Below are 461,373 nucleotides of genomic sequence, written 5' to 3'. Positions count from 1 at the left end.
TTCTGCCCGGATACGGCTCACAGCGTCCCAACGACTGGGGTCTGGGATTCGAGATCCGGTCGGGCAAGAGCCCGCACTGGACGGGCACGGGCAACTCGCCGCAGACGTTCGGCCACTTCGGACAGTCCGGCACGTTCCTCTGGGTCGATCCGGCCGCGGGACTGGCGTGCGTCGCGTTGACGGACCGGGACTTCGGCGACTGGGCCAAGCCCGTGTGGACCGGGCTGAGCGACGGTATTCTCTCGGAACGCGAGAGGTGATGACACACCGATTGCTCGAATCACTGGCGCAACACAGGCATCACAGGGCACACTGGTCAACCGAGCGTGCTGCACACACCGACTGAGGCCGTTGGGGAAGACGTCCCTCGTCGAAGCAGGAGGCTCGAGTGCGCGCATTGAATCAGTTCGCGGACGTGACGGCTGGTGTTGTCTACATCCACTCGTCGCCAGCTGCGTTGTGCCCCCATATCGAATGGGCGCTGACCGCGACCCTCGACTGCCGAGCGAACCTGAAATGGACCTCGCAGCCGGCCTCCAACGGCGTCCTGCGCGCGACCACCAACTGGGTGGGGCCCGTCGGCACCGCCTCGCGGCTGGTCAATGCGCTCCGCGCCTGGCCGATGCTGCGCTTCGAGGTCACCGAGGACGCCAGCGAGGGCGTGGACGGCGAACGGTTCAGCCACGTGCCCGGCATGGGTCTGTGGCACGGATCCACCAGCGCGAACGGCGATGTCGTCGTGGGGGAGATGCGTCTGCGGGCACTGATGGAGGCGGGTGGTGACATCGCCGCCGAACTGGACTACGCCCTCGGAACCGCTTGGGACGAGGCGCTCGAGCCGTTCCGCAGCGGCGGAGAAGGTGCCGAGGTCACCTGGCTGCGCCGGGACGTCGGCTGACACCTGCTCACGGACGCGAAAAGGCCCCCACCGTCGACGGTGGGGGCCTTCTCTCGATCAGCGCTCAGATCACAGCGGGATGTTCTTGTGGTCGCCGCGGGTGGAGGGGGCGGCGGCGAGGGCTGCGGTGACGACACTGCGCGTCTTGGCCGGGTCGATCTCCTCGTCCACCACACCGATCGCGACGGCGCGGTCGACGCCGCCGGCGATGCTCTCGTGCTCGACGGCCAGGCGCTCGTGCAGGGCCTCCCGCTCTTCTTCGGGTGCTGCGGCGAGGGCCCGCTTGTGCAGGATGCCCACGGCCGCCTTGGCGCCCATGACTGCGACCTCGGCGTCGGGCCACGCGTAGACGGCGGTGGCGCCGAGAGCGCGGGAGTTCATGGCGATGTAGGCGCCGCCGTAGATCTTGCGGGTCACGACCGTCACCCGGGGCACGGTCGCCTCGGCGAACGCGTGGAGCAGCTTGGCTCCGCGGCGCACGACGCCTTCCCATTCCATGCTCACCCCGGGGAGGTATCCGGGGACGTCCACGACCACGACCAGTGGGATGCCGAACGCGTTGCACAGCCGGACGAAGCGAGCCGACTTCTCGGCGCTCTCAGAGTTCAGGCACCCACCCAGGCGGAGCGGGTTGTTGGCGATGACGCCGACGGTGCGGCCGCCGAGGCGTCCGAGGCCGGTGACGATGCTGCGGGCGTAATTGCCCTGCAGTTCCTCGAAACTCGACTCACCCTCGACGTTGTCGAGAAGTTCGTGAACGATCGGGCGGACGTCGTAGGCGCGCTTCGCCGACTCCGGCATGAGCGCGCGGAGATCGGTATCGCCGTGCGCGGCCGCGGCCTGATCGAACTCGCCCTGCTCGCAGAACATGGACACCAGGCGGCGCGCCCGGTGCAGAGCGTCACCCTCGTCGTGGGCGGCGATGTGCGCCACACCCGACTTCTTCGTGTGCGTGTCGGGGCCGCCGAGCGACATCATGTCGACCTGCTCGCCGGTGACGCTGCGGACCACGTCGGGTCCGGTGACGAACACGCGGGCCTCGGGCGCCATGATGACGACGTCGGTCAACGCGGGACCGTATGCCGCACCACCGGCCGCGAAGCCGAGGACGACGGAAATCTGGGGGACGCGGCCGGACGCGCGGACCATGGCCTCGAAGACCAGTCCGACGGCGTGCAGGGCCTCGACGCCCTCGGCGAGACGCGCGCCACCCGAGTGCCAGAGCCCGACGATGGGGGCATCTTCCTCGAGGGCGGTATCGATCGCCGTCACGATGTGCTTGCAGCCCTCGACGCCCATGGCACCGCCCATGACGGTGGCATCGGAGCAATAGGCGATGGTGCGGACACCGTCGATGTTGCCGGACGCGGCCAGCACGCCGGATTTGTCACGCGGATGGAGCGGGACGACCGTCCCGGCGTCGAACAGCTTCTCCAGGCGCGCAAGGGGATCGCGCGGATCGATCGATGCATCGGACTTCGTCGCGGGTGCCAGGATTGTCATCGCGTCCTCCTCTGTAGCGGCCCTCGTGGGCTGTCGATGGGTGGAGACCCCTTCAGCGAAGGGGTCTCCACCCGCGATCTAGCAGGACCGGCTGTCAGGCCCGGCCGAAGGCGAGCGCGACGTTGTGCCCACCGAAACCAAACGAGTTGTTGATCGCGAAATCGATCTCGCCGTAACGGGCTTCGCCCTTGACGACATCCAGGTCGATCTCTGGATCCTGATTCTCGAGATTCAGCGTGGGCGGAATGACTCCGTCACGCAGACTCAGGACCGTGAGCACCGCCTCGAGCGCACCGACGGCGCCGATCGAGTGCCCCAACGCGGACTTCGGTGCGTACACCGCAGCATGGTTGCCGACGGCAGCCTTGATGGCGTTCGCCTCGGCGGTGTCACCGATCGGCGTGGCCGTGGCGTGCGCGTTGATGTGCTGGATGTCCTTCTTCGTCAATCCAGCAGTCTCGATCGCCCTCGTCATGGCCCGCGCAGCGCCCGAACCCGAGGGGTCGGGAGCGACGATGTGGAACCCGTCGGAGGTGATCCCCGCGCCCAACAGGCGGGCGTGGATGGTGGCACCGCGCGCCTTGGCGTGCTCCTCGGTTTCGAGGACCATCATCGCTCCGGCCTCACCGAACACGAAGCCGTCGCGATCCTTGTCGAACGGCCGTGAAGCCGCCTTCGGATCGTCGTTGCGGGTGCTCAGTGCGCGCATCATCGCGAAACTCGCGATCGGCACGGCGTCGAGATAACCCTCCACACCACCGGCGACGATGATGTCGGCGTCGCCCATCACCAGCATGCGGTACGCATGGGCGATGGCCTCGGAACCCGAGGAGCAGGCCGACACGGGAGTGATCACTCCGGCGCGGGCCCCCAGCTCGAGTCCGACGGTGGCCGACGGACCGTTGGGCATCACCATCTGGACGGCAAACGGCGACACCTTGCGGTAGCCACCGGCCTTCATCTTGTCGACGGCGTCGATCAGAGCCTCGCCGCCGCCGAGCCCGGTGCCGATCACGACGCCGAGGCGATCCTTGTCGACCTCGGGGCTGCCGGCGTTCTCCCAGACCTGACGGCCCAGGACGAGTGCCAGCCGCTCGACGAAGCTCATCCGCCGGATCTCGACCCGGGACAGCGACTCGTCGGGCGACACCTTCAGCTTGCCGCCGATCGTCACCGGAAGTTCGTTCTCCGTGACGAAGGCTTCCTGGATGGTGTCGATGCCGCTCTCGCCGGCCAACAGGCCCTTCCACGTGGCATCCACGTCACCAGCGATCGACGTCGTAGCCGCGAGGCTGGTGACGACGATGTTGGGGAACTGTCTCCCGTTGGTCGAGGCGGAAGTCACGGCTGAGCTCACTCCTCGTCGTTCTTGGCAGCTTCGAGCTTGGCCTTGACGGCCTCCGCGTCGGCGCCACCTTCTGCTTCGAGCTTCTGGATGTAGGACACGGCGTCACCGACGGTGCGCAGTCCGGCGAGATCCTCGTCGGGGATCTTCACGCCGTACTTGTCCTCGGTCTGGACGGCGATCTCAACCATGGAGAGGGAGTCGATGTCGAGGTCGTCGACGAAAGACTTTTCGATGGTCACCTCGGACGGCTCAATACCGGTGACCTCCTCGATGATCTCCGCGAGTCCGGCGATGATGTCTTCCTGGGTGGCGGCCACTGAGTGGCTCCCTTCTGATTCGATGTAGATGTATCTGGAGTTGTGCAGGCACGTCCCCATCGGCCGCGCCTGCGGGCCCTGCACGCACCGAGGTGCGCGCAGCAAACTAGCCGAGTTCTGTCAGTTCGGCTAGCGCGGAGATATCCCCCGGGGTCTTGAGTGCCAGTGTCGGCGTGCCGCGCATTTCACGCTTGGCGATACCGACCAGGGTTCCAGCTGGTGGAAGTTCCGCGATCGCCGAGACCTGAGCGGTCCGCAGGCTCGCGGTACACAGGTCCCAACGCACAGGTCGGGTTACCTGCGCGGCCAGCTTAGTCAGTGCGTCGGCGCCGGATGCGACCGGTGCGCCGTCGGCGTTGGAGAGCAGAGTGCGGGTGGGTTCACCCGGTGTGATCTTGGACGCAGCCTCGGTGACGGCCTCCTGGGCGGGAGCCATGAACCGGGTGTGGAACGCGCCCGCGACGGGCAGTGCGCGCACCCGCGCCTTCTCCGGCGGAGCGGAGGCGAGTTCCTCGAGCGCCGACAGCAGGCCAGCCGCGACGATCTGGCCCGCGGCGTTGCGGTTGGCCGGTTCGAGGCCCAGTTCGTCGAGTCGGGCGAGCACCTCGGCCTCGTCGCCCCCGAGGACCGCGGACATGCCGGTCGGTTCGAGTGCGCAGGCCTTGGCCATCTCCGCACCGCGGACCGCGGCGAGCGCGACGGCGTCGTCGGCGGAGAGGACCCCGGCGACAACGGCCGCGGCGAGTTCACCGACGGAGTGCCCGGCCGCGATGGTGTCTGCGGGAACCAGGCCACGCGCGTCGAGTTCCTCGAACGCGAGGATCGCGGCGGCCACGACGAGGGGCTGGGTCACCGACGTGTCGGTGATCTCCTCCGCCGTTGCGGTGGTACCGAGACGAACGAGGTCGAGGCCGGCAGCCTTCGACCACAGTGCGACACGGTCATGAGAACCCGGCAGCTCCAACCAAGGGATGAGCATGCCGGGAGTCTGAGAGCCCTGACCCGGGGCGAGCAACGAAATCACTCTTCAAGAGAACACCGTCAACCGCGTGCCGCGAGATGTCGTTGCGAATGAACCTTCGTCGGCGGATTTGTTGGGTTCCCACAAAATTGCACGTGGGCTCCGCGCATCGAATCTGGACAGGCGTTCGTTACAGCCCTGCTTCTCCGAATGGGAAGGGTGTGACTGGTGTTAAACGTGATATGGGTTCGTTATGGGAATGTGTCAATCGGCCTACTGTGGCAGCCACTCTGAGCACATACGCATCCCGCGGATTCGTCGGATCGCGCCCCGTGACTTCGGCGATTCTCTTCAGTCGATACCGCACAGTATTTGGATGAACAAACAGCTGCCGGGCGCAAGTCTCAACCGCACCTCCACAGTCGAGATACGCGTCCAAAGTGTCGGTGAGAACACCTCCGGCGGCCGCCAGCGGAGCGACCAGATGGTCGTTGAGGGCGGTGACTGCGGCGTTGTCTCCGAGCAGTGCCCGCTCGGGTAACAACTCGGCCGCATGGACGGGCCGGGGGGCGCCCCGCCACCCGGCGACCGCCTGCATCGCGGCGAGCGCCTCGACGGCGCTGAAGTGGGCCGCGCCGAGCGTCGGCGTGGTCGGTCCGATGATCACCGGCTCGTCCGAGAACTTGCCGAGCAGGTCGGTCATGAAACTCGAGTGCCCCGACCCCTCCTGCAGTTCGCCGCTGACGACCATCACCAGGCGCGAACCCTGCACCACGGCGAGCGCGGCGCGGCCGTGCCGCTGCGCGATGGTGTGGACGGTGCCGACGACGGAGACCCGTTCGTCCTCGGGGGGCGTGCCGACGATGACCGTGGCGGGAGCGGTGGCGTCCCAGTTGAGGGTCGCCGCCCGCGACAACATGTCGGATCCGGTGTCGCCGCGGACCACCGCGTCGACCACGAGGGCCTCGAGCCGGGTGTCCCAGGCGCCGCGCGACTCGGCGGCACTGGCGTACACGGAGGCGGCGGCGAAACCCAGTTCGCGGCCGTAGCGCAGCACGGCCTCGGTGAGCGCGATCAGCTGCTGGTCGTTACGGGCGAGCGCCGGCAGCCACTGCTCGAAGAACTCCATCGCCACCCGCACCATGTCCACCGTCTGGCTGAGGGTGAGCCTGCGTGCCAGATCCTGCGGAATCACCTGGAACGCGTCCAGGCTGAACCGGATGTCACTGTCCGGGTTCTTCAGCCACTCGAGGAAGTTGACCACCGCGGTCTGGACCAGCAACTGCACGTTGGAACGCTGAGCGGCGTCGAGGTCGTCGAAGAACGGCAGTTGATCCTGCATCGTCGTGACGGCCTCGGTCGAGAGGCGCCCGGAGAACTGTTTGACGCGACGCAACAGTGCGTCGGGCAACGGGTCCCGGGTTTGTCGTCTGCGGGAGACCAGCGGACTCTGCTCGACCATGAACAAGAACCTACGCCCACCGCCGCCCGTGTTGTCCGACGGACACACGGGCGGCGGTGGGTGAGGATGTCGGCGTTATGCGCTTCCGGTGTCCGTGTAGGAGACGGCGGCGGCGCGGACGTCGTCGATGCGGTACTTCGTGGCGGCGTCGACGGCCTTGGAGCGGTCGAGGGTGCCTTCGCCGGCGAGGGCGGACAGGACGGCGACGACGATGGATTCGGCGTCGACGTTGAAGTACCGGCGGGCGGCGGGGCGGGTGTCGGAGAATCCGAATCCGTCGGTGCCGAGGGTGGTGTACGAGCCGGGCACCCACTGCCGGATCTGGTCGGCGACGGCGCGCATCCAGTCGGAGGCGGCGACGAACGGGCCGGCCGCATCCGAGAGGGCCTGGGTGACGTAGGGCAGCGGGGCGTCGGTGCCGGGGTCGCGCAGGGCCTGGCGTTCGGATTCGATGCCGTCGCGGCGCAGTTCACCCCAGGAGGTGACCGACCACACGTCGGCGGCCACACCCCACTCGTCGGCGAGCATCTGCTGCGCCCGCAGCCCGTCGGGCATGGTGACCCCGGAGACCAGGATCTGCGCCTTCGGACCCGATGCCTCGGACTTTTTGAACAGGTACATGCCCTTGAGCAGGCCCTGAACGTTCAGGTTCTCGGGTTCGGCGGGTTGGGTGTAGGGCTCGTTGTAGAGGGTGATGTAGTAGAAGATGTCCTCGCCACCGAACCCGTCGACGCCGTCGGTGCCGCCGTACATCCGGCGCAGCCCGTCCTTGACGATGTGCGCGAGTTCGTAGGAGAACGACGGATCGTAGGCCACGGCCGCCGGGTTGGTGGAGGCCAGCAGCAGCGAATGCCCGTCGGCGTGCTGCAACCCTTCCCCGGTGAGGGTGGTCCGGCCGGCGGTGGCGCCGAGGACGAAGCCGCGGGCCATCTGATCGGCGGCGGCCCACAGGCCGTCGCCGGTGCGCTGGAACCCGAACATCGAGTAGAAGATGTACAGCGGGATCATCGGCTCCCCGTGCGTGGCATAGGAGGTGCCGACCGCGGTGAACGAGGCCGTCGAGCCGGCCTCGTTGATGCCCTCGTGCAGGATCTGCCCGATCTCGGACTCCTTGTACGCCAGCATCAGCTCCGCATCGACCGCCGTGTACAGCTGCCCGTTGCGGTTGTAGATCTTCAAGGACGGGAACCAGGAGTCCATCCCGAAGGTGCGGGCCTCGTCCGGGATGATCGGCACGATCCGCTTCCCGATCTCCTTGTCCCGCAGCAACTCCTTCATGATCCGCACCAACGCCATGGTGGTCGCGACCTGCTGCTTGCCGGAGCCCTTGCGGACCACGTCGTAGGTCGAGTCCGCCGGCTGCGGCAACGGCTGCGGGGAGGTGCGCCGCTCGGGCAGGAACCCACCCAACGCCTTACGCCGGTCGAGCATGTACCGGATCTCCGGGGCGTCGGGGCCGGGGTGGTAGTACGGCGGCATCTTCGGGTCCCGCTCCAACTCTGCGTCGGAGATCGGGATCCGCTGCAGATCCCGGAAATTCTTCAGATCGTCGAGGGTCAGCTTCTTCATCTGGTGGGTGGCGTTGCGGCCCTCGAAGTGCTTGCCGAGGGTGTAGCCCTTGATGGTGTGCGCCAGGATGACCGTGGGCTGGCCCTTGTGCGCCATCGCCGCCGCGTACGCCGCATAGATCTTGCGGTAATCATGCCCGCCGCGTTTGAGGTTCCAGATGTCCCGATCGGACAGGTTCGCGACCAGTTCCTTGGTCCGCGGGTCGCGGCCGAAGAAGTGCTCCCGCACATACCCGCCGTCGTTGGCCTTGTACGTCTGGTAGTCGCCGTCCGGGGTGACGTTCATCAGGTTGACCAGGGCGCCGTCCCGGTCCGCGTGCAGCAACGCGTCCCACTCCCGGCCCCAGACCACCTTGATCACGTTCCAGCCGGCGCCGCGGAAGAACGACTCCAACTCCTGGATGATCTTGCCGTTGCCGCGGACCGGGCCGTCGAGGCGCTGCAGGTTGCAGTTCACCACAAACGTCAGGTTGTCCAGGCCTTCGGTGGCGGCGACGTGCGCGAGGCCGCGGGATTCGGGTTCGTCCATCTCCCCGTCCCCCAAAAACGCCCACACGTGTTGGTCGGCGGTGTCCTTGATGCCGCGGTCGTGCAGGTAGTGGTTGAACCGCGCTTGGTAGATCGCGTTCATCGGGCCCAGGCCCATCGACACGGTCGGGAATTCCCAGAAATCCGGGAGCAGCCGCGGGTGCGGGTACGACGGCAACCCGCCACCGGAATCGGTGTGCGAGTGTTCCTGCCGGAACCCGTCCATCCGCTCCGCCGGGATCCGCCCCTCCAAAAACGCGCGGGCATAGATGCCGGGGGAGGCGTGGCCCTGGATGAAGATCTGATCCCCACCCCCGGGATGGTCCTTGCCGCGGAAGAAGTGGTTGAACCCCACCTCGTACAGGGCGGCCGAGGAGGCGTACGTGGAGATGTGGCCGCCGACCCCGACGCCGGGGCGCTGCGCGCGGGTCACCATCACCGCCGCGTTCCACCGGATGAACGCCCGATACCGGCGCTCGACCTCCTCATCACCCGGGAACCACGGCTCGTTCTCCGTCGGGATGGTGTTCACATAATCGGTCGACGTCAACGCCGGCAGAGCGACGTGCTTCTCCCCGGCCCGCTCGAGCATCCGCAACATCAGATACCGGGCACGAGTCGGACCCGAACGGTCCAACAAACCATCGAACGACTCCAACCACTCCGTCGTCTCATCCGGATCGATATCCGGCAGATACGACGCAACACCCTCACGGATGACGCGCACGCGTCCGTCGGAACCCGGGGTCGCACTGGGGTTGGAAGGTTGGGCCGCTCCGGCGCCGGGTGTGGCGGAATCCGGTTGAGACGCGGGTCCCTGGATCAGGTCTGACAACGTTGCTCCTCATTGTGGTGGGACGCGCGGTGTGGCGTCCTCTCCATGTGATCGCGGCCTTGTTAGGCCCGATCCATCTCCTTTATGAATATGGCGCGACCCTCATCTTTCCCCATTGCGGCGCGGTCGGCACACTGTGCTCGGGTTACTCTTCGGTAGCGTTTGCGCAGATCCGGGGGCGAATGTTGAATTTATCGATGTCGTCGAAAACATGGGGGAGACGAATGCGCACGTCGTCGCGCCGCTGGGGGCTGCTGAGTGCTGCCGCGGCGGCGATCGTCGGTGCCGGCGTCATCGCCGGATGTGGCGGCGCGATCGAGGGGACCGCGCAGCAGAACGATTCCCAGGCCGCCGAGTACGCAGCCGAAGCGACGTCCTCCTCGGTGGCCGCGTCGTCCTCGCAGAAGGCCGCGGACGAGCGGGAGGCGCTCGTGGAGCAGTGCACGATGTTCGTGACCCGGGCCGGCGAGACGATCGACACCTACAACACGTTCATCGACGCCGCCAACGCCGAGGCCGCGGACACCGGCGCGAAAGCGAGCGCCGCGGCGGCGGCACTCCGGTCGGCAGCGGACGGCGCGAACGCCGCGACGCCCGCACTTCCCCCCGACCTGACCGGACTCCTCACCGATTACGCCGACAACTATCGTGAACTCGCGGCCGCCGTCGACAGCGGGCAGCGGGGAGACATTCTGAACACTCTCGCGAGCCGTGGAGACGAGCTCAGCGACTCGATTCGGGCAGCCTGCCCCACATCGTGACTCCCGCACCGTAGGCTCGGACGATGACCGCGCATCACTACATTCTCAGAAAAATTCGCGTGGTCGGCTTGCGCGAAAGCGTCCGAGCATGTTCGCTTTCACCTAATTGATCTTCATCCGGCAGGTGTTCGGGTACCCGAGCACCGTCAACAAAAGGAGGACCCCACCGTGGTCGCCGCGGCGGACGCCCAAAACTACGCTCAGAAACTCGGGATCACTGCCGACATGGCGGTACAGGAACTGGGCTGGGACGAGGACACCGACGACGACCTGCGTGCCGCGGTCGAGGACACCATCGGTGGAGAACTGCTGGACGAGGATTCCGACGAGGTCATCGACGTCGTGCTGCTGTGGTGGCGCGACGAAGACGGAGACCTCGTCGACGCCCTCATGGATGCCATCGGGCCCCTGGCCGACGACGGATTCGTGTGGGTCCTCACCCCCAAGACCGGCCAGCCCGGTCACGTGGAGCCCAGCGAGATCGCCGAGTCCGCACCCACAGCGGGTCTCACCCAGACGTCGGCGGCAAATCTCGGAGACTGGTCGGGAAGCCGTCTGGTTCAGCCGAAGTCGCGTCCCGCGAACAAGCGCTGAGCAGTCTCACCTTTCCCGTTCACTTCACCGAAGGAATCACGTCATGCCGCTCGAGGTGGGCACCACCGCCCCCGATTTCACCCTCAAGGACCAGAACAACCAGGAAGTGACGCTTTCCGACTACCGCGGAAAGAAGAACGTCCTGCTCGTGTTCTACCCCCTCGCGTTCACCGGAACGTGTCAGGGTGAGCTCTGCAAGGTCCGCGACGAACTGCCGAAGTTCGAGAACGACGAGACGGCGATCCTCGCCCTCTCCGTCGGTGCGTCGCCGACCCACAAGATCTGGTCCGCAGAGCAGGGATACACCTTCCCGCTGCTCGCCGACTTCTGGCCGCACGGCGCGGTCGCGCAGCAGTACGGCGTCTTCAACGACAAGCTGGGCTTCGCGAACCGCGGCACCTTCGTCATCGACAAGGAAGGCGTCATCCGGTTCGCCGAGATGAACGGGCCCGGAGAGGCCCGTGACCAGGGAGCTTGGGAGAAAGCGCTCGCCACGCTAGAGTCCTGATGCGCATCCGGCGAGGTTCTCGCCGGATGTTCGGGCGTGTAGCTCAGTGGTAGAGCTCTGGTTTTACACACCAGCGGTCGGGGGTTCGAAACCCTCCGCGCCCACCGTCAGGCAGAGCCCCGATGTGCGTTCGCGCGCACGTCGGGGCTTTCTCGTCTCACTCCTCGGTGAGTTCCGCGAGCTGCTCGGCGGCGGTGATGTTTCCGCTGTCGGCGAGTCGGCGGAGTTCGTCGAGGTCGCCGAGTTCGGTGGCCACTTCGATGAGCTGGTCGGCCGCGTCGGAACTCCCGTTCTCGGCGAGGCGCCGCAGCTCGTCCATGTCGCCGCGCTCGCCGGCGAGTTCGATCAGGATGTCGACCGCCGTCGGGTCACCGTTCTCGGCGCGCTCGCGGAGGGTGGACAGATCGGGTTCGGTCACGTCGTACATCCTCTTCTCGACCCGTGGTGCTGGGACGGATTTCAGGTGCCGTCCCGCGAGGCCGCCGATCCGCGGCGATCGAGTTCGGCCTCGAGTTCGGCGATCCGGCTGGTGACGGTACGCACCGTTCCGCAGCCGTAATCGTTCGCGATCGACTCGCCGAGCAGTGCTCGGTGCTCGCCGAGAAGCGCGAGCAGTTCGTCGTCGCCGAGCTTCGACACGTCGCTGGACACCCTTCGATAGTCCCAGCCGGAGTCGGCGATTCCAATGCCTGACAGAAATTCTCACCGGACGCGCGGAACCCCGCCGGGCCACGTGGGTGTGTTGAGTCAGCACCGAAGATGTGAGCAGGGCGGGGCCGTGCGCCGCCCCTGAATGGGGGGAACGAGGCGGCATTTACCATGGTAGGCGCACGAAAGGGCGCTTGGCGAGATCCTCAGCAGAGTTTCAGGAATCAGACATTCCGACCGGACCGTTTACCCCTCCGGTCGGGCAGCCTCTACCGGGTGCGCGTGCCCGGACCCACCGTGTCGTAGGCCTCCGCGAGGAGCGCGGCCAGTGTGTCGTCGAGTTGATCGCCGGACGTGATCGTCAACCTGTGTGTGATCACCGTCTTCGTGGTGGGAAACGCCTCCCGCAGTTGCGGATGATGGACGCGCCGGCGCAGGTCGAGTGCGATCTCGAGCCGCGACGAATAGATGAACGCGGCAGCGAAGACGCGGGCACGAGCCCACGCGATCTCGGTCCGGTGGACGCGCTCGTCCACCTCGCCGCACGCCAGAACGAGGTCACGGAACTGCAGTAGGCGCTCGGTGGCGTCCGGGTCCTTGCCTGCCAGGTACTCGTCGATCGCGGCACTCATGGGACGCTCCTTTACATCGCCTGCAACGTTAGTTGATACAAATAGCGGCGTGCATCGAACCTCCCGTCCCGCCACGGCGCGCGCCGCAGGCCTGCTTCTCGGTTTCGCCGCCGACCGCGCGTTCGCCGACCCCGCCCGATGGCACCCCGTGGCCGGATTCGGCCGCACCGCAATGGCATTGGAGAAGGTGACGTACCGTGACTCCCGGTCGGCCGGAATCCTGCACGTTGCCGTCCTGGTCGGTGGAGCGGCCGGTCTGGGGGTCGTCGCGGACCGGGTGGCCCGGCGCGGGGGATGGGCGGGCGAGGCGGCCTGGACGGCCGCCGCGACGTGGGCGGTGCTCGGCGGAACGTCCCTCGGGCGGACCGGGGCGAGCATGGCGGCGCACCTCGAAGCGGATGACCTCGCCGCCGCCCGCGCCCTGCTGCCCTCGCTGTGCGGTCGCGACCCCAGCGTGCTCGGCGTCGACGGGCTCACCCGGGCGACGCTGGAGTCGGTGGCTGAGAACACCTCCGATTCCGCGGTCGGCGCCGTCCTGTGGGGCGCGGTGGCCGGCGTCCCTGGACTGTTCGTCTACCGGGCGTCCAACACCCTGGACGCGATGGTCGGTTACCGCTCGCCGAAGTACCGCAACTTCGGATGGGCCGCGGCACGGTGGGACGACGTCCTCAACCTGCTTCCCGCCCGCCTCACGGGTGCGCTGTCCGTCGGGGCCGCGCCGACGGTCGGTGGGTCGCCGAAGGAGGCATGGGCGGCGTGGCGGCGCGACGCGTCCCGGCACCCCAGCCCCAACGCCGGCGTCGCAGAGGCCTGCGCCGCGGGCGCGCTCGGGATCTCGCTGGGCGGGCGCACCGAATACGCGCACGGCGTCGAGATGCGACCCGTGCTCGGATCCGGTCCGTCACCCCGGCCCGTCGATCTCGACCGTGCGGTGCGGCTGTCGACCGCGGTCCAGGCGGGTGCGGTGCTGGTGTCAGCGGCCCTTGCCGTAGCGGTCGGCCAGCTTCGCCTCCGCCGCCGTCCTCGGCGCTGATTCCACCGGCTTATTGCGGGTGAACGGCTTCTTCCGCGCCACGGGAGCGGGAGCGGGGGCGGCGTCGTCGGAGGCTTGCGCGGACTTCTCCTTGCGGCGCTCCCGCCACTCCGCGCGGATGAAGTACGCCAGGCCGAGCGGGGCCATGATGCCGAACGCCAGCCACTGCAATCCGTACGACAGGTACGGGCCGGCGTCGAGCTGCGGGAGCGGAATGGTGCCCAGACCACCGGGCTGATCGGGTTCGAGTTGTATGTACGCGTCGACGAGGCCGGTGCCGATGAAACCGCCGATCTGGCCCGCGTCGATGTAGTACACCTGCCGGAGCCCGTTCTCGTCGATCGGTTCCTTGCCTGCGATGGTGCCCTCGGACTTGCGGACGCGACCGTCGAGGGTCACCGGCCCGGACGGCGGCGGATCCACCGGCGGCGCCTCGGTTCCCTGGATCGGGCGCACGTAGCCGCGGTTGACCAGGATCGTGCGACCGTCGGTCAGTTGCAGCGGGGTCACGACCTCGTACGCGGGCTGCGATTCGATGGACCGCAACCGGACCAGCAGATCACTGTTCTGCACGTACGACCCGGTCGCGGTGACGCGGCGCCACTCGTCGTCCGGATTCGCCGCGGCTCCGGACAGCAGGGTCTCCAGCGGGACGGGTTCGGCGTCGACCGAGTCGGCGATCAGCTGGTTCCGGTGCTCCGTGGACGTGTTCTTGCCGAGCTGCCACGGCGCGAGAACGTAGAAACACATGAAGGCGAATCCGGCGACCACCAAGGCCAACACCAACCAGCCGGGTCGCAACAGAAATCTCAGCCTTCGCACGCCTCCACGGTAGCCGCTCGCAGGTCGGGACCCTGATCGTGGGTTACCGGCTGCGCACCCAGTCGAGCAGCCCGGGCACCGCGGCCTCGATCTGGAGGCGGACCCGTTCGAAGTCCTCGAGGTCCCCGTAGAACGGGTCGGGGACGGACGACGTGTCTGCGTCCGGGTCGAAACTGCGCAGCAGCCGGCGGCGCTCGTCGGGCACACCCATGTGGGCAAGCTCACGGTCGTGGTTGGCCGCGAGAGCGACCACCAGATCGGCACCGAGGTGGAACGGCCCGACCTCCGCGGCCGTGTGGCCCGTCGGATAGCCGTTCAGTTTCAGGGTCTCGTTGGTGCGGATGTCGGCCTCACGGCCCACGTGCCAGCCGTGGGTCCCGGCGCTGCTCACCATCACCCGGTGATCGAGGGCCTCCCGCCGGAGGTGCTCGGCGAAGATCTTCTCGGCCATCGGGGAGCGGCAGATGTTGCCGGTGCACACGAACGTCACGTGCAGCGGGGTGTCAGGCCGCGTCATCGAGCAGCTTCCCGAGCTCGGCGACGGTCTGCGCCGTCGTGTGCGCACGCTCGGCCTCGGCGGGGAACCCGTAACCCCACTCGACGAACACCGCGGGGATGCCCCAGTGCGCGGCGCCGAGGACGTCGTGGTCGCGGTCGCCGATCATCAGGACGTCGGCGGTCTCGCCCTCGGTGGCGATGACCCCCAGGTTTCGCAGCGAGTGGGCGATCACATCCGACTTGGCGCGGCGACTGCCGTCGTCGCTGGCCCCGCCGATGAACTCGAAGTAGTGCGCGAGTTCGAAGTGTTCGAGGATGCGGATCGCGAACCGTTCGGACTTCGACGTCGCCACGGCGAGTCGTCTACCGCTGTCACGGGCGGCGACGAGCACCTTCTCGATGCCGTCGAAAACGGCGTTCTCCGCCCACCCCACACGGTCGTAGCGTTCGAAGTAGGCCGCGATCGCCTGCTGCACGAGGTCTTCGCCCAGCCCCATCGACCGGAACGTGTCGATCATCGGCGGGCCGATGACGGCGTCGATCATCTCGTCGGTCGGTTCCGGCTGACCGATCGTCGCGAGCGCATGGCGGAAGCCGGCGTGGATGCCGGGCGCGGAGTCGGTCAGCGTGCCGTCGAGGTCGAACAGCACGATCGGGGCCGACAGGGCAGAGGGGGAGGTGGAGAGAGACGTCACCGGACCATTGTCCCTTAGGCTCGACAATCGTGGACATTCGTGCCGGTAGCCGGGAGAGCCTGCGTCACCACGGAGACGTGGATGCAGGGCCCGGACTCCTCGATTTCGCAGTCAACGTGCAGGGCGACGGACCACCGGACTGGCTGCGCCACCGCCTCGCCGACGCGCTGGCGCACCTGGGCACGTACCCCACGGTCGCGGCCGATCGCGCGGCCCGGACCGCGGTGGCGTCCCGGCACGGCCGGACACCCGAGGAGGTGCTGCTGCTCGCCGGCGGCGCCGAGGGGTTCTCCCTGCTGCCACGGCTCGGAGTCCGGGAGGCGGCCCTGATCCACCCGTCGTTCACCGAACCGGAGTGGGCGCTGCGGGAGGCGCAGGTTCCCGTCACACACGTCCTGCTCGACGACCCGTACGTCCTGGACTCCGCGACGGTCCCGGAATCGGCGGATCTGGTGGTGATCGGCAACCCGACCAACCCGACGTCGGTGCTGCACCCCGCCGAGGCGATCCTGCGGCTGCGCCGCCCGGGCCGGATCGTCGTCGTGGACGAGGCGTTCATGGACGCGGTCCCGGACGAGGACGAGTCGCTGGCCGGTCGCTCGCTGCCCGACGTGCTGGTGCTCCGCAGTCTCACCAAGACGTGGGCGCTGGCGGGTCTGCGCTGCGGGTACGCGCTCGGGGCCCTCGGGATCCTCGAACGACTGCAGGTGGGACGGGCGCACTGGCCGGTGGGCAGCCTGCAGGTGGAGGCGATCGCCGCGTGCAGCGAACCGCACGCCGTCGCCGCCGCCCGCGACCACGCCGTCGTGCTGGGTGAGTGGCGCGACGACATGATCCGGCGGCTGACCGGGATCGGCGTCGCGGTGCACCGGCCCGCCGCCGCGCCGTTCCTGCTGCTCCGCCTGCCGGACGGCGAACTGATGCGCAAGCACCTGCGGGAACGGGGCATCGCCGTACGCCGCTGCGACACGTTCCCCGGACTCGGTCCGGACTTCCTCCGCATCGCGGTGCGCCCCGCGGAGCAGACCACCGTGCTGATCGACGCGATGAAGGAGATCCTGTGAACCCGGTGCGTCTCGCCGACGTGATCGCAACCCTGGACGCGGCCTACCCGCCCGCACTCGCCGAATCGTGGGACTCCGTCGGACTCGTGTGCGGCGACCCGGGCGACACGGTGGCGACGGTGACGGTCGCGGTCGATCCGACCGCCGCGGTCGTCGACGAGGCCATCGCCGCCGGCGCCGACCTGCTCCTCGTCCACCATCCGCTGCTGCTCCGCGGAGTCGACACCGTCGGCGCCCACACTCCCAAGGGTGCGCTCGTCCACAAGCTGATCAAGGCCGGGTGCGCCCTGTTCACCGCGCACACCAACGCCGATTCCGCGGACCCCGGCGTCTCCGACGCACTGGCGGCGGCGCTCGGGCTCACCGTCACCGGGCCGATCGAGCCGCACCCCACCGAGAACCTCGACAAATGGGTGGTCCTCGTCCCCACCGGCGACGCCGACACGGTGCGCCGCGCGCTGTTCGACGCCGGCGCCGGACAGATCGGCAACTACCGCGACTGCAGCTGGTCCGTCACCGGGCACGGCCAGTTCCTGCCGACCGACGGCGCGAAGCCCACACTCGGCGCGGTCGGGGCGCTCGAACGGGTCGAGGAGAGCCGGGTCGAGGTGATCGCCCCCCGCGGCATCCGGCAGAAGGTGCTCACCGCGATGCGCGCCGCCCACCCGTACGAAGAGGTCGCGTTCGACGTGTTCGAGACGGCGACGTTCCCCGGTCCCCACGGACTCGGACGCGTCGGCGAGCTACCCGAAGCGCTGACGCTGCGCGAGTTCACCGACCGGGTGGCGGACGCGCTGCCCGCCACCACGTGGGGTGTGCGGGCCGCGGGCGACCCCGAAGCGGTGATCCGCACCGTCGCCGTGTGCGGTGGGTCGGGCGACTCGTTCCTCGACGCCGTCGCCCGCCTCGGTGTGGACGCGTACGTCACAGCCGACCTGCGACACCACCCGGCCGACGAGCACCTGCGCGCCGGAGGCCCGGCCCTGATCGACGTCGCGCACTGGGCGAGCGAGCAACCGTGGTGCGAACAGGCGAAGGGCGTGCTCGACACCGCGTTCGCGCACACACCGGAGTGGCAGGTGCGGGTGTCGGCGGTGCGCACCGATCCGTGGTCGGTCAGCGCGCCGTCGCCGTAGCGCCGTCCGGCCGAAACCCGTGATGCGCCGGGGTACGGTTGACACCCAGCAATCGGCCGCAGAAGAACCCTTCACAGAAGACAGCAGGAGTTACCACGCGTGAACGTCGAACCACAGGTGCAGTCCAAGCTTCTCGACCTCGCCGGCGTCGATGCGGAGCTGTCGAGGATCGCCCACCGACGCACCGCGCTCCCGGAGCGTCAGGAAGTCGAGCGGCTCGAGGCGGAGCGTGTCACCCGGAAGGACGCGGCCGTGGCCGTGGAGATCATCCTCGACGATCTCGATCGCGACATCCGCAAGCTCGAAGGCGAGGTCGACGCCGTCCGCCAGCGTGAGGACCGCGACCGCAAGCTGCTCGAGAGCGGCACGGTCGGATCGAAGCAGCTCACCGAACTCGAACACGAACTCGGCAGCCTCGTCCGCAGGCAGGGACTGCTCGAGGACGAACTGCTCGAGGTGATGGAGCGACGCGAGGCGTCGCAGTCCGACCACGACCACGCCGGTGCACAGCTGTCGCAGATCGAGGAAGACCTCATCGACGCGTCCCGCCGCCGCGACGACGCCGTCGCCGACCTGGACGCCGCGGAGCAGCGCTGCACCCGGGACCGGGCGGCGCTCGCCGAACAGTTCCCCGCCGACCTGATCACCGTCTACGAGAAGCAGCGCAGCCAGAACGGCGTCGGCGCGGCACTGCTGCAGGCCCGCCGCTGCGGTGCGTGCCGCATCGAACTGGACCGCGGCGAAATCTCTCGCATCACCGGCACCGCACCCGACGTCGTCGTGCGCTGCTCCGAGTGCGGCGCGATCCTGGTGCGCACCAAGGAGTCGGGTCTGTGAGTGTCGGTCGGGTCGTCGTCGAGGCCGACGGCGGGTCGCGCGGCAATCCCGGGCCCGCGGGCTACGGCACCGTGGTGTTCGCCGCCGCCGACGGCGCGGTTCTGGCCGAGCGCAAGGAAAGCCTCGGGACCGTCACGAACAACGTCGCCGAATACCGGGGCCTGATCGCCGGGCTCGAGGCCGCCGCCGAAGTCGGTGCGTCCGGGGTGGATGTGCGGATGGACTCCAAACTGGTGGTCGAGCAGATGTCGGGACGCTGGAAGGTCAAGCACCCGGACATGATTCCGCTGCAGCGCCGGGCGTCGGAACTCGCCCGGCAGTTCAACTCTGTGACGTACACCTGGATCCCACGGGCCGAGAACGCGCACGCCGACCGCCTCGCCAACGAGGCCATGGACGGTGCCGCCGGCCTGTCCGGAGCCGAACCGGAACCGGCCGCCGTTCAGTCGGACAAGTCCACCCCCGCGGCGCCGGGCTGGATGGACACGACGGGCGCCCCGACCCGGATGCTGCTGCTCCGGCACGGGCAGACCGTGCTGTCCGTCGACCGGCGGTACTCGGGCCGCGGGAACCCGGCTCTCACCGAGATCGGGCTGGCCCAGGCGAACGGCGCGGCCTCGCGTTTCGCGGGCAACGACGGCATCGCGGCCGTGGTGTCGTCACCGCTGAGGCGCGCGCAGCAGACCGCCGCGGCGGCTGCGAAGGCGCTCGGGCTCCCGGTCACCGTGCACGAGGGCCTCACCGAAACCGACTTCGGCGAGTGGGAGGGCCTCACGTTCAGGGAGGCCGCCGATCGCGACCCCGAACTGCACCGCAAGTGGTTGTCGGACACGTCGGTGCGACCGCCGGCGGGGGAGAGCTTCGACGAGGTCCGCGAGCGGATCGTAAAGGTCCGCGACGACCTCACCGCCAGCTACGCCGGCTCCACTATCCTCGTCGTCACGCACGTGACCCCCATCAAGACCCTGCTGCAACTGGCGCTCGACGCGGGACCCTCGCTGCTGTACCGGCTGCACCTGGATCTGGCGTCGCTGAGCATCGCCGAGTTCTACCCGGACGGCGGCTCGTCCGTTCGGCTGGTCAACGACACCTCCCACCTGTGAGTACTTGTTAACCGCCCGCGGTTGAGAAGTACTCACAGGCCCAGAGGGCAACGACCGCCGCGAGCAAGGTGAGCGGCGTGGTGACCAGCGCGAGAATCGTGAAGGTCCACAGATCCGCGGGCGATCCGGCTCGCGCGGCCACCCGCCGCCACAGCATGATCGCGAGCGACCCCACGTAGGTGAGGTTGGGGCCGAGGTTCACCCCGAGCAGCATCGCCAGGACGAGGGCCGTCGGGGGGTGAGGTCCGAGCGCCGCCAGCAGGAGCAGCGTGGCGGGCAGGTTGTTCACCAGATTCGCGGCGACCGCCGCGACGACGGCCATCGCCAGCAGCGCCGCGAACGAGGTGTCGGTCGGCAGCCGCGCAGCGATCCAGTCGCCGATCGGACCGTTCGCGACGCCGGCGACGACGACGCCGAGCACCAGCACGAACGCGCAGAACCACACGTCGACCGCGTACAGGATGCGGCCGAAATCGGTCCGGCCGTCGCGGAGCGCGACGACGCCCAGCACGATCGCCCCCGCCGCCGCCACCCACGCCGGCGCGACCCCTGCGAAGCCGGACACCGCGAAACCCAGGAGTGTTGCGGCGATGATCGTCAGCGCGACGGTCGGTGCGGGTGGATCGCGGGCCGGTTCCGGTTCGGCGTCGGGGGGAACCAGGTGGCGGCGGAAGAAGATCCGGAACAGGATCAGTTCGACGAAAATCGCCACCGCCCAGGGCAGCGCCATGACGACGGTGAAATGCAGGAAGGTCAGCCCGGTCGCCGAGAACGCGATGAGGTTGGTGAGATTGGAGACCGGTAGCAAGGTCGACGCCGTGTTCGACAGGTGAGCGCTGGCGTACGAATGCGGCCGCGGATCCATCCGCAGCGAGCGGGCCGTCGCGATCACGGCGGGCGTCAGCAGCACGACCGTCGCGTCGAGGCTCAGCACCGCGGTCGTGAGTGCCGCGGCTCCGAACACGAGCGTCAGCAACCTCTTCGGATCTCCGCGTGCCCCGCGCCGCAGCCGGGCCGCGATCCAGGTGAACACACCCATCGCGTCGGCGAGGTGCGCGAGAACGAGGATCGCGGCGAGGAACCCGACGGTCGGGGCCATTTCGGTCACTTCGTCCCGGGCCTGCGACGGTGTCACCAGCCCGGTCGCGAGGACGACGACGGCGGCCGGTGCGGCCGCGACGATCTCGGGAAGCTTGCGGGGACGCACGACCGCGAAGACGAGGACCGCGGCGACGAGCGCCACCGCGAGAACGGTCACCGGCGACTCACTTCAGGAGCTTGACGAGGGTGCGCAGGTTCCGGGTGGTGGTGGAGGCCTTCAGCTTGGCGGAGCCGGTGCTCTTGCCGAACGTGCTCTTCAATGTCATGCCCCGCTCGACCTCCCAGTACAGGACACCGGCACCGGCCTGGATTCGTTCGACCTCCGGGTCGAGGTCGTCCCGGATCCGCAGCAGCGAGTCCAGGACCTCGGGGTCGGGGGTGACCAGCACGTACGGGTGCCAGCCTTCTCGCTCCGGGTCGAACGGGTAGTCGTCGACGATCTTCCGGATGGTGTCGAGGTCGAGGACGAAAACCCAGGCTTCGTAATGGAAGTCGGCGCGCAGCGCGGATTCGATCTCACTCTTCAGGGCGGGGACGTCGTCACGGTCGGCATCGAAGAGCACGTTGCCCGACGCGAGGACGGTCTTCACGTTCTCGAATCCCAGCTCGGCGAAGGTGCTGCGGAGGTCGGCCATCTTGATGTTGATGCCGCCCACGTTGATACCGCGCAGGAGGGCGGCGTATCGGGTCATGCTCAGACCATAGTGCGGCGGCACGACACGTTCGCACGAACTGTAGGCTGATCGGGCGGACGAGTTGGCCGGGCGGCCGCGGCACGGGGAACCGGCACATCAGTGCGCAGGCCCCGGGTCGAGGAAAGTCCGGACTCCACAGAGCAGGGCGGTTGTTAACGGCAACCCGAGGTGACTCGCGGGACAGTGCCACAGAAAACAGACCGCCGGCGCCGCATCCTCCGGGGTGCGGTGCCGGTCAGGGTGAAACGGTGCGGTAAGAGCGCACCAGCACCCCGGGTGACCGGGGTGGCTAGGTAAACCCCGCCCGGAGCAAGGTTGAAGGCCGCATCGGATCCTCCGGGACCCGGTGCGGCTGCGCAGGTGTTCGAGGGCTGCTCGCCCGAGCCTGCGGGTGAACCGCTCGAGGTACCCGGCGACGGTGTGCCCAGATGGATGGTCGCCACCCGGCGCTTCGGCGCTCGGGGACAGGATCCGGCTTACACGCCAACTCGTCCGCCTCATTACTGCTGCGGGATCCGTCGGCATGTGGCTGGAGACCAGGTCACGGCCCTGACTGGCGAGTAACAAACAGACCGGTTAGTGTTTTTCCCGCATCGGCCCGACTGACCCGAATCGGGGTCGATGCCGGGGCCCGTCGTCCACGTCCGTGGGCGATGGGGCCCCTCGCCGACCATGTCGGGAACGGTAGATGTTACTCGTAATAGCGGTAACATCTGCCCATGGACTTGCCTCACGACATCGCCGGCTCCGGCCCCACCCTGGTACTCGTGCACGGAATCGTGCATCGCAGGCAGGCCTGGAACGTCCTGCTCGACCAGCTGACACCGTACCGCCGGGTGGTCACCGTCGACCTTCCCGGCCACGGCGAATCGTCCGCGCTCGAAGACGGCGCGGACACGATGGACCAACTGGTCGAGGAACTGAGCGGGTTCGTCCGCTCCGTGACGCCCGCCGGGGAACGGCCGCACATTGCCGGGAACTCGCTCGGCGGCTGGCTCTCGCTCGCTCTCGCCGCCCGCGGCGAGGTCGCGTCGGCCACCGCCCTGTCACCGGCCGGTTTCTTCGTCAATCACGCCGATCAGGCCCGCACCATGTACACGTTCCGGGCTCTGCGCGGAGTCACCCGGGCGCTGGGCCCGAACCTTCCGAAGGCGTTGCGATACCGAGCCGTCCGCTATCCCTCACTCGCCGCCTTCTTCGCGCGGCCCAGTCGGGTGCGCTACGAGGACGCCGTGGTAGACGCGCAGTCGCTGGCCACGAATGCCCTGGTCGACAAGGGGATGACGGCCTCGTTCGACCTCCCGCCGGTCGTCGACGCGACAGTTCCTGTCACCGTGGCGTGGGGGCGGCGAGACCTGGTTCTGCCCGTGTATCAGGCGCGCCGGGTGCGCAGAGTGTTCCCGCAGGCGCGGATCCTGATCCTGCCCGGCATCGGGCACGTCCCGATGACCGACGACCCGAACCTGATCAGCACGATCCTGCTCGGCGGCAGCGCGGCGAGTTCCAGCGACTCCCCGCGCTGACCTCGCCCCTAACGCGCCTCGGCGACGACCACGGCGCCGAAGCTGAAGAGAACGGTCCCGGTGATCCGGTCGAGGACCTTCCGCACCGACGGCTTCTCCAGCGTGGTGCGCGCGCGGGTCAGCAGGATGCTGTACGCGCCGAGCCAGACGATCCCGAGCAGTCCGTGCACCAGCACCAGCAGGGCCAGGCTCGGGGCGGTCGGCCAGCCGGGCGGAACGAGCTGGGGGAGCAGGCCGGTGTAGAACACCGCGATCTTGGGGTTGAGGAGGTTGGTGAGGAACCCGGCCCGCCAACTCGACCCCGAAGACGGAACCGGCGCGGGCGCGGTGCGGGCGGGGCGGGGCCGCGTCCGGCTGCGCCAGAGGGTGGAGAGCCCCAGGTACACGAGGTACATTCCGCCGACGATCTTCACGACGGTGTACGCCTCCGCGGAGGCGGCGAGCACGGCTCCGAGCCCGACGACGGTCAGAGCGCCCCACACCATCAACCCGGCGACCACGCCGAACGTGGCTCGCAACGCGGCGCTGCGCCCGCCGGACAGTCCGGCGCGGGTCACCACCGCCATGTCCGGACCCGGAATGACGGTCAGAAGCCCGAGCACCGCGAACGCAGTCACCACCACACCGATCATCGGACCAGTATTTCGGGCGTCGTCAGCGCAGCGAAATCCAGACCTGCGACTTACCGAGCACGGTGTGCCCGTCGAATGTGACCGTCAGGTCGATCCTCGCGCTGCCCGCGGATTCGTCGACCTCCGCGGCCTTCGCGACGACCTCGACCACCGCACCCTGGGCCGGGTCGACGATCACCGGCTTGGTGAAGCGAGCGCGGTACCCGGTGACCAGTGCGGGGTCGCCGAGCCAGTCGACGACGCACTGCGTCGCCAGTCCCAGCGTGAGCATGCCGTGCGCCAGCACACCGGGCAGGCCCACCGCGTCGGCGACGTCGTCCCGGTAGTGAATGGAGTTGAAGTCGCCGGACGCCCCGGCGTAGCGGACCAGCGATTCCCGGGTCACGTGATATCGGGCCTTGGCGACGGTGTCGCCGAGCAGAATTCGTCGCGGAGACGTCATTCCTCCCCCCTGACGAACAGCGTCGACGTCATCGTGCTCACGTGATCGCCTGTGGCGTCGTGGATCTCGATGTCGGCGACGAGCAGGGTGTGCGGGCCGCGCGAGGTCACGTGCGTGACGGTAAGCACGGCGGAGAGTTCGTCGCCCGCGACGACGGGGCGGTGGGACGTGGCGTGCTCGGTGCTGTGCACCAGATTGACCGGCTCGATCCCCGTCGTCGGATCGGCGACCAGTTGCGCGAGTGCCCGCTCCTGCACGATGACGGGAAACGTGGGCGGGGCAACGAGATCGGCGTGACCGGCGGCGCGGGCACTGTCGACGTCGAACGACGTCGGGTTGGTGGCGAAGACGGCGCGGGCGAATTCCCTGATCTTCTCGCGGCCGACGAGGTAGGGCTCGGTCGGCGGGTAGACACGACCCTCGATCTCCGGATTCACTCCCATCACGTCAGCCTAGAGACGTGGGGTCCGCTGGGCAGGGCGAAGTGTCACGAATGGGTTGCGGGGTGCCTGCCCCCGATGCGACGAAACCCCCGCCGGGATGTGTCCGGCGGGGGTTTCGGGGTATCGACTGATCGACAACCGTCAGACGGGATCGACCATCAGCAGTTGGGCCCAGTAGGAGGCGCCTTCGGCACCGAGGTAGGGAAGTAGCTGATCAAAAATGATCGTCGACATGCTCGCTCCATTCTCTGTTCGGGCACTGCGCACGGGAAGAACGAGCCATCGGCACCGCACTGACCGGCGCCGGGGACCGTATCACCGGACAGGACTCCGAGGGTAACAGTCTGAGCGTGATCCACAACCCCACACGTCCCACCGGTGCCACACTGAGGGCATGACTGACGAAGATCACCTCTGGTACTACAACGTCGAGGACGGCACCGTCACGCAGGGGAAGGCGGCGTCGTCGATGTCGCGGATGGGCCCGTATCCCGACCGGGCGTCGGCGGAGAAGGCGCTGCAGATCGCCGCGGAGCGGAACAAGGCGGCGGACCGGGCCGACGAGGAGTGGAACAACTAGCGACACGGAGAGGGTGTGCGGGAGGTGCCGATGAGTCGTTTCGTCACGCGCGGAATCGATTTCGGCACCGTGCGCACAGAGTTTCATCTGCCGGACGGGTATCCGCCCGCCGCGGTCGCGCAGGCGCGGACGGCGTCCGACCGGTACGCAGCCGAACGGCAGGACCGCACCGATCTGGCGTTCGTCACCATCGATCCGCCCGATTCGATGGACCTCGACCAGGCGTTGCACCTGGAGCGGGCAGCCGGCGGGTTCGTCCTGCACTACGCGATCGCGGACGTCGGCGCCGTCGTGGAGCCCGGTGGGGTGCTCGACGTGGAGACCCGCAAACGCGGGCAGACGTTCTACCTCCCCGACGGCAAGGTGCCGCTGCACCCCAAGGAACTCTCGGAGGGATCCGCAAGCCTTCTTCCGGGCGAGAACCGCCCGGCGGTGTTGTGGCGGATCGAACTCGACGAGTCGGCCGAACCGCTGTCCTGCACCGTGTCCCGTGCCACGGTGCGGTCCGTGGCCCGACTCGACTACGCCGGTGTGCAGGCCGACGCGGAAGCGGGACGACTGCATCCGTCCATTGCGTCGTTGCCCGAGTTCGGCCGGCTCCGCACGGCCGCGGCGGTGGCGCGCGGCGCGATCGAACTCCGGCTCCCCGAGCAGGAAGTGGTGCCGGACGGCGACACCTGGCGCGTCGACCTCGCGCCCCGAACCGAGGCCGACGACTGGAACGCCGAGGTCTCGCTGCTGACCGGAATGTGCGCGGCCGCCATGATGCTCGACGCGAAGGTCGGGTTGCTCCGCACGCTGCCGTCTGCCGGTCCGGACGCGGTCGGGGCGCTGCGGCGCACGGCGGCGGCGCTGGGAATCGATTGGCCCGAGAGCGTCGGCGTCGGTGCACTCCTGGCGCGGCTGGACCCGAATTCGGCGTCGACGCTGGTGCTGATGACCGAGGCGCCGTCGCTGCTGCGGGGCGCCGACTACGCCGCGTTCGACGGCGCCCTGCCGGAACTGACCGCACACGCCGCCATCGGCGCCCCCTACGCGCACGTGACCGCGCCGCTGCGCCGGCTCTCGGACCGCTACTCCACGGAGGTGTGCCTGGCCGTGTCCGCCGGAACCCCGGTGCCGTCCTGGGCCCGGGACGCCCTGGGATCGATGCCCGAGATCATGGGCGGCTCGGATACCCTCGCGAGCAAGATCGACCGGGCCTGCATCGACCTCACCGAGGCGACCGTGCTCGCCGATCGGGTGGGGGAGACGTTCGACGCGACCGTGCTGCGGTCACGGAACGGTAAACGCACCGCGGACGTGTTCGTTCCGTCGGTGTCCGTGATGGCCAAATGCGTGGGCGACCCCGCCGAGGGCGAGCAGGTGAAGATCAGGCTCGTCTCCGCCGACGTCGCGAAGCGGACCGTCGAATTCGGTTATCCCGCTTAATGCGTCAGGCGCGGAAGCGGTCCGTGGCCTCGATCAGGTGGTGGACGATGCCCGGTTCCATCGCGGAGTGTCCCGCGTCGTCGACGACCTCGAGCCGGGAACCCGGCCACGCCCGGTGCAACGCCCACGCGCTGGCCGCGGGGCACACCACGTCGTACCGGCCCTGCACGATCACGCCCGGAAGGCCGTCCAGCGCGGCCGCATCCCGCAGCAGCTGGCCCTCGTCCAGGAATCCGCGGTGGTGGAAGTAGTGGTTCTCGATGCGGGCGAAGGCGAGCGCGAACCTCGGCTGGGACGTCTCCACCACCCGTTCCGGTTTGGGGAGCAGCGAACTCGTCGCGCCCTCCCACGTGGACCACGCGACCGCGGCCCGCGTCGCGACGTCCGCGTCGTCGGAGTGCAGGAGCCGGTGATACGCCTCGACGAGATCCCCGCCCCGCTCCGACTCCGGCACCGGCGCCAGGAACTTTTCCCACAATTCGGGGAACAGGCGTCCGGCACCGCCGTTGTAGTACCAGTCGATCTCGCTGCGGCGCAGCAGGAAAATGCCGCGCAGCACCAGTTCGGTGACCCGGTGGGGGTGCTTCTGGGCATAGGCGAGTGCCAGGGTGGAGCCCCACGACCCGCCGAAGACCTGCCACCGGTCGATGCCGAGATGCTCGCGCAGCATCTCGATGTCGGCGAGAAGTCGGTCGGTGGTGTTGACCGACAGATCGGCCCCGTCGGCGACGTGCGGTGTGGAACGCCCGCACCCGCGCTGGTCGAGCAGCACGATCCGGTACACCTGCGGGTCGAAGAACTGGCGTTGCGCGGGGTCGGTGCCGCCGCCTGGGCCGCCGTGGAGGAACACGACCGGCTTCCCGTCGGGGTTGCCACTCTGCTCCCAGTACATCTGCTGACCGTCGCCGACGTCGAGGTGCCCGAACTGGTACGGCTCGAGCGGCGGGTACAGGGTGCGCAATGCGGTCATGCCGGCCTCAGAACCCGATCAGGCCGGACGCCAGATCGGGGATCTCCAGCGCGGTGATCGCCTGCTGCCGGATGTCGGGGCAGGCCGCCGTCGTGATGACGTCGATCCGGGACCGGTCCTGCAGGAAGTCGAGCGCATTGAGGTTGTTCTGCGCGATCCACGTGCCGACCAGGCCGTTCAACCCGGTCTTCCCGATAGTCGGGGTGTAGGTGCGCCAGCTCTGCAGCTGACCCTCGAGGTCGGTGCAGAGCTGGGCGGCCTGAGCCTCGGTCACCGCGCCGGGCACCAGGGCGGTGCCGGGAACCGTGGTGGCCGGCGGCGGGGGCGCGGTGGTGCCGGGCGCGGGGGCGGGGCCCTGTCCGGCGCACCCCGCGACCAGTGCCGCAGCCGCCACCGTCCCGGCCGCAGCTGCGACCAGGCGGTGACGACGTCCGAGACCGTGCACGCGTCGCTGTCCCATGAACATCCCCCTCGAGTGTGTGCCGGCCCGGTGAGTCGAGGACGACCTAGAAGCTGTGCTCTTCCGCCGGAAACGTTCCGGTGCGCACTTCGGCCGCGTAGGCGGCGGCCGCGGTGCGCAACTCGTCACCGACGTTACCGAAGCGCTTGACGAACTTCGCCGTCTTGCCGCTGGTGTAACCGGCCATGTCCTGCCACACGAGGACCTGGGCGTCGCACTCGGCGCCCGCTCCGATGCCCACTGTGGGGATGGTGAGCTTGCGCGTGACCTGGCCCGCGATCTCGGCGGGCACCATCTCCATGACGACGGAGAACGCGCCGGCCTCCTGCACGGCGATCGCGTCGGCGACCAGTTGCTCGGAGGCGTCGCCGCGGCCCTGGACGCGGAAACCGCCGAGCGAGTTGACGCTCTGCGGGGTGAACCCCACGTGGGCCATGACGGGGATGCCCGCCGCGGTGATCGCGGCGATCTGCGGTGCGACGCGCTCGCCGCCCTCGAGCTTGACCGCGTGGGCCAGCCCCTCCTTCATGAACCGGGTCGCGGACGCGAGGGCCTGCTCCGGGGAGCTTTCGTAGCTGCCGAACGGCAGGTCCGCGACAACGAGCGCGTGCGGAGCGCCGCGGACGACGCCGCGCACGAGGGGGAGGAGTTCGTCGATCGTGACGGGAACGGTGGTCTCGTACCCGTAGACGACGTTGGCGGCCGAGTCGCCGACCAGGAGGACCGGAATTCCGGCCTCTTCGAAGATGCGGGCGCTGGAGTAGTCGTAGGCGGTGAGCATCGACCAGCGTTCGCCCTCGGCCTTCATGGCCTGCAGGTGGTGGATCCGGGTCTTGCGCTTGGGAACGTCGTGCGATGGTGCTGATCCGTAGAGCCGATCTTCTGACGTGCTCGCGGACGACTTGCTATCGGACATCGTTGTCCCTTTCTGGCCTCGAGGCCCTTGACGGGTCCCCGGGTGCGGGTGATGACGCCTACAGTCTGCCACCGGCGGGCGGGCGAGCGAAGGGCTCGCGCGGGTGCAATGGGTCACACCCGCGGACCCGCCGCTGACCTGCGGGAAGGCCCTCGGGCGCGGAACCCCTGGCACGATCGTCCTATGTCGAAGAGTGCTCGGGTACCGGCCGCGTTCGCGGGGTGCGTCGCCGTCGTCCTTGTCGTCGCAGGCTGTGCCGGGGGCGGGCAGGGTACCGGTGAGGCCGTCGCCGAACCGTCGGCGGCCGACGCCGCCCCGGCCGGACCGATCCCCGCCGGGCTCGAGGAGTACTACACGCAGCAGGTGCAGTGGGGCTCGTGCGACGGGTTCAGCACGGACGGGTCCCCGCTCGGGGACACGGTCGACTGCGCCGAGGTGACGGTTCCGAACGACTACGCGAATCCCGCAGGTGCGACCGCGCAGATCGCCGTCTCCCGCTCGAAGGCGACCGGGGACAAGATCGGATCGCTGCTCGTGAACCCGGGCGGCCCCGGGGCGTCGGGTATCGGGCTGGCGTCCGTGGCGGACGGCACCGCCATCGCCGAGCGGTTCGACGTCATCGGTTTCGATCCGCGCGGCGTCGGCGCGTCCACCCCGCAGGTGACCTGTCTGACTCCGGAGGAAGTGGACGCGAGACGCAAGGACGACGACGTCGACATGAGTCCCGCGGGGATCGCGCGGACCGAAGCCGAGAATCGCGAGTACGCGGACAAGTGCGCGCAGCGAACCGGTGTCGACGTCCTCGGGCACGTCGGAACGAACGACGTGGTGCGCGACATGGACGTCATCCGGGCGGTGCTCGGCGACGAGAAGCTGAACTACCTCGGCTACTCCTACGGCACCCGGCTCGGCTCGACGTACGCGGAGACGTTCCCGGGCAATGTGCGCGCGATGGTCCTCGACGGCGCCCTCGACCCCGAGCAGGATCCGACGGAGGAAGTGATCCTGCAGGCCGCCGGGTTCCAGTCCGCGTTCGACGCGTTCGCCGCCGAATGCATGCAGCAGCCGGACTGCCCGCTCGGCACCGACCCGGCGCAGGCGAACGCCAGGTTCCGGGCGCTCGTCGACCCGCTGATCGGCAAGCCCGCCGCGACCACCGACCCGCGCGGACTCAGCTACACCGACGCGATCACCGGCGTCCAGCAGGCGCTGTATTCGCCGAACCTCTGGGGACCGCTCCGCGGCGGGCTGGAGAGCCTGCGGACGGGGACCGGTGATTCGCTGCTGATGCTGGCGGACCTGTACGAGGGGCGCGCCGACGACGGTACGTATTCCAACCTCAACGACGCGTTCAATTCCATCCGCTGCATGGACGATCCGCCCGTCACCGACCGTGCGGTCGTGGGGGAGGCGGACGTGCGGTACCGGCAGGCGGCGCCGTTCCTCGACGACGGTCGCGGTACCGGCAACGCGCCGCTGGACGTCTGCGCGTTCTGGCCCGCGCCGAACACGGGCGCGCCGCACACCGTGTCCGCGCCGGGGATCCCGCCGGTCGTCGTCGTGTCGACGACCGAGGACCCGGCGACGCCGTACCAGGCGGGTGTGGATCTGGCGAAGCAGATGAACGGCTCGCTCGTCTCGTACCGGGGCACCCAGCACACCGTCGTCCTCGACGGCGAGGCGTGCGTCGACGACGCCGTCACCGACTATCTCGTCGACCTCACGGTGCCGCCCGCCGACCTGATGTGCTGACCCGCGCGTGTGACGGGATCGGCCGAGGTGCCCGCACGCTGGCCCGATACGAATTCCGGAACAGTCGAATCAACGAAGTAACACAGATTTAACGAACTTTGCTTACTCTCGCGGACATGGATCGCCAAAAGGAATTCGTGCTTCGCACCCTCGAAGAGCGCGACATTCGGTTCGTCCGATTGTGGTTCACGGACGTTCTCGGATACCTGAAATCGGTGGCGATCGCCCCCGCGGAACTGGAAGGTGCCTTCGAGGAAGGGATCGGCTTCGACGGATCCGCGATCGAGGGCTTCTCCCGGGTGTCCGAGGCGGACACGGTCGCGAAGCCGGACGCCTCCACCTTCCAGGTGCTGCCGTGGAGTTCGAGCAAGGGACATCAGCACTCCGCCCGCATGTTCTGCGACATCGCGATGCCCGACGGCTCGCCGTCCTGGGCGGATTCGCGGCACGTGCTGCGCCGTCAGCTGAACAAGGCCAGCGATCTGGGTTTCAGCTGCTACGTGCATCCCGAGATCGAGTTCTTCCTGCTCGAGAACGGGCCGATCGACGGCACCCCGCCGAAGCCCGCCGACTCCGGCGGCTACTTCGACCAGGCGGTGCACGACTCCGCGCCCAACTTCCGCCGGCACGCGATCGACGCGCTCGAGTCGATGGGCATCTCCGTCGAGTTCAGCCACCACGAGGCGGCTCCCGGCCAGCAGGAGATCGACCTGCGGTACGCGGACGCCCTGTCGATGGCCGACAACGTGATGACGTTCCGGTACGTCGTCAAGGAGGTCGCGATCGCCGAGGGTGTGCGCGCCACGTTCATGCCCAAGCCGTTCAGCGATCAGGCCGGCTCGGCGATGCACACCCACATGAGCCTGTTCGAGGGCGACACCAACGCCTTCCACAACCCGGATGATCCGATGCAGCTGTCGGAGACCGGCAAGGCGTTCATCGCCGGCATCCTCGAGCATGCCAACGAGATCAGCGCCGTCACCAACCAGTGGGTGAACTCCTACAAGCGCCTGATCCACGGCGGCGAGGCCCCGACCGCGGCGTCCTGGGGTCCGTCGAACCGGTCGGCGCTGGTCCGCGTCCCGATGTACACGCCGAACAAGGCGTCGTCGCGCCGCGTCGAGATCCGCAGCCCCGATTCGGCCTGCAACCCGTACCTGACGTTCGCGGTGCTTCTCGCCGCGGGACTGCGCGGAATCGAGAAGGGCTACGAACTTCCTCCCGAGGCGGAGGACGACGTGTGGGCGCTGACGTCGGCCGAGCGCCGCGCCATGGGCTACCGCGAGCTCCCCGGCAACCTCGACGGCGCACTGCGCGAGATGGAGAAGTCGGAGTTGGTGGCCGAGGCCCTCGGTGAGCACGTGTTCGACTTCTTCCTGCGCAACAAGCGGCGTGAGTGGGAGGAGTACCGGAGCCACGTGACGCCGTTCGAACTCAAGACGTATCTGGGGTTGTGAGCAAGAGCATGGTGAAGCCTCCGGCAGCGCGTTCTGCCGTTCCCGGTCCGGGTCGTCTGGGTCTCGTCGAGCCGACCGCTCCGTCCGAACTCCGCGAGCTGGGCTGGGTCGGTGAGGACAGCATCGAACTGCTGTGGTCGCTGTCGCGGGCCGCGAACGCCGACCTCGCCCTCCGCACCCTGGTGCGCCTGAAGGAAGGGCTCGGCGAGAGCTGGGCCGAACTCGACGCCGCGCTGCGTACCGACAAAGGCCTGCGCGGCCGGTTGTTCGGGCTGTTCGGTGCGTCCAGCGCATTCGGCGACCACCTGGTCGCGGATCCCGCGTCCTGGAAGATCCTCGCCGGCGACGTCCGCCTGCCGTCGAAGGACGAGGCGACCGCCACGATGATGGCGGCGGTCGGCGCCGAACCCGAAGAGGGTGCCCACCCGGACGCCCGCCTGTACCGGGCGAAGGTCACCGGGCCCGAAGCCATCGCCGCCCTGCGCAAGACGTATCGCGACGAACTGATGCTGCTCGCCGCCGTCGATCTCGCGGCGACCGTCGAGAACGAACCGGTACTGCCGTACCAGACCGTGGGACATCAGCTGTCCGATCTGGCGGATGCCGCACTGGACGCCGCCCTCGCGGTGGCCGTCGCTGCCGTGTGCCCGGACGCCCCGTGCCCCGTGCGGCTGGCTGTCATCGCCATGGGCAAATGCGGTGCGCGCGAACTCAATTACGTCAGCGACGTCGACGTGGTCTTCGTCGCCGAACCCGCCGACGCGATCGCCAGCCGCATCGCGGGCGAGATGATGCGCATCGGGTCCTCGGCCTTCTTCGACGTGGACGCCGCGCTGCGGCCGGAGGGCAAGCGCGGGGAACTCGTCCGCACCCTCGAATCCCACGTCGCGTACTACAAGCGCTGGGCCAAGACCTGGGAGTTCCAGGCCCTGCTCAAGGCCCGCCCGATGATCGGCGACGCCGCGCTCGGACAGCAGTACTCCGATGCCCTCAACCCGATGGTCTGGACCGCCTCCGAGCGCGAGGACTTCGTTCCCGAGGTGCAGGCGATGCGCCGCCGGGTGGAGGAGATGGTTCCGCCGGAACTGCGCGAGCGGGAACTGAAACTGGGTCGCGGCAGTCTGCGCGACGTCGAGTTCGCCGTCCAGCTCCTGCAACTCGTGCACGGCCGTGCCGACGAGGCGCTGCACGTCCAGAGCACCATCGACGCTCTCACCGCACTTGCCGCCCGCGGCTACGTGGGCCGCGACGACGCCGCGAATCTGGCGGCGTCCTACGAGTTCCTGCGATTGCTCGAGCACCGGCTGCAGTTGCAGAAGCTGCGCCGCACGCACACCCTGCCGCCCGCCGACGACGAGGAAGCGCTGCGCTGGCTGGCCCGTGCCGCGCACATGCGGCCCGACGGCAGCAAGGACGCGCTCGGCGTCCTCAACGCAGAGATCAAGCGCAACGCGCACCGGGTGCGGCGCCTGCACGCGAAACTGTTCTACCGGCCGCTGCTCGAATCGGTGGCGCGCATCGACAAGGAAGCGCTGCGGCTGAGCCCGGACGCGGCCATCCGCCAGCTCGCGGCGCTGGGCTACACCGCCCCCGAGAACGCGCTCGGCCACCTCACCGCACTCACCAGCGGTGCGTCCCGCAAGGGCCGCATCCAGGCGCTGCTGTTGCCGACCCTGCTCGAATCGCTCGCCGACACACCGGATCCCGATGCGGGCCTGCTCGCGTACCGGCGACTGTCGGACGCGATGACCGATCAGACCTGGTTCCTCCGGCTGCTGCGCGACGAGGCCTTGGTCGCCGAGCGGCTGATGACGGTGCTCGGGTCGTCGGCGTACGTCCCCGATCTGCTGATCAAGGCACCGGACGTGGTGCGGCTGTTCGCCGATTCACCGGCCGGGCCGCGGCTGCTGGAGTCGAAGCCGGAGGACGTCGCCCGCGGCATCCTGACGGCGTCCGCACGGCACGAGGACCCGGCCCGCGCGATCGCGGCCGCGCGCTCCCTGCGCCGCTACGAGCTGGCCCGCATCGCGTCCGCGGACATCCTCGGCATGCTCGACGTGCCGGGCGTGTGCAAGGCGCTGTCGTCCGTGTGGGCGGCCGTGCTCAACGCCGCCCTCGCCGCCGTGATCAAGGCGAGCGAGAAGGAACTCGGCACGCCCGCTCCCGCGACGTTCACGGTGATCGGGATGGGCCGGCTCGGCGGCGGCGAACTCGGCTACGGTTCGGACGCGGACGTCCTGTTCGTGTGCGAGCCGCGCGAAGGGATCGACGAGACCGTTGCCGTCAAGTGGGCCAACAGCATCGGCGACAAGGTGCGGACCCTGCTCGGCGCGCCGAGCACCGACCCGCCGCTCGAGGTGGACACCGGCCTGCGGCCGGAGGGTCGCAGCGGCCCGATGGTGCGCACGCTGGCGTCCTACGAGGCTTACTACGCGCAGTGGGCGCAGGCCTGGGAGATCCAGGCGCTGCTCCGCGCCCACCACGTGGCCGGCGACGCCGACCTGGGTCTGCGCTTCCTGCACATGATCGACAAGACCCGCTACCCGGAGGGCGGGGTGTCGGATCAGGCGGTCCGCGAGATCCGGCGCATCAAGGCGCGCGTCGACTCCGAGCGGCTGCCGCGCGGCGCCGACCCCGCGACCCACACCAAGCTCGGGCGCGGCGGTCTCGCCGACATCGAATGGACCGTCCAGCTGATCCAGCTCCGGCACGCCCACGAGATCGAGTCGCTGCACAACACGTCGACACTCGAGACGCTCGATGCGATCGGTGCCGCCGAATTGCTCAGCGAGTCCGACGTCGAACTGCTACGCGACGCGTGGATCACGGCGACGAAGGCACGCAACTGCCTCGTCCTCGTCCGCGGCAAGGCCACCGATCAGCTGCCCGGGTCGGGACGCGTCCTGTCCGCGGTCGCGCAGATCGCCGGCTGGGGTGGCGGCGACGCCGGCGAGTTCCTCGATCACTACCTGCGGGTGACCCGGCGGGCCAAGGCTGTGGTGGAGAGAGTCTTCGGGGAGTGATCGCCGCCTGGGGGGTGCGGGCACTGATCGCCCTCGGGTGGCTCGCAGTACTCGTCGGAGTGTTCGGTGTAGTGCTGCGATTCCTCGACGTCCAGAACCAGCGTCTGCTCGTGCTGGCGTCCGCGGCGCCCTACCTCATGGCGGCTGCCGCGGTCGGGGTGCTGCTGCTGGGAATCACCCGGCACTGGATCGGGTTCGGCGTCGCACTGACCGTGGCCGCGGTGGCCACCCTGTCGCAGGGTCCGTTGTACGTGGCGAATTCGGCGTCGGCGTCCGGGCCGGAACTGACGGTGATGCAGGCCAACATCTGGCTCGGCAACGCGGACGCCGACTCCCTCGTCCGGCAGATCCGGGATCGCGACGTCGACGTGCTCACCGTCAACGAGCTGACCCCGGAGGCCGTCGACAGGCTGGGGGCCGCGGGGCTCGACGCGACCCTGCCGTTCTCGTTCCTCATGCCCGGCGGCGGCGGTGAGGGAACCGGCATCTGGAGCCGGTACCCGCTGGCCGACAAGGTCCACCACTCGGAGTTCGTGCTGTCCGCGCTGTCGGCCCGGGTGGAACTCCCGGACGGTGCGAGCACCGCACTCTACGCGTTCCACCCGGTCCCGCCGTGGCCGTCGGATCCGTCGCTGTGGTCGCGCGAAATGGACCGCATCGCAGCGATTCTCGATACGATTCCCGCCGACTCGGGACCGGTGATCGTCAGTGGCGACTTCAACTCCACCCGCGACCACGTGAAGTACCGCAACCTCGTGACCGGACGCTACCGTGATGCCGCCGACCAGGTCGGCGCCGGAATTCAGAACACGTATCCCGCCGACCGGCAGCCGTTTCCGCCGATGATCGCGATCGATCACATCGTCACGAGCGACGCGCAGGCGCAGTCCGTGGAATCGGTGGTGCTGACGGGCTCGGATCACCGTGGCCTCGTCGCGAGGATCACCCTCGGCGGCTGACCGTCACGGGAGCGTGACGAATCCCTTCTGCACCAGCCAGTCCCGGGCCACATCGGCCGGTTCCTCGCCCTCCACGTCGACCCGCCGGTTCAGTTCGGTGATCTCCTCGTTGGTCAGGGCCGCGGAGATCGGGGCCATCACCTCCGCCACCTGCGGGTGCGCCTCGGCGAAATCCTTGCGCATCGTGATCGCCGGGTTGTACTTCGGGAAGAACTGGCGATCGTCTTCCAGCAGCACCAGATCGAGCGCGATGATGCGGCCGTCCGTCGTGAACACCTCACCGAACTTGCACTGGGTTCCGTCCGCGGTGGCCTGATAGATGATGCCGGTCTGCAGGATCTGGCGGTTCGCGCGGGCCGGATCGAAGCCGTACTTGGCGGCCATGCCCGGGAACCCGTCCTGGCGGACGTTGAACTCGGTCTCCACGCACGTCGTCGCTGCGGCGGGGTCGCGGTTGACCAGGTCCGCGTACTCCGACAGCGTGGTGATCCCGGTCTCCTCGGCGGTCTGCCTGCTCATCGCGAGCGCGTACGTGTTGTTCATCGGGGCGGGATCCACCCACACCATGCCGTTGCGTTCGAGGTCCTCGTCGCGGACGGCCTCGAACTGCGCGGTCGGGTCGGGGATCGGAATCTCGTTGCCGAGGTAGTTGATCCACCCGGTCCCGGTGTACTCGTAGGTGACGTCGATCTGACCGTCCAGCTGGGCGTCGCGCGTGCTGTTGGACCCCTGGATGTTGGTGAGGTCGCGCACGTCGGCGCCCGCGGCGCTGAGCGCGAATTCGATGATGTATCCGAGGGTGACCTGCTCGGTGAAGTCCTTGGACCCGACGGTGATCGCGACGCCCTCGAGTTCGGGCACGGGCTGGATGCTGCCCGGTTCCACCGACAGCGGCAGGGCGCCTCCGGATTCGAGGCCGCAGGACACTGCGAGTACCCCGCAGAACGTCACTGCCGTCGCGGCGATCGCCTTCCGCAGGAGGTTCATCAGCGCAGCCCCTTCGGGCCGAGGAACTCCTCGGCCAGCGCGCCGCACCAGTCGACGAGCAGCGCCAGCGCGACCGCGAGGACGGCTCCCACGACCAGAGTCACGTTGTCGCGCAGCTTGTATCCGGTGTCGATGAGGATACCGAGACCGCCGGCGCTGACGAGGAAACTGAGCGTCGCGGTGCCCACCGCGAGGACCAGCGACGTGCGCAGCCCCGCGAGGATGTATGGGACGGCGAGCGGGAACTCGACCTTGCGCAGGACGAGACCGGCCGTCATGCCCTGCCCCCGACCGGCGTCGATGACCGCGGGATTGACCTCCTGCAGACCGAGGATCGTGTTCCGCAGCACGGGTAGGAGCGAGTAGAACGCGATGGGCAGCACCCCGATCCAGAAGCCGGTGGTCCCCGTCGCGAGGAACAGCAGCACGAGCAGACCGATGGCCGGCGCGGCCTGCCCGATGTTCGCGATTCCGACGAAGACCGGTGCCAGCTTGGTGAACCCGGGCCGCGTCAGCAGGATCCCGAGCGGGACTGCGACGATGACGACGATCACCACGACGACCACGGTGATCAGCACGTGCTGCCACGTGAGGGTCGCGATGTTCGCGGCGTTGAGACTGCCCTTCTGTGTGGCGGTGAGGTCTCGGCTGAACGCCCAGCCGAGCACACCCACCACCAGGAACAGGACGAGGATCGGCTGGACCAGCAGGCGGGCCCGCTCCGAACGCCGGGCGGCCTGGGCGGTGGGCTTCGTGGTGACGGCGGCCGTCATGACGGTGTCCCGCCCTCGCTCGCCCCGTTCTGCTCCGGCTCGCCGACCTCGTCGTCGTGGGCATGTTCCTCACGCATCGCGGACAGGTGCGCCACCAGGGTGTCGATCGTGATGAGTCCGCGGTACTCGCCCCTCCGTCCCGTGACGATCGTCGAGGCGCTGCTCTCCGCCAGCAGTGCCTCGAGGGCGTCCTGCAGCGTCGACTGGGTGGACATCACCTCGTCGATGGGGTCGCCGATGTCGTGCAGCGACGTGGCGGTGGCCAGATGGTGGAGCGACACCCAGCGGATCGGGCGATCCCGCGCGTCCAGGAGGATGCCCCACTTGATCTTGCGGGGTGAGATCGCCGCCCGCAGTTCGTCCACCGAGCCGTCCTCGTACGCGGTCGGGCAGTCGAGGAGTTCGACCTCCGCCACCCGGGTGAGGGTCAGCTGCTTCAATGACGCGTCGGCGCCGATGAACCCGGCCACCATGTCGTTGGCGGGATGGGCGAGGATCGCCTCCGGTGTGTCGTACTGCATGATGTGCGACTGGTTGCCGAGCACCGCGATCCGGTCTCCCAGCTTGACCGCCTCGTTGAAATCGTGCGTTACGAACACGATGGTCTTGCCGAGATCGGACTGCAGCCGCATCAACTCGTCCTGCAGCAGCCCGCGCGTGATCGGGTCGACCGCGCCGAACGGCTCGTCCATCAGCAGCACCGGGGGATCGGCGGCCAGTGCCCGCGCCACCCCCACCCGCTGCTGCTGACCGCCCGACAACTGGCGGGGGTAGCGCTCGCGGTAGAGGCCCGGCTCGAGTCCGACGAGGTCGAGCATCTCGTCGGTGCGGTCGGCGATCTTCTTCTTGTCCCAGCCGATGAGCCCGGGGACGGTGCCGACGTTCTTGGCGATGGTCAGGTGCGGGAACAGCCCGGCCTGCTGAATCGAGTAGCCGATGCCGCGCCGCAGCTTGTCGGGGTCGATGGACAGGGCGTCCTTGCCGCCGATCGTGATCTTCCCCGAAGTCGGTTCGATGAGCCGGTTGATCATCCGCATCGTGGTGGTCTTCCCGCAGCCGGACGGGCCGACGAGGACGACGATCTCGCCGGCGGGGATGCGCATCGACACGTTGTCGACCGCCGCCTTTTCCTGGCCGGGATAACTCTTGACCACGTCTTCGAGGACGATGTCCACGCCCGAGACCGTGCTGCCGTTGGTGTGAGGTGTATCGAGATCAGTCACGGATCCCCCTGGAGGTGGTGAGTCGGCCGACGACGGCGAGGATGCCGTCGAGTACGAGGGCGAGGATCACGATGAGCACGGTCCCCGTGAGGGCCTGCGGTATCGCTGTCGGGCTGCCGACGCGGGACAGTCCCGAGAAGATGAGGTTGCCGAGCCCGGGACCCTTGGCGTAGGCGGCGATCGCGAGGATGCCCATCAGCATCTGCGTGCTCACCCGCATGCCCGTCAGGATCGACGGCCACGCGAGGGGGAGTTCGATTCTGCTCAGCACCGTCGTGCGGCTCATCCCCACGCCGCGGGCGGCGTCGGTGACGGCGGGGTCGACGGACGCGAGTCCGAGGATGGTGTTCCGGATGATCGGCAGCAGCGCGTACAGCACCAGGGCGGTCACGGTGGGCGCCACACCGAGTCCCAGGATCGGGATGAGCAGGCCGAGCAGGGCGAACGACGGGATGGTGAGGATCGTGCCGGCCAGGGCGGTCGCGATCGCGGACCCGGCGGGGCTCCGGTACACCAGGATCCCGATCGCCACCGCGACGATCGTGGCGATGACCACCGACTGCACGACGGCACTGACGTGCAGGAGCGAGTCGGTGAGAAGCTGCTGTTTCCTGGCGGAGACGAAGTCCCACAGTTGCTGCATGTCCAACCGCGCACACCTTTCTCCAGATGTGAAAACAGACCTCGGTCCTTCACAGTGCTATGTACCCGGACATCACGCAGGTGAATCGGGAAACTGGCGTCAGGTCGTGGGGATCATGAACAGCAGGGTGCACACGCCGATCGAGATCGCGAACAGCACGACCATGACGGCGTAGCCCAGATTCCGCCGCCGGGCCGGGATCGCCGGGTCCATCCACCACCCGAACGCCTTGAACGCCGCGGGAACCGCCCACCACCCGAGGACCTGGGTGGTGACCAGGTTCCCGATGAACAGGGCGACGGCGATCGGCACACCGTGCGCCTCGATGAACGGTGCGCTGAAGAAATGACCCCAGATCACGACCAGCGGGTACAGCACCAGCAGCGCCAGGAGGTTGCTGCGGGCGACGGGCACCGGGGGCGGTTCGTCGCCGCCGGTACCGCGGAACCAGAAGTCGAAACCGTAGCTCGCTTTGCGGATCCGGAGATTCCTGTTGAACTTCTCACCCTCCTCCAGGAGGGCGGCCCGCTCCGGTGAATCCATCCACGACCCCAGGTTGTCCTCGGTGTCGAAGCTGAGCACGATCGTCCAGTCCTCGGTGATTCCCTGCACCGGCCGTTCGACCTTGTGCCCCCGGAACCCCCGGAACCCTGCCTCGGCGGCGGAGATCTTCCGCTGCCAGTCCATGAACGCCGACTCGTCCGAGGGGTCGACGTGACAGGAGATGACCACCGACGTCGCCGACTGCTCCCGGGTCTGCTCGCCGGTGAGCAGGTGGACGTCCTCGTTGCCGATGAAGGCGTGCTTGATCTCCGCCACCAGTTCCGTTCGCAGATCGCTGTCGAGCCACGCCCGGGCGTCGTCGAGGGTGGTGAACCGCAGCACGTCCACCCAGTCGTCCTGCACGGGTGGCGACGGCGGCACGATGTCCTGATCGATGAAACCCGGAACCGTCGCGAGCGCGTCCGCCGCGCGTTTCTGCCATTGCGAGTACTCGGTGTAGCGGGCGTCGTCGATCCGGCGCTGGAAGATCACCGACACCGGGGATGCGGCTGGGCTGTGCGGACTCGGGTGCGGCACGCGAGATCACCTCCGGTCGGTTCGTGGTGCGGGCGCCTCGGCGGGGGAACTGTCGGACCGCCGCGCGGATGTGGTGAGCAGGAGCAGAATTCCGGCGCCGGCGCCGAGAGCGAGGTAGAGCCAGCCGAGCGGTGCCTGGCTGTTCTCCGGCAGCACGCCCGCGACGGCCATCGCCGCGCTGACTACGAGGTAGCAGGCGGCGGTGACGACGCCGCCGATCAGCCCGAGATTGCGAGTGAACAGCCCGAGAGCCAGCCCGTACATCTGCGGGCAGAGCACGCCGCACCCGGCGAGTGCGAGGCAGGCGCCGATCGTGATGGCCGGTGCGGTGACGACGGACATCCCGGCCGTGACGGCCAGTATCAGCGCGCCGAGCACGAACACCCACCAGGCCCCGAAAGCGAGCCGCCGGGTGCCGACCCGAACCGCGAGTGCGCTGCAGGCGAGTTCGCCGAGGAGGTTGGCGCCGCCCACGACGAGCGCGATCGCGCCGTACGCGGCGGGGGAGAAGCCGAGGATCTCCTGGTACAGGAACGGTGCGACGACACCGAACACCATCTGGGCGGACGCCATCAGTCCGAACACGAGCACGAAGCCCACGAAGATGCGGTGGCGCAGTGCGACCCGCAACACCCGCGCCGCGGCGGTCGCGTCGACCGGTGAACGCGATTCCTCGGGAAGCGTCTCCGGCAGTCCCGCGACGACGAGGGGAACGGCGAGCGCCGCCAGAAGCGCGATCAGCCCGAACACCAGACGCCACGAGATGAACTGCACGAGCACACCGCCCACGGCGGGCGCGAGCACCGGGGCCAGCCCCCACGCCGCCCCGAGGAGACCGGACACGGACGTGAGCCGGGCGCCGCGGTAGCAGTCGGCGGCGATCGCATACGCGAGGACGAGGCACGCACACCCACCGATGCCCTGCACGAATCGCAGCCCGAGCAGGACCGTGATGTTCTGCACGAGTGCGCATCCCACACTGGTGACGACGAGGATCGCGAGGCAGGTCAGCAGAGTTCGTTTGCGGCCCACCGCATCCGCGATCAGGCCGACCGGGATGAACGCCAGACTCATGCCCAGCATGTACGCCGTCACCGTGTTCTGCACGACGGCCGCGGACGAGTCCAGATCGAGCACCATCTGCGGCAGCGCCGGCGTGTAGATGTCGAGCGGAATCTGGCTGAGCGGAATCACCAGCAGCAGGATGACCACGACACGGCGCGGCACCGGGACGCCGGTCGGCGTCGTGGGCACTGACATCCCGCACCACCTGCTTCTCGACCCATGGGGATGGAGAACGGAGCAAGTTTCCCGACAGTCTTCACGTGAACGTCCCGCAACGGTCCGTGCGGTCGGTTCCCTGGATCATACGACTGCGGACTGCCGGGGCGTGCGGGTTCGGGGTGCGCCCGCACACGTGGAACCCGCGACGCAGACGAGCCCACCCATGTCGCCGGCTGCAACAGCCGGCGCCACGGATGGGCTCGTCAGGACGTACCGGCCCGCGTGTCGGCGGGCGCCTTACGACTTACACGTCGTAGTACAGCTGGAACTCGTAGGGGTGCGGACGCAGATTGACCGGGGCGATCTCCTGCTCACGCTTGAGCGAGATCCACGTCTCGATCAGGTCGGACGTGAACACGCCACCCTCGGTGAGGTAGTCGTGATCGGCCTCGAGGCGGTCGATGACGGCCGACAGGCTGGTGGGAGCCTGCGGGATGTTGCGGGCCTCCTCCGGCGGGAGCTCGTAGAGGTCCTTGTCGACGGGAGCCTGCGGCTCGATCTTGTTCTTGATGCCGTCCAGGCCGGCCATCATCTGCGCCGCGAAGTTCAGGTAGGGGTTACCCGAGGAGTCGGGGGCGCGGAACTCGAGGCGCTTGGCCTTCGGGTTGTTGCCGGTGATCGGGATCCGCACGGCCGCGGAGCGGTTGCGCTGGCTGTACACGAGGTTGATGGGGGCTTCGTAGCCCGGCACCAGGCGGTGGTACGAGTTGATCGTCGGGTTGGTGAACGCCAGCAGCGACGGTGCGTGGTGCAGGATGCCGCCGATGTAGTGACGCGCCATGTCGGACAGACCCGCGTAGCCGGCCTCGTCGTGGAACAGCGGCTTGCCGTCCTTCCACAGCGACTGGTGGACGTGCATGCCCGACCCGTTGTCGCCGAACAGCGGCTTCGGCATGAAGGTGGCCGACTTGCCGTGCTGCCACGCCGTGTTCTTCACGATGTACTTGAACAGCTGCAGGTCGTCAGCCGCAGCGAGCAGCGTGTTGAACTTGTAGTTGATCTCCTGCTGGCCGCCGGTGCCCACCTCGTGGTGGCCGCGCTCGAGCTCGAAGCCCGCGTTCTGCAGGTTGGTGGAGATCTCGTCGCGCAGGTCGACGTAGTGGTCGTACGGAGCGACGGGGAAGTATCCACCCTTGGGGCGGACCTTGTAGCCCAGGTTGGGGCTGCCGTCGGCGTTCACGTCGTTGCCGGTGTTCCAGGAACCCGAGATGGAGTCGAGCTCGTAGAACGCGCCGTTGATGCCGGAGTCGTAGCGGACCGAGTCGAAGATGTAGAACTCGGCCTCGGCGCCGAAGAAGGCGGTGTCGGCGATGCCGGTCGACTTCAGGTATTCCTCGGCCTTGCGCGCGACGTTACGCGGGTCGCGGCTGTAGGACTCACGCGTGAACGGGTCGTGCACGAAGAAGTTGATGTTCAGCGTCTTGGCGGCGCGGAAGGGGTCGATCTGGGCGGTGGCGACGTCGGGGAGGAGCATCATGTCGGATTCGTGGATCGACTGGAAGCCGCGGACGGACGAACCGTCGAACGCGAGGCCGTCCTCGAACACGTCCTGGTTGAACGCGGACGCGGGGATCGAGAAGTGCTGCTGCACGCCGGGCAGGTCACTGAACCGGATGTCGACGTACTCGACGTTCTCGTCCTTGATGAACTTGATGACCTCTTCGGCCGTGGTGAACGCCACGCTTGTGCTCCTTAAGTCGCTTCAGCCAAGTGGATATTGGCGAAATTCGTCGAGCCAGACGGTATGGACTTGGTGTTGCCCGCCGGTCAACCTTTTGTTTCGCCCGTGTTACACGTCGAATCTTCCTGGGCTTTTGCACCGGCTGTGACTGCGCACACAGCCCAAAGCTCCGGTGTGAGGTCCTCGGAGAGACGACGCCTATCCTGGACAGCATGGCACGTATCACCGGTTCTTGGCTCTCCGGACCTTCGGCTGCACTGCCGGACGGCGCCGACGAGACGACGCAGTCCTTCCGGGGCGAGCGCCTCGGGTTGCAGGCGGAGGGCCCCGGTTCGCTCGCGAGCACGGGACGCCGTCTCGCCGCGCTGATGATCGACTGGGTGTCGTCGGCGGGAGTCGCGGCCCTGATCATCGGCGACAACTTCTTCGAGGGCCCGTTCTCCACGATCACACTGCTGGTGTGGTTCGTCGTCGGTGTCGCCACGGTCACGCTGTTCTCCTTCACGCCGGGGCAGCTGTTCCTCGGTATGCAGGTGGCGCGGGTGGACGGCCCCGCCCGCGTCGGCCTCGTGCGGGCCCTGGTGCGTCAGGCGCTGCTCGTGTTCGTCGTGCCCGGCACCATCACGGACATCGACGGTCGCGGCATGCAGGACCGCGCCACCGGCACCGCGCTGATTCGCACGCGCTGACCCTCGAACGTCTTCCGCCCGATGTCGCATTCGACATCGGGCGGAGTAGGTGTGACGCGGACCAGGTGGAAGGCGACCGGCTTCTAGCGGCGACGGATGGTGCGCTGCACGCCGCGCATCTTCGCGCCGCCGGGCATCGGACCCTTGGGCAGTGCGGCGCCGCCACCGCGGCTGCTGAGCGCGGCGAGCCGCGACTCGATGGCGTCCATCCTCTTGGTGTCGATGTTCTTGGGGAGCTTGTTCAGGTGCTTCTGGAGCTGCGACAGCGGAACCTGGCCCTCGTCGTTGCCGATGACGATGTCGTAGATCGGGGTGTCGCCGACGAGGCGCGCCGTCTTCTTCTTCTCCTGGGCGAGGAGCGACTTCACGCGCTGCGGTGATCCCTCCGCGACCAGGATGACGCCAGGGCGTCCGATCACGCGGTGAACGGCGTCGAGCTGGGTGGTGCCCGCGACCGCGCTCGTCACGCGCCAGGAGCCCTGCATGTTGTCGAGCGCCCATGCGGCCGCACCGGCCTGCCCCTCGGCCTTGCCGTACACCGTCTTCTGCACACGCCGGCCGAAGATGATGAACGCACCGAGCACGCCGAGCAGGAGACCGATCGGGAGGAGGAACCACTGCAGGCCCCAGATCAGGCCGACGAGGAAGAACACCACCGCGAGTCCGACGAGTGTGCCGAGCATGAGCGGCAACAGCAGCTTGTCTTCCTTGCGCTGCATCTGGAACGCCTGCCAGAGCTGGGTCCTGCGTTCCTTCGACGCCTGCCTGCGGGCTGCCTTGGCGGCCGCCTTTGCTTCTTTACTGGGTTTGCCCGCTTTACCGGATTTACTGCCGTTCGCCATGCTCTTCAGGATACGTCCCTGGCCGTGCGCGGTGATGACCCGTCCGGTGTCGATCACCGCGCACGCGCCGCGGTCAGCGGGCGAGGCGCGCCATGAGGGAACTCGCCTCCTGCGAGGCGTCACCGCTTTCGGTGAGATGCGCCTGTCCAGCAGGCAATTCGCGGCCGTGGTGGGCCATCGCCTGCGCGTAGAGGCGGCCGGCGCGGTACGACGAGCGCACGAGCGGTCCGGCCATGACGCCGGCGAAGCCGATCTCCTCGGCGGCCTTGGAGTGCTCGACGAACTCCTCGGGCTTGACCCACCGTTCGACGGGGTGGTGCCGGGGCGAGGGGCGCAGGTACTGGGTGATGGTGAGGATGTCGCAGCCGGCGGCGTGCAGGTCGAGCATCGCCTGGTGGACCTCTTCGGGGGTCTCGCCCATGCCGAGGATCAGGTTCGACTTGGTGACCAGCCCGAAGTCGCGGGCGGCGGTGATCACGCCGAGGGAGCGCTCGTACCGGAACGCGGGGCGGATCCGCTTGAAGATGCGGGGCACGGTCTCGAGGTTGTGGGCGAGGACCTCGGGGCGGGAGTCGAACACCTCGGCGAGCAGGTCCGGCTTGCCGTTGAAGTCCGGAATGAGGTTCTCGACGCCGGTGCCGGGGTTGAGGTGGTGGATCTGGCGGACGGTCTCGGCGTAGAGCCAGGCGCCGCCGTCGGGGAGGTCGTCGCGGGCGACGCCGGTGATGGTGGAGTACCGCAGTCCCATCGCCTGCACGGATTCGGCGACGCGGCGGGGCTCGTCGCGGTCGAGATCGGTGGGTTTGCCGGTGTCGATCTGGCAGAAGTCGCAGCGGCGGGTGCACTGCTCACCGCCGATGAGGAAGGTTGCCTCGCGGTCTTCCCAGCATTCGTAGATGTTGGGGCAGCCGGCTTCTTCGCAGACGGTGTGCAAACCCTCGCGTTTGACGAGGCCCTTGAGCTCGGAGTATTCCGGGCCCATCTTCGCTCTCGTCTTGATCCAGTTCGGTTTGCGTTCGATCGGAGTCTCCGCGTTTCGGATCTCGAGGCGGAGCAATTTGCGTCCTTCTGGGGCCACAGTCACGCGAACGATGCTACGCCCGGCCCGACGCGCACGGCGGGCCGGGGAGCGGTCGTCAACCGTACTGAACAGTAGTGAAGGTGGGGGCGGCGGCCGTCTTCTCGGCCGTGGCGGAATCGAACGTGACCCGTTCGATGTCGTGGTCGGTCACGGGGAGAGCGCCGTCGAGCGCAGCCACGACAGCCGCGGTGACGGCCGGCGTGACCTCCTCGACCGTGACGTCGCGGCCCAGTTCCCGCGACAGCGACGTCACCCCGGCGTCACGGATGCCGCACGGGATGATCGCGTCGAATCCCGTCAGGACGGAGTTGCAGTTGAGCGAGAAGCCGTGCAGGGCGACACCGCGCTGCACCCGCACCCCGATCGCCGCGACCTTCCGCTCGGGCAGCCACTGCCCGTTGTCGAGGGACGCGGGCAACCACACTCCGGAGCGGCCGTCCACCCGGCCGCAGTCGATGCCGAGGTCGGTGCACACGGAGATCAGCGCCTGCTCGAGCCTGCGGACGTACCGCACGACGTCGACCGGTTCGGCGAGCTTGACGATCGGGTACCCCACCAGCTGTCCCGGGCCGTGCCAGGTGATCTTCCCGCCGCGGTCGACGTCGATGACGGGGGTGCCGTCGGTGGGACGATCCTCCGGTTCGGTGCGCCGTCCCGCGGTGTAGACGGCGGGGTGTTCGAGCAGGAGCAGCGTGTCGGCGCCCAGGTTCTCGGCGCGTTCGGCCGCCAGCTCGCGCTGTCGGTCCCAGGCGTCGACGTACCCGATCGTGCCGAGGTGTTCGACGGAGATCGGGGAGGGGCTGAAACGGGCGGATTGTGTCGCGCTGCTCATGCGCTAGAGGTTACGCCGGGGCGGCGGCCCAACCGCCACGAGCCGGGTTCACTGCACGAGGGCGGCGTCGAGCGCTTCCCCGATGGTGTTGTGCCGGAACCGGAATCCCGCGTTCTCGAGCACCGTCGGGATCGCGCGCTGTCCGGCCAGGATGCCTTCCTGCGCGAACTCGCCCACCAGCGCGCTGAGCGCGAAACCGGGCACGATCCACGGGGCGGGGCGGTGCATCGTCCGCGCGACCGCGCCGTTGAACTGCGCGTTGGTGACCGGCGCCGGGCCGGTGACGTTCACGGGACCGGCCACGTCGTCGCGGGAGAGCACGAACTTGATCGCATCGACCTCGTCCTCCAACGAGATCCACGACAGGTACTGACGGCCGTTCCCGAGCCGGCCGCCGAGCCCGAACGAGTACAGCGTCTTCAGCCGGCCGAGCAGGCCGCCGTGCGGAGACAGGACGATGCCGCTGCGCAGCCGCACCGTCCGGACCTTCGAGTCCCCGGCGGGGGCTGTCGCCGCCTCCCAGTCGCGGCAGGTGTCCGCGAGGAAACCCGTCCCGGACGGCGAGGTCTCGTCGACGACACGGTCGCCGGTGTCGCCGTAGTAGCCGACCGCGCTCGCATTCACGAGCACGGGCACCCCGGCCTCGGCGACGGCCTCGGCCAGGACGTCGGTGGCGGCGATCCGGCTGTCCCGGATCAGTTGCTTGTACGCCCCGGTCCAGCGTTTGTCGCCGATCCCGACACCGCACAGGTTCACGACGGCGTCGGCGTCCGACAGGATCCCCGTGTCGAGCCGGTCCTTCTGCGGATCCCAGCGGGACTCGTCGGGACCCGCGGACGATCGACGGACGAGACGCACGACGTCGTGGCCGTCGCCGCGGAGAGACGAGACGAGAGCGGTGCCGATCAGCCCGGAGGATCCGGCGATGACCACGCGCATGTGCAACAGCCTCCTTCACAGCGCAGGGGCACCATCCCGGGTGGAAATGGTGCCCCTGCGAAACTACGTTCGGCTCGAAGTCCGGTGACGGATCTACAGACCCAGGTCGGCCTCGAACGCTCCCTGCTCCAGACGCTGCTTGATCGTGGTCAGGAAGCGGCCGGCGTCGGCACCGTCGACGAGACGGTGATCGTAGGTGAGCGGCAGGTAGCACATCGAGCGGACGCCGATGCTCTCACTGCCGGACTCGTCGGTCACGACCACGGGACGCTTGACGATCGCACCGGTTCCGAGCATCGCGGCCTGCGGCGGCACGAGGATCGGGGTGTCGAACAGGGCGCCCTGGCTGCCGATGTTCGTGATCGTGAACGTGCCCCCGGACAGCTCGTCCGGCTTGAGCCCACCGGAGCGGGCGCGCTTGGCGATGTCCGCGATCGCGCGGGCCAGGCCGGCCAGCGACAGGTCGCCGGCGTTGTGGACGACCGGAGACAGCAGACCCTGCTCGGTGTCGACCGCGAAGCCCAGGTGCTCGGCGTCGTAGTAGGTGATCTGCTTGTTCGCCTCGTCGTAGCTGGCGTTGATGTTCGGGTGCGACTTCAGCGCCTCGACGACGGCCTTCGCGAAGAACGGGAGGAACGTCAGCTTGACGCCCTCGCGCTCGAGGAAGGTGTTCTTGGCCTGCGCACGCAGAGCCGCGATCCGGGTGACGTCGACCTCGAAGGTCTGGGTGAGCTGCGCCGTGGTCTGCAGCGACTCCCGGGTCTTCGTGGCCGTGATCTGGCGAATCCGGTTGGCCTTCTGCGTGGTTCCGCGCAGGTGCGCCAGCTCGGGGCGGACCCCGGCGGAGGCGGCGGCGGGAGCAGCGGCGGCGGCCGGTGCGGCAGCGGGCGCTGCAGCGGCGGCCGGGGCCTTCTTGGCCTCGGCGGCAGCGAGAACGTCCTGCTTACGGATGCGGCCACCGACTCCGGTGCCCGTCACCGAGGACAGGTCGACGCCGTTGTCCGCGGCGAGCTTGCGCACCAGCGGGGTGACGTACGGGGTGCTGTCTCCGGACGTTGCTGCGGGAGCGGGTGCCGCGGCGGCGGGAGCAGGCGCGGATGCTGCCGGTGCGGCGGCCGGAGCCGGTGCGCTCTTGGCGGGCTCGGGCTTCGCCGGCTCCGGGGACTGAGCGGGCTTCGCGGGCTCGGGGGTGGGCTCGGGCTTCGGCTCCGGCTTGGCGGCGGGCGCACCCGAACCGATGACGGCGAGCCGGCCGCCGACGGAGACGGTGTCGTCCTCTTCCGCGCTGATCTCGAGGAGCGTGCCTGCGACGGGCGACGGGATCTCCGTGTCGACCTTGTCGGTGGACACCTCGACGAGCGGCTCGTCCACGGCGACCTCGTCGCCGACGGCCTTGAGCCAGCGGGTGACGGTGCCCTCGGTGACGGACTCGCCCAGTTCGGGCATGTTCACCGGGGTGCCCTCGGCGGAACCGCCGCCGGACGCTGCGGGTGCGGCCTCTGCGGCCGGTGCCTCCGCGGCGGGAGCCGGCTCAGCGGCGGGCTCCTCGGCGGCGGGTGCGGGTGCGGAGTCGGAAGCGGGAGCCTCACCGGCGTCGCCGATCACGGCAAGCTCGCCACCGATTTCGACGGTGTCGTCTTCCTGAGCAACGATCTTGCTGAGAACGCCGGCCACGGGAGACGGGATTTCCGTGTCCACCTTGTCCGTGGAGACTTCGAGCAAGGGTTCGTCAACTTCGACCGTGTCTCCTTCCTGCTTGAGCCACCGCGTGACAGTTCCCTCGGTGACACTCTCACCAAGCGCTGGCATCTGGACGGAGAAGGCCATGTCTTTTGACTCCTCGACAGTTGTGTTCGGGTTGTTGAATTTTGTCGACTTGTGGTCGTGAACCATTGTGCTCGAGATGCACGTGTCTTGCGTCTACTTGCAGGTAATTCCGATTCGTCGTCACCCACTCGCTGTGTCGGCGCTCCACATCTTTCCATTGATCCGACGGGCGCGTCCGTCGAGGGGGACCCGTCGGGGACTCCGGTGTGTCGCGACGTAATCGCTACTGGCCGGTAGTTTTCGTGTGCGGCGGAAACCGGACGTTCGCTGGCAAACTTGGAGGACAGCGCGGGCGCCGTCCCGCGCACGCACTCGAGGAGGCTCGACGTGGGGTTGTTCGACCGATTCTCGCGGCCTCGGTCCAGCCGATCTCAGGCGTCACCCGAGGATGCCGCCCATCTCGCGAACTGGTCTCGCACCCACCTCGGTGTGGAGGCGTACGTGGAGCCTCGGACGACAGTGACCGAAGTCACCGTCGTGCTCGTCGCGGCGGACGGCGAATGGACCCGGCGCCGGGTGGGCGGTGAACGCGGCGCCCGCAAACTCGGGGAGGATCTGCGCATCCCGGTCTACGACGTCCGAAAGACCGGCTACCCGCAGCGGATGCGCGACCACGACGCACGGCGCCGCATCGAGCGCAAGCGCGAGCGCGAACGCGACCTGTAGGCCCTTCGGGCCCGTGCGCCTTTCTGGTAGCGGGAACAACCAGAAAGGCGCACGGGCGCGGAGCGCCTAGCCGTGGGCGGCGATGTCTTCGATCACCGAGATCATGGTCCGCACGGGCACGCCGGTGCCGCCGCGTCCGGTGTAGCCCCACGGTCCCGACGAGTTGTAGGCCGGTCCGGCGACGTCGATGTGCGCCCACTGGACGCCGTCGGCGACGAACTCCTTCAGGTACAGGGCCGCCGCGAGCATGCCGCCCCAGCGGTGATTCGTGACGTTGGCGAGGTCGGCGATCTTCGAGTCGAGGTCCGAGCGCAGTTCGGCGGGCATCGGCATGGCCCATGCGTTCTCGCCGATCTCCTGGGAGATGGCGGCGACGCGGTCGCGGAACGCGTCGGTGCCCATGACACCGGGGGTCCGGTTGCCCAGTGCCACCATCTGCGCGCCCGTGAGCGTCGCCGTGTCGATCAGGTAGTCGGGGTCGTCCTCGCAGGCGCGGACGATGGCGTCGGCGAGAACGAGGCGGCCCTCCGCGTCGGTGTTGATGACCTCGACAGTGGTTCCGCCGTACTGGGTGAGTACGTCGCCGGGGCGCTGCGCGGTGGACGACGGCATGTTCTCGGCCATCGGGACGGTGGCGGTGACGTCGACGGGCAGTCCGAGTTTGGCGGCGAGGACGACGGTGGCGACAACGGCTGCGGCGCCGCCCATGTCGGACGTCATGTTCTCCATGCCCGCGGCGGGCTTGATGGAGATGCCGCCGGTGTCGAACGTGATGCCCTTGCCGACGAGCGCGACCTTGGGGGCGTTCCGCTTCTTGGCGGAATAGCTGAGGCGGACCAGTCGCGGCAGCCGGGACGAGCCCTTGCCCACGCCGAGGATGCCGCCGTACCCGTTCTTTTCGAGTGCCTTCTCGTCCAGGACCTCGACCTTCAGTCCGGAGTCGGTGCCGAGTTCCTTTGCACGGTCGGCGAATTCGGCGGGGAAGAGGTGGCTCGGGGGAGTGTTGACGAATTCGCGTGCGGTGGCGACGGCTTCGGCGATCGCCGCGGAGCGCGCGAGGGTGTCCTTCGACTCCTTCGCCCGCGGGGACGACACCAGCAGCTCCACCCGGGCGACGGGCTGCGCGTCGGGCCCGGGGGCGGACTTCGCGGACTTGAACTCGGTGAACCGGTACGCGCCGAGTGCGAAACCTTCTGCTGCGGCACCGAGATCGAGCACGGACAGAGTGGTTGCGGCGGTCCCGACGCCGCTGAGCGTCCGTGCTGCGGCGCCCGCGGACTTGCGGATCTGCTCGGCGTCGAGCTTCTCGGCCGAACCGAGTCCGACCGCCAGCACGCTGTCGACCGGAAGCGTGTCGGGTGCCGGGATGCGGGTGGTTTCCTCGGCCTTCCCCGACGCGCCGACCGCGACCAGCGTGTCGAGCAGGCCGGTCAGTACCGCTTCGTCGACGATGCCGTCGCCGAGCGCGATCTCGGGGCCGTCCGAGCTCGACGTCAGTCCGATCACCAACACGTCCACGCGCTTGCCGACGGTGCCGGCCAGCGCGAGTTGTGGTCCGAGGGGTCGGGCTGTGCGAGTGCTCACGGTGTCTCTCCTGCAGCAGTTCGGGGGCGGGTGGTGTCGGGTGGCCGACGTCCGTCCCGATGGTAGTGCTCCGCCGCCGTCGTCTACGCGGTGCGCCCGATGGTCCGATAGGTTGAGGCGCATGACCGAGGAGCAGTTGTCGCAGGGCCCCGTCCACGCCGTCCACGTCGAACTCGGGGCCACGTTCGCTCCGTTCGGTGGCTGGGAGATGCCCGTGTCGTACGCCGGCACCGTGGTCGAGCACACCGCGGTCCGCGAATCGGTCGGAGTGTTCGACGTCAGCCACCTCGGCAAAGCTCTCGTGCGGGGCACCGGCGCCGCCGCCTTCGTGAACTCGGCGCTCACCAACGACCTCGGCAAGATCGGTCCCGGCAAGGCGCAGTACACGCTGTGCTGCACGCCGTCCGGTGGGGTGATCGACGATCTGATCGCGTATTACGTGAGTCCCGACGAGGTGTTCCTCGTCCCCAACGCGGCCAACACCGCGGACGTGGTCGCGGCGCTGACCGCCGCGGCCCCCGACGGGGTCACGGTGGAGGACCAGCACCGGGACTTCGGCGTGATCGCCGTGCAGGGGCCGAAGTCGGTGGACGTGCTCACCGCGCTCGGCCTGCCCACCGACATCGAGTACATGGCCTTCGCGGACGCCACCTGGGACGGCGTTCCCGTCCGTGTCTGCCGCAGCGGATACACCGGCGAGATCGGGTTCGAGTTGCTGCCACGCTGGGAGGACAGCGAGAAGCTGTTCCGGGCGGCGGTCGAGCAGGTTCGCGCCCGCGGCGGCCAGGTCGCCGGTCTCGGCGCCCGGGACACGTTGCGCACCGAGATGGGGTACCCGCTGCACGGGCACGAGCTGTCGCTGGAGATCTCCCCGCTCGAGGCGCGATGCGGCTGGGCGATCGGCTGGACGAAGCCGAAGTTCTGGGGCAGGGAGACCCTCGCCGACGAGAAGGCGTCCGGCCCGGCCCGCAAACTGTGGGGCATCAAGGCGCTGGATCGCGGGGTTCTGCGGGCCGGACAGACCGTGCTCCGCGACGGCGAGCCGATCGGCGAGACCACGTCGGGCACGTTCTCGCCCACGCTCAAGGTCGGGATCGCGCTGGCGCTGCTCGATTCCGGGTCCGGGGTGTCGGCCGGTGACGAGATCTCCGTGGACGTCCGGGGGCGCTCGTTGCGCGCCGAGGTGGTGTCTCCGCCGTTCGTGGAGATCAACACCAAGTAGGCACCTGCCGGGGACGACCTGTCGGCGGCGGGGCGGCGGAAGGCGTTCGATAAGATCACGGGCATGACAGGTGTCACCGAGTTCGTTCGCGTCCCGCATCCCGCCCCCACCTCCGACGAGGCACGGCGAGAGATACTGGCGGCGCCCGGATTCGGCCGGTACTTCACGGACCACATGGCGTCGATCACCTACTCCACGGAGCTCGGCTGGCACGACGCCAAGGTGGAGCCGTACGGGCCGCTCCAGCTCGACCCCGCCGCGATGGTCCTGCACTACGGACAGGCCATTTTCGAGGGCCTGAAGGCGTACCGGCAGCCCGACGGCGGCATCTCGACGTTCCGGATCGAAGCGAACGCCGAGCGCCTCGCGACGTCGGCTCGCCGTCTCGCGATGCCGGAGCTGCCGGAGGAGTTGTTCGTCAAGTCGATCACCGAACTGCTCGAGCTGGATCACGAGTGGGTGCCCGCGGCCGGCGGTGAGGACGCGCTGTACCTGCGTCCGTTCATGTTCTCCACCGAGGCCGGTCTCGGCGTGCGCCCGGCGGACGAGTACCGCTACCTGCTGATCGCCTCGCCCGCGGGCGCGTACTTCCCGCGGGGAGTGAAGCCGGTCAGCGTGTGGCTGTCGACGGAGTACGTCCGGGCCGCACCCGGCGGCACCGGTGCCGCCAAGTTCGCCGGCAACTACGCGGCCTCGCTCCTCGCGCAGGCGCAGGCCGCCGACGAGGGTTGCGACCAGGTGGTGTGGCTCGACGCGATCGAGCGGTCGTACGTCGAGGAGATGGGCGGCATGAACCTCTTCTTCGTGTTCGGCTCCGGATCCGACGCCCGCCTCGTGACGCCGTCCCTGTCCGGTTCGCTGCTGCCGGGGATCACCCGCAATTCGCTGCTGACTCTCGCGATCGACGCCGGTTTCGCGGTGGAGGAGCGGCGGATCAGCACCGACGAATGGCGCACCAAGACGAAGTCCGGCGAGATCACCGAGGTGTTCGCGTGCGGTACGGCGGCGGTCATCACGCCCGTCGGCCGGGTCAAGTCCGCCGAAGGCGAATTCACGATCGCCGACGGCGAGCCCGGCGAGGTCACCATGGCGCTGCGCGACACGTTGACCGGAATTCAGCGGGGAACGTTCGCCGACACCCACGGCTGGATGACCAAACTGCGCTGAGCCGGGTACGGCGGTCGCTCAGAAAGCGAGACCGATCGCCGAGACGGTGACGGTGATCTCGAGCGCGGCTCCGAGCACGTCACCGTTCATGCCGGCGAATCGCCGGACGCAGTGGGCGACCAGCAGTGCGGTGAGCGTCAGTGCGGCGGTCACGACGACCGGTCCCTGCCACCACGGCGACGTGCACCATGCCGCTGCCGCGAGGAGCGGAACGGTCCAGGCGAGTCCGGACCACGGTGATTGGGTTTCGGCGACCAGCGCGCCGAACCCTTCCGTGGAGGACGCCGGGATTCCGCGGCGGCAGGCGAACACGACCGCGACCCGCCCCGCTGCCATGGCGACGGCCACGCACGCGAACTGTCCTGCGGCGGCGAGAGATCCGAACGCCAGCCCCTGCGCGCCCAGGCAGATCACGAGGGCGCACACCCCGAACGGGCCCGCGCCGCCGCTGTGCATCACCGCCCGCGCCCGCTCCGGCGGCCCGTAACAGCCGAGCCCGTCGACCGTGTCGGACAGGCCGTCGACGTGCATACCGCGGGTGGCGAGGGCATGCGCCCCGACCGCGACCAGGCCGGCGAGGGCGGGGTCGAGACCCGCGGAGACGAGCCCCCACAGAAGGCCCGCGGCCAGGGCACCCAGCGCGATACCGGTCACGGGCGCCGCCCGGATCGCGCGGCGGCCCGCCGCACGGTCGACGGAATCCGGTCCGCGCAGGGGGAGAACCGTCAGCCAGGAGAAGGCGAGCAGCACGCCCGTCACGGTCAGCCCGCGGTATCGGCGGCGGAGTCGGTCCCGCTGTCGTCGCCGACTTCGGCGTCGCGGGTGCTGACCCCGGCCTCCGCGAACGTCGCCATCTCCGCGAGCGTCGCGACGGCGCCCTGCAGGATCGGCAGCGCGGTGACGGCGCCGGACCCCTCGCCCAGGCGCATGTCGAGTTCGAGGAGGGGGTCGAGGTGCAAATGCTTCAGCGCGATCGTGTGCGCCGGTTCGGTGGAACGGTGGCCGGCCAGCCACCACGCGCGGGCGCCGGGCGCCAATTCCTCCGCAACCATCGCGGCCGCGGTCACGACGACGCCGTCGAGGATCACCGGGGTCTTGCGGGCGGAGGCCTGCGCGAGGAACCCGGCCATCGCGGCGAGGTCGGCGCCCGACACCGTGCGCAGGAGTGCCACCGTGTCCCGGACCACCGGCCGGGCGCGGCGCATCGCGTCGCGGATCGCCGCCGTCTTCCGGATCCAGCCGGCGTCGTCGACGCCGGTGCCCCGGCCCACTGCCGCAACCGGTTCGGTGTCCGTCAGCGCCGCGATGAGAACGGTGGCCGGTGTGGTGTTGCCGATTCCCATGTCACCGGCGATCAACAGGTCTGCGCCGGAATCGATTTCGGAGTCGGCGATCGATCGCCCGGCTTCGATGGCCTGCAGGGTCTCATCGTGCGTGAGCGCGTCCTCGCGGTCGATCGCCCCCGAAGAGCGCCGAATCTTGAACGCGGACACCGTCGGATCCGTATCGCCGTCCACCGACAGGTCGACGACGCGCACGCTCGCGCCCGCCCGGTTCGCGAGAGCGTTGACGGCCGCCCCACCGCCGACGAAGTTGGCGACCATCTGGGCCGTCACCTCGGGCGGATACGCCGAGACACCGGTGCGCGCGACTCCGTGGTCGCCGGCGAACACCACCACGCGTGCCCGCGCGAACGGGGCCGGCGGGCAGACGCCCTGGCAGGCTGCGGCCCAGCAGGCGAGCGTCTCCAGGCGCCCGAGCGATCCTGCCGGTTTGGTGAGCTGAAGCTGCCGGGCCTCGGCCTGCGCGCGCACCCCTTCGTCGGGTGGGGTGACGGGTTCGAACCGACCGGGGTCGGTGCTCACGGACTCGCTGGTCACGCTTGGCCTCTCGCTCGAGTGGAATCGGCCCCGCACGACGGACGTGCGGGATCGTCTTTCAGGGTCATGGTCAGGCCGGCCACGACGAGGACCACGCGATCGCAGACCTGCGCGAGTCGCGCGTTGAGGGTGCCGATCTCGTCGCGGAACAGACGACCCGACCGGGTCTCGGGGATGACGCCGAGGCCCACCTCGGGAGTCACCAGCACGAGTGCCCCGCGGTAGTCGCGGACGGCTCCGACGAGGTCGTCCGTGCGGGGACCGATGGTGCCCCGCGGCGAATCCCAGGCCGCGGCGCCGTCGAGTTCGACGGTGAGCCAGGTGCCGAGATCGTCGACGAGGGTGGCCGCCGCGTCGGTGGCGGACCGCAGGCGATCGGCGAGGTCGCGGCGGTGCGCGGTTTCCACGGTGACCCAGCTGTCCGGGCGCCGATCGCGGTGCTCGGCGACGCGGTGCTCCCAGTCGTGGTCGTCGGGGTCGCGCTGACTGGTGGCGACGTACCGTACCCGGCCTGCCCCGGCCAGCGACTGGGTCAGTTCCTCGGCGTGCGCGGATTTACCGGACCGTGCACCACCGAGGACCAGCGTTCGCGTGGGCTGGTTCGGGCTACCCGGGAGGTCCGGGGAATCGGCGGTGGGCACGGAGGGGAACGCTACCAAGTCGCCAACGTGGCGGTATTTTGACGAAGAACGTCAATTCCGCCACTGTTGGCGGGAAGTGAATGGGCGGAAAATTTCAGCCATGACCGAATTCCTCGTCCTCGTTGCACTTCTCCTCGTGCTGCAAGCGGCCGTGACATACGCCGGTCGGCACCTGGGTCCACTCCACCCGCGACTGCGGAACGGCTACCGCGACAACTTCTTCCGGCCCGCCGATCCCCTGGCGGACCTGTCACGCGACCGTGACGCCGAACTCGGGCGGCTGCTCGCCGAGACGCACCGCGCGCCCCACAACTGACCGTCAGATGGCGTCGCCGGGCCGCACCCGCGGCTTGGGGGCCCGCAGCTTGCGGATCTGCGACGCCCGCACGAACGCGTACCAGCCGAGCTTGAAACCGCCGTCGGGGGTGTCCGGGAAGCGTTCCCGCACCTGATTGTTGATCTTGCGGCCGAGCCAGACGCCCTCGATGGCCATGAACATCATCATGATGAGCATGGCGAGTGTCACGATGGCCTGCAGGGCCGGGCTGACGAACATCGCCATGATGAGAACCAGTGCCAGCGGCATGAACAGGCCGACCAGGTTGCGCCGGGCGTCGACGATGTCCCGGACGTACGCGCGGACGGGGCCCTTGTCGCGGGGGAGCAGGTACTTGTCCTCGCCGGCGAGCATGCGGGCGCGTCGCTCGGCGGCGGTGGCGCGTCGCTCCGCCGCGGCAACCTTGCGCTCTTCCTTGCTGCCCCGGGTGGCCTTCTTGCGGGCCCGGGCCTCTTTTGCCGTCAGGGGCGCGGGCGCCACCGGTCCGCGACGCTTCGACTCGGCGTCGCGTCGCTTGGGGGTCGGGCGGCCCTTGCCCGTCTGCTCGGCGGACTCCGCCTCCGGGGCCGTGGACGACTCGGCGACCTCGACGTCCCGCTTGTCAGAATTGTCCGAATCACCGCGGCGTAGCAATTTCACTCTTCCAGACTATGGGAAGACGCCACCGAGTGGAAAACCGCCCTCACATCGAAATGCCGGGTCGCGGCCGTCGCCATACACTTCGCCGATGCGAGTGTTGATCGCACCGGACTCGTTCGGTGAAACGCTGACCGCGGTCGAAGCGGCCGCCGCCATCGCGGCGGGATGGTCGGCGGTGCGCCCCGACGACCATCTGGTCGAGGCCCCGCAGTCCGACGGCGGCCCCGGCTTCGTGGACGTGGTCGCGGCTGCGGGCGGCACGATCCGGACCACCGTGGTCGAAGGGCCCCTCGGGGTCGACGTCTCCGCTCGCTGGCTCCTCGACGGCACCGACGCCTACCTCGAATCCGCCCAGGCCTGCGGACTCGGACTGCTCGGTGGGCCGCCGACGCCCCGCACCGCCCGCGACGCGCACAGCCGAGGCGTCGGGCAGCTCATGATGGCGGCCCTCGACGCAGGAGCCCACAGAATCGTCGTCGGTCTCGGCGGCAGCAGCTGCACCGACGGCGGCCGCGGCCTCGTCGAATCCCTCGCGCAGGGATTCGGCAGCGCCGACGCCGCGGTCGCCCGGCTGCGCGCGGTGGAACTGGTGGCCGCGACCGACGTCGAACACCCGTTGCTCGGCGAGCACGGCGCTGCCCACGTGTTCGGACCCCAGAAGGGTGCCGACGCCGGCACCGTCGCCTTCCTCGAGGACCGGAACTCCGCGTGGGCCGGGCAACTGCACCGGGTGACCGCCCGGGACGTCGCGGCGGAGGCCGGCGCCGGCGCCGCAGGTGGCATCGGCGCCGCGCTGCTCGCGCTCGGCGGTACCCGCGAATCCGGTGCCCACGTGGTCGCCCAGCGCACCCGGCAGGACCGGCAACTCGCCTCCGCGCAGCTCGTGATCACCGGGGAAGGCCGCCTCGACCAGCAGTCGTTGCGCGGGAAACTCGTGATCGCGCTCGCCGCCGCGGCCCGCAGGCGGGCCATCGCGACCCTCGTCCTCGCCGGACAGGTGCTCCTCGACGCGGCCGATCTGGACCGTGCGGGCATCGACGCCGCGCTGTCCCTGGTGGACCACGCCGGATCGGTCGAACTCGCGATGTCGGACGCATACGCGCAGCTGAGAGACCTCGCCGCCGCCGCGGCCCGCGGATGGGACGGCGCGGCAGCACGGCAGTAACCCGAAACCCCGACGTCGGATACCATGGACGTGGATCGATCTGCGGACGCTGCCGCAGGGAATGGAACCCGGGAATAAGTCGGGCGCGGAGTACCGTTGAAGCGTTCACGGGTTTGTTACGAACTACAGGGAGAGCCCATGACTGTGCAGAACGAGACCGCCGTCCACGGCGTCAAGATGACCGAAGCCGCGTCCGCCAAGGCGAAGGCGCTGCTCGATCAGGAAGGTCGTGACGACCTCGCACTGCGTATCGCCGTGCAACCCGGCGGCTGCGCAGGGCTGCGGTACCAGCTGTTCTTCGACGACCGCAACCTGGACGGCGACCTGATCGTGGACTTCGGTGGCGTCGCCCTCGCAGTGGACCGGATGAGCGCGCCGTACGTCGAGGGTGCCTCGATCGACTTCGTCGACACCATCGAGAAGCAGGGTTTCACCATCGACAACCCCAACGCGACCGGTTCGTGCGCCTGCGGCGACTCCTTCAACTGAGTCCCGGGTCGAAGTACAACTGAATCGACAAGTCTGACGCGGCGCCGACCGGCTGCCGCGTCAGACTTTTTTCGTGCCCGATCTCGCCGTCCCGGGTCCTCGTGCTGCCGACCGAACATGGTGGTACGCCGGGGTACGGTGAGAAATCCCGACCGAACTCATCGAAAGGCATCCGCCCGTGACAATTGCGGTAACCGGTTCCATCGCCACCGACCATCTGATGCGGTTTCCGGGCCGGTTCGCCGAGCAACTGCTCGCCGATCAGCTCAGCCACGTGTCGTTGAGCTTCCTGGTCGACGACCTCGTAGTCCGGCGCGGGGGAGTGGGCGGCAACATCGCCTACGCCATGGGCGTCCTCGGTGGTTCCCCGCTGCTGGTCGGGGCTGTCGGAGCCGACTTCGCGGACTACCGCCAGTGGCTCGAGGGCAACGGTGTCGACTGCACCGCCGTCCGGATCTCGACCACCGCGCACACCGCGCGTTTCGTGTGCACCACCGACGAGGACATGGCGCAGATCGCCTCGTTCTATCCCGGGGCGATGAGTGAGGCCCGGGAGATCCAGCTGTCCGGCATCGCACCGGGCACCGACACGCTCGAGCTGGTGCTGATCGGCGCCAACGACCCCGAGGCGATGATCCGCCACACCGAGGAATGCCGCCGGCAGGGCATCCCGTTCGCCGCCGACCCGTCCCAGCAGCTCGCCCGGCTGAACGGCGAGAAGGCGGCGGAACTGATTCGCGACGCGAAATACCTGTTCACGAACGAGTACGAGTGGGGACTGCTGCAGCAGAAGACCGGACTGTCCGAGGAGGAGATCCGCGCTCAGGTCGGTGTCCGCGTCACGACGCTCGGCTCCAAGGGCGTCGAGATCGTCGACGCCGAGGGCAACTGCACCCGGGTCGCCGTCGTCCCCGAGAAGGCCAAGGTCGACCCCACCGGCGTCGGTGACGGATTCCGCGCCGGGTTCCTCCTCGCGCACAGCGCAGGCCTGAGCTTCGAGCGCTCTGCACAGCTGGGGTCGCTGGTGGCGGTGCTGGTCCTGGAGACCACCGGAACCCAGGAATGGACGTTCGACCGTGACGAGGCTGTAAAGCGTCTCGCGGATGCCTACGGCTCCGCCGCCGCGGACGAGATCGCCGCGATTCTGCCGTAAGGCGGCTCCGCCGCCCGTGCGTGGTTGAGGAGTCCCTGGACTCGTCAACCACGCACGGGCGCGAAGCGCCTACAGCGAGACCGGGTACGCCGGCTCGGCGATCTCCGGAACGATGCGGTTCTCCACGAAGATGCCGTGCCAGACCATGAAGATCAGCACGGTCCACAGACGACGGCTGTGGTCGGACACGCCGTCCCGGTGGTCGTTCAGCATCTTCGAGATCGCGGCCTTGTCGAGCAGATGATCGGTGCCCGAGGCTGCGATCTGTTCGTGCGCCCAGTCGAACAGTTCGGTGCCGCGCAACCAGTGCCGCAACGGCACCGGGAAGCCCAGCTTCGCCCGATGCAGCACGTGCCCGGGGACGATGCCCTCCAGCGCCTGACGCAACGCGTACTTGGTGGTGCTCTTCGTGATCTTCTGGTCCAGCGGAACCTGCGACGCCACCTTGAAGACCTCGGGATCGAGGAACGGCACCCGCAGCTCGAGCGAATTGGCCATCGTCATCTTGTCTGCCTTGACCAGGATGTCGCCGCGCAACCACGTGAACAGGTCCAGGTGCTGCATCCGGGCAACCGGATCCCAGCCCTGCGACTGGGCGTAGATCGGGTCCGTGACGTCACGGTGCGTCCACTCGGGCCGGAAGTCGCGCAGGACGGCCCGCAACTGCGCGTCGTTGAAGCTGCGCGCGTTGCCGTAGTACCGCTCTTCCAGGGTCAGTGAACCGCGATTGAGCAGGCTCTTGCCGCGGGTGCCCTCGGGGATGCGTTCGGACAGCTTCCCGGCGGCCCTCCGCAGGCCCTTGGGCAGGTATTCGAACGGCTTCAGCGAAATCGGCTCGCGGTAGATGGTGTAGCCGCCGAACAGTTCGTCGGCGCCCTCACCGGACAGCACGACCTTGACGTGCTTGCGCGCCTCCTTCGCCACGAACCACAGCGGAACGAGTGCGGGGTCGGCGACCGGGTCGTCGAGGTACCACACGATCTCGGGGATGGCGGCGGCGAACTCGGCGGGGCTCACCACCTTCACCACGTGCTTTGCGCCGATCGCCTCGGCGGATTCGGCCGCGACGTCGACCTCGGAGTAGCCCTCGCGCTCGAAACCCGTGGTGAATGTGATCAGGTTCGGGTTGTGCCGCATCGCGAGCGCCGCGATGGCCGTCGAGTCGATGCCACCGGACAGGAACGAGCCGACCGTCACATCGGCGCGCATGTGCTTGGCGACCGAATCCTCGAGCGCCTCCGCGATCTCGCGGTACCGGGCCTGCTCGGTGCCCGCGGCGAACGGACGCACCGGGAACGAGGGTGCGAAATAGCGGGTGATCACGGGTTCCTCGCCCGGGCGCACCCGCGCGAAGCATCCGGACTCGAGCCGGCGGATCTGCTTGTGGAGAGATTCCGGCTCCGGCACGTACTGGAGGACGGTGTAGTGCTCGACTGCACGAGGGTCGAGTTCCGTGCCGATGCCGATCAGGCTCGCCAGTTCCAGCAGGCTCTTCTTCTCGCTGCCGAACGCGGTGCCGCCGGCGCCCGTCGCCAGGAACAGCGGTTTGATGCCGAACGGATCGCGGGCGATGAACAACTCCCGCGTCTCGGTGTCCCAGATCGCGAACGCGAACATGCCGCGCAGGCGGCGGACGGCGTCCTCACCCCAGTAGTGGAACGCGGCGACGATGGCCTCGCTGTCGCCCTCGGTGACGAATTGCGCACCGAACTGCTCGGCGAGTTCGGCCCGCACCTCGAGGTAGTTGTAGATCTCGCCGTTGAACGTGAGCGCGTAGCGTTCCGGGTTCTCCGACGGCCCCCACCGCAGCGGCTGGTGGGAGTGTTCGATGTCGATGATCGACAGCCGATTGAACCCGAAGACCAGGTGGTCGTCGTGCCAGGTCCCGTGCTCGTCCGGCCCACGGTGCCGCAGGCAGTGCATTGCCTGGTCGACCTGTGAGACGGCGTTGTCGCTGGTTTCTCCAGAGGTCAGTAGCCCGAGCAGTCCGCACACAGCGTCCGGTACCTCAATTCAGAATCTTGGAAGGCTCCACGAGGTGGAGGGGTCAGGGATCTCTGTCGGAAAGTATGCCGCAGATTGCCGACGCGTCCGGTTCGGGCCGTCACCGACAGCGCCGCGGCCCGAACACCGGTACCGCCGCGGCAACGACAGCGACACAACGCCCCACCCGAGGATGGAGAGCCGCCACCTTTGGTCTACGCTGCGTAGTAATTGGGCCTTCTCATCGAGTGTGCCCTAGTGGAATTTGCGGCGATCAGGAAGGCGTGAACGTGGCGCAAGGTCGGATCCTTCGGCGGGCAGGGTTGGCAGTATCTTTGGGCATTGCTGCCTTGCTGCTGTCGGGTTGTTCAATCGACAACGAGGTGCTTCGTTTCGGGTGGCCTTCGGGCGTAACCCCGCAGGCGCACCGCATGCGTGAACTGTGGACCTGGTCGGTCATCGCCGCCCTCGTCATGGGTGTGCTGGTGTGGGGACTCACCTTCTGGGCGGTGATCTTCCACCGCAAGAAGAAGGACTCACCGGAGTTCCCGCGTCAGACGGCCTACAACGTGCCGCTCGAGCTGGCGTACACCGCGGTTCCGTTCGTCATCATCGCCGTGCTCTTCTACTTCACGGTGGTCGTGCAGAACCATGTCCTCGAGAAGGAGGACAACCCCAACGTGGTGGTGGATGTCACTGCGTACCAGTGGAACTGGAAGTTCGGCTACCGCTCCATCGACCTCGGCGAGGGCGGCGGCAAGTACGACGGCGTCGACCAGGAGGCGCAGGCCGCGGTCGAGTCGGCACCGGCGTCCGAGGCGGAGGCCGAGGGTGAGCACGCCCAGCCCGGTCCGATTCACGGCAAGACCCCCCAGGACCTGTCCTACCTGCACTACGACAAGATCGAGACGATCGGTTCGAGCAACGAGATCCCGATCCTCGTCCTGCCGACCGGCAAGCGGATCCAGTTCGAACTGGCCTCGGCCGACGTCATTCACGCGTTCTGGGTTCCGGAGTTCCTGTTCAAGCGCGACGTGAACCCGAACCCCAAGGAGAACCACTCCGACAACGTCTTCCAGATCAGCGAGATCGAGAAGGAAGGTGCCTTCGTCGGGCGCTGCGCCGAGATGTGCGGCACGTTCCACGCGATGATGAACTTCGAGGTTCGCGCCGTGAGCCCGGACAAGTTCGCGCAGTACATCGAGTTGCGCAAGCCGGCGAGCGAGGGCGGGCGCGATCTGACCACGGCGGAGGCTCTGCAGGCCATCGGCGAGTCCCCTGTCGCCACGTCGACGTCTCCCTTCACCACCGACCGCGGCTACAAGCAGGCGAGCGGTGTCGAAGGTAACTGAACCTGCTGCTGATACCTCACTGACCAAGGACAAGTGCTGATATGAAGATCGAAGCCAAGCTCTTCGAGATCCTGACGGTATTCTTCATTCTCGTCGCGATCGTCTACGGCGTCTTCACCGCCGTTTCACGAACCGGTATCGAGTGGGCGGGTCTGACAGGCATCTGCCTGTCGGCGGGACTGACGCTGATCATCGGAACCTACTTCCGGTTCGTCGCCCGGCGCCTCGACACCCGTCCCGAGGACTACGAGGACGCGGAGATCGCGGACGGCGCAGGCGACCTGGGCTTCTTCAGCCCCGGTAGCTACTGGCCGATCCTCCTCGCCGCCGCGGCCGCGTTCGTCGCAGTCTCGATGGCGTTCTTCCAGCCGTGGATGATCGTGGTCGCCGTGGTGGCCGTGCTCGCCGCTGCTGCGGGTCTCGTCTTCGAGTACTACGTCGGGCCCGAGAAGCACTAGTCCACACATCGTGTGACGGCGGAGGCGCCGAATCCCTCTGGGGTTCGGCGCCTCCGCCTTTCGTCGTCGGCTTTTGCGGTTCTGAACGGCCACCGCGGCCAGGAGGTCGGGGACCCGTCCGGATGCGACTCGCACCGCATCGGGGAACACCTGCAACCCGTGCGCGACCAGGGCGCCCATGCTGACGCCGGTGCCGAACCTCGGCGGTGGTGAAGCGTGTATCGCCGCTGGCGCTCCGTGTTCGGCGATGGCCACGGCGAACATGTCGACGGCTCGATGGGTGTTCTCGGTGTACTCGATTGTCCAGGCCACCGGAGCTTCTCCGCTGGAGTATCCAGTCGTGGGTCTTGCGGGAGTTGCGGGTGAGTCGGGAGGGAGTACGTCGAGCGGGGCAGCCCGACCAGCCCACACGCGGCGTGGAGCCCGATCCCGGTGGCGGTGAGTTCGTCGACGAACCCGATCAGCACAGTTTGTTGCGTTCGAGCCAGTTCGCGTACTCGGTGGCACTCAGCAGCGCCGGCGGGATCTCGGGTTCGTCGTCGGTCGTCGCGCTCGTGGTAATCCCTTCCAGGAGCTCGTAGGCTCTCCCCAGAATTTCCTGCACGGCCCCGCTCTGGGCGACCTTGTGTTTGAGTGCCGCGTTCTCCTTGCGTAGGCGTGCCAGTTCGTCGCGGTCGGCGTTCTCCATTCGGCGCAGCGACTTCTCTTCTCGGGTTACTGATGTCAGTCCAGTGAATTCTCCCTCGTCACGACTGTGCAACCAACGCTTGACGGTGAGGTTGTGCTCGCGCAGCAGCCTGGTCTTGGCAACCGCGGCCGGTCGCGGCATCCCACTCGTGGATGAACTCGAGCCGAAAGGCGATCGGGAATTGCCTCCCGCCGGTCGGGGTGCGTCCGATCTCGACGTCGACCATTGTCGCTCGTTTCCCCGCGTCCTTGCCCACGATGTGTCGCACGACCATCCTGGCAATGAACGGCGGAGCAGCATGACGGTGCGGGCGCCATTCCCGTGACGTCGACGGTGCCCGGTGAGCCGCCGCCCGCCCGCTGGTGGCCCGCCACCGGCGAACCTGCAGGGCGGTCGTGCTCGTGTCCCGTACACAGCCGCGGGGGAGGGGAGCGCGCACGGTCCGGATAAGCGAGCAGAGCCCCGAACCGGAAGTGGTTCGGGGCTCTGCTCGGTTGCGGAGGTGAGGCTAGTGGGCCTCGCCGTTGCCGGACGATCCGTTGCCGGACGCCGACGAACCGTTGCCGTGGGCACGGTCCTGGTACTCCCGCAGCATCGTGAGCTGCTCGTGCTCGCCGTGGTGCAGGGCGTGCTCGAGGGCCAGGCTCTCCTCGACCGGGTCGGCCGTGACGAGGCTGCCGGAACCGGGCTTGCCGGCGGAACCGAGCTTGTTCATCTTCTTCGGGACGGTCGCACCCTGGTACTCGAGCGGGATCGGGTGACCGTGGTCGTCGACCGGGCCGAGCGGCTGGTGGATCTCGATGTACTGACCGTTCGGCATCCGCTTGATGATGCCGGTCTCGATGCCGTGCTCGAGGACCTCACGGTCACTGCGCTGGAGGCCCAGGCAGAACCGGTAGGCGACGAAGAAGGCGATCGGAGGCAGCAGCACCATGCCGATACGGCCGATCCACGTCATCGCGTTCAGGGAGATGCTCAGGTGGTACGCGATGATGTCGTTGATGCAGGAGATCGTCAGGACGGCGTAGAACGCGATCGCCATCGCACCGATCGCGGTACGCACCGGAACGTCGCGGGGACGCTGCAGCAGGTTGTGGTGAGCATCGTCCTTGGTCAGACGCTTCTCGATCCACGGGTAGGCGATCAGGACGGTGAACACCAGACCCATGATCAACGCGACGGCGAACACCGACGGGATGGTGTAGCGGTCGAACAGGTAGATATCCCATGCCGGCCACAGACGGGCCAGGCCGTCCGTCCACATCATGTAGATGTCGGGCTGCGAACCTGCCGACACCTGCGCCGGGTTGTAGGGGCCGATGGTCCACACCGGGTTGATCTGCAGCACGCCACCCATGACGGCGAGAACACCGAACGTGATCGCGAAGAACGCACCCGACTTGACGGCGAACACCGGGAGGATGCGGACGCCGACGACGTTGGTCTCCGTGCGGCCGGGGCCGGGGAACTGCGTGTGCTTCTGGTACCAGACGAGTGCGAGGTGACCGGCGATCAGGGCGAGGATGATGCCCGGGAACAGCAGGACGTGCGCGACGTACAGGCGGGGGATGATCAGGTCGCCGGGGAAGTCGCCGCCGAAGATCAGCCAGTGCATCCAGGTGCCCGCGATCGGGATGCTCAGCGTGATGCCGGAGAACGCGGCGCGCAGGCCGGTGCCGGACAGCAGGTCGTCGGGGATCGTGTAGCCGAAGAATCCCTCGAACATCGCGAGGATCAGCAGCAGGCAGCCGATGACCCAGTTGGCCTCACGCGGACGCCGGAAGGCGCCGGTGAAGAAGATGCGCAGCAGGTGCACGACGATCGACGCCGCGAACATCAGCGCAGCCCAGTGGTGGATCTGACGGACGAACAGGCCGCCGCGGACCTCGAACGAAATGTTCAGCGTGGTCTCGTACGCGCGGGACATCGTGACGCCGCGCAGCGGCTCGTACGCACCGTTGTAGACGACGTGCGCCATCGACGGATCGAAGAACAGGGTCAGGTAGACACCGGAGATCAGCAGAATGACGAAGCTGTACAGCGCGATCTCGCCGAGCAGGAACGACCAGTGGGTGGGGAAGACCTTGTTGATCTGCCGCCGCATTCCCGCTGCGAGGTGGTAGCGCGAGTCCATCGCTTCGGCCTGGCCTGCGGCCATCGCGCTCAGTTTGGACGGTTTGTTGTCGGTCACGGTCGACGCTCCCAAAATGCCGGGCCGAGAGCTTCGATGTAGTCACCCGTTGTGACTAGGAAACCCTCTTCGTTCACTGTAATAGGCAACTGCGGAAGTGCACGAGCGGCCGGACCGAAAATCGGCTTTCCGTAGGTCAGTGCATCGAACTGCGACTGGTGGCACGGGCAGAGGATTCGGTTGGTCTGCTGCTCGTACAGGGAGGTGGGGCAGCCGAGGTGGGTGCAGATCTTCGAGAAGGCGAAGTAGTCGCCGTAGTTGAAGCTCTCCTGGCCCTTGCGCTTGGTGACGTTCGCCGCGTCCTCCGTGCGGAGGCGGATGAGCATGGTCGCGTTACGGATGCCGCGCAGCCCCTCGAGCAGCGCGTCGTGGTCGCCGCGATCGGACTCGCGGAACGGGAACACCGTTTCCATGGCGCCGGCGTCGAGGTCTTCCGGGCGGACGAGGACGACGTCCTCGGGGCGGCCGGTGTCGCGGCGCAGGTAGATGGTCTCGCCCTCGTAGCGGGGGGTCCATCCCGACACCCACAGCGGGGAGTCGTCGCGCTTGGCCCACGGGTTCTTGATCAGACCACCGAGGGGCATGACGGACATGATGCCGAGGGCACCGCCGCCGAAGATCAGGGTGCGCTTGAGCAGCTTGCGCCGTCCCAGCGTCGACGTGTCGAACGAGTCGCCGAGTTCCGCGACGATCGTCTTGCGGTCGACCTCGGACGATCCACCGTCGTGGCGGTCCTGGATGGAGACCTCTTCGGGGATGAACTTCTTGGTGAACTGCACCGCGCCGACACCGAGGCCGAGGATGGCCAGACCCATGGTGAGGCCGATCAGCGGCGTGTACAGGCTGTAGGCCGAGTAGTGCTCCTCGCCGGCGCCCGCGTACTCCCAGGGCCAGAAGAGGTAGATCGCGATGAATGCGATCGCGGAGATGCCGGAGAGTGCGAACCAGAACGCGACCGACCGCTCGGCGCGCTTCTCGGCCTTCGTGCCCGGAACCGCCCAGCGGTTGCGGCGGAACGCGACATCGACGTGGTCGAGGTTGGTTCCGAGCTCGACCAGTTCGTCGCGGCTCAGGTTCTCGAGTTCTGCATCCGTGTACTTCTTTGGCGTGGCGCCGCCCGGCTGGCCAGCGTCGCTCATGACCTTGCTCCGATCCACAGTGCTGCACCGACGACAGCGATGATTCCGATGACCCACATGGCCAAGCCCTCGGAGGCGGGACCGATGCCGCCCAGTCCGTAGCCACCGGGCTGCTTCGTCTCGCCCGACGACTTGATGTAGGCGATGATGTCCTTCTTCTCCTCGAGGGTCAGCTGACGGTCCGAGAACTTGGGCATGTTCTGCGGACCGGTGACCATCGCGGTGTAGATCTGCTGCTCGCTGGCCGGGTCGAGGACCGGTGCGTACTTGCCGGACGACAGCGCACCGCCGCGCCCGGTGAAGTTGTGGCAGGACGCGCAGTTGAGGCGGAACAGCTCGCTGCCGCGTCCGATGTCGCCGCCGCGCAGCGAAGACTGGGCGATTTCGCCGTTCTCGTCACGAATGACGGTGGGGCCGCCGCCGTTGGCCTGGACGTACGCGCCGATGGCGTCCGTCTGCTCGGCGTCGAACTTGACGGGCTTGCGCTCGACCTGGGCCTCGTTGCGCGATGCCGGCATGCGTCCCGACGACACCTGGAAGTACACGGCGGCCTCACCGACACCGATCAGGCTGGGGCCGCGGTCCTGCACACCCTGCAGGTTCGCGCCGTGGCACGTGATGCACGACGTGTCGTACAGCTGCTGGCCTTCGCGGATCAGTGCTGCCTGATCATCGGTGGCGGTGGCCACCTGCGGGGTCGGCGTCAACGCGGACGCGAGGAAACCGGCGCTGACCAGTCCCATCATCAGGACCAGGGCGCCCGTGACGCGCCTGCGGAGCTTCCGCTGGCGGCGTGCCTTGGTGGCAGACGCCGTGGTGTCGGATGCGGGAGGGGGGGATGAACTCATCTGTATCCCTTTGGTATGTCGGGACGGACTGGACGTCAGGGGGCTGCCTGGGGCGTTCAGCTGATCAACGGATGAAATAGATCGTGGCAAACAGGCCGATCCACACGATGTCGACGAAGTGCCAGTAGTACGAGACGACGATCGCGGCGGTGGCCTGGGCGGGCGTGAACTTGCTGACCTTGGTGCGGGCGATCAGGAACACGAACGCGATGAGGCCGCCGATCACGTGCATTCCGTGGAAGCCGGTGGTCATGTAGAACACCGAGCCGTACACGCTGCTGGAGATCGAGGTGCCGTGCTCGACGAGGTGGATGTACTCGTAGGCCTGGCCGAGGACGAAGAACGTGCCCATCGCCAAGGTCAGGAGGTACCACCGGCGGAGGCCGAAGACGTCGCCGCGTTCGGCCGCGAAGACACCCATCTGGCAGGTGAACGACGAGGCGATCAGCACCAGCGTCACCGGCACGGCGAGGAACAGATTCAGCTCGGTCGGCTCCGGCGGCCAGTTCCCGTTCGCCTGCGCTCGCGCCACGAAATACATGGCGAAGAGCCCTGCGAAGAACATGAGCTCACTTGACAACCACACGATGGTGCCAACGCTGACCATGTTAGGTCGGTTCAGCGAGTGCACGCGTTGGGTGATTGCTGATCCTGAAGTCCCTACTGCGCTCGTCACAGACAGAAGTATGACGCTTCGTCGTAAGAGACGACTACCCGGGTCCACCCTCGGCGCGCCGGGGCGCCCCGCTTGTCCGATTCTCCCTGCTGACAGCCTGGTCGCGGACCGTGAAAGGGTGGAGTCATGCGCTCTGGAGACAACAGTACGGGGTGGCTGCGGCGACTGTTCGGCAGTCGGAAGCAGACCCCTCTCGATCAGGATCGGCCCGACCTCGTGGTCGTCGCCTCGAGCTTCGACGACGTGGAGGCGTGCTCGACCGCGCTCGACCGCGCCGCCGCCGAGGATCCGCGGTGGGACGCCGACGCGGAAGCGGTACTGCGGCACCACTTGCGGCTGCCGGCGTCCTCGGTGGCCGATGCGGTGTCCATCGCCGCCCAGGACGGCTACCGTCCGCGGGATCCGGACGGGCCTGCGTCCCCGGCCGAGGCCGGTGCGACGGTCGAACTGGTGCTGCAGCGCGTTCAGGTGCTCGACGCGCTGCACTGTTCCCAGGAACGGTCGAGGATGGCCGGGCTGGCCCAGCGGCTCGGCGGCTCGGTCGAGGGATGGGACGCGACGCAACCGGCGCGCGAGTCCGATCCGCCCGGTGACTAGGCTGCCAGGGATCGGATCCGCCACTAGTACAAGGGGACACGACGATGCAGAGCCCGACTGCTCAGGGGACCAACGACGGTGTGCTGCCTGCGCGCACCTGGCCGTCGGTCCTCGGTGCGCTCACCGACGGACGTGACCTCGCGGTGGACGACGCGAAGTGGGCGATGGACGAGATCATGTCCGACAACGCCACGTCCGCGCAGATCGCGGCATTCGGCGTCGCCCTGAAGATGAAGGGCGAGACGCCGGAGGAGTTGCGCGGCCTGGCGGACTCGATGCTCGGGCACGCGCGCAAGGTCCCCGTCGACGACGATGTCGTCGACATCGTCGGCACCGGTGGCGACCGATCCAACACCGTGAACATCTCCACGATGGCATCACTGGTGGTAGCGGCGTCCGGCATCCGCGTCGTCAAGCACGGGAACCGGGCGGCGTCCTCCAAGAGTGGTGGGGCGGACGTTCTCGAGGCGCTCGGCGTCAAGATCAATCTCGGTCCCGACGAGGTGGCCCGCTGCGTGCGCGAGGTCGGCATCGGCTTCTGCTTCGCGCCGGTGTTCCACCCGGCGCTGCGGTTCGCGGGCGCGCCCCGCAAGGAGATCGGCATCCCGACGGTCTTCAACGTGCTCGGACCGCTCACCAACCCGGCTCGCCCGCGGGCCGGCCTCATCGGCTGTGCCTTCCCGGGCCTGATCTCGGTGGTGGCCGGTGTGCTCGCGCAGCGCGGCAACTCGGCACTGGTGGTGCGCGGCGACGACGGCCTGGACGAATTGACGACGTCGACCACGTCGACCGTCCACATCGTCGCGGACGGCTCGGTGACCACCCGTGGATTCGACCCCCGGGACATCGGCATCGCGCGGGTGTCGCTCGACGAACTGCGCGGCGGCAACGCCGACGTGAACGCGGCGGTGGCGCGGCGACTCCTCGCGGGCGAGACCGGACCCGTCCGCGACGCGGTCCTGCTCAACGCCGCGGCGGCGATAGCGGCGTTCCGGGGTCTCGGCGGCCGCACCCTCGAGGACGGACTGTCGGACGGGCTCGCGACGGCGGCGCAGTCCATCGACAGCGGAGCGGCCGGAGCGCTGCTCGGGCGGTGGGCCGAACTCACGTCGGGCCTGGCCAGCAGCAAATAGCCGGCGGGCCTACTCGCCGATCGAGAAACCGGCTTCCACGTCGGCGCTCGAGTAGGACTGGAACGCGATGTGCGTCGCCGTCCGTGAGACGCCGTCCACCTTGTTGATTTCCTCGGTGACGACCTCCGCGATCTTCGCGTGGTCCCGCACCCGCACGATCGCGATCAGGTCGACGTCGCCTGCGCAGGAGTAGACCTTGTCGACGCCCTCGATGTCGGCGACGGCCTGAGCGGTCTCCGGGATGCGGTGGGCTTCGGCGTGGATCAGGACGATGGCGTTGATCATGATCGCCAGCCTAAGCGGTGGTCGGCGGAACCCGGTGCGGGTGGTCGGGTCTCGGCGTCCCGTGTCGACGCGCTGCCGGCGCGGGCGAGCGCGCACCACGCGGACCAGGATCCGGCGCCCCGCGCGGGTTCGCACCACCCCGAGGACGCGCTGACGATGCGGGTGTCGTCCTGGTCGAGCCAGCGCGCGAGCAGTCCGGCCTCCTCGGGGGACGCGCCGCGCAGCGGAGTCGCGTCGGGAACGACGGTCTCGGCCGTGAGGACGAGCGCGTCGACCACCGGCATCGGGTGGATTCCCCGCCGGGCGCAACCCGCGGACGCGAGGCGCCCGGAACGGATCACCGCGAACTCCCAGCCGCCCGTCGCGGCGGGGCGCGCGGCGACGAGCTGATCGAGGGCGGTGAGCGCCGCCAGGCGCTGCATCCTGCGCAGTGCGAGGACGACCTCCGCGGTGCGATCCCGCAGCCGCGCGGCGTTCTCGAACAACTCGCCCGCGGCCAGTTCCTCCACCCGCGCGCGCATCCGATGCAGCGGCGCGTCGTCGGCGCCGCGCAGGAAGAGCCGGAAGAGTTCCGGACCGGGGCGGTAGGCGTCCTCCGTATTGCGGCCGTGGACGGACGCGGGGCAGCGCCCGAGCTCGCGGGGCGGGCACTGCGCACCGTGCTCACGGCCCTTCGGTATGCGACTCGTGCAGGTGCGGAGAATGCAGTACTCGGCGAGGACGTCGGCGACGTCGACGGCGGTCGAGCGGGACCGGAACGGTCCGAGCGAATCGGCGGCCGGGGTCCGCACCACCGACAGCCGGGGGAAAGCCTCCGCGGTGAGCGTGATCCACCAGCCGCGCTTCGGGTACTTGGACCGCCGGTTGTACGGCGGCGTGTGGGCGGCGAGCAGCCGGAGCTCGCGCACCCCCGCCTCGAGAGCGTGCGCGCATTCGACGTGGTCGATCCGGGTGGTCAGCGCGACCATCTCCTTCATCCGGCCGCGCGTCTCTGAGCCGGTGAAGTAGTTGCGCACCCGGCGGCGCAGGTCGGTCGCCGTGCCGACGTAGAGGACCTCGTCGGACGGCCCGCGGAACAGGTAGACGCCGGGAGCGTGGGGGAGATGACTGGCGAGCGTGCGTTTGGCCCGCTGGTGGGAGGAAACGTCGGGTAGGTAGTCGACGAGCTCGGTGAGACTGTGCACTCCCTGGTTGCCGACCCGGGCGATGAGGGCGTGCAGGACGTCGACGGTGGCGCGGGCGTCGTCGAGGGCGCGGTGGGTGGGGGTGGTCCCGACGTCGAGCAGCCGGGCCAGCGACGACAGCTTCACGGACGGCGCCTCGTCGCGGGTGAGAACGCGCCGGGCCAGTTTGACCGTGCAGAGCACGGTGAACTTGGGCCAGGGGGTGTCGGTGGCCGCGGCGGCGGCCTTGAGGAATCCGGTGTCGAAGGGGGCGTTGTGGGCGACGAGCACCGCTCCGCGTGCGAACTCGAGGAATGCGGGCAGCACGCGCTCGATCCGCGGTGCGTCGATCACCATCGCGGTGGTGATGCCCGTGATCTCGACGATGTGCGGCGGGATGGACCGGCCCGGGTCGACGAGGGTGGCCATCTCGGCGATCACTTCGCCGCCGCGGATCTTCACCGCCCCGATCTCGGTGATGGCGTCCTCGCCCGGCCGCGCTCCGGTGGTCTCGAGGTCGACCACCACGAACGTGGTGTCCCGCAGCGGGGTGTCGAGTTCGTCGAATCTCAGCTGTTCGGGTACGCCGGGGACACTCACGGCTCAGAGCGTATGGACGGGCACCGACAGACCCGCCCGGGGAGCCCGGAGAGACGAGGATCACACTGCCCGTTCGAGGGCTGCGGCAGTGAGGGGGTCGGCGGTCCGGCGCGCGCCCGCGAACGGGGGTTCCGGGGTTGCGGCGACCGAGGGCCGCCGGTCCGGCGCGGAGTCCGGGCGGCGCCCACTCCACCCCCGTTGAACAGCGGGAACGCGGAGCGGTGCGCGAAAGGGGAGCGGCGGGGATTCGTGAAATGTCCACTCCCGCTGTCGAAGAGCGGACGGAAACATACCGCTTGTTATCCAGTCGTTACCGAATGCGGGTATCGCGCGCCCGCAGGCGCCGAAACGGCGCAAACGGACACTTTCCGCGTGTTCCGGTCGACATCGGGGTATTCCGTTTCGTAACCTTCCTGAGACCTAGCGGAGTCTCGCAGCCCCAACACCGGGGCAGCATCGCTAGTCACCGCCTAATCGGCCACTCGCGAGAGCGGTCGTACCGGGAACCCAAGTTTCTACTGGGGTGAATCCCGCCGGGACGTCCTCACGCACCGGTGGGTAGGGCTGATCTTCCCAGCCCGAACCCGTCAGCTAACTCGGTCGGCGGATGAATGGAAGAAACGGAGTACCCCTTTCGTGGCGTCACAAGTTTCCAAGCGGAATGTGCGACGGGCAGTCGTCGCCGGCGCGCTCGCAGTCGGAGCGCTCACCGCTACCGCGGCCCCCGCGGCCGCAGACCCCATCACCATCCCCGGTGTCGGAACCTTCGAGATCCCGGGTGTCGTCATCCCGCAGATCCCCGGTGTCCCGAACCTGCCCGCGCCCCCGGCGCCAGGCAGCACCGCAGGTGACAAGGCCGTTCAGGCCGCCCAGACCAAGCTCGGCTCGCCGTACGTCTACGGCGCCGCAGGTCCCAATTCGTTCGACTGCTCCGGACTGGTGCAGTGGGCGTTCAAGCAGGCCGGACTGAACCTGCCGCGCACCAGCTACGCGCAGGCGGCCGCCGGTACTCCGGTGTCGCAGTCCGATCTCCGCCCCGGCGACGTGATCTCCTTCTACGGCGGCTCGCACTCGGGCATCTACGCCGGCAACGGCAACGTGATCCACGCCTCCACCGAGGGGCAGCCGGTCAAGTTGGCGCCCATCGCGTCCATGCCGTTCGACGGCGCACGCCGCTACTGATCCATTCGCGAGGCGAGGCATCCACCGAGTCGAGGGCGGGGATGCACGGGGTAGCTTCGTAGGATCGCGCACGACCACGAGGGTGGGTTCGAACTCCGATTCGAACCCACCCTCGATGTCGTTGCGCCGCAGGCGGACAGCGTGTCGTTCGCCCGCCCGGTGACCGCCGCCACCCCGTCGTGACATGGGTGGACACAAACGTATGCCATTCCGTAACCTATCCGAGACCTTGCGAAGTCTTGTCGCGCCAACCGGGCGGCAACGCGGGGTCACCACCTCTTCGGCACTCCGCGGTCGCATCGGCCGGGGAAATTCCTGAGCCGCTCGTCGGACGACCGACGCGGCTGGTGGAGATCGACGATCGGAGAACCGCATTTCCGTGGCCTCACACAAGATGAAGCGCTCCCTCGGCAGCGTGCTGACAGCCGGAGTGCTGTCGGCGGCGCTCGTGTCGCTGCCCTCCGTCCAGGCGGGTGCGGACCCGGTCACCACCAACCCGACCGAGGCGCTGACCAAGCTCGGTGACCTGTCCCGGCAGTCGGAGCAGACGTCGGAGGCCCTCCACAACGCGCAGATCGATCTCGAGGCCAAGCAGTCGGCGCAACGCGACGCGGACGCCCGGCTCGCGGCCGACCAGGGTGTGCTCGACGAGGCCAACGCGCGCGTCGCCGTCTTCCAGCCCGTGGTGAACAAACTCGCCACCGCCAACTACCAGGGCGCCCGGACCAATCGCCTGTTCGCCGTGATGGTGAGCGACTCACCGCAGCAACTCCTGGACCAGATGTCCGCCCTGGACGCCATCTCCAACGACACCCGCAATCAGGTCGCGCAATTCCAGTCGGCCACGTCGGACGCCACCAAAGCGGCCGAGGCGTCGAAGCAGTCCGCGGATTCCGCGCGGGCGGCAACCGAGCAGGCCAAGGTGGTCAGCGACGATCTGCAACGCAAGCAGAGCGACCTGCAGGCGCAGATCGCCGACGTGATCAAGGCGTTCGGAGACCTCACCGGCGCCGAGCGCGACCAGCTGGCGGGCACGCCCTTTCCGCCCGGCTTCGACCCCGACACGATCCTCGCGCACCTCACTCCCGGCTCGGGCACGAGCGCGCTGCAGGCAGGCATGACCCGCATCGGCGACCCGTACGTGTGGGGCGCCACCGGACCGGACCAGTTCGACTGCTCGGGGCTCGTCGTCTGGGCGTACAAGCAGATCGGCAAGACGCTCCCGCGGTCCAGTCAGGCTCAGGCCAGCGGCGGCAGCCCGGTGTCCCGCGACGAACTCCAGCCCGGCGACGTCGTCCTCTTCTACAACGATGCGTCCCACGTCGGCCTGTACGCCGGAAACGGCAACATCCTCCACGCCTCGACGTTCGGTGTGCCGGTGAAGATCGAGTCGATGGCGAAGTTCCCCTTCTACGGGGCGCGCCGCTACTGACGGCGACCGTCCGGCAAGGGCACGCGGGCGTGCTCATACACTCACCGGCGTGCCCGCATCAGACCCGTCTCCCGCAACGGATCCGACCTCACGCCGTCAGGCGCGCCCGTGGGAGCTGGCCGCGCTGGCCGGACTCGTCCTCGCCGTCGTCGTCGTACTCGCGCTGACCGGGTTTTCTCGCGACGAGCGGGGCGCCGACGGGGCGGTCGGCGCGGCCCAGGCCGACACCGAGTCGCGTGCTGCGGCCGTCCAGGTGCTCCTCGACACGTGGGCGTCGGCGGTGCGGACGAACGACACGGCCCGGCTGTCCGGCCTGATGGATCGGGCGGCGTCGCCGGGCTTCCTGGCGGCCGAGACGCGCCGCGCGAGCAACGTTGCCGGGGTGGAATTCTCGGACTGGGGTTACGAGATCGCCGAGAGCCCCGAGACGGCGGTGCCGTCGAGTCTCGTCGACGCGCTCGGGGCCGACGAGGTGTGGGCGCCGGCCGTGCAACTCCGCTACGCGATCGCGGGGGCGGACGAGAGCCCCACCCGCAAACCGGTCGCGCTCGTCGTCGCCCGCCGCGGTGACAGCTGGGCACTCGTCAGCGACAGCGCCACCATGGACGGCGACCGGCGCACCTGGCGCGGACCGTGGGACTTCGGAACCGTCGTGTCGCGCCGCGTCGACACCGGCGACGGCCGGACGTCGGTGGTGCTCGGGCACCCCGAGAACGTCACGATGGTGGACCGGCTGGCGGAGGAGCTCCCCGCCGCAGTCGTCAACGCCACCCAGCTGTGGGGTTCGGACTGGGCGGGCCGCGCACTCGTGTGGGTCGCGGGTTCGCAGGACGAGTTCACCGCCCTCGTCGGTTCCGACCACGACGGGCGCGGCATCGCCGCCGTCGCCATCTCGGACGCCGTCGACCCCGGCGCCGGCGCGGCCACCGGGCAGCGGATCGTGTTCAGTCCCTCGTCGGCGGACCGGCTCACCGACGTCACCCGGCGGGCGATCCTGCGACACGAACTCATCCACGTGGCGGCGCGCGCCGAGACGGTGGATCGCTCACCGATGTGGGTGCTGGAGGGCTACGCCGAGTACGCCGCCTACCGGGGAACCGGTGAGCCCGCACGACAGATCGCGCCGGCCCTGACCGCACAGGTGGGCGCGGAAGGCCCGCCGACCGGATTTCCCGAGAACACCGACTTCTCCGAGTCCGGCGAACGCGGCTCCGTCGCCTACGAGACCGCATGGTCGATCAACGCCTTCGTCGCGGAGCAGTACGGCGAAACGAAGCTGACGGAGCTGTACCGGACGCTGGCCGTCGGGGAGTCCGATTCGGACACGATCGACGCACGACTGTCCGACGTCCTCGGTGTCGACGCCGCGCAGTTCCGGGACCGCTGGACCGACTGGGTGGGCGCTCACCTGGGGTGACCCTGCGTCGCCGACCGCGCGGCCGACCGCCTACGGTGATCCCATGCGCCGAACCCTGTTGGTGACGAACGATTTTCCACCGCGACCCGGCGGAATTCAGTCGTACCTGCACACCTTCGCCAAGCACCTTCCCGCCGAGGACCTGGTCGTCTACGCCCCGCGCTGGCGCGGTGACTCGCACGTCAAGTTCGATGCACGGCAACCGTTTCAGGTCGTCCGTCACCCCACCACTTTGATGGTGCCCACACCGTTCGTCGCGCGCCGCGCCACCAGGTTGCTCGCCGAACACGACTGCACCGGCGTCTGGTTCGGCGCAGCGGCCCCCCTCGCACTGCTGAGTTCGACGCTGCGGCGCGCCGGAGCGGAACGGGTGGTCGCGAGCACCCACGGCCACGAGGTCGGGTGGTCGATGCTCCCCGCCGCCCGCCAGGCCCTCGGCCGGATCGGCGAGGGCACCGACGTCGTCACGTACGTCAGCCGTTACACACGCGGCCGATTCGCGTCCGCATTCGGCGCCGGCGCGGCACTCGAGCACCTGCCGCCCGGAGTCGACACCGACCTGTTCACTCCGGACAGCGGCGCGCGGTCCGAACTGCGGTCCCGGTACGGGCTGGGCGACCGGCCCACGATCCTGTGCCTGTCCCGGCTCGTGCCGCGCAAGGGCCAGGACATCCTCATCAAGGCGCTCCCGACCGTCCGCGAACACATCGACGGAGCCCTTCTCGTGATCGTCGGAGGCGGACCCTACGAGGACCGCCTCCGCTCCCTCGCACGCTCGGCCGGCGTCGAGGATCACGTCGTGTTCACGGGAACGGTGCCGTCCGCGGAGTTGGCGGCGCACCACACGATCGCCGACGTGTTCGCGATGCCCTGCCGCACGAGGGGAGCGGGACTCGACGTGGAAGGCCTCGGCATCGTGTTCCTCGAGGCGTCGGCCTCCGGGGTCCCGGTCATCGCCGGACAGTCCGGCGGTGCCCCGGAAACGGTGCGGCAGAACGAAACCGGAATGGTCGTGGACGGCACGTCGGTGGCCGAGGTCGCGCGATCGGTGATCGCGGTGCTGTCGGATCGCGACCGGGCGGCGGCGATGGGCGCCGCAGGCCGGGACTGGGTCAAGGCCCAGTGGCGATGGGACGTGCTCGCCGCCAAGCTGCAGTCCCTCCTGGCGTGACCGCCCCGTGAGTACTTCTCAACCGCGGGCGGTTGAGAAGTACTCACGAGCCGCGGGCACTATTTGGCGTAGAGGGCGGCGATGTCGTCGGCGAAGCTGTCGTGCACCACGTTGCGCTTGAGCTTCATCGTCGGCGTGAGCTCGCCGGTTTCCTCCGTGAAGTCGACGGGCAGGACCCGGAACTTTTTGATGGCCTCCGCGTGCGACACGAGCTTGTTGGCCTCCGCGACGGCCTCGTCGATCTCGGCGGTGAGGTCGGCGTCGGCGAGCAGGTCCGCGACCTTCGTGCCGGCAGGCTTGCCGTTGCGCTCGTTCCACGCCGGCAGTGCGTCGGCGTCGATGGTGATGAGCGCGCCGATGAACGGCTGCTGGTCGCCGACGACGATGGCCTGGCTGATCAGCGGGTGGGCACGCAGGTGATCCTCGAGCTGGGCGGGGGAGACGTTCTTGCCGCCCGCTGTGACGATGATCTCCTTCTTGCGTCCGGTGATGGTGATGTAGCCGTCCGCGTCGACCGAACCGAGGTCGCCGGTGTGGAACCAGCCGTTCTGGATCGCGTCGGCGGTCGCGTTCTCGTTGCGCCAGTAGCCGCCGAAGACGACGGGCCCGGACAGCAGGATCTCGCCGTCGTCGGCGATGCGAACCGAATTGCCCGCGAGGGGTTTGCCGACCGACCCGACCTTCTGCTCGCCGATCGTGTTGACGGCGAACGCGGCGGACGTCTCGGTGAGGCCGTAGCCCTCGTAGATGGTGATGCCGATGCCGCGGAAGAAGTGGCCGAGGCGGGCACCGAGCGGGGCGCCGCCGGAGATCGCCAGCTGGCACCTGCCGCCGAGCGCGGCCCGCAGCTTCGAGAATACGAGCTTGTCGAACAGTGCGTGCTTGGCCTTGAGGACCAGTCCCGGGCCGCCGTCGTCCTGGGCCTCGCTCCACGCGATGGCCGTCTCGGCGGCGGCGTCGAAGATCTTCCCCTTGCCCTCGCCGTGGGCCTTGGCGCGGGCGCTGTTGTACACCTTCTCGAACACCCGCGGCACGGACAGGATGAAGTCCGGGCGGAACTCGCCGAACGTGGGGACGAGGTTCGGGATGTCGCTGGTGTGCCCGAGTGCGGCGCCGGCGTCGAACGACGCGATACTGACCGCGCGCGCCAGGACGTGCGCCATCGGCAGGAACATGAGGGTGCTGACGCCGGGCGTCTTCAGCAGGGTGCCGAGGCTGGAATCGAGGATGCCCTTGGACTCGGCGATGAGGTTGGCGTGGGTGAGCTGGCAGCCCTTGGGCCTGCCGGTGGTGCCGGACGTGTAGATGAGGGTGGCCGGATCGCTCGCCTGCAGGGCGGCGACGCGGGCCCGGACCTCGGACTCGGGAACGTCGGCACCCCGTTCGGTCAGTTCTTCGACGACGCCGCGGCCACTCTCGGACGCCTCGATCCGGTAGACACCGCGGAGTGCGGTGGCCTCGGCGGCCACCGCCTTCACCGTGGCCGCGTGCGCCGCGTTCTCGACGACGAGGTCGATCGCGGCGGAGTCTTCCAGAATCCAGCGGACCTGCTCGGCGGAGGACGTCTCGTAGATCGGGACGGTGACGCCGCCGGCCGCCCAGATCGCGAAGTCGACGAGCGGCCACTCGTAGCGGGTGGCCGACATCAGGGCCACCCGGTCGCCCTGCTGGACGCCGATGGCGATGAGCCCCTTGGCGACCGCGGTGACCTGCGCGGCGAACTCGGCGGCCGTGACGTCGGTCCATCGTCCGTCGATCTTGCGCTTGTACACGACCAGCGTCGGATCGGCCGCGGCATGGGCGAACACCGAGTCGACCGCGGACGCGTCCTCCGCGATCGTGAACGACTGTGGCGCGCTGAACTCGGGCACGAAAACCTCCGACACTGAAAATACTGGCGAGTAGGATTGTCGTCGCCAACTTTAGACCTTCCCCCGCCTGCTTCGCCTCCTGCCCGAACGCGGGTGGTCAGGGCCCTGCCCGCGCAGTGCCGCGGAACCCCGCTGCCACCGTCGGCGGCCGTATGTGAAGCTTGTCGCCGTGAGCAGCATTCAGGTCGCAGACCAGACGTTCATCGCGGCCCCACCGCAGCAGGTCGCGGCGGCGATCGCACCGCCGGCCCGGTGGCGCCGGTGGTGGCCCGACCTCACCCTCGCCGTCCGCGAGGACCGTGCCGAGAAGGGCATCCGCTGGACCGTGGCCGGACCTCTCACCGGGACGATGGAAGTGTGGCTCGAGCCGGTGCTGGACGGGGCGATCGTGCACTACTTCCTCCACGCCGAACCGGCGCGCAGCGAACCCGCCCCGGATCTGGCCGCCCTCAACCGCCGCAGGCGCGTCGAGGGCAAGGTGATGTCGTTCGAGGTGAAGAAGGAACTCGAGGCCGGTCGCGCCCCGGGAGAACCGCCGTCCTGAGCCCGTTCCGGCCGTCGCGGCGGGGTCGGCATTGTGTCCGGGCGCCGGAATCGTGTGTGATAGTCGGGCACCACACAGACATACGGAACCGGCAACGGCGTGGCCCCGCGATCGAGGGCGGGTCGGCCAGGCGAAAGGAAGCGTTCACTCCATGCCCGAGAGGACCAAGAGGTCGATCAGTATCGAGGCGCCGCCCGCCCGGGTGATGGATGTGATCGCCGACTTCAACGCCTACCCCGCGTGGGTGGCGGCCGCGAAGTCCGTCGAGGTCATGGAACCCGGAAAGAACGGCCGCGCCGACCGGGTGCGTTTCGTGCTCGACGCGGGCATGGTCAAGGACACGTACGTACTCCGTTACGACTGGGCGCCCGACGGCAAGTCGGTCAGCTGGGAACTCGAGTCCGGTGAGATCCAGAAGTCGCAGTTCGGTTCGTACGTCCTCGAGGACGAGCCGGACGGCGGCACCACCGTCACGTACGAGCTCACCGTCGACCTCACCATTCCGATGATCGGCCTGTTCAAGCGCAAGGCGGAGAAGGCGATCACCGACACCGCGCTCAAGGAACTCAAGAAGCGGGTGGAAGGCTGAGCAGCGAGGGCCGTACGGGACCTGCGCGGGTCCAGTTCTTCGTGGGGAAGGGGGGCGTCGGTAAGACGACGCTCGCGGCCGCGACGGCACAGGCGGCGGCCGAGTCCGGGAACCGGACGCTCCTCGTCTCGCTCGACCAGGCGCATTCCCTCGCCGACGTGGTCGGGATCGCCGCCGCCCACGACATCGTGTCCGTGACCGACACCCTCGACGTCCTCGAACTCGACACCCTCACGTTGCTGGAGAACAGATTCCGCAGCCTGGCAGCGGTTCTCGCGGCCGCGGGCACGCACGACCACGGCGCCCAGTTGTCCGCGCTCGAACCGGAGGAGCTGACCGGGCTGCCCGGCGTGCAGGACGTGCTCGGTCTCGGCGAGATCGTCCGGTTCGCCACCGAGGGCGAGTACGACGCCGTCGTGGTCGACTGCCCGCCCACCGCGGACTGTCTCCGGACGCTCGCCGCGCCCGCGATGACCCTGGACTACCTCGAACGGGTGTGGCCGCAGCACCGCCGCATCGCCGCGCTGCTGGGTTCCGACCCCCGGCTCGTCATGCTGGTGTCGCTGATCGAACAGGTCGTCTCAGCGGTCGGCGAGGTCCGGGAGTTGCTCGCGAATCGTGCGAAAACCACTGTGCGACTGGTGACGACACCGGAGCGCGTGGTGCTGACGGAGACCCGGCGCACCGTCGCGGTGGCCGCGCTGTCCGGTCTGCGCATCGATGCGATCCTCGTGAACAACCTTCTGCCGCACTTCGATTCGCCGGCAGGACACGACGATCCCGGTGTGGCATGGTTGATCAGGCGGCGGGCACTGCAGCAGCGGGTGCTCGCCGAGCTGACCGCCTCCGCGGGCACCACCGTGATCCTCTCGGTCACCCGGTCGGTGACGGAGCCGGTAGGGTGGGCCGATCTCGGCGGTATCGCGCGGGAGTTGTACGCCGACGACACGGACGCGGTTGCGGTGTTGGGGAAGAACCCGCCTGCTGTGCGGGTGGGGCTGGAATCGGGGGCCGGTGTGGATTCTGTGTACACGATGCGGATGTATCTGCCGCTCGTGAACCCGTCGACCCTCACGTTGGGGCGGGTGGAGGACGACTTGGTCGTGGGAGCGGAAGGCGTGCGCCGCCGGGTGCGCCTCGCCTCGGTCCTGCGCCGGTGCGTCGTCGCGGGCGCAGAACTCGACGGCAGCGATCTGGTCGTGCGCTTCACGCCCGACCCTCAGGTGTGGCCGGTATGAACGACGACCACGCGCAGCTGCTGGCGGAACTGCGGGCCCTGGCCGAGACCGCCCTGGACCGTCTCGAGCCGATCCTCCAGCGCGCGGCGGCGCCGCACGCCGCGGCGGACGCCCAGGGAGCGGCCGAAGGCACCGGCCCGTGGTCGGGTTGCGCGTGGTGCCCGGTGTGCGCGCTCGCTGCCCTGATCCGCGGCGAGCAGCACGACCTCGTCACCCTGCTCGCCGGCCAGGCGTCCGTGCTGATCGCCGTGCTGCGGCAGGTCCTCGACGAGCACACCGACCACGACCCTCCGGGCCCCGGTGCTCCGGAACCGGGGCCGGGCGACGGTGGCGGAACACCCGGTCCGGACGGCGGCCCGGCATTCGAACCGATCACCGTCACGTTCAAGCGCTGACGGTGCCCGCCGCCGGCCGGATCGGCGGACTCGCGCACGTCGGCGATCCGGCATGGGCACAATCATCTTCATGAGCACAGGCACGGGCAGCGATCGCACCCCCGGCTCGGCGCTTACCATCGGCATCGACGTGGGCGGAACGAGCATCCGTGCGTCGGTGGTCGACTCGGCCGGTGAGGTGCTCGACTCGCTTCAGTCGCCGACCCCGGCGTCGGCGAAGGCCCTGGAGAACGGTCTGGACCGGGCGGTGCGGGAACTGTCCGCGCGGCACGACGTCGCCGCGGTGGGGCTGGCGGTCGCCGGGTTCATCACCCCCGACCGCACGACGGTGCGGTTCGCACCGCATCTGCCGTGGGTGGGTGCGCCGGTCGGCCGGGACCTGGGGCAGCGCCTCGGCCTGCCGGTGATTCTCGAACACGACGTGAACGCCGCGGCCTGGGCCGAGCACCGGTTCGGTGCGGCGGCGGGCGGCCGGAACGTGGTGATGCTCGCGATCGGCACGGGCATCGGCGCGGCGCTCCTCGCGGACGGCCGCCTGTACCGCGGCAGCCACGGCGTCGCACCCGAACTCGGGCACATCCAGGTCGTCCCCGGCGGTCGCCCCTGTGCGTGCGGCAAGCACGGGTGCTGGGAGCGGTACTGCAGCGGGACGGCCCTCGTCGACACCGCGATCGAACTTCTCGCGGCGGATCCGGCGCCGTCGACCGTCCTGGCGCGGGAGGTCGCGGTCGATCCCGGAGTGCTGACGGGCAGGCGGATCGCCGGCGCCGCACAGGACGGCGATCCGCTCGCGCTGGAGACGATGCGGGACTTCGCCCGGTGGCTCGGAGTCGGCCTGGCTCTCATCGGTGACGTGTACGACCCGGATCTCGTCGTGATCGCCGGCGGAGTCGCGAGTTCGTCGTCGCTGTTCATCGACGAGGCCCGCGAGCACTATGCCGCGCTGACGACGGGCGCCGGGCACCGGCCGCTGGCCCGGATCCGGCCGACCCAGCTGGGGGAGGCGGCGGGCATGATCGGGGCGGCGGAACTCGCGCGTGCGGTCCTGCCCGATCGGGTGGGTTGACGCCCGGCCGATCGCTGTAAACCTGCAGAGTGTGATGTTGTGCGGGCCTCCCGGCCGTGTGTAGCGACCCTCACCCGCCCGAAGTAGAGTCGAGCCGAACGAAGCTTGGGTTGTGAACGGGAGGGACGCCATGTGGTACTGGCTCTTCAAGTACGTGTTTTTGGGGCCGGTTCTCTGGGGGTTGGGCAGACCGACCGTGGAGGGTACGGAGAACATTCCGGCGGAGGGCGGCGCCATCCTGGCGAGTAACCATCAGGCCGTGCTGGATTCGTTCTTCCTGCCGTTGCGTGTGCCGCGGAGGATCACATTTCTCGCCAAGAGCGAGTATTTCACCGGGACGGGACTCAAGGGTGCGTTTCAGCGCTGGTTCTTCTCGGTGGTCGGTCAGGTGCCGATCGACCGGACGGGCGCCGACGCCGCGCAGGACGCATTGAACGCCGGCTTGCGCGTCCTCTCGCAGGGCAAGCTGCTCGGCATCTACCCGGAGGGCACCCGGTCGCCCGACGGCCGCCTGTACAAGGGCAAGACCGGTCTGGCGCGCATGGCGCTCGAATCCGGTGTGAAGGTCATCCCGGTCGCGATGATCGGAACGGAGAAGGTCAACCCGATCGGTTCCCGGGTGTGGCGCCCTGCGAAGGTCACCATCCGCGTCGGCGAGCCCATCGACTTCTCGCGGTTCGAGGGGATGGGCGGCAACCGGTTCGTCGAGCGGGCCGTCACCGACGAGGTCATGTACAAGCTGATGAAGCTGTCGGGGCAGGAATACGTCGACATCTACGCGGCCACCCTGAAGAAGAAGGCCCCCGCCGCGGACGGTGCGGCTCCCGTGGCACCGGCGAACGATGCGAGCACCGTCACGCGACTGCCGGACACCCGGGCGAGCTGACCGCCGCGACCCCTCAGCCGACGGGGACGGTGAGATCGTCGGAGGTCTCCGACCGACCGTCCTCGTCGGGCTGGGCTGGGCGGGTGCGGAACGCGACGATGGCGACCAGCACCACGGCGAGCCCCCACCATACGTACGAAGACGCGACGAACTGATCCCACAGATTCCAGTGGGTTCCGCTCCAGCGTCCCACCCCCAGCTTCCAGTGCGCGGCGAGCCGGACGACGACGACGCCGACCACGGCCGTGACGGCCAGGGCGGCACTCCTGCGCCGGTAGGCGAGGACGCCGAGAACGAGCACGACCGGCACCGACCACACCCAGTGGTGCGACCAGGACACGGGGGAGACGAGCAACCCGAGAACGGCGTTGAGTCCCAGCGCGAGCGCCGTCTCGCCGGCCCGTAGCGCCCGCACCATCGCGACGACCACCAGTCCGAGAACCACGACACTCAGCAGCAGCCAGACCGGGGTGCGCATCCCGTCGCTCAGGCCGAGCCGGGCCAGCACCCCGGTGATGCTCTGATTCGCGGGATACGCCGGTGTGCCGATCCGATCGGAATCGAAGAGCGTGTGCGTCCAATAGGTGACGGAATCGTTCCACGTCGCGATCGCGCCCACCGCGCTGAACGCGAGAAAACTGATCGCGGTGCCGACTGCGGCGCGAAAGTCCTTGCGCACCAGGAAGTACAGGATGAACACGGCCGGCGTCAGCTTCACCGCCGCAGCGAGACCGATCAGCAGGCCGCGGGGCCACGGCGTCTTCTTCGGCAGGCAGTCCGCCGCGACCAGCAGCATCAGCAGAATGTTGATCTGCCCGTAGTCCAGGGTGGACGAGACGGGTTCGAGGGCCATCGCCACCGCGAGCGCACCGAGGGCCGTCCACACCAGCGTGCTGCGGGGTGCGGTGCCCAGCGAGTCGAGGGTGACGACGAGGACGCCGAACAGGGCGAGCAGCGACAGCACCGTCACGACGGTCCCGGCCGTCGCCAGCGACACCGTCGACAGCGGGCTGAAGACGACCGCGGCCAGCGGCGGGTACGTGAACGGCAGGAAGTTGCCCATCTGGGTGGCGGGCATCGACCCGTACAGCGTGGGGCCGTGCAGGAACACCGAACCGCCCAGGCGGTAGACGTCGAGATCGAGTCGGTAGTAGAAGCCGAAGTCTCGCAGACCGGGCAATCCGAGCAGGTTGTAGGCGAATCCGACGGCGAGCCCGGCGAGCACGAGGACGCGGATCGCGAGACCGCCGACCCGGAGGTGCACGGGCACCCGCGGCCGGTCGAGCGGGTCCGCGACAGGGGCGGCGGACTGTCGACCGTCGGAGCGTGCGCTCACCGAGGCCTCCTTCACGAGGTAGGGGTGGATCCGGATGACGCCGACGGGTGAGGCATAGTTTGCGGGCGTGCGTTACTTCTACGACTGCGAGTTCATCGAGGATGGTCGCACGATCGACCTGGTGTCGATCGGGGTGGTCGCAGAGGACGGACGTGAATTCTACGCGGTGTCCACCGAGTTCGATCCCGACCGGGCGGGCAAGTGGGTGCGCAGGAACGTGCTGCCGAAGCTGCCTCAGCCGTCGTCGCCCCTCTGGAAGAGCCGCGCCCGCATCCGCGACGACCTCTACGCCTTCCTGATTCCCCGGCCGGGCATCGTCCCCGAACTGTGGGCGTGGGTCGCCGCCTACGACCACGTCGCGCTCTGCCAGCTGTGGGGCGACATGACGGAGCTGCCGCAGACGCTGCCCCGGTACACCCGCGAACTCCGGCAGTACTGGGAGGAACACGGCAGCCCGGCGCTCCCACCTGCACCGGGCGACGCTCACGACGCACTCGCCGACGCCCGGCACAACCTGGCGAAGTTCGAAGCAGTTCAGGCGGCGCGGTCACTCCGGTGACCTGACTCGCCATCGCTCCGGTCGAGCGAATATCCTGTATGGGTGAACTGGACTGTCGACGTGCCGATCGACCGCTTGCCCGAACTCCCGCCGCTGCCCACCGAGATGCGTGAGCGCCTCGACGCAGCGCTGGCCAAGCCCGCTGCCCAGCAGCCGCAATGGCCCGAAGGTCAGGCCGCCGCGATGCGGACCGTCCTCGAGAGCGTGCCCCCCATCACGGTGGCCAGCGAGGTCGTGGCCCTGCAGGAGAAGCTCGCCCAGGTCGCGCGCGGCGAGGCGTTCCTCCTCCAGGGCGGTGACTGCGCCGAGACGTTCGCGGACAACACCGAGCCGCACATCAAGGGCAACATCCGCACCCTGCTGCAGATGGCCGTCGTCCTGACGTACGGCGCGAGCCTGCCCGTCGTCAAGGTCGCGCGCATCGCCGGTCAGTACGCGAAGCCGCGGTCGTCCAACGTCGACGCCCTGGGCCTGCAGTCCTACCGCGGCGACATGATCAACTCCCTCGTCGCGGACGAGGCCGTGCGCGCCCACGACCCGTCGCGGCTCGTGCGGGCGTACGCGAACGCCAGCGCCGCGATGAACCTGGTCCGCGCACTCACCGGCGCGGGCATGGCCGACCTGCACAAGGTGCACGACTGGAACCGCGAATTCGTGTCGTCGTCGCCGGCCGGGGCCCGGTACGAGGCGCTCGCCGCGGAGATCGACCGCGGGCTGCAGTTCATGAACGCCTGCGGTGTCACCGATCCCAGCCTGCATCACGCCCAGATCTTCGCCAGCCACGAGGCGCTCGTCCTCGACTACGAGCGCGCGATGCTGCGCCTCGACAACGACGACGACCACGCCAAGCTGTACGACCTGTCCGCCCACTTCCTGTGGATCGGCGACCGCACCCGTCAGCTCGACGGAGCGCACATCGCGTTCGCCGAACTCGTGTCGAACCCGATCGGCCTGAAGATCGGACCGAGCACCACCCCGGAGATGGCGGTCGAATACGTCGAACGCCTCGACCCCACCAACAAGCCGGGCCGGCTCACGCTGATCTCGCGCATGGGCAACAACAAGGTGCGCGACCTGCTGCCGCCCATCATCGAGAAGGTGCAGGCCACCGGTCACCAGGTGATCTGGCAGTGCGACCCGATGCACGGCAACACGCACGAGGCGTCCACCGGCTACAAGACCCGCCACTTCGACCGCATCGTCGACGAGGTCCAGGGATTCTTCGAGGTCCACAATGGTCTCGGCACCTACCCGGGCGGCATCCACGTCGAACTCACCGGTGAGAACGTCACCGAATGCCTCGGCGGCGCGCAGGACATCTCCGACCTCGACCTGTCCGGTCGCTACGAGACGGCGTGCGACCCCCGCCTCAACACCCAGCAGTCGCTGGAACTGGCGTTCCTCGTCGCGGAGATGCTGCGCGGCTGATCACCCGCATCGAAGACCCTCACTGCCCTGCTCCCGCGGGGTCAGGGCAGTGAGACCAGGGTGACCGTGCTCCCGGGTTTCACCAGATCGCCGCTACCCGGGTTCTGGCCGATGACCAGTGACCTGTCGGTGTCGGTCACCGAACGCACCTTCACGTCGAGCCCGAGACGGCTCAGTTCGTCGCGCGCGGATCCGACGGTCCGCCCCAGCATGGACGGCAACCGCACCGCGTTCGACACACTCAACGTCACGCTGGTGCCCGCATTGACCGTGCTGCCCGCCTTCGGGCTGGTGGCGATCGCGTCCCCGGCGGCGACGTTCCGGTCGAACTCTGTCGTGACGTCCTGCACGACGATGCCCACCGCCTCGAGTGACGCGCGTGCCTCGGCCTCCGACATGCCCTTCACATCGGGAACGTCCACCGGCGGTGCGCCTTTGCTGACGATCAGTTTGACCGGGGAACCGGTCGCGAGTTCCGTGCCCGGTGCCGGGTCGAGCGCGGCCACCGCACCGATCGGGACCTTCGCGCTGAACGCCTGACCGCCGTCCACCGGGGTGAACGTGCGGTTCCGCAGTTCCTGCTCGATCCCCGCGCGTTCGCCGCCCGCGGGCAGCGGCGGCACCGTCGGCCTGCCCAGGGAGACGAGCAGGGCCACCGTGCCGTCCCGGGAGATCCGTGACCCGCCCGTCGGATCGGTGCCCAGCACCGTGTCGAGCGCCGCGGTGTCCGAATACTGTCCCCGGATCTCCGTCGACAGGCCTGCCGCTTCGATCGCCGTCACCGCCGACTCCCGCGACAGACCGTCGGTGGTCGGGACCGCGGTGAATCGGCCCGAACCCATCCACCAGCCTCCGAAACCCACTGCGAGGGCGAGCATCAGGATCACGAGCAACCACACGATCGTGGTCCGTCGGGATCGCTGCCGTTCGGCCGCGAAGTCGGGGTAGTGGTAGCCGTCGTCGGGCTCGTCGTCCACCGGGAACGGCGGTTCGTCCCTCGGCGGACGCGGAGTCTGGGCGGTGACGACCCTCGTGTGCCGCACGCCGGGTTGCGCAGGCAGCGGGCTGGGCGGGGACAGCGGTGCGGCGGGCGGAAGGTGCACCGTCGGCGGTGCGACGGGGCCCGGAGGCGCGGACAGGGGAGGAGCGCTCGCGGCGGCCGCGGCGCTCAGGTGCTGCGCCGAGCGCCGCGGGGCGGGCACCCGGTAGGCGGGCAGGTCGAGCGCCGCCGCGATACCGCGCAGCGCCGAACCCATCTGCTCGGCGTCGGCGAAGCGGTGCGACGGCTCCCGGTGCGTGGCCTCCGCGACGAGTTCGTCGAACTCGGGCGGGACACCCGCGATGTACGAACCGGGCCGCGGGACGTCCTGATTGATCCGCTGATAGGCCACGGACAACGACGTGTCCCCGGTGAACGGGGTCCGGCCGGTGAGGAGTTCGAACAGCAGGACGCCGGTGGAGTAGACGTCGCTGCGGGTGTCCGCGATCCCCGAGGTCACCTGCTCCGGCGACAGGTACGCCGCCGTGCCCAGAATCACGCTGTGCGACGTGGTGTTCGACGCGGCGGCGGCCCGTACCAGTCCGAAATCCGCGATCTTCACCTCGCCGCCGTCCGAGATCAGGATGTTCTCGGGTTTGACGTCGCGGTGCACGAGACCCGCCCGGTGGGCGACGGCGAGCGCGTCGAGAACGGGCCCGGCGACGGCGGCCACCGCGTGCGGCGGCATCGGCCCGCGTTCCCGCAGGAGTTCGCGCAGCGTTCCGCCGTCGACGAGTTCCATCACCAGGAACGCGTGGTCGCGGTCGTGTCCCTGGTCGTACACCGCGACCAGGGACGGGTGCTTGAGTCGCGCGACCGAGCGGGCCTCGAACTCGAACCTGGTCACGAACGCCGGATCGGCCGCGAACTGCGGATCCATCACCTTGATGGCCACCGGACGGTCGAGACGCGTGTCGAGCCCCCGGTAGACGGTGGACATGCCGCCACGCGCGATCGTGGCATCCACCCGATAGCGCCGGTCGAGCAGCTCGCCGATCAAACGTTGACCTCCATCGTGCACAGTGTCCGTTCCCCCGTCAGTGCGCGCAGCCCGGCTCCGCGCCCCTCAATCGTAGCCAGCGGCACCGACCGGTAGCGCCACGCCGGAGGCGACCAGATAACGTTAGGGGAGTGAGTGCCATCCCTTACTGTGACGATGTCCTGGACCCTTCCGTCTCGCTCCTCCAGTTGGTGGACGTCGCGAAGAATCTTGGTGTGGCCGTCACCCGTGTGCAGCAGCTTCTGCGGGATCAGCAGTTGATCGCCGTGCGACGCGACGGCGTCCTCGGTGTCCCCGAACTCTTCTTCGACGAGACCGGTGAGCCCGTCAAATGGCTGCCCGGCCTCATCGCGGTGCTGCACGACGGCGGGTTCAAGGACGAGGAAATCCTGCTGTGGCTGTTCCGTGAGGACGACAGCCTGCCGGGCACGCCCGTTCAGGCCCTGCACGGTCACCTCGCCCGCGAAGTGATCCGCCGAGCCCAGGCCATGGGGTTCTGACCGCCGGTCACCACACCCGGCCACGGGCGGGCACCGCGAGCCGGGCGAACTGGGGAAGCGCCGTCGCCCACCGGTTCCTCCGCGGAACGGTGGCGCGCCGGTCGAGGACCCGGTACCCGCCACGCTCGATCTCGTCGAGAATGCGCGAATACAGCACGAACGCCGTCCGGATGCCGGGTTGGACGCGTCGATCCAGCATCGCGATGCCCGGTTCCGCGTCCCGGTACACCGACCGGGTGACCGCGATCAGGTGGGCGAGAGCCCGCACGATCCGCGGGTCGGTCGCGCCGCGGCGACGGCTGTGCACGAGAAGTTCGGTGTCGACCCCGAAGGCGGCCAGTTCCTCGGCCGGGAGATAGACCCGGCCCCGATCGAGGTCCTCGCCGACGTCGCGGAGAAAATTGGTCAGCTGGAACGCCTCCCCGAGAGCCGCTGCGTGCGGTTCGGCACCGGGCCCGGTGGTGCCGAGGACGGGCAGCATCTGCAAGCCGATCACGACAGCCGATCCGTACATGTACGTGCGGAGTTCGGTGAGGGTGGCGTAGCCGGCCCGGTGCTCCGCAGTGCCCGGAACGTCCATCCGCATGGAGTTCAGGAACGCGAAGAAGTAGTCGTGGGGGATGTCGAAGTCCGCCACGGTGTCGAGGAACGCGGGAAGGACCCGCAGCATCTCCCGCGAGCACGCGGTGTCACCGACGGCGTTCCGGTCGGTGAACGCACGTCGCAGTACCGCGTCGATCCGGTCGAGTTCGGCGGCGCACTCCCCGGCGGTCCGGCCGGGGTCGACGTCGACGAGGTCGTCGACCGTGCGGGCGAACCCGTACAGGGCGTGCACGGCGGCCCGGCGGCGCTCGGGCAGTAGCCGGGTGGCGAGGTTATAGGTGCGTCCGTGCTCCGCCGTCACCGCGCCGCAGTACCGGTAACTGTCGGCCAGCGCGGTCATCGACGGGTCATTCGAGGCCGGGCGACGACGCAGCACCTGCGAGGCCGGAGGTGCGCTCTTCCGTGACGGGCCGCGGTGCGCGCAGCCGCAGCGGGTCGACCGTGCGCAGCGACACCGCCGCCACGACCGCGGCGAACGTCGCGAGCAGCACGTGCGCGAACGTGTAGAGGCCGATCGACCCGTCCGGCTGGAAGACCAGCATCAACCAGGTGGACAACCCGACGAGGATCATCAGCGTCCGCGTCGACAGCGCGAAGCCGGCCGCGATGGCGATCGGCCACGAGTAGTACCAGGGCAGCGCTGCGGGCGACAGAATCACGATCGCGACCAGAACGATGAGGATTCCGAGGATCGCGTCACGCTCGGTCTTGCGGTACCGCCACCACGCGGCCAGCACGATCGCTACCAGGGCCACCGCACAGATGGGGCGGGTGACGGCCAGGACCTCGCCCAGCCGCAGCTCCGCGAACCACGACGTTCCGACCGTCACGATGTGGGCGAGGATCGTCGGCAGCGACAACCAGTTGATGATCTTGTTAGAACCGGACAGCGCCGTCATCCAGCCGAGTCCGACACCGGCGAGGGCGGAGGCGGCGGCGAAGACGACCACGAACACGGCGAATCCCGCGCCCGCGGTCTTCGCGAACGACGCGAGCGGCGACGCGGGTGTGCGCCCTTCCGCCTCGGCCTTCTCCTTCTCGTGGAGCATCCAGATCCACACCATGAAGGGGAGCGCTGCGCCCGCGGTCGCCTTGATCGCGACCGCCACCGCGACGAGCGCGATGCCGGCCAGGTGGCGGCGTTCGAGGACGAGCGCGATGCCGGCGATCATGAGGCCGACCATCAGCAGTTCGTTGTGGACACCGCCGATGAGGTGCACGAGGACCAGCGGATTGAGCACGGCGAGCCACAGCGCGATGGCCGGATTGCCGCCGAGGTGGCGCGCGAGGTGCGGTACGCCCCAGACCATCAGCGCGAGCCCGGGCAGCATCGTCACGCGCAGGAGCATCGTCCCGGCGATCACGTTGTCGCCGGTGAGCGCGGTGATGCCCTGGCTGAGCAGCAGGAACAGTGGACCGTACGGCGCGGTGGTGGTGGTCCACACATTGCTGACGTTGTCGAGGAGGATCCCGGGGTTGACCACCGGCCCGACGGCGTAGGGGTCGAACCCGTCACGCAACAGCGCACCCTGCGCGAGGTAGGAGTACGCGTCCCGGCTGAACATCGGCACGGCCAGCAGCAGCGGCGCCGTCCACACCGGCACGACCATCCGCAACTGCCGGAGCGTGACGTCGCCGCCGAGCGTGGCGCGGCCCAGCCGCACCCACGCCGTGATCATCGCGACGACACCCACCCAGACGATGACGGTCGACAGGATCTGCCCGTGACCGAACCGCAGCCACGACAGGTGCATCGCCTCGAGCAGCGGGTCCTCGCGGCGGACGCTGCCCGCACCGAAACCGCCGAACGTGATCATCACGGCGCCCGCGAAACCGAGGAGCGCGGCGTGCCCCTCCGGGCTGCGGAGGAAATCGGCCGTGGCCTGGGGCCACGACCGCTGCGGCGTGGTCGTCGCAGGGGCGACGGTCGCCTGCCGGGCAGAGGACGTCATGAGTGCAGATTCCTCCCCCGAGGTGAGTTCGGTTGCGGTCGGTGTGCTCGTCGTCGCGCGCACCGCATGGTCGAGGAACCAGTTTAATTGCTGCCGGCACCAGTTCTCGCCACGCCTCGCCCTATCCTCCCGCACTTCGTGCTTTCGAGTGCAATTCAGCACTTCGGGCCGTGACGGGCCCGGTGATGCGCGCAGCCGCGAGTTTCCCCGAGAGCAGGACGGTCGGAACCCCGACACCGGGCACGGTCCCGGAACCGGCGAGGACGACGTTGTCGAGGCCACCGACCAGGTTGGGGCGCCGGAACGGTCCGGTCTGCCGGAACACGTGCGCCGCCGCGAAGGGGCTGCCCGCCGCCATGCCCTTCCCGAGCCAGGTCAGCGGGGTGTCTACGTGGTCGATGGTGAAGTGCTCCGCGATCCCGGTGTACCCGCGTTTCTCGAGTTCGCGCAGCAGTTCGTTCACGTACGGGCCGGTCAGCGAGGCCCACTCCAGCGGTGCGCTGTGCAGGTTCGGGCAGGGAGCCAGCACGGACAGCGGTTCCGAGGCGGTGCCCGCGCGGTCCACGACGAGACCCGGGTCCGACACGGCAGGCCGGGTGATGAGCAGTGACGGGTCGGTCATCAGTCGTCCGCGTCCCCGGCGTGCGGTGATCTCCGCGAACGTCCGCTTCCACGCGTGACCGAAGTCGATGGTGTGGTGCCGCTGGGCGGCCCATCCCGACGCGACCGCGGTGGGGACGGTCCCGTGCAGGACCACGGCGGACGGCGACACCCGGACGCGGCGGGGTTTCCGGCGGGTCACCGGGTGCAGCAGCGCGTCGACGACGGCCGTGTCGGGGGTGAGCACCAGCGCGTCGCAGTCGACGCGGTCACCCGCAGACGTGACGACGGCGCCCACGCGATCACCGGTCCGCTCGAGCGCCGCGACCTCGGTGCCGTAGCGGATCTCGCCACCCGCGGTGGTGAGGGCGTCGGCGAGAGCGAGCGCGATCGAACGCATCCCGCCCCGGGGGAAGTAGACGCCGAGCGAGGTGTCCATGTGGGCGATCGCGCCGTACACCGCGAGGGCCTCGGCGGGGGCGACGCCTGCGTACAGCGCCTGGAACGTGAAGATCCGGCGAAGTCGCGGATCGGTGACGGTGCGGTCGACCCGGGCGCCGAGCCGGCCGAATCCGCCCAGCACGGTGAGCGTCAGCAGATCCTTCGCGGCCTCGCGGGACCTGACGAGATCCAGCGGCGAGTCGAAGTTCGCGTCCATGAAGCGGTGGTACTCGGCGTCGAAGATCCGGCCGAGCCAGCGCCGCAGCCGCAGGTACCGGGCCGATTCTCCCGGCCCGCAGACCCGGCCGACCTCCGCGGCCATCGTATCGGGATCGGAGTGGACGTCGAGCGAGGAACCGTCCGCGAATCGGGCGTGGTACGCCGGGGCCAGCCGTTCGAGGACCAGCGGCGGGCGCGTCGACGTGAACTCCGCGCCGACGGCGGCGAGGGCCTCGCCGACCAGTTCGGGCATCGTGAGGACGGTGGCGCCGTTGTCGATGTCGTAGCCGGGACCGCGGTAGGTGCCGACCCGGCCGCCCGGTGACGACTCCCGTTCGAGGACGCTGACGCGGCGGCCCGCCCCGGTGAGGTGCAGGGCTGCCGAGAGGCCGGCGAGGCCGGCGCCGACGACCACGACGTGATCGGTTCGGCCGGGAACCGTCCGTAGCGCGCGAGCCACCGCGGACCTCAGTAGTCGCGGCGCGTCGCGGCGACGGCCATCTCGGTGAGCTGCTGCTTCGCCGCGGTGGTGGCGGTGCTCGTCGCCAGCGTCGACAGCGCGTTCGCGACGAGGTCCTCGATCTGCTTCTCCACGTCCGCGACGGCGCCGAGGGACGTGATCATGTTCCGGAGGGTGTCGACGTCCGCGTCGGACAGGTCGGTGCCGATGCCCTCGCGGAGCAGTGCGGCGGCCGCCGGGTCTTCGGCGTCGGCCCGCTGCAGCGACATCGCGAACAGGGCGGTGCGCTTGCCCGCCCGCAGGTCGTCGCCCGACGGCTTGCCGGTCACGGCCGGATCCCCGAACACGCCCAGCAGGTCGTCGCGGAGCTGGAAGGCGATACCGATGTCGGTGCCGAATCGGCGGTACGCCGAGACCAGGGAGTCGTCGGCGCCGGCGAGTGCGGCGCCGAGGTGCAGCGGCCGCTCGATGGTGTACGCCGCGGTCTTGTACCGGTTGACCTTCATGGCGGCGTCGATCGACTCGTCCGCCCGCACCTCGTTGCTGATGTCGAGGAACTGCCCGCCGAGCACCTCGGTGCGCATCGCCGACCACACGGGGGAGATGCGGGCCGACTGATCCGGGGTGATGCCCGATTCGCGGATCATGTCGTCGGCCCAGGCCAGCGCGAGGTCGCCGAGGAGGATGGCGACGCCCTCGCCGAAGTGGGCGGAATCACCGCTCCACCTCCCGGCGCGGTGCTGTTCCTCGAACTCGACGTGGACGGTGGGGAACCCGCGGCGCGTCGTGGAGGCGTCGATGATGTCGTCGTGGACGAGGGCGCAGGCCTGCACGAGTTCCAGCGCGGAGCAGGCGCGGAGCACGGGCCCGGCCCCGGGACCCCGAGGGTCGCCGCCCGCCCCGAGCCAGCCGGTCCACGCGAAGGCCGGACGGACCCGCTTGCCTCCGCGAAGAACGAAGTCCTCCAGCGTCGTCACGGCCTCGCGGTAGCCGCCGCCCACGGCGTCGACCAGGGCCTGCCGGCTGGTGAAGAACTCGCGCAGCGCATTTTCGACCTCGGCCGCGAGGGCGGCGGGGCGCGTTCCAACGGACAGTGTGGCCTCCAGGATCGAAATTTCGCGTTCGCGCCGAGACCGGCGACGGGCGACGGGCGTCGACACCACCATAGTGGGCACTCGTCCGGGCGGCCGGTTGCCCGGATCCCAGGTGCTTGCGGACACGCAGTGGGTGCATTGCGCCGGGCACTACCTATGCTGGACGGGTGACATTCGATTCCGTCAGGGGGCGGGCCAGCGAAGGCTGGGTGACCCGCACCCCGTCCATCGTCGACCGGATCCGGTCGTCCGGCGACGGTCGGGTGCCCTTTTCCGTCGAGTTCTCGCCGCCGCGGGACGAGGCCGCCGAGGCTCGTCTGTGGCGCGCCGTCCGCGAGTTCGAGCGGATGGGTCCGGCCTTCGTCTCCATGACCTACGGTGCGGGCGGGTCGACGCGCGACCGCACGGTCCGCGTCACCGGCCAGCTCGCCGAGGAGACCACACTCCTGCCGGTCGCGCACCTCACCGCCGTATCCCACAGTGTCGACGAACTGCGGTCGATGGTCGGTGCCTACGCCGACCGCGGAATCAGCAACATCCTGGTCCTGCGCGGCGACCCGCCCGGTGACCCGCTGGGCGAATGGGAGAAGCACCCCCAGGGCGTCGAGTACGCCGAGGAACTGGTCCGGCTCGTCCGCGACCTCGGCGACTTCCACGTCGGGGTGGCCTCGTTCCCGGAAGGCCACTACCGCGCGCCCGATCTCGCGCACGACACCCGGTACCTGGTGTCGAAGCTGCGGGCAGGCGCCGAGTACTCGATCACCCAGATGTTCTTCGACGTCGACGACTACCTGCGTCTGCGCGACCGGGTGACGGCGTACGACCCCGAGCAGGGCGCGAAGCCGATCATCCCCGAGATCATGCCGATCACGTCGCTGGGGTCGGTCCGCCGCATGCTCGAACTGTCGGGGTCGAGTCTCCCGGCGCACCTCGAGAAGCGGCTGGCCGCGGCCGCGGGCGACGGTCCCGAGGAGAACCGCGCCGCCGTGCGCGAGATCGGCATCGACCTCGCCACCGAGATGAGTGAACGCCTCATCGCGGAGGGTGCGCCCGGCCTGCACTTCATCACCCTCAACTTCGCTCGCGCCACCAGCGAGGTGCTCGCCCGGCTCGGCGACAAGGTCGGTTCGGGTGTTGCGGACCCGGCCCCGGTCACCCCGGCGCCGGTCAGCTGAGCGTCCGGCCCTTCCACCGGGTGCGCCCGCGCCGATGACTGCGGTGTGACGACACCGTCAGCGCAACCGCCGCGGCGACGGACAGCGGGTGCGCGAGCGCGCCGGCCGCGTCCGCGGCGGTGAGGCGATCGCCGCGTTCGAGTGCCCGGGCGCACAGCCGGGACGCCGTGGCCGTGAGGTACCCCACCGCGCCCCACCGGCGGACACGTCCCCGTCCCGCCGCGAGGGCCACCGGCGGCACCAGGTACGCCACGGTCGCGACACCGAGGACCGCCGCCGCGCCGAGGCGGGGGCCGAATGCCGTCCACAGCCAGCGGTCGTAGCCGCGGCGCAGCGCTTCGGCGTCCTCGTACATCCGGCACGACGCCGACCGGCCGGCCACGACCAGCGTGGTCGTCCGCCCGCACCGGCGAAGCAGGCGTGCGAAGTCGAGATCCTCGGTCACGCTGCCCGCGACGGCCAGGTGGCCCCCGACGTCGCGGTATGCGGTGACGTCGAAGACCATGAACTGTCCGCAGGCCACGGCGGCGGACGGGCGCCGCGACCGGTTGGCCACGCGGACGGGCAGCGTCGCCGCCCACGACCACCCGAGCAGCGGCTGCACCAGGGCTTCGCCGGCCGACCCCGCCTGCTGGAACGGCCACGCGCACACCAGTGCCGCATCGGACGTGCGCAGGGCGGTGCACGCGGCGTTCAGGGCGTCCGGACGCAACCGCACGTCGGCGTCGAGGAACACGAGAATCCCGCTGCCCGACCGGCCCTGCGCGAAGGCGTGCTCACTCACCCAGTGGCAGGCCGCGGGTTTACCCACCCATCCCGGCGGCGGTTCCGCGGTTCCCCGCACCACCGAGAAGCGGGGGTCGCCGCCGGCCGCCGCCTCCGCGGCCTCGGCGGTCCCGTCGGAGGAGGCGTCGTCGTAGACGAGCACCCGGAGATCGTCGACTCCGCGCTGTTCCCGCAGGTCGCCGATCAGGCCCGGCAACCGGTCACGTTCGTCCCGGGCCGGGATGCAGACCGTGACGGGTTCGGTGACCCGGCGGGCCGGAGTGGGGAGCCGCGGTGCCGAGCACAGGTTGGCGACCGAGCCGGCGAGACCGAGCACCGAGACCAGGGAGCCGAACCGGACCACCCGCTCGATCGGCGCGGCGGTCACACCTCCGAGTGGTCCCGTGCGCGGCGGCTGCCGAGCACCGGCTCCTTGTTGCGGGCCATCCAGGCCAGCGCACCGACGATGACGGCGACACCGAGCGTCACACCGGCCATGATGCCCGCCCAGCCGGCGAAACTGCGGGTGCTCGGGTCCGAGTAGCGGACCTCGGCCCGGATCGTCGAGGTGTCGCCGGCCGGCAACTTCCACGACACGATCGAATCGCCCTCGCGGGTGCCGTTGGTGGTGGCGACGCGGGCCGGGAACGCGATCGTGAACTGCACGTCGGTGCCCTGGGCGGGCACCGAACTGAGATCGGCCTTCCCGTCGAGGGTCACGAGGTCGCCGGTCCGCTGGAGCGAGATCTGGAAACTGCCCGTGGCCTGCTCCGACATGGTGCCGAGCTGCTGCACGTCGCCGAACGTGAGGTCGCTGAAGAACGCCTGGCTGCCCACGTAGCCGTCCTTCTTGTACTCCTGGATGCGCACTTTGTCCGACAGCGAGCCTGGGGGAGTGAGCTGGGGGCCCTTGTCCTGATCGTTCGCAGGCACGGCGGCGGCCACGATCTGGCCGGAGACCCGGTCGTCGGCGGACACCCCCATCGACACCTGAACCCGCAGGCATCCCGCGAGGAACGGTACGAGGAGAAGTCCGAGGACGGCGAGGGACGCGGCCCTGCGCGAGCGGGTCGAGGTCGGAACCGAAGGCAGCTGCACAGTCGTATCGTGCCAGGGGACCGGTTCGGTGTCAGGCGTGAGGGTGCGTGTCGCGGGCCCCGGGGCGCCGGGCGGCCGGCCGTAGCAGCGAGACGAGCAGGGGAACTCCCAGGATTCCCATCGCGCACCACCCGTAGACCGCCGAATACCGCAACTCGGGGGCGTCCAGGAAGACGGTGTGGGCGAGCGCCGAACCCAGCCACGTCCACAGGAACAACCCGATCGGGACGCCGTCGCGGTGCCGGGTTCCCGTGCCGAAGCGGCGGTCGAGCCGGTCGACCGCGACCGCCATCACCGTCGCGACGGCGAACCACCCCGCGTAGTTCGTCAGCGGAATGTGCTCGAGCCCGGGCAGGCCGGCGTCCGTGACGCACCAGCGCCACTGACCGTCCGCGACCATCTGCGGGTCGAGGTAGAGGTCCCAGCCGACGACGCCGACGGTCGTCAGCGCGACCCGGACCGCCCGCCGGTGCGGGCCGCGGGCGAGCGCCGACGCCACACACCACACCGGGTAGAAGCCGGCGGTCCAGGCGAACGGCACCACCAGGGGCACCCTGGCGAGCGCGGGGCCGAGCCGGTCGACGCTGTAGTCGTAGCAGCCGTAGGGGAAACCGGTGGCGGTCCCCGCGACCTCGGAGGCCAGGCCCAGCCCGGCCGTCGCGACCACGAGTCCCACCGCCCAGCGTCCACCCCGGGTGGCGGCCGCGTGGGTGACGGACGCGGCGGCGAGCAGGACGACCACTGTCGCGGTGACGACGTCGCGGACCCCGCCGTGCACCAGCGGGTAGAGGATCTGCGCCGCGATCGCCGCCGCCGCGAGAACGACGGGAACGCGGGAGGTCATCGCCGGCGCCACACGCGGGCCAGGCCCTTCCGGTCGTCGCGGAGCGCGACGCGGGCGGCGCTCCGGCCGCTCGCACCGGACACCCCGCCGCCCGGATGGGTCGAGGCCCCCGTCAGGTACAGACGCTCGGCCCCCGGAACCCGGTGCCCCGACAACTCGGGGAGGGGACGCCACATCATCATCTGGTCCAGCGACATCTCCACGTGCATGACGTTGCCGCCGAGCAAGCCCATCTCGTCTTCGAGGTCCTGCGGCGACTGCACGTGCCGATCGAGGACGGACCCGCCGAAACCGGGTGCCAGTGCATCCATCTCCGCCACGATCCGATCCGCCTCCGCCGCGGCGAGGTCGGTCCACCGCCTGCCGCCGGTCAGCCGGTACGGCTGCCACTGCGACCACAACGTCACCTGGTGCCTGCCCTCGGGCGCGATGGTCGGGTCGAGTCCGCTGAAGCTCATCCCCAGCACCGCGGGCCGCGGCGGGAGCTCCCCGGCGAGCGCCGCGCCGTGCGCGAGCCGCAGGTGCGCGCGATCCGAGACCAGCAGCTGGAGCCCGTGGGTGACGGTGTCGTCGGGCGCACTCGGATAGGCGGGGAGATCGCCGGTCGCCAGCCGCACCACCATCCCGATCCCCGGGCCGACGCGGATCCGGCGACGCCAGCGGGCGAGGGTCTGCGGGTCGTACCCGCCGCGTTCGAGCAGGCCGAGGGTGGTCAGCACGTGGCAGCCCGCGACCACCGTGCGGGAGCGGATCTCCCGGCCGGACGACGTCCGGGTCGTCCAGGTGCCGCCGTCCCGGCTCAGCGAGACCACCGACTCGCCGAGCGTGACCGTTCCGGCATCCGACCCCAGTCGCGAGGCGAGCGCCGCGGTCAGGGCTCCGCTGCCGCCGACGGCCCGACCGGGTGGAACGGTGTGCATCAGGGCCGCGAACCCGACCATCGGCGCGGTACCCGGCTCGGACATCGGCGGACCGGACTGGGCTCCGAACCACGCGAGGGCCGCCTTGAGCCGCTCGTCGTCGAAATACTCGTCGAGCAGTGCGTCGCCGGAACCGAGGAACTGCCGGGAGAGGTCGCTACCGCCGCCGCCCGTGTCAAGCCCCCAGAACGACGAGAGCAGCGCCGGCGCGGTCGGCGGGTTCGAGAACGCGCGCATGACGCGGGCACTGCGCGGACCCCACACGTCCACGAACCGGCGGTACGCGTCGGCGTCCGCGGCCCCGCAGGACTCCTCGATGGACCGGCAGGTTCCCTCGAGGCTGCGGCGGAACACGATCCCGGGCCGGTCCGTCCCCGCGGGGGCCGGGGCGAACGCCCACGGATCGCAGTCGAGGTACCGCAGGCCGTGCGCGCCGAGGTCGAGTTCCTCGACGATTCCCGTGTGCCGGACCATGATGTGCGCGGACGACCCGCGGTCGACCTGGTACCCGGGGAAGCGTTCCACCGTGGAGACCGCGCCGCCGACCACGGTGTCGCGTTCGATCACCTCGACCGACCACCCGGACCGCGCGAGGTAACACGCCGACACCAGGGCGTTGTGTCCCGACCCGACGACCACCGCATCGATCACAGGGGAAGCCCGCGTCCCAGCACCGCGAACGGGCGGTTGTCCCCCGCGAACCGGAAGTGGCGCAGGACGTCTCGGAAGCCGAGGCGGCGGTACAGCCGCCACGCGCGATTGTCCTCGTCCGCCACTTCCGGGGTGGAGAGCAGCACCCCGCGTTCGGGTCTGCGTTCGAGGAGGCGCAGAAGCAGGGTCTCGCCGAGTCGGTGTCCCTGGGCGTCCGGGTGGACGTGGAGTTCGGTGAGTTCGAAGTAGTTGCCGAGGATCACGTCGATCTGGTCGCGGGTCCACCCCGTGTGCCGCAGGCCGGAACGGACCTGCTGGTGCCACCACTGCTCGGGGGCCCCGCGGTAGCCGTAGGCGACGGCGACGAGGCGGGCGTCCGCGCCGTCGGTGGTTCCGTCACCGGCCGGGAGGAGCGCGCCGACGCCACGCCACCCCGACCGCTGGAGGTGCTCGTTCCACATCGGCGCCCGGTGGTATTCGGTGCCGTGGGGATAGCCCATGGCGGCGACGTAGATCGACAGCGCCTCGTGCAGGCGGTCGCGGAACTCGGCGGCCGAGAGTTCGACCACGAGCGGAGTCTGGTCAGCGTTCGGTTCGACCGGTCTCACCTTTCTCTTGACGACGTGTCGGTGGGTCCAGCTATATTGAATAGGTCGAACAGATGTTCGATGGCGGGGATCCGGCGATGCTCGAGGGAAGCGAGCATCGCCGGCCCCCGAACTCACGACCTGACTACGCCCGGCGGGGTGGTTGCACCGGGGTTTTGGAGGTGTTCGAAGTGATGACGAACCCGGTCACGGGACCGACCTCTGGGAACTCGGGCAAACGGGGTGACGTACGCAACCCGGCCTCGCGACGCGGCTCGGTGCTGCTCGATCGCGCCGACGCGCTCCTCGCTCAATCGGTGGGGGCAGGCGGCCCGGCGGATCGATTCCACAGCGCGTATCTGGCCGCGTTGCGCGGCGCGGGCGCGGTGCTGGCCGCGGAGGGGCCGGCGGCGGGGAGTAAAAGGACACGAACACGTAACGCCTGGGTGCTCATGGCCGGCGCGGCGCCGGAATTCGCGAACTGGGCCGACTACTTCGCCGGTCACTCGGGCACCCGCGCCGCGATCGAGGCAGGAATGTCGCGAACCCTCACCGATCTCGAGGCGGACGAGTTCTTCGTCGAGGTCGGGCGCTTTCTCCAGGCCGTCGAAGATCACATCGGACGTGGCGCAGGTCTCGATCTGCGGGCGTCGTAGACGGCAGACGGCCGGAAACGGCGGGAAAACGGTGAGGCGTCCGCGACATTGCGGTGCCCCGAAAGTCGTTCGGTGCGGGAGTCCGTAAGGTTGGTGGGGAACTCGTACGTGGAGTAGGTGGTACGGGGATCGAACTGCTCGTATTATTAAATCTAGGTAGCCGCCAAAGTCGGTTACCCACCGTCTCGCACCGTGAGGCGGTGGCCAACACTCCAGTGCCGGGGGAGGTACCGTGCCACTCTCCGAGCACGAGCAGCGCATGCTCGACCAGATCGAGAGCGCTCTCTACGCCGAGGATCCCAAGTTCGCCTCCACTGTGCGAGGCGGTCGCATGCGTGCGGCATCGAGTCGTCGTCGATTGCAGGCGGTGGCCCTGTTCGTTCTGGGGCTGGTCCTGCTCATCGCCGGCGTCGCCCTTCCGATCAAGCCGGGCGGTTTTCCCGTCATCAGCCTGATCGGCTTCATCGTCATGTTCGGTGCCGGAGTCCTCCTCCTGTGGGGTGGAGGAAAGAGCAAGTCCGGACAGTCCTCACGTGGTGGCTCGACCACGCAAGGTGAGACCGGCCGTGCCGAACGCGGTAAGCCCCGAAGCGGGCGCAAGAGTGGCGGATTCTCGTCGCGAATGGAAGACCGCTTCAAGAAGAGATTCGAGCAGGAGTAGTACGACCCGCTCGGCAGTCCGGTGGCGGCGTGGCATGTGATGCCACGCCGCCACCGCTGTCTCCGGGACCGGTGCCCGGCCGCACGGCGCCCGTTCGGCCCGGTCGGGCCCGCCAGGTGGGACCAGTGAACGCTCCCGCCCGCGAATCCCCACCTCCACCCACCCCGTTTCCCCACTTTCCCCCCTCAGGTCTGCGACGAGTCGTGGGGCAGGGGTAACGCACCCTCTCGGTGCGCTCTCGCCTGGGCTTTTCCAGCGCTCCGTGTTGCTGTGTGCGGGGGTGCGATCGACGGTGCCCGTGGCGGTGATCACGTCGGGAATTTTCCCCCACCTCCTTCAATCTGCGTTGACCAGCAAGTATTGGGCAAATTGGAAGACAACACGCCGTTATCTACCTTGTGGGTGGGGGAAAGTGGGGTACTGTGGTGCGCAGCGGGGAGCGAAGGTGAACCGCCCGGCCGAGCGGCGTTCGATCTGAACGCGGTGGGAGGTGTCGAGTGTTTCTCGGTACCTACACGCCGAAGCTCGACGACAAGGGGCGGCTCACGTTGCCCGCAAAGTTCCGGGATGCGCTGGCGGGAGGGTTGATGGTCACCAAGGGTCAGGATCACAGCCTCGCGGTGTATCCCCGGGAAGAATTCACCGCTCTCGCACGCAAGGCCGCGGCCGCGTCGAGAAGCGATCCGGAGGCGCGAGCCTTCGTTCGCGGACTGGCGGCAGGTACCGACGAGCAGCACGCAGATGCCCAGGGGCGCATCACCCTCTCGGCAGATCACCGGCGTTACGCGGGTCTCTCCAAGGACTGCGTAGTGATCGGTTCGGTCGATTTCCTCGAAATCTGGGATGCGCAAGCCTGGCAGACCTACGTGGAGGCGAACGAGGAGAACTACTCGCAGGCAACAGGAATCGCGCTCGGCGAGATCGTCTGAGCGTGAACATGTCCCCGCGAATGCCGCGAGGCCTCTGTCCGACGGAACCCTGACGCACTTCCCCAGCGCCAGGTTTTCATTTCGGGCAGGGACCTCGAAGCATTCGCCACGGCAACGGCCGACCCGAGAAGTTCGACCAGTGAACCCCGGCACCGGGCACGTTCACCCGCACCACAGAGCAGGAGCCGGAGGGATCATGGTGGATCACGAGGGGGAAGATTCCTCGCCCGCCGATGGTTTCGGTCACATCCCGGTACTGCTTCACCGCGCAGACGAACTGCTGGGCCCTGCCCTCACCGCGAACGACCCGCACGGCGGTGGCGCCGTCATGATCGACGCGACCCTCGGCCTCGGCGGGCATTCCGAGCACTTCCTGCGGACCTACCCACAGCTGAGGCTCGTTGCCCTCGACCGTGATCCGCACGCACTGGAGATCGCCGGCGGCCGGCTCGCCCCGTTCGCCGACCGGATCACGTTCGTGCACACCCGTTACGACGGCATCGAGGACGCGCTGACCCAGGCGGGCCTGTCCCCGCGGGAATCGGTGCACGGCATCCTCTTCGACCTGGGTGTCTCCTCGATGCAGCTCGACGAATCGGATCGGGGGTTCGCGTATTCGATCGACGCACCCCTGGACATGCGGATGGACCCGACCACCGGCATCACCGCGGCCGAGGTCCTCAACACGTACAGCCACGGAGATCTCGCTCGCATCCTCAGCACGTACGGCGAGGAGCGCTTCGCGGGCAAGATCGCGTCGGAGGTTGTCCGGCAACGCGCGAAGGAGCCGTTCACGACCAGCGCAGCACTGGTCGAACTGCTGTACCGCACCATTCCTGCGGCGACCCGCCGTACCGGGGGACATCCCGCGAAGCGGACGTTCCAGGCCCTTCGAGTGGAGGTCAACGGCGAGCTCGATTCACTGCGCGCCGCGGTACCGGCTGCACTCGACGCGTTGACCGTCGGGGGACGCGTCGTGTTCATGTCGTACCAATCCCTGGAAGACCGGGTCGTCAAGCAGGAAATCACTCCCAGGTCCAAGTCGAAGAGCCCGGAGGGGCTTCCCGTCGAACTACCGGGGATGGGACCTGAGTTCCGGATCCTCACACGAGGGGCGGAGCGCGCGTCCGAACAGGAAATCGAAGAGAACCCACGATCAGCCCCGGTGCGTTTGCGCGCTGCAGAAAGAATTGCCAGGAGGTCGGCGGCATGACGGTTCAGGTGAGTTCCACCGAGATGCGGCCCGCGCGGGCGGACAACCGGTCGGGCGCGGCTGAGCGGGCGTACAAGAAGCGCACCCAGCGCGCGGCCGTGCACAACGGATCCGCGATCGCCGTCTCCGGCAAGAACCGCACCGGCACACTCACCGCCCGCATCCCGTTCGTGGCGACGATCCTCGTTCTGCTCGCCACGGGCCTGGCCGTCACACTGCTGCTCACCACCCGGTCCGCGGAGGACTCATACCAGCTGAGCGCCGCCCGCGCGCACAACCAGTCGCTCGCGGAGGAGAAGGCAGCGCTGCAGCGTGACGTCGAGACCGCCAACTCCGCCCCGAAACTGGCGGAGGAAGCGGCCAAGCTCGGCATGGTCCCGGCGAACGACCCGGCCCGGCTCGTCGTCCACCCCGACGGCAGCGTCGAGGTCGTCGGCACGCCCGCCCCGGCGTCGGGTGCGCCGGTGCCCCCGCTGGACGCAGCCGCCCCGTCCACCCAGCGTGGCAACTCCGTGGCTACCGCCCCGAACCGGGGGAGCACCACGCAGTCCCCGCGCGCCACGCCGCAGCCCGGCAATGGCACGGAGATCCAGGCGCAGGGTGAACAATTGGTTCCCGTGATCCCTTCGGCCGCCGCACCGACGACTGCTCCACCCTCCGGTGGTCGCCGGTGAGTCGGAGCGCACCGAGAAATCGTCCCCGGCGCCCCACGGGCGCCGGGACCGCGTCTTTTCCGTTCAGGCAACGGATCGGGCGCGCACTGATGTTCTTGGCGCTCGGCCTCGCCGCAGTGCAGCTTCTGTGGATCCAGGTCATCGACGCACCGCAACTGTCCGCGGAGGCGGCGAACCAGCGCACGACCACCGAGGTGGATCCGGCGCTGCGCGGGTCGATCACCGACCGCAACTCCAATCCCATCGCGTTCACGATGGAAGCGAAGGCGCTGACGTTTCAGCCCACACGGGTGCGGAAGGAACTCGAGGAGGCGAAGGCCAAGAGCGATACCGCCCCCGACGTCGACTCGCGCCTCGACGCCATCGCGAAGGAGATCCACGACCGGCTCGGCGACGCCGCACCGGAGAAGGACCTCAAAGAGAAACTGCACGGCGACGAGACGTTCGTCTATCTGGCGCGCAGCGTCGACCCGAACATCGCCGCGCAGATCAGCGACAAGTTCCCGGAGGTCGGACTCGAACGCCAGGACATCCGCGAGTACCCGGGCGGGTCGCTCGCCGCCAACCTCGTCGGCGCCACCGGCTGGGACGGCCACGGACTGCTCGGCCTCGAGGATTCGCTCGACTCCACCCTCGCGGGAACCGACGGCTCCCAGACGTACGACCGGGGCTCCGACGGCGCGGTGATTCCCGGCAGCTGGCGTGACAAGCAACCGGCGGTCGACGGATCGAGCGTCGAGCTCACCATCGACTCCGACCTGCAGTACTACGTCCAGCAGCAGGTGCAGATGGCCAAGGACAAGTCCGGCGCGAAGGATGCGTCGGCGGTCGTGCTCGACTCCCACACCGGTGAGGTGCTCGCGATGTCGAACGACAGCACGTTCAATCCGGCGATCGGGGTGGGCAACAATCCGCGAACGGTGGAGATGGGCAACCTGCCGGTGAGCACGCCGTTCGAGCCGGGATCCGTGAACAAGATCGTCACCGCGGCGGCCGCGATCGAGTACGGGCTGACCTCACCCGACGAGGTTCTCGAGGTTCCCGGCAGCATTCAGATGTCGGGCGTGTCGGTGAAGGACGCCTGGGATCACGGGGTCGCGCCGTACACGGCCACGGGGGTGTTCGGTAAGTCCTCGAACGTGGGCACCCTGATGCTCGCCCAGCGGGTGGGGGAGGACCGTTACGCGGACATGCTGTCCAGGTTCGGTCTCGGCCAGCGTACCGACGTCGGGCTTCCCGGTGAGAGCGCGGGCAGCGTCCCCAGCCGGGACCAGTGGTCGGGGGGCACGTTCGCGAACCTGCCGATCGGACAGGGCCTGTCGATGACACTGCTGCAGATGACCGGCATGTACCAGGCGATCGCCAACGACGGTGTCCGCATCCCGCCGCGCATCGTCAAGGCGACGGTCGACGCGTCCGGCAATCGGACGGAGACCGAGGCGCCCGAGGAGGTGACGGTCGTCAGCCCGCAGACCGCTGCCACCGTCCGCGACATGTTCCGGTCCGTCACCCAGAACGACACGGGCAACCAGCGCGGCACCGGGGTGCAGGCCGCCGTCGACGGCTATCAGATCAGCGGCAAGACGGGCACCGCACAGCAGGTCGATCCCGCGTGCAAGTGCTATTCGAACTCGAACTACTGGATCACGTTCGCCGGGATCGCTCCGGCCGACAACCCGCGGTACGTCGTAGGAATCATGCTCAACGCGCCGACACGCAGCGCGGACGGCTCCGGCGGGCAGTCCGCCGCCCCGCTGTTCCACAACATCGCGTCCTGGATGTTGCAGCGCGACAGCGTGCCGATGTCCCCGGACCCCGGACGCAGGCTGGTGCTGCAGGCCGATTGAGCGAAGGTCGGCCGAATCGGGTTCCGGGAGCGCTCGCGGTAATCTGACACGTCGGCCGTTCAGTGGACACGCGCATTTGCCGTGGATGCAGGGAACTGCCGAGGTAGCACGCTGTATCGATCCGTGCACTACGCCGTTGTCAGTGAGAGTCGACATCCGAGAGGAGCCCGGTGCCTGTTCCGTCCCGCCCGCAGTCGGCGTCAGTGGAGGTGAAGGTCACAGACGGTCTTCGCCCCGCCCAGCCGGTCCGTACCACGGTGAGCGCTCTGGCGGCGCTCGCCGGAGCGAGGGTCGAGGCACCCAGCGGAACCGCCGAGCACGTCATCGTCACCGGAGTGGATCTGCGCGCCCAAGGGATCGTCGAGGGTGATCTGTTCGCGGCCCTTCCCGGGGCGCGCGCGCACGGCGCGGAGTTCGCCGCCGACGCTCTCGACCGCGGAGCGACCGCGATCCTCACCGACGAGGCCGGCCTCGCACTGGTATCCGCGCTGGGCACCGACGCACCGGTGCTCGTCCACGACGACCCGCGCGGCGTGCTCGGTGAGCTGTCGGCCACCATCTACGGTCGGCCCTCGGAGAAGATGCAGGTCATCGGTATCACGGGAACGTCGGGCAAGACCACCACCTCGTATCTCGTCGAAGGCGCCCTCAACGCGGCCGGCCGGACGACCGGTCTCGTGGGCACCATCGAGACCCGGATGAGTGGCCGCCGGGTGCCGAGCGCCCTGACCACCCCCGAGGCGCCGCAACTCCACGCGCTGTTCGCCGTGATGCTCGAGCAGGGGATCGACACCGTCGTCATGGAGGTGTCCAGCCACGCGCTGTCCCTCGGCCGGGTCGACGGAGTCCGCTTCGACGTCGGCGCGTTCACGAACCTGTCCCAGGACCACCTGGACTTCCACCGCGACTTCGAGGACTACTTCGCCGCCAAGGCGCGGCTCTTCGCGGCCGAGTCGTCCGTGCACGCGCAGCACGCCGTCATCTGCGTCGACGACGTGTGGGGCCGGCGGATGGCCGAGGTCGCGCGAGGCGCGCATTCGATCGTGACGACGGTCGCGACCACACCGGAGACCGGCGGCGCGGTGTGGACGGCGGGCCCGGCGACGGTGTCGGCATCCGGCTCGCAGAAGTTCGCGCTCACCACCGCCGAAGGAACGACCCTCGACGTGGAACTCCGGCTGCCGGGGCAGTACAACGTCGCGAACGCGTCGCTCGCCGTCGCGCTGTGCGCCGTGCTGGGCGTCGATCCGCGCGACGCCGTCGCGGGCATCGCCGGCGTCGACGTGCCGGGCCGGGTGCAGCGGATCGACCGCGGGCAGGACTTCCTCGCCGTCGTCGACTACGCGCACAAGCCCGCGGCGGTCGAGGCCGTGATCGCGACATTGCGCGAGCAGGCACGCGGACGCGTCGCCGTCGTCGTGGGAGCCGGGGGCGATCGTGACGCGGGTAAGCGGCCCCTGATGGGCGCCGCGGCCGCACGGGGAGCCGACCTGCTCATCATCACGGACGACAACCCGCGTACCGAGGATCCGGCGACGATCAGGGCCGCGATCCGCGAGGGCGCCCTCGGGGTGCCCGAATCCGAGCGGGGACAGGTGTGGGAAGTAGCGGACCGAGCGAAGGCGATCGCCGACGCCGTCGGCTGGGCGCAGGCAGGCGACGTGGTTCTGGTCGCAGGCAAGGGACACGAGATCGGTCAGGAGATACACGGGGTGAAGTACCCATTTGACGACCGCGCCGTACTGGGCGACGCGATCGAGCGACAGGTCGGAGGAACGCGATGATCCCGATGACACTCGCTCGGATCGCCGAGATCGTGGGCGGCGAACTGCACGACGTCGCCGACCCGTCGGCCGAGGTGACGGGAACGGTCGAGTTCGACTCGCGCAAGGTCACCGCGGGCGGACTGTTCCTCGCGCTGCCCGGCGCCCGCGTCGACGGTCACGATCACGCGGCCTCGGCGGTCGAAGCCGGCGCGGTCGCTGTCCTGGCCGCGCGCCCGGTCGGGGTTCCCGCCGTCGTCGTCTCCCCGGCCCCGGGCACTGGCCCGAGCAAGGCGATGGCGCTCGAACACGACACCGACGGATCGGGCGCCGCCGTGCTCGCGGCCCTCGCGAAGCTCGCGCGCGCCTCCGTCGACGACCTCACCGCGAAGGGGCTCACGGTCGTGGGCGTCACCGGCTCGGCAGGCAAGACGTCGACGAAGGATCTGCTCGCCGCCGTCCTGCGGCCTCTCGGTCCCGTCGTCGCTCCGCCCGGATCGTTCAACAACGAACTCGGCCACCCGTGGACCGCGCTGCGCGCGGACGCGGGCACGGGATTCCTGGTCCTGGAGATGTCGGCCCGCGACCGCGGCCACATCGCCTCCCTCGCCGCGATCGCGCCCCCGAAGATCGGCGTGGTCCTCAACGTGGGAACGGCGCACCTCGGCGAGTTCGGTTCGCGGGACGCGATCGCCGCCGCCAAGGGTGAACTCCCGGAGTCGCTGCCGTCGGCGGACGACGGCGGTGTCGCGATCCTCAACGCGGACGATCCGCTGGTGGTGGCGATGGCCCCTCGGACGTCGGCGCGGGTGGTGCTCGTCGGCCGGTCGGAGTCCGCGCACGTGCGGGCCACCGACATCGTGCTCGACGAGAGGGCAAGGGCGCGTTTCACTCTCACGACCGCGGCGGGCAGCGTCCCCGTCGAACTCGCCGTGCACGGTGAGCACCAGGTCGGCAACGCACTCGCCGCAGCCGCGGTGGCGCTCGAATGCGGTGCGGACCTCGACCAGATCGCGCGAGCGCTCTCCGCCGCCGCCGCCGTCTCGGGGCGCCGGATGGATGTGCGCGACCGGCCGGACGGTGTGACCGTCGTCAACGATTCGTACAACGCGAACCCCGACTCGATGCGGGCTGCCCTCAAAGCGTTGGTCTCGATGGCCCGGTCGGGCCGGGAAGCGGCGCGCCGGAGCTGGGCGGTGCTCGGAGAAATGGCCGAGCTGGGTCCAGAATCAGTGGTCGAACACGACGCCATCGGCAGATTCGCGGTCCGGCTGGATGTCAGCAGGCTGATCATCGTCGGAACCGGCAGGCCCGCCCGCGCCATGCACCAGGGTGCGGTCATGGAGGGGTCGTGGGGTGAGGAGTCGATCCTCGTCCCCGACATCGCCGGTGCGGTCGCACTGCTCGAGAAGGAACTGGCGCCGGGAGATCTGGTGCTCGTCAAGGCGTCGCAGTCCATCGGATTGTGGGAGGTCGCGGACACGGTGTTGGCGGGAAGCACGGGACAGCAGGGTTCGGAGGCCACGCGGTGAGACAGATCCTCTTCGCGGCGGGCATCGCGCTCGCCGTCTCGATTCTGCTGACCCCCGTTCTCATCAAGGCCTTCTCCCGCCAGGGGTTCGGCCAGGAGATCCGCGTCGAAGGTCCGGCGAGTCACCAGTCGAAGCGCGGCACCCCCACGATGGGCGGCGTCGCCATCCTCGCCGGACTGTGGGCCGGCTACTGGGGTTCGCACCTGATCGGCATCGGGTACGACGCGGACGGGCCGTCGGCGTCCGGACTTCTCGTGCTCGGTCTCACGACGGCGCTGGGCGGTGTCGGGTTCCTCGACGACTTCATCAAGATCCGCAAGCAGCGCAACCTCGGACTGAACAAGACGGCGAAACTCGTCGGGCAGCTCATCGCGGCGGTGGCGTTCGGCATTCTCGCGTTGCAGTTCCGGGGCGCGAACGACCTCACCCCCGGGAGCGAGCACCTGTCCTATGTGCGGGACATCGCGACGGTCACGATGGGCTCCGTCGTGTTCGTCGCCTTCTGTTACCTGCTGGTGAGCGCGTGGTCGAACGCGGTCAACCTCACCGACGGTCTCGACGGCCTCGCCGCCGGTTCCATGAGCCTGGTGCTCGGCGCGTACGTGATCATCACGTTCTGGCAGTACCGCAACGCGTGTGAGACGAGCCCCGGCAAGGGCTGCTACGACGTCCGCGATCCGCTCGACCTGGCCCTGATCTGCGCGGCCGGCGCCGGTGCGTGCATCGGATTCCTGTGGTGGAACGCGGCGCCCGCCAAGATCTTCATGGGCGACACCGGTTCGCTGGCACTCGGCGGCATGCTCGCCGGACTGTCGATCACGACGCGCACCGAACTGCTGATGGTCGTGATCGGCGCGCTGTTCGTCGCCGAGGCCGCGTCGGTGGTGATCCAGGTCGCGGTGTTCCGGTCGAGCCGGAGACGCGTGTTCCGGATGGCCCCGTTCCACCACCACTTCGAACTCGCCGGGTGGGCGGAAACGACGGTGATCATCCGCTTCTGGTTGCTGGCCGCCATCGCCTCCGCGATCGGGCTCGCGCTGTTCTACAGCGAGTACCTGGCAGCGATCGGGGGCTGACGCCATGACAGAGGAACACGGCGGGCTCGACTGGTTGCGGGGCCGCAGTGTCCTCGTCGCCGGTGCGGGTGTCTCCGGCCGCGCCACCATCGAGCCTCTCCGCGACCTCGGGGCCCACGTCACCGTCACCGACTCGAACGTCGACGCCCTCGCCGAGTGCGCGCGGCGGGGGGCGGCGACGGTCCCGATCGACGATCTGCTCGCCGAACGGGAGAAGGTCGCCGAGTTCGCGCTGGTCGTGACGAGCCCCGGGTTCCGCCCGGACGCGCCGCTGCTCTCGGCCGCCGCCGGGGACGGGGTCCCGATCTGGGGCGACATCGAGTTCTCCTGGCACGTGGACCGGGCCGGGCTCTACGGTCCGCCGCGGCGGTGGCTGGTGGTCACCGGCACCAACGGCAAGACGACGACCACCTCGATGCTGCAGTCCATTCTCGAGGCGGCCGGGCTGCCGAGCCTGGCCTGCGGCAACATCGGACTTCCGGTGCTCGACGCACTGCGGCCGACCGGACCGCGGGCTGAGGTGCTGGCCGTCGAACTGTCGTCGTTCCAGCTGCACTGGGCGCCGTCGGTCCGGCCGACCGCGGGTGCGATCCTCAACATCGCCGAGGATCACCTGGACTGGCACGGCGGCATGCAGCCGTACATCGACGCGAAGGCCCGCGCCCTGACCGGGGAGGTCGCGGTGCTCGGCCTCGACGACGAGGTCGCGTCGTCTCTCTTCTCCTCGTCTCTCGCAGTGCGCACTCTGGGGTTCCGGCTGGGTGTGCCTGCGGCGGGCGAACTGGGCGTCGAGGACGGGTACCTCGTCGACCGCGCGTTCGCGGACGGCGAGCGGCTGGCCCCGGCCGACGGGATCACCCCACCCGGGCCCGCCGGACTGATGGATGCGCTGGCAGCGGCGGCTCTCGCCCGGGCGATCGGCGTTCCACCGGATGCGGTCGCCGCGGGCCTGGCCGCCCACGTGGTGGGCCCGCACCGAGCGGCGCGCGTCGCCGAGGTCGGGGGAGTGACGTTCGTCGACGACTCCAAGGCGACCAACCCGCACGCCGCCCGCCCGTCGATCCTCGCCCACGACCGGGTGGTGTGGATCGCCGGTGGTCTACTCAAGGGTGCGCGGGTCGACGACCTGGTCCGGGAGGTGGCCGGCCGCCTCGCGGGCGCCGTCCTGCTGGGCCGCGATGCGAGGCAGATCGCAGAGTCGCTTGCGCGACACGCCCCCGAGGTTCCCGTGGTCACCGTCGAAACGGGAGACGATGCAGGGGTGAGTGCAGTCCCGCAGACCGCGACGCACCGGGTGGTGCTGGCGGCGGACACCGACAGCGACGCCGTGATGGGTGTCGTCGTGCGCGAGGCTGCTGCGCTGGCATCGGCAGGCGATGCCGTCGTCCTGGCGCCCGCGGCGGCGTCGCTCGACATGTTCGACAGTTACGGTCACCGGGGGCGCAGCTTCGCGGTCGCCGTCGGCAGGCTCGACGAGTCGGACATCTCCAGGACCCTGCGATGACCTCCGCCGGAGCCCGCACCCGCCGCGTCCCCGAAGGACAGCGGTCCCCGGCCCGCACCGCCGCCGCACCCGGGGTCGCCAAGCGTGCCCCGTCGAGTCCGCGCACACGGACCGCCCCGCCCCGCAGCCCGCGCACCCGGATCGGGGCGTGGCTCTCTCGGCCGCTGGCGTCGTTCCACCTTGTGGTCACCATCGCGTTTCTGCTGACGGTCCTCGGTCTGGTGATGGTGTTGTCGTCCTCGAGCGTCGAGGCCTACGCCTCCGACGGTTCGGCGTACACCCTCTTCACCCGGCAGACACTGTTCGCTGCTCTCGGGCTCTGCCTGTTCTACGCCGCGCTGCAGATCCCGGTCCGGGTGATGCGCGCCCTGTCCTTTCCGGCGTTCGCGATCACGATCATCCTGCTGGTCCTGGTCCTCATCCCCGGCATCGGCACCGTATCCCAGGGCACCCGTGGCTGGTTCGTCGTCGCGGGATTCTCATTGCAGCCCGCCGAGCTCACCAAGATCGCGCTGGCGGTATGGGGCGCGCACATCCTGGCGTCGCGCCGCAGCGACATCTCCAGCGTCCGGGACATGCTGGTTCCGCTGGTTCCGGCCGCTCTCGTCGCGTTCGTCCTGATCATCCTGCAGCCCGACCTCGGTACGACGGTCTCGCTGGCCATCATCCTGATGGCGCTGCTGTGGTTCGCGGGACTGCCGCTGAAGCTGTTCGTCGCCATCGTCGGCACCGGCGTCGCCGGAATCGTGATCCTCGCGCTCACCGCCGGCTACCGGTCCGCTCGCGTCCGCGAGTTCCTCAACCCCGGTTCCGACCCGCAGGGCATCGGATACCAGTCGCGGCAGGCGATGTATTCGCTCGCGGACGGCGGGATCCTCGGACGGGGGCTGGGGCAGAGCCGCGCGAAGTGGAGCTACCTGCCGAACGCGCACAACGACTTCATCTTCGCGATCATCGGCGAGGAACTCGGATACCTCGGCGGCGCCGCCGTCCTCGGCCTGTTCGGGCTGTTCGTGTACACGGGCCTGCGCATCGCGGCCCGATCCGCCGACCCGTTCCTCCGGTTGCTCACCGGAACGGCAACGGTGTGGATCACCGGTCAGGCGTTCATCAACGTGGGCTACGTGATCGGGCTGCTCCCCGTCACCGGCCTGCAGTTGCCGCTGGTGTCGGCGGGCGGAACGTCGACGGCCACCACACTGTTCATGTTCGGTCTCGTCGCCAACGCGGCCCGGCACGAACCGGAGGCGGTCGCGGCGCTGCACTCGGGGCAGGACGGCCCGTTCGGTCGTCTGCTGCGGCTCCGCAAACCGGAGGCGTATTCACCGGTGCGGGCGGACGCGGCGCGCGCGGAGGCGGTGCGCCGGGCCGAGGCGCGTCGCCGGGCCGGTCGCGAGATGGCCCCGCGGACCCGCAGCATCACATACGAGAAGGGCCGCCCCGAACGCGGCACGGGCCGCACCCCCGAACGCGGTGCACGTCAACAGCGAAGCTCGGGTGGCCGAGCAGGAGAGCGAGGATTTCGTAGGTGAACGGCGACAAGTCCACCCTGTCGGTGATCGTGGCCGGCGGTGGTACCGCCGGGCACATCGAACCGGCCCTGGCCGTGGCCGACGCGATCAAGGCGATCGACGACACCGCGGTGGTGACCGCTCTCGGCACGGCCCGTGGCCTCGAGACCACCCTGGTTCCCGAGCGGGGCTATCCGCTCGAACTCGTTCCGCCGGTGCCGCTGCCCCGTAAACCCACCCTCGACCTGCTGCGGCTGCCCGGGCGCGTGCGCGCGTCGGTGCGCCGCACCCGCGAGGTGCTCGACGCGACCGGCGCCGACGTCGTCGTCGGTTTCGGCGGGTATGTCGCGCTGCCTGCGTACCTCGCGGCAGGCCCCGGCCTGCTCCGCCGCAGGCGCCGCATTCCGATCGTCGTGCACGAGGCGAACGCCAGCGCCGGGATCGCGAACAAGATCGGCGCCCGCCGCGCCGCCCGCGTCCTGGCGGCCGTCGCCGGTTCGGGCGTCTCGGCGCGGGGGCGGTCGGACGCCGAAATCCTCGGTATCCCGGTGCGGGCGTCGATCACCGGTCTCGACCGGTCGGCGCTGCGGGCGGAGGCGCGTGCGCACTTCGGCCTCCCCGCCGACGGCCCGGTGCTGCTGGTGTTCGGCGGCTCCCAGGGCGCGAGGTCGCTGAACGAGGCCGTGTCGGGTGCGGCCGAGTCGCTCGCGGCGGCCGGGGTGGCCGTCCTGCACGCGCACGGACCGAAGAACACCCTCGACGTTCCCGCGGCCCCGGGCGGCCCGCCGTACGTCGCCGTTCCCTACCTGTCGCGGATGGACCTCGCCTATTCGGCGGCGGACGCCGTGATCTGCCGGTCGGGCGCGATGACGGTGGCCGAGGTGTCGGCGGTCGGCCTTCCCGCGGTGTACGTGCCGCTGCCACACGGCAACGGCGAGCAGGAACTGAACGCGCGGCCTGTCGTCGCCGCCGGAGGTGGAATGATTGTGGCCGACGGAGACCTGTCCGCCGGATTCGTCGCGGAGACCGTGATCCCTCTGCTGCGCGACCCCGCGCAGCTCGAGGACATGGGGCGACGCGCGGCCGGCGCGGGTCACCGCAGCGCAGCCGCCGAGGTTGCGCGCATCGTGATCGACGTGGCCGCGCAGACGAGGGGAACCCGATGACCGACCTGCCCGCGCAGTTGGAACGTGTCCACATGGTCGGGATCGGCGGCGCCGGAATGTCCGGAATCGCGAGGATCCTGCTGGCCAGGGGTGGCCAGGTGTCCGGTTCGGACGCCAAGGAGAGTCGCGGCGTCCTCGCGTTGCGCGCCCGCGGCGCCCAGGTCCGCATCGGCCACGACGCCGGCGCACTCGATCTGCTGCCCGGCGGCCCGACCGTCGTGGTCACCACCCACGCGGCCATCCCCAAGGACAACCCGGAACTCGTGGAGGCGGCCCGGCGCGGGATTCCCGTGATCCTGCGGCCCGCAGTGCTGGCCTCGCTGATGCAGGGGCACCGCACCCTGCTGGTGTCGGGCACTCACGGCAAGACGTCGACGACGTCGATGCTGGTGGTGGCGCTGCAGCATTGCGGGTTCGATCCGTCGTTCGCGGTCGGCGGCGAACTCAACGAGGCCGGGACCAACGCCCACCACGGCAGTGGCGACGTGTTCGTCGCCGAGGCCGACGAGAGCGACGGTTCGCTGCTCCAGTACGACCCGAACGTCGTCGTCGTCACCAACGTCGAGGCCGATCACCTCGACTACTTCGGCAGCCCCGAGGCGTACATCCAGGTATTCGACGATTTCGCGGCCCGGCTGTCGCACGGCGGGCTGCTCGTCGCCTGTCTCGACGATCCGGGGTCGGCGGCGCTCGCGCAGCGGGTGGCGGCCCGGGGACTGCCGGGGGTGCGGGTGCTCGGCTACGGCAGCGCCGAGGACGCGGACGGGGCCTTCGCTCCGATCGACGGCGTCGAGGTCGGCGCGCGCCTGCTGAGTTTCGAGGCCCGGGACGTCGGCGGGGTACTGCAGTTCCAGCTGGCCGGGGAGCAGGCGCCGAGGACGATCCGGATGAACGTGCCCGGCAGGCACATGGCGCTCAATGCGCTGGCCGCGCTCCTCGCCGCCCGGGAGGCAGGTGCCGACGTGGACGAGATCCTCGAGGGCATCGCCGGTTTCGGGGGAGTGCACCGGCGGTTCCAGTTCACCGGCCGCGAGCACGGGGTCCGCGTGTTCGACGACTACGCGCACCACCCGACCGAGGTGCGGGCCGTGCTCGGCGCCGCCGCGGATCTGGTGAGCCAGCCCCACGAGGCCGACCGCCGCGAATCCGAGGAGCCGGTGCGCAGCGGCAAGGTGATCGTGGTCTTCCAGCCGCACCTGTATTCCCGCACAGCAACATTCGCCGAGGAATTCGGGCACGCACTCGACCTCGCCGACGAGGTCATGGTCCTCGATGTGTACGGCGCTCGGGAAGAACCGCTCCCGGGCGTCAGCGGCGCCCTGGTCGCGCTGTCGGTGTCCAAGCCGGTGCACTACCAGCCGGACCTGTCGCAGGCGCCGCGTCAGGTCGCTGCCCTCGCGTCCCCTGGTGACGTAGTGATCACCATGGGCGCCGGCGACGTGACGATGCTCGGGAACCAGATCCTCGACGCTCTGCGTGCGGCTCCGCACCACCACCCGTCGCGATGACGCGGGAGCGCCGGGGCCGGTCCGAGCGGCCGGACCGCCCTGTCCGCCGCGACGCCCAGCGCAGTCCGCGACCGGGTGCGTCCGCCGCACGCGCGACGGCGGGCGACCGCACGTCCTCGCGTCGGCGAAGCTCCACCGCCACCGACCCCGGCACACGGCACACCCGCGAAACAGCCTCGGCGGCACGGAGGTCCGCGGCGGCGGAGGTGCAACGTCGCTCGTGGTACCGGCGTCCGGCGGTGATGGGCGTCGTCGGCGTCGTCGTGGTCGTGGCGCTCGGTCTCGTTGCGTGGTTCACCCCGCTGCTGTCGGTGCGTCAGACGGACGTCGCGGGGGCGACGTCGATTTCCGAGGAGCAGATTCGCCAGGTGCTGGCCGTGCCGCAGGGGCAGCCGCTGCTCCGCGTCGACACCGAGGGCGCGGCGCTGCGCGTCGCCGCGATCCCGAAGGTGGCGTCCGCCCGCGTGCAACGGGTGTACCCGTCCACCATCCGCGTCACGGTAACCGAGCGGGTGCCCGTCGTGTTCGTCGACAGCCCCGGTGGCACCCACCTCCTCGACGCGGAGGCGGTGGATTACGAGATCGCCCCGCCGCCGCCCGGGGTGCCGCGACTGGTGACGGAGAAGCCGGGGTGGGGCGACCCGTCCACCGAGGCGGCGATCGAGGTGCTGGAATCGATGCCGCCCCAGCTGCGCGGACAGGTGGGACAGGTTGCCGCGAAGTCGATTTCGGATATCGCGGTGACGCTGCTCGACGGACGGATCGTCGTGTGGGGCGGCACGGAGAAGTCCGAGCGCAAGGCCGCGGTCACCCTGCCGCTGCTCACCCAGCCGGGGCAGACGTACGACGTGTCGAGTCCCGACCTGCCGACGGTGCGGTGAGGGGTCGTGACCCGGATGCGAAAGAGTTGCGGGCGAGTTCGTCAAATAACTCGGCGCGTCTCGGCGCGCCTAATGGCGTATCCGTATGCCGGTGCATAGCGTTTCGCTCTAGTCGAGCAGCACTTGACATAACCGTAACCCTATGGTTGAGGTTGAGGGTTCAGGCTGGGCTGATCTGTACGAAAGCGTGATACACACTCATGGAAGGCGAGAGCCGATGACGCCCCCGCACAACTACCTCGCCGTAATAAAGGTCGTCGGCATCGGCGGCGGCGGCGTGAACGCAGTCAACCGGATGATCGAGCAGGGACTCAAGGGAGTCGAGTTCATTGCCGTCAACACCGACGCGCAAGCGCTGCTGATGAGTGACGCCGACGTCAAGCTCGACGTCGGCCGGGAACTCACCCGCGGGCTCGGCGCCGGCGCGGATCCCGAAGTCGGCCGCAAGGCCGCAGAAGACCACAAGGACGAGATCGAGGAAGTCCTCAAGGGCGCCGACATGGTGTTCGTGACCGCAGGCGAGGGCGGCGGCACCGGCACCGGCGGCGCACCGGTCGTCGCGAGTATCGCGCGCAAGCTCGGCGCCCTCACCGTCGGCGTCGTCACGCGGCCCTTCTCCTTCGAGGGCAAGCGCCGCGGCGGCCAGGCCGACACCGGCATCCAGTCGCTGCGCGAATCGTGCGACACCCTCATCGTGATCCCCAACGACCGCCTCCTGCAGCTCGGCGACGCCGCGGTCAGCCTCATGGACGCGTTCCGCAGCGCCGACGAGGTCCTGCTCAACGGTGTTCAGGGCATCACCGACCTCATCACCACCCCCGGACTGATCAACGTCGACTTCGCCGACGTCAAGGGCGTCATGTCCGGCGCGGGTAGCGCCCTGATGGGCATCGGATCCTCCCGTGGCGAGGGCCGGGCCATCAAGGCCGCGGAATCGGCGATCAACTCCCCGCTGCTCGAGGCGTCGATGGAGGGTGCGCGCGGCGTGCTGCTCTCGATCGCCGGTGGCAGCGACCTCGGTCTGTTCGAGATCAACGAGGCTGCGTCGCTGGTGCAGGAAGCCGCCCACATCGACGCCAACATCATCTTCGGCACCGTCATCGACGATTCGCTCGGCGACGAGGTGCGGGTCACCGTCATCGCCGCCGGGTTCGACGGCGGGACCCCCACCCGCAGGCCGGTCGAGTCGGGTGCCGCCGGTCGCAGCGCCATCGGCGCCGGACGGGCGGGCGAGGTCGGGCAGTCGGCCGAGCAGCAGAACAGCGAGCCGATGTCGGTGACCCGCGAGACGATCAGCTCGCACCAGAGCCCGAGCAGTCTGCCGCCGCTTCCCGGAAACGGTCAGTCCCGTGCGGTACCGGTGTCCGACGAGGAGGGTGAAGACGAAGTCGACGTGCCCTCCTTCATGCGTCGTTGAGTTCGCCGCCCGCCCCCGAGTTCAGGGTTCGCCGGGTTGTGACTACCCGTGCCGGCGGACGCTCCGTCGCACCGTACGACACGTTCAACCTGGGTGATCACGTCGGCGACGATCCGGCCGCGGTGGAGGCGAACCGGCGCCGGCTCGCGGGGGAGATCGGGGTGCCGTTCGACCACCTGGTGTGGATGGAGCAGATCCACAGTCGCAACGTGACCGTCGTCGACGGGCCCACCGATACGCCGGTTCCCGCGACGGACGCTCTCGTGACGACTGTTCGGGGACTCGCGCTCGCGACCCTCAGCGCCGACTGCGTCCCGGTGCTGCTGTCCGACGACGAGGCCGGGGTGATCGCCGCCGTCCACGCCGGGCGGATCGGCGCCCGCATCGGCATCGTTCCGCGGGTGCTCGACGTCATGGTCGAGCAGGGAGCGCGGATCGACCGGATCGGCGCGTTCCTGGGTCCGGCGGCGAGCGGCAGGCAGTACGAGGTGCCCGCGGCGATGCAGGCGGACGTGGAGAAGTTCCTTCCCGGCAGCGCCGTCCGCACCGTCAAGGGGACCCCGGGTCTGGACCTGCGGGCGGGTCTGCGCAAGCAACTGCTCGACGCGGGTGTCGCCGGAGTGGCGGAGGATCCGCGCTGCACCATCGAGGACCAGACACTCTTCAGTCATCGCCGCCAGGCCCCGACCGGTCGGCTCGCGGCGGTGATCTGGATGGATACTGGGCAGGACAGCGTATGACGACTGCCGGCGAGCCGGCGAGGTGACTGCCGTGGGCGGCGGTGAGGGATTCGGTGTGGGAGTGGAAACGATGAGCAGGACCGGGGACATCGAGGCCGCACTCGGAGCCGTGCGCGCACGGCTCGACGCGGCGTGCCTGCAGGCCGGTCGCGACCCCGCGGAGGTGTCGCTCCTGCCCGTCACGAAATTCTTCCCCGAATCGGACGCGCGGATCCTGTACGACCTCGGCTGCCGTGAATTCGGGGAGTCGCGAGAGCAGGAGGCCACGGCCAAGATCGCGGAGTTCCGCACCGCGGTGACGGACCCGTCGGTGCGGTGGCACATGATCGGGCACCTCCAGCGCAACAAGGCGAAGGCCGTCGCGCACTGGGCGTATGCCATCCACTCGGTGGACAGCGAACGACTCGTCGGCGCCCTCGGCCGCGCGGCGGCCGCGGCCCTGGAGGCGGGGGAGCGGCCCGCGCCGCTGCGGGTGCTGCTGCAGGTCAGCCTGGACGGCGACCCGCAGCGCGGCGGCGCCGCGATCGCCGACCTCGATCGCCTTGCCGCGCAGGTGCAGTCGTCGCCGGGGCTCGAGTACCGCGGACTGATGGCGGTTCCGCCGATCGACGCCGACCCGGACGCGGCGTTCGAGGAACTGCACAAGATACACGCGCGGCTACGGCGCGACCATCCGGATGCGACGGAACTCTCGGCGGGGATGACGAATGATCTCGAGCACGCCGTCCGACACGGGTCCACCTGCGTGCGTGTCGGAACCGCGCTGTTGGGTGCGAGGCCTATAACCTCGAAATAGATCGCCCAGGTGATCGCCAACCCGTCCACCGCTGCGACCGGTCGCAGTTGGATCCTGTCCGCCGCGCCAAGGAAGGTCGATCAATGAGCAGTCTGCACAAGTTCAAGGCTTACTTCGGCATGGTTCCCCTCGACGACTACGAGGACGAGTACCTGGACGAGCCGGAACCCACGCGCAGGCCCGCTCGACCGGCGCGCGACAGTGGACGCGATCCCTACCACGACCGCGACGACCGTGACTTCGCCGAACCGGCCTTCAGCAAGGCCGCCTACGCACCCGGTCGGCGGGACGACCTCGACGACGACTTCGACCGGTACGAGAGCCCGCGGCACTCGTCCCGGGTCGAACCCGTGGCCGTCCGGTCGGCCCGTCCCAGCGCGAGCGGCGCTGTGCGCGGCAGCACTCGTGGCGCGCTCGCCGTCGACACGCGATCGGACCGGGTCGAGAGCCGTCGCGGTCCCCTCTTCGACGAAGGTGGCCCCCTGTCCAAGATCACCACGCTCCGCCCCCGCGACTACGGGGAGGCCCGCACCATCGGCGAGCGGTTCCGGGACGGCACCCCCGTCATCATGGACCTGGTCGAGATGAGCAACGCCGACGCCAAGCGCCTCGTGGATTTCGCCGCCGGGCTGGCGTTCGCACTGCGCGGCTCGTTCGACAAGGTGGCCACGAAGGTGTTCTTGCTCTCACCCGCCGACATCGACGTGTCCGCCGAGGAGCGTCGCCGCATCGCCGAAACGGGCTTCTACAGCCAGAAGTAAGCCGGGGAGCGGGGGAAACGACCATCGGGATCCGAACGTCCGACACGACGCGAGCCGCGACGGCTGTGGCGCAGAACGCCCTGGCCACGCGGCTCGTTTTGATCGGCCGGGCATTCTCAGGCAAAGTGAAGGTGTGGCCTTGTTCTCGGTGATCTACTTGATACTGTTTGTCTTTTGGCTGCTACTCATCGGCAGAATCATTGTCGAGTTCGTACGGACCTTCGCACGAGACTGGCGGCCAACCGGCGTCGTGGTCGTCATTCTCGAAGCGATTTTTACGGTCACCGATCCACCGGTCAAACTGCTTCGGCGGTTGATCCCCCCGATCAATCTCGGTGGGGTGCGGTTGGATCTATCCATCATGGTCTTGCTGTTCATCGTCTTCATCCTGATGTCGATCGTTCAGGGACAAGCGCGTGCCACGGGAGTGGTGTGACAGAATGGACCCCATTGATCCAGTCTTGTTTCACCGTTACGTAGACTGCGCTGTAACTGAATGCTTGCTAGACCGCCAAATGACGCGTGAAGGGATCCTTCCATGCCGCTGACTCCCGCTGATGTGCACAATGTCGCGTTCAGCAAGCCACCGATCGGTAAGCGGGGCTACAACGAAGACGAAGTCGATGCGTTTCTCGACCTCGTCGAGCAAGAGTTGTCGCGCCTGATCGAGGAGAACGCCGACCTTCGGCAGCGAGTTGGAGAGCTCGACAAGGAACTCGCCGATGCGAAGAAGGCTCCCCGCTCCACGTCCGCAGCACCCACTCCGGCCCCCAAGGCGGAACCCGCTCGCGTCGCCGAGCAGCCCAAGGCTCCGGTTCCCGCGCCCGCTCCGGCCCCCGCCGCCGCGGCTGCCGCGGCCCCCGCTCAGGGCGCCGACGCTCACATGCAGGCCGCCAAGGTCCTGGGTCTCGCCCAGGAGATGGCAGACCGTCTCACGAGCGACGCGAAGACCGAGTCCGAGCAGCTGCTCGGCAATGCGCGCACCAACTCGGAGCAGCTGGTCAGTGACGCGCGGACCCGTTCCGAGACGATGATCTCGGACGCCCGCCAGAAGTCGGAAGCACTGATCACCGACGCTCAGACCCGTTCCGAGACCCAGCTGCGCCAGGCCAAGGAGAAGGCTGACGCGCTGCAGGCGGACGCGGAGAAGAAGCACACCGAGATCATGGCGACGATCAACCAGCAGCGTTCGGTGCTGGAAGGCCGGATCGAGCAGCTGAAGACGTTCGAGCGCGAATACCGTGTGCGCCTGAAGTCGTACCTGGAGTCGCAGCTCGAGGAACTGGAGCAGCGGGGATCCGCGGTTCCGGTGGACGGCGGTCAGGATTCGTTCGCACAGGGTGGATCGCAGTCCAATTACAGCCAGTCCTACGCCAAGGGCAATAGCTGACTGAGCGCGCGGTAGTTGCCCAGCCAGCGGCCCGGATAGAGGTTGAGCCGTGCTGGTCGTGACACTCGCTCTTGCAGCGGTGGGGTTCGCTCTCCTGGTGGTGGCTCTCATGACCGGTTCGGTCGTGTGGGCCTGGGGATGCATCGTGGTATGCGTCGCCGGGGCGGTCCTGCTGCTCGTCAGCGCCCTCGCGGGCAAGAAGGCCGCGGTCGTGCCGGGGCAACCCGCGAGCGGCGTCCCCGGTGAACGCGGTCCCGCAGCGGATCCGGACACGACATCCGGATCCGACGAGACCGACTGAGCCGCCCGGCGGTGCCGACTGAGCCGCCTCGCGGCGGTGGCGGCTAGACTGCATTCAGCGAATAATTCAGTACAGTTTGCGGCGACGATCCGGCCATCACCGGGGAGCCTTCGGAAGAACGGCCGGCACGCCGGCTCAGTAGAACCGAACGGGTGGGCCCGTCACAGCCCGGCACCGAGAGGCGCCCTCCGGGGTGCAAGCGGGGTGGTACCGCGGTGGTGACGCAGGAGGCGTCGCCGTCGTCCCCGTGCCGAGTACGTCAGGCACGAGGAGATCGCGGTGACCGACACCAGCAACGTGACCAGCAGCAACGAGTCGTACCCCAAGGTCGACTACGGCGTCGCCCAGGACGCCGGCGTCCGGTTCCCCCAGATCGAGCAGCGGGTGCTGGCCGGCTGGGACGAGGACGACACCTTCCGCGCCTCGGTCGCCCAGCGTGGCGACGCCCCCGAGTTCGTGTTCTACGACGGTCCGCCGTTCGCGAACGGTCTCCCGCACTACGGCCACCTCCTCACCGGGTACGTCAAGGACCTGGTCCCGCGGTTCCAGACCATGCGGGGCAAGAAGGTCGAGCGCCGATTCGGCTGGGACTGTCACGGGCTGCCCGCCGAACTCGAGGCGGAGAAGCAACTCGGCATCAAGGACAAGTCCGAGATCGACGTCATGGGTCTCGAGAAGTTCAACGAGTACTGCAAGTCGTCGGTGCTGCGCTACACGGACGAGTGGCGCGACTACGTGACCCGTCAGGCCCGGTGGGTCGACTTCGACAACGACTACAAGACCCTGGACCTCGACTTCATGGAGTCGGTCATGTGGGCGTTCAAGGAACTGTTCGACAAGGGCCTGATCTACCAGGGCTTCCGGGTGCTGCCGTACAGCTGGTACGAGCAGACGCCGCTGTCGAACCAGGAGACGCGGCTCGACGACGCGTACAAGATGCGCCAGGATCCCGCCGTCACGGTCGACATGGTGCTGCACGGTGAGGGCCCGCTCGACGGCGCCAACGCGATCATCTGGACCACCACGCCGTGGACGCTGCCGTCCAACCTCGCCGTCGCGGTGCACCCCGACATCGATTACGTGCAGGTCGCGGGTGGCGACGGGAAGCGGTACGTGCTCGCGAAGGACCGGCTGGGTCATTATGCCCGCGAACTGGGCGAGGCGCCCGAGGTGCTGTCCGAGCACAAGGGTTCCGAGCTCGTCGGGCTCAGCTACGACCCGCCGTTCGACTTCTTCGCCGGCCACGACAACGCGCACCGCGTGCTGTCCGCCGACTACGTGACCACCGAGTCCGGTACCGGAATCGTGCACATGGCACCGGCTTTCGGTGAGGAGGACTACGACTACTGCGTCCGCAACGGGATCGAACTGGTGCAGCCGCTCGACCCGGGCGGCAAGTTCACGGCGATGGTGCCGCCGTACGAGGGTCTCCTGGTGTTCGACGCGAACCCGGTGATCATCAAGGACCTCAAGGCTGCTGGTAAGTTGCTGCGGCACGAGACGATCGAGCACTCGTACCCGCACAGCTGGCGCAGCGGGCAGCCGCTGATCTACATGGCGGTCCCGTCGTGGTTCGTCGCGGTGACCAAGTTCCGCGACCGCATGGTGGAGCTGAACCAGGACATCACGTGGGTGCCGGAGCACATCCGCGACGGGCAGTTCGGCAAGTGGCTCGAGGGTGCCCGCGACTGGAACATCAGCCGTAACCGGTACTGGGGCAGCCCGATCCCGGTGTGGGTGTCCGACGACCCGGCGTACCCGCGCACGGACGTGTACGGCTCCCTCGACGAACTCGAGCGTGACTTCGGCGTGCGGCCGACGGATCTGCACCGCCCGATGATCGACGACCTGGTGCGCCCCAACCCGGACGACCCGACCGGGAAGTCGATGATGCGGCGGGTGCCGGAGGTCCTGGACTGCTGGTTCGAGTCCGGGTCGATGCCGTACGCGCAGGTGCACTACCCGTTCGAGAACCGGGAGTGGTTCGACTCGCACTTCCCGGGCGATTTCATCGTCGAGTACAACGGGCAGACCCGCGGCTGGTTCTACACGCTGCACGTGCTGGCGACGGCGCTGTTCGATCGCCCCGCGTTCAAGACCGTTGCGGCGCACGGCATCGTCCTGGGCGAGGACGGCCTGAAGATGAGCAAGTCCAAGGGCAACTACCCGGACGTGAAGGAGGTGTTCGAGCGCGACGGCTCCGACGCCATGCGGTGGTTCCTCATGTCGTCGCCGATCCTGCGCGGCGGGAACCTGGTCGTCACCGAGCAGGGCATCCGCGAGGGTGTCCGGCAGGCGCTGCTGCCGCTGTGGAACGCGTGGAGCTTCCTGCAGTTGTACGCGCCGACTTCGGGTGTGTGGCGCACGGATTCGACGAACGTCCTGGACCGGTACATCCTCGCGAAGCTGGCAGGCACCCGGGACGTCATCACCGACGCGCTCGAGGCGAACGACATCGCCGGGGCGTGCGACGAACTGCGCACGTTCTGCGATGCGTTGACGAACTGGTATGTGCGGCGGTCGCGTTCGCGTTTCTGGGACGAGGACGCCGAGGCCGTCGACACCCTGCACACGGTGCTCGAGGTGGTCACCCGGCTCGCCGCTCCGCTGCTTCCGCTGATCAGTGAGGTGATCTGGCGGGGGCTGACCGGCGGACGGTCGGTCCACCTCGCGGACTGGCCTGCCCACGGTGATCTGCCTGCGGATCCGGAGCTGGTGTCGGCGATGGACGAGGTCCGATCGGTGTGCTCGACGGTGCTGGGCCTGCGCAAGGCACAGAACCTGCGGGTGCGGCTGCCCCTGCCCGAGGTGACCGTCGCGTCCGAGGACGCGGAGCGGCTGCGCCCGTACCTCGGTCTCATCGCCGACGAGGTCAACGTCAAGAAGGTCGACCTCACCACGGACGTGGACGTGCACGGACGGTTCGAACTCGTCGTCAACGCGCGCGCCGCCGGACCGCGGCTCGGTAAGGACGTGCAGACCGTCATCAAGGCCGTCAAGGCCGGGGACTGGTCGGAGAATGCGGACGGCGTCGTCGTCGCGGCGGGGATCGCGTTGCTGCCGGAGGAGTACACCCAGCGGCTGGTCGCCGCCGAACCGGAGTCGACGGCGGCCCTGCCCGACGGCGCCGGTCTGGTCGTCCTCGACTCGGCGGTCACCGAGGAACTGGAAGCCGAGGGCTGGGCGAAGGACCGGATCCGCGAGTTGCAGGACGCGCGCCGCGCGGCCGGGCTCGAGGTGTCCGATCGGATCACCGTCGTCCTCGACGTGCCCGCGGAACGGCGGGACTGGGCGCTCGCGCACCGGGAACTGATCGCGGGCGAGATCCTCGCCGTCGAGCTGGAACTGGCCGAGGCGCCGGGCGATGCCGTCGAACTCGGCGAGGGTGTGCGGGCGGCGATCTCGAAGGCGTGACCTGTCGGACCGGGCGGGTATTTTGCACCAGGTGAGTCGTCGGTGGGTGTTGCACCTCGACATGGACGCGTTCTTCGCGTCGGTCGAGCAGCTCACCCGGCCGACGCTCCGCGGCCGGCCGGTTCTCGTCGGTGGTCTCGGCGGCCGCGGCGTCGTCGCCGGGGCCAGCTACGAGGCTCGGGTGTTCGGCGCGCGGTCGGCCATGCCGATGCATCAGGCCCGGAGGCTGGTCGGTCCGGGCGCGGTGGTGCTGCCGCCGCGGGGCCGGCTGTACGGCATGTTGAGCAAGTCCGTGTTCGACGCGCTCCGCGGGCCGATGCCGGTGCTCGAGCAACTGTCGATGGACGAGGCGTTCGGTGAACCCACCGAGCTGGCCGGAGCGGATGCGGCGGCGGTGCAACGCTATTGCGAGGGACTGCGGGCCCTGGTCCTCGAGGAGACGGGGCTCGTCGCGTCCATCGGGGCCGGGTCGGGCAAACAGGTGGCCAAGATCGCGTCCGGCCTCGCCAAACCCGACGGGATCACGGTGATTTCGCCGGACGAGCAGCACGCGGTGCTGGACGAACTTCCGGTGCGGAAGCTGTGGGGCATCGGCCCGGTCGCGGAGGAGAAACTGAAGCGGCTCGGCATCGAGACCATCGGCGGTTTCGCGCGGACCCCGGAATCGGAGGTCGCGTCGATTCTGGGCACCACGATCGGACCGGGCCTGCACCGGTTGGCGCAGGGCGTCGACAACCGGCCCGTCGCCGAACGCGCCGAGTCCAAACAGGTCAGTGCGGAGACGACTTTCGCCACCGACATCGTCACGATGGCGGAGTTGCGGGGTGCCGTCGAGGCGAGCGCGGCGTCCGCGTTCGTGCGCCTGCAGAAGGACGGCCGGGCCGCGCGGACGGTGGTGCTGAAGCTGAAGAAGGCGGACATGAGCATCGTGACGCGCTCGGTCACACTGCCCTACGCAACACTCGACCGTCAGATTCTGGTCGCGGCCGCGCAGCGTCAGGTGATCGACCCGATCGAACTCGGCCCGGTGCGTCTGGTCGGGGTGGGGTTCGCGGGACTGTCGACGGTGCGCCAGGGCTCGCTGTTCCCCGAACTGGACCTGGACGTCCCGGGCTACCAGGAGTCGAAGATCACGGAGGCGGGTGGTGACGACGGCCTCGCCGTGCCCGTCCCCGCGCCCGCCCGGGCGATCGACACCCGGTGGCATCCCGGTCTGGACGTGACGCACCCGGACTTCGGGCACGGCTGGGTACAGGGTGCCGGGCACGGTGTCGTGACCGTCCGATTCGAAACGCGCACAACGGGTCCGGGAAAGGCCCGCACCTTCAAGGAGGACGACGGGCAACTCGACACCGCCGATGTGGAAGGCTCGCTCGCGTGACCGGACCCCTCGCCCGGACGAGGGAGTGGAGACCGGCTCCGCGAGAAGGTAGCCTCGGGCGCTGATGCCTACCCTTGGGTAATGTCGCCGGGGTAGCGAAAGTGCTCAGATCGTCAGAGAACGAACACCGAGAATGAAGAGGTTATTGAGTTGAAGCTTCGTAAGATCACGGTTGCCGGAGTAGCAATCGCCGCAGCCCTCACGATGTCCGCGTGTGGCTCCGACGAGGGCGACACGGCGGCCAAGACCACGACGACGACTTCCGCAGCAGCCGAGACCTCGGAAGCCATCGAGGTGCCCACCGCGGCCGATCTCAACGCCCTCCTGGTGCAGGGCCTCGATCCGGCCACCCCGCTCGAGGTCAAGTCCGCGATGGTCGAGGGCTCGGAGCAGGATCCGGAGCTCATCAACCAGGTCGCTGCCGCCGCCAAGGCCAACAACGCCGAGGTCACCGTTCTCGACCCAGTCATCGACAACGGTGACGGCACCGCCAGTGGCCAGCTGCAGCTGACCGTCAACGGCCAGGTCCAGCAGGGTGGCGTTCCGGCCATCTTCGTTCCCGGCGAGAACGGAACGTGGAAGCTGTCGAAGATCACCGCATGCCAGATCGTGTCGCTCGCGCAGCTGACCTCGCCTGCATGCCCTGCCTGATTCCAGGCCGAACAGTGCGGTCCTGACGGATCGCGACGTTCTCGCACCGATGCCGGTGTCCCCTCGGGGACACCGGCATCGGTCGTCTGCGGGGTCGGTTCAGCCGGCGGGTGCGGGTGCGAACTTCGCCACGGCGGTGCTCGTCAGGTCGCCGAAGACGCCGGCGTCGATCGGGTCCTGACCCGTCGCGACCAGTTGGGTGACGGTGCTGCCCACGACGACCACCACCACGTCCGAGACGAGACTGACGCCCTCGCTCGTGGTGACGAGCCGGAACGCCGTCGACGCGTCGCCCGCGGGCTGCTGGTCGCGGCCGCCGATCAGGTACTGCACCTGCACCCCGTCGGCGTCCGTGCCGCTGTACCGGGTGCATCCCGCCAGCCGCTCCTGCACCGCGGCGAAGGCCTGGGACGCGTCCGTGCCGGTGGGGTAGCTCGCCGCGTCCTGGTCGATGGTCGCGAAGCCCGGGCCGGTGAACCAGCCGGACGCCGACGCCGCCGCTCCCGCGCGCTGGTCCGCGACCGGTGACAGCACCGCGCCGCACGCGGCGGGATCCGTGCTCGACTTGTCGGATTCCGCCGACTCCGATGCCGGCGGCAACCCCAGATCGTCCTCGGGATCGGGCACCGGGGTGAATCCGACGGGAAGGTCGCCGACGTCGAGGAGGGCCGCCTTCAGCGCGGCCCGATCGGTGAACGGTGTACCCGCCGCGTCCGGCGCGGCGGTCACCACCGGACCGAGCGGCTCCATCGAGGGGGCGTCGTCTGCGTCGCCGGACGCGTTCGACGAGCACGCCGACAGCGCGAGCACGGCCAGGAGGGAACAGGACGCGGCGGCGGGCCCGCGGCGCATCAGGAACCCCACCGGACCGAGTTCGACGTGGTCTGGTGCAGGCGGGTGGCGCCGTCGGGGTCGCTGTACTGCTGGTCACCGCCCACGGTCACGGTCCCGGACACCGGCAGCGGCAGGCCGAGGTCGACGGTCATGGTGCCCGAGCCCTGCATCACGTACTGGTCGACGTTCAGCGTGCCTGCCTCTCCGGGCAGTTCCCACACGGGGGACTTCGGCTTCTGGTCGATCGTGTAGTCGACGGTGAGGCGGTTGCCGTCCCGCGCGGTCAGAGTGGCCACCGTCGTCTGGTCGAGGGCGATGCCGCTCATCACCTGCTGGCGGATCGTCCACTGGGCGCCTACGCCGACCGGTTCCGCCGGAAACGGGACCGTGCGGTAGACGGCCTGGTAGAAGGCCTGCTCGATCGCGGAGCGGGCGATGTCCTGGGCATCGGCGTCCGGTCGCAGCCGCAGTGCGGTGATCGCACCCGTGGGATCGACGGTGAACCCGGCGCCGGAACCGGCACTCGCTTCGAGTGCGCTGCCGAGGCGGTCGTCGGGGCTGGTGACGTCGCCGAGCGTGAGGTCGACGGTGGTGCCGCCGTCCGCGTCCTCGGTCGCCCGGCCGACGGCGGCGGTGAGGGGGAGCGTCACCTCGGGGGAGGAGAAGTCCTGGGCGGGCTGGTCGTCGATCTGCTGGAACACCTGCGCGTCCGTGGTCAGCTGGACGTCCTGCGTGACCCCCGCCGGTGGTCTGCGCGAGATCACCTCCCGCGGTTCCTCGCCGGGCTGGATCAGTTCGACGGTGGTGGCGGAGATCGGGACGGTCACTTCGGCGGGAGTGGACGTGGACCCTGCGGGGGTCGACTCCGAGGAGTCGCCGTCACCTCCGCACCCGGCGGTCAGAGCGACCAGGGAGAGGGTTGCGGCGAGTAGGCAGAATCCGGGTCGCAGAGCTTTCGAGAACAGTGGCACGCCCCCAGGCTAGTGCGCGCGGGAGCGCGTGAACGGAGGCTTGCCTCCGTAGTGGATGATGAACGGGTGAGTCAAGACCCCACGGCAGAGAACGAGACCGACGCCGAAGACCGGAACGACGGTGACACATCCGGCGCCGTAGCCCCCCGGCCGGCGAAGCATCAGCGCAGGCTGCTGCTGTTCGCGATCGCGGGGGCGATCCTGGCGACCGACCTGCTGACGAAGATCCTCGCCGTCGCCAACATCGAGCCCGGACGCCCGGTCTGGCTGATCGGGGACGTCGTCTCGCTGCGGCTCGTGCGTAACCCGGGCGCGGCGTTCTCCATGGCCACCGGCATGACGTGGCTGCTGACCCTCGTCGCCGTGGGTGTGGTGATCGGCGTCGTCCGCATCGGCCGGACGCTGCGGTCGCCGTGGTGGGCGCTCGGTCTCGGGCTGGTGCTCGGGGGCGCCCTCGGCAATCTCGTCGACCGGTTCTTCCGGGCCCCCGGAGTGATGCAGGGGCACGTCGTCGATTTCGTCTCCGTCGGCTGGTGGCCGGTGTTCAACGTGGCGGACTCCGCGATCGTGTGCGGTGCGATCCTGCTCGTCGTGCTCACCCTGGTGGGACTGGAACCGGACGGAACACGCAAGGGGGTAGAGAAGTGAGGGAAACACGGTCGATGCCGGTCCCGGACGGGCTCGAAGCGATGCGGGTCGACGCAGGCCTCGCTCGACTGCTCGGTCTGTCGCGCACCGCGGTCGCGCAGCTCACCGAGGAAGGCTCGGTGCTCGTCGACGGCGCGCCCGTCGGCAAGTCCGACCGGCTGTCCGCGGGCACCTGGCTCGAGGTGGAACTGCCCGAACCGCCGCGGCCGCTGACCATCGAGGCGGAGCCCGTCGAGGGCATGGAGATCCTGTACGCCGACGACGACGTGGTCGCCGTCGACAAACCCGTCGGGGTCGCGGCCCACGCCAGCGTGGGGTGGACCGGTCCGACGGTGATCGGCGGCCTCGCCGCCGCCGGTTTCCGGATCTCGACGTCCGGCGCGCACGAGCGCCAGGGCATCGTGCACCGGCTGGACGTCGGCACGTCCGGAGTGATGGTGGTGGCCACGTCGGAGCGCGCCTACACACTGCTCAAGCGCGCGTTCAAGCAGCGGACCATCGACAAGCGGTACCACGCGCTGGTGCAGGGCCACCCGGATCCGAGCAGCGGAACCATCGACGCGCCGATCGGCAGGCACCGCAGCAACGACTGGAAGTTCGCCGTCACCGCGGACGGTAAACCCAGCATCACCCATTACGACACGGTCGAGGCGTTCCAGGCGGCGAGCCTGCTGGACATCCACCTGGAAACGGGCCGGACCCATCAGATCCGCGTCCACTTCGCCGCGCTGCGGCACCCGTGCTGCGGTGACCTCACGTACGGGGCCGATCCGCGGCTGGCGGAACGCCTCGGGCTGGAGCGTCAGTGGCTGCACGCCCGGTCGCTCGGTTTCGCGCATCCCGCGGACGGGCGGTGGGTCGAGATCACGTCCAAGTACCCGAAGGATCTCGAGGACGCTCTCGGGGTTCTGCGGGCGAGCTGAGGTGCGGCTCCCGCGCCCCAGCGGTCCCGCGGTGCCGGCGGTGCTCACCGCCGTCGTCCTGATCGCGGTGACGGTCGTGCTCGGGGCACTGAACCCCGTTCGGCGCGCGCCCGTGTCGACGGACACGCTGGGCCCGGACAGCGGGGAAGTGGTGGCCGACTACCTCGCCCGGGCGGACCGGTCGCTCGACGGCGCGGACGGTCGCGACGCGCACTGGGCGCTGGTCTCGTTCACGCGTCCGGTGACCACCGAGGCCGTCCGGGACGCCGCGTCCGGCACCCGGGTGTCGCAGGTGCTCTTCCGCGTGTCCCTCGACCGGGTGCAGACCCCTCTCGTGCCCGTGTCGGTCGCGGCGGGCGACGCGGCCCTCGCCCGGGCGAGCGTCCTGGCCGCCGGCCGCGCCCAGGCGATGACGGGCGAAACGGAGCGCCAGGCGCAGATTGCGGCCGCCACGTCGGCGGAACTCGCCCGGAACTGCGCGTGCGTGATCGGCGTCGTCGTCCGCGGAGATCACGACGCCCTGGTCGCGCTGCGGTCTGCACCGGATGTCCGGGCGGTCGAGGCGCTCGGCGCCGACGCCGTGGCCGGACGGTTCGCGGTGCGCCCGCTGCTGCCTGAGCAGACCCTGACCGTCGCGCCCGGCCCCGACGACGGGGTCGTCCCGGGGAGCGGTTCGTGAAGGCGCGGCAGGCGGAGACCGTGGGCGCCGCCTGCGGAGTCGGCGCTTACGTGCTGTGGGGCGCGTTCCCGGCGTTCTTCGGTCTGCTCGGTCCGGCCGGATCGGTGGAGATCCTCGCGCATCGGGTGGTGTGGACGCTCGGGCTCATGTTCGTCGTGCTCGCGGTCTCGGGCCGGCTCCGCTCGCTGCGCGGGCTGAGCGCGCGGACGTGGTTGCTGGTCGCGGCCGCCTCGACGGCCATCGCCGTGAACTGGGGAACCTACATCTACGGGGTCACCTCGGACCGGGTGGTCGAGACGGCGCTCGGGTATTTCATCAACCCGCTGGTGAGCGTGCTCCTGGGCGTCGTGATCTTCCGGGAGCGGCTCGTCCCCGCGCAGATCGTGGCGCTCGCCCTCGCGGCGGTCGCGGTGATCGTGATCACCGTCGACTACGGGCATCCGCCGTACATCGCGCTCACTCTGGCCGCCTCGTTCGCGCTGTACGGGCTGTGCAAGAAGGTGATGCCGCTCGACCCGCGGACGAGCCTCACCGCCGAGGGCATCGTGGCCGCACCCGTCGCGGTCGGCTACCTCGTATTCCTCGCCGTCACCGGAGCAGGCACGTTCCTGGGGTTCGGACTCGGGCACACCCTGCTGCTGATGGCCGCAGGCCCGGTGACCGCACTGCCGCTGCTGCTGTTCGGCGCGGCGGCGCAACGGGTGCCGCTGCGCACACTCGGCATGCTGCAGTACCTGACACCGGCGCTGCAGATGGCGTGGGGCGTCGCCGTTCTCCACGAGGACATGCCCGCGTCGCGGTGGATCGGCTTCGCCCTGATCTGGGTGGCGCTCGCGATCTTCAGTACCGATGCGCTGGTACGGGTCCGGCGCGAGCGCCGCAATCCCGACCCGTCCCAGGCGCCCGTCCCGTAACTCGCGTCACGACTTCGCCGACACCCGCCGTCGGCGACCGGAGCTGTCGGTCCGAGGGCCTACACTCGTGAGGCTCCCAGACCTTCAGAGAGGCGCACGTGGCTGACTCGTTCGTACATCTGCACAATCACACCGAGTACTCGATGCTCGACGGTGCGGCCAAGGTCGGCCCCCTGTTCGAAGAGGCCGAGCGGCTGGAGATGTCGGCGGTGGGCATGACCGACCACGGCAACATGTACGGCGCCAGCGAGTTCTACAACGTGGCGAAGAAGCAGGGCATCAAGCCGATCATCGGCATCGAGGCGTACGTCGCGCCCGAGTCCCGCTTCAACACCAAGCGTGTGCTGTGGGGCGACCGCAGCCAGAAGTCCGACGACGTCTCCGGTAGCGGTGCGTACACCCACATGACGATGGTGGCGGAGAACGCGACCGGTCTGCGGAACCTGTTCAAGCTGTCCTCGCTCGCGTCGATCGAGGGTCAGCTCGGCAAGTGGGCGCGCATGGACGAAGAACTCATCGCCACCCACCACGAGGGCATCATCGCGACCACGGGCTGCCCGTCCGGCGAGATCCAGACCCGGCTCCGACTCGGCCACGACCGCGAGGCGCTCGAGGCGGCCGCCAAGTGGCAGGAGATCTGGGGCAAGGACAACTTCTTCCTCGAGCTGATGGACCACGGCCTGTCGATCGAGCGACGCGTGCGGGAGGGCCTCCTCGAGATCAGCAAGACGCTCGGAATCCCGCCGCTCGCCACCAACGACTGCCACTACGTCACGAAGGACGCCGCCGAGAACCACGAGGCGCTCCTCTGCATCCAGACCGGCAAGACGCTGTCCGACCCCACCCGGTTCAAGTTCGACGGTGACGGCTACTTCCTCAAGTCCGCCGCGGAGATGCGGGCCCTGTGGGACGACCAGGTCCCCGGAGCGTGCGACAACACCCTCCTCATCGCCGAGCGCGTCCAGTCGTACGACGACGTGTGGGCGCACCACGACCGGATGCCGATCTTCCCGGTCCCCGAGGGCGAAACCCAGGGCACCTGGTTGCGCAAGGAGGTCATGCGCGGGCTGGACCGCCGGTTCCCGAGCGGACCGCCCGAGGAGTACCTGGCCCGCGCCGACTACGAGATCGGCGTCATCCTCGAAATGGGTTTCCCCGCCTACTTCCTCGTCGTCGGTGACCTCATCAACCATGCGCGTGAGGTCGGCATCCGGGTCGGCCCCGGCCGAGGCTCGGCCGCCGGTTCGCTCGTCGCCTACGCGATGGGCATCACCAACATCGACCCCATTCCGCACGGCCTGCTGTTCGAGCGGTTCCTGAACCCCGAGCGCGTGTCCATGCCCGATATCGATATCGACTTCGACGACCGCCGTCGCGGCGAGATGGTGCGCTACGCGACGGACAAGTGGGGCAGCGACCGCGTCGCGCAGGTCATCACGTTCGGCACCATCAAGACGAAGGCGGCCATCAAGGACTCCGCCCGAGTCCAGTTCGGTCAGCCCGGTTTCGCGATCGCCGACCAGATCACCAAGGCGCTGCCGCCGCCGATCATGGCCAAGGACATCTCGGTGTCCGGTATCACGGACCCGAACCACGAGCGCTACAAGGAAGCGGTGGAGGTTCGCGCCCTCATCGACTCCAACCCGGACGTCGCGAAGATCTACCAGACGGCCAAGGGGCTCGAGGGCCTGATCCGCAACGCCGGCGTCCACGCCTGCGCGGTGATCATGTCGTCCGAACCGCTGATGGACGCGATTCCCGTGTGGAAGCGGGCCCAGGACGGCGCCATCATCACCGGCTGGGACTACCCGTCGTGCGAGGCCATCGGCCTGCTGAAGATGGACTTCCTCGGACTGCGGAACCTCACCGTCATCGGTGACGCCATCGACAACATCAAGGCGAACCGGGGAATCGAACTCGATCTCGACACCCTCGAGCTCGACGACACGGCCACGTACGAACTCCTTTCGCGCGGCGACACTCTCGGCGTGTTCCAGCTCGACGGCAGCGCGATGCGCGACCTGCTGCGCCGCATGCAGCCCACCGGCTTCGAGGACATCGTCGCGGTGCTCGCGCTGTACCGGCCCGGTCCGATGGGCATGAACGCGCACAACGACTACGCCGACCGCAAGAACGGGCGGCAAGAGGTCAAACCCATCCACCCGGAACTCGAGGAGCCCCTGAAGGAGATCCTGGCCGACACGTACGGCCTGATCGTCTATCAGGAGCAGATCATGCAGATCGCGCAGAAGGTGGCCGGGTACTCGCTCGGACAGGCCGACATCCTCCGCCGCGCCATGGGTAAGAAGAAGCTCTCGGTGCTGGAGGAGGCGTACGCCGGTTTCCGCGAGGGCATGCTCGCCAACGAATTCTCCGAGCCCGCCATCAAGGCGTTGTGGGACACCATCCTCCCGTTCGCCGGATACGCGTTCAACAAGTCGCACGCCGCCGGATACGGCCTGGTGTCGTTCTGGACCGGGTATCTCAAGGCCAACTATCCGGCCGAGTACATGGCCGGTCTGCTCACCTCGGTCGGTGACGACAAGGACAAGGCGGCCGTCTACCTCGCGGACTGCCGCAAGATGGGCATCACGGTGCTGCCGCCGGACGTCAACGAATCGGAGGTCAACTTCGCCTCCGTCGGCGAGGACATCCGGTTCGGCATGGGCGCCGTCCGCAACGTCGGTGCCAACGTGGTCGGCTCGATCATCAAGGCGCGCAAGGAGAAGTCCAAGTTCGTCGACTTCTCCGACTACCTCAACAAGATCGATGCCGCCGCCTGCTCCAAGAAGGTCACCGAATCGCTGATCAAGGCAGGCGGATTCGACTCACTGGGCCACCCGCGCAAGGGGCTCATGCTCGTCCACGCCGACGCCATCGACGCGGTGATGGGCACCAAGAAGGCGGAGGCGATCGGTCAGTTCGACCTGTTCGGCGGCGACGACGCCGACGAGTCGATCGCCTCGGTGTTCAACGTGAAGATCCCCGAGGAGGAGTGGGACTCCAAGCACCGGTTGGCGCTGGAACGGGAGATGCTGGGGCTGTACGTGTCCGGGCACCCGCTCAACGGGGTCGAGCACGTGCTGTCGGCGCAGTCCGACACCGCGATCCCGACGATCCTCGAAGGCGACATCAAGGACGGCACCCAGGTCACCGTCGGCGGCATCCTCGCGTCGGTGAACCGGCGGATCAACAAGAACGGCCTCACCTGGGCGTCCGCTCAGCTCGAGGACCTGACCGGTGGTATCGAGGTGCTGTTCTTCCCGCAGGCCTACTCGGTGTACGGGATGGACGTCACCGAAGACTCCGTGGTGCTCGTCAAGGCGCGCGTGTCGATCCGCGACGACCGGATCTCGCTGATCGCGAACGACCTTGCGGTGCCGGACCTCTCGGCGGTGGGGGTCGCGAAGCCGCTGGCGGTCAGTCTGCCGCTGCGTCAGTGCACCAAGGACAAGCTCGGCGCGCTGCGCCAGGTGCTCACCCGCCATCCGGGCACCTCGGACGTGCACGTGCGGTTGATCGGCGGCACCGAGGTCACGTTGTGGAAGGTGGACGACGTGCTCCGGGTGGAACCGTCGTCGGCGTTGATGGGCGACCTCAAGGCGCTGCTCGGCCCGAGTTGCCTGTCCGTGTGACGGTCAGGGGCGCGGTTGGAAGAGCCGCCGCGCCCACCACACCACGACGGCGGCCGCGGCGGCGGTGAGAACGGCCGCCTGCAGCGTCTGGGTGACGACGAGGATCGTGACGAAGACCAGCAGGGCGACTGCCAGGGCCTCCAGCTTGTACAGGGGCCACTCGGTGCCGGCGAGATCGACGGTCCGGGCGGGGCTGCGGTGCACATCGCGGCGCATCCCAGCGTCGTGTGTCGTCATCGCAGGTCACCTCGCTGGAGCAGGTCGGGGACGCGGACGTCCCCGCGTGCGATCAGGGTACTCGGAACCCGGAGTTCGGCGCAACGAACAAACGGATGTGGTTTCTCGCATGTCCGCTCGTTCGCCGGAATCGGTGGCGCGTCCTCGCGGATCAGGTGTTGACTGGACGCATGCCACTCACAGGTGAATACGAGCCCAGTCCGTCCAAATGGGCAGCAGATCAGGCCGAATTGATGGAATCCACCGACGGGGCCGAGGGCACGACGCTGGGCGGCAGGCCCGTCGTCCTGCTGACCACGCGCGGCGCGAAATCCGGCAAACTCCGCAAGACGCCGTTGATGCGCGTCGAACACGACGGGACGTACGCGATCGTCGCTTCGCTCGGCGGCGCCCCCAAGAACCCGGTCTGGTACTACAACGTGAAGGCCGAACCGCACGTCGAACTCCGCGACGGCTCGACCACACAGGACATGGTGGCCCGTGAGGTCACGGGCGACGAGAAGGCCACGTGGTGGGACCGCGCCGTCGCCGCATTCCCGGACTACGCCGAGTACCAGAAGAAGACCGATCGGGAGATCCCGGTGTTCGTGCTCGAATCCGCCTGACCGCCGCACCGCCGCTGTCGTTCGCCGCTCGACCGTCCCGACCGGAGGCCCGATGAGAGCGAAAACCGTTGCCGATCAGCTTGTACGTCAACTCCAGGATGCCGGCGTCCGGCGGATCTACGGAATCGTGGGCGACAGCCTCAATCCCGTCGTCGACGCGGTCCGGCGGTCGGGCGGAGCGGAGAACGGCGGCATCGACTGGATCCACGTCCGGCACGAGGAGGCCGCCGCCTTCGCCGCCGCCGCGGAGGCGCAGGTCACCGGAAAGCTGGCGGTCTGCGCCGGCTCGTGTGGCCCCGGCAATCTGCACCTGATCAACGGTCTCTACGACGCGGACCGTTCGGGTGCGCCGGTGCTTGCGATCGCGGCGCAGATTCCGAGCGAGCAGATCGGTCTGGGCTACTTCCAGGAGACCCACCCGGACCGGCTGTTCGTCGAGTGCTCCCGGTACGCGGAGCTGATCGGCACTCCCGCCCAGGCCCCGCGCGTCATGGCGTCGGCCATCGCGCACGCGACCGCGCTGTCCGGTGTCGCGGTGATCACCCTGCCGGGCGACATCGCGGACCGCCCCGCCGAGGGGCGGGCGCCGTCGGTGCCGCGCACCGGTGCGCCGGCGATCGTGCCCGACCAGTCCGACGTGCAGGCGCTCGCGGACGCCGTGAACGCGGCGGGGAAGGTTGCGATCTTCGCCGGTGAAGGGGTGCGCGAGGCACGCGAGGAGTTGCTGGGTCTGGCCGACACGATCGGCGCGCCGATCGGTCACACCCTCCGCGGCAAGGAATGGATCCAGTACGACAACCCGTTCGACGTCGGGATGACGGGACTGCTGGGGTACGGGGCGGCGCACGACGGGATGCACGGCGCCGACCTCCTGCTGCTCGTCGGAACGGACTTCCCGTACAACCAGTTCCTGCCCGACGGTGTCCGCACCGCGCAGATCGATTGGGCTGCACAGCGAATCGGCCGGCGAACGAACGTCGACCTGGCCGTGCACGGAGACGTGGCGAGCACGTTGCGTGCGCTCGCCCCGCTGGTCCGCCGGAAGGACGACCGCCGATTCCTGGGCGACATGCTCGAGAAGCACCGGACGTTGATGAACAAGGTGGTCGGCGCGTACACCAAACCGGCCGGGCAGCGCGTCCCGATCCATCCCGAATACGCGGCGTCGATACTCGACGACGTCGCCGCCGAGGACGCGATCTTCACCACGGACACGGGAATGTCGAACGTGTGGACCGCGCGCTACCTGACGCCGAACGGCGCACGACGGTTCCTGTCCTCGGCCCTGCACGGATCGATGGCGAACGCCCTGCCCCACGCGATCGGCGCCCAGGTGTGCGCGCCCGGCAGGCAGGTGGTGTCCGTGTCGGGCGACGGCGGGCTGTCGATGCTGCTCGGGGAACTGGTGACGGTCGCGATGTACCGGCTCCCGATCAAGATCGTGGTGTTCGACAATTCCACGCTCGGCATGGTCAAGCTGGAGATGCTGGTGGACGGGCTGCCGGATTTCGGGGTCGACGTCGCGCCCGTCGACTATTCGGCGGTGGCGTCCGCGCTGGGCATCTTCGCCCGCCGGATCGAGGATCCGGCCGACATCGAATCGGGTCTGCGGCAGGCGTTCGATCACGACGGACCGGCGCTCGTCGATCTCGTCACCGACCCGCTGGCGTTGTCGCTGCCACCGACCATCACGGGTGGGCAGCTCACCGGTTTCGCGTTGGCGTTGTCGAAGATGGTGATGAACGGGGGCGTCGGTGAGGCCGTGAAAATGGCGAAGTCGAACGTCCGGAACGTGCCGCGACCGTCCCAGTTCGATCCGCGCGGCTGAACCCGGCTGGTATCCCATGGCTCGAGAGTGGGAACATATCCGGGTGTCCACATCGCCCGATACCGCAGCCCAGAACCTCACCTCGCCCCTGACAGTGGGCGACATCGACGCGGCCATCGAGCGAATTTCCCACGTGATCGACGCGACTCCACTGCAGTGGAGCGAACGCCTGTCCGCGTTGACCGGCGCGAACGTCTACCTCAAGCGAGAAGACCTGCAGGTCGTCCGCTCCTACAAACTCCGCGGCGCCTACAACCTCATGGCCCAGCTCGACGCGGACGAGCGTGCCGCCGGCGTCGTGACGGCCAGCGCCGGTAACCATGCGCAGGGCGTCGCGTTCGCCTGCCGGACAATGGAAATCACCGGCCGCATCTACGTCCCGTCGAACACCCCCAAGCAGAAGCGTGATCGCATCCGTGCGCACGGCGGCGAGTTCGTCGAGCTGATCCTGACGGGGGAGACGTACGACGCCGCCGCCGCTGCCGCCGCCGCCGACGTGCGGCGGACGGGCGCGACGATGGTGGCACCGTTCGACGACGCGCGGACCGCGGCCGGTCAGGGCACCATCGCCGCCGAGATCCTCGCCCAGCTGGGCGTGGCCCCCGATTCCGTCCTGGTCCCGGTCGGCGGCGGCGGGTGCATCGCCGGGATCGCGACCTATCTGCACGCGCACGCACCGCGCGCGGCCATCGTCGGCGTGGAGCCGACAGGGGCGGCGTCGATGACGGCGGCCCTGGTGGCCGGTGGTCCCGTGACGTTGACGGAGATCGACCCGTTCGTCGACGGCGCGTCGGTGAAGCGGGTCGGCGACCTGCCGTACGCCGTGGTCTCCGCCCTGGGCGCCGAGGTGGTGACGCACACGTCGCTGGGCCAGGCCGATCGGTCGTCCACGATCCGGCTCGATCCGGAGACGTTCGTGATGACCAACCTCGACGAGGGTGCGCTGTGCACCGCGATGCTCGAGCTGTACCAGAACGAGGGCATCATCGCCGAGCCGGCGGGCGCGCTGTCGGTGGCGGCGCTCGCGAACATCACGTTCGAGCCGGGGTCCACGGTGGTGTGCCTGATCTCGGGCGGTAACAACGACGTCTCGCGGTACGGGGAGATCCTGGAACGCTCGCTGGTGAATCTCGGTCTCAAGCACTACTTCCTCGTGGACTTCCCGCAGGAGCCGGGCGCGCTGCGCCGATTCCTGGACGAGGTGCTCGGCCCCGAGGACGACATCACCCTGTTCGAGTACGTGAAGCGGAACAACCGGGAGACCGGCGCCGCCCTGGTGGGTATCGAACTCGGCAAGGCGGAGGGGCTCGGCGAGCTGCTCGAGCGGATGGAGCAGTCCCGGATGCAGGTGGAACGCCTGGAGCCGGGAAGCCCTGCGTACCGCTACCTCACCTGAGCCGCTACTTCTGCAGCAGCCGCGCGACGACCTTCTTGTACAGCTCGGGCTCGGGCATGGGAAGCCTGAGCAGCGCGGCCAGGTAGATGCCGTCGCCGACGAGGCGCACGATCTCGGCCTGCACGGGGTCGTCGATCTCGTCCTGCAGGCCCTCGTCCCAGCTGCGCATGACGTCGGTGACGGCCTTCTGGATCTCGTCGTGCTGACCGTCGACGCTTCGTAGAGCGGCGATGGTCGAACGGTAGAGGGCGAGTTCCTCCGCGGTGCTCGCGTCGGGGACCTGCAGATACCACTCGGACATCGGGGTGCCCCCGGACACGGCGTCGGCGAGTTGGGCGTCGGCCCGCTCGCCGAGCCGGCGCACCATGGCGGCGAGGAGCGCTTCCTTGCTGGGGAAGTGATAGAGCAGTCCGCCTTTGGACACCCCGGCCTCCGCCGCGACGGCTTCGAGGGTCACCTGGGCTATCCCCACGTCGAGCAGCAGCTTCTCGAGGGCGTCGAGTATTCGATCGCGCGTACCGGCAGCCATGGAGAGGGACTGTACCCGGGAAATAACTTTACCGTCCGGACGGTTCACGGTAATGTAACGAAACTGTACCGGCCGGACGGTTCATCACGGTGCCGGCCCCGAATCGGAAAGTCGCAGGAAGATAAATGTCTGTCTCCACGGATCGCGGGATCAACGACGCCTACGGCGCGCCAGGTCATTCCTCCGCATCACGCCGAGACTGGCTCGGATTGGTCGTCCTGGCCTTCGCCGTCCTCCTGATCGCCGTCGACGGCACGGTGCTCGACCTCGCACTGCCGTTCATCAGCGCCGACCTCGAGCCCAGCAGCACGCAACTGCTGTGGATCATCGACGTCTACTCCTTCGTCCTCGCCGGACTGCTCATCACCATGGGCACGCTCGGCGACCGGATCGGGCGGCGCCGGCTACTGCTGATCGGCGCCGCCGGATTCGGTATCGCCTCGCTCATCGCGGCGTGGGCGCCGACACCCGAGATGCTCATCGCGGCCCGTGTGCTGCAGGGAATCTCGGGTGCCACGCTGATGCCCGCGACCCTCGGCCTGATCCGCACGATCTTCGTCGACCCGCGCCAGCGGACCCTCGCCATCGGTGTGTGGGGCGCGATGGCCGGTGGCGGCACCGCGGCGGGCCCGCTGATCGGCGGCTGGCTGCTCGAGCACTTCTGGTGGGGCTCGGTGTTCCTGATCAACATCCCGGTGATGCTGGTGCTGATCGCCGTGGGACCACTCGTGATCCCCGAGTCGAAGGACCCTGCGCCGGGACGGTTCGACCTGCTCAGTGCGGCGCTGTCGATGACCACGATGCTGCCGCTGGTGTACGCGGTCAAGGAGACCGTGGTGCACGGCGTCGACCCGGTGCTCCTCGTCGTCGGTCTCGTCGGCGTCGTGTCGGGTGTGGTGTTCGTGCGCAGGCAGAAGTCGATGCAGGACCCGATGATCGACATCGGCCTGTTCGCGAAGCCGGCGTTCTCGACCGCCGTCCTCACCAACCTGCTGTCCATCTTCGCGCTCGCCGGTGTGCTGTTCTTCGGGTCGCAGTACCTGCAGTTGGTGCTCGGCAACACCGCGTTCGAATCGGGTGTGCTGATGCTGCCCGGCATGCTGATGAGCGCGGTCACCGCGCTCGCGGCGGCCTGGATGGTGCGCCGGTGGGCCACGTCGCACGTGCTCGGCGGCGGCCTCGCCGTCGCGGGTGTGGGTGCGGCACTGATGCTCACGCTCGGCGTGGACGGCGCCCCGACGATGTTCGTGGTCGGCTTCGGTCTCGCCGGAGCCGGCGTCGGTATCGCGCTGACGCTGACGTCCGACCTCGTGGTGAGCGCCGTCGAACCCGAACGGGCCGGCGCCGCCTCCGCGGTGTCCGAGACCGCCTACGAACTCGGCATCGCGCTCGGCGTCGCCGTGCTCGGCAGCGTCGTCATGGCGATCTTCCGGAACGGCCTGGACACGTCGATGCTGCCACCGGAACAGGTCGAGCCCGCCCAGGGCACGCTCGGTGCCGCGGTCGCGGAGGCCCAGCAACTCCCCGAGGCGGCGCGGGCGGTCTTCCTCGAATCCGCGCAGTCGGCGTTCGTCGACGGCATGCACGTCGCCGCGGGCGCGACCGCCGTGATCCTGTTCGCGACCGCGATCCTCGTGCTGCGGATGCTGCGCGACCGTCAGGGCGAGCTGTCGAGCACCACGAACGAATGACCCGGTAGCTCCGTCGCCGAGGCGGTCCGGTCCTGCGTCGGCGGCTCCCACCACAGCACGGGGGAGCCGCCGACCGGGACGGTCACCGGTTCGGCACCCAGGTTGCAGGCGAGACGAAGTGCGCCGCGGTGCACCACGATCCACTGCTCTTCCTCGTCGTAGTCGACGGACAGATTCGCGAGCCACGGGTCCGTCAGCTCGGCGCGCTCCCGGCGAAGCCGCAGCAGCGAGCGGTAGCAGTCCAGCAGCCGGGCATGCGGTTCGCGGGCCAGTTCGTCCCAGTCGAGCTTGGACCGCTCGAACGTCTCCGGGTCCTGTGGGTCGGGAACGTCGTCCGTGCTCCAGCCGTGCTCCGCGAACTCGGCCTTGCGCCCCTCCGCCGTGGCCTTCGCGAGTTCCGGCTCCGGGTGCGAGGTGAAGAACTGGAACGGGGTGCTCGCGCCCCACTCCTCGCCCATGAACAGCATCGGCGTGAACGGCGAGCAGAGCACGAGCGCCGCCTTCACGGCGAGCTGCCCGTCGTCGAGATACGTGCCGGGGCGGTCGCCGGTCGCCCGGTTGCCGATCTGATCGTGGGTGCACGTGTACGTGACCAGGGAACTGGCCGGGATCCGCCGGGTGTCCAGCGGTCTGCCGTGGGTGCGACCCCGGAACGTCGAGAACGTGCCCGCGTGGAACCACCCCTGGCGCAATGTGTCCGCGAGGCAGGCCATCGAACCGAAATCTCCGTAATAGCCCTGCCTCTCGCCCGAGACCGCCGCGTGGATGGCGTGATGCACGTCGTCGTCCCACTGGGCGTCGAGGCCGTAGCCGCCCGCCGACCGCGACGTGATCAGCCGCGGATCGTTGAGGTCGCTCTCGGCGATGAGCGTCAGCGGCCGCCTCAGGTGCGCGGACAGCCGGCGGGTCTCGATGGCCAGATCCTCGAGAAGGTGGGTGGCGGTGTGGTCGACGAGCGCGTGGACGGCGTCGAGGCGCAGCGCGTCGATGTGGAACTCGCGGAACCACCGCAGCGCGTTGCCGATGATGTAGCGGCGCACCTCGCCGCTGTCCGGTCCGTCGAGGTTGATGCTGCGGCCCCAGGTGTTGGCGCCCTGCGCCAGGTACGGGCCGTATCGGTCGAGGTAGTTCCCCGAGGGTCCGAGGTGGTTGTAGACGGCGTCGAGGACCACGCCGAGACCGCGGGCGTGGCACGCGTCGACGAGGGCCTGCAGCCCGTCCGGTCCGCCGTAGCCCTCGTGCACCGTGTACCAGAGAACGCCGTCATACCCCCAGTTGTGGGTTCCGTTGAACCCGTTGACGGGCATCAGTTCCACGAAATCGACGCCGAGTTCGACGAGATGGTCGAGCCTGCCGACCGCAGCGGCGAACGTGCCCTCCGGGGTGAACGTGCCGACGTGCAATTCGTAGACGACGGAACCGGCGAGCTGCCGCCCGGTCCACTGCGAGTCGGTCCAGAGGCTCTCGTCGAGGGTGTGGAGCTGGGACGCGCCGTGCACTCCGTCGGGCTGGCGCGGCGACCGGGGGTCGGGGAGCGGGGTGTCGCTGTCGTCGAGGAGGAACGCGTACCGGGAGTCCTGAGAGGCCGGGGCGTCGGCCCGCCACCAGCCGTCCGGTGACGGGGTCATGTCGTGTCGGCGGCCGTCGACCTCCACGGAAACCGACGTCGGGATCGGGGCCCATACCTCGAATGTGTGCACCCGATCAGCATGCCTGGACCGGGCGGGCCGCGCAGGACAGTCAGCTCTCGGGCGTGCCGGCGTCCTCGACCTCCTCGATGATCTCGGCGCCGAGAACCGACAACCGGTGTTCCTCGGCGTCCTGCACGGTGCCGAAGTCCTGCTCCTCGAGCACGTTACGGTCTTTGTCGAGGTATCGATAGGTAGCCATGTCCCCACGATGGCACACCGCGGCGGAGATGGCGGCGAGTCGGCCCTTTCGCCCCGCATCCGGAAGTAGCAAGCTGAGAGTACGGACTCGAACGTCGCGAGGAGCAGTCATGCACGTAGCAGTGGGAGACCGGTTGCACGTTCAGGGGCGGGTGGTCGGAGTGCACGAGACGACCGCCGAGGTCGTGGAGGTACACGGCGAGAACGGCGAACCGCCCTATCTCGTCCGGTACGACGACGGTCACGAGGCCCTCGTGTTTCCCGGATCCGATGCCTGGGTGGAGCACCCGAAGTCGTAGGAATCGGGCGTTTCGCCTGGCCGCGGCGTGGCGGATCGCCGTGCCGCATTGGTTGCACGATTGATGAATCGAATGCGTCTATCGTGAGACCGTGCCCGACTCCGCCAAGAGGCCGTACTCTTCGCCGCTCCGCGCGGAATCGGCCCGCCGGACCCGGATCCTCGTCCGGGATGCCGCGGCCCGGTTGTTCGCCGACCGCGGATACGTCAGCACGACGGTGCGGAACGTGGCCGAGGCCGCCGGCGTGTCCACTCGCACGGTGTTCACCGCGTACCCGGGCGGCAAGGCGGAACTGTTCCACGAGGCACTGCACGCGGCGATCCAGGGCGAGACCGACGCCGCGCCTGCTGCCCGCACACCCCGGGACGGCGACCCGGTGGAGCGGATCCTCGAACAGATGGTCGCGTACAGCACCGACGTCCTGGAGCGGGCCGGAACCCTGATGGCGACATCGATCGAATCCTCGGGCGCGGACGAGGACATGCGGCGGTTCGCCGACGAGGCGGCGCGGGCCTCCGCCGAGAACGCGATGACCCTTGCCGAGGGACTCGCCGCGCACGAACTGCTGCGCCCCGAGATCTCTGTCCAGCGGGCCGCCGACGTGCTGTTCACGGTCGTGTCGCCACAGGTGTATTCGCTGCTGCGCAGGCAGTGCGGGTGGGATGTCGACGACTACCGGAACTGGGTGAAAGCGACCATCCGGGCGAGTCTGCTCCACTGACGGCCGAAATCCCCGCCTAGGGCAGCAGGATGAATTTGCCCGCCGCGTGCGGCTTTCGGAGATCGGCGTGAGCGCGCGCGACCTCCGACAGCGCGTAGGTGCGCGCGACCCGCACCCGCACGTCGCCGTTGCCCGCGAGGTCGACGAGGAACGCGCGGGCCCGCTTCCGCGGTTCCATGCCTTCCGGACCCAGCGCCCCCACGATCCGGAACCCGGCCTCGACCGGCCGTGGTCCGGGGACGGTCGTCACCAACCGCGACCGGTCCCGCACCAGGTCCACGGACACGTCGATGGCCTCGTCGCTGCCCGCGGTGTCGACGACGGCGTCCACCCCGTCCGGTGCCAGAACGCGGATGCGGTCGGCGAGTCCGTCGCCGTACGACACAGGGGTGGCACCCAGCGACCGGACGTAGTCGTGGTTCTCCGGGCGCGCCGTGCCGATGATCGTCGAGCCGCGGGCCCGCCCCAACTGCACGACGAACGACCCGACGCCGCCTGACGCTCCGTGCACGAGCAGGAGGTCGCCGGCGCCGACGTTCGCCGTGTCGAGAGTGTCGACCGCCGTGGCGCCCACCGCGAGAAGTCCGGCAGCCTCGTTCCACGGCAACGAGGCCGGTTTCGGGACCACCGAATCACCGGACACCACGAGCCGGTCCGCATACGCCTCCGACAACGGGTACGCGATCACCTCGTCGCCCACCGCGATCGGGCCCCGCGGTCCCGTGGCGGCGTCACCCACCTCCGCGACGACGCCCGCCGCTTCGCTGCCCAGCCGCATCGGCAAGACGGCGGGATCGGCGCCGAACGCGCCGCTGTACAGCTTGTAGTCGATCGGGTTGACCCCGATCGCGCGGACGTCGATCACCACCTCACCCGGCGCGGGGTCCGCCGGCTCGGCGTCGACCACCGCGAGGACCTCGGGCCCTCCGTACGCGCGGGCAACTACACGTCGCATACAACAGCCAGTACCCCCGTGAGTACTTCTCAACCGCGGGCGGTTGAGAAGTACTCACGGGTCAGGAGGACAACGGGGTAGCGGGCGAACAGGGTGGCGGCGTCGACGGGGCCGCCGGGGTACACCTGGGAGGTGAGCAGGTCGGTCCAGGTGCCGCCACGGAGGGTGACGGTGGTGTCGTCCCAGCCGCGTTGCTCCACACCCACGCTGTGCCGGGTGGCCAGGGCCACGACGTCCGGCGCCGACCCCTGGGATCCGCGGGCGAATCCGATCAGGTGTTCGGCCGCGGTCCCCGATGCGAAGACCGGCGCATAGGTGCCGCCCACGAAGCTGTCCGGACGGTCCCGGCGCAGGCGCAGGGCTGTTCGCACTACGTGCATCTTCGCCGCGCCCGTCGGGTCGACCGGAGGGGTGCCCAGTCCCGCGAGCACGGTCCGCCGCACGTCGTAATCGACGGGGCGGCGATTGTCGGGGTCGACGAGCGAGTCCTCCCACAGCTCCGTGCCCTGGTACACGTCCGGGATCCCGGGCCCGCACAGCTGGAGGAGCTTCTGGCCGAGCGCATCGGACCAGGCGTGCGGCGCCAGTTGTGTGCACAGTGATCCGAGCGCCTTGCCGACGGTGCCGTCGATCACCGTGTCCAGCCAGCGGTGGAGATCTGTTTCGAAGTCCTCGTTCACGGCGTGCCACGACGTCCGGGTCCCGGCTTCCCGGACGGCCTTCTCCGCGTACGCGTGGACGCGGTCACGGAAGTCGGGCACGTCGCCCGCGGCGCGGCCGTCGACCGGCCACACGCCGAACAGGTTCTGCCACAGGAACAGTCCGGTGGCGGGATCGGGGCTGGGGGCGATGCGCTCCCACTGGTCGACGCATTCGGCCCACAGATCCGGCACCTGCGACAGGATGCCGATCCGGGCGCGGACGTCCTCGCCGCGTTTGGTGTCGTGCGTCGAGAGCGTCGTCATCGCCCGCGGCCACCGGTGTGCGCGCTCGGCCGCGGCGAGATGGAACTCGGCGGGGAAGACGCCGACGTTCGCGGGGTTGCCGCCCACCTCCTGCAACGACACCAGCCGGGCCGTGCGGTAGAACAGGCAGTCCTCCACGGATTTCGCCATCACCGCGCCGCAGACCTGCTGGAAGCGGGTGGCCGCCTCACCGCCGGCGATCAGGGCGGCGGCGAGGGCGGACAGCGCCGCGGCTCGTTGCGGTTCGCGCCGCGCGGCGTCACCGATCACGCGGGTCGCGAGCCCGGCGAGCGGGCTGTAGTCGGACCGGTACACGGGCATCGCCGCGACGACGTCCACGACGGCGTCGCGCAGGTCGGGATCGGCGCAGTCGGTGCCGGTCTCCGCCCGGATCGCGCGGACGAGGCGCCGGACCTCCGGGGCGAGGCCGGTGCCGGCGACGTCCTTCTTGATCGCGGTTTCGTGCTCGTGGATCCACGCTGCGTCGCCCCGGTCGCCGGTGCGGGACGCCGACAGGGCGGTGAGCGCGGGCGCACCCGACGGGTCGACGAACACGCCGCCGAGTTCGGCCAGCGCGTCGTAGCCGGTGGTGCCCTCGATCGGCAGGTGGTCGTCGAGCGGCTCGGAGTGACCGAGGATCTTCTCGATCACGAGCCAGCGGTCCGCGCCGATCACATTCCGCAGCCGGTCGAGGTATCCGGCGGGGTCGGACAACCCGTCGGGATGGTCGATGCGGACGCCGTCGACCAAGTCGTCCGTCACCCAGCTCCGCAGTTCGCGGTGCGAGGCCTCGAACACGCGGGGGTCTTCCTGACGGATCCCGGCCAGTTCGCTGACCGCGAAGAATCGGCGGTACCCGATGAGTCCGGAGTTCCACGGGACCAACCGGTACGACTGCGCGTCGTGCACCGCCATCGGCTCGGTCGCGTCCGTGCCGGGGGCAATCGGGAACCGGTGCTCGTAGAACGCGAGCAGCGGCTCGGGTCCCGAGCGGTCGACGGTCAGCGACTCGAGGTCGGCGTCCGACCCGAGGACGGGCAGCGCGAGCCGTCCGCCCGCGCCGTTGTCCTCACTCCAGTCGATGTCGAAGAAGTCGGCGTACTCGGAGCCACGACCGTGCGTGAGAACGTCCCACCACCAGGCGTTCTCACGCGGCTGTGCGACGCCCACATGGTTGGGGACGAGGTCGACGACGATGCCCATCCCGCGTGCCCGCACCGCCCGCGCCAGTGCGACCAGCGCCTCCCGGCCACCGAGGGCAGGGGACACCCGGGTCGCGTCGGTGACGTCGTAACCGTGGGTCGACCCGGTGGTGGCCGTCAGGATCGGCGACAGGTAGACGTGCGAGATCCCCAAGTCGTCCAGGTAGTCGGCGGCGGCGGCGGCGTCCGCCAGGGTGAAGCAGTCACCGCGCAGTTGCAGCCGGTAGGTCGCCGTGATCGCCATCGTCGTCCCCGGCTCAGGCGGTCCGGCGCAGCACGACCAGCGACCGGGACTCGACCTGCAGCGAATTCCCCGCCTTGATCACCGCTTCCTTCGCGCCCGTCGGCACGGCGGTGTCGAGCACGACCGCCCACTCGTCGGCGTAATCGGAGTTCGGCGTGGAGAACTCGATCTCCTCGTCGTGCGCGTTGAAACACAGCAGGAAGGAGTCGCCGACCACCCGCTCCCCGCGATGGTTGGGTTCGGGGATGCCCTCGCCGTTGAGGAACACCGCGAGCGACTTCCCGAAACCGCTGTCCCAGTCTTCGGGGGTCATCTCCTCACCGGACGGGGTGAGCCAGGCGATGTCGCGGGTCTGGTCACCGCTGCGGATGGGGGTGCCCTCGAAGAACCGGCGGCGACGGAACACCGGATTCTTCATCCGCAGTGCGATCACCCGTTTGGTGAACTCGACGAGGTCGGCGTTGGAGTCGGCCAGCGACCAGTCCATCCACGACAGTTCCGAGTCCTGGCAGTACACGTTGTTGTTGCCCTGCTGGGTGCGGCCCATCTCGTCCCCGTGCGCCAGCATCGGCGTGCCCTGGCTGAGCAGAAGGGTGGCCAGGATGTTGCGGCTCTGCCGCCCGCGCAGATCGAGGATCTCCGGGTCGTCCGTCGGGCCCTCGACCCCGCAGTTCCAGGACCGGTTGTGGCTCTCGCCGTCGTTGTTGTCCTCGCCGTTGGCTTCGTTGTGCTTCTCGTTGTACGACACGAGGTCGTGCAGGGTGAACCCGTCGTGGGCGATGACGAAGTTGATGCTCGCGCCGGGGCGGCGTCCGGTGGCCTCGTAGAGGTCGGAGGAGCCGGTGAGCCGGGACGCGAACTCGCCGAGCGTCGCCGGTTCGCCGCGCCAGTAGTCGCGGACCGTGTCGCGGTACTTGCCGTTCCACTCCGTCCACAGTCCGGGGAAGTTGCCCACTTGGTAACCGCCCTCGCCGATGTCCCAGGGTTCGGCGATGAGCTTGACCTGGCTGACGATCGGATCCTGCTGGACGAGGTCGAAGAACGCGGAGAGCCGGTCGACGTCGTGCAGTTCGCGGGCGAGCGTCGACGCGAGATCGAACCGGAATCCGTCGACGTGCATCTCGGTGACCCAGTACCGCAGCGAGTCCATGATCAGCTGCAGCGTGTGCGGGTGCCGGGCGTTGAGGCTGTTCCCCGTGCCCGTGTAGTCCATGTAGTGCTCGGCGTCGCCGTCGACGAGCCGGTAGTAGGCGGCGTTGTCGATGCCGCGGAACGAGATGGTCGGACCGAGATGGTTGCCCTCGGCGGTGTGGTTGTAGACCACGTCGAGGATCACCTCGATGCCCGCCTCGTGGAACGAGCGGACCATAGCCTTGAACTCCGACACCGCGGCGCCCGGCTTCTCCGCCGACGAATACCCGGTGTGCGGGGCCAGGAAGCCGAACGTGTTGTAACCCCAGTAGTTCCGCAGCCCCTTGTCGAGCAGGGTCTGATCGTGCATGAACTGATGCACCGGCATCAGTTCGATCGCGGTGACGCCGAGGTCGACGAGGTGGTCGATGATCACCGGATGCGCGAGGCCCGCGTACGTGCCGCGAAGTTCTTCCGGCACACCGGGATGCGTCGCCGTCATGCCCTTGACGTGGGCCTCGTAGATCACCGTGTCGTGGTAGGGGTGTTTCGGTGCGCGGTCTGCGGCCCAGTCGAAGAACGGGTTGATCACGACCGTCGTCATCGTGTGGCCGAGCGAATCGTGTCCGGGCAGTCCCGGGGCCGAGTCTTCCTCGGCTTCCACTGTGAGTGCGTCCGCGGCGTCCTCCGCCTCGATGTCGTCGTCCGTGTCGACGATCAGGGCGTCGTCCCCGGATTCTTCGTCGCCGGATTCCTCCGGGGCGGACTCGGCGGACGCGTCGATGTCGTAGGAGAACAGGGACCGGTCGCCGTCGAACTCGCCGTCGAACGCCTTGCCGTAGGGGTCGAGGAGCAGCTTGCTGGGGTCGCAGCGGTGCCCGGCCGACGGATCCCACGGGCCGTGGATCCGGTACCCGTACCGCTGCCCGGGCACGACGGTCGGCAGGTACGCGTGCCACACGTAGCCGTCGACCTCGTCGAGGCGCACCCGCGTCTCCGTGCCGTCCTTCGCGATCAGGCACAGATCGACCGCCTCGGCGACCTCGGAAAACAAGGAGAAGTTCGTCCCTGCCCCGTCGTAGGTGGCGCCCAGTGGGTAGGCGCTGCCGGGCCACACGGGAATGGGCGTGGTGCCGGTCGACTCGCTCGCTTCCATATCGAGAACACTAGCCCGCGTTCGCGTCGCTCTCAGCCCGACGAGAGCGCACCGTCAGCCCGGTGTGGAGGTCCGTGCGGCAGCAAGCATTCCGGTTGTGATCTTCCGCACGTCCTCGCTGGTGCACACGTAGGGCGGCATCGCGTAGATCAGGTTGCGGAAGGGGCGCAACCAGGCCCCGGCCGCCACCGCGGCGTCGGTCGCGGCCCGCATGTCGACGGGCTCGGAGAGTTCGATCACGCCGATCGCGCCGAGCACCCGGACGTCCCGGACGCCGGGCAGTTCCCGGGCCGGTGCGAGACCCGATTCGAGCCCGCGGCGCACGTCCGCGACCTCGCCCTGCCAGTCGCGCGAGCGCAGCAGTTCGATCGACGCCACCGCGACGGCGCAGGCGAGCGGGTTCGCCATGAACGTGGGACCGTGCATGAGCCCGCCCGCGTCGCCGGCGCTGATGGTCTCGGCGACGTCGGTGGAACAGAGCGTCGCGGCGAGGGTCATATACCCGCCGGTGAGGGCCTTGCCGACGCACATGATGTCGGGGCGGACCCGGGCGTGGTCCGCGGCGAACAGTTCGCCGGTGCGGCCGAAACCGGTCGCGATCTCGTCGAACACCAGCAGGAGGCCGTGCTCGTCGCAGATCCGCCGCAGCTCCGCCAGGTACCGGGGGTCGTGGAAGCGCATCCCTCCGGCGCCCTGCACCACCGGCTCCACGATGACGGCCGCCAGTTCGTCGTTGTGCTCTGCCACCAGACGCTCGAACTCCGCGACGTACCGCGGGTCGAATTCGCGCGGCGGCGGTCCCGCGAAGACCTGCCGTGCCAGGACGTCCGTCCAGAGGGAATGCATGCCGCCGTCCGGGTCGCAGACGCTCATCGGGGCGAAGGTGTCGCCGTGATAGCCGCCCCGCCAGGTCAGCAGCCGGTGCCGCTCCGGCCTGCCGCGACTGCGCCAGTACTGCAGGCACATCTTGACCGCGACCTCGACGGACACCGAACCGGAATCGGCGAGGAACACCTTGTCGAGTCCGTCCGGGGTGATCTCCACGAGGAGCTGGGCGAGCCGTGCGGCCGGTTCGTGGGTCAGCCCGCCGAACATCACGTGGCTCATCCGGCCGAGTTGCGCGATCGCCGCCGCGTCGAGAACGGGATGCCGGTAGCCGTGGACCGCCGCCCACCACGAACTCATGCCGTCGACGAGTTCGCGTCCGTCCGCGAGAGTGAGGCGGGTGCCGCTCGCCTCGGCCACCACGAGCGGGGTGGTCGAGGCGGGGAAGGCGCCGTACGGATGCCAGAGCAGCGAGGCGTCGAGGGCGGTGATGTCGTCGGCGGACAGGCTCGGGGAGGTCACGATCTCGACCCTAGCCATCGGAGGGAAAGCGGGCTCACCCGGGTTGAACACCGTTCAAGTTCGGGTATGGTGCCGAATGTGAGTACCGACCGCACCTTCACCACCTGGCTCGACGACGTCGAGGAGCAGCGTCGCGCCGCGGGACTGCGCCGCGAACTGCGTCCCCGCACGCCGGGCAGCGCGCTCATCGACCTGGCGTCCAACGACTACCTCGGGCTCGTACGGCACCCCGAGGTGCTGCACGGCGCGATGGCCGCACTCCGTCGGTGGGGTGCCGGCGCCACCGGTTCGCGCCTGGTTACCGGATCGACCACCGAACACGAACTGCTCGAATCGGAACTCGCCGAGTTCGTCGGCGCCGGCGCCGGGCTGGTGTTCTCCTCCGGGTACACCGCGAATCTCGGTGCCGTCACCGCGCTGTCCGGCGCCGGGTCGCTGATCGTCTCCGACGCGGGCAGTCACGCGTCGCTCGTCGACGCGTGCCGGCTGTCCCGGGCCCGGGTGGCCGTCGCGCCGCACGCCGATCTCGACTTCGTCCGCAGTGCACTGGCCACTCGGCCGGAGGAACGGGCGCTGGTCGTCACCGATTCGGTGTTCAGCGCGGACGGTGACCTCGCGCCCCTCGTCGACCTGCACCGCGTGTGCCGCGAGTACGGCGCGTTTCTCGTGGTGGACGAGGCCCACGGAGTCGGAGTCCGCGGAGCAGGGGGCCGCGGACTCGTGCACGAGGTGGGGCTCGCGGGCGAACCCGACATCGTCGTCACGGCCACTCTGTCGAAGTCACTGGCCAGTCAGGGCGGTGTGGTGCTGGCGTCGGAGAAGGTCCGCGCGCATCTCGTCGACGCCGCGCGCACGTTCATCTTCGACACCGGACTGGCCCCGGCCGCCGTCGGTGCTGCCCGCGCCGCCCTCGCAGTGCTGCGGCGTGAACCGCACCGCGCCGAGGCCGTCCTGGATCGGGCCTGGGACCTCGCGCGGTTCACCGGCGCCGCGGCACCCGAGTCCGCCGTGGTCTCGGTGATCCTCGGCGACCCGCAACGCGCCTTCGACGCCGCGGCCGCCTGCCGCGAACAGGGTCTGCACGTCGGCTGCTTCCGGCCCCCGTCGGTACCCGAGGGCACGTCGCGGCTGCGGCTCACCGCCCGCGCCACGCTCGATCAGGACGAACTGGCGCGGATCGAGACCGTGCTGACCGACGTCCTGGCGGGAGCGTCGGCATGAGCATCCTGATGGTCACCGGAACGTCGACGGACGTCGGCAAGACCGTGGTCACGGCGGCGCTCGCGGCGGCCGCGCGCGAGGCCGGACTGTCCGTCGCGGTGTGCAAGCCCGCGCAGACCGGGGTCGGGCCGGGAGAGCCGGGCGATCTGGCGGAGGTGACCCGGCTGTCCGGTGTCACCGCGGTGGTGGAACTCGCCCGCTATCCCGAACCGCTGGCCCCCGACACCGCCGCCCGGCGCAGCGGCCTGCCGATGCTGCGGTGCGAAGACGTCGTCGAGACGGTCCGAGCCCTCGCCGACCGGCACGATCTGGTCCTGGTGGAGGGCGCGGGCGGGCTGCTGGTTCGGATGGGTGCCGAGGGTTTCACGCTGCTCGATCTCGCGCTCGCTCTCGGCGCACCGGCCGTGGTGGTCGCGGCGGCGGGACTCGGCACCCTCAATCACACCCAACTCACGACCCGGGCACTGGCGGCGGCCGGGGTCGCCTGTGCAGGCACGGTGATCGGGTCGTGGCCGGAAGAGCCCGGGCTTGCCGAGCGGTGCAATCTGGACGACCTGCCCGCCGTGACGGGCGTCGAGGTGACGGGCTCGGTGCCGGCGGGCAGCGGCCGCCTCGCCCCGGCGTCGTTCGCTGCGGCCGCGTCAACGTGGTTCGACGGCACCTGGCTGAAGACGACGATCACGGCCGCTGAGCCGGACGGTCAGGATTCCGCGAGCACCGACAGCACGTTGCCTGCCGGGTCGGTGAACCAGGCGATGTCCGGACCGTTGCCGCGCATGATTCCCTTGTCGTCCTGATCGAATCCGTCGTATTGCAGGAACCGAATTCCGCGCTCGGTGAGCGCGTCGACGGCCTTCTCGACGTCGCCGACCGCGAAGTTCAGGATCGTGAACGACGCCGGCGTGTGGTCGGGTTTCGGGTAGATCAGCACCACGGGACCCCGGGGGAGATGCAGGCCCAGCAGGCCCATGTCCTCCTCGGTGACCTCGAGCCCCAGGGTGTCGCTGTAGAAGGACTTGGCCGTCGCAATGTCGTCGACGGCGAATCCGCTGAATGCTCTCGCGTTGCTCAACATGTCGGTCTCTCTTCCTCTGCCGGTGGTCAGGACATCTCGGCCCGCGCCTGCGCGCTGAGCTGGATGATCTGGACGTAATTGCCGTCGGGGTCGACGGCGGTGCCGAACCAGCTGCCGTCGCGATCCTCCAGCGGGGACAGCCACGTGGCACCGAGTTCGTCGAGGCGGCCGGCGGCGGCGCGGGCGTCGGCGACCTCGACGTTGAGGAGGACGCGCCCGGGCTCGGGATTCGTGTCGCCGACGTCGTCGCGCCGGTCGAGCATGATGTAGAAACCGTCGAAATCGAGGACGTCGTAGCCCGGTTCGCCGGGGGTGCGGTCGACTTTCGGCGAGAACGCAGCCGTGTACCAGTCCCGCAATCGTTCGGGGTGTGTGCTGGCGAGCAGGATGCTTCCGATCGTGGCGTCGGCCATGATTTCCTCCCGGTGGAGTTCGGTTTCGGTTGTCCTACAGGTATCGACTCGGCCGCCCGCCGAAATTCATCGCCCCGGCTTTCCCGGGGGCCGAAAGCTGCCCCGGGTCCCCGGAATGTCGGTAGTGTGATTCAGGTCACGGCTACATCCGGCTGGGTTGGGAGGGGTCACATGTCGACCTCCGAAATGCTCGAATTGAACCGCACCATCGACCGCCTTCGGCGCGCTGTCGGTTCGTTGCGAACGATGTACGGCGACGCCGCATCCGTGCGGCGACTGAGCAACGATCTGGAGCGCCTCGAGATCGACGCGCGCGACCTCGACGCCTCGCCACCGAACGTCGTCCACCGCGAACCGGTGGAGCGAATCAAGGTGTCGGACACCCCGTACGACGCGTCGATGTGGCTCGGTATCGATGACGAGGGGCTGGGCGGGCTCCACTACGAGCGCGGATGAGCGCGCCGCCGAAGAATCCCGAAAGTGCCGGTGTGGGGGCGCCGACGCGTGCCCGGATCGCGGAACGCACGCTCCGCACCGACCGGTGGTGGCTGGCGCCGCTGCTGACGGTGCTCGGCCTGTCCGTGTTCGTGGTGTACGCATCGGTCCGGTCGTGGGTCCGCACCGCGTACTTCGTCGAGGAGTACCACTACCTGACCCCGTTCTACTCTCCGTGCCTGAGCGATTCGTGCGTGCCCGGTTCGAGTGACTTCGGGACACCCATCGGCGAGTTGCCGATGATCATCCCTCTCGGGTTCCTGGTGCTGCCGTTCCTGCTCGGCTTCCGCCTCACGTGCTACTACTACCGCAAGGCCTACTACCGGTCGGTGTGGTTCTCGCCGCCGGCGTGCGCGGTCGCGGAACCGCACGGTACGTACACGGGGGAGACGCGGCTGCCGCTGATCGTCCAGAACGCGCACCGCTATTTCTTCTACGTCGCACTCGTCGTCTCGCTGATCAACACGTACGACGCGATCCGCGCGTTCCACGGCGCCGACGGCGGATTCGGAATCGGGCTCGGCACCCTCGTCATGGTCGGGAACGTGATCCTGCTCTGGGCGTACACCGTCTCGTGTCACTCCTGCAGGCACGTCACGGGCGGAAGGCTCACCCACTTCTCCAGGCACCCGATCCGATACCGGCTCTGGACCGGGGTCAGCAAGCTGAACACGCGGCACATGCAGCTCGCCTGGACCACCCTCGCCACGCTGATCGTCACCGACTTCTACGTGATGCTCGTGGCCAGCGGCACCATCTCCGACCTGCGCCTGATCAACTGACTTCACCGAAGAGGGAGTGGAATGACGGAAGTCGAACGGCACCAGTACGACGTCGTGGTCATCGGTGCCGGGGGCGCCGGACTGCGAGCCGTCATCGAGGCCCGCGAGCAGGGCCTGTCCGTCGCAGTCGTCTGCAAGTCGCTGTTCGGCAAGGCGCACACCGTCATGGCCGAGGGCGGGTGCGCCGCCGCGATGGGAAACGCCAACGACAAGGACACGTGGCAGACCCATTTTCAGGACACGATGCGCGGCGGCAAATTCCTCAACAACTGGCGGATGGCCGAACTGCACGCCCGCGAGGCCCCCGACCGGGTGTGGGAACTCGAAACGTACGGCGCCCTGTTCGACCGGACCCCCGACGGCCGGATCAGCCAGCGCAACTTCGGCGGTCACACGTATCCGCGGCTCGCGCACGTCGGTGACCGCACCGGCCTCGAACTGATCCGCACCATGCAGCAGAAGATCGTGTCGCTGCAGCAGGAAGACTTCGCCGCCACCGGCGACTACGAGGCCCGCATCAAGATCTTCGCCGAGTGCACCATCTCCGAGCTCACCAAGGACGGCGACCGGATCTCGGGCGCCTTCGGATACTGGCGCGAGAGTGGACGTTTCGTCCTGTTCGAGGCGCCCGCCGTGGTGATGGCCACGGGCGGAATCGGCAAGTCGTTCAAGGTGACGTCGAACTCGTGGGAGTACACCGGCGACGGTCACGCCCTCGCCCTCCGCGCGGGCGCCAACCTCATCAACATGGAATTCGTGCAGTTCCACCCCACCGGCATGGTGTGGCCGCCCAGCGTCAAGGGGATCCTCGTGACCGAGGGTGTCCGCGGCGACGGCGGGGTACTGAAGAACTCCGAGGGCGAGCGGTTCATGTTCTCGTACATCCCGCCGGTCTTCAAAGGCCAGTACGCGGAGACCGAGGAGGAGGCCGACGGCTGGTACGAGGACTCCGACAACAACCGCCGCACCCCGGACCTGCTGCCCCGCGACGAGGTGGCCCGCGCCATCAACTCCGAGGTCAAGGCAGGCAGGCAGACCCCGCACGGCGGCGTGTACCTCGACATCGCCTCGCGGATGCCCGCCGACGAGATCGTGCGGCGCCTGCCGTCGATGTACCACCAGTTCAAGGAACTCGCGGACGTCGACATCACCAAGGAGCAGATGGAGGTCGGACCGACCTGTCACTACGTGATGGGCGGCATCGAGGTCGACCCCGACAGCGGATCGTCCAGCGTCGCCGGGTTGTTCGCCGCGGGGGAGTGCTCGGGCGGAATGCACGGTTCCAACCGGCTCGGCGGCAACTCGCTGTCCGACCTCCTCGTGTTCGGGCGTCGCGCGGGGCTCGGGGCCGCGGAATACGTGAAGTCGCTGCAGGAGCGGCCCGCCGTCTCGGCGGCCGCCGTGGACGCGGCGGCACGGATGTTGTTGTCGCCGTTCGATCCGTCGGTCGAGGAGGGCGGCACCACCGAGAACCCGTACACCCTCCACACCGAACTGCAGCAGACCATGAACGACCTCGTCGGCATCATCCGGAAGGAAGACGAGATCGCGCGCGCCCTGGAGAAACTCACCGAGATCAAGGGCCGGATCGGGGGCGTCGAGGTGGAGGGGCACCGACAGTTCAATCCCGGCTGGCACCTCGCCGTGGACCTGCGGAACATGGTGCTGGTCAGCGAATGCGTCGCGCAGGCGGCCCTGCTGCGCACGGAAAGTCGCGGCGGGCACACCCGCGACGACCACCCGAACATGGAGGCGGACTGGCGCAACACCCTGCTGGTGTGCAGCGTGGTCGGCGACATGTCCGCGCACCCCGATTCCGTGGTCCCGGACGTCACGGTCACCCGCGAGCCCCAGCTCCCGATGCGACCGGAACTGCTGGAGCTGTTCGACATCGACGAACTGGCCAAGTACTACACCGACGCCGAACTTGCGGAACATCCGGGAAGGAAGGCCTGAGATGGGTTACGACGCGCAGTTCCGGGTATGGCGCGGCGACGCCGACGGCGGCGCCCTCGAGGACTACACCATCCCCGTCAACGAAGGTGAGGTGGTGCTCGACATCATTCACCGGTTGCAGGCCACGCAGACCCCGGACCTCGCGGTGCGATGGAACTGCAAGGCGGGCAAGTGCGGGTCGTGCTCCGCGGAGATCAACGGTCAGCCGCGGCTGATGTGCATGACCCGGATGTCGACGTTCACCGAGGACGAGGTGGTCACGGTGACGCCACTGCGGGCGTTCCCCGTCATCCGGGACCTCGTCACCGATGTGTCGTTCAACTACGAGAAGGCCAGGGAGATCCCGTCGTTCACCCCGCCGCCGGGGCTCGGTCCGGGCGAGTACCGGATGCAGCAGATCGACGTCGAACGGTCGCAGGAGTTCCGCAAGTGCATCGAGTGCTTCCTCTGCCAGAACACCTGTCACGTCATCCGGGATCACGACGACAACAAGCCGGCATTTTCCGGTCCCCGCTTCTTCATCCGCGTCGCCGAACTGGAGATGCATCCACTCGACACGGCGGATCGTCGTGACGCGGCGCAGGAAGAGTTCGGCCTCGGCCTCTGCAACATCACCAAGTGCTGCACCGAGGTGTGCCCCGAAGGGATCAAGATCACCGACAACGCCATCATCCCGATGAAGGAGAGGGTGGTCGACCGGCGGTACGACCCGATCGTGTGGCTGGGCAACAAGCTGCGGCGTCGCCGCCCGTGAGTCCTTGTTAACCACGGGCGGTTAACAAGTACTCACGGGTGCGTCAGCGCACGGCGTGCAGGTTGCGGGCGGTGGGCGACTTCTCGACCGACTCGGGGTTCGGATCGGTGCCGAGGATCCGGTCGGCGGTTCCCGAGGTGGTGACGGTGAACCAGTAGTGCTCGTTCTTGTAGTGATGATGACGGTGGTTGCGCCAGATCGCGCGGTACAGGCGGGAGTTCGGCTTGTAGTCGCTGTGGATGAGGTAGTGCGTCCATTCGTAGAGGACGCCCAGAACGCTCAGCACCACGAGAAAGGTCAGCCCGAGTCCTGTGCGGGGGAACGCGAACAGCGCGAGCGCCACGAGAACCGGGATCAGCCACATCAGGGTCTGCCACGGAATGAAGACGAGCGGCACGTCGCGGGGATCGACGTGGTGCTCGCGATGCTTGCGGGCGAGAAGCGAATCGACGGTCAGACCCAGGACCTTCCGGGGCTTCCAGTGAAGGATGCAGACGTGGATGACCCATTCGGCGAACGGGAACACTACCAGCATCACCAGCGGGACGACGGCATCGGTGATCTGCCAGTCGCCGACGGCGAGGCGGGCGACCGCGGCGGCGGCCAGCATGCCGCCGATCATCCACGGGGAGGGGTGGCGGCGGAACTGGTCTGCGGCGTCGCGGAGGGTGGTCGACCTGCGCCGGCGGCGATCTGCGGGAGGTGTCGTGGTCATGTGTCCTTCTCCGAATCGTGGTGTTGCAGTGTGTCGATCACGGCGGTCACGGCCGCCGTCCCGAGGTCGAGCAGGGTGGCCGCGGTCTGAGCCGCGAGGTCTTCGTCGTGTGCGGAGATGGCCTCCGCAAGCTGGTGGTACAGGTCGGCGCGGCCGACCTCCGCGACCATGACGGCGGCCATCGCCGTCATGGTCGGTTCGTAGGCGTTGCGGAGGCTGTTGAAGATGAGCCGGAACGCGATGGAATCGGCCGTGTCGACGACCCGCTCCCAGAAGGCGAGCGCGCCGACCTGCTGCGCCACCGGATCGGTCTCGGAGGCAAGGTGATCCGCGGCCTCGCGCAGAGCGGTGCCCGACTTCTCGGTCGCCCGGTCCGCGGCGAGCCGGGCAACTTGCACGCCGATCATCCGCCGCGCCTCGAGGACGCTGCGGACCACCGCCCAGTCGGGTACGCCGCCACGGATCAGCAGCTGCGACAGCAGTTCGGGACCGCCGTGCTGCCGGAAATCGCGGACCGAGGTGGCGTCGCCTTGCCGGACCTCGACGAGTCCGGCCTGGGCGAGTTTCTGGATCGCTTCCCGGACCGCGGGGCGGGACACCCCGAATGCCTCGGCCAGGCGCCGCTCGCTGGGCAGGGCCTCGCCGGCGGCGAGGTCGCCGCCGAGCACGCGCGCGGTGATCTGGTCGAAGACTTCGGTGGAGGCGGACTTCCGCGCGATCGGTTCGAACATCATGATCCGACAGTAGAACGGCTACAGGTAAGAGGTCAAGTGGTCTTACCAGTGCGCTAGCCGAACAGGCTCCGGACGAACGCGCTGGTGTCGGGCAGGGATGCGGGCATGGTCGTGAGGTGGCCGGTCGGATACGTCCGGAACACGAAACTCTGACCGTTCGCAGTGAGGTCGGCGGTGAGCTTCCACGTGAGGGCGATGGGGACGACGTCGTCGAACAGTCCCTGCCCGATGAACAGCGGCCGGTCGTAGCCCCGGACGGGAACGCCGAGCGTGGTGCGCAGCGCCGCCAGGACAGCCGGGTCGTCGAGGGGGCGCGACATCAACTGTCCGATGGAAATCCCGGCGAGTTGCGGGGCCGCCTCCTCGTAGCAGAGCGACTCGACACGATTCAGGACGTCCACACCGAGCGGTGTGAGGTAGCTGTCGACGCCGAGGTCGGGCCGCGACGCGCGCAGTCCTGCGAGCGCGTACGCCACGAACACCGTGCTCCCGGTCAGGGGAATCCGGGGGAAGCCGGGGCCGACGAGGGGCGCGAGGTTCTCCAGATTGGACGGGGCGCCGGTGGCGACGGTGCCGCGGAAGTCGAGCTCGGGCGCGTACGTCGTGGCCATCGAGGCGGCGACGAGAGCGGCGTGGCCGCCCTGCGATTGGCCGAGCGCGACCCACCGGTCCGACAGGGACGGTGTGATCGCCCGCGCCGCCCGGACCATGTCGATCACACTGTGCGCCTCGGTCGGACCGTCCAGGTACGGGTGCACGCCGGGGGTGCCGAGGCCGACGTAATCCGTTGCGGCGACGGCGTATCCCTGGTCGAGCCAGGCCCGGACGTACGGTCCGACGAGCTTCCCCGTCACCGTCGGCGCGCACGCGTCCGCGATGCCGACGGTCCCGTGCGCCCAGGACACCACGGGCCACCCGCCGGGCGGCGCGTCACCGGGCGGCAGCAGGACCGCGCCGGTGCTGAGCGCGGGTTCGTTCATCGGCCCCGTCGTCCAGTACGTGACGTACGTGGCGTCGGCGACGCCCGGCGGGCGCGCGTCCGGCGCCACCGGCGTCGCGGCGACGACGGCGCCCGGGTCTCCCGCCGCGGTCTGCGCGGGCGCCGGGGCGGGCGCGCCGAGGAGCGACAGTGCGAGTGCCGCCGCGAGGACCGTTCCGGCGCGGCGGCCGAGCGAAGACGTCATCGCGTCCGTCCCTGGGCCGTCGGGGGCGCCGCGCGGTCCGCGAGTGGACGGCGCGGCGTCCACTCAATTGTGCCCGCTCAGGGGCGGTGGGCGGAGTCTTTCAGTCGCGCCCGGATGCCGTCCACGAACAGCGACAACCCGAAGTCGAACCGGACCGCCGGATCGCCGTCGAGCAGGTCCTCGTCGTACGCCGCGATCTGCGATTGCGGGGCGTCGGGGGAGAGCGCGGCGCGGGTGAGGGCGCCTGCGGATTCCATCTGCGCCCGCGACTGCTCGTCGACCGTATGTCCGAGGACGTAGTACAGCAGCGAGTAGGACGACAGTTCCGCGTGTTCGCGCGACAGTCCGGAACGCAGACCCGCCGCCGCGAAGCTTTCCCGGACCCGGGAGTTGGTCATGCGGGACGCGTAGGTGGCGGAAACCAGTTCGGCGCCATCGCGGTGGGCGAGCAGCGCGGTGCGGAGCCGGTGTGCGAGTTCGGTGAACTCGGCGTCCCAGCCGGGCGCCGTGACCGGGGCGTCGACGTCTTCGAGGATCTTGTCGGCGAGGGCCCCGAGCAGGGTCTGCTTGTTCGGAAAATGCCAGTACAGGGCGCCGGGCTGCACGCCGAGGGCTGTTGCGAGTCTGCGCATCGTGAGGTCGGCGAGGCCGAACTCGTCGAGGATGGCCATTGCGCCGTCGAGTACGTCGCCGCGTCGCAATTGCACGGTGTGATCTCCCAATCTCGTCGAGAAGCTTGCTTCGGCTTTGACAGTATTCCACCACGGATCTAACGTGAACACCGTTCAACTTGTACGGTGTTCAATTTTTCGGTTCCGTCGACTCACGGCACGTGATCGGCCCGTTTTCCAGGAGATGCGTGTGACCTCGGCCCCGGTACAGACAGACATCCTCGCCCTCGCGCGTGAGCAGGTTCTCGAGCGCGGTGACGCGCTGAACGAGGCTCAGGTGCTCGAAGTCCTCCAACTTCCCGACGACCGCCTCGAGGAACTGCTCGCCCTCGCCCACGACGTGCGGATGAAGTGGTGCGGCCCCGAGGTCGAGGTCGAGGGCATCATCAGCCTCAAGACCGGCGGCTGCCCCGAGGACTGCCACTTCTGCTCGCAGTCCGGGCTGTTCCAGTCGCCGGTGCGCGCGGCATGGCTCGACATCCCCTCGCTCGTCGAGGCCGCCAAGCAGACCGCCAAGTCCGGTGCCAGCGAATTCTGCATCGTCGCCGCCGTCCGCGGACCCGACGAGCGGCTGCTCGCCCAGGTCGCCGCCGGCATCGAGGCGATCCGCAACGAGGTCGACATCCAGATCGCGTGCTCGCTGGGCATGCTCACCCAGGAGCAGGTCGACCAGCTCGCCGCGATGGGGGTGCACCGCTACAACCACAACCTGGAGACGTCGAAGTCGCACTTCCCGAACGTCGTCACCACCCACACGTGGGACGAACGCTGGAACACCCTCCGCATGGTCCGCGAGGCCGGCATGGAGGTGTGCTGCGGCGGCATCCTCGGTATGGGTGAGAGCCTCGCGCAGCGCGCCGAGTTCGCCGCCAACCTGGCCGAGCTCGAACCGGACGAGGTTCCGCTGAACTTCCTCAACCCGCGTCCGGGAACCCCGTTCGGCGACCTCGAGGTGCTGCCGGCGAGCGAGGCCCTGAAGTCGGTGGCCGCCTTCCGGCTCGCGCTGCCCCGCACCATCCTCCGTTTCGCGGGCGGCCGCGAGATCACCCTCGGCGACCTCGGGGCCAAGCAGGGCATCCTCGGCGGCATCAACGCCGTCATCGTCGGCAACTACCTGACGACGCTCGGCCGCCCGGCCGAACAGGACCTGGACCTGCTCGTCGATCTGCAGATGCCGATCAAGGCCCTGAACGACACCCTGTGACGACCACGGAGACGACCGCGGGCGAACCCGACGGTCTGGAGGAGCGCTACAACCCGTACACCGGCCGCCGCGTGGTGGCCGGTGTGGACGACGCCGTTCCCACCGCCGCCCAGCTCGGGCTCGAACCGCCCCGCTTCTGCGAGGCGTGCGGTCGCCGGATGGTGGTGCAGATCAGCCCCGACGGCTGGTGGGCGAAATGTTCCCGCCACGGTGTGTTCGACTCGATCTGCCGCGGACGGCGGTAGCGTCGGACGCGTGACCACGCTCCCGCGCTTCAGGCTTCGATCTGCCGCCGGAATCTTCTGCGCGGCGGTGGTGGCGAGTGCACTCGCCGGGGTGCTGTGGGGACTCCTGGCACCACCCGAACATCTGCTGGTGGTCGCCCCCGACCGCGGGGTGTCGCTGACGGGGGAAAGCGTGCACCGGTTCGACGCGATCGGGATGTTCGCGTGTGCCGGCCTGGTGGTCGGCATCCTCACCGCGGTCGCCGCGTGGACGGCGCGGCGAAGTCGCGGCCCGGTGGCGCTCGGCGCCGTACTCGGTGGCAGCGTGGTCGGGGCCTGTGTGATGGCCCTCGGCGGCATCGGTGTGGCGGCCCTGCGTTTCCCCGACGCCGACACCTCGACGGCCGGTGCCGTCGTGGCGATCGCTCCGGGGATCGGGACCCCGCTGGTGCTGATCTTCCAGCCGCTCGTCGCGTGCGTCGTGACGTTGGTGCTCGCCGCGCTCAACCCGTACGACGATCTCGGTGTCGGTGACGCCTCGGTCGAACTCGACGAGCCGCAAGAGCGCGACACGACGGTTACCTCGTGACCGTGGCCCGCATCCGCACGTCGCCGAGCAGTCGCCCGCTGGCGAGAGCGCCGATCCGGCGCGTCGCGAACCGGGTGCTGACCGAGGACACCCAGTTCAGGAGCCCGGAGACGACGCTCGGCGGTGTGCTGCGGCGGTCCAGGGCCCGCAGCGCTGTCGCGACCACCTGGTCCGCGGTCTGCATGCGGCCGACGGCGGCGTCCTCGGAGCCGACGACGTCGAAGAACTCGGTGCGGGTTGGGCCCGGGCAGACGGCGAGGACGGTGAGGCCGGTGCCGCGCGCCTCCGCCCACAACGCCTCCGTGAAGTTGAGGACGAACGCCTTCGTCGCACCGTAGACGGCCATGCCCGGAGTCGGCTGGAACGCGGCGGTGCTCGCCACGTTCACGAGTGCGCCGCGTCCCCGGATCAGGTCGGGCAGGAACGTGTGCGACAGGTCGACGAGGGTGGTGACGTTGAGCTGGATCTCGGCGGTCAGCCGTTCCAGGTCGGCGGACGCGAAGTCTCCGTGCGTCCCGAATCCCGCGTTGTTGATCAGCGAGTCGATGCGGATGTCGCGCGCGGCGAGTTCGGCGCGCAACCGCGCGCCCGCGCCGGGGGTCGCGAGGTCGAACGGGAGCACGGTGACCGTCACGTGGTGCGCGGCGCGAAGTTCGGCGGCGAGTTGTTCGAGCTTCTCGCCGCGTCGCGCGACGAGGACGAGATCGGCGCCGCGGTCGGCCAGTCGGCGGGCGAATTCGGCACCGAGGCCCGCGCTTGCGCCGGTGACGAGGACGGTGGTTCCGGATGCGTCGAAAGGCATGTCTGCTCCTAGCGGTGGGGTGTCCTCGAATGTAGTCAGTGCCATCTATGTAGTCAATGACAACATTTTGCTACGCTTGCGCCGTGTCCACCGCCGAACAGCCCTATCACCACGGGAGCCTTCGTCAGGTGCTGCTCGCCCGCGCCGAGAGCACGCTCGAGAAGGACGGCGTCGACGGACTCTCCCTGCGGCAGCTCGCCCGGGAGGCCGGGGTCAGCCACGCCGCGCCCAGCAAGCACTTCCGCGACCGTCAGGCGCTGCTCGACGCTCTCGCCGAATCCGGATTCCGGCGCCTCACCGCCGCCCTCGAACGCGCGGTCGACCAGGCCGACCCCCACGCCCGCTCCCGCTTCGCGGCCCTCGCCGACGCGTACGTGACCTTCGCGCTCGCGCACCGGGAGTTGCTGGCCCTGATGTACGGCAGCAAGCACGCGCCCGGGGCCGCCGCCGAGTTGGTGGACGCGGGCCGCGCCGCCATGGATCTCACGGTCCGGATCGTCGCCGACGCCCAGGCCTCGGACGAGATCGGCCCCGGCGACGCATCGCGCATCGCCCTCGTCGCGTTCGCGACCTTCCACGGAATCGCGACGCTCGCCGCAGGCGGAATGCTCGAGGACGCCCCCGTCGACGAAGTCGTCACGGCCGCGTCGGACACGTTCTGGCGGGGCCTCGCCCGGGCCTGATACCCACTCACGGCGATCTCACAGCCCGTTTCCCTCGAACACTCGAGTGCCGGCGCTTACCTGGAATCGGAAATGTCGATCCCCAGGAGGCGAAGATGATGAATACCGACGAAGCAGGCACGGCCCGCGGTGTCGTGGTGGTGACCGCTGCCGGCAGTGAGCAGGGCAGCCGTACCGCGCAGGAGTTGCTCGATTCGGGCTGGTGCGTCGCGGTCACCGCACGCACCGTCGCGGAGCTGGCCCGGATCATGCCGGGCATGTCCGGACACCGGCTGCTCGCGGTCGCCGCCGATCCGGGCGACCCCCGGCAGGTCGAGCAGCTGCTCGATCGCGTTCTCGCCCGCTTCGGCGGCATCGATTCGGTACTCGGCGCGGAGTCCTCGGTCGCGTCCGCGTGGCGGCGGCGCACCTCGGGGGAGGGCGAAGCGGCGGCCGCCTGACGGTCGGATTCAGCTCGGCGGCCGAAGCGCCGCGAATTCGTCCGTCACCCGCAGGGTGGAGTCGGTGAACCGGTAGAGGGCGGCCGGGCGACCGCCGGTGCGGCCGGACGGTGCCGTGTTGCCGGTGGGGGTCAGTACCCCGCGGCGTCCGAGGACGCGCTGCAGGTTGGTCGCATCCACCTGGTAACCGAGTGCGGCGCAGTAGATCTCGCGCAGCGTCGACATGGAGAACTCGTCGGGCGCCAGACCGAAGGCGATGTTGGTGTAGGAGAGCTTGGCCGCGAGGCGGGTCCGGGCGTGCCGGACGACGGTGCCGTGGTCGAACGCCATCTCGGGCAGCGCGGACACCGGGTGCCACGCGGTGTCCGGCGGCAGTTGCGGGTCGGCGGGCAGGGGAACGAGCCCGAGGAACGTCGACGCGATGGTGCGCGGTCCGGGCACCCGCTTCGGATCGCTGAACACCGACAGCTGCTCGAGGTGCGAGACCTCCTGCACGTCCACCTTCTCGGCCAGCTGACGTCGCGCGGACGTCGTGAGGTCCTCGTTTTCGTGGAGGAGTCCGCCGGGCAGCGACCATGCGCCCGCCTGCGGATCGAGGGCTCGTTGCCACAGCAGCACGGCGAGCTCTCCGGTGCCCCCCGCGTGACGCGCATCACCGCTGTGACCTGCGTCGATATACCCGGGGAAGTGGCGAACCTGGAACACCGCGGTGAGCACTTCATGCGTGGTGTTACTATTGGGCATGTTTTCGATCCTAAGTCGAAAACCTCGATTGCGGAAATTCGGGCCAGCCCGCCCGAGTTCACGGTGAAGGAGCAAGCCATGACGACCACGACGTTGTGGGCGGGTACCAACCCGCAGATTCAGGACGGTCCCGGCGGTTACGCGGGCGTCGAGGCGAGCGAAGAGTGGGCTGCCGAGATCAAACGGCTGGCCCGCGAGCGGGGAGCGACCCTCCTCGCGCACAACTACCAGCTGCCCGCCATCCAGGACGTGGCCGACCACGTCGGCGACTCGCTCGCGCTCTCGCGCATCGCGGCCGAGGCCCCGGAGGACACCATCGTGTTCTGCGGTGTGCACTTCATGGCCGAGACCGCGAAGATCCTCAGCCCCGCCAAGACGGTGCTGATCCCGGACGAGCGCGCGGGCTGCTCGCTGGCCGACTCGATCACCGCCGATCAGCTGCGTGAGTGGAAGGCCGAATACCCCGACGCCGTCGTCGTGTCGTACGTCAACACCACCGCCGAGGTGAAGGGTCTGACGGACATCTGCTGCACGTCGTCCAACGCCGTCGACGTGGTCGCGTCGATCGACCCCGACCGCGAGGTCCTGTTCCTGCCCGACCAGTTCCTCGGCGCCCACGTCAAGCGCGTCACCGGTCGCAAGAACATGCAGATCTGGGCGGGCGAGTGCCACGTCCACGCGGGCATCAACGGCGACGAGCTCACGGCGCAGGCGAAGGCGCACCCCGGTGCCGAACTGTTCGTCCACCCCGAATGCGGTTGCGCCACCTCCGCGCTCTACCTGGCCGGTGAGGGATTCGTGCCCGAGGACAAGGTGAAGATCCTGTCGACGGGCGGCATGCTCGACGCGGCCCGCGCCACCGGGGCCAAGCAGGTTCTCGTGGCCACCGAGGTCGGGATGCTGCACCAGCTGCGCAAGGCCGCGCCGGACGTCGACTTCCAGGCCGTGAACGACCGCGCGTCCTGCCCGTACATGAAGATGATCACCCCCGCGGCCCTGCTCCGCTGCCTGCTCGAGGGCAAGGACGAGGTTCACGTCGATCTCGCGACCGCCGAGCGTGCCCGCAAATCGGTGCAGCGGATGATCGAAATCGGAAACCCGGGCGGCGGCGAGTGAGCAGCCCGGCCCGGGGGATTTCCTGGGAAGAGCGCGCCGACCTCGTCGTGGTGGGCGGTGGTGTGGCCGGACTGACGGCCGCACGCACCGCCTCGCTGCGCGGGCTCACCGTGCTCACCGTCAGCAAGGGCGGGGCGACGGACACCGCGACGCAGTACGCGCAGGGCGGCATCGCGGTGGTCGGTGACGCCGTCACCGATTCGGTGGATTCGCACGTCGCCGACACGTGTGAGGCCGGCGCCGGCCTGTGCGAGGAGGACGCCGTGCGGTCGATCGTGTCCGGTGGCCGCGACGCCGTGGCCGCGTTGACCGATCTGGGTGCGGTGTTCGACCGTGGCCGCGACGGCACCGTGTCCCGCACCCGCGAGGGCGGGCACAGCACCCGGCGGATCATCCACGCCGGCGGCGACGCCACCGGCGCGGAGGTGCAGCGCGCGCTGGGCGCGGCCGGTCTTCCGGTCCTGTTCGACAGTTCCGCGGTCCGCGTGCTCACCGACGCGCGCGGTGTCACCGGGGTGCTCGCCGACTCCCCGCGCGGACTCGGCGTGATCCACACACCCGCCGTTCTCCTGGCGACCGGCGGACTCGGGCAGTTGTACGCCTGCAGTACCAACCCGCCCGGCGCCACCGCCGACGGCATCGCCCTCGCACTCGACGCCGGCGCGGCCGTCGCCGACCTGGAGTTCGTGCAGTTCCACCCGACCGTGCTGTTCACTCCCGGAGGTCTCGGCCGGCGTCCGCTGATCAGCGAGGCCGTCCGCGGCGAGGGCGCGATCCTCGTCGACGCCAACGGCGATTCGGTGACCGCCGGTGTGCATCCGCGCGGCGACCTGGCGCCCCGCGACGTCGTGTCGCGGGCCATCGCGTCGCGGCTGCGGGAACTGGGACACGACCACGTGTACCTCGACGCCCGTCACCTGCCCGGGTTCGCGCAGCGGTTCCCGACTGTGACGGCGTCCTGCCTCGAAGCCGGGATCGACCCGCGCGAACAGCTGATACCGGTCGCGCCCGCCGCGCACTACTCGTGCGGCGGTGTGGTCACCGACGTCGACGGACGCACCGCGGTCCCCGGCCTCTACGCGGCGGGCGAGGTCGCCCGCACAGGGCTGCACGGCGCGAACCGGCTGGCCTCCAACAGTCTCCTCGAAGGCCTGGTGGTCGGCGAAAGGGCAGGCGCCGCGGCCGTCGAACGCGCGGATCTGCGCGTCGAGGCGGTCGACGCCGGCCGCCGCGCACTGCCGTCCGCGCCGCGGGAACTGGTGCAGCAGTTGATGACCGGCAACGCCTCCGTCGTCCGGGACGGCGCAGGCCTCGAGGCGGTCGCGGGCGCCCTGGACGCCGCGCCGCGCACGGTCCCCGAGGGGCAGACCGCGCTCGAAGACACCGCGCTGACCCTGACGGCGGCAGCGCTCGTGCTCGCCGCAGGCGCGCGCACCGAAAGTCGTGGATGCCACACCCGCAGCGACTACCCGGAGACGTCCGACGAGTGGCGCCGCAGCACGCACGTGCGCCTGCGCGACGGCGAACTCGAGCTTCTCCAACCCCAACTGACAGGAGTGCTGTGATGGCCGACCACGCCCTTCCCGACGGGCTGGACTCCGGCGAGGTGCGGGCGCTCGTGCGCCTCGCCCTGGACGAGGACCTGCGGTACGGACCCGACGTGACGTCCTCGTCGACGGTCCCGGCCGACGCGGTCGCCAAGGCGTCCGTGGTCTCCCGCGCGCACGGCACCGTCGCCGGCCTCGACGTGGGACTGCTGGTGCTCGACGAGGTGATCGGGGCGGGCCGCTACGAGGTCCTCGACCGGGTGGCCGACGGCACCCGGATCACACCCGGCCGGGCGGTGCTGACGGTGTCGGCGCCCACGCAGGGCCTGCTCACCGCGGAGCGGACGATGCTCAACCTGGTCTGTCATCTGTCCGGCATCGCCACCGCGACGTCGGCGTGGGTGGATGCGGTCGAGGGCACCGGGGCGAAGATCCGCGACAGCCGCAAGACGCTGCCGGGGCTGCGTGCGCTGCAGAAGTACGCCGTCCGGGTGGGCGGCGGCGTCAACCACCGGATGGGTCTAGGCGACGCCGCGCTGATCAAGGACAACCACGTCGCCGCCGCAGGTTCGGTGGTCGCCGCGCTGCGGGCCGTCCGCGCCGCGGCGCCGGACATCGAATGCGAGGTGGAGGTCGACAGCCTCGCGCAACTCGACGAGGTGCTCGCCGAGAACGTGGAACTGGTGCTGCTCGACAACTTCCCGCTGTGGCAGACCCAGATCGCGGTGCAACGCCGCGACGCGAACGCCCCCGCCACCAAGCTGGAATCGTCGGGCGGTCTCACGCTGGACGTCGCGGCCGAGTACGCCGCGACCGGAGTCGACTACCTCGCGGTCGGTGCGCTCACCCATTCGGTGACCGTGCTGGATCTCGGCCTCGACATGTGATTCTCACCCGTGAGTACTTCTTAACCGCGGGCGGTTAAGAAGTACTCACGGGTCAGACGGCACGGCGAATCGTCGCCAGGAACGTGGCCGCGACGAAGAACAACCCCGAGAACGTGCGGTTGGTGGCCCGCTGCTGGCGCGGGGAGCGCATCAGCCGCAGGACCTTCGCCGCCAGCCCGGTGTAGCCGGTCATGACGGCGACGTCGACCGCGACCATGGTGGCGGCGATGATCAGGTACTGGGGGAGCAGCGGCGCCGACGGGGTGATGAACTGCGGGAGCACCGCCAGCATGAAGACGACGGCCTTCGGGTTGCTGGCGTTGACCAGGAAGCCGCGCAGCGTCATCGCGGGCCCACTGGTCTCGGCGACGTCGCCGTCGACGCCGGACACGTCGGTCGCGCTCGCCCGCCATTGCCGGACGCCGAGATACACCAGGTACGCGACGCCGAACCACTTGATCACCGTGAACGCGAGGGTCGAGTTCGCGAGCAGCGCCCCGAGCCCCGCGGCGACGACCGCGATCTGCAGCAGCAACCCCAGCTGGAGACCGGCGATGTTCCAGTAGCCGCGCCGCAGCCCGAACCGCATTCCGGTGGCCATCGACGCGATCGCGCCCGCCCCCGGCGACAGACTGATCACGCACGACGCTCCGAGCACTGCACACCACATCTGCCACGACACCACGTGATGGTACGCCCGGTTATGGAGGATTCGTGCAGCTGAGGGGCGGATCGACGAGAGAGCAGACCGCCGCGCTGCGGCCGGGTTCGTAGCCGGGCGGGAGCCCGTTCGCGACGAGGTCCCGGTAGGTCGCGACCGCATCGGTCGGGCGCCGGGTGAGGGTGGGATCGGTCAGCGCGTCGACGGTGAACAGGCCGAACCGGGGACGGAACGTGCCCCACTCGTAGTTGTCGGTGATCGACCAGTAGTTGTACCCGATCACCGGTGCGCCGTCCGCCCGCGCCCGCTCCATCCAGTAGAGGTGATCGCGGAGATGATCGGACCGGGTGTAGCCGTCCGCTCGCGGTGCGCCGTCGTCGGTGGGCATGCCGTTCTCCACGACGTACAGCGGCAGTCCCGGGAACGTGCGGGTGTACCGCATCAGGGCGTGGTAGATGCCGTCCGGCTGGGGACTGATGTCGTAGAAGGCGTCGGTGACCGCGTTCACCGCGGTGACGTTGTCGAGGGAGAGACCGTAGTAGTAGTCGATACCGAGGAAGTCGAGCTTGTCCCGGACGCGGTCGACGAACGTGGCGTCGAGCGCGTCCATGGCCGCCGGGACGTAGGCGAGGTTGCTGCTGACCCGGGCGCCCGGATCGATCTCGTGGATCAGGTCGTACGCGCGGCGGTGGACCTCGACGAGCCGGTCGAGCATCTGTGGCGCCCGGTCGGGGCCGATGCCGCCGAACGTCAGCTCCTTCTGCACGTACACGGTCGGCTCGTTAATCGTGATCCAGAGCGCCCCGGCACCGGCGTAGCGTTCGATCACTTTCTGCGCGTTCGCGAGCCAGTCGTCGACGGTCTCGGGGTTCGCCCACCCGCCCCGGTCGGCGACCCACCCCGGGTACACCCAGTGGTCGAGCGTGATCATCGGGGTCATCCCGCGGCTGGTGATCTCGCGGACGACGTCGTCGTAGTACCGCAGCTCGGTCTCGTCCCACACGCCCGGCGCCGGCTCCACCCGGGCCCACTCGACCCCGAAGCGGAACACGTCGACACCCAGGTCCGCGGCGCGCGCGATGTCCTCGGGGTACCGGTGCCGGAAGTCGACCGAGTCGCCGATCGCGTCGCGGGTGCGGCCGGAGCCGGAATACCGCCGCCAATTGCTGTCCGGGGAGGAACCCTCCGACTGGAACCCGGACGTGGCAACGCCCCACAGGAAGTCGTCCGGGAGAGGGGCGGCATGCACCCCGGCGGCGGGGCTCAGCAAGCACAGCAGGACCGCGCCGGCGCCCAGGAGTCGCGTGGGAGTCCGCACCGGCCGAAGAGTAGCGGAAACGCTGTCCCGAGTGCGCCGATTGGGGGATACTGGCGAGTAGGACTACCCGCCAGTAGGAGGCGCGTCATGGTCGACACCTCAGCTCCGAAGGTCACCGAAGAAGAAGCACGAGCGGTCGCAGAGGAGGCGAGGGAGTCCGGCTGGGACAAACCCTCCTTCGCGAAAGAACTGTTTCTGGGACGGTTCCGGCTGGATCTGGTTCATCCCTTCCCACGGCCGGCTGCCGAGGACGCCGCCAAGGCCGAGGAATTCCTCGTCCGCCTCCGCGCATACTGCGAGGAGATGGACGGCAGCGTCATCGAATCCCAGTCCCGCATTCCCGACGAATACGTCCGCGGCCTCGCCGACCTCGGATGCTTCGGCCTGAAGATCTCGGAGGAGTACGGCGGCCTCGGACTCTCGCAGGTCGCGTACAACCGGGCGCTGATGCTCGTCGCGTCGGTGCACCCGAGCCTCGGCGCGCTGCTGTCGGCCCATCAGTCGATCGGCGTCCCCGAACCACTCAAACTGGCCGGCACCCCCGAGCAGAAGCGCGAGTTCCTGCCGCGCTGCGCCCGCGGCGCCATCTCCGCCTTCCTCCTCACCGAACCCGACGTCGGTTCCGACCCGGCGCGGCTGGCGTCCTCCGCGATTCCCATCGAGGGCGGTGCCGCCTACGAACTGGACGGCGTGAAGCTGTGGACGACCAACGGCGTCGTCGCGGAACTGCTCGTCGTCATGGCGCGGGTACCGAAGAGCGAGGGTCATCGCGGCGGCATCTCCGCCTTCGTCGTCGAGGCGGATACCCCGGGCATCACCGTCGAACGGCGCAACGCGTTCATGGGTCTGCACGGGATCGAGAACGGTGTCACCCGCATGTACAAGGTGCGCGTTCCGCGGGAGAACCTGATCGGACGGGAAGGCGACGGACTCAAGATCGCACTCACCACGCTCAACGCCGGCCGGCTGGCGATCCCGGCGATGTGCGCGGGCGCAGGCAAGTGGTCGCTGAAGATCGCCCGCGAATGGTCCGGTGTGCGCGTCCAGTGGGGCAAAGCAATCGCCGAGCATGCGGCCGTCGCCAACAAGCTGTCGTTCATGGCCGCGACCACCTACGCGCTCGAGGCCGTGGTGGACCTGTCCGCGCAGATGAACGACGAGGGTCGCAACGACATCCGGATCGAGGCGGCGCTCGCCAAGCTGTGGTCGTCGGAGATGGCCTGCGTCATCTCCGACGAGCTGATCCAGGTCCGCGGCGGTCGCGGATACGAGACGGCGGCGTCGCTGGCCGCCCGGGGTGAACGTGCGGTGCCGGTCGAACAACTGGACCGCGACCTGCGCATCAACCGGATCTTCGAGGGGTCGAGCGAGATCATGCGACTGCTGGTCGCGCGCGAGGCGGTGGACGCGCACCTCACGGCGGCGGGCGATCTCGCCGACCCGCACGCCGACACCGGTGCGAAGGCCCGGGCGGCGGCCAAGGCGAGCGGCTTCTACGCGAAGTGGCTGCCGCAACTCGTGGCGGGCAAGGGGCAGGTGCCGACGTCGTTCGGCGAATTCGGCGTCCTGGCCAAGCACCTGCGTTTCGTCGAACGGCACTCCCGCAAGCTGGCCCGCTCCACGTTCTACGGGATGGCGCGGTGGCAGGCTGCCCTGGAGAAGCAGCAGGGCTTCCTCGGCCGGGTCGTCGACATCGGCGCCGAACTGTTCGCGATGTCCGCCACGTGCGTCAAGGCGGAGATGCAGCGGGAGGAGAACGAGGCCGAGGGCGCCGCGGCCTACGAACTCGCCGACGTGTTCTGCCGTCAGGCGGCGCTACGGGTCGAGAAGCTGTTCGACGGCCTGTGGCACAACACCGACGACGCAGACAAGCAGGTCGCGCACTCGATCCTCGAGGGACGGTACGCGTGGCTGGAGCGGGGGGTGGTCGACCCCAGCGAAGGCACCGGTCCGTGGATCACAGAGTGGACGCCCGGCGCCTCGACCGAGGAGAACCTGGCGAGGAGGTTCCTGGAGTCCACCCGCCTCTAGGCCGCCGGGTTTCCCGCGGCCGGGACGACGCGCAGTACAACGCGGCACCCGCCGGCGTCTCGGCGCCGGCGGGTGCCCGTATGTGCACGGTCGCCGGCCGAAACCCGGTCGGCCGGCGACCGGTGAAAATGGGGTGCGCCTATCCTGGATAATCGGTGTCGAGCCCTGTTCTCCGCAGAACAGGTCCGCTCGTCCGAGACACCGTGTCCCGACAGTCGCAGAGAGGACCTCTCATGCTCGCCCGCACCGACCTTCGTGGTCGTACCCCTTCCACGGCCGAACTTCGCGCCGCACTTCCTCGAGGTGGAGTGGATGTGGACGCGGTCCTGCATCAGGTTCGCCCCGTCGTCGAGGCGGTCCGTGAGCGCGGCGCCGACGCGGCCCTCGAATTCAGCGAGAAGTTCGACGGCGTCCGTCCCGCGCAGGTGCGGGTACCGCAGTCCGAGTTGGACCGCGCCCTCCACGAACTCGACCCGGCCGTCCGCGCCGCCCTCGAGGTCGCGATCGAACGCACCCGCAAGGTGCACGCCGACCAGCGCCGCACCGATACCACCACCGAGGTAGTCCCGGGCGGCACCGTCACCGAACGGTGGGTGCCGGTCGACCGCGTCGGGCTGTACGTCCCGGGCGGCAACGCCGTCTACCCGTCCAGCGTCGTGATGAACGTGGTGCCCGCGCAGGCCGCCGGTGTCCGCTCGCTCGTGGTGGCGTCGCCGCCGCAGTCCGGGTTCGGTGGTCTGCCGCACCCGACCATCCTCGCCGCGGCCGCCCTGCTGGGCGTCGATGAAGTGTGGGCCGTCGGCGGCGGTCAGGCCGTCGCCCTGCTCACCTACGGCGGCACGGACACGGACGGCGCCGAACTCGCCCCCGTCGACCTCATCACCGGCCCCGGCAACATCTACGTCACCGCCGCCAAGCGCCTCTGCCGCGGCCTCGTCGGCATCGATGCCGAGGCCGGCCCCACCGAGATCGCGATCCTCGCCGACCACACGGCCGACCCGGTGCACGTCGCCGCCGACATGATCAGCCAGGCCGAACACGACGTGATGGCCGCGAGCGTGCTCGTCACCAGCAGCGTCGAACTCGCGGACGCCGTCGACACGGCGCTGGCCGCGCAACTCCAGATCACCAAGCACCGGGAACGCGTCACCGCCGCGCTGTCCGGCACGCAGTCGGGCACCGTCCTGGTCTCCGACGTCGAGGCCGGACTGCGGGTTGTCAACGCGTACGCCGCCGAGCACCTCGAGATCCAGACCGAGAACGCCACCGCCGTCGCCGGGAAGGTGACCAGTGCGGGCGCGGTGTTCGTCGGCCCGTGGGCGCCGGTCAGCCTCGGCGACTACTGCGCAGGGTCCAACCACGTCCTGCCCACGGCGGGTTGCGCCCGGCACTCCTCGGGGCTGAGCGTGCAGACGTTCCTGCGCGGCATCCACGTGGTCGACTACTCCGAATCCGCGCTGAAGGAGGTCTCCGGCCACGTCATCACCCTCGCGAACGCCGAGGACCTGCCCGCACACGGTGAGGCCGTGCGGCTGCGGTTCGAGGCGCTGCGGTGACCGCGGCGAACGTGCCGGGCTCGTCGATCGGGGTCGACGCCCTGCCGATCCGGGAGAATCTGCGCGGCAAGTCGGCGTACGGGGCGCCGCAATTGACCGTCCCCGTTCAACTGAACACCAACGAGAACCCGCACCCGCCGACGAAGGCGCTCGTCGACGACGTCGCGGAGTCCGTGCGGGAGGCCGCGCGCGAACTGCACCGCTACCCGGACCGCGACGCGGTGGCCCTGCGCACCGACCTCGCTGCGTACCTCGTCCGCCAGACCGGGGTGCCTGTCACGGTCGACAACGTGTGGGCGGCCAACGGGTCCAACGAGATCCTGCAGCAGCTGCTGCAGGCGTTCGGCGGCCCCGGTCGCAGCGCGATGGGCTTCGTGCCGTCGTACTCGATGCACCCGATCATCGCGGACGGCACCGAGACCGAGTGGCTGCCGATCTTCCGGCGCGCCGACTTCGCGCTCGACGTGGACGCCGCGACCGCGGCGATCGCCGAGCGCAGACCGGACGTCGTGTTCGTCACCAGCCCCAACAACCCGACCGGGCACAGTGTCGGTATCGCGGAACTGCGCCGGGTCCTCGACTCCGCGCCGGGCATCGTGATCGTCGACGAGGCATACGCCGAATTCTCCGACGCGCCGAGCGCCCTGACGCTGATCGACGAATACCCGTCGAAGCTGGTGGTGTCGCGGACGATGAGCAAGGCGTTCGCGTTCGCGGGCGGCCGGCTCGGATACCTCGCGGCCGCACCGGCATTCATCGAGGCGCTGCTCCTGGTCCGGCTGCCGTACCACCTGTCGGTGGTCACCCAGGCCGCCGCCCGCGCTGCGCTGCGGCACGCGAACGAGACGCTCGGCAGCGTGCACGCCCTCGCCGCGGAGCGCGTGCGGGTGTCGAAGGCCTTGGAGGACACGGGTTTCCACGTCATCCCCAGTGACGCGAACTTCATTCTGTTCGGTGAGTTCACCGACAGTGCCCGCGCCTGGCAGGCCTACCTCGACCGCGGAGTCCTGATCCGGGACGTCGGCATCCCCGGATACCTGCGCGCCACCGTCGGGCTGGCTTCCGAGAACGACGCCTTCATCGTGGCGAGCGACGAGATCGCCGCCACCGAACTCACCAGCTCAGGAGACCGAGGATGACCGACCGCATCGCCCGCGTGGAGCGCACCACCAAGGAATCCAGCATCACCGTCGAACTGAACCTCGACGGCACCGGCATCGTCGACGTCTCCACCGGGGTTCCGTTCTTCGATCACATGCTGACCGCGCTCGGCTCCCACGCGAGTTTCGACCTCACCGTCCACGCGAAGGGCGACATCGAGATCGAGGCGCACCACACGGTGGAGGACACGTCGATCGTGCTCGGCCAGGCGCTCGGGCAGGCCCTCGGCGACAAGAAGGGCATCCGCCGGTTCGGTGACGCGTTCATTCCGATGGACGAGACGCTCGCCCACGCGTCGGTCGACGTGTCGGGGCGCCCGTACTGCGTCCACACCGGCGAACCGGAACACCTGCTGCACGCGGTCATCGGCGGGTACCCGGGGGTGCCGTACGCGACGGTGATCAACCGGCACGTGTTCGAGTCGATCGCGCTCAACGCACGCATCGCCCTGCACGTGCGCGTGCTCTACGGGCGCGATCAGCACCACATCACCGAGGCCGAGTTCAAGGCCGTGGCCCGCGCGCTGCGCGAGGCCGTCGAACCCGACCCCCGCGTCACGGGTGTGCCGTCCACCAAGGGCAGCCTGTGAACCGGACGCATTCGTGAGCGTCGTCCTCGTCTACGTCCTGTTCATCGCCGCGGGTATCGCGGCGGGCGGCGCGTACTCCATGTGGAAATTCAACAAACTGGCCTCCGGCGTGCTGCTGGCACTGGCGGTGCTGGCAGCCGTGGCGGGCGTCCTCAGGTTGATGTAGTGCCGGTCGCAGTCGAGGCTCGCCGCGGCCTGCTCCGCACCCGCGGCATGCCCGCCGCGATGGTGATGGGCGCCGCGGCGTTCGGCGGCTGGGCGCTGCTGCTGCCGGTGGTTCCGTTGATCGTCTCGCTGTCCGGCGGCTCGGACACGCTCGCCGGCAGCGTGACGGCCGTGTTCATGGCCGCGACCGTCGCGACCCAACTCGGTGTGCCCCGGCTCCTGCGCAGGTGGGGGCACCGGTGGGTGCTCGCCGCAGGCTGCACGCTGCTGGGGCCGCCGTCGCTTCTTTTGCTGCTCTCCACCGAGGCGATTCCGGTGCTCGCGGTGTCGGCCGTCCGCGGATCGGGTTTCGGCATGCTCACCGTCGCGAGCAGTGCGCTGGTCGCCGAACTCGTTCCGCGGCAGATGCTCGGCCGCGCGACGGGGGCGCAGGGAATCGCGGTGGCGGCCGCGCAGATGGTCGGGTTGCCGGCAGGCCTCGCGATCATGCAGCACTGGTCCGCGACCCCCGTCTTCGTGATCGGGGCCCTCATTCCCGCTCTCGCGGTCATCGCGATCACGCGGCTCCCCGCGATTCGCCCTCCCGCGGATCGCGGCTCGCGCGATCGCATCCCGCTCGCCGCCGTACTGACCCCCTGGCTGTCGATCGCGATCGCGGCGGCCGCGTTCGGCGGTCTGTCCAGCCTGCTGCCGATCGCGATCTCGGAGCGCGCGTCTCTCGCCGGAGTGATCCTCGCCGTGTCGAGCGGCGCGACGCTGATCGGGCGGTACGCCGCGGGATCGGTCTCCGACCGGCTCGGGGTGGGCCGTGCCCTGATTCCCGCCCTGACGTTCGTGTGCGCCGGCCTGGTCCTGTTCTCCGTCGCAGCGGCGACGGCGGCGCCCGTGCCGTTGCTCGTGTTCGCGGCGCTGGCATTCGGATTGGGGTTCGGCGCGGTGCAGAACGAGTCGCTCGTCATGATCTTCACCGCCGCGGGGCCGGCCCGATTCGGCTCCGCGAGCGCCGGATGGAACATCGGGTTCGACGCGGGCACCGGGTTCGGTTCCCTCGCCCTCGGAGCCGTCGCGTCGGCGGCCGGGTATTCCTGGGTGTTCGGGGTCGCGGCGACAGCGGTCGCGGTGGTCCCGGCCGCCGGAACGGTCGTCGGCCGTGCCCTCGGGCGTCGCCGGGCCGCCGGATAAGGTTGTGTCATGACCGTCTCCACGATTGCCGTCCTCGACTACGGCTCCGGCAACCTGCATTCGGCCACCCGCGCTCTGGCCCGGACCGGCGCGCGCGTCGAGGTCACGTCCGACCACAAGGTCGCGCTCGCCGCCGACGGTCTGGTCGTTCCCGGCGTCGGTGCCTTCGCGGCCTGCATGGAAGGGCTCCGCGCCGTCCGCGGCGAACGGATCATCGGACAGCGGCTGGCCGGCGGTCGGCCGGTCCTCGGGATCTGCGTCGGCATGCAGATCCTGTTCGAACGGGGAGTCGAGTTCGGCGTCGAGGCGGAAGGCTGCGGCGAATGGCCCGGCACCGTCGAACGGCTCCAGGCCGACGTGCTGCCGCACATGGGGTGGAACACCGTCGAGGCGCCGGCCGACAGCACGCTGTTCGCCGGCATCGATTCCGACACCCGGTTCTACTTCGTCCACTCGTATGCGGCCCAGACCTGGGAACTCCCGACGCCGGAGCGGCTGGCGCCGCCCGCACTGACCTGGGCCGACCACGGCGGCAAATTCCTCGCCGCCGTCGAGAACGGCGCGCTGTCCGCCACCCAGTTCCACCCCGAGAAGTCCGGGGACGCGGGCGCGGAACTGCTCCGCAACTGGGTCCGCAGCTTGTGACCGAACCCGGGGACGGGCGCGGCGACCTGTCGATCGGCAGGCTCGCCGTGTGCGCGATGGGCGCCGCCACCGCGGTCCTGGTCGTCGCGACCGCGATCATTCTGGTGCTGAAACCGGGCCCCGTCCTCGGGCTGATCGTCGGGCTGCTCGGTGTCGCCGGCGCGATCGCCGCCATGGGATACGTGTCGAAACGCATGACCCGCAACGCCTACGGCCGCGACCCCGAGGACCCGGAGCCGGGTTCCGGCCGCTGAGCGACTAGGGTTGTCGCACGTGAGCCTGGTCCTTTTGCCTGCTGTAGATGTCGTCAACGGTGAAGCTGTTCGCCTCGTCCAGGGGGAGGCGGGAAGCGAGACCGGATACGGCTCGCCTCGTGATGCCGCCCTCGCATGGCAGAACGACGGCGCCGAGTGGGTCCACATCGTCGACCTCGACGCCGCATTCGGTCGCGGCTCGAACCGCGAACTTCTCGCCGACGTGGTGGGGGAACTCGACGTCCAGGTGGAACTGTCCGGCGGAATCCGCGACGACGCATCGCTCGAGGCCGCCCTGGCCACGGGCTGCGGTCGCGTCAACCTCGGCACCGCCGCCATCGAGAACCCCGAATGGTGTGCCCGTGCCATCGCCAAGTACGGCGAGAAGATCGCCGTCGGTCTCGACGTGCGCCTCGTCGACGGGGAGTACCAGCTCCGCGGTCGCGGCTGGGTCACCGAGGGCGGAAACCTGTGGGAGACCCTCGCCCGGCTCGACAAGGACGGCTGCTCCCGGTACGTCGTCACCGACGTGAGCAAGGACGGCACCCTTACCGGCCCCAACCTCGAACTTCTCGCGCAGGTCTGCGCGGCCACCGACGCCCCCGTCGTGGCCTCGGGCGGCGTGTCCACCATCGACGACCTCCGGGCGATCGCCGGACTCGTCGACCGGGGTGTCGAGGGATCCATCGTCGGGAAGGCGCTGTACGCGGGCCGGTTCACCCTGCCCGAGGCGCTCGCCGCGGTCTCGGGCTGAGTTCGCGCCATGGCCCTGTCCCGTGATCCCCGGGAACTCCTCGCTGTCGCCAGTGAGCTGCTCGACGGAGTGCACGACCGGTTCGTGTCGGGGGTCGGTGCGCCCAGCGCCGTCCACAAGGGTCCCGACGACTTCGCGACCGCCGTCGACCTCGAACTCGAGAAGCGGCTGACCGGCGAACTGCGTGACCGGACCGGCATCGACGTCCACGGCGAGGAGTTCGGCGGACCCGAGCTCGACAGCGGACCCGTCTGGGTGCTCGACCCCATCGACGGCACGTTCAACTACTCGGCCGGTCTGCCGACCGCGGGCACGCTGCTCGCGCTCCTCGACGACGGCGTTCCCGTTCTCGGTCTCACGTGGCTGCCGCTCGTCGGGCGGCGCTATGCGGCCGTCGCGGACGGCCCGCTGCTCGAGGGCGGTCAGCCGCTGCCGCGGCTCGGCCGCACGTCGCTGGCGTCGTCGATCGTGGGCTTGGGGGCGCTGAACATCGACAGTCGCGGGCGGATCCCCGGCGCATACCGGCTGCAGGTCCTCGCGCAGCTCAGCCGGGTGTCCTCGCGGATTCGGATCCACGGATCCACCGGGGTCGACCTCGCGTTCACCGCCGCCGGAATACTCGGCGGCGCGGTGGTGTTCGGCCACAATGCGTGGGACAACGCGGCAGGTGTCGCGCTGGTGCGCGCCGCGGGCGGTGTGGTGACCGATCTGGGCGGCAAGCCCTGGACCGTGACGTCCGACTCGGTGCTCGCCGGAGCGCCCGGGGTTCACGGCGAAATTCTCGATATCCTCGGATCACTGGGTGATCCCCGTTCCGAGCCTTCAGGAGGGCGTACGCAATGACTCTGGCGGTTCGAGTGATCCCGTGTCTGGACGTCGATGCCGGACGCGTCGTCAAGGGCGTCAACTTCGAGAACCTGCGGGATGCGGGCGACCCCGTCGAACTGGCGGCGGCGTACGACGCGCAGGGCGCCGACGAGCTCACGTTCCTCGACGTCACCGCGTCCACCGCGGACCGGGGCACCATGCTCGACGTGGTGAGCCGGACGGCGGAGCAGGTGTTCATTCCGCTCACGGTCGGCGGCGGTGTCCGCACCGTCGAGGACGTCGACCGGTTGCTGCGTGCCGGCGCCGACAAGGTGAGCGTCAACACCGCCGCGATCGCGCGGCCCGAGTTGCTCCGCGAACTCAGCGAACGCTTCGGCTCCCAGTGCATCGTGCTGTCCGTGGACGCACGCACCGTGCCGCAGGGGCAGCCGGACACCCCGTCGGGGTGGGAGGTCACGACCCACGGCGGCAAGCGCGGCACCGGCATCGACGCGGTCGAGTGGGCGGTCCGCGGCGCCGAACTGGGCGTCGGGGAGATCCTGCTCAACTCGATGGACGCGGACGGCACGAAGGCCGGTTTCGACTTGCCGATGATCCGCGCGGTCCGCGCCGCCGTGCACGTGCCGGTGATCGCCAGCGGGGGAGCGGGCGCCGTCGAGCACTTCGCGCCCGCCGTCGGGGCCGGCGCGGACGCCGTTCTCGCCGCCAGCGTCTTCCACTTCGGCGACATGACCATCGGCGACGTCAAGAAGTCCATGCGCGCAGAGGGGATCACCGTCCGATGAGTCTCGACCCGGCCATCGCGTCACGGCTCAAGCGCAACGAGGCGGGACTGTTCAGCGCCGTCGCGCAGGAACGGTCCACGGGCGACGTCCTGATGGTCGCGTGGATGGACGACGAGGCCCTCGCACGCACCCTCGACACCCGCAAGGGCACGTACTACTCCCGCTCCCGTCAGCAGTACTGGGTGAAGGGCGAGACGTCCGGGCACACGCAGTACGTCCACGAGGTGCGACTCGACTGCGACGGCGACACCGTGCTGCTCGTCGTCGACCAGGAGGGTGCGGCGTGCCACACGGGCACGCACACCTGCTTCGACTCGGACGTGCTGCTCGCCGCCGACTAGCGGGCAGGACTCTCGGGCAGAATGTCCGCCATGCCACTCATTCAGATCAGTCAGACGCCGGGACTTTCGGCGGAGCAGAAGCGCGCCACGATCGAGGCGGTCACGAAGGCCTACGCCGATGCGACGGGTAAGGATCCCGCGGCGGTGTGGGTGACGATCACCGAGGTGCCGCGCGACAGCTGGGGTGTCGGCGGGACGCCGCTGGGGTGAAACTGTCGGGACGCCGCTGGGGTGAAACTGTCTTGACGCGCCTGGGGGGGAGGAGGGTCAGGCCCGGCCGGTTCCCGAGGCGATGCTCTTGTCGAGTTGGGTGAGCATGGCGCTGGACAGTTCGGACAGTTGACGGACCTGGTCGGCGGAGAGTCCGTCGAAGATCAGTGAGCGGACGGATTCGACGTGCGGCGGCGCGGCCTCGACGACCTTGGCCATGCCTTCGTCGGTGAGGACGGCGTCGGAGCCGCGGCTGCCGCGGATGCTTTCGCGGCGCACCCAGCCGGCCTTCTCCATTTTGGTGACGACGTGGGACAGCCGCGACAGTGATGCGTTGGCGCGCTGGGCGAGCAGGGACAGCTGCAGGCGCCGGTTCGCTTCGCCGGAGAGCGAGGCGAGGACGAAGTATTCGAAGTGGGTGAGTGCGGAGTCGCGCTGCAGCTGGGTGTCGAGTGCGGCGGGGAGCCGGGTGACCAGGGCGATGAGGGTGAGCCAGGCCTCCTGCTGCTCTGCGTCGAGCCATCGGGTGTCGGACTGGTCCGACTTGCCCTCGTCGTTACCACTCATCGGTGGTGTCCTCCGTCCGTACGTCGATCCGCTGTGCGGCGTGTCCACCATAGTTAGCACGTCGCGGGGCCGATTCGTGCCCAGGGAATAGTTGCCGCGCCCGCATGTTGACTCCTATACTAACTTGAAGGTTCAACATAGACGTCGGTGACGGGTTCGCTTCGCCGTCGATGCCGGACCTCGATCCGAAGGAGTCGCGATGACCAACGCCATGCCCGCCCTGTTCCTCAGCCACGGTGCGCCGCCGCTGGTGGACAGTGACCTGTGGGTGTCGCAGCTGGCGAAGTGGGCGGGCGACCTGCCACGGCCCACGGCCATTCTCATGGTGTCGGCGCACTGGGAATCGGCGCCGCTCACGATCGGATCCACCACCACCGGCACGCCCCTCGTCTACGACTTCGGGGGCTTCCCCGAGCGGTTCTACCGGACGACGTACGAGTCGCCCGGCGCCCCCGAGCTCGCCGCGCAGGTCGTGTCCTTGATGCCGGACGACGAGACGGTGTCGCACCAGCCGCACCGCGGGCTCGACCACGGCGCCTACGTGCCGTTGACGGTCATGTATCCCGACGCCGACATCCCGGTCCTCCAGATCTCGCTGCCGACCCTCGACCCGCAACGGCTGCTGCACCTCGGTGAGCGGCTGCGCCCCCTGCGCGAGCAGGGCGTGCTGATCGTCGGTTCCGGGTTCACCACCCACGGACTGCCGTTTCTGCGCGACCCCTCACCCGACGCGACGGCGCCGGGCTGGTCCTCCGAGTTCGACGCCTGGGCGGACGAGCGTCTCGCCGCGGGCGACGTGGACTCGCTGATCGATTTCCGCTCGCTCGCGCCGGGGATGCCGTACGCACACCCCACGATCGAGCACTTCGCGCCCCTCTTCGTCACGCTCGGCGCGTCGAGCGACCCCGAGCAGATTCCCCGGCAGGTGATCGACGGCTTCTGGATGGGACTGGCCAAGCGGTCGATTCAGGTGGCCTGACGCGTCCGGAGGAAGGCCAGCGCCTGATCGCCGTGCGTGTTCGCGCGGAACTCGCTCGAGATGACCTCGAGCACGGTGCGATCGGTGTCGATGACGAAGGTCGACCGCTTGACGGGGGCGAGTTTGCCGAGCAGTCCGCGCCGGACACCGAACTTCTCCGCGACGGCCCCGTCGGTGTCCGACAGCAGCGGGTAGTCGAACGACTGTGCCTGCGCGAACGACGCCTGCTTCGCCACCGCATCGGTGCTGATCCCGGCGCGCGACGCTCCCACCGCGGAGAATTCGATCCCGAGGTCCCGGAAATGGCAGGCCTCGGCGGTGCAGACCGGCGTCGACGCCGCGGGGTAGAAGAACAGCACCAGGGGGCCGTCCTCGAGAAGGCTCGACAGCGATCGTGCGATGCCGTCCTGATCGGGCAGGGTGAATTCCGGTGCGAGCTGACCTGGCTTCATGGGTGCCGAGGCTACCCGCGCACGCAGACAGTACGAGTGCGCCTGGGATGATGGTCGGCATGCACGGCGAGCCCACCACGATTCCCGCACCCGAGTCCGCCGCCACCCCGGCCGACGGCGGGTCCGACTCGACCACCACACGTGAGCAGTTCCACGCTCTCGCCGCCGAACACCGGGTCGTCCCGGTGACGCGCAAGGTGCTGGCAGACGCGGAAACACCGCTGTCCGCGTACACCAAGCTGGCGGCGAACCGGCCCGGCACCTTCCTGCTCGAGTCGGCGGAGAACGGCCGATCGTGGTCGCGATGGTCGTTCATCGGCGCGGGCAGCCCCGCCGCGCTGACCGTCGTCGACGGTGAAGCCGCCTGGTACGGCAACGTTCCCGCGGGCGCACCGTCCGGCGGCGATCCGATCGCCGCCCTCGGCCAGACCCTCGAACTTCTGCGCAGCGAGCGGCTTCCCGACCTCCCGCCGCTGACCGGCGGCATGGTCGGCTTCCTCGGATACGACGCGGTACGGCGCATCGAGCGCATCGGCGAGCACGCCACCGACGACCTGCAGATCCCCGAGATGGTGATGCTGCTGGCGACGGATCTCGCGGCCGTCGACCACCACGAGGGCGCCATCACCCTGATCGCCAACGCCGTCAACTGGGACGGCACGGACGAACGCGTCGACGAGGCCTACGACTCCGCGGTGGAGCGGCTGGACCGGATGACGCGCGCCCTGTCGGCCCCGGCGTCGTCGACCGTGTCCACGTTCGCGAAACCCGCCCCCGACTACCGCCGTCAGCGCACCACCGAAGGGTTCGGCGCCGACGTGCAGAAACTCGTCGGCGACATCGAGGCGGGCGAGGCCTTCCAGGTGGTGCTGTCGCAGCGTTTCGAGATCGACTGCACCGCCGACCCGATCGACGTCTACCGGATGCTGCGGGCCTCCAACCCCAGCCCGTACATGTACCTCCTCAACGTGCCGGACGGCGACGGCGAGACCGCGTTCTCGATCGTCGGCTCGAGCCCGGAGGCTCTGGTGACCGTGTCGGAGGGCGTCGCCACCACGCACCCGATCGCGGGCACCCGGTGGCGCGGGCACACCGAGGAGGAGGACATCCTGCTCGAGAAGGATCTGCTCGCCGACGAGAAGGAGAACGCGGAGCACCTGATGCTCGTGGATCTGGGCCGCAACGACCTCGGGCGCGTCTGCGAACCGGGCACGGTGAAGGTCCACGACTACCGCCACATCGAGCGGTACAGCCACGTGATGCATCTCGTCTCCACCGTCACCGGTCACCTCGCGGACGGCAAGCAGGCCCTCGACGCCGTCACCGCCTGCTTCCCGGCGGGCACCCTGTCGGGCGCGCCGAAGGTCCGGGCGATGCAGTTGATCGAGGAACTCGAACCCACCCGCCGGGGCATCTACGGCGGCATCATCGGGTACCTCGACTTCGCGGGCGACGCCGACACGGCGATCGCGATCCGCACCGCGCTGATCAAGGACGGCATCGGGTACGTCCAGGCAGGCGCGGGCGTCGTCGCCGACTCGAACCCCGAGTACGAGGACACCGAGGCGCGGAACAAGGCGATGGCGGTGCTCAGCGCGATCGCGGCGGCGCACACGCTGAAGACCCTGGGAGGCGGCACGCAGTGAGCGACGCGTCGGAGCCGGCCCGGGAACCCGCGCGGGCGGGGCGTCGCCGGTCGATGTTCGCGGTGCTGCTCCTCGCGGTCGCCGCAGTGTGCCTGTGGGGTGCCTCGCGGATGACGTGGGTGGAGGTCACCTCCTCCGACGGGCTGGGCGAGGAACGCACGTCCGTGCTCGTGGGCGGCACCTGGGCCGCGGCGCTCACGCCGCTGGCGCTGACCCTGGTCGCCGCGATCGCGGCGTCGTTCGCCGTGAAGGGCTGGGCCCTGCGCGTACTGGGTGTGCTCGTCGCGGTGGTGGCCGTCGCGGCCGCGGTCCCGGCGGTCGGACTGCTCGTCTCCGGCGCATCCGACGACGAGGCGGCGCGGCTGGCCGAGTTGCCGGGCAGGGCGGAGGTCCAGTCGGTGTCCGTGCACGCCGCACCCGCCGTTCTCGTGCTGGTGGGCGCCCTGGCGGCGCTCGCCGCCGCGGTGGAGCTGGTCCGCAGGCCGCGGGTGCGGGCGGGGCTGTCCTCCAAGTACGACAGCCCCGGTGCAAGGCGGGACGCGGCGAAGAAGACCGGTGCCGATTCGGCGGGCGAGCCCGTCACCCAGCGCATGCTCTGGGACGCCCTGGACGCGGGGGAGGACCCCACGGTGGACGACAAGAAAGCCGAACCTGTCGACCAAGTTGACGGTTCGGACGAAGACCCGGGTACCCGGACGTAAACACAATCAGAGTGCCATCTAGGCTGGCTTCACCCCTGATGATGTTCCTCACATCGGGTTTCTGCCCAGAAAGGACTCGGGCCACGATGACTGTTCTCGACTCGATTCTCGACGGGGTGCGCGCCGACGTCGCCGCCCGCGAAGCCGTCCTCGACTTCGCCGCAGTCAAGGCTGCTGCCGCCGCGGCGCCGCCGGCCCTCGATGCCGCGGCCGCCCTGCTCGAGCCGGGCATCGGAGTCATCGCCGAGGTCAAGCGCGCCAGCCCCTCGAAGGGTGCGCTCGCCGACATCGCCGATCCCGCCGAACTGGCCGCCGCCTACCAGGCCGGTGGCGCCCGCGTGATCAGCGTGCTCACCGAGGAACGCCGGTTCCAGGGGTCCCTCGCGGACCTCGACGCCGTCCGCCGCGCGGTGAGCATCCCGATCCTCCGCAAGGACTTCATCGTCGGGCCGTACCAGATCCACGAGGCCCGCGCGCACGGCGCCGACATGGTGCTGCTCATCGTCGCCGCCCTCGAGCAGGACGCGCTCGCGTCGCTGATCGACCGGACGGAGTCGCTGGGCATGACGGCCCTCGTCGAGGTCCACACCGAGGAAGAAGCGAACCGGGCGATCGAAGCGGGCGCCAAGGTCATCGGTGTCAATGCGCGCAACCTCAAGACGCTCGAGGTCGACAAGAACACGTTCGGCGAGATCGCTCCCGGACTGCCCACCGAGATCATCAAGATCGCGGAGTCCGGGGTGCGCGGCACGGCCGACCTGCTGGCGTACGCCGGTGCGGGAGCCGACGCGGTACTGGTCGGCGAAGGCCTCGTCACCAGCGGTGATCCGCGCAAGGCGGTGGCCGATCTGGTCAACGCCGGCGCGCACCCGTCCTGCCCCAAGCCGTCGCGCTGAGGCCACTCCGGCGGACCTGACCCCGACGGCGGCGGAACCCGGCCTCGAGGCAGACTGGACCTGTGACTTCACGTAATCAGGAAACCGTCTTCAAGGGTGGCAATCTGCCGACTGCCAGCGCCGGAATCGCCGAGCGCACGACGCACGACCCCGATGCCGGAGGACACTTCGGCGTGTACGGCGGACGGCACGTGCCGGAGGCCCTGATGGCGGTGATCGAGGAGGTCACCGCCGAGTACGAGAAGGCGCGCGGAGACGAGTCGTTCCTGAACGAACTCGACCGCCTCCAGCGCGACTACACCGGCCGTCCGTCCCCGATCTTCGAGGCGACGCGGATGAGCGAGTTCGCCGGTGGGGCGCGGCTGATCCTCAAGCGCGAAGACCTCAACCACACCGGCTCGCACAAGATCAACAACGTGCTCGGGCAGGTGCTGCTCGCCAAGCGCATGGGCAAGACGCGCATCATCGCGGAAACCGGTGCCGGCCAGCACGGTGTGGCCACCGCCACAGCCTGCGCGCTCCTCGGCCTGGAATGCATCATCTACATGGGCGCCGTCGACACCGAGCGGCAGGCACTGAACGTCGCCCGCATGCGGCTGCTCGGATCGGCGGTGGTGTCGGTCGAGTCGGGGTCGCGGACCCTGAAGGACGCGATCAACGAGGCGCTCCGCGACTGGGTCACCAACGCCCACAACACCTACTACTGCTTCGGCACCGCCGCCGGACCGCACCCGTTCCCGACCATCGTCCGCGACTTCCAGCGCGTCGTCGGTCTGGAGACGCGTGTGCAGGTGCAGGCGGCGACGGGCCGGCTGCCCGACGCCGTGACGGCGTGCGTCGGCGGCGGTTCCAACGCCATCGGCATCTTCCACGCCTTCCTCGACGACCCGTCCGTGCGGCTGGTCGGCTACGAGGCCGCCGGTGACGGCGTCGAAACCGGAAGGCACGCCGCCACGTTCGCGGGAGGCACCCCGGGCGCGTTCCAGGGCGCATACTCGTACCTGCTGCAGGACGAGGACGGCCAGACCATCGAGTCGCACTCGATCTCCGCGGGCCTCGACTACCCCGGGGTCGGCCCGGAACACGCGCTCCTCAAGGACATCGGCCGCGCCACCTACGAACCGGTCACCGACTCGGAGGCCATGGATGCGCTCCGACTGCTGTCCGAGCGCGAGGGCATCATCCCGGCCATCGAGTCCGCCCACGCCGTCGCCGGCGCACTGCGCCTGGGCCGCGAACTGGGCGAGGGCGCGATCATCGTCGTCAGCCTGTCCGGGCGCGGCGACAAGGACATGGACACGGCAGCCAAATGGTTCGGACTGTTCGATCCGGACGACTCGACCGAGACCACCACGACCGACAAGGAAGGTTCGGCCAAGTGAGCGAACGACTCTCGCGCCTCGCCCCGACGTTCGCGCAGTGCCGCGAGGAGAAGCGTGCCGCGCTCGTCGGGTACCTCCCGGCCGGGTTCCCCACCGTGCCGGAATCCATCGACGTGTTCAAGGCGATGGTCGAATCCGGTTGCGACATCGTCGAGGTCGGCATCGCGTATTCCGACCCGGTGATGGACGGACCCACCATTCAGGCGGCGGCCGAGACGGCGCTGCAGAACGGTGTCCGGGTGCGCGACGTGTTCACGGTCGTCGAGGCGATCGCCTCCGTCGGTGGGAAGGCCGTCGTGATGACGTACTGGAACCCCGTTCTGCAGTACGGCGTCGACAAGTTCGCCCGCGATCTGGCGAGCGCAGGCGGCCTCGGGCTGATCACCCCCAACCTCATCCCCGAGGAAGCCGGCGAGTGGATCGCCGCGTCGAAGGAACACGACCTCGACCGGATCTTCCTCGTCGCGCCGTCGTCGACCGAGGAGCGTCTCGCGATCACCCTCGACGCCAGCAGCGGGTTCGTCTACGCCGCGTCCACGATGGGCGTCACCGGCGCCCGTGACGCCGTGTCGTCGATGGCGCCCGAACTGACGGCCCGCATCCGCGCCCATTCGGACATTCCGGTGGGTGTCGGACTGGGTGTCCGCTCCGGCGCGCAGGCCGCCGAGATCGCCGCCTACGCCGACGCGGTCATCGTCGGATCCGCGTTGGTCACCGCGGCGGAGAGCGGTCTGGACGCGGTGCGTTCGCTGACGGAGGAACTCGCCGAGGGCGTTCGCTCGGCTACCGTGGCGTCGTGACTTCCACTGTGGACGTACTGGCTTACATTCCGAGTCCGCCCCAAGGCGTCTGGTATGTCGGACCGGTGGCCCTGCGCGCGTACGCGCTGTTCATCATCATCGGGATCGTCGTCGCGATCGTGTGGGGTGACCGCCGCTGGGTCGCCCGCGGCGGCGAGAAGGGCACCGTCCTCGACATCGCGATCTGGGCGGTGCCGTTCGGCCTGATCGGCGGCCGCCTCTACCACGTGATGACCGACTGGCCGACGTACTTCGGGGAGGGCGGCGATCCCGTCGACGCCCTGAAGGTGTGGCAGGGCGGCCTCGGCATCTGGGGCGCCGTGGCGCTCGGCGGTGTCGGCGCCTGGATCGGTTGCCGGCGCCGCGGCATCCCGCTGCCCGCGCTGGGCGATGCAGTCGCGCCGGCCATCCTGCTCGCGCAGGCGATCGGACGGCTCGGAAACTACTTCAACCAGGAACTCTACGGTCGCGAGACCGACGTTCCGTGGGGGCTCGAGATCTTCGAGCGCCGCAACGACCTCGGCCAGGTGTCTCCGCAGCTGATCGACGGGGTGTCCACCGGCGAGGTCGCGTTCGTCGTGCATCCGACGTTCCTGTACGAGGCGCTGTGGAACGTGCTGATCGTGATCCTGCTCGTGTGGGTCGATCGCCGATTCCGGATCGGGCACGGCCGCCTGTTCGCCCTGTACGTCGCCGGGTACTGCGCCGGGCGCTTCTGGATCGAACTGATGCGCAGCGACCACGCGAGCCTCATCGCCGGTGTCCGCGTGAACTCGTTCACCTCCGCTCTGGTGTTCGTCGCGGCCGCGGTGTATTTCTTCGCCGCCACCAAGGGGCGCGAGGATCCGGCGGATCTGCGGCCTGCCGGCGGCGAGCCGGTCGCGGACGCCTCGCGGGCGGAGCTGGTCTCCGACGACCCCGCGCCGGCGGAGCCGGTACCGGACGGCAAGGCCGCGAGTACTGCGAGTGCCGGCGGCGACGCGGGCACGAAGACCATCGACAGCAAGAAGGATGACGCGAATGACTGAACCGGGGAAAGCATCCGACGAGTCCGGCACGGGTGCATCCGACGACGCACCCAAGGTCGATCTGGGAAAGAGCAGCGACGGCACGGAGAACAGCAGCGACTCGAGCCTGCCGCCCGAGTTCGGCTCGCCCTTCGACTACGACGCCACCGCCGAGGCCTCGCTGTCGCAGCCTCCCGCCACGTCCGACGCGACGCCGTCACCGGGTGCGTCCGGAACGGGACCGGGCTGGGACACGTATTCGGGTGTCGGCAACGGCCCGGGCTGGGGGTCGACGCCCACCTACCCGCCGCCGGGCGGAACCGAGCCGACGGCCCCGTTCCCGAACGTGGGCGAGTCGACGTCGCCGACCGCGCCGTACTCCGGATACGACAAGCCCCAGCAGCCGGACGGTCCGACCTACGGCGCACCGGATCCCGCTTACGGCGCGCAGTACGGGGCGGCTCCGCAACCACCGCAGGACTACCAGCAGCCCGGATACCAGCAGCCGGCGTACGGACAGCAGCAGGGTTATCCCCAGCAGGGGTTCCCGCCGCCCGGGTACGCCCCCGGCTACAACGCGTACGCCGATCCGTCGGCGCCGTTCGGCAGGCACCCGCTGACGGGTGAGCCGTACTCCGACAAGTCCAAGCTGACCGCCGGTCTGCTGCAGATCTTCCTCGGCGCGTTCGGCGTCGGGCGGTTCTACCTGAACCAGCCCGGCATCGCCGTGGCGCAGATCGCCGTCACGTGGCTCACCTGTGGGATCGGCGGCATCTGGCCGCTGGTCGACGGCATCATGATGCTGACGGGGAGCGTGAAGGACCAGTACGGACGGCCGTTGCGGGATCAGTGACGATCCCCGGAGAACGTGTGGCCCGTGTTGCTGATGCGACACGGGCCACCGTCCGTTCCGGGGCCGATTCGGCATATCTTGCCGGGTATCGGTCCTGGTAAGCTGAGCGCGCCGGATGTATGTCCGGTAACAACCTTCACGGGCCGATGCTGTCCCGGTAGACCCCCGAAAAGCAGTTAGCGCCCGTCGTGGCGACCCCGCTAGCGGAGGCCGCCGACAGCACGTGCGGAGCGCACACACTGGTGGTCTTCCCGGCCGATGTGGAGGTATATCGGTGCTGTTCTCTCAGTTGCCCGGTCCTCAGGGCTTGTACGACCCGGACCAGGAAGTCGATTCCTGCGGTGTCGCCATGGTCGCGGACCTGCACGGCCGCCACTCCCATGCCATCGTCGCCGACGGGCTCCTCGCTCTCGAGAATCTCGAGCACCGGGGGGCGGCGGGATCAGAACCGAACAGCGGCGACGGCGCCGGCATCCTGCTCCAGCTCCCCACCGAATTCTTCGGGGCTCTCGCCCCGTTCGACCTTCCCGCGCCGCTGGACGACGGCAGCAGCACGTACGCGGCGGGCATCTGCTTCCTTCCGCAGGACCCGCAGGCGCGGGCGGCCGCGCAGCGACGCGTGTCCGACCTCGCGGACGAGGAGGGACTCCAGATCCTCGGCTGGCGTCCGGTGCCCGTCGATCCGGACGGCGCGGACGTCGGCTCGACGGCGCGCGCCTGCGCACCGCACATGAGCCAGTTGTTCGTCGCCGCACCCGCCGTGGGCGGGATCCGGCCCGGCGGGCTCGCCCTCGACCGCCTCGTCTACCCACTGCGCAAGCGGGCCGAACAGGTCACCCCGGACATCGAGTCGGAGGGCAGTGGCGTCTACTTCCCGTCGCTGTCGAGCCGGACGATCGTCTACAAGGGAATGCTCACCACGTCCCAGTTGGCGCGGTACTTCCCGGACCTGCGCGACCGGCGGATGGCGAGTGCGATCGCGATCGTGCACAGCCGGTTCTCGACCAACACGTTCCCGTCCTGGCCGCTCGCACACCCGTTCCGGTTCGTCGCGCACAACGGGGAGATCAACACGGTCCGCGGCAACCGCAACCGCATGCGGGCCCGCGAGGCGCTGCTGTCGAGTGCGGTGATCCCGGGCGACCTGAGCAGGTTGTACCCGATCTGTACTCCCGACGCGTCGGATTCGGCGTCATTCGACGAGGTCCTCGAACTGCTGCACCTCGCAGGCCGCAGCGTGCCGCACGTGGTGATGATGATGGTGCCGGAGGCGTGGGAGAACGACGCGTCGATGTGCCCGGACCGGCGGGCGTTCTACCAGTTCCACGCGTCGCTGATGGAGGCGTGGGACGGTCCCGCGTGTGTGACGTTCACCGACGGGACCGTGGTCGGCGCCGTGCTGGACCGCAACGGCCTGCGCCCGGGACGCTGGTGGCAGACCGTCGACGGGCGGGTGGTCCTCGCGAGCGAGAGCGGGGTCCTCGACGTCCCACAGGCGGAGGTCGTGGCCAAGGGCCGCCTCGAGCCGGGACAGATGTTCCTGGTGGACACGTCCGAGGGCCGCATCGTGCCGGACGAGGAGATCAAGATGCGGCTCGCGGCGGAGCGGCCGTACGCCGAGTGGCTGTACGCCGGGCTGCTCGAACTGAAGACGTTGCCGGACCGGCCGCACGCGCAGCACAACCACGAGTCGGTGGTGCGGCGGCAGGTGGCGTTCGGGTACACCGAGGAGGATCTGCGCATCCTGCTGGCCCCGATGGCCACGTCCGGCGGCGAGCCACTTGGTTCGATGGGGACGGACACGCCGATCGCTGTCATGTCGCAGCGGTCGCGGCTGCTCTACGACTATTTCGTCGAACTGTTCGCGCAGGTCACGAACCCGCCGCTCGACGCGATCCGCGAAGAGGTCGTGACGTCGCTGTCGCGGGTCATGGGCCCGGAGCAGAATCTGCTCGAGCCGACCGCGGCGTCGTGCAGGCAGATCGTGCTGCCGTGGCCGGTGCTCGACAACGAAGAGCTGAACAAGATCATCCACGTGAACGCGGACGGCAACCATCCCGGGCTGGCCGCGGCGGTGCTGCGCGCGCTGTACGACGTCGAGCGCGGCGGTGCGGGGATGGCCGAGGCGATCGAGGAGTTGCGGGCGCAGGCGAGCGCCGCGATCGCGGACGGCTACCGGACGCTGGTGATCTCGGACCGCGATTCCGACCACACGCGGGCGCCGATCCCGTCTCTGCTCGCGGTGGCCGCGGTGCACCATCACCTGGTGCGGACGAAGGAGCGCACCAAGGTGGCGCTGGTCGTCGAATCCGGGGACGCCCGCGAGGTCCACCACCTGGCGTTGCTCATCGGGTACGGCGCTGCCGCCGTCAACCCCTACCTCGCGATGGAGTCGATCGAAGACCTCGTGTCGGAGGGCGAGCTCACCGGAGTCGAGCACACGATCGCCGTCCGGAACTACCTCACCGCGCTCGGCAAGGGCGTGCTCAAGGTGATGTCGAAGATGGGCATCTCCACCGTCGGCTCGTACACCGCGGCGCAGGTGTTCGAGGCGATCGGCCTGGACCGCGACCTCGTCCACGAGTACTTCACGGGCACGGTCAGCAAACTGGGCGGCGCGGGTCTCGACGAGATCGCCCGCGAGGTCACCGTCCGACACCGGCAGGCGTACCCGGACAATCCGGCCGAGTTCGCCCACCGGCGGCTCGAGGACGGCGGCGAGTACCAGTTCCGCCGCGACGGCGAACTGCACCTGTTCACCCCGGAGACGGTGTTCCTGCTGCAGCACGCCACCCGCACCGGTCAGCACGAGGTGTTCGCCAAGTACAGCGAGGAGGTGAACCGGCTCGCCGAGGCCGGTGGCGCCCTGCGCGGACTGTTCACGTTCCGCGAGGGTGTGCGGCCGCCCGTGCCGCTGGACGAGGTGGAACCGGCCGAGCGGATCGTCACCCGGTTCAACACGGGTGCGATGAGCTACGGCTCCATCTCCGCCGAGGCCCACGAGACGATGGCCGTCGCGATGAACAATCTCGGCGGACGCTCCAACTCCGGAGAAGGCGGCGAGAACGTCGACCGGCTCTACGATCCGTCACGGCGCAGCGCCGTCAAACAGGTGGCGAGCGGGCGGTTCGGTGTCACCAGCGACTACCTGATCAACGCCAGCGACATCCAGATCAAGATGGCGCAGGGCGCCAAGCCCGGCGAGGGCGGGCAGCTGCCGGCCTACAAGGTGTACCCGTGGGTCGCGGAGACCCGGCACTCGACGCCGGGGGTCGGGCTGATCTCGCCGCCCCCGCACCACGACATCTACTCGATCGAGGATCTCGCCCAGCTGATCCACGACCTGAAGAACGCCAACGACCGGGCCCGGGTCCACGTGAAGCTGGTCAGCTCGGTGGGGGTGGGAACCGTCGCCGCCGGCGTCAGCAAGGCGCACGCCGACGTGGTCCTCATCTCCGGCAACGACGGCGGAACCGGCGCCACCCCGCTGACGTCGATGAAGCATGCCGGGGCGCCGTGGGAGATCGGGCTGGCCGACGCCCAGCAGACGCTCGTGCTCAACGGTCTCCGCGACCGCATCACCATCCAGTGCGACGGCGGGATGCGCACCGGACGGGACGTCGTGGTCGCGGCGCTGCTGGGTGCGGAGGAATTCGGGTTCTCCACGGCCCCGCTGATCGTGGCGGGCTGCATCATGATGCGGGTGTGCCACCTCGACACCTGCCCGGTCGGTGTCGCCACCCAGAACCCGGAGCTGCGCAAGCGGTACACCGGCAAGCCGGAGTTCGTGGAGGAGTTCTTCCGGTTCGTCGCCGAGGACGTGCGCCGGTATCTCGCGGAACTCGGGTTCCGCAGCATCGACGAGGCCGTGGGTCACGCCGACGTTCTCGAGACCGCGCAGGGGATCGCCCACTGGAAGAACCGCGGACTCGATCTCACCCCGATCTTCGCCGTGCCCGCCGGGCCGGACGGGGAGCCGTTGCCGCAGCGGCGCCGGGACCGCGACCAGGACCACGGACTGGACCGGGCACTGGACCGCACGCTGATCCAGCTGGCGGAGGGCGCCCTCGAGGATGCCCACGCCGTGGAGATCGAGATGCCGGTGCGCAACGTCAACCGGACCGTCGGCACGCTGCTCGGCGCGGAGGTCACCCGCCGCTACGGCGCCGCCGGGCTGCCGGACGACACGATCCGGCTCACGTTCACCGGTTCGGCGGGGCAGTCGCTGGGCGCGTTCCTGCCGCCGGGCATCACCGTCGACCTGACCGGGGACGCCAACGACTACGTCGGCAAGGGGTTGTCGGGTGGGCGGATCGTGGTCCGTCCCGCCGACGACGTCCTGTTCGTCCCGGAGACGCAGGTGATCGCGGGGAACACCCTGCTCTACGGCGCCACCTCGGGGGAGGTCTACCTCCGCGGACGCGTCGGGGAACGCTTCTCGGTGCGCAATTCCGGTGCGTCGGCCGTCGTGGAGGGTGTCGGCGACCACGCCTGCGAATACATGACGGGCGGGCGGGTCGTGATCCTCGGACCGACCGGACGGAACCTGGCGGCCGGCATGTCCGGTGGCATCGCGTACGTCCTCGACCTGGACCCGGACGACGTGAACCCGGCGATGGTGAAGCTGATGCAACCCGACCCGGACGATCTGGACTGGTTGTGCGGCGCCGTCACCCGGCACCACCGGTGGACCGGCTCCGCGGTGGCGGCGTCGGTGCTCGCCGACTGGCCCCGGCGGTCCGCGCTGTTCACCAAGGTGATGCCGGTGGACTACCAGCGGGTGCTGGACGCGACCCGGATGGCGAAGGCGGAGGGACTGGACGTCGACACTGCGATCATGGAGGCGGCACGTGGCTGATCCCCAGGGCTTTCTGCACATCGTGAAGAAGGAGGCGCCCAAGCGTCCGATCGCGGAGCGGATACACGACTGGAACGAGGTGTACGCGCCGCAGAGTTCCGCGGAGCGGGCCGCCGAGGTGTCCGAGCAGGCCGCGCGGTGCATGGACTGCGGAATCCCGTTCTGCCACTCGGGAAGTGCGGGCTGCCCGCTGGGCAATCTGATCCCGGAGTGGAACGATCTCGTGCGGCGCGGCCGCTGGTCGGCGGCCAGTGAGCGGCTGCACGCCACCAACAACTTCCCGGAGTTCACGGGCCGGGTGTGCCCGGCGCCGTGCGAGTCGGCGTGTGTGCTCTCACTCGCCGACACGCACACGACGGGCAGCGTCACGATCAAGCGGATCGAGCAGGCGATCGCGGACGTCGCGTGGGACTCGGGCACGGTGGTACCCAAGCCGCCGATGATCGCCACGGGCCGCAAGGTCGCGGTGGTCGGGTCCGGGCCTGCCGGCCTGGCCGCGGCTCAGCAGCTGACCCGGGCAGGGCACGACGTCACCGTCTACGAGCGCGACGACCGGCTCGGGGGACTGCTGCGGTACGGCATCCCGGAATTCAAGATGGAGAAAGCGATCCTCGATCAGCGCCTGATGCAGATGCGTGCCGAGGGAACCCACTTCGTCACCGACTGCGAGGTCGGCGTCGACCTCACCGTGGAGCAGATGCGCGAGAACTTCGACGCGGTGGTGCTCGCGATCGGCGCGCTGCGGGCCCGCGACAACACCACCGTCGAGGGCCGCGAGCTGAACGGGATCCACCTCGCGATGGAACACCTCGTCACCTCCAACAAGGAATGTGAGGGCGACGGTCCCGCGACGATCACCGCCAAGGGCAAGCACGTCGTCATCATCGGCGGCGGCGACACCGGCGCCGACTGCCTCGGGACGGCGCACCGCCAGGGCGCGCTGTCGGTGACCCAACTGGACTACAACCCGGAGTTGCCGACGGAGCGGGACGAGGCCGCGACGCCGTGGCCCGCGTGGCCGATGGTGCTGCGCACGTCGCCCGCGCACGCCGAGGGCGGTGTCCGCCGGTACCAGGTCGCGGTGCAGCGGTTCCTCGGCGACGCGAACGGGAATGTCCGGTCCATGGTGCTCGCCGAGGTCGAGGTCGCCCGCGAGGACGGCAAACGCATCATCACGCCGGTCGGCGAGGAGATCGAATTACCATGCGAGCTGGCGCTTTTCGCGATCGGGTTCGAGGGCGTCGATCTCGGTCCGCTGCTCGACGACTACGGGTTGTCGCCGACCCGTCGCGGGGCGCTCTCCTGCGGGCCGGACTGGCAGACCACCGCACCCGGGGTCTTCGTGTGCGGGGACGCGCACCGCGGCGCGTCGCTCGTGGTGTGGGCGATCGCGGAGGGCCGGTCGGCCGCGCACGCCGTCGACGTGTACCTGACCGGGGCGTCGGACCTCCCGTCGCCGGTGCATCCGACGGCGCTTCCGCTGGCAGTCGTCTAAATGGAGAAGGGCGCGCGGGACGACTAGGCTCGAGCCGTGAACCGACGCACGAAGATCGTATGCACACTTGGACCTGCTACCGCCACCGGTGACCGTATTCGCGAGCTCGTCGAGAGCGGTATGGATGTGGCGCGGCTGAATTTCAGCCACGGCGAGCACGCCGATCACGAGGAGAACTACAAACGTGTGAGGGCGGCCTCGGACGCGACGGGTAAGGCGGTCGGTGTCCTGGCCGACCTGCAGGGGCCGAAGATCCGGTTGGGCCGGTTCGCGGAGGGGCGCACCACGTGGGCGAACGGTGAGGAGGTGCGGATCACCGTCGAGGAGTGTGAGGGCACCCACGACCGGGTCTCGACCACGTACAAGCAGCTGGCCGAGGACGCCAAGCCGGGGGACCGGTTGCTGGTGGACGACGGCAAGGTCGGTCTGGTGGTCTCCGGGGTGGAGGGCAATGACGTGATCTGCCGGGTCACCGAGGGCGGCCCGGTGTCGAACAACAAGGGTGTGTCGCTGCCGGGGATGAATGTGTCGGTTCCGGCGCTGTCGGAGAAGGACATCGCGGATCTGGAGTTCGCGCTCGGGTTGGGTGTCGATTTCATCGCGTTGTCGTTCGTGCGGTCGCCGGCGGATGTGGAGTTGGTGCATGCGGTGATGGACCGGGTGGGTCGGCGGATTCCGGTGATCGCGAAGTTGGAGAAGCCGGAGGCGATCGACAATCTCGAGGCGATCGTGCTGGCGTTCGATGCGGTGATGGTGGCGCGGGGTGATCTGGGTGTGGAGTTGCCGCTCGAGCAGGTGCCGTTGGTGCAGAAGCGGGCGATTCAGATTGCGCGGGAGAACGCGAAGCCGGTGATCGTGGCGACGCAGATGCTGGAGTCGATGATCGAGAACTCGCGGCCGACCCGGGCGGAGGCCTCGGATGTGGCGAACGCGGTCCTCGACGGGGCGGATGCGGTGATGCTGTCCGGGGAGACGTCGGTGGGTAAGTACGTGATGGAGACGGTGCGCACGATGGCGCGGATCGTGGAGGCGGTGGAGAACGAGTCCACGCAGGTGCCGCCGCTGACGCATGTGCCGCGGACCAAGCGGGGGGTGATCTCGTACGCGGCCCGCGACATCGGGGAGCGCCTGGATGCGAAGGCGTTGGTGGCGTTCACGCAGTCGGGGGACACGGTGCGCCGGTTGGCGCGGTTGCATACGCCGTTGCCGTTGCTGGCGTTCACGCCGTTGCCGGAGGTGCGCAGCCAGTTGTCGTTGACGTGGGGGACGGAGACGTTCATCGTCGACCCGGTCGACAGCACGGATGCGATGGTGCGGCAGGTCGACAACGCGCTGCTCGGGTTGGGCCGGTACCAGAAGGGTGAACTCGTGGTGATCGTGGCGGGGTCGCCGCCGGGCACCGTAGGCTCGACCAACCTGATCCACGTCCACAGAATCGGCGAAGAGGACCACTAGGTGAGCGAAGTCGCGGCGAAGACCGATCTCCAGACCCTGCTCGAACTTCTCGATCTCGAGAAGACCGGCGAGGACACATACCGAGGTCGGCATCCCGCGCAGGTGGGTAGCCGGACGTTCGGCGGCCAGTTGATCTCCCAGGCACTGGTCGCCGCCGGCCGCACCGTCAGCGGCGAACGCGCCGTGCACGCCGTCAACGCCCACTTCATCCGCGGCGGCGACGTCAAGGAACCCATCGAATACCGCGTCGAGCGGCACCGCGACGGCCGGGCGTTCGCGAATCGCCAGGTCACCGCGCTGCAGAACGGTCAGGAACTGTTCGTCATGCTGGCGGCGTTCCAGGACTGGGGCAAGGGTCTCGAGCATGCGGTCGAGGTACCCGACGTCCCGTTCCCGGACACGCTGCCGCCGCTCGGCGACCACTTCCAGGGTTACGAAGACCGGTTGAAGATGTTCGTCGACGCGCTCAAGCCGATCGACATGCGGTACGCGAACGACCCGTCGTGGATCATGAAGGGCACCGGGGAGAAACTCACCCACAACCGGGTCTGGATGAAATCGGACGGCGACCTTCCGGACGACCCGCTCATCCACGTGGCCGTCATGGGCTACTCGTCGGACACCACGGTCCTGGACTCCATCATCACCACCCACGGTCTGTCGTGGGGACTGGACCGGATCGTCGCGGCCACCGTGAACCATTCCATCTGGTTCCACCGGCCGTTCCGCTTCGACGACTGGACGTTGTACGCCACCGAATCGCCGGTCGCGGCAGGATCCCGCGGTCTCGCGACGGGGCGATTCTTCTCCCTCGAGGGGGAGTTGCTGGCCACCGTGGTCCAGGAGGGGCTCATCCGGCACTTCCCGCCGCGGCAATAGCGCGCTGACATTCCGTTGCCACCGAACGGCTTTGAATGGTAGTTCAACTGGTGGCCGCGGCGTATGGTCGGTCTGGAATCTCCGAGACGGAACGGACGTGCACCATGAGCGCAGACGAACCCGAGCAGAAGAAGACCGGCCGGCCGGCCGAGAGCGAAGTTCCCGTGCCCGACGACGAGGCGCTCGCCGAAGCCAGGAAGAAGGTGGAGGAGATCGACGCCCGCTACGAGCCCGGTGCCCGCGAGACGGTCGTCCTGCCCGGCTCCGACGGCACGGTGTCGGGGACCGCCTTCGACGATTACGTCGACGACGACGGCAACCTGAAAGAGCCTGAACCGGAGAAGGGCTCGTAGACACTGCGCGGATCTCTCGCCCATCACCGACGTCCGGGGTTAGACTTCGCCATCTTTTCTGGTGAGTTTCACCTCGTGATCGGGGATATGGGTCGTGGACTGGAACAACGTCGTATGGGACAGCTCGATGTGGCTGCTCAAGGCCTACGTCATGACTGTCGTAGCGTTCGTCGTCGTGGTGATACTGCTCGCGCGTTTCACCAAATGGGGTAGGCAGTTCTGGCGCTTCGCCGCGCCGTACTTCAATCCGCGGCGCAGCCTCAAGCCGTTGACCATCCTGGCGGTGCTGCTGCTCTCGACGGTCTTCGCGGTGCGCATGACGGTGCTGTTCTCCTACTGGTACAACGACTTCTACGATTCGATCCAGAACCTGGACGAGTCGGCGTTCTGGCACTTCCTCCGCGTGTTCGCCATCCTGGCGACGGTCCACGTGGTGCGGGCCCTCGTCGAATACCTGATCGGGCAGACCCTCGACATCGACTGGCGGACCTGGCTCAACCACCATCTCGTCGACGATTGGCTCGACAGCCGCGCCTACTACCGCGACCGGTTCCTCGGCGACGCGATCGACAACCCGGATCAGCGCATCCAGGCCGACATCACCAACTTCGTGACCACGTCCCGCTCGCTGTCGATGGGCGCGGTGACCGCGGTGCTGTCGATCGTGTCGTTCACCGGAATCCTGTGGGACCTGTCCGGACCGATGACGGTGTTCGGCGTCGAGATCTCCCGGGCGATGATCTTCCTCGTCTACATCTACGTGCTGGTGACCACGGTGGTGGCGTTCTGGATCGGCAAGCCCCTCATCAAGCTGAACTTCCTCAACGAGAAACTCGGCGCCAACTTCCGTTACGCGCTGATCCGGGTGCGGGAGTACGGCGAGAGCATCGCGTTCTACCGCGGCGAGAACGTCGAGCGCCGCACCCTCGCCCGGCGGTTCGCGGACGTCATCCGGAACATGTGGCAGATCGTCTTCCGGACGTTGAAGTTCAGCGGCTGGAACCTCACCGTCAACCAGACGGCCGTGATCTTCCCGTTCCTCGTGCAGGGTCCGCGACTGTTCACCGGCCAGGTATCCCTCGGCGACGTGATGCAGACGTCGCAGGCCTTCGGTCAGGTCCACGATTCGCTGTCCTTCTTCCGTGAGTCGTATGCCGACTTCGCCAGCTTTCGCGCGACCCTCATCCGACTCAACGGTCTGGCCAACGACAACCAGCACGCCGCGGAACTTCCGGTCCTGAAGACCGGCAAGTCGGGCGACGATCTGCAGGTCGAGAAGCTGGACGTGCGCATCCCGACGGGGGAGACCCTCATCGAGGGCCTCGCGCTCACCGTGACCCCCGGGCAGTCGCTGCTGGTCAAGGGGCCGTCCGGCTCGGGCAAGACCACGTTGCTCCGGACCCTCGCGGACCTGTGGCCGTACGCCGACGGCACAGTGTCGCGGCCCTCGGGGGAGGCCATCTTCCTGTCCCAGCGGCCGTATCTGCCGCTGGGGTCGCTGCGCACCGCACTGGCCTACCCGAAGGAGCCGACGGCGTCCGACGACGTCGTGCGTGGTGCGCTGTCGAGGGTGTCGCTCGGCAACCTGGGCGATCGGCTCGACGAGACCGCCGATTGGACGCGGATCCTGTCACCGGGCGAGCAGCAGCGTCTCGCGTTCGCGCGGGTGCTGATCGCCCGTCCCGCAGTGATCTTCCTCGACGAGGCCACGTCGGCGATCGACGAGGGCCTCGAGCACACGCTCTACACCCTGCTCCGGACCGAACTCCCCGACAGCATCGTGGTGAGCGTGGGGCACCGCAGCACCCTCAACCAATTCCATTCCCGCGGTGTGGAACTCGAAGGGGAAGGGCGGTGGTCGGAGTCGGAGCTCGTGGGGTGACGGGCGGGTCCAGCGGGGTGGTGAACTGCAGCACGCGGTAGGGATCCCCGGTGGTCGTGTTCCATTGCGACACAAGCAGATGCAGTTCGTCCCGCGTGGACGCCGGGTGGATGTAGCCGCCGTAGATCTGCGCCCACGTGCCGTCCGCGGCTCCCCAGCCGCCGCCGGCGACCTGCACCGTCGGTTCCGACCACGGTCCGTCGATGCGGCGCGCCGTGCGGGTGACAATCGCGTACGCCGTGGGGTCGAAGTAGGCCAGGACCCAGGTGCCGTCGATCTGCCGCAGGCACATCTCCCCGACGGGGCCCGGCAGGATCGGGGTCGCGGGCTGTCCCCAGGCCCAGCCCGTGCCGCGGTCCCAGCCCCAGTCTTCGTAGGCCCCGGGTTCGAGGATGCGCGCCTCGGGGACCCGGCGCAGGATCATCCCGCCCGGATTGATGCGGTCGAATGCGCTGGAGACGACGTAGACGTAGCCGTCGTGCCGTTCCATGGTCCACAGTTGGTCGAGCGACCCGCCGTGGTTGTCCCAGCGTGCGCGGGTCCGGTGCCAGTGCTCGCCGCCGTCGTCGGACCAGGCGAGATACGTGAAGTTCGTCGGCCATGCCTGTGCCGCCCACGAGTGCACGCTGACGACGGACAGATAGGTCCGGTCGCCGATCGTGACGGCGTCCGCGGGAACGACGGTGAACTCGGTGCCCGCCGATTCCCGGTCGGGTGATTCGCGGACGTCGTGCGCGTTCGGGAGGATCTCCCTCGCCGTCCGGCCACCTGCCGCGGAGTCGAATTCGATGCCGCCGCGGAGATCGGTTGTGGTGGAGCGCAACATGACGGGACTGCGCCACCCTGTGCCGCTCCGGCCGCGGGACGTGAACGTGTCACCGAAGAAGAACGCGACCCGGCCGTCGGCCAGGCGCACCGGACAGCCGAGGTCGGTGCCGTGCACACCCCATCGCCGCGTCGCCTCGCCGGTGACCTCCTTGACGAAGGTCGCTGCCGGTGTGGTGGTGCTGTCCGGGATACGCACTCCTCCCAGTCGCTGTGGTCAGGACGTCTTGCGGTACGACGAGGCGAGTTCGTCGGCCCGGTCCCACAGTGACCAGTCGACTTCGCGGCCGTCCAGTTGCGCTTCGACGACCTCGAGCCCCGCGTGCCAGCCGGCGGCGTGTGCGTAGGCGGATTCTTCTTCCTCTACGGTGTGGGTGAGCGTCAGCCAGCAGCCGCCGCTGCCGTCGGGAACGAGTTCCCAGTGCAGCGTCTCGGCGTCCCACAGGTATTCGAGGATGTGCGCGGGATGCACCGAGATGACCGTTCCGGTGGTGGTCTGATCTGCGGGCAGCCCGAATCGGCGCACCTGCTCCGGTGTCACCCGGAAGACGAGGTCGGCCCCCGGGGTGAGGTCGAAGTCGACGTCGGCGGGAAACCAGGCCTTCAGGTACTGCGGGTCGGTGAGAACACGCCACACCTTCTCCGGCGAGTGCGAGAGCGCTTGCTGGAATCGAAGGGCTACCCGCCCGTCGTAGGTGAAAGTGACGGTGCCGAGCTCCATGGGTGACCTCCGTGCTCGAGGGCGTACCTGTCCCACCATGGTACTGGCAGGACCGCGCAGATCCCCAGGATCGGGCACAAAAAACCGCCGCTACCTGCGGGGTCGTCAGGTGTCGCCGGGGGAGATGCGCAGACGCTGCAGACGGACCGGGTCGGCCAGGATGTCGATCCGCACGATCCGCCCGCCCGCGACGGTGAACGCCATGACCGAGAACGTCTTTCCGTCGGGTGCCGTCACGACCCCGGGCGCGCCGTTCACCAGGGCGAGCCGGCCGAACGGAGCGAAGCGGGAGAACGTGAGGGCCTGCTCGCCGACTGCGCGGGCTCCGCGCACCACGTCGGATCCGTCGGCGCCGCGGTCGGCCCGCAGGACGATGTCCGGGTCGAGCAGGGCGAGGAGGTCGTCGAACCTGCCGCCCCGCGAGGCGGTCATGAATGCCTCGACCACCTCACGCTGCCGGTTCGGGTCGGTGTCCGGGGTGGGCCCCGACCCCTGGACTCGCCGCCGCGCCCGGCTCGCGAGTTGCCGGGTCGCGGCGGGCGTGCGGTCGGCGATCGGGGCGATCTCGTCGAAGGACAGCGCGAACATGTCGTGCAGCACGAACGCGAGCCGCTCGGCGGGCGTCAGCGTGTCGAGAACGACCTGCAGCGCGAGACCGACGGAGTCGCCCAGCACCGCCTCGTACTCGGGATCGGTCCCGTCCACCTCGCGCACGATCGGGTCCGGAACGTGGGCTTCCAGGGGATCCTCGCGCCGTGCCTTGCGGGATCGGAGTATGTCGAGGCAGACGCGGCCGACGACCGTCGTCAGCCAGCCGCGAAGGTTCTGCACCTCGGACGTCCCGGTGCGGCTGAGCCGCAGCCAGCCCTCCTGCACGGCGTCCTCCGCTTCGCTGATCGAGCCGAGCATCCGGTAGGCGACAGCCGACAGATGCGTTCGGTTCTCCTCGAAGCGGTGCGCCAGAAATTCGTTGTCGTCCATCTGTCACATTCCCTCGTCGCGGTCCGTCATGACAGTGACGAACGAAAACAGGCCGAGGTGACATCACATCACCCGAATATCCCACCACCCGAATATCCCTGGAGGCAGACAACCATGAAAGCCCGGATGACCAACCCCGCGATGCTCGTTCCCGACGCCATGAAGTCCCTACTCGCGCTGGGGAAGGCCACCGCGAAGGCGAATGTGCCGCCCGTGACCCACGCCCTCGTGCACCTGCGGTCGAGTCAGATCAACGGCTGCAGCGTGTGCGTGGACATGCACGCGCGTGAACTGGAGAAGGAAGGGGAGACCAATCAGCGGATCTTCGCGGTGGCGGCCTGGCGGGAGGCGCCGTTCTTCAGCGACGCCGAACGCGCGGCTCTCGCGCTGGCCGAGGCGATGACCCGGTTGAGCGATCGTCCGGACCCGGTGCCGGACGAGGTGTGGGACGAGGCCGCCCGGCACTACGACGAGGAGCAACTCGCGTCGCTCGTGCTGTCGATCGCCGGCGTGAACCTGTGGAACCGCCTCAACGCCGCCACCCGGCAGGTCGCGGGCCAGTGGTGACACAGGCGCAGTAGGGGAGACGAGACGCGAATCGCAGGTCAGAGAATGCATCTGACCTGCGATTGCGGGGATGATCCCGGCGGTGCCCTCGGTGAGACTCGAACTCACACTGGACGGGTTTTGAATCCGTTTCCTCTGCCAATTGGGATACGAGGGCGTGTTGCGCTGTATCACTGTAGAAGATCGCTGCCGGGAGTCAACCACCGGTACCCTTCTAACGTTCGCTCCCCGCGCCGGGGTCGTCCGAGCAGAGGAGAATGGTGGCCATGAACGCTCCCCAGCAGCAAGGTGTGCCGTCGCAGGCGCGACGGGTCGTGGTGGCCGAGGACGAGGCGCTGATCAGGCTCGATCTGGTCGAGATGCTGCGGGAGGAGGGCTACGACGTGGTCGGTGAGGCGGGGGACGGGCAGGCCGCCGTCGACCTGGCGGTGGAGCTGAAGCCCGACCTGGTGATCATGGACGTGAAGATGCCCCGCCGCGACGGCATCGATGCGGCCTCGGAGATCGCGGCGAAACGTATTGCGCCCGTGGTCATTCTCACAGCGTTCAGTCAGCGCGAGCTGGTGGAGCGGGCTCGCGACGCCGGCGCGATGGCCTATCTCGTCAAGCCGTTCTCCGTGGCCGACCTGGTGCCGGCGGTCGAGTTGGCAGCCAGCCGGTTCAAGGAGGTGACGGCGCTCGAGCGGGAGATCTCAGATCTTTCGGAGCGGCTGGAGACCCGCAAGATCGTCGAGCGGGCCAAGGGCGTGTTGATGGACAAGCAGTCCTTGACCGAGCCCGAGGCGTTCAAGTGGATCCAGCGGGCCGCGATGGACCGCCGGTCGACGATGAAGGCGGTCGCGCAGGTGGTACTCGAGACCCTCGGCGGCGAAGCCCCGTCGAGCTGACGGACGAGTTCGGCGACAGCCGACGCATTTTCGCCGGACGACTTCCCCGGGCGAACGGTACATCCGACGCTTCCGAGGCGCCGAAAGTGCCATTCGCCCGAGTTGTCCCGGCGCCGCCCGACCCTCGTCACGCTACGTCCGCGTAAACACTCGTCGAATTCAGATCACAGTAAGGTCACGAGCCTTTCCGGACGGATCGCGAAAGCCGCCGGACCGCTAGCGTCTGATCCCACAGCGGACGCCGACTCGGGTGGCGCCCGTACACAGGTGATCTAAGGAGAGTTTGGATGGCTAAACGGACCCTCGTGCGGGCGGCCGCGGTTCTCGGCGCGGCATCCCTCGCACTGGCAGGTTGTAGTTCGGACAGTGGCGACGACTCCGCGAGCGGGAGTGACAGCTCTGCCTCGGCCACCACTGTTTCCACCGACTGCACCCCCGAAGAAGCGGCGGCGGCCGGTGCCCCGTCCACGGCGCCGCTGAAGATCGGTACCCTGCTCCCCGACACGGGAAGCCTCTCCTTCCTCGGACCGCCGATGGTCGCGGGCACCCAGCTCGGCGTCAACGACGTCAACGCGGCAGGTGGGGTGCTCGGCCAGCCCGTCCAGCTGATTCCCGGCGACTCGGGCGACACCACCACCGACACGGCGAACACCACCGTGGACCGGGAACTGGCCGCGGGCACGCAGGTGATCATCGGTGCGGCTTCGTCGTCGGTGTCGCTGAAGGTCATCGACAAGGTGTCCAGCGCCGGCGTCGTGATGTTCTCCCCGGCCAACACGTCCGACCAGTTCGTCTGCTACCCGGACAAGGGGCAGTACTTCCGCACCGCCCCCACCGACGTGCTGCAGGCTCAGGCTGTGTCGCAACTCATCTCGGACGACGGCGGTCAGCGCGTGTCCATCCTGGCGCTCAACGACCCGTACGGCACCGGGCTCGCCGACAACATCCAGAAGAACCTCGTCGACGCGGGCATCCCCGAGGACCAGATCCAGAAGATCATCTACGACCCCAACGCGCAGTCGTTCAACTCCGAGGTCGATCAGGTCAAGGACTTCGCCCCGGACGCCGTCGCGGTGGTCGGATTCGAGGAGTCGGCCAAGATCATCACGCGGATGCACGAGGTCGGCATCGGCCCGTCCGACGGCATGAAGGTGTACGGCGTGGACGGCAACATGGGTAACGCGCTCGGCGAGTCGGTGGCCGCACCGCTGCTCGACGGCATGCAGGGCACCACACCGCTCACCGACGTCGGCCCGGCCTTCCAGGATCGCCTCAAGGCCATCAACCCGGGGTTGATCGACTTCAACTATGCCGGTGAGTCCTACGACGCCGTAGTCATTTCCGCGCTCGCGGCGGAAGCGGGGAAGTCGACGGCGGGTCGCGACATCGCCGCGAACATCAACAACGTGACCGAGGGCGGCACGCCGTGCACGTCGTACCAGGAATGCCTGCCGCTCGTGCAGGCCGGTACGGACATCGACTACAACGGCATCACCGGCAAGCTCGACTTCGCCGCCGCCGGCGAGCCGTCCATCGGTTCGTACGGCAAGCTGAAGTTCGGTGCCGACAACAAGCTGACGACGGACGGGTACATCGTCGTCGGCGGGTGATCACACTCGCCTGAAACGGACTGTGGGCCAGGGAAACCTGGCCCACAGTCGTGTCCGGAGCCGCCGGGACTACTTCTTCTCCTGGCTGCCCGCGAGCGTGCCGAGGTACAACTCGATCACCTTCGGGTCGTGCATCAGGTTGGGCCCAGAGTCGGTGTAGGCGTTGCGGCCCTGGTCGAGGACGTAGCCGCGGTCGCAGATCTGCAGACACCGGCGGGCGTTCTGTTCCACCATGATCACCGAGACGCCCGCCGCGTTGATCCGCTTGCAGCGGATGAACACCTCGTCCTGGAACATCGGGGAGAGTCCGGCGGACGGCTCGTCGAGCAGCAGCACGGACGGATCCATCATCAGCGCCCGGCCCATCGCAACCATCTGCCGCTCACCGCCGGACAGGGCCCCCGCTTTCACCTTCTTCCGCTCGACGAGCAGCGGGAACAGATCGCCGACGAATGCGAACCTCTCCGCGAACAGCTTGGGGCGCAGATACACCCCCATCTCGAGGTTCTCCTCGATGGTGAGCGAGGGAAAGACGTTCTGCGTCTGCGGGACGTAGCCGACGCCCATCTGCACGAGCACGTGGGCGGGTTTGGACGTGATGTCCTCGCCGCGCAGGGTCACCGAGCCCTCACGGACCGGGATCAACCCGAACAACGACTTCAGGAGCGTGGACTTCCCGGCGCCGTTCGGGCCGATGATGCCGACGATCTCACCCTCGCGCAGGAAGAAATTGCATTCGCGGAGGATGTTGACGCCGGGGATGTAGCCGGCCACCACACCGTCCGCGCGGACGAGGGCGCCCTCGGCGAGCCGGGCGTGTTCCTCGGGTGTGGCCGCGAATTCCGCTGGGGTCGGTTCGGTCATGGGTTCTCACGCCTCAGCTCGGTGATGTCGGGTTCGGAGAGGTCGCCGCCGGTCTCGAGGGTTTCGGCCTCGGCGCTCTCGAGCGCCTCGGCCAGAACGGCGGTCGCGCCCACCGGATTCCCCTCGTCGTCGAATTCGAGTGCCTGATCGTGGTGGCTGCCGAGATACGCGTCGACGACCGCGCTGTTCGACGAGAGGTGTTCCGGGGTGGACTCGGCGATCACACTGCCCTGCGCCATCACCACCACCCAGTCGCTGATGTCGCGGATGACGTCCATGTCGTGTTCGACGAACACGACCGTCATGCCCTCGTCCCGAAGCGATTTGATGTGGCCCAGCAAACTCTGGGTGAGCGCCGGGTTCACTCCGGCCATCGGCTCGTCGAGCATCACCACGGTCGGCTCGGTCATCAGCGCCCGCGCCATCTCGAGCAGCTTGCGCTGACCGCCGGACAGCGAGCCCGCGAGGTCGTCGGACTTGGTGTCGAGTTTGAACCGCGCGAGCAGTTCGTTGGCCCGTTCGGTGACGGCGCGTTCCTGCGCCTTCCACGTCCACGGCAGCAGGGTGTTGAAGATCCGCTCGCCGCGTTGCCCGGTGGCGCCGAGCCGCACGTTGTCGAGCACCGTCAGCTTCGACAGCGCCTTGGTGAGCTGGAACGTCCGGACGACGCCGCGGCGGGCCACCTGGTGCGGATACATCCGGCCGAGGGACTGGCCGTCCATCGACCACGTGCCGCTGTCCGGCCGGTCGAAACCGGTGAGCAGGTTGAACAGGGTCGTCTTGCCCGCGCCGTTCGGACCGATCAGTCCGGTGATGCAGCCGCGCTGGATCTCCAGATGCGCCACGTCGACGGCCCTGAGCCCGCCGAACGTCCGGGACACGTTGTCGACGAGGAGGATCGGGTCGGGCTTGGCCGCGCCGGGGGAGTGCGGGACGTCGGTGAAGATCGAGGCCCGTTCCTCGGCGGTGAGCACGGTGTCGGTCTGCAGATGATCCGGCAGTCTGTGGTCAGGCATTGAGCTGCACCTCCCGCTTGTTGCCCAGTATGCCCTGCGGCCGGAAGATCATCAGCACCGCGATCATGATGCCGAGCAGGACGAACCGCATCGCGCCGACCTGCTGTTCCGTCAGCGGCAGCAGCGGTTCCGGCCCGGAAATGGCCTGTCGCAGCAACGCGTCCGGGATGGCCAGCAGGAACCAGAACAGCATCGCGCCGACCACCGGTCCGAAGACGGTGGCCGCGCCGCCGAGGATGAGGGCGCCGAACGCGAAGAACGTCTGGGCGGTGGAGTAGAAGTCGGGGTTGATCGACTTGGTCTGCAATGCGTTGAACACGCCGCCGAGCCCGCCGATCATGCCGCCGAGGACCAGCGCCTGCATCTTGTAGACGAAGACGTTCTTGCCGAGGGCGCGGGCGGCGTCCTCGTCTTCGCGCACCGCCTTGAGGACGCGGCCCCACGGGCTGTGCGTGAGGAGGTAGACGAACCCGCACAGCACCAGGACGAGAGTCCAGCCGACGACCATCGACCACAGGTCGTCGCCGTAGAACTTCACGCCGAGGAAGTTGTACTGCTTACCCGAGTCGAACGGGCTGAGCGTGGTGAACGGATCGGCGAAGCCGAACAGGCCGTTGGTGGATCCGGTGATGGAATCCGAAGCGGTGGAGCGGAAGATCAGCCGCAGGATCTCGGACGCGGCGATCGTGACGATGGCGAGGTAGTCGGCCCGCAATCGCAGCGTCGGGATGCCGAGGACGACGGCGAGCAACCCGGCGGCGGCGAGACCGACGAGGATGCCGACCCACAGCGGCTGCTGGTAGGTGACGGTCATGATCCCGACGCCGTAGCCACCGAGGAGTGCGAAACCGATCTGGCCGAAGTTCAGCAGCCCGGCGTAGCCGAAGTGCAGGTTGAGGCCGATCGCCAGCAGCGCGTAGAAGATCGCGGACGGGCCGATCAGCTGGGCGAGCGAGACCTGGAGTGCTCCTGTGATGTCCATGCCCTCACCCGATCCTTTGCCGGCTGCCGAGAATGCCCTGAGGCCGGACCACCAGGATGACGATCAAGATGAGCAGTCCTCCGATGTACTTGAGGTCGGGGTTGATCACCAGCGTCGACAGCTGGACGAGCAGACCGACGATCACACAGCCGAGCAGCGCGCCGTAGGCGGTGCCGAGTCCGCCGAGCGTGATGCCGGCGAACATCAGCAGCAGAAGTTTGAAACCCATCTCCCACTGGACGCGGCCGCCGAGTTCGGAGATGCCGAACAGGACGCCGCCGAGTGCGGCCAGGCCGCCGCCGAGCCCCCACACGAAGCGGATCACCCGTTCGACGTCGATGCCGGAGGACGCGGCCAGGTCGCGGTTGTCGGACACGGCGCGCATGGCCTTGCCGATGCGCGTCTTCTGCAGCAGCAGGGCCACTCCGACGAGGACGACGAGGCTGATGCCGATGCACACGAGGTTGGCGTCGGTGATCGCGATCGGACCCCAGTGCCGCTCCACCTGCGCCTGGTAGTCGACGAACGGTTCCGCGCGATCGGAGAAGAAGATCAGGATCAGGTAGCGCAGGGAGATCGCGAGTCCGATCGACACCACCAGCTGGGCGATCAGACCGGTCTTGCGTTTGCGCAGCGGTTTCCAGATCGCGGCGTTGTTCAGCAGGCCGATCAGGATCCCCACGAACACGGCGAGGACGGTCGCCGGGATCAGCTGCACGCCGAACGTCACGTTGATCACCCACGCCGCGACCGCGCCGAGGGTGACGAGTTCGCCGTGCGCGAAGTTCGTCAGGCCGGTGGTGCCATAGATCAAGCTCAGCCCGACACCGGCGATGGCGATGACGAGTCCGAACCGGAGTCCGTCGATGGTCTGGCGAATCAGCTTCTCGTAGAACGGGACCGCGGAACCGGTCCGAGCCTCGCCGAACGAGAAGATCACCGTGTTGGCGCGACCGGCCACCACCTCACGCTCCACCGTGCCCTGCACGCTGACGTCGTCGGGCAGGGAGTCCGCGACGATCTCGAACGTGTACGTGCCGGGCGCGACCTGGAGTTCCCAGCGACCGTTCGACTCCGACGTCGCCTTCGCGACCTCGGTGCCCGACGAGTCGAGGGCGCGCACCTCGACGTCCGCGAGCCGTTCGCCGGCGTTGTTGAGATTGCCGCTGACCCGCACCGCGTTCGCGGGCGGCGCCGGTTGCACACTGGTCGAGGGCGGGGGCGGCGGCGTGGGCTCCTGCGCCGCCGCGGGACCGCCGAAGGCGATCGCCGCGACGAGGCCGAGCAGGACGAGGACGAACGCACGGCCGAGTTGCCGGGTGACCGGACCTCGCCTCGTGTGTTTCCTCGCGGATGTCGGTCGCGTCCTCACTGCTGGGAGTCGCTTCCTCACGGTTGGGGCCACGCAGGTCCTCCGGGGACGTGTAGTCGGTCAGGAACGTGCGGCGACGGACCCGACTACCGAGCCCGTACCGCGATTTCCGGACTCTAACGGCTCCGGTCGCACGAAATGGGGTTCTCGGATTTCCGGCACGTTTCGGTTGGGTATCGCATCCGGCTGATCGGTGTCGGATCCGCTCCCTAGACTGGGCAACCGTGAGCCCTGCAACCACCCCCCGGTCCACCACGTCCCCCGCGTCCGGCGCAGCCGCGCCGTCCGACGATCGCCCCACCCTGATGCTGCTCGACGGCCATTCTCTGGCCTTCCGGGCGTTCTACGCCCTGCCCGCCGAGAACTTCAAGACGCACAGCGGTCAGGTCACCAACGCCGTCTACGGGTTCACGTCGATGTTGATCAACCTCCTGCGCGACGAACAGCCCACCCATGTGGCGGCGGCGTTCGACGTGTCGCGGCAGACGTTCCGGGCCGAGAAGTTCCCCGAGTACAAGGCCAATCGCAGCAAGGCCCCGGACGAGTTCAAGGGGCAGGTCGAGATCACCAAGGACGTCCTCGGGGCCCTCGGCATCCCGGTGATGGCCGAGGAAGGCTTCGAGGCCGACGACATCATCGCCACGCTCACCACCCAGGCCGAGGCGCTCGGCTACCGCGTCCTCGTGGTGACCGGCGACCGGGACTCGCTCCAACTGGTCACCGACGGGGTGACGGTGCTCTACCCGAAGAAGGGCGTCTCGGACCTCACCCGGTTCACGCCGGCGGCGGTCGAGGAGAAGTACGGGCTCACACCTGCGCAGTACCCCGACTTCGCGGCGCTGCGCGGCGACCCGAGCGACAACCTGCCGGGTATCCCCGGGGTGGGGGAGAAGACCGCCACCAAGTGGATCAAGGAGTACGGCGATCTCGTCGGCCTGGTCGACAACGTCGACAAGGTTCGCGGCAAGGTCGGAGACGCGTTGCGGGAGAACCTGCCGAACGTCCTGCTCAACCGTGAGCTGACCGAGATGGTGCGCGACGTCCCCCTGCCGTACACCCCGGACCAGCTGATGCTGGCGCAGTGGGACCGGGAGAAGATCCACGCGCTGTTCGACGACCTCGAGTTCAAGGTGCTGCGCGACCGGCTGTTCGCCACGCTCGCCCCCGTCGAAGCCGAGGCGGAGGAGGGTTTCGAGGTGCGCGGCAGTGCGCTCGAACCGGGTGCCGTCGCGGACTGGCTGTCGTTGCACGCGTCGACGGGCGAGCGTTCCGGTGTGTCGGTGGTCGGCACTCGCACCCCGTACGGCGGCGACGTGACGGCGATCGCCGTCGCGGCCGCCGACGGCGAGGGCGCGTACATCGCCACCGCGTCCGCCACCCCGGAGGACGAGAAGGCACTCGGCGACTGGCTCGCGGACGCGGAGCAGCCGAAGGCGCTGCACGAGGCCAAGTGGGCGATGCACGCGCTCCGCGGCCGCGGCTGGGTGCTCGGCGGTCTCACCAGCGACACCGCGCTGGCCGCCTACCTGGTGCGCCCCGGGCAGCGGACGTTCAACCTCGACGACCTGTCGTTGCGGTACCTGCGCAGGGAGCTGCGGGTGGAGGAGACCGGCCAGGAGCAGCTGTCGCTGCTCGACGACGCCGACCAGGTCGACGCGGAAGCCGCCGAGACCGAAATTCTCAGCGCCCGCGCCGTCCTCGACCTCGCGGCCGCGCTCGACACCGAACTCGACAACATCGAATCGACGGCTCTGCTGTCGGAGATGGAGCTGCCGCTGCTGGAGGTGCTGGCCGTCATCGAGGCGTCCGGTATCGCCGTCGACGGCACCCACCTGCACGACCTGCAGAGCCGGTTCGCGGCCGAGGTGTCCGAGGCGGCGGAGGCGGCCTACGGGGTCATCGGCAAGCAGATCAACCTCGGGTCACCCAAGCAGTTGCAGGTCGTGCTGTTCGACGAGCTGGAGATGCCCAAGACGAAGAAGACGAAGACCGGGTACACCACGGACGCCGAGGCGTTGCAGAATCTGTTCGAGAAGACGTCGCACCCGTTCCTCGAGCACCTGCTCGCGCACCGCGACGCGACGAGGCTGAAGGTGACGGTCGACGGCCTGCTGAAGACGGTCGCCGAGGACGGCCGCATTCACACGACGTTCAACCAGACCGTCGCGGCCACCGGCCGGCTGTCGTCCACCGAGCCCAACCTGCAGAACATCCCGGTGCGCACGGATGCGGGCCGGCAGATCCGGGACGGTTTCGTCGTCGGCGAGGGCTACGACTCCCTGCTCACCGCCGACTACAGCCAGATCGAGATGCGGATCATGGCCCACGTGTCCGGCGACGCGGGGCTGATCGAGGCGTTCAACACCGGCGAAGACCTGCACAGTTTCGTCGGTGCCCGCGCGTTCGGCGTGCCGATCGAGGAGGTCACACCCGAACTGCGCCGCCGCGTGAAGGCGATGTCCTACGGGCTGGCGTACGGGCTGAGCGCGTTCGGTCTGGCTGCGCAGCTCAAGATCTCGACCGAAGAGGCCAAATCGCAGATGGAGGCGTACTTCGCCCGGTTCGGCGGGGTTCGCGACTACCTGCACGAGGTCGTGGAACAGGCCCGCAAGGACGGCTACACGTCGACGCTGTACGGGCGCCGCCGCTACCTTCCCGACCTCACCAGCGACAACCGTCAGCGTCGCGAGGTCGCCGAGCGCGCCGCGCTCAACGCCCCGATCCAGGGCACGGCCGCCGACATCATCAAGGTCGCGATGATCAACGTGCAGCGCTCACTGCGCGAGGCGGGTCTGAAGTCGCGGATGCTGCTCCAGGTCCACGACGAACTCGTGCTCGAGGTCGTCGATTCGGAGCGGGAACAGGTCGAACAGCTGGTCCGCGACAAGATGTCCTCGGCCATCGAGCTGTCGGTGCCGCTGGACGTGTCCGTCGGCACCGGCCGCAGTTGGGACGCCGCCGCACACTAGGCGGCGGCGGCCGGTCGCCCTATTCGGCCGGCGCCTGCTCGGCGATCTGCTTGCGCACCTCGTCCATGTCGAGGGCCTTGACCTGCGTGACCAGATCCTCGAGCGCCGCAGGCGGCAACGCGCCCGGCTGGCTGAACACCAGCACACCCTCCCGGAACGCCATGATGGTCGGGATCGAGCGGATGTTCGCGGCAGCGGCGATGCCCTGCTCCGCCTCGGTGTCGACCTTGGCGTGCACGACGTCGGGGTGCTGCTCCGACGAGGCCTCGAAGGTGGGGGCGAAGGAGCGGCACGGCCCGCACCACGATGCCCAGAAGTCGACCAGAACGACGTCGTTGCCGGTCACGGTCTCGTCGAAGTTCTGCTGAGTCAGAGTCTTGGTGGCCACGTGGGTCCTTTCGGTCGGTGACGGTCTGCCTGTGCAACGCCGCGTCGCCGTCGATTCTTCCCTGCGTGTTTCTCAGCCGGTGCGCTCCGTGTTGCGGAACGTGCGGCGGTATGCCTGCGGGGTGGTGTGGCGTAGCCGCAGGAAATGCTGCCGCAGCACCGCGCCGCCGCCGAAGCCGACCCGTTCGGCGATCACGTCGACCGAGAGGTCCGAGTTCTCGAGCAGGTGCTGCGCGGCCAGAACTCGCTGGTCGCTGAGCCAGCGGGCCGGGGTGGTCCCGGTCTCGGCCTGGAACCGTCGCGCGAACGTCCGCGGCGACATATTCGCCTTGGCCGCCACCGCGGTGACCGTGAGGTCGAGGGCGAGATGTTCGGTCATCCAGTCGAGCAGCGGCCCGAGGGTGTCGATCGTCGTCGACGGCAGCGGCATCGCCACGTACTGGGCCTGGCCGCCGTCCCGGTGCGGCGGGACGACCATGCGCCGGGCGATCACGTTCGCCACCTTGCTGCCCTGTTCCTTGCGCACGATGTGCAGGCACAGGTCGATGCCGGCGGCGGTGCCCGCGCTGGTCAGGACGGGATCGTCGTCGACGTACAGGACGTTCGGGTCGACGGTGGCCGCCGGATGGAGTTCGGCGAGCCGCCGGGCGTGCCGCCAGTGGGTGGTGCACTTGCGTCGGTCCAGCAGTCCCGCCGCCCCGAGCACGAACGCACCGCTGCACAGGCTGGCGACCTTGGCGCCGCGGTCCACCGCGGCCCGGAGTTTGTCGAGGAGAGGATCCAGGTGCGGGGCGGGCTCCCTCGCGCACAGGTAGGAGCCGTCCTCCTCGGCGTAGGTGCCGCCCGCGGGAACGACGATGAGATCGGCGTCGTCGAGGCGGTCGAGGTCGTACGGGACGTCGATGCCGTACCCGAATCGGGTGCGGATGGGTTCCGGTGAGCCGGCGACGAGGGAGAAGTCGTAGGTGGGCAGGCCGTCGTCGGATCGGTCGAACCCGAACACCTCGCAGGCGACGCCGAGCTCGAACGCTTCGGTGAGCGGCATGAGGGGCACGACGACCTTGTTCAGCACGAATCCAGTATGGCAGGAAAACGATCAACTATGTCGTTTCTGCCACTTTTGCTCGGAGGCCGAGGGAACCAGGCTGGAGGCATGACAATCCTGGTCGTGGTACTCCTCGTGTTCCTGGCGCTCGACGCGCTGGCGCTCGCCGGCCGCACGCCCGACACCCACAACGAAGTCATCCAGCACGGAGACTTTCGGTTTTGAGGGGTAATCCGGCGGTCCAGTACGCGGGCACGGCGCTCGCCTGGGGCGCGAGTTTCCTGTTCATCAAGGTCGGCCTCGAGGGCCTGTCCTTCACCCAGGTCGTGCTGTGGCGACTGGTGTTCGGGGCGGTGACCCTCGGCGCCGTCCTCGGAATCACCCGGACGCGGCTGCCGCGCGCAGCGGCGACCTGGGCGCACCTGTCGGTGCTGGCCGTCGCGCAGTGCCTGCTTCCGTGGCTGCTGTTCAGCTGGGCCGAGCAGAGCATCAGTTCGGGCCTGGCCAGCATCTACAACGCCACCACACCGCTGATGACGATGTCGGTGGCCCTGGCGTTCCTGCCGGGGGAGAAGCTCACGGACGCAAAGCTGTTCGGTCTCCTGCTCGGATTCGGCGGTGTGGTCGTCGTGCTGGCGCCGTGGCAGTCGGGGATTCTCGGCAGCGTGCCCGCCCAACTCGCGTGCCTCGGCGCCACCGCGTCCTACGGCGTGGCACTGGTCTACCTGAGGCGGTTCGTCCTCCCGCGCGGGGTGAGTACGCCGACCATCGCGTTCATGCAGGTGTCGATCGCCGCGGCTGCCATGGTGCTCGCCACACCGTGGGCCGCGAGCACGCCGATGCACCTGACCCCCGCGATCGTCGCGTCGATGATCGGGCTCGGGGCGTTCGGCACGGGACTGGCGTTCGTGTGGAACACGAACGTGGTGCGAGGCTGGGGGCCCACCGCGGCGTCCACCGTTACCTACCTGACCCCGGTGGTCGGCGTCGCACTCGGCGCGGTCGCACTCGACGAGCGCATCTCGTGGAACCAGCCGGTCGGGGCGCTCGCGGTGATCGCGGGAATCGTCGTCACCCAACGGTCCTCGCGCAAGGCCGCCGCGACGACCGCCGCGCACACACCGTGATCACGGAGGTGCCGTGACCACCCACTCGCGTTTGGCGTCCCCGTCCCATCGCCGCACCACCGAGGCCCGGCCGACGATGTCGCCGCCGTCGAGCAACCGCGCGGCCTCCGGGATCTGATCCGCGGGCAGTCGCCGCGCGAGGGTCACGTGGGGCGTCCACTCGCCCGGGCGGATGTGCGGAGTGACCTCCGTGGCGTGCTCGGCGAGATCGAACACGCTGCGGTGCAGAGACAGCAGGGCCTTCGACGGCACCACCAGCCGGGACAGCGTGACGTGCCTGCCGCCGAACATCACGAGCCCGCCCAGCCGGACGTGGAACGAGGGCGTCGCGATCCGGCGGCCCAGCAGTTCGTCGATCTCGGGAGGGATGTGGCGTGCCACGAACAGGGTGATGTGGGGCCGATTCGATTCGGCGCGAACCCGGGTGCGGCTGGGCATCCCCGCATCCCACAGGCGTTGCCACTCGGCGCGCACGGCAACGTCGGTCGCTTCGTCGAACAGCAGTTCCACCGACTGGACCATGGTAGGCAATGATGGCCTCATGAGCGGTGCTACGGCAAACATTTCCGGTACCCGGATCGGGGTGCTCCTCGGCGACGGCATCGGTCACGAGATCGTTCCGGCGACCCGGCGGGTGGTCTCGGCCGCGGTGGCCGCGGCCGGGGGCGGCGACGTCGACTGGGTGGAACTGCCGCTCGGCCTGGGTGCCATCGAGTCGCACGGAACGCCGATCCCCGATTCCACGCTCGCCGCGCTGGACGAACTCGACGCCTGGATCCTCGGTCCGCACGACAGCGCTGCCTACCCGGAGCCGTTCCGCGGCAGGCTGACCCCGGGCGGGGTGGTGCGCAAACGTTTCGGCCTCTTCGCCAACCTCCGCCCCGCGCGCTCGCTCGAGGGCGTCGCCGCGACGGTGCCGGACATGGATCTCGTGATCGTCCGGGAGAACACCGAAGGCCTGTACGCGGACCGCAACATGTTCGCCGGCAGCGGCGAGTTCATGCCCACTCCCGACGTGGCGCTGGCCGTCGGCGTCGTGACGAGGCAGGCGTGTGAGCGCATCGCGCACACCGCATTCGCGCTGGCACGCACGCGGAGTCGCCACGTCACGATCGTGCACAAGGCCAACGTGCTGTCGATGACCACCGGACTGTTCCGCGACGTGTGCCGGGAGGTGGGGGAGCGCGACTACCCGGACGTCCGGATCGACGACGAGCACGTCGACGCCATGACGGCGCACCTCGTCCGCCGGGGGCGCGACTTCGACGTCGTCGTGACGGAGAACATGTTCGGCGACATCCTGTCGGACCTGACGGGCGAGCTGTCCGGATCGCTCGGCACGGCCCCGTCGATCAACACTTCCGAGACCCAGGTGATGGCGCAGGCGGCGCACGGAGCGGCCCCCGGCCTCGCGGGCCGCAACCGGGCCAATCCGACGGCCCTGATGCTGTCGGCCGCGATGATGCTCGAGTGGCTGGGGGACCGCCGCGCCGACCGGCAACTCGGCGGCGCGGCCCACCGTATCCGCGACGCGGTCCGTGCGACGATCGCCTCCGGAGTCGCCACGGCTGACCTGGGTGGACTCGCGTCGACCAGCGAGTTCGCCGAGACCGTCCTCGCCCGGACACTGCGTCGCTGAAACCGCCGCCACGGGCCGGGTCAGGCCGTTAATGTTCGGTAACGACGTCCGCAGTTGCGGGTGTCGTGACCTACCGTTCGACTATTCGGAGTTCGAGAGTTCTCCGTCGCCGTAGCTCGCTCGGTGCACCACGATTCTTGGAGGACATGCCAGTGTCTGGTCGATCCGTCTTCGCGCGAGGCCGAGTGGCCCGCACCATCTGTGCGCTGGCGGGTGGCAGTGCTCTGCTGCTCGCCGGCTGTGCCAGCAACACCGAGGGCGGCGGCTCGCCGTCCGGAGAAGACACCGTCGCCGTGGAAGTCGACAAGGTGGATGCCATCGCGGCGACACTGCCGGAGAAGATCGCCTCGTCCGGCAAGATCATCGTCGGCGTGAACATTCCCTACTCGCCCAACGAGTTCAAGGACCCGAGCGGCAAGATCGTCGGCTTCGACGTCGACCTCGTGGACGCCGTGGGCAAGGTCCTCGGCGTGACACCGGAGTACACGGAAGCGGACTTCGACAAGATCATCCCGTCGATCCAGGCCGGCAGCTACGACATGGGTATGTCGTCGTTCACCGACACCAAGGAACGCGAGCAGTCGGTCGACTTCACCACATACTTCAGCGCCGGAGTGCAGTGGGCGCAGCCCGCCGGGAAGTCCGTCGACCCCACCAACGCGTGCGGCCTGCGGGTGGGCGTGCAGACCACCACCATCGAGGACCTCGAGGAGGTGCCCGCCAAGAGTGCGGCGTGCGTCGCCGCCGGTAAGCCGCCCATCGAGATCGTGAAGTTCGACAGCCAGGACGACGCCGCCAACGCCGTCGCCCTCGGCAAGGTCGACGCGATGTCCGCCGACTCGCCCGTCACCGCGTACGCGATCAAGCAGAGTGACGGCAAGATCGAGGCCGCGGGCGAGGTCTTCGACGCCGCGCCGTACGGCTGGCCCGTCGCGAAGGGCTCGCCGCTCGCGCAGACCCTCCAGCAGGCGCTGCAACACCTCATCGACGACGGCACCTACCGGACGATCGCGGAGAACTGGGGAGTCGAGGCGGGCGTCATCACCACGTCCCAGATCAACGGCGCCACGAGCTGAGCGGTTGACGAGTGTCTGACGTGGAGAAGGCTCCGGACCGGCCGGGCACCGAGACGGGGCAGGAACCGGAACCCATCAAGGCGATCCCGCTGCGGCGGCCGGGCCGGTGGATCGCCGCGATCGTCGTCGGCCTGCTGCTGGCGCTGTTCGTCAACGGTGCGCGCACCAACGAGGCGTACCGGTGGGACGTCTACGCCCAGTATCTGTTCGACGCCCGGATTTCGGCCGCCGCATGGAACACCATCCAGCTGACGATCCTGTCGATGGCCATCGCCATCGTGCTCGGCGTCGTGCTCGCCGTCATGCGGCTGTCGCCGAACCCGGTGCTGAAGGCGGCGTCGTGGGGGTACCTGTGGATCTTCCGCGGCACCCCGGTCTACGTGCAGTTGGTGTTCTGGGGACTGTTCCCGTCGATCTACAAGCAACTGGATCTGGGAATCCCCTTCGTCCACCAGTTCGTGCACATCGACCTGCAGGGAATCAACGCGGCATTCCTGTTCGCGGTGATCGGCCTGGGACTCAACGAGGCCGCGTACATGGCCGAGATCGTCCGCGCCGGCGTGAACTCGGTCGCCGAGGGGCAGTCCGAGGCGTCGGTGGCGCTCGGCATGACGTGGTCGCAGACCATGCGTCGCACGGTTCTGCCGCAGGCCATGCGGGTGATCATCCCGCCCACCGGCAACGAGCTGATCAGCATGCTGAAGACGACGTCGCTGGTCACGGCGGTGCCGTACAGCCTGGAGTTGTACGGACGTGCCAGAGACATCTCGGGCGCGAACTTCCAGCCCATCCCGCTGCTGATGGTGGCCGCCACCTGGTACCTCGCCATCACCAGTCTGCTCATGATCGGCCAGTTCTACCTGGAGCGGTATTACTCGAAGGGGGCGTCCCGCAAGCTCACGCCGCGGCAACTGCAGGCGCTCGCCGACGCGCAGGGCAAGCCGCTGGTGATCGAACCCGGCCCCGAGACCCTGCCCGACACACCCGGAGGGGAACGACGATGACGCCGATGGTCAAGGCGGACCGGGTCTGCAAGAACTTCGGGGCGCTGAAAGTACTCAAAGGTGTCTCCCTGGAGATCGGCGCCGGCCAGGTCCTGTGCCTGGTCGGTCCGTCCGGCTCCGGGAAGTCGACGTTCCTGCGGTGCATCAATCACCTCGAGCAGGTCAACGCCGGCCGGCTGTACGTCGACGGCGAGATCGTCGGGTACTCCGAGCGGGGCGGCAAGCTCTACGAACTCCACCCCCGGGCGGCGGCGAAACAGCGCCGCGACATCGGGATGGTCTTCCAGCACTTCAACCTCTTCCCGCACCGGACGGCCCTCGAGAACATCATCGAGGCACCCATCCAGGTGAAGAAGCTGAGCAAGAAGAAGGCGCTCGAACGGGCCCGGGATCTCCTCGACCAGGTGGGCCTGAGCGAGAAGGCGGACGCGTATCCCGCGCAACTGTCGGGCGGACAGCAGCAGCGCGTCGCCATCGCCCGCGCGCTGGCGATGGATCCCAAGCTGATGCTGTTCGACGAGCCGACGTCCGCCCTCGACCCGGAGTTGGTGGGGGAGGTGCTCACCGTGATGAAGGATCTCGCGGCAGGCGGCATGACCATGGTCGTCGTCACCCACGAGATGGGCTTTGCCCGCGAGGTGGCCGACCAGTTGGTGTTCATGGACGCGGGCGTCGTCGTCGAGTCCGGTAATCCCCGGGAATTGCTGGCCAATCCCCAGCACGACCGCACCAAGGCGTTCCTGTCGAAGCTGCTGTAGTGGCCTTCGGCCCCGTGAGTACTTGTCAACCGCGGGCGGTTAACAAGTACTTACGGGTTTGCGGCAGCTGAAGATGGCGGTGCCGGGGAAGATCTGCCCGCGCAGCGGGCTCCACTGCCCCCATTCGCGGTCGAGCCATTCGGGCCACTCCGGCTCGATGATGTCGCGCACCTCCAGCCCGGCCGCGACGATCTCGCGGACCCGGTCGCCGATGGTCCGGTGGTGCTCGACGTAGGTGGGGACGCCGTCGCCGTCGACCTCCACGTACGGCGTGCGGTCGAAGTAGGGGAGCGAGGCGGTCAGCCCGCGCGGTCCCGGGTCGTCCGGGAAGATCCATCGGATCGGGTGGTTGACGGCGAACACCCACAGCCCGCCGGGCCGAAGGACCCGGGCGACCTCACTCATGACCTGTTGTGAGTCCGCCACGAACGGAACTGCGCCGAAAGCCGAACACGCGAGGTCGAAGCTCGCGTCGGCGAAGGGGAGGTGCTCGGCCCCCGCATGTACGAGCGGCACCGCCGGGCCGCCCGCCCGCATGGCCTCGACGCCGCGGGTCAGCATCGACATGGACAGATCGAGCCCGACGACGCGGGCGCCCTGGCCGGCGAGCCACCGAGCACAGGGTGCGGAGCCGCAGCCGACCTCGAGGACGTCCTTGCCCGCGACGTCCCCGAGGAGGTGGTAGTCACCCTCGTGGAGCCCCTCCGGGCACCACACGAACTCACCCCGGGTCGAGTCGACGCCGAGGAACTCGCCGTGCGTGCGGTGGTAGTCGTCCGCGTCGGCGTCCCACCAAGCCCGGCTCGCGCGTTCGCTGGACTCGGAATCGACGCGGACGCGGCTCACTCCCGACGTTCCGAGGACGCTGTTGGCGGTGCCGTGGCGGTCGTCTTCGGGGGAGAGGGGAGAATCGGGCGGGCGCGGATCGGACATGGGCAACAGACTAGAACGTGGGACGGTGCCCGGGTTTGCCCAGCTTGCCCAGGGGCGCGTAGCCTATTCCACGCGAGTGTCTATGTGTGCGGCATCGGATCGGTTCAGTTCGAGTTCGTTCGGTTCCAGTCGGGTGTCGTTCATTGCGCTTGCGGTGATCTGATGTCGGCGGGAATGTTCCGTCGGTTCAGGTTGCTTGTCCGACAGAACACCATCAACCGACCACAACCCGTCCGGAGCAACTCAACACATGCCCTCCACCACCGTGACCTCGCCGCAGGTAGCCGTCAACGACATCGGCTCCGCCGAGGACTTCCTCGCCGCCATCGACGCAACGATCAAGTACTTCAACGATGGCGACATCGTCGAAGGCACCATCGTCAAGGTCGATCGCGACGAGGTCCTGCTCGACATCGGTTACAAGACCGAAGGCGTCATCCCTTCCCGTGAGCTCTCCATCAAGCACGACGTCGACCCCAACGAGGTCGTCTCCGTGGGCGATGAGGTCGAAGCTCTCGTCCTCACCAAGGAGGACAAGGAAGGCCGACTGATCCTGTCGAAGAAGCGCGCTCAGTACGAGCGTGCCTGGGGCACCATCGAGGAGCTCAAGGAGAAGGACGAGGCCGTCAAGGGCACCGTCATCGAGGTCGTCAAGGGCGGCCTGATCCTCGACATCGGCCTGCGTGGCTTCCTTCCCGCTTCGCTCGTCGAGATGCGCCGTGTCCGCGACCTCCAGCCGTACGTCGGCAAGGAGATCGAGGCCAAGATCATCGAGCTCGACAAGAACCGCAACAACGTCGTCCTCTCGCGCCGCGCATGGCTCGAGCAGACGCAGTCCGAGGTTCGCAGCGAGTTCCTGCACCAGCTGCAGAAGGGCCAGGTCCGCAAGGGCGTCGTGTCCTCCATCGTCAACTTCGGTGCCTTCGTGGACCTGGGCGGCGTCGACGGCCTGGTGCACGTGTCCGAGCTGTCCTGGAAGCACATCGACCACCCGTCCGAGGTTGTCGAGGTCGGCACCGAGGTCACGGTCGAGGTTCTCGACGTCGACCTGGACCGCGAGCGCGTCTCCCTCTCGCTCAAGGCCACGCAGGAAGACCCGTGGCGTCAGTTCGCCCGCACGCACGCCATCGGCCAGATCGTGCCCGGCAAGGTCACGAAGCTGGTTCCGTTCGGTGCCTTCGTGCGCGTCGAAGAGGGAATCGAAGGCCTCGTCCACATCTCCGAGCTGGCCGAGCGCCACGTGGAGGTCCCGGACCAGGTCGTCGGTGTCAACGACGACGCACTCGTCAAGGTCATCGACATCGACCTCGAACGTCGTCGCATCTCGCTGTCGCTGAAGCAGGCCAACGAGGACTACAACGCCGAGTTCGATCCGTCCAAGTACGGCATGGCGGACAGCTACGACGAGCAGGGCAACTACATCTTCCCCGAGGGCTTCGATCCCGAGACCAACGAATGGCTCGAGGGCTTCGACAAGCAGCGGGAAGAGTGGGAGAACCGCTACGCCGAGGCTGAGCGTCGTCACAAGATGCACACCGCTCAGATGGAGAAGACCGCTGCAGACGAGGCCGCCGAGGCTGCCACTGCTGCTGCCGGCTACTCCTCCGAGTCGGGTGCCGGCGACGCCGACGCCGCTTCGTCCTCCAGCTCCTCGTCGTCCGAGTCGGCCGGTGGATCGCTGGCCAGCGACGCACAGCTCGCCGCTCTGCGCGAGAAGCTGTCGGGCAACGCCTAGCAAGTCCGCCTGACTCGTCAGGCACAGTCGACAACCCCGCTCCTGCACTGCAGGGGCGGGGTTTCGTCGTGTCAGGACCCGTGTTGTTTCAAGGATCTGAATACGACTGTGGCCCAACCTCTTCGGAGGTCGGGCCACAGTGCGGGGGTGCGTCAGTTCGCGGTTGCGGGAATCCAGTAGCCGGACGAGGACTGCACCTCGGTGCGCTTGCGCATCGTCGCGAAGCTGTGCCTGCCCTGGCTGATGAGGGCGGTGAGCCAGGTCCGGCGATGCTCGGCGAGCGCGGAGGCTACCTCGGGAATCTCGATGCAATGCACCCCGCCTGCCATGCCGAGGCGGTGCCGACCGAACTGGTTGCGGTGATCGCGCATGGCGTTCCTCTTCTTCGAGAAGGTGCAGGTCGGTGCGTTCGCTCGAACATAACCGAACGTGTCGGCCTTCTGTGGTATTTGGGGCAGGTGAGTCTGCTGAGCGGGAAGTGAGTGGAGATCGGCGAGGGACGTGGGTCGTCGCTCCGGGGCAGGTGCGACACTGGGGGCGTGTTGAGAATCGGCCTCACTGGAGGCATAGGAGCCGGTAAGTCCACCGTGTCGAAGGTCCTCGCCGAACTCGGGGCGGTGATCGTCGACGCCGATCTGATCGCGCGGGAGGTCGTCGAACCCGGAACGCAAGGCCTCGCTGCTCTCGTCGACCGGTTCGGCGAGGAGATCCTGACGGCGGACGGCGCGCTCGACCGGCCCGCCCTGGCAGCGCGCGCCTTCGCCGACGAAGAATCGCGGCTGGCGCTGAATTCAATCGTCCACCCGCTGGTCGGGGCGCGTACCACCGAGACGATCGAGTCGGCGCCGGAGGACGCGGTGCTCGTTCAGGACATTCCGTTGCTGGTCGAGGGTGGAATGGGGGCCGCGTTCCATCTGGTCGTCGTCGTGTTCGTCGATGCCGAGGACCGGGTGCGGCGGCTCGTCGGATCGCGGGGAATGTCCGAGTCCGACGCGCGTGCACGGATCGCCGCTCAGGCGGACGACGATCAGCGGCGGGCGGCGGCCGACGTTCGGCTCGACAACAGCGGCGCCCCGGGCGCGCTCGAGCCGGAGGTCCGGGCGTTGTGGGCCGAGCGTCTGGTGCCGTTCGAGTCCAACATCCGCACGCGGACCGTCGTGCGGGTGCTGCCCGAACTCGCCTCGCCGAATCCGCAGTGGCCGGCCCAGGCCGACCGGCTGATCGCCCGGTTGCGGCTGGTGTGCGGCGACCGTGCCGTCCGGATCGACCACATCGGGTCGACGGCCGTGGAGGGGCTGCCTGCCAAGGACGTCATCGACGTCCAGGTGACGGTGGCGAACCTCGAGGTCGCGGACGAACTCGCGGAATCACTCGCCGCCGCCGGGTTCCCCCGTATCGAGCACATCACCGCCGACGACCCGAAGCCCGCATACCAGGGCGGCGAGACCGATCCGGCGCTGTGGGGCAAACGAATCCACGGCGGCGCCGATCCGGGGCGGCCCGTGAACATCCACCTCCGGGTCGACGGGTGGCCCGGGCAGCAGTTCGCGCTCGTGTTCCGGGACTGGCTCCGCGCGGACACCGATGCGCGCGCCGAGTATCTCGCGGTCAAGGAGGCCGCGGCGGAGAAGGCGGCCGGTCACGCCGACTACCAGGACGCGATCACCGCCTACGTCGACGCGAAGACGCCGTGGTTCGACCGCGCGTATCACCGGGCGTGGCAGTGGGCCGAGCAGACCGGCTGGAGCGCATAGGTCACCGCCAGTCGATCGGCATGCCGATCGAGGCCAGCCATCCGCCGAGGTCGTGGCCGTGTGCGGCGATTCCGTCGATCGCCGTGGTGGCGGTGAGGATCGCCTGCTCGGCCGTCGCGGCGTCGAGCAGGCCGGTGCGGTGCGCCTCCATCAGTTCGTCGACGTCGAGGAGTTCGGTGTCCCGGCCGGTGCGGATGACCAGATCCAGGTAGTGATCCTCCGACTTCCACACGTTCTCGCCCCGGGTGAAGGTGCCGACGTCGACGTAGTGGTCCTGATCGCGCTGGTGGTACGGGTGGTAGTGGAAGATCGACGCGCGCAGCCCCAGGTCGGGAAGCAACCACGACTCCAGGTAGTGGAACTGCCGGTGGTCCGCGGTGCGTGCCATGTACAGCCCCCACGGCTCGACGCGGTAGTGGTCGACGTGACGGACGAAACCCTTGGGGTCGGTGTTGGTGTGATCGCGGAGGTCGAAGTATTCGACCTTCGGTGGGTGGATGTCGGTGCTCGCGCCTGCCATGGCACGGAACCTACCGCGTTTTTCAGCCGGTGGAGATCGCGCGGGAAGTTTGTCGGCACCTCGGCCTACCCTGGTTGCATGGCGTTTGCATCCGAGCACCCCGTGGTGGCACATTCCGAGTTCCGTCCCATCGGGGAGATCGAGCGGTCGGAGGCGCGTTTCGAGGTCGTCAGCGACCACAAACCGGCCGGCGACCAGCCGACTGCGATCGCGGATCTGGAACGGCGCATCAACGCGGGTGAGAAAGACGTGGTCCTGCTCGGCGCCACCGGTACGGGTAAGTCGGCGACCACGGCGTGGCTGATCGAGAAGGTGCAGCGACCCACGCTGGTGATGGCGCCCAACAAGACGCTCGCCGCGCAGTTGGCCAACGAGTTGCGCGACATGCTGCCGAACAACTCCGTCGAGTATTTCGTCTCGTACTACGACTACTACCAGCCCGAGGCGTACATCGCGCAGACCGACACCTACATCGAGAAGGACTCGTCGATCAACGACGACGTCGAGCGTTTGCGGCACTCCGCGACGTCGAGCCTGCTCTCGCGGCGGGACGTGGTCGTGGTGGCGTCCGTGTCGTGCATCTACGGCCTCGGCACTCCGCAGTCCTACCTCGACCGCTCGGTGCAGCTCGAGGTCGGTGTGGAGGTGCCGCGCGACGCCCTCCTGAGGTTGCTGGTCGACGTGCAGTACACCCGCAACGACCTGGCGTTCACCCGCGGGTCCTTCCGGGTGCGCGGCGACACGGTCGAGATCATTCCCTCGTACGAGGAACTGGCGGTGCGAATCGAGTTCTTCGGCGACGAGATCGAGGCTCTCTACTACCTGCACCCACTCACCGGGGACGTCGTGCGGAAGGTCGACTCGGTGCGCATCTTCCCGGCCACGCACTACGTCGCCGGTCCGGAGCGGATGGAACGTGCCGTCAAAGACATCGAAGCCGAACTCGAGGAGCGGCTCGCCGACCTCGAGAACAAGGGCAAGCTGCTCGAGGCGCAGCGGCTCCGGATGCGCACCCAGTACGACCTCGAGATGATCAAACAGGTCGGGTTCTGCTCCGGCATCGAGAACTACTCGCGGCACATCGACGGTCGTGGACCGGGCACGGCGCCCGCAACGCTGATCGACTACTTCCCGGAGGATTTCCTCCTCGTCATCGACGAGTCGCACGTGACGGTCCCGCAGATCGGTGCGATGTACGAGGGCGACATGTCGCGCAAGCGGAACCTGGTCGAGTTCGGTTTCCGGTTGCCGTCCGCCACCGACAACCGCCCGCTGACGTGGGAGGAGTTCACCCAGCGCATCGGGCAGACGGTGTATCTGTCGGCCACACCCGGCAAGTACGAGCTGGGGCAGGCCGGCGGCGAGTTCGTCGAGCAGGTCATCCGCCCGACCGGGCTCGTCGATCCCGAGGTGGTCGTCAAACCGACCAAGGGACAGATCGACGACCTGGTGCACGAGATCCGTGAACGCGCGGACCGCGACGAGCGTGTTCTCGTCACCACGTTGACGAAGAAGATGGCGGAAGACCTCACCGACTACCTCCTCGAGCTCGGTATCCGGGTGCGATACCTGCACTCGGACATCGACACGTTGCGGCGCGTCGAGCTGCTCCGGCAGCTGCGGCTGGGGGAGTACGACGTTCTGGTGGGTATCAACCTGCTGCGGGAGGGCCTCGACCTACCCGAGGTCTCGCTGGTGGCCATCCTCGACGCCGACAAGGAGGGCTTCCTCCGGAGTTCGACGAGCCTCATCCAGACGATCGGCCGTGCGGCTCGAAACGTCTCCGGTCAGGTGCACATGTACGCCGACAAGATCACCGACTCGATGCAGCACGCGATCGAGGAGACCGAGCGGCGTCGTGAGAAGCAGATCGCCTACAACGAGAAGATGGGTGTCGATCCGCAGCCGCTGCGGAAGAAGATCGCCGACATCCTCGACCAGGTCTACGAGGAAGCCGAGGACACCGCCAGTGGAGTCGACGTCGGCGGTTCCGGCCGCAACGCCACCCGTGGGCGTCGTGCGCAGGGCGAGGCGGGGCGGTCGGTCAGCGCCGGTGTGTACGAGGGCCGCGACACGAAGTCGATGCCGAGGGCGGAATTGGCCGACCTGGTCAAGGAATTGACCGATCAGATGATGAACGCCGCCCGTGATCTGCAGTTCGAACTCGCCGGGCGGCTGCGCGACGAGATCGCCGATCTGAAGAAGGAGTTGCGCGGCATGGATGCCGCGGGCCTGAAATAGCGAGGGCGCCGAGGCAGTACGGTCGCACATATGGATGCACACAACGCAGGTCGCACCGCCCGGTCCCTGGAATTGCTTCATTCGCTCAGCTACTTCGTTCCCGAGGTCGAGGATCGGCTGGTCGAGGCGGGGCTCGAACCGGGCCGGATGAGCTACTTCGCCGGACGTTCCGCGCCGATGGGTGCGGTCGGCGCGGGCGTTGTCACGGCAACGTTCTTCAACTTCAGTCCCGCCGCAGTCGCGTCGATCATTCCGCGTGCCTGGGGCCTGGCCACGCCCGCGGCGATCGTCGAGGCCCGGTACCGCGCGGTCGGCGAGGCGTACGTGCGACTGCTCGGTGAATCGGTGACGACGTCGCCGGAGATGGCCGAGGCGGCCGAACTGGCGTCGATCGCGGCGCGGGGGATTCCCGGTGTCGAAGGCAGGCCGCTCTGCGCGGGCTACACGGAAGTGGAGTGGCCGGACTCACCGCACCTCGCGTTCTGGCACGCCCTCACCGTGCTGCGGGAGTACCGCGGCGACGGTCACATCGCCGCCCTGCAGACGGCGGGCCTCAGCGGACTCGAATCGCTGATCACCCACACCGCGACCGGGTACGGGTTCCAGAAGAAGTTCGCGATCACCCGCCGCGCCTGGACGCAGGATCAGTGGGACTCCGCATGCGACAGTCTGCGCGACCGGGAGATCCTGGACGCCCGGGGTGAACTCACCGCCGAAGGCAAGGAACTGCGGGAACTGGTCGAGGATCTCACCGACGATCTCGCGCTGGCGCCGTGGGCGGCACTGGGGGAGGACGGTGCGGCCCGGCTCGTCGAACTCGCGACCCCGTGGCGCGACGCGGTCGTCGCGGCGGGCGTGTTCCCGGCCGGCGTCTTCGGTCCCAAAGTCCCCGTGTCCCGCTGACACCGATCACAGCCCGGGCCCACGGAAAATGTGATCCGTCATGCACTGGGGATATCCCCTGTGGCATGTGTTGCAAATGCACCTATGAGGGCATCGAGGCGGCTAGGGTCAGCGCAGTGGCTGCTGGGTCCAGGCATACGTGTGTCCGGACCCCGGCCGATCGACCACCGCAGACATGGAGGAATGAATGAGCGCCTACCGGACCGTTGTCGTCGGAACCGATGGCTCCGAGTCGTCGTTTCTGGCCGTCGAGAAGGCTGCCGCCATCGCGGGGGACGCCGGTGCCAAGCTGATCATCGCCTGCGCGTACTACCCGGCCGATCCCAAGGACGTCGGATCGGCGGCCGACGCGCTCGGTGACGAGGCCTACCAGATCACCGGTTCGGCGCCGACGTATGAGATCCTGCGCACCGCGAAGGAGCGTGCCCACGCCGCCGGCGCCAAGGAGGTCGTCGAACGCGCTGTCGTCGGCGCCCCCGTCGAGTCGCTGCTGAACCTGGTCGACGAGGTCGAGGCCGGTCTCCTCGTGATCGGCAACCGTGGACTCAACACCCTCACTGGGCGGCTCCTGGGCTCCGTTCCGTCCGATGCTGCGCGCAAGTCCACGTCCGACGTCCTCATCGTTCACACGGTGCGCTGACCCCGGACCGATCAGCAGTAATTCGCCTCGGCGACGTCGGATTCCGGCCTCACCACCGAACAGGTGGCGCAGGGGTATCTCGATGCCGCCGAGGCGAACTGCGTCATCGGGTCAGGACAGGATCCCGACCTCTGCCGGGCCGAGTTCGGACAGCACTGCGGGCAACGTCTTCGTGTGCACCACACCGAGGCGTTGCGTCGCACGGGTCAGGGCGACGTAGAGGTCGTTCATTCCCCGCGGCGATTCGTCGAGAACGTCCTGGGGCTCGGCGATGAGCACCGAGTCGAATTCCAATCCCTTGACGTCTCGCACCGTGAGGACGCTGACGGTGTCCGACCGCAGGTCGGCGAGTGCCGCGACGAGATCGTGGCCGCCGATCACGACGGTGGTGCCCGGTCCGGTTTCCCGGGACACGCAGGTGCGCACGGTGTCTGCCAGTTCGGCCTCCGACACCTGCAGGGCCCACGGCGCGAAGCCGGATTCGCGCACCGACCGCGGCACGGTCTGCTCCGGATCGATCTCGGCGAGAACCTGCCGGGCCGACGTCATGATCTCCGCCGGTGTGCGGTAGTTGACGGTCAGTTCCGTCAGCTTCCACCGGTTGGCGACATACGGTTCGAGGATCCGCTGCCACGACGACGTTCCCGCCGGGTCGCCGGTCTGCGCGGTGTCGCCGACCAGCGTCATCCAGCGATTCGGTATGCGCCGCATCAGCATTCGCCAGGCCATCTCGGAGAGTTCCTGCGCCTCGTCGACGATCACGTGACCGTAGGTCCACGTTCGGTCGCCGGCGGCGCGTTCCGCGGTGGTCTGGTGCTGCCCGACGTCGTGGCGTTCGGCGAGCTGGCTGGCGTCGATCAGGTCGTAGGCCATCAGGATTTCCGGGTCCAGTTCGTCCTCGAGGTCCTGCGGTGCCGAACCGGTCAGGATGTCCAGGGCGCCCTGGGCGTCCGCGATCTGTGCCCGCCACTGGCGACGGGCGCGCTCCCGTTCGGCGGCGTCGTCGACGCCGAGGAGTTCGGCCAGTTCGTCGAGGAGTGGGGCGTCGGCGGCGCTGAAGCCGCGCATTCCGGGGCGGCGCAGCGAGTCACGTTGCGCTTCGGTCAGATTCGGGGCGGAATCGGCAAGCCGCTTCGGTGAGGCGTACAGATCGGCGAGGACCTGCTGCGGCGACAATTCCGGCCACAGCGCGCTGATCGCCGTCATGATCGCCGGGTCCTCACGCATCTCGTCGCGCATGTCGGCGATGTCGTCCCGGCTCAGCAGGTTCCCGCCGTCGACGACGTTGGCGCCGAGGGTGTCCGCGAGTTGCTGCGCGAGCGCCTCGATGACCGAGGAGACGAAGATCGGACGGGCCAGGTTGTGCGGGCGCCTGGACGACCTCGCCCGGCCGCGAGCGCGGGTGACGACCTTGCGGTCGAGGGTGATCCGGTAGGTGTCGAACGTGAGCTCGACGGGCCGCGACGGCACTTCCTGCCGGTCCCGGACCGCCTTCTTGAGAACGTCCAGCATGTCGAGCGAGCCCTTGATCTCGCCTGCGTCGAGGCTGTCCTCGACGGTGGCCCGGACGCCGGGGTAGAGGTCACCGATGGTGGAGAGCAGCACACCGGTCTCGCCGAGCGACGGCAGCACCTGGCCGATGTAGTCGAGGAACGTGGCGTTGGGGCCGATGATGAGGACGCCGGCCTTCGCAAGCTGCTGGCGATACGTGTACAGCAGGTAGGCGGCGCGGTGCAGGGCGACCGCGGTCTTCCCGGTTCCGGGACCGCCCTGCACCACGAGCACGCTCTTGTGCTCCGACCGGATGATGGCGTCCTGCTCGCCCTGGATCGTCTCGACGATGTCGTTCATCTGACCGGTGCGGGCCGCGTTCAACGCGGAGAGCAGCGCGCTCTCACCCGCGACGCCGTCCGAACCGGTGACCGTGCCCGCGGCCTCCGCGGCCGCCAGGTCCAGGTATTCGTCGTTGACGGCGGTCACCCGGCGGCTCCGCGTACGGATGTGCCGCCGGCGGGTGACGCCGTCGGGGGCGGCGGGGGTGGCGAGATAGAACGGGCGGGCAAGGGGCGCACGCCAATCGAGGAGCATCGTCTCGTAGTCGTTCTCCTCGTCGAGGATGCCGAGCCGGCCGACGTAGCGGTGCTCGCCGTCGAGGTCGATCCGGCCGAAGCACAGTCCGTTCTCGGCGGCGTCGTACTTGGCGAGGTCCTCGGTGTAGAGCTGGTTGAAGGACTCGCGCTCGCTCCGCGCCTGCGGGGTGCCGCCGGTTTCGAGCAGTACACGGCTCAGCCGGTTCGCCGCGTACTGGCGAAGGCCGTCCAGTCGGGTGTAGAGCATCGTCACGTACTGCTGCTCGAGCTCGCGCTCGTCGCGTGACGTGTCCTCGTCGGGCAAGAGGTCTCCTTGACTGGTTCGGCTGCAACCGGATCGGCTGCAAAAGTGCCTGGACAGTCTAGTCGGCCCCGGAGGGGCGTCGCTGACATCGCAGGTCAGCGGCGTTCTCCGGGGCCGATCAGATCGAATATCCGGCGGGAGCCGGGTCAGTGGGACAGTTCGTCCCGCTTCGCCCGCGCCTTCTCGAGCGCGGTTTCCGCCTGCTTGCGGGCCCGCTTACCGAGCACCTCACCGCGTTCTGCTGCGGTGCCTGCCCATTCCCCGCCCTTCTCGCGGGCGACCTCGGCCAGTTCCGGGCCGTGCTCCTTCGCCGCCTCGACGAGTTCCGCGCCGCGTTCGCGGGCGACGTCCGCCCATTCGGCGCCGTGTTCTTTCGCGACCTCCGCCCATTCGGCGCCGTGCTCCTTCGCGACCTCCGCCCATTCGGCGCCGCGGTCCGCCGCGACCTTCGCGAGTTCGGTGCCACGGTCTTTCGCGACCTCGAGGAGGCCGGTCCCGCGCTCGGCGGCCTCCCCGGACAGGATGCGGGCCCGCTCGGACGCCGCGGCCAGGGCCTCTGCGATCTCGGGGCCGTGGTGATCGTGACCGGAGCCGAGGGGCAGGGCGGCGGCCACGGTCTCCTGTGCGTGCCGGGCGGCGCGGCGTCCACGCCAGCCCAGCGACGGCTTGCCCTCGGTGTCGACGGCGGCGATGAGCAGTCCGCCGAGCAGGCTGACGTTCTTGAGGAACTGAGTGCGCTGCGCCGCCTTCTTCGCGGGGTCGGTCTCATTCCAGAAGTCGTGCCCCACAACGGTAGTGGGCACGAGGCTGCCTGCGAGCGCGAGCGACGCGAGGCGCGGTGCCTTACCGGTGGCGAGAAGTACGCCGCCGCCGATCTGCACGGCGGCGTTGATCTTGATCAACGTCTCCGGGTCGGACGGGATCTTCTGCGTGACGGACCCGGGAAGCGCCTCGGTGGACTTGTCGATCAGTGGTGCGGCGGCCTGTGCTTTCTGCGCCGGATTTCGAAGTGCATCGATCCCTCCGCTGATGAAGATCGCGGACAGCAGTGGGCGAGCGATACGACGGACGAGCATTCCTGGCCTCCCAATCTCGAGTTCTCCCGTCTCACACTAACGAGAGTTCTGGGCAGTCGTCGGCGTACGCGGTGTTGCCGCGCCGACGGTCTGCCCATTCACCAGTACCCAGGGAGACCGATCGCCAATCGCGGACCGTTCCGTGCGCGATCGGCGTCGGATGCCGTCACCAGCCGCGTTCGCGCCACTCCCCGAGGTGGGGGCGTTCGGCGCCGAGGGTGGTGTCGTCACCGTGGCCTGGGTAGACCACGGTGTCGTCGCCGTAGCGGTCGAAGAGCTTCGTTTCGACGTCGGTGAGCAGTGATGCGAACTTGTCCGCGTCGGCGGTCTTGCCGACGCCGCCGGGGAAGAGGGAGTCGCCGGTGAAGAGGTGGGTGCGGCCGCCGCCTGCCTCGGTGAGCGCGAGCGCGACGGAGCCGGGGGTGTGGCCGGCGAGGTGGATCACGTCGAGGGTGACCTCGCCGACGGTGACGGTGTCGCCGTCGTCGAGGAGGCGGTCGGGCCGGACGGGCAGTGCGTCGGCGTCGAGTGGATGGGCGGCCGTGTCCACGCGGGTGGCCGCCGCGACGTCCTCGAGCGCCAGCCAGTGGTCGCCGTGCTGATGTGTGGTGACGATCAGGTCGAGGGACGGTGCGTGTTCACCGATCAGTTGGTTGACGCGGTCCGCCTCGTTGGCGGCGTCGATGAGTACGGATTTTCCGGTTGCGGAACAGACGACCAGGTACACGTTGTTGTCCATGGGGCCGACGGACATCTTCGTGATCGTGGCTCCCGGAACCGTGCGGCGCTGCGGCGCCGAACCAGGGGAGACGTGGCCGGTGTACGAGTCTTCTATCACCATGGGCTGCTCGGTCATGATGGGGAGGCTACCGTCGAATACAGGCAGGTGAGTGGCAGGGCGGCCATCCGTCGCGCAGAACGTGTCGGTGCCCCGGCTTACCATGGCACGGCCGGAGGGCTGAGCGTCCACGTGCGTCCTCGGCTGTCGAACAATGAAGGGACTTGGAGTGGCGGATCGCCTTATCGTGCGGGGTGCCCGTGAGCACAATCTGCGAGGGGTCGATCTCGATCTGCCCCGGGACAGCCTGATCGTGTTCACCGGACTGTCGGGCTCGGGCAAGTCGAGTCTGGCATTCGACACGATCTTCGCCGAGGGCCAGCGACGCTACGTCGAGTCGCTGTCGGCGTACGCGCGACAGTTCCTCGGTCAGATGGACAAGCCCGACGTCGACTTCATCGAAGGTCTGTCGCCCGCGGTGTCCATCGACCAGAAGTCGACCAACCGGAACCCGCGGTCGACGGTCGGCACCATCACGGAGGTCTACGACTACCTGCGTCTGCTGTACGCGCGCGCCGGCACCGCACACTGCCCGGTGTGCGGGGAGCAGATCGCGCGGCAGACGCCGCAGCAGATCGTCGACCAGGTTCTCGAGATGGAGGAAGGCACCCGCTTCCAGGTGCTCGCTCCCGTCGTGCGCACCCGCAAGGGTGAATTCGTCGACCTGTTCGACCAGCTCAACATGCAGGGTTACTCGCGTGTGCGGGTCGACGGCGTGGTGTATCCGCTGTCCGAGCCGCCCAAGCTCAAGAAGCAGGAGAAGCACGACATCGAGGTGGTCGTCGACCGTCTCACCGTCAAGGCCGGTTCCAAGCAGCGGCTCACCGATTCCGTCGAGACGGCGCTGCGACTGGCAGAGGGCATCGTCGTCCTCGACTTCGTCGACCGCGAGGAGAACGCCGCCGACCGGGAACGACGGTTCTCGGAGAAGCTGGCGTGCCCCAACGGCCACGCACTGTCCATCGACGACCTCGAACCCCGGTCGTTCTCGTTCAACTCCCCGTACGGCGCCTGCCCCGAGTGCACCGGCCTCGGCATCCGCAAGGAGGTCGACCCGGACCTCGTCGTCCCCGACCCCGAGCTGTCACTCGGGGACGGGGCCATCGCGCCGTGGTCGATGGGGCAGAGTTCCGAATACTTCGGCCGCCTGCTGTCCGGTCTCGGCGACATTCTCGGCTTCGACATGAAGACGCCGTGGAACAAGCTTCCGGCGAAGGCGCGCCGGGCGATCCTCGAGGGCAGCGAGGAGCAGGTCCACGTCCGCTACAAAAACCGGTACGGGCGTACCCGTTCCTACTACGCCGAGTTCGAGGGCGTCATGCCGTTCCTGCACCGCCGGCTCGAGCAGACCGAGTCCGACCAGATGAAGGAACGCTACGACGGCTACATGCGGGACACCCCGTGTCCCGCGTGCGGTGGTGCGCGCCTGCGCCCCGAGATCCTGTCGGTCACGATCGCGAACGAGAAGTTCGGGATGAAATCGATCGCCGAGGTCTGTGAACTGTCGATCTCCGATTGCGCCGACTTCCTGAACAGCCTCACGCTGGGCAGCCGCGAGGAGGCCATCGCCGGTCAGGTGCTCAAAGAGGTCCAGGCCCGACTCGGCTTCCTCCTCGACGTCGGCCTCGAGTACCTCTCCCTCGCCCGCGCCGCAGGCACCCTGTCCGGTGGTGAGGCGCAGCGCATCCGTCTCGCCACCCAGATCGGCTCGGGTCTGGTGGGCGTCCTGTACGTGCTCGACGAGCCGTCGATCGGTCTGCACCAGCGCGACAACCGGCGTCTCATCGAGACCCTGACGCGCCTGCGCGACCTCGGGAACACGCTCATCGTGGTCGAGCACGACGAAGACACCATCCGCACGTCCGACTGGGTGGTCGACATCGGGCCGCTCGCCGGCGAGCACGGCGGCAAGGTCGTCCACAGTGGGCCGTACCAGGAACTGCTCGACTGCGAGGAATCCCTCACCGGCGCCTATCTGTCGGGACGCAGTCACATCGAGATTCCCGCCATCCGCCGTCCGGTGGATCGCAAGCGCCAGGTCACGGTCGTCGGCGCGCGCGAACACAACCTCGGCGGCATCGACGTCAGCTTCCCGCTGGGCGTGCTCACGTCGGTCACCGGCGTGTCCGGGTCCGGCAAGTCGACGCTCGTCAACGACATCCTCGCGACGGTGATGGCGAACAAGCTCAACGGCGCCCGTCAGGTGCCGGGCCGGCACACCCGCATCAACGGGCTCGACCAGCTGGACAAGCTCGTGCAGGTCGACCAGTCACCCATCGGCCGCACCCCGCGGTCCAACGCGGCCACCTACACCGGGGTGTTCGACAAGATCCGCACCCTGTTCGCCGCCACCACCGAGTCGAAGGTGCGCGGGTACCAGCCGGGCCGGTTCTCGTTCAACGTCAAGGGTGGTCGCTGCGAGGCCTGCTCCGGCGACGGCACGCTGAAGATCGAGATGAACTTCCTCCCCGACGTGTACGTGCCGTGCGAGGTCTGCCACGGTGCCCGATACAACCGCGAGACGCTCGAGGTCCACTACAAGGGCAAGACCATCGCCGAGGTCCTGGACATGCCGATCGAGGAGGCCGCGGAATTCTTCGAGCCCATCACCTCGATCCACCGCTACCTCAAGACTCTGGTCGAGGTCGGTCTCGGGTATGTGCGGCTCGGTCAGCCCGCGCCCACGCTGTCCGGTGGTGAGGCGCAACGCGTGAAGCTCGCCGCCGAACTGCAGAAACGCTCGACGGGCCGCACGGTGTACATCCTCGACGAGCCCACGACGGGTCTGCACTTCGAGGACATCCGCAAGCTGCTGGGGGTCGTCAACGGCCTGGTCGACAAGGGCAACACGGTGATCGTGATCGAGCACAACCTCGACGTGATCAAGACGTCCGACTGGGTGGTCGACATGGGGCCTGAGGGTGGGTCCGGCGGCGGAACCGTCGTCGCGCAAGGCACCCCGGAGGATGTGGCGCAGGTTCCGGAGAGTTACACGGGACGGTTCCTCGAGAACGTCCTGGCGGTGCCGGCGCCTGTTGCGGCGAAGCCGAAGGCAGCCAAGTCCTCGCCGACGCGGAAGTCCGCGTCGGCGAAGAAGACTGCCGCGGCCACCGCGGCGACACCGCGTAAGCGCGCGCCGAAGAAGGCCGCAGCCGTCAGCTGAATCCGGTCAGTCCCTCGCGGCCGCGTCGATCGCGGTCGCGAGGTCTGCGGGCCGCGACCACATCGGCCAGTGGCCCGTCGGCAGATCGACGTAGTCGACCTTCGCGATCTGCGCGAGTTCGGCCGCCATCGGATGGCCCGCCGCGGCCATCTGCTGGATGACCTCCGACGGAAAACTCGTGCAGATCACCGTGGTCGGCACGTCCAGCCGCCTGCTGTCGGTGAGTTCGGTCGTGTCCCTCGCAGGTCCGGCGGGCATGGGAACCGCCCGGTTGCGGAACGTCTCGAGCGCGGCGTCGTCGAGGCCGGCGAGACTGCTGCCCTCGGCTTCGAGTTCGGACCAGGACGGCAGCGGAATCTCGACGACCGCCGGGTCGAGATCGTCGCGCAGTGCGGTGCCGCTCTGCAGTGGTCCCGAGTCGACGTACACGATGCGGGCGAGTCGGCCGGGCAGACGATCGCTCGCCGCGTACGCCACCGGCCCCGCGCCGCTGTGCGCGACGAGCACCACCCGCTCCGACGACGGTGTGTTCGCGATGGCCTCCGTGATCGCGGTGACGTGGTGGTCCAGACGGACGCCGGCGCGGTCGCTGCCGGTGGCGTCGAGTCCGGGCAACGTCACCGCGGTGACGTGATGGCCCTGCCCGATCAGGTCGGATTCCACTGCCTCCCAGGCCCATGCGCCGAGCCAGAATCCGGGGACCAGAATGATGTGAGTGCCTGTGCTGCCGTGTGCTTCGCTTGTCCGAGTCATGAGACAAGAGTGAACCCGCAACGGTGACATCAGCGTGTCACCGTATTCGTCACGGTCGCATAACGGAATCGGCCCGGCGAGAATCGGGACTTTGCCGCGGACGTTCGGCAGACTGCCCTCATGGACCGTCCAGCCCGCCTCCACGCCCTGACGGAAGAACTGCGCCGCGCGGGTGACCGCGGCCGGACCGCGGAGCAGTTGGCGGCGCAGTTCGAGGTAACGCCCCGCACGATCAAGCGGGACATCGCCGTACTGCAGGCGTCGGGCGCCGCGATCCGGGCCACTGCCGGACCGGGTGGGGGATACGGGATCATCGGGAACGGCACGCTGCCGCCGGTGAATTTCACTCCCGCTCAGGCGGTCTCGGTGGCGCTCGCCCTCACGGCCTTCCGCGACGCGCCGTTCGCGACGGACGGCCGGGCCGCGCTCGCGAAGCTCCTCGACGTGATGGACGCGGAGTCGAGGGAGCGGGTGGAGCAACTCGGTGCGAAGGTGTGGATCCGGCGGGACTCCCACGGCGCACGTGCGGAGCCCCGCATCCGCCGCGTCGTCGAAGACGGCTTGCAGCGCGAACTGATGGTGTCCCTGCGGTACGTCGACCGGGACGGCGGCCGTACCGAGCGGGTCGTCGAACCGCACCTTCTCGCGCACACGCGGGGGTCGTGGTTCCTGGTCGCGTGGTGCCTGAGCCGGGCGGGTGTGCGCTGGTTCCGGTTGGACCGGGTCTCCGACGCCACCCTCACCGGCCGGTCGTTCGTCCCGCGCGACCCGGACCTCTTCGGCGAACCGCCCGCCGACGCGCGGACCGTGTTCGACCGGTGAGGGACGATCAGAGCGCGCGGGCGGCCGCCACGGATCGGTCCATCAGCGAGACGAGAACCGACTCGTCGACGTCGGCGAGTTTCTTGACGTAGAGGCAGCCCTTGCCGACCTTGTGCTTGCCGAGGGCCGCGAGTTCGGTCTCGTGCTCGGTGAAGTCGAGAGAGAGGTACAGCGTGAGCGCCGCCGCGCGCGGCGAGAATCCGATCAGGGCGGTGTCGCCCTCGTGGCCGCTGGCATACCGGTAGTGGCGGGTGCCGAATCCGACGATGCTCGTTCCCCACATCGCGGCCGGCTCTCCCGTCGCGGCGGTGAGCAGTTCCACCAGCCGTGCGCTGTCGGCGCGCTTCACCGGGTCGGTGACCGCTGCGAGGAACTCGTCGACATCTGCCTGCGTCTGCTCGGTCTTGTTACGGCCCGCCATCTCAGTACCCCGCCATCTCAGTACCCCGCTGCCTCGGTGCCCGCGGTCTCTCAGTACACCGGTCCGGTGTACTTCTCACCCGGGCCCTTGCCGGGCTCGTCCGGGTGCGAAGACGCTTCGCGGAACGCGCGCTGCAACGCCTGCAGGCCTTCGCGGATCGGCCCGGCGTGCGGTCCGAGGTATTCGATGGACGCGGTCACCAGGCCGGCGAGTGCCGTGATGACCCGTCGGGCCTCGTCGAGGTCGCGGTGGGGGCTGGAGTCGGGGTCGGCGTCGGACAGGCCGAGTTTCTCGGCTGCCGAACTCATGAGCATGACCGCGGCGCGGCTGATGACCTCGACCGAGGGCACGTCGGCCAGTTCCCGGACATCGGTATTCTGGTCACCGCCGCTCACGGTGCCGTCGTTCGGGATGTCATCGATGTTGTCCGTCATGCCCTAGAGGATTCCACCAGTGGCCGGGAACATGGCGGCCAGGTGGCGGTGGGACGCAACGTCCCGGTATCGATTAGCTCCCGACGTGCGCAAATGTTACCCTTGGTGCAACGACCGCCTTCGGATTTGTCGGGGGCAGCAAGTGGAGTCCGACTCCCACCTCTGCGCGGCAGGTAAAACTGCAGCTCAGTGGTCCGGTCGCTCGGTCCGAGAGTTCTCGGTTCGAGTTCCTCGAGTGTGAGGAGACGAGGGATCGGCGTGAGCCGTGAGTTCGTCTGATCGGTCGACATCGGGCCCCGCATGGTGAGAGTCATTCACCGCAGCGGGGCTTTTTTGTTGGGAATCCGGGCGTACGGGCTGCTGGCGGTCTCGAGACAAGACCGTTCAACCTAGGAGGCCCCATCAGCACTGAGACCCGCATCAACGATCGCATCCGAGTTCCCGAGGTCCGCCTCGTCGGACCCGGAGGTGAACAGGTTGGCATCGTGCGTGTTGAAGATGCACTCCGCTTGGCCCTCGAGGCCGATCTCGACCTGGTCGAGGTGGCCCCCGACGCTCGCCCGCCGGTCTGCAAGATCATGGACTACGGCAAGTTCAAGTACGAGGCCGCGCAGAAGGCTCGTGAGTCGCGCAAGAACCAGCAGCTCACGGTCATCAAGGAGCAGAAGCTCCGCCCCAAGATCGACGATCACGACTACGAGACCAAGAAGCGCAACGTCGTGCGCTTCCTCGAGGCCGGATCCAAGGTCAAGGTCACGATCATGTTCCGCGGACGTGAGCAGTCGCGTCCGGAGCTCGGGTTCCGGCTGCTGCAGCGTCTCGGTGCGGACGTCGCGGATCTCGGGTTCGTGGAGACGTCCGCCAAGCAGGACGGTCGAAACATGACGATGGTGCTCGCTCCGCACAAGGGCGCGAAGACCCGTGTCAAGGCGCAGGAAAGCGCCGCCGCGCCGCCGGCGCAGCGGGCGACACCGGCACCGGCACAGGCTCCGGCGACACCTGCGGAGCAGGCGGGCGGCAGTACGCCCGGCGAAGCGCCGACCAGCTAGTCCGACTACACCAGCACGACCCGGATCACGGTCCGGATACAGAGAACTGAGGACTCCATGCCCAAGTCGAAGACCCACAGCGGCACCGCGAAGCGATTCAAGGTGTCCGGCAGCGGAAAGATCCTGCGCCAGAAGGCCGGTCGCCGCCACCTGCTCGAGCACAAGGCCACCAAGGTGACCCGTCGCCTCGATGGCGTGGCTGTCGTCAGCAAGGCTGACACTCCTCGCATCAAGCGCCTGCTCGACATCTGAGTCGACTCCCCTTTTACTGACCACCCGGGGCAGCTCACTGCCCCAAGATTGACAGGATTTTTCAGTGGCACGCGTAAAGAGGGCGGTAAACGCCCAGAAGAAGCGTCGTTCGATTCTCGAAGCCTCCAGCGGCTACCGCGGACAGCGCTCGCGCCTGTACCGCAAGGCCAAGGAACAGCAGCTCCACTCGCTGACCTACGCCTACCGTGACCGCCGTGCGCGCAAGGGCGACTTCCGCAAGCTGTGGATCACGCGTATCAACGCCGCTGCACGGGCGAACGACATCACGTACAACCGCCTGATCCAGGGTCTGCGTCTGGCCGAGATCGAGGTCGACCGCAAGAACCTCGCCGAGCTGGCCGTGTCCGACGCGGCGGCATTCGCCGGCCTCGTGGCCCTCGCCAAGGCGGCCCTTCCGGCTGACGTGAACGCTCCTGCCGGAGAAGCGGCCTGAGTCTCGCACCCCGGCCTCTGACGCCCCGGAAACGACCCGTGGACCCGCTCACCGAGCGAACCCCGCGGGTCGTTTCTGCTGTCAAGCTGCTGCGCACCGCGGAACGCCGCAAGGTCGGACGGTTCCTGGTGGAGGGCGAGAACTCCGTCGGTGAGGCACTTGCCACCCACCCGGTGCACGACCTCTTCTACACCGCGGACGCGGAGCAGCGGTACTCGGCGCTGATCGAGCGGGCGCACGCCGCGGGTGTCCGCACGTCGCTGGTGACGGACCGGGCGGTCCGTGCGCTCAGCGACACGGTGACCCCGCCGGGTCTGGTCGCGGTGTGCGAACTCCTCGACGTTCCGCTGGCCGAGGCGCTGGGTCCCGGAACCCGCCTGCTGGCGGTTCCGGTCGCGGTCGCGGAGCCGGGCAACGCGGGCACCGTGATCCGGGTCGCGGACGCGGTGGGCGCGGACGCGGCGATTCTCGCGGGCGACAGTGTCGACCCACACAACGGCAAGTGTGTCCGCGCATCCGCAGGAAGTCTCTTCCACCTTCCGGTGGTGCGTGAGCGGGACACGGCCGCCGTCCTCGACACCATCAGCGCGGCGGGCATCCAGTTGCTCGCCACGGCGGCGGACGGCGAAGTCGATCTGGACGACGCCGACGAACTCCTGGCCCGCCCGACGGCGTGGTTGTTCGGGAACGAAGCCCATGGCCTCGACGCGGCCACCGCGGCGCGAGCGGACCACCGGGTGCGGATACCCATCCACGGTCGAGCCGAGAGTCTCAACCTGGCGACGGCGGCGTCGATCTGCCTGTATTCGAGCGCGCGGGTCCAGAACCGCAAGCGGACCGACAGCTGAAACGGCGAAAATCGGATCGCATAGGATTTGACGGCGAGCTGTTTCGGTTTCGTCGAGAGTGTTGACTGAAAGAACTTAAGGAGTGGCACCGGTCGTGGCTAAAAAAGAGGGCGCTGCCTCCGCGGGGGTCGAAGGCGGCGCGGTCGATGCGAGTGCGCTCACCGAGGACGCTCTGACTGCGGCGGCGGAGAGCGCCGAGAAGGCGTTCGCGTCGGTGGCGGATCTCGACGATCTGGCGAAGGCCAAGGTCGAGCACATGGGTGACAAGTCGCCGATCGCCCTCGCCCGCCGCGGACTGGGAGCCCTACCGGGCAAGGAGAAGGCCGACGCGGGCAAGCGTGTGAACGTCGCCCGCACCCGGATCAGCGCGGCTTTCGACGAGCGCCGCGCCGTGCTGCTCGCCGAGCGTGACGCCGCCGTTCTCGTGGCCGAGGCCATCGACGTGACGCTGCCGTCGCAGCGTCAGCCGGTGGGCGCCCGCCACCCGATCAGCATCATTTCCGAGCAGGTCGAGGACGTGTTCGTGGCCATGGGCTGGGAGGTCGCCGAGGGTCCGGAGGTGGAGACCGAGCACTTCAACTTCGATGCCCTGAACTTCCTGCCCGATCACCCCGCCCGGACGATGCAGGACACGTTCCACATCGCGCCCGAGGGCTCGCGGCAGGTGCTCCGCACGCACACGTCGCCGGTGCAGGTGCGCACGATGCTCTCGCGCGAGGTGCCGATCTACGTGGTGTGCCCCGGACGGACGTTCCGCACCGACGAACTCGACGCGACACACACCCCCGTCTTCTCCCAGGTGGAGGGGCTCGCGGTCGACAAGGGCCTCACCATGGCACACCTGCGTGGCACGCTCGACGCGTTCGCGCGCGCGCTGTTCGGTCCCGAGACCCGCACCCGCATGCGTCCGAACTACTTCCCGTTCACGGAACCGTCCGCCGAGGTGGACGTGTGGTTCCCGAACAAGAAGGGCGGCGCGGGCTGGGTCGAGTGGGGCGGCTGCGGAATGGTCAATCCGAATGTGCTGCGCGCCTCCGGAATCGACCCCGACGTGTACACCGGGTTCGCGTTCGGGATGGGGCTCGAGCGCACACTCCAGTTCCGGAACGGGATCCCGGACATGCGCGACATCGTCGAGGGCGACGTGCGTTTCACGCTGCCCTTCGGTGTCCAGGGCTGACCCTGCGTCACCCGGAACCCGTCCACCACAGTCACGACATTTTCACGAACGAGAGAGCTGAGCAGACGTGCGAGTAGCGCAATCCTGGCTGACCGAGATCCTGCAGCGTGCCACCCCGGACTGGGACGTCACCGCCGAGGAACTCGACGCAGGTTTCGTCCGGGTCGGGCTCGAGGTCGAGGAAGTCGACCGGCTCGAGCCCGTTGACGGCCCCCTCGTGGTCGGCAAGGTTCTCGAGATCACCGAGCTCACCGAGTTCAAGAAGCCGATCCGCTTCTGCAAGGTGGATGTGGGGGCGGCCGAGCCGCAGGGCATCGTGTGCGGCGCCCGGAACTTCGCCGAGGGCGACCTCGTGGTGGTCGCGCTGCCGGGCGCGGTCCTCCCCGGTGGTTTCGCCATCGCGTCCCGCAAGACCTACGGGCAGGTGTCCGACGGGATGATCTGCTCGGTGGCCGAACTGGGCATCGGCAAGGACCATTCGGGCATCCTCGTCCTCGAGCCGGGCACCGCGCTTCCGGGCGCGGACGCCAACGAGTTGATGGGTCTGCACGACACGGTCATCGAACTCAACATCACCCCGGACCGCGGCTACTGCTTCTCCGTCCGCGGGCTCACCCGCGAACTGGCCTGCGGGTTCGACCTGGACTTCGCCGACCCCGCAGCGGTGGCGCCGTCTCCGGCGGACGGGGAGGCGTGGCCGATTCGCGTCGAACCCGAGTCGAAGGCGACGCGTTTCGCCGCGCGCCGGGTGACCGGTATCGATCCGAATGCGGTCAGTCCGTGGTGGCTGCAGCGGCGGTTGCTGCTGTCCGGTGTCCGCCCGATCTCGCCGGCCGTCGACGTCACCAACTACGTTCTGCTCGAACTCGGCCAGCCGCTGCACGCGTTCGACGCCGCCAAGATCAGAGGCGAACTCGTCGTGCGCCGCGCGGTGGCGGGGGAGAAGCTGACGACTCTCGACGAGACCGAGCGCGTCCTGGACCCCGAGGACGTCGTGATCGCCGACGATTCGGGAGTCCTGTCGCTGGCAGGCATCATGGGCGGCGCGTCCACCGAGGTCGGACCCGGAACCACCGACATCCTGCTCGAGGCGGCCACGTGGGATCCGCTCGCGGTGTTCAAGACCGCGCGCAGGCACAAGTTGTCGAGCGAGGCGGGCAAGCGTTTCGAGCGCGTCGTCGATCCCGAGATCCCCGTCGCGGCCCTGGACCGGGCTGCCGCGCTGCTCGTCGACATCGCCGGCGGGCGGGTCGAGTCGGCGCTCACCGACATCGGTGAGGTCACCCCGCACCGGCCCATCCACATGGACATCGACCTCCCCGACCGGGTGGCGGGCGTCGACTACCCCACCGGCACCTCGGCGCGCCGCCTGACGCAGATCGGCTGCAGCGTCGAGGTCGGGGTCAGCGACAGCGGTCACGGTCAGCTCGTCGCGGCCCCGCCGTCGTGGCGGCCCGACCTGGTGCAGCCGGCCGACCTGGTGGAGGAAGTGCTCCGTCTCGAGGGCCTCGAGAAGATCCCGTCGGTGCTGCCCGCGGCCCCCGCGGGTCGGGGGTTGACGCCGACGCAGCGCCGCAAGCGGGCCGTCGGCCGCGCCCTGGCGTTCTCGGGGTACGTCGAGATCCTTCCCCCCGTCTTCCTGCCCACCGCCGTCTTCGACACGTGGGGGCTGGATCCGGAGGATCCGCGCCGGAACACCGGCCGGGTACTCAATCCGCTCGAATCGGATCGGCCCGAACTGGCGACCACGCTGCTGCCGGGACTGCTCGAGGTCCTCGCCCGCAACGTCTCCCGCGGCCAGCGCGACCTGTCGCTCTTCGGTATCGCGCAGGTCGTGCTGCCCGGTGCGGACACGAAGCCGGTCGCCGCGCTGCCGGTGGACCGGCGTCCGACCGACGAGCAGATCACGGCGCTGCTGCAGTCGCTTCCGGACCAGCCCGTGCACGTGGCGGTGGTGCTCACCGGACAGCGTGAGCCGAGTGGTCCGTGGGGCGCGGGACGTGCTGCCGACGCCACCGACGCGTTCGCCGCGGCCCGGACGGTTGCCGCCGCGGCCGGTGTCGAGTTCGAGTTCCGCGCGGCTCAGTACCTGCCGTGGCATCCGGGCCGGGGCGCGGAGCTTCTCGTGGACGGCGTCGTGGTCGGGCACGCGGGCGAGTTGCACCCCGCAGTGCTCGAGCGCGCCGGACTTCCCCCGCGGACGAGTGCCGTGGAGATCGATTTGAGTGCTCTGCCGCTGGTGGAGAATCTGCCCGCGCCGAAGGTGTCGCCCTTCCCGGCGGTCCTCCAGGACGTGGCGGTCGTCGTCGACACCGCGGTTCCCGCCGCCGAGGTCCAGGCCGCCCTGCGCTCGGGTGGCGGGGAACTCCTCGAGGACATCCGGTTGTTCGACGTGTTCGAGGGCGAGCAGGTCGGGGAGGGCCGGAAGTCGCTGGCGTTCGCGCTGCGATTCCGGGGTGCCGACCGCACTCTGACCGAGGACGAGGCGAGCGCCGCCCGCGACGCTGCGGTCGCCGCGGCGTCCGCAGCGGTGGGTGCCGAACTGCGCAGCTGACCCGTAGCCTGGGTGGAGGGCCCGGGACGGTGAGGAGCGGTGATGACCGAGGTGCGCGACGTCGTGGCGGCGGCGAGCCAGTTGACCGACGCCGAGTTCCTCCAGGTGGTACGCGCGGTGGCCGCCGGACGTCCGGGTCTCGGTGCGCTGCTCGCGGCCGTGGACGTGGGTGCGGCGATTCCGACGGAGGATCCGGTGACCGCGGAGGTCGTGCCGCACGTCGTACCGGGTGCGCCGGCGCCGGACTACACCCCGGGGGGTGTCCCGACGTTCGACCGCGTGCGTGAGCGGATCGAAGGACGGTTCGGGACGGCGACGGGCTCCTCGGAACTCGCGCACGACAGCCCGTCGGGGCAGTCGCTCGAGGAGGCGTGGGAGAAGCGGGAGAAGGCGGGTAAGGCCAAGCTCGACGAGATCCGGCGGTCGCTCGGCAAGCAGTGACCGCGGTTTCCGTCCCGCCGGAAGACCACGGTGTGTATTAGCTTGCATGATGATGCATAATCAATCGTATGACTGAGCACGCGGGAAAACCGATCAGGATTGCCGTCGCCGGCGCGAGCGGATACGCCGGTGGCGAAGTGCTGCGTCTGCTGCTGGGGCACCCGTCGTATGCGGACGGTTCGCTCGTCATCGGCGCGCTCACCGCCGGCGGCAACGCCGGTTCGACTCTGGGCTCGCACCATCCGCACCTGCTTCCCCTCGCCGACCGAGTGCTGGAAGACACCACCGTCGACACACTCTCCGGTCACGATGTGGTGTTCCTCGGTCTGCCGCACGGCAATTCGGCGCAGTACGCGAAGGACCTGCCCGAGTCCACGGTCATCATCGACTGCGGCGCCGACTTCCGGCTGACGAACGCCGAGGACTGGGAGCGGTACTACAAGAGTCCGCACGCGGGTAGCTGGCCGTACGGTCTCCCGGAACTCCCCGGCGCCCGCGAGAAATTGGCGGGTGCCACCCGCATCGCGGTCCCGGGATGCTTCCCGACGGTGTCGAGCCTGGCGATGGCCCCCGCGGTCGCGGCGGGCGTCGTCGAACCGCGGGTGACGATCGTCGCGGTCACCGGCGCTTCCGGCGCGGGACGCGCTCCCAAGGCCGACCTGCTCGGCTCCGAGGTGATGGGTTCGGTCCGCGCGTACGGCGTCGGCGGCGTGCACCGCCACACGCCGGAGATCATCCAGAACCTCTCCGAACTCGCCGGCGAGCGCGTCACCGTATCGTTCACGCCCGTGCTCGCGCCGATGCCGCGTGGCATCCTCGCCACCTGCACCGCGGTCACCACGGCAACCGAGGACGAGGTGCGCGCGATCTACGAAAAGGCTTACGCGGACGAGCCGTTCGTGCACGTGCTGCCCCGGGGCGTGCTGCCGCAGACCGGGGCGGTCGTCGGATCGAACGCCGTCCAGATCGCCGTGGCGGTCGACGCCGACGCCGGCCAGATCGTCGTGGTCGCGGTGATCGACAACCTCGCGAAGGGCACCGCCGGGGGAGCGGTGCAATCGATGAATCTTGCGCTTGGACTACCCGAGACCGCCGGTCTCTCGACAGTGGGAGTTGCCCCGTGAGCAGTGACAGCACGATCGATCCGCACCCGGCCCGGGAAGTCGCCGGCGGCACCCTCGTCCGCAGCCAGGGAGTGTCGGGGCCCGCGGGCTTCCGCGCGTCCGGGATCAAGGCGGGAATCAAGGCGAGCGGCAACGCCGACCTGGCCCTCGTCGTCAACGAGGGCCCGGAACTCGCGGCGGCGGGTGTCTTCACCGCGAACAAGGTGAAGGCAGCCCCGGTGCTGTGGTCGCAGCAGGTGCTGACCACGGGCAGACTGCGCGCCGTCGTGCTCAACTCGGGTGGTGCCAACGCGTGCACAGGGGCGGGAGGATTCCAGGACGCGCACAAGACGGCCGAGGAAGTGGCGTCGGCGCTGAGCAACTGGGGCACCGAGACCGGTGCCGTCGAGGTCGCGGTGTGTTCCACCGGTCTGATCGGCGACCGCCTGCCGATGGACAAGGTTCTGACCGGCGTCACGGAGGCCGTCCACGAACTCGCAGGCGGAATCTCGGGTGGCACCGACGCGGCGTACGCGATCATGACCACCGACACGGTGCCGAAGCAGGCGGCCCTGCACCACGCGGGCAAGTGGAACGTGGGCGGGATGGCGAAGGGCGCCGGCATGCTGGCGCCGGCGCTGGCGACGATGCTGTGCGTCGTGACCACCGACGCCGTCGCGACGGCGTCGCAACTCGACGCGGCCCTGCGGGCGGCCACCCGGGTGACGTTCGACCGGCTCGACGTCGACGGCGCCACCTCGACCAACGACACCGTGTTGCTGCTCGCGTCCGGTGCGAGCAACGTGACCCCCACCCAGGAAGAATTGAACGCGGCCGTGACGGCCGTCTGCGACGACCTGGCCGATCAGATGATGGCGGACGCAGAGGGCGTCACCAAGCGGGTGCGAGTCACCGTCAGCGGCGCGGTCAGCGAGCACGACGCGCTGATCGGGGCCCGGACGGTGGCGCGTGACAGCCTCGTCAAGACTGCGCTGTTCGGTTCCGACCCCAACTGGGGCCGGGTCCTCGCCGCGATCGGCATCGCGCCGATCGAACTCGACCCCGACAAGATCTCGGTGTCGTTCAACGGCGCCCCGGTCTGCATCGACGGCGTCGGCGCCCCGGGCGCGCGGGACGTGGACCTGAGCGAAGTCGACATCGCCCTCGACATCGATCTGGGTCTGGGCGAGCACGCGGTGACCATCCGGACCACCGACCTTTCGCACGCGTATGTCGAAGAGAACTCGGCGTATTCGTCATGACAGCGGCCAGCGAAGCGCTCACCGGCATCACCGATCACCAGAAGGCTCATGTCCTGGCGGAGGCACTGCCGTGGCTGCAGCAGTTCCGCGACAAGGTCGTCGTCGTGAAGTACGGCGGCAACGCCATGGTCGACGACGCGCTGAAGACGGCGTTCGCTGCCGACATGGCGTTCCTGCGGACCGTCGGAATTCAGCCGGTCGTCGTGCACGGCGGCGGTCCCCAGATCAACGCCATGCTCGGAAAGCTCGGCATGACAGGTGAATTCAAGGGCGGATTCCGCGTCACCACCCCCGAGGTGATGGACGTCGTCCGGATGGTGCTGTTCGGTCAGGTCGGCCGCGAACTCGTCGGGCTGATCAACGCCCACGGGCCGTACGCCGTCGGGATCTCCGGTGAGGATGCACACCTGTTCACCGCCACCAAGCGCACCGTGATGGTCGAGGGCACGCCGACGGACATCGGACTCGTCGGCGACGTCACGACCGTGAACCCGGAGGCCGTTCTCGACCTCATCCGCGCGGGCCGAATTCCCGTGGTGTCCACCATCGCCCCCGACTCGGACGGTGTGGTGCACAACATCAACGCGGACACCGCCGCCGCGGCGCTCGCCGAGGCCATCGGTGCCGAGAAGCTCGTGGTCCTCACGGATGTCGAAGGGCTGTACACGAACTGGCCGGACCGCGATTCGCTGGCCACCGAGATCGACGTCGACGCGCTCGCGCAACTGCTGCCGAGTCTCGATGCCGGCATGGTGCCCAAGATGGAGGCCTGCCTGCGCGCGGTCCGCGGCGGGGTACCCACCGCGCACGTCATCGACGGCCGCCTCGCGCATTCCGTTCTGCTCGAACTGTTCACCGGCGAGGGCATCGGCACGATGGTCACGCCCGCCCCGACTTCACCTACCGAGGGAGTTGCCCCATGACCGGAACCCCGGAACTCCAGCAGCGCTGGTCCGGCGCCCTGATGAACACGTACGGCGTCCCCCGGGTGGCTCTCACACGCGGTCAGGGCGCGGTGCTCACCGATGCCGACGGCAAGGAATACGTCGACTTCCTCGCCGGCATCGCCGTCAACATCCTCGGGCACGCACATCCCGCGCTCATCGAGGCCGTCACGGCGCAGTTGTCGACCCTCGGTCACGTGTCGAACCTGTACGCCAGCGAACCGGCCATCGAACTGGCCGAGAAGCTGCTCTCCCACCTGGGTGCCCCCGGACGGGTCTTCTTCTGCAATTCCGGCACGGAAGCCAACGAGGCGGCGTTCAAGCTCGCGCGGGCGACCGGCCGCTCGAAGATCATCGCGGCGGAGAACTCGTTCCACGGCCGGACGATGGGCGCTCTCGCGCTCACCGGGCAGGCCGCCAAGCGTGCGCCGTTCGAGCCGATGCCTCCGGGTGTCGTGCACGTGCCGTACGGCGACCTCGACGCACTCGACCGCGCCGTCGACGCCGACACCGCAGCCGTGTTCCTGGAGCCGATGATGGGCGAAGGCGGGGTCGTCGTGCCGCCCGAGGGATACCTCGCAGGCGCGCGGCAGATCACCGCCGATCGCGGCGCCCTGCTCGTGCTCGACGAAGTGCAGACCGGGATCGGCCGCACCGGATGGTTCTACGCACACCAGGCGGTCGGGATCGTGCCCGACGTCATGACTCTCGCGAAGGGTCTCGGTGGCGGGATGCCGATCGGCGCATGCGTCGCCACCGGCGCAGCCGCGGACCTGTTCGGGCCGGGCAAGCACGGCACGACTTTCGGCGGGAACCCCGTCTGCGCGTCCGCCGCGCTCGCCGTGCTGCGGACCATCGCCGAAGACGACCTGATCTCCCGCGCCGACACGCTCGGCAAGGCGCTGTCGGCCGGTATCGAAGGTCTCGGTCACCCGTTGATCGACCACGTCCGCGGCGCCGGACTGTTGCTCGGCATCGTCCTCACCCAGGACGTGGCACCCGCGGTCGAGAACTCCGCCCGCGAGGCCGGGTACCTGATCAACGCCGCCCAGCCGGGCGTCGTCCGGCTCGCTCCGCCCCTCGTCCTCACGGACGAACAGGCCGAAGGTTTCGTCGCGGCGCTGCCTGCGATCCTCGACAACGCGCAATCGGCCGCTCAGCCGGGAAAGCAGTGACGACTGTGGTGAAACACTTTCTCCGGGACGACGACCTCACCCCCGAACAGCAGGCGGAGGTCCTCGAGCTCGCTGCCAGGCTGAAGAAGGCCCCGTTCGCCGAACGTCCGCTCGAGGGGCCCCGCGGAGTCGGCGTGATCTTCGAGAAGAACTCGACGCGCACCCGGTTCTCGTTCGAGATGGGCATCGCGCAGCTCGGCGGTCACGCGATCGTCGTCGACGGGCGCAGCACCCAGCTCGGCCGCGAGGAAACGTTGCAGGACACCGGCCGCGTTCTGTCGCGGTACGTCGACGCCGTGGTGTGGCGGACGTTCGGGCAGAAGCGGCTCGAGGCGATGGCGTCGGGCGCCGACGTCCCGATCGTCAACGCGCTGTCCGACGAGTTCCACCCGTGCCAGGTTCTGGCCGACCTCCAGACCCTCGCGGAGCGGAAGGGCTCACTGAAAGGTCTGAAGCTCACCTACCTCGGCGACGGCGCCAACAACATGGCGCACTCGCTGATGCTGGGCGGTGTCACGGCAGGCGTCGACGTCACCATCGCCAGCCCCGAGGGATTCGCACCCCTGCCCTGGGTGGTCGAGGCAGCCCGCGCGCGGGCCGCCGACACCGGCGCGACCATCACCCTCACCGAGGATCCGCAGGCCGCGGTCGTCGGAGCGGACGCACTCGTCACAGACACCTGGACGTCCATGGGTCAGGAGAACGACGGACTGGACCGGGTCGGGCCGTTCCGCCCGTTCCAGATCAACGAGGCGCTGCTCGCGAAGGCGGCCGCAGATGCGGTGGTCCTGCACTGCCTGCCCGCCCACCGCGGCGAGGAGATCACCGACGAGGTCCTCGACGGACCGCAGAGCGTCGTCTGGGACGAGGCGGAGAACCGCCTCCACGCGCAGAAGGCACTGTTGGTGTGGCTGCTCGCGCAACGAACCGGGAACCGTCCGTGAATGCGGCACCGCCGCAGCGCACAGGTGCGGCACCGCCGCAGCGCACAGCGAACGCGGCGACGGCACCGACCCGGGCGGGCCGGCAGGCGCGGATCGTCGCGATCCTGTCGAACAACCCGGTCCGCAGCCAGACCGAACTCGCGGCGCTGCTCGCGGCCGAAGGCATCGACGCCACCCAGGCGACGCTGTCGCGCGACCTCGAAGAACTCGGCGCCGTGAAACTCCGCGCCGCGGACGGCGGCGCCGGGGTGTACGTGGTGCCCGAGGACGGAAATCCCGTCCGCGGCGTGTCCGGCGGAACCGACCGGCTGTCGCGGTTGCTGGGGGAGCTACTGGTGTCGACCGATGCCAGTGGCAACATGGCGGTGCTGAGAACCCCCCCGGGGGCAGCGCACTATCTGGCGAGTGCACTCGATCGGGCATCATTACCTGACGTCGTGGGAACCATCGCGGGGGATGACACCATTCTCGTGGTGGCACGTGAGCCGCTGAGCGGGGCGGAACTCGCGGCCAAGATCGAATCCCTCGCCTGACAACTGAATCATCTCTACAGATCTTCAACCTAAGGAGCACAAGGACCATGGCCGATCGCGTCGTACTCGCCTACTCGGGCGGGCTGGACACCTCAGTCGCCATCAGCTGGATCGGCAAGGAGACCGGCAAGGAAGTTGTTGCTGTCGCCATCGATCTCGGCCAGGGCGGCGAGGACATGGAGGTCGTGCGCCAGCGTGCACTCGACTGCGGTGCGGTCGAATCGGTCGTGGTGGACGCGCGCGACGAATTCGCCGACGAATACTGCCTGCCGACCATCCAGGCCAACGCCCTGTACATGGACCGCTACCCGCTCGTGTCGGCCATCAGCCGCCCGCTGATCGTCAAGCACCTCGTCGAGGCCGCACGTGCCCACGGCGGCACCACGGTCGCGCACGGCTGCACCGGCAAGGGCAACGACCAGGTCCGGTTCGAGGTGGGCTTCGGATCGCTCGCTCCCGACCTCGACGTGATCGCACCGGTCCGCGACTACGCGTGGACCCGGGAGAAGGCGATCGCATTCGCCGAGGAGAACGAGATCCCGATCAACGTCTCCAAGAAGTCGCCGTTCTCGATCGACCAGAACGTCTGGGGCCGCGCCGTCGAGACCGGGTTCCTCGAGGACCTGTGGAACGCGCCGACCAAGGACGTCTACGACTACACGCAGGATCCGACCGTCAACTGGCAGGCCCCGGACGAGCTGATCATCAGCTTCGAGGCCGGACGCCCCGTCGCGATCGACGGCAAGCCGGTCAGCGTCCTCGAAGCGATCCAGGAGCTCAACCGCCGTGCAGGCGCTCAGGGTGTCGGCCGCCTCGACGTCGTCGAGGACCGTCTCGTCGGCATCAAGAGCCGGGAGATCTACGAGGCGCCCGGCGCCATGGTGCTCATCAACGCGCACCAGGAACTCGAGCACGTCACGCAGGAACGCGAGCTCGGTCGGTACAAGCGTCAGACCGAGCAGCGCTGGAGCGAGCTGGTGTACGACGGCCTGTGGTTCTCCCCGCTGAAGGTCGCGCTGGACACGTTCATCGAGAAGACGCAGGAACGCGTCTCCGGCGACATCCGGCTGGTGCTGCACGGTGGGGCGATCATCGTCAACGGCCGCCGCAGCAACGAGTCGCTGTACGACTTCAACCTGGCCACCTACGACGAGGGCGACACGTTCGACCAGTCCTACGCCAAGGGGTTCGTGCAGATTCACGGACTGTCGTCGAAGGTCGCGGCGAAGCGCGACCTGGGCCTCTAGGTATGAGTGCTCACGGCACCAACGAAGGAGCGCTGTGGGGCGGACGGTTCGAGTCCGGACCGGCCGCCGCCATGGCGGCGCTGAGCAAGTCCACCCATTTCGACTGGGTGCTGGCCCCGTACGACGTGCGCGCATCCCAGGCGCACGCCCGGGTGCTGCACAAGGCCGGCCTGCTCGGTGACGAAGACCTGGCGACGATGCTCGACGGTCTCGGCAGGCTCGCGGCCGACGTCGCGAGCGGCGACTTCATCCCGAGCGAATCCGACGAGGACGTGCACGGGGCCCTCGAGCGTGGGCTCATCGATCGGGTCGGTCCCGACGTCGGGGGTCGCCTGCGCGCCGGGCGTTCGCGCAACGATCAGGTGGCGACGCTGTTCCGGATGTGGCTGCGGGACGCGGTCCGCCGCGTCGCCGAGGGGGTCCTCGACATCGTCGACGCCCTCGCGACGCAGGCCGCCGCGCACCCGTCCGCGGTGATGCCGGGCAAGACTCACCTGCAGGCCGCGCAGCCGGTTCTGCTCGCCCACCATTTGCTGGCACACACGCATCCGTTGCTCCGCGACGTTCAGCGGCTGCGGGACTTCGACGTGCGGGCGGCCGTGTCGCCGTACGGTTCCGGGGCGCTGGCCGGATCGTCACTCGGACTCGATCCGGAGGCGATCGCCGCGGAACTCGCGTTCGATTCGTCCGCGGAGAACTCGATCGACGCCACCTCGTCGCGGGATTTCGCGGCCGAGGCTGCGTTCGTGCTCGCGATGATCGGCGTCGACCTGTCGCGGATGGCCGAGGAGGTCATCCTGTGGAGCACTCCGGAATTCGGCTACATCACACTCGCCGACGCCTGGTCGACGGGCTCGTCGATCATGCCGCAGAAGAAGAACCCGGACGTGTCCGAGCTGACCCGCGGCAAGTCGGGCCGGTTGATCGGCAATCTGACCGGACTGCTGGCGACCCTGAAGGCGCAGCCGCTCGCGTACAACCGGGATCTGCAGGAGGACAAGGAGCCGGTCTTCGATTCGGTGGCGCAGCTCGAGTTGCTTCTGCCTGCGATCACCGGACTGGTCGCCACTCTCGAATTCCACACGGATCGAATGGCGGAACTGGCTCCGGCGGGTTTCACGCTGGCCACCGACATCGCCGAGTGGCTCGTCCGCCAGGGCGTCCCGTTCCGCGTCGCGCACGAGGCCGCGGGGGCCTGCGTCCGCGTCGCCGAGGCGCGGGGTGCCGGACTCGAGGATCTCACCGACGAGGAACTCGCCGGGGTCGATCCGGCTCTCACTCCGGACGTGCGGGAGGTGCTCACCGTCGAGGGCTCGATCGCCTCGCGTAACGCTCGCGGCGGTACGGCCGGTATCCGTGTGGCCGAACAGCTGGGCGGGGTCCGTCAGCTGTCGGAGTCGCTGCGCGAATGGTGTCGGTGACGCCGGCGTCGGACACCCGGATCAGGGCTGTGTGACTGTCGGGGCGCAGTAGGGTGAGGGCGGGCGGCAGCGAGGCGTGCGTCACGGTTCGAGAGTCTGGGAGAGTGTTCGTGGGACTGAATACCGAAACGGTGATGGGCCCGATCCGTCGCGTGGTGGCGACGGCGCAGAACGGGCTGGAGGTGGTCCGTCTCGGTGGGCTCGAGACGGACCTCACCACATCGCCGTTCGAGGTGGTCGAACGCGCACCGATGTATCGGCTGAGGCGGTATTTCCCCGACACGGATCCGGCCGAGGCCGGACCCCCGATCGTCCTGGTCCCGCCGATGATGATGTCGGCCGACGTCTACGACGTGACACGGGACCAGGGTGCGGTCGGCATCCTGCGCTCGATGGGAATCGACCCCTGGGTGGTCGACTTCGGATCGCCGGATTCCGAAGAGGGCGGCTGGGATCGGAATCTCGCCGACCACATCGTCGCGATCAGCGAGATCATCGATCAGGTGCGGTCGCACACCGGTCGGGACGTCTATCTCTCCGGATATTCGCAGGGCGGCATGTTCGCCTATCAGGCCGCCGCGTACCGCCGCAGCCGCAACATCGCCGGACTCGTGACGTTCGGCAGCCCGGTCGACACGCTCGCCGGGCTGCCGTTCGGGATCCCGGCGGGTTTCGCGACCGACGCTGCGGGCTTCCTCGCGGACCACGTCTTCAACCGGCTCGCGGTATCGGGATGGATGGCCCGCACCGGGTTTCAGCTCCTCGACCCCGTCAAGACACTGAAGTCGAGGTTGGATTTCCTCCGTCAGCTGCACGACAGGGAAGCGCTGTTGCCGCGGGAGCAGCAGCGGCGGTTCCTCGCGACCGAGGGCTGGGTTGCGTGGTCCGGTCCGGCTGTCGCCGAGTTGCTCAAGCAGTTCATCGTGCACAACCGCATGATGACCGGCGGGTTCGTGATCAAGGACCAGGTGGTGTCGCTCGCGGAGTTGACCTGCCCCGTCCTCGCGTTTGTGGGGGAGGTCGACGACATCGGTCAGCCGTTGGCCGTCCGCGGCATCCGCCGGGCCGCCCCACGCGCGAACGTGTACGAATCGACCTTGCGGGCAGGGCATTTCGGCCTCGTCGTCGGTTCGGCCGCAGCGACGCACACGTGGCCCACGACCGGCAAGTGGGTTCTGTGGAACGAGGGGCTGGGTCCGCGCCCCACCAACATCGAACTCATGCGCTACGACGAGCACTTCGGTAGCGAATCCGGGGTCTCGATCAGCGATCGCATCATCCACACCGTGGCGTCGGTCGCCGAGGTCGGCGTCGGTGTCGGCAAGGGGATCAGCGACTTCGCGTCCGGCGCGCTGCGCGGCACGATGGAACTGTCCGGCGAGGCCACACGGGCGCTGCCCCGGTTGGCCCGGCTCGGCCAGATCCAGCCACACACCCAGATCTCGCTCAGCCGGTTGCTGGCCGAGCAGCGCCGGAAGGCGCCGGGCGGCGAGTGCTTCCTCTTCGACAATCGCGTGCACACCTACGAGGCGGTCAATCAGCGGATCGACAACGTGGTGCGTGGCCTGATTCAGGCCAGTGTCCGTCCCGCCGCGCATGTCGGCGTCGTGATGCAGACGCGCCCGAGCGCGCTCGCCGCCATCGTCGCGCTGTCCCGTCTCGGTGCCGTGGCGGTCCTCCTGCCGCCCGGGCGGGAAGTGCACAGCGCCATCCGCATCGACGGTGTCGAGCGCATCGTCACCGATCCGGAGAATCTGGACGCCGCGATCGCCACCGGCATGCAGGTCCTGGTACTGGGCGGCGGCGCCCAGCGCGACCTCGACGTGGATCCGTCGGCGAACGTCGTCGACCTCGAGAAGATCGACCCCGGCGCCGTGACGCTGCCGGGCTGGTACCGGCCCGATCCCGGTCTGGCCCGCGAACTGGCGTTCATCATCTGCAGTGAGTCCAACGGGCACTGGGAGACCAAGCAGATCACGAACTATCGGTGGGCGCTGTCGGCGTTCGGAACGGCCTCGGCCGCCGATCTCGATCGTGGTGACACTGTGTACTGCCTTGCGCCTCTGCATCATTCGTCGAGTCTGCTCGCCGCGATCGGTGGCGCCGTGGCGGGTGGATCCCGGATCGCGCTCTCGCGCGGACTCGACGCCGAGCGGTTCGCCGAAGAAGTCCATCGCTACGGCGTGACGGTGGTCAGCTACACGTGGACGATGATGCGCGAGATCCTCGACGCCGAGAACCTCGCGCTCGACGGAAGTCACCCCGTCCGGCTGTTCATCGGGTCCGGCATGCCGCAGGGGTTGTGGCGCCGCACGACGGAACGGTTCGCACCGGCGAAGGTCCTCGAGTTCTACGCGTCCACCGAGGGCGACGTGGTTCTCGCGAACGTCGCAGGCGCGAAGGTCGGGGCGAAGGGGCGACCCCTGCCCGGGAGCGCCGAGGTGCGGCTGGCGGCCTACGACCCGATCTCCGGCCGGCTGCTGGAGGACGAGCAGGGATTCATCCGCGAATGCGAGGACGACGAGGTCGGTCTGCTCCTCGGCAGGGCGGGCGTGCACGCCGAGATGTCCGGCGGCGCGATGCGGGGAATATTCGCCGCGGGCGACGCGTGGATTCCGACGGAGAACCTCTTCTGCCGCGACGCCGACGGGGACTACTGGCTGGTCGATCACAGGAAGACCGTGATCGCGACTCCCCGGGGCGCGGTGTTCACCCAGCCGATCGTCGACGCGCTCGGGTCCGTCGATCGGGTCGACCTCGCGGTGGCCTACGGGGTGGAGGCCGGCGGCCGCACGCTCGCCGTTGCCGCGTTCACTCTCCGGGACGGGCGGCCGCCGAGACTGGCGGAGATCTCGGACGCGCTCGACGCGCTTGCTCCCGCGCTGCGACCCGACATCATCCAGGTGGTCGGGGACATCCCGCTGGGGTCCTCGTACCGACCGAATGCCGATGCCCTGAGCGCTGCCGGACTGCCCAAGCCGGGAACCCGTGTGTGGTATGTCGATCCGGAATCGCAGCAGTACCGGCGGCTGACCAAGGCGGTTGCCGCCGAGTTCCAGGACGGCTCCGCCGGAGTGCCCGCCGGTGCGCGGTAGCCTGACACTGCTCACCCGAACGGTTGGAGAGGACTTCCGTGGTTATTGATCCGACGTTGCTCGGCATTCTCGCGTGCCCACAGGACAAGGGTCCTCTGCTGTTGGTCGGAGACGAGTTGCTCTACAACCCGCGCCTTCGGCGGGCGTATCCCATCGAGAACGGGATCCCCGTCCTGCTGATCGACGAGGCCCGGGACGTCGATGCGGACGAGCATGAGACGCTGCTCGCCCGGGCGTCCGGCGCGGCCTGATCACACCGGAAGGTCGCCGGTGAGATAGCGCTGCAACGTCGGTGCGACGATCGCAACCAGGTCGTCGACGGGCAGCGACGCGAGTGGCTCGAATTCGAGGACGTACCGCGTCACCAGGACGCCCGCCATCTGCGATGCCACCAACTGCATGCGCAGCATCCCGGTTCCGGGTGGTTCGTCGACGCGCGGTCCGAGGTCTCGGAGCACGACCTCGAGGAGGAACGTGCGGATGAGGGTCGGTTCGTTTCCCGCCATCGCCGACCGGAACGCCGCGACCACGGCGGGCTTGTGCGGCGACTCCCAGACCGAGAACACGGCCAGGGCGAGGCGGCTGCCGATCTCGTCCCGCGGGGTGTCGAGCACCGGCGCGATCACCTTCGTCGGATCCACCGGAATGTCCACCGACGCGAGGAACAGTTGTCGCTTCGTTCCGAAGTAGTGGTGGACCAGCGCGGAGTCGACACCCGCCCCGGCGGCCACGGAACGCACGCTGGTCTTGTCGAAGCCGTTCTGCGCGAACAGTTTCCGTGCCGTCGTCAGGATCCGCGACCTCGTGTCCGGGTTGCCCCGGCGTCGTCCCGTCCGCAGCCCGGTGGTGGCGTCCGACCGTGTCGCGGGGTCGGTCATGGTGTGCGGCGTCTCAGTGTTGCGGCGCCCAGCGACAGCGCGAGCAGGGCGAAGGCGGCGACCACTGCGAGGTCGCGCCACATGAGTCCCGTGGCCCCGGGGTGTGTGGCGACCTGCTGCAACGCCTCGACGGCGTAGCTCAGGGGGAGGACGTTGCTGATCCACTCCAGCCAGGTGGGGAGCTGATCCCGGGGAACGAGGAGCCCGCACAGGAAGAGCTGGGGGACAACGACCACCGGCATGAACTGCACAGCCTGGAATTCGGTGCGCGCGAAGGCGCTGCACAGTAGACCGAGGGCCACGCCGAGGATCGCGTTCAGCACGGCGATCAGCAGCACCCACGTCACGCTGCCCTCCGTGGTGAGGCCGAGGAATCCGAATGCCACCGCACACGCCAGCCCCGCCTGCGCGGCAGCGGCTGTGGAGAATGCCGCCGCGTAGCCGCCGAGCAGGTCGAGCTTGCCCATCGGCGTCGTGAGCAGGCGTTCGAGGGTTCCCGACGTCCGTTCACGTTGCATCGCGATCGACGTGACGAGGAACATCACGACGAACGGCAGGATGCCCAGCATCGTGATCGCGACGCGCTCGAACAGAGATTGCTGACCGGGCGGCGCCGGGACGTTCTGGTAGAGGAAGTACAGCAGCACCATCAGCAGGCTGGGCACCACCAGAATCATGGCGACGGTGCGATGATCCGTTCGCAACTGCGCGAGGATCCGGCCCGCCGTGGCCGCGAAGATCGTGACGTTCATCAGTTTTCACTTCCGACGTGTGATGCCCGGATGAGGTTCAGGAAGGCGTCTTCGAGGCTCGTCTCGCCCGTCTGTTCGCGGAGCCCGCCGGGGGAAACCTGCGCGAGAACGTAGCCGTCGCGCATGAGCAGGAGCGACGCGCAGTGCTCGGCCTCGTCCATGACGTGGCTCGACACCAGCAGGGTGGTTCCCGCGGCGGCGAGTTCCTCGAATCGCTCCCAGAGTTCGACCCGCAGGAGGGGGTCCAGGCCGACGGTGGGTTCGTCGAGCACGAGGATCTCGGGGCGCGCCACCAGTGCGCATGCGAGGCTGACCCGGCCCAGCTGCCCGCCCGACAGATCGGCCGCCTTCTGGGTGGCGAAGCGTGTCAGCCCCACCGCATCGACGGCTTCGGTGACCGCGCTCGACGGCTGACCGTAGAGTGCGGCGAAATAGGCGACATTCTTCCGGACCGTGAGGTCGGCGTACACGCTGGGGGACTGGGTGACGTACCCGACGCGGCTTCGCAACGAGACCGAGCCTGCGGGGGACCCCAGCACGGTGACGGTCCCGGATTCCACGATCTGGGTGCCGACCACGCACCGCATCAGCGTGGTCTTTCCGCATCCGGAAGGTCCGAGGAGACCGGTGATGGATCCGCTCGCAACCTGGACGTCAATGCCGTGCAGCACTTCGTTCCTGCCTCTGCGCACGTGTAGATCTCGGATGTCGATCGCTGCGGCGTCGGTCATGGCGGACCTCAATTCATCACTGGGTGAATTCATTGTGTGATGAATTATGCGACCCACGGGGCGGCATCGTCAACGGTTGTGGAGAATCGGGGCGTGACCATCGATCGACTCGACCGGGCGGAACCCGTGGACGCCGCGCGCATCGTCCTCGGATCCACGCTCATCGTCGGCGACGTTCGCATCCGCATCGTGGAGGTGGAGGCGTACGGCGGGGAGAAGGACGGGCCGTGGCCCGACCCGGCATCGCACTCGTACCGGGGGAGGACCCCGCGCAACGAGGTGATGTTCGGCCCGGCCGGGCACCTGTACGTGTACCGCAGCTACGGGATGCACTTCTGCATGAACGTGTCCTACGGCCCGGTCGGCACGGCGGGTGGAGTGCTCCTCCGTGCGGGCGAAGTGCTCGACGGGTCCGCGACGGTCCAGGCCCGCAGACCCCGGGTCACGAGGCCTGCCGACTGGGCGCGCGGGCCCGGCAACCTGGGGTCCGCGACCGGCGTCACCCTCGCCGAGAACGGTGCGGGACTGTTCGAAGGCGATTCGCCCGTTCGGCTGGAGGTCGCGGACTCGGACGACTGGCTGAGCGGCCCCAGGGTGGGGGTCAGCACGGCTGCCGACCGCCCGTGGCGTTTCTGGATTCCGGAGTCGCCGGCCGTGTCCGCGTACCGCAGAAGCCCGCGTGCGATGCCCGCCGACGAGCGGATGGGATGATCGGAACCGTGACTGAGAACATCATCGATGAACTGACCTGGCGCGGGCTCATTGCCCAATCAACCGATCTGGACGCGCTGCGCCGTGATCTCGACGCCGGACCGGTCACGCTCTATGCCGGTTTCGATCCGACTGGACCGAGTCTGCACGCTGGCCATCTCGTGCCACTGCTCGCGCTGAAGCGATTCCAGCGCGCGGGCAACCGCCCCATCGTGTTGGCCGGTGGCGCGACCGGTCTGATCGGCGATCCCCGCGACGTCGGTGAACGCACGATGAACTCCGCCGACACCGTAGCGGAATGGGCCGACCGGATCCGGGGTCAGCTCGAACGGTTCGTCGACTTCGACGACTCGCCGAGCGGCGCTGTGATCGAGAACAACATGAACTGGACCGGCAAGCTGTCGGCCATCGACTTCCTCCGCGACGTGGGCAAGCACTTCTCCGTCAACGTGATGCTCGCGCGAGACACCGTGAAGCGGCGCCTCGAAACGGACGGCATGTCCTACACCGAGTTCAGCTACATGCTGCTCCAGGCCAACGACTACCTGCACCTGCGACGCAGCCACGGTTGTTCGCTGCAGGTCGGCGGATCCGATCAGTGGGGCAACATCATCGCCGGCGTCGAGCTGAACCGGCGCGTCGACGCAGCGTCGGTTCACGGTCTGACCGTCCCGCTCGTCACGTCGGCGGACGGCAAGAAGTTCGGCAAGTCGACCGGAGGCGGAAGCCTGTGGCTCGACCCCGAGATGACGAGCCCCTACGCGTGGTACCAGTACTTCGTGAACACCGGCGACGCCGACGTGATCAAGTACCTGCGGTGGTTCACGTTCCTTTCCGCGGAGGAACTGGCGGAACTGGAGACGGCGACCGCCGAGCGCCCGCATGCGCGCGAGGCCCAGCGCAGGCTCGCTGCGGAGATGACGACACTCGTGCACGGCGAAGCCAACACCCGCGCTGTGGAGCTCGCGAGCCAGGCACTGTTCGGGCGCGCGGAACTGCAGGACCTGGACGAGCCGACGCTCGGCGCCGCACTTCGGGAGGCGTCCGTCGCGGAACTCGCCCCGGGAGAGCCGTCCAGCATCGTCGACCTTCTCGTTCTCAGCGGACTGTGCGAGAGCAAGGGCGCGGCCCGTCGCGCCGTGAAGGAAGGCGGCGCCTCCGTCAACAACCAGAAGATCTCCAGTGAGGACTGGACGCCCGAATCGGGTGATCTGCTGCACGGGACGTGGCTCGTGGTTCGGCGCGGAAAGCGCAACTTCGCCGGCGTCAAAGTGCTGTCGAACTAGCGTGCGGCGGCTCACAGTGGCGTAATTCGGATCGATTGCGTTCGGTGGTCCGTGTGTAGCGCGGGCCACCAGCGGATTTCACATACCGGATGCCTGTGACCAGGGGATTTGACGCTCCGTTATCCGTCGCGTAACTTATTTCAGGTCAGAGCGACACGGACACCAACCCCGACCGAGCGGCCGGGGACACGAGGTTGGACGCAAGAGCCTGAACTTCCCGAGAATACCGAACAGGTTTCGATGCTCTCGAGATGTCCTGATCGCCCCGGTTTGCGCCGGAGCGCGACAGGAGATAAGTTGGAACGGTTGCCCCGGAGCGGTCGGCGAGTGAGCCGGAAGTGATGGTGTGCGCGTGTTCTTTGAGAACTCAACAGTGTGTCGATGAATGTCAGTGCCAAATGTTTTTGGTACTCCGCATCACGGATTGCTTTCGGGGCCTTCGGGTTTCGGGGTTTGTGTGGTGTGGGTATTTTTGCTGGCTTCCCTCCTTCTTCCGTCGGTGGGGGGTCAGTGTTTGATAGCTAGTTTGAGTTTTTGATCGCTAGTGATTTGGCTCGATGTCTATGACTGATTAGGTGCCTCTTCGGGGGTGTCGAAATCTAGAGTCTTCAACGGAGAGTTTGATCCTGGCTCAGGACGAACGCTGGCGGCGTGCTTAACACATGCAAGTCGAGCGGTAAGGCCCTTCGGGGTACACGAGCGGCGAACGGGTGAGTAACACGTGGGTGATCTGCCCTGCACTTCGGGATAAGCCTGGGAAACTGGGTCTAATACCGGATATGACCTTCGGCTGCATGGCCGTTGGTGGAAAGGTTTACTGGTGCAGGATGGGCCCGCGGCCTATCAGCTTGTTGGTGGGGTAATGGCCTACCAAGGCGACGACGGGTAGCCGACCTGAGAGGGTGACCGGCCACACTGGGACTGAGACACGGCCCAGACTCCTACGGGAGGCAGCAGTGGGGAATATTGCACAATGGGCGAAAGCCTGATGCAGCGACGCCGCGTGAGGGATGACGGCCTTCGGGTTGTAAACCTCTTTCAGCAGGGACGAAGCGAAAGTGACGGTACCTGCAGAAGAAGCACCGGCCAACTACGTGCCAGCAGCCGCGGTAATACGTAGGGTGCAAGCGTTGTCCGGAATTACTGGGCGTAAAGAGCTCGTAGGCGGTTTGTCGCGTCGTCTGTGAAAACTCGAGGCTCAACCTCGAGCTTGCAGGCGATACGGGCAGACTTGAGTACTGCAGGGGAGACTGGAATTCCTGGTGTAGCGGTGAAATGCGCAGATATCAGGAGGAACACCGGTGGCGAAGGCGGGTCTCTGGGCAGTAACTGACGCTGAGGAGCGAAAGCGTGGGTAGCGAACAGGATTAGATACCCTGGTAGTCCACGCCGTAAACGGTGGGCGCTAGGTGTGGGTTTCCTTCCACGGGATCCGTGCCGTAGCTAACGCATTAAGCGCCCCGCCTGGGGAGTACGGCCGCAAGGCTAAAACTCAAAGGAATTGACGGGGGCCCGCACAAGCGGCGGAGCATGTGGATTAATTCGATGCAACGCGAAGAACCTTACCTGGGTTTGACATATACCGGAAAGCTGCAGAGATGTGGCCCCCCTTGTGGTCGGTATACAGGTGGTGCATGGCTGTCGTCAGCTCGTGTCGTGAGATGTTGGGTTAAGTCCCGCAACGAGCGCAACCCTTGTCTTATGTTGCCAGCACGTAATGGTGGGGACTCGTAAGAGACTGCCGGGGTCAACTCGGAGGAAGGTGGGGACGACGTCAAGTCATCATGCCCCTTATGTCCAGGGCTTCACACATGCTACAATGGCCGGTACAGAGGGCTGCGATACCGTGAGGTGGAGCGAATCCCTTAAAGCCGGTCTCAGTTCGGATCGGGGTCTGCAACTCGACCCCGTGAAGTCGGAGTCGCTAGTAATCGCAGATCAGCAACGCTGCGGTGAATACGTTCCCGGGCCTTGTACACACCGCCCGTCACGTCATGAAAGTCGGTAACACCCGAAGCCGGTGGCCTAACCCCTCGTGGGAGGGAGCCGTCGAAGGTGGGATCGGCGATTGGGACGAAGTCGTAACAAGGTAGCCGTACCGGAAGGTGCGGCTGGATCACCTCCTTTCTAAGGAGCATTCTCCAGACGTGCACCACTGAACAGTCAGTGGATGATGTTCTGGCAGAGACTGTTTCGTTCCCACATGTGGAACGGCAGACGCTCATGGGTGGAACACTGACAAACATTCTTTTCACTGCTGCCGGCCCGAGTGCCGGTGGGAGAAGAGTTATATCGATGCACTGTTGGGTCCTGAGAGAACACGTGAGTGTTTCCTCTACAGGAAAGTGACGACAAACAATCGTGGTTGTCACATCGGTTCGGAGGCTTCGGTTTTCGGGTGCTGGTGGCGACGTGAGCATGGTTGGTTGTGTGTTGTTTGAGAACTGCACAGTGGACGCGAGCATCTTTGTTGTAAGTAATGAAGAGCGTACGGTGGATGCCTTGGCACCAGGAGCCGATGAAGGACGTAGGAGGCTGCGATAAGCCTCGGGGAGCTGTCAACCGAGCTGAGATCCGAGGATGTCCGAATGGGGAAACCCAGCACGAGTGATGTCGTGTTACCCGCACCTGAATATATAGGGTGTGTGGAGGGAACGTGGGGAAGTGAAACATCTCAGTACCCACAGGAAGAGAAAACAATAGTGATTCCGTGAGTAGTGGCGAGCGAAAGCGGAAGAGGCTAAACCATGGATGTGTGATAGCCGGCAGGTGTTGCATTCGTGGGGTTGTGGGGTTCATCTTGTCGATGCTGCCGTGTTGGCCGACAGTAAGAAATCGTTGTGTTAGTGGAAGTGGTCTGGAACGGCCTGTCGTAGAGGGTGAGAATCCCGTACACGAAAACATGACGACTGTCGTGATGGAAACCCAAGTAGCACCGGGCCCGTGAAATCTGGTGTGAATCTGTCGGGACCACCCGATAAGCCTGAATACTCCCTGGTGACCGATAGCGGACTAGTACCGTGAGGGAAAGGTGAAAAGTACCCCGGGAGGGGAGTGAAATAGTACCTGAAACCGTGCGCTTACAATCCGTCAAAGCCTTCGAGCCACTTGTGGCTGGGGGTGATGGCGTGCCTTTTGAAGAATGAGCCTGCGAGTTAGTGGCATGTCGCGAGGTTAACCCGTGTGGGGTAGCCGTAGCGAAAGCGAGTCCGAATAGGGCGTTCGTAGTGGCATGTTCTAGACCCGAAGCGGAGTGATCTACCCATGGCCAGGTTGAAGCGACGGTAAGACGTCGTGGAGGACCGAACCCACTTAGGTTGAAAACTGAGGGGATGAGCTGTGGGTAGGGGTGAAAGGCCAATCAAACTCCGTGATAGCTGGTTCTCCCCGAAATGCATTTAGGTGCAGCGTCGCGTGTTTCTCACCGGAGGTAGAGCTACTGGATGGTCTAGGGGGCCCACAAGCTTACCGAAATCAGCCAAACTCCGAATGCCGGTGAGTGAGAGCGCGGCAGTGAGACTGCGGGCGATAAGGTTCGTAGTCGAGAGGGAAACAGCCCAGATCGCCAGCTAAGGTCCCTAAGCGTGTACTAAGTGGAAAAGGATGTGGGGTCGCGAAGACAACCAGGAGGTTGGCTTAGAAGCAGCCACCCTTGAAAGAGTGCGTAATAGCTCACTGGTCAAGTGATCCTGCGCCGACAATGTAGCGGGGCTCAAGTACACCACCGAAGCTGCGGCACTCACACAATGCACCCCCTCGATTCTGCGGAGTCGTGGGCAGTGGTGTGGGTGGGTAGGGGAGCGTCGTGTGGCCATGGAAGCGGCGGGGTGACCCAGCCGTGGAGGCCACACGAGTGAGAATGCAGGCATGAGTAGCGAAAGACGAGTGAGAAACTCGTCCGCCGAATGACCAAGGGTTCCTGGGCCAGGTTAATCCGCCCAGGGTGAGTCGGGACCTAAGACGAGGCCGACAGGCGTAGCCGATGGACAACGGGTTGATATTCCCGTACCCGTGTGAACGCGCCCCTGGTGAATCAGTGATACTAACCATCCTGAAGCGTCCTTACGTCCCTTCGGGGGCCCTGGATGTGGATGCATGGGACCTGATCTGGTAGTAGCCAAGCGATGGGGTGACGCAGGAAGGTAGCTGAGCCAGTCAGTGGTAATACTGGTGTAAGCCTGTAGGGCGAACGGTAGGCAAATCCGCCGTTCATACAGCCTGAGAGGTGACGCATAGCCGAATGAGGCGAATTCAGTGATCCTATGCTGCCGAGAAAAGCCTCTAGCGAGCTTTCACACGGCCCGTACCCCAAACCGACACAGGTGGTCAGGTAGAGAATACTAAGGCGATCGAGATAACTATGGTTAAGGAACTCGGCAAAATGCCCCCGTAACTTCGGGAGAAGGGGGGCCTCGTCCGGTGATCACTCTTGCAGTGTGAGCTGGGTGGGGCCGCAGAGACCAGTGAGAAGCGACTGTTTACTAAAAACACAGGTCCGTGCGAAGTCGTAAGACGATGTATACGGACTGACGCCTGCCCGGTGCTGGAAGGTTAAGAGGACCGGTTAGCCACTTGTGGCGAAGCTGAGAATTTAAGCCCCAGTAAACGGCGGTGGTAACTATAACCATCCTAAGGTAGCGAAATTCCTTGTCGGGTAAGTTCCGACCTGCACGAATGGCGTAACGACTTCTCAGCTGTCTCAACCATAGACTCGGCGAAATTGCATTACGAGTAAAGATGCTCGTTACGCGCGGCAGGACGAAAAGACCCCGGGACCTTCACTACAGCTTGGTATTGGTGTTCGGTTCGGTTTGTGTAGGATAGGTGGGAGACTGTGAAGCGCTCACGCCAGTGAGTGTGGAGTCGTTGTTGAAATACCACTCTGATCGTATTGGACCTCTAACCTCGGACCATGATCTGGTTCAGGGACAGTGCCTGGTGGGTAGTTTAACTGGGGCGGTTGCCTCCCAAAATGTAACGGAGGCGCCCAAAGGTTCCCTCAGCCTGGTTGGCAATCAGGTGTCGAGTGCAAGTGCACAAGGGAGCTTGACTGTGAGACTGACAGGTCGAGCAGGGACGAAAGTCGGGACTAGTGATCCGGCACCGGCAAGTGGAAGCGGTGTCGCTCAACGGATAAAAGGTACCCCGGGGATAACAGGCTGATCTTCCCCAAGAGTCCATATCGACGGGATGGTTTGGCACCTCGATGTCGGCTCGTCGCATCCTGGGGCTGGAGTAGGTCCCAAGGGTTGGGCTGTTCGCCCATTAAAGCGGCACGCGAGCTGGGTTTAGAACGTCGTGAGACAGTTCGGTCTCTATCCGCCGCGCGCGTTAGAAACTTGAGGAAGGCTGTCCCTAGTACGAGAGGACCGGGACGGACGAACCTCTGGTGTGCCAGTTGTTCCACCAGGAGCACCGCTGGTTAGCTACGTTCGGAAGGGATAACCGCTGAAAGCATCTAAGCGGGAAGCCTGTTCCAAGATGAGGTTTCTCACCCCCTCGAGGGGGTAAGGCCCCCGGCAGACCACCGGGTTGATAGGCCAGAACTGGAAGCCAGGTAACTGGTGCAGGTGACTGGTACTAATAGGCCGAGGACTTACCACAAAGAAGCTACGCGTCCACTGTGCAGTATCTGAAACAACACACACGATTCACACGTTTTTCGTGGATCGTGTGTGGGCGAAGCCCCCCAAAAAAAGGGGGGTTCAGCGTTCACTCGATTCACACGCGAAGCGTGTGTGACAGTTTCATAGAGTTACGGCGGCCATAGCGGAGGGGAAACGCCCGGTCCCATTCCGAACCCGGAAGCTAAGCCCTCCAGCGCCGATGGTACTGCACCCGACAGGGTGTGGGAGAGTAGGACACCGCCGAACATCCGTTACCGAAAGGGGACCCAATATACTGGGTCCCCTTTCGTGGTTTGTGTGAAAGGAATGACTGTGTCGGAGAGTGACGACGGACGTCGGTCCTTCCGCGGAGGCGGTGCCTCCCAAAGTGGTCGAGGCGGTGCCTCCCAAAGTGGTCGAGGCGGCGCCTCTCATAACGATCGCGGTGCGTCCGGTGGTAACCGTGGCGGCGCCGGCGGTTCCGGTCGTGGTGGCTCGTCCGGTGGTCCCCGTCGCGATTCGCGCGACAACCGTGGCGGTGCCGGTGGCGATCGTCGCGGTGGCGGACCCCGTCGTGGCGGCGAGGGCGGCTTCGCGCCTCGCGGACGTGAAGGCGACCGTCCGCAGCGGCAGCAGGCCCGTCCGGACGAACCGGATCTGCCCGAGAACGTCGAGGCCGGCGAGCTCGATCCCGCTGTCCGCCGCGACCTGCTGAGCCTGGACAAGACGAACGCGAACACGGTTGCGCGTCACCTGGTGATGGCCGGCAAGCTCGTCGACGACGATCCGCGTCTTGCGCTCGCGCATGCCCGCGCCGCGCGCCAGCGTGCGGGCCGTATCGCTATCGTGCGTGAGGCCGCGGGCATCACCGCATATCACGCCGGCGAATGGGCGGAGGCGCTGTCGGAGTTGCGCGCTGCTCGCCGCATGGCGGGCGGTCCCGGACTGCTCGCGGTGATGGCGGACTGCGAGCGTGGACTCGGCCGCCCGGAGCGTGCGATCGAACTCGGGCGAAGCGAGGAAGCCGCAGCCCTGTCGGGTGACGAGGCTGCCGAGCTGCGCATGGTGGTCGCCGGAGCTCGGATGGACCTCGGACAGTTCGATCAGGCCGTTGTCACACTGCAGACCCCCGATCTCGACGCCGCACGGACCGGACCCGGTGCGGCTCGTCTGTTCTACGCGTACGCCGATGCCCTGGTGGCGGCCGGTCGTATCGAGGACGGACTCAAGTGGTTCCTCAACTCCGCTGCCGCGGATCTCGAGGGTGACACCGACGCGGAGGAGCGTGTGGCCGAGCTGACCGGAGACGATCAGTGACGGCCCTGCGCGAAAATTACGACGCTCTGCTGCTCGACCTGGACGGCACGCTGTACCAGGGGCCGCAGGAAATACCCGGTGCGCGTGAGGCTTTGGCGGCCGGGATGCAGTCCTGCTACTACGTGACCAACAACGCCAGTCGCAGTCCCGGCGACGTCGCGGAACACCTGACCGACCTCGGCTTCGAAGCCGGCGAGTCGACGGTGGTGACGAGTTCGCAGTCCGCGGCCAGGCTGCTCGCGGAGAACGTCGCACCCGGCTCGCCGGTGCTCGTCGTGGGCACCGAAGCGCTCGCCGACGAGGTCCGAAACGTTGGGCTGCGTCCGGTGCGTTCGTTCGAGGACGCACCCGTCGCTGTCGTCCAGGGACATTCGCCGACCACGGACTGGGCGATCCTCGCCGAGGCGACCCTCTCGATCCGCGCGGGTGCCGTCTGGGTGGCGGCGAACCTGGACTCGACCCTCCCCACCGAGCGGGGCCTCGTCCTCGGCAACGGTTCGATGGTCGCAGCCCTGCGCACAGCGACGTCCCGTGAACCACTCGTGGCGGGTAAGCCGGCCGCGCCGTTGATGGAAGATGCGATGCGCCGCAGCGGCTGTGTGCGGCCCCTCGTCGTCGGCGACAGGCTGGACACCGACATCGAAGGAGCCAACAACGTCGGTCTCGACTCGCTGCTGGTGCTCACCGGCGTGAGCACTGCGATCGACGTCCTGCGTGCCGCCCCGGAGCAGCGCCCCACCTACGTCGCATCCGAATTGGACGCGCTCAACCGGCCCGCCGACGAGTCGCTCGTCGGTGAGGACAGCCGGTGGTCCGTCGAGTTCGACGGCACCGATCTGGTGATCGAACCGACCGCGGATTCGGCCGAGCCGATGGATTCGGCTGCGCTGCTGCGGGCCGTTGCCGTCGGTGCATGGAAATTCCCCGACTTCGCGCGGATCACGTCGACGACGCGTGCGGTGAGCGCGGTCGTGTCCGGCTGGGGTGCCTGAAACGCGGTAGAGCCCGCGTTGTTCGTCACGCGATTCGCTGTATGCGTATCGGATCGCGATGGACTAGCGTTGTGCCCGATGAGCACGCCAATACCGCGCCCGGGAGCCCATCTACCTGGGCCTCCTCAGAGTGTCGACCCCGAGAAGATCCACACGGAGGTCGACGGATTGTTGTCGCGGCTCGGAGCCGTCGAACCCGATCCCGACGACGAACACGGTGCCGGCGTCATCCCGCGCAAGGCTCACCTTCTCGAGAAGGCGCACGACGTGCTGGTGGAGGCCTTGGCCACCGTGGACAAGATCTGACGTGGCCCGTCGAGCACGGGTGGATGCCGAACTCGTTCGGCGGGGGCTGGCCCGGTCCCGAGAACACGCGCAAGAACTCATCGCCTCCGGCCGAGTGCTGATCTCGGGTGCGGCAGCGACCAAACCGGCCACCGCCATCGAAGCGGGAACCCCGTTGCGGGTGGTCGAGGTAGACAACGAAGTGTCCTGGGCATCACGCGGCGCGCACAAGCTCCTCGGTGCGCTCGAAGCGTTCGGCCCCCGCGGACTCGCGGTCGACGGCAAGCGCTGCCTCGACGCCGGCGCGTCCACCGGCGGCTTCACCGACGTACTGCTGCACCACGGCGCGCGGGAGGTCGTGGCGGTGGACGTCGGGTACGGACAGCTGGTGTGGCGGCTGCAGTCCGACGACCGCGTCCACGTCGTCGACCGCACCAACGTGCGATCCATCGATGCCGAGCAGATCGGCGGACCGGTCGAACTGGTGGTCGCCGACCTGTCGTTCATCTCCCTGAAGCTCGTTCTCCCGGCGTTCGTCGCCTGCGTGACCGACGGCGCAGATCTGATTCCGATGGTGAAGCCGCAGTTCGAGGTCGGCAAGGATCACGTCGGCTCCGGCGGGGTCGTGCGTGACCCGGAGTTGAGGGTCGCCTCCGTACTGGACGTCGCGAAGACGGCAGCGTCGCTCGGACTGCGTACCGTCGGTGCGGTGGCCAGTCCGCTGCCGGGACCGTCGGGGAACGTCGAATACTTCCTGTGGCTCCGGGCGGATGTCACACCCGGGACGGATGATGTACCGGTCGAGTCGGTAGAAGAGTTGATCCGCACCGCGGTGCAGGAGGGACCACAGTGAGCGGGGGAAGCAGCGGCGGCCAGCAACGCGAGCGGGAGATCCTGCTGGTGGCGCATCCGGGTCGCGCCGAGATCACGGAGACCGCGCGGCGCGTCGGCAAGATCTTCGAGCGGGCCGGGATCGGAATGCGCGTCCTCGTCGACGAGGTCGACAGCACCCGCATCGAACCGATGGACGGCATGGCCGCCGACGAATTCCTGGTTCCCGGGCTGGAAGTCACCATCGTGCAGGCCGGCCCCGACGCCGCCCTCGGGTGCGAGATGGTGCTCGTCCTCGGCGGGGACGGGACGTTCCTGCGGGCGGCGGAACTCGCTCAGGCAGCGTCCATTCCGGTCCTGGGCATCAACTTGGGCCGGATCGGGTTCCTCGCGGAAACAGAGGCCGAGCACCTCGACGAGGCGCTCGGCCAGGTGGTGCGCCGCGAATACCGCATCGAACACCGCATGACACTGGACGTGCTGGTCCGGGTGGACGACGAGATCATCGAACGGGGCTGGGCGCTCAACGAGGCGAGCATCGAGAACCGGTCCCGGCTCGGTGTCCTCGAGGTGGTGCTCGAGGTCGACGGCAGGCCGGTGTCGGCGTTCGGCTGCGACGGCGTCCTCATCTCCACGCCCACCGGGTCGACGGCATACGCGTTCTCGGCGGGCGGCCCCGTCGTGTGGCCGGAACTCGAGGCGCTGCTGGTGGTCCCGAGCAACGCGCACGCATTGTTCGCGCGCCCCCTCGTGACGAGCCCGGAATCGCTGATCGCGGTGGAGACCGTGGCAGGCAGCCACGACGGCCTGGTGTTCTGCGACGGTCGCCGGACCCTCGAATTGCCCGCGGGCGCCCGCGTCGAAGTGGTGCGTGGCAAGGAACCCGTTCGGTGGGTACGACTGGATTCGGCGCCGTTCGCGGACCGGATGGTGCGAAAGTTCGAGCTGCCCGTCACCGGGTGGCGAGGAAGGAAGCCCTAGACGTGCTGGCAGAGATCAGGATCGACAACCTCGGTGTGATCTCCGAGGCCTCGGCGCAGTTCCACGAAGGTTTGACGGTGCTCACCGGTGAGACCGGTGCGGGCAAGACGATGGTGGTGACGAGCCTGCACCTGCTCAGCGGTGCGCGGGCAGACGCGGGACGGGTGCGCCTCGGTGCGCCGCGCGCCGTCGTCGAGGGCCGGTTCATGACGGACGAAGGCTCGGAGCACGTCGAACGTGCCGTGTCCCGGCTGCTCGAATCGACCGGTGCCGAGCGGGACGAGGACGGCACCATCATCGCGGTCCGCACCGTCGGCAGCGACGGCAGGTCCCGCGCCCACCTGGGTGGGCGCAGTGTTCCGGCGGGCGTGCTGTCCGAGTTCACCGATCCGCTGCTCACGGTGCACGGGCAAAACGATCAGCTGCGGCTGCTTCGCCCGGACCAGCAGTGCGCCGCGCTCGATCGATTCGCGGACAAGACGGTCGGGCCGCTGGTCGCGCGGTACCGCAAACACCGCAACGAGTGGATGACCGCGCGATCCGAACTGATCGAACGGACCGGTCGGACCCGGGAACTCGCGCAGGAAGCCGACCAACTGACGTTCGCTCTCAACGAGATCGACGGCGTCGCCCCCACCCCGGGCGAGGACGAGGCGATCGTGTCGGAGGTCCGCAGGCTCAGCGAACTCGACTCGCTGCGGTCGGCGGCGGAAGAAGCACACGCAGCGCTCGCCGGCGGCGACGTCATGGACGGCGACGGCGGGGCCGCGCCCGCGCTGGACCTGCTGTCCGAGGCGCGGGCCCGGATCGAATCGGCCACCGACCCGGAACTCGACGGGCTCGGACCCCGCCTCGCCGACGCGATCGCAGTGGTCACCGACGTCTCCGCGGACCTCACCACGTATCTCGCCGGACTGCCGGCGGACCCGGGAGCGCTGGACTCTCTGCTGTCCCGGCAGGCGGAGCTGAAAAACCTCATCCGCAAGTACGCCGCCGACGTCGACGGCGTACTGGAATGGGCCGACAACGCCCGTGCGCGGCTCGAGAAGATCGACGTGTCCTCCGATGCGCTGGCCGCGCTGACGAAGCAGGTGGAGGAGTCGGCGGCGTCGACCGCGGAAGCGGCGTCGAAACTGACCGCGGCCCGCGTCAAGGCCGCGACCAAACTCGCCAAGGCCGTCAGTTCCGAACTCGCCGGTCTGGCAATGGGCCGGGCGGCGCTCGAGGTGACGGTCCGGCCCCGGATCGCCGGACCCCAGGACACGGCCCCGCTCACCGTCGACGGCACCGAACTCCACGCGGGATCTTCCGGCGTCGACGAAGTGGAGTTCCGGCTGTCGGCGCACAGCGGCGCGCAGTCACTGCCCATCAGCAAGAGCGCGTCCGGCGGTGAGCTCTCGCGCGTGATGCTCGCCCTCGAGGTGGTGCTCGCCGGGTCCGACTCGGGCGCGACGATGGTGTTCGACGAAGTCGACGCCGGCGTCGGTGGACGGGCGGCGGTCGAGATCGGCAGGCGGCTGGCCCGGCTGGCCCGCACGCACCAGGTCATCGTCGTCACGCACCTGCCGCAGGTCGCGGCGTTCGCGGACACCCACCTGGTAGTCGACAAGGTCGACGACCAGGACGGCGTCGTCAGCAGTGGCGTGCACACGCTCACCGACGACGAACGGGTCGTGGAGCTGGCCCGGATGCTCGCCGGCCTCGACGACACGGAGACCGGTCGCGCGCACGCGGAGGAGTTGCTGGCGACCGCCAGCGCCGAGCGTTCCGCCTGATCCGGCCCGGTGGGCCGTCGGCCGCGCGTGGTAATGGTGTGACTGATGTGGTAAACGGTTCGGCGCGCCTCCACAGGTCGGTCCTGCTTCCGGTCCATCATCGAATCCATGAAGATGCCGGCACTGCTGTCACGTAACACCGAAACTTTGCCCGGGGTCAGCGGCATCGCCAGGGTGGATCGCAACACGGCCAAGTTGCTGCGCCGCGTCGGACCCGGTGACATCGTCGTTCTCGACGAGCTCGACCTCGACCGCGGAACCGCGGACGCCCTGGTGAAGGCCGGCGTTCTCGCAGTGATCAACGCGTCGCCGTCGATCTCGGGGCGGTATCCCAACCTCGGCCCGGAGGTGATCGTCGCCAACGGGATCCTGCTGGTGGATTCGGCGGGCGCCGAGATCTTCAAGAGCATCAAGGACGGCAGCAAGGTCCGGGTGAACGGGGGAGGTGTCTACTCCGGGGAACGGCGCATCGCCAAGGGCGACGAACAGACCGAGGCGGAGATCTCCGACCGGATGATCGAGGCGAAGACCGGTCTGGTCGACCACCTCGAGGCGTTCTCCGGCAACACCATCGAGTTCATCCGCACCGAGAGTCCGTTGCTGATCGACGGGGTCGGCGTGCCCGACGTCGACGTCGACATGAAGGAACGGCACGTCGTGATCGTGTCCGACGGCCCGGACCACGCGTCCGACCTGAAGAACCTCAAGCCGTTCATCAAGGAGTACTCACCGATCCTCATCGGCGTCGGGGCAGGCGCCGACGTCCTGAAGTCGGCGGGCTACCGCCCCGACCTCATCGTCGGCGACCCCGAGGACATCACCAGCGCGACGCTGAAGTCGGGCGCCGAGGTGGTGCTGCCCGCCGACCAGGACGGTCACGCACCCGGTCTGTCGCGCATCCAGGACCTCGGCATCGGGGCGATGACGTTTCCCGCGTCCGGGTCCCCGTCCGACCTGGCTCTGCTGCTGGCCGACCACCACGGCGCGTCGCTGATCGTCACGGTCGGCAGCACCGTCTCGCTCGACGAGTTCTTCGACCGCGGCCGCCGCGACAGCAACCCGTCGGCGTTCATGACCCGGCTGAAGGTCGGGCCGAAACTGGTGGACGCGAAGGCCGTGGCGACGCTGTACCGCAGCCGGGTGTCGGGCAGCGCGATCGCGCTGCTCGTCCTCGCCGCTCTCGTGGCCGTCATCGTGGCCCTGGTCGTGTCCAACGTGGGTGGTGAGGCACTCGACTGGGCCGTCGCGACGTGGAACAGCTTCGCGTTGTGGGTTCAGGGGTTCTTCAAGTGATTTCTCTGCGTCAACATGCCATTTCCATAGCGGCGATCTTCCTGGCTCTGGCAATCGGCGTGGTCATGGGCTCCGGCCTGTTGTCGAGTGGTCTCGTGTCGGGGCTGCGCGACGACAAAGCGGACCTGCAGACCGACCTGGAGAACGCAAGCGAACGTAACAACCAACTGACCGAGCAGCTGAACTCGGCCGACGGTTTCGATTCCGCGGTGGGCGGCCGCGTGGTCGCCGACTCGCTCGCGCAGCGCACCGTGATGGTCGTGACGACCCCCGATGCCGACCCGGCCGACCTCGACGGGGTCAACCGGATGATCGCGCAGGCAGGGGGTTCGGTGACCGGGCGGGTGTCGTTGACCGACTCGTTCGTCGACGCCACGGGCGGCGACCGGTTGCGGACGGTCGTCAACAACGTGATCCCCGCGGGTGTCACGTTGAAGACCGGGGCCGTCGACCAGGGCAGCCTCGCAGGCGACCTGCTGGGTTCGGTCCTCATGCTCGGCAAGGAGACGGGCCAGCCGCAGAGTTCCGCCCAGGAGATGGCGCTGGCCCTCGAGACGCTCCGCGGCGCCGGGTTCGTCAGCTACGACGACGGCGCCGTCCAGCCTGCGCAGGTCGCGGTCGTGCTGACCGGAGATCGGGACGTGGAGGACGGCGTCAGTGGCAACCGCGGCGCGGTCGTGGCCCGGTTCGCGGGCGCGCTGGACTCGCGCGGTGCCGGGGCGGTGCTCGCCGGACGTCCGGCCTCCGCCCAGGGCAACGGCGCGGTCGCCGTGGCACGGGCCGACGCCGCCCTGTCGGCGGCGCTCACGACGATCGACAACATCGATCGGGAAGCGGGCAAAATCACCGTTCCGCTCGCGCTGCAGGAGCAACTGAACGGCGGCGCGGGCCGGTACGGCACCGGACCCGGCACCACCGGAGTCACCGTGGGGGCCACCCCGGCGTAGTGCGCGTCACATCGGGGCGGACAATCGCGGCGCGTTGTTTCCGGGACGTCCGCAGAGGTGTTACCGTGAAGTCCCGTGGGTCGGCAGGCCCCAGCATTGCTCGAACAGACCAAGCCCTGCACAGTCGTCACGGGAGCCCCTTTGCCACAGTCACGCACTCATTCGCGTACCGCCACCAAGCACATCTTCGTGAGCGGCGGCGTCGCCTCCTCACTCGGCAAGGGCCTCACAGCCTCGAGCCTCGGGCAGTTGCTGACCGCGCGGGGAATGCGCGTGACCATGCAGAAACTGGATCCGTACCTCAATGTCGATCCGGGCACGATGAACCCCTTCCAGCACGGTGAGGTCTTCGTCACCGAGGACGGCGCCGAGACCGACCTCGACGTCGGCCACTACGAGCGCTTCCTCGACCGCGACTTGTCCGGTCAGGCGAATGTGACCACCGGCCAGGTGTATTCGACGGTCATCGCCAAGGAGCGGCGCGGCGAATACCTCGGCGACACCGTGCAGGTCATTCCGCACATCACGGACGAGATCAAGAGCCGCATCCTCGCGATGAGCGGGCCGGATCTGCAGGGACACCGCCCCGACGTCGTCATCACGGAGATCGGCGGCACCGTCGGCGACATCGAGTCGCAGCCGTTCCTCGAGGCCGCCCGTCAGGTCCGTCACGACGTCGGCCGGGACAACGTCTTCTTCCTCCACGTCTCCCTGGTCCCGTACCTGGCGCCGTCGGGGGAGCTCAAGACCAAGCCCACCCAGCATTCGGTTGCCGCGCTGCGGAACATCGGCATCCAGCCCGACGCGCTGATCCTGCGCTGCGACCGGGAGGTTCCGCCGGCGCTGAAGAACAAGATCGCGCTCATGTGCGACGTCGACGTCGACGGTTGCATCTCGACCCCCGACGCGCCGTCGATCTACGACATCCCGAAGGTGCTGCACAGCGAGGGCCTCGACGCATATGTCGTTCGTCAGCTGGGCCTGCCGTTCCGCGACGTGGACTGGACCGTGTGGGGAAACCTGCTCGAGCGCGTCCACCAGCCGCGCGAGACCGTGCGGATCGCCCTGGTCGGAAAATACGTCGACCTGCCGGACGCGTACCTGTCCGTCACCGAGGCGCTGCGTGCGGGCGGGTTCGCGAACCGCTCGAAGGTGGAGATCTCGTGGGTGCCGTCCGACGCGTGTGAGACCGAGGCGGGTGCGCAGGCCGCGCTCGGCGACGTCGACGGCGTGCTGATCCCCGGTGGCTTCGGAATCCGCGGCATCGAGGGCAAGCTCGGTGCGATCCGGTACGCCCGCCACCGGAAGACGCCCCTGCTGGGACTGTGCCTGGGTCTGCAGTGCGTCGTGATCGAAGCCGCGCGCAGCGTGGGTCTGGACGACGCCAACTCCGCCGAGTTCGAGCCCGAGACCACGCACCCCGTGATCTCCACGATGGCCGATCAGGAAGACGTCATCGCCGGCGAGGCCGACCTGGGCGGCACGATGCGTCTCGGCGCGTACCCGGCCGTCCTGGCGAAGGGATCCGTCGTCGCCCGGGCGTACGGCAGCGAAGAGGTGTCCGAACGGCACCGTCACCGCTACGAGGTCAACAACGCATACCGGGACCGGATTGCCAAGAGCGGACTCCGGTTCAGCGGCACCTCGCCCGACGGTCACCTCGTCGAGTTCGTCGAGTACCCGGCCGACCAGCATCCGTTCTTCGTCGCGACGCAGGCCCACCCCGAGCTGAAGAGCCGTCCGACGCGTCCGCATCCGCTGTTCGCGGCGTTCGTCGACGCGGCGCTGAGGCACAAGCTCGAGGAGCGCCTTCCCGTCGACGTGCACGGTGAGGAGCGCGCGGCCGCCGACGACGAGATCGCCGAGTCCGCCGACCGCGACGAGGTCGCGTCGGTCGACAGCGCGGGATAGGGCGAGACGGACCATGCCCGACATCGGCCGGCACGAATTCGAGACTCTCGACTCGCGCGCCGTCTACAGCGGCGCGATCCTCGCGTTGCGGGTGGATCACGTCGCGATGCCGGACGGCCGGACCGCCGAACGTGAGGTCGTCGAGCACCACGGCGCCGTCGCCGTCGTGGTGCTCGACGACGAGGACCGTATCGTCCTGATCCACCAGTACCGGCACCCGGTGGGGCGCCGGTTGTGGGAGATCCCGGCGGGTCTGCTGGACGAACCGGGTGAGGACCCCGCCGACGCCGCGCGACGCGAACTGGCGGAAGAGACCGGCCTCGCGGCTCGGCGCTGGTCCGTCCTCGTGGATGTCGTTCTGTCACCGGGGTTCACGGACGAGTCGGTGCGCGTGTTCCTCGCCGAGGATCTGTACGAGGTGGACCGGCCCGACCCCGAGGACGAGGAAGCCGACCTCGAGATCGAGCGGATTCCGTTCGACGAGGTGGTGTCGATGGTGCTGAACGGGACCATCGTCAACGCCACGGCCGCGTCCGGAGTGATGGCCCTCGCCGCCGCGCGGTCCCGGCCGGGCGGTCTCGGCGAACTCCGCGACGTGAGCGCTCCCTGGGTCGATCGCCCCGAGCGGTTCAGCGAGCGGAAACGCGCACGGGCCGCCGGGGACGAAGCCGCGCGGGCATGACACGGTGATCGCCCGCCAGGACGACCACCCAGATATATCCGCTGGTGACAGTGGGTGCGCTGCCCGAGGTGTGGGCGGGAGCGCACCCCCGGGCGCGGCAGCGAAAAGCGTGTCGACGGGAAAATTCACGGTACGAGGCGGTAGCGTTCGTATAACGATGTGGGATCGACAGCGATCATCGAGAGAACAGGGGATCATCGGACCGTGGTGACACCGCAGCCGCCAGCGGCGGAGTCAGAGCACTCGCAACCGGAGGGCGACATGTTCGACGTGCGGCAAACCGAAACCGCAGCCTTGCTCGACGACGCTGCCGTGGTCGTGGAGGAGGAGCTCGGCCCCACCGGACGGCCGACGCGTGAGGTGCCGGAACCCGCCCCGTTGCCCTCGCACGGCCCGGCCAAGATCGTCGCGATGTGCAACCAGAAGGGTGGCGTCGGAAAGACGACGTCGACGATCAACCTGGGTGCGTCCCTGGCCGAATACGGCCGACGGGTCCTGCTCGTCGACCTCGATCCCCAGGGGGCGCTGTCCGCGGGCCTCGGCGTCGCGCACAACGACCTCGAACTGACCGTTCACAATCTGCTCGTCGAACCGCGCGTGTCGATCGACGACGTACTGATGCGGACACGCGTCGAGGGGCTCGACCTTCTGCCGAGCAACATCGACCTGTCGGCGGCGGAGATCCAGCTCGTCACCGAGGTGGGGCGCGAGCAGACGCTCGGGCGCGTGCTGCATCCCGTGCTCGACCGCTACGACTACGTCCTCATCGATTGCCAGCCGTCCCTCGGTCTGCTCACGGTCAACGCGCTGGCCTGCGCGGACTCGGTCATCATCCCGATGGAGTGCGAGTACTTCAGCTTGCGCGGCCTGGCGCTGCTCAACGACACGGTCGAGAAGGTCCACGACCGGCTCAACCCGCGGCTCGAACTCGCCGGCATCGTCGTCACGATGTTCGACGCGCGGACTCTGCACGCGCGCGAGGTGATGGCCCGCGTGGTGGAGGTGTTCGGGGATCTCGTCTACGACACCGTCATCAACCGGACGGTGCGATTCCCCGAGACGTCCGTCGCCGGGGAACCGATCACCACCTGGGCGCCCAAGTCGACCGGCGCCGAGGCGTACCGTGCGCTGGCACGCGAGGTCATTCACCGGTCCGGCCGGTAAGTGGTGGATACGCAGGACATTCCGGCACCACCGCAGACCGAGGGTTCGCACGGCGAGGATCCGCAGGCGCCCGCGGGTAAGCCCGGCTTCCGGGTGACGCTGCGGAACTTCGAGGGACCGTTCGATCTGCTCCTCACCCTGATCAACCAGCGACAGCTGGACGTGACGGAAGTCGCGCTGCACCAGGTGACGGACGACTTCATCGCCTACATGCGCACGCTCGGTGCGGAGATGGGACTCGACCAGACCACCGAATTCCTCGTCGTCGCCGCGACACTGCTCGACCTGAAGGCGGCGCGTCTGCTCCCCGCGGGACAGGTGGAGGACGCCGAGGACCTCGCGCTCCTCGAGGCGCGCGACCTGCTGTTCGCCCGGCTGCTGCAGTACCGCGCGTACAAGCAGGTGGCGCAACTGTTCGGTGAGCTCGAGGCGGCCGCGCTGCGCCGGTACCCGCGGTCGGCGGCGCTGGAGGACCAGTTCACCCGGTTGCTGCCGGAAGTGTTGCTCGGCGTCGACCCGCAGCGGTTCGCGGAGATCGCCGCGACCGTGTTCACACCCCGCCCGAAACCCACGGTGGGACTCGACCACCTGCACGACATGCACGCCGTGTCGGTCCCCGAACAGGCGGCGCGGATGCTGGAACTACTCCGCGAGCGAGGCGCCGGGGAGTGGGCGAGCTTCGGCGACCTCGTCTCCGAGTGCGAGATCACCGTGGAGATCGTGGCAAGATTCCTCGCGCTGCTCGAGCTGTACCGCGAGCAGTCGGTGTTGTTCGAACAGCCCGAGCCGCTCGGGGAACTGCTGGTGAGCTGGACCGGGGAAGACACACACGCCCCGGTGACCGAGGAGGATTACGGATGAGTTCGGCCCCGTTCGACGAGCCGGACGATCAGGGTGCCGTCGACACGGAACCCGAGCTGTCGGACACCGAACTCGCGGCTGTTCTCGAGTCGTTGCTGCTGATCGTCGACTCTCCGGCCGGTGCGGAGCAGCTCGCGTCCGCGACCGGCGCTTCTGTGAATCGCATCACGGAGACGCTGAATCGCATGTCCGCCGAGCTCACCGCCCGCGGAAGCGGGATGGACCTCCGATATGCCGGTGACGGTTGGCGTCTCTACACCCGCACCGCGTACGCGCCCTACGTGGAACGGCTCCTGCTCGACGGTGCCCGCTCCAAACTGACGAGGGCGGCTTTGGAAACTCTGGCCGTGGTGGCATACCGTCAACCGTTGACCCGCGCACGGATCAGTGCGGTGCGCGGCGTCAACGTGGATGGTGTGGTGCGCACACTTCTCGCTCGCGGGTTGATCGCCGAAGCCGGCGTCGATCCCGATACCAACGCCACGCAGTATTCGACGACGGAACTCTTTCTGGAACGGCTCGGCTTGGCGTCTCTGGCCGATCTTCCCGCCTTGGCTCCGTTGTTGCCGGATGTGGACCTGATAGATGACATCAGTGACAGTCTGGAATCTGACCCACGATTTGCGAGAATGAATAAAGCTACGGCTTCCACAGAAGAGTTGGACACCGGGCTGGACACCGAAGACTGACAGGGATAGTACAAAAGTGAAGAAACCCGCTCGCCGAGATGGCACACCGGATCGCAACAACAAGAAGCAGCGCCCCACCAGGTCCGAGACCGGAGGGCGCACCAGGTCGGAGACCGGAGGGCGTCCGGACAGGGCCGAAGCCGCTCATCGATCAGGCCGGCCCGACGCAACGAAGGGCAAGCCCGGCAGGCCCGACCCTGCCGCGAAGAACAAGCGCGGCAAGCCCAAGTCGGCCAAGCCGCAGCGCGCGCAGGCCCAGGCCCCCAAGATCAGCAACGCCAAGCCCGCCCGGCACCAGTACGCGGACGCCGATCGGCCCGCCGGCCCGCCGCAGGGCGACGGTATGCGCCTGCAGAAGGTTCTCGCTCAGGCCGGCGTCGCGTCGCGTCGTGCGGCCGAGGAACTGATCTCGCAGGGTCGTGTCGAGGTCGACGGCCGCATCGTCATCGAACAGGGTCTGCGCATCGACCCCGAGAACGCGGTCGTCCGCGTCGACGGTGTCCGCGTCGTCGTCCAGAAGGACCTCGTTCACCTCGCACTCAACAAGCCCCGCGGCTGGCAGTCGACGATGTCGGACGACCTGGGTCGCCCTTGCGTCGGTGACATCGTCTCCGAACGGGTCGCCGCTGGTCAGCGGTTGTTCCACGTCGGTCGGCTCGACGCCGACACCGAGGGACTACTGCTGCTCACCAACGACGGTGACCTGGCGCATCGGCTGATGCACCCGTCGTTCGAGGTGTCGAAGACGTACCTGGCGACCGTGTCGGGTGCCCTCGAGCGCGGCGTCGGCAAGAAGCTGAAGGAAGGTGTTGAACTCGACGACGGACCGGCGAAGGTCGACACGTTCACGCTCCTCGACATCAACGAGGGCAAGTCGCTCGTCCGGGTCACACTGCACGAAGGCCGCAAGCACATCGTGCGTCGCCTGTTCGACGCCGTGGGACACCCCGTCATCCGGCTCGTCCGGACGGACATCGGCGCGGTCGCGCTCGGCGACCAGCGGCCCGGCACGCTGCGCGTTCTGGGTCGAGGCGAGGTCGGCGGACTCTACGGGGCGGTGGGCCTGTGAGTACCTCGTCGTTGATCGTCGCGATGGACGGCCCGTCCGGAACCGGGAAGTCGAGCGTCTCGCGGATGCTGGCGCGGCGGCTCGGCGCCCGCTACCTCGACACCGGAGCCATGTACCGGATCGCGACGCTGCATGTGCTGCGGAAGGGTGTGGATCTCGCCGACCCCGACGCGATCGCCGACGCGACCGTCGGTTTGCCCTGGTCGATCGGAACCGACCCGGCGGGCGAGCAGGTTCTGCTCGACGGCGAGGACGTGGGGGAGGAGATCCGCGGCGACGCGGTGACCAAGGCCGTCTCCGCCGTCTCCGCCGTTCCCGCGGTGCGTGAACTGCTCGTCGCGGCGCAGCGTCGCCTTGCTTGCGAGGCCGGACGGATCGTCGTCGAGGGCCGGGACATCGGCACCGTCGTGCTTCCCGATGCCGATGTGAAGATCTACCTGACCGCCTCGGCAGAAGCCCGGGCGCAGCGCAGAAATGCGCAGAATCTCGCGGAAGGACGAGGCGACGACTTCGCGGCCGTGCTGGCCGATGTGCAGCGTCGTGACCACCTCGACTCCACGCGCGCCGTGTCGCCGCTGCGGCCGGCCGACGATTCCGTGCTGGTCGACACCAGCGAACTCGGAATCGACGACGTGATCGGCAGGTTGCTGCTGGTGGTAAGCGAAAGAAGTGGAGTAGGGCAGTGACCGAACAATTCACCACCGAGTTCGCAGGCGACGGCACCTGGAGTGAGGAATCCGACTGGGAGGTCCTCGACCTCGAAGACGGCGGCGACGGGGAAGCCCACGTCCCGGTTCCGACCCTCGCCGTGGTCGGGCGCCCGAACGTCGGTAAGTCGACGCTCGTGAACCGGATCATCGGCCGCCGTGAGGCCGTCGTCGAGGACATTCCGGGTGTGACCCGGGACCGGGTCTCGTACGAGGCGAACTGGAGCGGACGCCGCTTCATGGTGCAGGACACCGGCGGCTGGGAACCCGACGCCAAGGGCCTGCAGCAGTCCGTGGCCCGGCAGGCCGAGCTGGCGATGCAGACCGCGGACGCGATCCTCCTCGTGGTCGACGCCGTCGTCGGCGCCACCGCGACCGACGAGGCCGTGGCCAAGGTGCTGCGCCGGTCCAAGACGCCGGTTCTGCTGGTGGCCAACAAGGTGGACGACGGCCGCACCGAATCCGAGGTGGCCGCACTGTGGTCGCTGGGGCTCGGTCAGCCGCACTCGGTGAGCGCGACGCACGGTCGCGGTACGGGTGATCTCCTCGACGAGGTGCTCGCCGCCCTGCCGGAGACCCCGCGGGAAGGCATCCCCGGCGGCGGACCGCGGCGTGTGGCTCTGGTCGGGAAGCCGAACGTCGGGAAGTCGAGCCTGCTGAACAAGCTGTCGGGCGACGAGCGTTCGGTGGTCCACAACGTCGCGGGCACCACAGTCGATCCGGTCGACTCGATCGTGGAACTCGGTGGCAGACCGTGGCGTTTCGTCGACACCGCCGGTCTGCGCAAGCGGGTCAGCCACGCCAGCGGTGCCGAGTTCTACGCGTCGCTGCGGACGAAGAGCGCCATCGAGGCGGCCGAGGTCGCGATTCTGCTGATCGACGCGTCCGAGCCGATCTCCGAGCAGGACCTGCGTGTGCTGAGCATGGTCGCCGACGCCGGCCGGGCCCTTGTCATCGCGTTCAACAAGTGGGATCTCGTGGACGAGGACCGGCGGCTTCAGCTCGACCGTGAAGTCGATCGGGATCTGGTGCGGGTGCCGTGGGCGCAGCGCGTGAACATCTCGGCGCAGACGGGACGCGCGGTGCAGAAGCTGGTGCCCGCACTCGACACGGCGCTGGAATCGTGGGACAAGCGCATTCCGACGGGCCGGCTCAACACGTGGCTCAAGGAAGTCGTCGCCGCGACGCCGCCGCCGATGCGCGGTGGCAGGTTGCCGCGCGTGATGTTCGCCACGCAGGCCGGAACGCGTCCCCCGACGTTCGTGCTGTTCACGACCGGGTTCCTCGAGGCGGGGTACCGCCGGTTCCTGGAGCGGCGTCTGCGTGAGGAGTTCAATTTCGACGGCAGTCCCGTCCGCATCTCGGTGCGGGTGCGCGAAAAGCGTGAGCGACGGAGTCGTTGATCCGACAGAATGGGCTCTGACCAGGCGATTAGCGTTACGGACTGCCACTGATGTAATCTCATCGAGCACCTGAACGAGGGTGTGGACGGGCTGTGGCGCAGCTTGGTAGCGCACTTGACTGGGGGTCAAGTGGTCGCAGGTTCAAATCCTGTCAGCCCGACCAATGATCGGCGAAGGCGGTTTCCCGGAAACGGGAAGCCGCCTTTTCTGTGTCTCCGGCACCCGTGCGTTCTGTGTCTCGAGCCCGGGGCTCACGACGTGACGATGACGGGGTCGCCGATCTTGGCGTTGTCGTAGAACCACCGCGCGTTCTCGGTGCTGAGGTTGATGCAGCCGTGGCTGACGTTCTCGAAGCCCTGTGAACCCACCGACCACGGTGCGGCGTGCACGAAGATCCCGCCCCACGTGATGCGGGTGGCGTATTCGACGTAGAGGCGGTAGCCCTCCTCGTCGTCGATCGGGACACCGTACGTCGACGAGTCCATGATCATGTCGCGGAACTGCTCGATGACGGGGAAGGTCCCGAGTGGTGTCTCGTATCCGGGTTTGCCCATCGACGCGGGCATCGTCTGCACGATCTGGTCGTTGATGCTCACGGTGAACTGGTGCGTCGTCGTGTTCGCGACTGCGACGAGTGCGTCACCGACCTGGAACTGCGATCTCGCGCCCGCCGCCTCGACGGTCACTGCGGTGTTCGCCGGCCAGAAGCGGTCCGGGTTCCATTGCAGGGTGCGGTCGTCGATCCAGGAGAACTGCCCGGGTACGGGCGTCGACGGGGTGATCCGGACACCACGCTCGGCGAGCGCGCGATCGGGAACCGGGGACGTGAACCGGACGACGACCGGATGGGCGATGCCGACGACCTGACCGCTCGCGGGGGTGAGGGCCGGCGCGAGGATCTTCCCGGTGACGGCCGGGGGCGCCGCCGACGCGGCGACGCTCACTCCGCACACGGCAAGTGCCGCGAGTACCGAGACGAGGAACAGACGTCCGACGTGCTGAGCTTTCGACATGCCGTCCAGCCCTTCAGAGACTGTGAGCGTCATTTCAGTTAACCACGGCGATATCCGACAGCGGAACCGGGGAAACTGGATGCATTAGCACCTGCGGGCGGTGGCCTACCGGATGCTCGGATCGCTCAGCGAGGCCGAGGATGCGGTGCAGGAATCCTGGCTGCGATCGATCCCCGGTTGCCGGCCGCCCGCTGGCCGGCCGCGCACGCCGTCGACTGCAGGGAGCGCCCGCTCCCGACGACACCGACCCGGTCCGGCAGAGTGCGGTCGTCGACGCGTTTCTGGCAGCCGCGAGGGGCGGTGACTTCGACGCACTTCTGTCGCTGCTCGATCCGGATGTGGTGCTCCGGGCCGATACCGGAGAAATCCCGGCCGGTGCGTCCCCGGTGGTGCGCGGCGCGGAGACCGTCGCGGGCCGGGTTCTCGGGTTTGCGCGGTTGGCTCGGTTCGCGAATCCGGCCCTCGTCAACGGGACTGCCGGAGTGGTCGCGATCTCCGACGGACAACTGCTGTCCGTCCTGGGCGTCACGGTCCGGCAGGGGATGATCGTGGAAATCGATATCCTCGCCGACCGGGACCGCCTCGCCGGGCTCGTCGTCGAGAACCTCGACTGACGAGCCCGCCGTGGTCATTTCGTTCGCGCCGTGCAGTCTCCGCGGGTGTTGCCGGTGCGCAGCGCGATCAGTGCTGCGGCGACGAGGAAGATGCTGCTCGCCAGTAACACTCGCTGAAAACCGGAGGTGAGTGCCTCGGCCACAGGGGAATTCGTTGCCATCACGTACCGGGACCGCGAGGTCGCGACGGCGGCGATCAGCACGAACGCTCCGACGGTCTCGCCGATGGTGCGGGCGGCGGCGTCACTTCTATGACCGACGGCCCGGCGGCGATGTGACCGCGCACCGGCCTCGGCGCGAGTACTGTCGGAACCCGGCAGGTCACGGAAACGGGAGGCTGGCATGGCTGGACGGTTCGAAGGCACTGTGGTGATCGATCGCCCCATCGAGGAAGTGTTCGAGTACCTCGCCGCCGGGGTCAACGACCGGGAGTTCAGTCCGCGGGTCCAGGAGATCGTGAAGAAGACCGACGGGCCGCCCGGAGTCGGCACCGTCTTCGTCAGCACCGTCAAGGATGCGGGAATGACCACGAAGCGGGAGTTCGAGATCACCGAATTCGAGGCGCCGCGGAGGATTCGCTGGGCGGAGCGATCGACGAACACCGTGACCGCGAAAGAGGGCGGCTACGATCTCGAACCGTCGGGCGCGGGCACCAAGGTGACGATCTTCAACGTGCTGGAGGGGCACGGAATCGGAAGACTGATCGCGCCCCTCGCACTGCGGGCGGCACGCAAGGACGCACCCGCGTTCGCCCAGCGGATCAAGGTCGCCGCGGAGAAGTGACCCGCCCTACCGTGCCGGAATGACGAGCGCCAGTACCTGATCGACGTTGTCGGCGAGGGCGTCCGCCGCCGAGTCGTCGCCCGACAGATACCCGGCGAGACTCTGCTGGAACAGCCCGTCGAACACGGCGTACATGGTGGGCGGGGCGATCGTGATCGTGCGTCCTGCCAGTTCCGCGTATCGGGAAACGATGCGCCAGATCATGTTTTCGAGACTCTTGTCGATCGCGGCGACGTCTGCGCGGAACGACTCCTCGAACAGCGACTGCGAGCGGAGGTCGTACCAGAGGCGATGCATCGAGGCCTCGCCGCGCAGCGAATCCACGAGTACCCGGCCGAATCCCGCCTTCAACTCGTCGGACGTCTGCGCCGTGGCGACCACGCCGTCGTAGCGCGTGACGCAGCGCGCCTTGTAATGGCGGACGCAGTGCGTGATCAGATCGACCTTGTCGCTGAAGTAGTAGTGCAGAACGCCGTGGGAGAACTCGGAGTTCTGAGCGATCTCCCGAAGGCTGGTGCGGGCGTAGCCGAGTTCCGAGAGGGTCTGCAACGCGGCCTCGGCGAGTTGATCCCGGCGCTCGGCGAATTTGTCGACCTGGCGGCGCGAAACCCGGTCGGCGTTCTTCTCGGCGACGGGTGTCACGGCATTCTTCCTGTTCGGCTCGCGGAGTTCAGCACGGTGTGCATCAGTCTAGCCCGCGCTCCTTGACGACTGTGCAACAAAATCTTGACAGTCGTCAAGGGAAATCTTGACAGTCGTCCAAAGTTGAATACGCTGTGATTCACACCACAATGCGAACAGTGTCTCGCGACGTGGTTTCCGCGAATCGTCTCGGTGCGAAGGCAGGTCGGAATGAGCGTGCGTGATCTTGCAGGACGAAAAGCGCTGGTCACCGGCGGTGCGAAGGGGCTGGGGGCGGGAATGGCCGCTGCCCTCGCCGACGCCGGTGCGGCGGTGGTGATCGGCGACGTTCTCGAGGAGGAGGGACGCGCAACGGCCGACTCCCTCGGGAAGTCCGGCGTCGACACCGGATTCGTGACCCTCGATGTCACCGACGACGGCAACTGGGAGCGCGCCGTCGCCGCCACCGTGGAGCAACTCGGCGGACTCGACCTCCTGATCAACAACGCCGGCATCGAGATCTCGTCACTCGTGGTCGACATCGACCCCGCCGACGTCCGCCGGATGTGCGACGTGAACATCCTCGGTGTCGCGCTCGGCCTGAAGCACGGTCTGCGTGCGATGCGTCCCGGCGGCGCCGCGGGTGCGGGAGGGTCGATCGTCAATGTCTCGTCGGTGGCCGCGACCATTCCGTTCCCCGGCATCGCCGGCTATTCCGCCACCAAGTCGGCGGTCGACCGGCTGACCCGGGTCGCGGCTCAGGAGGCGGGAAAACTGGGGTACGGCGTCCGCGTGAACTGCGTGTACCCCGGGCTGGTCGCCACGGAGATGGGACTCGGGCTGGCCGCGGACATGGAGAGGCTCGGTCTGTGGCCCAGTGCCGACGCCGCGGTCGCCGACGTGATCGGCCTGACCCCGCTCGGGCGGCTCGGTGAGGTCGCGGACATCGCCGACACCGTCGTCTTCCTGGCCTCCGACGCCGCCCGCTTCGTCACCGGAATCGGCCTGCCGGTCGACGGTGGCATGGGCATGTAGCCGAACTCCCCGGACACCTCTCACATTTCGAAAGGCACGCCATGACCGACAAGAAACCCGTCATCGTCTACGGAGTCTCCGGCTACACCGGACGGCTCGTGTGTGAATACCTGCGCGAGTTCAACATTCCGTTCGTCGCCGCGGGACGGGACAAGAAGCGGATCCAGGAAGTGCTGGACCGCGTTCCCGGCCTGGACACCGTCGACCACGACGTGGTCGAGGTGGAGCACACCGTCCCGGCGCTGACCGAACTGTTCAGCGGGGCACGGGTGGTCAGCAACATGGTAGGTCCGTTCATCAAGTACGGTGCCGTCGTCGTCGAGGCGGCCCTCGCCGCCGGATGTCACTACACCGACACGACCGGTGAGCAGGACTGGGTTCTGGACGTGCAGGCGAAGTTCGGCGACCAGTTCGCCGAGAAGGGTCTGCTGCTGTCTCCCGGAGTCGCCCAGATGTACACGACCGGCGAGATCGCCGCGAACATCGCATTGGAGACGCCGGGGTTGGACACACTCGACATCCTGGTGCTGTGGAAGGGTTTTCCCACCTACGCGTCCACGCAGACGATCTTCACGATCCTCAAGGCCGACTGGTACTACCTGGAGCAGAACCGGTATGCGAAGTGGGACCCCGGTACCACATTCGACGTCGTCGTTCCGGGGCAGCACCAGATGGCGCTCGCGCTGCCCTGGGGCGGGACCTGCCATCCCGTGTGGTTCAAGGACGATCCGCGGGTGGCCAACGTGAAGGCGGCGGGCGGCGTGTTCGACCGTTCCGTCATGGAGGGCGTCGTCGCGACGCAGAAGATGGTCGAGGAGCAGATCAAGACCCTCCCCGCGGACGAGCAGGACGCGGCGCTCGCGGAGATCGCCGGTTCCGTGCAGGCCGGGATGCCGCCGCGGGAGAACCCGCGCGTCAACACGTCCCTCGACTCCGTGTACGCGTCGGGACCGCTCGGTCGTGCGCACTGCGTCATCCACGGCAACTGCAACTACAAGCAGACGGGTCTCCTGCAGGCGTACGCAGCGCACTCCCTGTTGCAGCAGCCGCCGAAGAAGACCGGTCTCGCGTCGGCGTGCCAAGCATTCGGTCATCGCGAACTCCTCGGGATTCTGCGCAGTTTCGGTCTCGTGATGGAGCCGGTCGTCACCGTGCAGAACTGATCGTCCGGCCGACCGTCAGGAGGGTCGCACGATGCGCTTGACCGACTACCTCGACAAGGGCGCCTCGCTCGGACCGTCGTCGCCGTGCCTGACGATGGGCGAGCGGACGCTGTCGTACGCGGACGTCCAGGACCTCAGCCGGCGGGTCGCCGCGGCGCTGGCACGGTCGGGGATCGCCGCGGGCGACAAGGTGGCCGTCCTGTCCGGCAACGATCCGACCGCGTTCTCCTGCGTGTTCGGGATCAGCCGGGCGGGGGCGGTGTGGTGCCCGATCAATCCCCGGAACGAGGCGGCGGAGAATCGGGACCTGCTCGACCTCTTCGACTGCCGCTGCCTGATCTTCCAGAAGGCGTTCGCGCCCTTGGTCGATCGGATCCGGGAGCAGTTGCCGCTGCTCACGACGCTCGTGTGCCTCGACGGCGACGAGACGTACGCCGAATCCTTCGACACCTGGCTGGGTGCCGCACGCCTCGACGCCGAGCCCGTCGACGACCTCGCGCTGATCGTCGGTACCGGCGGGACGACGGGACGCCCGAAGGGGGTGATGCTCACCGGCCGGAACATCGAGACGATGTCCGCGTTGACCCTGATGAGTTACCCGTTCGACGGCAGACCGGTGTACCTCGCGCTCGCGCCGTTGACCCACGCGGCGGGTGTCCTGTGCTTTCCGATCCTCACCCTCGGCGGGCAGGTGGTCATCATGCCCGCGCCCGATCTCGGGCAGTTCCTCGCGCACATCGACCGGGACCGCGTCACCCACACCTTCCTCCCACCGACCCTGATCTACATGCTGCTCGACCACGCCGACCTGGAGACGACGGACCTCGGTTCGCTGCAATGCTTCTGGTACGGCGCGGCGCCGATCTCGCCGACGCGGCTGAGCGAGGCGCTGACCCGGATCGGGCCGGTGATGGCCCAGCTGTTCGGGCAGAGCGAGGCACCGATGATGATCGCGACGATGGCGCCGAAAGACCACTTCCACGAGGACGGCTCGGTGGCGACCGCCCGGTTGAGCTCCGCGGGCCGACCCTCCCCGCTGGTCACGGTGGCGATCATGGACGGGCAGGGAATCCTGCTGCCGGCAGGTGAACGAGGCGAAGTGGTCGTGCGCAGCTCACTCGTCATGGCGGGGTACTACAAGAATCCCGTTGCGACGCAGGAGGCATCGGCACACGGCTGGCATCACACCGGCGACATCGGATACCTCGACGAGGACAACTTCCTGTACATCGTCGACCGTGCCAAGGACATGATCATCACCGGCGGATTCAACGTCTATTCCGTCGAAGTGGAACAGGCGCTCATGGCGTATCCGGGGATCCAGGACTGCGGGGTGATCGGGCTCCCCGACGAGAAGTGGGGCGAACGCGTCGTCGCCGTCGTCCAGGCGCGGGCCGGAACACCGATCGAGGCCGACGCGCTCACGGCGTTCGTGAAGGCGCGCATCGGCAGCGTCAAGACCCCGAAGGAGATCCTGGTCTGGCCCGATCTGCCTCGTTCCAAACTCGGGAAGGTCCTCAAGAACGAGATCAGGCAGCAATTGCTCGGCTGACGGCGGGCACTCGACGCGCGGGCCTCGAAACGCGGGGGAGCGGAACGTGGGTTTCGCGGCGAGTGGCGATACTGTCGGGTGATGGTGGATGGGCACGTACTCAGCAGGGAACGGCTCGCCGACGCGCTGGCACGATTCGAACCTCGGATCGTGGACCCGACGAACCGGCGGTCCGCGGCGGTCGTGATCGCCGTGATGAACGACGGCGCGGACGGTCAGGCCGTTCCGCTGACCAGGCGACCGAGCAAGATGCGCGCGCATCCGGGGCAGTTCGCGTTGCCCGGTGGCGGGGTGGATCCGGGGGAGACCGGCGCGGACGCCGCCCGGCGCGAACTGCACGAGGAACTCGGCCTCGACGTGGGGCCGTCCGCGGTACTCGGCAGACTCGACGACTACGTCACCCGCTCCGGATACGTCATCACGCCCTTCGTCGTGTGGTCGGAGCAGTCGATCGCCTCGCTGGTCCCCAATCACGAGGAAGTGGCGGAAGTGTTCTCGGTGGGCGTCGCCGAGATCGATGCCGAGCCGCGATTCGTGGAGATTCCCGAATCGTCGAAGCCGGTGATCCAGTGGCCGTTCCGGCGTCACCTCGTGCACGCCCCGACGGGCGCGGTCGTGTACCAGTTCCGGGAGGTCGCGCTGCACGACCGGCACACCCGGATCGACGGTTTCGACCAACCCGTCTTCGCCTGGCGGTAGGCGGCCACGTCCACCGGGTTCCGCGACTAATCTCACAGTCCGTGACCTTCTTCGAGTCTCTCGCCCGCAAGCTCGACCGCACCGGGGTCGACCCCGTCGTCTGGCACGCCCCGCCGCCACCTCCGCTCACGGGAGTGCTCGCTCCCAACGGAGTCCTCGACGGTGTGCACCGCTGGGCCCTGCCCGCCGGAGAGGGACCGGAGGACGTGGCCGTCGATCACGACGGCCGGGTGGTCACCGGCGGCAACGACGGCCGGATCTGGCGGTTCGACAGCCGCGGTGACGCCACCGAACTCGCGAACACGGGCGGGCGGCCCCTCGGGGTCGAGGTCCTCGACGACGGCCGGTACCTGATCTGCGACGCCGAGCGTGGCGTGCTGAGGGTGGACGAGAAGGGGCGCATCGACGTGCTCGCCGACACCGCGGTCGGGCGCCCACTCGTGGCGTGCAACAACTCTGCGGTCGGCCGCGACGGCACCGTGTACTTCACCGATTCGTCCGCGCACTTCACGATCGCCGACCACCGGTACGACCTTCTCGAACACCGGGGGACCGGTCGCCTGCTGCGTCTCGACCCGCGCACAGGGGAGACCGACCTTCTCGCCGAGGGACTGCAGTTCGCCAACGGCGTGGGATTGGCCTCGGACGAATCGTTCGTCCTCGTCGCCGAGACCGGCTCGTACCAGATCTCTCGCGTCGACCTGGCCGGTCCGTCGCAGGGCAGCACGTCCGTGTGGGCGGAGAATCTGCCCGGCATCCCGGACAACATGACGTCCCAGACCCACGACGGGCTGTTCTGGGTGGCGCTCTACAGCCCGCGGATGCGACTGCTGGATCTGCTCGCGCCGTACCCTGCCCTGCGCATCGTCGCGGCGAACCTGCCCGAAGCCGTCCAGCCGAACCCGGTGCACGCGGGCTGGGTGGTCGCCCTCGATCAGCGTGGCCGGATCGTGCACAGCCTGCGCGGCGGCAAGGGCAGCTACGCACCCGTCACCGGTGTGCGCGAGCACGACGGGTGGCTGTACCTGGGAAGTCTGACCGCGGACGCCGTCGCCCGGGTTCCGGCGCCGCCGCGACCGCACATCGCTGCGGGCGAGTGAGAAGGCCTGAACTGCGCCGATGGATTCTCCGGGGGACGATCGACGGGCCACGGTCCCGGTTGTGGAAGAGTGGCGAGAGCGGTGCGACGAGCGCCCGAGAACAGGTCCGCACTCGACGCTGGGGAGATATTGGTGAATTCGGTGGACCGGGACACTGCGCGGTCGGACCGGATCGTGACCGTCCCGAATCTCCTGAGCGTGGTGCGCCTGCTCGGAGTGCCGCTCTTCGTGTACCTGCTGCTCGTCACCCACTCCGATGGCTGGGCCCTCGCGATCCTCATGATCAGCGGCTTCACCGACTGGCTCGACGGCAAGCTGGCCCGGATCCTCGACCAGTCGTCGAAGCTGGGCGCGCTGCTCGACCCGTTCGTCGATCGCCTCTACGTCGTCACGACGCTGGTGACGTTCGTCGTGCGCGGATTCATCCCGTGGTGGGTGGCGGCGATCCTGATCGGCCGGGACGCCGTTCTCGCTCTGACACTGCTCATCTACCGGCGGCGCGGACTGCCACCACCCGACGTGATGTACCTCGGCAAGGGGGCCACGTTCCTGCTCATGTTCGCGCTGCCGATGACCCTCGCGGCGCAGGGTGACTGGAGCATCGCGACGGTGGCGCAGCCGCTCGCGGCCGCGCTCCTCGTCTGGGGCACGGTGCTGTACGTGTGGACCGGGCTGCTCTACACCGTCAACGCGGTGACCGTCGCGCGCACCGTTCCCGCGCGAGGATCGGGCGGCGACGAACGCGAGGCCCGCTGATGAAGCGGACCGAGTCCGGCGTTCGCAGGAATCCGGTGCCGTCCCTGCTGCAGTCTCTGATGAACGATCATCTGGACCCCGGCTACGAGGGTGCGGCAGAGGATCGCGAGCACGGGCATTCGCGGCAGACACGGGTCGGCCGGCAGGTGTGGATCGCGATCGGTGCACTGCTCGTGGGCCTGGTGCTGTCGGTCGCCTACCGGCAGGCCACCGAACGCATCCCGGGCACCGAGCAGGTGCGCTCCGAACTGCTGAGCAAGGTGCAGGACGCGGAGGACCGGGCCGGTGCGCTCGCGGCTACCCGGGACACGTTGTCGGCGCAGGCCGACGACGCCCGGGCCACCGCGCTGGCCGGGGACGCTCGCGGTGCCGCGCTGCTCGACGAGCTACGGGGGCTCGAGGGGGACGCCGGGGTCGAGGCCGTGCACGGTCCCGGACTGACCGTGACGCTCACGGACCCCGCGGCCAAGCCCAACCTGTCCGACTCGTCCCAGCGCAGTGTCGGGGGGAAGGCGGTGGTGCTCGATCGCGACCTGCAGTCGGTGGTCAACTCGCTGTGGGCGGGCGGTGCCGAGGCCATCGCGGTCGGCGACGTGCGGATCGGCCCGTCGGTGACGATCCGGCAGGCGGGAGGCGCGATGCTCGTGGACAACCAGCCGGTGTTCTCGCCGTACGTGGTCTCCGCCATCGGCCCGCAGGGACCCATGCAGACCGGATTCGTGGTGAGCGACGCCTACCTGCGGATGTCCAGCGTGGCGCAGTTGTACGGCATCGGATTCGCGGTCGCGGAGGCCGACGATCTCCACTTGCCCGCCGCCCCGGCGCGGGAAGTGCGGGCAGCCCGGGAAGCAGGAACACGATGACAACGGCGGAGTCGGATGGAGGCGTCACACGAATGAAGGCAGCGCTGAAGGGCGGATCCGCGATCTACGGGGTGCTCGCCCTGATCGTGGGAATCGTGCTGGGAGTGGTGTTCAGCCCGCAAGTGCCCGATGCCGTGCAGCCCTACCTGCCCATCGCCGTCGTCGCCGCGCTCGACGCGGTGTTCGGCGGGTTGCGCGCATACCTCGACGAGATCTTCGACTCGAAGGTGTTCGTCGTCTCGTTCGTGTTCAACGTCCTCGTGGCGGCGCTGATCGTGTGGCTCGGTGACCAACTCGGTGTCGGGACCCAGCTGTCCACCGCGATCGTCGTCGTGCTCGGCATCCGCATCTTCGGCAACGCGGCCGCGCTGCGGCGGCGTCTGTTCGGGGCGTGATCGCGACGTGAGCGGGCACGAGGGCAGACACGAACTGCACGGCACCGAACCCACGACGTCGCGGCGCTCACACGTCGTCTTCGCGCTGCTGGCCGCGCTCCTTCTCGGCGGGCTGGGAATCGCGATCGTGACGCAGGTGAAGAACACCGGGTCCGGCGACACGCTCGACTCGGCGAGCCCCGCGGATCTGCTGGTCGTCCTGGACACGCTGAATCAGCGGGAGGCGGCCCTGCGGCAGGAGATCGCATCGCTGGAACAGACCTTGGCAACCTTGCAACAGAGCGGCAGTTCCGGGGCGGCGCTCGACGAGGCGCAGGCCCGGCTGACGGCCCTGTCGATCCAGGTCGGGAGCGCACCGGCCACCGGCCCCGGAGTGACGATGCGCATCACCGACCCCAACAGGGGGGTCGGATCCGAGGTCCTGCTCGACCTCGTCCAGGAGCTCCGCGCCGCCGGCGCCGAAGCCATCCAGGTCCAGGGTGCCGACGGCCCACCCATCCGGATCGGCGTCGACTCCTGGGTGTCCGGCTCGGCAGGCGGCGTGTCGGTGGACGGCCGCAAGGTGAACGCCCCCTACGGAGTTGTCGCCATCGGTGATCCGCCGACTCTGGCGGCGGCCCTGAACATTCCCGGCGGGGTGGTCGACACGGTCGCCCGCAGCGGTGGACAGTTGACGATCGAACAATCGCAGCAGGTCACGATCTCCGCCTTGCGGGAGGCGAAACCTCGCCAATACGCTCAGCCCGGAAATTGATCTTTGCATCCGCCCGCGGATTGCCATCGAAAGGAAGCCACTGTGAGTGAGCTCGAAATCCCCGCCGATCGTCGGTACACCGCCGAACACGAGTGGGTCGAGCGGACGGGGCCCACGACGGTGCGCGTCGGCATCACCGACTTCGCGCAGTCCCAGCTCGGCGACGTCGTCTTCGTCCAGCTTCCGGCGGTCGACGAGGACGTGACGGCGGGCGAATCGTTCGGCGAGGTGGAGTCCACCAAGAGCGTCTCCGACATCTTCGCCCCGCTGACGGCGAAAGTCGTTGCCGCCAACGCTGATCTGGACGGCAACCCGGAACTCGTGAACTCCGCGCCCTACGGGCAGGGGTGGCTGGTGGAACTCGGCGTCGACGACGAGGCGGCCCTCGACGCGGCACTGGCCGAAATGCTGGACGCCGCCGGGTATGCAGACCTCACGGCGGGATAATTTCCCGTCGAACACGCGAAGCGGTAATCGGATAGTTTCGGAAGGTGCCGACAGCCCGGAAAACGGGGTTGCCGGGGAAATCCGCTGTCGGAATACCGGTTCGTAATGTACTGGCGGCCTGTCTCACTACACGCACCGGCGTGCGCAGGGTACGGTCAATGTTGAACGCATGTGCCGTGTCGGGGCGCAGGTCCGTAGTTTGAATGTGATCGTGGGAGTTTGCACAGAAGTTAATGTGCACGGGTACCGAATTATGTAGTACCGAGTGGCATTGCGTAGTCCAGCGAATCTTGCTGGATGATCGAACTAGGAGGAGAAACGGTGAGCGAGAACGGCAACGACGCGGTCTATGGGGAGACGCCGGCGGAAACCACGTCGGTCTTCCGCGCGGACTTTCTCAATGAGCTCGACAACTCCTCGGCAACCCAGGCTCCGGAGGCCCCGGTGTCGGGTGTGGAGGGACTGCCCGCGGGCTCTGCTCTGCTCGTCGTCAAGCGTGGACCGAACGCAGGGTCGCGCTTCCTGCTCGACCAGCCGACGACGTCCGCAGGGCGGCATCCCGACAGCGACATCTTCCTCGACGACGTGACGGTCAGCCGTCGTCATGCGGAATTCCGCCAGGAGGACGACGAGTTCCAGGTGGTCGACGTGGGCAGCCTCAACGGTACCTACGTCAACCGCGAGCCCGTCGACTCGGCAGTCCTCGCGAACGGCGACGAGGTGCAGATCGGCAAGTTCCGGCTGGTCTTCCTGACCGGACCCCGGACCACGGCCGGTGGCTCGCAGATCGGTGAGACGTCAGCTGGTGCGGGTAGCCAATGACCGCGGTGCGGCAGCAGCAGGCGCATTCGGGGATGTCGATCGGCTCCGTGCTGGATCGGCTGCGTCCCGATTTTCCTGATGTGACGATCTCGAAGATCCGATTCCTCGAAGCCGAGGGTCTCATCAGCCCGCAGCGCACTCCCTCGGGGTATCGGCGTTTCTCGATCGCCGACACTGAACGACTGCGCTACGTCCTGACGGCGCAGCGCGATCAGTATCTGCCGCTGAAGGTCATCAAGGAGCAGCTCGAGGCCATCGACAGAGGCGTGGCCACGGTCGGCGCAGGCGATTCGTCGCCGCGCCGGCCGCGCGCGCTCACCGTGGCCCCGGGTGAGGTTTCCCCGGAGGAATTCCGCACCGACCGTGAGGTGCGGATCAGCCGCGACGATCTGATCTCCCGGGCAGGGATCGACGAGAAGTTCCTCGTCGAGCTGACCCGGGGAGGCCTGGTCGTTCCCGGGCCCGCCGGGTTCTTCGACGAGGACGCGGTGACACTGGCGCGCACCGCGAGAGCGATGTCCGAGTTCGGACTCGAGGTGCGGCACCTGAGGGCGTTCAAGCTGGCCGCCGACCGCGAGGCCGGATTGGTCGCGCAGATCGCGGGGCCCGTGGCCAAGGGCCGCGACGCGGGCGCGCGTGATCGCGCCGAGGAGATGGTGCGCGAACTGGCCGCGTTGTCCTTGACGTTGCACACCTGCCTGGTGAAGTCGGCGGTCCGAGGTGCGCTCGATCGGTGAGGTGAGTTCGTCGGCGGTCCCGAACTTCCCAACGGCGCTGCGCTCGAACGGCTGTACGGTCGAAGAGCAGACACGAATCGAATAGAATCCTGGTACGGCATTGTGTGCCGCGGACGGACCATTGCAGGGTGGAGGCAGACGCGATGAGCGAAATGCACGTGATCGGAGTTCGTGTCGAGCAGCCCCAGAATCAACCTGTCCTGCTGCTGCGGGAAACCGACGGCGAGCGGTACCTGCCCATCTGGATCGGACAGACCGAGGCCACGGCCATCGCACTCGAACAGCAGGGGGTCGAGCCGGCGCGGCCGCTGACCCACGACCTGATCAAGAACCTGATCGAAGCGTTCGGTCGCACCCTGAAGGAAGTCCGCATCGTCGACCTCCGCGAGGGCACGTTCTACGCCGACCTGGTGTTCGACCAGAACACCCGCGTCTCGGCCCGCCCGTCCGATTCCATCGCCATCGCACTGCGCGTCGGGGTCCCGATCTTCGCCGAGGAAGCGGTGCTCACGGAGGCCGGTCTGGTCATGCCCGACGAGCGTGAGGACGAGGTCGAGAAGTTCAAGGAATTCCTCGAGTCCGTGTCGCCGGACGATTTCAAGGCCACCGACGGCTAGTTTCTCCCGCGGAAGGGCCGCCGGCGCAGTAACGGTTGAGGTTCCTCCGGCGCGTTGCGTTGACCCCGTCTCCTCGGAGTCATAGCGTTCGGTGCAGTGATTTTCTGCCCTGCAGATTGTATCGGGCGTACGCTGAGTAGGTTCAGGGTACGGACTAGCTCGATGTCACTGGTGGCGCTTGCGCCGCTCGACGTGCTGCGGATTGCCGTGGACACTGGCGACGCGCGTCACAGGCGCACTGATCGTCGGGTTCAGTGCAACATGCGAGAGGGAGTAGTCAGTGGGAGATCGGCCGCAGGAGAATGCGCTGAATCTTGCGCCCGGCGACAACGTTGCCGAGCCCGAGTTCAGCTCCGAGGAGATCCAGCCGGGCCTCTTTCCGGACGATTCCGTGCCCGACGACCTCGTCGGATACCGCGTCCCCATCGCCTGCCAGATCGCGGGAATCACCTACCGCCAGCTCGATTACTGGGCTCGCACATCCCTCGTGGTGCCGTCCATTCGGGGCGCGGCGGGGTCGGGCAGCCAACGGCTGTACTCGTTCAAGGACATCCTCGTCCTCAAGATCGTCAAGCGACTGCTCGACACCGGAATATCCTTGCAGAACATTCGCGTGGCCGTCGACCACCTCCGTAAGCGTGGGGTGCGGGACTTGGCCAAGATCACACTTTTCTCGGACGGGACCACGGTCTACGAATGCACGTCCGCCGAGGAGGTCGTCGACCTGCTCCAGGGCGGGCAGGGTGTGTTCGGTATCGCAGTCAGCGGTGCCATGCGCGAACTGACCGGCACCATCGCCGATTTCCCGGCAGAGCGAGCCGACGGCGGCGAGAGCGAGCAGAGCCCCGAGGACGAGCTGGCGTCGCGGCGTAAGAACCGCGCGAGCCGCAAGACGGGCTAGCCCACAACCCGCAGACCGCGGCGCTGCTTGCGCCGCTGTCTGCGGCCGTGACATAGAATGGCGGTGCGTCGACGCCGTGCGGGAGAGTTCCGGGCACTGCAAGCACATAGTGCGTGCGGGAGCTCGGGCGCCGAAGGAGCAACACCTCCCCGTCAATCTCTCAGGCAAACAGGACCGTGCGGGCTCCGACGTCTCTGGAAAGCGGTGGGAGCACCCACCCGCCCACGGGGAAAGGGCCGTCTTCGCACGCGAACGGACGGTACCGAATCTCTCAGGCGCTCTACCCGAGCAGGCGACAGAGGGGGAGGGACGTTCCGCCGAGCGGGGCGTGTCCTGATCCTCCGAACTGCTTGGGAGTTGTCGTGATCGACGCTGGAAGCCGTACATTCGCCGATCGTCATGTCGGCCCGAACGCTGCGGAACTCGCGCATATTCTCGAACTGGTCGGAGCCGACTCGCTCGACGACCTCGCGTCGAAGGCCGTTCCCGCCGTCATCCTGGACGGGGTCACGGGCGGCATCGCCGACGGCCTCGACGCCCTGCCCGCACCGGTCTCCGAGCACGAGGCGCTCGCCGAACTGTCGGCGCTCGCCGCGCAGAACACCGTGGCGACGTCCATGATCGGGCTCGGCTACTACGACACCCTCACCCCGCCGGTGCTGATTCGGAACATCATCGAGAACCCGGCCTGGTACACCGCGTACACGCCGTACCAGCCCGAGATCAGCCAGGGCCGCCTCGAAGCCCTCCTCAACTTCCAGACGATGGTCGCCGACCTGACCGGCATGGAGGTCGCCAACTCGTCGATGCTCGACGAGGCCACCGCCGCCGCCGAGGCGATGACGCTGCTGCGCCGCGCGAGCAAGAGCAAGTCCCCGCGGTTCGTCGTCGACGCCGACCTGTTCCCGCAGACGCTGGCCGTCGTCGAGACGCGGGCCGAGCCGCTCGGCATCGAGATCGTGGTGGCCGACCTGTCCGCCGGTCTGCCGGACGGCGACTTCTTCGGCGTCCTCGGACAGATGCCCGGTGCGTCCGGCCGCATCGCCGACTACACCGACGTGATCGCGGCAGCCCACGAGCGCGGCGCACTGGTCGCGGTCGGGGCGGACCTGCTGGCGCTCACTCTCCTCACCCCGCCCGGCGAGATCGGTGCCGACGCCTGCTTCGGCACCACCCAACGGTTCGGTGTCCCCATGGGCTTCGGTGGCCCGCACGCCGGATACCTGGCCGTGCACACCAAACATGCACGTCAGCTCCCCGGCCGGCTGGTGGGCGTCTCCGTAGACGCCGACGGCGACAAGGCCTACCGGCTGGCGCTGCAGACCCGGGAACAGCACATTCGCCGTGAGAAGGCGACGTCGAACATCTGCACCGCGCAGGTGCTCCTCGCGATCCTCGCGGCCATGTACGCCAGCTACCACGGTGCCGAGGGCCTGAAGGCGATCGCCCTGCGCGTGGCTGCCACGGCACACTCTCTGGCGGCCGCACTCCGGGGGACCGGGGCCACCGTCGTGCACGAGCACTTCTTCGACACGATTCTCGTGCGTGTCGACGGGCGGGCGGCCGACGTGGTGGCGAAGGCGAAGGACGCCGGCATCAACCTGCGGCTCGTCGACGCCGATCACGTCGCCGTCGCCTGCGACGAGGCCACCACCGACGACGACGTCGCCCGCGTGCTGGCAGCATTCGGCGGCGACGGCCCCGTGGCCCGGGAGGCGGGCACGTCCGTGCCGGAGTCGCAGCTCCGCGGATCCGACTACCTGCAGCACGAGGCGTTCACCCGGTACCGTACCGAGACGGCGATGCTGCGCTACCTGCGGGCGTTGTCCGACAAGGACATCGCACTCGACCGCAGCATGATCCCGCTGGGCTCCTGCACGATGAAGCTCAATGCGACCGCCGAGATGGAAGCGATCACCTGGCCCGCGTTCGCCGGACTGCACCCGTTCGCGCCCACAGGGGACACGCCGGGAATTCTGCGCATCATCAAGGACCTCGAGAACTGGCTGGTGGCCGTCACCGGCTACGACGCGGTCAGCCTGCAGCCGAACGCCGGTAGCCAGGGCGAGTACGCCGGGCTGCTCGCGATCCGCAACTACCACCTCAGCCGCGGCGACGATCACCGCGACACCTGCCTCATCCCGTCGAGCGCCCACGGCACCAACGCCGCCTCGGCGGTCATGGCCGGGATGCGCGTCGAGGTCGTCGCGTGCCGCCCCAACGGTGACGTGGACCTCGACGACCTGCGGGCGAAGATCGCCGACCATGCCGAGCGCCTCGCGGCGATCATGATCACCTACCCGTCCACCCACGGGGTGTACGAGCATGAGATCGCCGACATCTGCGCCGCCGTCCACGACGCGGGCGGCCAGGTGTACGTCGACGGCGCCAACCTCAACGCCCTGGTCGGCCTGGCCCGGCCGGGACGGTTCGGCGGCGACGTCAGCCACCTCAATCTGCACAAGACGTTCTGCATCCCGCACGGCGGCGGCGGCCCCGGTGTCGGACCGATCGGCGTGCGGTCGCACCTCACCCCGTTCCTGCCCGGACATCCGCTCGCACCCGAACTCGGCACCGCCGGACCGATCTCCGCGGCCCCGTACGGCAGCGCGTCGATTCTGCCCATCACGTGGGCGTACATCCGGATGATGGGCGCCGTCGGACTGCGCCGCGCCAGCCTGACCGCGATCGCGTCGGCCAACTACATCGCACGCCGCCTGGACGAGTACTTCCCCGTCCTCTACACCGGCGAGGGCGGCATGGTGGCCCACGAGTGCATCCTCGACCTCCGGCCGATCACCAAGGACACCGGTGTGACCGTGGACGACGTCGCAAAGCGCCTCGCCGACTACGGTTTTCACGCTCCGACGATGAGCTTCCCGGTGGCGGGCACGCTGATGGTGGAGCCCACCGAGAGCGAGAACCTCGAAGAGATCGACGCCTTCTGCGAGGCGATGATCGCGATCCGTGCCGAGATCGACCGCGTCGGCTCGGGGGAGTGGACGGTGGACGACAACCCGCTGCGCGGTGCCCCGCACACGGCCGGCTGCCTGGCGGCGGAGTGGAACCACCCCTACACCCGCGAGACCGCGGTGTTCCCCCGCGGCAAGGCCCGGCCGAAGGTGTGGCCCGCGGTGCGGCGCATCGACGGCGCGCACGGCGACCGCAACCTCGTGTGCTCCTGCCCGCCGATCTCCGCGTTCGAAGGCGCCTGACACGAAAGGCCCGTCCCGCTTCGGCGGGACGGGCCTTCGCGGTCAGTCCGCGCGCACCAGTTCGAGGATCGTGATCTCCGGTGGGGCGCCCACCCGCACGGGCGGACCCCACGCGCCGACGCCGCGGGTCGTGTAGAGGACGGTGTTGCCGATGCGGTCGAGTCCCGTCACCGACGGCTGCTGCAGCGGCACCAGATAACCCAGCGGCCACATCTGGCCGCCGTGCGTGTGCCCCGACAGTTGCAGGTCCACACCGAGATCCGAGGCTTCCAGGGCCTGCCGCGGTTCGTGGGCGAGCAGCACCACGAATGTCGACGGATCGCGCCCCGCGAGTGCGGCAGGGAGGTCCGGCTCGTACGGCGCCGGCGACGAATAGTCGTGGATGCCCGCGATGTCGATGGCGGCGCCGCCCCGGGTGAGGGTCGCGTGCTCGTTGCGCAGCGTCCTGATGCCCAGTCGGTCCCACACATCCAGCCAGCGGCCACCGTCGTCGGCGTAGAACTCGTGGTTGCCGCTGACCCCGAACACCCCGAGCGGGGCCTCGAGGTCGCCGAGCGGCTGTAGGTCGGGCGCGACCTTCGCGACGGTCCCGTCGACCAGATCGCCCGCGATCGCGACGAGATCCGGCCGCTCCGCGTTCACGAGATCGACCACCCGGCGCGTGAAGTCGACTCCTCGCGCCGGGCCGACGTGCAGGTCGGAGACGAGCGCCACGCGCACACCCTCGAACTCGGCGGGGAGGCGCTGCAGCGGTACCCGAACCCGCACGATCCGTGGACGAGCGGCCTCCCGAACCCCGTAGCCGGCGGCGCCGACGGCACCCACCACCACGACCGCGGTGGCGATGCGCAGACCTCGCCGACGCGACAGATCGACCTGTTCGTCGTGCCCTCCGCCGCGCACGCGGGCGAACAGCCGGGTGAGCAGCGACACCACGGCGACCAGGAGAAGTCCGAGCACCAGATAGAACATCGCGCCGAGCCACACCCAGCCCGCCCACCCCGGTGGTCGCGCCCATCCGGGGTCGAAGGCTTCGCCGCTGCCCACGCCGATGACGGCGAGCACCCACAAGGCGACGAGGGCCAGGTCGACGATCACCGACCAGGGGCGGCCCAATCCGGTGGCCCGGACGAGCCGACGGTGAAGCCACCAGGTGACGAGCGCGAGGAAGACCGCGAAGACCAGGAGTCTCGTCACGACAGCAGCTTGCTGATCGCGGTCGGCAAGGCCGCTCCGTCCGAAGTCGTGACCTTCTCCAACGAGCCGCCGGTGCGATCGGCGAGTGCCTGCAATGTGTTGAGGTCGGGATTCTCGCCGATCGTCACCACGTCGATGCGGACCGGCTTCGACATACTCGAGGACGCGGCGATGGCAGACAGCAGCTCCGCACGCGACACGGAGTCGTCGTTGGCGCCGTCGGTGACGAGCAGAACCGAATTGGTGCGGCCCGGTGTGTATCCGTCGACGGCACTCTTGTAGGCGGCCTCGAGCGAGGTGTACGTCGAGGATCCGGTGGCGGACGTCGCCCTGGCGAGCCGGGCGTCCAAGGCCTGCCTGCGGGTGCCCTCGGTGAAACCGCCCGCCGACAGGGGCCCGGTGGCGACGACGGTCGTGTACGGCCTGGACCCGTCGAGGGTGGTGCTGTACTCCCACAATCCGAGGTTCGACGAATCCGGAGACTGATCCACATGGGCGGCCAGCGCCATCGTCGTGTTCGCCAGTCGCGTCGACGTCCCCTCGCGTTCACCCATCGAACTGGAGACGTCGAGCAGGATGGTGGACGTGCGCGGCGAGATCGGATTCCGGATCACCTGCATCAGCTCGGCCGCAGCGGCCGCGTCCGCGGGAACCAGGGCGGACTCGACACCGGGAAAGGCCAGCGTGGTGTCGTCCGGGCGGGCGAGTCCCTCGACCCGGAAACCGGCGTCGGCCAGGACCTGCGCCTGTTCGGGTCGACGGACGAATTCCGCGAACTGCGCGGCGGCGCGGCTCTGCGTCTCGTCGACGGCCGGGCCCGCCAGGACGGCTGCCGGGTGATCTGCCACGGGTGTCGGGCCTTTCGGCATCGATGTGGTGATATCTGCTCCGGGTGCGTCGCGCAGGGCCTGATAGACCTGCTGTTCGGTGGTCGCGACCGCATGGATGGCGGAGGTGGCGGGGTCGCCCTGCTCGGCGAGCGCGGTGAGCGCCTCCCGCGTCGTCGCGGGTTTCGCCCCGGTCGAAGCCTCGTAGCCGAGCGCCAGGTCGGTGAGTGCCGACGTGACCGGAACGGACCGCGCCTGCTCTTCCGTCACCGGACCGGTGCTGCTTCCGGTGACGGCGGCAGCGACCGCTTCGACGGCCATCTCGGTGCTCTCGGCGCCGGGGCCGACGGGGAGCGCCAGGCCCAGGCCGCCCCAGCCTGGCAGACCGAGAGTCGCGAGGGCGTCGCGGCCCGACTGCAGGGACGGCAAGTCCTTCCAGTCGAGCGCCGCCGTGCCCGGCGCGTTCGCGAACGCCGTCCGGACGGCGAGGACCACCGGGCTGCTCGCCAGCGGACGTGCCTCACCGCTGATGACACCGGTCGCCGACAGCTGCTTGACGGAATGCGAGCTGGACGGAATCCACAGCGCGGGGCGGGGTCCGAATGCCGCTGCGTCCCACGGGCCGTCGGGGCCCGCGGCCAGGGCGTCGCGCACGGTGTCGGACGCGACGGCAGTGACCGTCACGGACACGCACTGATCGCGTATCACCGGCGCAGTCTCCGCGTAGTGGTCGGCGAGAGTCTGCAGCTGGGGTGCGATGTCGGGATCCGCCGCGACCGCGAGCACCGATTCGCCTTCGACGCAGGCGCCGGCGGCCGCGGCTCCCTGATCGTTGATCCGGTCACGCAGTTGGAACCAGCCCAGCACGCCGAGCACGAGCACGACGACGAGACCGAGCACGATCAAAGGCCCCTTGCTGATACCCCTGGCGCGCGATTCGCCGCGATGCTGCCCCACGTGCTTTCCAGCCCCTGTCCGACGAGTTCGACGTTGACCCTCGCAGTGTAGTGATGCGCGGCGTCGAGCCCCCTGACACGTGAGTGGCGAAGTGTCCCGGGGGACGCTTCGCCACTCACGTGGGGGTCAGGCGTTGGCGGCTTTGTATTCGCGGCGGCGGCGGTGCAGGATCGGCTCGGTGTAACCCGAGGGCTGTGTGGTGCCGTCGAGGATCAGTTCCTTCGCGGCCTGGAACGCGATGTTGGTGTCGAAGTCCGGGGCCAGCGGCCGATAGGTGGGGTCGCCCTGGTTCTGCCGGTCCACCACCGGCGCCATCCGCTGCAGCGAGGCCACGACCTGCTCGGCGGTGACCACCCCGTGCCGGATCCAGTTCGCCAGCAACTGCGAGGAGATCCGCAGGGTCGCCCGGTCCTCCATCAGCGCGACGTCGTGGATGTCGGGGACCTTCGAGCAGCCGACACCGGCGTCGATCCACCGGACCACGTACCCGAGGATGGACTGGCAGTTGTTGTCGAGTTCCTCCTGCTTCTGTTCCTCGGTCCAGTCGGTGTCCGGGGCCAGGGGGATCGTCAAAATTTGGTCGAGACCGGCCCGCCGGGTGCCCTTCAGTTCGTCCTGGACGGCGAACACGTCGACCTGGTGGTAGTGGGTGGCGTGCAGGGTGGCCCCGGTCGGGGACGGCACCCAGGCGGTGTTCGCGCCGGCCTTGGGGTGGCCGATCTTCTGCTCGAGCATCTCGGCCATCAGTTCGGTCATCGCCCACATGCCCTTGCCGATCTGCGCCCGCCCCTGCAGCCCGCAGGCCAGGCCGATATCGACGTTCCAGTCCTCGTAGGCGCTGATCCAGGTCTGCTGTTTCATCTCGGCCTTGCGGATCATCGGCCCGGCCTCCATCGAGGTGTGGATCTCGTCGCCGGTGCGGTCGAGGAACCCGGTGTTGATGAACACCACCCGCTCCCTGGCTTCGTGGATGCAGGCGGCGAGGTTGACGGTGGTGCGCCGTTCCTCGTCCATGATCCCGACCTTGATCGTGTTCGCGGGCAGGTTCAGGACCTGTTCGACGCGACCGAACAGGTCGGTGGTGAACGCGACCTCGTCGGGGCCGTGCTGTTTGGGTTTGACGATGTAGATCGACCCGGTGCGGGAGTTGTCCAACGGCCCGGTCTGCTCGGACCGGGACAGCCCGTGGATCGCGCACAGCGAGGTGAGGAGGGCGTCGAGGATGCCCTCCGGGATTTCGGTGCCGTCCGGGTGCAGGATCGCCGGGGTGCTCATCAGGTGCCCGACGTTGCGGACGAACAGCAGCGACCGCCCGTGCAGGGTGAGCTCGCCCCCGTCGGGGGCGGTGTAGGTGCGGTCCGGGTTGAGGCGGCGGGTGAACGCCTGCCCGCCCTTGGTCAGCTCCTCGGTCAGATCACCGCGGTTCAACCCGAGCCAGTTGCGGTAGCCGATCACCTTGTCGTCGGCGTCGACGGCGGCGACGGAGTCCTCGAAGTCCATGATGGTGGTGACCGCGGACTCGAGCACCACATCCTGGACGCCGGCCGCATCCGTCTGACCGATCGGGGAGGTCGGGTCGATCTGGATTTCGGCGTGCAACCCGTGGTTGCGCAGCAGCACCGACGACGGGGCGGCCGGGTCGCCGAGGTAGCCGACGAACTTACCCGGGTCGGCCAGTCCGGTGCTGGTGCCGTCGGCCAGTGCCACGGCCAGGGCGCCGCCGTCGACGGTGTAGCGGGCGGCGTCGGCGTGCGAACCCGACCGCAGGGGGGCGGCGGTGTCGAGGAAATTGCGGGCCCAGGCGATGACCCTGTCGCCGCGGACCCGGTTGTAGGAGTCGCCCGGCTCGGCGCCGCCGTCCACGCCGATGGCGTTGGTGCCGTACAGGGCGTCGTACAGCGACCCCCAGCGGGCGTTGGCGGCGTTCAGCGCGAAGCGGGCGTTGAGGACCGGGACCACCAGCTGCGGGCCGGCGGTGGAGGTGATCTCCGCATCCACGTTCGCCGTGGACACCGCGAACGGGCCCGGCTCCGGCACCAAATACCCGATCGAGGTCAGGAACTGCCGGTACTCCGCCGGATCGGGGGTGCCGGTGTGGTCGCGGTGCCAGGTGTCGATCCGCGCCTGCAGATCGTCGCGCACCGCGAGCAGCGACCGGTTCCTCGGGGCCAGGTCCTCGATCACCTTCACCGCACCCGACCAGAAACCGTCGACGTCGATCCCGGTCCCCGGCAACGCCTCCTCGTTCACGAAGTCGTAGAGCACCTTCGCGACCTGCAGACCGCCGACCTCAACACGCTCAGTCATGAAATGACTCACCTTCCGCTATCGGAGCACCGGACGGGTGCCATGAACCGCGACCAATGTTACCCGCTGGTAAGGATGCGGTGTGGCGGTTGTCCGGCGGCTTCTCGATCCGGGCGGAGGTGTGAGGAGAACTCAGGCCTTCTCGCCGGTGGACGGCTCCAGGGACTGTGTTTCCGGCTCGCTGGGGGTGTCGATCTCGGTGTCGATCCGGTGCAGATCGCCCGCGGCCTCCGCGGCGCTGAGACGCGAGCGGCGCCAGGCGACGACGAGCAGTCCGGCCCAGACCGCGACGAGGGCAATGTAGCCGAGGGTGGCGACGACGCCGGTCACCTCGAACGTCTTGAACAGCTTCTGCGCGTTGGTGATGATGATGATGCCGCCGACACCGGTGCCGAGAAGAGTGGCGGGCACCCGGCTGACGAGCCACGCGGCGACCGGTGCGGCGATGATTCCGCCGAGTGCCAGACCCGCGATGATGGGGATGTTGTCGAAGAAGTCGCTGCCGAGCCCGAAGATGAATCCGATGCTGGCCGCGGCGGACACCAGGAACTCCGACGCACTGACCGAGCCGATGACCGTGCGGGGTGCGGTCTTTCCCCGCGACAGCAGCGTGCTGGTGGTGATCGGCCCCCAGCCGCCGCCACCGCTCGCGTCGATGAATCCGCCGAACAGTCCGAGTGGCGAGAGGAACTTCGCCGTGTGCGGCGACGTCCGGGCGTCGTTGACGGCGGGCGGGCGGATCGAGAAGCGGAGGAGGACGTAGACGCCGATCGCGAGCAGGATCGTGGACGTCACGGGGACGGCGGCGGCCGTCGACAACTGCGACAGCACCGTCGCGCCGAGGAACGCGCCGATCGCGCCGGGGACGCCCAGGCGGAGGACGAGCGGCCAGTCGATGTTGCGGAACCGCCAGTGCGACGCGCCGGAGGCGAGCGTGGTGCCGACCTCGGCGAAGTGGACCGCTGCGCTGGCGTGGGCAGGCCCGACGCCGCTGAACACGAGCAGGGTGGTCGCAGTCACGCCGAACGCCATGCCGAGAGCGCCGTCGACCAGCTGGGCACCCACGCCGACCAGCGTGAAAATCAAGAGCTTGAACATCGAGACTCCGACCGAGAGAGCGAACCGTCAGGGCAGCAAAGACCAGCGAGCAGGCTGGTCAGCAACATCCCTGGTCGAAGGCATGGCCTCGGCGGGAGGGCCAGAAGGGCATGAGGGCGAGCGAGGCCGCGGGGCCTGCCTGCGCGCTCGTGCCGTTCACTCGAACTCCCGAATCTCTCGTCATGTGCACGGCCGTCCGCGCACAAGGATCGACATTAGCGGCAGGAGTGGGCGCGTGTCACCTTCACACGCGCCCAACCGCTCACAGTTTTCGCGCAGAGATCTCCATACCCGCGTCGCGCAGCCGTGCAACCAGCACGTCGCCGAGTGCCGTCGCCGGGGTGAGAACGCCTGCCGCGTCCGGCAGCGCGTCGCCGCCGAGCACCAGACTCAACGCGGATTCGCCGAGCATCACCGCGGTGGCGCGGTAGCCGGGGTCGCCTTTCGCCTTCACCCGCGACGTGTAGTGCGCGCCCGTGGTGGTGGTCGTGTACAGGTCGACGGTGAAGTGGCCGTTGCGTTGTGCCTCCTCACTGGGACCGTCGCCCGGTGAGGGCAGAACGCGGTCGAGGACGTACCGGGTGGGCGGGAGGGCCATTCCGGCGATCATCGCGCCGAGGCCGGCCGTCACCGCACCCGCGATCACCGGCGTGATCGGGGAACTGCCGACGTTCATGACCTCGCGGTACTTGAATTCCCGGCCGTACGCCCAGTCGCGGAGCGCGTTGCTGCGCCGCACGACCCGCGTGTTGTACGGGCCCATGAAGAACGGCGCCTTCCAGCCCTTGACGCCGGGCGCGATGGTCTTGCCGTCGACGACGCCCATGTCGGACTGCTTGCCGAGATCGGGTTCCTTCGACCGGTCGGGGCTCAGCGAGTACGGCGAGGCCGCGAGACGCCGCGAGGCGGCATCCTTCTTCGACACGTCCACCTGAGTGCGGAGCGAATCGATCGTGCCGCCGCTGACGCCGCCGCGCAGCGACGTGACCACCAGGGTGGTGTCGGTGAGTTCGCCGGCGCCGTCCTCCCGGACCTTCGCGTGCAGGACGTGCACCCCGAGGTCGGACGGGATGGAGTCGAAACCGCAGGAGTGGACGATCCGGGCGCCGGTCTCGCGGGCCCGTTCGTGGTTGGCGTCGATGCTCTCGCGGGCGAACAGGACTTCTCCGGTGAGGTCGACGTAGTCGGTGCCCGCCGCGGCGCAGGCCGCGGCGAGTGCGTGTCCGTACTTGGCGTAGGGGCCGACCGTCGTCGCGACCACACGGGTCCGTCCCGCCAGGGTGGCAAGCGACGCGGCGTCGTCGGAGTTCGCGACGAGGACGGGCCAGTCCGCCGCGCGCGGACCGAGCGCGGACCGCACCGCTTCCAGTTTGGCGGCCGACCGTCCCGCGAGCGCGATCCGCACCCCGTCCGGAGCGTGCTGTGCAAGATAGTCGGCGAGAAGTTTGCCTACGAAGCCGGTGGCCCCGTAGACGACGAGATCCAATTCACGTGCGCTGTCTGTCATGGCACGACCCTACTCGCCGGTAGGAAAGCATGCGGTCAGAGTTCGGCACCGCCGGGGCGGGTCGGTGCGAGGGGTGTACGGGTGCGGGTCCGCAGGACGACGTAGCCGGCCCACGAGGTGACCACGCACAGTGCCACGAGGGTTTGGATCGCTCCCGCGGCGGATTCCGGGTAGACCACGCCGGTGAGGTAGTGGGAGATGAACCCGGAGGAGGGGAGCGGGTCCTGCCCGGCGCGGACGCGGGCCCAGCTCTCCAGATGCGTGAGCGGGCAGTCGATGCCGACGATCAGGCCGGTGAATCCCCAGGCGACCGCGGCCAGGTGGACGACGATGGTGCGCGGCCACCGCCAGGCGAGAAAACCGCCGCACACGACGTAGAGGATGAAGGTCAGGTGCGCGACGACCGTCGCGTCCGCGACGACCTCGTAGAAGACCACACTCCCCATCGATGCACCCCTGACCTCCGAAATGTCCCCCCAACGCCATCGTAGGCGCGGGCTGCCGGGAACACGGGGGAACGGGCTCGAGGGGAATCAGGCCGAGCCGCGCGCCTCTTCCTTGACCACCAGGATCGGAATGTCGACCTCGAGCAGGAGACGCTGCAGCCATCGTTCCAGGAGGAATTTGCCGACCGGGGACATGCGCCGGGTGCCCACGACGAGCAGGTCCGCCCCGCTGTTGTCGACCAGCGCGCGCAGTGCGCTCACCTGATCGCCGTCGTGTTCGCCGGTGCGCAGTTCCCACGAAGACTCGCCGACCCCGCCACCTTCGAGCGTCGCCTGGATCTCGGCGCGCAGCGCGGACCGGTCGGACTCGGCATCCTGCCCGGGGTCGTCGTCGAGCACGTGGAGGACGAGTAGCTGTTCCCGTCGTTGCACAGCCTCGCGGGCGGCGTGGACGATGGCCGCCCGGCCTTCCGGGCTGTCTCGGTGGACAACGGCTATCGCCATGAAGCGCCTCCATATTCAGGGATCGGTACCACGTCCATTATCCCCGCGCCGGAGAGTGCTCCCGCTGTGTCGATGCTCTCGAACACGGATCCGGGTGGTGCTCGATCACCAGGGTGAGGGCTCGTAGTCCTTCAGGAAGCAGCCGTGCAGATCGACGCCCTGCTCGCCCTGGACGATGGGGTCGTAGACGCGGGCGGCGCCGTCGACGAGATCGAGGGGGGCATGGAAACCCTCGTCTGCCAGACGCATCTTCGTGTAGTGCGGCCGCTCGTCGGTGATCCATCCCGTGTCCACCGCGGTCATGAGAATGCCGTCCTCGAGCATCTCCTTCGCGCTGGTGCGGGTGAGCATGTTCAGCGCTGCCTTCGCCATGTTGGTGTGCGGATGCCCTGGACCCTTGTAGGCGCGGCTGAACTGGCCTTCCATCGCAGAGACGTTCACCACGTACTTGCGTCGGGCACCTGCCGCCGCCATCGCGGGCCGCAGCCGGGACACGAGGATGAACGGGGCGACCGAATTGCACAACTGGACCTCGAGCAGCTCGATCGGGTCGACTTCCTCGACCGTTTGGACCCAGCTGTTCGTGTGCGCCAGATCGGGCAGCAGACCGCCGGCGTCGATCGCGAGACCCTGGTCGATCCGGTCCGGAGACGCCGACTTCGCGACCAGTGCGAGCGAACTCACCGCGTCGGGGGACAGCGCAGCGCCCGCCATCACGGACACGTCGGACAGCGATCCGGCGAGCGCCGCCGGGTGGGCGTCGCTGGTCTTGCCGAACGTCAGGACGTCGGGAAGGTCGCCGGACGGAAGCGCACCGGACTCGGCGTCCGCCAGCGCGCTGTACGCACCGGGTGAGCGGCGCACCGTCTGCGCGGCATTGTTGATCAGGATGTCCAGCGGGCCCTGCGCGGCGACCGAGTCGGCGAGCGCGACGACCTGCGCCGGGTCGCGCAGATCGATACCGACCACCCGAAGCCGGTGGATCCACTCGCTGCTGTCCTCCATCGCCTTGAAGCGGCGGATGGCGTCGTTCGGGAAGCGCGTCGTGATGGTGGTGTGGGCGCCGTCGCGGAGCAATCGCAGCGCGATGTACATCCCGATCTTGGCGCGACCACCGGTCAGCAGCGCCCGGCGTCCGGTGAGGTCGGCGCGCGCATCCCTCTTGGCGCGGCTCTTCGTCGCGCACTCGGGGCACAGCTGGTGGTAGAACGCATCGACCCTCGTGTAGCGCTGCTTGCAGATGTAGCAGGGGCGGGGCCGGATCAGGGTGCCCGCGGACGCGCCGTCGGCGTTCGACGTCAGCGGGATGCCCGCGGTCTCGTCGTCGATCCGGTCGGGGGAGCCCGTCGCGGTGGCGGCGACGACCTTGCGGTCGGCCTCGGAGACGGCGTCGCGGGCCGCGATCCGCCTGCGCTTCTTCAGCTTCTTGAAAAGGTGACCGACAGCACGCTGGACCGTGACGGAATCGGGATCCGCGTCGTCGAGTTCCGCCGCCAGATCGAGAACTTTCAGGCAGATCTCGAGATCCGCCGGATCGATCGTCGTCGTTGTTTCACCCATCGAACTTCGCCCTCTCACGAAGAAGGCCCCGGTTCGATTGAACCGGGGCCTTTTCGTCTGTCTCAACTCAGAGTGTCCGAGGGGGGACTTGAACCCCCACGTCCGTTAATAGGACACTAGCACCTCAAGCTAGCGCGTCTGCCATTCCGCCACTCGGACTTGCCTGCCCCCATTTCCTGGGTGCTGCAAAAGATTAACCGATGAACCGCCACGGCCCAAATCGCCCCTCTCACCTGAGCGTTTCCGCCTGTCCGGTGGTAGGAAAGTGGAGTGCCAACTACACAGGAAACCCCAGGCCAGGGTCGCGCCGAAGCCGAAGTCGTGGATCTCGTCAGTTCGCTGATCCGCTTCGACACGTCCAACACCGGAGAGCTCGCGACGACGAAGGGCGAGCGCGAGTGTGCGGAGTGGGTGGCGTCCCAGCTGCAGGAGGTGGGCTACGAGACCGAATACGTCGAGTCGGGTGCACCGGGTCGCGGCAACGTGTTCGCACGGCTGAAGGGCTCGGACCCCGACCGCGGCGCACTGTTGCTGCACGGTCACCTCGACGTCGTCCCCGCAGAACCGGCCGATTGGCGCGTCCACCCGTTCTCCGGCGCTGTCGAGGACGGTTACGTGTGGGGCCGCGGCGCCGTCGACATGAAGGACATGGTCGGGATGATCCTGGCGGTTGCCCGCCAGTTCAAGGCGGAGGGCGTCGTTCCTCCCCGCGACCTCGTGTTCGCGTTCGTCGCCGACGAGGAGGCCGGTGGCAAATACGGCTGCCAGTGGCTGGTCGAGAATCGTCCCGACCTGTTCGAGGGCGTCACGGAAGCGGTCGGCGAGGTCGGTGGTTTCTCCCTGACCGTTGCCCGCCCGGACGGCACGGACCGCAGGCTCTATCTCGTCGAGACGGCGGAGAAGGGGCTCGGATGGATGCGGCTCACCGCGAAGGGGCGGGCCGGACACGGTTCGTTCCTGCACGGCGAGAACGCCGTCACCATCCTGGCGCAGGCCGTCGCCCGGCTGGGGGCGCACACGTTCCCGTTGGTCATGTCCGATTCGGTGGCAGAGTTCCTCGCGGCGGCCGGGGAGGAGACCGGACTCGACTTCGACCCGGAGTCGCCGGACCTCGACGGCACCCTCGCGAAGCTCGGCACCATCGCCAACATCCTCGGTGCCACGCTCCGGGACACGGCCAACCCGACCATGCTGTCGGCCGGTTACAAGGCCAACGTCATCCCGCAGACCGCGGAGGCCGTCGTCGACTGCCGGATCCTGCCCGGTAGGCAGGCCGAGTTCGAGGCGACGGTCGACGAACTCATCGGGCCGGACGTCACGCGCGAGTGGATCACCAAGCTCGACTCCTACGAGACGACGTTCGACGGACACCTCGTCGACGCGATGAACGACGCCATCCTCGCGCACGACCCCGGCGCCCGGACCGTGCCGTACATGCTGTCGGGCGGAACCGACGCCAAGGCGTTCGCGAAGCTCGGCATCCGGTGCTTCGGATTCGCACCGCTGCAATTGCCCGCCGACCTGGATTTCAGCGCGCTGTTCCACGGCGTCGACGAACGGGTACCCGTGGACGCACTACTGTTCGGTACACGCGTGCTGGAACATTTTCTGCTCCACAGCTGATCCGGAAACCGATACGCGACAAGAGAGGAACCGCATGTCACACGACCCGTACGAGGCCCTTCCCGACCTGCCGAGTTTCGAGCTGACCTCCACCGACGTCACCGACGGGCAGCCGCTGAACAAGGAACAGGTCAGCGGAATCTTCGGCGCAGGCGGCCACGACAACTCACCGCAGCTGTCGTGGTCGGGGTTCCCCGCCGAGACCAAGAGCTTCGCGGTGACGGTGTACGACCCCGACGCGCCGACGGCGTCCGGGTTCTGGCACTGGGCGGTCGCCAACATTCCGGCCGACACGACCACGCTGGTCAGTGGCGCGGGCGACGACGACGGAACCGGGCTCCCGAGCGGTGCGATCACGCTGAAGAACGACGCAGGTCTGAGCCGCTTCCTCGGCGCTGCGCCGCCGGCAGGCCACGGCCCGCACCGCTACATCATCGTGGTCCACGCGGTCGACGTGGAGATCCTCGACGGCGTCACGGCCGACTCGACGCCGGCGTTCCTGGGGTTCAACCTGTTCTCCCACGCGATCGCCCGCGCGAAGATCCAGGGGACGTACGAGCAGTAATTCCGGAAAAACACCGGTGGCCGGCGATTTCCCAGGAATCGCCGGCCACCGGTCTCCGGTGCGGGTTCGGTCAGCGCACGGCGCCTGCGCCGACCGCATCGGCGACCGAGGAATAGCCGGCCTCGCGCACCTTCCGGGCCAGGCCCTTGTGGATGCGGCGAGCCCAGAACGGGCCGCCGTAGATGAAGCCGGTGTACCCCTGCACGAGGGACGCCCCGGCCAGGATGCGTTCCCACGCCTGGTCGACCGTCTCGATGCCGCCGACGGAAATCAGCACCAGGCGATCCCCGACCCGCGCGTGCAGGCGGCGCAGGACCTCGAGGGATCGTTCTGCGACCGGAGGTCCGGACAGGCCGCCCGCGCCGATTGCCGTCACCTCGTCGTCCGGGGTGTTCAGCCCGTCTCGGCGGATGGTGGTGTTGGTCGCGACGATGCCGGCGAGTCCGAGCTCGAGGGCGAGATCGGCGACCGCGTCGACGTCGTCGTCGGACAGGTCCGGGGCGATCTTCACGAGCACCGGCACGGTCACGGAGTCGAGAACCGCACGCAGGAGCGGCCGGAGAGATTCGACCGCCTGCAGGTCGCGCAGCCCCGGGGTGTTCGGGGAGCTGACGTTGACCACCATGAAATCGGCGAGCGGGCCGAGCAGATGCGCGCTCGCCGTGTAATCGGCGGGGGCGTCCGCAGCGTCCACGATCTTGGTCTTGCCGATGTTCGCGCCGATCGGGACACCGGCCCGGCGCTGACGGAGGTGATTGGCCGCGTTGCCCGCGCCGTGGTTGTTGAACCCCATCCTGTTGATCAGGGCGCGGTCCGCCGGCAGCCGGAACAGGCGGGGAGCCGGATTGCCGGGCTGAGCCTGAGCGGTGACGGTGCCCACCTCGGCGAACCCGAATCCGAGTGGACCCCAGGCGTCGACACCGGTGGCGTCCTTGTCGAACCCGGCGGCCAGCCCGAGCGGCGCCGGGAAGTCGAGTCCGAACACGGTGTTCCGCAGTACCGGATCGTCCACCACGAGAACCCTGCCCACGAGTTGGCGCAGCGGCGAGAACCGCGTGACCAGGCGCATCGCAGCGAAGGCCAGGTGATGAATGCGCTCCGGAGGAAGGCGGAACATCACCCGTAAGAGCAGGTGGTACAAGGAGGTCTCCCTAGATTGCGGGGTCGGGGACATGGTGAGCGGTCTTCTTTCGTTTGAGCAGCACTCGGCGGCTTCCGTCGGAGTACAGGCGAACCCGCGACAACTCCCAGCCGCCGAATTCCGCCTGGAGGGCCAAGCGCATCGAAGCGCTGACCCGGGTGACGTCGGGTGGCAGCCGAAGCGGCACGTACTCGTAGTCCTCGGATTCGATCTCCCACCCGGAGGGGAGTCGACGTGAATGCGATGCCATCTACGAACTCCTCGTCGGGATCTGCTGCAAACCGTCTCCCGTCGCGGAACCGATCAGGAGGTCACCGTTCACGGTATCCACAGTGACAGAGTTCGGCTGCCGGACGGTGGGATACCGGGCCGTTTCCACGCCGACACCGCTGGACAGGTCGAATCCGACCACCTCGTTGGTTCCGGTCAGCGTGACCCACGCCCGGTCGGCGGTGTCGTCGTAGGCGACGGCGTACGGCGCGAGTCCGGCCGGGAACCGCTGGCGGAGCATCAGCGTGTCGGTGGTGTAGGCGAGCAGTTCGTCGCCGGTGGTGTCGGTGACGAGGATCCGCCCGTAGTGGTCGGTGGTGAGTTGCGTCGCGCCTTCACCGGCGCGCAGCGCGACGCCGAGCGCGGAGCCGGGGACGTCGACGGCGGTGACGGACGTCTGACCGCGGTCGAGGGCGGTGAGCGAGTCTCCGACGACGGCCAGCCCGTCGACGGAGGTGAGGCCGTCGATCACCTGTGACTCGTTCGTCTCGGTGTTCACGATGTGAATCTCGCCATTGCCGAGGCCCATCGCCAGCCGACCGTCGGGCAACTGCGCGACCGAACGGACATCGCCGTCGGCGGGGACGAACGTCACCTCACCCGTGCGCAGGTCGAGCCGCCCTACCTGCGTGTTCATCGCGAGAAGGGCCACGCCCCCGGGGGCCAGGGAGACTTGGGCGACGGCCCCGTCCAGCGGAATCGTGCGCGGAGCCGCCGTGAAATCGCCGACCGGGAACAGCAGGATCTGGTTGCCTTCGCCGCCGAGGACGACGGTCGTGCGGGTCTCGGGGTCGAATGTGGTCGAATCGATCGGCAGGCCGACGGGGTGGACGACACCCGCGGGCGCGGTGCTCTGCGCCGGGGACTGCGCGGCACTCGCGGGTGCGATCGTGATCGCCTGATCTTCGTCGGAGTTCGACGAACAACCCGTGACCAGCAGAAATGCCGCTCCGATACACGAGGCGACGACGCGCGCTCCCGGTCTACCCATGTGCTGCTCCTCGGGGTTCTCTCAACGACCTACACCTGCACAACTGTCCACTAGCATCCCTGATCCGCGAAACGCCCACGAATTCGGTCGGTGCCGAGCGGGTGCCGAGGCGATACCGTGAGAAACATCGACCCCGCGCCCGGTGGTTTCCCGACCGCCGGCCCAGGTCATCGAGGAGCAGACCGTGGAAGCACCCGAAACGCCGACGTTCACCGTCGAAGACATCTCGGTCGGTCCGCACGCGCACGGCTTCGGCCGGACCGCCGAAGGCAACTCCTACGCATTCCGCGTGCGCAAGAGCACGATGCACGTCGAGGTGTACCGCGCCGACGTCGAAACCGAGGTCCCGGACCCGGACGACGTCGTGGCCTCCGCGCGGCGCTCGGTCCGGGAGATCGACCTGACCGACGAGCGCAGCATCGTCGCCGTCGTGCGCGACGCCGTGTCCGATCCCGATTCCCTGTCGGCACGGCCGGAGGACGGCATCACCGTGCGGGCGGTCCTCAGCCGTCTCGGGGCGGTCATCGACGGACTGTGACCGCCGGCCACTAGCGGTGGTCGCGGCGGGGGAGGACGAGGGTCGCGCCGGTCACCGGATGCGCGATGACCTCGACCGGGTGCCCGTACACCCGGGTCAGCAAGCCCTCGGACAGGACGTCGCGGGGAGGTCCGTCGGCTGCGACGCGGCCCTGCTCGAGGACCACGATCCGGTCCGCGTACGCGGCGGCGAGCGCGAGGTCGTGGAGCACGACCACCACCGCAGTACCCTGTTCCGCGCGGGAGCGGGCCAGGCGCATCACCGTCTCCTGATGGCCGAGATCGAGGGCGGCGGTGGGCTCGTCCAGCAGGATCGTCTCGGTCCGCTGCGCCAGCACCCGGGCCAGCGCCACGCGGGCGCGTTCACCGCCCGACAGCGCGGTGAACGGCCGGTCGGCGAACGCCACGACGTCACAGATCCGCACGGCCTCGGCGATCGCGGCGGCGTCGTCGTCGCTGCGGGGTGTGCGCGCCCACGGGGACCGGCCCATCGTGATCACCTGACGTGCGGTGAACGAGAATCCGACCGTGTTCTGCTGGGGGAGGACCGCGCGTCGCTGGGCCATCTCGAGCGCCGTCCACTCGCCGAGGTCCCGGTCGTCGAGTTCGACGCTGCCCGCGTGCACGTCCTGATCACCCGACAGCGCCGCGAGGAGTGTCGACTTGCCCGCCCCGTTGGGGCCGACGAGAACGAGAACCTCCCCGATCCGCACGTCCACGGACACGTCGTCGAGAACGGGTCTTCCACCGCGGGTGACGGCAATACCCTCCGCCCGCAGCGTCACGGCCCCCGAGGGTCGCGGCGGGGGCACCGGGTCGGTCCGCCGGAACAGGTTCTGATCGAGGGCCTCGCCGACGCGGGTGCGGAGCGGGTGGAACGACGGACTCATGCCCACCCGCCCTGACTGGCCCGGGTGCGGCGCAGCAACCAGAAGAAGAAGGGCCCGCCGACGAGGGCCGTGAGCATGCCGAGCGGGAGGTCCGCGTTGGCCACGAGCGAGCGGGCGCCCAGGTCGGCGAGCAGCAGCACGAGGGATCCGCACAGTGCGCTCGCCGGGATGAGGGCTCGGTGGCCCGGTCCGACGGCGATGCGCATCAGGTGCGGGACCACCAGTCCGACGAAGAGAATGATCCCGGTGAAGGCCACGCTGGACGAGACGAGCAGGGCGACGATCAGCACCGCGATCTGACGCAGCCGTTCGACGTCGAGGCCGAGGTGGCGTGCCGCGTTCTCGCCGAGCGAGAGCAGGTCGAGTTTCCCGGCGATCATCATGGTGGCGGCGATCCCGGCGACCGTCATCGGCGCCACTACCGCTACCGCGCTCCAAGTGGCCCCGTTGAGGCTGCCCAATTGCCAGAACACGATCTGATCGCGTGCCGCAGGGGACGCGACGAACGTGAAGAAGGCGATGAGTCCGCCGGCGAACGCGTTGACCGCGACACCGGTCAGGACGAGGGTGACGACCTCCGTCCGACCCTCGTGCCGGGCCAGGAGATAGACGGCGACGGTCGTGACCAGTCCGGCGACGAAGGCGGCTCCGGCCACCGTCCACCCGGCCGCGAACGCGCCGACGACGATCGCCGCGCTGGCTCCGACCGCGGCACCTGCCGACACTCCGATGACGCCGGGTTCGGCGAGCGGGTTGGCGAACACACCCTGCAGCAACGCTCCCGCGCATCCGAGTGCCGCCCCCACCAGGATCGCGAGGACCACGCGCGGAAACCGGACCTCCCACAGCGTCACTTCGCCGCTGGGGTGCGCGGGCATCGGCCCGAGATCCAGTCCGATTCGGTGCAGGATGCTGCCGACGACCTCCCCGGGACCGGTCGGCACCTGACCGATGCAGGCCGAGAACACGGCGGCGACGGCGAGGGCGATCAGCAGACCGCCGAGGACGGCACCGGTCCGGGTGCGTGGCGAGGACTTACCGGGAGCGTCGAGGTCTTCGACGGTCATCGAGTGGCGGCCGGGTAGACGGCGTCGGCCAGGGCGCCCAGGACGCGACCGGTGTTCGGGCCGAAGCTGAGAAGCACCCCGTCCTGCATATCCACGACCCGCTGGTTCCGGCCCGCCGGTGTCTGCGCCACTCCGGGGATCTTCTCCAGGCCCTCGATCCCGCCGATCGACTCGAGCCCCCCGGTCATCAGGAGAAGCACGTCGGGGGCGGCGGCGATCAGCGCCTCGCTGGTGATCGGCGCGAACTGCTGCGTGATCCCCGAGGCGGTGCCGGCGTCGACAGCGCCGAGCGCGTCGATCAGGGAGTCGGCCCCCGAACCCGGGCCGCCGATCATGGTGATCGCGGTGCCGCGCAGATAGAGAAACGCGATCTTCAGCGGATTCTCGCCTTCAGGGGCGCGACTGCGGGCCGCCGCGATCTCGTTCTCCGTGCGGTCCGCGAGTTCCCGGCCCTGCTCCGGCACACCGAGCGCATTCGCCACCGCGGTGATCTGGCCGGGCACGCCGTCGAGGGTGCGCGTCGGATCGAAGTAGACGACCGGCACGCCGGCCGCCCGGAGCTGATCCTGCACCGCCTGCGGCCCGATGCTCGTGTCGGTGAGGATCACCGTCGGCGCCAGGTCGAGGATGGCCTCGGCGTTGAGGGACTGCCCGCCGGGTGTGACCACCGGCACGTGCTGCGCGGCCGGGAACTCGGACGCGATGTCCCGGCCCACCACGTTGTCGCCGAGCCCCAGCGCGAACACCGTCTCGGTGAGCGTTCCGTAGCGATCCGCGGTCACGATCCGGCTCGCGTCCGTGATGGTCACGTCCACCCCGTCGAAACTGCGGACCGTGACGGGCAACGCCGGTGTCGCCGCGGACGCGAGAGGCTCAGGATTCAGGTCGTCGAGAACCGCCGTGCGCGCGCCGCCGGTGCCGCCCGCATTGTCGCCGGCACCGGAACTGCACGCCGAGACCGCCACCACAGACACCAGGAGCAGGACGAGGACGGCGAAGAGCGACCTGTTCGTGAAGGCCCGGAACATCGACTTCATCGTGCGAGATACCGGTCGATGCCCGCCTCGAGGTCGGCGAACAGGGCGCCGTTGAGGCGGTACGCGAGGTTGACCTCGTCGATCACCCGCCGCTGATCCTCCGGAGAGAGCGGCGCGGCGTCGAGTTTCGCGCGGTAGCCGTCCTTGAACACCTTCGGTTTCGGGATCTCGTCGAAGATGTAGAACTGCAGGCCGTCGGTGCTGTACCCGTAGGCGCGCTCGAGCATGCGCCGGATGATCTGCCCACCCGACAGATCGCCCATGTACCGGATGTAGTGGTGCGCAACGAAACCGGCGGGCCATTCGTACGCCACCTCGCGGAGCCGTTCCACGTAGCGGGTGGTGGCGGGCAGCGCGGAGACGGTGTCCCGCCACGACGGCCCGCGCAGGAAGGCGAGATCCGCCTCCAGCGACGGAACCCGCAACAGCTCGTCGTGGAGAAACGGCGACACGACGGGGCTGCCGGCGTGGGCGCGCCCGGCGTCCTCGAGTTCGCGGTAGACGAGGTACGTCTGCGCGAGCAGTTCGGCGTAACCGTCCGAGGTGAGTTCCCCGGCGAGCAGGGCCCCGACGAAACGGGACTGCTCGGTTTCCCGGTGAGCGGCGTCCGTGCCCGCCTTGATGCGCTCGGCGAAGCCGACGGTTCCGCGGTCGGCCGCGTCGGCCTCGTTCAGCGTGGTCATGGACTCTCCTGCGGATCTACGGACGTCGGCCGGTGGGCACCAGGTTAGCCTGCCCTGCACGTGAACTGCAGGTGCACGTGCGCCGGCCCGCCCGCGTTACGCGCTGACGTCGTCGAGCGCGGCCGCGATCGCGGCGGGCAATTCCAGCTCCTCGGCGACGAGCACTCCGGTCAGCTGGGCGATGTCCCTGGCCCCGACGACCGCGCTCGCGACGCCGGGACGGTCGCGGGCCCAGGCGAGTGCGACCGCCAGCGGGGACGTGCCGAGGCCGTCGGCCGCCGTCACGACCGCGTCCACCACCCGCACGGACGAGTCGGTGAGATAGCTCTGGACGTCCTGCGCGTGGGCTTCGTCGGCCCCGCGTGAATCGACGGGGATGCCGTTGCGGTATTTGCCGGTCAGCACCCCGCGGGCCAGCGGAACGGCCGCGAACACGCCGACGCCGTGGTGGGCGGCGGCCGGAACGAGCTCTTCCTCGACACCCCGCGCGAGGAGCGAGTACTCCACCTGGGTGGCGACGAGCGTGGTGCTCCGGGACGCGCCTGCCGCGGTCGCGAGCTGCCAGCCCAGGTAACCCCGCGCCCCGACGTACCGGACCCGGCCGCTGGACACCGCGAAATCGAGTGTGGCCGCGACCTCGTCGACCGGCGTGAACGGATCCCACGTGGCGACCTGCCACATATCCAGGTAATCGGTGCCGAGCTCGCGCAGGGTCGCGTCGAGCTGGGCGACGAGACCCCGTCGCGAGCAGTCGATTCGCGAGGGTCCCGCCGGGTTGATCCCCGAACTCGAGCTCAGGACGAGTTCCGTGCGCGGCACCACGTCGTCGAGCAATTCCGCCAGGATCCGCTGCGCTGCACCGTCGCCGTACGCGGGGGACGTGTCGACGAGGGTCCCACCCGCATCGACGAACGCCGCGATCTGCGCGGCGGCCTCGTCGCCGTCGGTGTCCCGGCCCCAGGTGAGCGTGCCCAGCCCGAGACGTGACACTCGCAACCCGCTTGCTCCGACCGATCTCTGTTCCATAACCGCCTGCGTCTCGTACCGTAGCTGCACCCCGGGCTTCGCCCCCCGAAGATGCTGGTGCCCCCCGGAACCGGTCACCACAGGAGCAGAGTAGTGGGGTATCGCGTGGCAGGGGTCCTGCCACGCCGGATTCTGCCGGAGGTCACCTGCCCCGGTACCGTGGCGCCGGTGAATTACGAACGCGACATGGGAAATTGGCGTCAGAGCGGCACATTCGGCCCCGGGGCCGGTGAGTGATGGGCGAGGCGATGACCTGGCTCCAGGCGATTGTCCTCGGTGCCGTGCAGGGATTGACCGAGTTCCTGCCCATCTCCTCGTCGGGCCATCTCCGGATCGTGTCGGAGATCTTCTTCGGTGACGACGCCGGTGCCTCGTTCACCGCCGTCACCCAGCTCGGCACCGAGGCCGCGGTGCTCATCTACTTCGCCCGGGACATCGGACGGATCATCGCCGGCTGGTTCCGGGGACTGTTTCATGCCGAGCATCGCAGTGATCTCGATTACCGGATGGGCTGGTATGTGATCATCGGCACGATCCCGGTGGGTGTGCTCGGGTTCCTGTTCAAGGACCAGATCCGCACCGGCGCCCGCAACCTGTGGCTGATCGCCACCATGCTGATCGTGTTCGCATTGGTCATCGCGGCGGCCGAGTACTACGGGCGGAAGGTGCGCCCCGTGGAAGACCTGCGCGCCAAGGACGGCATCATCATGGGTTCGGCCCAGGCGCTCGCCCTGATCCCCGGGGTCTCGCGGTCGGGCGGCACGATCAGCGCCGGCCTCTTCCTCGGACTCACCCGTGAAGCCGCGGCCCGCTATTCGTTCCTTCTCGCCATCCCCGCGGTCGTCGCGTCCGGGCTGTTCAGCCTGCCGGACGCATTCGAACCGGCCGGTGAGGGTCTCAACGCGAGCGGTCCGCAGCTCCTCGTCGCGACCGTGATCGCCTTCGCCATCGGTTACGCGTCGATCGCGTGGCTGCTGCGTTTCGTCGTCGATCACTCCATGTACTGGTTCGTCGGCTACCGCATCATCCTCGGCGTCGTCGTCCTGTCGCTTCTCGCGACCGGCGTCGTGTCGGCCACCTGAGATCGGGCGGTCGGGGAGTGCGCGACACTAGGCTGGGCCAATGACAGTTGTGCTGCTGCGCCACGGGCGGTCGACCTCGAACACCGCACACACGCTTGCCGGCCGGTCACCGGGAGTCGAACTCGACGACCGCGGCCGCGAGCAGGCGCAGGCGATCGTGGCCCGGCTCGCGGACGTGGCGATCGAGGAGATCGTGCGTTCACCGCTCGTGCGGTGCGAGCAGACGGTGGAACCGCTCGCCCGGGCGCGGGGCCTCACCCCGGTGGTGGAACACCGGCTGGTCGAGGTCGACTACGGCGAGTGGACGGGCCGCGAGCTGAAGGTCCTGCTCGAGGAACCGCTGTGGAAGATCGTGCAGCAGCACGCGTCCGCCGCCGTGTTCCCCGGCGGAGAAGGGCTCGCCCAGGTCCAGGCGAGAGCCGTCGCCGCGGTCCGGGAGCACGACGCCCGGCTCGCGGAACTCCACGGCCGCGACGTCGTATGGGTGGCGTGCTCGCACGGCGACGTCATCAAATCGGTCCTCGCGGACGCCCTCGGCGCGCACCTCGACGGATTCCAGCGCATCGTCGCGGAACCCGCCTCCATCAGCGTCGTCCGATACACCTCCACCCGCCCCTACGTGCTGAAGATGAACGACACCGGGGCCGATCTGTCCGGAGTGAACACCCCACCGGTGTCCGGCGACGGCGCCCGGGCCGAAGTATCCGGATCAGTGCCCGGCGGGGAGGTCCGCCTGTGACGATTGGCCGGACCCCGGCGGGGACGATTGACGGATAATGAACGCAGCATGCTGCGAGGAACAGTCCGACGGAACAACGAGTGGGCAGCGCCGCAGTGGGCCCGGCTCCAGCTGAAGGAGGTGCAATGTCACGCGCAATTCACGTATTCCGCACTCCTGACCGATTCATTGCCGGGACGGTGGGTGAACCCGGCGACAGGTCGTTCTATCTCCAGGCCGTACACGAGGCGCGAGTGATCAGCGTCCTGCTCGAGAAACAGCAGGTTCAAGTACTGGCCGACCGGATGGGTCTTCTCCTCGAGGAAGTCCACCGCAGATTCGGGACGGACGTTCCCCCGGAAGGGGCCGAACTGGACGACTCCAGCCCACTCGTCACCCCGATCGACGCCGAGTTCCGGGTCGGGACGATGGGCCTGGGCTGGGACGCGGACGCCGGAGCCGTCGTGGTGGAACTGCTCGCCGTCAGCGAGACGGAATTCGACGAGTCCGTCGTCCTCGACGACTCCGAGGACGGGCCGGACGCCGTGCGCGTCTTCCTCACCCCGCTGCAGGCGAGGGACTTCTCGTTGCGGTCCGAACGGGTCATCGCCGCCGGTCGCGCGCCGTGCCCGCTGTGCGGTGAGCCGCTCGCCCCGGAGGGACACATCTGCATCCGCACCAACGGGTACCGCCGCGGCCAGAGCTTCGGACTCACCCCGGAAATGGACGAGGAGGACTGACGGTTGCCTGCCGAGGAGTCCGATCCCCTGGAGTCCGGCGAGCTGACCCTCATCGGCCAGATCACCCACGCCAGCAACGCCACCCTGGTCTGCGACGCGGCCGCGGGTGAGAACACCGTCCGCTGCGTGTACAAACCGGTCCGCGGGGAGCGCCCGCTGTGGGACTTCCCCGACGGCACGCTCGCCGGACGTGAGTACGCGTCGTATCTCGTGTCCGAGCAGCTCGGGTGGGGTGTGATTCCCCGCACTCTCCTGCGGGACGGTCCGTTCGGCCCGGGGATGGTGCAGCGGTGGGTCGACACCCCGGACCGGCACGCCGACGACACCGGCGGTCTCGACCTGGTCGACATCTGCGCGCCCGACGCGATCCCCGAGGGGTGGTTCGAGATCCTGCGCGCCACCGACATGGACGGCGAACCGGTCGCGCTGATCCACGCCGACGATCCGCGATTGCAGCGGATGGCCGTCCTGGACGTGCTGATCAACAACGCCGACCGCAAGGGTGGCCATGCTCTCGAGGGTCTCGACGGTTCCGTCTACGGCGTCGACCACGGCATCTGCCTGCACACGGAGAACAAGCTGCGGACCGTGCTGTGGGGGTGGGCCGGGACGGACGTGCCGGGCGCCCTCGTCGTCGACATCGCCGAACTGATCTCCTCGCTGGAGGGCGACTTCGGTGCGCGGCTCGGCGAGCACATCACGTCGGACGAGGTCGCCGCGCTGTACGAGCGCGCCGTGGATCTGCTCGCCGCGCCCGTGATGCCCCGGCCGAACGGTCACCGGCCCATCCCGTGGCCCGCGTTCTGAGCGACCCGTTCGGAGCCCGGGGGGCGGCGGCTCCCTCCGAGGCGGAAACGCGGGTCCACTAGGCTCGCTGTCATGCAGTCTTGGTCCGAAACCGCTGTCCCGTCCGTTCCAGGCCAGGGGCCTCCGCTGCGGTTGTTCGACACCGCCGACCGTCAGGTTCGCCCGGTCACCCCCGGGCGCACGGCCACGATGTACGTGTGCGGTATCACCCCGTACGACGCGACCCACCTCGGTCACGCGGCCACCTACCTGACGTTCGATCTGGTGAACCGGATCTGGCGTGACGCCGGGCACGACGTGCACTACGTCCAGAACGTCACCGACGTGGACGACCCGCTGTTCGAGCGCGCCAATCGTGACGGCGAGGACTGGGTCGTCCTCGGAATGCGGGAGACGGCGCTGTTCCGTGAGGACATGGAAGCCCTCCGGGTCCTTCCCCCACGCGACTACATCGGTGCGGTGGAATCGATCGGCGAAGTGATCGAGATGGTCGAGAAGTTCGTCGCGTCCGGCGCCGCCTACGTCGTCGACGACCCCGAATTCCCCGACGTGTACTTCCGCGCCGACGCGACGGAACAGTTCGGGTACGAATCCGGCTACGACCGCGCGACGATGGACACGTTCTTCGCCGAACGCGGCGGCGACCCCGACCGCCCCGGCAAGCAGAATCCCCTCGACGCGCTGGTGTGGCGCGCGGCTCGGCCGGGTGAGCCGTCCTGGCCGTCGCCGTTCGGTCCCGGGCGTCCCGGCTGGCACATCGAGTGCTCGGCCATCGCCCTCAACCGCATCGGCTCGGGTTTCGACGTCCAGGGCGGCGGCAGCGACCTGATCTTCCCGCACCACGAGTACTCCGCGGCGCACGCCGAGTCGGCCACCGGGGACCGCCGTTTCGCCCGCCACTACGTGCACACCGGCATGATCGGTCTCGACGGCGAGAAGATGTCGAAGAGCCGCGGCAACCTCGTGTTCGTGTCGAAACTGCGCGGCGAGGGCGTCGACCCCGCCGCCATCCGCCTCGGACTGCTGTCCGGTCACTACCGGCAGGACCGTCCGTGGACCGAGCAGGTTCTCGCCGACGCCCACACCCGGCTGCAGTTGTGGAAGGACGCCGCCGCACTCGAGTCGGCGCAGTCGGCGACCGACACGATCGCCCGGCTGCGGCAGCATCTCGCGGACGATCTCGACACCCCGAAGGCGCTCGACGCCCTCGACGGCTGGGCCCGCCGCGCCCTCGACAACGGCGGTTCCGACACGAACGCGCCGACCGAATTCGCCGCGGCCGTGGATGCCCTTCTCGGCGTGCGGCTCCGCCGCCCGTGAGTACTTGTTAACCGCCCGCGGTTAACAAGTACTCACGGGTCAGGCGAACTCGAGGGCACCCTCCGCGGGAGTCGGGACGCGCCGGCGGAGGGGCGAACCGAGCGCCTGCGCCAGGTCGGTGCCGTCGTGTTCGGCGAGTAGTTCACCGTCGGACCACACGAGGAGGGTGGCGCTGACGCTCTGCTCCGCCGTCGAGTGCGCCAGATCGTAGTGTGCGCAGCCCGGCACGCCGCCGTAGGTGATCCACAGGTCGAACCCGGTCATGAACAGGTCGAGGTCGAATTGCACGCTGAGGCCGAGCAGTTCCGCCCGGCCGTTGTCGTCGACGCCGGCGAACGCCTCGTCCAGCGCCAGCAGCCGCGGGGCGTGCGGGTCGGCCGAGTCGAGCATCACGTGCGCCGCGGCGAACAGCGGCAGATGCAGCGAGACGGACTGCTCGCCGCCGGAGAGTGCGCTGTGCCGGGCGACCGTCAGCCTGTCCTCGGTGCCGTTGCCGCTGATCAGGGTGAACGAGAACACCCGCCACCGCCGGTAGTCGAGGGCGGACGCCAGGATCTCCGGGTACGACCGCTCCGGGTGGGCGGCGCGGGCAGTCCTGATCTGGTGGGCGAAGTGGGCGCGCATGGTGGCGAGCTCGTCCGGGCCCAGCGCCGAGGTGTCGCGCTCGAGCAGTTTGGAGATGGCCTTCGCGCTGTCGTCGAGGTTGTCGGCGAGGACCCAGTGGACGCCGATGGTGTTGCCCGACGACATCCGCCGCTCCCGCATCTCGGTGCCCATCCGGGCGATGAGTTCGCGGGCGTCGACGGTCCGTTCGTGAATCTGCTGAGCGAGACCCGTGAGCAGCGCGTCCTCGAGGATGCGACGTTCGGATTCGGTGAGCAGCAGTTCCTGGTCGGAGCGCGCGGACGCGATGCGGGCGGCGAACTCGCCGATCGACGAGTAACCCTCGTCGTCCTGCACCTGCACCACCGTCAGGCCGTCGGGTGCGTCCCACTGCAGCCGGTAGTCCTGGCCGGCGGCGGCGAGTTGTGCGTCGAAATCCTGCAGCGCGGTGGTGAGCGCGGTCCGCGTCGACTTGCGTGCCGAGTCGCTGACCCGCACCGAGTCGGTGGCGCTGTCCAGTGCGCGGAACAGCGCGTCCACTTCGGGCGGCAGGATCGGGATGTCCTGACCGGCGTTCTGTATGCGGTACACCAGCTGCTCGGCACTCATCCACGCCGCCGCGCTGGCGGGCCAGGTGTGGCCTCCGTCGACGCCGAGGAGTTCGAGCAGGTCGCGCCGGGCGTACGGCGCGAGGTGGGCGGCGTCGGCGTGGGTTTCGGTGAGGGCCAGCCGTAGCGTCTGGACGGCGGTGTTGTAGGCGCCCTCGGCTTTGCCGATGGCCTCGCCCGCATCCTTGTCTGCCTTTCGGGCGTCGCGCTGCTCCTTCTTGCACGCCTCGATCCGCGCGTGCGCCTCCTCGAGTTGCCGGTCCAGTTCCTCGGCCCCCGCGCCCAGCGTGTCGCGGAGTGTCCCGAGGCGCTGGATCTGTTGCGCGAGGACCTCTTCGGCGACGGCGGCCTCCTCCGCGTATTCCTCCGCGTTGCCGCGCGCCTCGTGCAGCCGGTCCTCGGACTGTCGTGTGTGCTCCACTTCCTTGCCGTGTTCGCGCCTGCACCGCTGCACCATCTCGCCCTGCTTCTCGAAATGCCGCACGGCCGCGGCGAGCGAGTCGATCTCGCGGGCGACGTGGGGTGTCCGGTGCGTGGATGCGGTGGCTCGGAGTTGCTTTTCCTTCGCGGACAGGTCGGCGATGGCCTGGTCGAGTTCGCGACCGACAGCTGTCGCGGTGTCGGTACGGCTGCGGAGCGCGCCTGCCGATTCGGTGACCTTCTTCAGCGCGGTGAGGATCGATCCGGTGCGGGGGAGGGCCCGCGCCGCCGCGGTGGTCCGCGTCAGCAGCTCTGCCACCGCCTCCGCGGACGCCCGGGTGTCGTCGAGCGTCGCCCGGGTTTCCGCGAGCGTTCTGTCGAGTTCGACGAGTCGGGCGGCGCGCCTGCGGGCCCGCGCGGTGGTTCCGATGTACTCCGCATCCGATTTCGTGTGTCGTCCCCGCTGGATCCCCTGGCGGTACCCGCCGTCCTGGGCAACGCCCACCGGTCCCTCGGCGGGGTCGAGGGATTCGAGGGCGATGGATTCGAGGATGCCGCGCACGCGGTCGTCGGGAACACCCGTGTCCTGTTCGACTTCGAGAACGTCGGCGAGGGTCCTGCCGGTGGGCCGGTCCCCGGCCGGGAGGGCCACGAGGAACTGTTCGGATTCGACGTCGGGAAGCGCGTCGTCGACGGGAACCCAGCCGTCGAGGAGGTTCGCGGCCTCCAGTGCGGCTTCGATTCCCGCCGCGACCGCGGCGTCGACACCGTCGGCGAACCGGACCAGACGCCACAGCGGCGCACCGGTCAGCCCGGACCGCGTGTCGTGCCTGCCGGCCGGGAGGGGTGGGGCGTCGTCGTGCTCGGATTCGATTGCCGCGCGCACAGATTCGTATTCGGCGATCGCCTCGGCCGCGGCGGCGGCGTCCCGGTCGTACTGCTGACGACGCATCCGGAGTGCGTCGACGGCGTCCCTGGTCTGCTCCGTCAGCGTCTCCGACAGAGTGGCGGCGTCCTCGTCGCCGATCCCGCGGAGGGCGGTGTCCAGTGCGTCGAACAGCGCAGCGGGCGCCTCGATCTCGGCGTAGAGGGACGACTGTTCCGTCCACCAGGAGCGGAGTTCGGTGGCGCACCGGCTGCGGGCCGATTCGACCGCGGTCTCGGCCTCGAGGACGGCCACCTTCGCGGTGTCGAGTTGCTCCTGACCGCGACGCGCCGCGTCGTCGGCGCGGGTCCGCTCGGTGGCGGCCCTCTCGACGGTGGCGAGCGCGGCCCGGACCGCGCGAAGGTCGCCGTCGCGTTCCTCGGCGTGCCCGCGCAGCGCCGCGGTCAACTGGTCGGCGCGCGCGGTGTCGGGGAGTGCGGTCCAGGTGATTCCGGCGTCCTCGGCGGCGACGTGAAGTTCGTCCTCGGCGTGGGCGAGCGCCTCGACGGCGCGGGTGACGGCGTCACCGGCCTTCTCGTGCTCCTCGGACCGCTGTTCGAGGGTCGCCTTGGCCTTGCGTGCCTTCTCTGCCTGCAGCGCCGTCGACTTCTCGAGCGTCGACACGGCCTGCGCCAGGTCGTCGAGCTGCGTCCGCCCCTCGTAGGCGGTCGACCGCTTCAGTGCGTCGAGGGTGGCGTTGGCCTGGTCGAGTGCGCGTTCGGCGACGGTGAAGCGTTCTTCGGCGGCCTCCCGGCTCTCCTGACTGCGTGCCCGGTCGGCTGCCGCCCCGTGGAGGGCGGTGATGCCGGACCGCACCGCGTCGAGCCGGGTCGCAAGTTGGTCGACGTCCGTACGCGCCTGCTGGCGAAGGTATTTCGCGTACACGCCGACGAAGCTCTGCGCCGCCTGGTCCGCCGCCGCCAGCCCTTCGAGTGCCCGGCCGACCTCCTCCATGTCGCTGAACGAGCGCGCCGCCTCGAGGACCAGTTGTTCGTCGAGGGGACGCAGACCGTCGGTGAGTGCCTGCGACAGTCCCTTGGGATCGAGGTTCTTCGCGAGCTGCGGGCGGCGCAGCGTGAGGATGAGGTTGATCAGCTGGTCGTAGCGCTGGACACCGAGCCCGAACATGCGGGCGTCGATGGCGGCGCGGTAGTCGAGCGGACGGTCGGTGATGGAGTCGGTGCCGATCTGTTCGCCGAGTTGCTTCTTCGTGAGCGGCCGGTCGTCCGTGCCGAGCAGGGAGAAGTCGACGCCGACCCTGCCGTCGGCCACGAAGTACCAGCGCGTGACCTTGTCGTTGGTGCGGGAGGCGCGCATGCCGATTCCCACGGTGACGGCTTCGGGGTCGTCCTTCGCGCCGCGGCAGAACTCCATCCAGACGTACGAGTACGCGCTCTCCTGCCCGCGATACAGGAGGTTCGACTTCATGGTTCGTTCCTCGCCCGCGAACGGGTTGAGGCGCCGCGGTTCGATCCTGCCGTCGAAGACGAACGGGAACAGCACTTCGAGCGCCTTGGTCTTGCCGGAACCGTTGGGGCCACGGAGAACGAGGCGGCCGTCGGCGAAGGAGAACTCCTGATCCCGGTAGTCCCAGAGGTTGATGATCCCGGCGCGGGTGGGCCGGAAACGCGCACTCGTCATGCTGTGATGTCCTCGCTGTCGTTCGCTGAGCTCTGGAACAGGTCGATCTCCGGTGTGCGGTCGCGGATCGTGACCACCACACCCCGGTAGCGGGCGAGCGCCGGGAGCGCGAGCACGCCGCCCGGCACCGACGCGGTGAGACGCAGCCGCTCGAGCAGCGCCAGCGCGGCGCGTCCCAGGCCGTCGGGGTCGGCCTGCCACCCGGCGGCGAACGTGCGCCCGAATCTCTCGGTCAGGGTCCGGACGGTGTCGGTGATCCACTGGTCCTCGACGACCGGGAAGAGCCGGTCGGCGGGGGCGGGTTCCGCGGGTTCGACTCCGTCGTGGCCTGCCAGGCTGTCGAAGATCCCGGACTGCGGAATCGCGCCGTCCACCTGTTCGACCAGGTCTTCGGACCGGCCCCGCGGCAGCGGCATCCGGGCCGTCTCCGCGGCGTCGGGATCCAGGACCCGATCGGCGATCTCCCCGGCGAGCAGGAGCGCGACCTGCGCGACCGTCCCCGTCCCGGGGAACCGGACGTCGGAGAGCCGCCCGGACGAGTCGATCATCGCGACGCCCTCCTCGCGACGCTCGGCGACCAGTCCGGTGAGCAACTCGACATCTGCCGCGGTGCGGGGAAGCGCGAGTTGCACCAGTTCGTGATCGTCCAGGTCGGCGGCGTAGACGACGGGCCGTTCGACGAGCGCGCGCCGGACCCGCCGCGTCGTCTCCTTCACGTCGACCGTCCGGGAGGTCTCCGCGGTGTCCTCGTCGGTCACCGAGTCCGCGCCGGCGAGCAGACCGCGGATGGAGCGGAGATGCTGCAGTGCGCGTGGCGGCCGGAACAGGGCGATGACGACGGACCGGTCGATGTCGTAGAGCGCTTCGCCCGCATCGGGATTGGCGGCCCAGCCGCCCGCGTCACCGTCGGCGAGTGCGATCGCGCCGCGCGCGGCGAGCCAGCCGACGGCGTCGACGAACGCGTCCCGGTCGGACGCGCGCTCCGTGGACAGGTCCACCCCTTCGACCTGCGCGGCGTCGGCGGCGACGTGATCGGCGAGTTCGGACAGGGTGATCTGGTTCCCGGCGCGACCGAGGGCCGCCAGCGCCAGCGCGAGGTAGGCGTAACGGTACCGGTCGAACGTGCGGTCGGTGGCCGTCTTGGCCGGTGTCCCGGCGTCGAGTCGGTCGCTCACCGTGAACAGTCGGGCGGTCGTCTCGGTGACCTCGAGCCGGTACCCGAAGAGCGTCATCAGATCTTCGCGCAGTTCGGTGGCCCACCGGCGGAGCAGGGGAAGCGCGATCCGATCTGGATAGGTTTGTGTCACGAGATGATTCGACAGGATGACGCGGGCGGCGCGCTGATACGAATCGAGGGCGAGCGGTGAGATCTCCCGTGCCTTCACCGAACGCTCACCTGCAGTCCGTCGAGGTGCAGACGTCCCCGGGCGGTGCGCACCACCGTCGATTCGCCGTGTGGGCTGAGGGTGAGCTTCACGCCGTTCTCCGATCCGGTGCTGCTCTTGACGCGGCCGCTGACCGGTACCCGCGCCGTCAGTGCGGCGTTGAGCAGGCTCAGCAGCACGTCGGTTTCGGCCTCGTCGAGTTCCCGTTCGTAGACTCCGCCCCGGGCGAGCGACTGTGCGGCGGCCGCGCGAAGTCGTTGTGCAGTCAGCTGTTCCTCACGCAGGCGGCGCACGCTGCCCTCGTTGCGCTGCACCCGCGCGGGCAGACCGGGGGACGGGGGACGTCCGGTCTCGGCCAGGGTGCGGGAGATCTCGACGGGCTGAGCCTCCCACCACGACCGGGTGTCGGGGATGATGTCGGCGTCCGGATGCACCATCGAGAGGTGGCGCGGACGGCCGAGGTCGAACACGGCCCGGAACAGCGCGTGCGCCGCGTCCTCGTTCGGAGTCGCGGCGAACCAGCCCGCGAGATGGCGCAATTGACTCTCCCTGCTGACGCCGCCCTTGCGGGTCTCGGTGACGCGGCGCAGCAGCGACAGGACGGCGGCGATGGCGCTCATCGTGCCCTCGCGCAGGCGTTCCGACTCGCTCGGGCCCGCCTCGCTCCCGACGAACCAGTGCGTCACACCCGCCCACCGCGAACGCCAATCAGCTTCGCGCTCTTCGACATCGAGGAACACCCGCTCGTCGCTGGCGGCGGCCCGCGCCACCATCGCCTCGACGCCGGAGTCCTCCACGAGCGCGATGGCCGCGGCGAGTTTCGGGGCATATCGAGACAGGTCGGAGCTGAACTCGCGCATGTGCGTGAGCAGAGCGTCCTTGTGGGACATGAACGTTTCCGGGGTGATCTCCGTGGTGCGGACGAGGTCGCCCAGGGTCAGATAGAACTGGGCGGCGCGTCCGGCCATGTCGGACAGCGTCGCATCGAGTCGGTTGAGTTTCCGGTACACCAGGTCGTTGTCGGCGGCACGATTCGCCGCGGCCAGGTCGTTCATGTCGGCGAGGAGGTCGGGGAGTGCCAGCCGGGACAGCGACGCGTCGTCGAGGCGAGCCGCGAGTGCATCCTCGACGGCCCGGAACACCTGGTAGCCGGCCTGACTGAACTGATAGACGAAGTGCCGGTTCAGGTACTCGGCGAGTGTCGCGGCGCGCGTTCCGTCGTAACTGCGTTCGAGCACTTCCCAGACGTGGAGTTGCTCGAGCAGGGGAGTGACGTCTCCGGCGCCGAGTTGCCCGGCCGGGTCGTCGCCGGCGAGGCCGTCCAGGATGCGGGCGACGTCGCCCGCGTGGAGCAGGACGATGTAGTTGGCGCGGGCGTGATCGAACGCCCGCAGCACCCACAGGTACTCCGCTCGTTTCTCCGCGGTGGCGAAGGAGAACAGTTTCAGCCGGTCGTCCCGCAGCGGGGGAGCGACCGCTGGGCGCGCGGCGCGCAGCCCCGAGGGGGACCGACCGGGATCGCTGCCTGATTCACTCACCGTGACAGGTTATGCGGTCGTGCAGCGGCCGAGCGAATGCCGTGCCGATCCGTACTCCGCACCCCGCAGCAGCAACGACGAGGGGCAGCGGGGCGATCAGAGGACGAACAGCACGAAGACGATCGCGACCAGCACGAGCGCCAGCCCGACCGCCGCGGCGACGAGCCAGGACGCCCGGGACGCGCTGTCGGAATCTTCCCCGGACTGCGCGACGGCGCGCGGTTCCGGCGGCGTCGCGACTGCCGTTCCGCCCGACGCTCGCGCGGGGGAGGCGCCCACTGCGGCCGCGGTGGCGGGGTTCTGCGTGCGTGTGGCCGGCCGGGTCGGGGTTGGGGAGGTCGACGGCACGGGCTCGCCGACGACGGCGTCGATCACCTCGGTGACGTCGTACGACGGCGGCAGGCCGATCGGGGTGACCTTGTGGGTGGTCGGATTGAACCCGGCGGCGCGGATGGCGGCACCGAGCGCCGAGGTCTGCTCGGGGCCGGGACCGACGACACACCGGACGTCGAACTTCTCGCCGATCGTGGCCGCGAATCCGTGAACGGCCGCGGAGTCCCGCGCGATCAGGCCGTCACCTGTGACGACCACGGCATCGAGGTTGCCGGGCAGCCAGCCGAACGCGCCGAGCGCGGTGGCGATCTGGGCCGTCGGGGAGCCTCCCGAGGAGAACCGGAACGCCTTGCCCGCCTCGACACCCGAGCGAATCAGCGCGACGGTCGATCCGGTGTCGTCGACGTGATAGATGCCGACCAACTGCCCGGGGCGTTCGGCGATCTCGGATTCGAACCAGGCCGCGGCGGCTTCGGCGTCCGAGACCAGGGACAGGTACGACATGTCGGCGTAGTCCAGCGCGTCGCGGAGCGCTGCGACCGCGGCCGAGTCCCAGCGGGTCGGATAGGTGGCCATGATGTCGGGGGCGCCGCCGGTCCGGCCACCGTGGTCGGGGAGAGGTTCACACTCGCGGAGCAGGCATCGCATCGCGCCCGCGACCAGGTCTTCGGCGCGGTACCGCGATCCGTCACCCACCGCGACACCGGCCGGGTCGCCCACGCGAGGAAGGAACCCCGACACGGTGTGGGTGTCGCCGATCGTGTGCGGCGCCGATCCGCCGAGAATCGCGGTGCCGTCCGGGCACATGTGCAGGACGGTGTCGCGGACGATGACGACCGGATCCGGGGATCCTGGATCGTTCGACGCCACCACCGCGGTGGACACGACACTGCCGATCCTGAGCCCGACTCCCATGGACATGCGAGAACCCCTATTCGTGTTGCGAACGGATTGCGACTTCCGTCAGCCTGTCCGACTCGGTCGGTGAGGCCACAAGATGTACATCCTGCTACCCGAGGGTGCTTGTGCGCGCCATCACGCGCGGCGTGGCGTGGTCGTATTGCACACACTCCAGGAGTTTCGCCGACGGCGAGTGCTCGGCCAGGTCGTCGTCGGCGCGCCGAGGGCCGTTCTCCACTCGGTCACGTTCTCGGTCATCCAGCCGAGGAGATGCTCCGCTTCCTGCCGATGGCGGCCGGTGCCGGCGAGAAGATCCGCGAAGGCCTGCGCCGGGGCGGCCGTCGCGGAACAGGGCGTACGGGACGCACACCGCCTGTTTCAGGGGCGTCGGGCGGTCCAGGCGGTCCGGCTGCCGCGCACCGTCAGGTCCCCACGGTGCAGGACGCTGTCGGGGCCGTCGTCCGAGAGGAGGCGATCGAGAGTGTCGCGGTCGTCGGCTGCCAGTTGTCCGTCGAGGGCCGAGCGGACGCGGCGCAGAAAGGTGTGGGCGTAGCGTCCGGTGCTCTGCGGGGCAGGACGTGCCTCGCTGGTGAAACTGCGCTGCTCGACGTCCCCGAAACCGGCCCGCTCCACGTGGGCCCGCCAGTTCGGGTGCGCGTTCCAGTCCATCCGCGCCAGGGCCTCGTGGCAGCGCGACTCCAGGCCCGGGCGGCCCAGGCCGAGGTCGTCGGGCAGGAGGCGGGGCAGAGCGTCCATCTCGACGAGCACCAGCACGCCGTCGGGGTTCAGCGCGGCGTACATGTCGCGGAGCACCCGGTCGGGGTCGGAGACCTCGTGCAAGGAGGAGGCCGCCCACACGACGTCCGCTGCCTCGACCGCGGGCCAGCCGGCATTCAGATCGGCGTGCACGCCGCTCACCCGGTCGGCCATGCCCTGCCCGAGCGCGGCTGCGCGGACGCGCTCGAGCATCACCTCCGACCTGTCGATCGCGATGACCTCCGCCGCGGGGAACCGCCGAGCCAGCGCCAGGCTGCCGACGCCCGTACCCGCGCCCACGTCGACGACCCGGCGCGGCGCCTCCCCGACGCGCCGTCCCGCCCACTCGGCCACCTGGTCCAGATAGGAGCCGAAGATCTCGGCGTCCAATTCGAGGAGATCTGCCAGCGCGGTCTCGTGCGCCGGGGTGTGCTCGTCGTGGTGGTGGGCGTGGTGGTGTGAATGCTGTGTCATGAACTCCAGGCTAGCCGTGACCTGCGCTATGCGCATATACTCTTGCGTATGACGCAAGAACTCGGGTTGGACGGTGTGATCCGGCAACGCATCCGGGGCCTTCGGGTGGCCCGCGGCTGGTCACTCGACGCGCTCGCTGCTCGCTGCTTCCTCAGTCCGTCCACGCTGAGCCGCATCGAGACGGGCCATCGCCGGATCGCCCTCGATCAACTGGTTCCGATTGCACGGGCTCTCGGCACCACGCTCGATCAGCTCGTCGAGTCCGTCGACGACGAGGACGTGGTGATCCGGCCGATGCCCGAACAGACGCGAGGCCTCACAACCTGGCTCCTGTCCCGCGAACGCGCCCTCCACGGCGCGACAGTGGCGAAGATGCGCATCACCCCCGAACGGCCTGCCGGCCCGGAACACGTCTGCGTGCACCCCGGTCACGAGTGGTTCACGGTGCTGTCGGGGACAGCCCGCCTGCAACTGGGTGAGCGGACCATCCTGATCGAAGCGGGTGCGGCAGCGGAGTTCTCGACCATGGTGCCGCACTCCATCGGCGCCCACGACGGTCCGGTGGAGATCCTCACGATCTTCGACCACGACGGGGAGCGGGCGCACCTGCACACCGCGGACGACGCCCCGCCGGCATGACGCACGCGCGCCTACGGCGCACGGCCACATACGATGTGGGCGGCATCGGCGCACGCCGAGGAGAAAGGACGGACATGTCGTCTTCCGACACCGCAGGCGAGACGGAATTCCCGGCGAGCATGGGGAAGGTCTCCCGTCGCGAGCTCGCCTCTCACGGCTACACGCGTTTCGATCAACTGACGATGGTCACCGCCAAGGAGCTGTTGAAAATCCACGGCGTCGGACCGAAAGCGATCCGGATCCTCGAAGAGGAACTCGCGAAGCGGGGACTCGGCTTCGCCGGCTGAGCGGCGGAGCCGGACGCGCTACGGCAGGCCGTTCGCGCGCTGATAGGTGGCAGGCGGTGTACCGACGACCTGGGTGAAGACCCGGGTCAGGTGAGCCTGGTCGCTGAATCCCAATTCGTAGGCGAGCGCAGACCAGGCGATCCTCTCGCCAGAGTGGGCGGCGGCGGCCGCGTCGAGGATGCGAAACCGCTGGATCACCCACTTCGGTCCGATGCCGACGTACTCGGTGAACAGTCGTTGCAGAGTGCGCAGGCTGCAGCCGGCGTGTGCGGCGAGCTGGTCTGCGCGGACGATGTCCCGGCGGCGCTGGGCGTCGCCGACGAGAGCCGTGACCTGCCGTCCCGTGGGATCCGGAACGGGATCGGTGCGCAGAAGGTACCGCTCGAAGGCGTCGATCATCTCCGCGCTGTCCGTGCCGGCGAGGATCCGTTCCGCGACCGGGCGGTCGTCACCGTCGAGCAGATCCCGTCCGGGCTGGACGGTTCCAGAGATCGCACCGAGACTCCCCTTCAGCAGAGGCCGGAACCCGCCGGCGTGGAAGGCGGCTCCCAGCACGTGGCCGTGTCCCGTCAGCGTTCGGTAGAACGGCGACCGGGAGATCCCGTGCACCAGCAACTGTCCGTCCTCGGCGCCGATGTGAACGCGCGGCTGGGGAACCACCTGCTGCCGATGAGGCTTCGACACCGACCATCTCACCAGCCAGTGGTAGTCGACGAACTCTGCCAAATCCGGTCGGGGAGCGATTCGTTCGACCTCGAAACCGGATGCGTCGGCGGTCGGGCGGACGATCGCCTCGGGGTGTCCTGGCACATTCGGCACTCGCCCATCCTAGTGTCGCGAATGTTCAAGAACACCACGCCGTCGCGTACCTAGAGTCTCCTGACATGGGCTACTTACACACTGCTCGAAGCAAATTCACCATCGCGTCGTGGTCGGAATCGGTGATCACCGACATCGACGGCGAAGGTACGACGGCCGGCGACACCTACTACCCCGCGCGCGGCGCCACCCGCGCGGACGTCGAATACTCGTACTCCGGGGACATCGAAGGAACGAGCACGGTGGCCTACCTGATCGCGTACAAGGCCGATGCCGCGCCGGTGCTCGGCCTCGAGCGCTTCGAGGGCTCGATCGGCGGGCACGACGGAACGTGCGTGTTCCAGCACCTCGGCAGCCAGGACCAGGGTTCCGTGTCTGCACGGATCGAGGTGGTGCCGGGTATGGGCACGGGCGGTCTGACCGACCTGCGCGGCAGCGCGGACCTGTCCATCGCCGGACCCGGCGACGGCGGCTTCGAGTTCGTCCTGTCCTACGACGTCGGCTGAGTGCGGGTCGTCGGGCGTGCGCTCAGCGGCTTCAGGCCACACGACGCGGCGAGGCCCTGCGACTCGATGCCGAACGCGGTGTTGGAGCGGGTCATGAAGTTCGTCAGTGCGATGAACGCGGTCAGTTCCACCAGCGCGGCGGGACCGAGTGCCCCCAGGAGCCTGGCCGACAGGTCGTCGGTGACGGTCGGTGGCGTCAGCGTCATCGCCTCGGCGTACTCCAGGACGTCCCGCTCCAGCGGCGTGAAGACGTCCGACTCGCGCCACCGCGGCACCTCGCGCGCCTTCGTCTCGTCCAGTCCCTTGTTGTGGGCTTGGAAATAGCCGTAGTCCAGGCAGAAGCCGCAGCCGACCATGCTCGCGACCGCCATGTGTGCGAACGATTTCAGATTCTCGTCACACCGGTCCCATTTCTGTATCTTGCGACCGAGGCTGAAACTGAAGTTCGTCACCTTGCGGTTGTGCCACACGACTCCCACTCCGTCGGGAACGTCGCCGAGCATCTTGCGGGACATCCGCTTGACGACCGCACCGTAGATGCCGGTCAGCTCGGCCTGCGGGATCCTGGTCATGCTTCCTCCTCCGGTTGGAATGTTCTCGGCATAGAGACACCGGCCACGAGCCGAATGTGACATCCGAACCGGATTATTTTCGCCGGCAGACCTCAGCCCTGCGCGAGTGCGCGGTCGGCCAGCGCGGCGATCACGGGCGAGAGTGCCTGCGCGTGTTCGAGCGTCAGGTGGTTGTCGTCGCGGTACACGAGGTCGTTGCCGACGACGACCGGGCAGCGCTCGGCGGTGCAGAACAGTGCGGTGAGATCTGCGTACCGCCCTCCGCCTGCCGCGGTGGCGGACGCCTCGGCCGCGACCCCGGCGTCGTTCACCGCGACCGGCCGCGGCGGCGAGCAGGCTCTCGCGTCGTCGAGGTGCGCGGACAGGCACGTCGGGACGGTCGACTGCGGATCCGGAACGGGCCCGAGGACGAGGACGGCAGCACCCGTGGCCCGGAGTTGGGTGACCAGCCCGGTCAGGCTGTCGAGCCAGGGCCTGCCGTACACGCTGAAACCGAAATCGGCGCCGTACCGCCGGGACATGCTCAGCACGACCAACCGAGGCCGCTCGGCGCGTAGCCGCTCCAGGATCTCGCCGCGCCACTGCTCGCACTCGCTGTATTCCCGCCCGAGGTAGGGGCTGGTGAGGGGGAGGTCGAGGAGTGGGCAGGTGACCTTGCCCATCGTCTCCAGCCGCCAATGATGCTGCTCGGCGGCCGCTTCGAACGCCGGGGCCCACATCGCGGCGTGCGAATCCCCGACCAGCGCCACCGTCGTCGCGGACGTCACGTCTCCCGACGCGCACTCGTCCTGTCCCACCTCGAGCCACGACCGCACGCAGCCGTTGACGAACACCGCAGGCTTGTCTGCCGGCGCGTCGGCGAGCGGCGGCGACAGGTTCGACGGGACCGCCTGCAGCCCGGCGGCTTCCTCGACCGCCGCCTGCACCTGTGCCGTCATGTCGGTCACCGCCGCGTCACGCGGATCGATTGCGGGAGTGGTCGATTCGGCCGGCGCGGACACGGTGAGGGACGCGGCCGCGGCGCCGTGTCCGACCGGCACCGGCCGCGCCACCAGCAGGACCAGTGCCGCACAGACGGCGACGGCGGTGACGGCTCCGCCGAGGACGAGGCTGCGGGGGGCCGAGCGACGCAGCGGAGCCGAGAAGCGGACCGGGTTCTCGACCAGGGTGAGTGTCAGTCCGGCCAGACCCACGGCCACCATGACCATCGCCAGCCGATCGGTCAGGTCGAGGGAGCGGCCGAGCACGATCGGCGCGAGCAGCAGCACCGGCCAGTGCCAGAGATACCAGGAATAGGACACCCGCCCGACCGCCCGCATCGGTGGAAGGGACAGGCCCCGGCCGACTCCCCGTCGCGGTGCGGCACAGCCCGCCCCGATCACCAGCACCGTGCCGAGAACGGGCAGCAGCGCAGCGGTGCCGGGGTAGGGCGTCTTCTCGCCCAGCCGAAGACAGGCGAGGACGATCAGTGCGAGACCCACCCATCCGGCGACCGCAGCGAGCACCGGCGGCAGCCGCCGCCAGTGCCGAACGGACAGCGCGACCAACCCGCCCGCGGCCAGCTCCCAGGCGCGGGAGGGCAGCGAGAAGAACGCCCACGGTGGCAGCGTGCGGGTCCAGTCGAGCGAGACCGCGAACGACACCGCCGCGACCACGGTGAGGACCACCAGATACGGGGTCGTCGACGGCGCGCGGTCCGGGTCGAGACGTCGTGTTCTGCGCCGCACGAGCCAGGCGACCCCGATGATCAGCGCAGGCCACAGCAGATAGAACTGCTCTTCGGCGCCGAGCGACCAGTAGTGCTGGAACGGTGACGGAGGCGTGTCGGCGGCCAGATAGTCGGTGCCGTGCAGCGCCAGCCGGTAGTTGCCGACGTAGAGCGCGCTGGCGATCCCGTCGCCGAGGACCGCGCGGGCCTGCAGCGGGGGAAGGAGCAGGGCGGCGCCGATCGCGGTGGCCACCAGCACGACGCACCCGGCAGGCAGCAGTCGCCGGGCACGCGCACCGTAGAACTCGGCCAGCCCCACGCGGCCGTCGGCCGCCACGTCCCGCCACAGCAGCCCGGTGATGAGGAACCCCGAGACGACGAAGAAGACGTCGACACCGGCGAATCCGCCGTCGATCCCGGGCACACCCGCGTGAAAGAGAACCACGGCCAGCACTGCCACGGCCCGCAGACCCTCGATGTCCGTACGGAACACGGTTCCCGCGGCCCGGTCACCCGCCTGAGAATGGTTTCCGGATCGGCGCCGTCCTTCCGGACTGGCGACGGTACTCACTCGATCAGCGATCTGTCCATGCGACGAGCCCCTTCAGCTGCGGCACTCGCCTCATGATGACAGCGGTGTCGCAGTTTTCCCGAAAGGCACGCCGTACCAGGGCCGAGCCTAAGGGGGGGGCCCTCACACGTGCACGACGACCGACCCCTCGCGGACCGATGCCGGGTACGTGCGGACCGAGCCCACACCCTCGGATCCGCAGGCGCCCGTGTCGAAGGCGAACGCGTACTGGTGGAGCGGGCACATCACGCCGGAGGCGTCGATCTGCCCGTCCGCGAGGGGGCCGCCCCTGTGCGGGCACACCGCGTCCATCGCCCGAACGGTGCCGTCCGACAGCAGGAATACGGCCACCTGCCGGTCCTGCACGACGTACGTCCGGCCCTCGCCCGGAGTCAGGTCGCTGACCGGCCCCACCGCGAACTCGGTGGGACCCTCGATGAGGGCGGTCATCGGACCGGCACCTGGGGGAGCGGCAGCAGCGGGAGCGAGGGAGCGAACTGCGCCGGCGATTTCGGCGCGCTGCGCTCCTTCCACGGATCCCGGTAGCCGTCCACCGCCGTCTGGATCCGCTCGTCCAATCCCGTCACGATGTCCTCCTCGTCCCGGACCAGTAGTGCCTGAAGATGTTCGAGTCCCACCCGCGGCACGAAATCGTAGGTGCGTTCGAGCCATTTCGCGTTCTCGCGGTAGTACTGGATGAACCGCCCGCCGAGTTCCACGACGGCGTCCGGTGATTCGACCGTGGCCAGCAGATCGCCCTTGCGGATATGGGCGCCCGCGGCGCCGCCGACGTAGATCTCCCAGCGGCCGTCGCCGACCGCGACCACCCCGAAGTCCTTGCACAGGGCCTCGGAACAGTTGCGGGGGCACCCGGCGACCGCGAGTTTCAGCTTCGCGGGCGTCTCCAGACCCTGGAACCGCTCCTCGAGAGCGATGCCGAGGCTCGTCGAATCGCCGAGACCGTAGCGGCAGAAGTCCGTTCCGACACAGGTTTTCACCGTGCGCATGCTCTTGCCGTAGGCGAACCCGGACGGCATGTCGAGGTCGCCCCACACCTTGGGGAGATCCTCCTTCTTGATGCCCAGCAGGTCGATGCGCTGCCCACCGGTGACCTTCACGAGCGGCACGCGGTACTTGTCGGCGACGTCGGCGATCCTGCGGAGCTGGTCCGGCGTGGTGACACCGCCCTTCATCTGCGGGACCACCGAGAACGTGCCGTCGCGCTGGATGTTGGCGTGCACGCGGTCGTTGATGAACAGCGCGCCGCGCTCGTCCACCCAGTCGGGCCCCCAGATCGTGCGGAGCAGTGACGCGAGCGGCATCTTCGCGGACGCGTCCTCGTTGGCGTCCGTCGCGAGTTCGGCGAACACCTGGGACACGGCGCGCAGATCGCGTTCCCGGATGGCCGCGGTGAGCTCGGGCTTGCTCATCGGGATGCACGGCACGTACCAGTCGGCGGAGGGGTCCGCTTCGAGTTCGCCGCCGGCGGCGCAGGCCACGATGTCGGCGACGAGTCCCTTGCACGACCCACAACCCTTGCCCGCGCGGGTCGTGGCGCACACGTCGGTGAGGGTCTTCGCGCCGGAGTGGACGCAGGCCACCAGATCGCCCTTGCTCACACCGTTGCAGTTGCACACCTGCAGGTCGTCGGGAAGGTCGGCGACACTCGTCGCGGCGGCGGGTGTGCCGACGTCGAAGAGCATGCTGATTCGCTCCTCGGGCAGCGGCACCTTGCCGTCGAACGCTTGCGTGAGGAAGCCCGCCTTGCTGATGTCGCCCATCAGGGTGGCGCCGATCAGCTTTCCGTCCCGGACGACGAGACTCTTGTACGTGCCGCTGCGTGGTTCGTAGTATTGGACGAATTCGTCGTCCGCGGTCTCCGGCCCCTTGACGCCCATCGCGGCCACGTCCACCCCCGCGACCTTCAGCTGGGTGGTGGTGCGCGAACCGACATAGGCCGCTTCCGGATCGGAGCCGGTGAGGACGTCCGCGAGGATGACCGCCTGCTCCCACACCGGGGCCACGAGGCCGTACGTCTCTCCCCGGTGCTGCGCGCACTCGCCGACGGCGTACACCGAACCCTCGTCCTCGCAGCGCATCTGGTCGTCGACGACGATCCCGCGCTCGACCACCAGACCTGCGGCCCGCGCCAGTTCGGTGTTGGGCCGGATTCCCGCGGTGACGACCACCATGTCGGCGTCCAGCGTGGAGCCGTCGACGAACGACACCCCGGTCACCAGGCCGGCGTCGTCGCGCAGCACGGCGGTGGTCCGCATCGAGGTGTGAACGCCGACACCGAGTTTCTCGATCTCGGCGCGCAGGACGCTGCCGCCGCGTTCGTCGAGTTGCTGGTTCATCAGATGCCCGGGGGAGTGCACGACGTCGACGGTGAGCCCCTGCGTCCGCAGCCCGTACGCGGCCTCGAGCCCGAGCAGTCCGCCGCCGATCACCACCGCGGACACGTCGTCGTGTGCCTGTGCCATCTGCAGCATCCCGTTGGTGTCGGCGATGTTGCGGAATCCGAACACCCCGCGGGCCAGGCGACCGTCGTGCTCCCGCAGTCCGTCCATGTTGGGAAAGAACGTGTTGCTTCCCGTGGCGACGATCAGCACGTCGTAGTCGACGACGCGGCCGCTCTCGCACGTGACGGTCTTCGCGAACCTGTCGAGCGCGGTCCCCGGCGTGGAGTTTCACACCGTTCGCCGTGTACCAGCCCATGGGGTTGAGGATCAGATCCTCGTCGTCGACGGCCGCCTCCCCGGACAGCACGTGCGAGAGCATGATCCGGTTGTAGTTTCCGTAGGGTTCGTCGCCGATCATGGTGATCTCGAACCGCTCGCGCCCCCCGCGGTGCAGGATCTCCTCGACGGTGCGGGCGCCGGCCATACCGTTGCCGACGACCAGCAGCTTGCTCGAACTCGGTGTGTGGGCCATGCACTGAGGTTGCGCCCCGGGCGTGTCGTAACCGCTGCGCGTACGTTACGTGGGAAACAAGAACAGCTCACAGCCCTCCCGGAAAAGTGTCAGGCAGGTGGCCGGTCGCGGGGCATCAGCAATGGGGCCAGCACGGCGAGGAGCAGGGCCGGCAGAAGGAAGCCGGCGGCGGGCGAGACCGCGTACACCGGGGTGAGGGTGATCGGCGCGAGCGCGTTGCCGGTGAACCGCAGCGCCTGCACGACGGACACCGCGCCGCCCCGGTTCGGGCCCGGCGACCCGAGCACCGCGGCGTTGACGCCGACCAGGATGAACTGACCTGCGGTTCCGGCCGCGAACCACGCCACCGCCACGACCGGGAGGAGCGAGACTGTCCCGGCGGCGGCGACGAGAGCCGCCCCGCCGAACGCGCCGATCAACACGGCGGCTCGGGCCCCGAACTTGTCGATGACACCGCCGACGAGGCGTGCGGTGAGGATGCCGGCGACGCCGAACCCGGTGAGCAGCAGGCCGCGCTGGGTGGGGCTCAGGCCGAACACGTCCTCGGCGCGGAACGCGACCAGGAAGCTCAGCCCACCGAGTGCGCCCCAGCCGAGGAGCGCGACCACCCCGATCCTCAGCACCGACGGGGTGAGGGCGTCCCGCAGTCGCGGGCGCGCCGCCCCCGGCTCGGCGGGCGGGCTGTCGGGAACACCGACCAGACCGAGCACCGCGGCCACGAGGGCGATGACGAGGAACGCGAGCCGCCAGTCGACCTCCGCCGCGAGGCCGCCGACGAGCGGCGCGCTCGACTGACCCGCGGCCTGGAAGGCACCGAAGATCCCCAGCGCCCGGCCGAGGTGCTTCTTCGGCGTCGAGGCGGCGAGCGCGGCCAGCAGCAGCGGCGTCGTGAACGAGTTGGAACATCCCTGAAGCACGCGCGCGCCGAGGAAGAGCGGCAGCGTCGGCGCCGCGAAGCAGGCCAGCGACGACAGCAGATAGACGCCGTACGCGATCCGCACGGTCCGCATCTGCCCCCACCGGGCGCCCAGGGTGCCCGACACCAGCATCAGCAACGCGAACGGCAGCAGGTACGCCGTCAGCGACCCTGCCGCGGCGGACGCGCTCACGCCGAGGTCGTCACCGATCTCGGGAAGGATCGAGGCGACCACCCCGCCGCCGAACGGGCCGAGGAAACCGCCGGCGTAGAGCGCCGTGCGCTGGAGCGAGGAACGAAGCGACTCGGACGAGTTCCTCGTCACAGCCCGAAGCTGCCGGGCCCACGCCTGCGCAGATACCGCTCGAACTCGGCCGCGAGCGCATCACCGTCGATCTTCGAGATGGCCTCGGAGATGTCGGTCTCGGCGTCGCCCCGCTCCTCGAGGGAGCGGACGTAGTCGCCGATTTCCTCGTCGTCCGCGGTCATCTCGGTGACGGCTTCCTGCCAGTCGTCGGCCTGCGACGGGAGTTCCCCGAGCGGCACCTCGATGTCCAGGACGTCCTCGACGCGCTGCAGCAACGCCACCGTCGCCTTGGGGTTCGGCGGCTGGGACACGTAATGGGGCACGGCCGCCCAGAACGACACGGCGGGCACTCCGGCCCGGACGCACGCGTCCTGCAGCACCCCGGTGATCCCCGTCGGTCCCTCGTACCGGGTCTGCTCGATCTTGAACCGTTCGGCGGCCTCGCTGCTGTACGCGCTGCCCGTCACCGGGACCGGCCGCGTGTGCGGGGTGTCCGCGAGCAGCGCCCCGAGGATCACCACGGTGTTGATCTGCAGTTGATCGATCAGCTCGAGGAGGTCCTCGCAGAAGCTGCGCCAGCGCATGTTCGGTTCGATACCGCGCAGCAGCACCACGTCGCGGTCGCTGCCCGGGGGCGAGCACACCGACAGGCGGGTGGCCGGCCACACGATCTCCCGGGTGACGCCGTCGACCTGCCGGACCGTGGGGCGGTTGACCTGGTAGTCGTAGTACTCCTCGGAGTCCAGCTCGGCCAGCGGCTGGGCGTCCCACGTCAGTTCGAGGTGCTCGACGGCTCCGCTCGCGGCGTCGCCGGCGTCGTTCCAGCCCTCGAAGGCGGCGACGAGAACGGGGTCACGAAGTACGGGCACGCCGCTGTCGGTGGCACCGTCGTCCGCGGTGTCGGGGGTGTCGTCGTCGGGGCCCGCAGGCGTGACGGGGAACTCACTGGAACTCACCCACCCAGCCTACGGCCAGCGTTGGTTCCCGCGCCCACTAGTCTGGACGGCATGTCTGCGCCATTTCACTCTGCCCTGCTCGATGCGTTGAACCAGCGCGTTGTCATCGGCGACGGAGCCATGGGCACCATGTTGCAGGCCGCGGACCTCACGCTCGACGACTTCCTCGGGCTCGAAGGCTGCAACGAAATTCTCAACGACACCCGCCCTGACGTGCTGAAAGAGATCCACCGCGCGTATTTCGAGGCCGGGGCCGACGCCGTCGAGACCAACACGTTCGGGTGCAACCTCCCCAACCTCGCCGATTACGACATTTCGGACCGTATCCGGGAACTGGCCGAGAAGGGCACCCGGCTGGCGCGTGAGGTCGCCGACGAGATGGGGCCGGGACGCGACGGCATGGGCCGCTTCGTCCTCGGCTCGATGGGCCCCGGAACCAAGTTGCCGACGCTCGGCCACGCGCCGTTCGCGATCCTGCGCGACGCCTACGCGGAGGCCGCGATGGGCATGATCGACGGGGGCGCCGACGCGATTCTCGTCGAGACCTGCCAGGACCTGCTGCAGGTGAAGGCGGCCATCCTGGGCAGTCAGCGGGCGATGGAGACGCTGGGGTCACGGCTCCCGATCATCACCCATGTCACGGTCGAGACCACCGGCACGATGCTGCTCGGCAGCGAGATCGGTGCCGCGCTGACCGCGCTCGAGCCGCTCGGCATCGACATGATCGGGCTCAACTGCGCGACCGGTCCCGCCGAGATGAGCGAACATCTCCGCCACCTGTCCAAGTACAGCTCCCTTCCCGTGTCGGTGATGCCCAACGCCGGACTGCCGCAGCTCGGCCCGAACGGCGCCGAGTACCCGCTCACCGCGGAGGAACTCGCCGAGGCGCTCAGCGGCTTCGTCACCGAGTTCGGTCTCGGTCTGGTCGGCGGCTGCTGCGGCACCACCCCGGAGCACATCCGTCAGGTCGCCGACGCGGTCCGCCTGGTCGAGAAGGCCGCGCGCAACCCGGTGCACGAGTCGGGGACGTCGTCGCTGTACACGGCGGTGCCGTTCGAGCAGGACGCCAGCATCCTGATGATCGGTGAGCGCACGAACTCCAACGGCTCCAAGGCATTTCGTGAGGCGATGATCGCCGAGGACTACCAGAAGTGCCTCGACATCGCGAAGGATCAGACCCGCGACGGCGCCCACATGCTCGACCTCAACGTCGACTACGTCGGACGCGACGGCGCGGCCGACATGGCCGCCCTCGCGAGCCGGTTCGCGACGTCGTCGACGCTGCCGATCATGCTCGACTCCACCGAGCCCGCGGTCCTGCAGGCCGGTCTCGAACACCTCGGCGGCCGGTGCGCCGTCAACTCCGTCAACTACGAGGACGGCGACGGACCGGACTCGCGGTTCCAGAAGATCATGCGGCTCGTCAAGGAGCACGGCGCCGCCGTCGTCGCGCTGACCATCGACGAGGAGGGCCAGGCCCGCACCGCCGAGCACAAGGTCCGCATCGCCGAGCGCCTGCTCGAAGACATCACCGTGAACTGGGGTCTCGACGAGTCCGACATCATCATCGACGCGCTGACCTTCCCGATCTCCACCGGTCAGGAGGAGGTCCGCCGCGACGGCATCGAGACGATCGAGGCGATCCGCGAACTGAAGAAGCGGCACCCGCGGGTGCACTTCACGCTCGGCGTGTCCAACATCTCGTTCGGCCTCAACCCGGCCGCCCGGCAGGTCCTGAACTCGGTGTTCCTGCACGAGTGCACAGAGGCGGGCCTGGACACGGCCATCGTGCACGCGTCGAAGATCCTGCCGATGGCGCGGATCCCCGACGAACAGCGCGAAACCGCACTCGACCTGGTCTACGACCGCCGTCGCGAGGGCTATGACCCGCTGCAGAAGCTGATGGAACTGTTCGAGGGCGTCTCGGCGGCGTCGGCGCGCGAATCCCGCGCTCAGGAACTGGCGGCGCTGCCGCTGTTCGAGCGGCTGGAACGGCGCATCGTCGACGGTGAGCGCAACGGCCTCGACGACGACCTCACCGCGGCGATGGAAGAGAAGCCGCCGCTCGCGATCATCAACGAGACCCTGCTGTCCGGCATGAAGACCGTCGGCGAACTCTTCGGGTCCGGGCAGATGCAGTTGCCGTTCGTGCTGCAGTCCGCCGAGGTGATGAAGGCGGCCGTGGCGTACCTCGAACCGCACATGGAGGCCACCGACGAGGACGGCAAGGGCCGCATCGTCATCGCCACCGTGAAGGGCGACGTCCACGACATCGGCAAGAACCTCGTCGACATCATCCTCAGTAACAACGGATACGACGTGGTGAACCTCGGCATCAAGCAGCCGATCGCCACCATCCTCGACGCGGCGATCGAGCAGAAGGCCGACGTCATCGGCATGTCCGGTCTGCTCGTGAAGTCCACCGTGGTGATGAAGGACAACCTGCAGGAACTCAACGCCAAGGGTGTCGCGGAGAAGTTCCCCGTCCTCCTCGGCGGTGCCGCGCTGACCCGCTCGTACGTGGAGAACGACCTGGCCGAGGTGTACGAGGGCGACGTCAGCTATGCGCGCGACGCGTTCGAGGGCCTGCACAAGATGGACGAGATCATGGCCGTCAAGCGGGGCGGCGCACCGGACCCGGACAGCCCGGAAGCGATCGCGGCCCGCGAGAAGGCGGCCGAACGTAAGGCCCGCCACGAGCGGTCCAAGCGGATCGCGGAGAAGCGCAAGGCCGCCGAGGTCCCGGTCGAGCTGCCGGAGCGGTCCGACGTGGCCACCGACATCGCGGTCCCGAGCCCGCCGTTCTGGGGCAACCGGATCGTGAAGGGCGTGTCGCTGTCGGACTACTCGGGCCTGCTCGACGAGCGCGCCCTGTTCCTCGGGCAGTGGGGCCTGCGCGGGCAGCGTTCCGGCGACGGTCCCACATACGAGGAACTGGTGGAGACCGAGGGCCGGCCCCGGCTGCGGTACTGGCTCGACCGGCTCAGCACCGAGGGAATCCTCGCGCACGCCGCGGTGGTGTACGGCTATTTCCCCGCCGTGTCCGAGGGTGACGACGTGGTCGTGCTCACCGACCCGACGCCCGACGCGGAGGAACGGTTCCGGTTCACGTTCCCGCGCCAGCACCGCGACCGGTTCCTGTGCGTCGCCGACTTCGTCCGGTCCCGCACCGAGGCGAAGGAGACCGGTCAGGTCGACGTGTTCCCGATGCAGCTGGTCACCATGGGGCAGCCGATCGCGGACTTCGCGAACGAACTGTTCGCCGCCAACGCGTACCGCGACTACCTCGAGGTGCACGGCATCGGCGTGCAGTTGACGGAGTCGCTGGCCGAGTACTGGCATCAGCGGGTCCGTGAGGAACTCGTGCTGCCCGGCGGCCACAACGTCGGCGAGCAGGATCCGTCGGAGGTGTCCGGATTCTTCGACCTCGCCTACCGCGGCGCCCGTTACTCCTTCGGGTACGGCGCCTGCCCCAACCTGGAGGACCGCGCGAAGATGGTCGCTCTCCTCGAACCGGAACGGATCGGTGTGAAATTGTCGGAGGAACTGCAGTTGCATCCCGAGCAGTCCACGGATGCATTCGTGCTGCACCACCCCGAAGCGAAGTACTTCAATGTCTGAGGCATTCGACGGTCTCGCAGGCGTGCTGTGGGACATGGACGGAACGCTGCTCGATTCCGAGAGGATGTGGGACGTCGCGGTCCGCGAGTTGTCGCTGCACCTGGGCGGGCCGATGACCGAGGAGACCCGGCTGAAGACGATCGGTGCGTCCAGCGCCAATGCACTCGGTGTCATCTTCGACGCCCTCGGACTCGACCGGGATCCGGCGGCGCTCGCCGACGCCAAGGAATGGATGTTCACCCGCGTCGAGGAACTGTTCGGCGACGGCATCCCGTGGCGGCCGGGCGCCCACGACGCACTGCGGACCGCCCGGGCCCACGGCCTGAGGTCGGCGCTGGTGACCAACACCGAGCGGCGCCTCACCGAGCGGGCACTCGAGACGCTCGGCAGGCACCACTTCGACCACTCGGTGTGCGGCGACGAGGTGCCGGCAGGTAAACCGCATCCCGACCCGTACCTGCGGGGCGCCGAACTGCTCGGGCTGCATCCGTCGCAGTGTCTCGCCGTCGAGGACTCGCCCACCGGCGCGGCGTCCGCGCAGGCCGCGGGCTGCGTCGTCCTGGTCGTCCCGTGCGAGATCCCGGTGGCCGACGGCCCGGGGCGGGTGTTCCGGGACAGTCTCGAGGGTCTGACGGGTTCCGATCTGGCCGAGGCCTGGGCACAGCCGAGCGGTGTGCGTCTCTAGGTATCCTGGTTTCCCGTGGCTGTCCCGAAAATCGTGCTGTTCTACGTGTTCACTCCGCTCGCCGACCCGGAGGCGATCCGGCTGTGGCAGTACACGCTCGCCGAGGCACACGACCTGACCGGACGGATCCTCGTCTCCGAGCACGGCATCAACGCGACCGTCGGCGGCGACATCCGCGACGTCAAGCGGTACGTGAAGGGCACACGCAGCTATGCGCCGTTCAAGGACGCCGACATCAAGTGGTCGGACGGGCTGGGGAACGACTTCCCGCGGCTCAGCGTCAAGGTGCGGCCGGAGATCGTGACGTTCGGTGCGCCGGGGGAGCTGAAGGTGGACGCGGACGGCGTCGTCGGCGGCGGCACCCACCTGGCGCCGGAAGAGGTGCACCGGCTGGTCGAGGGCCGCGGCGACGACGTCGTCTTCTTCGACGGGCGCAACGGTTTCGAGGCCGAGATCGGCCGATTCCGGGATGCCGTCGTGCCGGACGTGTCCACCACCCGCGACTTCGTGCACGAACTCGACAGCGGCAAGTACGACCATCTCAAGGACAAGGCCGTCGTCACCTACTGCACCGGGGGAGTGCGGTGCGAGGTCCTGTCCTCGCTGATGCGCTCGCGCGGATTCGGTGAGGTCTACCAACTCGACGGCGGCATCGTCCGCTACGGCGAGGCGTTCGGTGACACGGGTCTGTGGGAGGGGTCGCTGTACGTCTTCGACAAGCGGATGACCATCGAGTTCAGCGATCAGGCCAAGACCCTGGGACGTTGCACCCGATGTGGCGGTCCGACGTCCCGGTACGAGAATCTGCCGGACGACCGGGGCCGCGAACTCGTGCTCGTGTGCGCCGGCTGCACCGAGAACCGGGCGGGCTGAGGTGGCCGGGGCACCGCTGCCGGTCCGGGGCGGTCTCGGTCCCGATCGCATCCGGATGCCGGCAGGGCTCGGCGCGAGGACCGTCGCCGAATTCCTGGTCGACACGTACCCGGACGAGCGGGCGCACTGGCTGTCGCTGATCGACGCCGGGGATGTCGTCGACGAACACGGCAGGGTGGTCGACCGCGGCACCCGCTATGCGCCGACCCGGTTCGTGTACTTCTACCGCGACCCCGCACCCGAGATCCCGGTTCCGTTCGAGATCGACGTCCTCCACCGCGACGACCACCTCGTGGTGATCGACAAACCCCATTTCCTCGCGACCATCCCGCGGGGCGCGCACATCACCGAGACGGCGGTCGTGCGGCTGCGGCGTGCGCTCGACCTCCCCGATCTCACGCCGGCGCACCGGCTCGACCGGATGACGGCCGGTGTGCTGGTGTTCCTGATCCGGCCCGAAGACCGCCGGGCCTATCAGGAACTGTTCGTCTCCCAGCAGGTCACCAAGGAATACGAGGCCGTCGCCGGACACGATCCCGCGCTGGAGTTTCCGCGCACCATCCGCAGCCGCATCGTCAAGGAACACGGGATCATGACCGCCACGGAGGAGCCCGGGGAACCGAACAGCGAAACCGTCGTCGACCTCATCGAGAGCCGGGACGGCCGCGCCCGCTACCGGCTGCTGCCGAAGACCGGCCGCACGCACCAACTGCGGCTGCACATGTCGTCGCTGGGTCTGCCGATCGAGGGCGACAACTACTACCCGGACTTCCGCCGATCCGAACCCGGCGACTTTTCGACGCCGCTGCGGTTGCTGGCGCGGGCCATCGAGTTCACCGATCCCCGTTCGGGCCGGGTCCGCCGGTTCGAGAGTCGCCGCACACTCGGGTGGTGACCGGTTCGGAGAGGTCCGCGGCGGCGTGAAAGAATGGGTCCTCGTGAAGACCTTCGAATCCCTGTTCGCCGAGCTGACCGAGCGTGCCGCTACCCGCCCCGAGGGGTCCGGCACCGTCGCCGCCCTGGACGCCGGCGTCCATTCGCAGGGAAAGAAGATCCTCGAAGAGGCGGGTGAGGTGTGGATCGCCGCCGAGCACGAGAGCGACGAGGCGCTCGCCGAGGAGATCTCCCAACTGCTGTACTGGACGCAGGTGCTGATGGTGGGTAAGGGCCTGAAACTCGAGGACGTCTACCGACATCTGTGATCGGTGATCGAGACTCCTCCACCCGCTCCCGAAAGGAACCCTCAGCCATGCTGCGCGTCGCAGTCCCGAACAAGGGCTCGCTGTCCGAGTCCGCCGCCGAAATCCTCTCCGAGGCCGGTTACCGCCGTCGCACCGACTCCCGCGACCTGACCGTCCTCGACCCGTCCAACCAGGTCGAGTTCTTCTTCCTGCGCCCCAAGGACATCGCGATCTACGTCGGATCCGGTGAACTCGATCTCGGCATCACCGGCCGCGACCTCGCCCGTGATTCGGGCGCGCCGGTCGCCGAGCGGCTGTCGCTCGGCTTCGGCCGCTCCACGTTCCGGTACGCCGCACCCGCGGGCAAGGACTGGAAGGTGGAGGACCTCGCCGGGCTCCGGATCGCCACGTCCTACCCGAACCTGGTGCGCGACGACCTCTCCGCGCGCGGGATCGAGGCGTCGGTCATCCGCCTCGACGGCGCCGTGGAGATCTCGATCCAGCTCGGGGTCGCCGACGCCATCGCCGACGTCGTCGGCTCCGGCCGCACGCTGCGCCAGCACAACCTGGTCGCGTTCGGGGACACCCTGTGCGACTCCGAGGGTGTGCTCATCGAGCGTGCCGGTTCGCCCGCCGACGACTCCGCCCGCAACCAGTTGGTCGAGCGGGTGCGTGGCATCGTCTTCGCGCAGCAGAATCTGATGCTCGACTACGACTGCCCCAAGACGATCCTCGACGACGCGCTGAAGATCACCCCCGGACTGGAGTCGCCGACGCTGTCGCCGCTCGCCGACGAGAACTGGGTCGCGGTCCGGGCGATGGTCCCGATCAAGGGCCACAACGGAGTCATGGACGAACTCGCGGACCTCGGCGCCAAGGCCATCCTCGCATCCAATATCCGGTCCTGCCGCGCACTCTGATCTCGTTCCACCGCAACACGATCCGCGATCGATCCGCGCTCGCTCCGCTCAGGGGCGGGCGCGGACCTGCACGGTCTGGGCGATCCGGCCCACGGCCCCGGTCTCGTCGTAGAGCACGCCCGCGCACATGCCCACTCCGTCGGGGCCGATGGAGGTTTCGGAGCTGACGCCCACCCAGTCGCCCTCGGGCACCCGGAAGATGTGCACGGTGAGGTCGGTGTTGAGGAACGTCCACTGCGCCGGATCGAGCTTCGATCCCACGCCGTTGGCGATGTCCGCGATGGCGAACAGCCGCTCGAGCGGCGTCATGGTCTCGCCGAGCACCAGGGCGGGCCGCGGCTTCGCCCACAGCTTGCCCGGTCCCTCGCACCCCATTTCGGCGATCCACCGCCAGTCGAGGGTGGTCAGGTAGCCGGAGTTCCAGATGCCGCCGAACGCGCCGTCCCGGCCCGTGGATCGCGGTTCGAGGGGCGGGTCGACGACGTGGACGGCGTCGCTGGTGTCGACGGTCTCCATGCGCCAGGCCGAGCCTCGCGCCACGGCACGGGGCCGGTCGCCGACGGTCCACAGTTCCGCGACCACCAGCTCCACCCGGCGTCCCGGTCGCTGCACCCAGGACCGGACCTCCAGTTCGGCGATCGGGATGGGGCCCAGGATCTCGACCACCACCCGGGTGAGGCGTGCGTCCTCGCGTGCGGCGCACCGTTCCAGCGCCCGCACGAGCAACGCCGACGGGGGAGCGCCGTGCTGCATCGTGTCGGCCCACACGCTGATCGTCAGGTCGGTGCTGGCGAACCGTTCGACGACGACCTTCTGGTCCGAGCCCGGCGTCGGGGCACCCAGTGCCTCCGAACCGACTGGTACGTAGTAGGACTCGGAACTCATTCGACAATCTCCTCGAAACCCGGCGCGTCTTCGGCGGGCCCCTCCGGCCATCCCGGGTAGGGAGGCGGCGTTCCGCCGAACGAGGGGCACAGGGACTTATGATCACACCAGTCGCAGAGCCGGCTCGGCTTGGGTCGGAAATCGCCGGTGACACCCGCGGCCAGGATGGCCTTCCAGATCGCCGACAGCGTGCGCTCGAAGCGCAGCAGTTCGTCCTCGTCGGGCGCGTAGGTGAGGACCGTCCCGGACGCGAGGTACAGCAGCCGCAGCTGCGCCGGGACGATGCCGCGGGTGCGCAGCAGGACCAGCGCGTAGAACTTCATCTGGAACAGCGCCTTGGACTCGGACATCTCGCGGGGTGCGCGACCGGTCTTGTAGTCGACCACCCGCACCTCCCCGGTGGGGGCGACGTCGATGCGGTCGACGAATCCGCGGAGCAGCACCCCGTCGGCGAGTTCGGTCTCGACGCGCTGTTCGCACGATTCGGCCTCGAACCGGGTGGGGTCCTCCAGCTGGTAGTACGCGGTGACGAGCGACCTCGCCTCGTCGAGGAACGACTCGCGCTGGTCGACGGGGACCAGATCGATCAGATCGGGAGCCTCGTCCAGGAGGCGCTCCCACGACGGGCGGACGAGGTCGACGGCGCGCGCAGGAACCCGCTCGGCGGCGGGGAGCCCGAACAGCGTCTCCAGCGCGGCGTGCACCACCGTGCCCTTCACCTGTGCGCGTGACGGCGCCTCGGGAAGCCGGTCGACGGCGCGGAAGCGGTAGAGAAGCGGGCACTGCTTGAAGTCGCCGGCACGCGACGGTGACAGGGCGGGGCGCCTGCGGGTGGCCGAAGTGTCGCCGGGCTGTGATGGGGAACCCTTTGTGACGGGGGCTGGCGACTCTGAGATGCTCACACCTGGCAGGGTAGGCCCCCGGTCCGACAGTCGTGTCGGGGCAGCGGGGCGGGCGCCGGACGGCGCCGGACGAACAGGCTGAGGAGTCGGTGACGATGGTGGGACGCGAAACGCGACCGAGTGGACCGTTTCGGGTGGGCGATCGCGTCCAGTTGACCGACGGCAAGGGCCGGCACTACACGGTCAACCTGGAGGCGGGCAAGGAGTTCCACACGCACCGCGGCGGAATCCTGCACGACGACCTGATCGGCACCGACGAGGGCAGCGTGGTCAAGTCGACCAACGGCACCCCGTACCTCGCGCTGCGACCGCTGCTCACCGACTACGTGCTGTCGATGCCGCGCGGCGCGCAGGTGATCTACCCGAAGGACGCGGCCCAGATCGTCCACGAGGGCGACGTGTTTCCCGGCGCCCGGGTGCTCGAGGCCGGCGCCGGGTCCGGAGCGTTGACGTGCTCCCTGCTCCGTGCGGTCGGGCCCGAAGGCCGGGTCATCTCGTACGAGGTGCGCGACGACCACGCCGAACACGCCGTCCGGAACGTCGAGACGTTCTTCGGAGAGCGCCCCGAGAACTGGGACCTGACGATCGCCGACGTCGCCGAGTTCGACGCCGAGGCGGCGGGCGGCCCGGTCGACCGGGTGGTCCTCGACATGCTGGCCCCCTGGGACGCGCTGCCCGCGGTGTCCAAGGCGCTGGTCCCCGGCGGTGTGCTCGTCGTCTACGTCGCGACGGTGACGCAGCTCTCGAAGGTCGTCGAGGCGATGCGCGAGCAGGAGTGCTGGACCGAGCCGCGGTCCTGGGAGTCGATCGTGCGCGGCTGGCACGTGGTCGGACTCGCCGTGCGGCCGGAACACCGGATGCAGGGCCACACCGCGTTCCTCGTGAGCGCGCGGCGTCTCGCCGAGGGAACCGTCACCCCCAAGCCGCAGCGCCGGTCGGGCAAGGGCTGAGACACCGTTCGGCGGCGCCCGGAGAGGGCGCCGCCGAACGGCGAAGAGTCAGCTGCAGCCCGCGCGTGCCATGCCCAGCAGGGTGCACGTGCTCTCGTCCGACACCTTCCACACGCCGTCGACGTTCTCCCACGTCCACGCCGTCGGGGCGGCCGTGCCGTGCGGGCTCACGATCGCGACGTTCGCCGTCGCGGTATCGCCCTCCACCTGCACGTCCGTGACCGTGAAGGACACCGGGTAGTTGGCCATGGCGGCGGTCATCGCCTCCAGATTCGGGCGGCGTTCGTCGCCGTCGACGACCACGACGGTCTTCTCGTCGACCGGCCGGGCCGGGTCCACGAGCAGCTGGAGCGTACCGAGCAGTTCCTCGGACGTGGGGGCCGCGACCGCCGCTTCCGCCGCGGACGACGTGGCCGCGGACGTCGCCGCAGCGGTGTCGGAAGCGTCGTCCGACGAGCAGGCCGACATCCCGAGCGCGAAGACCACCGCGCCGACGGCGACCGCGGACCTACCGGTGAAGGATCTGCCGTTCAGGGGCTTGCGGATTATCACGACGAACCCTTTCGTTACACAGAACAGAGAGGAAACTGCTCGACAGGTAGGTAAGGCTAACATGAGAGTTTCGGTGGCCCAGGGTGTCACGTATGCCGATTCGCAATCGGCAGAATCCGTGTCACGGCGCAGAATTCGGGCAGTGCCGGTAGCGTTGATAGATCTCATTGGGAGGAGACGCACATGAGCTCGACAGAGAACCCCGATTCGGTTGCGGCCGCACGAGAGCTCGAGGCGTTGCGCGCAGAGGCGTCGGCACTGCGTAGGCAGCTCGCGGAGTCGCCGGAACAGCTTCGTGAGATGGAATCGCGAGTGGACTCGCTGTCCATCCGGAACACCAAGCTGATGGACACCCTCAAGGAGGCCCGTCAGCAGCTCATTGCGCTTCGAGAGGAAGTCGATCGCCTCGGCCAGCCGCCGAGCGGGTACGGCGTGCTGCTCGGAGTGCACGACGATCAGACCGTGGACGTGTTCACCTCCGGACGCAAGATGCGGTTGACCTGCTCCCCGAACGTCGACGCCGAGACTCTCAAGCTCGGTCAGACCGTGCGTCTCAACGAGGCACTCACGATCGTGGAAGCGGGCAACTTCGAGCGCGTCGGTGAGATCAGCACGCTGCGCGAGGTCCTCGACGACGGTCAGCGCGCTCTCGTGGTCGGTCACGCCGACGAGGAACGGATCGTCTGGCTGGCCGAACCCCTCGCCACCGTCTTCGAGGAGAGCGAGAGGGAGTCGGTCGCGTACGACGCCGAATCGCCCACCCGCAAACTGCGGCCGGGCGACTCCCTCCTCGTCGACACGAAGGCCGGGTACGCGTTCGAGCGGATCCCCAAGGCCGAGGTCGAGGATCTCGTCCTCGAAGAGGTTCCCGACGTCCACTACGACGACATCGGCGGTCTCGGCCGGCAGATCGAGCAGATCCGCGACGCCGTCGAGCTGCCCTTCCTTCACAAGGACCTGTTCCACGAATACGAGCTCCGCCCGCCGAAGGGCGTGCTCCTCTACGGTCCGCCCGGGTGCGGCAAGACGCTCATCGCCAAGGCGGTCGCCAACTCGCTCGCGAAGAAGATCGCGGAGGCCCGGGGGCAGGACAGCAAGGAAGCCAAGTCCTACTTCCTCAACATCAAGGGCCCCGAGCTGCTGAACAAGTTCGTCGGCGAGACCGAGCGGCACATCCGGCTGATCTTCCAGCGGGCCCGGGAGAAGGCGTCCGAGGGCACCCCGGTGATCGTGTTCTTCGACGAGATGGATTCCATCTTCCGCACCCGCGGATCGGGTGTCTCCTCCGACGTCGAGACCACCGTGGTGCCTCAGCTGCTCAGTGAGATCGACGGTGTGGAGGGACTCGAGAACGTCATCGTGATCGGCGCCTCCAACCGCGAGGACATGATCGACCCCGCGATCCTGCGCCCCGGCCGCCTCGACGTGAAGATCAAGATCGAGCGCCCCGACGCGGAGTCGGCGCAGGACATCTTCTCGAAGTACCTCGTCGAGACGCTGCCGGTGCACAGCGACGACCTCGCGGAGTTCGGTGGCGACCGCACGGCCTGCATCCGGGTGATGATCGAACGGGTCGTCGACCGCATGTACGCCGAGAGCGAGGAGAACCGCTTCCTCGAGGTCACGTACGCCAACGGCGACAAGGAGGTCCTGTACTTCAAGGACTTCAACTCGGGGGCGATGATTCAGAACATCGTCGACCGCGCCAAGAAGTACGCGATCAAGTCGGTGCTCGACACCGGTGCCCCGGGCCTGCGCGTCCAGCACCTGTTCGACTCCATCGTCGACGAGTTCTCGGAGAACGAGGACCTGCCGAACACCACCAACCCCGACGACTGGGCCCGGATCTCGGGTAAGAAGGGTGAGCGGATCGTCTACATCCGCACGCTGGTCACCGGTAAGAACGCGAGCGCCAGCCGCGCCATCGACACCGAGTCCAACACCGGCCAGTACCTGTAGGCCGATCGGCACGGCCCGCGCGGCGGGAACCTCGACACGGGTTCCCGCCGCGCGGGCCGTGACCTGTGTCAGCGGTCTCGCGCGACGAGGTAGTCCTCGAGGAGTGCCCGCGTGTCCGGCACGAACGGCCACTCCGGGTCGTGCAGGTGCGTCACCAGTTCGTGGGGTGTCCACCACCAGCCCGACGCGATCTCGCTGGCCTGGTGGACGACCGGTCCGTCCCAGTGTGCCTCGTACGCGTACAGGTGGCAGCGCAGCCGCAGGCCCTGCCACCGGCCGTCCCACGCCACCCTCGCGATGGGAGTGAGACCCACCCCGGTGATGCCCAGTTCCTCCGCCAGCTCCCGGCTCGCGGCCTCCTCCGGGGTTTCCCCGGGATCGACCACCCCGCCCGCCAGGCAGTCGTTATGTCCGGCGAACACCGTCTTCGTGTCCGCGCGTCGGTGCACGTAGAGGCGCTTCCCGTCGCCGGATCGGACGAGGACGCCCGCACTCGCATGCCACAACCCCTCGGCGTAGACGCGGGAACGCTCGGCGGACCCCACCGGTCGTCCCGCACTGTCGAACACCGCCACCACTTCGTCCGTGCCGGGTGGGGTGTTCGGTGCGGAATCCATGAGTCGATCCTGCCAGCACCTCCGGCGAACGTCGGTACTGTCGAGGTCGGTTGCTCGTTCCGGTACCGAAGGGGTGAGAGTTCATGGCGTTGCCGCGTTCGATCGCCCGTTTCAACCGGGTCGTCACCAACCGGGTGAGCCGTCATGTCGCGAGCATCCTGCCCGGTTTCGCCATGGTCGAGCACCGGGGCCGGAAGTCGGGGAAGTCGTATCACACACCCGTCAACGTGTTCGTCGTGGACGGCCGCTACCGGTTCGCCCTCACATACGGAGCGCGCAGCGACTGGGTGCGAAACGTGGTGGCGGCGGGCGGATGCACCATCGTGACGCGTCGCCGGACGGTGCACCTGACGGACCCTCGAATCGGCACCGACGGCACCCACTCGTGGGCCCCGCCCGGGGTCCGGACCGTGCTCGAGGCGATCTCGGCGGACCAGTACCTGGAGTGCTCGCCGGGCTAGGCGCCGGACGCCCACGGCTCGCGCGGCAGGAGTGTGCCGCCGGGTGGCGTGGGTGATCGCATAGGCTCGGCAGCATGCAGCGGATCATCGGTGTCGAAGTCGAGTACGGAATCTCCTCACCCAGCGAGCCTTCGGCCAATCCGATCTTGACGTCCACCCAGGCGGTGCTGGCCTACGCGGCCGCAGCGGGAGTGCCGCGCGCCAAGCGCACCCGATGGGATTACGAGGTGGAATCCCCGCTGCGGGACGCCCGCGGATTCGATCTGGGCCGGCTCAGCGGCCCGGCGCCGGTGATCGACGCCGACGAGGTCGGCGCGGCCAACATGATCCTCACCAACGGCGCCCGGCTGTACGTCGACCACGCGCACCCCGAGTACTCGGCCCCGGAAGTGACCGACCCCCTGGACGCCGTCATCTGGGACAAGGCCGGCGAACGCGTGATGGAGGCGGCCGCCCGGCACGCGTCGAGCGTCCCCGGCGCCCCGCGACTGCAGCTGTACAAGAACAACGTGGACGGCAAGGGCGCGTCGTACGGCACCCACGAGAACTACCTGATGTCCCGGGCCACGCCGTTCTCCGCGGTGATCAACGGGCTGACGCCGTTCTTCGCGTCCCGTCAGGTGATCTGCGGGTCCGGCCGGGTGGGCATCGGCCAGTCCGGTGACGAGGCCGGTTTCCAGCTGTCCCAGCGGGCCGACTACATCGAGGTCGAGGTCGGGCTCGAGACCACACTCAAGCGCGGCATCATCAACACCCGCGACGAACCGCACGCCGACGCGGACAAGTACCGGCGCCTGCACGTCATCATCGGCGACGCGAACCTCGCCGAGATGTCGACGTACCTGAAGGTCGGGACGACGGCGCTGGTTCTCGATCTCATCGAAGCCGGTGTCGACCTCACCGACCTGCAGCTGGCCCGTCCGGTCACCGCCGTGCATCACATCAGCCACGACCCGACGCTGCGCGCCACGGTCGCCCTGGCCGACGGCCGGGAACTGACCGGGCTTGCGTTGCAGCGGATCTACCTGGACCGGGTCGACAAGTTCATGTCCGCCGAGGGCAACGACGACCCCCGTGTGGCCGATCTGCTGGAGAAGTGGGCGATGGTGCTCGACCTCCTCGAGCGGGACCCGATGGAATGCGCGCACCTGCTGGACTGGCCGGCCAAGCTGCGGCTGCTCGAGGGTTTCCGGAACCGGGAGGGCCTCAACTGGTCCGCGCCGCGACTGCACCTGGTCGACCTGCAGTACTCGGACGTCCGCCTCGACAAGGGCCTGTACAACCGGCTCGTCGCCCGCGGGTCGATGGAGCGCCTCGTCTCCGAGCAGGCGGTGCTGGACGCCGTCGACACTCCGCCCACCGACACGCGCGCCTACTTCCGCGGCGAGTGCCTGCGCAAGTTCGGTGCCGACATCGCGGCGGCGAGCTGGGATTCGGTGATCTTCGACCTCGGTGGCGACTCCCTGGTCCGCATTCCCACGCTCGAGCCGCTGCGGGGCAGCAAGGCGCACGTGGGGGAGTTGCTGGAGTCGGTGGAGACCGCGAAAGAGCTCGTCGACGAGCTCACGAACTGAGCCGTCGACCGTTCCCGGACGGATCTGCCCGGAACTCGCCGTCGCGTCGGCACACGTGGGGCGGCGACGCTCGGTAGGGTGAAGGTCCGAGCGGATGATGTAGTCAGACTGCTTGGCAGGACAGGACGCTCGGAAGAAGAGCTCCCTTCACACAAGGAGGTCGGCGGCGATGGCGCAGGAGCAGACCAAACGAACTGGCGGCGGCGACGAGGACGACACCCCGGGCGGTGACGGTGCCGCTGGTCAGGAACGTCGCGAAAAGCTGGCCGAGGACACCGACGACCTGCTCGACGAGATCGACGACGTGCTCGAGGAGAACGCCGAGGACTTCGTCCGGGCCTATGTCCAGAAGGGCGGCCAGTGACGGCGGATCGACCGGCATTGCGGACAGGCGACGGTGACACGAGGCTCAGTTTCGGTTCGAATCTGAGCTCGTTCACCGAATATCTGCGTGGTCACGCACCAGAATTGCTGCCGGAGAATCGGATCGGCCATCGTTCGCACTCGACACGGGGTGGTGACGGGATGGAGAGCGGTGATCTCGCACCGCACGGAACGACGATCGTGGCGCTCACCTACAAGGGCGGCGTCCTGCTCGCAGGCGACCGGCGCGCGACCCAGGGCAACCTGATCGCCAGCCGGGACGTCGAGAAGGTGTACGTCACCGACGAGTACTCGGCGGCCGGTATCGCCGGCACCGCGGGCATCGCCATCGAACTGGTGCGCCTGTTCGCCGTCGAACTCGAGCACTACGAGAAGATCGAGGGCGTTCCGCTGACGTTCGACGGTAAGGCCAACCGCCTGGCGTCGATGGTGCGGGGCAACCTCGGGGCGGCGATGCAGGGTCTCGCGGTCGTCCCGCTGCTGGTCGGCTACGACCTCGACGCGGACGAAGAGGCCCGGGCGGGCCGCATCGTCTCGTACGACGTCGTCGGCGGCCGCTACGAGGAACGCGCCGGATACCACGCGGTCGGTTCGGGGTCGCTGTTCGCGAAGTCGGCGCTGAAGAAGATCTACTCGCCGGACAGCGACGAGGAGACTGCCCTGCGGGCGGCCATCGAATCGCTGTACGACGCGGCCGACGACGACTCGGCCACCGGTGGGCCCGACCTGACCCGCGGCATCTACCCGACCGCGGTCACGATCACCCAGGCCGGTGCCGTCCACGTGTCCGAGGAGACGACGTCCGAGTTGGCTCGGCGCATCGTCGCCGAGCGCACCGAAGAAGGGGGGTCTGCGCGATGACCATGCCGTATTACGCCTCCGCCGAGCAGATCATGCGGGACCGCTCGGAACTGGCGCGCAAGGGAATTGCCCGGGGACGCAGCGTCGTGGTTCTCACGTTCCGCGACGGCGTGCTGTTCGTCGCGGAGAATCCGTCCACCGCCCTGCACAAGGTCAGTGAACTGTACGACCGGCTCGGCTTCGCCGCCGTCGGCAAGTACAACGAGTTCGAGAACCTGCGGCGCGCCGGGATCGTCCACGCCGACATGCGCGGCTACTCCTACGACCGCCGTGACGTGACGGGCCGATCGCTGGCCAACGCGTACGCGCAGACCCTGGGCACGATCTTCACCGAACAGCCCAAGCCGTACGAGGTGGAGATCTGCGTCGCGGAGGTCGGACGGGTGGGCAGCCCGAAGGCGCCCCAGCTGTACCGCATCACGTACGACGGATCCATCGTCGACGAACAGCATTTCGTGGTGATGGGTGGCACGACGGAGCCGATCGCGACCGCCATGCGCGAGTCGTACCGTGCCGACCTCGATCTCGAGGCTGCGGTCGGCATCGCGGTCAACGCTCTGCGCCAGGGCGGTGCGGGGGAGGGCGAGAAGCGGAACGTCGACGTGGCCAGCCTCGAGGTGGCCGTGCTCGATCAGTCCCGTCCTCGCCGCGCATTCCGGCGGATCGCCGGAGCCGCGCTCGAACAGCTGGTTCCCGCAGCGCCGGCGGCCGCCTCGGAATCCGCTCCGGAGCCGAAGCCGGACACCGAGACGAAGCCGGCCGACCCTCAGGACTGAGGTCGGTACACGGCGATCGCTCCGGGCACCGTCCGGAACTCGAACCTCCGGGCGTCGGTCACCACTTCACCATCGGTGGCCAGCGCGACAGGTGCGCCGTTCACCCGGACGGTGAGCCGGGGCACGAGGGATCGCACGTACACCCGGCTGCTTCCGAGCGTCCCGGTCACGGCGGCGAACAGCAGCCGCGGCCGGGACGCCCGCCGGTCGGCTCGCACGTACCGGACGTCGAGCAGTCCGCCGGTGATGGCTGGGCGCGACATCGGAACCTGATCGCCGGGGGAGTACCGACCGTTCCCCACGAACAGCATCCAGACGTTCACGGGCCTGCCGTCGAGGGTGACGGCGAGCGGTGTCGCCGCGGCGAGAATTCTGATCATCGCCGCACAGGCCGCGGGCCACTTCCCGTACCGGGGCTGCCACTTCTCCCGTAGTCGCACCGCGTCCGGATAGCCACCGAGACTGGCGGTGTTGAGGAACGGCGCGGGTTCGGCGACGTCGGTGTGGACGACGGCCTGATCCACGAGAACCGCATGTCCGGTCTCGACGGCCGTTGCCGTGTCCGAGATCTCGGGAACGCCGGCGTCCCGCGCGAAGTGATTGAGTGTGCCGCCGGGGAACACCGCCAGTGGCAGGGTGTGACGCGCCGCCGCAGATGCGACGGCGACCACGGTTCCGTCTCCGCCGCACACCCCGAGTGCCCGCGGATTCGTCTCGGCCACCCAGGCGTCGAGTTGCTCGGCGAAATCGCGGTCGGTGTCGAGGGCGCGCACGTGAGCCTTCGGGAGTGCGGTCGCGATCTCCTCGCTGGGATCCACGGTGTCCGGCCCGGACTCCTGGTTCACCAGTACGAGGAGGCCTTCACCGCCCGGCAGCGCCGGCGCGTCGACTGCGGGGCCCAGCTCCGCCGGGTCTTCGGTGCGCACCGCCCACCAGCGGCGGGTTCCGGAAGCGACGGCCCCACCCAGCATCAGCCCGACGAGGACGTCCGACGGCCAGTGCACGCCGTTGTGCACCCGGGAGTACGCGACCGCGGCCGCGAGGGGAGCGAGTGCGGCACCGGCCGCGGGCGATTCCAGGGCGACACCGGTGGTGAACGCCGCCGCCGACGCCGAATGTCCCGACGGGAAGGACGAGGACCGGGGAATCGGCACGCCGCGCAGCACGTTCGTCCACGCGCGGGCGGGAGGGCGCCGCCGTGGGAACACCGGCTTGAGGATGCCGTTGGCCAGACCGCTCGCCATCGCGAGCGACAGCAGGCCCCGCACGGCACCGCGCCGGGCACGTCCGCCGACCAGTCCCAGCAGTGCCGCCACACACCACCACAGGACCCCCTTGTCGGCCGCGTGGCTGAGGAAGCGCATCGCCCGGTCGACCCCGGACGGGCGGAGATCGGCGCTGCGGCCGAACACGATCTCGTCGACCCGGTGGATGCGGTGCAGGTGTCGGTTCACCGTCTCAGCGTAGGCGCGGAGTGTCGCCGGACGGTTTTCCCGCTCCGCCGGGTGATCGGCGTTGTACTGTCGAGGTGTGCAGCGACGAATCATGGGAATTGAGACAGAGTTCGGTGTGACCTGCACCTTCCATGGTCACAGGCGACTGAGCCCGGACGAGGTTGCGCGCTACCTGTTCCGGCGGGTGGTGTCGTGGGGCCGGAGCTCCAACGTGTTCCTCCGGAACGGTGCCCGCCTGTATCTGGACGTCGGCTCGCACCCCGAATACGCGACGGCCGAGTGCGACAACCTCATCCAGTTGGTCAACCACGACCGGGCCGGTGAGCGCGTACTCGAGGAACTGCTGATCGATGCCGAGCAGCGGCTCGCCGAGGAAGGCATCGGCGGCGACATCTACCTGTTCAAGAACAACACGGACTCGGCGGGCAATTCGTACGGCTGTCACGAGAACTTCCTCGTGGCGCGGGCCGGTGAATTCTCCCGGATCTCGGACGTCCTGCTCCCGTTCCTGGTGACGCGGCAGCTGATCTGCGGCGCCGGCAAGGTGCTGCAGACGCCGAAGGCGGCCACGTTCTGCCTGTCACAGCGCGCCGAGCACATCTGGGAGGGTGTGTCCTCGGCGACCACGCGGTCCCGGCCCATCATCAACACCCGGGACGAGCCGCACGCCGACGCGGAGAAGTACCGCCGCCTGCACGTGATCGTCGGCGACTCGAACATGTCCGAGTCCACCACGATGCTGAAGGTGGGCACGGCGGCGCTCGTACTCGAGATGATCGAGGCCGGGGTGTCGTTCCGCGACTTCGCGCTCGACAACCCGATCCGCGCCATCCGCGAGGTCAGCCACGACGTCACCGGCCGCCGCCCGGTGCGGCTGGCCGGCGGCAGGCAGGCCAGTGCCCTCGACATCCAGCGGGAGTATCACGCTCGCGCGGTCGAGCACCTGCAGAACCGCGACCCCGATCCGCAGGTCACGCAGGTGGTCGACCTGTGGGGCCGCATGCTGGACGCCGTCGAGACGCAGGACTTCGCGAAGGTCGACACGGAGATCGACTGGGTGATCAAGCGCAAGCTGTTCCAGCGGTACCAGGACCGGCACGGCTTCGAACTGGCCGACCCGAAGATCGCGCAACTCGATCTCGCGTACCACGACATCAAACGCGGTCGCGGCGTGTTCGACGTGCTGCAGCGCAAGGGGCTGGTCAAGCGGATCACCGAGGACGAGACCATCGAGGCCGCGGTGGACACGCCGCCGCAGACCACCCGGGCGAAGCTGCGCGGCGAGTTCATCACCGCCGCGCAGGAGGCCGGACGCGACTTCACGGTCGACTGGGTGCATCTCAAGCTCAACGACCAGGCCCAGCGGACCGTGCTGTGCAAGGATCCGTTCCGGTCGGTGGACGAGCGGGTGGAGCGGCTGATTGCCTCGATGTAGCGGCGCTCGGGGAGTCCGGATGCGGCTCACCCACTAGGCTTCCGGGCGTGCCGACTTCCAAGATCGAGCGCTTGATGAACCTGGTGATCTGTTTGCTGTCCACCAGACAGTTCCTCACCGCCGAGAAGATTCGCGAGAGCGTTGCCGGGTACGCCGACTCCGCCAGCGACGAGGCGTTCAGCCGCATGTTCGAACGCGACAAGAACGAGTTGCGGGATCTCGGTGTCCCCCTCGAGACCGGGCAGGCGTCGCGTTTCTCGACGGTCGAGGGCTACCGGATCAACCGCAACGCGTACGAGCTACCCGACATCGACCTCGACCAGGAGGAGTCGGCGGCGGTCGCGGTGGCGGTCCAGTTGTGGGAGTCGCCGGAGTTGACGTCTGCGGCGCAGGGGGCGCTGCTGAAGTTGCGTGCGGCGGGTGTGCAGGTGGATCCGGATTCGGCGGCCACCCCGATCACGGCGGTGCCCGCCCGTACCCGCGGCTCCGAACCGGCGCTCGGGAAGTTGCTAGCGGCGGTCGATGCCGGCCGCGCCGTGCACTTCCCGCACCGCGGTGCGCTCAACGAGCCGTACACCGAACGCACCGTGGAACCGTGGGGTGTCGTCACCGCCCACGGCCGGTGGTACCTCGTCGGTCACGACGTCGACCGGGGCGCCGTCCGGACGTTCAGGCTGTCGCGGATCGGTGACGACGTGACGGAGTTCGGGCCGTCAGGGGTCGTCCACAAACCCGCGGATGTCGACCTCCGGGACATCGTCGACCGGGTCACCGGTTCGGGCGAGGTCACCGGTACCGCCACCGTGTGGGTGGCGGAGGGCCGGGCCCAGGAACTGCGCCGACTGGCGACCACCGCGGAGGAGAAGCGGGTGAACGAGCGCAGCGGCACCGTGCTCCGGATTCCCATCCACTCCCGGGACTGGATCGCGCGGCTGGTCGCGGGCCACGGGGCGGACGCCCTGGTCCTCGATCCGCCCGAACTACGACACGATGTGCTGACCAAGCTGAAGGACGCCGCAGGGGAAGGGGTGACGTCGTGAGCAACCGGCTGTCGTCGCGGCTGTCCCGGCTTCTCAATCTGGTGCCGTATTTCATCGCGAACCCCGGGATGAGTGCCGCCGAGGCCGCCGCCGAACTGGGCGTCACCACCACACAGCTGATGTCCGACCTCAACCAGTTGTGGGTGTGCGGGCTGCCCGGCTACGGGCCCGGTGACCTGATCGACCTGTCGTTCTCCGAGGAAAGCATCGAGGTGACGTTCTCGGCGGGCATCGACCGTCCGCTGCGGTTGACGTCCACCGAAGCGACCGCCCTGCTGATTGCCCTGCGTTCGCTGGTGGAGATGCCGGGCATGGTCGACCCGTCCGCGGCGCACAGTGCGATCGCGAAGATCGAGGACGCCGCGGGCACGGCGGCGGCCCGCGCGGCGGTGACCCCGGCGTCCGAGCGGGCCGCGGTGGAGGACGTGGCGGAAGATCCCGTCGCGGCCGCGGTGCGCTCCGCCCTCCATCGCCGGCGGGCACTCCACCTGACGTACTACTCGGCATCCCGGGACCGGGTCACCGAGCGCACCGTGGACCCGGTGCGGATCGTGCTGGTCGACAATCACAGCTATCTGCAGGCGTGGTGCAGGCAGGCCGAGGGGGTCCGGCTGTTCCGTCTCGACCGGATCGACGCCGCCACCGAACTGGACGAGGCGTCGACCCCGCCGGCGCAGGCTCTCGTCCGGGACTCCAACCTGGAGTTGTTCAGCGGCGACGCGTCTCTGCCCCAAGCGCGATTGCACATCGGCGCCGACTGCGTGTGGGTGCTCGACTACTACCCGATGGATGTGGCCACGGTTGCCGCCGACGGGTCGGTCGAGGCGACCATGAGTTACGGGGCGCTGGAGTGGATGGCCCGGCTCGTGCTCGGCTTCGGTTCCGGAATCACCGTGCTCGGACCGCCCGAACTGGTCCATGAGGTGCGCCGCCGGGCCGTGGAGGCGCTGTCCGCGTACGAGGCCGTCGAGGCATGAGCGGCGATGGGCCGGGAGCGTGTCGGGGCGGAGATCCGTGACCACGGGTTGAGACTGACGGACCTGCACGGATCGGACATCGAGGTCGGTGCCTCCGACATCGCCTTCGACACCGGGCCCGGGACGGCGGCGCCCGTGAACGCGCGTCTGGTCGCGCTGATCCGCGAGGCCGAGGCGGGCGGGAACCGGCAGTGGTCCGGGGAGGCCCTGCTCGCCGATCTGCGCTCACAGCGGGGACCCAGGAAACCCGCAGGGAAACGGCAGCGCAGCTAGCCGGTTTCGACCGGGCTGGTGCCGTGTATGTCCGGTAGCATCGGGGTCACCTGATCTTTTGGAGGTTTCATCATGGGAGCCATGAGCCCCTGGCACTGGGCCATCGTCGCGCTGGTCGTCGTCATCCTGTTCGGTTCCAAGAAGCTGCCCGATGCGGCTCGTGGACTCGGCCGTTCGCTCCGCATCTTCAAGAGCGAGGTCAAGGAGATGCAGAACGACAACAGCACGCCGGCGCCCACCGCGCAGCAGAGCGCGCCCGCCGAGCTGCCCGTGGCGGACACCACCACCGCACCGGTCACCCCTCCGGCGCCGGTGCAGCCGCAGCCGCAGCACACCGAGCCCAAGTCGGCGTAGCCCGAGCCGCCTGACAACCGGGGTGACTCTTCACCCCGGTTGACTGCTGACCAAGACTAGGGCGAACAACAGTGCGAATTCCGTTCGATCCGCGCCACAGCAAGCGGAGGACCAACCCCGACGGCACCATGTCGTTGGTCGATCACCTCTACGAGCTGCGCACGCGACTGCTCCTGTCGGTGCTGGCCATCGTGGTCACCACAGCGGTGGGATTCTTCTGGTACTCCCACCAGATCTTCGGCATCGAGAGTCTCGGCGAGCTCCTGCGCGGACCGTACTGTTCGCTGCCGGAGTCGAGCCGCGCCGACCTGAGCAACGACGGGTCGTGCCGACTCCTCGCGACCGGACCGTTCGAGCAGTTCATGCTCCGCTTCAAGGTCGCGCTCACGGCGGGCGTCGTCCTCGCCTGCCCCATCTGGCTGTACCAGCTGTGGGCGTTCATCACACCCGGCCTGTACGCGAAGGAACGCCGCTACGCGATCGGCTTCGTGGTGTCCGGCGCGGCGCTGTTCATCGCCGGTGCCGTCCTGGCCTACGTGGTCGTCGCGAAGGCCCTGCACTTCCTGCTGACGATCGGCGACAACGTCCAGATCACCGCACTCGGCGGCGCGGAATACTTCGGGTTCATCATCAACCTGCTGATCATCTTCGGTGTCAGCTTCGAGATCCCGCTGCTCATCGTCGCCCTGAACTTCGTCGGTATCCTGCCCTACGCGAAACTCAAGGCGTGGCGTCGTGGCCTGATCTTCGCCCTGTTCGTGTTCGCCGCGATCGCCACCCCCGGTCAGGACCCGTTCTCGATGCTCGCGCTCGCGTTCGCGTTGACCCTGCTGTTCGAGATCGCCGTGCAGATCGCCCGCATCAACGACCGCCGCAAGGCTCGTCGCACGGAGCAGGAGTGGGGTGCCCTCGACGACGACGAGGCGTCGACGATCGCGGCGCCGGCCGACCTGAACGAGTCCTTCGACGTGGCCGCCGCAACCGTCCCCGAGTCCGCGGGCCGGTTCCGGCGTTCACGCAAGTCCGGGAAGTCCGGTGCCGCGAACAAGAACGACGCTGCGAGCACGACCGGCAGCAACACACCGGGTCAGGACTTCTCCGACACCCTGTGACAATCTGACGGGGTGGCAGTGACAACAGGTGACACGACCGGCGGCACCGAACTCGATGTGTTCTCGGCGCAGCTCGGCTTCGTGCTCGACCCCTTCCAGATCAACGCCTGCCGCGCGCTCGAGGGCGGCCACGGCGTCCTCGTCTGCGCGCCGACCGGCGCGGGAAAGACGGTGGTCGGTGAATTCGCGGTGCACCTGGCGCTCGCGGCCGGTCGCAAGTGCTTCTACACCACTCCGATCAAGGCGCTGAGCAATCAGAAGTACGCGGAACTGGTGCGCCGGTACGGCAAGGACACCGTCGGGCTGCTGACCGGAGATTCGAGCATCAACTCGGACGCTCCGGTGGTCGTGATGACCACCGAGGTGCTGCGGAACATGCTGTACGCCGATTCCGCGGCGCTGCGCGGGTTGTCGCACGTCGTCATGGACGAGGTGCACTTCCTGGCCGACCGGTTCCGGGGGGCGGTGTGGGAAGAGGTAATTCTGCACCTGTCCGAGGACGTCCGGCTCGTCAGTTTGTCGGCGACCGTCAGTAATGCCGAGGAGTTCGGTGCGTGGATGGAGACGGTGCGCGGCGACACCACCGTGGTGGTCGACGAGAACCGCCCGATTCCGCTGTGGCAGCACATCATGGTGGGAAGGCGGCTGTTCGACCTGTTCGACACGAGGGCGCGCAGCGGGGATGCCCGTAACGATCTGGTGGTCGACCAGGATCTGGTGCGTCACGTCAAGCAGCGTCAGGCGCTCGAGCGGGCCGACTCGTGGGAGCCGAGGGGCAGGGGGCGGCGCGGCGGCGGACGTGGCTATTCCAGCGACTTCCGGCCGCTGCCCCGACCGGAAGTGATCTCCCGCCTCGACGACGAGGGGCTGCTCCCGGCGATCACGTTCATCTTCAGCCGGGCCGGATGCGACGCCGCGCTGGCCCAGTGCCTGCGGTCCCGCCTCGATCTCACCACGCCGGAGCAGGTCGCCGAGATCCGGACCATCGTCGACGCCCACACCGGCGAACTGCCGAAGGCCGACCTCGAGGTCCTCGGGTACTGGGAATGGCGCAAGGCGCTGGAGCGTGGCCTCGCCGCGCACCACGCGGGGATGTTGCCGGCGTTCCGGCAGACGGTCGAGGAGTTGTTCGTCAAGGGTCTGGTTCGGGCCGTGTTCGCCACCGAGACGCTGGCTCTCGGCATCAACATGCCCGCTCGGACGGTTGTCCTCGAACGCCTGGTCAAGTACAACGGCGAGGCCCACGCCGAACTCACCCCGGGGGAGTACACGCAGCTCACGGGCCGGGCGGGACGTCGCGGCATCGACATCGAGGGCCACGCGGTGGTCCTGTGGCAGCCGGGGGTGGAACCGGTGGACGTCGCCGGCCTGGCGTCCACCCGCACATTCCCGCTGCGCAGTTCGTTCCGTCCCGGCTACAACATGACGATCAACCTGGTCGACCGCATGGGTGCGGCGGAATCGCGGGCCCTGCTCGAGCGGTCGTTCGCCCAGTTCCAGGCCGATCGGTCGGTGGTAGGCCTGACGCGGGGCATCGAACGCAACGAGGCCGCGCTGACCACGCTCCGCGAACGGCTCGGTGGCGAGGACGGCGAGTACTTCGAGTACGCCCGGCTGCGGGAGGAACTGAGCAGCCGGGAACGGTCGCTCGAACGCGCAGGCCGGACCGAACGCCGGGACGCCGCCGTCGCCTCGCTCGTCGCCTTGCGGCGGGGCGACGTGATCGCCATCCCCGTGGGGCGGCACTCCGGTCTGGCCGTGGTGCTGGAACCGGACCGGGATCCGACGGACCCGAAACCGTTGATCCTCACCGAGGCGAAGTGGGCGGGCCGGGTGTCGGCGGGCGACTTCCCCGAGCCGGCACGGTCTTTGGGATCGATGAGGTTGCCGCGACGCTTCGATCACCACACGGCCCGGGTGCGACGCGATCTGGCATCGGCGTTGCGCAGCACCGGAATCGTCGCGCCGGGCCGCCGGAAGCGGAAGAAGTCGGGTGCGGCCGCCGACGACGCCGAGATCGCGCGGTTGCGGCGCGCGATCCGGCAGCATCCGTGCCACAGCTGGCCCGACCGCGAGCAGCTGAGCCGGATCGGTGAGCGCTACAACCGGCTGGCCCGGGAGACGGAGACGATGCGCCAGAAGGTCGCCGCCACCACGAACTCGTTGGCGCGCACGTTCGATCGGATCCTGTCGCTGCTCGCCGAGCGCGACTACGTCTCGGCGGGTGAGCACCCCGATGCCACCGAGCACGGCACCCGGTTGAGCCGGATCTATTGCGAGAGCGACCTCTTGGTGGCCGAATGCCTCCGGCAAGGTGTGTGGAAGGGGCTCGGGCCCGCGGAACTCGCCGCCGTGGCGTCCGCCGTGATCTTCGAATCGCGGCGCGAGGGGGACACCGTCGAGAGCGGCGGTCCGGGAGCGTTGCGGCACGCCCTCGACGAGACCGTGCGGGTGTGGCGGGAACTGCGGGCGGACGAGATCCGGCACAAGTTGCCGCCCACCCGTGAACCGGACTTCGGTTTCGCCGCCGCGATCTACCACTGGGCCAGCGACAATTCGCTCGTCGAGGCGCTGATAGCAGCGGGAGACCAGGGGCGCGCGCTGTCCGCCGGCGACTTCGTGCGGTGGTGCAGGCAGGTGATCGACCTCCTCGAACAGGTCCGGTCGACGTCGCCCGATCCGGAGGTCGGCAAGGCCGCGGGTCGTGCGGTCGCGGCGATCCGTCGGGGCGTCGTCGCCGTGGATGCTGCGTGACCCGACGCCGTGTGGTTGGATTCGCACGCCGTCCGAAGGCCCGAATCCGATGGTGGGGCGTTACGGTAGGTACAAAACTTGACACGTGAGCGGGAGGCGACGATGAGCGGCCCTTACGGACCGAACGACCCGAACGGGCAATGGGCCCAGGGACAGCAACCGGGCCAGGGCAATCCTGACCAGAGCGGCGGCCAGTACGGCGCGCCGCAGTACGGTCAGCAGCCGCCCGCCCAGCCGTGGGGTCAGCAACCGGGTCAGCCTCAGCAGCCCGGGCAGCCGCAGTGGGGTCAGCAGCCCCAGCAGCCCGGTCAACCCCAGTGGGGGCAGCAGCCGCAGCCCGGTCAGCTCGGACAGCCGGGCCCGGGGCAGTGGGGGCAGCAGCCTCAGCAGCCCGGGCAGCCGCAGTGGGGTCAGCAACCGGGTCAGCCGCAGCAGTGGGGACCGGCCCCCGGCCAGCAGCAGTGGGGACAGCCGCCGTCCTCGGGGAAGTCGAAGCTGCCGTTGATCATCGGTGGTGTGGTGGCACTGCTCGTGATCGTGGGTATCGCCCTCGTGCTCGCGTTCACGGTGTTCGGCACGGACACCCTCGACCAGAAGGCGGCGGAGGACGGTGTCGAGCGCATCGTCACCGATTCCTACGGCGCCGAGAACGTGTCCGGCGTCACCTGCCCCTCGGGTCAGGAAGTGAAGAAGGGCAACAGTTTCACGTGCAGCCTCACCGTCGACGGTGAGAAGAAGCAGGTCACTCTCACCTTCACCGACGACAAGGGCACGTACGAGGTGAGCCGCCCGAGCTAGGCATGCCCCGGGCGGCCCACCCGGCCGTCACGGAACCCGTGCGGCGGCCACCTTTTTCATCGCCGCGGTGAGGCGTCCCACGGAGTTCTCGATTCCGAGTTCGTCCGCCAGCCTGCCGAGCCGGTCCGCGTCGACCGGTTTGGCGGGCAGCGTGTCTTCGCGGGACAGTTCGACTTCCGCGTCCCGCACCACCCGCACCACCGGCAGTGCCGCGTCGAGATAGTCGGCCGCGGCGGCGAACTTCGCGCGCGCACCCTTTGCCATGTCGGATTCGGGATCGACTGCTGCGGCCCGCAGTGCGGCAAGCGATCCGTATTGCATGATCAGGCTGGACGCGGTCTTCTCACCGATTCCCTTCACACCCGGCAGCCCGTCCGACGAGTCGCCGCGCAGCAGGGCGAGCTCCGCGTAGGCCTCACCGGCCCGGTCGGCGGGCACCCCGTACTTGGCTGCCACCTCTTCGGGCCCGAGCAGCTCGGCCTTGGCGAGGCCGCGCACCACGTACAGCACCCGCACGGGCACCGGATCGTCCGTGACGACCTGCAGGAGGTCGCGGTCACCGGTGACCACGATGACCGCGTCGCGGGTCTCGGTGGCGGCGAGTGTGCCGAGGACGTCGTCGGCTTCGAGGCCTTCCGCGCCTGCGGTCGCGATTCCGGTGGCGGCCAGGACATCCAGGATCATCGGGACCTGTGGCGACAGGGTGTCGGGGACCTCTTCCTCCGCCCCGCCGGTGTCCTCGGCGACCCGGTGCGCCTTGTACGTGGGCACCGCTTCGACGCGGAACGCGGGCCGCCAGTCCAGGTCGAGGCACACCGCGAGCCGGGACGGCTGGTGCTTGGTGATCAGTGCGGCCACCATGTCGGTGAATCCGCGCACCGCGTTGACGGATCGACCGTCGGGTGAGGTGATCGAGTCGGGTAGCGCGTAGTACGCGCGAAACCACAGGCTGGCACCGTCGAGGAGAAGCAGAGGCCCTGTCATGACCCTCATCCTGCCAAACCGGTTTAGCCTGAAGCCATGAGTTCCCTCGGCGCATCGACTTCACGTTTCCCGACCACCATCTATGCCGACCGGATCGCGCGCGCAGGCGCTCTGGCCCGCGACGCCGGACTCGACGGCCTCCTCATCACGCCCGGACCCGACCTGCGGTATCTGCTGGGTTCACGCGCGGAGTCGTTCGAACGCCTCACCTGCCTGGTGATCCCGGCGAACGGCGACACAGCGTCCGTGGTCGTGCCGCGGCTCGAACTGGCCGCGCTGACCGAATCGGCCACGTCCGACCTGGGTCTGACGGTGCGCGACTGGGTGGACGGGGTGGACCCGTACGCGCTGGTGTCGGGGCTGCTGCCGTCTCCTGCGCGGACCGCCGTGACGGATGCGATGCCCGCGCTGCACCTGATTCCGTTGTCGGAGGCGCTCGGGGCGCTGCCGATCCTGGCCACCGAGGTGCTGCGGGAGCTGCGGATGGTCAAGGACGATGCGGAGATCGACGCGCTGCGCCGGGCCGGTCAGGCCATCGACCGGGTTCACGCCCGGATGGGGGAGTTCCTGAAGGTCGGCCGCACCGAGGCCGAGGTGGCGGCCGACATCACCGCCGCGATCCTCGAGGAGGGGCACACCGAGGCGGCGTTCGTGATCGTCGGATCGGGGCCGCACGGCGCCGATCCGCACCACGAGGTGTCCGAGCGGGTCGTCGAGTCGGGTGACGTGGTGGTCATCGACATCGGGGGACCGGTCGAGCCCGGTTACAACTCCGACTCCACCCGCACGTACAGCATGGGTGAGCCCGATCCGGGTGTGGCCGAGAAGTTCGCGGTCCTCGAGGAGGCGCAGGCGGCGGCGGTCGCCCTGGTGCGTCCCGGCGTCACCGCCGAGGCGGTCGACGCGGCCGCCAGGGACCTGCTGGCCGCGCAGGGTCTCGCCGAGGTGTTCGTGCACCGGACCGGGCACGGAATCGGCTTGTCGGTGCACGAGGAGCCGTACATCGTCTCGGGTAATTCGATCGAACTGACCGAGGGGATGGCCTTCAGCGTGGAGCCGGGAATCTACTTCCGCGGGGAGTGGGGTGCCCGCATCGAGGACATCGTCGTCGTGACCGCCGACGGCTGTGAGCCGGTCAACACCCGGCCGCACGGGCTGACCGTTCTCCCGGGCTGAGGATGCCGCGGGAAGCGGGAGCGTGCGGGGCGGTGCGGCGCGGGTAGTAACATCTCCCATTTGTTCACGACCGCACTCGCCGCTGCACGTCCGCGGAGAGTCGGGATCACAGATCAACCGAAGGTGTCATGGAAAGCGTCGCCCCGAAGGTAACCGTCGTCGTCCCGACCTACAACGAACGCGACAACCTGCCCAAGATCGTCGAGCTTCTCGCGGCGTTGGACATCCCGAACCTGCATGTGCTGGTCGTCGACGACAACTCGCCGGACGGCACCGGTGAGGTGGCCGACACGCTCGCGCAGAGCGGTCCGATCCCGGTCGGGGTGCTGCACCGGACCGTGAAGGACGGCCTCGGGCGGGCCTACGTCGCGGGCATGACCCGGGCGTTGTCCGAGGGCGCGGACATCGTGATCCAGATGGACGCCGACCTGTCGCACCCCACCGAGGCCATCCCGCGGATGGTGGAGACGCTGACGACGACGGATGCAGCCGTCGTGCTCGGCTCCCGCTACGTGGCGGGCGGCGCGGTCGCCAGCGACTGGCCGTGGCACCGCAAGGCGCTGTCGGCGTGGGCGAACTTCTACGTCAACGCGATCCTGCGGTTGCGGGTCAAGGACGCGACCGCCGGGTTCAAGGCGTGGCACGCCGACACGCTGCGGGCCATCGACGTCGAGGGCGTGCAGAGCAACGGGTACGCGTTCCAGGTGGAGATGAACTACCGGACGGTGCAGCGCGGCATGACGATCGCCGAGGTCCCGATCCGGTTCGAGGAACGCACCGACGGCGTGTCCAAGATGAGCCTCGCGGTGCAACTCGAATCGGCGCGGGTCCCGTGGAAGCTGCGGTTCAGTCGTGACGCAGCGCAGCCGAGCCGAGTACGCGGCTGACGGCGATCTCCACGACCACCCGTGTCGGGTTCACCCGGGGCTGGCGGTACCTCGCGGCGTAGCGGGCGACGGCGTCGGCGACGGATTCGGGGTCGGTGAGGACCCGGGCGGGACCTTCGAGTGTCATCCAGCGCGGTCCGTCCACCTGACTGACGGCGCCGTACCCTCCCCGTTCGGCGTTGAGGGCCTTCTGGGAGGAGCCGTTGGTGATGACCCGCGCCAGCCCGTGCTCCTGATCCCAGGTGAAGCCGACGGCGACGACGTGCGGGGTGCCGTTCTTGCGCAGCGTGGTGAGCGTCCCGAGGTGGTATTCGCCGAGGAAGGCGAGTGCCGCGTCGGGCAGGCGGATCGGGGTGGAGGGGGTGCGGTCCATCCCCCGACGGTAATCCAGGACACTGGACGGGTGAGCCTGGGATCGAAGAAGAACAGCGGACAGCCCGACGAGGGAGTGGTACTCCTGCTCGGTGGTCGCAGCGAGATCGGCCTCGAGATCGCCTCCCGGCTCGCGCCCGGCCGCACGATCGTCCTCGCCGCCCGCCGCAGCACCGAACTCGCCGCCGAGCGGCAGTCGCTGCTCGACGCGGGCGCGTCCGCGGTGGACTGCGTGGAATTCGACGCCGACGACCTCGACAGCCACGAGAAGCTGCTGCGGTCCGTCGTGGACACGCACGGCCCGCTGTCGGTCGCGGTCCTCGCCTTCGGCATCCTCGGCGACCAGGCGCGCGCCGAGCGGGACGCGCGGCACGCCGTGGCCGTCGTGCACACCGACTACGTCGCGCAGGTCAGTGTCCTCACGCATCTCGCGACCCTGCTCCGTGAGCAGAAATCGGGACGGATCGTGGTCTTCTCGTCCGTCGCCGGTGTGCGCGTGCGCCGCGCCAACTATGTGTACGGGTCGGCGAAAGCCGGTCTCGACGGGTTCGCCTCCGGTCTCGGCGACGCCCTCCACGGCAGCGGTGTGTCCCTGCTGCTGATCCGGTCCGGGTTCGTCATCGGGCGGATGACCGAGGGCATGTCGCCGGCGCCGATGTCGAGCACGCCGGGACAGGTCGCGGACGCGGTCGTGCGGGGTCTGTACCGCGGCGCGAGCCGAGTCTGGGTGCCGGGCCGGTTGCGGCCCGTGTTCTTCGTCATGCGACTGCTGCCGCAGGCGATCTGGCGCCGGATGCCGCGATGACCGACCCGATCGTCGTCGTCGGGATCGGTGCCGACGGGTGGGACGGTCTGTCGCCGTCCGCGCGGCGCGAGATCGAAGTGGCCGACGTCGTGATGGGTTCGGGGCGTCAACTCGCCCTGATCCCCGAGACGCCGGCGCTGCGGGTGGCCTGGCCGTCGCCGCTGGTCCCGGCGCTGCCCGGCCTGTTCGAACAGCACCACGGCCGGCGGGTGTGCGTGCTGGCCAGCGGCGATCCGATGTTCCACGGGATCGGCGTCACCCTCGTGAACCTGCTCGGCGCGGAACGGGTGCGGGTGATCCCGCATCCTTCGTCGGCCACCCTGGCCTGCGCCCGCCTGGGTTGGGCGGCGCACGAGACACCGGTGATCAGTCTCGTGAATCGACCGGTCGACGCGCTCCTGCCGGAACTCGCCGACGCGACGCGACTGCTTGTGCTGAGCCGGGACGAGCACACTCCCGCCGCAGTGGCCGACCTGCTGACGGGACGGGGGTTCGGACCGTCGCGGCTCACCGTGCTCGGCGAACTGGGCGGACCGGACGAGTCGAGGCTCGACGGAACGGCGTCGGTGTGGTCGCACGGGCCGGGACCGCGGCTGAACGTGATCGCGATCGACTGCCGGGCCGAGTCCGGCGCCGTCCGGCTGACCCGGCTGCCGGGACTGCCCGACGCCGCGTTCACGGGTGACGGGCAGATGACCAAACACGAGATCCGCGCGCTGACGCTGTGCGCCCTCGCCCCCGCGGCGGGGGAGTTGCTGTGGGACGTGGGCGGGGGGTCCGGCACCGTCGCGATCGAATGGATGCGCACCCACCCGCGCTGCCGGGCAGTGACTTTCGAGCGCAGCGCGGCACGGGTCGATCAGATCGAGGCGAACGCGTCGGCGCTCGGGGTGCCGTCCCTCACCGTGTTCGGCGACGCACCCGCCGCGTTCGAGGACGTACCACCCGCGTCGTCCGTGCCGGACGCGATCTTCGTCGGTGGTGGCGTCACCCAGGACGGTCTGCTGGGCGAGTGCTGGTCCCGGCTTCGGGTCGGGGGCCGGATGGTGGCCAATGCGGTGACCGCGGAATCGGAAGCGCTTCTGCTGCAGTGGTTCTCGAAATGCGGTGGGCAGCTCCGCAAATTCCAGGTGTACCGAGGGGAGCCACTCGGCGGATTCACCGCGTGGCGGCCGCAACTGCCGGTGGCGCAGTGGTCGGTGACGAAACAGTCGAAAGGTGATGCGGCATGACCGTGTATTTCATCGGAGCGGGTCCCGGCGCGGCCGACCTGATCACGGTCCGTGCGCAGCGGATCATCGCGACCAGCCCCGTCTGCCTGTACGCGGGCAGCCTCGTCCCGCAGGAACTCCTGGCGGAGTGCCCCGAGGGTGCGCGGGTGATCGACACGGCGCGTCTGAGTCTCGACGAGATCGTCGCCCTGCTGATCGAGGCCGACGCTGCGGGTCAGGACGTCGCCCGACTGCACTCGGGTGACCCGTCGATTTTCAGTGCCGTCGCCGAACAGGTCCGCCGGCTCGAGTCCGCCGGGGTCGCGCACACGGTGGTGCCCGGGGTGCCCGCGTTCACCGCGGCGGCGGCGTCGCTGGGGCGGGAACTGACCGTCCCCGGTGTCTCGCAGTCGATTGTCCTGACCCGCGTGTCCACATTGTCCACCGCGATGCCGGAGGGTGAGGACCTGCGGTCCCTCGGCCGCAGCGGCGCCACGATGGTGGTGCACCTGGGGGCGCACCGGATCGATCAGATCGCCGAGGAACTTATCGAGAACTACGGTCGCGACTGTCCCGCGGCCGTCGTCGCGTTCGCGTCGCGTCCCGACGAGATCGTGCTGCGGGGCACCCTTGCCACGATCGCCGATCAGGTGAAGGCGGCGGGCGTCACGAAGACTGCCGTGGTGATCGTCGGTAAAGTGCTTGCTGCCGAAGGGTTTCCGGACAGCTACCTGTATTCCGCCACCCGCGAGCGCACCACCCACTGAGCGTGTCACGGATTCTGATCCTCGGCGGAACCGGGGAGGCGCGAGCGCTCGCCGCGGCGCTCGCCGACGTTCCGGGTGTCGAGGCCGTGTCCTCACTCGCGGGCCGGGTCCGTGATCCGCGCCTGCCCGCCGGTGAGGTGCGGATCGGCGGGTTCGGGGGAGCGGCCGGGCTTGCGGAGTGGTTGTGCGCGCATCCCGTCGACGCGATCGTCGATGCGACGCACCCGTTCGCGGCACAGATCACGCGCAACGCCGCCGACGCCGCGCACCGTCGCGGCATCCCGCTCGTCGTTCTCCGGCGCCCCGAATGGGCGCCGCGTCCCGGCGAACACTGGCACACCGCCCCGGACCTTGCTCGCGCCGCCGATCTGCTACCCGGCCTGGGAACGAGAATCTTCCTCACCATCGGCAGGCAGGGCGTCGATGTGTTCGCCGGCCTGCACGCACTGTGGTTCCTGATCCGCGCGATCGATCCACCCGACGTGGCGATGCCGCCGCAGTCGACCCTGCTCCTCGCCCGCGGGCCGTTCGCGGTGGCCGGCGAGACGGCATTGATGCGTGAGCACCGGATCGACGTTCTCGTGACCAAGAACAGCGGCGGCGGTCAGACCGACGCGAAACTGGACGCCGCGCGCGCCCTGGGCATCCCGGTGCTGATGATTCGCCGTCCACCGTTGCCGTCGGCGACGGCAACGGTCGACGACGTCGCGGGAGCCGTCGCCTGGATCGGCGCGCTCGCGTGATGACGGCCCGGTCGGCCCGTCAGCAGGCCGGTGCCGGCGCATCCTCGGACAGCGGCTTGCCCTCCGGTTGGGTGTAGAACGCGAGCAGGACCAGCGGTTCGGTCCCCAGATTGGAACCCTCGTGGACGTGGTCGCTGCCGTGGTCCTCGGTGATCGCCTGACCGGCGGTCGTCACCGCTTTCGTGCAGTCCTGCAGCGTGCGGGACAGCACCCCCGACTCGACGAACGCATACACCGGGCCGTCGTGGTAGTGCCAGCCCGTCGTGCCGCCGGAGGCGATCTCGATGCGCCGCAGCGTCAGATCCGTGCCCGCCGAACTGCCGGCGACCGCCGGAACCGTGGTCTCGAACAGAATCTGAGCGGTCACGCCCGAAGACGGCGTGGCCTGGGCAGGCGAGGCGGACAGTACCGCGGCGACGGCACAGGGCAAGGCGACCACACTCGATCTGAGGAGCATCGTGACGACCTCTCGGCGCGCTGGCCCTGCACACTGCGCGCAGGCGTCCAGGGGGAGTGCATTTCGGCGTGTCCAGGGTAGGGCCCCGGCGGGAGCGGCCGCGGGGATATCCGTGAAATCCGATCGTCGTGTGGACTACTTCGGTCTCGGCGACACTGTAGTGACGTGCCGGTTGCGGCGATGGCGGCGCGGCGGTGTGATTGCGGAGCGGAGTGACGGGACGAGCATGACGATCGAGCGGTTGCTGACCACGCATTTTCCGGATGATCCCGTGATGGATGCGGCGTTTGCGTCGGCGCTGCTGCGCCGGACGGGGCGAGATCCGAATGCTCCTGGGCTGGTGCGGATCTACAGTCCCGCACGGACGTTGTCGTTCGGGCGGTTGGACGCCATCCGACCGCAGTTTCCGGCGGCCGCCGCGGCGGCGCGGCGACATGGGTTCACCCCCGTCGTCCGAGGGGCCGGTGGTCGGGCCGCGGCCTACCACGAGCAGACCCTCGTCGTGGAGATCTTCTCCCGGGACACCGAGGGCATCATCGGCGCCCGCCCGCGCTTCGAGCGGATCACCCCGAGGATCGCCGCCGTGCTGAGGAGCCTCGGCGTCGACGCTCGCATCGGACCGGTCCCCGGCGAGTACTGCCCCGGTGACTGGACCGTCAACGGCGAGGGCCGTGTCAAGTTGGCGGGGACCGCGCAGCGAATAGTCGCCGGCGCGTGGCTCTTCGGTTTCGAGCTCGTGGTGTCCGATTCGAATCCCGTGCGAGCGGTGCTCACCGACGTCAACGCCGCCCTCGAGTTGGACTTCGACCCGGGCACGGCGGCGTCGCTCACGGACATGAACCCGGGCGTCACCCTCGAACAGGTCCGGGCCGCGATCCTTGCCGAGACCGGCGGACTCCACGAACGAGCCGCGGACCCCGGCCTCCTCGACGAGGCCGCGAACCTGCGCGATGCGCACGTGGCGTGATTCCGGGCGGAATCATTTCGGGCTACTTCATTGCAGGACAGTGTTTTTCACGGCACATTCTGATTGTGTGAGCGTTCTGTTCCGGAGAACGCAGGGTTCGGAACAAACTGTTGGACCCCTGTTCCGCCCGGTTCTAGCGTTGTCGCATAGTCATCCGGTGTGACGTGCAGCACGTGCAAACCACTGCGGCACGTCGGAGAAATCGTGGAGGAGTCCAGCGTGAGCTTGCAGAACCGTTTCACCGAGAAATTCGGTATCGAGCACCCCATCGTCCTTGCCCCGATGGACTACGTCTCCGATTGGAGATTGGCTTCTGCGGTGGCCGAGGCAGGTGGGCTGGGATTGATCGGCGGCGGATACGGCGACGAGTCCTGGCTGCACGATCAGTTCGACCAGGTGACCACCGCCGCGGTCGGTTGTGGCTTCATCACCTGGTCGATGGCGCAGCAACCGCGGCTCCTCGAGACGACGATCGACTACCGTCCTGCGGCGATCTTCCTCTCCTTCGCCGACCCGGCGCCGCATGCGCCTGCAATTCGTGCCGCGGGAATCCCACTGATCTGCCAGGTGCACGACCTCGACCAGGCGCGTCGAGCCGTCGAGGTGGGTGCGAGCGTCCTCGCTGCTCAAGGCGGAGAGGCGGGCGGCCACGGAACGGGGGCCCGATCGACGTTCACCCTGGTTCCCGAGATCGCCGATTTTCTTCGGCGGCAGGCGCCGGAGGTGATGCTGCTCGCGGCCGGCGGAATCGGCGACGGCCGTGGCCTGGCAGCCGCGCTCGCGCTCGGAGCCGACGGCGCCCTCGTCGGGACCAGGTTCTGGGCGGCCGAGGAGGCGGCGATTCCGCGCGCGGCGCAGCGCCGCGCGCTACGCGCGAGCGGGGACGACACGATCAGGCAGAGCGCCTTCGACATCGTGCGCGAAAAGCCCTGGCCGACTCGGTACACGGGGCGCGTCCTGCACAACGGCTTCATCCGGCGATGGCACGGCGACGAACCGGGCCTGCGGGATGCGCTTCGGGAGAAGCAAGAGCAGTTCCTGGTAGCGGTGAAGGCCGAGAACTATGACGTCGCGAATCTGATCGTCGGAGAGGTCATCGGCCAGATCGATCGTGTCGACTCCGTCGCGTCGATCATGGACGACATGGTCGGCACCGCCGCCGCGATCCTCGGTCGCAGTTCCCGCGACCTCGCAGCGATCGGCTCCTAGCCCCCGATCGGTGCGGCCTCGCACACCCCACTCCGCGTCCCTCCCGAAGGATTCCCCATGGCCAGCCAGTCCGTCTCACCACCCGTCCCCGTCAGCGGTGTGCCGAAAAGTAGTCTTCGCAAAATCATTGCCGCGTCCAGCGTCGGAACCTTGATCGAATGGTACGACTTCTACATCTACGGCAGTCTCGCCGTCGTGTTCTCCGGGATGTTCTTTCCCGAAGGAAACGGAACCGCAGCACTTCTCGTCACGATCGCGGCCTTCGGCACGGGATTCGTCGTACGCCCCATCGGCGCCATCGTGTTCGGCCGGATGGGAGACCGGGTCGGGCGTAAGAAGACGTTCATGACGACGCTGCTCATCATGGGCGGCGCCACCACGTTGCTCGGATTGATGCCCACCTACGACCACATCGGAATTCTGGCGCCGATACTGCTGGTGACGCTGCGGTTGCTGCAGGGACTCGCGATCGGGGGAGAGTACGGGGGCGCGGTCGTCTACATCGCGGAGAACTCTCCCACGGAGAAACGCGGTGCGCTCACGAGTGTTCTCCAAACCACCGCGACCGGCGGTCTGCTTCTGTCGATCGGGGTCATCGTGCTCTGCCGGGTCGGGTTGGGCGAGGCGGCATTCACTTCGTGGGGCTGGCGGATCCCGTTCCTTCTGTCCGCGGTCCTCGTGCTGTTCTCGCTGAAGATCCGCATGAAGATGCACGAGTCGCCGGTGTTCGAGGAGATGCGGAAGAGTGGGAACCTCTCGCGTTCCCCGATCAGGGACGCCGTCGCGCACAAGCCGGCCTTCGCGTTACTGCTCGTCGTGCTCTTCGGGGTCACGGCGGGTCTGGGAGTCGCCTGGTACACGAGCCAGTTCTACACGCTGTACTTCCTGCAGACGATCCTGAAGATCGACTTCCTCACAGCCAATGTCTCCGTCGGAATCGCACTGGTCATCGCGACACCGTTCTTCGTCGTCTTCGGAAAGCTGTCCGACAAGCATGGACGGATGCGGATCATTCTGTGCGGCCTCGTCTTTTCGGCAGCCGGCTACCTTCCGCTGTTCGCGTGGATCCGACACGCGGCCGTCCACGGCGACCAGTTCCAGATGGTCCTGGCTCTGACCGTGCAGGTCATCTTCGTCACCATGATCTACGGGCCCACGGCGGCATTCCTGTCCGAGTTGTTCCCACCGCAGATCCGCTACACCGGACTGTCCCTGGCCTACCACCTCGGGACCGGCGTGTTCGGTGGCTTCACCCCTCTGGTGGCGCTGTCGCTCAACACCGCGACCGGCAACGTGCTCGCCGGATTGATCTATCCCATCGCGGTCACCGCGATCACGGCACTGGTGTTCGTGCTGACACTGCGACGTGGAGTGGACAGTCCGATCGTGCGGCGAGCGTGGAAGCAGATCGACTCCGAGTACACAGCCGAATCGATCTCGGCCACAGCGGAACAGCCACGCGGCTCCGTTCCCGCGCCGGAGGCCGCGACCTCATGACCGGCCCGTCCCGGTACGGCGCGATCGCGTTCACCGCCCCGGTCGCCGAGCGGCAGAAGGCTACGGGAAGCATCCACTGGTACGGGCGGAGGCGAGCGCAGGGCGAAAACGTCGGCAGGCCTGACGAACTGGACACGCGCGTGACCGCACTGATCCGATCCACCGACTCGTTCTTCATCGCGACGGTGACGCCCTCCGGGTGGCCCTACATCCAGCACCGGGGCGGCCCGCCCGGCTTCGTGCACGTACCGAACTCGTCGACGATTACGCTCGCGGACTATCCGGGAAATCAGCAGTTCGTCACGATCGGCAACCTCGACGAGAACGATCGAGTGGCCCTGTTCTTCATCGACTACCCGACCCGCACCAGAGTCAAGGTCTACGGACGAGCCGACATCGTCGAGCGTGCCGACGATCCGGAGCTCATCGAAAGGATCCTCGCCACCCCCGACGGGGTCGGCAGGGCCGGCTGTGACCGCGCGCTCGTCGTCCACGTCGAGGCTCTGGACCGCAACTGCACGAAGAACATTCCCCCGAAGTACGGCGAGGCCCGAATGAGGGAATCGCTCGCGTTGGCCCGCAAGGGATTGCAGGACGAAGTCGACGCCCTGAAATCCCGCAATGCCGCACTGGAGCGGGAGATCGCGCAGCTTCGTGGCGGCAGTGACGGTCAGCGGGGTTGACGGACGGTGGCGCCGTGGGGCGGGGGAGAGTTGCGGATCGCGGCGTCCCGCAACACCCGCAGCAGCGGCGTCACCCGGTTGCGGCGGTACACGAACCTCACGACCGCGGGCGGAGCACCGACCAGCGGGATGAACCGGACATTGCGGTGGGTCACGCGCCTCCGGGCGACTTCCGGAACCGTGCCCACACCGCGATCCGCCGCGATCAGTTCGAGCCACTCGTCGAAGTTCGAGCACGTCACCACCGGGCCGTCGTGGTTCGGCCACAGATCCTCGGATGTGGTTCCGCTGAGGGTGTTGATGACCAGAGGAAGGGTTCCGAACTCGGCCCAGTCGATGGTCTCGCGGCTCGCGAGTGGCGAGGCGGCCGAGACCGCCGCGATCCGCTGCTCCTCGAACAGCGGATGCTGCACGAACTCGTCGCCCGGGACGTCCCGGCGAACGACGGCGGCATCCACGGTGGCGTTGTTCAGTGCAGCGATCGGGTCGTCGCAGCGACGCGGAACCACGGTGGCGCGAGAGTTCTTCTCGACGTCGTCGATCACCTGCTGCGCCCACGGGTCGGGGAGCAGCCAACTGAAGCCGAGGGCAAGGGATCGGGTGGTGTACAGCGCAACCGCGGAATCGAGATCACCGAGAATGACGCGCACCTTCTCGACGAACCCGGCGCCGTCCTCGGTGAGGGCGAGCGCACGCGAGGTCCGGTCGAACAACCGCACGCCGAGTGAGGTTTCGAGTTGCTGCACCGTTCGGGTGAGCGCCGGCTGCGTGATGTGCAGCGCGGTCGCCGCGGCGGTGAACGAGCCCGCCTCGGCGACCGCCACGACCGCCCTGAGGTGCCGCAGTTCGATGGTCATAACTGCCAAGCATAGATCCAGCCGAAACGGCATTTCCGCTCGCCGATGCAGCGGTGCACGATGGTGAACGGAAGCGTGAGAGGGCGTGAACCTCGTTCCTCACGCACCCATCGACAGAAAGGATCCTGGTGTTCGATCTCGAGGAAGACCTCCGAATTGCCATCGTCGGGGCGCCCATGGCGGGAGGGCCGAGCACCCCCGAACTCGCTGCCGCGGTTTCGTCCACCGGCGGCCTCGGGTTCCTCGCGGCCGGATACAAGAGCGTCGACGCGGTTCGCCGTGAGGTCGACGCGATTCGCGCTCTGACGGACGCACCGTTGGGACTCAATCTCTTCGTCCCGGGCCGTCCCCTGGCCGACCGCGCGGCCGTGGAGGCCTACCGGGAGCGGTTGCGGCCGCTCGCCGAACGCCGGAACGTGGTGCTGCCCGAGGTCGTCGACCATGACGATGACGCCTTCGACGCCAAGGTCGGCCTTGCAGTGGAGCTTGCGGTTCCCGTGGTGTCCTTCACGTTCGGCCTTCCGCCGCGAGACGTCGTCGATCGGTTGCATGCTGCCGGTACTGCCGTCGTGGCCACCGTGTCGGATGTCGACGAGGCACGGTCGGCCGCGGAGCGGGGCGTCGATGCGATATGTATGCAAGGAGTCGACGCAGGCGGGCATCGGGCGACGCTCGACCCGGACGCGGAGCCGGACCCACGTTCGACCCGGGACCTGGTCGAGGCGGCCCGCTCTGCCGTCGACACACCCCTCATTGCGGCGGGCGGGATCGCGACCGGAGGCGATGTCGCTGCCGCTCTCGCGGCCGGTGCCGTCGCAGTCCAGATCGGTACCGCTCTCCTGGGCGCCGACGAGGCAGGGACCAAACCCGCGCACCGCGCCGCGTTGCACGACGACCGCTTCACCGACACCGTCGTCACTCGCGCGTTCTCGGGTCGTCCCGCCCGCGGCCTGGTCAATGACTTCATCAGCGACTTCGATACCTACGCGGTGACGGCATATCCGCAGGTACATCTGTTGACGAGCGGACTGCGGTCCGCGGCAGCCGCCGCCGGCGACCCGCACGGCCTCGCCCTGTGGGCAGGCGTCGGGTATCGCACTGCCCGGTCCGCCCCAGCCGGCGAGATCGTCCGGGACCTGTGGAGCGAAGCACGGGGATTCTCGTGGACATCGGCGACCTGAGTTTCTTCCTGGCCGTGGCCCGCGCCGGGGGAATCTCCCGGGCTTCGAAAGAACTGCTGACGGTTCAGTCGAATATCAGCTCACGGATCCGGGCGCTCGAGGACGAACTCGGAGTGGAACTGTTTCGCCGCCATGCGCGTGGAGTGACCCTGACGAACCCCGGCGAACGTCTGGTGCCGTACGCCGAACACATCACCCGGCTCGTACGCGAAGTGACGCAGGTCGTCGGCGACGATCGAGATCCTTCCGGCCGACTCGCGATCGGCTCCATGGAGACCACCGCGGGGTTGCGGCTCCCCGGGGTGCTGGCGGCCTTCAGCGAGGACTGCCCCCGAGTCGACTTCACCCTGACGACCGACACGACCGACGCCCTCACCACCCAAGTGCTCGAGCATCGACTCGACGGGGCTTTCGTCTGCGGACCGGTGCGGCATCCGGACCTGATCTCCGAGCAGGTGTTCATCGAGCAATTGGTGCTGGTGAGCGGCGTCCGCATCGCGGGTCTGGATTCGGTGCCGGCCGACGGACGGCGGCACAAGGTCCTCGTCCTCCGTGCAGGATGCGCCTATCGCGCTCGACTCGAGCGGCTCTTCGAGCAGCACGGTCTGCCGGGCCCGGACATCCTCGAGTTCGGAAGCCTCGAGGGCATCCTCGGGTGCGCGGCCGCGGGAATGGGCGTGACCCTGCTGCCCCTGGGCGTGGTGACGGCGTCGCCGTTGGCGTCGGCCCTGAAAGTGCATCATCTCGCGCCGGCCGACTCGCGTGCGGAGACGCTCTTCGTCCGCCGGAAGGATTCGACGACGACACCGGCCCTGTCACGGTTCCTGTTCCACATCCACGAGTCCAGCCGCCCGGCGTCGCTGACATCCGTCGCTCGTTAGGTTCGGCGGCGCGCTCGCCGTCTGAACGCCCCTGGAAGAGAAGGTATGAACGCAATCAGTAGCGCCGGCGAGCGACTCACGTTCGGGGCACCGAGTTCGCCGTGGCTCAGGGTCGGCCAGGTGGGCGCAGCGCTGGCGGCCGGCATGGGTATCGGGCGGTTCGTCTACACCCCTGTTCTCCCGCTGATGGAGGCGCAGGCCGGATTGACCCCGTCGGCGGGCGCTGCCCTGGCGACGGCCAACTATTCCGGATACCTCGTCGGGGCGCTCGCCGGAATCGCCATACCCGGGGTCATGCGGTCCGCCGCAACCATGCGGATCTCACTGCTCGCCCTGACCGTCACACTGGCACTGATGCCGGTCGCATCGAACGAAACATCCTGGGGTGTATTGCGATTCATTGCGGGTGTCGCCAGTGCCCTGGTGTTCGTCTTAGCTGTCGGCGCCATGCACTCCCACCTGGGTGGGCAGGCCGCGCACCTGTCGGGCTGGGCGTTCGGCGGAATCGGAGCGGGTATCGCCCTGTCGGGGTTCGTCGTCCTCGTCCTGCGGACGATGAGCACGTGGGAGTCGGTGTGGTGGGCGGCCGCGCTCCTGACTGCGATCTGCACCTTCGCGGCGTGGACCCTGACACCGCAACCTAGGGCAACCGCGGCGGCCGGAGAGCGCAGAAAGTCACCTGAGCAGGGGGTCCGCTCGTTCGGTGCACTCTTCGTCAGCTATTTACTCGAGGGCGTCGGATACATCATCGCCGGCACCTTCCTCGTCGCGGCGATCGACCGGACCGCGGGCAGCATCGCCGGCAGTGGTGCCTGGGTGCTGGTCGGGTTGGCGGCGCTGCCCTCCGGTCCACTGTGGGCGTCGCTCGGCCGACGATGGTCCCGTCCGATCCTGCTGGTGATCGCCCTCACCGTTCAGGCCGTCGGCATCGCGCTGCCCGCGGCGGCAGACGGCGTCTGGCCCGCGCTGGTCTCCGCCTTCCTGTTCGGGGGAACCTTCCTCGGCATCAGTCAGATGTCGCTCGCGATCGGCGCCGACCTCCAAATCCCGCGCGCGGTAGCGATTCTGACGAGCGGGTACAGTCTCGGACAGATCGTCGGCCCGCTCGTCGTGACACCACTGCTGTCCGACGGCTACCACCTCGCACTGCTCGTCGCCGCGGGTATCGTTCTCGCCGCGGCACTTGCGGCCGCCGCACTGCCCGTCCTCACGTGGGGCCTGCCGAAACGAGCCGGAGCCACCGCCACAGGAGCGTGGTCGGATTGTCGAAGTCGATACCGAACTCCTCCGCGAGGCGGGTGATCCGGTACCGAATGGTGTTGCCGTCGACATCCATTCGGCCTGCCGCTGTGGACACGTTCGCGTTCGAATCGAAGTACGCACGCAGACTGATCCGGGGACAGTCGACACGCGACGGCTAAGGGAACAGCACCTTTCTCCGTTCCGGGACGCTGCCACCGCTAGAGGCTTCGATATCCACTTGCCGTTCACTGTTGCAAGGCGGCCGACACGGAGGAGTGTCCCGGCAACCGGGTGGACGGCTGGCGACCGTTCGCCGCGAGTGTGAGGTGCCGTCGATATGCTGCACGCATCCTTACTGCACACAGCGAAGAGACGGTGACCGAGTTGTCTGATCCGCAACGTGACGAACCCGGACAAGCTGCACGCCGTGGCGGTCGGCCCGATCCTCGACGTCGACGCACAACCGTGGACGCGCACATCGTGTTGCCGACCATCGACGGGCAGTCGTTCGCGTCGTTGCGCCGCCGGGCCACGCCGAGGGCGGAGCGGTACGCACTGGGCAAACGCCTGCGTCAGGAGACACCGCGGTCCGCGCTCGGCGAGTGGCGCGCACCGGACGATCGCCCCGATGTGGTGGATCAGATCGGGGTGTCGCACCAGGGTCGGGTGGAATCGCTGATACCGGTCAGGGTCGGGCGGATGGCGGCCTCGCCGTACGGTTTTCTGCGCGGCACCGCGATCGTGATGGCCCAGGACCTCGCCGGGCTGCCGGCAACCGGCATCCAGCCGGTGATCTGCGGGGATTCGCATCTGGGCAACTTCGGTTTCTACGCCTCGCCGGAGCGCGACCTGGTGCTGGATCTGAACGATTTCGACGAGGCGCATCCCGGCGGCTGGGAATGGGACCTGCGCCGCTTGACTGCGAGCATCTGGGTGGCCGGCCGGCAGAACTCAGCGACCGAGAGCCAGTGCGAGAGTGCAGTGCAGTCCTGCGTCGCCACCTATCGCGAGCATGTGCGCTGGCTCGCGGAGCAACCATTGCTCGCGCGCTCGTTCGAGCGACTCGACCTCGACCGGCTGCACACGACGGCGTCGGACGAGTCTCTGCGCCACGAGATCACCCGCGCCGCGGAGCGGGCTCGGCGCCGCGTCAGCGACCGGGCGCTGCCCCGATTCACCGAGCAGGACGAAACCGGGCGGCGCATCGTGGAGGAGCCGCCGCTGATCACCCGGGTGTCCAAGGCGGAGGCCGAGCGGATCGCCGCCGGGCTCGACGAATACCTCACCACGCTGCCCAGCCACTGGGCACGACTGCTCAGTGGCTACACCGTCGTCGACGTCGCGCACAAAGTGGTCGGCGTGGGCAGCGTCGGACTGCGTGCCTACGTCGTGCTGTGCGAAGGGAGCAGTGCCGACGACGTGGTGTTCCTGCAGCTCAAGCAGGCGCGTCGATCCGTCGTGGCGCGCTTCGTGCACGGCGAGTCCGCCTGGCACGACCACCAGGGCCGGCGCGTGGTCGAGTACCAGCAGGCTCTGCAGACCGTCAGCGATCCGTTGCTCGGCTGGACCACGGTGGAGGGCCGGCAGTACTACGTGCGGCAGTTCCGGAACATGAAGGGCGCGGTCCCGATCGACAACCTCAGCGCGGCAGCGCTGACCGACTACGCCGGCATCTGCGGGCGCCTGCTCGCGAAGGGCCACGCGCGGACCAGTGGTGCGTCGATGATCAGCGGCTACGTCGGAAAGTCGGACACGCTCGACGTCGCACTGAGCCGGTTCGCCCACGCCTACGCGGATCAGACCGAACGCGACCACGCGACTTTGGTCGACGCGGTGAAGCGAGGGAAATTGCCGTGTGAGCCGCTGACGTGAATCGATGCGTCTTCGACGTCCGGCTTCGCGGCGGCCACACTCTGGTCGCCCGCCCGCCCGTCGCGGCAGTGTCGTGGCGGTCGTGCCAGTCGTGCTACTGCGGCTCGACCCGGGCGATGCCGCCAGTCTCGACCTCGAAACGTATCTTGTCACCGCCCGCAACTCGTCACCGTTCACGTGTCTACGCCCGACAGAATGAGCGACCGAAACCGGCGCTTCTGGTCCTCGCTTCCGTGAGCCAACCTGTCATCAGGCACACCTGGTCTCCCAGCAAACATTGGTGTGCTCACCGCTTCCTTTCACAATCGCTGACGACAGGCTCGTGCGCTCGGGCCGGGTCGGGGACGGCGGCGCCGTCAACCGTTCTGGTTCGGCCTACGTGTTCGGGTGGTGTGCGGCGATCGTGGTTGCATCACGTTCGGGATTGACCAGGACGGCGGCGGTGAGTGCGCCAACCAGCATGATGACTCCCACGATGACGAAGCCTCGGCCGTATCCGGCGGCGGTGTCGGCGGCCCCGGAGACGAGGGAGCCGATGAGAAGTGGTGCCGCGACACCGCCGAGGCTGTAGATCGCGACGGTGATCGACATGACGGATCCGCGTTGCTTGGCAGGTACGACATCGGAGAGCAGGGAGAACGCCAGTCCCCAGGCTGCGGTGTTGAGGGAGAACGCGAGCGCGATCAGCACCATTTGGATGGCTCCGACGGGCAACGCGGTGAATCCGATCATGCACACACCGCCGGCGGCGAGTAGGCCGGCCGCGAACAGGGCTCGGGCGGTGCGGGACGATCGTCCGGCCAGCGAGAGGCGGGTGGAGATCAGGCCGGCGAGAAAGGTCAGGATCACGGCCGCGGCGAAGGGCAATGTGATCAGCAGTCCGGTGGCGTTGGCGCTGTAGTGCAGGCCTTCGCGCAATTATAGCGGCAACCAACTCACCTTCAACGCGGTCGCCCAGTAGGAGCAGAACGAGAAGATCGCGACACCGATCACTGTGGGGCGAGTCCACAGGAGCCGGACGGGCACGGTGTCGGGAAGCGTCACCGCCTGATTCCCGGTGCCCGCTCCCGCATTGCCGGCGGGTCCTTCACCGCCGATGAACAGCCAGGCCACCAGCCACATCACTCCGGCGACCATGAGCACGAGAAACGCTGCGTGCCAGCTGTAGCTCTGGATGATCCAGGTCAGCACCGGGGCGGCGATCAGCGGGCCGAGGGACGCTCCCATGATGACTACCGAGGCCGGTAGTGAACGACGCTTCGGGGAGAACCAGGTGTGGGCGATCTGTTGGGACAACGCCCCAGCGGGGCCTTCGGCGAATCCGAGCACCATTCGGCAGGCGAGGAAGACCCCGAATCCGACCGTCGTGGTCATCGGGGCCAAGCTGAGCACCCATAGACCGACCAGGCCGGCGAGGAGCCATCGCGCGGAGATACGTCCGCCGAGGGATCCGAGGGCGACCGCGCCGACGGCGAAGAGCCAGAAGAACGCGCTTTGCGCGGTGCCGAACTGCTGATTGCTCAACCCGAGATCGGTCTTGATCTCGACGCCGGCGAGGCTGACAACGACCTTGTCGGCGAAGTTGATCAGCATGAAGGCCATCAGCATCAGGGTGATGATCCAGCCGCGCCGGCGAACGCGAGGGCTATCGAGTTCAGGGTCGGCGACGAGGTCGCCCCCCTCGGCTCGGGTTTGCGGATTCTGCAGGGACACAAGGGCTCCTGGTGGTCGTAATCGGTGAGGGGTAGGTGGCCGGTGGCGGTTCAGGTCACGTCAGGGAGTACTCGCCCAGTCGGTAGTGGGCGACGATCTCGTTGCTGTGTTCTCCGAGTTCGGGGACCCTCCCGGCGTCCGCGGTGCGGGGGGTGCTGCGGGAACGGTAGGGGAGGCCTGGGATGGAGTATGTGTGTCCGTCGCCGGTGCTGCCGGTGGCGAAGATGCCGCTGGCAATCACATCGGGGGCGCTGGGGACCAGGTCGTAGGTGCGTACGGCGCCGGCGACGATGCCGACGGATGTCAGCGCCGCAAGGGCGGCTTCGGTGTCGAGGCCGGCGAAGAACGGTGCGAGCGCGGCAAGGAGTTCGCCGCGATGGGCGACCCGTGACGGGTTGTCGACGAAGCGGGGGTCACTCGGTAGATCAGGTTGGCCGGCGAGGCCGCAAAGCTGGGCGAATCGCTGCTCGGTGTAGGCGGAGATGACGATCGAGCCGTCAGCGGTCGGGAAGACGTCGGCGGCTGGTGCCGCGGTAGGTTGTCCGTTGCCGCGCCGGTGGGGCGCGACGCCGGTGATCGAGTATTCGCCCCAGTTCACGCATTGCAGGTCGATCGCCACGTCGAGCAGCGAGACGTCGATGTCGTCCCCGAGACCGGTACGTTCTCGTCGGAACAGGGCCGACAGCACCGCCTGGGTGACCACGTAGGAGGTGGCATGGTCGACGAGCGGGAAACCGACGCGTTGCGGGTCTCCATCGGCCTCTCCGGTCACTGACATCATGCCTGTTTCCGCCTGGGCGGCGATGTCGAGGCCCGGCCGGCGGCGGGAGGGCCCATCCGTGCCGAAGCCGGACACGGCGGCGAGGATGACGGTGGGATTCAGTTCGTGTATTTCGTCGGCCGACAGGCCGAGCTTTTCCATCACCCCTGGTCGCAGGTTATGGATCACGACATCGGCTCGGGCGATGAGGACACGGGCGTGGCGGAGATCGACCTCGGTCTTGAGGTCGAGGACGATCGACCTCTTGCGCCGGTTGTAGGCGCGCATGATGGCCTCGCCGTAGACGCCGATCCCGCGTGCCTGGTCGCCGCCGGGGCCTTCGATCTTGAGGACGTCGGCGCCGAGGTCGGCCAGGGCCTGCGCGGCACCGGGCGCAGCGATGTACTGACCGAAGTCGACGACCATGATTCCGGCCAGGGGCAGGTCATCGGGGGCGTTCGCAGAGTCTGGCATGGTTCCTCATTCTGTGCCGGGGTGGACCTCGGGGCTGGTGGAGCCGTTCTGGGTCCTCAGCGTGGCCGAATGGGTTGCTGTCGTACCATCGGCGCCTGTCACACTCTTCACGTCAGCAGTGTGTGACCCGTCACACCTAGGAGGCGTTCGATGCGCACCGCGCCCGAGGGAACCAGAGACGATCTGCAGGGCACGATCGCCCGGATTCGCCGGTCGGTGCAGCGGATGGCACGGACAACGATCGACCGCTACATCGCCGCCTCGCCGCTCTACACGCAGACCGCGGTGCCCGAACATTTGCACCGGGAAAGCGCGCACACCGTTCGATCGATGTTCGAGGTGTGCCTGCAGTCGATCACCGACGAGTCCATCGACGTCGCCGACGCGATGCGCGAGAACATCGAACGCGGCACCGAACGAGTCGCGGAAGGGTTGCCGCTACGGGAGTACATGCGCTGCTGGCAGATCGGTTTCGACGTACTCTCCGAAGAACTGGAACGCGAACTCGGCACCGACCACGGACTGTTCTGGTTCGCATTCCGCCGAGCCCATGTCACCTTTGACGGCATGCTACGAGAGGTCATCTCCGCGTACGAGATCCACGCCCACGACCTCATTGCGGCGCAGGACCGAAACCATGCCCCCACCATCGATGCTCTCCTGCGCGGCGACGGGTGGGTGTTCGACGCCCCGGACTCCGTCCCCGCCGAACCGAGCATCATGTTGCTGCACATCGGTGACACCCTCGCCGAGGGATCCGGCGACCGGAACACCCGATCACTGGCGGCCACGCGGAAGGTCCGCGCGATCCGCGCTCACCTCGCCAGGGCGGTCCCCGGCCTATGGCTCATCGATGTCCGGCCTCGGCACGCTCGGATTCTGATGCATCCACCGATCGGGGCTCTCGACCCGCTGGCCGTGGACCTCGCGCGGGTCAGCGGCGCACCAGTGACGATCGCGATCGAGGACGCCACCTCGATCGAGGATCTTCCGCGTGCGGGCACCACAGCCGCCGAGGTACTCGACATCGCGGTCCGGTCCGGCCGCACCGGCACGGTCAGCCGAATGAGCGATGTCGCACTCGAGCACCATTTCGCCCACACCAGTGCGTCGCTGCCGGTGCTGCTGGAGCGCTGCGCCCCGCTGCGATCGCGACCCGACCTGGTGCACACCCTCCGGGTCTATTTCACCAGCAACCTGGATCGTCGGGCCACTGCGGACACCCTGGTGGTCCATCCCAACACCGTCGACAACCGGCTCATCCGCGTCCGCGAGCTGACCGGCCTCGACGTACACGTCACCACGGAGCTACTCACTCTCGCGGTCGCGGTCAGCGCCGCCACCGTTCACCCCGACGCGGGGGCTGACCACCCGCAGTGAATCTGTGATCGGTCACAAATTGGGGCCTGCAGGGTGTGCGCGCAGACGATTGTCCGGCTGATGCCCGGTGCACAGAATGAGGCGCATGGATCGCAGCGTCGCGGTCCGACACCCACGCCGAGGAGAGCGCCACATGACGGACATCATCGACTACGCCGACAAGGTCTGGAAGGGCGAAGCCAACCAGAACGCCTACCACCACGGAGACCTCCGCACGGAGGGGATGCACTGCATCGCGGAAGGCACATACATGTGGCCGGCGTTCGGCAACGTCTACGTATTTCCCACCAAGGCTGGCCTTTTCGTGTACGACACCGGCGACCGCCGCACCGCCGAAGACCTGTTCGCAGCCACCCGGCGAATCTCCGAGCAACCGGTGCACACGGCGGTCTACTCGCACGGACACGTCGACCACGTCTTCGGCATGGAACCCTTCGACACCGAAGCGCGCGAGCGCGGTTGGACCCGCCCCACGGTCCTCGCACACGAAAACGTCACCCGCCGGTTCGACCGTTACAAGGAAACACGCGGCTACAACGGCATCATCAACCAACGCCAATTCCAGGCACCGAACCTGGTGTGGCCGGACGAATACCGATACCCCGACGTCACCTTCGCCGACCAGACCACCCTCGCCGTCGACGACCTGCAGGTGCAACTCCATCACGCCCGCGGCGAGACCGATGACGCCGCGATCGCCTGGATCCCCGACCGCAAGATCCTGTGCTGTGGTGACTTCTTCATCTGGGCCAGCCCCAACGCCGGAAACCCGCAGAAGGTGCAACGATTCGCACACGAGTGGGCCCGAACCCTGCGGTGGATGGCCGACCTGGGCGCCGAAATCCTCCTCCCCGGACACGGGCTCCCCGTCCTCGGCGCCGACCGAATCCGCACCACACTGACCGACGCCGCCGAACTTCTGGAAATCCTGCATGGCCGCACCCTCGAGATGATGAACGCCGGAGCGACCCTCGACGAGGTCGTGCACAGCGTCGCTGCCCCCGGGGAACTCCTCCGCAAGCCCTACCTCGCCCCCTCCTACGACGAACCGGAATTCGTCATTCGCAACGTCTGGCGCCTCTACGGCGGCTGGTACGACGGCAACCCCGCACACCTCAAGTCCGCCCCCCGCGCCGACCTCGCCCGCGAGATCGCGGACCTCGGCGGCGGCGCCGCCCAGTTGGCCGAGCGGGCACGCGCCCTACTGGCACGAGGCGAACACCGGCTGGCGGGACACTTCGCCCAGATGGCTACCGACGCCGATCCGCAGAATCGCGACTCGCATCAGGTCCGCGTCGACGTCTTCGGCCAGCTGGAACAAGGCGCCACTTCCACTATGGCGAAAGGCGTCTACGGATGGGCGGTGGCGGAATCGCGGGCCTTCCTCGACGGCAGCGACCACGCGACCGAACTGAAGGCCAAAACGGCCGGCCGCGCGCGATGGGCATTCTGACCTCATGCCATCCTCGTCCACCAGCGGACTCAGGTTCGGTGGATGAGGAACCGGACTGGCCGGTGTTCGCTGCAGCGGGGGAGCCTCGGAACGACCAGACACGATGCGGTGCTCGTAGCTCTATTCCTCACGGCCCCAACGGTCGCCGCTGCCGCGACCGCCGCCTTCGCCCGACAACCGCACTCGCGAACTACAACTCGCATTACACCTCAGTCCGGCTCGCCTCATTCGCGCGTTGTCAACCGCGAGGTGTCAACCGCGAGGTGTGTCGCTTGGCTACCTCGAGGTCGGCGTCAGCGATTCCGAGCGTGTCCTGAGCGGCGCGGAGGGCGTCGACGGCGCTTTCCAGCGTCTCCGGTGCCGTGGTCGGGTCGCCGGGCGCGTCCACGTCGAGTTTGTTCGCGTCGAGGTCTGCGTAGGTGCGCTCGAGGTCGAGGAGGGTTCGACGGAGGGCGTGCAGCGCATCCCGGACCTTGGTTACCTGCTCGTCGAGGTCAGCGGGCGTGCTCACACGATCACGTCCCGGAGCACGGCGTCGGCGTGGGCGAGGTATGTCATGCGATCACTCCATCCGTTGTGAAATCAGCAGGGTCGTGCAGGCCCACCCGCTTCACGTCCGAGGGCCTCAGCTGGTCGGGACCGGCGGCGCGAGCGGCTCCGAGGACGGCTCCTGGGGCGGCGGCTGCTCAACGGGTGGTTGCGTGGCCGGGTTGTCCGACGGCTCGGGCGGCGGTGGTTGGGTGATCGGGTTGTCCGACGGCTCGGACGGCGGTGGTTGGGTGATCGGGTTGTCCGACGGCTCGGGCGGCGGTGGTTGGGTGATCGGGTTGTCCGACGGCTCAGGCAGTGGCGCTTGCGGTGGCGGGACCATCGTGATGGTGGGCTCAGGGCTGATGTACGGCAACGTCTCGGGCGGGAGCGTCGTCGTGGGTAGCGGAGGCATTGAATTGGGCGGGAGTCCGGGAAGCTGCAGATCCGGGGGCAGCTGGGTTCCCGGCAGGGGCTCGGTTCCCGGCACGGTGGCCGGCGATGACGTGGTCTGCGTCGGTGTGTCGGTGGTGGTGGTGCCGGGAGTGGTCGTGGCCGGTGGCGTGGTGGGGGCGATCTTCTCGAGTTCCGCGGCCAGCTTCGCCCGCCACACGTCGAGTTCGTTGCGCTTGTCGGCGTCGCGTACCCCGCCGGCACGGTCGGCGGCGCCGTCGAGCAGGTTCTTCGCCGACTCCGCGTCGCCCGCGGCGATCAGCCGCTCGGCCTCCTGCAGCTGCGTCGTGGTGTCGATCTGCGCGACCGTCGAATCGGCCTGCTGACTGAACACGACCGACTTGACGCTCCACAGCGGATCACCGGGTTCGGCGTTGTACGAGAAGATGGTGGCACCGCCCATGACGACCGCGATCGCGGCGGCAGCGCCTGCGATGGGCCGCAACAGGCGGAGCTTGCCGCGGGCGGCGCTGCGTGCGGAACGGGCGTTGTCCGAGGCGTCGATCGCCGCGATCACGTCGTCGAGCAGCGGTCCGGTCGGCATCGGCGTCGACACGATGTCGGCACGCCAATTGGTCAGCAGAAGCGCGAGCTCGTACTGCTCCGGCGAGTCCGTTGCGACGGGACCGTCACCGGCGATCGCGTCGATCAGCGCATCGTCGCGGCGCACAGCCGCGAGGTCCGCCGGTGCGTCGTCTCCTGGGAGATCGGCATCGGGATTGCCCTTGCGCTTGCTGCCCCTAGCCACACCTCTCACCTGCCGTCATTGTTGACTACATCTAGTACGTCGGTGACGGGCTCCGACTTGTTACCCCACGTCAGAGAAGAGCGACAAGAAATCGGAGCCCTCCACGTCGGCTGTGAGCTACCGGGGAGTTGTCCGCACGTCAGTTTTCGCACGACCACACCCGTCCTCTTCGGGCCGACCCCGGCGCTCTCGGGCGGTCCTGAGGCCCTGGGCCGGGGGTCGACGTTCCAGCAAGGGCATCGTCTACGGGGTGGACGATCCTCCTAGGTGGATTATTCCACCGGTGGCCGGTACTCGGCGAGGCTCAGCGGTGTCGCACTGCGGGCGGAGAAATGGTCGACCGTGACCGCGACGTCGATGCCGGCGACGTCGAGGATCGTGCACAACCCGCTGAGCCGATAGGTCCCGCCCGATCGAGAGGGTGTGGCATTCTCACGAGGTGCGACGGTGTCGAGGGGAGAGTGGGGTGGCCGGTTCGCCGGCTGCGACCACGTCAGGGGTAACCCCTGGCTCGGCAGTATTCGTCGGAGACACCGTCCGACGCGCGACCGCATGCTCCGCGTGCTCCGGCGCGCCGCAGACGACAGATATCGGTCACCTCGCACCGTCGCACACATGACGGCCCGCCCGGCTCTGTCGCCCGAGATCGCTCGTCGTCTCGCAGCGGTGGCGACTGACGGAGCCTGGACGAGGGCCGGGCTCGTGCTCCGCTTCGAGGAAACCGGAGTGCCGGACGCCGGCCGGATCGCGATACGGCTCCACGACCTCATGCCCACGCCACCGATCGGCGGCATCGACAGCGTCCATCGGCTGCTGTCGGAACTTCCGCTGATCGCACCACCGGAGCCGATCGTCGACGAGGTGTCCGGCAACGACTGGAAGTTCGACGTCCCGCAGTGGTCGCGCACAGCCGCGGTCGCCGAGGCGGTCGGCCTCACCCCCACCGAACTCGACTGGTTCGCGGATTCCGGCGGGTGGCTGCGCACGAAGGCGCCGCCGCTGCAGCACTACCGCTACCGGATCCGGTCGGACAACCGCCTGCTCGAAGCGCCCAAAGAACGCCTCCGGGAAGTGCAGCGCCGGGTCCTGCGGACCGTTCTCGACCGCGTTCCGCCCCACGTCGCGGCGCACGGATTCGTCCGAGGTCGCAGTGTCCACACCTTCGCCGCTCCGCATGCGGGGCACGAGGTCGTGCTGCGCGTCGACCTTCGCGCCTTCTTCCCCTCGGTCTCACGGACGCGGGTGCAGGCGGTCTTCGACGCACTCGGCTATCCGGCCAGGGTGTCACGGGTGCTCGCTGGGCTCTGCACCACGTCGACCCCGCCCGGTGTCCTCGCGCAGCTTCCGTTCGACACGGCGAGCCGGCTCCGGGGTGCACACCTGCCGCAGGGGGCGCCGACGTCGCCGGCTCTCGCCAATCTCGTTGCCCACCGGCTCGATCGCAGATTGACCGGACTCGCGCGAACCCACCGCGTCGCGTACACCAGGTATGCCGACGATCTCGCGTTCTCCGGGTCGGATCTGGCGGTGGACCGACTGATCCACGCAGTCGGTCTGATCGTGGCGGACGAAGGCTTTTCCGTCCACCCGGGAAAGACCCGGGTGATGCGAGCACATCGACGCCAGCACCTGGCCGGGCTGGTGGTCAACACTCGTCCGCAGGCCGCCCGCGCCGAGTACGACGCTGTGAAGGCGCTGCTGTTCAATTGTGTTCGGCACGGACCGGATTCGCAGAATCGGGACGGCAGACCGCACTTTCGCGAGTACGTTTACGGACGCATCGCCTGGGTCGGGGAATCGAACGAGGGCAGGAAACGTTCGCTGCACGCCTTGGCCGCCCGGGTCGACTGGACGGAGCAGCGTCTCTGACTTCACCCGCGGCCGACGAACGGCATGCGGGCGGCCATGATCGTCATCGTCGGCACGGTGACGTCCAGGGGGAGTTCGACCAACCGGGTGACCGCGTCCGCGACGTACCGCGGATCGAACGTGGGTTCGGCTCGCATGGATCCGTCTGCTTGGCGCGCGGATTGGCCGATCCCGGCGGTCATGGCGGTTTCGGCGTTCCCGATGTCGATCTGGGAACAGCAGATGTCGTGGTCGCGCCCGTCGAGTGCGATCGACTTGGTCAACCCCGAGACCGCGTGTTTGGTTGCGGTGTAGGCGACGCTGGCAGGTCGGGGTGTGTGTGCAGACAGGGAGCCGTTGTTGATGATCCGCCCGCCGCGGGGTGTCTGCGACTTCATCATTCGGACGGCTTCCCGCGAGCAGAGGAAGACTCCGGTCAGGTTCGTGGCGACGGTCTGATCCCAGTCCTGCGGTTCGATCTCGTCCACCGCGCCGGAGGGGCCGAAGGTGCCGGCGTTGTTGACGAGTACGTCGAGGCGGCCGAATCGTTCCGCCACCACAGCGAAGAGGTTGTGCACGGACTGAGGTGAGGTGACGTCGGCGGGGACGACGAGCGCGTGGTCGTTCCCGTGCGCTGTCTGATCGAGGGCCTCGCGCGTCCGTCCCGTCAGCACCACGCGATGCCCGGCATCGAGTAGTCCGGTCGCGATGGACCGCCCGATTCCCGAGCCGGCACCCGTCACGACGATGACCCGTTCCGTCACGTTCACTCCTCAGCTCGATCGACAACACGTGGTTCGCGAACAACCGATGGTAACCACCGAACCGCCGCCGATCGCGGGTGTTCGGCAGCCGCTGGTCGGCCGGCAGGTTCGTGGCGCCCGCAGGAATCACGGTGCGCCGAACCCTGGAGTGGGGGAGCGGAGTCGGGTTTCCTGTCCCGGTGACCATCGCAGACTTCGCACTTCGTACCGCACTGCAGCAGCGATACTGGGACCCCGCCCTCACCGAACCCGCGCAGTGGAACCCGGTTCTGGAAGCTCTGCACTCGCACCGGTCGGTTCGCCGCTACCTGCCCGATCCGCTGACCGACGAGACTCTCGACGTCCTCGTCTCGGCGGCACAGTCGGCCGCCACGTCGTCGAACCTCCAGGCATGGAGTGTCGTCGCGGTCCGCGACCCCGACCGGAAGGCTCGCCTGGCCGCGCTCGCCGGCGACCAGGCTCACATAGTCGAAGCCCCGGTCCTGCTGGTCTGGCTCGCCGACTTCGCCCGGGTCCGCCAACTCGCCGGCGACCGCGGCGCGCCGATCGAGGGCGCCGACTTCCTCGAGAGCAGCTACCTCGGGTTCATCGACGCCGCCCTGGCGGCGCAGAACGCCGTGACCGCGGCGGAGTCTCTCGGCCTGGGAACGGTGTTCATCGGCGCGATCCGCAACAAGCCCGAGGAGGTCGCCGCGGAACTCGGCCTACCGCCCCACGTGTTCGCGGTGTTCGGGCTCGTCGTCGGACAACCCCATCCAGACGCAGATGCCCAGATCAAACCGCGTCTGCCCCGACAGGCGGTGTTGCACCACGAGACGTACGACCTGCCTGCCCAGCGCGACCACATCGATGCCTACGAGGGGCGCATCGCCGCGTTCTACGGCGCCCAAGAGCTCGAACATTCGTGGACTGCACGTGTTCTGGACCGACTCGCATCCGCAGCGCGGCTGAACGGGCGGGATCGGCTGAAGGAATCACTCATCCGTCTCGGCTTCCCACTTCGCTAGAGGCGTGTCCTTGACTTTGTGAGCCAGTCCACTACAACTAGCTCTATGGAGCGGATCCGGTAGAGGACGCCGTGGGTACTTCGAGGCTCGGCGACGTCGAACTGACTTATCAGCTGCGCGAGCGCGGTGAGCGTGTCGTGCTCGTCCATGCCAGCGCCTTCGCCTCGTGGTATGACCCGCTGATCGAGCAGCTGACGGCGTATTCGACCCTGCGGTATCGTCGGCGGCTCCGAAAATCGGACAGTGGGGTATACCGGGCGCTCACGGTCGCCGAAGATGCCGGAACCTGCGTCAGCGTGATGGATCATGTCGGCTGGGACGCAGCCCACATCGTGGGGCACTCCTATGGTGCGCTTGTCGCGCTCCAATTGGCGACGGAGAATCCTGGGCGCGTCGGCTCGGTGGCACTGCTCGAACCCGCAATCCGGGGGGTCGCCAGCTCGGAGCAGATCATCGTTGCGCTCCAACCGGTCATCGCTGCCTACCGATCGGGCGACAAGGCGGCCGCGGTGGACGGGTTCCTGCGCCATGTGTGCGGCGACGGCTATCGAGGCGTGCTCGACCGGATGGTTCCACACGCCTTCGACGACGCACTCGAAGAGGCTGACTTGTTCTTTCAATCGGAGTTGCCGGCCGTGCAGCAGTGGAGTTTCGGAGCAGCGGAGTCCGAGCGCATCACGCAGCCGGTGCTCAATGTGCTCGGCGCCGAGTCCGCGCCGCGGTTCGTCGAAGGAAGCGAGCTCCTGCAGTCCTGGTTCCCGCGGGCCGAGAGACTTTCCGTGCCGAAGGCCGGGCACCTTCTGATGGTCCAGAACCCCACGGCAGTGGCGCGGGGCCTGAAGGATTTCTTCTCACGTCATCCGATCGACCAGGTCGGGAGTGCGCTTCGTCGCCGCAGTCTCTGATGGGTTCGGAAAGGCCCGGATCGCGTCGCTCGGTACCGCTGACGCGCCGGCGAAGCGCGGTGCGTCACGCCGGGTCGGTGGCTCTGCGGGGCTGGCGGCGATGGTGGAACCGGGCGCGCTGCAGATCCAGGAGCGTCGCGCCCTCGGTATCTGCTCGCTGCTGCCGGCGGGCGATGTCGTCCCGAACGGCAGTCGTACGTCGGTGAAGTTCCGCCGCTCGGCCGTCGGCGTTCTCGTCGTCGAGAAAATGGGCGGCCGCGCGATCGCACCGAATCAGCAACTGTTCATAGGCGAGACGCGCCGGCGCTCGTTCGTCGAGTTGCGTGATCGCGACGTCCTCCACGAATTGCAAAGGGATACGCAGTAATTGGTAATTCATTCGCAAAAGTGTCATCGGCACGCCGCGCAATGTTGTCACGATCGGGGATGCTAGCTCCCGCGGACGGCGAGTGCGCCGCGTTTCGCTATTGCCGGGCGGGCGGCCGATCGTGATGTCGACTGTCCGTCCGCCGCCCACGCCGGTGGCGATGACTGCCTGACCGGACGGTCAGTTCGCCACCGTCTTCGGAAACACCGAATTTACGAGATTCGGGATTGCGTGATCTGTGATCACAAACTAGTCTGAGATGGTCCGGGTATGACGGGCATCACCATCACACCCGATATGTGCGACTCGACCCGGCCTGGCTTTCAACGGCGCTACCACAAGCCAGGACGGGCGTCCCGAAACAAGGATTCGCCACACACTCGCCGATGCCTCCGGTGAGCGACGCGGCGCAAGTCAAGGAGATATGAAGTGCGAGATGTAGTTGTAGTCGGCGCGGGCCTGGCCGGACTCTCGGCCGGCTGGCGGTTGCGTCATTGGGACACCCTCGTTCTGGAGTCCGACGAGCGCGTCGGTGGCCGTATTCGCTCCGAACGTCGCGGGTCGTACTGGCTGAACTGGGGTGGCCACGTGTTCGCCGGCCCCGGATCCTCGACCGAAGCCCTGCTCAACGAGGCCGGCGTCATGTCGGTCGACATCCCCGGGTCGCTTCAGGCGCTCTCCATGAACGGGAAGTTCCTGCGCAAGGGACACATCGCCACCTATCCGTTCCGGATCCCGATGTCGCTGTCGGCGCGGGTGGCGACCATGCGCGCCGGCATGAAGGTGGTGGCGGGCGTCGGCAAGTACACCGGAGTGGTCCGCAAGCGCGCCGGTGAGTCGGGCGCCATGCGTCAGCAGCGAATCTACGACTTCGCGAACGACGAGTCTTTCCTCGACTTCGTCGGAGACCTGCCCGAGGACGCGGCCGCCCTGTTCAAGACCACCGTTACCCGGTCGGCGGGAAACATGGACCAGATCTCTGCAGGCGCCGGCATCGGCTACTTCAGCCTGGTGCTCGGCTTCGGGCAGGGCCTCAGCCGCGGCATCGTCGGTGGGCCGTCTACCCTCACCGAGGCCCTCGCCGCATCGCTGGGTGACCGCGTTCAGCTTGGTGCCGCGGTCCACGAGGTCGTGCACAAGAAGGACTCGGTGATCGTTCGCTATCGCCAGGACGGCCGTGACCACGAGGTGGAGGCGCGAACGGTCGTGCTGGCCACGACCGCGGACGTGTCCCACCGCGTCGGCGTCGACCTGCCGGACGACCTGCGCGACGCGCTCTCGCAGGTCAAGTACGGCCCCCACGTCAGCTCGGCGTTCCTCACCGACGAGAAGACGAAGCAGCCGTGGGACGACATCTACGCCATCGCTGCCCCGAAGCGTTCCTTCGCGATTGCCCTGAACCAGGCAAGCATCGTGCGCGGCAGCGAATCCGTCCGGCAGCCGGGCGGCAGCTTCATGACGTTCTCGCCGGCAGCCCTGGGTCAGGCGCTGCTCGACAAGAGCGACGAAGAAGTCGTACAGACTCACCTCGCCGATCTCGAGCAGATCCTCGGGCCGGGATTCTCCGACACGGTCGTCGAGGCCAAGGCCGCGCGATGGAAGAATGCGTCGCCCTACAGCTTCCCGGGCCGCGCGAAGCTGCAACCCACGCTGACTCGTGGAGCCGGTCGCGTCTTCCTGGCCGGCGACTACCTCGGAACGCTCTACACGGAAACGTCGATCACCTCCGGGTTCTCCGCCGCACAAGAGGTGACCAGTGTGCTTGCCACACACCGTCAGACCCGTCACAGCAGCCCCGTGGTCGCACAGGCCGCCAGCGCCTGACATTCCGCACACCCAACACCCGCCAACGATTCAGGAGTCACTTTTATGTCCAAGCAACTCAGCGGTGTCCTCACTGCACTGACCACCCCGTTCGACGCCGACGAGCAGATCGACGTGAAGAAGCTCCAGGTCGTGGTGGACCGCTCGATCAAGGCGGGCGTAGACGGAGTCGTCGCGGCCGGATCGACCGGTGAGGTCGGGGCGCTGTCTTCGGACGAGCGCCTGCGGCTCGTCGACACGGTCATCGAACATGCCGATGGCCGGGTGCCCGTCATCGCTCAGACCGGTGCCACGACAACGGCAGAAGCCATCCGGCTTTCCCGCGCCGCCGAGAAGTCCGGCGCAGACGTGCTCATGCTGATCACGCCGTTCTACGAGCCGCTTTCGACCGAGGAGACGGTGACGTACATCAAGGATGTCGCTTCGTCGGTGGAACTGCCGATCATGCTGTACAACATCCCCGCGGTCACTGGCGTGAACCTGAATCCCGGCACCGTTCGCTCGCTGGCCGAAGAGGTCGACAACATCCGATACATCAAGGATTCGAGCGCGAACTGGGAACAGGCGCTGCAGCTGATCCACCACCACAGTGACGTGATCGGTACGTTCATCGGCTGGGACTCCTACATCTACAGTGCGCTGGTCGAAGGCGCTGCCGGGGTCATGGCAGGTGCCGCGAACGTGGTTCCCGACGAGATCGTCGCCGTCAACCGGCTCATCGCCGACGGCGACCTCCACGGCGCGCTCGGCAAGTGGCGTGACCTGTACCCGGTGATCGATTCGATGATCTCCGTTCCGTTCATCTCCGCCGTCAAGGCGGGACTTGCTCTGCAGGGTGAGCCGGTCGGAGCTCCCCGTCGGCCCACGGCAGAACTTCCCGCCGAGCAGGTCGAGCGCATCGGACGGGCTCTGAAGAAGCTCGCTGACCGGAGCGGGTAAATCGTGCCGGAAATCGACTGGGCCGAGTTACTCACGACTCTGGCAGACGGTATCTGGGGACCGATGGCCTATGTCGTCCTGGGCCTCGGGTTGGCGTACACCATCGCCATGAAAGGCATTCAGTTCCGGCGCATTCCCGACATGATCCGCCAGCTGAGAGAGCACAGCGAGGGCGAGGGCGGCCTGTCCTCCTTCCAAGCGCTCGTGCTCGCTCTCGGGAGCCGCGTCGGTGTCGGAAGCATCGCGGGCGTCGCAACGGCGGTCGGCGGTGGTGGACCGGGCGCTCTGCTGTGGATGGCCGTGACGGGACTCGTCGGCTGTACCGTCGGATACGCCGAGGCCACCCTCGCGCAGGTGTTCAAACGCCAGGTGGAGGACGAGGACCGGCAGAAGGCCGGCGAGGACATCGGCGGCATGCCGTACTACATCAAGTACGGACTGAAGCTTCCGAAGGTCGCGGCACTCATCGCGTTTCTCGGGCTGGTCGGCTACGGCTTCATGTTCCCCGGGTTCCAGGTCAGCACGATTGCGTCCAGTGCTCAGCTGGCGTTCGGATTGCCGAGCTGGGTGCCTGCCGTCTTCGTCACCGCTCTGATCGCTCTGGTGATCTTCGGCGGCACGACGCGGATCGTCAAAGTCACTCAGACTCTCGTCCCGACGCTTGCAATCGGGTACCTCGTGCTGGCACTGGCCGTGATCATCGCGAACCTCGAAAGCGTCCCTGACGCAATCAAGCTCATCGTGAACTCGGCATTCGGTATCGATCCCGTGCTGGGCGGTATCGCGGGCGCCGCAGTCGCGTGGGGTGTACGCCGGGCGGTCTTCGCGTCCGCGAACGGCATCGGTGAGGCCACCTTTGCGGCCGCGGCGGCGCGCACCTCGCATCCCGGCAAGCAGGGCCTCGTCCAAACGTTCAGCATCTACATCGATGTCCTGCTGATCTGCATGGCAACGGGTTTGATGATGGTGGTGTCCGGCCAGTACAACGTCTCGGACGGCTCCGGCGGGCATCTCGTCGAGAATCTTCCCGGCGTCGAGGCAGGGCCGAACTGGGTCCAGAAGTCCATCGACACACTGGCGCCGGGATGGGGTGCGGGATTCATCGCCGTGGCCGTGTTCCTGTTCGGCTTCACCTGCCTGCTGCTGTACTACTACGTGGCGAACTCGAATCTCCTGTTCCTGCTGAACGGGAGGAAGGGGCCGGTGCCCAGGCTGATTCTCAAACTCGGCACACTCGCGATCGTCTTCGTGGGCTCCGTGGTGAACGCCGGAATCGTGTGGGCCATCGGCGATATCGGACTCGGAATGATTGCCTGGATCAACCTCGCCTGCCTGGTACTGCTGTTCCCTCTGGTCTACAAGGTCTACCGCGACTTCGAGCAACAGAAGAAGCGCGGACTCGACCCGACGTTCGTCCCGAAGTCGCTCGGCATCGAAGGAGCCGACTTCTGGGAGGAGAGCAGCGCCGCGACCGTTACGGCAGATCGCAAAGATTGAGCTCTTTCGTCCGGGGGCCGTGCACTGCGTCGATACGGTGCGGTGCACAGCCCCCGGACGGCACCCGCGTAGAACACCTTGGAGGTTCGTCCGATGTCCACCCCCACCCGTACCGGCCACACTCTGGTCCGCCGACCCGCCGACCCGCCGACGGTTCATTGATCGTCTCCGACGATCTTCCGCCGTCGCAGCACTACATCGGCGGAGAATTCGTCGCAGGCGAGGCGGGCTCGTTCACGGACATCGTCGACCCCGCCACCGAGACCGTCATCGCCCGAATCCCCGAAGGCACCACCGCAGACGTCGACCGAGCCGTCGCCGCCGCGGTCGCCGCCAAGCCGGACTGGGCGCGGCTGGTCCCCAGACAACGCTCGGAAATACTGCACCGCATCGCCGACCGACTCGAACAGAACTCCGAGATCCTCGCCCGAATCGAATCCGCCAACACCGGCAAACCCTTCGAGGTGTCGAACGACGACGTCGCCGGCACCGTCGACACCTTCCGATTCATGGCGGGCGCATTTACGTGCCACCACCTCCCTCTCCGCGGGCGACTACGCCGAGAACCACCTCTCGCTCATCCTCCGTGAACCCCTCGGCGTCGTCGGTGTCGTCACTCCGTGGAACTACCCCCTACTGATGGCCGCCTGGAAACTCGCACCGATCCTCACCGCCGGGAACACCGTCGTCATCAAACCCTCCGAGCAGACCCCGCTGACGACGCTCGAGTTCGCCGAACTCGTCGGCGACCTGCTGCCTGCAGGTGTCCTGAACGTCGTCACCGGCCTCGGCGCCACAGTCGGAGCAGGGCTCACCGAACACCCCGACCTCGACATGATCGCCCTCACCGGATCGGTCGGGAGCGGCAAAGCCGTCGCACGCGGCGCTGCGGAATCCCTCGAGCGCGTTCACCTCGAGTTGGGCGGCAAGGCACCCGTCGTGATCTTCGCCGACGCAGACCTCGACGACGCCGCAGTTTCCCTGCGCGCCGCAAGCTATTGGAACTCCGGACAGGAATGTGGCGCCGCCTGCCGCATCCTCGTCCACGAGTCGGTCGCCGACGCCTTCGTCGACAAGCTGGTCGCGCAGGTTGCCACTCTCGTCGTCGGCGACGTCGAGATCGGACCCCTCGTCTCGAAGGCGCACTACGACCGCGTCGCCGGGTACCTCGAACGCGCTGCGCAGCAGGGAATCACCGCAGCCATCGGCGGATCCGGATTGGACGGCCCCGGCTACTTCGTCGCACCGACCGTGCTCGTCGGTGTGCCCGACGGCGCCGAATGTGCGCGCGAGGAAATCTTCGGCCCCGTCGTCACCGTCGAAACGTTCACCGACGAGGACGACGCAATCCGCCGCGCCAACGACGTCCCCTTCGGACTGTCCGCATCGGTCTGGACGGAGAACGCCCCGTCGCAGCCACGATGTCGCCGCCCGCATCGACGCCGGAACCGTGTGGGTGAACTCCCATCTCGTCCTCGCGAACGAGGTCCCCTGGGGCGGCTTCAAAGGATCCGGCTACGGGCGTGACCTGTCGATCTACGCACTCGACGACTACTCCCGCACCAAACACATCATGCACAACCACGGGCGCTGACCTGTCACCGATCCGCGCTCTGGGACGCTCGGTCAGCGGGTGGTCGCGGGAGTGGGGGTCAATGCGACGAGCCACGTCGTGTAATGCTCGACCACGGTGCCTCCGAGTTCCCGGACGGCGGCGGCAGCGCGGTCGGCCTCCTCCGAGGTCCAGTCACTGAACGTCGAGAACAGCCGGAAAACTTGCCGGTCGTTCAGTTCGATGTTCCATCGAAACGTGCGGACCACGTCGACGGAGAACAGGCTCGAACGAGTCAACTCTTCGGAGAGCGCCGCAACATCGTCCGGATCGGGTCCGACGCGTGGTGACGCGCCGCGGTCCTGCACGATCCGTGCGACACGCTCCCGGAACGGGGTCCTGGTTTCGGGGTCTCCGAAGACGTTCCGCCACACCAGGAACTTTCCATCGGGGGTCAGCGCGCGGTGGATTTTCGGAAGAACTATGTCGAGGTCGATCCAATGTATCGAGGTGGCCGCGATTGCGATATCGAAGCCACTGTCGGGAAGCTCGACGTCCTCGGCGCGTTCGTTGATGACGACCGCGTCCGGATGTGCACGTCGAAGGCGTGCGGCGAGGCGAGGCCCGGGTTCCACGGCGGTGACGTCCAGGCCCGCGGCGAGCAGGGGACCGGTCGCCTGCCCGGTTCCCGCTCCGATGTCCAGGGCACGGCGGCCACGCTCGAGAACACCGAGACCGTGAAGGTAGTCCCACAGGGCCGGTGGATACGGCGGCCGCGCCTCACCGTAGATTTCGGCGTGCGCCTCGAAGTGCATCGGATCGGCCACGCTCGCGATTCTAGATTTCTTCAGCGGCGCCGACCGCTGTCCACTGTGCGCTGGGCGCCGCTCAGCCGGGCGGTGACGCGCCGTCAGCCGAGTTCCTCGGCCAATGCGACGATGATTCCCGCGGGGCCGCGGAGGTAGCAGAGCCGGTAGCTGTCCTGGTACTGCGCCACCTCTCCCACGAGTTCCGCGCCGCGGGCACGCAGACCGGCGACCGTGGCGTCGATGTCGTCGACGGCGAACATGACGCTCCGTAGACCCAGCGTGTTCCCCATTGCGTTCTCCGGCTCGGCGCTGATGGCCGTCGGGTTGTGGAATTTCGTCAGTTCGAGCCGGCCGTGGCCGTCCGGGGTCCGCATCATCGGGATGTCGACTCGGACGTCGTCGAGCCCGTTGACGCGGTCCACCCAAGGTCCCTCGATCTGCGCCCCGCCCTCCTGCTCCATGCCGAGTTCTACAAAGAACGCAATAGCAGACTCGAGATCGTCGACGATGACGCTCACGTGGTCCATCCGCTTGAACGTCATCGGGTTCTCCTTCTTCGCGTGCGGCCGGTCGCGGCCGCTGGTGTGATAGATCGGAACGCCGGATCTGGCATCGGTCGACTGTCTCACCGATCGGAGAGTCCCGCAGGCGGTTACTGATTGGTGGGCTGCCGTCAGGGCCGGTACAGCCAGTTCAGTTTTCCGTCGGTCACGGCCGGTGTCCATCCACCGTCGAATGCCGCTCCGGTCTCCAGGCTCTCAACTGTTGACGTAATTTCTAGTACTTCCTGATCCGAAAATGAGGTGACGTGCCAGCAGTGTCGACACGTGCCTTCTTCCGGTGGAGCGCAGCGAAACCGGAAGCGGTGGAGCGCAGCGAAACCGGAAGTTCGTTGTGGTGTTGTGTGTGTTCTTGTTGTGATGTTGATGCGGTTCACGCTGCCGGGGCCAGGGTGACGGTGTAGCCGAGGGCTTCGAGTTGACGGATGTGGTTGCGTTTCTTCGTGTCCGGGTTGATATGGCGGGTGAAGTGCTCGGGGCCGAGATCGCGGAAACGGGCATCCGAGTTCTGGAGCAGGTGCCACACGATCACCAGGATGGACCGACCGACGGCGACGATGGCCCGTTTCTTGCCGCGGCGGCGGGCGATCCGCCGGTACCGGGCGGCGAGGAAGGTGTCGGTCCTGCCGACCACGACGGCGGCCTCGCCGAGCGCACGGGCGAGGTAGCGGTTGCCGTGCCCGGTGGAGCCGTTGCCCTTGGACTTGCCGGCGGAGGAGTTGATGCCGGGTGAGAACTTCGCCCAGGAGCACAGGTGCCCGGCGGTGGGGAACCTCGACATGTCCAGCCCGACCTCGGCGATGATGTCCGCGGCGGCGACCGGGCCGATCCCGGGGATCTCATCGAGGCGTTCCGCCGCGGCCGTAAAAGGGGCCAGATGCGCCTCGATCTGGTCGTCGACCGCGGCGATATCAACGTCGATGGCATCGATCCGGCCCAGCATCCGCGCCAGCAGGAACCGGTGGTGCTCGTCGAAGTGCCCGTTGAAGGCCTCCTCGAGGAGTCCGATCTTCGCCCGCATCCGGGCCCGCGCCATCTGCGCGAGCACCTTCGGGTCCCGCTCGCCGGCGATCAACGCGTCCGTCATCGCCCGCCCGGAGACCCCGAAGATGTCCGAGGCCACGACGGAGAGTTTGATGCAAGAGTCGGCCCGTCACCGCGAACGTGCCTTCCTCGATCGTCTCCCATCCGGTCGGCGTGGTCGTCGGCGGTGTGGTCCGCACGCTGATGCCGACCTCCGCCGGGCCGTATGTCGCACCTGTGTAGACCGCGACGAAGTCGGTTCCCAAGAAGATGAGACGACCACACGAATCAGAGCTCAGGTCGCCGTTCTGAATCCCCGCGCCACCTTGCAACGTCTGGACGAAGAGGAGAGGAACCCTGAGATCGATCGTTCGGCGCGTTTCCATCCACGGATGATGTCATCCGGTGTGCGCAGCCGTGGAAGACAGACCGGAATTCCACTCGCGCATCGGGAATCGGTAGGTCAATGAAGGGTGGGTCGGTAGATGAGCTCCTGGATGTCACCGTCGAGCGTCCGGTTCTCGAGCAGCTCCAGGTCGAAGTCGGCCGCACCCTGGAAGATCGGGTCATCACCGGTCTTGCCGGTGATCACAGGGAAGAGCGTCACCTGCAGGCGGTCGACGAGGCCGGCGGCCATCAGCGCCCGGTTCATCGACAGACTGCCGTGTGAGCGCAGCGGCACGTCGGACTCCTGCTTGAGCCGGGCGACGATATCGACGGCGTCACCGCTCACGATGGTAGCGTCCGGCCAGTCGAGAGGTCCTTCCAGCGTCGTCGACACCACCGTTGCCGGCAAGCTCCTCATCCGCGTGACCCACGGGTCACGCACCTCCGACTCCTCGGTGCTCGATGCCAGCATTTGCGCGAATGCCCGATAGGTATTGGCCCCGAAGATCATCCGCTGCTCCGAGTCGTACAAGGCGAGACGGTGGTCGAGTAACTCCGGGCCCTGCTTGCCCCAGTAGCCGCCCCAGTCGCCACCGCTGACGCCGCCGTAGCCGTCGAGGCTGGAAAAGACGTCGAAGGTGTAGGTCGCGGTCATGTCGTTCTCCTCGAGTCAGGTTTCGATCGATATGGGTACAGACTGGGATCAACTGCGAAACTCATCGTCGTCGACTGGCCGCAGCGTTGTCGGGATTTGCGACGTCGCGCTGAGGTCGGCAGTCGTGGGCGCGCTGATGAAGAACTGGCCACAAGTCGTTCTCGATAGCGTCTACATAGATCTCCTACTCCTACCACTGACGTGGCCGGCGTAGGAGGTGTATGTACTTCACGGCTACCCGCATCACCGTGAGGTGGTGCGGGTTGGACCGTGTCCCACACCGACGCTCGAGGTGCAGGAACATATCTGTTTCGGAGTCACCCCCGCCCGCGGTGTCACGGTGGGCAGGCTGCGGCGGACCCGGCGGTGCCGCGGCCGACGCGGTGTCGGACCGGTTTTGTCCCGGGACCGGCGGACCGGCGCGTGCTCGGCGACCCGGACCGCGGGCATCTGCCCCCGCCGACGGGTCACCTTGCCTTTGCCGAGCAGTGCGCGTTTGGCCAGGTTCACTCCGGCGATGTGGTCGCGGTTGCCGCCGACCCGGCAACCTGAACACCACGCGGTGTGGTAGCCGTCGGGGCGTGCGAGGGGTGCGTCGCAGCCCGGACACTGCGCGGAGGATCCGCGGGCCGGCACCGAGACCACCGTGATGCCGACACTCGCGGCGGTGTGCGCGAGGGCAGTGATCGCTTTGCGGCGGGCGGACTGCGCGGCCCGGTTGTTGTTGACTCGGCCGTGTCCGCGGGTCTCGAGGGTGGTGAGATCCTCCACCGCGATCACCGTCGCCCCCGCCGCGGTGGCGTAGTCGGCGGTCTGGCGGGCGAAGTGGAATCCCAGCTCTCGGTTGATCTTGACGCGCTTGGCGCCCGCCGCAGTGCGATGCTCGTTGAGGACGGCGATCTTCGCCTCGAGTTGGGTGCGGGCCTCGGGTTCGGCGTTGGTGGCGAGTTGCGTCAGCCGGGCGGCCTTGCGGTGCAGCAACTCGCCTTCGGTCTGCAGGCGGGCGAGTTTGGTCCCGAGGCCGCGGTCGTCGTACGTGAAACCCCGAAAGTCCGAGACCAGCCCCTCCGGGCTGTCGGTGGTGATGGCGGCGGCACCGAGCGTGGACGGGGACCAATCCACCCCACCGCGACGGTCGCCGATCCCAGGTCACCGGAAGGGACGAGTTCGGTGGCCGCGCACCGCAACAACAGGCCTTTCTTGTCGAGGACGAGGGTCGGCAGATGCCAGTCGGTGATCGCCCGGCCGTGCAGGTGCGCGGGGATGGCGGCGGTCAGCCGAACACTGCGCCACTGCGCGCGTCCGGTCGGGGCGGGAGTGGTGGGCAGTTTCACCGTCAACACCAACTCACGCTCTGCCACTGTGAGTTGTGCGAGCTGCCGATCGGCGGCCGAGAGCCGGGCCATCGCGCTCGTCTGCGGTGGTGCCTGCATGTCGGTGATCCGCAACCGGCCGGACGGCACCGCGTCGCCGTCGCGGCGGGCGCGGGCAATCAGCTGGCGCCGCACGCCCCGAGCGAAACCGGGCGGCATCCAGTCCGCGGCAGCGGTGGGTGGGGCTATCCGCCCGGTGGCCGGGTCGAACCGCTCAGACAGCGACGCGATCGCGGTGTCCCGGAAGGCCAGGGTCCGCAGGGACGCCATCACCTGCGCCGTCACCACCCGCGTCACCCGCGACGGCACGTACACCCCGTCCGGGTAGTGCGGGGTCCAGCCCAGACGCGCAGCAGCGACATGGCCCTGCGTCGCGAGCTTGCGGCCCTGGCGGTCCACGCCGGCGGCGAGGACATCGAAGGTGGCCGGTTGCCACAGCCGCGACAGCATCTGCGCTTCGGCGCCCGAGATCAGGTCGAGCAGCCACCGCACCCGGGTGTCGACGTCGTCGAGCCCGATCGGCTCACCCTCACCGACGGTCTCGACCCTAACGCCGACCACCGACACCTCACGCTCGATCCACGCCACCCCGAAACCCGCGCCAACCGATCTCGCCACCACTGGCACCACCGCGAACCGGCCGGTGGCTGCGTCGTCGAGCATCCGATGTCACGCCCGGTCGAGTCCCCCGCAGACCGGAACCACGATCCTGGTGGGCCCGGTACCCGGTGCCGGTGGCACTCTCACGCGACGTCTTTTCCTGATCGGCGAGTGAGGGTTCCGGGCCGGTCGAGCCGGGCACCCGGCAGTACCACTGCTTCCGCCCTGTCGGCCCGAACACTCTCCGGTGCAGGTCGACCCAGATTGACGTCGCGATCCTGCCGATCGAATACTCTCGCTGACCGGAACGTGTACGCCGAGAAGGTAACCGGCCCCGCGACGGGGCCTTCCGACCCCCACCACGGACATGTTCAGGTTGCCGCCGCCTCGCCGATGCGCATGATCCAATCGAAACAGGAAGGGCCAGGAAAGGGATTACGGTAACAGTTGAGAGCCTGGTGGCGATCTCTGTCAGAGGGGTGAACTACTCTTACCAACGCGACGAGCAACAGGTCGCCACTCACCTGCTCAGACCGGTGATCTGATCACGGTCCTGATCCGCGGAGTACCGCGGATTGGCAGGCGTGCGGCGGCCTGTTTCTCTGTGTGTGCATGGCCTCTGCGGCGGCGTTGTCGAACAACCGCTTGGTGTCGGAGACGAAGGTCCGCCGTGTCACGCCCAACACGCGCAGGGCCGGTCCGTGATTCCATGCGACGACCATTGCAACCGCAAACGCCAGTGCGCGCCAAATCCGCCCGATCGCGGCTCGCGCCGGCGCCGGTGTGTGGGCGAAGCCGGTGCTCAGGCGACGGCTCTGGAACGGGACGTGGTGTCGCTCGTCGTCGAGGATTCGGTTGGATACTTCGGCCGGCAGCGCGTCACCGCCGCCGTCGGCGAGCGCACGGTAGTAGCGCAGCGCAACAACTTCCGCGACGGTGACGACCATGAGCTCGAGCCGCAAAGCCTCTCGACAGACGCAAATGCACAAATATGGTGTCGGACCAGTGCCGACCCACGGTCGGGACACCGGCGGCGCGTAGCAGCGCCGCAAGCATCCGAGCCGTGCCACCGCAGGATGCCGACGGCACCCGCGCGACCAGTCCGGGTCGGGTTCCGCTGCTCGCCTCGCGGCCCGGTTTGCGAAGTCGGCCGTCCAGGTCTCCGACGTGCTCATACAGAAAGCGTAGAGCGAAACACGGTGAGCGATGACCGGTGACGGATTCGTCGGCGAAAGGTGAATGCCGAGGCCGCACCGCCTGCGGCGCCAGGGGTCGAGACAGGTCGAGGGTAGTGCGCGCCACGCCGGGCATGCGCGCTCGGATCACCAAAGCGGCCAGTGCGCCGCGCTGCGCAACCATTTCACCGGACCCGAGACAGTCGGGCGGCGAGCCAGCGCGGTGTCGCCGAAGCCGGTTTGTATACGCAATACATCGCCGGCACCTGTGATTCAATCTCGTCATGCGCAAGTCACTGCTGATAGTCGCGTTGATCGCGTCCTGGTCGGTTGCCGGGGCTGTGCCTGCGGGGGCGGCACCGATGCAGCCGTCCTGGTCGGGCGAGTACTCGTTGAAGCGCTTCGCCGCGACGAAGACCGGTACGAGTTTGGCTGCGCGGCAGTGGGAGCCCGACTTCGCTGATACGTACCGATTCGAGACGAGTTGCACGGACGATTCCTGCGTTGCCACCGTGACCGATGGGCCGACGCCGGCCAACCCGACACTGCCGCTACCGCCGCGATACATCTGGGACGGGACCAGCTGGGTCCACACGTACGACTGGGAGTGGGACTGCTACCAAGGTGAGGGTGTGCCGAAGGTGTGGGCGCCGGCGCATTCGGTTGCGTACTACACACCGCAACCAGACGGGACGCTGACCGGTTCCTGGCGTACCGACATCGACGGCGGGCCGTGCGAAGGCTCGGTGATCATGGACGTCGCGGCGTATCCCGTCGAGCCGCCACCCGGACCATTCGGCAGCAGTTGGTAGCGCGGACGCGGCAATGGTCAGTAGACCGACGCCGAGGTGACTCCGTGGAAGGCCGGCGAGAAACATCGTCGGTCTCAATACGTGTTCGCGTCTGGCGCAATGGTCCGGTTCTCGGTAGTCCACGACCTGACAGGCCGGTAGTCCCATAGCAGCGCGGGTGCCAATCCCGCCTTACTCCGCCTGTGCGCGGAGACCTCGCTGGTCTCCTCTTGCGCGGACTACTGGCGCGACCGGTCCTGCGGTGCTGGCCTCATTCGTTCTTGACGGCCAGGACGGGTACGGGGGAGTGCAGGATCAGTCTCTGGCTGATACTGCCGAGAAGGGCCTTGCCGACCCTGCTTCGGCGTTTGACACCGATCACCAGGCGTTCGATGTCGGGGCGCTCCTGGATGAGGTCGAGGACGGTCACTGCCGGATCGCGGGCTTGACGTCCGCTGCGATCGAGGATGTCGGCCTCATCAGCTATGGCAAGTTCGGTCGGTGGGAACTCGCTGAGGGACAGGTTGAGCACGAGGAGTGTGGTTCCGAGGCGTTCGGCTTCCTCTTTGCCTGCGATGAGGGCTTGGGCACCCTCGGGGGTGTCGGTTACCGCGACGAGCACCGTCATGATCGGTTCCTTCTGAAAGACGCGTGGTTAGGAGTACTTCTCGCGGAAATCGTCTTCGAGCTCTTCGAGGGAACGTCCGCGAGTTTCGGGCACCTGTGTGGTGAAGATCAAGGCGAGCAGGCCGAGGCCGGCGAAGATGAAGAAGGTCATAGCGATGCCGATCGCCGCGACCACTGGTGGGAAGAACAGCGCGACAAGGGCATTGGCGATCCACAACACGAAGATGCAGACGCCGATGGCGAAGCTGCGGATCTTGAGCGGGAAGATTTCGGCGAGCATCAACCATGCGAGAGGTCCGATGGTGCCCTGCATGGAGAAGACGAACAGGACGACGAATACGAGGATGCAATACGCCTTGACGGTGCCATCCGGTAGGAGCACGGCGGACAGGCCGATGAGCAGGTGGAAGATGGTGATGAGGGCGAAACCGACGAACAGCATGGTGCGTCGGTTGACTTTGTTCATCACCTTCAGTGCGATGGTGATGCCGAGCACGCTGACCAGACCGTTGAGGGTGTTCGCGACGATGGCGGCGCTCGAGGAGAATCCGGCATCTGCTAGTAGCTGGGTTCCGTAATACATCACCGAGTTGATGCCGGTGAACTGCTGGAATACCCCGAGTCCGATCCCGATCAGCATCAGGCGTCGGATCCACTTCACGGATAGATCGATTGGGCCGCCGACCTGGGTGAGTTTCTCTTCCTCGGCGAGGGCTTCGACCTCCGCCATTTCTGCCTGTGCGGCTTCGGGGGTGCGGACCTGTTGGAGGACCATGAGTGCGTCGTCGTGACGGCCCTGTGAGATCAGCCACCGCGGACTTTCGGGCATCCGAAGCATCCCGAGCAGAAGCACGATCGCCGGGGCGACGGCGACCAGCAGCATGTACCGCCAGACTGAATCGTGCTCCCCCCAGATGTTGAAGATGACGGCATTGATGACGAATGCGGCGAATTGACCGGAGACGATCATGAACTCGTTGCGCGAGACGATGCTGCCGCGCCGTTCGGCGGGGGACATCTCGGCCAAATACACGGGGACGGTCGCTGATGCACCGCCGACCGCGAGACCGAGGACGAAACGGAAGGCTGCTAGGACCTCCCATGTCGGGGCGAGGACGCAGCCGAGGGTTCCGGTCATGAAAACGACTGAGAGCAGCAAGATGTTGTGGCGTCGGCCGTATCGGTCGGAGAGTCGGCCGCCGATCAGTGCTCCGAATGCCGCTCCGAAGATGAGGATGCTGACGACGAAGCCCTCGGTGAGCGCGGTGAGCCCGAGGTCTTCTTTGAGTGGTTCGAGGGCACCGTTGATGACACCGGTGTCGTATCCGAAGAGCAGCCCGCCGAATGTTGCGATGAAGGCGATGAGGCCGAGACGCTTGGATGGGCGATTGCTACGAGTGGAACTGGATGTGGCGGCGGTTGCGCGGCCAGAGTCGGTCAACATGAAACACATCTCCTCGTCGCACTCCATAAGGGGAAGTGCGAATTCTGCTGTAGCAGAATCTCTTGTATCGAACCTGAAGAATCATCTGTGCGACGCGCTGCTGACCTTGGTGAGGTCGGAGCGGGCAGACCGCAGGGCGGACGTCCCGGGCCGGGCGTCAGCCCGGCCCGGGCGTCGTCGGTCAGTTGTTCTGGGGGAAGCCGAGGTTGAGGCCGCCGTGGCTGGGGTCGAGCCAGCGGGTGGTCACGACCTTGCCTCGGGTGAAGAAGTGCACACCCTCGGCGCCGTGGGCGTGGGTGTCGCCGAACAGCGAGTTCTTCCAGCCCCCGAAGCTGTAGTAGGCCATGGGGACGGGGATGGGGACGTTGATGCCGACCATGCCGACCTCGACCTCGTTCTGGAACCGGCGGGCGGCGCCGCCGTCGTTGGTGAAGATGGCGGTGCCGTTGCCGAACTGGCTGGAGTTCACCAACTCCAGGGCCTCGTCGTAGGAGTCGACCCGGATCACGGACAGGACGGGTCCGAAGATTTCGTCGGTGTACACGGACATGTCGGTGGTGACGTGGTCGATCAGGGTGGGTCCGAGCCAGAACCCGTCCTTGCCGCCGTTGGCCTGCACGGTGCGGCCGTCGACGACGATGCTGGCGCCGTCGTGTTCGCCGGCGTCGATGTAGGAGGCGACCTTGTCGCGGTGCACCTTCGTCACCAACGGTCCCATGTCCGAGTCTTTGGTGCCGTCCCCGATCTTCAACGTGTCGGTGCGCTCCTTGATCTTCGCGACCAACTCGTCGGCGATGTCGCCGACCGCCACCAGCGCACTGATGGCCATGCAGCGTTCACCGGCGGAGCCGAAGCCGGCGTTGACCATGGCGTCGGCGGCCAGGTCGAGGTCGGCGTCGGGCAGGACGATGGCGTGGTTCTTCGCGCCGCCGAGGGCTTGGACGCGTTTGCCGTGGGCGGTGCCGGTGGCGTACACGTACTGGGCGATGGGGGTGGATCCGACGAAGCTGATGGCCTTGATGGCGGGGTTGGTGAGCAGTTCGTCGACGGCGGTCTTGTCCCCTTGGAGGACGTTGAACACCCCGGCCGGCAGTCCGGCCTCGGCCCAGAGTTCGGCCATCCAGATGGCGGCGGTGGGGTCCTTCTCCGAGGGCTTGAGGACGACGGTGTTGCCGGCGGCGATGGCGACGGGGAAGAACCACATCGGGACCATGGCGGGGAAGTTGAACGGGGAGATGATCCCGACCGGGCCGACGGGCTGGCGGATCGAATGCACGTCGACGTTGGTGGAGGCGTTTTCGGTCATGCCGCCCTTGAGCAGGTGGGCGATGCCGCAGGCGAATTCGACGACCTCCTGGCCGCGGGACACCTCTCCCAACGCGTCGGAGACGACCTTGCCGTGTTCGGCGGTGATGATCTCCGCGAGCTCGCCCTTGCGCTCGTTGAGCAGTTCCCGGAACTTGAAGATGATCTGGGTGCGCTTGGCGAGGGAGGTGTCCCGCCACGCCGGGAACGCCGCGGCTGCGGCGTCGATCACCGCGCGGGAATCCTCGACGCTGGCGAGGGCGACCTGACCGGTGACCTCACCGGTGGCAGGGTTGGTGACGGGGGCGGTGTTCCCACTGGTACCGGTGAAACTCTTGCCGTCGAGCCAATGGGTGATGACGTTGGACATCGGTGAACCTTTCACGCTTCGAACTATTTACTAGGGGAGGTGCTGGTGGTGGGTGTGGGAGGGTCGGATGTGGACGCCTCGAACCCGCCTGAGCGGGGCTCTTGCCGGTAGCACATGTCCAGCAATGAGCGGTGCGCGGCTTCACCGCCCTGGACAGCTGGTCGCATCCGAAGCGCGCGCGCTAGCCGGTTGTAGTAGGTGCCGGACGTCATGCCGAATTCGACGAGGAGGTCGTCGTCGCAGGGTCCGCCGAACGGTGCCCACCGCAAGCCGAAGTCGATGAGCTCGGCACCGATCCTCTCTGACATAACGGCTCCAATCAGGTGAAACGGGGTGGTGGTTACGAAACGCGGATCGCCGAAGCGGCCTCGTGCGCGACGGGGTCGTGGGATGGGCTGCCAAGTTCGTCTGGCATGAGTGCCGGGGAGGGGCGCTCACTCTGTCCTTGCCGGCTGGTCACGGCGGAGCGGGCGCGGATCTGCTGCTCCGACGTGGTCAATTGGCCTCGCCCGCTGCCGAGGAACGACGAGGTCCAGGACAACAGGGTGGCGATCCGGCTGCGAAAGCCCACGATGTAGACCAGGTGCACGGCAAGCCAGAGCAACCAGGCGATGAATCCGCTGAACTCGAACCGCCCCACCTGTGCGACGGCACTGAACCGGCAGACCGTCGCCATGCTGCCCTTGTCCCGGTAGCGGAACGGTGCCCGGTCCTGCGGAAGTGAGGTGCCATCGGCTTCCCGCGCGATGTGCCGGGCGGCGTATCGGCCGCCCTGGATGGCGGTTTGGGCGACACCGGGAAGCTGGTCGCGGCTCATCATGTCACCGATGACGAAGACGTTCGGCTGCCCTGGCAGGGTCAGATCGGCTCCCACACTGATGCGGCCGGCACGGTCGAGTGGGGCGCCCGTCTGCTCGGCGAGCTGCTTCGCGAGGGGGCTGGCCGACACCCCGGCGGACCACACTTTGCACGCCGCCTCGATGCGTCGCGTATGCCCGTCGGCGTCTTTGACGGTCAAACCATGCTCGTCGACGTCGGTGACGATGGCTCCGAGTTCGACTTCGACGCCCTTGCTCTGCAGGGTGCGGGTCGCCGCAGTGCCGAGCTTGGCGCCGAACGGGGGCAGCACCTGCGGTGCGGCGTCCAGCAGGACGACCCGTGCCGCCGTGGGGGAGATCGACCGGAACGTCCCGTCGAGGGTGCGGTGAGCCAGCTCGGCGATCTGTCCGGCCAGCTCCACTCCGGTGGGGCCGGCGCCGACGACGACGAAGGTGAGTTGACGGGCCCGCTCGACCGGGTCGTCGATCAGTTCGGCCTTTTCGAAGGCGTGCAGGATCCGGCCCCGCGCCTCGAGGGCATCGTCGATGGTCTTGAGTCCGGGCGCGTGCTCGGCGAAGTGATCGTTGCCGAAGTACGACTGCTGCGCACCGGCCGAGACGATCAGGCTGTCGTACCGGGTGACGGTGGTCGTGTCGTCGCACTGCGAGGTGACCGTTTGGGCGGCGAGGTCGATGTCGGTCACCGATCCCAGCAGCACCCGCGCATTGGCCTGGTCCTTCAGTACCGTCCGCGTCGAGGGCGCGATCTCGCCCTCGGACAGGATTCCGGTCGCCACCTGGTAGAGCAGGGGCTGGAAGAGGTGTGTCGTGGTGCGGTCGATGATGGTCACGTCGACGTCGGCGCGGTGCAGACCTTGCGTGGCGAACAGTCCTCCGAATCCCGAGCCGATCACCACGACCTTGTGGCGTTCGGGATTCTGCTGCGCTGGCGTGGTCATGTGAAGCCTTTCCGCGGCGCCTCGAGGGACGCCGAAGTGTGCGTGAGGTGTGTCAGGGCGAGGTCAGCTGCGAGACGCACGGGTGATGCCGTGCCGCGGTGTCGGCCATCGAGCGGCGGCGTGGTCGCCGCCGCCCGGCGATGTCGTCGACCGCGACCATCCAGAACGCAGCGAACTCGAGAAATGCTGGGGGAGTGCCTTGTTCATACGGAGGGCGATCCCGCTCGTGGGGGTGGTCACTGCTGTCCTTTCGGCCTTCGGCCGACCCGGGCCGGATGCCGGAGTCGATGGTGACGGATCCACGGGCGACGGTTATCCGAAGGAGCATTGGAAGGAGCGTGTTCCGTGTACTCCTGCTAGTCTTGCTGTGATACAGGCCTCAATCAACAGGCATTGTCCATCATTTTCACCTCAAGGGGGAAATTGTGGCGCACAGTCGTTACAAAGTTCGTGAGATCGCCCAACAAGCCGGGCTCAGTGAGGCGACCGTCGACCGAGTGCTCCACAACCGCGCCGGGGTGCGAGAAGGAACCCGGGCCGAGGTGGCGCAGGCGATCATCGACCTGGACAAGCAGCGCTCCCAGCTGCGGTTGGCTGGACGGAAGTACCTCTTCGACGTCGTGATGCAGGCCCCGACCCGGTTCTCCGGGGCGTTCCAGGAGGCGGTCGAAGCGGAACTGCCGGCGCTCGCTCCGGCAGTGGTGCGGACACGGTTTCACTTCCGCGAGACCGGTTCGGTCCCAGCGATGGTCGAGGTGCTCGACAAGCTCGCCAAACGACCCTCGCACGGCGTCATCGTCAAGGCTCCCGACACCACCGAGGTCGCCGACGCCATCGATCGGCTCACCGAGGAGGGAATCCCGGTCGTCACCTACGCTACCGACGTCCCGAGCAGCAACCGGGTCGGTTACGTCGGTATCGAGAACCGGGCGGCCGGTGAAACGGCCGCTTATCTCCTCGAGCAATGGTTGCGCGACAACCCCGCCAGTGTGCTGGTCACACTGAGTAGCAATGCGTTTCGCGGCGAGGAAGAGCGTGAAATGGGCTTCCGCGGCGCACTCCGGCGCTCGGGCAGCGTCGGAGGGATGGGCTCTCAGCGCACACTGATCGACATTTCGGAAAGCGAAGGCCTCGATTCGACGGTCGAGCAACTCGTGCTCGATGCCCTCGAACGTAACCCCGGTATCGAGGCTGTCTATTCGATCGGCGGTGGCAACATGGCGACCGTGCGTGCCTTCGAGAAACTCGGCCGTAGTTACCGCGTCTTCATCGCCCACGACCTCGACAGTGACAATCGGCAATTGCTGCGTGAGAAGAAGATTTCCGCCGTCCTCGAGCACGACCTCCGGTTCGATGCGAACTTGGCCTGCCGCATGCTGATTCAGAGTCGCGGCGGATTATCGGGCGTGACCACGGTGATGTCGCCGATCCGGATCATCACTCCCTACAACATGCCCTGACGTCGGCGAAGTCCAGGCGCACGACTGCACCGCCCCGGGGAGCCCGGGGCGGTGCAGTCGTGACAGGAGTGCCGAGAGGAATTCAGCGGCGCAATTCGTGGGTGAGTGCTTCGAGTTCGTCGCCGCCGGCCATCTGCTGGGTGAGTTCTTCGAGGCTGATCTCGTCGTAGGTGCAGTCCAGTTTCTGCCGTCCGCGGTTGAGGAGGACGAAGTGGTCACCGACCATGTACGCGTGGTGCGGGTTGTGGGTGATGAAGACGACCCCGAACCCCTGTTCCTTGGCGGCGGAGATGTAGCGCAGCACCATTCCGGACTGCTTGACACCCAGAGCGGCGGTGGGCTCGTCGAGGATCAGGACGCGGGCGCCGAAGAAGATCGCCCGGGCGATCGCCACACACTGGCGCTGACCACCGGACAGCGACCCGATGGGGGCGTCGACATCGGGCAGGTCGATGCCCATTTTGTGGAGCTCTTCCTGCGTCGTGGCCCGCATGCCGTTCGAGTCCAGTGACCGCATCGGTCCGGAGCGCAGTTCCTGGCCGAGGAAGAAGTTCCGCCACACCGGCATCAGCGACACCACGGCGAGGTCCTGGTAGACGGTGGCGATGCCCTTGGACAGGGCCTCCTTCGGGGAGTCGAACGTGAGCGCCTCGCCGTCGACGAGCAGTTCCCCCGAACTCTGCTGGTGCAGCCCGGCGATGATCTTGATCAGGGTGGACTTGCCGGCACCGTTGTCGCCGAGCACACCGGTGACCTCACCGGCCCGCACCCGCAGGTTGATGTCCTCGAGGGCGATGATGTTGCCGTACTGCTTGCCGACGTGCTTGAGCTCGATGAGCGGGATCTTGCCGCCCCCACCGGGTTCGGTATCGACGGGCATCTGTTCGATGGTACTCATACCGGTCACCTCTTGGCGGCGTAGTTGCGGAAGGCGTTGTTGGCGATGACCGCGAACAGCAGCATCGCGCCGAGGAAGAACTTGAACCAGTCCGGGTTCCAGCCCGCGTAGACGATGCCCTGGTTCGTCATGCCGAAGATGAACGCGCCGATCGCGGCGCCGATCGCGGTACCGTAGCCGCCGGTGAGCAGGCAGCCACCGATGACCGCGGCGATGATGTAGAGGAACTCGTTGCCGATGCCCTGCCCGGACTGGACGGTGTTGAACGAGAACAGCAGGTGCATGCCGACGAACCAGGCCGCGAACCCGACGGTCATGAACAGGCCGATCTTGACCTTGGTGACCGGGACGCCGATGGCGCGGGCGGAGTCCTGGTTGCCGCCGACGGCGAAGATCCAGTTCCCGATCCGGGTCTTGAACAGCACCCAGGTGGCGACCGCGGTGAACAGCAGCCACCAGAGCACGGTGATGCGGACGGACACCCCGGCGATGGTGAACGAGGACGCGAACACCTTCTTGGCCGAGTCGAAGCCCTGCATGTCGGAGACGCTGGGGGTGGCGACCTGGCCGGTGATCAGTTTGGTGACCGCCAGGTTGATGCCGGTGAGCATGAGGAACGAGCTGAGGGTGATCAGGAAGCTGGGGATCTTCGTCTTCATCACCAGGTAGCCGTTGAAGAACCCGACCGCCAGCGACACCACGAGGGCGAGGGCGGCGCCGGCCCACAGGTTCAGGTGCAGGTTGTAGGCGATCATCGACGCGGCGAGTGAGCTGGTGGTCACCGCGACACCGGCGGAGAGGTCGAATTCGCCGCCGATCATCAGCAGTGCGACCGCGCAGGCCATGATCCCGATCGTGGAGCTGGCGTAGAGGACGGTGGCGAGGGCTTCGGGGCTGCGGAACGGGGGTGCGACGATCATGAAGAAGACGAAGATCGCGATCGCACCGAACAGGGACCCGATCTCCGGGCGAAGCAGCAGACGTTGCAGGCGTTTTTGTTCCTTCACCCGCTCGTCGTGAACGACCTTGTGGCTGGACAGGTCGAGATCTTGTTGTGTGGACATGACTTTCCTTCCGTGACGCCGACGGTGCCCGGCACGGTGTGCCGGGCACCGTGCTCAGCGGGTTCCGGCCTGGGCGTACTCGGCGATCGAGTCGATGTTGGATTGGTCGATGAAGGCGGGACCGGTCAGCGTCGGCATACCGCCGCCGATTGTGTTGCGGTTGTTCAGGTACAGCCACAGCGAGTCGACGGCGAGGTAGCCCTGCAGGAAGGGCTGCTGGTCGATCGCCCACTGCACGTCCCCGGCCTTGATGGCGTCGACGAGCGCGGCGTTGGTGTCGAAGGTGACGATCGTCGCGGAACTGTTTGCGTTGGCCTTGGATTGGACGGCGGTCAAGGCGATCGGTGCGCCGAGGGCGACGACGTGGTCGATGGAGGGGTCCTGCTGCAGCTTCGCGGTGATCGTGGCTTCGACGGAGGGCATGTCCTTGCTGTTGACGTTGAGGATCTCGGTCTGCCCCTTGAAGCCCTCGATCACGCCCGCGCAGCGGGTCTCGAGTGCGACCTGCCCTTGTTCCTGGATGATGCACAGCGCCTTCTTGGCGCCGTCGGCGGTCAGGCGCTGCCCGGCCGAGATCCCGGCGAGTTTCTCGTCCTGTCCGAAGTACTGGGGCACTCCCAGGGACTTGTATTGGTCCATGCCCCCGTTGAAGGCGACGACGGGGGTGCCGGCGTCGACAGCGGCGCGCACGGCCGGTGCCATCGCGTCCGGCTTCGCGAGGGTCACGGCGATGCCGTCGACGCGGCTGTCGATGGCGCTCTGCACGAGGTTGGCCTGGTTCGGCGCCTCGGGGTCCGCCGAGTAGCGAAGTTCGATGTTGTCCTTGGCCGCGGCGGTTTCGGCGCCCTTGCGGATCAGGTCCCAGAAGGTGTCGCCCGGCACCTCGTGGGTGATCATCGCGATGGTGGCACGGGGTGTGTCCGCGGTGCCCGAGGCCATACCGCCACCGGTCGATTCCGGTTTCCCGCCGGTGCTCGAACATCCCGCGAGCAGCACGGCCGCGGCGACGCTCAGCGCCAGGGCGGTCGCCCGGCTGGGGAGCTTCCGCGGGACGGAGGCATTCGGGCCGTTGTGTGTGTCCATGTGGTTGGCCTTTCGGAAGCTGCAACCATGCAGGCATGGAGAAGCGCGGGGAGGGTGGAACGGGGAGGAGTGAAACGCACAGAGTGTGGTGGAGGCCCCGCCGGGCCGGACGTTGGAAGTCGGTTCCTCACGGCCCGGCGGGGAGAATGTGACCTACCGCAGGGGTAGGCCGGCGGCGCGGTACACGGAGTCGACGAGCTCCATGGTGGTGACCGCGTCATCGACGTCGATCGGGAACGCGGTCCCGTCGGCGAGATGCTGAGCGAAAGCGTCGAGCTGGTAGGTGTAGGTCGAGCGGGTTCCGAGATGTTCGACGACGGTGCCGGTGTCGGTGGTGATCGTGATGCGGTCGTCGCCGGACTGCAGCGGATAATCGTAGGCGAAGGCTTCACCACGGTCCCCGACCAGACGCAGGGTCATCTCGAACCGGTCCGAGGTCATCGAGTTGATGCTCGAACCCGTTGCACCACTGGGGAACACGAGGTCGATGTCGCACGCCTCGTCGACTCCGGGGGAGCGTTCGACGGCGCGGGCCGTGACCACGGCCGGTTCGCCACCGGCGAAGCGGCCCAGCTGCCGGTGCACGTGCAGGCCGTAGCACCCGATGTCCATCACGGCCCCACCGGCGAGGTCGAGACTCCACCGCGGGTCGTCCGGTTTGGGTTCGGGCATCCGCATGACCACCTCGACCCGCTGCAGATCGCCGAGGGTGCCATCGGCGAGGAGCTCGAAAATCCGCCGGATGATCGGGTGGAACAGGTAGTGGAAGCCCTCCATGATCGGAACGTCCCGCTCCCGTGCCAGGCGCCGCACCAGTTCTGCTTCGGCGGCGTTGCGCGCGAACGGCTTTTCGGTCAGTACCGCTTTGCCGGCCTCGATGGCCTTGCGATTCCACGGGGCGTGGAAGGCGTTGGCGAGCGGGTTGTAGACGACGTCGACCTCCGGGTCGGCGATCAACGCCTCGTAGGAGTCCAGCACCCGTTCGACCCCGTAGGTCTGCGCGAACGTCTCGGCCCGGCCGCGGTCGCGGGCGGCGACCGCGACCAGCCGGTGCCCGAGGATCTGGGCCGGCTTGACGATCGCCAGCTCCGCGATCCGGGAGGCGCCGAGGACGCCGATCCGCAGCGGTGTCACAGCTGCAGGCTCCGCAGGAACGCGGCGCTGGTCTTGACGTCCGCGACCGGGCCCTCGCCCTCGGGTTCCCCGGTGAGGATGGTGTCCTGCTCGAGGGTGAACCAGCCGTCGAAGCCGGACGCCACCAGGTGCCGGACCACACCGGCGACGTCGACGTCACCGGTGCCGAGCGGGGTGTACATGCCCTGGGCGACGGCGTCGGTGTAGGTCAGTTCGCCGGCCTGCACGCGCGCGGCGAACTCGGCGTCGACGTCCTTGAGGTGGGTGTGGGTGATCCGGTCGGCGGCGGCGCGGGCCAACTCGAGCGGGTCGGTGCCGCCGATGAGCAAGTGCCCGGTGTCCAGGCACAGCGGAATGGAGGATCCGTCGAGGACTCGTTCGACCTCGATGTTCTTCTCGATCATGGTGCCCACGTGCGGGTGCAGGACCGCGCGGATGCCCTGGTCGGCGGCGACGTCGTGCAGCCGGTCCAGGTTCGACAGCAGGGTCTTCCAGCCGGCGTCGTCGAGGTCGGGGCGGCTGTCGTAACCGTCGGTGCCGGTGATCGCGGCCAGCACCAGCACCTCGGCGCCGGCGGCGGTGAAGGCGGCCAGGGCGCCGGTGATGTCCGGGACCGGGTCGTGGTCGGGGTCGTGCAGCAGTACCGGGGTGAAGCCGCCGACGGCCTCGAGGTCGTAGGAGGCCAGGGTGGCCGCCAGCTCCTGCGGGTCGGCGGGGAGGAATCCCTCGGGGCCGATCTCGGCGGCCTCGAGGCCGGCGTCGCGCATCTCGGTGAGCACACGCTCGGAACCGAGCTGGTGACCCCAGCCGGGCACCTCGCACACACCCCACGAAATAGGTGCTCCTGCAATACGAATCATCGTCGAACCTCACTCATCTGGACGGGGCGGTGCTGGGAAAGGGACAGTGCGGCCGCCTCGGCGATCCAGGCGACCTCGAGGGCGTCCTGGGCGGTGCACCGTGAGGGTGCGGTGCCGGCGATCACGTCGAGGAACGCGCCGAGTTCGGCGCGGTAGGCGGCGGTGAAGCGGTCCATGAAGAACCGGTGCGGCGGGCCGTCGGGGAACGTGATGCCGGCTTCGAGGTTGCGGACCGGGGCGCTGGCGTCCCAACCCGCGACGACGCTGTCCTGGGATCCGTGGACCTCGAGGCGGCAGTCGTAGCCGCGGGGGTTGTAACGGGTGTTGGAGACGACACCGAGGGTGCCGTTCTCGAACGTCAGGGTGGTGGTGGCGGTGTCGACGTCGCCGCAGTCGGCGAAGATCGAGTCGCCCTGGTTGGATCCGGCGGCGTAGACCTCGGTCACCTCGTGTCCGACGACCCAGCGGACGATGTCGAAGTCGTGGACGCTGCAGTCGCGGAAGATCCCGCCGGAGGCAGCCACGTAGTCCGCCGGCGGCGGCGCAGGGTCGAGGGTGGTCGAGCGGACGGTGTGTAGCCAGCCGAGTTCGCCACTGGCGACGGCGGCCCGGGCGGCGGCGAAGGCGGGGTCGAAGCGGCGGTTGTAGCCGATCTGTACCGGCACCGTCGAGGTCTTCAGTCGCTCGACGACCTGGTAGCTTTCGTCGGCGGTGAAGGCGACCGGCTTCTCGCAGAACACCGGGATCCCGGCGTCGACGGCGGCCAGAATCAGCGGTGCGTGCGCCGGGGTGGCGGCGGCGATCACCACGCCGTCGACGCCGGCGGCGAAGACCGCGGCGGCGTTCTCGACTGCGCGGGCGCCGAACTTGGCGGCCACCGACGCGGTGACATCCGGCCGTTCGTCGGTGACGACCAGGCCGTCGACCCCGGGAAGCTGGGCGAGGGTGTCGGCGTGGAATGCGCCGATGCGGCCGAGGCCGATCACTCCGATTGTCGATCCCATCAGTCATGCCCTCCGATAATGGTCTGGTCCCAATTGATAACCGAGCCGGTGACGACGCCGCTGCGGTCCGACAGCAAAAACACCACCATGTCGGCGATTTCGTCGACCTGTCCGAGTTTGCCCATCGGCACCTTGGCCGCGGCCTCGGCGGCCCAGTTGTCGTCGGCGCCGTGGAAACGCTGCTGGGTCGCGGTTTCGCCTTCGGTTTCGGTCCAGCCGATGTCGAGGCCGTTGATGCGGATCCGGTCGAAGCGGTGCGCGTAGGCGGCGTTGCGGGTCAGCCCGGCGAGGCCCGCCTTCGCCGCTACGTACGGCGCCAGATACGACTGCCCGCCGTGCTCGGCGATGGAGATGATGTTGACGATCGTCCCGGGTGCCTTCCGTTCGACCATGTCCGCGACGGCGCCCTGCATGGTGAAGAACGGGGCCCGCAGGTTGACGGCGATGTGCTGGTCGAACAGTTCGGGGGTGGTGTCGAGCAGGGTGCCGCGGGTGGTCAGGCCCGCCGCGTTGCACAATGCGTCGATGCGGCCGAACTCCTCGATGGTGCGGGTCACCGAATCGCGGGCCTCCCCGGGGTCGGCGAGGTCGGCCTGAAAGAACCGCACCTGCGCGCCGGTCGCCTCGAGCTCGGCGGCGAGGGCCTTGCCGGCCTCGGCGCGGCGACCGGTGAACGCCACTCGGGCGCCCTCACGGACCGCGGCGCGGACGACGCCGGCGCCGACCCCCTGCGTTCCTCCGCTGACCAGAACGACTTTCTCGTTCAACAGGGTGGCCACTGTATTCCTTTCGATCTTGCGCCCCTCCGGCATCGGTGCCGGATGGGTCGGTGCGGCAGACGGACCGGGACCCGAAAAGTGGTGACCACACCCGCTGAATCGGGAAGTGGTCGCGTTCGGAGTGCTAGTCCGTGTGCCCTGTTCAGTCTTGCTGTGACACAGGCCTCAATCAAGGTGGTTTATCCATCATTTTCCCCTCAAGCTAGGTGTGGAGTGGTGGTGCGAGTACGGGTTACCCCGCGCCAGCGGGGCTGACCGAGGCGACCGTGCGGTCCGCGTCCTGAGGTTCTCGGGTGTCTTCCGGGCCTGAGGATGTTGCACCGTGCCGGGGATCACCGCGGCGGCGCGGGTGCAGAGACGGCGGAACCCGCCGGCCGGCCGCGGCCGCGAGGGCCGGGTCCGTCCAGCGGGTTCCGGTGCGTCGAGCGACGTCAGGACCGTTTTCCGGCCGCCTGTTCGTCGGCGCGCGCGAAGCACTGCAGCGCGCCGGTCCGTGCCCGCGCGAGGGCGTCGGCGACGGGCAGTTGCCGGAACTCCTCCGACATGTGCTCGATTCCCCACGGTCCGTCGAACCCGATCCGACGGACCGCGTTGATGAACTTCGGAACGTCGAATTCGCCTTCCCCGCAGGGAACTCGGTTGTCGAAGGTGTCCTCGAGGTCGGTTCCCCGCACGGTGGACCAGCCGTCGTCGAGTTCGACACCGAACACGAACCGTGCAGGAACGAGCTGCGGCAGGGTGTCGTAGTCGGTGCCGCCGCGGAACGCGTGCCAGATGTCGAGAATCAGCCCACCGTTGGGGTTGTCGACGTCCTTGACGAACTGCGCGGCCTGCTCGGTGGTCTTGATGTGGTGCGAGAACGGGGTGTTCTCGAACGCGATCTTCACGCCCACGCCGGCACCGTCGGAGGCCAGGGCGTCGAATTGTTCGACGAGCAGGTCCCGGGACACCGGGACTCCGTCGTCGTCGGCACCGACCTTGATGTTGTCGACGCCGAGGACGGGGGCGGCCTCGAACAGGTCCCGGCGGACCTCGTCGGAGGCCGCGCGGGCGTCACCGGTGGTCCACCAGTTGGTTATCCACTCCAGCTGCACCTGGGTGATGCCGTTGTCGGCCAGCATCTTCGCGACCTCGCCGAGCCCGACCGTCTCGCGGGCGGCGACCAGGTCGGGTCGGGTCAAGCCGAAGCCGGTGTAGCCGGTCCGTGCGACCGCCTCGATGCGCTCGCGGATCGGGACCGGACTCAGATCGGAGCCTCGCGCCGGCATCACATCGCCCGCGGAGGTCCAGCATGCGGCCAGCAGTGCCGGTGTCTGGGTGGTTGTCATCTCTGTCCCCTCGACTTCATGTGTATGTGGTCAGTGTGCGCGTACACGTCACTCCGCCGCGTCTGTTGTCGCCACGACGGCGAGGAGGTCGCCGCCTTCGACCTGCTGGACCGATCCGATGGCCAGCCGGGTCACGGTGCCGCCGCGGGGTGCGGTGATGGCGGCTTCCATCTTCATGGCCTCGATGGTGGCGATGGTGTCGCCGGCGGCGACGTGCTGGCCCTCGGTGACGGCGAGGGTCACCACCCCGGCGAACGGCGCCGGCACGTGGCCGGGGTTGTTCTTGTCGGCCTTCTCCGCGGCGGGGATCTCGCTGGAGATCGACCGGTCCCGCACCGACACCGGACGCAACTGCCCGTTGAGGATGGCCATGACGGTGCGGTAGCCCCGCTCGTCGGGTTCGGAGATCGCCTCGAGCCCGATGAGCAGCTCGACGCCCTGCGCGAGACGGACCCGGTGCTCGTCGCCGCGGCGCAGCCCGTAGAAGAACTGGTTCGCCGACAACTGCGAGGTGTCGCCGTACTTGTCCCGGTGCTCGAGGAATTCCTTCGTCGGGCCGGGGAACAGCAACCGGTTCAGGGTCGCGCGGCGCTCCGCGGACGTGCCCGCGAGGGCCTTCTCGTCCTCCGCGGACAGCGGCACCTCGGGCTTGGCCTCGCCCCGGCCTTCCAGGGCCCGGGTGCGGAACGGTTCCGGCCAGCCACCGGGCGGGGTGCCCAGTTCACCGCGCAGGAACCCGACCACCGAGTCGGGCAGGTCGAACTTCGCCGGGTTGTCCTTGAATTCCTCGGTGGAGGCCCCGGAGCCGACCAGGTGCAGGGCGAGATCGCCGACCACCTTCGACGACGGGGTGACCTTCACCAGGCGGCCGAGCATCCGGTCGGCGGCCGCGTACTTGGCCTCGACCTCCTCGAACTTGTCGCCGAGCCCGAGGGCCACGGCCTGGGTGCGCAGGTTCGAGAGCTGACCGCCCGGGATCTCGTGGGTGTAGACCCGGCCGGTGGGGGCGGGCAGCCCGGACTCGAACGGTGCGTAGACCTTGCGCAGCGCCTCCCAGTACGGCTCGAGGTCGCACACCGCCTGCAGGTCCAGGCCGGTGTCGTGCTCGGAGTGCGCGGCCGCGGCCACGATCGCCGACAACGCCGGCTGGCTGGTGGTGCCCGCCATCGCCGCCGAGGCACCGTCGACGGCGTCCGCGCCGGCCTGCCACGCCGCCAGGTAGGTGGCGAGCTGTCCGCCCGGGGTGTCGTGGGTGTGCACGTGCACGGGCAGGTCGAAATTCTTCCGCAGCGCCGTCACCAGGGTGGTGGCGGCGGGGGCGCGGAGCAGTCCGGCCATGTCCTTGATCGCGATGATGTGCGCACCGGCCTCGACGATCTCCTCCGCCAGGCGCAGGTAGTAGTCGAGGGTGTACAGCTTCTCGTGCGGGTTGGACAGGTCGCCGGTGTAGGACAGGGCGACCTCGGCGACCGAGGTGCCGGTCTCGCGGACCGCGTCGATCGCCGGCCGCATCTGGTCGACGTTGTTGAGGGCGTCGAAGATCCGGAAGATGTCGATGCCGCTGTTGGTGGCCTCCTCGACGAACGCCCGCGTCACCTTCTCCGGGTACGGGGTGTAGCCGACGGTGTTGCGGCCGCGCAGCAGCATCTGCAGGCAGATGTTCGGCACCGCCTCCCGCAGCGCGGACAGCCGGTACCACGGGTCCTCGTGCAGGAACCGCAGCGCCACGTCGTAGGTGGCACCACCCCACGCCTCGATCGACAACAACTCGGGGGTCAGCCGGGCGACGTGTCCGGCGACGTCGAGCAGACCGCTGGTGCGCACACGGGTCGCGAGCAGCGACTGGTGAGCGTCACGGAACGTGGTCTCGGTGACCGCGAGGGCCTTCTGCTCCCGCAGCGCCTTGGCGAATCCCTCCGGCCCGAGGGCGAGGAGCTTCTGGCGGCTGCCGTCCGGCGGCGGGGTGGACAGATCGATCTGGGGCAGCTTGTCGCGCGGGTACACCGCGGACGGCCGCTCGCCGTGCGGCTTGTTGACCGTCACGTCGGCGAGGTACGACAGGATCTTGGTGCCACGGTCCGCGGAGCTGCGCAGCGTGAGCAGCTCGGGGCGCTCCTCGATGAACGAGGTGGTGGCCCGTCCCGCCTTGAAATCGGGGTCGTCGAGCACCGCCTGCAGGAACGGGATGTTCGTCGACACCCCGCGGATGCGGAACTCGGTGACCGCACGCCGGGCCCGGGCGACCGCGGTCTCGAAGTCCCGGCCCCGGCAGGTGAGCTTGACGAGCATCGAGTCGAAGTACGCGCCCACCTCGGCGCCGAGGGTGGCACCGCCGTCCAGGCGGATACCGGCACCGCCCGGGGTGCGGTACGCGGTGATCCGGCCGGTGTCCGGACGGAACCCGTTGGCCGGGTCCTCGGTGGTGATACGGCACTGCAACGCCGCACCCCGCAGCGTGATCTTGTCCTGACTCAACCCCAGATCGGCCAGGGTCTCCCCGGACGCGATCCGCAACTGCGACTGCACCAGGTCGACGTCGGTGACCTCCTCGGTCACGGTGTGCTCGACCTGGATACGCGGGTTCATCTCGATGAACACGTGGTTGCCGCGGGTGTCGAGGAGGAATTCGACGGTGCCCGCACAGGCGTAGTTGATCTCCTTCGCGAACGCGACCGCGTCCGCGCAGATCTTCGCCCGCAGCTCCTCCGGCAGGTTCGGGGCCGGCGCGAGTTCGATGACCTTCTGGTGCCGGCGCTGCAGCGAGCAGTCCCGCTCGAACAGGTGGATGACGTTGCCCTGGCCGTCGGCCAGGATCTGGACCTCGATGTGCCGCGGGTCGACGACGGCCTGCTCGAGGAACACCGTCGGATCCCCGAACGCCGACTCCGCCTCGCGGGCGGCGGCCTCGATGGACTCCTTGAGCTGCGCCCGCTCCGCGACCCGGCGCATGCCGCGGCCACCGCCACCCGCGACGGCCTTGACGAACAGCGGGAACTGCATGGTCTCGGCGGCGGCCAGCAACTCGTCCACATCCGCGGACGGCTCCGACGACGCCAGCACCGGCAACCCGGCCGCCTTCGCCGCGGCGATCGCCCGCGCCTTGTTGCCGGTCAGCTCGAGCACCTCCGCGGAGGGGCCGACGAACGTGATGCCCGCCTCGGCGCACGCGGCGGCGAGATCCGGGTTCTCGGAAAGGAAGCCGTAGCCGGGGTAGATGGCGTCGGCGCCTGCCTGCTTGGCCGCGGAGACGATCTCGTCGACGGAGAGATACGCCCGAACCGGGTGTCCCTCCTCGCCGATCTGATAACTCTCATCAGCCTTCAGACGGTGGATCGAGTTCCGATCCTCGTACGGGAACACCGCAACCGTTCCAGCACCTAGTTCGTAGGCGGCACGGAAAGCGCGGATCGCAATTTCGCCACGGTTGGCGACCAAGACCTTCGAAAATGTCACTGCGCTAGCTCAATCTCTTCTCGGGGGATGCATCACAACAGGGGATCACGGCAACGATCAGTGGTAGTCGACCTTGGTGGTGGCGCCGTCGTTGTTCATCGAATCGATCAAGGCCGCGGCCACCTGCGTGGCCCGCAACCCGTCGCGGGCCGTCGCCAGCGGGGATGCGACCTCGGCGATGAGCGCGTCGATCCAGGCCTGCAACTGCCGCCGGTAGGCGTCGGCGAACAACGGCCGCCAATCCTTCGGGTACATCGATGCCGATCGCAGCGACGAATCGATCGACAGGGTGTGGGGCGCGGCCAGGCTGACCGCGCCGGTTTCGCCGACCACCTCGCAGCGCACGTCGTACCCGTAGCGGGCATTGACGAACACATCGACGACCGTCAGCGCACCGTCGGCGGTCCGCAGCATCAATACCTGCGGGTCCTGCCGCGAGGAGTCGTAGGACGTCGAGCGCGGGGCATGCCAGCCGACCTCCACGATCGGTGAGCCCAAAAGCCAACTTGTGATGTCGATTTCGTGGATAGCGGAGTTGGTGATGGTGCTGGCCGAATCGCCACCGGGATACGCGGAGACGTTGCGGTGGGAGTTGCGCACCAGCAACGGGGTACCGATCGACCCGGATCGCACCTCGTCGGCCAACGCCACATAGGGGTGATGGAACCGCCGCATGAATCCCACCGACACCAGCGGATCGGCCAGACCGAGCGCGTCTTCCTTCGTGACCAGGTCTCGGCACTCGTCGACACTCGGGGCCAGCGGCTTCTCGCACAGCACCGGCTTCCGCTGGTCCAGGCAGGCCGCCACCTGCTCGGCGTGCGCGGAATCGTGGGAGGCGATCACCACCGCGTCGACGTCCGGGGCCGCGATCAATTCCGTCGCGGTGGCGACGGTGCGCGCGGACAACTCGTGCGCGAGGGTGTCCGCGCGGGCGGCGTCGAAGTCGGTCACCACTGTCACCTGTGCACCCGAGACCGACCGATGCAGGGTCCGGGCGTGATCGGCGCCCATCACGCCGACGCCGATCACCCCCACCCGCACGGTCACGGGGCCGCCACCGCGGCCGGTGCGCGGCCGTCGAGGACCGCGACCGCACCCTCGACCGCGGCGCGGATGGTCAGCGCCATCGCCCGATCGGTGAACCCCATCAGGTGCGGACTGAGGACCGTGTTCGCGTGGTCGAACACCGGATGATACTGCGGCGGTTCCGGATCGAAGACGTCCAGGCCCAGACCGGCCAACTGTCCGGCCCGCAGCGCCGCGTGCGCGGCGTCCAGGTCGATCAGCGCGCCGCGACTGCAGTTGACCAGGATTGCGCCGGGCCGCATCGCGGCCAGCCGCACCTCGTTGATCAGATGATGATTCTCGGCGGTCAGCGGTGCATGCAGGGTGACGAAGTCGCTGGAGGTGAGCACCTCGTCCACACTCGCACACCGGTACCTGTCCGGGATCTCGGCGTACGGGTCGTAGGCGCGGACGTTCAGGTCGAACGCTTCGGCGATCTGCGCGACCTTACGGCCGATCCGCCCGAACCCCACGATCCCCAACGTCGCACCCTCGAGGTCGCCGACGGTCACCCCACCCCGTTCGCCCCAGCGGCCGCTCCGCACCAGCGTGGTCAGTGTCGGCAGCCGCTTCACCAGCGACAGCAGGTGCGCGAACACACCCTCGGCCACCGAGACCGTGTTACTGCCCGGGGTGATCACCACCGGAATACCCCGTCGGTGCGCTTCGGCGACGTCGACCAGATCCGTGCCGACACCGGTGCGGGCGAGGACCTTCAACGCCGGCATCCGGTCGAGCAGCGCGGCGTCGACGGTGAACGCCGCCCGCACGATCGCGGCCTCGGCGACCGCCAGCTGCTCCTCGGTGGGATCCAGGGCGAGCTGTTGGTGCCCAGCCAGATACGGGTCGACGAGCTCCCGATTCAGCGGGCCCAGGCCGACGAACAATTGAGTCGAGATCGATGTTGACATCAGCGTCCTTGCAGGTGTCGAAAGGTACGGGGCGGGAACGGGGTCAGACGGTGCGGGAGGCGGTGGTGCCGGCGATGTCGTCGAGCTTCTGCCACTGACCGGTGGCCGCGGAGGTCTCCGCGGCGGTGACGATCGCGGCCGCCGACGCGGCGTCGTGCACGTTCGAGTTCTTCTGCGGCCCACCGGTGACGGCAAGCAGGAACTTCTTCGCCTCGATGGTCTTGAGGTCGTCGAAGCCGAGCGCGTTGCCCGGTCCGGGCTGGAAGCGGGAGTAGTCGCCGTGCTTCGGGCTGGCATTGACGGTGAGGTAACCCTGCTCGGGGTTGGTGCGGCCCAGGCACACCTTCAGCTCGTTCATCCGCTCGAAGTCCCACTTCACCGAGCCCTCGGTGCCGTAGACCTCGATCTGGTAGCCGCACTCGGGTCCGACGATCACGCGGGAGGCCTCGATGGTGCCCACCGCACCGGAACCCGGGCCCTGCGCACCGAACCGCACCAGGGCCGCGGCGTAGTCCTCGTTCTCCACCGGGCCCATCTCACCGTTCTCGATGACCGCGAAGTGGGTGCCCGACCCCATTTCCAGCTTCGGGCGTTCGGTGTAGACGGTGCTGGTGAGCGCGTTTATCTCGGCGATCGGCCCGACCACGTACTGGCACAGGTCCGTGGCGTGGCTGAACAGGTCCGCGAGCACCCCGGAGCCGGCGAGTTCACGGTCGAACCGCCACGAGAGGGCGCCGTTGGGTTCGTTGGCGTACCCGGAGAAGAACGTGGCGCGCACGTTGGTGATCCGGCCGAGGCTGCCCTCGGCGATGAGCGTGCGGGCGTGCTCGACGGCGGGGGCGTGCCGGTAGTTGTAGCCGATCGAGGTGATCACGCCGGCCTCGGTGGCCGCGGTCTCGATCGCCGACGTTTCGGCGTAGCTGCGGCCCACCGGCTTTTCGATCCAGAAGTGCTTGCCCGCCTTCGCGGCGGCGATGCCGATCTCGGCGTGCAGGAAGTTGGGTGCGCAGATGGAGACGACGTCGACGTCCGGGTGCGCGAGGACCTCCCGGTAGTCGGTGGTGCCCTCGGCGAATCCGAGGACGTTCTTGGCGAATTCGACTCGGCTGTCGGCGGTGTCGGCGGCGATCACCAGTTTCGGGGTGACCCCGAGCTCGGGGTAGACGATCGGGACGTCGCGGTAGGCGCGGGCATGGAGCTGCCCCATCCAGCCGACGCTGATCAGACCGACTCCCACGGTGCGCGGTGTGCTCACGGGTGTTACCTCTTTCAGTCGTGCCCTACTGGGCTCGGTGGTTCCGGCCCGGTAGGGCGCGGGGTGTTCGTGCCCGGTGGGCTAGGTGGTCTGCTCGGGACGGGCGGTGGCGAACGCGTCGGTCAGTGCCGCGGCGAGCAGGGTGGAGTCGGAGCCGACGGCCACGAACCGGAAGCCCAGTTCGACGTAGCCGGCGGCCAGGGCGGCGTTGGCGGCGAGGATGCCGGCGGTCTTGCCGTGCTGGTGCGCCGCCTCGAGCACGCGCCCGAGCGCTGCCGTGAACACCGGGCTGTCGAACTGCAGCGGCACCCCGAGTGCGAACGACAGGTCCAGCGGTCCGACGAACAGCACGTCGACACCGGCCTGGGCGGCGATCTCGTCGACCGCGTCGAGGGCGGCGAGGGTTTCGATCTGGATCACCCCGAGCGCGGCCTGCTCCTCGGCGAGGAGCACGGAGCGGTCCATGCCCCACCGGCACGAGCGGTTGTAGGTCGCCACGCCGCGGTCCCCGTGCGGCGGATACGCCAGGTGGGTGATCGCGTCGGCGACCTGATCGGGCTTGTCCAGGCGCGGCACCATGACCCCGGCGGCGCCCTGGTCGAGGACCCGGCCGATCCGGATGCGTTCACCGGATTCGACCCGGACGACGGTGGGGACGCCGTAGGCACCCGCGGCGAGAATGCCGTCGCGCAGCGCGTCTTCGGACCCGGATCCGTGTTCGAGGTCGAGCAGGATCCAGTCGGCGCCGGCGGCGGCGCAGACCTCGGCCGCCGTCGAGGACGCCATCCCGACGAAGGTGCCGACGGTGGTCTCCCCGTCGGCCAACCGCCGGCGGAGTGTTCCCCCGTCGAGGGGAGTGGTGTTGTTCACAGGGCTTCCTGAGTTGACGGGACCGGTGCTCATCCGAACCACCGCTGACGTCCCACGGCGTTGTCGTAGTCGGCGCGCAGGGTTTGCACCCATTCCTGATTCGAGACTTCGGCGGGGGCGACGTCCCACCACACGTCCCCACCGGGCAGGTCCACGTGCGGGACCGTCGGCACCACGATGACCACCGGACCGGACACCTCCCGGGTCTCGATCAGCGCGGCGCGGACGTCGGCGGCGGTGGTGGCGCGGATCGCGGTGGCACCGAGGCCTTCGGCGATCTGCCGCAGGTCCACCTTCAGGTACTCGCCCTCGAGGCGGGCCTTGTCCCCGCCGTCGGCGATGATGTCGCCGTCGGTGCGGTAGCGGAACTCGTTGCCGAATTCGCGTCCGTTGCGGTTCATCTGGAGACGGTGGATGACCTGGTAGCCGTGGTTCTCGGAGACGACGATGGTGACGTCGAGGCCCTCCTGTGCGGCGGTGACCAACTCGGTCGGCGCCATCAGGTAGGTGCCGTCACCGATGAAGGTGACGATCCGCTGCCCGCGGTTGCCCTCGGCCAGGCGCACACCCATCGCGGCCGGGATCTCGTACCCCATGCAGGAGAACCCGAATTCCAGGTGGACGTTGCGGTTCCCGGTGGCGTCCCACACCTTCTGCAGGTCCCCGGGCGGGCCGCCGGCCGCGGCGATGATCGTGTCGCCGCTGCGGGCGTGTTCCTGCATCAGGCCGATGAGCTGCGGCTGGGTCAGCACGGCTCCGGTGACCGGGGCGTGCGGATGCTGCGCGGGCTCGAAGGCGGTGTCGGGATCGAGCGCGGCGGCCCGGATCGGTGCCCAGTCGGCCTTCGCCGACCGCACCGTCTGCTGCCACGTGTCGCTGGTGGTGTGCCCGGCGAGCGCGGTGGTCAGTGCCTCGAGTCCGAGGCGGGCGTCGGCGAGGATGCCGGTGGCGCCCTGCTTGCGGGTGTCGGCGTCGACGACGTTGAGTGCGGCGAATCGCACGTTCTCGTTCTCGAAGATCGACTGCGACCCGGTGACGAAGTCGGTGAGTCGGGTGCCGACGCTGAGCACCAGGTCGGCCTGCTTGACCAGCTTGTTGGAGGCGAAGTTGCCCTCCAGGCCGATGCCGCCGACCTGCCACCACTCGTCGCGGCTGACCGCGCCCTTGCCGCCGAACGATTCGACGACCGGGATACCGGCCTGCTCGGCGAGTGCCTCGAGTGCCGCGGTGGCGTCCGAGTAGTGCACGCCGCCGCCGGCGATGATCACCGGACGCGACGCCTCCCGGATCTGGGCGGCGACCGCCTCGACCTCCGCGGGGTCGGGCAGCGGGCGGCGGATCCTCCAGTCGCGGGGTTCGAAGAACTCGATCGGGAAGTCGAAGGCGTGGGACTGGACGTCCTGCGGCAGCGACAGTACGACGGCGCCGGTGTCGGTGGGGCTGGTCAGTACCCGCATGGCCTGGGGGAGCGCGGTCAGCAACTGTTCCGGGCGGGTGATTCGGTCGAAGAACTTCGCGACCGGGCGGAAGGTGTCGTTGACCGTGAGGTCGGCCTCGCTGGCGTGCTCGAGTTGCTGGAGCACCGGCCCCTGGTGACGGGTGGCGTAGGTGTCGCCGGGCAGCAGCAGCAACGGAAGCCGGTTGATCGTGGCCAGGCCGGCGGCGGTGACCAGGTTCAGCGCGCCCGGACCGATGGATGCGGTCACCGCTAGGGTGGCGCGGCGACGGCTGGCCTTGGCGTAGGCGGTGGCGATGTGGGCCAGGTACTGCTCGTGCCGGCCCTGGATGAACGGCAGGTCGTCGGACAGTTCGTCGAGGGCCTGGCCGAGGCCGGCGACGTTGCCGTGACCGAAGATGCCGAGCGCGGCGGGGATCAGGCGACGGCGTTCACCGTCGGCGACCGAGTACTGCGCGGCGAGGTACTTCACGACCGCCTGCGCGGTGGTCAGCCGGATGGTCTTGTGGGTGCTCAAGGGTGTCATGTCGTCGTTTTCTGTGAGTGCCACGAAAGGGTGTGAGCGGGAGACGGTTACCAGGGTCGGCCGTGGAGGATGACGGTCTTTTCCTCGGTCATTTCCTCGACAGCGGAGCGGACGCCTTCCTTGCCGATGCCGCTGCCCTTGAGACCGCCGTAGGGCATCAGGTCGGCGCGCCAGAGCGGGGTCCAGTTGATGTGGATGTTGCCGGCGTCGATCTGCCGCATCGCCCGGGTCGTGGCCGAGATGTCGGAGGTGAAGATGCCGGCGCCGAGGCCGTAGTCGTTGTCGTTGGCCAGGGCGATCGCGGACTCGATGTCCGGTGCGGAGGAGACCGCCACGGCGGGGCCGAACAACTCGTCGCGGCTGAACGGGGAGGTCGGGTCGACGCCGGCCACCACGGTGGGGGAGACGACGGCGCCCTCCCGGTCACCGCCGGTGAGGACCTTCGCACCGGCCAGGGCGGCCTCGGCGATGGCCGAATGCACCCGTATCGCTTCGGTTTCCGAGATCAGGGAGCCGAGCTTGGTGTCGGCGTTCGCCGGATCTCCCATGACGATGTCTTCGACCTTCGGGACCAGGGCGTCGAGGAAGTCCGCCTCCACGCGCGAGTCGACGATCACGCGTTGCACGCTGATGCAGACCTGACCGGCATTGATGTAGCCGCCGGCAGCGACCGCCGAGGCGGCGAGTTCGATGTCGGCGTCCGGGAGCACGATCACCGGGCAGGACGCGCCCAACTCCAAGGACAGCTTCTTGATTCCGGCGATGGAGGCCAGCCGGGTGCCGGTGGCGGTGGAGCCGGTGAAGGACACCTTCCGCACCCGGGGATCGGTGACCAGGATGTCGCCGAGCGCGGCGCCCGGTCCGGTCAGCACCGACAGCGACTCGGGGGCCAGGCCGGCATCGACGAAGCACTCGGCCAGCTTCAATGCCGTCAGCGGAGTGGTGCGAGCGGGCTTGAGCACCACCGCGTTACCGGCGGCCAGTGCGGGAGCGATCTTGTGCAGCACCAGCAGCGCCGGGTAGTTGAACGGGGTGATCGCCACGACGATCCCGCAGGGCTGGCGGAGGGTGAAGCCGACCTTTTCGAGACCGGTTCCGGGGTTCGCGTCCAGCGGGAGTGTCGAGCCGTAGAGTTGGCTGCCTTCGAATGCGGCGAGCCGGATGATGCTGCCGGAGCGGCCGGCCTCACCTCGGGCTTCGCTGATCGGCTTGCCGGTCTCCGCGCTGATGGTCTGCGCGATGTCCTCGGCGCGCTGATCGGCCAGATCCGCAGCGCGCATCAGAACGGCGACTCGTTCGTGCGCGGGCATCGACCGGAGCACTCGTGCACCGATCTCGGCGCGGTCGAGGGCCGCGGCGGCGTCGGCGGCTGTGGCGACCGGAACCGTATCCACCGCGTGACCGTCAAACGGTGACTGGACGGTCTCCGTTCGGCCGTCTGCGGCGCCGCGCCATTCACCGGCGAGCAACATATCCATGTCAGGACTCCATACGTCGAGTTCGTCGTCACCCCCGCATGTGCGAAGGGTGGCATGTGATTGCAAGCGAAACGTCTGTTGCCGAACCGAACAGCGCACCAGCAAGGAGGGTGGTGGGTGATTCGGCTGGTATTCGGAAAGGTTTGTGCTGTAGGCAGTTCCGGACCTGCCGTGACAGTTATGAGATGGGTCTCGGGTACACCCGGTTAACCGGTCAACGCGCGTGCCGCGACCGATCGAGGTGGCTCAGGCAGCGCAGTTCCTTCGAGAGGGACGACGCGGGGTGCGCCGGGGGACCCGACTCGGTCACCCCGTACCTGTGAAGCAGTGCTCGTACTCATGCAGTCAGTCTTGCTGTGATGCATGCCTCAATCAAGTCAAAAAAACCATCAAATTTCCATCATTCTCGATTTTCGAGGTGTGCTCTGGGCGAAGTGCGGACGTACACGCGACGGTCACGGCGGCCGAGTGCATGTCGAGGCGGACTGTGAGGTCGTTCGGCGCCGTACTCGCCGGCGAGCGTTCAGCTCCTCTGCGGGGCCGGATTCCACCGGCCGATCCGCCGCGAAGTCGGTGGGTGACGGGCCTTCGCCGGATGTCGGGGTCGGCGCGGTGTAGTACCGACGTGCTGGGTTGCGCTGAGAGGAGGCGTGTGTCGCGGCTGGCGCTCGGGTGATCTGCGGTTTTGCCCCGACCGTCCCGGCGGTCGAGGGGTCGCGCTTTTTCGTGGCGGTCGCCGATGTCCGTCGGTGGCGAGGGTGCGGGTCGGGAGACGGCGGTGGGTGTGGCCGGGGCTAAACGCGCTGCTTGTGGGCCTGACGCGCTCAATCATCATACAAAGATCGCATCTTCTGCGGGCATCGGAAATGAACGGAAATATCTATATCTGCTGTTCAGGCGGGTAAATGGGGTTTGCATGCGTGAGGGATCGCTGAGGTGAGCTTGACCACACGCAATCTTTGTCATACCTTTCTGTCATGTCGGAAACCACCCGCTCGAGGCAGCGCCTCTCTGATGCCGTCGCTCAGACCCTTCAAGACGAGATCTTGAGCCTGACTGCCGGCGACCGACTTCCGACCGAGGCCGAACTCGCCGAACGGTTCGAAGTCAGCCGGACCGTGGTCCGGGAAGCGACGCGACTGCTCGTCCAGCGCGGGTTGGTGACAGTGAGCCCAGGACGGGGAATGACCGTGGCGACAGTGGACGGCAGTGTGATCGCCGAACAGTACGGTCTGCTGCTTCGTCTCAGTGAGGGCACGTTCGAACAGCTCATGGAGCTTCGGCTCGTCCTGGAAGTCGAGATGGCAGCTTTGGCTGCAGCACGGCACAACGACGGTCACTTGGCCGAACTGACGCGGCTCAACGAGCGTTTACGCTCGGCGGACCCGTCGAGCCCGGAGTTCCTGGACGCCGACCTCGCGTTCCACGAACAGATCGCACAGGCAAGCGGTAACCCGTTCTTTCCCCTGGTCATGCGGCCGGTCAACGATTACCTCAGCGACTCGTACAGCGCGGGAGCGGGCTATCCGTCGGAGGCTGGTCACACAGTCCAGGAACATCTCGAGATCGCCGAGGCGATCGCGGTAGGTGATCCGGCGCGGGCACGCTTCGCCGCGGAGAACCATCTCCGGCGCATCGTGCGCAATCGGGCTTCGCTGACCTCCCGAAAGAGGAAATGACCGCACACGGGCAGTGACGGGAGGCGCACCTCCCGCTCCCGACCACACGAACATTGATCTCCCGTGGCAGTGATCGTGGCGATGAACCATGCCCCGAGGTCACCCTCTGGGAGAGCTGTGGGTACCACGTGTGCCTGCAGCACAACTCAACTCGTCCATTCGCGGTGTCGCCGACGGGTGGTTAACGCAAAAGGGAACGCTATGGCAATCGCACGGAACGCTTCGCGAAGGCGCGGAGTCGTAGTCGCCATCATCGGCGCAATTCTTTTGATGACGGGCTGTTCGGCCGCCCCGTCGGACCGATCCGCCGTCGACCCCGCCGCCAGAAATGCTGCTGTGGACAAGGCGCAACGCGGCGCAGCTGAACTGCTCGACGCGGGATTGCACGACAACCACTGGACGGGCCCGGAAACCAGCCCGCCGCCGCGGCAAGGACTCGAGATCACCATCATCCCGGAACAGATGGCCTCGACCGGGTCGAGCCGACCCGCCAAGGCCATCGAATCGGAAGTCAAGAAACTCGGCTGGGTGCCGAAGATCTCCGACGGCCAGGGAAAGCCGGAAGTCCAGCTCAACGCGTTGAACACCGCCGTGGACGAGAAGGTCGACGCCGTCATCCTCATCTTCGTCGACACCACCCGCGTCCAGTCCGCGCTTCAGCGCGCGCTCGCGGCGGGCGTCAAGGTGGTCACCCTCGGATCGCTCAAGAACACCCCGGACACGGTCCCGGACGTGTCCTTCGACTGGGTGCGAGCCGGGGAGTCGATCGCCCAGTACGCGGTGTGGAAGAGTGGCGGCGATCTGGGCATGCTGCAGATGCGCAATGCCGACCTGTACATCGTGGTCAACGGACAGTACAAGGGCTCGCAAAGCTACCTCGACGCACCGGGCAATTGCCCGGGATGCGATGTCGTCACACAAGACTGGAGTCTTGCGACCTTCGAAGATCCGACGATCGGCCCCGCTGCACAAGCCGTGGCCACCCGGCTGGCGAATCCCCAGCTCAACTGGGTCTCCTGCTTCGACTCCTGCCTCTTCCGGGTCAGCAACGGGCTCAACCGCGCGGGCTTCTCCGGCAAAGTTTCCGGCGCCGGCTTCGATTGCAACCCGGAAAACCTCGACATCATTCGCGCCGGCGGCGTGCAGAAGGTGTGCTTCGCCGATCCTCGAGAGTGGTTGGCCTACGCGGCAATTGACAACATCAACCGCATGACCAACGGCCTTCCTGCGTTCAACTTCACCGAATCGATCCCGGTGGCCCTGTTCGACAAGGACTCACTGTCCCAGCTCGCACCGGACAGGTCGGCCGAACTCGAAACCAAGGGGTGGCAGGGCAACTACGACTTCCGCGCCAAGTTCGAGCAGCTGTGGGGGATCGGATAACACATGGTCCCCGACCAGGAAACGAGAACCGCAATGACATCGAATGACTCGTCACCGACGCCGAGCATCGAAATAATCGCACTGTCAAAGGAATTCGGAGTCAACCGGGTTCTGGACAATGTTAATCTGGAGTTCCGGCCGGGTTCGATTAATGCCCTGCTCGGCGCGAACGGATCCGGAAAGTCGACCCTGATCAAGCTGCTCGCCGGCTACCACACCCCCACCAGCGGAACCATCCGCGTGCACGGTGACGAACTGGCCTTGCCCGCCGACCCCACGGTGCTGCACGACGCCGGGGTGCGGTTCGTCCATCAGGACCTCGGACTCATCGAGTCGATGTCGATCGCCGACAACCTGGCGTTGGCCCTCGGCTATGAGAAGCGCGCCGCCACGATCAACTGGCGCCGTCAGCGGGCAACCGCGGTCGCGGACCTCGCCGCAGTCGGGCTCGACGATCTCGACCCCCGCGCCCTGGTCGGTGCGCTCGGGCCGGTACAGCAAACCCTCGTCGCGATGGCCCGAGCGCTGCGCGGATTGCAGCCGGGCCGGGGTGTGCTGGTGCTCGACGAGCCCACCGCGCGGCTGCCCAACGCTCAGGTCGACGAACTGCTGACCCGGTGCCGGTTGCTCCGCGATCAGGGAATTGCCCTGATCTACGTCTCGCACCGCCTCGACGAGGTGTTCGCGATGGCGGACCGGGTGTCGGTGCTGCGCGACGGCCGACTGGTCTTCGATGACGTCATCGCCGCCACGGACGATCAGCACCTGACGCAGATCATCACCGGCGGGGCCACCACGGACGAAACCGCCGACCACCCGGCGCCGGCCCGACGAGTCGTCGATCCGGGAACACCGCCGAAGCTGGCGTTGCGTGGAGTGTGCGGAACGTTCGTGCAGGATGTCGATCTCGACCTGAGACCAGGGGAGGTGCTGGCGGTCACGGGCCTGGTCGGGTCCGGTCGCAGCGAGCTCGGCCGACTGATCTTCGGTTCGCAGGCCATCACCGCCGGCGAAGTCCGGCTCCGCGGTCAGCAGCTCCGCCGGATTTCGCCGAAGCTCAGCATCGAACGCGGCATCGGATACGTCCCCCAGGACCGCAAGCAGAGCGCGATCCCGTCCTTCACGCTGGCAGACAACCTCTGTCTGGCGAGCCTCGACAAGCATATGAGCGCCGGCCTGCTATCGGCCGAAAGCGAGCGGACGGTGACCGCGAGTGCGATCGAGCGCCTGGACGTGCGCCCGGCCGATCCCGAACGCCTCCTCGGTGAGCTGTCCGGCGGAAACCAGCAGAAGATCGTCCTCGGTAAGTGGCTCGAACTCGACCTCGACGTCCTCATCTTGGACGAACCGACCTACGGCGTCGATGTCGGCGCCCGCAAGACGATCCTCGAGGCCGTCCTCGAACAAGTCGGCCGGCGTCAATTGTCTGTGCTGCTACTGGACTCGGACATCGACCTGGTCGCCCGCTACGCCGACCGAGTGCTCGTGATGCGTCGTGGGCGTATCGCGACCGAACTCGTCGGCGCAGAGATCACCACCGAACGAATCGCGGCGGCGAGCTACGCCGTTCAGGACCTTTCCACGGCCTAACGGCCACACCCGAATCTTGGAGTACACCATGACCGTTCAACGAGCGCCTGGTCGCCCGGCGGGAGCATTCAAGAGGATTTTCACCGACTACGGAATCGTGATCGCCCTGATCGCGATCATCGGATTCTTCTCGGTGATGCGTCCCGATACCTTCCCGACCGTCGCGAACTTCGGCTCGATCCTGCAGGCCAATGCGTCGATCATGTTCATCGCATTCGGGCTGATGCTTCCGCTCATCGTCGGGCACTTCGACCTGTCGGTCGCCGCCATGGCCGGGTTCGGGGGCGTGCTGGCCACCGGGCTGATGTCCAACGGCACCGTCTCGCAGTGGCCACTGGCGGTGCTGATCGTCGTCGTCGTGGCCGTCGTCGTCGGGCTGATCAACGGGTTCCTCGTCGCCTACCTGAACCTGAACGCACTCGTCGTCACCCTCGGTACCCAGTCCGTCCTCTTCGGTGCCATCCTGTGGTACTCGAAGGGCGCGGTCATCTACAGCGGTATCCCACAGTCGTTCAAGGACCTCGGACAGGATCGCCCGCTGGGGATCCCGCTGCCGTTCATCTTCGCCGTCGCGGTGGGCATCGTGCTCTGGTACGTCCTGTACTACCGTCCGGTGGGCCGTCGGCTCTACGCCATCGGCGGCAGCCGGGACGCGGCCCGGTTGACCGGCATCAAGGTCGATCAGCTCACCGTCGGCGCGTTCGTGGGCGGAGCGGTTCTCGCTGCCGTCGGTGGCGTCCTGCAGGTCGCCCAGGTCGGCTCGGCAGCACCGACGAGCGGCTCGGAGTTTCTCCTGCCCGCCATCGCCGCCTGCTTCCTCGGCGAGACGTCGATCCGCCGCGGCTACTACAACGTCTGGGGCACCATGACCGCTGTCGTGCTCGTCGCAGCCGGCACCACCGGGCTGTTCATGCTGGGCGCACAGACCTGGGTGCAGCCGGTGTTCAACGGTGTCGTCCTGGTCGGCGCGATCCTCGCCGCGAAGGTCGGGGTCCTCAAGACCCGGGCCCGCAAAGCGCGACCCCCAGCCACCACCGCCCCGCCCACACCCACCGTGGTCGCGGCCGCGCACTGAGAACCCGAGGAAGGAACACACGATGCGCGGACTGAACGGAATGGTCGTGGCAGTGACGGGATCGGCGGGCGGTATCGGCGAGGCCGTGTGCGCCCGGCTGATCGACGAAGGCGCGACGGTGTACGCGCTGGACCGGTCGACGTCACCGCTCGGCGAATCGACGATCGTGGACATCACCGACCCGGAGGCAATGGGGCAGGTCGTCGCCGACATCGTCGACCGCGAGGGGGGTGTCGACGGACTGGTCGCGGCCGCCGGCGTCGTCGAAGACGACATCGCCGCCGAAGAGATGACCCTGGACCAGTGGGATCGCACCCTCGGGGTGAACCTGCGGGGACTGTTCATCACGAACCAGGCCTTCGGCCGTCGCATGCTCGGGCAGGGCGCCGGCACCATCGTCAACATCTCCTCGATGAGCGGCAATCACGTGGTCAACGTCCCCCAGAAACAGTGCGCCTACAACGCCTCGAAAGCGGCGGTCACCGCACTGACCAAGTCGTTGGCCTCCGAATGGGCCGATCGCGGGGTCCGTGTCAACGCCGTCTCCCCGGGCTACGTCGCCACACCGCTGCTCGCCCGGAAGGCGCACCAGTTCCAGCAGTGGCTCGATGCCACACCCCAGCACCGGATGGCCGAACCGTCGGAGATCGCGGCCGCGGTCGCGTTCCTCCTCAGTAACGAGTCGGGCTACTTCTGCGGCAGCGAACTGGTCGCCGACGGCGGCTACAGCCTCCGCTGACCACTGCGGCACCCACACTTCCACCACAATAGAAACGAAACGGATCTCGACACCATGAACCTCATCGATCAGCACGCAGCGGTCCTGCCCACCGACGCGGCCAACGCCACGCTCGTCGGCCGCGTCCACGACGACGCCATCGGCGGCCCGTGCATCGTCACCCTGCGCTCGGGTGCGGTGGTCGACATCACCGACGCCTTCCCGACCATGACCGATCTCCTCGAATCACCGGACCCGGTCAAGGCCGTCCGCAGCGCGGTCGGCACCCGGTCCTGGCCCATCGCCGACGTCCTCGCCAGCTCCCTCACCGCCCGCACCACCGCCCCGTACCTGCTCGCACCGGTCGACCTGTCGGTGCTCAAGGCCGCCGGGGTGACGTTCGCGACGTCGCTGCTCGAACGGCTCATCGAGGAGCGCGCCGGCGGCGACCCCGAACAGGCCGACGCCATCCGCGGCGACTTCGAGCGCCTCATCGGATCGACCCTGTCCTCCATCGAACCCGGCAGCGAGGACGCGGCGCGGCTCAAGGAAGACCTCAAATCTCGGGGCCAGTGGTCCCAGTACCTCGAGGTGGGATTGGGCCCGGATCCGGAGGTCTTCACCAAGGCTCCGGTCCTCTCGGCGGTCGGGTGCGGCTCCGAGATCGGTGTCGCCCAAGTCTCGTCGTGGAACAACCCGGAACCAGAGGTCGCCCTCGCGGTCACCTCCACCGGCCGCATCGTGGGTGCGATGCTGGGCAACGACGTCAACCTCCGCGATGTCGAGGGCCGCTCGGCGCTGCTGCTGCCGAAAGCGAAGGACAACAACGCCTCCGCCTCGCTCGGACCGTTCATCCGGTTGCTCGACGAATCGTTCACCCTCGACGACGTCCGCGCCGCCGAGGTACGTCTGCAGGTGCTGGGGGAGGACGACGGCTTCGTTCTCGACGACGTGAGTTACATGCGCGAGATCTCCCGCGACATCAGCACCCTTGCCGAGTACACCGTGGGCGACGCCCATCAGTACCCGGACGGGATCGTTCTCTACACCGGCACCCTGTTCTCGCCGACGCACGACCGCGGCGGCGAGGGCATGGGATTCACCCACCACATCGGTGACGTAGTGCGAATCTCGAGCCCGAAACTCGGCACCCTCGTCAACCGCGTCAACCACTCCGAGAAGGCGCAGCGCTGGGAGTTCGGGCTGCGGTCGTTCATCGCCAACCTGCACGGGCGCGGACTGGTCGGGAAGGTCGGTGCCTGACATGCGGATGGTGATCACCGACCACAACTTCTCCGGCGAGGACTTCGAACGCGCCGCCGCGAAGGACCTCGACGCCGATTTCGCCCTCTTTCACGCCACCACCGAGGCCGAGGCGATCGACGCGGTATCCGGCGCCGACGTGGCACTGGTCAACTTCGCTCCCATGACCGCCGAGGTGCTGGCGGCGATGAACCCCAACGGGGTCGTCGTCCGCTACGGCATCGGTTTCGACAACGTCGACCTCGACGCCGCCACCCGGCTCGGAGTGCGGGTGTGCAATGTGCCGGACTACGGCGCCGACACCGTCGCCGATCATGCCGTCACCCTTACGCTCATGCTCCTGCGCAAAGTTGCCCAGTTCGACCGCGCACTGGCAGCCGGCGGCTGGCCCTCCGCGACCGAACTCGCCCCGATCCGCTCGACCGGTGAGACGACGGTAGGGCTGCTCGGCACCGGACGGATCGCGCTTGCCGTCGCAAAAAGACTGCAGCCCTTCGGGTTCGACCTGATCGCCCACGACCCGTACGCGAACCCCGACGTCGCCGCCGACCACGGCATCACCCTCGTCGACCTCGACGAGCTGTTCCGACGGTCCCACGCGCTCTCGCTGCACGCTCCCGCCACAGCGGACACCCGCGGAATCGTCAACGCCGACAATCTCGCCAAGATGCCTTTCGGGTCGTTCCTGGTCAACACTTCACGCGGCGCCTTGGTCGAGCAGGACGCAGTGCTCGACGCACTCGACTCCGGCGCGCTCGCGGGAGTCGGACTCGACGTCTTCCATCCGGAACCTCTGGCCCCCGACCACCGCCTGCGCACGCACCCGAACGCCGTCCTCACCCCGCACGCCGCCTTCTACTCCGAACAGTCGCTGCGCGATCTCCAGCGCCTCGCCGCCGAGGAGGCGGCCCGGGCGATCCGGGGTGAGCCGCTGCGATGCCCGCTGAACTGACCACCCCCGAGCGAAAGGCGCATGCCATGACGATCACCACACTGAACAACTACATCGACGGCGGGTGGGTCCCGAGCGAGACGACCTTCAAGGCGCTCAACCCGGCCGACGAGAAGGTCATCGCCGAGGTCCCCGCCTCGACCGCCACTGACGTCGACGCCGCCGTCACCGCGGCCCGCCGCGCCTTCGCCGACTGGCGACACGTCAACCCGACCGTGCGAGCCCGCTACCTCCACACCATCGGCGACATCGTCAAGTCCCGCGAACGCGAACTCGCCGAAGCGATCACAACCGAGATGGGCAAGACCATCGGTGAGGCGACCGGCGAGGTCGACAAACTCGCCAAGGCGTTCCACTTTTACGCCGAGGAGGCCACACGGATCCACGGTGAGGTGATCCCCAACGACGTCGACGGTTTCACCAGCACGGTCGTCCACGAACCGATCGGCGTCATCGGGGCGATCACCCCGTGGAACTACCCGCTCGAGCTGGTCGGATGGAAACTCTGCGCCGCCCTCGCCGCCGGCTGCACCATCGTGATCAAGCCCTCGCAATACGCCTCCCTGTCCCCGGCACTGCTGTTCGGCTGCATCGACGCAGCGGGGTTGCCGCCGGGCGTGGCGAACCTGGTCCTCGGCGGCGGCGAGACGGGTCCCGCCGTGGCCGGTCATCCCGGGTTCGACAAGCTGGCGTTCACCGGATCGACGGCGACGGGCGCGAAGATCGCCCGCGGGGTGCCGGCCGCGAAACCGCTGACGATGGAATTGGGCGGCTCGTGCCCGATGATCGTCACCGACCGGGCGGACATCGACGCCGCCGTCGCCGGCGCCGCGCGCCGCGGGTTCCGCAACGCCGGACAGATCTGCATCGCCATCAACCGCATCTACGTGCACGAAACGGTGTACTCCGAGTTCGTCGACCGACTCACCGCGACGGTGTCCGAGCTGACCGTCGGTAACGGCATGGATCCCACGGTCGACGTCGGACCGATGGCGACCCGGCCCGGCCTCGACGTCGTCGACCAGCACGTGCGCGACGCGGTCGCGAGGGGCGCCACTGTCACCACCGGCGGCACGCGGATCGAGACGCTCGCGCCCGGGAACTTCTATCAGCCGACGGTCATCGCCGGCTGCAACCCGGACATGCTCGTGATGCACGAGGAGACATTCGGTCCCGTCGTCGGCGTCATGCCCTTCAGCGACCTGAAGAACGCGGTAGACCTCGCCAACGGCACCGAGGCCGGTCTCGCGGCCTACGTGTACACCGGTGATCTCGCGCAGGCCCACGACCTCGGCAGGCTCCTCGATTTCGGCAATGTCGCCGTCAACAACGTCGACGCCGGAATCATGAACGCCCCCTACGGCGGCCGGAAGGGCAGCGGCTTCGGCGTCGAGCACGGCAAGGCCGGGTTGGAGGGGTACCTGCAGTACAAGCACCTCCGCATCCGGTACGGGACAGGGCAATGACCACCGCCGCGCGAGTGCACCTCGGCGTCGACATCGGGACCTCCTCCTGCAAGGTCGTGGCCGTGGACCACACCGGGGCGGTGATGACCACCGCCGTGCGTGAGTACCCGCTGTTCTCCGACCGTCACGGGTGGTCCGAACAGGACCCGCACGACTGGTGGGCGGCCACCGATGCCTGCATCCGCGAGGTCACCGCACAGCTGCCCCGCCGCGGTGACGAGATCGTCGCCATCGGATTGAGCGGGCAGATGCACGGCCTGGTGGCCCTCGACGACACCGGCACGGTCATCCGGCGTGCCATCCTCTGGAACGACCAGCGGTGCGAAGCCGAATGCGTCGCGATCACCGACACCGTGGGTGGCCCCCACTCGGTCCTCGACGCCACCGCCAACCGGCTCATCACCGGATTCACCGCAGGCAAGGTGGCCTGGCTGCGCGATCACGAACCCGAGGTCTTCGCGCGAATCCACCGGATCGTGAATCCGAAGGACTACCTGCGGCTACGGATGAATGGACGGTTCGTCACGGACGTGTCCGAGGCATCCGGAACCGGCCTGTTCGATGTCGCCAACCGTAAGTGGTCCCCGGCGATGCTCGATGCGGTCGGGGTGAGCGAGTCGATGCTTCCCGAGGTGGTCGAGTCCCCCGAACGCACCGGAGTTCTGCTCCCGGAGATCGCCGACGCCTGGAACCTGCGCCCGGACGTGGAGGTGTACGGCGGTGGCGGGGACGCGGTCGTCCAAACCGCGTCGATGGGGATCACCCAGCGCGGGGACATCGGTGTCACCCTCGGGACGGCCGGCATCGTCGCCGCGGTCTCCCGTACCTGCCCGGACAACGTCACCGGGTCGGTGCAGGTGTCCTGCTACAACCAGCCCGGCTTCTGGCACGTGATGGGAGTGTCCCTGTCCGCCGCCGGGGGACTGCAATGGCTCGCCGACGTCGTCCATCAGCTCCCCGGTGCGCAGGACGTCAGCTTCACCGAACTCATCGACCTCGCCAAGGAGGTGCCGGTCGGCGCCGACGGTCTGCTGTTCCTGCCGTACCTGGCGGGGGAGCGTTCCCCGCACTACGCCCCGTCG

General features: G+C 68.5%; 428 protein-coding genes, 4 tRNA genes, 3 rRNA genes, 1 other RNA gene, 4 pseudogenes and 2 riboswitches (2 of these 442 cut by a window edge). Of the genes and pseudogenes, 263 read left to right on the top strand and 177 right to left on the bottom strand.

The features are described from left to right. Together ROP_RS04515 and ROP_RS04510 are read left to right on the top strand one after the other, a co-directional pair. On the top strand, positions 1 to 260 hold the final stretch of the coding sequence (locus tag ROP_RS04515; RefSeq protein WP_012688163.1) for a serine hydrolase domain-containing protein. The gene continues 556 nt to the left of window position 1, outside the view; the window shows 260 of its 816 coding nt (coding positions 557-816); its start codon lies beyond the left edge, outside the window; it ends in the stop codon at positions 258 to 260. Positions 261 to 388: 128 nt separating this feature from the next. Continuing rightward, positions 389 to 898, top strand: coding sequence for a DUF3145 domain-containing protein (locus tag ROP_RS04510; RefSeq protein WP_012688162.1), 510 nt, complete (start codon positions 389 to 391; stop codon positions 896 to 898). 69 nt (positions 899 to 967) lie between these two features. Here the strand turns inward: ROP_RS04510 and ROP_RS04505 are convergent, their stop codons facing one another. From ROP_RS04505 to aceE, 6 genes are all read right to left on the bottom strand, one after another. Next, positions 968 to 2,401 carry an acyl-CoA carboxylase subunit beta gene (locus tag ROP_RS04505; protein WP_012688161.1) on the bottom strand — a complete coding sequence of 478 codons (1,434 nt, stop codon included), beginning with the start codon at positions 2,399 to 2,401 and terminating at the stop codon, positions 968 to 970. Positions 2,402 to 2,495: 94 nt separating this feature from the next. Continuing rightward, complete coding sequence (locus ROP_RS04500; RefSeq protein ID WP_012688160.1) at positions 2,496 to 3,746, bottom strand: KasA/KasB family beta-ketoacyl-ACP synthase; 1,251 nt, start codon at positions 3,744 to 3,746, stop codon at positions 2,496 to 2,498. 8 nt (positions 3,747 to 3,754) lie between these two features. Continuing rightward, a complete protein-coding gene (acpM, locus tag ROP_RS04495) occupies positions 3,755 to 4,066 on the bottom strand; it encodes a meromycolate extension acyl carrier protein AcpM (protein ID WP_005247839.1) in 312 nt (103 codons plus the stop codon). A gap of 106 nt (positions 4,067 to 4,172) precedes the next feature. Beyond that, complete coding sequence (locus tag ROP_RS04490; RefSeq protein ID WP_012688159.1) at positions 4,173 to 5,090, bottom strand: ACP S-malonyltransferase; 918 nt, start codon at positions 5,088 to 5,090, stop codon at positions 4,173 to 4,175. A 127-nt stretch (positions 5,091 to 5,217) separates the two neighbouring features. Next, entirely contained in the window at positions 5,218 to 6,489 is a 1,272-nt protein-coding gene (locus ROP_RS04485) for a PucR family transcriptional regulator (RefSeq protein ID WP_012688158.1), read from the bottom strand. Between the two features lie 75 nt (positions 6,490 to 6,564). Then, a complete protein-coding gene (gene aceE / locus ROP_RS04480) occupies positions 6,565 to 9,420 on the bottom strand; it encodes a pyruvate dehydrogenase (acetyl-transferring), homodimeric type (protein WP_043824219.1) in 2,856 nt (951 codons plus the stop codon). Positions 9,421 to 9,644: 224 nt separating this feature from the next. Between aceE and ROP_RS04475 the strand changes: the two genes are divergently transcribed. From ROP_RS04475 to ROP_RS04460, 4 genes are all read left to right on the top strand, one after another. Continuing rightward, on the top strand, positions 9,645 to 10,181 hold the full coding sequence (locus ROP_RS04475; protein WP_012688156.1) for a hypothetical protein: 537 nt from the start codon (positions 9,645 to 9,647) through the stop codon (positions 10,179 to 10,181). Positions 10,182 to 10,349: 168 nt separating this feature from the next. Then, on the top strand, positions 10,350 to 10,775 hold the full coding sequence (locus tag ROP_RS04470; protein WP_012688155.1) for a DUF3052 domain-containing protein: 426 nt from the start codon (positions 10,350 to 10,352) through the stop codon (positions 10,773 to 10,775). Between the two features lie 43 nt (positions 10,776 to 10,818). Next, complete coding sequence (locus ROP_RS04465; protein ID WP_012688154.1) at positions 10,819 to 11,283, top strand: peroxiredoxin; 465 nt, start codon at positions 10,819 to 10,821, stop codon at positions 11,281 to 11,283. Positions 11,284 to 11,315: 32 nt separating this feature from the next. Continuing rightward, positions 11,316 to 11,387, top strand: a tRNA-Val gene (locus tag ROP_RS04460). Positions 11,388 to 11,440: 53 nt separating this feature from the next. On the opposite strand, the gene ROP_RS04455 is transcribed toward ROP_RS04460, so the two are convergent. The 3 genes from ROP_RS04455 to ROP_RS04445 all read right to left on the bottom strand — a co-directional run bounded on the left by ROP_RS04455 (position 11,441) and on the right by ROP_RS04445 (position 12,563). Continuing rightward, positions 11,441 to 11,710, bottom strand: coding sequence for a hypothetical protein (locus ROP_RS04455; RefSeq protein ID WP_012688153.1), 270 nt, complete (start codon positions 11,708 to 11,710; stop codon positions 11,441 to 11,443). Between the two features lie 32 nt (positions 11,711 to 11,742). Then, complete coding sequence (locus ROP_RS04450) at positions 11,743 to 11,934, bottom strand: hypothetical protein (protein WP_012688152.1); 192 nt, start codon at positions 11,932 to 11,934, stop codon at positions 11,743 to 11,745. Between the two features lie 266 nt (positions 11,935 to 12,200). Further along, positions 12,201 to 12,563, bottom strand: a complete 363-nt coding sequence (locus ROP_RS04445) for a DUF5655 domain-containing protein (RefSeq protein WP_012688151.1) — start codon at positions 12,561 to 12,563, stop codon at positions 12,201 to 12,203. A 49-nt stretch (positions 12,564 to 12,612) separates the two neighbouring features. On the opposite strand from ROP_RS04445, the gene ROP_RS04440 reads away from it, so the two are divergent. Beyond that, positions 12,613 to 13,596 carry a cobalamin biosynthesis protein gene (locus ROP_RS04440; protein WP_012688150.1) on the top strand — a complete coding sequence of 328 codons (984 nt, stop codon included), beginning with the start codon at positions 12,613 to 12,615 and terminating at the stop codon, positions 13,594 to 13,596. Here the strand turns inward: ROP_RS04440 and ROP_RS04435 are convergent. Genes ROP_RS04435 through ROP_RS04425 form a run of 3 tightly spaced genes read right to left on the bottom strand, consistent with a single transcriptional unit; the run spans position 13,537 to position 15,611 of the window. Then, positions 13,537 to 14,418, bottom strand: a complete 882-nt coding sequence (locus tag ROP_RS04435) for an SURF1 family cytochrome oxidase biogenesis protein (protein WP_012688149.1) — start codon at positions 14,416 to 14,418, stop codon at positions 13,537 to 13,539. The genes ROP_RS04440 and ROP_RS04435 overlap by 60 nt on opposite strands. Positions 14,419 to 14,461: 43 nt before the next feature. Further along, positions 14,462 to 14,935 carry a low molecular weight protein-tyrosine-phosphatase gene (locus tag ROP_RS04430; protein WP_012688148.1) on the bottom strand — a complete coding sequence of 158 codons (474 nt, stop codon included), beginning with the start codon at positions 14,933 to 14,935 and terminating at the stop codon, positions 14,462 to 14,464. Further along, on the bottom strand, positions 14,922 to 15,611 hold the full coding sequence (locus ROP_RS04425) for an HAD hydrolase-like protein (RefSeq protein WP_012688147.1): 690 nt from the start codon (positions 15,609 to 15,611) through the stop codon (positions 14,922 to 14,924). Before ROP_RS04425 ends, ROP_RS04430 begins: the two co-directional genes overlap by 14 nt. Before the next feature lie 26 nt (positions 15,612 to 15,637). Here ROP_RS04425 and cobC point away from each other — a divergent pair, with 26 nt between their 5' ends. From cobC to ROP_RS04405, 4 genes are all read left to right on the top strand, one after another. Continuing rightward, the gene (cobC, locus tag ROP_RS04420; protein WP_269454474.1) at positions 15,638 to 16,675 is read left to right on the top strand and encodes an Rv2231c family pyridoxal phosphate-dependent protein CobC; all 1,038 of its coding nucleotides are present in this window, start codon (positions 15,638 to 15,640) and stop codon (positions 16,673 to 16,675) included. After that, the gene (locus ROP_RS04415) at positions 16,672 to 17,811 is read left to right on the top strand and encodes a Nif3-like dinuclear metal center hexameric protein (protein WP_012688145.1); all 1,140 of its coding nucleotides are present in this window, start codon (positions 16,672 to 16,674) and stop codon (positions 17,809 to 17,811) included. The genes cobC and ROP_RS04415 overlap by 4 nt, the downstream gene beginning before the upstream one ends. 99 nt (positions 17,812 to 17,910) lie before the next feature. Continuing rightward, positions 17,911 to 18,648: a zinc ribbon domain-containing protein gene (locus ROP_RS04410; protein WP_012688144.1), complete on the top strand. Its 738-nt coding sequence runs from the start codon at positions 17,911 to 17,913 to the stop codon at positions 18,646 to 18,648. After that, a complete protein-coding gene (locus ROP_RS04405) occupies positions 18,645 to 19,751 on the top strand; it encodes a bifunctional RNase H/acid phosphatase (protein ID WP_012688143.1) in 1,107 nt (368 codons plus the stop codon). The genes ROP_RS04410 and ROP_RS04405 overlap by 4 nt, the downstream gene beginning before the upstream one ends. Before the next feature lie 7 nt (positions 19,752 to 19,758). On the opposite strand, the gene ROP_RS04400 is transcribed toward ROP_RS04405, so the two are convergent. Together ROP_RS04400 and ROP_RS04395 are read right to left on the bottom strand one after the other, a co-directional pair. Beyond that, the gene (locus tag ROP_RS04400; protein WP_012688142.1) at positions 19,759 to 21,009 is read right to left on the bottom strand and encodes an SLC13 family permease; all 1,251 of its coding nucleotides are present in this window, start codon (positions 21,007 to 21,009) and stop codon (positions 19,759 to 19,761) included. Between the two features lie 7 nt (positions 21,010 to 21,016). Beyond that, entirely contained in the window at positions 21,017 to 21,568 is a 552-nt protein-coding gene (locus ROP_RS04395) for a DUF1697 domain-containing protein (protein ID WP_012688141.1), read from the bottom strand. A 36-nt stretch (positions 21,569 to 21,604) separates the two neighbouring features. On the opposite strand from ROP_RS04395, the gene rnpB reads away from it, so the two are divergent. Together rnpB and ROP_RS04390 are read left to right on the top strand one after the other, a co-directional pair. Beyond that, an RNA gene (gene rnpB, locus ROP_RS40615) (RNase P RNA component class A) lies at positions 21,605 to 22,042 on the top strand. A 224-nt stretch (positions 22,043 to 22,266) separates the two neighbouring features. Continuing rightward, positions 22,267 to 23,070, top strand: a complete 804-nt coding sequence (locus ROP_RS04390) for an alpha/beta fold hydrolase (RefSeq protein WP_012688140.1) — start codon at positions 22,267 to 22,269, stop codon at positions 23,068 to 23,070. Positions 23,071 to 23,078: 8 nt separating this feature from the next. Here the strand turns inward: ROP_RS04390 and ROP_RS04385 are convergent, their stop codons facing one another. Genes ROP_RS04385 through ROP_RS04375 form a run of 3 tightly spaced genes read right to left on the bottom strand, consistent with a single transcriptional unit; the run spans position 23,079 to position 24,587 of the window. After that, entirely contained in the window at positions 23,079 to 23,702 is a 624-nt protein-coding gene (locus ROP_RS04385; RefSeq protein WP_012688139.1) for a LysE family translocator, read from the bottom strand. 22 nt (positions 23,703 to 23,724) lie between these two features. Then, positions 23,725 to 24,144: a MaoC/PaaZ C-terminal domain-containing protein gene (locus ROP_RS04380; protein ID WP_012688138.1), complete on the bottom strand. Its 420-nt coding sequence runs from the start codon at positions 24,142 to 24,144 to the stop codon at positions 23,725 to 23,727. After that, positions 24,141 to 24,587: an FAS1-like dehydratase domain-containing protein gene (locus tag ROP_RS04375; RefSeq protein WP_043824214.1), complete on the bottom strand. Its 447-nt coding sequence runs from the start codon at positions 24,585 to 24,587 to the stop codon at positions 24,141 to 24,143. Before ROP_RS04375 ends, ROP_RS04380 begins: the two co-directional genes overlap by 4 nt. 394 nt (positions 24,588 to 24,981) lie before the next feature. Here ROP_RS04375 and ROP_RS04365 point away from each other — a divergent pair, with 394 nt between their 5' ends. After that, a complete protein-coding gene (locus tag ROP_RS04365) occupies positions 24,982 to 25,167 on the top strand; it encodes a hypothetical protein (protein WP_005254262.1) in 186 nt (61 codons plus the stop codon). A gap of 30 nt (positions 25,168 to 25,197) precedes the next feature. After that, positions 25,198 to 26,598 carry an RNB domain-containing ribonuclease gene (locus ROP_RS04360; protein WP_012688136.1) on the top strand — a complete coding sequence of 467 codons (1,401 nt, stop codon included), beginning with the start codon at positions 25,198 to 25,200 and terminating at the stop codon, positions 26,596 to 26,598. 4 nt (positions 26,599 to 26,602) lie between these two features. On the opposite strand, the gene pip is transcribed toward ROP_RS04360, so the two are convergent. The 3 genes from pip to panB are packed head-to-tail and all read right to left on the bottom strand — an operon-like array spanning position 26,603 to position 28,944. Beyond that, positions 26,603 to 27,568, bottom strand: coding sequence for a prolyl aminopeptidase (pip, locus tag ROP_RS04355; RefSeq protein ID WP_012688135.1), 966 nt, complete (start codon positions 27,566 to 27,568; stop codon positions 26,603 to 26,605). A 7-nt stretch (positions 27,569 to 27,575) separates the two neighbouring features. Next, complete coding sequence (locus ROP_RS04350) at positions 27,576 to 28,034, bottom strand: hypothetical protein (protein ID WP_043824211.1); 459 nt, start codon at positions 28,032 to 28,034, stop codon at positions 27,576 to 27,578. Positions 28,035 to 28,074: 40 nt separating this feature from the next. Then, complete coding sequence (gene panB, locus ROP_RS04345) at positions 28,075 to 28,944, bottom strand: 3-methyl-2-oxobutanoate hydroxymethyltransferase (RefSeq protein ID WP_012688133.1); 870 nt, start codon at positions 28,942 to 28,944, stop codon at positions 28,075 to 28,077. Between the two features lie 183 nt (positions 28,945 to 29,127). Between panB and ROP_RS04340 the strand changes: the two genes are divergently transcribed. The 4 genes from ROP_RS04340 (at position 29,128) to ROP_RS04325 (ending at position 36,135) form a co-directional block, all read left to right on the top strand. After that, a complete protein-coding gene (locus ROP_RS04340; RefSeq protein ID WP_012688132.1) occupies positions 29,128 to 30,696 on the top strand; it encodes an alpha/beta hydrolase in 1,569 nt (522 codons plus the stop codon). Between the two features lie 116 nt (positions 30,697 to 30,812). Then, positions 30,813 to 32,153: a type I glutamate--ammonia ligase gene (glnA, locus tag ROP_RS04335; protein ID WP_005247775.1), complete on the top strand. Its 1,341-nt coding sequence runs from the start codon at positions 30,813 to 30,815 to the stop codon at positions 32,151 to 32,153. Positions 32,154 to 32,161: 8 nt separating this feature from the next. After that, positions 32,162 to 35,176: a bifunctional [glutamine synthetase] adenylyltransferase/[glutamine synthetase]-adenylyl-L-tyrosine phosphorylase gene (locus ROP_RS04330; RefSeq protein WP_043826251.1), complete on the top strand. Its 3,015-nt coding sequence runs from the start codon at positions 32,162 to 32,164 to the stop codon at positions 35,174 to 35,176. Beyond that, on the top strand, positions 35,173 to 36,135 hold the full coding sequence (locus ROP_RS04325) for an endonuclease/exonuclease/phosphatase family protein (protein ID WP_012688130.1): 963 nt from the start codon (positions 35,173 to 35,175) through the stop codon (positions 36,133 to 36,135). The genes ROP_RS04330 and ROP_RS04325 overlap by 4 nt, the downstream gene beginning before the upstream one ends. A 3-nt stretch (positions 36,136 to 36,138) precedes the next feature. Here the strand turns inward: ROP_RS04325 and ROP_RS04320 are convergent, their stop codons facing one another. From ROP_RS04320 to glnA (ROP_RS04290), 7 genes are all read right to left on the bottom strand, one after another. After that, positions 36,139 to 37,122, bottom strand: a complete 984-nt coding sequence (locus ROP_RS04320) for a glycine betaine ABC transporter substrate-binding protein (RefSeq protein WP_012688129.1) — start codon at positions 37,120 to 37,122, stop codon at positions 36,139 to 36,141. Further along, entirely contained in the window at positions 37,122 to 37,895 is a 774-nt protein-coding gene (locus tag ROP_RS04315) for an ABC transporter permease (RefSeq protein WP_012688128.1), read from the bottom strand. Before ROP_RS04315 ends, ROP_RS04320 begins: the two co-directional genes overlap by 1 nt. Further along, entirely contained in the window at positions 37,892 to 39,118 is a 1,227-nt protein-coding gene (locus ROP_RS04310; protein WP_012688127.1) for an ABC transporter ATP-binding protein, read from the bottom strand. Before ROP_RS04310 ends, ROP_RS04315 begins: the two co-directional genes overlap by 4 nt. Next, entirely contained in the window at positions 39,111 to 39,761 is a 651-nt protein-coding gene (locus ROP_RS04305) for an ABC transporter permease (protein ID WP_012688126.1), read from the bottom strand. Before ROP_RS04305 ends, ROP_RS04310 begins: the two co-directional genes overlap by 8 nt. Before the next feature lie 99 nt (positions 39,762 to 39,860). After that, the gene (locus tag ROP_RS04300; protein WP_012688125.1) at positions 39,861 to 40,841 is read right to left on the bottom strand and encodes an antibiotic biosynthesis monooxygenase; all 981 of its coding nucleotides are present in this window, start codon (positions 40,839 to 40,841) and stop codon (positions 39,861 to 39,863) included. A 6-nt stretch (positions 40,842 to 40,847) separates the two neighbouring features. Further along, complete coding sequence (locus ROP_RS04295) at positions 40,848 to 42,101, bottom strand: multidrug effflux MFS transporter (RefSeq protein WP_012688124.1); 1,254 nt, start codon at positions 42,099 to 42,101, stop codon at positions 40,848 to 40,850. Between the two features lie 268 nt (positions 42,102 to 42,369). Further along, a complete protein-coding gene (gene glnA, locus ROP_RS04290; RefSeq protein WP_005247755.1) occupies positions 42,370 to 43,806 on the bottom strand; it encodes a type I glutamate--ammonia ligase in 1,437 nt (478 codons plus the stop codon). 212 nt (positions 43,807 to 44,018) lie between these two features. On the opposite strand from glnA (ROP_RS04290), the gene ROP_RS04285 reads away from it, so the two are divergent. Then, a complete protein-coding gene (locus ROP_RS04285; RefSeq protein WP_012688123.1) occupies positions 44,019 to 44,495 on the top strand; it encodes an RDD family protein in 477 nt (158 codons plus the stop codon). Positions 44,496 to 44,578: 83 nt separating this feature from the next. Here the strand turns inward: ROP_RS04285 and ROP_RS04280 are convergent, their stop codons facing one another. From ROP_RS04280 to sucB, 5 genes are all read right to left on the bottom strand, one after another. Beyond that, positions 44,579 to 45,337: a DUF4191 domain-containing protein gene (locus ROP_RS04280; protein ID WP_012688122.1), complete on the bottom strand. Its 759-nt coding sequence runs from the start codon at positions 45,335 to 45,337 to the stop codon at positions 44,579 to 44,581. 73 nt (positions 45,338 to 45,410) lie between these two features. Further along, complete coding sequence (gene lipA, locus ROP_RS04275) at positions 45,411 to 46,421, bottom strand: lipoyl synthase (RefSeq protein WP_012688121.1); 1,011 nt, start codon at positions 46,419 to 46,421, stop codon at positions 45,411 to 45,413. A gap of 52 nt (positions 46,422 to 46,473) precedes the next feature. Continuing rightward, entirely contained in the window at positions 46,474 to 47,250 is a 777-nt protein-coding gene (gene lipB / locus ROP_RS04270) for a lipoyl(octanoyl) transferase LipB (protein WP_012688120.1), read from the bottom strand. A 48-nt stretch (positions 47,251 to 47,298) separates the two neighbouring features. Beyond that, complete coding sequence (locus ROP_RS04265) at positions 47,299 to 48,189, bottom strand: TIGR01777 family oxidoreductase (protein ID WP_043824207.1); 891 nt, start codon at positions 48,187 to 48,189, stop codon at positions 47,299 to 47,301. Between the two features lie 93 nt (positions 48,190 to 48,282). After that, positions 48,283 to 50,016, bottom strand: a complete 1,734-nt coding sequence (gene sucB, locus ROP_RS04260; protein ID WP_043824205.1) for a 2-oxoglutarate dehydrogenase, E2 component, dihydrolipoamide succinyltransferase — start codon at positions 50,014 to 50,016, stop codon at positions 48,283 to 48,285. 327 nt (positions 50,017 to 50,343) lie between these two features. Between sucB and ROP_RS04255 the strand changes: the two genes are divergently transcribed. Continuing rightward, positions 50,344 to 50,682, top strand: coding sequence for a hypothetical protein (locus tag ROP_RS04255; RefSeq protein WP_012688117.1), 339 nt, complete (start codon positions 50,344 to 50,346; stop codon positions 50,680 to 50,682). 66 nt (positions 50,683 to 50,748) lie between these two features. On the opposite strand, the gene ROP_RS04250 is transcribed toward ROP_RS04255, so the two are convergent. Then, entirely contained in the window at positions 50,749 to 52,266 is a 1,518-nt protein-coding gene (locus ROP_RS04250; protein WP_012688116.1) for a leucyl aminopeptidase, read from the bottom strand. 121 nt (positions 52,267 to 52,387) lie between these two features. On the opposite strand from ROP_RS04250, the gene gcvT reads away from it, so the two are divergent. Then, a complete protein-coding gene (gene gcvT, locus ROP_RS04245; RefSeq protein ID WP_012688115.1) occupies positions 52,388 to 53,488 on the top strand; it encodes a glycine cleavage system aminomethyltransferase GcvT in 1,101 nt (366 codons plus the stop codon). 63 nt (positions 53,489 to 53,551) lie between these two features. After that, entirely contained in the window at positions 53,552 to 54,655 is a 1,104-nt protein-coding gene (locus tag ROP_RS04240; RefSeq protein ID WP_012688114.1) for a branched-chain amino acid aminotransferase, read from the top strand. Positions 54,656 to 54,673: 18 nt separating this feature from the next. Here the strand turns inward: ROP_RS04240 and ROP_RS04235 are convergent, their stop codons facing one another. From ROP_RS04235 to cobU, 3 genes are read right to left on the bottom strand one after another with little or no spacing between them, the layout of a single operon-like run. Continuing rightward, positions 54,674 to 55,414, bottom strand: coding sequence for an adenosylcobinamide-GDP ribazoletransferase (locus tag ROP_RS04235; RefSeq protein ID WP_012688113.1), 741 nt, complete (start codon positions 55,412 to 55,414; stop codon positions 54,674 to 54,676). Between the two features lie 2 nt (positions 55,415 to 55,416). Further along, entirely contained in the window at positions 55,417 to 56,535 is a 1,119-nt protein-coding gene (gene cobT / locus ROP_RS04230; RefSeq protein WP_012688112.1) for a nicotinate-nucleotide--dimethylbenzimidazole phosphoribosyltransferase, read from the bottom strand. After that, positions 56,532 to 57,176 (bottom strand): bifunctional adenosylcobinamide kinase/adenosylcobinamide-phosphate guanylyltransferase, encoded by a 645-nt coding sequence (cobU, locus tag ROP_RS04225; RefSeq protein WP_012688111.1) that lies wholly within the window; start codon positions 57,174 to 57,176, stop codon positions 56,532 to 56,534. The genes cobT and cobU overlap by 4 nt, the downstream gene beginning before the upstream one ends. Before the next feature lie 100 nt (positions 57,177 to 57,276). Between cobU and ROP_RS04220 the strand changes: the two genes are divergently transcribed. Further along, positions 57,277 to 57,492, top strand: coding sequence for a hypothetical protein (locus tag ROP_RS04220; protein ID WP_043824203.1), 216 nt, complete (start codon positions 57,277 to 57,279; stop codon positions 57,490 to 57,492). 3 nt (positions 57,493 to 57,495) lie between these two features. Here the strand turns inward: ROP_RS04220 and ROP_RS04215 are convergent, their stop codons facing one another. Next, a complete protein-coding gene (locus ROP_RS04215; protein ID WP_012688110.1) occupies positions 57,496 to 58,152 on the bottom strand; it encodes a DUF3043 domain-containing protein in 657 nt (218 codons plus the stop codon). An 88-nt stretch (positions 58,153 to 58,240) separates the two neighbouring features. Here ROP_RS04215 and ROP_RS04210 point away from each other — a divergent pair, with 88 nt between their 5' ends. The 3 genes from ROP_RS04210 (at position 58,241) to ROP_RS04200 (ending at position 60,959) form a co-directional block, all read left to right on the top strand. Continuing rightward, positions 58,241 to 59,317 (top strand): glycerate kinase family protein, encoded by a 1,077-nt coding sequence (locus tag ROP_RS04210; protein WP_012688109.1) that lies wholly within the window; start codon positions 58,241 to 58,243, stop codon positions 59,315 to 59,317. A gap of 138 nt (positions 59,318 to 59,455) precedes the next feature. After that, the gene (locus ROP_RS04205; RefSeq protein WP_005247725.1) at positions 59,456 to 59,806 is read left to right on the top strand and encodes an iron-sulfur cluster assembly accessory protein; all 351 of its coding nucleotides are present in this window, start codon (positions 59,456 to 59,458) and stop codon (positions 59,804 to 59,806) included. 178 nt (positions 59,807 to 59,984) lie between these two features. Beyond that, complete coding sequence (locus tag ROP_RS04200; protein ID WP_012688108.1) at positions 59,985 to 60,959, top strand: carbohydrate kinase family protein; 975 nt, start codon at positions 59,985 to 59,987, stop codon at positions 60,957 to 60,959. A gap of 69 nt (positions 60,960 to 61,028) precedes the next feature. Here ROP_RS04200 and asnB read toward each other — a convergent pair whose 3' ends face one another. Then, positions 61,029 to 62,954 (bottom strand): asparagine synthase (glutamine-hydrolyzing), encoded by a 1,926-nt coding sequence (asnB, locus tag ROP_RS04195; RefSeq protein WP_012688107.1) that lies wholly within the window; start codon positions 62,952 to 62,954, stop codon positions 61,029 to 61,031. Positions 62,955 to 63,226: 272 nt separating this feature from the next. Here asnB and ROP_RS04190 point away from each other — a divergent pair, with 272 nt between their 5' ends. Beyond that, positions 63,227 to 64,294, top strand: coding sequence for an aa3-type cytochrome oxidase subunit II (locus ROP_RS04190; RefSeq protein WP_043824202.1), 1,068 nt, complete (start codon positions 63,227 to 63,229; stop codon positions 64,292 to 64,294). Between the two features lie 41 nt (positions 64,295 to 64,335). Continuing rightward, on the top strand, positions 64,336 to 64,752 hold the full coding sequence (locus ROP_RS04185; RefSeq protein ID WP_012688105.1) for a cytochrome c oxidase subunit 4: 417 nt from the start codon (positions 64,336 to 64,338) through the stop codon (positions 64,750 to 64,752). 460 nt (positions 64,753 to 65,212) lie between these two features. On the opposite strand, the gene ROP_RS04180 is transcribed toward ROP_RS04185, so the two are convergent. The 5 genes from ROP_RS04180 to ROP_RS04160 form a co-directional block, all read right to left on the bottom strand. Continuing rightward, complete coding sequence (locus ROP_RS04180; RefSeq protein WP_231868857.1) at positions 65,213 to 65,581, bottom strand: hypothetical protein; 369 nt, start codon at positions 65,579 to 65,581, stop codon at positions 65,213 to 65,215. Between the two features lie 367 nt (positions 65,582 to 65,948). Beyond that, positions 65,949 to 67,598, bottom strand: a complete 1,650-nt coding sequence (locus ROP_RS04175) for a cytochrome bc1 complex cytochrome b subunit (protein ID WP_050785179.1) — start codon at positions 67,596 to 67,598, stop codon at positions 65,949 to 65,951. A 29-nt stretch (positions 67,599 to 67,627) separates the two neighbouring features. After that, on the bottom strand, positions 67,628 to 68,770 hold the full coding sequence (locus tag ROP_RS04170) for a cytochrome bc1 complex Rieske iron-sulfur subunit (protein WP_012688101.1): 1,143 nt from the start codon (positions 68,768 to 68,770) through the stop codon (positions 67,628 to 67,630). Further along, positions 68,767 to 69,618 carry a cytochrome bc1 complex diheme cytochrome c subunit gene (locus ROP_RS04165; protein ID WP_012688100.1) on the bottom strand — a complete coding sequence of 284 codons (852 nt, stop codon included), beginning with the start codon at positions 69,616 to 69,618 and terminating at the stop codon, positions 68,767 to 68,769. The genes ROP_RS04170 and ROP_RS04165 overlap by 4 nt, the downstream gene beginning before the upstream one ends. A gap of 64 nt (positions 69,619 to 69,682) precedes the next feature. Then, a complete protein-coding gene (locus ROP_RS04160; protein WP_005260123.1) occupies positions 69,683 to 70,294 on the bottom strand; it encodes an aa3-type cytochrome oxidase subunit III in 612 nt (203 codons plus the stop codon). Between the two features lie 126 nt (positions 70,295 to 70,420). Here ROP_RS04160 and ROP_RS04155 point away from each other — a divergent pair, with 126 nt between their 5' ends. Together ROP_RS04155 and trpD are read left to right on the top strand one after the other, a co-directional pair. Then, positions 70,421 to 70,891: a hypothetical protein gene (locus ROP_RS04155; RefSeq protein WP_012688099.1), complete on the top strand. Its 471-nt coding sequence runs from the start codon at positions 70,421 to 70,423 to the stop codon at positions 70,889 to 70,891. A 44-nt stretch (positions 70,892 to 70,935) separates the two neighbouring features. Next, positions 70,936 to 72,024, top strand: coding sequence for an anthranilate phosphoribosyltransferase (gene trpD, locus ROP_RS04150; protein WP_012688098.1), 1,089 nt, complete (start codon positions 70,936 to 70,938; stop codon positions 72,022 to 72,024). Between the two features lie 9 nt (positions 72,025 to 72,033). Here the strand turns inward: trpD and ROP_RS04145 are convergent, their stop codons facing one another. Both ROP_RS04145 and ROP_RS04140 read right to left on the bottom strand, forming a co-directional pair. After that, a complete protein-coding gene (locus ROP_RS04145) occupies positions 72,034 to 72,309 on the bottom strand; it encodes an Lrp/AsnC family transcriptional regulator (RefSeq protein ID WP_012688097.1) in 276 nt (91 codons plus the stop codon). Continuing rightward, complete coding sequence (locus ROP_RS04140) at positions 72,306 to 74,072, bottom strand: DEDD exonuclease domain-containing protein (protein ID WP_012688096.1); 1,767 nt, start codon at positions 74,070 to 74,072, stop codon at positions 72,306 to 72,308. Before ROP_RS04140 ends, ROP_RS04145 begins: the two co-directional genes overlap by 4 nt. Positions 74,073 to 74,529: 457 nt before the next feature. Beyond that, positions 74,530 to 74,694, top strand: a riboswitch (cyclic di-AMP (ydaO/yuaA leader). A gap of 14 nt (positions 74,695 to 74,708) precedes the next feature. Between ROP_RS04140 and ROP_RS04135 the strand changes: the two genes are divergently transcribed. The 4 genes from ROP_RS04135 (at position 74,709) to ROP_RS04120 (ending at position 79,274) form a co-directional block, all read left to right on the top strand. Beyond that, the gene (locus ROP_RS04135; protein ID WP_012688095.1) at positions 74,709 to 75,254 is read left to right on the top strand and encodes an NlpC/P60 family protein; all 546 of its coding nucleotides are present in this window, start codon (positions 74,709 to 74,711) and stop codon (positions 75,252 to 75,254) included. A gap of 379 nt (positions 75,255 to 75,633) precedes the next feature. Then, entirely contained in the window at positions 75,634 to 76,686 is a 1,053-nt protein-coding gene (locus ROP_RS04130; RefSeq protein WP_080512435.1) for a C40 family peptidase, read from the top strand. Between the two features lie 49 nt (positions 76,687 to 76,735). Further along, on the top strand, positions 76,736 to 78,103 hold the full coding sequence (locus tag ROP_RS04125) for a peptidase MA family metallohydrolase (protein ID WP_012688093.1): 1,368 nt from the start codon (positions 76,736 to 76,738) through the stop codon (positions 78,101 to 78,103). A gap of 43 nt (positions 78,104 to 78,146) precedes the next feature. Continuing rightward, positions 78,147 to 79,274 carry a glycosyltransferase family 4 protein gene (locus tag ROP_RS04120; protein WP_012688092.1) on the top strand — a complete coding sequence of 376 codons (1,128 nt, stop codon included), beginning with the start codon at positions 78,147 to 78,149 and terminating at the stop codon, positions 79,272 to 79,274. A gap of 59 nt (positions 79,275 to 79,333) precedes the next feature. Here the strand turns inward: ROP_RS04120 and ROP_RS04115 are convergent, their stop codons facing one another. Further along, positions 79,334 to 81,145 (bottom strand): AMP-dependent synthetase/ligase, encoded by a 1,812-nt coding sequence (locus ROP_RS04115; protein WP_012688091.1) that lies wholly within the window; start codon positions 81,143 to 81,145, stop codon positions 79,334 to 79,336. 169 nt (positions 81,146 to 81,314) lie between these two features. Between ROP_RS04115 and ROP_RS04110 the strand changes: the two genes are divergently transcribed. From ROP_RS04110 to ROP_RS04085, 6 genes are all read left to right on the top strand, one after another. After that, a complete protein-coding gene (locus ROP_RS04110; RefSeq protein WP_043826247.1) occupies positions 81,315 to 81,689 on the top strand; it encodes a polyketide cyclase / dehydrase and lipid transport in 375 nt (124 codons plus the stop codon). A 151-nt stretch (positions 81,690 to 81,840) separates the two neighbouring features. Beyond that, positions 81,841 to 82,278, top strand: coding sequence for an SRPBCC family protein (locus ROP_RS04105; protein WP_012688089.1), 438 nt, complete (start codon positions 81,841 to 81,843; stop codon positions 82,276 to 82,278). Continuing rightward, on the top strand, positions 82,275 to 83,516 hold the full coding sequence (locus tag ROP_RS04100; protein ID WP_167315974.1) for an ArsA family ATPase: 1,242 nt from the start codon (positions 82,275 to 82,277) through the stop codon (positions 83,514 to 83,516). Before ROP_RS04105 ends, ROP_RS04100 begins: the two co-directional genes overlap by 4 nt. Then, positions 83,513 to 83,911 carry a hypothetical protein gene (locus ROP_RS04095; RefSeq protein ID WP_012688087.1) on the top strand — a complete coding sequence of 133 codons (399 nt, stop codon included), beginning with the start codon at positions 83,513 to 83,515 and terminating at the stop codon, positions 83,909 to 83,911. Before ROP_RS04100 ends, ROP_RS04095 begins: the two co-directional genes overlap by 4 nt. Before the next feature lie 52 nt (positions 83,912 to 83,963). Beyond that, positions 83,964 to 84,977, top strand: a complete 1,014-nt coding sequence (locus ROP_RS04090; protein WP_043824201.1) for an ROK family protein — start codon at positions 83,964 to 83,966, stop codon at positions 84,975 to 84,977. A 130-nt stretch (positions 84,978 to 85,107) separates the two neighbouring features. Then, the gene (locus tag ROP_RS04085; protein WP_012688085.1) at positions 85,108 to 85,863 is read left to right on the top strand and encodes a lysophospholipid acyltransferase family protein; all 756 of its coding nucleotides are present in this window, start codon (positions 85,108 to 85,110) and stop codon (positions 85,861 to 85,863) included. Positions 85,864 to 85,876: 13 nt separating this feature from the next. Here the strand turns inward: ROP_RS04085 and ROP_RS04080 are convergent, their stop codons facing one another. Beyond that, on the bottom strand, positions 85,877 to 87,199 hold the full coding sequence (locus tag ROP_RS04080) for a glycosyltransferase 87 family protein (protein ID WP_043826242.1): 1,323 nt from the start codon (positions 87,197 to 87,199) through the stop codon (positions 85,877 to 85,879). A 67-nt stretch (positions 87,200 to 87,266) separates the two neighbouring features. On the opposite strand from ROP_RS04080, the gene ROP_RS04075 reads away from it, so the two are divergent. After that, entirely contained in the window at positions 87,267 to 87,758 is a 492-nt protein-coding gene (locus tag ROP_RS04075; RefSeq protein ID WP_012688083.1) for a polyadenylate-specific 3'-exoribonuclease AS, read from the top strand. 42 nt (positions 87,759 to 87,800) lie between these two features. Further along, positions 87,801 to 89,186, top strand: coding sequence for a class II 3-deoxy-7-phosphoheptulonate synthase (locus ROP_RS04070; protein WP_012688082.1), 1,386 nt, complete (start codon positions 87,801 to 87,803; stop codon positions 89,184 to 89,186). Positions 89,187 to 89,227: 41 nt separating this feature from the next. On the opposite strand, the gene pknB is transcribed toward ROP_RS04070, so the two are convergent. Next, positions 89,228 to 91,246 carry a Stk1 family PASTA domain-containing Ser/Thr kinase gene (gene pknB, locus ROP_RS04065; protein ID WP_012688081.1) on the bottom strand — a complete coding sequence of 673 codons (2,019 nt, stop codon included), beginning with the start codon at positions 91,244 to 91,246 and terminating at the stop codon, positions 89,228 to 89,230. Positions 91,247 to 91,356: 110 nt separating this feature from the next. Between pknB and ROP_RS04060 the strand changes: the two genes are divergently transcribed. Then, a complete protein-coding gene (locus ROP_RS04060; RefSeq protein WP_012688080.1) occupies positions 91,357 to 91,725 on the top strand; it encodes an Rv2175c family DNA-binding protein in 369 nt (122 codons plus the stop codon). A gap of 7 nt (positions 91,726 to 91,732) precedes the next feature. On the opposite strand, the gene ROP_RS04055 is transcribed toward ROP_RS04060, so the two are convergent. The 4 genes from ROP_RS04055 to ROP_RS04040 form a co-directional block, all read right to left on the bottom strand. Beyond that, complete coding sequence (locus ROP_RS04055; RefSeq protein ID WP_012688079.1) at positions 91,733 to 92,668, bottom strand: phytoene/squalene synthase family protein; 936 nt, start codon at positions 92,666 to 92,668, stop codon at positions 91,733 to 91,735. 7 nt (positions 92,669 to 92,675) lie between these two features. Beyond that, positions 92,676 to 94,280, bottom strand: coding sequence for an alpha-(1->6)-mannopyranosyltransferase A (locus tag ROP_RS04050; protein WP_043826240.1), 1,605 nt, complete (start codon positions 94,278 to 94,280; stop codon positions 92,676 to 92,678). A 121-nt stretch (positions 94,281 to 94,401) separates the two neighbouring features. Then, entirely contained in the window at positions 94,402 to 96,000 is a 1,599-nt protein-coding gene (gene crtI / locus ROP_RS04045) for a phytoene desaturase family protein (RefSeq protein ID WP_012688077.1), read from the bottom strand. An 8-nt stretch (positions 96,001 to 96,008) separates the two neighbouring features. Further along, complete coding sequence (locus ROP_RS04040) at positions 96,009 to 97,166, bottom strand: polyprenyl synthetase family protein (RefSeq protein WP_012688076.1); 1,158 nt, start codon at positions 97,164 to 97,166, stop codon at positions 96,009 to 96,011. A 95-nt stretch (positions 97,167 to 97,261) separates the two neighbouring features. Between ROP_RS04040 and metF the strand changes: the two genes are divergently transcribed. Beyond that, on the top strand, positions 97,262 to 98,269 hold the full coding sequence (metF, locus tag ROP_RS04035; RefSeq protein WP_043824199.1) for a methylenetetrahydrofolate reductase [NAD(P)H]: 1,008 nt from the start codon (positions 97,262 to 97,264) through the stop codon (positions 98,267 to 98,269). Here metF and ROP_RS04030 read toward each other — a convergent pair. From ROP_RS04030 to ROP_RS04010, 5 genes are read right to left on the bottom strand one after another with little or no spacing between them, the layout of a single operon-like run. Then, on the bottom strand, positions 98,262 to 99,422 hold the full coding sequence (locus ROP_RS04030) for a glycosyltransferase (RefSeq protein WP_012688074.1): 1,161 nt from the start codon (positions 99,420 to 99,422) through the stop codon (positions 98,262 to 98,264). The two genes, metF and ROP_RS04030, sit on opposite strands and share 8 nt — an antisense overlap. Further along, entirely contained in the window at positions 99,419 to 100,132 is a 714-nt protein-coding gene (locus ROP_RS04025) for an LppM family (lipo)protein (RefSeq protein WP_012688073.1), read from the bottom strand. The genes ROP_RS04030 and ROP_RS04025 overlap by 4 nt, the downstream gene beginning before the upstream one ends. A 31-nt stretch (positions 100,133 to 100,163) precedes the next feature. After that, a complete protein-coding gene (locus ROP_RS04020; protein ID WP_012688072.1) occupies positions 100,164 to 100,976 on the bottom strand; it encodes a carotenoid biosynthesis protein in 813 nt (270 codons plus the stop codon). Beyond that, positions 100,973 to 102,547, bottom strand: coding sequence for a phytoene desaturase family protein (locus ROP_RS04015; RefSeq protein WP_012688071.1), 1,575 nt, complete (start codon positions 102,545 to 102,547; stop codon positions 100,973 to 100,975). The genes ROP_RS04020 and ROP_RS04015 overlap by 4 nt, the downstream gene beginning before the upstream one ends. Continuing rightward, complete coding sequence (locus ROP_RS04010) at positions 102,544 to 103,155, bottom strand: GNAT family N-acetyltransferase (RefSeq protein ID WP_012688070.1); 612 nt, start codon at positions 103,153 to 103,155, stop codon at positions 102,544 to 102,546. Before ROP_RS04010 ends, ROP_RS04015 begins: the two co-directional genes overlap by 4 nt. Before the next feature lie 173 nt (positions 103,156 to 103,328). On the opposite strand from ROP_RS04010, the gene ROP_RS04005 reads away from it, so the two are divergent. The 24 genes from ROP_RS04005 to ROP_RS03890 all read left to right on the top strand — a co-directional run bounded on the left by ROP_RS04005 (position 103,329) and on the right by ROP_RS03890 (position 130,906). After that, positions 103,329 to 103,790 (top strand): SAV_6107 family HEPN domain-containing protein, encoded by a 462-nt coding sequence (locus tag ROP_RS04005; protein WP_231868855.1) that lies wholly within the window; start codon positions 103,329 to 103,331, stop codon positions 103,788 to 103,790. A 232-nt stretch (positions 103,791 to 104,022) separates the two neighbouring features. Continuing rightward, positions 104,023 to 104,451, top strand: a complete 429-nt coding sequence (locus ROP_RS04000) for a DUF3040 domain-containing protein (RefSeq protein WP_012688068.1) — start codon at positions 104,023 to 104,025, stop codon at positions 104,449 to 104,451. A gap of 497 nt (positions 104,452 to 104,948) precedes the next feature. Beyond that, positions 104,949 to 105,380, top strand: coding sequence for a division/cell wall cluster transcriptional repressor MraZ (gene mraZ, locus ROP_RS03995; RefSeq protein WP_012688067.1), 432 nt, complete (start codon positions 104,949 to 104,951; stop codon positions 105,378 to 105,380). Between the two features lie 196 nt (positions 105,381 to 105,576). Next, positions 105,577 to 106,593, top strand: coding sequence for a 16S rRNA (cytosine(1402)-N(4))-methyltransferase RsmH (rsmH, locus tag ROP_RS03990; protein ID WP_012688066.1), 1,017 nt, complete (start codon positions 105,577 to 105,579; stop codon positions 106,591 to 106,593). After that, entirely contained in the window at positions 106,590 to 107,267 is a 678-nt protein-coding gene (locus ROP_RS03985; RefSeq protein ID WP_012688065.1) for a hypothetical protein, read from the top strand. The genes rsmH and ROP_RS03985 overlap by 4 nt, the downstream gene beginning before the upstream one ends. Beyond that, entirely contained in the window at positions 107,264 to 109,114 is a 1,851-nt protein-coding gene (locus ROP_RS03980; RefSeq protein WP_012688064.1) for a peptidoglycan D,D-transpeptidase FtsI family protein, read from the top strand. Before ROP_RS03985 ends, ROP_RS03980 begins: the two co-directional genes overlap by 4 nt. Positions 109,115 to 109,284: 170 nt before the next feature. After that, on the top strand, positions 109,285 to 110,898 hold the full coding sequence (locus tag ROP_RS03975) for a UDP-N-acetylmuramoyl-L-alanyl-D-glutamate--2,6-diaminopimelate ligase (RefSeq protein WP_043824193.1): 1,614 nt from the start codon (positions 109,285 to 109,287) through the stop codon (positions 110,896 to 110,898). Then, the gene (locus tag ROP_RS03970) at positions 110,895 to 112,409 is read left to right on the top strand and encodes a UDP-N-acetylmuramoyl-tripeptide--D-alanyl-D-alanine ligase (protein ID WP_012688062.1); all 1,515 of its coding nucleotides are present in this window, start codon (positions 110,895 to 110,897) and stop codon (positions 112,407 to 112,409) included. Before ROP_RS03975 ends, ROP_RS03970 begins: the two co-directional genes overlap by 4 nt. Continuing rightward, the gene (gene mraY / locus ROP_RS03965) at positions 112,406 to 113,485 is read left to right on the top strand and encodes a phospho-N-acetylmuramoyl-pentapeptide-transferase (protein WP_012688061.1); all 1,080 of its coding nucleotides are present in this window, start codon (positions 112,406 to 112,408) and stop codon (positions 113,483 to 113,485) included. Before ROP_RS03970 ends, mraY begins: the two co-directional genes overlap by 4 nt. Positions 113,486 to 113,489: 4 nt before the next feature. Then, positions 113,490 to 114,989, top strand: coding sequence for a UDP-N-acetylmuramoyl-L-alanine--D-glutamate ligase (gene murD / locus ROP_RS03960; protein ID WP_012688060.1), 1,500 nt, complete (start codon positions 113,490 to 113,492; stop codon positions 114,987 to 114,989). Further along, complete coding sequence (ftsW, locus tag ROP_RS03955) at positions 114,986 to 116,521, top strand: putative lipid II flippase FtsW (protein WP_012688059.1); 1,536 nt, start codon at positions 114,986 to 114,988, stop codon at positions 116,519 to 116,521. Before murD ends, ftsW begins: the two co-directional genes overlap by 4 nt. Beyond that, positions 116,518 to 117,666, top strand: coding sequence for an undecaprenyldiphospho-muramoylpentapeptide beta-N-acetylglucosaminyltransferase (gene murG / locus ROP_RS03950; RefSeq protein ID WP_012688058.1), 1,149 nt, complete (start codon positions 116,518 to 116,520; stop codon positions 117,664 to 117,666). The genes ftsW and murG overlap by 4 nt, the downstream gene beginning before the upstream one ends. Beyond that, a complete protein-coding gene (murC, locus tag ROP_RS03945; RefSeq protein WP_012688057.1) occupies positions 117,663 to 119,174 on the top strand; it encodes a UDP-N-acetylmuramate--L-alanine ligase in 1,512 nt (503 codons plus the stop codon). The genes murG and murC overlap by 4 nt, the downstream gene beginning before the upstream one ends. Continuing rightward, positions 119,171 to 120,055, top strand: a complete 885-nt coding sequence (locus ROP_RS03940) for a cell division protein FtsQ/DivIB (protein ID WP_012688056.1) — start codon at positions 119,171 to 119,173, stop codon at positions 120,053 to 120,055. The genes murC and ROP_RS03940 overlap by 4 nt, the downstream gene beginning before the upstream one ends. A 217-nt stretch (positions 120,056 to 120,272) precedes the next feature. Beyond that, on the top strand, positions 120,273 to 121,472 hold the full coding sequence (gene ftsZ / locus ROP_RS03935) for a cell division protein FtsZ (protein WP_012688055.1): 1,200 nt from the start codon (positions 120,273 to 120,275) through the stop codon (positions 121,470 to 121,472). Then, positions 121,469 to 122,212, top strand: coding sequence for a peptidoglycan editing factor PgeF (gene pgeF / locus ROP_RS03930; RefSeq protein WP_012688054.1), 744 nt, complete (start codon positions 121,469 to 121,471; stop codon positions 122,210 to 122,212). Before ftsZ ends, pgeF begins: the two co-directional genes overlap by 4 nt. Positions 122,213 to 122,282: 70 nt before the next feature. Then, a complete protein-coding gene (locus tag ROP_RS03925; protein ID WP_043826236.1) occupies positions 122,283 to 123,008 on the top strand; it encodes a YggS family pyridoxal phosphate-dependent enzyme in 726 nt (241 codons plus the stop codon). An 83-nt stretch (positions 123,009 to 123,091) separates the two neighbouring features. Then, the gene (locus ROP_RS03920; protein WP_012688052.1) at positions 123,092 to 123,769 is read left to right on the top strand and encodes a cell division protein SepF; all 678 of its coding nucleotides are present in this window, start codon (positions 123,092 to 123,094) and stop codon (positions 123,767 to 123,769) included. A gap of 133 nt (positions 123,770 to 123,902) precedes the next feature. Then, the gene (locus tag ROP_RS03915; RefSeq protein ID WP_012688051.1) at positions 123,903 to 124,205 is read left to right on the top strand and encodes a YggT family protein; all 303 of its coding nucleotides are present in this window, start codon (positions 123,903 to 123,905) and stop codon (positions 124,203 to 124,205) included. Positions 124,206 to 124,307: 102 nt separating this feature from the next. Further along, positions 124,308 to 125,159, top strand: coding sequence for a DivIVA-like cell division protein Wag31 (locus ROP_RS03910; RefSeq protein ID WP_012688050.1), 852 nt, complete (start codon positions 124,308 to 124,310; stop codon positions 125,157 to 125,159). Between the two features lie 49 nt (positions 125,160 to 125,208). Continuing rightward, positions 125,209 to 125,460 (top strand): hypothetical protein, encoded by a 252-nt coding sequence (locus ROP_RS03905; protein WP_043824189.1) that lies wholly within the window; start codon positions 125,209 to 125,211, stop codon positions 125,458 to 125,460. A gap of 279 nt (positions 125,461 to 125,739) precedes the next feature. Continuing rightward, the gene (gene ileS, locus ROP_RS03900) at positions 125,740 to 128,874 is read left to right on the top strand and encodes an isoleucine--tRNA ligase (protein ID WP_043824187.1); all 3,135 of its coding nucleotides are present in this window, start codon (positions 125,740 to 125,742) and stop codon (positions 128,872 to 128,874) included. A gap of 46 nt (positions 128,875 to 128,920) precedes the next feature. Further along, positions 128,921 to 130,255: a DNA polymerase IV gene (locus ROP_RS03895; RefSeq protein WP_043824185.1), complete on the top strand. Its 1,335-nt coding sequence runs from the start codon at positions 128,921 to 128,923 to the stop codon at positions 130,253 to 130,255. A gap of 150 nt (positions 130,256 to 130,405) precedes the next feature. Beyond that, on the top strand, positions 130,406 to 130,906 hold the full coding sequence (locus tag ROP_RS03890) for a hypothetical protein (protein ID WP_012688046.1): 501 nt from the start codon (positions 130,406 to 130,408) through the stop codon (positions 130,904 to 130,906). A 99-nt stretch (positions 130,907 to 131,005) separates the two neighbouring features. On the opposite strand, the gene ROP_RS03885 is transcribed toward ROP_RS03890, so the two are convergent. Both ROP_RS03885 and ROP_RS03880 read right to left on the bottom strand, forming a co-directional pair. Continuing rightward, positions 131,006 to 131,758 (bottom strand): sensor domain-containing protein, encoded by a 753-nt coding sequence (locus tag ROP_RS03885; protein ID WP_012688045.1) that lies wholly within the window; start codon positions 131,756 to 131,758, stop codon positions 131,006 to 131,008. Continuing rightward, entirely contained in the window at positions 131,758 to 132,711 is a 954-nt protein-coding gene (locus tag ROP_RS03880) for a hypothetical protein (RefSeq protein ID WP_012688044.1), read from the bottom strand. Before ROP_RS03880 ends, ROP_RS03885 begins: the two co-directional genes overlap by 1 nt. 51 nt (positions 132,712 to 132,762) lie before the next feature. Here ROP_RS03880 and lspA point away from each other — a divergent pair, with 51 nt between their 5' ends. From lspA to dnaE, 5 genes are all read left to right on the top strand, one after another. Beyond that, positions 132,763 to 133,359 (top strand): signal peptidase II, encoded by a 597-nt coding sequence (lspA, locus tag ROP_RS03875; RefSeq protein WP_043824182.1) that lies wholly within the window; start codon positions 132,763 to 132,765, stop codon positions 133,357 to 133,359. Next, the gene (locus ROP_RS03870; protein ID WP_005260233.1) at positions 133,356 to 134,282 is read left to right on the top strand and encodes an RluA family pseudouridine synthase; all 927 of its coding nucleotides are present in this window, start codon (positions 133,356 to 133,358) and stop codon (positions 134,280 to 134,282) included. Before lspA ends, ROP_RS03870 begins: the two co-directional genes overlap by 4 nt. 1 nt (position 134,283) lies before the next feature. After that, positions 134,284 to 134,961, top strand: coding sequence for a hypothetical protein (locus ROP_RS03865; RefSeq protein WP_012688042.1), 678 nt, complete (start codon positions 134,284 to 134,286; stop codon positions 134,959 to 134,961). Further along, positions 134,958 to 135,875: an EamA family transporter RarD gene (gene rarD / locus ROP_RS03860; protein WP_012688041.1), complete on the top strand. Its 918-nt coding sequence runs from the start codon at positions 134,958 to 134,960 to the stop codon at positions 135,873 to 135,875. The genes ROP_RS03865 and rarD overlap by 4 nt, the downstream gene beginning before the upstream one ends. A 98-nt stretch (positions 135,876 to 135,973) precedes the next feature. After that, positions 135,974 to 139,510 (top strand): DNA polymerase III subunit alpha, encoded by a 3,537-nt coding sequence (dnaE, locus tag ROP_RS03855; protein WP_012688040.1) that lies wholly within the window; start codon positions 135,974 to 135,976, stop codon positions 139,508 to 139,510. Between the two features lie 3 nt (positions 139,511 to 139,513). Here the strand turns inward: dnaE and ROP_RS03850 are convergent, their stop codons facing one another. Beyond that, positions 139,514 to 139,747 (bottom strand): hypothetical protein, encoded by a 234-nt coding sequence (locus ROP_RS03850; protein WP_012688039.1) that lies wholly within the window; start codon positions 139,745 to 139,747, stop codon positions 139,514 to 139,516. A gap of 170 nt (positions 139,748 to 139,917) precedes the next feature. Here ROP_RS03850 and ROP_RS03845 point away from each other — a divergent pair, with 170 nt between their 5' ends. From ROP_RS03845 to ilvA, 3 genes are read left to right on the top strand one after another with little or no spacing between them, the layout of a single operon-like run. After that, complete coding sequence (locus ROP_RS03845) at positions 139,918 to 140,352, top strand: nitroreductase family deazaflavin-dependent oxidoreductase (protein WP_012688038.1); 435 nt, start codon at positions 139,918 to 139,920, stop codon at positions 140,350 to 140,352. 52 nt (positions 140,353 to 140,404) lie between these two features. Continuing rightward, positions 140,405 to 142,180, top strand: coding sequence for a pyruvate dehydrogenase (locus ROP_RS03840; protein ID WP_012688037.1), 1,776 nt, complete (start codon positions 140,405 to 140,407; stop codon positions 142,178 to 142,180). A gap of 43 nt (positions 142,181 to 142,223) precedes the next feature. Further along, positions 142,224 to 143,576: a threonine ammonia-lyase IlvA gene (gene ilvA / locus ROP_RS03835; protein WP_043824180.1), complete on the top strand. Its 1,353-nt coding sequence runs from the start codon at positions 142,224 to 142,226 to the stop codon at positions 143,574 to 143,576. Between the two features lie 4 nt (positions 143,577 to 143,580). Here the strand turns inward: ilvA and ROP_RS03830 are convergent, their stop codons facing one another. After that, the gene (locus tag ROP_RS03830; protein WP_012688035.1) at positions 143,581 to 144,105 is read right to left on the bottom strand and encodes a TetR/AcrR family transcriptional regulator; all 525 of its coding nucleotides are present in this window, start codon (positions 144,103 to 144,105) and stop codon (positions 143,581 to 143,583) included. Between the two features lie 125 nt (positions 144,106 to 144,230). On the opposite strand from ROP_RS03830, the gene ROP_RS03825 reads away from it, so the two are divergent. Continuing rightward, on the top strand, positions 144,231 to 145,796 hold the full coding sequence (locus ROP_RS03825) for an MFS transporter (RefSeq protein ID WP_012688034.1): 1,566 nt from the start codon (positions 144,231 to 144,233) through the stop codon (positions 145,794 to 145,796). Here the strand turns inward: ROP_RS03825 and treZ are convergent. Both treZ and ROP_RS43475 read right to left on the bottom strand, forming a co-directional pair. After that, positions 145,763 to 147,496: a malto-oligosyltrehalose trehalohydrolase gene (treZ, locus tag ROP_RS03820; protein WP_012688033.1), complete on the bottom strand. Its 1,734-nt coding sequence runs from the start codon at positions 147,494 to 147,496 to the stop codon at positions 145,763 to 145,765. The two genes, ROP_RS03825 and treZ, sit on opposite strands and share 34 nt — an antisense overlap. 40 nt (positions 147,497 to 147,536) lie before the next feature. Continuing rightward, entirely contained in the window at positions 147,537 to 147,686 is a 150-nt protein-coding gene (locus ROP_RS43475; protein ID WP_167315951.1) for a hypothetical protein, read from the bottom strand. 109 nt (positions 147,687 to 147,795) lie between these two features. Here ROP_RS43475 and ROP_RS03815 point away from each other — a divergent pair, with 109 nt between their 5' ends. Further along, positions 147,796 to 147,984: a DUF1918 domain-containing protein gene (locus ROP_RS03815; protein ID WP_005247576.1), complete on the top strand. Its 189-nt coding sequence runs from the start codon at positions 147,796 to 147,798 to the stop codon at positions 147,982 to 147,984. A gap of 91 nt (positions 147,985 to 148,075) precedes the next feature. After that, positions 148,076 to 148,705 carry a TetR/AcrR family transcriptional regulator gene (locus ROP_RS03810; RefSeq protein ID WP_012688031.1) on the top strand — a complete coding sequence of 210 codons (630 nt, stop codon included), beginning with the start codon at positions 148,076 to 148,078 and terminating at the stop codon, positions 148,703 to 148,705. Positions 148,706 to 148,721: 16 nt separating this feature from the next. Here ROP_RS03810 and ROP_RS03805 read toward each other — a convergent pair whose 3' ends face one another. Genes ROP_RS03805 through ROP_RS03790 form a run of 4 tightly spaced genes read right to left on the bottom strand, consistent with a single transcriptional unit; the run spans position 148,722 to position 155,705 of the window. Next, a complete protein-coding gene (locus ROP_RS03805) occupies positions 148,722 to 149,660 on the bottom strand; it encodes an NADP-dependent oxidoreductase (protein ID WP_012688030.1) in 939 nt (312 codons plus the stop codon). A gap of 29 nt (positions 149,661 to 149,689) precedes the next feature. Next, positions 149,690 to 152,071, bottom strand: a complete 2,382-nt coding sequence (gene treY / locus ROP_RS03800; protein ID WP_012688029.1) for a malto-oligosyltrehalose synthase — start codon at positions 152,069 to 152,071, stop codon at positions 149,690 to 149,692. 13 nt (positions 152,072 to 152,084) lie between these two features. Beyond that, positions 152,085 to 154,358 carry a glycogen debranching protein GlgX gene (gene glgX, locus ROP_RS03795; protein ID WP_012688028.1) on the bottom strand — a complete coding sequence of 758 codons (2,274 nt, stop codon included), beginning with the start codon at positions 154,356 to 154,358 and terminating at the stop codon, positions 152,085 to 152,087. A 54-nt stretch (positions 154,359 to 154,412) separates the two neighbouring features. Further along, the gene (locus tag ROP_RS03790; RefSeq protein WP_043826229.1) at positions 154,413 to 155,705 is read right to left on the bottom strand and encodes an adenosylmethionine--8-amino-7-oxononanoate transaminase; all 1,293 of its coding nucleotides are present in this window, start codon (positions 155,703 to 155,705) and stop codon (positions 154,413 to 154,415) included. A gap of 66 nt (positions 155,706 to 155,771) precedes the next feature. On the opposite strand from ROP_RS03790, the gene ROP_RS03785 reads away from it, so the two are divergent. Both ROP_RS03785 and bioD read left to right on the top strand, forming a co-directional pair. Next, complete coding sequence (locus ROP_RS03785) at positions 155,772 to 156,926, top strand: 8-amino-7-oxononanoate synthase (protein ID WP_012688026.1); 1,155 nt, start codon at positions 155,772 to 155,774, stop codon at positions 156,924 to 156,926. Then, on the top strand, positions 156,923 to 157,723 hold the full coding sequence (gene bioD, locus ROP_RS03780; RefSeq protein WP_012688025.1) for a dethiobiotin synthase: 801 nt from the start codon (positions 156,923 to 156,925) through the stop codon (positions 157,721 to 157,723). The genes ROP_RS03785 and bioD overlap by 4 nt, the downstream gene beginning before the upstream one ends. On the opposite strand, the gene ROP_RS43165 is transcribed toward bioD, so the two are convergent. Both ROP_RS43165 and ROP_RS43160 read right to left on the bottom strand, forming a co-directional pair. Further along, positions 157,627 to 158,001, bottom strand: a complete 375-nt coding sequence (locus ROP_RS43165) for a VOC family protein (protein WP_012688024.1) — start codon at positions 157,999 to 158,001, stop codon at positions 157,627 to 157,629. The two genes, bioD and ROP_RS43165, sit on opposite strands and share 97 nt — an antisense overlap. Positions 158,002 to 158,027: 26 nt before the next feature. Beyond that, the gene (locus ROP_RS43160; RefSeq protein WP_012688023.1) at positions 158,028 to 158,414 is read right to left on the bottom strand and encodes a VOC family protein; all 387 of its coding nucleotides are present in this window, start codon (positions 158,412 to 158,414) and stop codon (positions 158,028 to 158,030) included. A gap of 171 nt (positions 158,415 to 158,585) precedes the next feature. On the opposite strand from ROP_RS43160, the gene ROP_RS03765 reads away from it, so the two are divergent. The 4 genes from ROP_RS03765 to ROP_RS03750 are packed head-to-tail and all read left to right on the top strand — an operon-like array spanning position 158,586 to position 162,401. Further along, positions 158,586 to 158,870, top strand: a complete 285-nt coding sequence (locus tag ROP_RS03765; protein ID WP_012688022.1) for a hypothetical protein — start codon at positions 158,586 to 158,588, stop codon at positions 158,868 to 158,870. Then, complete coding sequence (locus ROP_RS03760; protein WP_012688021.1) at positions 158,867 to 159,691, top strand: hypothetical protein; 825 nt, start codon at positions 158,867 to 158,869, stop codon at positions 159,689 to 159,691. Before ROP_RS03765 ends, ROP_RS03760 begins: the two co-directional genes overlap by 4 nt. 21 nt (positions 159,692 to 159,712) lie before the next feature. Next, the gene (locus ROP_RS03755) at positions 159,713 to 161,647 is read left to right on the top strand and encodes a fumarate reductase/succinate dehydrogenase flavoprotein subunit (RefSeq protein WP_012688020.1); all 1,935 of its coding nucleotides are present in this window, start codon (positions 159,713 to 159,715) and stop codon (positions 161,645 to 161,647) included. 1 nt (position 161,648) lies between these two features. Further along, on the top strand, positions 161,649 to 162,401 hold the full coding sequence (locus ROP_RS03750) for a succinate dehydrogenase/fumarate reductase iron-sulfur subunit (RefSeq protein ID WP_012688019.1): 753 nt from the start codon (positions 161,649 to 161,651) through the stop codon (positions 162,399 to 162,401). A gap of 43 nt (positions 162,402 to 162,444) precedes the next feature. Here ROP_RS03750 and ROP_RS03745 read toward each other — a convergent pair whose 3' ends face one another. From ROP_RS03745 to ROP_RS03730, 4 genes are all read right to left on the bottom strand, one after another. Further along, positions 162,445 to 163,116 carry a sterol desaturase family protein gene (locus ROP_RS03745; RefSeq protein WP_012688018.1) on the bottom strand — a complete coding sequence of 224 codons (672 nt, stop codon included), beginning with the start codon at positions 163,114 to 163,116 and terminating at the stop codon, positions 162,445 to 162,447. After that, positions 163,113 to 163,850, bottom strand: a complete 738-nt coding sequence (locus ROP_RS03740; RefSeq protein WP_012688017.1) for a FadR/GntR family transcriptional regulator — start codon at positions 163,848 to 163,850, stop codon at positions 163,113 to 163,115. The genes ROP_RS03745 and ROP_RS03740 overlap by 4 nt, the downstream gene beginning before the upstream one ends. A 53-nt stretch (positions 163,851 to 163,903) precedes the next feature. Further along, positions 163,904 to 165,034 carry a lipase family protein gene (locus ROP_RS03735; protein ID WP_012688016.1) on the bottom strand — a complete coding sequence of 377 codons (1,131 nt, stop codon included), beginning with the start codon at positions 165,032 to 165,034 and terminating at the stop codon, positions 163,904 to 163,906. A gap of 77 nt (positions 165,035 to 165,111) precedes the next feature. Further along, positions 165,112 to 165,741: a TetR/AcrR family transcriptional regulator C-terminal domain-containing protein gene (locus ROP_RS03730; RefSeq protein ID WP_012688015.1), complete on the bottom strand. Its 630-nt coding sequence runs from the start codon at positions 165,739 to 165,741 to the stop codon at positions 165,112 to 165,114. Positions 165,742 to 165,895: 154 nt separating this feature from the next. Here ROP_RS03730 and bioB point away from each other — a divergent pair, with 154 nt between their 5' ends. Genes bioB through ROP_RS03715 form a run of 3 tightly spaced genes read left to right on the top strand, consistent with a single transcriptional unit; the run spans position 165,896 to position 167,722 of the window. After that, a complete protein-coding gene (gene bioB / locus ROP_RS03725; protein WP_012688014.1) occupies positions 165,896 to 166,909 on the top strand; it encodes a biotin synthase BioB in 1,014 nt (337 codons plus the stop codon). Further along, positions 166,906 to 167,154, top strand: coding sequence for a hypothetical protein (locus ROP_RS03720; RefSeq protein WP_012688013.1), 249 nt, complete (start codon positions 166,906 to 166,908; stop codon positions 167,152 to 167,154). The genes bioB and ROP_RS03720 overlap by 4 nt, the downstream gene beginning before the upstream one ends. A gap of 10 nt (positions 167,155 to 167,164) precedes the next feature. Further along, on the top strand, positions 167,165 to 167,722 hold the full coding sequence (locus tag ROP_RS03715; protein WP_012688012.1) for a DUF2567 domain-containing protein: 558 nt from the start codon (positions 167,165 to 167,167) through the stop codon (positions 167,720 to 167,722). On the opposite strand, the gene ROP_RS03710 is transcribed toward ROP_RS03715, so the two are convergent. Beyond that, positions 167,712 to 168,524: an SDR family NAD(P)-dependent oxidoreductase gene (locus ROP_RS03710; protein ID WP_012688011.1), complete on the bottom strand. Its 813-nt coding sequence runs from the start codon at positions 168,522 to 168,524 to the stop codon at positions 167,712 to 167,714. The genes ROP_RS03715 and ROP_RS03710 overlap by 11 nt on opposite strands. An 83-nt stretch (positions 168,525 to 168,607) precedes the next feature. Here ROP_RS03710 and ROP_RS03705 point away from each other — a divergent pair, with 83 nt between their 5' ends. Together ROP_RS03705 and ROP_RS03700 are read left to right on the top strand one after the other, a co-directional pair. Beyond that, positions 168,608 to 169,207 carry a TetR/AcrR family transcriptional regulator gene (locus ROP_RS03705; RefSeq protein ID WP_043824175.1) on the top strand — a complete coding sequence of 200 codons (600 nt, stop codon included), beginning with the start codon at positions 168,608 to 168,610 and terminating at the stop codon, positions 169,205 to 169,207. Positions 169,208 to 169,302: 95 nt separating this feature from the next. Continuing rightward, positions 169,303 to 169,647, top strand: a complete 345-nt coding sequence (locus ROP_RS03700; RefSeq protein ID WP_148222436.1) for an SDR family NAD(P)-dependent oxidoreductase — start codon at positions 169,303 to 169,305, stop codon at positions 169,645 to 169,647. 9 nt (positions 169,648 to 169,656) lie between these two features. On the opposite strand, the gene ROP_RS03695 is transcribed toward ROP_RS03700, so the two are convergent. Continuing rightward, entirely contained in the window at positions 169,657 to 170,391 is a 735-nt protein-coding gene (locus ROP_RS03695) for an NUDIX hydrolase (RefSeq protein ID WP_012688008.1), read from the bottom strand. Between the two features lie 78 nt (positions 170,392 to 170,469). On the opposite strand from ROP_RS03695, the gene nadA reads away from it, so the two are divergent. From nadA to nadC, 3 genes are read left to right on the top strand one after another with little or no spacing between them, the layout of a single operon-like run. Next, positions 170,470 to 171,507, top strand: coding sequence for a quinolinate synthase NadA (gene nadA, locus ROP_RS03690; protein WP_012688007.1), 1,038 nt, complete (start codon positions 170,470 to 170,472; stop codon positions 171,505 to 171,507). Next, the gene (locus ROP_RS03685) at positions 171,504 to 173,072 is read left to right on the top strand and encodes an L-aspartate oxidase (protein WP_012688006.1); all 1,569 of its coding nucleotides are present in this window, start codon (positions 171,504 to 171,506) and stop codon (positions 173,070 to 173,072) included. The genes nadA and ROP_RS03685 overlap by 4 nt, the downstream gene beginning before the upstream one ends. Further along, positions 173,072 to 173,941: a carboxylating nicotinate-nucleotide diphosphorylase gene (nadC, locus tag ROP_RS03680; protein ID WP_043824173.1), complete on the top strand. Its 870-nt coding sequence runs from the start codon at positions 173,072 to 173,074 to the stop codon at positions 173,939 to 173,941. Before ROP_RS03685 ends, nadC begins: the two co-directional genes overlap by 1 nt. Positions 173,942 to 173,993: 52 nt before the next feature. Here the strand turns inward: nadC and ROP_RS03675 are convergent, their stop codons facing one another. Further along, entirely contained in the window at positions 173,994 to 174,623 is a 630-nt protein-coding gene (locus ROP_RS03675) for a LysE family transporter (protein ID WP_043826224.1), read from the bottom strand. A 19-nt stretch (positions 174,624 to 174,642) separates the two neighbouring features. Then, positions 174,643 to 175,920, bottom strand: a complete 1,278-nt coding sequence (locus ROP_RS03670) for a glycoside hydrolase family 1 protein (protein ID WP_043824171.1) — start codon at positions 175,918 to 175,920, stop codon at positions 174,643 to 174,645. An 87-nt stretch (positions 175,921 to 176,007) separates the two neighbouring features. Here ROP_RS03670 and ROP_RS03665 point away from each other — a divergent pair, with 87 nt between their 5' ends. The 13 genes from ROP_RS03665 to ROP_RS03605 all read left to right on the top strand — a co-directional run bounded on the left by ROP_RS03665 (position 176,008) and on the right by ROP_RS03605 (position 186,421). Continuing rightward, positions 176,008 to 177,951, top strand: a complete 1,944-nt coding sequence (locus ROP_RS03665) for an acyl-CoA dehydrogenase family protein (protein ID WP_012688002.1) — start codon at positions 176,008 to 176,010, stop codon at positions 177,949 to 177,951. Positions 177,952 to 178,184: 233 nt separating this feature from the next. Continuing rightward, the gene (hisD, locus tag ROP_RS03660; RefSeq protein ID WP_012688001.1) at positions 178,185 to 179,507 is read left to right on the top strand and encodes a histidinol dehydrogenase; all 1,323 of its coding nucleotides are present in this window, start codon (positions 178,185 to 178,187) and stop codon (positions 179,505 to 179,507) included. Further along, positions 179,504 to 180,646 carry a histidinol-phosphate transaminase gene (locus ROP_RS03655; protein ID WP_012688000.1) on the top strand — a complete coding sequence of 381 codons (1,143 nt, stop codon included), beginning with the start codon at positions 179,504 to 179,506 and terminating at the stop codon, positions 180,644 to 180,646. Before hisD ends, ROP_RS03655 begins: the two co-directional genes overlap by 4 nt. Then, positions 180,643 to 181,257 carry an imidazoleglycerol-phosphate dehydratase HisB gene (gene hisB, locus ROP_RS03650; RefSeq protein ID WP_005247522.1) on the top strand — a complete coding sequence of 205 codons (615 nt, stop codon included), beginning with the start codon at positions 180,643 to 180,645 and terminating at the stop codon, positions 181,255 to 181,257. Before ROP_RS03655 ends, hisB begins: the two co-directional genes overlap by 4 nt. 13 nt (positions 181,258 to 181,270) lie before the next feature. Next, positions 181,271 to 181,423 carry a hypothetical protein gene (locus ROP_RS43470; protein ID WP_007297398.1) on the top strand — a complete coding sequence of 51 codons (153 nt, stop codon included), beginning with the start codon at positions 181,271 to 181,273 and terminating at the stop codon, positions 181,421 to 181,423. Continuing rightward, the gene (locus ROP_RS03640; RefSeq protein WP_012687999.1) at positions 181,423 to 182,604 is read left to right on the top strand and encodes an MFS transporter; all 1,182 of its coding nucleotides are present in this window, start codon (positions 181,423 to 181,425) and stop codon (positions 182,602 to 182,604) included. Before ROP_RS43470 ends, ROP_RS03640 begins: the two co-directional genes overlap by 1 nt. Before the next feature lie 9 nt (positions 182,605 to 182,613). Further along, positions 182,614 to 183,249, top strand: a complete 636-nt coding sequence (hisH, locus tag ROP_RS03635; protein WP_012687998.1) for an imidazole glycerol phosphate synthase subunit HisH — start codon at positions 182,614 to 182,616, stop codon at positions 183,247 to 183,249. Then, positions 183,246 to 183,503, top strand: coding sequence for a membrane protein (locus ROP_RS03630; RefSeq protein ID WP_012687997.1), 258 nt, complete (start codon positions 183,246 to 183,248; stop codon positions 183,501 to 183,503). Before hisH ends, ROP_RS03630 begins: the two co-directional genes overlap by 4 nt. Before the next feature lie 19 nt (positions 183,504 to 183,522). Then, positions 183,523 to 184,257, top strand: a complete 735-nt coding sequence (gene priA / locus ROP_RS03625; RefSeq protein WP_012687996.1) for a bifunctional 1-(5-phosphoribosyl)-5-((5-phosphoribosylamino)methylideneamino)imidazole-4-carboxamide isomerase/phosphoribosylanthranilate isomerase PriA — start codon at positions 183,523 to 183,525, stop codon at positions 184,255 to 184,257. Between the two features lie 9 nt (positions 184,258 to 184,266). Continuing rightward, entirely contained in the window at positions 184,267 to 185,100 is an 834-nt protein-coding gene (locus ROP_RS03620; protein ID WP_012687995.1) for an inositol monophosphatase family protein, read from the top strand. Next, entirely contained in the window at positions 185,097 to 185,870 is a 774-nt protein-coding gene (hisF, locus tag ROP_RS03615; protein ID WP_012687994.1) for an imidazole glycerol phosphate synthase subunit HisF, read from the top strand. The genes ROP_RS03620 and hisF overlap by 4 nt, the downstream gene beginning before the upstream one ends. After that, on the top strand, positions 185,867 to 186,211 hold the full coding sequence (gene hisI, locus ROP_RS03610; RefSeq protein WP_012687993.1) for a phosphoribosyl-AMP cyclohydrolase: 345 nt from the start codon (positions 185,867 to 185,869) through the stop codon (positions 186,209 to 186,211). Before hisF ends, hisI begins: the two co-directional genes overlap by 4 nt. A 30-nt stretch (positions 186,212 to 186,241) precedes the next feature. Then, positions 186,242 to 186,421, top strand: coding sequence for a tautomerase family protein (locus ROP_RS03605; protein ID WP_012687992.1), 180 nt, complete (start codon positions 186,242 to 186,244; stop codon positions 186,419 to 186,421). 57 nt (positions 186,422 to 186,478) lie between these two features. Here ROP_RS03605 and ROP_RS03600 read toward each other — a convergent pair whose 3' ends face one another. After that, positions 186,479 to 186,988, bottom strand: coding sequence for a MarR family winged helix-turn-helix transcriptional regulator (locus ROP_RS03600; RefSeq protein ID WP_012687991.1), 510 nt, complete (start codon positions 186,986 to 186,988; stop codon positions 186,479 to 186,481). Positions 186,989 to 187,187: 199 nt separating this feature from the next. Here ROP_RS03600 and ROP_RS03595 point away from each other — a divergent pair, with 199 nt between their 5' ends. After that, positions 187,188 to 187,967, top strand: coding sequence for a dioxygenase family protein (locus ROP_RS03595; RefSeq protein WP_012687990.1), 780 nt, complete (start codon positions 187,188 to 187,190; stop codon positions 187,965 to 187,967). Here the strand turns inward: ROP_RS03595 and ROP_RS03590 are convergent. Continuing rightward, complete coding sequence (locus ROP_RS03590) at positions 187,955 to 188,419, bottom strand: peroxiredoxin (protein WP_012687989.1); 465 nt, start codon at positions 188,417 to 188,419, stop codon at positions 187,955 to 187,957. The genes ROP_RS03595 and ROP_RS03590 overlap by 13 nt on opposite strands. Before the next feature lie 59 nt (positions 188,420 to 188,478). On the opposite strand from ROP_RS03590, the gene ROP_RS03585 reads away from it, so the two are divergent. From ROP_RS03585 to ROP_RS03525, 13 genes are all read left to right on the top strand, one after another. After that, entirely contained in the window at positions 188,479 to 190,065 is a 1,587-nt protein-coding gene (locus ROP_RS03585; RefSeq protein ID WP_043826221.1) for an anthranilate synthase component I, read from the top strand. Next, the gene (locus ROP_RS03580; protein ID WP_012687987.1) at positions 190,062 to 190,766 is read left to right on the top strand and encodes a TIGR02234 family membrane protein; all 705 of its coding nucleotides are present in this window, start codon (positions 190,062 to 190,064) and stop codon (positions 190,764 to 190,766) included. The genes ROP_RS03585 and ROP_RS03580 overlap by 4 nt, the downstream gene beginning before the upstream one ends. A gap of 86 nt (positions 190,767 to 190,852) precedes the next feature. Further along, positions 190,853 to 191,662, top strand: a complete 810-nt coding sequence (gene trpC, locus ROP_RS03575) for an indole-3-glycerol phosphate synthase TrpC (RefSeq protein WP_012687986.1) — start codon at positions 190,853 to 190,855, stop codon at positions 191,660 to 191,662. Positions 191,663 to 191,724: 62 nt separating this feature from the next. Then, positions 191,725 to 193,044 carry a tryptophan synthase subunit beta gene (trpB, locus tag ROP_RS03570; RefSeq protein WP_012687985.1) on the top strand — a complete coding sequence of 440 codons (1,320 nt, stop codon included), beginning with the start codon at positions 191,725 to 191,727 and terminating at the stop codon, positions 193,042 to 193,044. Further along, positions 193,041 to 193,844, top strand: coding sequence for a tryptophan synthase subunit alpha (trpA, locus tag ROP_RS03565; protein ID WP_012687984.1), 804 nt, complete (start codon positions 193,041 to 193,043; stop codon positions 193,842 to 193,844). Before trpB ends, trpA begins: the two co-directional genes overlap by 4 nt. Beyond that, on the top strand, positions 193,841 to 194,872 hold the full coding sequence (lgt, locus tag ROP_RS03560; RefSeq protein ID WP_012687983.1) for a prolipoprotein diacylglyceryl transferase: 1,032 nt from the start codon (positions 193,841 to 193,843) through the stop codon (positions 194,870 to 194,872). Before trpA ends, lgt begins: the two co-directional genes overlap by 4 nt. Beyond that, positions 194,865 to 195,704, top strand: coding sequence for an NINE protein (locus ROP_RS03555; protein ID WP_012687982.1), 840 nt, complete (start codon positions 194,865 to 194,867; stop codon positions 195,702 to 195,704). Before lgt ends, ROP_RS03555 begins: the two co-directional genes overlap by 8 nt. A gap of 274 nt (positions 195,705 to 195,978) precedes the next feature. Further along, positions 195,979 to 200,562, top strand: coding sequence for a glutamate synthase large subunit (gltB, locus tag ROP_RS03550; RefSeq protein WP_012687981.1), 4,584 nt, complete (start codon positions 195,979 to 195,981; stop codon positions 200,560 to 200,562). Further along, positions 200,555 to 202,057, top strand: coding sequence for a glutamate synthase subunit beta (locus tag ROP_RS03545; protein WP_012687980.1), 1,503 nt, complete (start codon positions 200,555 to 200,557; stop codon positions 202,055 to 202,057). Before gltB ends, ROP_RS03545 begins: the two co-directional genes overlap by 8 nt. A gap of 36 nt (positions 202,058 to 202,093) precedes the next feature. Further along, positions 202,094 to 203,512, top strand: a complete 1,419-nt coding sequence (gene pyk / locus ROP_RS03540; RefSeq protein ID WP_012687979.1) for a pyruvate kinase — start codon at positions 202,094 to 202,096, stop codon at positions 203,510 to 203,512. Next, the gene (locus tag ROP_RS03535) at positions 203,513 to 204,391 is read left to right on the top strand and encodes an acyl-CoA thioesterase (protein ID WP_012687978.1); all 879 of its coding nucleotides are present in this window, start codon (positions 203,513 to 203,515) and stop codon (positions 204,389 to 204,391) included. It abuts the gene before it with no gap. A 104-nt stretch (positions 204,392 to 204,495) separates the two neighbouring features. Next, positions 204,496 to 204,744, top strand: a complete 249-nt coding sequence (locus ROP_RS03530) for a hypothetical protein (protein ID WP_043824167.1) — start codon at positions 204,496 to 204,498, stop codon at positions 204,742 to 204,744. Positions 204,745 to 204,838: 94 nt separating this feature from the next. Further along, on the top strand, positions 204,839 to 206,626 hold the full coding sequence (locus ROP_RS03525; RefSeq protein ID WP_012687976.1) for an ABC transporter ATP-binding protein/permease: 1,788 nt from the start codon (positions 204,839 to 204,841) through the stop codon (positions 206,624 to 206,626). Here the strand turns inward: ROP_RS03525 and ROP_RS03520 are convergent. The 3 genes from ROP_RS03520 to ROP_RS03510 form a co-directional block, all read right to left on the bottom strand. Continuing rightward, complete coding sequence (locus ROP_RS03520; RefSeq protein ID WP_012687975.1) at positions 206,553 to 207,650, bottom strand: DUF4185 domain-containing protein; 1,098 nt, start codon at positions 207,648 to 207,650, stop codon at positions 206,553 to 206,555. The genes ROP_RS03525 and ROP_RS03520 overlap by 74 nt on opposite strands. An 18-nt stretch (positions 207,651 to 207,668) precedes the next feature. Beyond that, on the bottom strand, positions 207,669 to 208,172 hold the full coding sequence (locus tag ROP_RS03515; RefSeq protein ID WP_012687974.1) for an SRPBCC family protein: 504 nt from the start codon (positions 208,170 to 208,172) through the stop codon (positions 207,669 to 207,671). A 105-nt stretch (positions 208,173 to 208,277) separates the two neighbouring features. Then, positions 208,278 to 209,153 (bottom strand): sigma-70 family RNA polymerase sigma factor, encoded by an 876-nt coding sequence (locus tag ROP_RS03510; RefSeq protein WP_012687973.1) that lies wholly within the window; start codon positions 209,151 to 209,153, stop codon positions 208,278 to 208,280. Between the two features lie 114 nt (positions 209,154 to 209,267). Between ROP_RS03510 and ROP_RS03505 the strand changes: the two genes are divergently transcribed. Beyond that, positions 209,268 to 209,720, top strand: coding sequence for a carboxymuconolactone decarboxylase family protein (locus tag ROP_RS03505; protein ID WP_012687972.1), 453 nt, complete (start codon positions 209,268 to 209,270; stop codon positions 209,718 to 209,720). A gap of 83 nt (positions 209,721 to 209,803) precedes the next feature. On the opposite strand, the gene ROP_RS03500 is transcribed toward ROP_RS03505, so the two are convergent. Then, positions 209,804 to 209,877 (bottom strand) — tRNA-Leu (locus ROP_RS03500). A gap of 100 nt (positions 209,878 to 209,977) precedes the next feature. On the opposite strand from ROP_RS03500, the gene ROP_RS03495 reads away from it, so the two are divergent. Further along, positions 209,978 to 210,607, top strand: a complete 630-nt coding sequence (locus ROP_RS03495; protein WP_012687971.1) for an ANTAR domain-containing response regulator — start codon at positions 209,978 to 209,980, stop codon at positions 210,605 to 210,607. A gap of 287 nt (positions 210,608 to 210,894) precedes the next feature. Next, positions 210,895 to 212,217, top strand: a complete 1,323-nt coding sequence (locus tag ROP_RS03490; RefSeq protein ID WP_012687970.1) for an ABC transporter substrate-binding protein — start codon at positions 210,895 to 210,897, stop codon at positions 212,215 to 212,217. A 69-nt stretch (positions 212,218 to 212,286) separates the two neighbouring features. On the opposite strand, the gene ROP_RS03485 is transcribed toward ROP_RS03490, so the two are convergent. Genes ROP_RS03485 through ROP_RS03470 form a run of 4 tightly spaced genes read right to left on the bottom strand, consistent with a single transcriptional unit; the run spans position 212,287 to position 216,451 of the window. Beyond that, a complete protein-coding gene (locus ROP_RS03485) occupies positions 212,287 to 213,081 on the bottom strand; it encodes an ABC transporter ATP-binding protein (protein ID WP_012687969.1) in 795 nt (264 codons plus the stop codon). Then, positions 213,078 to 214,097, bottom strand: a complete 1,020-nt coding sequence (locus ROP_RS03480) for an ABC transporter ATP-binding protein (RefSeq protein ID WP_012687968.1) — start codon at positions 214,095 to 214,097, stop codon at positions 213,078 to 213,080. Before ROP_RS03480 ends, ROP_RS03485 begins: the two co-directional genes overlap by 4 nt. Next, entirely contained in the window at positions 214,090 to 215,079 is a 990-nt protein-coding gene (locus ROP_RS03475) for a branched-chain amino acid ABC transporter permease (protein ID WP_012687967.1), read from the bottom strand. The genes ROP_RS03480 and ROP_RS03475 overlap by 8 nt, the downstream gene beginning before the upstream one ends. 4 nt (positions 215,080 to 215,083) lie before the next feature. Further along, positions 215,084 to 216,451 carry a branched-chain amino acid ABC transporter permease gene (locus ROP_RS03470; protein WP_043824164.1) on the bottom strand — a complete coding sequence of 456 codons (1,368 nt, stop codon included), beginning with the start codon at positions 216,449 to 216,451 and terminating at the stop codon, positions 215,084 to 215,086. Between the two features lie 224 nt (positions 216,452 to 216,675). On the opposite strand from ROP_RS03470, the gene polA reads away from it, so the two are divergent. Further along, a complete protein-coding gene (gene polA, locus ROP_RS03465; RefSeq protein ID WP_012687965.1) occupies positions 216,676 to 219,420 on the top strand; it encodes a DNA polymerase I in 2,745 nt (914 codons plus the stop codon). A 19-nt stretch (positions 219,421 to 219,439) separates the two neighbouring features. Here polA and trxA read toward each other — a convergent pair whose 3' ends face one another. Then, positions 219,440 to 219,808 carry a thioredoxin gene (gene trxA / locus ROP_RS03460; RefSeq protein ID WP_005247443.1) on the bottom strand — a complete coding sequence of 123 codons (369 nt, stop codon included), beginning with the start codon at positions 219,806 to 219,808 and terminating at the stop codon, positions 219,440 to 219,442. A 72-nt stretch (positions 219,809 to 219,880) separates the two neighbouring features. Beyond that, positions 219,881 to 220,879: a helix-turn-helix domain-containing protein gene (locus ROP_RS03455; protein WP_012687964.1), complete on the bottom strand. Its 999-nt coding sequence runs from the start codon at positions 220,877 to 220,879 to the stop codon at positions 219,881 to 219,883. A gap of 194 nt (positions 220,880 to 221,073) precedes the next feature. Between ROP_RS03455 and ROP_RS03450 the strand changes: the two genes are divergently transcribed. Beyond that, positions 221,074 to 221,979, top strand: coding sequence for a DMT family transporter (locus tag ROP_RS03450; RefSeq protein ID WP_012687963.1), 906 nt, complete (start codon positions 221,074 to 221,076; stop codon positions 221,977 to 221,979). On the opposite strand, the gene ROP_RS03445 is transcribed toward ROP_RS03450, so the two are convergent. Then, the gene (locus ROP_RS03445) at positions 221,980 to 222,501 is read right to left on the bottom strand and encodes a 2'-5' RNA ligase family protein (RefSeq protein WP_012687962.1); all 522 of its coding nucleotides are present in this window, start codon (positions 222,499 to 222,501) and stop codon (positions 221,980 to 221,982) included. Between the two features lie 19 nt (positions 222,502 to 222,520). Between ROP_RS03445 and ROP_RS03440 the strand changes: the two genes are divergently transcribed. The 4 genes from ROP_RS03440 to ROP_RS03425 all read left to right on the top strand — a co-directional run bounded on the left by ROP_RS03440 (position 222,521) and on the right by ROP_RS03425 (position 226,456). Beyond that, entirely contained in the window at positions 222,521 to 223,618 is a 1,098-nt protein-coding gene (locus ROP_RS03440) for an isocitrate/isopropylmalate dehydrogenase family protein (RefSeq protein ID WP_012687961.1), read from the top strand. Positions 223,619 to 223,764: 146 nt separating this feature from the next. Further along, a complete protein-coding gene (locus tag ROP_RS03435) occupies positions 223,765 to 224,694 on the top strand; it encodes an ABC transporter substrate-binding protein (protein WP_012687960.1) in 930 nt (309 codons plus the stop codon). Between the two features lie 20 nt (positions 224,695 to 224,714). Beyond that, positions 224,715 to 225,698, top strand: coding sequence for an amino acid ABC transporter permease (locus ROP_RS03430; protein WP_012687959.1), 984 nt, complete (start codon positions 224,715 to 224,717; stop codon positions 225,696 to 225,698). Then, complete coding sequence (locus tag ROP_RS03425; protein ID WP_012687958.1) at positions 225,695 to 226,456, top strand: amino acid ABC transporter ATP-binding protein; 762 nt, start codon at positions 225,695 to 225,697, stop codon at positions 226,454 to 226,456. Before ROP_RS03430 ends, ROP_RS03425 begins: the two co-directional genes overlap by 4 nt. A gap of 39 nt (positions 226,457 to 226,495) precedes the next feature. Here the strand turns inward: ROP_RS03425 and ROP_RS03420 are convergent, their stop codons facing one another. Beyond that, positions 226,496 to 227,389 (bottom strand): class I SAM-dependent methyltransferase, encoded by an 894-nt coding sequence (locus tag ROP_RS03420; RefSeq protein ID WP_012687957.1) that lies wholly within the window; start codon positions 227,387 to 227,389, stop codon positions 226,496 to 226,498. 250 nt (positions 227,390 to 227,639) lie between these two features. Between ROP_RS03420 and rpsA the strand changes: the two genes are divergently transcribed. Beyond that, entirely contained in the window at positions 227,640 to 229,124 is a 1,485-nt protein-coding gene (gene rpsA / locus ROP_RS03415; protein ID WP_012687956.1) for a 30S ribosomal protein S1, read from the top strand. 152 nt (positions 229,125 to 229,276) lie between these two features. Here the strand turns inward: rpsA and ROP_RS03410 are convergent, their stop codons facing one another. Continuing rightward, positions 229,277 to 229,495 carry a hypothetical protein gene (locus ROP_RS03410; protein WP_012687955.1) on the bottom strand — a complete coding sequence of 73 codons (219 nt, stop codon included), beginning with the start codon at positions 229,493 to 229,495 and terminating at the stop codon, positions 229,277 to 229,279. Between the two features lie 168 nt (positions 229,496 to 229,663). Between ROP_RS03410 and coaE the strand changes: the two genes are divergently transcribed. Continuing rightward, positions 229,664 to 230,878, top strand: a complete 1,215-nt coding sequence (gene coaE, locus ROP_RS03405) for a dephospho-CoA kinase (RefSeq protein WP_012687954.1) — start codon at positions 229,664 to 229,666, stop codon at positions 230,876 to 230,878. 1 nt (position 230,879) lies between these two features. On the opposite strand, the gene ROP_RS03400 is transcribed toward coaE, so the two are convergent. Next, positions 230,880 to 231,398 carry a DUF402 domain-containing protein gene (locus ROP_RS03400; RefSeq protein ID WP_012687953.1) on the bottom strand — a complete coding sequence of 173 codons (519 nt, stop codon included), beginning with the start codon at positions 231,396 to 231,398 and terminating at the stop codon, positions 230,880 to 230,882. Positions 231,399 to 231,476: 78 nt separating this feature from the next. On the opposite strand from ROP_RS03400, the gene uvrB reads away from it, so the two are divergent. The 3 genes from uvrB (at position 231,477) to ROP_RS03385 (ending at position 235,182) form a co-directional block, all read left to right on the top strand. Beyond that, entirely contained in the window at positions 231,477 to 233,639 is a 2,163-nt protein-coding gene (gene uvrB / locus ROP_RS03395) for an excinuclease ABC subunit UvrB (protein ID WP_012687952.1), read from the top strand. A gap of 30 nt (positions 233,640 to 233,669) precedes the next feature. Continuing rightward, positions 233,670 to 234,542, top strand: a complete 873-nt coding sequence (locus tag ROP_RS03390; RefSeq protein ID WP_012687951.1) for an SCO6745 family protein — start codon at positions 233,670 to 233,672, stop codon at positions 234,540 to 234,542. Between the two features lie 187 nt (positions 234,543 to 234,729). After that, positions 234,730 to 235,182 (top strand): universal stress protein, encoded by a 453-nt coding sequence (locus ROP_RS03385; protein WP_012687950.1) that lies wholly within the window; start codon positions 234,730 to 234,732, stop codon positions 235,180 to 235,182. A 111-nt stretch (positions 235,183 to 235,293) separates the two neighbouring features. On the opposite strand, the gene ROP_RS03380 is transcribed toward ROP_RS03385, so the two are convergent. From ROP_RS03380 to ROP_RS03370, 3 genes are all read right to left on the bottom strand, one after another. Beyond that, a complete protein-coding gene (locus ROP_RS03380; RefSeq protein WP_012687949.1) occupies positions 235,294 to 237,576 on the bottom strand; it encodes a HelD family protein in 2,283 nt (760 codons plus the stop codon). Positions 237,577 to 237,722: 146 nt separating this feature from the next. Next, positions 237,723 to 238,652: a DoxX family protein gene (locus ROP_RS03375; protein WP_012687948.1), complete on the bottom strand. Its 930-nt coding sequence runs from the start codon at positions 238,650 to 238,652 to the stop codon at positions 237,723 to 237,725. Between the two features lie 166 nt (positions 238,653 to 238,818). Beyond that, the gene (locus ROP_RS03370) at positions 238,819 to 239,508 is read right to left on the bottom strand and encodes an MBL fold metallo-hydrolase (protein WP_043824159.1); all 690 of its coding nucleotides are present in this window, start codon (positions 239,506 to 239,508) and stop codon (positions 238,819 to 238,821) included. Positions 239,509 to 239,659: 151 nt separating this feature from the next. Between ROP_RS03370 and uvrA the strand changes: the two genes are divergently transcribed. Further along, positions 239,660 to 242,653 carry an excinuclease ABC subunit UvrA gene (uvrA, locus tag ROP_RS03365; protein ID WP_012687946.1) on the top strand — a complete coding sequence of 998 codons (2,994 nt, stop codon included), beginning with the start codon at positions 239,660 to 239,662 and terminating at the stop codon, positions 242,651 to 242,653. 6 nt (positions 242,654 to 242,659) lie between these two features. Here the strand turns inward: uvrA and ROP_RS03360 are convergent, their stop codons facing one another. Further along, positions 242,660 to 243,406 (bottom strand): alpha/beta fold hydrolase, encoded by a 747-nt coding sequence (locus tag ROP_RS03360; RefSeq protein WP_012687945.1) that lies wholly within the window; start codon positions 243,404 to 243,406, stop codon positions 242,660 to 242,662. A gap of 120 nt (positions 243,407 to 243,526) precedes the next feature. On the opposite strand from ROP_RS03360, the gene ROP_RS03355 reads away from it, so the two are divergent. Beyond that, the gene (locus tag ROP_RS03355; RefSeq protein ID WP_012687944.1) at positions 243,527 to 244,228 is read left to right on the top strand and encodes a helix-turn-helix transcriptional regulator; all 702 of its coding nucleotides are present in this window, start codon (positions 243,527 to 243,529) and stop codon (positions 244,226 to 244,228) included. A 7-nt stretch (positions 244,229 to 244,235) separates the two neighbouring features. On the opposite strand, the gene ROP_RS03350 is transcribed toward ROP_RS03355, so the two are convergent. Both ROP_RS03350 and ROP_RS03345 read right to left on the bottom strand, forming a co-directional pair. Then, positions 244,236 to 244,649 carry a DUF1801 domain-containing protein gene (locus ROP_RS03350; protein ID WP_012687943.1) on the bottom strand — a complete coding sequence of 138 codons (414 nt, stop codon included), beginning with the start codon at positions 244,647 to 244,649 and terminating at the stop codon, positions 244,236 to 244,238. A gap of 50 nt (positions 244,650 to 244,699) precedes the next feature. Continuing rightward, positions 244,700 to 245,083: a DUF1844 domain-containing protein gene (locus ROP_RS03345; protein WP_012687942.1), complete on the bottom strand. Its 384-nt coding sequence runs from the start codon at positions 245,081 to 245,083 to the stop codon at positions 244,700 to 244,702. 401 nt (positions 245,084 to 245,484) lie between these two features. On the opposite strand from ROP_RS03345, the gene infC reads away from it, so the two are divergent. From infC to ROP_RS03260, 17 genes are all read left to right on the top strand, one after another. Next, positions 245,485 to 246,132, top strand: coding sequence for a translation initiation factor IF-3 (gene infC, locus ROP_RS03340; protein ID WP_012687941.1), 648 nt, complete (start codon positions 245,485 to 245,487; stop codon positions 246,130 to 246,132). A gap of 57 nt (positions 246,133 to 246,189) precedes the next feature. Beyond that, positions 246,190 to 246,384, top strand: coding sequence for a 50S ribosomal protein L35 (rpmI, locus tag ROP_RS03335; RefSeq protein WP_005247390.1), 195 nt, complete (start codon positions 246,190 to 246,192; stop codon positions 246,382 to 246,384). A gap of 64 nt (positions 246,385 to 246,448) precedes the next feature. After that, a complete protein-coding gene (rplT, locus tag ROP_RS03330) occupies positions 246,449 to 246,838 on the top strand; it encodes a 50S ribosomal protein L20 (RefSeq protein WP_005247385.1) in 390 nt (129 codons plus the stop codon). Between the two features lie 38 nt (positions 246,839 to 246,876). Then, complete coding sequence (locus ROP_RS03325) at positions 246,877 to 247,686, top strand: TrmH family RNA methyltransferase (RefSeq protein WP_012687940.1); 810 nt, start codon at positions 246,877 to 246,879, stop codon at positions 247,684 to 247,686. A 94-nt stretch (positions 247,687 to 247,780) separates the two neighbouring features. Beyond that, positions 247,781 to 248,866 carry a phenylalanine--tRNA ligase subunit alpha gene (gene pheS / locus ROP_RS03320; RefSeq protein ID WP_012687939.1) on the top strand — a complete coding sequence of 362 codons (1,086 nt, stop codon included), beginning with the start codon at positions 247,781 to 247,783 and terminating at the stop codon, positions 248,864 to 248,866. A 67-nt stretch (positions 248,867 to 248,933) separates the two neighbouring features. Next, positions 248,934 to 251,420 carry a phenylalanine--tRNA ligase subunit beta gene (gene pheT, locus ROP_RS03315; RefSeq protein WP_012687938.1) on the top strand — a complete coding sequence of 829 codons (2,487 nt, stop codon included), beginning with the start codon at positions 248,934 to 248,936 and terminating at the stop codon, positions 251,418 to 251,420. Between the two features lie 42 nt (positions 251,421 to 251,462). After that, positions 251,463 to 251,861, top strand: a complete 399-nt coding sequence (locus ROP_RS03310; protein ID WP_012687937.1) for a hypothetical protein — start codon at positions 251,463 to 251,465, stop codon at positions 251,859 to 251,861. Positions 251,862 to 251,929: 68 nt separating this feature from the next. Next, positions 251,930 to 252,985, top strand: coding sequence for an N-acetyl-gamma-glutamyl-phosphate reductase (gene argC, locus ROP_RS03305; RefSeq protein ID WP_012687936.1), 1,056 nt, complete (start codon positions 251,930 to 251,932; stop codon positions 252,983 to 252,985). Then, positions 252,982 to 254,226, top strand: a complete 1,245-nt coding sequence (gene argJ / locus ROP_RS03300; protein ID WP_012687935.1) for a bifunctional glutamate N-acetyltransferase/amino-acid acetyltransferase ArgJ — start codon at positions 252,982 to 252,984, stop codon at positions 254,224 to 254,226. The genes argC and argJ overlap by 4 nt, the downstream gene beginning before the upstream one ends. Beyond that, the gene (gene argB / locus ROP_RS03295; RefSeq protein WP_012687934.1) at positions 254,223 to 255,149 is read left to right on the top strand and encodes an acetylglutamate kinase; all 927 of its coding nucleotides are present in this window, start codon (positions 254,223 to 254,225) and stop codon (positions 255,147 to 255,149) included. Before argJ ends, argB begins: the two co-directional genes overlap by 4 nt. Further along, positions 255,146 to 256,345 carry an acetylornithine transaminase gene (locus ROP_RS03290; protein WP_012687933.1) on the top strand — a complete coding sequence of 400 codons (1,200 nt, stop codon included), beginning with the start codon at positions 255,146 to 255,148 and terminating at the stop codon, positions 256,343 to 256,345. The genes argB and ROP_RS03290 overlap by 4 nt, the downstream gene beginning before the upstream one ends. Then, positions 256,342 to 257,289 carry an ornithine carbamoyltransferase gene (gene argF, locus ROP_RS03285; protein WP_012687932.1) on the top strand — a complete coding sequence of 316 codons (948 nt, stop codon included), beginning with the start codon at positions 256,342 to 256,344 and terminating at the stop codon, positions 257,287 to 257,289. Before ROP_RS03290 ends, argF begins: the two co-directional genes overlap by 4 nt. Then, the gene (locus tag ROP_RS03280) at positions 257,286 to 257,822 is read left to right on the top strand and encodes an arginine repressor (protein WP_012687931.1); all 537 of its coding nucleotides are present in this window, start codon (positions 257,286 to 257,288) and stop codon (positions 257,820 to 257,822) included. The genes argF and ROP_RS03280 overlap by 4 nt, the downstream gene beginning before the upstream one ends. 47 nt (positions 257,823 to 257,869) lie before the next feature. After that, positions 257,870 to 259,069 carry an argininosuccinate synthase gene (locus ROP_RS03275; RefSeq protein ID WP_009473614.1) on the top strand — a complete coding sequence of 400 codons (1,200 nt, stop codon included), beginning with the start codon at positions 257,870 to 257,872 and terminating at the stop codon, positions 259,067 to 259,069. 2 nt (positions 259,070 to 259,071) lie between these two features. Continuing rightward, positions 259,072 to 260,490, top strand: a complete 1,419-nt coding sequence (gene argH, locus ROP_RS03270; protein WP_012687930.1) for an argininosuccinate lyase — start codon at positions 259,072 to 259,074, stop codon at positions 260,488 to 260,490. 104 nt (positions 260,491 to 260,594) lie between these two features. Beyond that, entirely contained in the window at positions 260,595 to 263,585 is a 2,991-nt protein-coding gene (locus tag ROP_RS03265; protein ID WP_080512434.1) for an acyl-CoA synthetase, read from the top strand. Positions 263,586 to 263,623: 38 nt separating this feature from the next. Beyond that, positions 263,624 to 263,836, top strand: coding sequence for a Trm112 family protein (locus ROP_RS03260; protein ID WP_012687928.1), 213 nt, complete (start codon positions 263,624 to 263,626; stop codon positions 263,834 to 263,836). On the opposite strand, the gene ROP_RS03255 is transcribed toward ROP_RS03260, so the two are convergent. Genes ROP_RS03255 through ROP_RS03245 form a run of 3 tightly spaced genes read right to left on the bottom strand, consistent with a single transcriptional unit; the run spans position 263,837 to position 265,946 of the window. Continuing rightward, positions 263,837 to 264,463 carry a TetR/AcrR family transcriptional regulator gene (locus tag ROP_RS03255; RefSeq protein WP_012687927.1) on the bottom strand — a complete coding sequence of 209 codons (627 nt, stop codon included), beginning with the start codon at positions 264,461 to 264,463 and terminating at the stop codon, positions 263,837 to 263,839. Then, a complete protein-coding gene (locus ROP_RS03250; protein ID WP_012687926.1) occupies positions 264,460 to 265,215 on the bottom strand; it encodes an ABC transporter permease in 756 nt (251 codons plus the stop codon). The genes ROP_RS03255 and ROP_RS03250 overlap by 4 nt, the downstream gene beginning before the upstream one ends. Then, positions 265,215 to 265,946 carry an ABC transporter ATP-binding protein gene (locus tag ROP_RS03245; protein WP_043824150.1) on the bottom strand — a complete coding sequence of 244 codons (732 nt, stop codon included), beginning with the start codon at positions 265,944 to 265,946 and terminating at the stop codon, positions 265,215 to 265,217. The genes ROP_RS03250 and ROP_RS03245 overlap by 1 nt, the downstream gene beginning before the upstream one ends. Before the next feature lie 39 nt (positions 265,947 to 265,985). On the opposite strand from ROP_RS03245, the gene ROP_RS03240 reads away from it, so the two are divergent. The 23 genes and pseudogenes from ROP_RS03240 (at position 265,986) to ROP_RS03135 (ending at position 290,619) form a co-directional block, all read left to right on the top strand. Further along, complete coding sequence (locus tag ROP_RS03240; RefSeq protein ID WP_043824148.1) at positions 265,986 to 266,657, top strand: DNA-3-methyladenine glycosylase; 672 nt, start codon at positions 265,986 to 265,988, stop codon at positions 266,655 to 266,657. Positions 266,658 to 266,665: 8 nt separating this feature from the next. After that, positions 266,666 to 267,943, top strand: coding sequence for a tyrosine--tRNA ligase (tyrS, locus tag ROP_RS03235; RefSeq protein WP_012687923.1), 1,278 nt, complete (start codon positions 266,666 to 266,668; stop codon positions 267,941 to 267,943). Between the two features lie 608 nt (positions 267,944 to 268,551). After that, positions 268,552 to 270,070: ribosomal RNA gene (locus tag ROP_RS03230) — 16S ribosomal RNA — on the top strand. A 343-nt stretch (positions 270,071 to 270,413) separates the two neighbouring features. Further along, positions 270,414 to 273,547: ribosomal RNA gene (locus ROP_RS03225) — 23S ribosomal RNA — on the top strand. A gap of 152 nt (positions 273,548 to 273,699) precedes the next feature. After that, positions 273,700 to 273,816: ribosomal RNA gene (rrf, locus tag ROP_RS03220) — 5S ribosomal RNA — on the top strand. Together the 16S, 23S and 5S rRNA genes form the textbook arrangement of a ribosomal RNA operon. A 60-nt stretch (positions 273,817 to 273,876) precedes the next feature. Next, complete coding sequence (locus ROP_RS40980) at positions 273,877 to 274,866, top strand: tetratricopeptide repeat protein (protein ID WP_080512433.1); 990 nt, start codon at positions 273,877 to 273,879, stop codon at positions 274,864 to 274,866. Beyond that, positions 274,863 to 275,858: an HAD-IIA family hydrolase gene (locus ROP_RS03205; protein WP_012687921.1), complete on the top strand. Its 996-nt coding sequence runs from the start codon at positions 274,863 to 274,865 to the stop codon at positions 275,856 to 275,858. Before ROP_RS40980 ends, ROP_RS03205 begins: the two co-directional genes overlap by 4 nt. A gap of 78 nt (positions 275,859 to 275,936) precedes the next feature. Beyond that, positions 275,937 to 276,164 carry a hypothetical protein gene (locus ROP_RS42505; protein ID WP_050785034.1) on the top strand — a complete coding sequence of 76 codons (228 nt, stop codon included), beginning with the start codon at positions 275,937 to 275,939 and terminating at the stop codon, positions 276,162 to 276,164. Position 276,165: 1 nt separating this feature from the next. Further along, positions 276,166 to 276,996 carry a TlyA family RNA methyltransferase gene (locus tag ROP_RS03200; protein WP_012687919.1) on the top strand — a complete coding sequence of 277 codons (831 nt, stop codon included), beginning with the start codon at positions 276,166 to 276,168 and terminating at the stop codon, positions 276,994 to 276,996. Next, the gene (locus ROP_RS03195; protein ID WP_012687918.1) at positions 276,993 to 277,955 is read left to right on the top strand and encodes an NAD kinase; all 963 of its coding nucleotides are present in this window, start codon (positions 276,993 to 276,995) and stop codon (positions 277,953 to 277,955) included. The genes ROP_RS03200 and ROP_RS03195 overlap by 4 nt, the downstream gene beginning before the upstream one ends. A gap of 2 nt (positions 277,956 to 277,957) precedes the next feature. Continuing rightward, positions 277,958 to 279,730, top strand: coding sequence for a DNA repair protein RecN (gene recN / locus ROP_RS03190; protein ID WP_012687917.1), 1,773 nt, complete (start codon positions 277,958 to 277,960; stop codon positions 279,728 to 279,730). A 108-nt stretch (positions 279,731 to 279,838) separates the two neighbouring features. Then, positions 279,839 to 281,023: a putative cytokinetic ring protein SteA gene (gene steA / locus ROP_RS03185; RefSeq protein ID WP_012687916.1), complete on the top strand. Its 1,185-nt coding sequence runs from the start codon at positions 279,839 to 279,841 to the stop codon at positions 281,021 to 281,023. Further along, complete coding sequence (locus tag ROP_RS03180) at positions 281,020 to 281,970, top strand: copper transporter (RefSeq protein ID WP_012687915.1); 951 nt, start codon at positions 281,020 to 281,022, stop codon at positions 281,968 to 281,970. Before steA ends, ROP_RS03180 begins: the two co-directional genes overlap by 4 nt. Positions 281,971 to 282,111: 141 nt before the next feature. Then, a complete protein-coding gene (locus tag ROP_RS03175; protein ID WP_012687914.1) occupies positions 282,112 to 283,881 on the top strand; it encodes a CTP synthase in 1,770 nt (589 codons plus the stop codon). A 13-nt stretch (positions 283,882 to 283,894) separates the two neighbouring features. Further along, the gene (locus ROP_RS03170) at positions 283,895 to 284,563 is read left to right on the top strand and encodes an NUDIX domain-containing protein (protein ID WP_012687913.1); all 669 of its coding nucleotides are present in this window, start codon (positions 283,895 to 283,897) and stop codon (positions 284,561 to 284,563) included. Positions 284,564 to 284,583: 20 nt separating this feature from the next. Then, positions 284,584 to 284,718, top strand: a pseudogene (locus ROP_RS43995) (hypothetical protein); the annotation flags it as partial. Positions 284,719 to 284,722: 4 nt separating this feature from the next. Further along, positions 284,723 to 285,727, top strand: a complete 1,005-nt coding sequence (locus ROP_RS03165) for a ParA family protein (protein ID WP_012687912.1) — start codon at positions 284,723 to 284,725, stop codon at positions 285,725 to 285,727. Then, positions 285,728 to 286,588: a segregation and condensation protein A gene (locus ROP_RS03160; RefSeq protein ID WP_012687911.1), complete on the top strand. Its 861-nt coding sequence runs from the start codon at positions 285,728 to 285,730 to the stop codon at positions 286,586 to 286,588. After that, a complete protein-coding gene (gene scpB / locus ROP_RS03155) occupies positions 286,585 to 287,277 on the top strand; it encodes an SMC-Scp complex subunit ScpB (protein ID WP_012687910.1) in 693 nt (230 codons plus the stop codon). The genes ROP_RS03160 and scpB overlap by 4 nt, the downstream gene beginning before the upstream one ends. Before the next feature lie 16 nt (positions 287,278 to 287,293). Then, positions 287,294 to 288,346 carry a pseudouridine synthase gene (locus tag ROP_RS03150; protein WP_012687909.1) on the top strand — a complete coding sequence of 351 codons (1,053 nt, stop codon included), beginning with the start codon at positions 287,294 to 287,296 and terminating at the stop codon, positions 288,344 to 288,346. Next, positions 288,343 to 289,032, top strand: a complete 690-nt coding sequence (cmk, locus tag ROP_RS03145; RefSeq protein WP_012687908.1) for a (d)CMP kinase — start codon at positions 288,343 to 288,345, stop codon at positions 289,030 to 289,032. The genes ROP_RS03150 and cmk overlap by 4 nt, the downstream gene beginning before the upstream one ends. After that, entirely contained in the window at positions 289,029 to 290,456 is a 1,428-nt protein-coding gene (gene der / locus ROP_RS03140; RefSeq protein WP_012687907.1) for a ribosome biogenesis GTPase Der, read from the top strand. Before cmk ends, der begins: the two co-directional genes overlap by 4 nt. An 86-nt stretch (positions 290,457 to 290,542) precedes the next feature. Next, positions 290,543 to 290,619 (top strand) — tRNA-Pro (locus ROP_RS03135). Between the two features lie 88 nt (positions 290,620 to 290,707). On the opposite strand, the gene ROP_RS03130 is transcribed toward ROP_RS03135, so the two are convergent. Then, entirely contained in the window at positions 290,708 to 291,469 is a 762-nt protein-coding gene (locus ROP_RS03130) for a L,D-transpeptidase (RefSeq protein ID WP_012687906.1), read from the bottom strand. 112 nt (positions 291,470 to 291,581) lie between these two features. On the opposite strand from ROP_RS03130, the gene ROP_RS45195 reads away from it, so the two are divergent. Both ROP_RS45195 and ROP_RS45190 read left to right on the top strand, forming a co-directional pair. Further along, a complete protein-coding gene (locus ROP_RS45195) occupies positions 291,582 to 291,773 on the top strand; it encodes a hypothetical protein (RefSeq protein ID WP_419789292.1) in 192 nt (63 codons plus the stop codon). A gap of 37 nt (positions 291,774 to 291,810) precedes the next feature. Next, positions 291,811 to 292,083 (top strand): hypothetical protein, encoded by a 273-nt coding sequence (locus ROP_RS45190; protein ID WP_419789291.1) that lies wholly within the window; start codon positions 291,811 to 291,813, stop codon positions 292,081 to 292,083. Positions 292,084 to 292,097: 14 nt separating this feature from the next. Here ROP_RS45190 and ROP_RS03120 read toward each other — a convergent pair whose 3' ends face one another. Continuing rightward, entirely contained in the window at positions 292,098 to 292,427 is a 330-nt protein-coding gene (locus ROP_RS03120) for a hypothetical protein (protein WP_012687904.1), read from the bottom strand. Here ROP_RS03120 and ROP_RS03115 point away from each other — a divergent pair. Then, on the top strand, positions 292,426 to 292,866 hold the full coding sequence (locus ROP_RS03115; protein ID WP_012687903.1) for an SRPBCC family protein: 441 nt from the start codon (positions 292,426 to 292,428) through the stop codon (positions 292,864 to 292,866). The two genes, ROP_RS03120 and ROP_RS03115, sit on opposite strands and share 2 nt — an antisense overlap. A gap of 6 nt (positions 292,867 to 292,872) precedes the next feature. Here the strand turns inward: ROP_RS03115 and ROP_RS03110 are convergent, their stop codons facing one another. Continuing rightward, the gene (locus tag ROP_RS03110; protein WP_012687902.1) at positions 292,873 to 293,508 is read right to left on the bottom strand and encodes a TetR/AcrR family transcriptional regulator; all 636 of its coding nucleotides are present in this window, start codon (positions 293,506 to 293,508) and stop codon (positions 292,873 to 292,875) included. A gap of 210 nt (positions 293,509 to 293,718) precedes the next feature. On the opposite strand from ROP_RS03110, the gene ROP_RS03105 reads away from it, so the two are divergent. From ROP_RS03105 to gcvP, 15 genes are all read left to right on the top strand, one after another. Beyond that, on the top strand, positions 293,719 to 294,522 hold the full coding sequence (locus tag ROP_RS03105; RefSeq protein ID WP_043824141.1) for an SDR family NAD(P)-dependent oxidoreductase: 804 nt from the start codon (positions 293,719 to 293,721) through the stop codon (positions 294,520 to 294,522). Positions 294,523 to 294,563: 41 nt separating this feature from the next. Beyond that, complete coding sequence (locus tag ROP_RS03100) at positions 294,564 to 295,685, top strand: DUF5938 domain-containing protein (RefSeq protein ID WP_012687900.1); 1,122 nt, start codon at positions 294,564 to 294,566, stop codon at positions 295,683 to 295,685. A gap of 31 nt (positions 295,686 to 295,716) precedes the next feature. After that, positions 295,717 to 297,237: an acyl-CoA synthetase gene (locus ROP_RS03095; protein ID WP_012687899.1), complete on the top strand. Its 1,521-nt coding sequence runs from the start codon at positions 295,717 to 295,719 to the stop codon at positions 297,235 to 297,237. Between the two features lie 81 nt (positions 297,238 to 297,318). After that, entirely contained in the window at positions 297,319 to 297,936 is a 618-nt protein-coding gene (locus ROP_RS03090) for an NUDIX hydrolase (RefSeq protein ID WP_043826214.1), read from the top strand. 41 nt (positions 297,937 to 297,977) lie between these two features. Continuing rightward, positions 297,978 to 299,036, top strand: coding sequence for an SMP-30/gluconolactonase/LRE family protein (locus tag ROP_RS03085; protein ID WP_012687897.1), 1,059 nt, complete (start codon positions 297,978 to 297,980; stop codon positions 299,034 to 299,036). Positions 299,037 to 299,168: 132 nt separating this feature from the next. Next, a complete protein-coding gene (locus ROP_RS03080; RefSeq protein ID WP_012687896.1) occupies positions 299,169 to 299,792 on the top strand; it encodes a CDP-alcohol phosphatidyltransferase family protein in 624 nt (207 codons plus the stop codon). Continuing rightward, complete coding sequence (locus ROP_RS03075) at positions 299,792 to 300,655, top strand: DUF881 domain-containing protein (protein ID WP_012687895.1); 864 nt, start codon at positions 299,792 to 299,794, stop codon at positions 300,653 to 300,655. The genes ROP_RS03080 and ROP_RS03075 overlap by 1 nt, the downstream gene beginning before the upstream one ends. 32 nt (positions 300,656 to 300,687) lie before the next feature. Continuing rightward, a complete protein-coding gene (locus tag ROP_RS03070) occupies positions 300,688 to 301,050 on the top strand; it encodes a small basic family protein (RefSeq protein WP_005264197.1) in 363 nt (120 codons plus the stop codon). A gap of 7 nt (positions 301,051 to 301,057) precedes the next feature. Further along, positions 301,058 to 301,804 carry a DUF881 domain-containing protein gene (locus tag ROP_RS03065; protein ID WP_012687894.1) on the top strand — a complete coding sequence of 249 codons (747 nt, stop codon included), beginning with the start codon at positions 301,058 to 301,060 and terminating at the stop codon, positions 301,802 to 301,804. 42 nt (positions 301,805 to 301,846) lie between these two features. Beyond that, on the top strand, positions 301,847 to 302,251 hold the full coding sequence (gene gcvH / locus ROP_RS03060; RefSeq protein WP_012687893.1) for a glycine cleavage system protein GcvH: 405 nt from the start codon (positions 301,847 to 301,849) through the stop codon (positions 302,249 to 302,251). Between the two features lie 321 nt (positions 302,252 to 302,572). After that, positions 302,573 to 303,073, top strand: coding sequence for a glycogen accumulation regulator GarA (garA, locus tag ROP_RS03055; RefSeq protein ID WP_009473579.1), 501 nt, complete (start codon positions 302,573 to 302,575; stop codon positions 303,071 to 303,073). Next, a complete protein-coding gene (locus ROP_RS03050; RefSeq protein ID WP_012687892.1) occupies positions 303,070 to 303,810 on the top strand; it encodes a transcriptional regulator FtsR in 741 nt (246 codons plus the stop codon). The genes garA and ROP_RS03050 overlap by 4 nt, the downstream gene beginning before the upstream one ends. A gap of 143 nt (positions 303,811 to 303,953) precedes the next feature. Beyond that, the gene (locus tag ROP_RS03045; protein WP_012687891.1) at positions 303,954 to 304,427 is read left to right on the top strand and encodes a bifunctional nuclease family protein; all 474 of its coding nucleotides are present in this window, start codon (positions 303,954 to 303,956) and stop codon (positions 304,425 to 304,427) included. 280 nt (positions 304,428 to 304,707) lie between these two features. Further along, positions 304,708 to 305,328, top strand: coding sequence for a MerR family transcriptional regulator (locus ROP_RS03040; protein WP_012687890.1), 621 nt, complete (start codon positions 304,708 to 304,710; stop codon positions 305,326 to 305,328). 69 nt (positions 305,329 to 305,397) lie between these two features. Then, positions 305,398 to 305,515: riboswitch (glycine riboswitch) on the top strand. 175 nt (positions 305,516 to 305,690) lie between these two features. Further along, entirely contained in the window at positions 305,691 to 308,543 is a 2,853-nt protein-coding gene (gene gcvP, locus ROP_RS03035) for an aminomethyl-transferring glycine dehydrogenase (RefSeq protein ID WP_012687889.1), read from the top strand. A gap of 42 nt (positions 308,544 to 308,585) precedes the next feature. Here gcvP and ROP_RS03030 read toward each other — a convergent pair whose 3' ends face one another. The 9 genes from ROP_RS03030 to ROP_RS02990 all read right to left on the bottom strand — a co-directional run bounded on the left by ROP_RS03030 (position 308,586) and on the right by ROP_RS02990 (position 319,105). After that, entirely contained in the window at positions 308,586 to 309,740 is a 1,155-nt protein-coding gene (locus ROP_RS03030) for a metallophosphoesterase (RefSeq protein ID WP_012687888.1), read from the bottom strand. Beyond that, positions 309,737 to 311,524, bottom strand: a complete 1,788-nt coding sequence (locus ROP_RS03025; protein ID WP_012687887.1) for a substrate-binding domain-containing protein — start codon at positions 311,522 to 311,524, stop codon at positions 309,737 to 309,739. Before ROP_RS03025 ends, ROP_RS03030 begins: the two co-directional genes overlap by 4 nt. Before the next feature lie 126 nt (positions 311,525 to 311,650). Continuing rightward, positions 311,651 to 313,831, bottom strand: a complete 2,181-nt coding sequence (locus ROP_RS03020) for a malate synthase G (protein ID WP_012687886.1) — start codon at positions 313,829 to 313,831, stop codon at positions 311,651 to 311,653. A gap of 132 nt (positions 313,832 to 313,963) precedes the next feature. Beyond that, positions 313,964 to 314,929 carry a sulfite exporter TauE/SafE family protein gene (locus tag ROP_RS03015; protein WP_012687885.1) on the bottom strand — a complete coding sequence of 322 codons (966 nt, stop codon included), beginning with the start codon at positions 314,927 to 314,929 and terminating at the stop codon, positions 313,964 to 313,966. A gap of 262 nt (positions 314,930 to 315,191) precedes the next feature. Continuing rightward, positions 315,192 to 316,436, bottom strand: a complete 1,245-nt coding sequence (locus tag ROP_RS03010; protein WP_012687884.1) for a saccharopine dehydrogenase family protein — start codon at positions 316,434 to 316,436, stop codon at positions 315,192 to 315,194. A gap of 35 nt (positions 316,437 to 316,471) precedes the next feature. Further along, on the bottom strand, positions 316,472 to 316,882 hold the full coding sequence (locus ROP_RS03005; RefSeq protein ID WP_012687883.1) for a DUF2784 domain-containing protein: 411 nt from the start codon (positions 316,880 to 316,882) through the stop codon (positions 316,472 to 316,474). 87 nt (positions 316,883 to 316,969) lie between these two features. Continuing rightward, the gene (locus ROP_RS03000) at positions 316,970 to 317,386 is read right to left on the bottom strand and encodes a universal stress protein (protein ID WP_043824137.1); all 417 of its coding nucleotides are present in this window, start codon (positions 317,384 to 317,386) and stop codon (positions 316,970 to 316,972) included. 105 nt (positions 317,387 to 317,491) lie between these two features. Continuing rightward, positions 317,492 to 318,946: an SDR family oxidoreductase gene (locus tag ROP_RS02995; RefSeq protein WP_012687881.1), complete on the bottom strand. Its 1,455-nt coding sequence runs from the start codon at positions 318,944 to 318,946 to the stop codon at positions 317,492 to 317,494. 73 nt (positions 318,947 to 319,019) lie between these two features. Further along, a tRNA-Leu gene (locus tag ROP_RS02990) sits at positions 319,020 to 319,105 on the bottom strand. 111 nt (positions 319,106 to 319,216) lie between these two features. Here ROP_RS02990 and ROP_RS02985 point away from each other — a divergent pair. Beyond that, positions 319,217 to 320,569: a M20/M25/M40 family metallo-hydrolase gene (locus ROP_RS02985; RefSeq protein ID WP_012687880.1), complete on the top strand. Its 1,353-nt coding sequence runs from the start codon at positions 319,217 to 319,219 to the stop codon at positions 320,567 to 320,569. Between the two features lie 34 nt (positions 320,570 to 320,603). Then, positions 320,604 to 321,134: a YbhB/YbcL family Raf kinase inhibitor-like protein gene (locus tag ROP_RS02980; protein WP_012687879.1), complete on the top strand. Its 531-nt coding sequence runs from the start codon at positions 320,604 to 320,606 to the stop codon at positions 321,132 to 321,134. Positions 321,135 to 321,204: 70 nt separating this feature from the next. On the opposite strand, the gene ROP_RS02975 is transcribed toward ROP_RS02980, so the two are convergent. From ROP_RS02975 to ROP_RS02965, 3 genes are read right to left on the bottom strand one after another with little or no spacing between them, the layout of a single operon-like run. Next, positions 321,205 to 322,275 (bottom strand): quinone-dependent dihydroorotate dehydrogenase, encoded by a 1,071-nt coding sequence (locus ROP_RS02975; protein WP_012687878.1) that lies wholly within the window; start codon positions 322,273 to 322,275, stop codon positions 321,205 to 321,207. A gap of 10 nt (positions 322,276 to 322,285) precedes the next feature. Continuing rightward, the gene (locus ROP_RS02970; RefSeq protein WP_012687877.1) at positions 322,286 to 322,525 is read right to left on the bottom strand and encodes a DUF5703 family protein; all 240 of its coding nucleotides are present in this window, start codon (positions 322,523 to 322,525) and stop codon (positions 322,286 to 322,288) included. Further along, positions 322,526 to 323,536, bottom strand: a complete 1,011-nt coding sequence (locus tag ROP_RS02965) for a hypothetical protein (RefSeq protein ID WP_012687876.1) — start codon at positions 323,534 to 323,536, stop codon at positions 322,526 to 322,528. A gap of 184 nt (positions 323,537 to 323,720) precedes the next feature. Here ROP_RS02965 and ROP_RS02960 point away from each other — a divergent pair, with 184 nt between their 5' ends. Beyond that, positions 323,721 to 324,074, top strand: coding sequence for a hypothetical protein (locus tag ROP_RS02960; protein ID WP_043826212.1), 354 nt, complete (start codon positions 323,721 to 323,723; stop codon positions 324,072 to 324,074). Between the two features lie 10 nt (positions 324,075 to 324,084). Here ROP_RS02960 and ROP_RS02955 read toward each other — a convergent pair whose 3' ends face one another. The 5 genes from ROP_RS02955 to ROP_RS02935 form a co-directional block, all read right to left on the bottom strand. Then, entirely contained in the window at positions 324,085 to 324,963 is an 879-nt protein-coding gene (locus ROP_RS02955; protein WP_012687874.1) for a heme ABC transporter ATP-binding protein, read from the bottom strand. Continuing rightward, positions 324,960 to 326,030, bottom strand: a complete 1,071-nt coding sequence (locus ROP_RS02950) for a FecCD family ABC transporter permease (RefSeq protein WP_012687873.1) — start codon at positions 326,028 to 326,030, stop codon at positions 324,960 to 324,962. Before ROP_RS02950 ends, ROP_RS02955 begins: the two co-directional genes overlap by 4 nt. Then, entirely contained in the window at positions 326,027 to 327,067 is a 1,041-nt protein-coding gene (locus tag ROP_RS02945; protein ID WP_012687872.1) for a heme/hemin ABC transporter substrate-binding protein, read from the bottom strand. Before ROP_RS02945 ends, ROP_RS02950 begins: the two co-directional genes overlap by 4 nt. Beyond that, a complete protein-coding gene (locus ROP_RS02940) occupies positions 327,064 to 327,750 on the bottom strand; it encodes a heme oxygenase (biliverdin-producing) (protein WP_012687871.1) in 687 nt (228 codons plus the stop codon). The genes ROP_RS02945 and ROP_RS02940 overlap by 4 nt, the downstream gene beginning before the upstream one ends. Positions 327,751 to 327,846: 96 nt before the next feature. After that, positions 327,847 to 328,776 (bottom strand): aldo/keto reductase, encoded by a 930-nt coding sequence (locus tag ROP_RS02935; protein WP_012687870.1) that lies wholly within the window; start codon positions 328,774 to 328,776, stop codon positions 327,847 to 327,849. 236 nt (positions 328,777 to 329,012) lie between these two features. Between ROP_RS02935 and ROP_RS02930 the strand changes: the two genes are divergently transcribed. The 5 genes from ROP_RS02930 (at position 329,013) to mshC (ending at position 333,443) form a co-directional block, all read left to right on the top strand. Next, positions 329,013 to 329,858: an undecaprenyl-diphosphate phosphatase gene (locus ROP_RS02930; RefSeq protein WP_043824135.1), complete on the top strand. Its 846-nt coding sequence runs from the start codon at positions 329,013 to 329,015 to the stop codon at positions 329,856 to 329,858. A 40-nt stretch (positions 329,859 to 329,898) separates the two neighbouring features. After that, on the top strand, positions 329,899 to 330,597 hold the full coding sequence (locus ROP_RS02925) for a histidine phosphatase family protein (protein ID WP_012687868.1): 699 nt from the start codon (positions 329,899 to 329,901) through the stop codon (positions 330,595 to 330,597). 125 nt (positions 330,598 to 330,722) lie between these two features. Then, on the top strand, positions 330,723 to 331,316 hold the full coding sequence (locus tag ROP_RS02920) for a DUF3090 domain-containing protein (protein WP_012687867.1): 594 nt from the start codon (positions 330,723 to 330,725) through the stop codon (positions 331,314 to 331,316). Between the two features lie 3 nt (positions 331,317 to 331,319). After that, positions 331,320 to 332,123: an SCO1664 family protein gene (locus ROP_RS02915; RefSeq protein WP_012687866.1), complete on the top strand. Its 804-nt coding sequence runs from the start codon at positions 331,320 to 331,322 to the stop codon at positions 332,121 to 332,123. Between the two features lie 72 nt (positions 332,124 to 332,195). After that, positions 332,196 to 333,443 (top strand): cysteine--1-D-myo-inosityl 2-amino-2-deoxy-alpha-D-glucopyranoside ligase, encoded by a 1,248-nt coding sequence (gene mshC / locus ROP_RS02910; RefSeq protein WP_012687865.1) that lies wholly within the window; start codon positions 332,196 to 332,198, stop codon positions 333,441 to 333,443. Between the two features lie 39 nt (positions 333,444 to 333,482). On the opposite strand, the gene ROP_RS02905 is transcribed toward mshC, so the two are convergent. The 6 genes from ROP_RS02905 to ROP_RS02885 all read right to left on the bottom strand — a co-directional run bounded on the left by ROP_RS02905 (position 333,483) and on the right by ROP_RS02885 (position 343,026). Next, positions 333,483 to 337,640, bottom strand: coding sequence for a TIGR02680 family protein (locus ROP_RS02905; protein ID WP_012687864.1), 4,158 nt, complete (start codon positions 337,638 to 337,640; stop codon positions 333,483 to 333,485). After that, positions 337,637 to 339,025, bottom strand: a complete 1,389-nt coding sequence (locus ROP_RS02900; RefSeq protein WP_012687863.1) for a TIGR02678 family protein — start codon at positions 339,023 to 339,025, stop codon at positions 337,637 to 337,639. The genes ROP_RS02905 and ROP_RS02900 overlap by 4 nt, the downstream gene beginning before the upstream one ends. Then, positions 339,022 to 340,473 (bottom strand): TIGR02677 family protein, encoded by a 1,452-nt coding sequence (locus ROP_RS02895; RefSeq protein WP_043826210.1) that lies wholly within the window; start codon positions 340,471 to 340,473, stop codon positions 339,022 to 339,024. The genes ROP_RS02900 and ROP_RS02895 overlap by 4 nt, the downstream gene beginning before the upstream one ends. Positions 340,474 to 340,659: 186 nt before the next feature. Next, entirely contained in the window at positions 340,660 to 341,817 is a 1,158-nt protein-coding gene (locus tag ROP_RS02890; RefSeq protein ID WP_012687861.1) for a hypothetical protein, read from the bottom strand. A gap of 88 nt (positions 341,818 to 341,905) precedes the next feature. After that, positions 341,906 to 342,034, bottom strand: a complete 129-nt coding sequence (locus ROP_RS44790; RefSeq protein WP_269454431.1) for a hypothetical protein — start codon at positions 342,032 to 342,034, stop codon at positions 341,906 to 341,908. A gap of 140 nt (positions 342,035 to 342,174) precedes the next feature. Beyond that, on the bottom strand, positions 342,175 to 343,026 hold the full coding sequence (locus ROP_RS02885) for a class I SAM-dependent methyltransferase (protein WP_012687860.1): 852 nt from the start codon (positions 343,024 to 343,026) through the stop codon (positions 342,175 to 342,177). A 48-nt stretch (positions 343,027 to 343,074) separates the two neighbouring features. Here ROP_RS02885 and ROP_RS02880 point away from each other — a divergent pair, with 48 nt between their 5' ends. Next, positions 343,075 to 343,665: a helix-turn-helix domain-containing protein gene (locus ROP_RS02880; RefSeq protein WP_012687859.1), complete on the top strand. Its 591-nt coding sequence runs from the start codon at positions 343,075 to 343,077 to the stop codon at positions 343,663 to 343,665. A 74-nt stretch (positions 343,666 to 343,739) separates the two neighbouring features. Then, positions 343,740 to 343,952, top strand: a complete 213-nt coding sequence (locus tag ROP_RS02875; RefSeq protein ID WP_012687858.1) for a hypothetical protein — start codon at positions 343,740 to 343,742, stop codon at positions 343,950 to 343,952. An 18-nt stretch (positions 343,953 to 343,970) separates the two neighbouring features. Here the strand turns inward: ROP_RS02875 and ROP_RS02870 are convergent, their stop codons facing one another. Continuing rightward, the gene (locus ROP_RS02870; protein WP_012687857.1) at positions 343,971 to 344,771 is read right to left on the bottom strand and encodes a helix-turn-helix domain-containing protein; all 801 of its coding nucleotides are present in this window, start codon (positions 344,769 to 344,771) and stop codon (positions 343,971 to 343,973) included. 65 nt (positions 344,772 to 344,836) lie between these two features. Between ROP_RS02870 and ROP_RS02865 the strand changes: the two genes are divergently transcribed. Next, entirely contained in the window at positions 344,837 to 345,277 is a 441-nt protein-coding gene (locus ROP_RS02865) for a DUF3224 domain-containing protein (protein ID WP_012687856.1), read from the top strand. On the opposite strand, the gene ROP_RS02860 is transcribed toward ROP_RS02865, so the two are convergent. The 6 genes and pseudogenes from ROP_RS02860 to ROP_RS02835 form a co-directional block, all read right to left on the bottom strand. Then, a complete protein-coding gene (locus tag ROP_RS02860) occupies positions 345,262 to 345,849 on the bottom strand; it encodes a carboxymuconolactone decarboxylase family protein (protein WP_012687855.1) in 588 nt (195 codons plus the stop codon). The two genes, ROP_RS02865 and ROP_RS02860, sit on opposite strands and share 16 nt — an antisense overlap. A 92-nt stretch (positions 345,850 to 345,941) precedes the next feature. Further along, complete coding sequence (locus ROP_RS02855) at positions 345,942 to 348,128, bottom strand: acyltransferase family protein (protein ID WP_012687854.1); 2,187 nt, start codon at positions 348,126 to 348,128, stop codon at positions 345,942 to 345,944. A gap of 123 nt (positions 348,129 to 348,251) precedes the next feature. Continuing rightward, positions 348,252 to 348,578: a Rieske (2Fe-2S) protein gene (locus tag ROP_RS02850; protein WP_012687853.1), complete on the bottom strand. Its 327-nt coding sequence runs from the start codon at positions 348,576 to 348,578 to the stop codon at positions 348,252 to 348,254. Further along, positions 348,575 to 351,062, bottom strand: a pseudogene (gene nirB / locus ROP_RS02845) (nitrite reductase large subunit NirB). Before nirB ends, ROP_RS02850 begins: the two are co-directional and overlap by 4 nt. A gap of 89 nt (positions 351,063 to 351,151) precedes the next feature. Continuing rightward, positions 351,152 to 352,303, bottom strand: coding sequence for an MFS transporter (locus ROP_RS02840; protein ID WP_012687851.1), 1,152 nt, complete (start codon positions 352,301 to 352,303; stop codon positions 351,152 to 351,154). Next, positions 352,300 to 353,241, bottom strand: a complete 942-nt coding sequence (locus ROP_RS02835) for a PAC2 family protein (RefSeq protein WP_012687850.1) — start codon at positions 353,239 to 353,241, stop codon at positions 352,300 to 352,302. Before ROP_RS02835 ends, ROP_RS02840 begins: the two co-directional genes overlap by 4 nt. Positions 353,242 to 353,292: 51 nt before the next feature. Between ROP_RS02835 and metH the strand changes: the two genes are divergently transcribed. The 6 genes from metH to hisG are packed head-to-tail and all read left to right on the top strand — an operon-like array spanning position 353,293 to position 360,521. After that, a complete protein-coding gene (metH, locus tag ROP_RS02830) occupies positions 353,293 to 356,862 on the top strand; it encodes a methionine synthase (protein WP_012687849.1) in 3,570 nt (1,189 codons plus the stop codon). Beyond that, positions 356,855 to 357,547 (top strand): HAD family hydrolase, encoded by a 693-nt coding sequence (locus ROP_RS02825; RefSeq protein ID WP_012687848.1) that lies wholly within the window; start codon positions 356,855 to 356,857, stop codon positions 357,545 to 357,547. Before metH ends, ROP_RS02825 begins: the two co-directional genes overlap by 8 nt. A gap of 15 nt (positions 357,548 to 357,562) precedes the next feature. Then, a complete protein-coding gene (locus ROP_RS02820) occupies positions 357,563 to 358,420 on the top strand; it encodes a rhodanese-related sulfurtransferase (RefSeq protein WP_012687847.1) in 858 nt (285 codons plus the stop codon). Position 358,421: 1 nt separating this feature from the next. After that, positions 358,422 to 359,315: a pseudouridine synthase gene (locus ROP_RS02815; protein WP_012687846.1), complete on the top strand. Its 894-nt coding sequence runs from the start codon at positions 358,422 to 358,424 to the stop codon at positions 359,313 to 359,315. Positions 359,316 to 359,340: 25 nt separating this feature from the next. After that, entirely contained in the window at positions 359,341 to 359,622 is a 282-nt protein-coding gene (locus ROP_RS02810) for a phosphoribosyl-ATP diphosphatase (protein ID WP_012687845.1), read from the top strand. A 47-nt stretch (positions 359,623 to 359,669) separates the two neighbouring features. Further along, entirely contained in the window at positions 359,670 to 360,521 is an 852-nt protein-coding gene (gene hisG, locus ROP_RS02805; protein WP_012687844.1) for an ATP phosphoribosyltransferase, read from the top strand. A gap of 48 nt (positions 360,522 to 360,569) precedes the next feature. Here hisG and ROP_RS02800 read toward each other — a convergent pair whose 3' ends face one another. Together ROP_RS02800 and ROP_RS02795 are read right to left on the bottom strand one after the other, a co-directional pair. Continuing rightward, the gene (locus ROP_RS02800; RefSeq protein ID WP_012687843.1) at positions 360,570 to 361,406 is read right to left on the bottom strand and encodes a thioesterase family protein; all 837 of its coding nucleotides are present in this window, start codon (positions 361,404 to 361,406) and stop codon (positions 360,570 to 360,572) included. Continuing rightward, on the bottom strand, positions 361,403 to 362,308 hold the full coding sequence (locus tag ROP_RS02795) for a RecB family exonuclease (protein WP_012687842.1): 906 nt from the start codon (positions 362,306 to 362,308) through the stop codon (positions 361,403 to 361,405). The genes ROP_RS02800 and ROP_RS02795 overlap by 4 nt, the downstream gene beginning before the upstream one ends. 95 nt (positions 362,309 to 362,403) lie before the next feature. Here ROP_RS02795 and ROP_RS02790 point away from each other — a divergent pair, with 95 nt between their 5' ends. Then, on the top strand, positions 362,404 to 363,258 hold the full coding sequence (locus ROP_RS02790; RefSeq protein ID WP_012687841.1) for a tRNA (adenine-N1)-methyltransferase: 855 nt from the start codon (positions 362,404 to 362,406) through the stop codon (positions 363,256 to 363,258). Between the two features lie 48 nt (positions 363,259 to 363,306). On the opposite strand, the gene ROP_RS02785 is transcribed toward ROP_RS02790, so the two are convergent. Next, the gene (locus ROP_RS02785; RefSeq protein WP_012687840.1) at positions 363,307 to 363,810 is read right to left on the bottom strand and encodes a hypothetical protein; all 504 of its coding nucleotides are present in this window, start codon (positions 363,808 to 363,810) and stop codon (positions 363,307 to 363,309) included. A gap of 183 nt (positions 363,811 to 363,993) precedes the next feature. Here ROP_RS02785 and arc point away from each other — a divergent pair, with 183 nt between their 5' ends. Continuing rightward, positions 363,994 to 365,769: a proteasome ATPase gene (arc, locus tag ROP_RS02780; protein WP_012687839.1), complete on the top strand. Its 1,776-nt coding sequence runs from the start codon at positions 363,994 to 363,996 to the stop codon at positions 365,767 to 365,769. Between the two features lie 68 nt (positions 365,770 to 365,837). Here the strand turns inward: arc and ROP_RS02775 are convergent, their stop codons facing one another. After that, complete coding sequence (locus ROP_RS02775; protein ID WP_012687838.1) at positions 365,838 to 366,386, bottom strand: NUDIX hydrolase; 549 nt, start codon at positions 366,384 to 366,386, stop codon at positions 365,838 to 365,840. A gap of 83 nt (positions 366,387 to 366,469) precedes the next feature. On the opposite strand from ROP_RS02775, the gene ROP_RS02770 reads away from it, so the two are divergent. The 5 genes from ROP_RS02770 (at position 366,470) to prcA (ending at position 370,442) form a co-directional block, all read left to right on the top strand. Then, on the top strand, positions 366,470 to 366,847 hold the full coding sequence (locus ROP_RS02770; protein ID WP_012687837.1) for a nitroreductase family deazaflavin-dependent oxidoreductase: 378 nt from the start codon (positions 366,470 to 366,472) through the stop codon (positions 366,845 to 366,847). Between the two features lie 74 nt (positions 366,848 to 366,921). Continuing rightward, entirely contained in the window at positions 366,922 to 368,421 is a 1,500-nt protein-coding gene (gene dop, locus ROP_RS02765; RefSeq protein ID WP_007299057.1) for a depupylase/deamidase Dop, read from the top strand. A gap of 169 nt (positions 368,422 to 368,590) precedes the next feature. Next, positions 368,591 to 368,785 (top strand): ubiquitin-like protein Pup, encoded by a 195-nt coding sequence (locus tag ROP_RS02760; RefSeq protein ID WP_005242990.1) that lies wholly within the window; start codon positions 368,591 to 368,593, stop codon positions 368,783 to 368,785. Continuing rightward, positions 368,782 to 369,666 (top strand): proteasome subunit beta, encoded by an 885-nt coding sequence (gene prcB / locus ROP_RS02755; RefSeq protein ID WP_012687836.1) that lies wholly within the window; start codon positions 368,782 to 368,784, stop codon positions 369,664 to 369,666. The genes ROP_RS02760 and prcB overlap by 4 nt, the downstream gene beginning before the upstream one ends. Next, positions 369,663 to 370,442: a proteasome subunit alpha gene (gene prcA, locus ROP_RS02750; RefSeq protein WP_012687835.1), complete on the top strand. Its 780-nt coding sequence runs from the start codon at positions 369,663 to 369,665 to the stop codon at positions 370,440 to 370,442. The genes prcB and prcA overlap by 4 nt, the downstream gene beginning before the upstream one ends. On the opposite strand, the gene ROP_RS02745 is transcribed toward prcA, so the two are convergent. Further along, positions 370,433 to 371,896: a phosphatase PAP2 family protein gene (locus tag ROP_RS02745; protein WP_012687834.1), complete on the bottom strand. Its 1,464-nt coding sequence runs from the start codon at positions 371,894 to 371,896 to the stop codon at positions 370,433 to 370,435. The two genes, prcA and ROP_RS02745, sit on opposite strands and share 10 nt — an antisense overlap. Positions 371,897 to 371,972: 76 nt before the next feature. Between ROP_RS02745 and pafA the strand changes: the two genes are divergently transcribed. The 8 genes from pafA (at position 371,973) to ROP_RS40970 (ending at position 380,639) form a co-directional block, all read left to right on the top strand. Beyond that, complete coding sequence (gene pafA, locus ROP_RS02740) at positions 371,973 to 373,331, top strand: Pup--protein ligase (protein WP_012687833.1); 1,359 nt, start codon at positions 371,973 to 371,975, stop codon at positions 373,329 to 373,331. A 47-nt stretch (positions 373,332 to 373,378) separates the two neighbouring features. Beyond that, on the top strand, positions 373,379 to 374,371 hold the full coding sequence (locus ROP_RS02735; protein WP_012687832.1) for a helix-turn-helix transcriptional regulator: 993 nt from the start codon (positions 373,379 to 373,381) through the stop codon (positions 374,369 to 374,371). Continuing rightward, positions 374,368 to 375,348 (top strand): helix-turn-helix transcriptional regulator, encoded by a 981-nt coding sequence (locus tag ROP_RS02730; RefSeq protein WP_012687831.1) that lies wholly within the window; start codon positions 374,368 to 374,370, stop codon positions 375,346 to 375,348. The genes ROP_RS02735 and ROP_RS02730 overlap by 4 nt, the downstream gene beginning before the upstream one ends. A gap of 6 nt (positions 375,349 to 375,354) precedes the next feature. Continuing rightward, complete coding sequence (locus tag ROP_RS43990) at positions 375,355 to 375,621, top strand: hypothetical protein (protein WP_012687830.1); 267 nt, start codon at positions 375,355 to 375,357, stop codon at positions 375,619 to 375,621. Positions 375,622 to 375,693: 72 nt separating this feature from the next. Beyond that, positions 375,694 to 375,975, top strand: coding sequence for a Sec-independent protein translocase subunit TatA (gene tatA, locus ROP_RS02720; protein ID WP_012687829.1), 282 nt, complete (start codon positions 375,694 to 375,696; stop codon positions 375,973 to 375,975). Positions 375,976 to 376,046: 71 nt separating this feature from the next. Next, positions 376,047 to 377,087, top strand: coding sequence for a twin-arginine translocase subunit TatC (gene tatC, locus ROP_RS02715; protein ID WP_012687828.1), 1,041 nt, complete (start codon positions 376,047 to 376,049; stop codon positions 377,085 to 377,087). Between the two features lie 18 nt (positions 377,088 to 377,105). Beyond that, a complete protein-coding gene (locus ROP_RS02710) occupies positions 377,106 to 379,841 on the top strand; it encodes a DEAD/DEAH box helicase (protein ID WP_012687827.1) in 2,736 nt (911 codons plus the stop codon). 102 nt (positions 379,842 to 379,943) lie between these two features. Beyond that, positions 379,944 to 380,639: a DUF4333 domain-containing protein gene (locus ROP_RS40970; RefSeq protein ID WP_012687826.1), complete on the top strand. Its 696-nt coding sequence runs from the start codon at positions 379,944 to 379,946 to the stop codon at positions 380,637 to 380,639. A 27-nt stretch (positions 380,640 to 380,666) separates the two neighbouring features. On the opposite strand, the gene ROP_RS02695 is transcribed toward ROP_RS40970, so the two are convergent. Beyond that, positions 380,667 to 381,623: a 5'-3' exonuclease gene (locus ROP_RS02695; protein ID WP_043824122.1), complete on the bottom strand. Its 957-nt coding sequence runs from the start codon at positions 381,621 to 381,623 to the stop codon at positions 380,667 to 380,669. A gap of 36 nt (positions 381,624 to 381,659) precedes the next feature. Between ROP_RS02695 and ROP_RS02690 the strand changes: the two genes are divergently transcribed. Together ROP_RS02690 and ROP_RS02685 are read left to right on the top strand one after the other, a co-directional pair. Continuing rightward, the gene (locus ROP_RS02690; RefSeq protein ID WP_012687824.1) at positions 381,660 to 382,799 is read left to right on the top strand and encodes a M24 family metallopeptidase; all 1,140 of its coding nucleotides are present in this window, start codon (positions 381,660 to 381,662) and stop codon (positions 382,797 to 382,799) included. Positions 382,800 to 382,927: 128 nt separating this feature from the next. Further along, positions 382,928 to 383,686 carry a polyprenol monophosphomannose synthase gene (locus ROP_RS02685; RefSeq protein WP_012687823.1) on the top strand — a complete coding sequence of 253 codons (759 nt, stop codon included), beginning with the start codon at positions 382,928 to 382,930 and terminating at the stop codon, positions 383,684 to 383,686. Here ROP_RS02685 and ROP_RS02680 read toward each other — a convergent pair. After that, positions 383,646 to 384,059, bottom strand: coding sequence for a TIGR03618 family F420-dependent PPOX class oxidoreductase (locus tag ROP_RS02680; RefSeq protein ID WP_012687822.1), 414 nt, complete (start codon positions 384,057 to 384,059; stop codon positions 383,646 to 383,648). The genes ROP_RS02685 and ROP_RS02680 overlap by 41 nt on opposite strands. A 30-nt stretch (positions 384,060 to 384,089) precedes the next feature. On the opposite strand from ROP_RS02680, the gene ROP_RS02675 reads away from it, so the two are divergent. Genes ROP_RS02675 through ROP_RS02660 form a run of 4 tightly spaced genes read left to right on the top strand, consistent with a single transcriptional unit; the run spans position 384,090 to position 387,584 of the window. Further along, the gene (locus ROP_RS02675) at positions 384,090 to 384,863 is read left to right on the top strand and encodes an SDR family NAD(P)-dependent oxidoreductase (protein ID WP_012687821.1); all 774 of its coding nucleotides are present in this window, start codon (positions 384,090 to 384,092) and stop codon (positions 384,861 to 384,863) included. Beyond that, complete coding sequence (locus ROP_RS02670) at positions 384,860 to 386,095, top strand: bifunctional cobalt-precorrin-7 (C(5))-methyltransferase/cobalt-precorrin-6B (C(15))-methyltransferase (protein ID WP_012687820.1); 1,236 nt, start codon at positions 384,860 to 384,862, stop codon at positions 386,093 to 386,095. Before ROP_RS02675 ends, ROP_RS02670 begins: the two co-directional genes overlap by 4 nt. After that, complete coding sequence (gene cobM / locus ROP_RS02665; RefSeq protein WP_012687819.1) at positions 386,092 to 386,841, top strand: precorrin-4 C(11)-methyltransferase; 750 nt, start codon at positions 386,092 to 386,094, stop codon at positions 386,839 to 386,841. The genes ROP_RS02670 and cobM overlap by 4 nt, the downstream gene beginning before the upstream one ends. A gap of 2 nt (positions 386,842 to 386,843) precedes the next feature. After that, positions 386,844 to 387,584: a cobalt-precorrin-6A reductase gene (locus ROP_RS02660; RefSeq protein WP_012687818.1), complete on the top strand. Its 741-nt coding sequence runs from the start codon at positions 386,844 to 386,846 to the stop codon at positions 387,582 to 387,584. Between the two features lie 19 nt (positions 387,585 to 387,603). Here ROP_RS02660 and ROP_RS02655 read toward each other — a convergent pair whose 3' ends face one another. Then, positions 387,604 to 387,951, bottom strand: coding sequence for a cupin domain-containing protein (locus ROP_RS02655; protein ID WP_231868853.1), 348 nt, complete (start codon positions 387,949 to 387,951; stop codon positions 387,604 to 387,606). Positions 387,952 to 388,267: 316 nt separating this feature from the next. On the opposite strand from ROP_RS02655, the gene ROP_RS02650 reads away from it, so the two are divergent. The 4 genes from ROP_RS02650 to ROP_RS02635 all read left to right on the top strand — a co-directional run bounded on the left by ROP_RS02650 (position 388,268) and on the right by ROP_RS02635 (position 392,397). Beyond that, a complete protein-coding gene (locus tag ROP_RS02650; RefSeq protein ID WP_012687816.1) occupies positions 388,268 to 389,008 on the top strand; it encodes a lipoate--protein ligase family protein in 741 nt (246 codons plus the stop codon). Positions 389,009 to 389,212: 204 nt separating this feature from the next. Then, complete coding sequence (locus ROP_RS02645; RefSeq protein WP_269454430.1) at positions 389,213 to 390,217, top strand: NAD(P)H-dependent flavin oxidoreductase; 1,005 nt, start codon at positions 389,213 to 389,215, stop codon at positions 390,215 to 390,217. Positions 390,218 to 390,274: 57 nt separating this feature from the next. Further along, on the top strand, positions 390,275 to 391,714 hold the full coding sequence (locus ROP_RS02640) for an MFS transporter (protein WP_012687814.1): 1,440 nt from the start codon (positions 390,275 to 390,277) through the stop codon (positions 391,712 to 391,714). Next, a complete protein-coding gene (locus tag ROP_RS02635) occupies positions 391,711 to 392,397 on the top strand; it encodes a pyridoxamine 5'-phosphate oxidase family protein (RefSeq protein ID WP_012687813.1) in 687 nt (228 codons plus the stop codon). Before ROP_RS02640 ends, ROP_RS02635 begins: the two co-directional genes overlap by 4 nt. On the opposite strand, the gene ROP_RS02630 is transcribed toward ROP_RS02635, so the two are convergent. Beyond that, positions 392,385 to 393,254, bottom strand: a complete 870-nt coding sequence (locus tag ROP_RS02630) for a LysR family transcriptional regulator (RefSeq protein ID WP_012687812.1) — start codon at positions 393,252 to 393,254, stop codon at positions 392,385 to 392,387. The two genes, ROP_RS02635 and ROP_RS02630, sit on opposite strands and share 13 nt — an antisense overlap. A gap of 128 nt (positions 393,255 to 393,382) precedes the next feature. Here ROP_RS02630 and ROP_RS02625 point away from each other — a divergent pair, with 128 nt between their 5' ends. The 4 genes from ROP_RS02625 (at position 393,383) to ROP_RS02610 (ending at position 398,430) form a co-directional block, all read left to right on the top strand. Further along, complete coding sequence (locus ROP_RS02625) at positions 393,383 to 394,435, top strand: nitronate monooxygenase (protein ID WP_012687811.1); 1,053 nt, start codon at positions 393,383 to 393,385, stop codon at positions 394,433 to 394,435. Further along, positions 394,417 to 395,316 (top strand): LysR substrate-binding domain-containing protein, encoded by a 900-nt coding sequence (locus tag ROP_RS02620; RefSeq protein ID WP_012687810.1) that lies wholly within the window; start codon positions 394,417 to 394,419, stop codon positions 395,314 to 395,316. Before ROP_RS02625 ends, ROP_RS02620 begins: the two co-directional genes overlap by 19 nt. A 45-nt stretch (positions 395,317 to 395,361) precedes the next feature. After that, the gene (locus ROP_RS02615; protein WP_012687809.1) at positions 395,362 to 396,618 is read left to right on the top strand and encodes a YbfB/YjiJ family MFS transporter; all 1,257 of its coding nucleotides are present in this window, start codon (positions 395,362 to 395,364) and stop codon (positions 396,616 to 396,618) included. A 405-nt stretch (positions 396,619 to 397,023) separates the two neighbouring features. Then, positions 397,024 to 398,430: a DUF2252 domain-containing protein gene (locus ROP_RS02610; protein WP_012687808.1), complete on the top strand. Its 1,407-nt coding sequence runs from the start codon at positions 397,024 to 397,026 to the stop codon at positions 398,428 to 398,430. Between the two features lie 375 nt (positions 398,431 to 398,805). Here the strand turns inward: ROP_RS02610 and ROP_RS43980 are convergent, their stop codons facing one another. The 3 genes from ROP_RS43980 to ROP_RS02600 are packed head-to-tail and all read right to left on the bottom strand — an operon-like array spanning position 398,806 to position 401,377. Further along, positions 398,806 to 399,348: an MFS transporter gene (locus tag ROP_RS43980; RefSeq protein ID WP_012687807.1), complete on the bottom strand. Its 543-nt coding sequence runs from the start codon at positions 399,346 to 399,348 to the stop codon at positions 398,806 to 398,808. Next, positions 399,349 to 400,143, bottom strand: coding sequence for an MFS transporter (locus tag ROP_RS43975; protein ID WP_012687806.1), 795 nt, complete (start codon positions 400,141 to 400,143; stop codon positions 399,349 to 399,351). A 55-nt stretch (positions 400,144 to 400,198) separates the two neighbouring features. Beyond that, on the bottom strand, positions 400,199 to 401,377 hold the full coding sequence (locus tag ROP_RS02600; protein ID WP_012687805.1) for a CaiB/BaiF CoA transferase family protein: 1,179 nt from the start codon (positions 401,375 to 401,377) through the stop codon (positions 400,199 to 400,201). 150 nt (positions 401,378 to 401,527) lie between these two features. Between ROP_RS02600 and ROP_RS02595 the strand changes: the two genes are divergently transcribed. Both ROP_RS02595 and ROP_RS02590 read left to right on the top strand, forming a co-directional pair. After that, positions 401,528 to 402,757 carry a PucR family transcriptional regulator gene (locus ROP_RS02595; protein ID WP_012687804.1) on the top strand — a complete coding sequence of 410 codons (1,230 nt, stop codon included), beginning with the start codon at positions 401,528 to 401,530 and terminating at the stop codon, positions 402,755 to 402,757. 133 nt (positions 402,758 to 402,890) lie between these two features. Beyond that, positions 402,891 to 404,210: an alkyl sulfatase dimerization domain-containing protein gene (locus ROP_RS02590; RefSeq protein ID WP_043824119.1), complete on the top strand. Its 1,320-nt coding sequence runs from the start codon at positions 402,891 to 402,893 to the stop codon at positions 404,208 to 404,210. Between the two features lie 238 nt (positions 404,211 to 404,448). On the opposite strand, the gene ROP_RS02585 is transcribed toward ROP_RS02590, so the two are convergent. Further along, on the bottom strand, positions 404,449 to 404,721 hold the full coding sequence (locus tag ROP_RS02585; protein WP_012687802.1) for a hypothetical protein: 273 nt from the start codon (positions 404,719 to 404,721) through the stop codon (positions 404,449 to 404,451). A gap of 114 nt (positions 404,722 to 404,835) precedes the next feature. Beyond that, complete coding sequence (locus ROP_RS02580) at positions 404,836 to 405,948, bottom strand: anti-sigma-D factor RsdA (protein WP_012687801.1); 1,113 nt, start codon at positions 405,946 to 405,948, stop codon at positions 404,836 to 404,838. A gap of 657 nt (positions 405,949 to 406,605) precedes the next feature. On the opposite strand from ROP_RS02580, the gene ROP_RS02575 reads away from it, so the two are divergent. Next, on the top strand, positions 406,606 to 407,808 hold the full coding sequence (locus tag ROP_RS02575; protein ID WP_231868852.1) for a reverse transcriptase family protein: 1,203 nt from the start codon (positions 406,606 to 406,608) through the stop codon (positions 407,806 to 407,808). A 2-nt stretch (positions 407,809 to 407,810) separates the two neighbouring features. On the opposite strand, the gene ROP_RS02570 is transcribed toward ROP_RS02575, so the two are convergent. Next, positions 407,811 to 408,557 (bottom strand): SDR family oxidoreductase, encoded by a 747-nt coding sequence (locus tag ROP_RS02570; RefSeq protein ID WP_043824116.1) that lies wholly within the window; start codon positions 408,555 to 408,557, stop codon positions 407,811 to 407,813. Between the two features lie 173 nt (positions 408,558 to 408,730). Here ROP_RS02570 and ROP_RS02565 point away from each other — a divergent pair, with 173 nt between their 5' ends. Further along, a complete protein-coding gene (locus tag ROP_RS02565) occupies positions 408,731 to 409,558 on the top strand; it encodes an NADPH-dependent oxidoreductase (protein WP_012687798.1) in 828 nt (275 codons plus the stop codon). 71 nt (positions 409,559 to 409,629) lie between these two features. Further along, on the top strand, positions 409,630 to 410,463 hold the full coding sequence (locus ROP_RS40960) for an alpha/beta fold hydrolase (protein ID WP_012687797.1): 834 nt from the start codon (positions 409,630 to 409,632) through the stop codon (positions 410,461 to 410,463). Positions 410,464 to 410,527: 64 nt separating this feature from the next. Here ROP_RS40960 and ROP_RS43970 read toward each other — a convergent pair whose 3' ends face one another. Next, entirely contained in the window at positions 410,528 to 410,857 is a 330-nt protein-coding gene (locus ROP_RS43970) for a hypothetical protein (protein ID WP_080512431.1), read from the bottom strand. A 402-nt stretch (positions 410,858 to 411,259) separates the two neighbouring features. Here ROP_RS43970 and ROP_RS02550 point away from each other — a divergent pair, with 402 nt between their 5' ends. From ROP_RS02550 to ROP_RS45050, 6 genes and pseudogenes are all read left to right on the top strand, one after another. Continuing rightward, on the top strand, positions 411,260 to 412,654 hold the full coding sequence (locus ROP_RS02550) for a protoporphyrinogen/coproporphyrinogen oxidase (RefSeq protein WP_012687795.1): 1,395 nt from the start codon (positions 411,260 to 411,262) through the stop codon (positions 412,652 to 412,654). Between the two features lie 45 nt (positions 412,655 to 412,699). Then, complete coding sequence (gene dapA, locus ROP_RS02545) at positions 412,700 to 413,593, top strand: 4-hydroxy-tetrahydrodipicolinate synthase (RefSeq protein ID WP_012687794.1); 894 nt, start codon at positions 412,700 to 412,702, stop codon at positions 413,591 to 413,593. A 3-nt stretch (positions 413,594 to 413,596) separates the two neighbouring features. Next, complete coding sequence (locus ROP_RS02540) at positions 413,597 to 415,090, top strand: alanine/glycine:cation symporter family protein (RefSeq protein WP_012687793.1); 1,494 nt, start codon at positions 413,597 to 413,599, stop codon at positions 415,088 to 415,090. A 158-nt stretch (positions 415,091 to 415,248) separates the two neighbouring features. Beyond that, positions 415,249 to 415,680, top strand: coding sequence for an aldehyde dehydrogenase family protein (locus ROP_RS44785; RefSeq protein ID WP_012687792.1), 432 nt, complete (start codon positions 415,249 to 415,251; stop codon positions 415,678 to 415,680). Then, a pseudogene (locus ROP_RS44780) lies at positions 415,670 to 416,443 on the top strand (aldehyde dehydrogenase family protein); the annotation flags it as partial. The gene ROP_RS44785 and the pseudogene ROP_RS44780, both read left to right, overlap by 11 nt. Then, on the top strand, positions 416,352 to 416,684 hold the full coding sequence (locus ROP_RS45050) for an aldehyde dehydrogenase family protein (protein WP_331457966.1): 333 nt from the start codon (positions 416,352 to 416,354) through the stop codon (positions 416,682 to 416,684). The pseudogene ROP_RS44780 and the gene ROP_RS45050, both read left to right, overlap by 92 nt. Before the next feature lie 32 nt (positions 416,685 to 416,716). Here ROP_RS45050 and ROP_RS02530 read toward each other — a convergent pair whose 3' ends face one another. The 6 genes and pseudogenes from ROP_RS02530 to ROP_RS43695 form a co-directional block, all read right to left on the bottom strand. Beyond that, entirely contained in the window at positions 416,717 to 417,469 is a 753-nt protein-coding gene (locus ROP_RS02530) for a class I SAM-dependent methyltransferase (RefSeq protein ID WP_012687790.1), read from the bottom strand. An 83-nt stretch (positions 417,470 to 417,552) separates the two neighbouring features. Then, positions 417,553 to 417,993, bottom strand: a complete 441-nt coding sequence (locus ROP_RS02525; protein ID WP_012687789.1) for a VOC family protein — start codon at positions 417,991 to 417,993, stop codon at positions 417,553 to 417,555. 391 nt (positions 417,994 to 418,384) lie between these two features. Next, positions 418,385 to 419,134, bottom strand: a complete 750-nt coding sequence (locus ROP_RS02520; protein WP_012687788.1) for an IS110 family transposase — start codon at positions 419,132 to 419,134, stop codon at positions 418,385 to 418,387. A gap of 363 nt (positions 419,135 to 419,497) precedes the next feature. Beyond that, positions 419,498 to 420,076 (bottom strand): dihydrofolate reductase family protein, encoded by a 579-nt coding sequence (locus tag ROP_RS02515; RefSeq protein ID WP_012687787.1) that lies wholly within the window; start codon positions 420,074 to 420,076, stop codon positions 419,498 to 419,500. Between the two features lie 194 nt (positions 420,077 to 420,270). Beyond that, positions 420,271 to 422,037 (bottom strand): annotated as a pseudogene (locus ROP_RS43960) (zinc ribbon domain-containing protein); the annotation flags it as partial. 557 nt (positions 422,038 to 422,594) lie between these two features. Continuing rightward, complete coding sequence (locus tag ROP_RS43695) at positions 422,595 to 422,996, bottom strand: hypothetical protein (RefSeq protein WP_158306502.1); 402 nt, start codon at positions 422,994 to 422,996, stop codon at positions 422,595 to 422,597. A 512-nt stretch (positions 422,997 to 423,508) separates the two neighbouring features. Here ROP_RS43695 and ROP_RS02500 point away from each other — a divergent pair. After that, complete coding sequence (locus ROP_RS02500) at positions 423,509 to 424,036, top strand: hypothetical protein (RefSeq protein ID WP_012687783.1); 528 nt, start codon at positions 423,509 to 423,511, stop codon at positions 424,034 to 424,036. Positions 424,037 to 424,286: 250 nt separating this feature from the next. Here the strand turns inward: ROP_RS02500 and ROP_RS02495 are convergent, their stop codons facing one another. The 5 genes from ROP_RS02495 to ROP_RS02470 all read right to left on the bottom strand — a co-directional run bounded on the left by ROP_RS02495 (position 424,287) and on the right by ROP_RS02470 (position 429,866). After that, positions 424,287 to 424,643: a universal stress protein gene (locus tag ROP_RS02495; protein ID WP_012687782.1), complete on the bottom strand. Its 357-nt coding sequence runs from the start codon at positions 424,641 to 424,643 to the stop codon at positions 424,287 to 424,289. A gap of 27 nt (positions 424,644 to 424,670) precedes the next feature. Continuing rightward, a complete protein-coding gene (locus ROP_RS02490; RefSeq protein WP_012687781.1) occupies positions 424,671 to 426,086 on the bottom strand; it encodes a sugar porter family MFS transporter in 1,416 nt (471 codons plus the stop codon). Between the two features lie 181 nt (positions 426,087 to 426,267). After that, on the bottom strand, positions 426,268 to 427,761 hold the full coding sequence (locus tag ROP_RS02485) for a CoA-acylating methylmalonate-semialdehyde dehydrogenase (protein WP_012687780.1): 1,494 nt from the start codon (positions 427,759 to 427,761) through the stop codon (positions 426,268 to 426,270). Positions 427,762 to 428,101: 340 nt separating this feature from the next. After that, complete coding sequence (locus ROP_RS02475) at positions 428,102 to 429,538, bottom strand: NAD(P)/FAD-dependent oxidoreductase (RefSeq protein ID WP_012687778.1); 1,437 nt, start codon at positions 429,536 to 429,538, stop codon at positions 428,102 to 428,104. A gap of 52 nt (positions 429,539 to 429,590) precedes the next feature. After that, positions 429,591 to 429,866 carry a hypothetical protein gene (locus ROP_RS02470; RefSeq protein WP_043824110.1) on the bottom strand — a complete coding sequence of 92 codons (276 nt, stop codon included), beginning with the start codon at positions 429,864 to 429,866 and terminating at the stop codon, positions 429,591 to 429,593. Positions 429,867 to 429,963: 97 nt separating this feature from the next. Here ROP_RS02470 and ROP_RS02465 point away from each other — a divergent pair, with 97 nt between their 5' ends. Beyond that, complete coding sequence (locus tag ROP_RS02465) at positions 429,964 to 430,998, top strand: LacI family DNA-binding transcriptional regulator (RefSeq protein WP_012687777.1); 1,035 nt, start codon at positions 429,964 to 429,966, stop codon at positions 430,996 to 430,998. 82 nt (positions 430,999 to 431,080) lie between these two features. Here the strand turns inward: ROP_RS02465 and ROP_RS02460 are convergent, their stop codons facing one another. The 15 genes from ROP_RS02460 to ROP_RS02390 form a co-directional block, all read right to left on the bottom strand. Continuing rightward, positions 431,081 to 431,896 carry an ATP-binding cassette domain-containing protein gene (locus ROP_RS02460; RefSeq protein WP_012687776.1) on the bottom strand — a complete coding sequence of 272 codons (816 nt, stop codon included), beginning with the start codon at positions 431,894 to 431,896 and terminating at the stop codon, positions 431,081 to 431,083. Positions 431,897 to 431,901: 5 nt separating this feature from the next. Beyond that, a complete protein-coding gene (locus ROP_RS02455) occupies positions 431,902 to 432,960 on the bottom strand; it encodes an ABC transporter permease (RefSeq protein WP_012687775.1) in 1,059 nt (352 codons plus the stop codon). Between the two features lie 54 nt (positions 432,961 to 433,014). Then, the gene (locus tag ROP_RS02450) at positions 433,015 to 434,043 is read right to left on the bottom strand and encodes a substrate-binding domain-containing protein (RefSeq protein WP_012687774.1); all 1,029 of its coding nucleotides are present in this window, start codon (positions 434,041 to 434,043) and stop codon (positions 433,015 to 433,017) included. Positions 434,044 to 434,196: 153 nt separating this feature from the next. Then, positions 434,197 to 435,177, bottom strand: coding sequence for a Gfo/Idh/MocA family protein (locus tag ROP_RS02445; protein WP_012687773.1), 981 nt, complete (start codon positions 435,175 to 435,177; stop codon positions 434,197 to 434,199). Further along, entirely contained in the window at positions 435,174 to 436,037 is an 864-nt protein-coding gene (locus tag ROP_RS02440; protein WP_012687772.1) for a sugar phosphate isomerase/epimerase family protein, read from the bottom strand. Before ROP_RS02440 ends, ROP_RS02445 begins: the two co-directional genes overlap by 4 nt. Beyond that, positions 436,034 to 437,041, bottom strand: a complete 1,008-nt coding sequence (locus ROP_RS02435) for a Gfo/Idh/MocA family protein (RefSeq protein WP_012687771.1) — start codon at positions 437,039 to 437,041, stop codon at positions 436,034 to 436,036. The genes ROP_RS02440 and ROP_RS02435 overlap by 4 nt, the downstream gene beginning before the upstream one ends. Continuing rightward, a complete protein-coding gene (locus ROP_RS02430) occupies positions 437,041 to 437,820 on the bottom strand; it encodes an SDR family oxidoreductase (protein WP_043824106.1) in 780 nt (259 codons plus the stop codon). Before ROP_RS02430 ends, ROP_RS02435 begins: the two co-directional genes overlap by 1 nt. A 431-nt stretch (positions 437,821 to 438,251) precedes the next feature. Continuing rightward, positions 438,252 to 439,148 carry a sugar phosphate isomerase/epimerase family protein gene (locus ROP_RS02425; RefSeq protein WP_012687769.1) on the bottom strand — a complete coding sequence of 299 codons (897 nt, stop codon included), beginning with the start codon at positions 439,146 to 439,148 and terminating at the stop codon, positions 438,252 to 438,254. A gap of 48 nt (positions 439,149 to 439,196) precedes the next feature. Beyond that, positions 439,197 to 442,601 (bottom strand): pyruvate carboxylase, encoded by a 3,405-nt coding sequence (locus ROP_RS02420; RefSeq protein WP_012687768.1) that lies wholly within the window; start codon positions 442,599 to 442,601, stop codon positions 439,197 to 439,199. Between the two features lie 57 nt (positions 442,602 to 442,658). Continuing rightward, positions 442,659 to 443,651: a Gfo/Idh/MocA family protein gene (locus tag ROP_RS02415; protein WP_012687767.1), complete on the bottom strand. Its 993-nt coding sequence runs from the start codon at positions 443,649 to 443,651 to the stop codon at positions 442,659 to 442,661. Beyond that, the gene (locus ROP_RS02410; protein ID WP_012687766.1) at positions 443,648 to 444,580 is read right to left on the bottom strand and encodes an NAD(P)-dependent oxidoreductase; all 933 of its coding nucleotides are present in this window, start codon (positions 444,578 to 444,580) and stop codon (positions 443,648 to 443,650) included. The genes ROP_RS02415 and ROP_RS02410 overlap by 4 nt, the downstream gene beginning before the upstream one ends. Positions 444,581 to 444,623: 43 nt before the next feature. Continuing rightward, positions 444,624 to 445,835, bottom strand: coding sequence for a Gfo/Idh/MocA family protein (locus ROP_RS02405; RefSeq protein ID WP_012687765.1), 1,212 nt, complete (start codon positions 445,833 to 445,835; stop codon positions 444,624 to 444,626). 81 nt (positions 445,836 to 445,916) lie between these two features. After that, positions 445,917 to 446,705, bottom strand: a complete 789-nt coding sequence (locus ROP_RS02400; RefSeq protein ID WP_012687764.1) for an HpcH/HpaI aldolase family protein — start codon at positions 446,703 to 446,705, stop codon at positions 445,917 to 445,919. 29 nt (positions 446,706 to 446,734) lie between these two features. Next, positions 446,735 to 448,687 carry a 3D-(3,5/4)-trihydroxycyclohexane-1,2-dione acylhydrolase (decyclizing) gene (gene iolD / locus ROP_RS02395; protein ID WP_012687763.1) on the bottom strand — a complete coding sequence of 651 codons (1,953 nt, stop codon included), beginning with the start codon at positions 448,685 to 448,687 and terminating at the stop codon, positions 446,735 to 446,737. Between the two features lie 47 nt (positions 448,688 to 448,734). Further along, positions 448,735 to 450,165: an aldehyde dehydrogenase family protein gene (locus tag ROP_RS02390; protein WP_012687762.1), complete on the bottom strand. Its 1,431-nt coding sequence runs from the start codon at positions 450,163 to 450,165 to the stop codon at positions 448,735 to 448,737. Positions 450,166 to 451,142: 977 nt separating this feature from the next. Here ROP_RS02390 and ROP_RS02385 point away from each other — a divergent pair. From ROP_RS02385 to xylB, 9 genes are all read left to right on the top strand, one after another. Continuing rightward, complete coding sequence (locus ROP_RS02385) at positions 451,143 to 451,844, top strand: FadR/GntR family transcriptional regulator (RefSeq protein WP_012687761.1); 702 nt, start codon at positions 451,143 to 451,145, stop codon at positions 451,842 to 451,844. Between the two features lie 270 nt (positions 451,845 to 452,114). Then, a complete protein-coding gene (locus ROP_RS02380) occupies positions 452,115 to 453,227 on the top strand; it encodes a sugar ABC transporter substrate-binding protein (protein ID WP_012687760.1) in 1,113 nt (370 codons plus the stop codon). A gap of 33 nt (positions 453,228 to 453,260) precedes the next feature. After that, positions 453,261 to 454,817 carry a sugar ABC transporter ATP-binding protein gene (locus ROP_RS02375; RefSeq protein WP_231868850.1) on the top strand — a complete coding sequence of 519 codons (1,557 nt, stop codon included), beginning with the start codon at positions 453,261 to 453,263 and terminating at the stop codon, positions 454,815 to 454,817. 28 nt (positions 454,818 to 454,845) lie between these two features. Further along, entirely contained in the window at positions 454,846 to 455,892 is a 1,047-nt protein-coding gene (locus tag ROP_RS02370; protein WP_012687758.1) for an ABC transporter permease, read from the top strand. A 22-nt stretch (positions 455,893 to 455,914) separates the two neighbouring features. Further along, positions 455,915 to 456,631 (top strand): SDR family NAD(P)-dependent oxidoreductase, encoded by a 717-nt coding sequence (locus ROP_RS02365; protein WP_012687757.1) that lies wholly within the window; start codon positions 455,915 to 455,917, stop codon positions 456,629 to 456,631. A gap of 54 nt (positions 456,632 to 456,685) precedes the next feature. Beyond that, positions 456,686 to 457,873 (top strand): fumarylacetoacetate hydrolase family protein, encoded by a 1,188-nt coding sequence (locus ROP_RS02360; RefSeq protein ID WP_012687756.1) that lies wholly within the window; start codon positions 456,686 to 456,688, stop codon positions 457,871 to 457,873. Between the two features lies 1 nt (position 457,874). Next, positions 457,875 to 458,825, top strand: coding sequence for a C-terminal binding protein (locus ROP_RS02355; protein WP_043824101.1), 951 nt, complete (start codon positions 457,875 to 457,877; stop codon positions 458,823 to 458,825). A gap of 26 nt (positions 458,826 to 458,851) precedes the next feature. After that, positions 458,852 to 460,291 carry an aldehyde dehydrogenase family protein gene (locus ROP_RS02350; RefSeq protein WP_231868849.1) on the top strand — a complete coding sequence of 480 codons (1,440 nt, stop codon included), beginning with the start codon at positions 458,852 to 458,854 and terminating at the stop codon, positions 460,289 to 460,291. Further along, positions 460,288 to 461,373, top strand: the 5' portion of a protein-coding gene (gene xylB, locus ROP_RS02345; RefSeq protein ID WP_012687753.1) for a xylulokinase. 447 nt of this gene lie beyond the right edge of the window; the window shows 1,086 of its 1,533 coding nt (coding positions 1-1,086); it begins with the start codon at positions 460,288 to 460,290; its stop codon lies off the right edge, out of view. Before ROP_RS02350 ends, xylB begins: the two co-directional genes overlap by 4 nt.

It is taken from the genome of Rhodococcus opacus B4, assembly GCF_000010805.1.
Lineage (GTDB): Bacteria > Actinomycetota > Actinomycetes > Mycobacteriales > Mycobacteriaceae > Rhodococcus_F > Rhodococcus_F opacus_C.
This window is presented reverse-complemented; position numbering and strand designations above follow the sequence as displayed.

Bases quoted from the DNA above. Each gene is read 5' to 3' on its own strand.
- ROP_RS04505 (WP_012688161.1), bottom strand. From the start codon at position 2,401: ATGACAATCCTGGCACCCGCGACGAAGTCCGATGCATCGATCGATCCG.
- ROP_RS04485 (WP_012688158.1), bottom strand. From the start codon at position 6,489: ATGGTCGAGCAGAGTCCGCTGGTCTCCCGCAGACGACAAACCCGGGAC.
- ROP_RS04475 (WP_012688156.1), top strand. From the start codon at position 9,645: ATGCGCACGTCGTCGCGCCGCTGGGGGCTGCTGAGTGCTGCCGCGGCG.
- ROP_RS04465 (WP_012688154.1), top strand. From the start codon at position 10,819: ATGCCGCTCGAGGTGGGCACCACCGCCCCCGATTTCACCCTCAAGGAC.
- ROP_RS04455 (WP_012688153.1), bottom strand. From the start codon at position 11,710: ATGTACGACGTGACCGAACCCGATCTGTCCACCCTCCGCGAGCGCGCC.
- ROP_RS04445 (WP_012688151.1), bottom strand. From the start codon at position 12,563: ATGAGTGCCGCGATCGACGAGTACCTGGCAGGCAAGGACCCGGACGCC.
- ROP_RS04430 (WP_012688148.1), bottom strand. From the start codon at position 14,935: ATGACGCGGCCTGACACCCCGCTGCACGTGACGTTCGTGTGCACCGGC.
- ROP_RS04390 (WP_012688140.1), top strand. From the start codon at position 22,267: ATGGACTTGCCTCACGACATCGCCGGCTCCGGCCCCACCCTGGTACTC.
- ROP_RS04385 (WP_012688139.1), bottom strand. From the start codon at position 23,702: ATGATCGGTGTGGTGGTGACTGCGTTCGCGGTGCTCGGGCTTCTGACC.
- ROP_RS04380 (WP_012688138.1), bottom strand. From the start codon at position 24,144: ATGACGTCTCCGCGACGAATTCTGCTCGGCGACACCGTCGCCAAGGCC.
- ROP_RS04375 (WP_043824214.1), bottom strand. From the start codon at position 24,587: ATGGGAGTGAATCCGGAGATCGAGGGTCGTGTCTACCCGCCGACCGAG.
- ROP_RS04365 (WP_005254262.1), top strand. From the start codon at position 24,982: ATGACTGACGAAGATCACCTCTGGTACTACAACGTCGAGGACGGCACC.
- ROP_RS04360 (WP_012688136.1), top strand. From the start codon at position 25,198: ATGAGTCGTTTCGTCACGCGCGGAATCGATTTCGGCACCGTGCGCACA.
- pip (WP_012688135.1), bottom strand. From the start codon at position 27,568: ATGACCGCATTGCGCACCCTGTACCCGCCGCTCGAGCCGTACCAGTTC.
- ROP_RS04350 (WP_043824211.1), bottom strand. From the start codon at position 28,034: ATGTTCATGGGACAGCGACGCGTGCACGGTCTCGGACGTCGTCACCGC.
- panB (WP_012688133.1), bottom strand. From the start codon at position 28,944: ATGTCCGATAGCAAGTCGTCCGCGAGCACGTCAGAAGATCGGCTCTAC.
- ROP_RS04340 (WP_012688132.1), top strand. From the start codon at position 29,128: ATGTCGAAGAGTGCTCGGGTACCGGCCGCGTTCGCGGGGTGCGTCGCC.
- glnA (WP_005247775.1), top strand. From the start codon at position 30,813: ATGGATCGCCAAAAGGAATTCGTGCTTCGCACCCTCGAAGAGCGCGAC.
- ROP_RS04330 (WP_043826251.1), top strand. From the start codon at position 32,162: ATGGTGAAGCCTCCGGCAGCGCGTTCTGCCGTTCCCGGTCCGGGTCGT.
- ROP_RS04320 (WP_012688129.1), bottom strand. From the start codon at position 37,122: ATGAACCTCCTGCGGAAGGCGATCGCCGCGACGGCAGTGACGTTCTGC.
- ROP_RS04315 (WP_012688128.1), bottom strand. From the start codon at position 37,895: ATGACGGCCGCCGTCACCACGAAGCCCACCGCCCAGGCCGCCCGGCGT.
- ROP_RS04305 (WP_012688126.1), bottom strand. From the start codon at position 39,761: ATGCAGCAACTGTGGGACTTCGTCTCCGCCAGGAAACAGCAGCTTCTC.
- ROP_RS04295 (WP_012688124.1), bottom strand. From the start codon at position 42,101: ATGTCAGTGCCCACGACGCCGACCGGCGTCCCGGTGCCGCGCCGTGTC.
- ROP_RS04285 (WP_012688123.1), top strand. From the start codon at position 44,019: ATGGCACGTATCACCGGTTCTTGGCTCTCCGGACCTTCGGCTGCACTG.
- ROP_RS04280 (WP_012688122.1), bottom strand. From the start codon at position 45,337: ATGGCGAACGGCAGTAAATCCGGTAAAGCGGGCAAACCCAGTAAAGAA.
- lipB (WP_012688120.1), bottom strand. From the start codon at position 47,250: ATGAGCAGCGCGACACAATCCGCCCGTTTCAGCCCCTCCCCGATCTCC.
- ROP_RS04265 (WP_043824207.1), bottom strand. From the start codon at position 48,189: ATGCGCGTGGTCATCGCCGGATCCTCCGGGCTGATCGGCACCGCTCTC.
- sucB (WP_043824205.1), bottom strand. From the start codon at position 50,016: ATGGCCTTCTCCGTCCAGATGCCAGCGCTTGGTGAGAGTGTCACCGAG.
- gcvT (WP_012688115.1), top strand. From the start codon at position 52,388: ATGACCGAGGAGCAGTTGTCGCAGGGCCCCGTCCACGCCGTCCACGTC.
- ROP_RS04240 (WP_012688114.1), top strand. From the start codon at position 53,552: ATGACAGGTGTCACCGAGTTCGTTCGCGTCCCGCATCCCGCCCCCACC.
- ROP_RS04220 (WP_043824203.1), top strand. From the start codon at position 57,277: ATGACCGAATTCCTCGTCCTCGTTGCACTTCTCCTCGTGCTGCAAGCG.
- ROP_RS04210 (WP_012688109.1), top strand. From the start codon at position 58,241: ATGCGAGTGTTGATCGCACCGGACTCGTTCGGTGAAACGCTGACCGCG.
- ROP_RS04205 (WP_005247725.1), top strand. From the start codon at position 59,456: ATGACTGTGCAGAACGAGACCGCCGTCCACGGCGTCAAGATGACCGAA.
- ROP_RS04185 (WP_012688105.1), top strand. From the start codon at position 64,336: ATGAAGATCGAAGCCAAGCTCTTCGAGATCCTGACGGTATTCTTCATT.
- ROP_RS04180 (WP_231868857.1), bottom strand. From the start codon at position 65,581: ATGCCGCGACCGGCCGCGGTTGCCAAGACCAGGCTGCTGCGCGAGCAC.
- ROP_RS04175 (WP_050785179.1), bottom strand. From the start codon at position 67,598: ATGGCCGCAGGCCAGGCCGAAGCGATGGACTCGCGCTACCACCTCGCA.
- ROP_RS04170 (WP_012688101.1), bottom strand. From the start codon at position 68,770: ATGAGCGACGCTGGCCAGCCGGGCGGCGCCACGCCAAAGAAGTACACG.
- ROP_RS04165 (WP_012688100.1), bottom strand. From the start codon at position 69,618: ATGAGTTCATCCCCCCCTCCCGCATCCGACACCACGGCGTCTGCCACC.
- ROP_RS04155 (WP_012688099.1), top strand. From the start codon at position 70,421: ATGCGCTCTGGAGACAACAGTACGGGGTGGCTGCGGCGACTGTTCGGC.
- trpD (WP_012688098.1), top strand. From the start codon at position 70,936: ATGCAGAGCCCGACTGCTCAGGGGACCAACGACGGTGTGCTGCCTGCG.
- ROP_RS04145 (WP_012688097.1), bottom strand. From the start codon at position 72,309: ATGATCAACGCCATCGTCCTGATCCACGCCGAAGCCCACCGCATCCCG.
- ROP_RS04120 (WP_012688092.1), top strand. From the start codon at position 78,147: ATGCGCCGAACCCTGTTGGTGACGAACGATTTTCCACCGCGACCCGGC.
- ROP_RS04105 (WP_012688089.1), top strand. From the start codon at position 81,841: ATGCCCGAGAGGACCAAGAGGTCGATCAGTATCGAGGCGCCGCCCGCC.
- ROP_RS04095 (WP_012688087.1), top strand. From the start codon at position 83,513: ATGAACGACGACCACGCGCAGCTGCTGGCGGAACTGCGGGCCCTGGCC.
- ROP_RS04090 (WP_043824201.1), top strand. From the start codon at position 83,964: ATGGGCACAATCATCTTCATGAGCACAGGCACGGGCAGCGATCGCACC.
- ROP_RS04085 (WP_012688085.1), top strand. From the start codon at position 85,108: ATGTGGTACTGGCTCTTCAAGTACGTGTTTTTGGGGCCGGTTCTCTGG.
- ROP_RS04055 (WP_012688079.1), bottom strand. From the start codon at position 92,668: ATGACCGCGCTGGCCGACAGTTACCGGTACTGCGGCGCGGTGACGGCG.
- ROP_RS04050 (WP_043826240.1), bottom strand. From the start codon at position 94,280: ATGACGTCCTCTGCCCGGCAGGCGACCGTCGCCCCTGCGACGACCACG.
- ROP_RS04040 (WP_012688076.1), bottom strand. From the start codon at position 97,166: ATGGTGGTGTCGACGCCCGTCGCCCGTCGCCGGTCTCGGCGCGAACGC.
- ROP_RS04020 (WP_012688072.1), bottom strand. From the start codon at position 100,976: ATGACCTCCCGCGTTCCCGTCGTTCTCGCGGCGGCGGCGATCGCGGCG.
- ROP_RS04005 (WP_231868855.1), top strand. From the start codon at position 103,329: ATGACGAACCCGGTCACGGGACCGACCTCTGGGAACTCGGGCAAACGG.
- rsmH (WP_012688066.1), top strand. From the start codon at position 105,577: ATGGTGGATCACGAGGGGGAAGATTCCTCGCCCGCCGATGGTTTCGGT.
- ROP_RS03985 (WP_012688065.1), top strand. From the start codon at position 106,590: ATGACGGTTCAGGTGAGTTCCACCGAGATGCGGCCCGCGCGGGCGGAC.
- ROP_RS03970 (WP_012688062.1), top strand. From the start codon at position 110,895: ATGATCCCGATGACACTCGCTCGGATCGCCGAGATCGTGGGCGGCGAA.
- murD (WP_012688060.1), top strand. From the start codon at position 113,490: ATGACAGAGGAACACGGCGGGCTCGACTGGTTGCGGGGCCGCAGTGTC.
- ftsW (WP_012688059.1), top strand. From the start codon at position 114,986: ATGACCTCCGCCGGAGCCCGCACCCGCCGCGTCCCCGAAGGACAGCGG.
- murC (WP_012688057.1), top strand. From the start codon at position 117,663: ATGACCGACCTGCCCGCGCAGTTGGAACGTGTCCACATGGTCGGGATC.
- ROP_RS03940 (WP_012688056.1), top strand. From the start codon at position 119,171: ATGACGCGGGAGCGCCGGGGCCGGTCCGAGCGGCCGGACCGCCCTGTC.
- ftsZ (WP_012688055.1), top strand. From the start codon at position 120,273: ATGACGCCCCCGCACAACTACCTCGCCGTAATAAAGGTCGTCGGCATC.
- ROP_RS03925 (WP_043826236.1), top strand. From the start codon at position 122,283: ATGAGCAGGACCGGGGACATCGAGGCCGCACTCGGAGCCGTGCGCGCA.
- ROP_RS03920 (WP_012688052.1), top strand. From the start codon at position 123,092: ATGAGCAGTCTGCACAAGTTCAAGGCTTACTTCGGCATGGTTCCCCTC.
- ROP_RS03910 (WP_012688050.1), top strand. From the start codon at position 124,308: ATGCCGCTGACTCCCGCTGATGTGCACAATGTCGCGTTCAGCAAGCCA.
- ROP_RS03885 (WP_012688045.1), bottom strand. From the start codon at position 131,758: ATGCGCCGCGGGCCCGCCGCCGCGTCCTGTTCCCTCCTGGCCGTGCTC.
- ROP_RS03850 (WP_012688039.1), bottom strand. From the start codon at position 139,747: ATGACGACACACGACGCTGGGATGCGCCGCGATGTGCACCGCAGCCCC.
- ROP_RS03845 (WP_012688038.1), top strand. From the start codon at position 139,918: ATGCCACTCACAGGTGAATACGAGCCCAGTCCGTCCAAATGGGCAGCA.
- ROP_RS03840 (WP_012688037.1), top strand. From the start codon at position 140,405: ATGAGAGCGAAAACCGTTGCCGATCAGCTTGTACGTCAACTCCAGGAT.
- ROP_RS03830 (WP_012688035.1), bottom strand. From the start codon at position 144,105: ATGGCTGCCGGTACGCGCGATCGAATACTCGACGCCCTCGAGAAGCTG.
- ROP_RS03825 (WP_012688034.1), top strand. From the start codon at position 144,231: ATGTCTGTCTCCACGGATCGCGGGATCAACGACGCCTACGGCGCGCCA.
- ROP_RS43475 (WP_167315951.1), bottom strand. From the start codon at position 147,686: ATGGCTACCTATCGATACCTCGACAAAGACCGTAACGTGCTCGAGGAG.
- ROP_RS03815 (WP_005247576.1), top strand. From the start codon at position 147,796: ATGCACGTAGCAGTGGGAGACCGGTTGCACGTTCAGGGGCGGGTGGTC.
- ROP_RS03805 (WP_012688030.1), bottom strand. From the start codon at position 149,660: ATGCGACGTGTAGTTGCCCGCGCGTACGGAGGGCCCGAGGTCCTCGCG.
- treY (WP_012688029.1), bottom strand. From the start codon at position 152,071: ATGGCGATCACGGCGACCTACCGGCTGCAACTGCGCGGTGACTGCTTC.
- glgX (WP_012688028.1), bottom strand. From the start codon at position 154,358: ATGGAAGCGAGCGAGTCGACCGGCACCACGCCCATTCCCGTGTGGCCC.
- ROP_RS03785 (WP_012688026.1), top strand. From the start codon at position 155,772: ATGGTGCCGAATGTGAGTACCGACCGCACCTTCACCACCTGGCTCGAC.
- bioD (WP_012688025.1), top strand. From the start codon at position 156,923: ATGAGCATCCTGATGGTCACCGGAACGTCGACGGACGTCGGCAAGACC.
- ROP_RS43165 (WP_012688024.1), bottom strand. From the start codon at position 158,001: ATGTTGAGCAACGCGAGAGCATTCAGCGGATTCGCCGTCGACGACATT.
- ROP_RS43160 (WP_012688023.1), bottom strand. From the start codon at position 158,414: ATGGCCGACGCCACGATCGGAAGCATCCTGCTCGCCAGCACACACCCC.
- ROP_RS03765 (WP_012688022.1), top strand. From the start codon at position 158,586: ATGTCGACCTCCGAAATGCTCGAATTGAACCGCACCATCGACCGCCTT.
- ROP_RS03760 (WP_012688021.1), top strand. From the start codon at position 158,867: ATGAGCGCGCCGCCGAAGAATCCCGAAAGTGCCGGTGTGGGGGCGCCG.
- ROP_RS03755 (WP_012688020.1), top strand. From the start codon at position 159,713: ATGACGGAAGTCGAACGGCACCAGTACGACGTCGTGGTCATCGGTGCC.
- ROP_RS03750 (WP_012688019.1), top strand. From the start codon at position 161,649: ATGGGTTACGACGCGCAGTTCCGGGTATGGCGCGGCGACGCCGACGGC.
- ROP_RS03745 (WP_012688018.1), bottom strand. From the start codon at position 163,116: ATGACCACGACACCTCCCGCAGATCGCCGCCGGCGCAGGTCGACCACC.
- ROP_RS03740 (WP_012688017.1), bottom strand. From the start codon at position 163,850: ATGATGTTCGAACCGATCGCGCGGAAGTCCGCCTCCACCGAAGTCTTC.
- ROP_RS03735 (WP_012688016.1), bottom strand. From the start codon at position 165,034: ATGACGTCTTCGCTCGGCCGCCGCGCCGGAACGGTCCTCGCGGCGGCA.
- ROP_RS03710 (WP_012688011.1), bottom strand. From the start codon at position 168,524: ATGCCTTTCGACGCATCCGGAACCACCGTCCTCGTCACCGGCGCAAGC.
- ROP_RS03700 (WP_148222436.1), top strand. From the start codon at position 169,303: ATGATGAATACCGACGAAGCAGGCACGGCCCGCGGTGTCGTGGTGGTG.
- ROP_RS03695 (WP_012688008.1), bottom strand. From the start codon at position 170,391: ATGCCCAATAGTAACACCACGCATGAAGTGCTCACCGCGGTGTTCCAG.
- nadA (WP_012688007.1), top strand. From the start codon at position 170,470: ATGACGACCACGACGTTGTGGGCGGGTACCAACCCGCAGATTCAGGAC.
- nadC (WP_043824173.1), top strand. From the start codon at position 173,072: ATGGCCGACCACGCCCTTCCCGACGGGCTGGACTCCGGCGAGGTGCGG.
- ROP_RS03665 (WP_012688002.1), top strand. From the start codon at position 176,008: ATGGTCGACACCTCAGCTCCGAAGGTCACCGAAGAAGAAGCACGAGCG.
- hisD (WP_012688001.1), top strand. From the start codon at position 178,185: ATGCTCGCCCGCACCGACCTTCGTGGTCGTACCCCTTCCACGGCCGAA.
- hisB (WP_005247522.1), top strand. From the start codon at position 180,643: ATGACCGACCGCATCGCCCGCGTGGAGCGCACCACCAAGGAATCCAGC.
- hisH (WP_012687998.1), top strand. From the start codon at position 182,614: ATGACCGTCTCCACGATTGCCGTCCTCGACTACGGCTCCGGCAACCTG.
- ROP_RS03620 (WP_012687995.1), top strand. From the start codon at position 184,267: ATGGCCCTGTCCCGTGATCCCCGGGAACTCCTCGCTGTCGCCAGTGAG.
- hisF (WP_012687994.1), top strand. From the start codon at position 185,097: ATGACTCTGGCGGTTCGAGTGATCCCGTGTCTGGACGTCGATGCCGGA.
- hisI (WP_012687993.1), top strand. From the start codon at position 185,867: ATGAGTCTCGACCCGGCCATCGCGTCACGGCTCAAGCGCAACGAGGCG.
- ROP_RS03605 (WP_012687992.1), top strand. From the start codon at position 186,242: ATGCCACTCATTCAGATCAGTCAGACGCCGGGACTTTCGGCGGAGCAG.
- ROP_RS03600 (WP_012687991.1), bottom strand. From the start codon at position 186,988: ATGAGTGGTAACGACGAGGGCAAGTCGGACCAGTCCGACACCCGATGG.
- ROP_RS03595 (WP_012687990.1), top strand. From the start codon at position 187,188: ATGACCAACGCCATGCCCGCCCTGTTCCTCAGCCACGGTGCGCCGCCG.
- ROP_RS03590 (WP_012687989.1), bottom strand. From the start codon at position 188,419: ATGAAGCCAGGTCAGCTCGCACCGGAATTCACCCTGCCCGATCAGGAC.
- ROP_RS03585 (WP_043826221.1), top strand. From the start codon at position 188,479: ATGCACGGCGAGCCCACCACGATTCCCGCACCCGAGTCCGCCGCCACC.
- trpC (WP_012687986.1), top strand. From the start codon at position 190,853: ATGACTGTTCTCGACTCGATTCTCGACGGGGTGCGCGCCGACGTCGCC.
- ROP_RS03555 (WP_012687982.1), top strand. From the start codon at position 194,865: ATGACTGAACCGGGGAAAGCATCCGACGAGTCCGGCACGGGTGCATCC.
- ROP_RS03530 (WP_043824167.1), top strand. From the start codon at position 204,496: ATGAGCGCAGACGAACCCGAGCAGAAGAAGACCGGCCGGCCGGCCGAG.
- ROP_RS03515 (WP_012687974.1), bottom strand. From the start codon at position 208,172: ATGGAGCTCGGCACCGTCACTTTCACCTACGACGGGCGGGTAGCCCTT.
- ROP_RS03510 (WP_012687973.1), bottom strand. From the start codon at position 209,153: ATGGACGACAACGAATTTCTGGCGCACCGCTTCGAGGAGAACCGAACG.
- ROP_RS03505 (WP_012687972.1), top strand. From the start codon at position 209,268: ATGAAAGCCCGGATGACCAACCCCGCGATGCTCGTTCCCGACGCCATG.
- ROP_RS03495 (WP_012687971.1), top strand. From the start codon at position 209,978: ATGGTGGCCATGAACGCTCCCCAGCAGCAAGGTGTGCCGTCGCAGGCG.
- ROP_RS03490 (WP_012687970.1), top strand. From the start codon at position 210,895: ATGGCTAAACGGACCCTCGTGCGGGCGGCCGCGGTTCTCGGCGCGGCA.
- ROP_RS03485 (WP_012687969.1), bottom strand. From the start codon at position 213,081: ATGACCGAACCGACCCCAGCGGAATTCGCGGCCACACCCGAGGAACAC.
- ROP_RS03480 (WP_012687968.1), bottom strand. From the start codon at position 214,097: ATGCCTGACCACAGACTGCCGGATCATCTGCAGACCGACACCGTGCTC.
- ROP_RS03475 (WP_012687967.1), bottom strand. From the start codon at position 215,079: ATGGACATCACAGGAGCACTCCAGGTCTCGCTCGCCCAGCTGATCGGC.
- ROP_RS03445 (WP_012687962.1), bottom strand. From the start codon at position 222,501: ATGGTCCAGTCGGTGGAACTGCTGTTCGACGAAGCGACCGACGTTGCC.
- ROP_RS03440 (WP_012687961.1), top strand. From the start codon at position 222,521: ATGAGCGGTGCTACGGCAAACATTTCCGGTACCCGGATCGGGGTGCTC.
- ROP_RS03435 (WP_012687960.1), top strand. From the start codon at position 223,765: ATGCCAGTGTCTGGTCGATCCGTCTTCGCGCGAGGCCGAGTGGCCCGC.
- ROP_RS03425 (WP_012687958.1), top strand. From the start codon at position 225,695: ATGACGCCGATGGTCAAGGCGGACCGGGTCTGCAAGAACTTCGGGGCG.
- ROP_RS03420 (WP_012687957.1), bottom strand. From the start codon at position 227,389: ATGTCCGATCCGCGCCCGCCCGATTCTCCCCTCTCCCCCGAAGACGAC.
- rpsA (WP_012687956.1), top strand. From the start codon at position 227,640: ATGCCCTCCACCACCGTGACCTCGCCGCAGGTAGCCGTCAACGACATC.
- ROP_RS03410 (WP_012687955.1), bottom strand. From the start codon at position 229,495: ATGCGCGATCACCGCAACCAGTTCGGTCGGCACCGCCTCGGCATGGCA.
- ROP_RS03400 (WP_012687953.1), bottom strand. From the start codon at position 231,398: ATGGCAGGCGCGAGCACCGACATCCACCCACCGAAGGTCGAATACTTC.
- uvrB (WP_012687952.1), top strand. From the start codon at position 231,477: ATGGCGTTTGCATCCGAGCACCCCGTGGTGGCACATTCCGAGTTCCGT.
- ROP_RS03390 (WP_012687951.1), top strand. From the start codon at position 233,670: ATGGATGCACACAACGCAGGTCGCACCGCCCGGTCCCTGGAATTGCTT.
- ROP_RS03385 (WP_012687950.1), top strand. From the start codon at position 234,730: ATGAGCGCCTACCGGACCGTTGTCGTCGGAACCGATGGCTCCGAGTCG.
- ROP_RS03375 (WP_012687948.1), bottom strand. From the start codon at position 238,652: ATGCTCGTCCGTCGTATCGCTCGCCCACTGCTGTCCGCGATCTTCATC.
- ROP_RS03370 (WP_043824159.1), bottom strand. From the start codon at position 239,508: ATGACCGAGCAGCCCATGGTGATAGAAGACTCGTACACCGGCCACGTC.
- ROP_RS03360 (WP_012687945.1), bottom strand. From the start codon at position 243,406: ATGACTCGGACAAGCGAAGCACACGGCAGCACAGGCACTCACATCATT.
- ROP_RS03355 (WP_012687944.1), top strand. From the start codon at position 243,527: ATGGACCGTCCAGCCCGCCTCCACGCCCTGACGGAAGAACTGCGCCGC.
- ROP_RS03350 (WP_012687943.1), bottom strand. From the start codon at position 244,649: ATGGCGGGCCGTAACAAGACCGAGCAGACGCAGGCAGATGTCGACGAG.
- ROP_RS03345 (WP_012687942.1), bottom strand. From the start codon at position 245,083: ATGACGGACAACATCGATGACATCCCGAACGACGGCACCGTGAGCGGC.
- rpmI (WP_005247390.1), top strand. From the start codon at position 246,190: ATGCCCAAGTCGAAGACCCACAGCGGCACCGCGAAGCGATTCAAGGTG.
- ROP_RS03310 (WP_012687937.1), top strand. From the start codon at position 251,463: ATGACCGAGGTGCGCGACGTCGTGGCGGCGGCGAGCCAGTTGACCGAC.
- argC (WP_012687936.1), top strand. From the start codon at position 251,930: ATGACTGAGCACGCGGGAAAACCGATCAGGATTGCCGTCGCCGGCGCG.
- argB (WP_012687934.1), top strand. From the start codon at position 254,223: ATGACAGCGGCCAGCGAAGCGCTCACCGGCATCACCGATCACCAGAAG.
- ROP_RS03290 (WP_012687933.1), top strand. From the start codon at position 255,146: ATGACCGGAACCCCGGAACTCCAGCAGCGCTGGTCCGGCGCCCTGATG.
- ROP_RS03275 (WP_009473614.1), top strand. From the start codon at position 257,870: ATGGCCGATCGCGTCGTACTCGCCTACTCGGGCGGGCTGGACACCTCA.
- argH (WP_012687930.1), top strand. From the start codon at position 259,072: ATGAGTGCTCACGGCACCAACGAAGGAGCGCTGTGGGGCGGACGGTTC.
- ROP_RS03255 (WP_012687927.1), bottom strand. From the start codon at position 264,463: ATGACCGACCCCGCGACACGGTCGGACGCCACCACCGGGCTGCGGACG.
- ROP_RS03250 (WP_012687926.1), bottom strand. From the start codon at position 265,215: ATGAACGTCACGATCTTCGCGGCCACGGCGGGCCGGATCCTCGCGCAG.
- ROP_RS03245 (WP_043824150.1), bottom strand. From the start codon at position 265,946: ATGACCGACGCCGCAGCGATCGACATCCGAGATCTACACGTGCGCAGA.
- ROP_RS03240 (WP_043824148.1), top strand. From the start codon at position 265,986: ATGAATTATGCGACCCACGGGGCGGCATCGTCAACGGTTGTGGAGAAT.
- ROP_RS40980 (WP_080512433.1), top strand. From the start codon at position 273,877: ATGACTGTGTCGGAGAGTGACGACGGACGTCGGTCCTTCCGCGGAGGC.
- ROP_RS42505 (WP_050785034.1), top strand. From the start codon at position 275,937: ATGAGCACGCCAATACCGCGCCCGGGAGCCCATCTACCTGGGCCTCCT.
- steA (WP_012687916.1), top strand. From the start codon at position 279,839: ATGAAGATGCCGGCACTGCTGTCACGTAACACCGAAACTTTGCCCGGG.
- ROP_RS03170 (WP_012687913.1), top strand. From the start codon at position 283,895: ATGCCCGACATCGGCCGGCACGAATTCGAGACTCTCGACTCGCGCGCC.
- scpB (WP_012687910.1), top strand. From the start codon at position 286,585: ATGAGTTCGGCCCCGTTCGACGAGCCGGACGATCAGGGTGCCGTCGAC.
- ROP_RS03130 (WP_012687906.1), bottom strand. From the start codon at position 291,469: ATGTCGAAAGCTCAGCACGTCGGACGTCTGTTCCTCGTCTCGGTACTC.
- ROP_RS45195 (WP_419789292.1), top strand. From the start codon at position 291,582: ATGCTCGGATCGCTCAGCGAGGCCGAGGATGCGGTGCAGGAATCCTGG.
- ROP_RS03115 (WP_012687903.1), top strand. From the start codon at position 292,426: ATGGCTGGACGGTTCGAAGGCACTGTGGTGATCGATCGCCCCATCGAG.
- ROP_RS03120 (WP_012687904.1), bottom strand. From the start codon at position 292,427: ATGCCAGCCTCCCGTTTCCGTGACCTGCCGGGTTCCGACAGTACTCGC.
- ROP_RS03105 (WP_043824141.1), top strand. From the start codon at position 293,719: ATGAGCGTGCGTGATCTTGCAGGACGAAAAGCGCTGGTCACCGGCGGT.
- ROP_RS03100 (WP_012687900.1), top strand. From the start codon at position 294,564: ATGACCGACAAGAAACCCGTCATCGTCTACGGAGTCTCCGGCTACACC.
- ROP_RS03095 (WP_012687899.1), top strand. From the start codon at position 295,717: ATGCGCTTGACCGACTACCTCGACAAGGGCGCCTCGCTCGGACCGTCG.
- ROP_RS03090 (WP_043826214.1), top strand. From the start codon at position 297,319: ATGGTGGATGGGCACGTACTCAGCAGGGAACGGCTCGCCGACGCGCTG.
- ROP_RS03075 (WP_012687895.1), top strand. From the start codon at position 299,792: ATGAAGCGGACCGAGTCCGGCGTTCGCAGGAATCCGGTGCCGTCCCTG.
- ROP_RS03070 (WP_005264197.1), top strand. From the start codon at position 300,688: ATGAAGGCAGCGCTGAAGGGCGGATCCGCGATCTACGGGGTGCTCGCC.
- ROP_RS03050 (WP_012687892.1), top strand. From the start codon at position 303,070: ATGACCGCGGTGCGGCAGCAGCAGGCGCATTCGGGGATGTCGATCGGC.
- ROP_RS03045 (WP_012687891.1), top strand. From the start codon at position 303,954: ATGAGCGAAATGCACGTGATCGGAGTTCGTGTCGAGCAGCCCCAGAAT.
- ROP_RS03020 (WP_012687886.1), bottom strand. From the start codon at position 313,831: ATGACTGAGCGTGTTGAGGTCGGCGGTCTGCAGGTCGCGAAGGTGCTC.
- ROP_RS03015 (WP_012687885.1), bottom strand. From the start codon at position 314,929: ATGTTCAAGCTCTTGATTTTCACGCTGGTCGGCGTGGGTGCCCAGCTG.
- ROP_RS03010 (WP_012687884.1), bottom strand. From the start codon at position 316,436: ATGACAGACAGCGCACGTGAATTGGATCTCGTCGTCTACGGGGCCACC.
- ROP_RS03005 (WP_012687883.1), bottom strand. From the start codon at position 316,882: ATGGGGAGTGTGGTCTTCTACGAGGTCGTCGCGGACGCGACGGTCGTC.
- ROP_RS03000 (WP_043824137.1), bottom strand. From the start codon at position 317,386: ATGGCGATAGCCGTTGTCCACCGAGACAGCCCGGAAGGCCGGGCGGCC.
- ROP_RS02995 (WP_012687881.1), bottom strand. From the start codon at position 318,946: ATGGGTGAAACAACGACGACGATCGATCCGGCGGATCTCGAGATCTGC.
- ROP_RS02980 (WP_012687879.1), top strand. From the start codon at position 320,604: ATGTCACACGACCCGTACGAGGCCCTTCCCGACCTGCCGAGTTTCGAG.
- ROP_RS02970 (WP_012687877.1), bottom strand. From the start codon at position 322,525: ATGGCATCGCATTCACGTCGACTCCCCTCCGGGTGGGAGATCGAATCC.
- ROP_RS02965 (WP_012687876.1), bottom strand. From the start codon at position 323,536: ATGGGTAGACCGGGAGCGCGCGTCGTCGCCTCGTGTATCGGAGCGGCA.
- ROP_RS02955 (WP_012687874.1), bottom strand. From the start codon at position 324,963: ATGAGTCCGTCGTTCCACCCGCTCCGCACCCGCGTCGGCGAGGCCCTC.
- ROP_RS02950 (WP_012687873.1), bottom strand. From the start codon at position 326,030: ATGACCGTCGAAGACCTCGACGCTCCCGGTAAGTCCTCGCCACGCACC.
- ROP_RS02945 (WP_012687872.1), bottom strand. From the start codon at position 327,067: ATGAAGTCGATGTTCCGGGCCTTCACGAACAGGTCGCTCTTCGCCGTC.
- ROP_RS02940 (WP_012687871.1), bottom strand. From the start codon at position 327,750: ATGACCACGCTGAACGAGGCCGACGCGGCCGACCGCGGAACCGTCGGC.
- ROP_RS02935 (WP_012687870.1), bottom strand. From the start codon at position 328,776: ATGGAACAGAGATCGGTCGGAGCAAGCGGGTTGCGAGTGTCACGTCTC.
- ROP_RS02930 (WP_043824135.1), top strand. From the start codon at position 329,013: ATGGGCGAGGCGATGACCTGGCTCCAGGCGATTGTCCTCGGTGCCGTG.
- ROP_RS02925 (WP_012687868.1), top strand. From the start codon at position 329,899: ATGACAGTTGTGCTGCTGCGCCACGGGCGGTCGACCTCGAACACCGCA.
- ROP_RS02920 (WP_012687867.1), top strand. From the start codon at position 330,723: ATGTCACGCGCAATTCACGTATTCCGCACTCCTGACCGATTCATTGCC.
- mshC (WP_012687865.1), top strand. From the start codon at position 332,196: ATGCAGTCTTGGTCCGAAACCGCTGTCCCGTCCGTTCCAGGCCAGGGG.
- ROP_RS02905 (WP_012687864.1), bottom strand. From the start codon at position 337,640: ATGACGAGTGCGCGTTTCCGGCCCACCCGCGCCGGGATCATCAACCTC.
- ROP_RS02890 (WP_012687861.1), bottom strand. From the start codon at position 341,817: ATGTCCATGGGAGTCGGGCTCAGGATCGGCAGTGTCGTGTCCACCGCG.
- ROP_RS02885 (WP_012687860.1), bottom strand. From the start codon at position 343,026: ATGACACAGCATTCACACCACCACGCCCACCACCACGACGAGCACACC.
- ROP_RS02880 (WP_012687859.1), top strand. From the start codon at position 343,075: ATGACGCAAGAACTCGGGTTGGACGGTGTGATCCGGCAACGCATCCGG.
- ROP_RS02875 (WP_012687858.1), top strand. From the start codon at position 343,740: ATGTCGTCTTCCGACACCGCAGGCGAGACGGAATTCCCGGCGAGCATG.
- ROP_RS02865 (WP_012687856.1), top strand. From the start codon at position 344,837: ATGGGCTACTTACACACTGCTCGAAGCAAATTCACCATCGCGTCGTGG.
- ROP_RS02860 (WP_012687855.1), bottom strand. From the start codon at position 345,849: ATGACCAGGATCCCGCAGGCCGAGCTGACCGGCATCTACGGTGCGGTC.
- ROP_RS02850 (WP_012687853.1), bottom strand. From the start codon at position 348,578: ATGACCGCCCTCATCGAGGGTCCCACCGAGTTCGCGGTGGGGCCGGTC.
- metH (WP_012687849.1), top strand. From the start codon at position 353,293: ATGTCTGCGCCATTTCACTCTGCCCTGCTCGATGCGTTGAACCAGCGC.
- ROP_RS02825 (WP_012687848.1), top strand. From the start codon at position 356,855: ATGTCTGAGGCATTCGACGGTCTCGCAGGCGTGCTGTGGGACATGGAC.
- hisG (WP_012687844.1), top strand. From the start codon at position 359,670: ATGCTGCGCGTCGCAGTCCCGAACAAGGGCTCGCTGTCCGAGTCCGCC.
- ROP_RS02800 (WP_012687843.1), bottom strand. From the start codon at position 361,406: ATGAGTTCCGAGTCCTACTACGTACCAGTCGGTTCGGAGGCACTGGGT.
- ROP_RS02790 (WP_012687841.1), top strand. From the start codon at position 362,404: ATGGTGGGACGCGAAACGCGACCGAGTGGACCGTTTCGGGTGGGCGAT.
- arc (WP_012687839.1), top strand. From the start codon at position 363,994: ATGAGCTCGACAGAGAACCCCGATTCGGTTGCGGCCGCACGAGAGCTC.
- ROP_RS02775 (WP_012687838.1), bottom strand. From the start codon at position 366,386: ATGGATTCCGCACCGAACACCCCACCCGGCACGGACGAAGTGGTGGCG.
- ROP_RS02770 (WP_012687837.1), top strand. From the start codon at position 366,470: ATGGCGTTGCCGCGTTCGATCGCCCGTTTCAACCGGGTCGTCACCAAC.
- dop (WP_007299057.1), top strand. From the start codon at position 366,922: ATGCAGCGGATCATCGGTGTCGAAGTCGAGTACGGAATCTCCTCACCC.
- ROP_RS02760 (WP_005242990.1), top strand. From the start codon at position 368,591: ATGGCGCAGGAGCAGACCAAACGAACTGGCGGCGGCGACGAGGACGAC.
- prcA (WP_012687835.1), top strand. From the start codon at position 369,663: ATGACCATGCCGTATTACGCCTCCGCCGAGCAGATCATGCGGGACCGC.
- ROP_RS43990 (WP_012687830.1), top strand. From the start codon at position 375,355: ATGGGCCGGGAGCGTGTCGGGGCGGAGATCCGTGACCACGGGTTGAGA.
- tatA (WP_012687829.1), top strand. From the start codon at position 375,694: ATGGGAGCCATGAGCCCCTGGCACTGGGCCATCGTCGCGCTGGTCGTC.
- ROP_RS40970 (WP_012687826.1), top strand. From the start codon at position 379,944: ATGAGCGGCCCTTACGGACCGAACGACCCGAACGGGCAATGGGCCCAG.
- ROP_RS02695 (WP_043824122.1), bottom strand. From the start codon at position 381,623: ATGACAGGGCCTCTGCTTCTCCTCGACGGTGCCAGCCTGTGGTTTCGC.
- ROP_RS02690 (WP_012687824.1), top strand. From the start codon at position 381,660: ATGAGTTCCCTCGGCGCATCGACTTCACGTTTCCCGACCACCATCTAT.
- ROP_RS02685 (WP_012687823.1), top strand. From the start codon at position 382,928: ATGGAAAGCGTCGCCCCGAAGGTAACCGTCGTCGTCCCGACCTACAAC.
- ROP_RS02680 (WP_012687822.1), bottom strand. From the start codon at position 384,059: ATGGACCGCACCCCCTCCACCCCGATCCGCCTGCCCGACGCGGCACTC.
- ROP_RS02670 (WP_012687820.1), top strand. From the start codon at position 384,860: ATGACCGACCCGATCGTCGTCGTCGGGATCGGTGCCGACGGGTGGGAC.
- cobM (WP_012687819.1), top strand. From the start codon at position 386,092: ATGACCGTGTATTTCATCGGAGCGGGTCCCGGCGCGGCCGACCTGATC.
- ROP_RS02650 (WP_012687816.1), top strand. From the start codon at position 388,268: ATGACGATCGAGCGGTTGCTGACCACGCATTTTCCGGATGATCCCGTG.
- ROP_RS02640 (WP_012687814.1), top strand. From the start codon at position 390,275: ATGGCCAGCCAGTCCGTCTCACCACCCGTCCCCGTCAGCGGTGTGCCG.
- ROP_RS02635 (WP_012687813.1), top strand. From the start codon at position 391,711: ATGACCGGCCCGTCCCGGTACGGCGCGATCGCGTTCACCGCCCCGGTC.
- ROP_RS02630 (WP_012687812.1), bottom strand. From the start codon at position 393,254: ATGACCATCGAACTGCGGCACCTCAGGGCGGTCGTGGCGGTCGCCGAG.
- ROP_RS02615 (WP_012687809.1), top strand. From the start codon at position 395,362: ATGAACGCAATCAGTAGCGCCGGCGAGCGACTCACGTTCGGGGCACCG.
- ROP_RS02600 (WP_012687805.1), bottom strand. From the start codon at position 401,377: ATGCCAGACTCTGCGAACGCCCCCGATGACCTGCCCCTGGCCGGAATC.
- ROP_RS02595 (WP_012687804.1), top strand. From the start codon at position 401,528: ATGCGCACCGCGCCCGAGGGAACCAGAGACGATCTGCAGGGCACGATC.
- ROP_RS02590 (WP_043824119.1), top strand. From the start codon at position 402,891: ATGACGGACATCATCGACTACGCCGACAAGGTCTGGAAGGGCGAAGCC.
- ROP_RS43970 (WP_080512431.1), bottom strand. From the start codon at position 410,857: ATGACACTTTTGCGAATGAATTACCAATTACTGCGTATCCCTTTGCAA.
- dapA (WP_012687794.1), top strand. From the start codon at position 412,700: ATGTCCAAGCAACTCAGCGGTGTCCTCACTGCACTGACCACCCCGTTC.
- ROP_RS02525 (WP_012687789.1), bottom strand. From the start codon at position 417,993: ATGACGTTCAAGCGGATGGACCACGTGAGCGTCATCGTCGACGATCTC.
- ROP_RS02515 (WP_012687787.1), bottom strand. From the start codon at position 420,076: ATGACCGCGACCTACACCTTCGACGTCTTTTCCAGCCTCGACGGCTAC.
- ROP_RS43695 (WP_158306502.1), bottom strand. From the start codon at position 422,996: ATGGTCGTCACCGTCGCGGAAGTTGTTGCGCTGCGCTACTACCGTGCG.
- ROP_RS02500 (WP_012687783.1), top strand. From the start codon at position 423,509: ATGCGCAAGTCACTGCTGATAGTCGCGTTGATCGCGTCCTGGTCGGTT.
- ROP_RS02495 (WP_012687782.1), bottom strand. From the start codon at position 424,643: ATGACGGTGCTCGTCGCGGTAACCGACACCCCCGAGGGTGCCCAAGCC.
- ROP_RS02490 (WP_012687781.1), bottom strand. From the start codon at position 426,086: ATGTTGACCGACTCTGGCCGCGCAACCGCCGCCACATCCAGTTCCACT.
- ROP_RS02485 (WP_012687780.1), bottom strand. From the start codon at position 427,761: ATGTCCAACGTCATCACCCATTGGCTCGACGGCAAGAGTTTCACCGGT.
- ROP_RS02475 (WP_012687778.1), bottom strand. From the start codon at position 429,538: ATGACCACGCCAGCGCAGCAGAATCCCGAACGCCACAAGGTCGTGGTG.
- ROP_RS02470 (WP_043824110.1), bottom strand. From the start codon at position 429,866: ATGCTCCTTCGGATAACCGTCGCCCGTGGATCCGTCACCATCGACTCC.
- ROP_RS02460 (WP_012687776.1), bottom strand. From the start codon at position 431,896: ATGAGTACCATCGAACAGATGCCCGTCGATACCGAACCCGGTGGGGGC.
- ROP_RS02455 (WP_012687775.1), bottom strand. From the start codon at position 432,960: ATGTCCACACAACAAGATCTCGACCTGTCCAGCCACAAGGTCGTTCAC.
- ROP_RS02450 (WP_012687774.1), bottom strand. From the start codon at position 434,043: ATGGACACACACAACGGCCCGAATGCCTCCGTCCCGCGGAAGCTCCCC.
- ROP_RS02440 (WP_012687772.1), bottom strand. From the start codon at position 436,037: ATGATTCGTATTGCAGGAGCACCTATTTCGTGGGGTGTGTGCGAGGTG.
- ROP_RS02435 (WP_012687771.1), bottom strand. From the start codon at position 437,041: ATGGGATCGACAATCGGAGTGATCGGCCTCGGCCGCATCGGCGCATTC.
- ROP_RS02425 (WP_012687769.1), bottom strand. From the start codon at position 439,148: ATGACAACCACCCAGACACCGGCACTGCTGGCCGCATGCTGGACCTCC.
- ROP_RS02410 (WP_012687766.1), bottom strand. From the start codon at position 444,580: ATGTCAACATCGATCTCGACTCAATTGTTCGTCGGCCTGGGCCCGCTG.
- iolD (WP_012687763.1), bottom strand. From the start codon at position 448,687: ATGACACCCTTGAGCACCCACAAGACCATCCGGCTGACCACCGCGCAG.
- ROP_RS02390 (WP_012687762.1), bottom strand. From the start codon at position 450,165: ATGGATATGTTGCTCGCCGGTGAATGGCGCGGCGCCGCAGACGGCCGA.
- ROP_RS02385 (WP_012687761.1), top strand. From the start codon at position 451,143: ATGTCGGAAACCACCCGCTCGAGGCAGCGCCTCTCTGATGCCGTCGCT.
- ROP_RS02380 (WP_012687760.1), top strand. From the start codon at position 452,115: ATGACGGGCTGTTCGGCCGCCCCGTCGGACCGATCCGCCGTCGACCCC.
- ROP_RS02375 (WP_231868850.1), top strand. From the start codon at position 453,261: ATGACATCGAATGACTCGTCACCGACGCCGAGCATCGAAATAATCGCA.
- ROP_RS02370 (WP_012687758.1), top strand. From the start codon at position 454,846: ATGACCGTTCAACGAGCGCCTGGTCGCCCGGCGGGAGCATTCAAGAGG.
- ROP_RS02365 (WP_012687757.1), top strand. From the start codon at position 455,915: ATGCGCGGACTGAACGGAATGGTCGTGGCAGTGACGGGATCGGCGGGC.
- ROP_RS02360 (WP_012687756.1), top strand. From the start codon at position 456,686: ATGAACCTCATCGATCAGCACGCAGCGGTCCTGCCCACCGACGCGGCC.
- ROP_RS02355 (WP_043824101.1), top strand. From the start codon at position 457,875: ATGCGGATGGTGATCACCGACCACAACTTCTCCGGCGAGGACTTCGAA.
- ROP_RS02350 (WP_231868849.1), top strand. From the start codon at position 458,852: ATGACGATCACCACACTGAACAACTACATCGACGGCGGGTGGGTCCCG.